This is a genomic window from Stenotrophomonas sp. G4, from assembly GCF_003428825.1.
Lineage (GTDB): Bacteria > Pseudomonadota > Gammaproteobacteria > Xanthomonadales > Xanthomonadaceae > Stenotrophomonas > Stenotrophomonas indicatrix.
On sequence record NZ_CP031741.1, the window covers coordinates 928,754 to 1,375,131 of the forward strand.

At 66.8% G+C, this 446,378-nt stretch carries 421 protein-coding genes, 14 tRNA genes, 1 other RNA gene and 5 pseudogenes (1 of these 441 cut by a window edge); 229 read left to right on the forward strand and 212 right to left on the reverse strand.

What is annotated here, in order from left to right; genetic code table 11:
- Positions 1-48 precede the first annotated feature (48 nt).
- A complete protein-coding gene (locus D0Y85_RS04190; RefSeq protein WP_117309625.1) occupies positions 49-2,175 on the reverse strand; it encodes a TonB-dependent receptor in 2,127 nt (708 codons plus the stop codon).
- A gap of 222 nt (positions 2,176-2,397) precedes the next feature.
- Here D0Y85_RS04190 and D0Y85_RS04195 point away from each other — a divergent pair, with 222 nt between their 5' ends.
- Both D0Y85_RS04195 and D0Y85_RS04200 read left to right on the forward strand, forming a co-directional pair.
- A complete protein-coding gene (locus D0Y85_RS04195) occupies positions 2,398-3,789 on the forward strand; it encodes a 3-deoxy-7-phosphoheptulonate synthase class II (protein ID WP_025879324.1) in 1,392 nt (463 codons plus the stop codon).
- Positions 3,790-4,621: 832 nt separating this feature from the next.
- Complete coding sequence (locus tag D0Y85_RS04200) at positions 4,622-5,767, forward strand: mechanosensitive ion channel family protein (protein ID WP_205420732.1); 1,146 nt, start codon at positions 4,622-4,624, stop codon at positions 5,765-5,767.
- A gap of 75 nt (positions 5,768-5,842) precedes the next feature.
- On the opposite strand, the gene D0Y85_RS04205 is transcribed toward D0Y85_RS04200, so the two are convergent.
- From D0Y85_RS04205 to typA, 3 genes are read right to left on the reverse strand one after another with little or no spacing between them, the layout of a single operon-like run.
- Positions 5,843-7,465, reverse strand: a complete 1,623-nt coding sequence (locus tag D0Y85_RS04205) for an amidase (RefSeq protein WP_117309626.1) — start codon at positions 7,463-7,465, stop codon at positions 5,843-5,845.
- A 41-nt stretch (positions 7,466-7,506) separates the two neighbouring features.
- Complete coding sequence (locus tag D0Y85_RS04210; protein ID WP_117309627.1) at positions 7,507-7,974, reverse strand: DUF2127 domain-containing protein; 468 nt, start codon at positions 7,972-7,974, stop codon at positions 7,507-7,509.
- Positions 7,975-7,985: 11 nt separating this feature from the next.
- Positions 7,986-9,833 (reverse strand): translational GTPase TypA, encoded by a 1,848-nt coding sequence (gene typA / locus D0Y85_RS04215; RefSeq protein WP_059066099.1) that lies wholly within the window; start codon positions 9,831-9,833, stop codon positions 7,986-7,988.
- Positions 9,834-10,072: 239 nt separating this feature from the next.
- On the opposite strand from typA, the gene D0Y85_RS04220 reads away from it, so the two are divergent.
- From D0Y85_RS04220 to D0Y85_RS04245, 6 genes are all read left to right on the forward strand, one after another.
- Entirely contained in the window at positions 10,073-10,564 is a 492-nt protein-coding gene (locus D0Y85_RS04220) for a peptidylprolyl isomerase (protein WP_049467937.1), read from the forward strand.
- A 126-nt stretch (positions 10,565-10,690) separates the two neighbouring features.
- Positions 10,691-11,677 (forward strand): malate dehydrogenase, encoded by a 987-nt coding sequence (locus D0Y85_RS04225; RefSeq protein ID WP_117309628.1) that lies wholly within the window; start codon positions 10,691-10,693, stop codon positions 11,675-11,677.
- A 124-nt stretch (positions 11,678-11,801) separates the two neighbouring features.
- Positions 11,802-12,416, forward strand: a complete 615-nt coding sequence (locus D0Y85_RS04230) for an RluA family pseudouridine synthase (RefSeq protein ID WP_117309629.1) — start codon at positions 11,802-11,804, stop codon at positions 12,414-12,416.
- 641 nt (positions 12,417-13,057) lie between these two features.
- Positions 13,058-14,938, forward strand: coding sequence for a propionate--CoA ligase (prpE, locus tag D0Y85_RS04235; RefSeq protein ID WP_117309630.1), 1,881 nt, complete (start codon positions 13,058-13,060; stop codon positions 14,936-14,938).
- 227 nt (positions 14,939-15,165) lie between these two features.
- Positions 15,166-15,669: a hypothetical protein gene (locus D0Y85_RS04240; protein ID WP_117309631.1), complete on the forward strand. Its 504-nt coding sequence runs from the start codon at positions 15,166-15,168 to the stop codon at positions 15,667-15,669.
- A 46-nt stretch (positions 15,670-15,715) separates the two neighbouring features.
- Complete coding sequence (locus D0Y85_RS04245) at positions 15,716-16,759, forward strand: suppressor of fused domain protein (protein ID WP_117309632.1); 1,044 nt, start codon at positions 15,716-15,718, stop codon at positions 16,757-16,759.
- Between the two features lie 65 nt (positions 16,760-16,824).
- On the opposite strand, the gene D0Y85_RS04250 is transcribed toward D0Y85_RS04245, so the two are convergent.
- The 5 genes from D0Y85_RS04250 to D0Y85_RS04270 form a co-directional block, all read right to left on the reverse strand.
- Positions 16,825-17,436 (reverse strand): glutathione S-transferase N-terminal domain-containing protein, encoded by a 612-nt coding sequence (locus D0Y85_RS04250; RefSeq protein ID WP_117309633.1) that lies wholly within the window; start codon positions 17,434-17,436, stop codon positions 16,825-16,827.
- An 86-nt stretch (positions 17,437-17,522) separates the two neighbouring features.
- Positions 17,523-17,981, reverse strand: coding sequence for a cell wall hydrolase (locus tag D0Y85_RS04255; RefSeq protein ID WP_025878087.1), 459 nt, complete (start codon positions 17,979-17,981; stop codon positions 17,523-17,525).
- 299 nt (positions 17,982-18,280) lie between these two features.
- Positions 18,281-20,311 carry an NADPH-dependent 2,4-dienoyl-CoA reductase gene (locus tag D0Y85_RS04260; protein ID WP_117309634.1) on the reverse strand — a complete coding sequence of 677 codons (2,031 nt, stop codon included), beginning with the start codon at positions 20,309-20,311 and terminating at the stop codon, positions 18,281-18,283.
- Between the two features lie 105 nt (positions 20,312-20,416).
- Positions 20,417-21,046: a hypothetical protein gene (locus tag D0Y85_RS04265; protein ID WP_117309635.1), complete on the reverse strand. Its 630-nt coding sequence runs from the start codon at positions 21,044-21,046 to the stop codon at positions 20,417-20,419.
- Between the two features lie 105 nt (positions 21,047-21,151).
- Positions 21,152-22,171: a zinc-binding alcohol dehydrogenase family protein gene (locus D0Y85_RS04270; RefSeq protein WP_117309636.1), complete on the reverse strand. Its 1,020-nt coding sequence runs from the start codon at positions 22,169-22,171 to the stop codon at positions 21,152-21,154.
- A gap of 358 nt (positions 22,172-22,529) precedes the next feature.
- Here D0Y85_RS04270 and D0Y85_RS04275 point away from each other — a divergent pair, with 358 nt between their 5' ends.
- The 4 genes from D0Y85_RS04275 to D0Y85_RS04290 all read left to right on the forward strand — a co-directional run bounded on the left by D0Y85_RS04275 (position 22,530) and on the right by D0Y85_RS04290 (position 25,595).
- Entirely contained in the window at positions 22,530-23,618 is a 1,089-nt protein-coding gene (locus D0Y85_RS04275; protein WP_117309637.1) for an OmpA family protein, read from the forward strand.
- Positions 23,619-23,835: 217 nt separating this feature from the next.
- Complete coding sequence (locus tag D0Y85_RS04280; protein WP_049467667.1) at positions 23,836-24,342, forward strand: hypothetical protein; 507 nt, start codon at positions 23,836-23,838, stop codon at positions 24,340-24,342.
- A 20-nt stretch (positions 24,343-24,362) separates the two neighbouring features.
- Positions 24,363-25,172, forward strand: coding sequence for a pseudouridine synthase (locus D0Y85_RS04285; RefSeq protein ID WP_162887612.1), 810 nt, complete (start codon positions 24,363-24,365; stop codon positions 25,170-25,172).
- Positions 25,173-25,256: 84 nt separating this feature from the next.
- The gene (locus D0Y85_RS04290) at positions 25,257-25,595 is read left to right on the forward strand and encodes a hypothetical protein (RefSeq protein WP_117309638.1); all 339 of its coding nucleotides are present in this window, start codon (positions 25,257-25,259) and stop codon (positions 25,593-25,595) included.
- Between the two features lie 122 nt (positions 25,596-25,717).
- Here D0Y85_RS04290 and kbl read toward each other — a convergent pair whose 3' ends face one another.
- Positions 25,718-26,923: a glycine C-acetyltransferase gene (gene kbl / locus D0Y85_RS04295; RefSeq protein ID WP_093817454.1), complete on the reverse strand. Its 1,206-nt coding sequence runs from the start codon at positions 26,921-26,923 to the stop codon at positions 25,718-25,720.
- A gap of 211 nt (positions 26,924-27,134) precedes the next feature.
- On the opposite strand from kbl, the gene D0Y85_RS04300 reads away from it, so the two are divergent.
- Positions 27,135-27,827, forward strand: a complete 693-nt coding sequence (locus tag D0Y85_RS04300) for a TorF family putative porin (RefSeq protein ID WP_117309639.1) — start codon at positions 27,135-27,137, stop codon at positions 27,825-27,827.
- A gap of 183 nt (positions 27,828-28,010) precedes the next feature.
- Here the strand turns inward: D0Y85_RS04300 and tdh are convergent, their stop codons facing one another.
- A complete protein-coding gene (gene tdh / locus D0Y85_RS04305; RefSeq protein WP_117309640.1) occupies positions 28,011-29,033 on the reverse strand; it encodes an L-threonine 3-dehydrogenase in 1,023 nt (340 codons plus the stop codon).
- Positions 29,034-29,322: 289 nt separating this feature from the next.
- On the opposite strand from tdh, the gene D0Y85_RS04310 reads away from it, so the two are divergent.
- The 7 genes from D0Y85_RS04310 to D0Y85_RS04340 all read left to right on the forward strand — a co-directional run bounded on the left by D0Y85_RS04310 (position 29,323) and on the right by D0Y85_RS04340 (position 37,890).
- A complete protein-coding gene (locus D0Y85_RS04310; protein ID WP_117309641.1) occupies positions 29,323-31,485 on the forward strand; it encodes a S46 family peptidase in 2,163 nt (720 codons plus the stop codon).
- Between the two features lie 190 nt (positions 31,486-31,675).
- Entirely contained in the window at positions 31,676-32,320 is a 645-nt protein-coding gene (locus D0Y85_RS04315) for a histidine phosphatase family protein (RefSeq protein ID WP_025878100.1), read from the forward strand.
- A gap of 42 nt (positions 32,321-32,362) precedes the next feature.
- Complete coding sequence (gene folC / locus D0Y85_RS04320) at positions 32,363-33,634, forward strand: bifunctional tetrahydrofolate synthase/dihydrofolate synthase (RefSeq protein WP_117309642.1); 1,272 nt, start codon at positions 32,363-32,365, stop codon at positions 33,632-33,634.
- 81 nt (positions 33,635-33,715) lie between these two features.
- Positions 33,716-34,753 (forward strand): SPOR domain-containing protein, encoded by a 1,038-nt coding sequence (locus D0Y85_RS04325; RefSeq protein ID WP_117309643.1) that lies wholly within the window; start codon positions 33,716-33,718, stop codon positions 34,751-34,753.
- A gap of 43 nt (positions 34,754-34,796) precedes the next feature.
- A complete protein-coding gene (locus D0Y85_RS04330; RefSeq protein ID WP_117309644.1) occupies positions 34,797-35,558 on the forward strand; it encodes a CvpA family protein in 762 nt (253 codons plus the stop codon).
- Positions 35,559-35,588: 30 nt separating this feature from the next.
- Positions 35,589-37,055, forward strand: coding sequence for an amidophosphoribosyltransferase (purF, locus tag D0Y85_RS04335; RefSeq protein WP_025878104.1), 1,467 nt, complete (start codon positions 35,589-35,591; stop codon positions 37,053-37,055).
- Positions 37,056-37,065: 10 nt separating this feature from the next.
- On the forward strand, positions 37,066-37,890 hold the full coding sequence (locus tag D0Y85_RS04340; protein WP_117309645.1) for a ferritin-like domain-containing protein: 825 nt from the start codon (positions 37,066-37,068) through the stop codon (positions 37,888-37,890).
- 75 nt (positions 37,891-37,965) lie between these two features.
- Here the strand turns inward: D0Y85_RS04340 and D0Y85_RS04345 are convergent, their stop codons facing one another.
- On the reverse strand, positions 37,966-39,432 hold the full coding sequence (locus tag D0Y85_RS04345) for a DUF2235 domain-containing protein (protein WP_117311845.1): 1,467 nt from the start codon (positions 39,430-39,432) through the stop codon (positions 37,966-37,968).
- A gap of 226 nt (positions 39,433-39,658) precedes the next feature.
- Between D0Y85_RS04345 and D0Y85_RS04350 the strand changes: the two genes are divergently transcribed.
- Complete coding sequence (locus D0Y85_RS04350; RefSeq protein ID WP_117309646.1) at positions 39,659-40,912, forward strand: zinc-dependent metalloprotease; 1,254 nt, start codon at positions 39,659-39,661, stop codon at positions 40,910-40,912.
- An 87-nt stretch (positions 40,913-40,999) separates the two neighbouring features.
- On the opposite strand, the gene lpxH is transcribed toward D0Y85_RS04350, so the two are convergent.
- The 9 genes from lpxH to D0Y85_RS04395 all read right to left on the reverse strand — a co-directional run bounded on the left by lpxH (position 41,000) and on the right by D0Y85_RS04395 (position 54,916).
- On the reverse strand, positions 41,000-41,746 hold the full coding sequence (gene lpxH, locus D0Y85_RS04355) for a UDP-2,3-diacylglucosamine diphosphatase (protein ID WP_025878109.1): 747 nt from the start codon (positions 41,744-41,746) through the stop codon (positions 41,000-41,002).
- Between the two features lie 17 nt (positions 41,747-41,763).
- Complete coding sequence (locus tag D0Y85_RS04360; RefSeq protein ID WP_025878111.1) at positions 41,764-42,303, reverse strand: phosphatase PAP2 family protein; 540 nt, start codon at positions 42,301-42,303, stop codon at positions 41,764-41,766.
- A complete protein-coding gene (locus tag D0Y85_RS04365; protein ID WP_117309647.1) occupies positions 42,284-43,429 on the reverse strand; it encodes a glycosyltransferase family 1 protein in 1,146 nt (381 codons plus the stop codon). Before D0Y85_RS04365 ends, D0Y85_RS04360 begins: the two co-directional genes overlap by 20 nt.
- A gap of 166 nt (positions 43,430-43,595) precedes the next feature.
- Positions 43,596-46,532, reverse strand: coding sequence for a TonB-dependent receptor (locus D0Y85_RS04370; protein ID WP_117309648.1), 2,937 nt, complete (start codon positions 46,530-46,532; stop codon positions 43,596-43,598).
- Between the two features lie 316 nt (positions 46,533-46,848).
- On the reverse strand, positions 46,849-48,375 hold the full coding sequence (gene ppx, locus D0Y85_RS04375) for an exopolyphosphatase (protein ID WP_025878116.1): 1,527 nt from the start codon (positions 48,373-48,375) through the stop codon (positions 46,849-46,851).
- A 505-nt stretch (positions 48,376-48,880) separates the two neighbouring features.
- On the reverse strand, positions 48,881-50,968 hold the full coding sequence (ppk1, locus tag D0Y85_RS04380; RefSeq protein ID WP_025878118.1) for a polyphosphate kinase 1: 2,088 nt from the start codon (positions 50,966-50,968) through the stop codon (positions 48,881-48,883).
- 4 nt (positions 50,969-50,972) lie between these two features.
- Positions 50,973-52,304 carry a phosphate regulon sensor histidine kinase PhoR gene (gene phoR, locus D0Y85_RS04385; protein ID WP_117309649.1) on the reverse strand — a complete coding sequence of 444 codons (1,332 nt, stop codon included), beginning with the start codon at positions 52,302-52,304 and terminating at the stop codon, positions 50,973-50,975.
- A gap of 105 nt (positions 52,305-52,409) precedes the next feature.
- Positions 52,410-53,099, reverse strand: a complete 690-nt coding sequence (gene phoB / locus D0Y85_RS04390) for a phosphate regulon transcriptional regulator PhoB (protein ID WP_025878121.1) — start codon at positions 53,097-53,099, stop codon at positions 52,410-52,412.
- A 116-nt stretch (positions 53,100-53,215) separates the two neighbouring features.
- A complete protein-coding gene (locus D0Y85_RS04395; protein ID WP_205420733.1) occupies positions 53,216-54,916 on the reverse strand; it encodes a M48 family metalloprotease in 1,701 nt (566 codons plus the stop codon).
- Between the two features lie 92 nt (positions 54,917-55,008).
- Between D0Y85_RS04395 and grxC the strand changes: the two genes are divergently transcribed.
- The 7 genes from grxC (at position 55,009) to D0Y85_RS04430 (ending at position 60,214) form a co-directional block, all read left to right on the forward strand.
- Entirely contained in the window at positions 55,009-55,299 is a 291-nt protein-coding gene (grxC, locus tag D0Y85_RS04400; RefSeq protein WP_117311846.1) for a glutaredoxin 3, read from the forward strand.
- Positions 55,296-55,688, forward strand: coding sequence for a carboxymuconolactone decarboxylase family protein (locus D0Y85_RS04405; protein ID WP_005408260.1), 393 nt, complete (start codon positions 55,296-55,298; stop codon positions 55,686-55,688). The genes grxC and D0Y85_RS04405 overlap by 4 nt, the downstream gene beginning before the upstream one ends.
- A gap of 356 nt (positions 55,689-56,044) precedes the next feature.
- Positions 56,045-57,049, forward strand: a complete 1,005-nt coding sequence (locus tag D0Y85_RS04410) for an isocitrate dehydrogenase (RefSeq protein WP_059066106.1) — start codon at positions 56,045-56,047, stop codon at positions 57,047-57,049.
- 129 nt (positions 57,050-57,178) lie between these two features.
- The gene (locus tag D0Y85_RS04415) at positions 57,179-57,589 is read left to right on the forward strand and encodes a hypothetical protein (RefSeq protein WP_162887613.1); all 411 of its coding nucleotides are present in this window, start codon (positions 57,179-57,181) and stop codon (positions 57,587-57,589) included.
- Between the two features lie 131 nt (positions 57,590-57,720).
- On the forward strand, positions 57,721-58,464 hold the full coding sequence (locus tag D0Y85_RS04420) for a cysteine hydrolase (RefSeq protein WP_117309652.1): 744 nt from the start codon (positions 57,721-57,723) through the stop codon (positions 58,462-58,464).
- A 53-nt stretch (positions 58,465-58,517) separates the two neighbouring features.
- Complete coding sequence (locus D0Y85_RS04425; RefSeq protein WP_117309653.1) at positions 58,518-59,426, forward strand: LysR family transcriptional regulator; 909 nt, start codon at positions 58,518-58,520, stop codon at positions 59,424-59,426.
- Between the two features lie 26 nt (positions 59,427-59,452).
- Entirely contained in the window at positions 59,453-60,214 is a 762-nt protein-coding gene (locus D0Y85_RS04430) for a sulfite exporter TauE/SafE family protein (protein WP_117309654.1), read from the forward strand.
- Positions 60,215-60,218: 4 nt separating this feature from the next.
- Here the strand turns inward: D0Y85_RS04430 and D0Y85_RS04435 are convergent, their stop codons facing one another.
- Positions 60,219-60,851, reverse strand: coding sequence for a flavin reductase family protein (locus tag D0Y85_RS04435; protein WP_117309655.1), 633 nt, complete (start codon positions 60,849-60,851; stop codon positions 60,219-60,221).
- A gap of 96 nt (positions 60,852-60,947) precedes the next feature.
- Positions 60,948-61,706, reverse strand: a complete 759-nt coding sequence (locus D0Y85_RS04440) for a Bax inhibitor-1/YccA family protein (protein WP_117309656.1) — start codon at positions 61,704-61,706, stop codon at positions 60,948-60,950.
- A gap of 181 nt (positions 61,707-61,887) precedes the next feature.
- On the opposite strand from D0Y85_RS04440, the gene D0Y85_RS04445 reads away from it, so the two are divergent.
- The 17 genes from D0Y85_RS04445 (at position 61,888) to D0Y85_RS04525 (ending at position 73,086) form a co-directional block, all read left to right on the forward strand.
- A tRNA-Pro gene (locus D0Y85_RS04445) sits at positions 61,888-61,964 on the forward strand.
- A gap of 39 nt (positions 61,965-62,003) precedes the next feature.
- Positions 62,004-62,080: transfer RNA gene (locus tag D0Y85_RS04450), tRNA-Arg, on the forward strand.
- A gap of 173 nt (positions 62,081-62,253) precedes the next feature.
- A tRNA-His gene (locus D0Y85_RS04455) sits at positions 62,254-62,330 on the forward strand.
- Between the two features lie 79 nt (positions 62,331-62,409).
- Positions 62,410-62,485, forward strand: a tRNA-Lys gene (locus D0Y85_RS04460).
- A 151-nt stretch (positions 62,486-62,636) separates the two neighbouring features.
- Positions 62,637-62,712: transfer RNA gene (locus D0Y85_RS04465), tRNA-Lys, on the forward strand.
- A 469-nt stretch (positions 62,713-63,181) separates the two neighbouring features.
- Entirely contained in the window at positions 63,182-63,508 is a 327-nt protein-coding gene (locus D0Y85_RS04470) for a hypothetical protein (protein WP_117309657.1), read from the forward strand.
- Between the two features lie 123 nt (positions 63,509-63,631).
- Positions 63,632-63,716, forward strand: a tRNA-Leu gene (locus tag D0Y85_RS04475).
- 191 nt (positions 63,717-63,907) lie between these two features.
- Positions 63,908-65,203, forward strand: coding sequence for a trigger factor (gene tig, locus D0Y85_RS04480; RefSeq protein ID WP_117309658.1), 1,296 nt, complete (start codon positions 63,908-63,910; stop codon positions 65,201-65,203).
- Positions 65,204-65,279: 76 nt separating this feature from the next.
- Positions 65,280-65,906: an ATP-dependent Clp endopeptidase proteolytic subunit ClpP gene (gene clpP / locus D0Y85_RS04485; protein ID WP_025878142.1), complete on the forward strand. Its 627-nt coding sequence runs from the start codon at positions 65,280-65,282 to the stop codon at positions 65,904-65,906.
- Positions 65,907-66,032: 126 nt separating this feature from the next.
- A complete protein-coding gene (clpX, locus tag D0Y85_RS04490; RefSeq protein ID WP_117309659.1) occupies positions 66,033-67,322 on the forward strand; it encodes an ATP-dependent Clp protease ATP-binding subunit ClpX in 1,290 nt (429 codons plus the stop codon).
- Between the two features lie 142 nt (positions 67,323-67,464).
- On the forward strand, positions 67,465-69,918 hold the full coding sequence (lon, locus tag D0Y85_RS04495; protein ID WP_117309660.1) for an endopeptidase La: 2,454 nt from the start codon (positions 67,465-67,467) through the stop codon (positions 69,916-69,918).
- A gap of 218 nt (positions 69,919-70,136) precedes the next feature.
- Complete coding sequence (locus tag D0Y85_RS04500; RefSeq protein WP_004146343.1) at positions 70,137-70,409, forward strand: HU family DNA-binding protein; 273 nt, start codon at positions 70,137-70,139, stop codon at positions 70,407-70,409.
- 11 nt (positions 70,410-70,420) lie between these two features.
- A tRNA-Val gene (locus tag D0Y85_RS04505) sits at positions 70,421-70,495 on the forward strand.
- A gap of 25 nt (positions 70,496-70,520) precedes the next feature.
- Positions 70,521-70,597 (forward strand) — tRNA-Asp (locus D0Y85_RS04510).
- 89 nt (positions 70,598-70,686) lie between these two features.
- Positions 70,687-70,763, forward strand: a tRNA-Asp gene (locus D0Y85_RS04515).
- 106 nt (positions 70,764-70,869) lie between these two features.
- Positions 70,870-70,946: transfer RNA gene (locus tag D0Y85_RS04520), tRNA-Asp, on the forward strand.
- Between the two features lie 184 nt (positions 70,947-71,130).
- Positions 71,131-73,086: a peptidyl-prolyl cis-trans isomerase gene (locus D0Y85_RS04525; RefSeq protein ID WP_117309661.1), complete on the forward strand. Its 1,956-nt coding sequence runs from the start codon at positions 71,131-71,133 to the stop codon at positions 73,084-73,086.
- A gap of 366 nt (positions 73,087-73,452) precedes the next feature.
- Here the strand turns inward: D0Y85_RS04525 and D0Y85_RS04530 are convergent, their stop codons facing one another.
- Positions 73,453-74,655: a lytic transglycosylase domain-containing protein gene (locus D0Y85_RS04530; protein WP_117309662.1), complete on the reverse strand. Its 1,203-nt coding sequence runs from the start codon at positions 74,653-74,655 to the stop codon at positions 73,453-73,455.
- Complete coding sequence (gene gloB / locus D0Y85_RS04535; RefSeq protein ID WP_033830463.1) at positions 74,652-75,416, reverse strand: hydroxyacylglutathione hydrolase; 765 nt, start codon at positions 75,414-75,416, stop codon at positions 74,652-74,654. Before gloB ends, D0Y85_RS04530 begins: the two co-directional genes overlap by 4 nt.
- Positions 75,417-75,427: 11 nt before the next feature.
- Between gloB and D0Y85_RS04540 the strand changes: the two genes are divergently transcribed.
- From D0Y85_RS04540 to dnaQ, 3 genes are read left to right on the forward strand one after another with little or no spacing between them, the layout of a single operon-like run.
- Complete coding sequence (locus D0Y85_RS04540) at positions 75,428-76,072, forward strand: methyltransferase domain-containing protein (protein ID WP_117309663.1); 645 nt, start codon at positions 75,428-75,430, stop codon at positions 76,070-76,072.
- A 12-nt stretch (positions 76,073-76,084) separates the two neighbouring features.
- Positions 76,085-76,537: a ribonuclease HI gene (gene rnhA / locus D0Y85_RS04545; RefSeq protein WP_025878155.1), complete on the forward strand. Its 453-nt coding sequence runs from the start codon at positions 76,085-76,087 to the stop codon at positions 76,535-76,537.
- A 4-nt stretch (positions 76,538-76,541) separates the two neighbouring features.
- Positions 76,542-77,270: a DNA polymerase III subunit epsilon gene (dnaQ, locus tag D0Y85_RS04550; protein WP_025878156.1), complete on the forward strand. Its 729-nt coding sequence runs from the start codon at positions 76,542-76,544 to the stop codon at positions 77,268-77,270.
- A 283-nt stretch (positions 77,271-77,553) separates the two neighbouring features.
- On the opposite strand, the gene D0Y85_RS04555 is transcribed toward dnaQ, so the two are convergent.
- Positions 77,554-78,258 carry a protein phosphatase 2C domain-containing protein gene (locus D0Y85_RS04555; protein WP_025878157.1) on the reverse strand — a complete coding sequence of 235 codons (705 nt, stop codon included), beginning with the start codon at positions 78,256-78,258 and terminating at the stop codon, positions 77,554-77,556.
- 167 nt (positions 78,259-78,425) lie between these two features.
- Here D0Y85_RS04555 and D0Y85_RS04560 point away from each other — a divergent pair.
- Together D0Y85_RS04560 and D0Y85_RS04565 are read left to right on the forward strand one after the other, a co-directional pair.
- Positions 78,426-78,514: transfer RNA gene (locus tag D0Y85_RS04560), tRNA-Ser, on the forward strand.
- 217 nt (positions 78,515-78,731) lie between these two features.
- Positions 78,732-79,136: a DUF6165 family protein gene (locus tag D0Y85_RS04565; RefSeq protein WP_049468383.1), complete on the forward strand. Its 405-nt coding sequence runs from the start codon at positions 78,732-78,734 to the stop codon at positions 79,134-79,136.
- Between the two features lie 112 nt (positions 79,137-79,248).
- Here D0Y85_RS04565 and D0Y85_RS04570 read toward each other — a convergent pair whose 3' ends face one another.
- Entirely contained in the window at positions 79,249-80,295 is a 1,047-nt protein-coding gene (locus D0Y85_RS04570) for a glycosyltransferase family 9 protein (RefSeq protein WP_089239124.1), read from the reverse strand.
- A 20-nt stretch (positions 80,296-80,315) separates the two neighbouring features.
- On the opposite strand from D0Y85_RS04570, the gene D0Y85_RS04575 reads away from it, so the two are divergent.
- From D0Y85_RS04575 to D0Y85_RS04585, 3 genes are read left to right on the forward strand one after another with little or no spacing between them, the layout of a single operon-like run.
- On the forward strand, positions 80,316-81,065 hold the full coding sequence (locus D0Y85_RS04575) for a 3-deoxy-D-manno-octulosonic acid kinase (RefSeq protein ID WP_033830466.1): 750 nt from the start codon (positions 80,316-80,318) through the stop codon (positions 81,063-81,065).
- Positions 81,065-81,832 carry an MBL fold metallo-hydrolase gene (locus D0Y85_RS04580; RefSeq protein ID WP_117309664.1) on the forward strand — a complete coding sequence of 256 codons (768 nt, stop codon included), beginning with the start codon at positions 81,065-81,067 and terminating at the stop codon, positions 81,830-81,832. Before D0Y85_RS04575 ends, D0Y85_RS04580 begins: the two co-directional genes overlap by 1 nt.
- Complete coding sequence (locus D0Y85_RS04585) at positions 81,829-82,218, forward strand: DUF4440 domain-containing protein (RefSeq protein ID WP_080149930.1); 390 nt, start codon at positions 81,829-81,831, stop codon at positions 82,216-82,218. The genes D0Y85_RS04580 and D0Y85_RS04585 overlap by 4 nt, the downstream gene beginning before the upstream one ends.
- A gap of 76 nt (positions 82,219-82,294) precedes the next feature.
- Here the strand turns inward: D0Y85_RS04585 and ffs are convergent.
- An RNA gene (gene ffs, locus D0Y85_RS04590) (signal recognition particle sRNA small type) lies at positions 82,295-82,391 on the reverse strand.
- A gap of 299 nt (positions 82,392-82,690) precedes the next feature.
- On the opposite strand from ffs, the gene sugE reads away from it, so the two are divergent.
- The gene (gene sugE / locus D0Y85_RS04595) at positions 82,691-83,008 is read left to right on the forward strand and encodes a quaternary ammonium compound efflux SMR transporter SugE (protein WP_049468377.1); all 318 of its coding nucleotides are present in this window, start codon (positions 82,691-82,693) and stop codon (positions 83,006-83,008) included.
- Between the two features lie 259 nt (positions 83,009-83,267).
- Here the strand turns inward: sugE and D0Y85_RS04600 are convergent.
- A tRNA-Ser gene (locus D0Y85_RS04600) sits at positions 83,268-83,360 on the reverse strand.
- Positions 83,361-83,482: 122 nt separating this feature from the next.
- On the opposite strand from D0Y85_RS04600, the gene dnaX reads away from it, so the two are divergent.
- The 4 genes from dnaX (at position 83,483) to D0Y85_RS04620 (ending at position 87,046) form a co-directional block, all read left to right on the forward strand.
- Complete coding sequence (gene dnaX / locus D0Y85_RS04605) at positions 83,483-85,582, forward strand: DNA polymerase III subunit gamma/tau (protein WP_117309665.1); 2,100 nt, start codon at positions 83,483-83,485, stop codon at positions 85,580-85,582.
- Between the two features lie 6 nt (positions 85,583-85,588).
- Positions 85,589-85,909 (forward strand): YbaB/EbfC family nucleoid-associated protein, encoded by a 321-nt coding sequence (locus D0Y85_RS04610; RefSeq protein ID WP_117309666.1) that lies wholly within the window; start codon positions 85,589-85,591, stop codon positions 85,907-85,909.
- Positions 85,910-86,020: 111 nt separating this feature from the next.
- Complete coding sequence (recR, locus tag D0Y85_RS04615) at positions 86,021-86,620, forward strand: recombination mediator RecR (protein WP_025879377.1); 600 nt, start codon at positions 86,021-86,023, stop codon at positions 86,618-86,620.
- 66 nt (positions 86,621-86,686) lie between these two features.
- A complete protein-coding gene (locus D0Y85_RS04620) occupies positions 86,687-87,046 on the forward strand; it encodes a histidine triad nucleotide-binding protein (protein WP_032977365.1) in 360 nt (119 codons plus the stop codon).
- A 121-nt stretch (positions 87,047-87,167) separates the two neighbouring features.
- Here the strand turns inward: D0Y85_RS04620 and D0Y85_RS04625 are convergent, their stop codons facing one another.
- The 4 genes from D0Y85_RS04625 to D0Y85_RS04640 are packed head-to-tail and all read right to left on the reverse strand — an operon-like array spanning position 87,168 to position 91,534.
- Positions 87,168-87,695: a Slp family lipoprotein gene (locus tag D0Y85_RS04625; RefSeq protein WP_025879379.1), complete on the reverse strand. Its 528-nt coding sequence runs from the start codon at positions 87,693-87,695 to the stop codon at positions 87,168-87,170.
- Complete coding sequence (locus D0Y85_RS04630; RefSeq protein WP_117309667.1) at positions 87,692-89,641, reverse strand: DUF3488 and transglutaminase-like domain-containing protein; 1,950 nt, start codon at positions 89,639-89,641, stop codon at positions 87,692-87,694. The genes D0Y85_RS04625 and D0Y85_RS04630 overlap by 4 nt, the downstream gene beginning before the upstream one ends.
- Complete coding sequence (locus D0Y85_RS04635; protein WP_117309668.1) at positions 89,634-90,578, reverse strand: DUF58 domain-containing protein; 945 nt, start codon at positions 90,576-90,578, stop codon at positions 89,634-89,636. The genes D0Y85_RS04630 and D0Y85_RS04635 overlap by 8 nt, the downstream gene beginning before the upstream one ends.
- A gap of 2 nt (positions 90,579-90,580) precedes the next feature.
- Positions 90,581-91,534: a MoxR family ATPase gene (locus D0Y85_RS04640; RefSeq protein WP_117309669.1), complete on the reverse strand. Its 954-nt coding sequence runs from the start codon at positions 91,532-91,534 to the stop codon at positions 90,581-90,583.
- Positions 91,535-91,578: 44 nt separating this feature from the next.
- On the opposite strand from D0Y85_RS04640, the gene D0Y85_RS04645 reads away from it, so the two are divergent.
- Complete coding sequence (locus D0Y85_RS04645) at positions 91,579-93,420, forward strand: glycosyltransferase family 39 protein (protein WP_117309670.1); 1,842 nt, start codon at positions 91,579-91,581, stop codon at positions 93,418-93,420.
- 22 nt (positions 93,421-93,442) lie between these two features.
- Here the strand turns inward: D0Y85_RS04645 and D0Y85_RS04650 are convergent, their stop codons facing one another.
- A complete protein-coding gene (locus D0Y85_RS04650) occupies positions 93,443-94,015 on the reverse strand; it encodes a Maf family nucleotide pyrophosphatase (RefSeq protein ID WP_117309671.1) in 573 nt (190 codons plus the stop codon).
- A gap of 114 nt (positions 94,016-94,129) precedes the next feature.
- Between D0Y85_RS04650 and D0Y85_RS04655 the strand changes: the two genes are divergently transcribed.
- The 14 genes from D0Y85_RS04655 to D0Y85_RS04720 all read left to right on the forward strand — a co-directional run bounded on the left by D0Y85_RS04655 (position 94,130) and on the right by D0Y85_RS04720 (position 105,416).
- Positions 94,130-94,639, forward strand: coding sequence for a YceD family protein (locus tag D0Y85_RS04655; RefSeq protein WP_049465184.1), 510 nt, complete (start codon positions 94,130-94,132; stop codon positions 94,637-94,639).
- Between the two features lie 107 nt (positions 94,640-94,746).
- Positions 94,747-94,941: a 50S ribosomal protein L32 gene (gene rpmF, locus D0Y85_RS04660; protein WP_025879386.1), complete on the forward strand. Its 195-nt coding sequence runs from the start codon at positions 94,747-94,749 to the stop codon at positions 94,939-94,941.
- A 91-nt stretch (positions 94,942-95,032) separates the two neighbouring features.
- Positions 95,033-96,010, forward strand: a complete 978-nt coding sequence (locus D0Y85_RS04665; protein WP_049465181.1) for a beta-ketoacyl-ACP synthase III — start codon at positions 95,033-95,035, stop codon at positions 96,008-96,010.
- Between the two features lie 73 nt (positions 96,011-96,083).
- Complete coding sequence (locus tag D0Y85_RS04670; protein ID WP_117309672.1) at positions 96,084-96,866, forward strand: serine/threonine protein phosphatase; 783 nt, start codon at positions 96,084-96,086, stop codon at positions 96,864-96,866.
- A 136-nt stretch (positions 96,867-97,002) separates the two neighbouring features.
- Positions 97,003-97,947: an ACP S-malonyltransferase gene (gene fabD / locus D0Y85_RS04675; RefSeq protein ID WP_117309673.1), complete on the forward strand. Its 945-nt coding sequence runs from the start codon at positions 97,003-97,005 to the stop codon at positions 97,945-97,947.
- An 82-nt stretch (positions 97,948-98,029) separates the two neighbouring features.
- Complete coding sequence (gene fabG, locus D0Y85_RS04680) at positions 98,030-98,773, forward strand: 3-oxoacyl-ACP reductase FabG (protein WP_117309674.1); 744 nt, start codon at positions 98,030-98,032, stop codon at positions 98,771-98,773.
- Between the two features lie 152 nt (positions 98,774-98,925).
- On the forward strand, positions 98,926-99,165 hold the full coding sequence (gene acpP / locus D0Y85_RS04685; RefSeq protein ID WP_025874077.1) for an acyl carrier protein: 240 nt from the start codon (positions 98,926-98,928) through the stop codon (positions 99,163-99,165).
- Positions 99,166-99,310: 145 nt separating this feature from the next.
- Positions 99,311-100,573, forward strand: coding sequence for a beta-ketoacyl-ACP synthase II (gene fabF, locus D0Y85_RS04690; protein ID WP_025874076.1), 1,263 nt, complete (start codon positions 99,311-99,313; stop codon positions 100,571-100,573).
- Between the two features lie 92 nt (positions 100,574-100,665).
- Entirely contained in the window at positions 100,666-102,030 is a 1,365-nt protein-coding gene (locus D0Y85_RS04695; protein WP_117309675.1) for an aminodeoxychorismate synthase component I, read from the forward strand.
- 170 nt (positions 102,031-102,200) lie between these two features.
- Positions 102,201-103,262, forward strand: coding sequence for an endolytic transglycosylase MltG (gene mltG / locus D0Y85_RS04700; RefSeq protein WP_117309676.1), 1,062 nt, complete (start codon positions 102,201-102,203; stop codon positions 103,260-103,262).
- Positions 103,259-103,924 carry a dTMP kinase gene (tmk, locus tag D0Y85_RS04705; RefSeq protein ID WP_049467276.1) on the forward strand — a complete coding sequence of 222 codons (666 nt, stop codon included), beginning with the start codon at positions 103,259-103,261 and terminating at the stop codon, positions 103,922-103,924. Before mltG ends, tmk begins: the two co-directional genes overlap by 4 nt.
- Complete coding sequence (locus tag D0Y85_RS04710) at positions 103,921-104,877, forward strand: DNA polymerase III subunit delta' (RefSeq protein WP_117309677.1); 957 nt, start codon at positions 103,921-103,923, stop codon at positions 104,875-104,877. The genes tmk and D0Y85_RS04710 overlap by 4 nt, the downstream gene beginning before the upstream one ends.
- Entirely contained in the window at positions 104,874-105,227 is a 354-nt protein-coding gene (locus tag D0Y85_RS04715) for a PilZ domain-containing protein (RefSeq protein WP_025874071.1), read from the forward strand. Before D0Y85_RS04710 ends, D0Y85_RS04715 begins: the two co-directional genes overlap by 4 nt.
- Positions 105,228-105,341: 114 nt before the next feature.
- Positions 105,342-105,416, forward strand: a tRNA-Val gene (locus D0Y85_RS04720).
- A gap of 310 nt (positions 105,417-105,726) precedes the next feature.
- Here the strand turns inward: D0Y85_RS04720 and D0Y85_RS04725 are convergent.
- Entirely contained in the window at positions 105,727-106,362 is a 636-nt protein-coding gene (locus D0Y85_RS04725; protein WP_205420734.1) for an SMI1/KNR4 family protein, read from the reverse strand.
- Positions 106,359-107,429, reverse strand: coding sequence for a NucA/NucB deoxyribonuclease domain-containing protein (locus D0Y85_RS04730; protein WP_117309679.1), 1,071 nt, complete (start codon positions 107,427-107,429; stop codon positions 106,359-106,361). Before D0Y85_RS04730 ends, D0Y85_RS04725 begins: the two co-directional genes overlap by 4 nt.
- Before the next feature lie 396 nt (positions 107,430-107,825).
- On the opposite strand from D0Y85_RS04730, the gene smqnr reads away from it, so the two are divergent.
- Positions 107,826-108,473: a SmQnr family pentapeptide repeat protein gene (smqnr, locus tag D0Y85_RS04735; protein WP_117309680.1), complete on the forward strand. Its 648-nt coding sequence runs from the start codon at positions 107,826-107,828 to the stop codon at positions 108,471-108,473.
- Between the two features lie 15 nt (positions 108,474-108,488).
- Here smqnr and D0Y85_RS04740 read toward each other — a convergent pair whose 3' ends face one another.
- Together D0Y85_RS04740 and D0Y85_RS04745 are read right to left on the reverse strand one after the other, a co-directional pair.
- Positions 108,489-109,175 (reverse strand): methyltransferase, encoded by a 687-nt coding sequence (locus tag D0Y85_RS04740; protein ID WP_117309681.1) that lies wholly within the window; start codon positions 109,173-109,175, stop codon positions 108,489-108,491.
- An 87-nt stretch (positions 109,176-109,262) separates the two neighbouring features.
- On the reverse strand, positions 109,263-109,961 hold the full coding sequence (locus tag D0Y85_RS04745; RefSeq protein ID WP_117309682.1) for a glutathione S-transferase family protein: 699 nt from the start codon (positions 109,959-109,961) through the stop codon (positions 109,263-109,265).
- A gap of 115 nt (positions 109,962-110,076) precedes the next feature.
- Here D0Y85_RS04745 and D0Y85_RS04750 point away from each other — a divergent pair, with 115 nt between their 5' ends.
- The gene (locus D0Y85_RS04750; protein ID WP_117309683.1) at positions 110,077-111,021 is read left to right on the forward strand and encodes a LysR substrate-binding domain-containing protein; all 945 of its coding nucleotides are present in this window, start codon (positions 110,077-110,079) and stop codon (positions 111,019-111,021) included.
- Here the strand turns inward: D0Y85_RS04750 and D0Y85_RS04755 are convergent.
- Complete coding sequence (locus tag D0Y85_RS04755) at positions 110,960-112,339, reverse strand: PLP-dependent aminotransferase family protein (RefSeq protein ID WP_117309684.1); 1,380 nt, start codon at positions 112,337-112,339, stop codon at positions 110,960-110,962. The genes D0Y85_RS04750 and D0Y85_RS04755 overlap by 62 nt on opposite strands.
- A gap of 133 nt (positions 112,340-112,472) precedes the next feature.
- On the opposite strand from D0Y85_RS04755, the gene D0Y85_RS04760 reads away from it, so the two are divergent.
- From D0Y85_RS04760 to D0Y85_RS04770, 3 genes are all read left to right on the forward strand, one after another.
- Entirely contained in the window at positions 112,473-113,336 is an 864-nt protein-coding gene (locus D0Y85_RS04760) for a DMT family transporter (RefSeq protein WP_025874055.1), read from the forward strand.
- Positions 113,337-113,415: 79 nt separating this feature from the next.
- Entirely contained in the window at positions 113,416-114,297 is an 882-nt protein-coding gene (locus tag D0Y85_RS04765; RefSeq protein ID WP_117309685.1) for an SDR family oxidoreductase, read from the forward strand.
- A gap of 39 nt (positions 114,298-114,336) precedes the next feature.
- Complete coding sequence (locus tag D0Y85_RS04770; protein ID WP_117309686.1) at positions 114,337-115,224, forward strand: LysR family transcriptional regulator; 888 nt, start codon at positions 114,337-114,339, stop codon at positions 115,222-115,224.
- A gap of 464 nt (positions 115,225-115,688) precedes the next feature.
- On the opposite strand, the gene D0Y85_RS04775 is transcribed toward D0Y85_RS04770, so the two are convergent.
- Positions 115,689-116,468, reverse strand: coding sequence for a LysR substrate-binding domain-containing protein (locus D0Y85_RS04775; RefSeq protein WP_117309687.1), 780 nt, complete (start codon positions 116,466-116,468; stop codon positions 115,689-115,691).
- A gap of 276 nt (positions 116,469-116,744) precedes the next feature.
- A pseudogene (locus tag D0Y85_RS04780) lies at positions 116,745-117,151 on the reverse strand (GFA family protein).
- 164 nt (positions 117,152-117,315) lie between these two features.
- Between D0Y85_RS04780 and D0Y85_RS04785 the strand changes: the two are divergent.
- Entirely contained in the window at positions 117,316-118,293 is a 978-nt protein-coding gene (locus tag D0Y85_RS04785; RefSeq protein WP_117309688.1) for a DUF4105 domain-containing protein, read from the forward strand.
- Positions 118,290-120,332, forward strand: a complete 2,043-nt coding sequence (locus D0Y85_RS04790; protein WP_117309689.1) for an alpha/beta fold hydrolase — start codon at positions 118,290-118,292, stop codon at positions 120,330-120,332. The genes D0Y85_RS04785 and D0Y85_RS04790 overlap by 4 nt, the downstream gene beginning before the upstream one ends.
- Before the next feature lie 20 nt (positions 120,333-120,352).
- Here D0Y85_RS04790 and D0Y85_RS04795 read toward each other — a convergent pair whose 3' ends face one another.
- Positions 120,353-121,714, reverse strand: coding sequence for an MFS transporter (locus tag D0Y85_RS04795; RefSeq protein WP_099783070.1), 1,362 nt, complete (start codon positions 121,712-121,714; stop codon positions 120,353-120,355).
- An 88-nt stretch (positions 121,715-121,802) separates the two neighbouring features.
- On the opposite strand from D0Y85_RS04795, the gene soxR reads away from it, so the two are divergent.
- Entirely contained in the window at positions 121,803-122,237 is a 435-nt protein-coding gene (soxR, locus tag D0Y85_RS04800; RefSeq protein WP_032951587.1) for a redox-sensitive transcriptional activator SoxR, read from the forward strand.
- Between the two features lie 37 nt (positions 122,238-122,274).
- On the opposite strand, the gene D0Y85_RS04805 is transcribed toward soxR, so the two are convergent.
- Positions 122,275-122,877: a short chain dehydrogenase gene (locus D0Y85_RS04805; protein ID WP_025874043.1), complete on the reverse strand. Its 603-nt coding sequence runs from the start codon at positions 122,875-122,877 to the stop codon at positions 122,275-122,277.
- A 98-nt stretch (positions 122,878-122,975) separates the two neighbouring features.
- On the opposite strand from D0Y85_RS04805, the gene D0Y85_RS04810 reads away from it, so the two are divergent.
- Positions 122,976-123,851 (forward strand): LysR family transcriptional regulator, encoded by an 876-nt coding sequence (locus D0Y85_RS04810; RefSeq protein WP_117309690.1) that lies wholly within the window; start codon positions 122,976-122,978, stop codon positions 123,849-123,851.
- Between the two features lie 54 nt (positions 123,852-123,905).
- On the opposite strand, the gene proC is transcribed toward D0Y85_RS04810, so the two are convergent.
- Both proC and D0Y85_RS04820 read right to left on the reverse strand, forming a co-directional pair.
- Entirely contained in the window at positions 123,906-124,727 is an 822-nt protein-coding gene (gene proC, locus D0Y85_RS04815; RefSeq protein ID WP_117309691.1) for a pyrroline-5-carboxylate reductase, read from the reverse strand.
- A gap of 16 nt (positions 124,728-124,743) precedes the next feature.
- Positions 124,744-125,421: a YggS family pyridoxal phosphate-dependent enzyme gene (locus D0Y85_RS04820; RefSeq protein WP_093817534.1), complete on the reverse strand. Its 678-nt coding sequence runs from the start codon at positions 125,419-125,421 to the stop codon at positions 124,744-124,746.
- Positions 125,422-125,508: 87 nt separating this feature from the next.
- Between D0Y85_RS04820 and D0Y85_RS04825 the strand changes: the two genes are divergently transcribed.
- The 5 genes from D0Y85_RS04825 (at position 125,509) to D0Y85_RS04845 (ending at position 130,274) form a co-directional block, all read left to right on the forward strand.
- Positions 125,509-126,546 carry a type IV pilus twitching motility protein PilT gene (locus D0Y85_RS04825; RefSeq protein ID WP_004147099.1) on the forward strand — a complete coding sequence of 346 codons (1,038 nt, stop codon included), beginning with the start codon at positions 125,509-125,511 and terminating at the stop codon, positions 126,544-126,546.
- Positions 126,547-126,625: 79 nt separating this feature from the next.
- Positions 126,626-127,789 (forward strand): PilT/PilU family type 4a pilus ATPase, encoded by a 1,164-nt coding sequence (locus tag D0Y85_RS04830; protein ID WP_049467229.1) that lies wholly within the window; start codon positions 126,626-126,628, stop codon positions 127,787-127,789.
- Between the two features lie 70 nt (positions 127,790-127,859).
- Positions 127,860-128,513 carry a PIN domain-containing protein gene (locus D0Y85_RS04835; protein ID WP_162887614.1) on the forward strand — a complete coding sequence of 218 codons (654 nt, stop codon included), beginning with the start codon at positions 127,860-127,862 and terminating at the stop codon, positions 128,511-128,513.
- 113 nt (positions 128,514-128,626) lie between these two features.
- Positions 128,627-129,202, forward strand: a complete 576-nt coding sequence (locus D0Y85_RS04840) for a hypothetical protein (RefSeq protein WP_140224771.1) — start codon at positions 128,627-128,629, stop codon at positions 129,200-129,202.
- Positions 129,203-129,290: 88 nt separating this feature from the next.
- Positions 129,291-130,274 carry an aldo/keto reductase gene (locus D0Y85_RS04845; RefSeq protein ID WP_117309694.1) on the forward strand — a complete coding sequence of 328 codons (984 nt, stop codon included), beginning with the start codon at positions 129,291-129,293 and terminating at the stop codon, positions 130,272-130,274.
- Between the two features lie 129 nt (positions 130,275-130,403).
- Here the strand turns inward: D0Y85_RS04845 and D0Y85_RS04855 are convergent, their stop codons facing one another.
- Positions 130,404-131,303, reverse strand: a complete 900-nt coding sequence (locus D0Y85_RS04855; RefSeq protein WP_033830519.1) for a LysR family transcriptional regulator — start codon at positions 131,301-131,303, stop codon at positions 130,404-130,406.
- A gap of 210 nt (positions 131,304-131,513) precedes the next feature.
- On the opposite strand from D0Y85_RS04855, the gene D0Y85_RS04860 reads away from it, so the two are divergent.
- Positions 131,514-131,726 (forward strand): DUF4287 domain-containing protein, encoded by a 213-nt coding sequence (locus D0Y85_RS04860; protein ID WP_117309695.1) that lies wholly within the window; start codon positions 131,514-131,516, stop codon positions 131,724-131,726.
- Positions 131,727-131,998: 272 nt separating this feature from the next.
- Complete coding sequence (locus D0Y85_RS04865; protein WP_117309696.1) at positions 131,999-132,706, forward strand: YitT family protein; 708 nt, start codon at positions 131,999-132,001, stop codon at positions 132,704-132,706.
- A gap of 74 nt (positions 132,707-132,780) precedes the next feature.
- On the opposite strand, the gene D0Y85_RS04870 is transcribed toward D0Y85_RS04865, so the two are convergent.
- On the reverse strand, positions 132,781-133,326 hold the full coding sequence (locus D0Y85_RS04870; RefSeq protein WP_117309697.1) for a DNA-3-methyladenine glycosylase I: 546 nt from the start codon (positions 133,324-133,326) through the stop codon (positions 132,781-132,783).
- A 183-nt stretch (positions 133,327-133,509) separates the two neighbouring features.
- On the opposite strand from D0Y85_RS04870, the gene D0Y85_RS04875 reads away from it, so the two are divergent.
- From D0Y85_RS04875 to D0Y85_RS04885, 3 genes are read left to right on the forward strand one after another with little or no spacing between them, the layout of a single operon-like run.
- The gene (locus D0Y85_RS04875; protein ID WP_025874032.1) at positions 133,510-134,076 is read left to right on the forward strand and encodes a YqgE/AlgH family protein; all 567 of its coding nucleotides are present in this window, start codon (positions 133,510-133,512) and stop codon (positions 134,074-134,076) included.
- A complete protein-coding gene (ruvX, locus tag D0Y85_RS04880) occupies positions 134,069-134,536 on the forward strand; it encodes a Holliday junction resolvase RuvX (protein ID WP_025874031.1) in 468 nt (155 codons plus the stop codon). Before D0Y85_RS04875 ends, ruvX begins: the two co-directional genes overlap by 8 nt.
- A 16-nt stretch (positions 134,537-134,552) precedes the next feature.
- A complete protein-coding gene (locus D0Y85_RS04885) occupies positions 134,553-135,503 on the forward strand; it encodes an aspartate carbamoyltransferase catalytic subunit (protein WP_089239291.1) in 951 nt (316 codons plus the stop codon).
- Between the two features lie 155 nt (positions 135,504-135,658).
- On the opposite strand, the gene D0Y85_RS04890 is transcribed toward D0Y85_RS04885, so the two are convergent.
- The 17 genes from D0Y85_RS04890 to D0Y85_RS04970 form a co-directional block, all read right to left on the reverse strand.
- Positions 135,659-136,150: a transposase gene (locus D0Y85_RS04890; RefSeq protein ID WP_117311847.1), complete on the reverse strand. Its 492-nt coding sequence runs from the start codon at positions 136,148-136,150 to the stop codon at positions 135,659-135,661.
- A gap of 161 nt (positions 136,151-136,311) precedes the next feature.
- The gene (locus D0Y85_RS04895; protein ID WP_117309698.1) at positions 136,312-137,109 is read right to left on the reverse strand and encodes a prolyl oligopeptidase family serine peptidase; all 798 of its coding nucleotides are present in this window, start codon (positions 137,107-137,109) and stop codon (positions 136,312-136,314) included.
- A gap of 70 nt (positions 137,110-137,179) precedes the next feature.
- Positions 137,180-137,446, reverse strand: a complete 267-nt coding sequence (locus D0Y85_RS04900) for a hypothetical protein (protein WP_025874027.1) — start codon at positions 137,444-137,446, stop codon at positions 137,180-137,182.
- A gap of 11 nt (positions 137,447-137,457) precedes the next feature.
- The gene (gene mgtE / locus D0Y85_RS04905) at positions 137,458-138,819 is read right to left on the reverse strand and encodes a magnesium transporter (RefSeq protein WP_025874026.1); all 1,362 of its coding nucleotides are present in this window, start codon (positions 138,817-138,819) and stop codon (positions 137,458-137,460) included.
- 331 nt (positions 138,820-139,150) lie between these two features.
- Entirely contained in the window at positions 139,151-140,920 is a 1,770-nt protein-coding gene (gene ptsP / locus D0Y85_RS04910) for a phosphoenolpyruvate--protein phosphotransferase (protein ID WP_117309699.1), read from the reverse strand.
- A gap of 2 nt (positions 140,921-140,922) precedes the next feature.
- Positions 140,923-141,192: an HPr family phosphocarrier protein gene (locus D0Y85_RS04915; protein ID WP_093817544.1), complete on the reverse strand. Its 270-nt coding sequence runs from the start codon at positions 141,190-141,192 to the stop codon at positions 140,923-140,925.
- The gene (locus D0Y85_RS04920; RefSeq protein ID WP_025874023.1) at positions 141,185-141,577 is read right to left on the reverse strand and encodes a PTS fructose IIA component family protein; all 393 of its coding nucleotides are present in this window, start codon (positions 141,575-141,577) and stop codon (positions 141,185-141,187) included. Before D0Y85_RS04920 ends, D0Y85_RS04915 begins: the two co-directional genes overlap by 8 nt.
- 285 nt (positions 141,578-141,862) lie before the next feature.
- Positions 141,863-142,747 (reverse strand): RNase adapter RapZ, encoded by an 885-nt coding sequence (gene rapZ / locus D0Y85_RS04925; RefSeq protein ID WP_049470083.1) that lies wholly within the window; start codon positions 142,745-142,747, stop codon positions 141,863-141,865.
- Positions 142,748-142,774: 27 nt separating this feature from the next.
- Positions 142,775-143,725 (reverse strand): HPr(Ser) kinase/phosphatase, encoded by a 951-nt coding sequence (gene hprK, locus D0Y85_RS04930; RefSeq protein ID WP_004147299.1) that lies wholly within the window; start codon positions 143,723-143,725, stop codon positions 142,775-142,777.
- Positions 143,722-144,174 carry a PTS sugar transporter subunit IIA gene (locus D0Y85_RS04935; protein ID WP_032977285.1) on the reverse strand — a complete coding sequence of 151 codons (453 nt, stop codon included), beginning with the start codon at positions 144,172-144,174 and terminating at the stop codon, positions 143,722-143,724. The genes hprK and D0Y85_RS04935 overlap by 4 nt, the downstream gene beginning before the upstream one ends.
- A 21-nt stretch (positions 144,175-144,195) precedes the next feature.
- Positions 144,196-144,513, reverse strand: a complete 318-nt coding sequence (gene raiA, locus D0Y85_RS04940) for a ribosome-associated translation inhibitor RaiA (RefSeq protein WP_004147311.1) — start codon at positions 144,511-144,513, stop codon at positions 144,196-144,198.
- Positions 144,514-144,571: 58 nt separating this feature from the next.
- A complete protein-coding gene (locus D0Y85_RS04945; RefSeq protein ID WP_117309700.1) occupies positions 144,572-146,011 on the reverse strand; it encodes an RNA polymerase factor sigma-54 in 1,440 nt (479 codons plus the stop codon).
- 40 nt (positions 146,012-146,051) lie between these two features.
- A complete protein-coding gene (gene lptB, locus D0Y85_RS04950; RefSeq protein ID WP_025874019.1) occupies positions 146,052-146,771 on the reverse strand; it encodes an LPS export ABC transporter ATP-binding protein in 720 nt (239 codons plus the stop codon).
- Positions 146,771-147,295, reverse strand: a complete 525-nt coding sequence (gene lptA, locus D0Y85_RS04955; RefSeq protein ID WP_025874018.1) for a lipopolysaccharide transport periplasmic protein LptA — start codon at positions 147,293-147,295, stop codon at positions 146,771-146,773. Before lptA ends, lptB begins: the two co-directional genes overlap by 1 nt.
- 104 nt (positions 147,296-147,399) lie before the next feature.
- Positions 147,400-147,975: an LPS export ABC transporter periplasmic protein LptC gene (gene lptC, locus D0Y85_RS04960; RefSeq protein ID WP_080149498.1), complete on the reverse strand. Its 576-nt coding sequence runs from the start codon at positions 147,973-147,975 to the stop codon at positions 147,400-147,402.
- Positions 147,972-148,520, reverse strand: coding sequence for an HAD hydrolase family protein (locus D0Y85_RS04965; protein ID WP_117309701.1), 549 nt, complete (start codon positions 148,518-148,520; stop codon positions 147,972-147,974). The genes lptC and D0Y85_RS04965 overlap by 4 nt, the downstream gene beginning before the upstream one ends.
- 66 nt (positions 148,521-148,586) lie before the next feature.
- Positions 148,587-149,588, reverse strand: coding sequence for a KpsF/GutQ family sugar-phosphate isomerase (locus D0Y85_RS04970; protein ID WP_117309702.1), 1,002 nt, complete (start codon positions 149,586-149,588; stop codon positions 148,587-148,589).
- Positions 149,589-149,642: 54 nt separating this feature from the next.
- Between D0Y85_RS04970 and D0Y85_RS04975 the strand changes: the two genes are divergently transcribed.
- The 3 genes from D0Y85_RS04975 to D0Y85_RS04985 are packed head-to-tail and all read left to right on the forward strand — an operon-like array spanning position 149,643 to position 151,480.
- A complete protein-coding gene (locus D0Y85_RS04975) occupies positions 149,643-149,873 on the forward strand; it encodes a BolA/IbaG family iron-sulfur metabolism protein (protein WP_117309703.1) in 231 nt (76 codons plus the stop codon).
- Between the two features lie 21 nt (positions 149,874-149,894).
- Positions 149,895-151,169: a UDP-N-acetylglucosamine 1-carboxyvinyltransferase gene (gene murA, locus D0Y85_RS04980; RefSeq protein WP_117309704.1), complete on the forward strand. Its 1,275-nt coding sequence runs from the start codon at positions 149,895-149,897 to the stop codon at positions 151,167-151,169.
- On the forward strand, positions 151,166-151,480 hold the full coding sequence (locus D0Y85_RS04985) for a hypothetical protein (RefSeq protein WP_025874012.1): 315 nt from the start codon (positions 151,166-151,168) through the stop codon (positions 151,478-151,480). The genes murA and D0Y85_RS04985 overlap by 4 nt, the downstream gene beginning before the upstream one ends.
- A 115-nt stretch (positions 151,481-151,595) precedes the next feature.
- Here D0Y85_RS04985 and D0Y85_RS04990 read toward each other — a convergent pair whose 3' ends face one another.
- The 7 genes from D0Y85_RS04990 to purM form a co-directional block, all read right to left on the reverse strand.
- Complete coding sequence (locus D0Y85_RS04990) at positions 151,596-152,279, reverse strand: DUF3108 domain-containing protein (protein ID WP_117309705.1); 684 nt, start codon at positions 152,277-152,279, stop codon at positions 151,596-151,598.
- A gap of 2 nt (positions 152,280-152,281) precedes the next feature.
- Positions 152,282-153,079 carry a DUF3108 domain-containing protein gene (locus tag D0Y85_RS04995; protein ID WP_117309706.1) on the reverse strand — a complete coding sequence of 266 codons (798 nt, stop codon included), beginning with the start codon at positions 153,077-153,079 and terminating at the stop codon, positions 152,282-152,284.
- Between the two features lie 68 nt (positions 153,080-153,147).
- Entirely contained in the window at positions 153,148-153,804 is a 657-nt protein-coding gene (gene purN / locus D0Y85_RS05000; protein WP_117311849.1) for a phosphoribosylglycinamide formyltransferase, read from the reverse strand.
- Entirely contained in the window at positions 153,801-154,412 is a 612-nt protein-coding gene (locus D0Y85_RS05005) for a DUF2238 domain-containing protein (RefSeq protein WP_205420755.1), read from the reverse strand. Before D0Y85_RS05005 ends, purN begins: the two co-directional genes overlap by 4 nt.
- A gap of 94 nt (positions 154,413-154,506) precedes the next feature.
- Positions 154,507-154,929 carry a hypothetical protein gene (locus D0Y85_RS05010; RefSeq protein ID WP_117309708.1) on the reverse strand — a complete coding sequence of 141 codons (423 nt, stop codon included), beginning with the start codon at positions 154,927-154,929 and terminating at the stop codon, positions 154,507-154,509.
- Complete coding sequence (locus tag D0Y85_RS05015; RefSeq protein ID WP_117309709.1) at positions 154,926-155,423, reverse strand: hypothetical protein; 498 nt, start codon at positions 155,421-155,423, stop codon at positions 154,926-154,928. The genes D0Y85_RS05010 and D0Y85_RS05015 overlap by 4 nt, the downstream gene beginning before the upstream one ends.
- A 22-nt stretch (positions 155,424-155,445) precedes the next feature.
- A complete protein-coding gene (gene purM, locus D0Y85_RS05020) occupies positions 155,446-156,504 on the reverse strand; it encodes a phosphoribosylformylglycinamidine cyclo-ligase (RefSeq protein ID WP_117309710.1) in 1,059 nt (352 codons plus the stop codon).
- 112 nt (positions 156,505-156,616) lie between these two features.
- On the opposite strand from purM, the gene D0Y85_RS05025 reads away from it, so the two are divergent.
- The 3 genes from D0Y85_RS05025 to hda are packed head-to-tail and all read left to right on the forward strand — an operon-like array spanning position 156,617 to position 159,620.
- On the forward strand, positions 156,617-157,744 hold the full coding sequence (locus D0Y85_RS05025) for a DUF2066 domain-containing protein (RefSeq protein ID WP_240329341.1): 1,128 nt from the start codon (positions 156,617-156,619) through the stop codon (positions 157,742-157,744).
- Complete coding sequence (locus D0Y85_RS05030) at positions 157,741-158,913, forward strand: AI-2E family transporter (RefSeq protein WP_117309712.1); 1,173 nt, start codon at positions 157,741-157,743, stop codon at positions 158,911-158,913. The genes D0Y85_RS05025 and D0Y85_RS05030 overlap by 4 nt, the downstream gene beginning before the upstream one ends.
- Complete coding sequence (gene hda, locus D0Y85_RS05035) at positions 158,913-159,620, forward strand: DnaA regulatory inactivator Hda (RefSeq protein ID WP_117311850.1); 708 nt, start codon at positions 158,913-158,915, stop codon at positions 159,618-159,620. Before D0Y85_RS05030 ends, hda begins: the two co-directional genes overlap by 1 nt.
- Positions 159,621-160,146: 526 nt before the next feature.
- On the opposite strand, the gene murU is transcribed toward hda, so the two are convergent.
- From murU to D0Y85_RS05055, 4 genes are all read right to left on the reverse strand, one after another.
- Positions 160,147-160,857: an N-acetylmuramate alpha-1-phosphate uridylyltransferase MurU gene (murU, locus tag D0Y85_RS05040; protein WP_117309713.1), complete on the reverse strand. Its 711-nt coding sequence runs from the start codon at positions 160,855-160,857 to the stop codon at positions 160,147-160,149.
- Positions 160,858-160,868: 11 nt separating this feature from the next.
- Positions 160,869-161,894: a phosphotransferase gene (locus D0Y85_RS05045; RefSeq protein ID WP_093817558.1), complete on the reverse strand. Its 1,026-nt coding sequence runs from the start codon at positions 161,892-161,894 to the stop codon at positions 160,869-160,871.
- 64 nt (positions 161,895-161,958) lie between these two features.
- Positions 161,959-162,228: a GlsB/YeaQ/YmgE family stress response membrane protein gene (locus tag D0Y85_RS05050; protein WP_025874000.1), complete on the reverse strand. Its 270-nt coding sequence runs from the start codon at positions 162,226-162,228 to the stop codon at positions 161,959-161,961.
- Between the two features lie 69 nt (positions 162,229-162,297).
- Entirely contained in the window at positions 162,298-163,791 is a 1,494-nt protein-coding gene (locus D0Y85_RS05055; protein ID WP_033830531.1) for a M20 family metallopeptidase, read from the reverse strand.
- A gap of 237 nt (positions 163,792-164,028) precedes the next feature.
- On the opposite strand from D0Y85_RS05055, the gene D0Y85_RS05060 reads away from it, so the two are divergent.
- The 4 genes from D0Y85_RS05060 to D0Y85_RS05075 all read left to right on the forward strand — a co-directional run bounded on the left by D0Y85_RS05060 (position 164,029) and on the right by D0Y85_RS05075 (position 167,107).
- Complete coding sequence (locus D0Y85_RS05060) at positions 164,029-164,316, forward strand: helix-hairpin-helix domain-containing protein (RefSeq protein WP_051562335.1); 288 nt, start codon at positions 164,029-164,031, stop codon at positions 164,314-164,316.
- 337 nt (positions 164,317-164,653) lie between these two features.
- On the forward strand, positions 164,654-165,721 hold the full coding sequence (locus D0Y85_RS05065; RefSeq protein ID WP_117309714.1) for a L,D-transpeptidase: 1,068 nt from the start codon (positions 164,654-164,656) through the stop codon (positions 165,719-165,721).
- A 17-nt stretch (positions 165,722-165,738) separates the two neighbouring features.
- Complete coding sequence (locus D0Y85_RS05070; RefSeq protein WP_117309715.1) at positions 165,739-166,464, forward strand: murein L,D-transpeptidase catalytic domain family protein; 726 nt, start codon at positions 165,739-165,741, stop codon at positions 166,462-166,464.
- 34 nt (positions 166,465-166,498) lie between these two features.
- Entirely contained in the window at positions 166,499-167,107 is a 609-nt protein-coding gene (locus D0Y85_RS05075) for a HutD family protein (RefSeq protein WP_117309716.1), read from the forward strand.
- Positions 167,108-167,227: 120 nt separating this feature from the next.
- Here the strand turns inward: D0Y85_RS05075 and D0Y85_RS05080 are convergent, their stop codons facing one another.
- The 13 genes from D0Y85_RS05080 to D0Y85_RS05140 form a co-directional block, all read right to left on the reverse strand.
- On the reverse strand, positions 167,228-168,832 hold the full coding sequence (locus D0Y85_RS05080) for a sulfite reductase subunit alpha (RefSeq protein ID WP_117309717.1): 1,605 nt from the start codon (positions 168,830-168,832) through the stop codon (positions 167,228-167,230).
- On the reverse strand, positions 168,829-169,800 hold the full coding sequence (locus D0Y85_RS05085; protein ID WP_117309718.1) for an FAD:protein FMN transferase: 972 nt from the start codon (positions 169,798-169,800) through the stop codon (positions 168,829-168,831). The genes D0Y85_RS05080 and D0Y85_RS05085 overlap by 4 nt, the downstream gene beginning before the upstream one ends.
- A 55-nt stretch (positions 169,801-169,855) precedes the next feature.
- Entirely contained in the window at positions 169,856-170,659 is an 804-nt protein-coding gene (locus D0Y85_RS05090) for a DUF4198 domain-containing protein (RefSeq protein ID WP_025873992.1), read from the reverse strand.
- A gap of 125 nt (positions 170,660-170,784) precedes the next feature.
- Complete coding sequence (locus D0Y85_RS05095; protein ID WP_080149488.1) at positions 170,785-171,303, reverse strand: DUF2271 domain-containing protein; 519 nt, start codon at positions 171,301-171,303, stop codon at positions 170,785-170,787.
- A 40-nt stretch (positions 171,304-171,343) separates the two neighbouring features.
- Positions 171,344-171,982: a PepSY-associated TM helix domain-containing protein gene (locus D0Y85_RS05100; RefSeq protein WP_117309719.1), complete on the reverse strand. Its 639-nt coding sequence runs from the start codon at positions 171,980-171,982 to the stop codon at positions 171,344-171,346.
- A gap of 235 nt (positions 171,983-172,217) precedes the next feature.
- The gene (locus tag D0Y85_RS05105) at positions 172,218-174,638 is read right to left on the reverse strand and encodes a TonB-dependent receptor (RefSeq protein WP_117309720.1); all 2,421 of its coding nucleotides are present in this window, start codon (positions 174,636-174,638) and stop codon (positions 172,218-172,220) included.
- A 148-nt stretch (positions 174,639-174,786) separates the two neighbouring features.
- Entirely contained in the window at positions 174,787-175,182 is a 396-nt protein-coding gene (locus D0Y85_RS05110) for a hypothetical protein (RefSeq protein WP_117309721.1), read from the reverse strand.
- A gap of 172 nt (positions 175,183-175,354) precedes the next feature.
- Positions 175,355-176,032, reverse strand: a complete 678-nt coding sequence (locus D0Y85_RS05115; protein ID WP_117309722.1) for a Fe2+-dependent dioxygenase — start codon at positions 176,030-176,032, stop codon at positions 175,355-175,357.
- Positions 176,033-176,042: 10 nt separating this feature from the next.
- Complete coding sequence (locus tag D0Y85_RS05120) at positions 176,043-176,762, reverse strand: tetratricopeptide repeat protein (protein WP_117309723.1); 720 nt, start codon at positions 176,760-176,762, stop codon at positions 176,043-176,045.
- A 70-nt stretch (positions 176,763-176,832) separates the two neighbouring features.
- Positions 176,833-179,127: a TonB-dependent siderophore receptor gene (locus tag D0Y85_RS05125; protein WP_117309724.1), complete on the reverse strand. Its 2,295-nt coding sequence runs from the start codon at positions 179,125-179,127 to the stop codon at positions 176,833-176,835.
- A 153-nt stretch (positions 179,128-179,280) separates the two neighbouring features.
- Complete coding sequence (locus D0Y85_RS05130) at positions 179,281-179,685, reverse strand: hypothetical protein (protein WP_117309725.1); 405 nt, start codon at positions 179,683-179,685, stop codon at positions 179,281-179,283.
- 161 nt (positions 179,686-179,846) lie between these two features.
- Positions 179,847-180,179 (reverse strand): non-heme iron oxygenase ferredoxin subunit, encoded by a 333-nt coding sequence (locus D0Y85_RS05135; RefSeq protein ID WP_033830543.1) that lies wholly within the window; start codon positions 180,177-180,179, stop codon positions 179,847-179,849.
- Entirely contained in the window at positions 180,176-180,715 is a 540-nt protein-coding gene (locus D0Y85_RS05140) for a GNAT family N-acetyltransferase (protein ID WP_100435921.1), read from the reverse strand. Before D0Y85_RS05140 ends, D0Y85_RS05135 begins: the two co-directional genes overlap by 4 nt.
- A 167-nt stretch (positions 180,716-180,882) precedes the next feature.
- Between D0Y85_RS05140 and D0Y85_RS05145 the strand changes: the two genes are divergently transcribed.
- Both D0Y85_RS05145 and D0Y85_RS05150 read left to right on the forward strand, forming a co-directional pair.
- Positions 180,883-181,194, forward strand: coding sequence for a hypothetical protein (locus D0Y85_RS05145; protein ID WP_152543295.1), 312 nt, complete (start codon positions 180,883-180,885; stop codon positions 181,192-181,194).
- A gap of 166 nt (positions 181,195-181,360) precedes the next feature.
- Positions 181,361-181,741 (forward strand): hypothetical protein, encoded by a 381-nt coding sequence (locus D0Y85_RS05150; RefSeq protein WP_117309726.1) that lies wholly within the window; start codon positions 181,361-181,363, stop codon positions 181,739-181,741.
- 79 nt (positions 181,742-181,820) lie between these two features.
- On the opposite strand, the gene D0Y85_RS05155 is transcribed toward D0Y85_RS05150, so the two are convergent.
- The 5 genes from D0Y85_RS05155 to D0Y85_RS05175 all read right to left on the reverse strand — a co-directional run bounded on the left by D0Y85_RS05155 (position 181,821) and on the right by D0Y85_RS05175 (position 187,121).
- Positions 181,821-183,077, reverse strand: a complete 1,257-nt coding sequence (locus D0Y85_RS05155) for a cysteine desulfurase (RefSeq protein WP_025873982.1) — start codon at positions 183,075-183,077, stop codon at positions 181,821-181,823.
- Positions 183,074-184,336, reverse strand: a complete 1,263-nt coding sequence (gene sufD, locus D0Y85_RS05160; protein ID WP_117309727.1) for a Fe-S cluster assembly protein SufD — start codon at positions 184,334-184,336, stop codon at positions 183,074-183,076. Before sufD ends, D0Y85_RS05155 begins: the two co-directional genes overlap by 4 nt.
- Positions 184,336-185,100 (reverse strand): Fe-S cluster assembly ATPase SufC, encoded by a 765-nt coding sequence (gene sufC, locus D0Y85_RS05165; RefSeq protein ID WP_025873980.1) that lies wholly within the window; start codon positions 185,098-185,100, stop codon positions 184,336-184,338. The genes sufD and sufC overlap by 1 nt, the downstream gene beginning before the upstream one ends.
- Before the next feature lie 73 nt (positions 185,101-185,173).
- Positions 185,174-186,649, reverse strand: a complete 1,476-nt coding sequence (gene sufB, locus D0Y85_RS05170; protein ID WP_117309728.1) for a Fe-S cluster assembly protein SufB — start codon at positions 186,647-186,649, stop codon at positions 185,174-185,176.
- A 16-nt stretch (positions 186,650-186,665) separates the two neighbouring features.
- Positions 186,666-187,121 carry an SUF system Fe-S cluster assembly regulator gene (locus D0Y85_RS05175; RefSeq protein ID WP_025873978.1) on the reverse strand — a complete coding sequence of 152 codons (456 nt, stop codon included), beginning with the start codon at positions 187,119-187,121 and terminating at the stop codon, positions 186,666-186,668.
- Between the two features lie 210 nt (positions 187,122-187,331).
- Between D0Y85_RS05175 and D0Y85_RS05180 the strand changes: the two genes are divergently transcribed.
- Both D0Y85_RS05180 and D0Y85_RS05185 read left to right on the forward strand, forming a co-directional pair.
- Positions 187,332-187,799, forward strand: a complete 468-nt coding sequence (locus D0Y85_RS05180; RefSeq protein WP_117309729.1) for an SET domain-containing protein-lysine N-methyltransferase — start codon at positions 187,332-187,334, stop codon at positions 187,797-187,799.
- A 172-nt stretch (positions 187,800-187,971) separates the two neighbouring features.
- Positions 187,972-188,514 (forward strand): type 1 glutamine amidotransferase domain-containing protein, encoded by a 543-nt coding sequence (locus D0Y85_RS05185; protein WP_117309730.1) that lies wholly within the window; start codon positions 187,972-187,974, stop codon positions 188,512-188,514.
- A gap of 72 nt (positions 188,515-188,586) precedes the next feature.
- Here the strand turns inward: D0Y85_RS05185 and D0Y85_RS05190 are convergent, their stop codons facing one another.
- From D0Y85_RS05190 to D0Y85_RS05205, 4 genes are all read right to left on the reverse strand, one after another.
- Positions 188,587-189,183: a DUF1439 domain-containing protein gene (locus tag D0Y85_RS05190; protein ID WP_025873976.1), complete on the reverse strand. Its 597-nt coding sequence runs from the start codon at positions 189,181-189,183 to the stop codon at positions 188,587-188,589.
- 81 nt (positions 189,184-189,264) lie between these two features.
- Complete coding sequence (locus D0Y85_RS05195; RefSeq protein ID WP_341776957.1) at positions 189,265-189,693, reverse strand: hypothetical protein; 429 nt, start codon at positions 189,691-189,693, stop codon at positions 189,265-189,267.
- A 184-nt stretch (positions 189,694-189,877) separates the two neighbouring features.
- A complete protein-coding gene (locus D0Y85_RS05200) occupies positions 189,878-190,186 on the reverse strand; it encodes a DUF3861 family protein (protein ID WP_025873974.1) in 309 nt (102 codons plus the stop codon).
- A 307-nt stretch (positions 190,187-190,493) separates the two neighbouring features.
- Complete coding sequence (locus D0Y85_RS05205) at positions 190,494-190,892, reverse strand: HU family DNA-binding protein (protein ID WP_053516661.1); 399 nt, start codon at positions 190,890-190,892, stop codon at positions 190,494-190,496.
- 370 nt (positions 190,893-191,262) lie between these two features.
- On the opposite strand from D0Y85_RS05205, the gene D0Y85_RS05210 reads away from it, so the two are divergent.
- Positions 191,263-191,694 (forward strand): OsmC family protein, encoded by a 432-nt coding sequence (locus D0Y85_RS05210; RefSeq protein ID WP_019659396.1) that lies wholly within the window; start codon positions 191,263-191,265, stop codon positions 191,692-191,694.
- A gap of 87 nt (positions 191,695-191,781) precedes the next feature.
- Here D0Y85_RS05210 and D0Y85_RS05215 read toward each other — a convergent pair.
- Positions 191,782-192,659, reverse strand: a pseudogene (locus D0Y85_RS05215) (PhzF family phenazine biosynthesis protein).
- Between the two features lie 94 nt (positions 192,660-192,753).
- Positions 192,754-193,626, reverse strand: coding sequence for a PhzF family phenazine biosynthesis protein (locus D0Y85_RS05220; protein ID WP_117309732.1), 873 nt, complete (start codon positions 193,624-193,626; stop codon positions 192,754-192,756).
- 75 nt (positions 193,627-193,701) lie between these two features.
- Between D0Y85_RS05220 and D0Y85_RS05225 the strand changes: the two genes are divergently transcribed.
- From D0Y85_RS05225 to D0Y85_RS05240, 4 genes are all read left to right on the forward strand, one after another.
- Positions 193,702-196,296, forward strand: coding sequence for a bifunctional aspartate kinase/diaminopimelate decarboxylase (locus tag D0Y85_RS05225; protein WP_025873969.1), 2,595 nt, complete (start codon positions 193,702-193,704; stop codon positions 196,294-196,296).
- 90 nt (positions 196,297-196,386) lie between these two features.
- Positions 196,387-197,739 carry a UDP-N-acetyl-alpha-D-muramoyl-L-alanyl-L-glutamate epimerase gene (gene murL / locus D0Y85_RS05230; protein WP_117309733.1) on the forward strand — a complete coding sequence of 451 codons (1,353 nt, stop codon included), beginning with the start codon at positions 196,387-196,389 and terminating at the stop codon, positions 197,737-197,739.
- Positions 197,720-199,129 carry a UDP-N-acetylmuramoyl-L-alanine--D-glutamate ligase gene (gene murD, locus D0Y85_RS05235; RefSeq protein WP_117309734.1) on the forward strand — a complete coding sequence of 470 codons (1,410 nt, stop codon included), beginning with the start codon at positions 197,720-197,722 and terminating at the stop codon, positions 199,127-199,129. Before murL ends, murD begins: the two co-directional genes overlap by 20 nt.
- 67 nt (positions 199,130-199,196) lie before the next feature.
- Positions 199,197-199,760, forward strand: coding sequence for a hypothetical protein (locus tag D0Y85_RS05240; RefSeq protein ID WP_240329342.1), 564 nt, complete (start codon positions 199,197-199,199; stop codon positions 199,758-199,760).
- A gap of 66 nt (positions 199,761-199,826) precedes the next feature.
- Here D0Y85_RS05240 and D0Y85_RS05245 read toward each other — a convergent pair whose 3' ends face one another.
- Positions 199,827-200,408 carry an SMI1/KNR4 family protein gene (locus D0Y85_RS05245; protein WP_117309736.1) on the reverse strand — a complete coding sequence of 194 codons (582 nt, stop codon included), beginning with the start codon at positions 200,406-200,408 and terminating at the stop codon, positions 199,827-199,829.
- Positions 200,409-200,536: 128 nt separating this feature from the next.
- Between D0Y85_RS05245 and D0Y85_RS05250 the strand changes: the two genes are divergently transcribed.
- Positions 200,537-201,328, forward strand: a complete 792-nt coding sequence (locus tag D0Y85_RS05250; protein WP_117309737.1) for a dienelactone hydrolase family protein — start codon at positions 200,537-200,539, stop codon at positions 201,326-201,328.
- A gap of 76 nt (positions 201,329-201,404) precedes the next feature.
- Here the strand turns inward: D0Y85_RS05250 and D0Y85_RS05255 are convergent, their stop codons facing one another.
- Complete coding sequence (locus D0Y85_RS05255) at positions 201,405-202,403, reverse strand: polyprenyl synthetase family protein (protein ID WP_117309738.1); 999 nt, start codon at positions 202,401-202,403, stop codon at positions 201,405-201,407.
- Between the two features lie 202 nt (positions 202,404-202,605).
- Here D0Y85_RS05255 and D0Y85_RS05260 point away from each other — a divergent pair, with 202 nt between their 5' ends.
- A complete protein-coding gene (locus D0Y85_RS05260; protein WP_117309739.1) occupies positions 202,606-204,219 on the forward strand; it encodes an alpha-glucosidase family protein in 1,614 nt (537 codons plus the stop codon).
- A gap of 304 nt (positions 204,220-204,523) precedes the next feature.
- On the opposite strand, the gene D0Y85_RS05265 is transcribed toward D0Y85_RS05260, so the two are convergent.
- Complete coding sequence (locus D0Y85_RS05265; protein ID WP_117311851.1) at positions 204,524-207,283, reverse strand: TonB-dependent receptor; 2,760 nt, start codon at positions 207,281-207,283, stop codon at positions 204,524-204,526.
- Positions 207,284-207,537: 254 nt separating this feature from the next.
- Entirely contained in the window at positions 207,538-209,592 is a 2,055-nt protein-coding gene (locus D0Y85_RS05270) for a glycoside hydrolase family 97 protein (protein WP_117309740.1), read from the reverse strand.
- A gap of 236 nt (positions 209,593-209,828) precedes the next feature.
- On the opposite strand from D0Y85_RS05270, the gene D0Y85_RS05275 reads away from it, so the two are divergent.
- The 8 genes from D0Y85_RS05275 (at position 209,829) to D0Y85_RS05310 (ending at position 220,434) form a co-directional block, all read left to right on the forward strand.
- Complete coding sequence (locus D0Y85_RS05275; protein WP_117309741.1) at positions 209,829-212,021, forward strand: Six-hairpin glycosidase-like protein; 2,193 nt, start codon at positions 209,829-209,831, stop codon at positions 212,019-212,021.
- Complete coding sequence (locus D0Y85_RS05280; protein ID WP_117309742.1) at positions 212,018-213,505, forward strand: MFS transporter; 1,488 nt, start codon at positions 212,018-212,020, stop codon at positions 213,503-213,505. The genes D0Y85_RS05275 and D0Y85_RS05280 overlap by 4 nt, the downstream gene beginning before the upstream one ends.
- Entirely contained in the window at positions 213,505-215,223 is a 1,719-nt protein-coding gene (locus D0Y85_RS05285) for an alpha-amylase family glycosyl hydrolase (protein WP_117309743.1), read from the forward strand. Before D0Y85_RS05280 ends, D0Y85_RS05285 begins: the two co-directional genes overlap by 1 nt.
- Positions 215,224-215,350: 127 nt before the next feature.
- The gene (locus tag D0Y85_RS05290) at positions 215,351-215,737 is read left to right on the forward strand and encodes an SseB family protein (protein WP_117309744.1); all 387 of its coding nucleotides are present in this window, start codon (positions 215,351-215,353) and stop codon (positions 215,735-215,737) included.
- A 120-nt stretch (positions 215,738-215,857) separates the two neighbouring features.
- On the forward strand, positions 215,858-216,322 hold the full coding sequence (locus tag D0Y85_RS05295; RefSeq protein ID WP_117309745.1) for a GNAT family N-acetyltransferase: 465 nt from the start codon (positions 215,858-215,860) through the stop codon (positions 216,320-216,322).
- On the forward strand, positions 216,319-216,630 hold the full coding sequence (locus tag D0Y85_RS05300) for a hypothetical protein (protein ID WP_117309746.1): 312 nt from the start codon (positions 216,319-216,321) through the stop codon (positions 216,628-216,630). Before D0Y85_RS05295 ends, D0Y85_RS05300 begins: the two co-directional genes overlap by 4 nt.
- 263 nt (positions 216,631-216,893) lie before the next feature.
- Complete coding sequence (locus D0Y85_RS05305; protein ID WP_093817589.1) at positions 216,894-218,390, forward strand: ATPase domain-containing protein; 1,497 nt, start codon at positions 216,894-216,896, stop codon at positions 218,388-218,390.
- Positions 218,380-220,434 carry a PAS domain-containing sensor histidine kinase gene (locus tag D0Y85_RS05310; RefSeq protein WP_117309747.1) on the forward strand — a complete coding sequence of 685 codons (2,055 nt, stop codon included), beginning with the start codon at positions 218,380-218,382 and terminating at the stop codon, positions 220,432-220,434. Before D0Y85_RS05305 ends, D0Y85_RS05310 begins: the two co-directional genes overlap by 11 nt.
- A 94-nt stretch (positions 220,435-220,528) precedes the next feature.
- On the opposite strand, the gene D0Y85_RS05315 is transcribed toward D0Y85_RS05310, so the two are convergent.
- A complete protein-coding gene (locus D0Y85_RS05315; protein WP_117309748.1) occupies positions 220,529-221,560 on the reverse strand; it encodes a LacI family DNA-binding transcriptional regulator in 1,032 nt (343 codons plus the stop codon).
- A 281-nt stretch (positions 221,561-221,841) separates the two neighbouring features.
- Between D0Y85_RS05315 and D0Y85_RS05320 the strand changes: the two genes are divergently transcribed.
- The 6 genes from D0Y85_RS05320 (at position 221,842) to D0Y85_RS05345 (ending at position 227,506) form a co-directional block, all read left to right on the forward strand.
- Positions 221,842-222,414 carry a single-stranded DNA-binding protein gene (locus D0Y85_RS05320; RefSeq protein WP_093817592.1) on the forward strand — a complete coding sequence of 191 codons (573 nt, stop codon included), beginning with the start codon at positions 221,842-221,844 and terminating at the stop codon, positions 222,412-222,414.
- A gap of 77 nt (positions 222,415-222,491) precedes the next feature.
- Positions 222,492-223,364 (forward strand): hypothetical protein, encoded by an 873-nt coding sequence (locus D0Y85_RS05325; protein WP_162887615.1) that lies wholly within the window; start codon positions 222,492-222,494, stop codon positions 223,362-223,364.
- Positions 223,365-223,569: 205 nt separating this feature from the next.
- Positions 223,570-224,460, forward strand: a complete 891-nt coding sequence (locus D0Y85_RS05330) for a TIM barrel protein (RefSeq protein WP_205420735.1) — start codon at positions 223,570-223,572, stop codon at positions 224,458-224,460.
- Positions 224,461-224,487: 27 nt separating this feature from the next.
- Complete coding sequence (locus tag D0Y85_RS05335) at positions 224,488-226,173, forward strand: GMC family oxidoreductase (protein ID WP_117309750.1); 1,686 nt, start codon at positions 224,488-224,490, stop codon at positions 226,171-226,173.
- Entirely contained in the window at positions 226,173-226,748 is a 576-nt protein-coding gene (locus D0Y85_RS05340; protein ID WP_117309751.1) for a gluconate 2-dehydrogenase subunit 3 family protein, read from the forward strand. The genes D0Y85_RS05335 and D0Y85_RS05340 overlap by 1 nt, the downstream gene beginning before the upstream one ends.
- Positions 226,733-227,506 (forward strand): DUF1080 domain-containing protein, encoded by a 774-nt coding sequence (locus D0Y85_RS05345; RefSeq protein WP_093817595.1) that lies wholly within the window; start codon positions 226,733-226,735, stop codon positions 227,504-227,506. Before D0Y85_RS05340 ends, D0Y85_RS05345 begins: the two co-directional genes overlap by 16 nt.
- A 10-nt stretch (positions 227,507-227,516) precedes the next feature.
- Here D0Y85_RS05345 and D0Y85_RS05350 read toward each other — a convergent pair whose 3' ends face one another.
- From D0Y85_RS05350 to D0Y85_RS05370, 5 genes are read right to left on the reverse strand one after another with little or no spacing between them, the layout of a single operon-like run.
- Complete coding sequence (locus D0Y85_RS05350) at positions 227,517-227,813, reverse strand: cytochrome c (protein ID WP_205420736.1); 297 nt, start codon at positions 227,811-227,813, stop codon at positions 227,517-227,519.
- Between the two features lie 18 nt (positions 227,814-227,831).
- Positions 227,832-228,698, reverse strand: a complete 867-nt coding sequence (locus D0Y85_RS05355) for a sugar phosphate isomerase/epimerase (protein ID WP_117311853.1) — start codon at positions 228,696-228,698, stop codon at positions 227,832-227,834.
- A gap of 19 nt (positions 228,699-228,717) precedes the next feature.
- On the reverse strand, positions 228,718-229,842 hold the full coding sequence (locus tag D0Y85_RS05360; protein WP_117309753.1) for a Gfo/Idh/MocA family oxidoreductase: 1,125 nt from the start codon (positions 229,840-229,842) through the stop codon (positions 228,718-228,720).
- A gap of 12 nt (positions 229,843-229,854) precedes the next feature.
- The gene (locus D0Y85_RS05365) at positions 229,855-231,072 is read right to left on the reverse strand and encodes a nucleoside permease (RefSeq protein ID WP_117309754.1); all 1,218 of its coding nucleotides are present in this window, start codon (positions 231,070-231,072) and stop codon (positions 229,855-229,857) included.
- Between the two features lie 26 nt (positions 231,073-231,098).
- Complete coding sequence (locus tag D0Y85_RS05370; RefSeq protein WP_117309755.1) at positions 231,099-232,151, reverse strand: sugar phosphate isomerase/epimerase family protein; 1,053 nt, start codon at positions 232,149-232,151, stop codon at positions 231,099-231,101.
- Between the two features lie 95 nt (positions 232,152-232,246).
- Between D0Y85_RS05370 and D0Y85_RS05375 the strand changes: the two genes are divergently transcribed.
- Positions 232,247-233,254, forward strand: coding sequence for a LacI family DNA-binding transcriptional regulator (locus D0Y85_RS05375; protein ID WP_117309756.1), 1,008 nt, complete (start codon positions 232,247-232,249; stop codon positions 233,252-233,254).
- A gap of 39 nt (positions 233,255-233,293) precedes the next feature.
- On the opposite strand, the gene D0Y85_RS05380 is transcribed toward D0Y85_RS05375, so the two are convergent.
- From D0Y85_RS05380 to D0Y85_RS05395, 4 genes are all read right to left on the reverse strand, one after another.
- Positions 233,294-233,686 carry a DoxX family protein gene (locus D0Y85_RS05380; protein WP_025873933.1) on the reverse strand — a complete coding sequence of 131 codons (393 nt, stop codon included), beginning with the start codon at positions 233,684-233,686 and terminating at the stop codon, positions 233,294-233,296.
- Positions 233,687-233,873: 187 nt separating this feature from the next.
- A complete protein-coding gene (arsB, locus tag D0Y85_RS05385; RefSeq protein WP_117309757.1) occupies positions 233,874-234,896 on the reverse strand; it encodes an ACR3 family arsenite efflux transporter in 1,023 nt (340 codons plus the stop codon).
- 14 nt (positions 234,897-234,910) lie between these two features.
- Positions 234,911-235,417: an arsenate reductase ArsC gene (locus D0Y85_RS05390; RefSeq protein ID WP_117309758.1), complete on the reverse strand. Its 507-nt coding sequence runs from the start codon at positions 235,415-235,417 to the stop codon at positions 234,911-234,913.
- 15 nt (positions 235,418-235,432) lie between these two features.
- On the reverse strand, positions 235,433-235,762 hold the full coding sequence (locus tag D0Y85_RS05395; protein ID WP_117309759.1) for a metalloregulator ArsR/SmtB family transcription factor: 330 nt from the start codon (positions 235,760-235,762) through the stop codon (positions 235,433-235,435).
- Positions 235,763-235,779: 17 nt separating this feature from the next.
- Here D0Y85_RS05395 and arsH point away from each other — a divergent pair, with 17 nt between their 5' ends.
- The 5 genes from arsH (at position 235,780) to D0Y85_RS05420 (ending at position 239,080) form a co-directional block, all read left to right on the forward strand.
- On the forward strand, positions 235,780-236,511 hold the full coding sequence (arsH, locus tag D0Y85_RS05400; RefSeq protein ID WP_117309760.1) for an arsenical resistance protein ArsH: 732 nt from the start codon (positions 235,780-235,782) through the stop codon (positions 236,509-236,511).
- A gap of 86 nt (positions 236,512-236,597) precedes the next feature.
- Positions 236,598-237,623 carry an AI-2E family transporter gene (locus D0Y85_RS05405; RefSeq protein ID WP_117309761.1) on the forward strand — a complete coding sequence of 342 codons (1,026 nt, stop codon included), beginning with the start codon at positions 236,598-236,600 and terminating at the stop codon, positions 237,621-237,623.
- A 283-nt stretch (positions 237,624-237,906) separates the two neighbouring features.
- Positions 237,907-238,350, forward strand: coding sequence for a hypothetical protein (locus tag D0Y85_RS05410; protein ID WP_117309762.1), 444 nt, complete (start codon positions 237,907-237,909; stop codon positions 238,348-238,350).
- An 11-nt stretch (positions 238,351-238,361) separates the two neighbouring features.
- Positions 238,362-238,511, forward strand: a complete 150-nt coding sequence (locus tag D0Y85_RS05415; RefSeq protein ID WP_240329343.1) for a hypothetical protein — start codon at positions 238,362-238,364, stop codon at positions 238,509-238,511.
- Between the two features lie 137 nt (positions 238,512-238,648).
- Positions 238,649-239,080 (forward strand): pyridoxamine 5'-phosphate oxidase family protein, encoded by a 432-nt coding sequence (locus D0Y85_RS05420; protein ID WP_033832071.1) that lies wholly within the window; start codon positions 238,649-238,651, stop codon positions 239,078-239,080.
- A 42-nt stretch (positions 239,081-239,122) separates the two neighbouring features.
- Here D0Y85_RS05420 and D0Y85_RS05425 read toward each other — a convergent pair whose 3' ends face one another.
- Together D0Y85_RS05425 and D0Y85_RS05430 are read right to left on the reverse strand one after the other, a co-directional pair.
- On the reverse strand, positions 239,123-240,511 hold the full coding sequence (locus D0Y85_RS05425; RefSeq protein WP_117309763.1) for a DUF2867 domain-containing protein: 1,389 nt from the start codon (positions 240,509-240,511) through the stop codon (positions 239,123-239,125).
- A gap of 11 nt (positions 240,512-240,522) precedes the next feature.
- Positions 240,523-240,834, reverse strand: coding sequence for a metalloregulator ArsR/SmtB family transcription factor (locus D0Y85_RS05430; protein ID WP_117309764.1), 312 nt, complete (start codon positions 240,832-240,834; stop codon positions 240,523-240,525).
- A 235-nt stretch (positions 240,835-241,069) separates the two neighbouring features.
- On the opposite strand from D0Y85_RS05430, the gene D0Y85_RS05435 reads away from it, so the two are divergent.
- The 4 genes from D0Y85_RS05435 to D0Y85_RS05450 all read left to right on the forward strand — a co-directional run bounded on the left by D0Y85_RS05435 (position 241,070) and on the right by D0Y85_RS05450 (position 244,595).
- Entirely contained in the window at positions 241,070-241,537 is a 468-nt protein-coding gene (locus D0Y85_RS05435) for a DUF2975 domain-containing protein (RefSeq protein ID WP_059063423.1), read from the forward strand.
- A gap of 13 nt (positions 241,538-241,550) precedes the next feature.
- Positions 241,551-241,775: a helix-turn-helix transcriptional regulator gene (locus tag D0Y85_RS05440; protein ID WP_025873919.1), complete on the forward strand. Its 225-nt coding sequence runs from the start codon at positions 241,551-241,553 to the stop codon at positions 241,773-241,775.
- Between the two features lie 62 nt (positions 241,776-241,837).
- Entirely contained in the window at positions 241,838-243,376 is a 1,539-nt protein-coding gene (locus tag D0Y85_RS05445; protein WP_117309765.1) for a TerC family protein, read from the forward strand.
- Between the two features lie 82 nt (positions 243,377-243,458).
- Positions 243,459-244,595 carry a metallophosphoesterase gene (locus D0Y85_RS05450; RefSeq protein ID WP_117311854.1) on the forward strand — a complete coding sequence of 379 codons (1,137 nt, stop codon included), beginning with the start codon at positions 243,459-243,461 and terminating at the stop codon, positions 244,593-244,595.
- A gap of 36 nt (positions 244,596-244,631) precedes the next feature.
- Here D0Y85_RS05450 and D0Y85_RS05455 read toward each other — a convergent pair whose 3' ends face one another.
- The 6 genes from D0Y85_RS05455 to D0Y85_RS05480 form a co-directional block, all read right to left on the reverse strand.
- The gene (locus D0Y85_RS05455; protein WP_025873916.1) at positions 244,632-245,366 is read right to left on the reverse strand and encodes an SDR family oxidoreductase; all 735 of its coding nucleotides are present in this window, start codon (positions 245,364-245,366) and stop codon (positions 244,632-244,634) included.
- Between the two features lie 23 nt (positions 245,367-245,389).
- Positions 245,390-246,028, reverse strand: coding sequence for a ferric reductase-like transmembrane domain-containing protein (locus D0Y85_RS05460; RefSeq protein WP_025873915.1), 639 nt, complete (start codon positions 246,026-246,028; stop codon positions 245,390-245,392).
- Positions 246,029-246,078: 50 nt separating this feature from the next.
- The gene (locus D0Y85_RS05465) at positions 246,079-246,813 is read right to left on the reverse strand and encodes a putative DNA-binding domain-containing protein (protein ID WP_117309766.1); all 735 of its coding nucleotides are present in this window, start codon (positions 246,811-246,813) and stop codon (positions 246,079-246,081) included.
- The gene (locus D0Y85_RS05470; protein WP_117309767.1) at positions 246,806-247,651 is read right to left on the reverse strand and encodes a DUF692 domain-containing protein; all 846 of its coding nucleotides are present in this window, start codon (positions 247,649-247,651) and stop codon (positions 246,806-246,808) included. The genes D0Y85_RS05465 and D0Y85_RS05470 overlap by 8 nt, the downstream gene beginning before the upstream one ends.
- A gap of 54 nt (positions 247,652-247,705) precedes the next feature.
- The gene (locus D0Y85_RS05475) at positions 247,706-248,182 is read right to left on the reverse strand and encodes an EF-hand domain-containing protein (protein WP_025873912.1); all 477 of its coding nucleotides are present in this window, start codon (positions 248,180-248,182) and stop codon (positions 247,706-247,708) included.
- 102 nt (positions 248,183-248,284) lie between these two features.
- Positions 248,285-248,929 carry a DoxX family protein gene (locus tag D0Y85_RS05480; protein ID WP_025873911.1) on the reverse strand — a complete coding sequence of 215 codons (645 nt, stop codon included), beginning with the start codon at positions 248,927-248,929 and terminating at the stop codon, positions 248,285-248,287.
- A gap of 343 nt (positions 248,930-249,272) precedes the next feature.
- On the opposite strand from D0Y85_RS05480, the gene D0Y85_RS05485 reads away from it, so the two are divergent.
- The 5 genes from D0Y85_RS05485 (at position 249,273) to D0Y85_RS05505 (ending at position 254,090) form a co-directional block, all read left to right on the forward strand.
- The gene (locus tag D0Y85_RS05485) at positions 249,273-250,067 is read left to right on the forward strand and encodes an alpha/beta hydrolase (RefSeq protein WP_117309768.1); all 795 of its coding nucleotides are present in this window, start codon (positions 249,273-249,275) and stop codon (positions 250,065-250,067) included.
- Between the two features lie 3 nt (positions 250,068-250,070).
- Positions 250,071-250,616 (forward strand): redoxin family protein, encoded by a 546-nt coding sequence (locus D0Y85_RS05490; protein WP_117309769.1) that lies wholly within the window; start codon positions 250,071-250,073, stop codon positions 250,614-250,616.
- Positions 250,617-250,672: 56 nt separating this feature from the next.
- Positions 250,673-251,413: a response regulator gene (locus tag D0Y85_RS05495; protein ID WP_025873908.1), complete on the forward strand. Its 741-nt coding sequence runs from the start codon at positions 250,673-250,675 to the stop codon at positions 251,411-251,413.
- Positions 251,410-252,723, forward strand: a complete 1,314-nt coding sequence (locus D0Y85_RS05500) for a HAMP domain-containing sensor histidine kinase (protein WP_117309770.1) — start codon at positions 251,410-251,412, stop codon at positions 252,721-252,723. The genes D0Y85_RS05495 and D0Y85_RS05500 overlap by 4 nt, the downstream gene beginning before the upstream one ends.
- A 92-nt stretch (positions 252,724-252,815) precedes the next feature.
- A complete protein-coding gene (locus tag D0Y85_RS05505; protein WP_117311855.1) occupies positions 252,816-254,090 on the forward strand; it encodes an MFS transporter in 1,275 nt (424 codons plus the stop codon).
- A 4-nt stretch (positions 254,091-254,094) separates the two neighbouring features.
- Here the strand turns inward: D0Y85_RS05505 and D0Y85_RS05510 are convergent, their stop codons facing one another.
- The gene (locus D0Y85_RS05510; RefSeq protein ID WP_117309771.1) at positions 254,095-255,042 is read right to left on the reverse strand and encodes a nucleoside hydrolase; all 948 of its coding nucleotides are present in this window, start codon (positions 255,040-255,042) and stop codon (positions 254,095-254,097) included.
- 154 nt (positions 255,043-255,196) lie between these two features.
- Here D0Y85_RS05510 and D0Y85_RS05515 point away from each other — a divergent pair, with 154 nt between their 5' ends.
- Positions 255,197-255,535: a hypothetical protein gene (locus D0Y85_RS05515; protein ID WP_117309772.1), complete on the forward strand. Its 339-nt coding sequence runs from the start codon at positions 255,197-255,199 to the stop codon at positions 255,533-255,535.
- Positions 255,536-255,586: 51 nt separating this feature from the next.
- Here the strand turns inward: D0Y85_RS05515 and D0Y85_RS05520 are convergent, their stop codons facing one another.
- From D0Y85_RS05520 to mqo, 11 genes are all read right to left on the reverse strand, one after another.
- Complete coding sequence (locus D0Y85_RS05520; RefSeq protein WP_117309773.1) at positions 255,587-256,306, reverse strand: GntR family transcriptional regulator; 720 nt, start codon at positions 256,304-256,306, stop codon at positions 255,587-255,589.
- Positions 256,307-256,410: 104 nt separating this feature from the next.
- Positions 256,411-257,778 (reverse strand): SLC13 family permease, encoded by a 1,368-nt coding sequence (locus D0Y85_RS05525; RefSeq protein WP_117309774.1) that lies wholly within the window; start codon positions 257,776-257,778, stop codon positions 256,411-256,413.
- 101 nt (positions 257,779-257,879) lie between these two features.
- Positions 257,880-258,800, reverse strand: coding sequence for a malonate decarboxylase subunit epsilon (gene mdcH / locus D0Y85_RS05530; protein ID WP_117309775.1), 921 nt, complete (start codon positions 258,798-258,800; stop codon positions 257,880-257,882).
- Positions 258,797-259,654 carry a triphosphoribosyl-dephospho-CoA synthase MdcB gene (gene mdcB, locus D0Y85_RS05535; protein WP_117309776.1) on the reverse strand — a complete coding sequence of 286 codons (858 nt, stop codon included), beginning with the start codon at positions 259,652-259,654 and terminating at the stop codon, positions 258,797-258,799. The genes mdcH and mdcB overlap by 4 nt, the downstream gene beginning before the upstream one ends.
- Positions 259,651-260,301 (reverse strand): malonate decarboxylase holo-[acyl-carrier-protein] synthase, encoded by a 651-nt coding sequence (gene mdcG / locus D0Y85_RS05540; protein ID WP_117309777.1) that lies wholly within the window; start codon positions 260,299-260,301, stop codon positions 259,651-259,653. Before mdcG ends, mdcB begins: the two co-directional genes overlap by 4 nt.
- The gene (gene mdcE, locus D0Y85_RS05545) at positions 260,294-260,998 is read right to left on the reverse strand and encodes a biotin-independent malonate decarboxylase subunit gamma (protein WP_117311856.1); all 705 of its coding nucleotides are present in this window, start codon (positions 260,996-260,998) and stop codon (positions 260,294-260,296) included. The genes mdcG and mdcE overlap by 8 nt, the downstream gene beginning before the upstream one ends.
- A gap of 2 nt (positions 260,999-261,000) precedes the next feature.
- Positions 261,001-261,909, reverse strand: coding sequence for a biotin-independent malonate decarboxylase subunit beta (locus D0Y85_RS05550; RefSeq protein WP_117309778.1), 909 nt, complete (start codon positions 261,907-261,909; stop codon positions 261,001-261,003).
- Positions 261,906-262,226: a malonate decarboxylase acyl carrier protein gene (gene mdcC / locus D0Y85_RS05555; RefSeq protein WP_032975933.1), complete on the reverse strand. Its 321-nt coding sequence runs from the start codon at positions 262,224-262,226 to the stop codon at positions 261,906-261,908. The genes D0Y85_RS05550 and mdcC overlap by 4 nt, the downstream gene beginning before the upstream one ends.
- A gap of 10 nt (positions 262,227-262,236) precedes the next feature.
- A complete protein-coding gene (gene mdcA / locus D0Y85_RS05560) occupies positions 262,237-263,880 on the reverse strand; it encodes a malonate decarboxylase subunit alpha (RefSeq protein ID WP_117309779.1) in 1,644 nt (547 codons plus the stop codon).
- Positions 263,881-264,101: 221 nt separating this feature from the next.
- A complete protein-coding gene (locus D0Y85_RS05565) occupies positions 264,102-266,294 on the reverse strand; it encodes a TonB-dependent siderophore receptor (protein ID WP_117309780.1) in 2,193 nt (730 codons plus the stop codon).
- 357 nt (positions 266,295-266,651) lie between these two features.
- Positions 266,652-268,343, reverse strand: coding sequence for a malate dehydrogenase (quinone) (gene mqo / locus D0Y85_RS05570; protein WP_117309781.1), 1,692 nt, complete (start codon positions 268,341-268,343; stop codon positions 266,652-266,654).
- A 209-nt stretch (positions 268,344-268,552) separates the two neighbouring features.
- On the opposite strand from mqo, the gene D0Y85_RS05575 reads away from it, so the two are divergent.
- The 5 genes from D0Y85_RS05575 to D0Y85_RS05590 all read left to right on the forward strand — a co-directional run bounded on the left by D0Y85_RS05575 (position 268,553) and on the right by D0Y85_RS05590 (position 271,079).
- Positions 268,553-269,659, forward strand: a complete 1,107-nt coding sequence (locus D0Y85_RS05575; RefSeq protein WP_229291046.1) for a PAAR domain-containing protein — start codon at positions 268,553-268,555, stop codon at positions 269,657-269,659.
- A gap of 62 nt (positions 269,660-269,721) precedes the next feature.
- On the forward strand, positions 269,722-270,144 hold the full coding sequence (locus D0Y85_RS05580; protein WP_162887616.1) for a hypothetical protein: 423 nt from the start codon (positions 269,722-269,724) through the stop codon (positions 270,142-270,144).
- 170 nt (positions 270,145-270,314) lie between these two features.
- Positions 270,315-270,680, forward strand: coding sequence for a hypothetical protein (locus tag D0Y85_RS05585; RefSeq protein ID WP_117309783.1), 366 nt, complete (start codon positions 270,315-270,317; stop codon positions 270,678-270,680).
- Between the two features lie 37 nt (positions 270,681-270,717).
- A complete protein-coding gene (locus D0Y85_RS20520) occupies positions 270,718-270,873 on the forward strand; it encodes a hypothetical protein (protein WP_162887617.1) in 156 nt (51 codons plus the stop codon).
- Positions 270,867-271,079, forward strand: coding sequence for a hypothetical protein (locus D0Y85_RS05590; RefSeq protein WP_117309784.1), 213 nt, complete (start codon positions 270,867-270,869; stop codon positions 271,077-271,079). The genes D0Y85_RS20520 and D0Y85_RS05590 overlap by 7 nt, the downstream gene beginning before the upstream one ends.
- A 121-nt stretch (positions 271,080-271,200) precedes the next feature.
- Here the strand turns inward: D0Y85_RS05590 and D0Y85_RS05595 are convergent, their stop codons facing one another.
- The 3 genes from D0Y85_RS05595 to D0Y85_RS05605 form a co-directional block, all read right to left on the reverse strand.
- Entirely contained in the window at positions 271,201-271,647 is a 447-nt protein-coding gene (locus D0Y85_RS05595; protein ID WP_117309785.1) for a GNAT family N-acetyltransferase, read from the reverse strand.
- Between the two features lie 74 nt (positions 271,648-271,721).
- Complete coding sequence (locus tag D0Y85_RS05600) at positions 271,722-272,306, reverse strand: hypothetical protein (protein WP_117309786.1); 585 nt, start codon at positions 272,304-272,306, stop codon at positions 271,722-271,724.
- Positions 272,307-272,408: 102 nt separating this feature from the next.
- On the reverse strand, positions 272,409-273,314 hold the full coding sequence (locus tag D0Y85_RS05605; protein ID WP_093817620.1) for a LysR family transcriptional regulator ArgP: 906 nt from the start codon (positions 273,312-273,314) through the stop codon (positions 272,409-272,411).
- A 140-nt stretch (positions 273,315-273,454) separates the two neighbouring features.
- On the opposite strand from D0Y85_RS05605, the gene D0Y85_RS05610 reads away from it, so the two are divergent.
- From D0Y85_RS05610 to D0Y85_RS05620, 3 genes are all read left to right on the forward strand, one after another.
- The gene (locus D0Y85_RS05610) at positions 273,455-274,090 is read left to right on the forward strand and encodes a LysE family transporter (protein ID WP_025873889.1); all 636 of its coding nucleotides are present in this window, start codon (positions 273,455-273,457) and stop codon (positions 274,088-274,090) included.
- 163 nt (positions 274,091-274,253) lie between these two features.
- Positions 274,254-276,242 carry a S9 family peptidase gene (locus D0Y85_RS05615; protein ID WP_117309787.1) on the forward strand — a complete coding sequence of 663 codons (1,989 nt, stop codon included), beginning with the start codon at positions 274,254-274,256 and terminating at the stop codon, positions 276,240-276,242.
- 95 nt (positions 276,243-276,337) lie between these two features.
- On the forward strand, positions 276,338-278,323 hold the full coding sequence (locus tag D0Y85_RS05620; RefSeq protein ID WP_117309788.1) for a S9 family peptidase: 1,986 nt from the start codon (positions 276,338-276,340) through the stop codon (positions 278,321-278,323).
- A 55-nt stretch (positions 278,324-278,378) separates the two neighbouring features.
- Here the strand turns inward: D0Y85_RS05620 and D0Y85_RS05625 are convergent, their stop codons facing one another.
- From D0Y85_RS05625 to D0Y85_RS05635, 3 genes are all read right to left on the reverse strand, one after another.
- Entirely contained in the window at positions 278,379-280,133 is a 1,755-nt protein-coding gene (locus D0Y85_RS05625; RefSeq protein WP_033830614.1) for an oligopeptide:H+ symporter, read from the reverse strand.
- 97 nt (positions 280,134-280,230) lie between these two features.
- A complete protein-coding gene (locus D0Y85_RS05630) occupies positions 280,231-281,376 on the reverse strand; it encodes a heparan-alpha-glucosaminide N-acetyltransferase domain-containing protein (protein WP_117309789.1) in 1,146 nt (381 codons plus the stop codon).
- A gap of 92 nt (positions 281,377-281,468) precedes the next feature.
- Positions 281,469-282,011: a hypothetical protein gene (locus D0Y85_RS05635; protein ID WP_240329345.1), complete on the reverse strand. Its 543-nt coding sequence runs from the start codon at positions 282,009-282,011 to the stop codon at positions 281,469-281,471.
- 277 nt (positions 282,012-282,288) lie between these two features.
- Here D0Y85_RS05635 and D0Y85_RS05640 point away from each other — a divergent pair, with 277 nt between their 5' ends.
- From D0Y85_RS05640 to D0Y85_RS05650, 3 genes are all read left to right on the forward strand, one after another.
- Positions 282,289-284,253: an oligopeptide transporter, OPT family gene (locus D0Y85_RS05640; RefSeq protein WP_025873881.1), complete on the forward strand. Its 1,965-nt coding sequence runs from the start codon at positions 282,289-282,291 to the stop codon at positions 284,251-284,253.
- Between the two features lie 218 nt (positions 284,254-284,471).
- Complete coding sequence (locus tag D0Y85_RS05645; RefSeq protein WP_117309790.1) at positions 284,472-286,550, forward strand: S9 family peptidase; 2,079 nt, start codon at positions 284,472-284,474, stop codon at positions 286,548-286,550.
- Positions 286,551-286,679: 129 nt separating this feature from the next.
- Positions 286,680-287,918: a DUF819 family protein gene (locus D0Y85_RS05650; RefSeq protein ID WP_117311859.1), complete on the forward strand. Its 1,239-nt coding sequence runs from the start codon at positions 286,680-286,682 to the stop codon at positions 287,916-287,918.
- Between the two features lie 85 nt (positions 287,919-288,003).
- Here D0Y85_RS05650 and D0Y85_RS05660 read toward each other — a convergent pair whose 3' ends face one another.
- The 5 genes from D0Y85_RS05660 to D0Y85_RS05680 are packed head-to-tail and all read right to left on the reverse strand — an operon-like array spanning position 288,004 to position 291,042.
- Positions 288,004-288,483, reverse strand: a complete 480-nt coding sequence (locus D0Y85_RS05660) for a hypothetical protein (RefSeq protein ID WP_117309792.1) — start codon at positions 288,481-288,483, stop codon at positions 288,004-288,006.
- A 47-nt stretch (positions 288,484-288,530) separates the two neighbouring features.
- The gene (gene minE, locus D0Y85_RS05665) at positions 288,531-288,791 is read right to left on the reverse strand and encodes a cell division topological specificity factor MinE (RefSeq protein WP_005408532.1); all 261 of its coding nucleotides are present in this window, start codon (positions 288,789-288,791) and stop codon (positions 288,531-288,533) included.
- Between the two features lie 2 nt (positions 288,792-288,793).
- The gene (gene minD, locus D0Y85_RS05670; RefSeq protein ID WP_117309793.1) at positions 288,794-289,603 is read right to left on the reverse strand and encodes a septum site-determining protein MinD; all 810 of its coding nucleotides are present in this window, start codon (positions 289,601-289,603) and stop codon (positions 288,794-288,796) included.
- Between the two features lie 36 nt (positions 289,604-289,639).
- Positions 289,640-290,500 (reverse strand): septum site-determining protein MinC, encoded by an 861-nt coding sequence (minC, locus tag D0Y85_RS05675; protein ID WP_117309794.1) that lies wholly within the window; start codon positions 290,498-290,500, stop codon positions 289,640-289,642.
- Entirely contained in the window at positions 290,446-291,042 is a 597-nt protein-coding gene (locus tag D0Y85_RS05680; protein WP_025873875.1) for a GNAT family N-acetyltransferase, read from the reverse strand. Before D0Y85_RS05680 ends, minC begins: the two co-directional genes overlap by 55 nt.
- A gap of 150 nt (positions 291,043-291,192) precedes the next feature.
- Between D0Y85_RS05680 and D0Y85_RS05685 the strand changes: the two genes are divergently transcribed.
- The 4 genes from D0Y85_RS05685 to D0Y85_RS05700 all read left to right on the forward strand — a co-directional run bounded on the left by D0Y85_RS05685 (position 291,193) and on the right by D0Y85_RS05700 (position 294,834).
- Positions 291,193-292,398 carry a sensor histidine kinase gene (locus D0Y85_RS05685; RefSeq protein WP_025873874.1) on the forward strand — a complete coding sequence of 402 codons (1,206 nt, stop codon included), beginning with the start codon at positions 291,193-291,195 and terminating at the stop codon, positions 292,396-292,398.
- Positions 292,398-293,039: a response regulator transcription factor gene (locus D0Y85_RS05690; RefSeq protein ID WP_117309795.1), complete on the forward strand. Its 642-nt coding sequence runs from the start codon at positions 292,398-292,400 to the stop codon at positions 293,037-293,039. The genes D0Y85_RS05685 and D0Y85_RS05690 overlap by 1 nt, the downstream gene beginning before the upstream one ends.
- Positions 293,040-293,284: 245 nt before the next feature.
- Positions 293,285-294,358, forward strand: a complete 1,074-nt coding sequence (locus tag D0Y85_RS05695; protein ID WP_049467700.1) for an SRPBCC family protein — start codon at positions 293,285-293,287, stop codon at positions 294,356-294,358.
- 104 nt (positions 294,359-294,462) lie between these two features.
- Positions 294,463-294,834 (forward strand): DUF423 domain-containing protein, encoded by a 372-nt coding sequence (locus tag D0Y85_RS05700; RefSeq protein ID WP_117309796.1) that lies wholly within the window; start codon positions 294,463-294,465, stop codon positions 294,832-294,834.
- A gap of 262 nt (positions 294,835-295,096) precedes the next feature.
- On the opposite strand, the gene D0Y85_RS05705 is transcribed toward D0Y85_RS05700, so the two are convergent.
- Genes D0Y85_RS05705 through D0Y85_RS05725 form a run of 6 tightly spaced genes read right to left on the reverse strand, consistent with a single transcriptional unit; the run spans position 295,097 to position 299,080 of the window.
- On the reverse strand, positions 295,097-295,906 hold the full coding sequence (locus D0Y85_RS05705; protein WP_205420738.1) for a M15 family metallopeptidase: 810 nt from the start codon (positions 295,904-295,906) through the stop codon (positions 295,097-295,099).
- 9 nt (positions 295,907-295,915) lie between these two features.
- Positions 295,916-296,509, reverse strand: a complete 594-nt coding sequence (locus D0Y85_RS20740) for a PH domain-containing protein (RefSeq protein ID WP_205420739.1) — start codon at positions 296,507-296,509, stop codon at positions 295,916-295,918.
- Positions 296,506-297,795 carry an alpha/beta fold hydrolase gene (locus D0Y85_RS05710; protein ID WP_117309797.1) on the reverse strand — a complete coding sequence of 430 codons (1,290 nt, stop codon included), beginning with the start codon at positions 297,793-297,795 and terminating at the stop codon, positions 296,506-296,508. The genes D0Y85_RS20740 and D0Y85_RS05710 overlap by 4 nt, the downstream gene beginning before the upstream one ends.
- Before the next feature lie 2 nt (positions 297,796-297,797).
- A complete protein-coding gene (locus tag D0Y85_RS05715; RefSeq protein ID WP_025873867.1) occupies positions 297,798-297,977 on the reverse strand; it encodes a DUF4177 domain-containing protein in 180 nt (59 codons plus the stop codon).
- On the reverse strand, positions 297,974-298,153 hold the full coding sequence (locus D0Y85_RS05720; RefSeq protein ID WP_005412615.1) for a hypothetical protein: 180 nt from the start codon (positions 298,151-298,153) through the stop codon (positions 297,974-297,976). The genes D0Y85_RS05715 and D0Y85_RS05720 overlap by 4 nt, the downstream gene beginning before the upstream one ends.
- A 45-nt stretch (positions 298,154-298,198) precedes the next feature.
- Positions 298,199-299,080, reverse strand: coding sequence for an SPFH domain-containing protein (locus D0Y85_RS05725; RefSeq protein WP_025873866.1), 882 nt, complete (start codon positions 299,078-299,080; stop codon positions 298,199-298,201).
- Positions 299,081-299,226: 146 nt separating this feature from the next.
- Here D0Y85_RS05725 and purT point away from each other — a divergent pair, with 146 nt between their 5' ends.
- On the forward strand, positions 299,227-300,414 hold the full coding sequence (gene purT / locus D0Y85_RS05730; RefSeq protein WP_117309798.1) for a formate-dependent phosphoribosylglycinamide formyltransferase: 1,188 nt from the start codon (positions 299,227-299,229) through the stop codon (positions 300,412-300,414).
- Positions 300,415-300,503: 89 nt separating this feature from the next.
- Here the strand turns inward: purT and D0Y85_RS05735 are convergent, their stop codons facing one another.
- Together D0Y85_RS05735 and D0Y85_RS05740 are read right to left on the reverse strand one after the other, a co-directional pair.
- The gene (locus D0Y85_RS05735; RefSeq protein ID WP_117309799.1) at positions 300,504-301,709 is read right to left on the reverse strand and encodes an endonuclease/exonuclease/phosphatase family protein; all 1,206 of its coding nucleotides are present in this window, start codon (positions 301,707-301,709) and stop codon (positions 300,504-300,506) included.
- 38 nt (positions 301,710-301,747) lie between these two features.
- On the reverse strand, positions 301,748-302,503 hold the full coding sequence (locus D0Y85_RS05740; protein WP_032975961.1) for an arginyltransferase: 756 nt from the start codon (positions 302,501-302,503) through the stop codon (positions 301,748-301,750).
- 156 nt (positions 302,504-302,659) lie between these two features.
- Here D0Y85_RS05740 and D0Y85_RS05745 point away from each other — a divergent pair, with 156 nt between their 5' ends.
- Positions 302,660-303,223 (forward strand): EF-hand domain-containing protein, encoded by a 564-nt coding sequence (locus D0Y85_RS05745; protein WP_117309800.1) that lies wholly within the window; start codon positions 302,660-302,662, stop codon positions 303,221-303,223.
- A gap of 51 nt (positions 303,224-303,274) precedes the next feature.
- Here D0Y85_RS05745 and D0Y85_RS05750 read toward each other — a convergent pair whose 3' ends face one another.
- From D0Y85_RS05750 to D0Y85_RS05765, 4 genes are all read right to left on the reverse strand, one after another.
- Complete coding sequence (locus D0Y85_RS05750; protein WP_205420756.1) at positions 303,275-304,486, reverse strand: RNA polymerase sigma factor; 1,212 nt, start codon at positions 304,484-304,486, stop codon at positions 303,275-303,277.
- Between the two features lie 153 nt (positions 304,487-304,639).
- Positions 304,640-305,149 carry a pathogenicity-like protein gene (locus D0Y85_RS05755; RefSeq protein WP_117309802.1) on the reverse strand — a complete coding sequence of 170 codons (510 nt, stop codon included), beginning with the start codon at positions 305,147-305,149 and terminating at the stop codon, positions 304,640-304,642.
- 3 nt (positions 305,150-305,152) lie between these two features.
- On the reverse strand, positions 305,153-306,052 hold the full coding sequence (gene tesB / locus D0Y85_RS05760; protein ID WP_032951563.1) for an acyl-CoA thioesterase II: 900 nt from the start codon (positions 306,050-306,052) through the stop codon (positions 305,153-305,155).
- 152 nt (positions 306,053-306,204) lie between these two features.
- The gene (locus D0Y85_RS05765) at positions 306,205-306,981 is read right to left on the reverse strand and encodes an enoyl-CoA hydratase/isomerase family protein (RefSeq protein ID WP_059063463.1); all 777 of its coding nucleotides are present in this window, start codon (positions 306,979-306,981) and stop codon (positions 306,205-306,207) included.
- A gap of 35 nt (positions 306,982-307,016) precedes the next feature.
- Here D0Y85_RS05765 and D0Y85_RS05770 point away from each other — a divergent pair, with 35 nt between their 5' ends.
- The gene (locus D0Y85_RS05770; protein WP_117309803.1) at positions 307,017-307,466 is read left to right on the forward strand and encodes a copper chaperone PCu(A)C; all 450 of its coding nucleotides are present in this window, start codon (positions 307,017-307,019) and stop codon (positions 307,464-307,466) included.
- A 107-nt stretch (positions 307,467-307,573) separates the two neighbouring features.
- Here the strand turns inward: D0Y85_RS05770 and D0Y85_RS05775 are convergent, their stop codons facing one another.
- The 3 genes from D0Y85_RS05775 to uvrA form a co-directional block, all read right to left on the reverse strand.
- Positions 307,574-308,299: an enolase gene (locus D0Y85_RS05775; RefSeq protein ID WP_117309804.1), complete on the reverse strand. Its 726-nt coding sequence runs from the start codon at positions 308,297-308,299 to the stop codon at positions 307,574-307,576.
- A gap of 82 nt (positions 308,300-308,381) precedes the next feature.
- On the reverse strand, positions 308,382-308,789 hold the full coding sequence (locus tag D0Y85_RS05780) for a thioesterase family protein (RefSeq protein WP_117309805.1): 408 nt from the start codon (positions 308,787-308,789) through the stop codon (positions 308,382-308,384).
- Positions 308,789-311,785: an excinuclease ABC subunit UvrA gene (gene uvrA, locus D0Y85_RS05785; RefSeq protein WP_117309806.1), complete on the reverse strand. Its 2,997-nt coding sequence runs from the start codon at positions 311,783-311,785 to the stop codon at positions 308,789-308,791. Before uvrA ends, D0Y85_RS05780 begins: the two co-directional genes overlap by 1 nt.
- Before the next feature lie 319 nt (positions 311,786-312,104).
- Here uvrA and rplU point away from each other — a divergent pair, with 319 nt between their 5' ends.
- From rplU to obgE, 4 genes are read left to right on the forward strand one after another with little or no spacing between them, the layout of a single operon-like run.
- Entirely contained in the window at positions 312,105-312,422 is a 318-nt protein-coding gene (gene rplU, locus D0Y85_RS05790; protein ID WP_093817644.1) for a 50S ribosomal protein L21, read from the forward strand.
- A gap of 11 nt (positions 312,423-312,433) precedes the next feature.
- Positions 312,434-312,697, forward strand: a complete 264-nt coding sequence (gene rpmA / locus D0Y85_RS05795; RefSeq protein ID WP_049467623.1) for a 50S ribosomal protein L27 — start codon at positions 312,434-312,436, stop codon at positions 312,695-312,697.
- 59 nt (positions 312,698-312,756) lie between these two features.
- Positions 312,757-312,894, forward strand: coding sequence for a hypothetical protein (locus D0Y85_RS20525; RefSeq protein WP_157804331.1), 138 nt, complete (start codon positions 312,757-312,759; stop codon positions 312,892-312,894).
- Positions 312,891-313,946 (forward strand): GTPase ObgE, encoded by a 1,056-nt coding sequence (gene obgE / locus D0Y85_RS05800; RefSeq protein WP_032975970.1) that lies wholly within the window; start codon positions 312,891-312,893, stop codon positions 313,944-313,946. The genes D0Y85_RS20525 and obgE overlap by 4 nt, the downstream gene beginning before the upstream one ends.
- Positions 313,947-314,109: 163 nt before the next feature.
- Here the strand turns inward: obgE and rpsT are convergent, their stop codons facing one another.
- Positions 314,110-314,379, reverse strand: a complete 270-nt coding sequence (gene rpsT, locus D0Y85_RS05805) for a 30S ribosomal protein S20 (protein ID WP_025873851.1) — start codon at positions 314,377-314,379, stop codon at positions 314,110-314,112.
- Positions 314,380-314,495: 116 nt separating this feature from the next.
- Between rpsT and murJ the strand changes: the two genes are divergently transcribed.
- The 7 genes from murJ to D0Y85_RS05840 all read left to right on the forward strand — a co-directional run bounded on the left by murJ (position 314,496) and on the right by D0Y85_RS05840 (position 324,249).
- Positions 314,496-316,100: a murein biosynthesis integral membrane protein MurJ gene (murJ, locus tag D0Y85_RS05810; protein WP_117309807.1), complete on the forward strand. Its 1,605-nt coding sequence runs from the start codon at positions 314,496-314,498 to the stop codon at positions 316,098-316,100.
- A 75-nt stretch (positions 316,101-316,175) separates the two neighbouring features.
- The gene (locus D0Y85_RS05815) at positions 316,176-317,123 is read left to right on the forward strand and encodes a bifunctional riboflavin kinase/FAD synthetase (protein WP_025873849.1); all 948 of its coding nucleotides are present in this window, start codon (positions 316,176-316,178) and stop codon (positions 317,121-317,123) included.
- A complete protein-coding gene (ileS, locus tag D0Y85_RS05820) occupies positions 317,120-319,951 on the forward strand; it encodes an isoleucine--tRNA ligase (RefSeq protein ID WP_117309808.1) in 2,832 nt (943 codons plus the stop codon). The genes D0Y85_RS05815 and ileS overlap by 4 nt, the downstream gene beginning before the upstream one ends.
- Positions 319,951-320,475, forward strand: coding sequence for a signal peptidase II (gene lspA / locus D0Y85_RS05825; protein WP_032975973.1), 525 nt, complete (start codon positions 319,951-319,953; stop codon positions 320,473-320,475). Before ileS ends, lspA begins: the two co-directional genes overlap by 1 nt.
- Positions 320,476-320,502: 27 nt before the next feature.
- On the forward strand, positions 320,503-321,453 hold the full coding sequence (ispH, locus tag D0Y85_RS05830) for a 4-hydroxy-3-methylbut-2-enyl diphosphate reductase (protein ID WP_117309809.1): 951 nt from the start codon (positions 320,503-320,505) through the stop codon (positions 321,451-321,453).
- Positions 321,454-321,703: 250 nt separating this feature from the next.
- Entirely contained in the window at positions 321,704-323,587 is a 1,884-nt protein-coding gene (locus tag D0Y85_RS05835) for a M61 family metallopeptidase (protein WP_117309810.1), read from the forward strand.
- Positions 323,584-324,249, forward strand: coding sequence for a lysoplasmalogenase (locus D0Y85_RS05840; protein ID WP_117309811.1), 666 nt, complete (start codon positions 323,584-323,586; stop codon positions 324,247-324,249). The genes D0Y85_RS05835 and D0Y85_RS05840 overlap by 4 nt, the downstream gene beginning before the upstream one ends.
- A gap of 58 nt (positions 324,250-324,307) precedes the next feature.
- Here D0Y85_RS05840 and treA read toward each other — a convergent pair whose 3' ends face one another.
- From treA to D0Y85_RS05860, 4 genes are all read right to left on the reverse strand, one after another.
- On the reverse strand, positions 324,308-325,945 hold the full coding sequence (treA, locus tag D0Y85_RS05845; protein ID WP_117309812.1) for an alpha,alpha-trehalase TreA: 1,638 nt from the start codon (positions 325,943-325,945) through the stop codon (positions 324,308-324,310).
- A gap of 64 nt (positions 325,946-326,009) precedes the next feature.
- Positions 326,010-328,808, reverse strand: coding sequence for a TonB-dependent receptor (locus tag D0Y85_RS05850; RefSeq protein WP_117309813.1), 2,799 nt, complete (start codon positions 328,806-328,808; stop codon positions 326,010-326,012).
- Between the two features lie 11 nt (positions 328,809-328,819).
- Positions 328,820-329,788, reverse strand: a complete 969-nt coding sequence (locus tag D0Y85_RS05855) for a FecR domain-containing protein (RefSeq protein ID WP_117309814.1) — start codon at positions 329,786-329,788, stop codon at positions 328,820-328,822.
- A complete protein-coding gene (locus D0Y85_RS05860) occupies positions 329,785-330,285 on the reverse strand; it encodes a sigma-70 family RNA polymerase sigma factor (RefSeq protein WP_117311860.1) in 501 nt (166 codons plus the stop codon). The genes D0Y85_RS05855 and D0Y85_RS05860 overlap by 4 nt, the downstream gene beginning before the upstream one ends.
- A 267-nt stretch (positions 330,286-330,552) precedes the next feature.
- Between D0Y85_RS05860 and D0Y85_RS05865 the strand changes: the two genes are divergently transcribed.
- From D0Y85_RS05865 to D0Y85_RS05880, 4 genes and pseudogenes are all read left to right on the forward strand, one after another.
- Complete coding sequence (locus D0Y85_RS05865; RefSeq protein ID WP_117309815.1) at positions 330,553-333,438, forward strand: autotransporter outer membrane beta-barrel domain-containing protein; 2,886 nt, start codon at positions 330,553-330,555, stop codon at positions 333,436-333,438.
- Between the two features lie 96 nt (positions 333,439-333,534).
- A pseudogene (locus tag D0Y85_RS05870) lies at positions 333,535-334,538 on the forward strand (2-hydroxyacid dehydrogenase).
- An 84-nt stretch (positions 334,539-334,622) separates the two neighbouring features.
- Positions 334,623-334,698: transfer RNA gene (locus tag D0Y85_RS05875), tRNA-Thr, on the forward strand.
- A 257-nt stretch (positions 334,699-334,955) separates the two neighbouring features.
- On the forward strand, positions 334,956-335,213 hold the full coding sequence (locus tag D0Y85_RS05880; RefSeq protein WP_117309816.1) for a hypothetical protein: 258 nt from the start codon (positions 334,956-334,958) through the stop codon (positions 335,211-335,213).
- Between the two features lie 232 nt (positions 335,214-335,445).
- Here the strand turns inward: D0Y85_RS05880 and D0Y85_RS05885 are convergent, their stop codons facing one another.
- Positions 335,446-335,715 carry a hypothetical protein gene (locus D0Y85_RS05885; protein WP_205420740.1) on the reverse strand — a complete coding sequence of 90 codons (270 nt, stop codon included), beginning with the start codon at positions 335,713-335,715 and terminating at the stop codon, positions 335,446-335,448.
- A 47-nt stretch (positions 335,716-335,762) separates the two neighbouring features.
- On the reverse strand, positions 335,763-336,131 hold the full coding sequence (locus D0Y85_RS05890; protein ID WP_117309818.1) for a hypothetical protein: 369 nt from the start codon (positions 336,129-336,131) through the stop codon (positions 335,763-335,765).
- 808 nt (positions 336,132-336,939) lie between these two features.
- On the opposite strand from D0Y85_RS05890, the gene cyoA reads away from it, so the two are divergent.
- Genes cyoA through cyoD form a run of 4 tightly spaced genes read left to right on the forward strand, consistent with a single transcriptional unit; the run spans position 336,940 to position 340,959 of the window.
- The gene (gene cyoA / locus D0Y85_RS05895) at positions 336,940-337,983 is read left to right on the forward strand and encodes a ubiquinol oxidase subunit II (RefSeq protein WP_080149400.1); all 1,044 of its coding nucleotides are present in this window, start codon (positions 336,940-336,942) and stop codon (positions 337,981-337,983) included.
- Between the two features lie 2 nt (positions 337,984-337,985).
- Positions 337,986-339,983, forward strand: coding sequence for a cytochrome o ubiquinol oxidase subunit I (gene cyoB / locus D0Y85_RS05900; RefSeq protein ID WP_093817877.1), 1,998 nt, complete (start codon positions 337,986-337,988; stop codon positions 339,981-339,983).
- Positions 339,980-340,618, forward strand: coding sequence for a cytochrome o ubiquinol oxidase subunit III (gene cyoC / locus D0Y85_RS05905; protein WP_025873832.1), 639 nt, complete (start codon positions 339,980-339,982; stop codon positions 340,616-340,618). The genes cyoB and cyoC overlap by 4 nt, the downstream gene beginning before the upstream one ends.
- Complete coding sequence (gene cyoD, locus D0Y85_RS05910) at positions 340,618-340,959, forward strand: cytochrome o ubiquinol oxidase subunit IV (protein WP_025873831.1); 342 nt, start codon at positions 340,618-340,620, stop codon at positions 340,957-340,959. Before cyoC ends, cyoD begins: the two co-directional genes overlap by 1 nt.
- 157 nt (positions 340,960-341,116) lie before the next feature.
- Here cyoD and D0Y85_RS05915 read toward each other — a convergent pair whose 3' ends face one another.
- Positions 341,117-343,174: a bifunctional diguanylate cyclase/phosphodiesterase gene (locus D0Y85_RS05915; protein ID WP_117309819.1), complete on the reverse strand. Its 2,058-nt coding sequence runs from the start codon at positions 343,172-343,174 to the stop codon at positions 341,117-341,119.
- Between the two features lie 148 nt (positions 343,175-343,322).
- Here D0Y85_RS05915 and radA point away from each other — a divergent pair, with 148 nt between their 5' ends.
- The 4 genes from radA (at position 343,323) to D0Y85_RS05935 (ending at position 349,599) form a co-directional block, all read left to right on the forward strand.
- On the forward strand, positions 343,323-344,699 hold the full coding sequence (gene radA / locus D0Y85_RS05920) for a DNA repair protein RadA (protein WP_117309820.1): 1,377 nt from the start codon (positions 343,323-343,325) through the stop codon (positions 344,697-344,699).
- Positions 344,700-344,832: 133 nt separating this feature from the next.
- Positions 344,833-346,689: an ATP-binding protein gene (locus D0Y85_RS05925; RefSeq protein WP_093817664.1), complete on the forward strand. Its 1,857-nt coding sequence runs from the start codon at positions 344,833-344,835 to the stop codon at positions 346,687-346,689.
- A 51-nt stretch (positions 346,690-346,740) separates the two neighbouring features.
- Positions 346,741-349,047 carry a tetratricopeptide repeat protein gene (locus D0Y85_RS05930; RefSeq protein WP_117309821.1) on the forward strand — a complete coding sequence of 769 codons (2,307 nt, stop codon included), beginning with the start codon at positions 346,741-346,743 and terminating at the stop codon, positions 349,045-349,047.
- 87 nt (positions 349,048-349,134) lie between these two features.
- The gene (locus tag D0Y85_RS05935) at positions 349,135-349,599 is read left to right on the forward strand and encodes a hypothetical protein (protein ID WP_117309822.1); all 465 of its coding nucleotides are present in this window, start codon (positions 349,135-349,137) and stop codon (positions 349,597-349,599) included.
- Positions 349,600-349,689: 90 nt separating this feature from the next.
- Here D0Y85_RS05935 and ccsA read toward each other — a convergent pair whose 3' ends face one another.
- Complete coding sequence (ccsA, locus tag D0Y85_RS05940) at positions 349,690-350,484, reverse strand: cytochrome c biogenesis protein CcsA (protein WP_025873825.1); 795 nt, start codon at positions 350,482-350,484, stop codon at positions 349,690-349,692.
- A gap of 122 nt (positions 350,485-350,606) precedes the next feature.
- Between ccsA and ffh the strand changes: the two genes are divergently transcribed.
- The 12 genes from ffh to D0Y85_RS06000 all read left to right on the forward strand — a co-directional run bounded on the left by ffh (position 350,607) and on the right by D0Y85_RS06000 (position 358,890).
- A complete protein-coding gene (gene ffh, locus D0Y85_RS05945) occupies positions 350,607-351,983 on the forward strand; it encodes a signal recognition particle protein (protein WP_025873824.1) in 1,377 nt (458 codons plus the stop codon).
- Between the two features lie 55 nt (positions 351,984-352,038).
- On the forward strand, positions 352,039-352,473 hold the full coding sequence (locus D0Y85_RS05950) for a hypothetical protein (RefSeq protein WP_117309823.1): 435 nt from the start codon (positions 352,039-352,041) through the stop codon (positions 352,471-352,473).
- A gap of 88 nt (positions 352,474-352,561) precedes the next feature.
- Complete coding sequence (locus tag D0Y85_RS05955) at positions 352,562-353,638, forward strand: nitronate monooxygenase (protein WP_117309824.1); 1,077 nt, start codon at positions 352,562-352,564, stop codon at positions 353,636-353,638.
- Positions 353,635-354,417, forward strand: coding sequence for an aminotransferase class IV family protein (locus tag D0Y85_RS05960; protein ID WP_117309825.1), 783 nt, complete (start codon positions 353,635-353,637; stop codon positions 354,415-354,417). Before D0Y85_RS05955 ends, D0Y85_RS05960 begins: the two co-directional genes overlap by 4 nt.
- 30 nt (positions 354,418-354,447) lie before the next feature.
- A complete protein-coding gene (locus tag D0Y85_RS05965; protein ID WP_240329347.1) occupies positions 354,448-355,152 on the forward strand; it encodes a suppressor of fused domain protein in 705 nt (234 codons plus the stop codon).
- A gap of 190 nt (positions 355,153-355,342) precedes the next feature.
- Complete coding sequence (rpsP, locus tag D0Y85_RS05970) at positions 355,343-355,603, forward strand: 30S ribosomal protein S16 (RefSeq protein ID WP_025873821.1); 261 nt, start codon at positions 355,343-355,345, stop codon at positions 355,601-355,603.
- 45 nt (positions 355,604-355,648) lie between these two features.
- Positions 355,649-356,161 (forward strand): ribosome maturation factor RimM, encoded by a 513-nt coding sequence (gene rimM / locus D0Y85_RS05975; RefSeq protein WP_049470186.1) that lies wholly within the window; start codon positions 355,649-355,651, stop codon positions 356,159-356,161.
- A gap of 8 nt (positions 356,162-356,169) precedes the next feature.
- On the forward strand, positions 356,170-356,928 hold the full coding sequence (gene trmD, locus D0Y85_RS05980; RefSeq protein ID WP_025873819.1) for a tRNA (guanosine(37)-N1)-methyltransferase TrmD: 759 nt from the start codon (positions 356,170-356,172) through the stop codon (positions 356,926-356,928).
- A 151-nt stretch (positions 356,929-357,079) separates the two neighbouring features.
- Positions 357,080-357,481 carry a 50S ribosomal protein L19 gene (gene rplS / locus D0Y85_RS05985; RefSeq protein WP_117309826.1) on the forward strand — a complete coding sequence of 134 codons (402 nt, stop codon included), beginning with the start codon at positions 357,080-357,082 and terminating at the stop codon, positions 357,479-357,481.
- Between the two features lie 81 nt (positions 357,482-357,562).
- Positions 357,563-357,937 carry a DUF6404 family protein gene (locus tag D0Y85_RS05990; RefSeq protein WP_117309827.1) on the forward strand — a complete coding sequence of 125 codons (375 nt, stop codon included), beginning with the start codon at positions 357,563-357,565 and terminating at the stop codon, positions 357,935-357,937.
- 76 nt (positions 357,938-358,013) lie between these two features.
- Complete coding sequence (locus D0Y85_RS05995) at positions 358,014-358,448, forward strand: DUF1801 domain-containing protein (protein WP_117309828.1); 435 nt, start codon at positions 358,014-358,016, stop codon at positions 358,446-358,448.
- Between the two features lie 34 nt (positions 358,449-358,482).
- Complete coding sequence (locus tag D0Y85_RS06000) at positions 358,483-358,890, forward strand: DUF1801 domain-containing protein (protein WP_117309829.1); 408 nt, start codon at positions 358,483-358,485, stop codon at positions 358,888-358,890.
- Positions 358,891-358,972: 82 nt separating this feature from the next.
- On the opposite strand, the gene D0Y85_RS06005 is transcribed toward D0Y85_RS06000, so the two are convergent.
- Complete coding sequence (locus D0Y85_RS06005) at positions 358,973-360,445, reverse strand: MATE family efflux transporter (RefSeq protein ID WP_117309830.1); 1,473 nt, start codon at positions 360,443-360,445, stop codon at positions 358,973-358,975.
- Positions 360,446-360,507: 62 nt separating this feature from the next.
- Here D0Y85_RS06005 and D0Y85_RS06010 point away from each other — a divergent pair, with 62 nt between their 5' ends.
- Together D0Y85_RS06010 and D0Y85_RS06015 are read left to right on the forward strand one after the other, a co-directional pair.
- On the forward strand, positions 360,508-360,747 hold the full coding sequence (locus tag D0Y85_RS06010) for a hypothetical protein (RefSeq protein ID WP_025873813.1): 240 nt from the start codon (positions 360,508-360,510) through the stop codon (positions 360,745-360,747).
- Between the two features lie 9 nt (positions 360,748-360,756).
- Positions 360,757-361,164: an RNA-binding S4 domain-containing protein gene (locus tag D0Y85_RS06015; RefSeq protein WP_117309831.1), complete on the forward strand. Its 408-nt coding sequence runs from the start codon at positions 360,757-360,759 to the stop codon at positions 361,162-361,164.
- An 84-nt stretch (positions 361,165-361,248) separates the two neighbouring features.
- On the opposite strand, the gene katG is transcribed toward D0Y85_RS06015, so the two are convergent.
- The 3 genes from katG to mutS form a co-directional block, all read right to left on the reverse strand.
- Positions 361,249-363,489 carry a catalase/peroxidase HPI gene (gene katG, locus D0Y85_RS06020; protein WP_117309832.1) on the reverse strand — a complete coding sequence of 747 codons (2,241 nt, stop codon included), beginning with the start codon at positions 363,487-363,489 and terminating at the stop codon, positions 361,249-361,251.
- A gap of 144 nt (positions 363,490-363,633) precedes the next feature.
- On the reverse strand, positions 363,634-364,257 hold the full coding sequence (locus D0Y85_RS06025; RefSeq protein WP_117309833.1) for a DUF937 domain-containing protein: 624 nt from the start codon (positions 364,255-364,257) through the stop codon (positions 363,634-363,636).
- Between the two features lie 119 nt (positions 364,258-364,376).
- Complete coding sequence (gene mutS, locus D0Y85_RS06030) at positions 364,377-366,968, reverse strand: DNA mismatch repair protein MutS (protein ID WP_117309834.1); 2,592 nt, start codon at positions 366,966-366,968, stop codon at positions 364,377-364,379.
- A gap of 323 nt (positions 366,969-367,291) precedes the next feature.
- On the opposite strand from mutS, the gene D0Y85_RS06035 reads away from it, so the two are divergent.
- Entirely contained in the window at positions 367,292-367,897 is a 606-nt protein-coding gene (locus tag D0Y85_RS06035) for a hypothetical protein (protein ID WP_117309835.1), read from the forward strand.
- A gap of 27 nt (positions 367,898-367,924) precedes the next feature.
- On the opposite strand, the gene D0Y85_RS06040 is transcribed toward D0Y85_RS06035, so the two are convergent.
- Complete coding sequence (locus D0Y85_RS06040; RefSeq protein ID WP_117309836.1) at positions 367,925-368,317, reverse strand: barstar family protein; 393 nt, start codon at positions 368,315-368,317, stop codon at positions 367,925-367,927.
- Between the two features lie 238 nt (positions 368,318-368,555).
- On the opposite strand from D0Y85_RS06040, the gene D0Y85_RS06045 reads away from it, so the two are divergent.
- From D0Y85_RS06045 to D0Y85_RS06055, 3 genes are all read left to right on the forward strand, one after another.
- Positions 368,556-370,778 carry a methyl-accepting chemotaxis protein gene (locus D0Y85_RS06045; RefSeq protein WP_117309837.1) on the forward strand — a complete coding sequence of 741 codons (2,223 nt, stop codon included), beginning with the start codon at positions 368,556-368,558 and terminating at the stop codon, positions 370,776-370,778.
- A 154-nt stretch (positions 370,779-370,932) separates the two neighbouring features.
- A complete protein-coding gene (locus tag D0Y85_RS06050; protein ID WP_025873797.1) occupies positions 370,933-371,301 on the forward strand; it encodes a glycine zipper 2TM domain-containing protein in 369 nt (122 codons plus the stop codon).
- 190 nt (positions 371,302-371,491) lie between these two features.
- Positions 371,492-372,808, forward strand: a complete 1,317-nt coding sequence (locus D0Y85_RS06055; protein WP_205420741.1) for a hypothetical protein — start codon at positions 371,492-371,494, stop codon at positions 372,806-372,808.
- Between the two features lie 45 nt (positions 372,809-372,853).
- On the opposite strand, the gene D0Y85_RS06060 is transcribed toward D0Y85_RS06055, so the two are convergent.
- The 5 genes from D0Y85_RS06060 to D0Y85_RS06080 all read right to left on the reverse strand — a co-directional run bounded on the left by D0Y85_RS06060 (position 372,854) and on the right by D0Y85_RS06080 (position 378,537).
- A complete protein-coding gene (locus D0Y85_RS06060) occupies positions 372,854-373,981 on the reverse strand; it encodes an ABC transporter permease (protein ID WP_117309838.1) in 1,128 nt (375 codons plus the stop codon).
- The gene (locus D0Y85_RS06065) at positions 373,978-375,165 is read right to left on the reverse strand and encodes an ABC transporter permease (RefSeq protein ID WP_117309839.1); all 1,188 of its coding nucleotides are present in this window, start codon (positions 375,163-375,165) and stop codon (positions 373,978-373,980) included. Before D0Y85_RS06065 ends, D0Y85_RS06060 begins: the two co-directional genes overlap by 4 nt.
- Entirely contained in the window at positions 375,150-376,163 is a 1,014-nt protein-coding gene (locus D0Y85_RS06070; RefSeq protein WP_025873793.1) for an efflux RND transporter periplasmic adaptor subunit, read from the reverse strand. The genes D0Y85_RS06065 and D0Y85_RS06070 overlap by 16 nt, the downstream gene beginning before the upstream one ends.
- Entirely contained in the window at positions 376,156-377,532 is a 1,377-nt protein-coding gene (locus D0Y85_RS06075) for a TolC family protein (protein ID WP_181950189.1), read from the reverse strand. Before D0Y85_RS06075 ends, D0Y85_RS06070 begins: the two co-directional genes overlap by 8 nt.
- A 111-nt stretch (positions 377,533-377,643) precedes the next feature.
- A complete protein-coding gene (locus tag D0Y85_RS06080) occupies positions 377,644-378,537 on the reverse strand; it encodes a LysR family transcriptional regulator ArgP (RefSeq protein ID WP_117309840.1) in 894 nt (297 codons plus the stop codon).
- A gap of 104 nt (positions 378,538-378,641) precedes the next feature.
- Here D0Y85_RS06080 and D0Y85_RS06085 point away from each other — a divergent pair, with 104 nt between their 5' ends.
- Positions 378,642-379,256 (forward strand): LysE/ArgO family amino acid transporter, encoded by a 615-nt coding sequence (locus tag D0Y85_RS06085; protein WP_025873790.1) that lies wholly within the window; start codon positions 378,642-378,644, stop codon positions 379,254-379,256.
- Here D0Y85_RS06085 and map read toward each other — a convergent pair.
- The 15 genes from map to D0Y85_RS06160 all read right to left on the reverse strand — a co-directional run bounded on the left by map (position 379,253) and on the right by D0Y85_RS06160 (position 391,774).
- Positions 379,253-380,035 carry a type I methionyl aminopeptidase gene (gene map, locus D0Y85_RS06090; protein ID WP_193600383.1) on the reverse strand — a complete coding sequence of 261 codons (783 nt, stop codon included), beginning with the start codon at positions 380,033-380,035 and terminating at the stop codon, positions 379,253-379,255. The genes D0Y85_RS06085 and map overlap by 4 nt on opposite strands.
- Positions 380,036-380,045: 10 nt before the next feature.
- The gene (locus D0Y85_RS06095) at positions 380,046-380,258 is read right to left on the reverse strand and encodes a ParD-like family protein (RefSeq protein ID WP_117309842.1); all 213 of its coding nucleotides are present in this window, start codon (positions 380,256-380,258) and stop codon (positions 380,046-380,048) included.
- Between the two features lie 67 nt (positions 380,259-380,325).
- A complete protein-coding gene (locus tag D0Y85_RS06100) occupies positions 380,326-380,685 on the reverse strand; it encodes a VOC family protein (protein WP_117309843.1) in 360 nt (119 codons plus the stop codon).
- A 108-nt stretch (positions 380,686-380,793) separates the two neighbouring features.
- Positions 380,794-381,678, reverse strand: a complete 885-nt coding sequence (locus D0Y85_RS06105) for an arginase family protein (RefSeq protein ID WP_117309844.1) — start codon at positions 381,676-381,678, stop codon at positions 380,794-380,796.
- Between the two features lie 3 nt (positions 381,679-381,681).
- A complete protein-coding gene (locus D0Y85_RS06110; protein ID WP_117309845.1) occupies positions 381,682-382,746 on the reverse strand; it encodes a GNAT family N-acetyltransferase in 1,065 nt (354 codons plus the stop codon).
- A 31-nt stretch (positions 382,747-382,777) separates the two neighbouring features.
- Positions 382,778-384,178: an aminotransferase class III-fold pyridoxal phosphate-dependent enzyme gene (locus D0Y85_RS06115; protein ID WP_117309846.1), complete on the reverse strand. Its 1,401-nt coding sequence runs from the start codon at positions 384,176-384,178 to the stop codon at positions 382,778-382,780.
- 48 nt (positions 384,179-384,226) lie between these two features.
- Positions 384,227-384,913 (reverse strand): MtnX-like HAD-IB family phosphatase, encoded by a 687-nt coding sequence (locus tag D0Y85_RS06120; RefSeq protein ID WP_117309847.1) that lies wholly within the window; start codon positions 384,911-384,913, stop codon positions 384,227-384,229.
- Positions 384,914-385,075: 162 nt separating this feature from the next.
- Positions 385,076-386,278: a DegT/DnrJ/EryC1/StrS family aminotransferase gene (locus D0Y85_RS06125; protein WP_117309848.1), complete on the reverse strand. Its 1,203-nt coding sequence runs from the start codon at positions 386,276-386,278 to the stop codon at positions 385,076-385,078.
- On the reverse strand, positions 386,275-386,673 hold the full coding sequence (locus D0Y85_RS06130; protein WP_117309849.1) for a DMT family transporter: 399 nt from the start codon (positions 386,671-386,673) through the stop codon (positions 386,275-386,277). Before D0Y85_RS06130 ends, D0Y85_RS06125 begins: the two co-directional genes overlap by 4 nt.
- On the reverse strand, positions 386,670-387,029 hold the full coding sequence (locus D0Y85_RS06135; RefSeq protein ID WP_117309850.1) for an EamA family transporter: 360 nt from the start codon (positions 387,027-387,029) through the stop codon (positions 386,670-386,672). Before D0Y85_RS06135 ends, D0Y85_RS06130 begins: the two co-directional genes overlap by 4 nt.
- Position 387,030: 1 nt before the next feature.
- Entirely contained in the window at positions 387,031-387,867 is an 837-nt protein-coding gene (locus D0Y85_RS06140) for an alpha/beta fold hydrolase (RefSeq protein WP_117309851.1), read from the reverse strand.
- A gap of 79 nt (positions 387,868-387,946) precedes the next feature.
- The gene (locus tag D0Y85_RS06145; protein WP_117309852.1) at positions 387,947-389,326 is read right to left on the reverse strand and encodes an ATP-binding protein; all 1,380 of its coding nucleotides are present in this window, start codon (positions 389,324-389,326) and stop codon (positions 387,947-387,949) included.
- Positions 389,323-389,994, reverse strand: coding sequence for a response regulator (locus tag D0Y85_RS06150; RefSeq protein ID WP_025873777.1), 672 nt, complete (start codon positions 389,992-389,994; stop codon positions 389,323-389,325). The genes D0Y85_RS06145 and D0Y85_RS06150 overlap by 4 nt, the downstream gene beginning before the upstream one ends.
- 131 nt (positions 389,995-390,125) lie before the next feature.
- Positions 390,126-391,250: a metallophosphoesterase gene (locus D0Y85_RS06155; protein WP_117309853.1), complete on the reverse strand. Its 1,125-nt coding sequence runs from the start codon at positions 391,248-391,250 to the stop codon at positions 390,126-390,128.
- Positions 391,251-391,324: 74 nt separating this feature from the next.
- Positions 391,325-391,774, reverse strand: a complete 450-nt coding sequence (locus tag D0Y85_RS06160) for a helix-turn-helix domain-containing protein (RefSeq protein WP_032976028.1) — start codon at positions 391,772-391,774, stop codon at positions 391,325-391,327.
- 79 nt (positions 391,775-391,853) lie between these two features.
- Here D0Y85_RS06160 and D0Y85_RS06165 point away from each other — a divergent pair, with 79 nt between their 5' ends.
- Positions 391,854-393,035, forward strand: a complete 1,182-nt coding sequence (locus D0Y85_RS06165; protein WP_117309854.1) for an MFS transporter — start codon at positions 391,854-391,856, stop codon at positions 393,033-393,035.
- Positions 393,036-393,075: 40 nt separating this feature from the next.
- Here the strand turns inward: D0Y85_RS06165 and D0Y85_RS06170 are convergent, their stop codons facing one another.
- Positions 393,076-394,491, reverse strand: coding sequence for a GGDEF domain-containing protein (locus tag D0Y85_RS06170; RefSeq protein ID WP_117309855.1), 1,416 nt, complete (start codon positions 394,489-394,491; stop codon positions 393,076-393,078).
- A gap of 287 nt (positions 394,492-394,778) precedes the next feature.
- On the opposite strand from D0Y85_RS06170, the gene D0Y85_RS06175 reads away from it, so the two are divergent.
- Positions 394,779-397,025: a TonB-dependent siderophore receptor gene (locus D0Y85_RS06175; RefSeq protein ID WP_117311862.1), complete on the forward strand. Its 2,247-nt coding sequence runs from the start codon at positions 394,779-394,781 to the stop codon at positions 397,023-397,025.
- Between the two features lie 170 nt (positions 397,026-397,195).
- Positions 397,196-398,170, forward strand: a complete 975-nt coding sequence (locus D0Y85_RS06180; protein ID WP_025873771.1) for a cation diffusion facilitator family transporter — start codon at positions 397,196-397,198, stop codon at positions 398,168-398,170.
- Positions 398,171-398,197: 27 nt separating this feature from the next.
- Here D0Y85_RS06180 and nfi read toward each other — a convergent pair whose 3' ends face one another.
- A complete protein-coding gene (gene nfi / locus D0Y85_RS06185) occupies positions 398,198-398,878 on the reverse strand; it encodes a deoxyribonuclease V (RefSeq protein WP_025873770.1) in 681 nt (226 codons plus the stop codon).
- 94 nt (positions 398,879-398,972) lie between these two features.
- Here nfi and gpmA point away from each other — a divergent pair, with 94 nt between their 5' ends.
- Together gpmA and D0Y85_RS06195 are read left to right on the forward strand one after the other, a co-directional pair.
- Positions 398,973-399,722, forward strand: coding sequence for a 2,3-diphosphoglycerate-dependent phosphoglycerate mutase (gpmA, locus tag D0Y85_RS06190; protein WP_025873769.1), 750 nt, complete (start codon positions 398,973-398,975; stop codon positions 399,720-399,722).
- Positions 399,723-399,878: 156 nt separating this feature from the next.
- Positions 399,879-401,969 carry a M13 family metallopeptidase gene (locus D0Y85_RS06195; RefSeq protein WP_117309856.1) on the forward strand — a complete coding sequence of 697 codons (2,091 nt, stop codon included), beginning with the start codon at positions 399,879-399,881 and terminating at the stop codon, positions 401,967-401,969.
- Here D0Y85_RS06195 and D0Y85_RS06200 read toward each other — a convergent pair.
- From D0Y85_RS06200 to rlmJ, 6 genes are all read right to left on the reverse strand, one after another.
- Positions 401,894-402,469, reverse strand: a complete 576-nt coding sequence (locus tag D0Y85_RS06200) for an Imm30 family immunity protein (RefSeq protein ID WP_162887620.1) — start codon at positions 402,467-402,469, stop codon at positions 401,894-401,896. The genes D0Y85_RS06195 and D0Y85_RS06200 overlap by 76 nt on opposite strands.
- Positions 402,470-402,566: 97 nt before the next feature.
- Positions 402,567-403,172 (reverse strand): HD domain-containing phosphohydrolase, encoded by a 606-nt coding sequence (locus D0Y85_RS06205; RefSeq protein WP_117309858.1) that lies wholly within the window; start codon positions 403,170-403,172, stop codon positions 402,567-402,569.
- Between the two features lie 183 nt (positions 403,173-403,355).
- Positions 403,356-403,871, reverse strand: coding sequence for a hypothetical protein (locus D0Y85_RS06210; RefSeq protein WP_117309859.1), 516 nt, complete (start codon positions 403,869-403,871; stop codon positions 403,356-403,358).
- Between the two features lie 82 nt (positions 403,872-403,953).
- Positions 403,954-407,418, reverse strand: coding sequence for a transcription-repair coupling factor (gene mfd / locus D0Y85_RS06215; protein WP_033830682.1), 3,465 nt, complete (start codon positions 407,416-407,418; stop codon positions 403,954-403,956).
- Positions 407,419-407,544: 126 nt separating this feature from the next.
- A complete protein-coding gene (locus D0Y85_RS06220; RefSeq protein ID WP_117309860.1) occupies positions 407,545-408,090 on the reverse strand; it encodes a GNAT family N-acetyltransferase in 546 nt (181 codons plus the stop codon).
- Positions 408,091-408,185: 95 nt separating this feature from the next.
- Entirely contained in the window at positions 408,186-409,043 is an 858-nt protein-coding gene (gene rlmJ, locus D0Y85_RS06225) for a 23S rRNA (adenine(2030)-N(6))-methyltransferase RlmJ (RefSeq protein ID WP_117309861.1), read from the reverse strand.
- 35 nt (positions 409,044-409,078) lie between these two features.
- Here rlmJ and creB point away from each other — a divergent pair, with 35 nt between their 5' ends.
- The 7 genes and pseudogenes from creB (at position 409,079) to D0Y85_RS06260 (ending at position 416,978) form a co-directional block, all read left to right on the forward strand.
- Positions 409,079-409,804 carry a two-component system response regulator CreB gene (gene creB, locus D0Y85_RS06230; RefSeq protein WP_117309862.1) on the forward strand — a complete coding sequence of 242 codons (726 nt, stop codon included), beginning with the start codon at positions 409,079-409,081 and terminating at the stop codon, positions 409,802-409,804.
- A 3-nt stretch (positions 409,805-409,807) separates the two neighbouring features.
- The gene (gene creC / locus D0Y85_RS06235) at positions 409,808-411,268 is read left to right on the forward strand and encodes a two-component system sensor histidine kinase CreC (protein ID WP_117309863.1); all 1,461 of its coding nucleotides are present in this window, start codon (positions 409,808-409,810) and stop codon (positions 411,266-411,268) included.
- Between the two features lie 81 nt (positions 411,269-411,349).
- Complete coding sequence (gene creD / locus D0Y85_RS06240) at positions 411,350-412,663, forward strand: cell envelope integrity protein CreD (RefSeq protein ID WP_117309864.1); 1,314 nt, start codon at positions 411,350-411,352, stop codon at positions 412,661-412,663.
- Between the two features lie 10 nt (positions 412,664-412,673).
- Positions 412,674-413,084 (forward strand): hypothetical protein, encoded by a 411-nt coding sequence (locus tag D0Y85_RS06245; protein ID WP_117309865.1) that lies wholly within the window; start codon positions 412,674-412,676, stop codon positions 413,082-413,084.
- Positions 413,085-413,341: 257 nt separating this feature from the next.
- Positions 413,342-414,899 (forward strand): annotated as a pseudogene (locus D0Y85_RS06250) (M20/M25/M40 family metallo-hydrolase).
- 155 nt (positions 414,900-415,054) lie between these two features.
- On the forward strand, positions 415,055-416,458 hold the full coding sequence (gene gltX / locus D0Y85_RS06255) for a glutamate--tRNA ligase (RefSeq protein WP_117309866.1): 1,404 nt from the start codon (positions 415,055-415,057) through the stop codon (positions 416,456-416,458).
- A 34-nt stretch (positions 416,459-416,492) separates the two neighbouring features.
- Entirely contained in the window at positions 416,493-416,978 is a 486-nt protein-coding gene (locus D0Y85_RS06260) for a Fur family transcriptional regulator (protein ID WP_025879333.1), read from the forward strand.
- 139 nt (positions 416,979-417,117) lie between these two features.
- On the opposite strand, the gene D0Y85_RS06265 is transcribed toward D0Y85_RS06260, so the two are convergent.
- The 4 genes from D0Y85_RS06265 to D0Y85_RS06280 all read right to left on the reverse strand — a co-directional run bounded on the left by D0Y85_RS06265 (position 417,118) and on the right by D0Y85_RS06280 (position 422,904).
- Positions 417,118-418,281: an HlyD family secretion protein gene (locus D0Y85_RS06265; RefSeq protein ID WP_117309867.1), complete on the reverse strand. Its 1,164-nt coding sequence runs from the start codon at positions 418,279-418,281 to the stop codon at positions 417,118-417,120.
- A 10-nt stretch (positions 418,282-418,291) separates the two neighbouring features.
- Positions 418,292-419,965 carry an MFS transporter gene (locus tag D0Y85_RS06270; RefSeq protein ID WP_025879335.1) on the reverse strand — a complete coding sequence of 558 codons (1,674 nt, stop codon included), beginning with the start codon at positions 419,963-419,965 and terminating at the stop codon, positions 418,292-418,294.
- Entirely contained in the window at positions 419,965-420,531 is a 567-nt protein-coding gene (locus D0Y85_RS06275; protein ID WP_025879336.1) for a TetR/AcrR family transcriptional regulator, read from the reverse strand. The genes D0Y85_RS06270 and D0Y85_RS06275 overlap by 1 nt, the downstream gene beginning before the upstream one ends.
- A 174-nt stretch (positions 420,532-420,705) precedes the next feature.
- The gene (locus D0Y85_RS06280) at positions 420,706-422,904 is read right to left on the reverse strand and encodes a TonB-dependent receptor (protein WP_117309868.1); all 2,199 of its coding nucleotides are present in this window, start codon (positions 422,902-422,904) and stop codon (positions 420,706-420,708) included.
- A 131-nt stretch (positions 422,905-423,035) separates the two neighbouring features.
- Between D0Y85_RS06280 and D0Y85_RS06285 the strand changes: the two genes are divergently transcribed.
- Positions 423,036-423,449, forward strand: coding sequence for a MerC domain-containing protein (locus tag D0Y85_RS06285; RefSeq protein ID WP_117309869.1), 414 nt, complete (start codon positions 423,036-423,038; stop codon positions 423,447-423,449).
- Positions 423,450-423,559: 110 nt separating this feature from the next.
- Positions 423,560-423,742 (forward strand): 30S ribosomal protein THX, encoded by a 183-nt coding sequence (locus tag D0Y85_RS06290; protein WP_025879339.1) that lies wholly within the window; start codon positions 423,560-423,562, stop codon positions 423,740-423,742.
- A gap of 84 nt (positions 423,743-423,826) precedes the next feature.
- Here the strand turns inward: D0Y85_RS06290 and D0Y85_RS06295 are convergent, their stop codons facing one another.
- The 3 genes from D0Y85_RS06295 to D0Y85_RS06305 form a co-directional block, all read right to left on the reverse strand.
- Positions 423,827-425,092, reverse strand: coding sequence for an ectonucleotide pyrophosphatase/phosphodiesterase (locus D0Y85_RS06295; protein ID WP_117309870.1), 1,266 nt, complete (start codon positions 425,090-425,092; stop codon positions 423,827-423,829).
- Between the two features lie 300 nt (positions 425,093-425,392).
- Complete coding sequence (locus tag D0Y85_RS06300; RefSeq protein ID WP_117309871.1) at positions 425,393-425,884, reverse strand: methylated-DNA--[protein]-cysteine S-methyltransferase; 492 nt, start codon at positions 425,882-425,884, stop codon at positions 425,393-425,395.
- Positions 425,881-427,359, reverse strand: coding sequence for a DNA-3-methyladenine glycosylase 2 (locus D0Y85_RS06305; protein ID WP_117309872.1), 1,479 nt, complete (start codon positions 427,357-427,359; stop codon positions 425,881-425,883). The genes D0Y85_RS06300 and D0Y85_RS06305 overlap by 4 nt, the downstream gene beginning before the upstream one ends.
- 572 nt (positions 427,360-427,931) lie before the next feature.
- Here D0Y85_RS06305 and D0Y85_RS06310 point away from each other — a divergent pair.
- From D0Y85_RS06310 to ubiM, 4 genes are all read left to right on the forward strand, one after another.
- Positions 427,932-429,095: a hypothetical protein gene (locus D0Y85_RS06310; RefSeq protein ID WP_117309873.1), complete on the forward strand. Its 1,164-nt coding sequence runs from the start codon at positions 427,932-427,934 to the stop codon at positions 429,093-429,095.
- A gap of 58 nt (positions 429,096-429,153) precedes the next feature.
- Positions 429,154-429,699 (forward strand): DUF4019 domain-containing protein, encoded by a 546-nt coding sequence (locus D0Y85_RS06315; RefSeq protein ID WP_117309874.1) that lies wholly within the window; start codon positions 429,154-429,156, stop codon positions 429,697-429,699.
- Positions 429,700-429,711: 12 nt separating this feature from the next.
- Complete coding sequence (locus D0Y85_RS06320) at positions 429,712-430,101, forward strand: MAPEG family protein (protein ID WP_025877726.1); 390 nt, start codon at positions 429,712-429,714, stop codon at positions 430,099-430,101.
- An 80-nt stretch (positions 430,102-430,181) separates the two neighbouring features.
- Positions 430,182-431,360: a 5-demethoxyubiquinol-8 5-hydroxylase UbiM gene (ubiM, locus tag D0Y85_RS06325; protein WP_117309875.1), complete on the forward strand. Its 1,179-nt coding sequence runs from the start codon at positions 430,182-430,184 to the stop codon at positions 431,358-431,360.
- Positions 431,361-431,375: 15 nt separating this feature from the next.
- On the opposite strand, the gene D0Y85_RS06330 is transcribed toward ubiM, so the two are convergent.
- Positions 431,376-431,597, reverse strand: coding sequence for an RNA-binding S4 domain-containing protein (locus D0Y85_RS06330; protein WP_025877723.1), 222 nt, complete (start codon positions 431,595-431,597; stop codon positions 431,376-431,378).
- A gap of 270 nt (positions 431,598-431,867) precedes the next feature.
- On the opposite strand from D0Y85_RS06330, the gene D0Y85_RS06335 reads away from it, so the two are divergent.
- The 6 genes and pseudogenes from D0Y85_RS06335 to D0Y85_RS06360 all read left to right on the forward strand — a co-directional run.
- Complete coding sequence (locus D0Y85_RS06335) at positions 431,868-433,796, forward strand: DEAD/DEAH box helicase (protein WP_117309876.1); 1,929 nt, start codon at positions 431,868-431,870, stop codon at positions 433,794-433,796.
- A 188-nt stretch (positions 433,797-433,984) separates the two neighbouring features.
- Complete coding sequence (locus D0Y85_RS06340) at positions 433,985-436,408, forward strand: EAL domain-containing protein (protein WP_117309877.1); 2,424 nt, start codon at positions 433,985-433,987, stop codon at positions 436,406-436,408.
- 743 nt (positions 436,409-437,151) lie between these two features.
- Positions 437,152-438,816: a GGDEF domain-containing protein gene (locus D0Y85_RS06345; RefSeq protein WP_117309878.1), complete on the forward strand. Its 1,665-nt coding sequence runs from the start codon at positions 437,152-437,154 to the stop codon at positions 438,814-438,816.
- Positions 438,817-438,850: 34 nt separating this feature from the next.
- The gene (locus D0Y85_RS06350; RefSeq protein WP_117309879.1) at positions 438,851-439,573 is read left to right on the forward strand and encodes a pseudouridine synthase; all 723 of its coding nucleotides are present in this window, start codon (positions 438,851-438,853) and stop codon (positions 439,571-439,573) included.
- Positions 439,574-439,726: 153 nt separating this feature from the next.
- On the forward strand, positions 439,727-440,797 hold the full coding sequence (locus D0Y85_RS06355) for a sensor domain-containing diguanylate cyclase (RefSeq protein ID WP_117309880.1): 1,071 nt from the start codon (positions 439,727-439,729) through the stop codon (positions 440,795-440,797).
- Between the two features lie 120 nt (positions 440,798-440,917).
- Positions 440,918-441,049: pseudogene (locus D0Y85_RS06360) on the forward strand (AAA family ATPase); the annotation flags it as partial.
- A 72-nt stretch (positions 441,050-441,121) separates the two neighbouring features.
- Here the strand turns inward: D0Y85_RS06360 and D0Y85_RS06365 are convergent.
- The 3 genes from D0Y85_RS06365 to D0Y85_RS06375 are packed head-to-tail and all read right to left on the reverse strand — an operon-like array spanning position 441,122 to position 443,372.
- Positions 441,122-442,069, reverse strand: coding sequence for a DMT family transporter (locus D0Y85_RS06365; protein ID WP_117311863.1), 948 nt, complete (start codon positions 442,067-442,069; stop codon positions 441,122-441,124).
- 47 nt (positions 442,070-442,116) lie between these two features.
- A complete protein-coding gene (locus D0Y85_RS06370) occupies positions 442,117-442,932 on the reverse strand; it encodes a DUF72 domain-containing protein (protein ID WP_117309881.1) in 816 nt (271 codons plus the stop codon).
- On the reverse strand, positions 442,929-443,372 hold the full coding sequence (locus tag D0Y85_RS06375) for a VOC family protein (RefSeq protein ID WP_117309882.1): 444 nt from the start codon (positions 443,370-443,372) through the stop codon (positions 442,929-442,931). Before D0Y85_RS06375 ends, D0Y85_RS06370 begins: the two co-directional genes overlap by 4 nt.
- A 110-nt stretch (positions 443,373-443,482) precedes the next feature.
- Here D0Y85_RS06375 and D0Y85_RS06380 point away from each other — a divergent pair, with 110 nt between their 5' ends.
- Positions 443,483-445,042, forward strand: coding sequence for a serine hydrolase (locus D0Y85_RS06380; protein WP_117309883.1), 1,560 nt, complete (start codon positions 443,483-443,485; stop codon positions 445,040-445,042).
- 192 nt (positions 445,043-445,234) lie between these two features.
- On the forward strand, positions 445,235-446,378 hold the 5' portion of the coding sequence (gene smrA, locus D0Y85_RS06385; RefSeq protein WP_117309884.1) for a multidrug efflux ABC transporter SmrA. It continues 689 nt past the right edge of the window; the window shows 1,144 of its 1,833 coding nt (coding positions 1-1,144); the start codon lies at positions 445,235-445,237; its stop codon lies beyond the right edge, outside the window.

Sequence of the window (446,378 nt, forward strand, 5' to 3'; positions counted from 1 at the left end):
AGGGGCAGTGCAGTCCCGTGCGAATGCTGGCCGGCAGTCGGTGGTACCTCAGAAGTCCTGCTGCAGGCTCAGGTAAGCGCCGCGACGTGGGCCCCACTGCGGCGCGAACACGCCGATGCCACCGCCATCGCGCAGCTGGTAGCTGCGATCCAGCGCGTTGATCACCGCCAGCTGCACGTGCAGCGGATGGCCGCTGTCGGCGTTGAAGTCATGCGCGGCGCTGAGATTGACCTGCAGGTACGACGGCAGCTCGCCGCCGTTGGGCACGCCCTCGATGTCCGAGCGCAGGCCGCTGCCGTACACGTAGTTCGCGCCCACCCGGTTATGGCCAGCGAAGGCGTAGCTGACACCGCCGGAAGACGTCAGCTTCTGGTCGTGGTCAAGATGGATCCAGTTCTGCTGTACGTAGGCCAGTGCATCCGGATCGAGGTTGTACTGGCTGGTGATGACCTGGGTGCCCATGGCCTTGTTGTAGGCCGCGTTGAAGTACGCGCTGATCGGCCCGTTGCTGTAGTCGGCGCTGAACTCCAGACCGTGGATGTGGCCGCGGCGATAGTTGAAGGTGGAATAGATGTAGGCGGCGCCGAACTGGCCTTCGTCCTGCAGGCGGTGCACGCGTCGGTCGTAGGCATCCAGGCCGAGGGTGAGGTGGTTGCCGACCTGCTGTGACACGCCGATATCGTAGTAGTCACTGCGCTCGGACAACGGCGTGTTGCTGCCATCGGCGGGTTGCTGGTTGCTGGTGCCATCGAACAGGGCAAGATCGCTGGCGGCAACCAGCTCGCTGGCGGGCGGGGTGAAGTAGCGCGAATAGCCGGCGTGCACGGTGGTGCTGTCGCCGGCGTTCCAGACCACGCCGAGGCGTGGGCTGAGCTGGCCCTCGGTGTGATCGAAGGCCTTGAAGCGGTCGCCGCGCAGGCCGTAATTGACGGTCCAGTCATCGCCGATCCGCCACTCGTCCTGCACGTACAAGGCTGCGGTGCTGGCGTGGAAGGCATTGCGGTCCGGGATCAGCCGTGGCGTGGTGCTCGTCTGCCGCCCATCGGCGTCGACCGGGAAGACCCAGCTGCTGTTGTTGGCGGCGGCGTGTTCGTAGTTGCCATACAGGCCATAACGCAGGGTGTGGTTGTCGCCCAGCGGTGTGGAGAAATCGGCCTGCAGGGTGTTGGCGCGGTTGCTGCGCTGGACCTGGGAGGCGACGCCGCTGAACACCAGGTCGCCCACGACGTCCGGATTGAAGGCCACATCGCTGTAGCGCTGGCCGGCCGAGAGCTGGTACGCGGTCTGGCCCAGCGTGCCCTGCAGCACCAGCATGCCGAAGCGGGTGGCCTCGCGCTGGGTTTCGTCCAGCTGGCTGGAATCGAAGGTGGTGGTGTCCAGGTAGCCGAACTGCGGGGTCTGTCCCGGGTTGACCGGGATCTGGAAGCGGTTGTTGGCAACGCCGGCGAACACGCTCAGGCGGGTGCTGTCGTTGACCAGGTAGGTCAGGTCGGCAAAGGCCTTCCCCTGGTGGGTGTCGTCATGCAGCGGCCTGCGTGCGCTGGTGGGATTCTCCAGCCCGACCTCGTTCCGATCGTAGTTGCCGGTCAGGAACCAGCTCCAGCGGCCCTGGTTGCCCCACCAGGAGGCGTTCGGGTTGACCTTGCCGAACGAACCGGCGGTGATGCCAGCGCTGCCGCCGTTGCCCAGCTCGGCGCCACTGCGGGTGGTGATATCGACCACCGCGGCGGTGCGTTCACCGAACTGCGCCGGCAGGGCGCCGTCCATCAGGCGGATGCTCTTGATGGTGCGGGCATCCAGGGTCTGGCCGAAGCCGGAGATCGATTCGGGCAGCAGTACGCCGTTGATGCGGTACTGCAGGTTGGCGTGGTCGCCGCGCACGTGCACGCCACCGTAAGAGTCCTGGATCACACCAGGGGCCTGCAGCAGCACCTGGCTGAGCGGGGCGGAGGCGCCCAGCGGCTGCTTCTCGATGTCCTCGGCGGTGATCTGGTACTGGCTGCTGCCGATGTCCGGTGACAGGGCGTTGCGGGCCTGGTCGAGCTGGGCGCTGACGGTGACCACGTCAAGGTCCTTGACCGCGGCCGCGCTGGCATCAGTGTCGGCGGCAAGCACGGGTTGGCTGGTGAGGATCAGGGCGAAGGTGATGGCGGTGGTGAGCAGGGAGGGCTTCATGGGAAATGGGCAGGGAAGGGGGAGGGGGCCGGTCCATGAGGGAGTGTTACTCCGTAACAACTGCGTGCCGATCATGCGCCTGTCCGGCGATGGCGACCATGCCGTTTCTGGCCGATCACACGGCCCCTTTCCACACGGTTCAGGCAGTCATGACCGGGCCCGGCCCTTTGCGCCAGCGGCTGGCTCTGCGACCATGACCGCCCCCCTCCCCGGATGTCCGTGATGAGCCTGTCCGCCGTTCCGCCCGCCCCCGATCCTGCCGCCATCGCTGCTGGCGCCGCCTGGTCACCGGAGAGCTGGCGGGGCAAGACCGCGCTGCAGATGCCGACCTATCCCGATCCGGTGGCACTGGATGCCGCGCTGCACGAGCTGAAGCGGCTGCCGCCGCTGGTGACCTCGTGGGAGATCCTGGCGTTGAAGCAGCAGTTGGCCGACGCCCAGGAGGGCAAGCGTTTCCTTTTGCAGGGCGGCGACTGCGCGGAGAATTTCAGCGACTGCGAATCGGGCACGATCTCCAACCGGTTGAAGGTGCTGCTGCAGATGAGCCTGGTGCTGGTGCACGGCCTGCGGCAGCCGGTGATCCGCGTCGGCCGTTTCGCCGGCCAGTACGCCAAGCCGCGTTCGGCCGACACCGAAACCCGCGACGGCGTGACCCTGCCCAGCTACCGCGGCGATGTGATCAATGCGCCGGCCTTCACCGAGGCGGCGCGTCTGCCCGACCCGAAGCGGATGCTGCAGGCCCACGCGCATTCGGCGATGACGATGAACTTCGTGCGGGCGCTGATCGATGGTGGCTTCGCCGACCTGCACCATCCTGAATACTGGAACCTGGAATGGGTGAGCCATTCGCCGTTGGCCGCCGAGTACCAGAAGATGGTGGCCTCGATCGGTGATGCCGTGCACTTCATGGAGACCCTGGCCGGGGCCCGCGTGCACAACCTCAATCGCATCGATTTCTACACCTCGCATGAAGCGCTGCTGCTGCCCTACGAGCAGGCGCTGACCCGGCAGGTGCCGCGCCAGCAGGGCTGGTTGAACCTGAGCACGCACTATCCGTGGATCGGCATGCGTACCGCCGCGCTGGATGGCGCGCACGTGGAGTACCTGCGTGGCGTGCGCAACCCGATCGCGATCAAGGTGGGCCCGTCGGTGACGCCGGACCAGTTGCTGCGCCTGATCGATGTGCTCAACCCGGATGACGAGCCGGGCCGCCTGAGCTTCATCCATCGTATGGGCGCGGCGCAGATCGCGCAGAAGCTGCCGCCGTTGCTGGATGCGGTCAAGCGCGATGGTCGTCGCGTGTTGTGGGTGTGCGATGCGATGCACGGCAATACCGAAAGCACCGCCAACGGCTTCAAGACGCGGCGCTTCGACAACGTGCGCGGCGAGGTCGAGATGTCCTTCGACCTGCACGCGGCCGCAGGCACCCGCCTGGGCGGCGTGCATCTGGAGCTGACCGGTGAGGATGTGACCGAATGCACCGGCGGTGCGCGCGAACTGACCGAACGTGACCTGGAACGCGCCTATCGTTCGACCGTCGACCCGCGATTGAACTACGAGCAGTCGCTGGAGATTGCGATGGCGATCGTGCGCAAGCAGGAGCAAGTGCGGTAAGTGTGTTTCGGCAGGGCTGCGCCCTGCACCTGCCGAATCAACGTCAACATCAACATCAACATCAACGTCAACGTCAACGTCAACGTCAAAAGCGGGCTATCCGTGGTTGGCGGGGCGGTGTCGGAGTGCGGGGACGCCGCAAGTACGTCCCTGTAGCGGGCTATCCGTGGTTGGCGGGGCGGTGTCGGAGTGCGGGGACGCCGCAAGTACGTCCCTGTAGGCTTGGCAGCCGCATCCATGCGGCTGACACCCCGCACTCCGACACCGCCCCGCCTTCGACAGTTGTCCGGTGTCTGATGGATTCACGCCATGCGTGGATGAATCTCCATCGGAATCGAATATTTCGAATTGAATTTGAAGAGCATCCACGCATGGCGTGGATCTACGTGTCGACCAAGGTCGACACCCACCAGCAGCGGGGATCGACACCCGCCAACAGCCGCGGGAAATTGTCGAAGGCGGGGAGGGGGCAGATGGCGGGGGCGTGAGCGCCATGGGCCCGAGGCATGCCTCGGGCGGGTTGGGCAGGACGCCCAACCCTGGTCTTGCCGTGTGCGCAGGACAGCGCACACGAGCAAGGCGCGACCGAGCTTACATGGACGTACTTGCAGCGTCCCCCGCCATCTGTCCCCTCCCCGCCATCCCAAGGAATGCAGGCTTTTGCTGTTGCTGTTGTTGTTGCTGTTGAGGTTGCCGGCCAACGGCCGGCATTACCGTGGGTGCAGGGCGCAGCCCTGCCGAACACCCCCGCCTACATTCTGCTTACGAACGACTGACATTGTGCTCATGGTGCATGGGCCACGCTGGAGCTTGGTGCTTACAGCGAGGATGCATGGTGGTCTGGCAACAGCTGCAGCAGTACCTGTGGCCGATCGGCAGCGCCCTGGTGGTTGGCGGTCTGGGGGCCTGGGCCGTACTGGCCATGTACCGTCGCCTGCGCGGGCGTGACCGGCGCCGTGCGCGCATCGGCCGGGTGATCGGACCGCCGCTGGCCCTTGCACTACCCGTGCTGCTGCTGGTGCCGGCGCTGCAGGCTACGCCACTGCCGGAACATACACTCGATCAACTGCTGCGCGTGCTGCACATCGCCCTGACCGCCTGCTTCATCTGGTTGCTGGTGCGAGGCGTTGCGGCGGGTGAGCGGGCGATCCTGCGCAGCCATCCGATCGATGTCTCGGACAACCTCGAGGCGCGCCGCATCCAGACCCAGACGCGAGTGCTCAGCCGCGTGCTGATGGGCGGCATCATCGTGCTCGGTGCTTCGCTGGTGCTGCTGACCTTCCCGATGGTGCAGAAGATCGGCGCCGCACTGTTGGCGTCGGCGGGCCTGATCGGCCTGGTGGCGGGTATCGCCGCCAAGCCGGTGTTCGGCAATCTGATCGCCGGCCTGCAGATCGCGGTGACGCAGCCGATCCGGCTCGATGATGTGGTGATCGTCGAGGGCGAATGGGGGCGCATCGAAGAGATCGGCAGCAGCTACGTGGTGGTGCGCATCTGGGATGAGCGGCGGATGGTGGTGCCGCTGACCTGGTTCATCGAGCACCCGTTCCAGAACTGGACACGACGCAGTGCCGACCTGCTGGGTACGGCCTTCCTGTGGCTGGACTACCGTGCGCCGATCGCGGCGATACGTGCCGAGCTGGAACGCATCTGCCAGGGCCAGCCGCTGTGGGATGGACGGGTGTGCGTGACGCAGGTGACCGAGACCAGCGAGCGCGCGATCCAGGTGCGGCTGCTGGTCAGCGCACGCAGTTCCGGTGATGCGTTCGACCTGCGCTGCCTGGTGCGCGAACGCATGCTGGATTTCCTCGCACGCGAACATCCGCAAGCGCTGCCGCAGGTGCGCGCGCGCCTGCAGCGGGACGATGAGCTGGATATGCCGCGGATGCGGCGTGCAGGCAGCGCCGATGTGCGTTCACCCGGTGCGGAGGATGGTGAGGCGGCCATCGCGCCGGCGGAGCCGCGCCCGGAATGGTAGCGCCGGGCCATGCCCGGCGGATTGCAGAGTGCCGCTGCGCTCGCCGGGCACGGCCCGGCGCTACCATCCATTGGGTCAGGGGTCGCCGGATTCGATCAAGGTATCGGTATCGAAGTGCGGTGGGCGCCGGGCGCGCGTGCGCTGCTCATACGCGTAGGCCATCTCGATCAGCTTCGGCTCGCTCCAGGCCGTGCCCATGAACAACAGTCCTGCAGGCAGGCCATCGATCTGGCCCATCGGCACGCTCAGGCTGGGGTAGCCGGCGACGGCGGCAACACTGTAGCTCTCGCCGGGGAAGTCATCGCCGGTGCTGCGCAGGGGCCAGGCCACACCGGTCGTCGGTGCGACCAGTGCATCCAGTTTCTGCGATGCCAGCACGGCGTCGATGCCTTCCGGGCCCGCCAGTCGCCGCGCATCGCTGCGCGCGCGGATGTAGACGGGATCGCCCAGGCCTGGAGTCGCCTGGGCTTCCTGCAGCAGCTCCTGGCCGAACAGGCCCAGTTCCTGGCCTTTGTGCGCCTCGTTGAAGGCGATCAGCCCGGCCAGGCTGCGCAGTGGCGCCTGGTAGGTGTTGAGGTAGCGCTCCAGCCCCGCCTTGAATTCGTACAGCAGCACGATGCGCTCGGCTTCGGCCCAGGCATCCGGGTGGGGCAGTTCCACCGGCACCACCACCGCGCCGGCGCGGCGCAGTTCAGCGACCGCCTGCTCAACCAGTGGCGGCATCCCGCGGTACTTCAGCAGCGGGGTCTGCAGCAGGCCGATGCGCTTGCCGCGCAGGCCCTGCGGATCCAGCCGTGCGGTGTAGTCGTAGACTGCGCGGCCGGGCATGGTCGCAGTGGCGGGATCGGCGTCATCGCGGCCAGCGATGGCGGTCAGCACGGCGGCGGCGTCGGCGACGCTGCGGGTCATCGGGCCCGCAGTGTCCTGGCTGAAGGAGATCGGGATGATGCCTTCGCGGCTGACCAGGCCGACGGTCGGTTTCAGGCCGACCACGCCGTTGATCGCGGCGGGGCAGACGATGCTGCCATCGGTTTCAGTGCCGATGGCCACGCTGGCCAGGTTGGCGGCCACGGCCACTGCGCTGCCGCTGCTGGAGCCACAGGGCGAATGGCTGAGGCGGTAGGGGTTGCGGGTCTGGCCGCCGCGCGCACTCCAGCCGGAGATCGAGTCGTTGCCGCGGAAGTTGGCCCACTCGCTGAGGTTGGTCTTGCCCAGCACCACGGCGCCCGCTTCGCGCAGGCGGCGGACCAGGTAGGCATCGCCGGGGCGGAAGCCCTGCAGGGCCAGCGAGCCGGCACTGGTGGCCATCGGCGCGGCGTTGATGTTGTCCTTCAGCAGGATCGGGATGCCATGCAGGGGTCCGCGCAGGCGGCCGGCACGGCGCTCCTGGTCGCGCTGTGCGGCTTCCTTCAGGGCATCGGGGTTGAGTTCGATCACCGCGCGCAGGCGTGGCCCGGTGCGGTCCAGGGCGGCGATGCGCTTGAGGTAGGCGCCGGTCAGGGTGACGCTGTCGAGCTCACCGGCGACCATCCGCGCCTGCAGGTCGGAGACTTCGGTCTCGGCGTAGGGGAAAGGCATAGAGCTGTTGCCGGGTTCACCGGCATGCGCGGTGGACGCGGCCGGGCTGCAGCCAGCAGCCAGCCCCGCAGGCAACGCGACGATAAGGAAGGACAGGAGGGGCGGCAAGGACAGGCGCATGGGGCAGCTTCGACGGCTCCGATCCCCAGTGTAGCGGCTGCTCAGTGGCGGCGCTTGCGCAGGTCGCGCGCCAGCACGTAGACGACGACCAGGTTGATCGCCAGCACCATCCACGAGGCCCAGCCGGGATGACGGACGATCGCGTAGATATCGAAAGGCAGGTAGATGGAGGCGGTCAGGCAGCCCAGCCAGGAGGCCCATGCCCTGGCTTTCCACAACCCCCAGGCTTCGACCAGGTGCAGCAGGCCGTAGCCGATCATCGCCGCCGCGGCCAGGTGCACCGCGTCGGGGCTGATCATGTTCAACAGCGAGGGCAGGGTGCCGTGATCCGGGTCCAGGCTGAAACGCCGGATCAGGGCATTGACGCCGTCGCGAAGCGGCTGCGGGCCGAGGATTTCCAGCCCGGTGGCCGCCAACAACGCCAGCATCGCCTTGCTCGCTTCGAGCAAGGCGATGACATGGAGGCCCGGATGCCGGTGTGGATCCGGGTTGTAGCCGTTCTGGCTCACGGTTCGCTGGATCAGCCGCCGCGCGAGTTCTTCTTGCGGTCGCTTTCGGTCAGGAACTTCTTGCGCAGACGGATCTCCTTGGGGGTGATCTCGACCAGCTCGTCGTCTTCGATGAAGTCCAGGGCCTGTTCCAGCGAGTACTTGATCGCCGGGGTCAGCTGGATCGCATCGTCCTTGCCCGAAGCGCGCATGTTGGTCAGCGGCTTGGTCTTGATCGCGTTGACGGTCAGGTCGTTGTCCTTGGAGTGGATGCCGACCAGCTGACCTTCATACACGTTGTCGCCTTCAGCAGCGAACAGCTTGCCGCGTTCCTGCAGCGGGCCCAGCGAGTACGCGGGGGTGGTGCCCGGCGCATTGGCGATCATCACGCCGTTGATGCGCTTGGCGATGGCGCCCTGTTCCTTCGGGCCGTAATGGTCGAACACGTGGAACAGCAGGCCCGAACCCTGGGTGAGGGTCTTGAACTCGTTCTGGAAGCCGATCAGGCCACGGGCCGGGATCTGGTATTCCAGGCGCACACGGCCCTTGCCGTCCGATTCCATGTTCTTCAGCTGGCCCTTGCGGGTGCCCAGCTTTTCCATCACGCCGCCCTGGTGGACTTCTTCGATGTCCACCACCAGCTGCTCGATCGGCTCCATGGCCTGGCCGTCGATCTGCTTGATGATCACTTCCGGGCGCGACACGGCCAGCTCGTAGCCTTCACGACGCATGTTCTCGATCAGCACCGACAGGTGCAGTTCGCCACGGCCGGAGACCAGGAACTTGTCGGCGTCTTCCAGCTGTTCAACCTTCAGGGCCACGTTGTGGACCTGCTCGCGGTCCAGGCGGTCCTTGATCTGGCGGCTGGTCAGGAACTTGCCACCGGACAGGTCCTTGTTGCCGGCGAACGGCGAGTTGTTGACCTGGAAGGTCATCGAGATGGTCGGCTCGTCGACGGTCAGTGCCGGCAGCGCTTCCGGGGTGTCCGGGTGGCACAGGGTGTCGGAGATGGTCAGCTCCGGAATACCGGAGATGGCGACGATGTCACCGGCTTCGGCGGTGTCCTGCTCGATCCGCTCCAGGCCCAGGAAGCCCAGCACCTGGGCGACCTTGCCGTTGCGCTTCTTGCCTTCACGGTCGATCACCGCGACCTGCATGTTCTTCTTCAGGGTGCCGCGCTGGATGCGGCCGATGCCGATCACGCCCACGAAGTTGTTGTAGTCCAGCTGGCTGATGCGCATCTGGAACGGACCTTCCGGGTCCACTTCCGGCTTCGGTGCGTGCTGCATGATCGCTTCGTACAGCGGGGTCATGTCGCCGTCGCGCACGGTGTCTTCCAGGCCGGCGTAGCCGTTCAGGGCCGAGGCGTAGACGATCGGGAAGTCCAGCTGCTCATTGGTGGCGCCGAGCTTGTCGAACAGGTCGAAGACCTGGTCGATCACCCACTCCGGACGCGAGCCCGGACGGTCGACCTTGTTGACCACGACGATCGGCTTGAAGCCCATCGCGAAGGCCTTCTGGGTGACGAAGCGGGTCTGCGGCATCGGGCCGTCCATCGCGTCGACCAGGATCAGCACGGTGTCGACCATCGACAGCACGCGCTCGACCTCGCCGCCGAAGTCGGCGTGTCCGGGGGTGTCGACGATGTTGATCCGGTTCTTGATGCCGGTCTTCTTGTCTTCCCAGGTGATGGCGGTGTTCTTGGCCAGGATGGTGATGCCGCGTTCCTTTTCCTGGTCGTTGCTGTCCATCACGCGCTCGGCGAGGACGGTACGCTCGGACAGGGTGCCGGACTGCTTCAGCAGCTGGTCGACCAGGGTGGTCTTGCCATGGTCGACGTGAGCGACGATGGCGATGTTGCGAAGATTTTCGATGGACATACGAAAGGGGGCCAGTCGGCGCCGGATTTGGAAAAAGAAGTCCAACATTATACGTCGAACTTGACGATTGGCGAAAACCTGGATTTCAGGACTGCTGAGGCCCCCATTCAGCCTGCCCCCCGGCGCTGCCCGTCCACAGGCTGAAGACCCTGCCTGCGCACATGGTCGAAGCCGCCCATGCCACGGGGGAGGTGTATCCTTATGGGGCTGATTACACACCCCGCATCCCAAGGATCTGCATGTCCCTCATCGCCACTTTCGACACCACCCAGGGCCCGATCAAGGTCGAGCTGTTCGCCGACAAGGCGCCGCTGACGGTCGCCAACTTCGTGAACCTGGTCAAGCGCGGCTTCTATGACGGCCTGATCTTCCACCGCGTGATCCCCGATTTCATGATCCAGGGCGGCTGCCCGCAGGGTCGCGGCACCGGCGGCCCGGGCTACAAGTTCGAAGACGAGAAGAATGGTGTGAAGCACCAGGTCGGCTCGCTGTCGATGGCCAACGCCGGCCCGAACACCAATGGCAGCCAGTTCTTCATCACCCACATCAAGACCGATTGGCTGGACGGCAAGCACACCGTGTTCGGCCAGGTCCTGGAAGGCCAGGCGATCGTTGATTCGGTCAAGCAGGGCGACGTGATCCATTCGATCACCCTGGAAGGCGACACCGACGCCGTGCTCGCCGCCCAGGCAGAGCGCGTGGGTGAGTGGAACAAGATCCTCGCCGCCTGATCCAATACCCGGACGGCCCCCTGCAGAGGGGGCCGTTTCCATGTTGCGGCCGCCCCGCCAGGCCTGTCCCCGCCCGCGCGGCCATCTCCCACAACGCTACTTAGCTTCTTAGCAGAGGAAATCCCCATGAAAGCACCTGTTCGTGTTGCCGTGACCGGCGCCGCCGGCCAGATCGGCTACGCCCTGCTGTTCCGTATCGCCTCCGGTGAAATGCTGGGCAAGGACCAGCCGGTCATCCTGCAGCTGCTGGAGCTGCCGGTCGACAAGGCCCAGGCCGCCCTGAAGGGCGTGATGATGGAGCTGGAAGACTGCGCGTTCCCGCTGCTGGCCGGCATGGTCGGTACCGACGACGCTGAAGTCGCCTTCAAGGACGCCGACATCGCCCTGCTGGTCGGCGCACGTCCGCGCGGCCCGGGCATGGAGCGCAAGGATCTGCTGCTGGAAAACGCCAAGATCTTCACCGCCCAGGGCGCCGCACTGAACAAGGTCGCCAAGCGTGACGTGAAGGTGCTGGTGGTCGGCAACCCGGCCAACACCAACGCCTACATCGCCATGAAGTCGGCGCCGGACCTGAACCCGCGCAACTTCACCGCCATGCTGCGCCTGGACCACAACCGTGCGCTGAGCCAGCTGTCGACCAAGCTCGGCAAGCCGGTCGCCGGCATGGAGAAGCTGGTGGTGTGGGGCAACCACAGCCCGACCATGTACCCGGACTACCGTTTCGCCACCGCCGATGGTGCGTCGATCGCCGATGCGATCAACGACCAGGAGTGGAATGCGAACACCTTCATCCCGACCGTCGGCAAGCGCGGCGCGGCGATCATCGAAGCCCGCGGCTCGTCCTCGGCAGCTTCGGCGGCCAACGCAGCGATCGACCACGTGCGTGACTGGGTGCTGGGCAGCAACGGCAAGTGGGTCACCATGGGCGTGCCGTCCGACGGTTCCTACGGCATTCCGGAAGGCGTGATCTTCGGCTTCGCGGTCACCACCCAGAACGGCGAGTACACCCTGGTCAAGGATCTGCCGGTCGACGACTTCAGCCAGAAGTACATCGACAAGACCCTGGCCGAGCTGGAAGAAGAGCGCGCCGGCGTCGCCCACCTGCTGGGTTGATGCGGTCGGTGCCGGCACCCTGCCGGCACCTTTTCCATCAGGGCAGGTACCGGCCGTTGGCCGGTACGCAGGAAACGGGGAGGCTTCGGCTTCCCCGTTTTCGTATGGAGTACCTGGCAACGACATGATCCTTCTGCATTACATCGACGACGCGCTGCTGGTGGCCGATAAGCCGGCCGGCCTGCTGTCCGTGCCCGGCCGCTTGGCGGAGAACCAGGACTGCGTGGTCGCACGGCTGCAGGCGGTGTATGCCGATGCGTTGACCGTGCATCGCCTGGACCAGGTCACCTCTGGCCTGCTGTTGCACGCGCGCGGCAAGGACATGCAGGTAGCGCTGTCGATGCAGTTCGAGAAGCGCCAGGTGGGCAAGCGTTATGAAGCCATCGTGCAGGGGCTGCTGGAAGAGGATACCGGTGAAGTGGACCTGCCACTGATCGTCGACTGGCCGAACCGGCCCAGGCAGATGGTCGACCACGAACGCGGCAAGCCAGCACTGACCCGATGGCGGGTACTGTCGCGTGACACCGAGGCGCAACGAACGCGCGTTGAACTGGAGCCGGTCACCGGCCGCAGCCATCAGCTGCGCCTGCACATGGCCAGCCTGGGTCATCCGATCATCGGCGACGTGCTGTATGGCGCAGAGGCCGCGCAGCGCGTGTGCCTGCATGCGCGCAAACTGCAGTTCACTCATCCGGTGACGGGCGAGGCGCTCGCGTTCGAATCTGCGACTCCGTTCTAGAAGGGTAGGGTATTCGGCAGGGCTGCGCCCTGCACCTGCTACGAACCGAAGCAACGTCTAAAGCCAAGGCAGATCTGGTTTTCTGCGTGTTGGGCGGGGCGGTGTGGGTTGGCAGGACACGCCGTAAACCCATCCATGGGGGCTCGATGGCGCCATCCATGGCGCCAACGGTCCTGCCAACCCACACCGCCCCGCCTTCGACAGATCTCCGGTGACGGAGGTCTGTGCGCGCTTTGCGTGGATCAAATCCATCGGAATCGAATATTTCGACAAGTGAACGAAAAGCATCCACGCATGGCGTGGATCTACGTGTCGACCAAGGTCGACAGCTACCAACAGCAGCCCAACAGCGGCGCGAAGTTGTCGAAGGCGGGGTGGGTCCGGTTGCGGGGGCGTGAGCGCCATGGATGGCGCGACCGAGCCTACATGGACGTATTCACGGCGTCCCCCGCAACCGGCCCCACCCCGCCATCCCAAGGAATGCACGCTCTTGCTGTTGCCGTTGCCGTTGCCGTTGCCGTTGCTTCGGCGGGTGCAGGGCGCAGCCCTGCCGGCAACACACCCCCTACCAAGGTAGGGCGGCCCACGCGCCAGCGCCGGACTATGCTCGAAGCCATGACTTTGTCTGGGAGGGCTGCGTCATGAACTACGAGGAAACCTACCGCCGCTCGATCGACGAGCCGGAGGCATTCTGGGGCGAGGAAGCCAAGCGCATCCATTGGCACAAGCCGCCGCAACAGGTGCTCGACTACAGCAACCCGCCGTTCCGGCGCTGGTTCGTGGGCGGTGAAACCAACCTCTGCTACAACGCCGTCGACCGGCATCTGGCCGACCGCCCGGACCAGCTCGCACTGGTCGCCATCTCCACCGAAACCAACAGCACCCGCGAAATCACCTATCGCCAGCTGTATCGAGAAGTGAACGACTTCGCCGCCGTGCTGAAGCACCTTGGCGTCGGCCACGGCGACCGCGTGGTGATCTACATGCCGAACATGGCCGAGGCCGTGTTCGCCATGCTTGCCTGTGCACGTATCGGTGCGGTGCACTCGGTGGTGTTCGGTGGCTTCGCTGCGCACAACCTCGCGCTGCGCATCGACGATGCCAAGCCGAAGCTGCTGATCGCTGCCGATGCCGGCATGCGTGGCGGCAAGCTCATTCCGTACAAGGCGATGGTCGATGCCGCCTGCGCCGAAGCCAGCAGTCCGCCGCCGCACGTGCTGATCGTTTCGCGCGGGCTGGACCCGGCCGAGCCCCGCATCGAAGGGCGCGACGTCGAGTACGCCACCCTGCGTGCGCAGATCGGGCAGATCGATGTGCCGGTGCAATGGCTGGAATCGAGCGAGCCCAGCTACCTGCTGTATACCTCCGGCACCACCGGCAAGCCGAAGGGCGTGCAGCGCGATGTCGGTGGCTATGCGGTGGCGATGGCGCAGTCGATGCAGACCGTGTTCGACTGCAGGCCGGGACAGGTGATGTTCTCCACCTCCGATGTCGGCTGGGCCGTGGGCCATTCCTACAACGTGTATGGCCCGTTGATCGGCGGCTGCACCTCGCTGCTGTACGAAGGGCTGCCGACCAACCCCGATCCGGGCATCTGGTGGGCGTTGTGCGAGCAGTACAACGTGCGCACGATGTTCTCTTCGCCGACGGCGATCCGCGTGCTGAAGAAGCACGATGCCGATTTCATCCACCGCCACGACCTGGATGCGCTGAAGTATCTGTTCCTGGCCGGCGAGCCGCTGGACGAGCCGACCGCGCACTGGATCAGCGACGCGCTGGGCAAGCCGATCATCGACAACTACTGGCAGACCGAAACCGGTTGGCCGGCATTGACCCTGCTGCCTGGGCTGGACATGAAGCCGGTGCGGTTCGGCTCGCCCGGGTTCCCCAATCTCGGCTACCGGATGAAGGTGATCGACGAGAACACCGGTGAAGAGGTGGCTGCCGGGCAGAAGGGTGTGCTGGTGATGACGCCGCCGTTGCCGCCGGGCTGCATGAGCACGGTCTGGAATGACGACAGCCGCTTCCTGCAGAGCTACTTCAGCCACTTCAAGGAACTGCTGTACAGCTCGCTGGACTGGGCCATCCGCGATGACGATGGCTATACCTTCATCCTCGGCCGCACCGACGATGTGATCAACGTGGCCGGGCACCGTCTGGGCACGCGTGAGATCGAAGAGGCCATCTCCAGTCACCCGCGCGTGGCCGAGGCAGCGGTGATCGGGGTGAAGGACGAATTGAAGGGGCAGGTGCCGCTGGTGTTCGTCACCCTCAAGCAGGGGCTCGATGGCGAAGACCCGGCCGCAGTGGTGGCCGAGATGATGGCCACGGTGACCGCCTCGCTGGGTGCGGTGGCGCGGCCGGCGCACATCCATGTGGTCAACGCGCTGCCCAAGACCCGTTCGGGCAAGCTGCTGCGTCGCTCGTTGCAGGCATTGGCCGAGCAGCGCGACCCCGGCGACCTGTCGACGCTGGACGACCCGGGGGCGCTGGAAGAGATCCGCCGCGCGCTGGGACGCTGATCGGGGTGGTAGCGCCGGGCCATGCCCGGCGAGCGCAAAGCGCGGCAAAGCCGCCAGGCACGGCCTGGCGCTACCCAAGCCTGCCAGGACATGCGCTAAGCTCCGCCTGTCATCGACCTGCAACACGCGGCACGCGCCGGGGAACGCGCGTGCCACCCGGGGATGACGAACAGGGGGGCGTGCCCGCAAGGGCGCGCATGCGTATCGCATCGAAGGGAGGGGGAGCTATGGCACTGCTGCATGCCAAGACGGCCGCTGGCCGACAGGAAATCGAAGATCGTGCCCGGCGCCTGCCGGCGGCGCTGCGTTCGATCCTGTTGATGGTTGACGGCCAGCGCGATGAAAGCGAACTGCGCGGTTTGTTCGAAGGACTGCGCGCGCCGCCGGATGCGCTGCAGCAGCTGGCTGCACTGGGCCTGATCGAAGTGGTCGGCGGCAGGGCCGAACCTGCTCCGCAGCGCGGGCTGTGCAGCGGCCGCGAGCAGGATCCGGCGCTGTACCAGCAGTTGTACGACGCGATGAGCGATGCCGTGCGCCGGCATCTGGGCCTGAAAGGCTACTTCATGCAGTTGAAGATCGAGCGCTGTACCGACGCGGTCGCCCTGGAAAAACTGTGCCCGGAAATGATCGCCGCGATCGGCAAGGCACGCAGCCCGGCGCTGGCCCAGCGCTGGTGGCAGGAGATGCAGATCTCGATGGCACCGGTCACGGCAGAGGTCGTGCCCGGCTGACACCCGGGGTAAAGTGGTCCGTTCTTTTTCCGCCCAGGAGCCCCGCATGCAGGACGACACCGATACCCCCGGTTGGGATGCGATCAATGCCGCGCTGGCACCGCTGTACGCCGGCCAGGAGCCGCGTCACTTCGGTACCGCGTTGCCGTACACGCTGGGTGGCCAGGATCCGCTCGACGGCATCAGCGTGTACTGGGCGGAATCACCGGTTCCGCATTGGCACTACATCACCTACGGCCTGTCAGAACTGTATGCAAAAGAGAGCAGTGATGCGGCCACCAGTGGCTATGGTTTCGAGCTGACGTTCCGCCTGGCTGCGGACAAGGGTGAGGATGCAGGCAGCACGCCGCCTGCGTGGCCGATGAACCTGCTGCAGAATCTGGCGCGCTACGTGTTCAGCAGCGGCAATGTGTTCGAGGATGGCCACCACCTCAACGCCAATGGCCCGATCGCGCTGGAGACCGACACCCGTCTCTGCCATCTGGCGTTCGTTGCCGATCCGCAGTTGCCGGCGCGCGACACTGCCAACGGGCAGCTGCAGTTCCTGCAGGTGGTGGGGTTGACCGACGAGGAAATGGACGCGATCAAGCGCTGGTCCACGCGCGGTGTCCTGCAGGTGCTTGAGGACGCGATGCCGCTGTGGATCACCGATCTGCATCGCGGCAATCTGCTGGACGATCCGGCGCTGGCTGCGCGGGTGCAGGCCGGCAGCGAGCGTGAGGGGTCCAGTACCGGCATGTTGTTCATCGAGACGCTGGACTGGCGGCAGACGGCGGGTATCACCACGCTGGTGCTGGGGGCCGGGCAGGTCGGCAGTGTGGGTGAGCTGCTGCCACTGCGCCTGCGCCACGGCAAGGCACTGACGCTGGTCAGCCGCGAACGGCAATGGGAGTTCATGCCGGCCGCCGATGGCGCGCTCGCGGTCGAGGACGACAACGTGCGCTGGATACTGGATGAGGCGGCGCTGCAGGCCTGGCATGGCGTGCGGCCGCAACGCGGGACCTACCCGGTGTCGAATACGTTGCAGGTTGAAGTGGTGCCGACGTTCCTGCGCGATGCGAAGGGCGAAGTGATCCGCGAAATCGGCTGACCGCGCCGATGGCACCAATGGGGTCGGAGCCGCCTGCTGCGCAGACGGATCCGACCCCGGTTCCATCAGGCCAGGCCTTCGGCCTTCAGCACCGCCTGCACGCCCGGATCGGCGTCCATGCGCGCCTTGTAGGCGGCCAGGTTGTCCAGGCCCGACAGGTCGACCTTGGTGCCGGCCGCCCAGCGCAGGGTGATGTAGAAGTAGGGATCGGCGAAGCTGCGGAAGCCGGCCAGCCACGGCTTGTCGGCCAGCTGCCTGTCGGCGGTCTCGAACAGGCCGCGCAGGCGCTTGTGCGCGGCGGCGCGGATCGCGTCGTGCTGGCCTTCATCGGCGATGAACTTGCCCGGCGCGAACAGCGGCGAGAACGCCGGGTGCACGTCGGAGTTGACGAAGGCCAGCCAGCGGGTGGCTTCAGCGCGCTGGCGCGGGCTGCCATCGCCGCCGAGACCGGCCTGCGGGTAGCTGTCGGCGATGTAGCCCATGATCGCCGCGTTCTGCACCAGCACGAAGTCGCCATCGACGATCGCCGGTACCGCGCCGGCCGGATTGATCTTGAGGAATTCCGGACCCTTCAGGGTGTCCTTGTTCAGCAGTTCGACTTCGAACGGCTGGCCGGTCCACTGCAGGGCGATGTGGTCGGCGGTGGAACAGGCACCGGGCTTGCTGTACAGCTTCATGGGAACTCCAGGCGGGGTGTGGCGGGAAACCACCACTATCCCAGAGCCCAGCGGCACGCGGCAACGCTGCCACCGGCAACGGATCGTTACGACTGCCGGGGCTTGAGGTTCTGCACTTTGTAGAAGGTGTGATCGCCGATGGTGGCCACCTGGTAGGCGTTTCGCCAGTTCGGGCTGGCAATGGCCAGCGCAGCGAAGTGGCTGGCGCCAGGCACGATCTCGCGGCGCTCGCCGGCCGGCAGCGCCCAGTTGCGCTCGGCGTCGAAGGCCACGTCCATCGCCTCACTCCACGCCGCATCGTTGCCCAGCTGGGTGCCGGGGGAGACGATGGTGGGGGCGAACTGCTTGCGCGCGGTCACCACCTGGCACATCGAGTCGCCCCACAGGCCACTGTCGAGGCGACGCAGGGCGACCTCGGCCACGGCCTGCTGGCCACGCAGGGTCTGGTCGCGGGCTTCCAGGTAAACGGTGGTGCTCAAACATAATGAATCAGCGGCCGGCTGCGGCAGCAACTGCGACAGCCAGAGAATCCAGGCCAGTTTCATATAACTCCTTGCTCCGTGTGGGACGCACCTGGCGGTTCCGGCAGCGCAGGCTGCTGGAGGCGGGGTACGACTTGGCGTCATGGGGAGGCGGCCATCGGGGCTGCCCCGTGGGCGGCCCCAAGAACACGATCGTGGATCGATCGGCGGGGTCCGCACCGGCTCACCGGAAACTGGCTGGTGAGCAGAAAGTCGGCGCAAGGTAGGGGGGCATTGCCGAACGCATCCTGAATCGTCCGGCTTGACATTCAGCTTGGGGGCCGGTGACGGAAATCATATTCCGGCCCCCATTCAGGTGCTCATCAGAGCGCGGCGGCGAGTCGGCTGCCCTGATCGATCGCACGTTTTGCATCGAGTTCGGCGGCCACATCTGCACCACCGATCAAGTGCGCGGTGATGCCCGCGGCCTGCAGTTCGGCCTGCAGCGCGCGCTGCGGTTCCTGGCCGGCACAGATCACCACGTGGTCGACCGGCAGCAGCTGTTCGCTGCCGTCCACGCGGATGCGCAGGCCCGCATCGTCCACGCCCAGATACTCGACACCACCCAGCATGCGCACGCCCTTGGCCTTCAGCGTGGCGCGGTGGATCCAGCCGGTGGTCTTGCCCAGGCGTGCACCGGGCTTGCCGGCACTGCGCTGCAGCAGCCACAGCCTGCGCGGCGACGCCTCCACCGCCGGGCGGGCCAGTGCACCGCGGGCCTCGAAGGTGGCATCCACGCCCCATTCGGCCATCCAGCGCTGCGGGTCCAGCGACGGCGAGGGGCCGTCATGGGCAAGGAACTCGCCGACATCGAAGCCGATGCCGCCGGCACCGATGATGGCCGCACTGCCACCCACCTCGACCCGGCCCAGCAGTACGTCCAGGTAGTTCACCACCTTGGCGTGGTCGGCACCGGGGAAGTCGACCTTGCGCGGCACGATGCCGGTGGCCAGCACCACTTCATCGAAACCGGCCAGGCTGGCCACGTCGGCACGGGTGCCCAAGCGCAGCTGCACGCCGGTCTCGCCCAGCTTGTGGCGGAAATAGCGCAGCGTCTCGTGGAACTCTTCCTTGCCGGGAATGCGCTTGGCCACGTTGAACTGGCCACCGATCTCCTCGCTGGCGTCGAACAGGGTGACCTGGTGGCCGCGTTCGGCAGCGACCGTAGCGCAGGCCAGGCCGGCCGGGCCGGCGCCGACCACGGCCACCCGCTTCGGTGCGGTGGTCGGGGTATAGACCAGCTCGGTCTCGTGGGCGGCGCGCGGGTTGACCAGGCAACTGGCCAGCTTGTTCTCGAACACGTGGTCCAGGCAGGCCTGGTTGCAGGCGATGCAGGTGTTGATGGCTTCGGCGCGGCCGGCGCGGGCCTTGTTCGGCCACTGCGGGTCGGCCAGCAGCGGACGGGCCAGCGACACCATGTCGGCACCGCCATCGGCGAGGATGCGTTCGGCGACCTCGGGCATGTTGATGCGGTTGGTCGCCACCAGCGGCAATGACACATGCGGCTTGAGCTTGGCGGTGACCGCGGCGAATGCGCCACGCGGTACCGACGTGGCAATGGTCGGAATGCGCGCTTCATGCCAGCCGATGCCGGAATTGAGGATCGTCGCACCGGCGGCCTCGATGGCCTGGGCCTGCTGCACGATCTCTTCCCAGTTGCTGCCGTCTTCGACCAGGTCGACCAGCGACAGGCGGTAGATGATGATGAAATCCGGGCCGCAGGCTTCGCGGATGCGGCGCACGATCTCAACCGCGAAGCGCATGCGTTGTGCGGCATTACCACCCCAGCGGTCGCTGCGCTTGTTGGTGCGCGGGGCGATGAACTCGTTGATGAGGTAGCCCTCCGAGCCCATCACTTCCACGCCGTCGTAGCCGGCTTCGCGGGCCAGCTTCGCGCTGCGTGCATAGTCGGCGATGTGCCGCTCGACACCGCTGGCCGACAAGGCGCGCGGGGTGAACGGATTGATCGGTGCCTTCAGCTTCGACGGCGCCACCGACAGCGGGTGATAGGCATAGCGCCCGGCGTGCAGCAGCTGCAGGCAGATCTTCGCGCCGTGCTGGTGCGCGGCGGCGGTCAGCTGCCGGTGCGGGCGCACTTCCCATGGCCAGGACAATTTGCCGCCGAAGGGCTTGAGCCAGCCCACCACGTTCGGCGCGAAGCCGCCGGTGACGATCAGGCCAACGCCGCCTTCGGCGCGTTCTGCGAAGTAGGCGGCCAGGCGCGGGAAGTCGCGCGCGCGGTCCTCCAGGCCGGTGTGCATCGAGCCCATCAGCACCCGGTTGCGCAGCTGGGTGAAGCCCAGGTCCAGCGGGGCGAACAGGTGGGGGAAGGCGCTTTCGTTGGCTGGCGACATGTCGATACGCTTGCGTACGGAAGCGCGAAGGGTGCCGCGAAACGGCGCCCGGAGCAAGGGCTGCTCGCTCGGTGGCGCCGGGCCATGCCCGGCCTACCGGTCAGCTCAGGGCGATTGCGGTTGCCGGCCAGCGGCCGGCACTACCGGTGCGCGGCCGATCCCGAACCAGCCAAGGGTGACCCCGCACAATGGTCCGATCAGCAACGCGAAGGCGAGCGTGCCGACGCCGACATTGCCGCCCAGCCACCAACCCAGCAGCAGCACGCTGCCTTCAATCAGGCTGCGCACCTTCCAGATCGGCCAGCCGGTGCGCGCGTGCAGTCCCGTCATCAGGCCATCGCGCGGGCCGGGGCCCAGCCTGGCGCCGATGTACAGGCCGGTGGCCAGCGCCACCAGCAGCATGCCGGCGCAGAACATCGCCACCTGCCAGCCCAGGCCGACCGCCGGTGGCAGCAGCCACAGTCCGAACTGGGCCGAAGGGCCGATCAGCATCACGTTGAGCACGGTACCGACACCGGGCTTCTGCCGCAGCGGCCACCACAGCAGCAGCACCAGCGCGCCGATCACGTTGGTGGCCAGGCCGAACGACAACGGCGTCTGCGCAGCGATGCCCTGCGACAGCACGTCCCACGGCGCGACACCGATCGCGGCGCGGATCATCAGCGAGGCGCCGAAGCCGTAGAGGAACAGGCCGATGATCAGTTGCAGCAGGCGCAGGGGCAGGGCGGAGGGCATGGCAGGCTCGAGGGATGGGAATCTGTTTCCACCCTATCCCCGAAACGGGCCGTTCAATAGATACAGATGTCGGCCAATCCACTGCGACAGGCGGAGCGCGCTGAATCAGTCGTCCCAGCCGGCCAGCGCCAGCTTGCCGATGGTGCGGCCGCCGGCCAGACGCTGATGGGCGGCGTCCAGGTTGGCCGCATTGATCGGGCCCAGCACTTCGCTCAGCGTGCCGCGCAGCTGGCCCGCGTCGATCATGCTGGCGGCCCGATTGAGGATGCGGTGCTGCTCAATGCGGTCGGCGGTGGCAAAGCGCGCGCGGGCGAACATGAATTCCCAATGGATGCCGATGCACTTGGCCTTGTAGGGATCGCCGATGCGCAGCGGACCGCGGGGTTCCACGATCAGGCCTACATGACCCTGTGGTGCCAGCAGCTGGCCCAGTTCGTCCCAGTAGTGATCGGTGTCGGCCAGGTTGAGTGCCACCTGCACTTCGTCGATGCCGAGCGCCTGCAGCTGCGGCAACAGGGGCTGGCGATGGTCGATGACATGCTGGGCGCCCATCCGCCGGCACCAGTCGATCGAGGCTTCACGCGAGGCGGTGGCAATGACCTCAAACCCCGCGTGGTGGGCCAGCTGGATCGCCATCGAGCCGACGCCGCCGGCACCGCCGATCACCAGCAGGCGCTGGCCAGCGTGGCGGCGATCATCAAGCTGCAGGGGCATGCGCTGGAACAGCAGTTCCCACGCAGTGAGGGTGGTCAGCGGCAGCGCGGCCGCTTCGGCGAAATCGAGGGTGGTCGGTTTGCGTGCCACCAGCCGCTCATCCACCAGCTGATACTGTGCATTGCAGCCAGGGCGGGTGACATCTCCTGCGTAGTAGACCTCGTCACCGGAGGCGAACAGGCTGGCCTCCTCGCCCATCGCTTCGACCACCCCTGCCGCGTCCCAGCCGAGAATGCGCGGGGCATCCAGCGACATGGCCGGCGTGGCTGCACGCAGCTTCCCGTCGACGGGATTGACGGAAAGTGCTTCGACACGGATCAGCAGGTCACGGCCACGCGGCGGTTGCGGCGGTGGCACCACCAGATCACGCAGGGCAGGGGCGGAGTCACGGCACAGGGCGACGGCTTTCATTGCAGCTCCAGCTCGGTTCCTGTCTGCATCATAAGGTTCCTCACCTCGATGGGCGCGCGCTGAACCGCTTTGGGATAACGAGCGACAAATCTGATGCATCTGGCCCTTAAACCCTTCCAAACCCTTGTGGTGCGCGGGTCTTGCGGATTTTCATCATCCTGTATAGGGTTTCAACGTCGGACCGGTGGCCGGTCGTGCGCGGCGCTTCACATGTTACGGGACTGTTAACATGACCTTCACCCGCCTGAGCATAATGTTCGCGGCGGTGGCGTGCTGAATCGGCTGTCTGAACATCGACGCAGTAGTGCTGGCCCATGCCTCTACCGGTTTCATACCCCCGAAATAGGAGCTGTACTCAATGAACAAGAAGATCCTTACTGCCGCGCTGCTGGGCGGTCTGGCATTCGCCCAGGCTGCGTCGGCGCAGGAGTTCGATGACCGCTGGTACCTGACCGGTTCGGCCGGCTTCAACTTCCAGGACAGCGACCGCCTGACCAACGACGCTCCGTTCGTGACCCTGGGTCTGGGCAAGTTCATCAGCCCGAACTGGTCGCTGGATGGTGAGCTGAACTACCAGAACCCGAACTTCGACGCCAACCAGGATCAGAACTGGTCGCAGTACGGCGTGTCGTTCGATCTGCGTCGCCACTTCATCAAGGAAGGCCGCGGCTGGAACCCCTACATCGTGGGCGGCCTGGGCTACCAGAAGTCTGAAGAAGAGTACGCAGCTGGCCCGAACGGCCCGGCCGACCGCAAGGACGGCAACGTTGCCGCCAAGCTCGGCGTCGGTCTGCAGACCACCTTCGACAAGCGCGTTGCTGTGCGCGCCGAAGTGGCCTACCGCGCTGACTTCGACGACCAGAGCATCGCCGCGCGCGACGAAAGCTGGTTCGGCGACGTGCTGGCTTCGGTCGGCGTCGTGATCCCGCTGGGCCCGGCCCCGGTGGCTGCTGCTCCGGCTCCGGCTCCGGTTGCCCCGAGCTGCGCCGACCTGGATGACGACGGTGACGGCGTCAACAACTGCGACGACAAGTGCCCGAACTCGCAGCCGGGTCAGACCATCGGTCCGGACGGTTGCCCGGTGCCGGTCTCGATCGACCTGAAGGGCGTGAACTTCGACTTCGACAAGTCGAACCTGCGTCCGGACGCTGTGGCCATCCTGAGCGAAGCCACCGAGATCCTGAAGCGTTACCCGGATCTGCGCGTTGAAGTTGCCGGTCACACCGACTCGAAGGGTACCGACGCTTACAACCAGAAGCTGTCGGAGCGCCGCGCCACCGCGGTGTACAACTACCTGACCAAGAACGGCGTCGACGCTGGCCGTCTGGCCGGTCCGATCGGCTACGGCGAGAGCCGCCCGATTGCGCCGAACACCAACCCGGATGGTTCGGACAATCCGGAAGGTCGCGCCAAGAACCGTCGTACCGAGCTGAACGTCCAGAACTGAGTTCTGACGCTCTGCCAGTAAGACACAGCAGGACCCGGCTTCGGCCGGGTCTTGTTGTTTGTGCGGCCTGTAATGATGAATCAGCGCTGGAAAGGTGACCGTTCGTCGGTGATTTGCCCATGAAACCAATGAGTTGCCGTATTCATTGAAAGTGGCGCTTGAAAGATGACGCGGCATTGCTAAACTCGCCGCGTCACTTCCTTTCGTGGATGCCCTCATGCTGCGCTCTGCATCGGCTGCCGTTCTGGCGCTGGCTCTGGTTCCCGCTGCTCACGCTGCGGTCGATTGCTCGGTCAACACCAGCGCCTCGCCGCTGCCGTTGCCGGCCACGGCCGTCGCCCCGGTGGCCGATGAGCTGTACATCCGCAGCAGCCAGCTGGGCATGGCCAGTGGCGTGCTGGGCAGCAGCTACGATCCGTCGCAGTCGCTGGACCAGGTGCTGCAGCGGTTGCGCATCGATGGCTGCCAGAACATCGCCAAGGCGATTCCGAGCGCGCCGGCGGTAAAGCCCAATGATCCGGCTGCGTACAAGCCGCAGACCGAATTCGACAACACGCCGTGGCGCTTCGACATGAGCCAGAACGGCAAGCGCATGACCGCCGAAGAGTTCGACGCCTGGATGAAGGCGCGCGGCGTACGCGTGGTCAAGGCACGTCCGGTTCCGGCTGCCACCCCGGCCGCTGCCGAAGTACCGGCTGAGACCAAGCCGGTCGACAAGAAGTAAGCGCGGCGGGGAGCAGAGGCTTGCGTACGCGCCGCCCACCTGCTGCCCCCGCTGCCCGCTCCCACGCTGCGCGTGGGCGTGCGACCCCCCCTGCGGTTTCCGCTGGCGTGCGCCATGGCCTGGCGCGCGTGCTGTCCAAGGCCGGCGTGTGCTCGCGCAGCGAGGCCGCGCGCTGGATCGCCGATGGCCGTGTTCGTGTCGCCGGGCGCATTGTCCGTGATCCGGAATTCCCGATTGCCAGCCCGGCGCCGCCGATCGAGGTCGACGGCCAGCCGATGGGCGCACCGCAACGTCTGTACCTGATGCTCAACAAGCCGCGCGGGGTGGTCACCACCGTGCAGGACGAGCGTGGCCGCGACACCGTGTACCGCTGCTTCGATGGTGCCGGCCTGCCGTGGATCGCGCCGGTAGGTCGCCTGGACAAGGCCAGTGAAGGCCTGCTGCTGTTCAGCAACGATCCGCAGTGGGCTGCGCGCCTGACTGATCCGCAGACCGGCCCGCACAAGACCTACCACGTGCAGGTTGATCGCCTGCCCGACGAGGACACCCTGGCCGCGCTGCGCGCCGGTGTCGAAGACGAGGGCGAGTTCCTGCTTGCTCTGGCCGTGCGCGTGCTGCGCAGCGGCGACAAGACCGCCTGGCTGGAGGTGGTCCTCGACGAGGGCCGCAACCGCCATATCCGTCGCCTGCTGGCGGCCTTCGACCTGCAGGTGCTGCGCCTGGTCCGGGTTGCGATCGGCGAGCTCACACTCGGCGATCTCGGCAAGGGCCAGTGGCGGGCGCTGGAGGTCAGTGACCAGCAGCGGCTGGGGGCCGCTGCACCGGGCTGAGTGATGCCCACGGCCGGCGCTCGCCGGCCACCGTTCCAGGCGTAGGGGGCGCCTGGTTGTCGAATGTCCAGAACGGAGCCTGCCATGTATCACCCGAGCCTCAAGCAAACCCTGCGCTGCGCCAGCCTGTTGTTGCCGATCGTGCTGTTGACGGCCTGCGGCGGCCACAAGAAGACGGCCAAGGCCGAACTCCCTGCCGAAACCCCGGTGGTTGAAGTGAAGACCCCGGAACTGGATGGCCGCGGCAGTTACCGCTTCATGATGAGCAACGGCGACCAGAAGATGACCGCCGACCAGTTCGATGCCTGGATGAAAGCCAATGGCATCCGCGTTGCCAAGGGCAACGGGCAGGACGCTGCCGCCAAGCCGGTGGTGGTTGCCAGCAAGGACGAACCCAAGGACAAGAAGAAAAAGAAGAAATAAGGTCTGGCAGGTGCCGACCTTGGTCGGCACGTCCTGAAGGGGAGCTCCGGGCCGTGCCCGGCGGGCGCATGGCGCGGCTATCGGGAAACCGCCGGGCATGGCCCGGCGTTATCCGTGGGTGATCAGCCCTTGATCACGCCCAGCTCGACGCCGATGCGGGTGAACGCATCGATCGCCCGGTCCAGGTGTTCGCGAGTGTGCGCGGCGCTGATCTGGGTGCGGATGCGCGCCTGGCCCTTGGGCACCACCGGGAAGAAGAAACCGATCGCATAGATGCCTTCTTCCAGCAGCCGCTCGGCGAACTTCTGCGCCAGCGGTGCGTCGTACAGCATCACCGGGCTGATCGGGTGCACGCCGGGCTTCACGTCGAAGCCGGCAGCGGTCATCTTCTCGCGGAAGTAGGTGGTGTTGGCGGCCAGGGTGCTGCGCAGGTCATCGGCCGCGGCCAGCATCTCGAACGCCTTGATGCCGGCGGCGACCACGTGCGGCGGCAGCGAATTGGAGAACAGGTACGGGCGCGAGCGCTGGCGCAGCAGCTCGATCACTTCGGCGCTGGCGCAGGTAAAGCCACCCAGCGCGCCACCCATGGCCTTGCCCAGGGTGCCGGTGATGATGTCGATCTTCTCCAGCACGCCCTTGACCTCGGCCGAGCCGCGGCCCGTCGCGCCGAGGAAGCCGGTGGCATGGCATTCGTCGATGTGCACCAGCGCGTTGTACTTCTTCGCCAGCGCGGTGATCTCGTCCAGCGGCGCGATGAAGCCATCCATCGAGAACACGCCGTCGGTGGTGATCAGCTTGGTCTTGCAGCCGGCCGCATCGGCGGCCTGCAGCTGCGCTTCCAGGTCGGCCATGTCGCAGTTGGCGTAGCGGAAGCGCTTGGCCTTGCACAGGCGCACGCCGTCGATGATCGAGGCATGGTTCAGGGCATCGGAAATGATCGCGTCGTTCTCGCCCAGCAGCGGTTCGAACAGGCCGCCGTTGGCGTCGAAGCAGGCCGCGTACAGGATGGTGTCCTGCTTGCCGAAGAAGTCGGCGATCTGCTTCTCCAGCTGCTTGTGCAGGTCCTGGGTGCCGCAGATGAAGCGCACCGATGCCATGCCGAAACCGTGGCTGTCCAGCGCGTCCTTCGCGGCCTGGATCAGGTCAGGATGGTCGGCCAGGCCGAGGTAGTTGTTGGCACAGAAGTTCAGCACCTTGCGGCCGTCTTCCAGGGTGATCTCGGCGGACTGCGGGCTGGTGATGATCCGCTCGGACTTGAACAGGCCCTGGGCGCGGATGGCGTCCAGTTCCTCAGCATAGTGGCGGGTCAGGGCGGAGGAGTCGGTCATGGCGTGGGCACGGCTCAGCACGGGAAACCACTGATTCTACCGGGCATCGACCGCAGCGGACCGGGCCGGATGGGGCACCGCCATGGCCGGCACATGTTGCATCGCAATAGCAAACGGGTTAAAAATTCGTGAACCGGGGCTGTCTGGCTCCGGTTGCTGCGCCCGCTGCAGATCCCCGCCTTCCACGCCACCGACCCCACCGGAGACGCTCATGAAGCACGCCCGTGCCTGCCTCGCCATTGCCGCCGCCCTGACCCTCGCGCCGTTCGCCGCCAGCGCCCAGGACAACGAATCTCCGTACAGCTGGAACGTCACCGCCGTCTCGGACTACCTGTTCCGTGGTGTGTCGCAGACCGATGAGGATCCGACCCTGCAGGCCGGCTTCACCTACACCAGCCCGGTTGGCCTGTATGCCGGTGTCTGGGGCTCGGGCGTGGACTTCGGTCCGGGCGATCCGAAGACCGAGGTCGACTACCTGATCGGCTACGGCGTGGACGTGACCGAGCGCGTCAACTTCGACGTGCTGTTGAACCGTTACACCTACCTCAAGGCCAGCCACCAGAACTACAACGAGCTGATCACCACCACCACGCTGGACGACACCTACAAGCTGACGGTGGCCTACAGCAACGATGTGTGGAACAGCAGCACCGACGGCTGGTACTTCGGCCTGGGTGGCAGCTGGGGCCTGCCGAAGGACGTCACGCTCAACGCCAACGTCGGTCGCAGCACCTTCGAGGACGGTATCGCCAAGGACTACACCGACTGGAACGTCGGCGTCGCCCGGCAGTTCGGCCTGTTCAATGTCGGCCTGGGTTACTACGGCACCGATGGCAATGGCCGCGACAACTCCGGCAAGCTGGCCCACAGCCGGGTGATGCTGAGCGTGGCCGTAGGCAAGTAACGCCGCAGGCGTTACGGTAGGTGCCTGGCTTGCCTGGCACGCTTCACGAAAAAGGCGCCCAATGGGCGCCTTTTTCGATTCCGCAGCGTTCTTGATCCCAACTGGGGAGAGCCCCTTGTTGTTCAAGGGGGCGCGCCGACGGCGCGGGGATAAGGAAACCTGCGGGGGAATTGACCCGAAGGGTCAATTCCAGCTGAGGACCACCTTGCCGGCCTTGCCTTCTTCCATCAGGTCGAAGCCCTTCTGGAAGTCGTCGATCGGCAACTGGTGGGTCATCACCTTGCCGAGCGGGAAGCCGGACAGCACCAGCTGGGTCATCTTGTACCAGGTCTCGTACATCTTGCGGCCGTAGATGCCCTGCACGGTCAGGCCCTTGAAGATGATCTTGTCCCAGTCGCAGCCGGCGCCCTTGGGCATGATGCCGAGCATGGCGATCTTGCCGCCGTGGTACATGCAGTCGAGCATGTCGTTGAACGCGCGCGGGTTGCCGCTCATTTCCAGGCCCACGTCGAAGCCCTCCATGTGCAGTTCCTTCATCACGTCCTTCAGCGACGTGTTGGCGACGTTGACCACGCGGGTGGCGCCCATGTCGGCGGCCAGCTTCAGGCGGAAGTCGTTGACGTCGGTCACCACCACGTTGCGTGCACCGATGTGCTTGCAGATGCCCGCCGCGATGATGCCGATCGGGCCGGCGCCGGTGATCAGCACGTCTTCGCCGATGACGTTGAATTCCAGCGCGCAGTGCGCGGCATTGCCGTACGGGTCGAAGAAGGCGGCCAGCTCGGAGGGGATCTGGTCGGGAATCGGCCACAGGTTGCTGGCCGGCATCACCATGTATTCGGCGAACGCACCGTTGACGTTGACGCCGATGCCGACGGTGTTCGGGCACAGGTGCGGACGACCGCCGCGGCAGTTGCGGCAGTGGCCGCAGACGATGTGGCCTTCGGCCGACACGCGCTGGCCGATCTCGTAGCCGGTCACGCCCGGGCCGATCTGCGCGATGCGGCCGACGAACTCATGACCGATGGTCAGGCCCGGCTTGATCGTGCGCTGGCTCCATTCGTCCCACAGGTAGATATGCAGGTCGGTGCCGCAGATCGCGGTCTTTTCCAGCTTGATCAGGACCTGGTTGGGGCCCGGGGTCGGCACCGGGACCTCTTCCATCCAGATGCCCTTGGCCGCTTCGCGCTTGACCAGGGCCTTCATCGTTTGCTGCGCCATCGGGGTGGAACTCATCAGGGGGAAAGCGCGGATTATAGGGCGCCACGCGGATTTCCCATGTTGCGCTGCGGGTGCAGTGGTGGAACGAAAGCTGTGCGCAGGCGGGCGTTTCGAACAGCGCCGCTGCGCTCGCCGGGCATGGCCCGGCGCTACCGGCAAATCGCGCGGGTAGCGCCGGGCCATGCCCGGCGGGCCGGGGTCCATGACTTCCGGGGTTCGGGCCGGGGCAGGGTGGCGGGCTACAATCGAGGGTTCCACTACCAGGGGCCGCTCCATGCGCTCGAACCTGCTTGCATTCTCCGTCGTCGCCAGCCTCGGGCTGGTCCAGGTCGCCCATGCCGCTGAAGGCATGTGGGTGCCGCAGCAGCTGCCGGAAATCGCCGGCCCGCTGCAGAAGGCCGGCCTCAAGCTGTCCCCGGAACAGCTGGCCAACCTGACCGGTGACCCGATGGGCGCGGTGGTCGCGCTGGGCGGCTGCACCGCCAGCTTCGTCTCCCCGCAGGGCCTGGTGGTCACCAACCATCACTGTGCCTACGGTGCGATCCAGCTGAACTCGACCGCACAGAAGAACCTGATCAAGGACGGCTTCAACGCGCCCAAGCTCAGCGATGAACTGAGTGCCGGCCCGAATGCCCGCGTGTTCGTGCTCGACCAGATCACCGACGTCACTGCCCAGGCCAAGGCGGCCATCGCCGGCGCCGGCAAGGACCCGCTGGCCCGCAGCCGTGCGCTGGATGCTTTCGACAAGGCCCAGGTCGCCGCGTGTGAAGCCGATGCCGGCTTCCGCTGCCGCCTGTACTCGTTCTCCGGCGGCAACACCTACCGCCTGTTCCGCAACCTGGAAATCAAGGACGTGCGCCTGGTCTATGCACCTCCGGGCAGCGTCGGCAAGTTCGGCGGTGACGTCGACAACTGGATGTGGCCGCGCCACACCGGTGACTTCTCGTTCTACCGTGCCTACGTCGGCAAGGACGGCAAGCCGGCGGCGTTCTCGGCCGACAACGTGCCCTACCAGCCCAAGCACTTCCTGAAGTTCGCCGATACGCCGCTGGGCGCCGACGACTTCGTGATGGTGGCCGGCTACCCGGGCCGCACCAACCGCTACGCGCTGGCCAGCGAGTTCAACGAGACTGCCAGCTTCACCTACCCGACCATCGCGCGCCACTACAACGCAGTGCTGAAGATGATCGCCGACGCCGGCAAGGCCGACGCCGACGTCAAGGTGAAGTACGCCGCCACCGCCGCCAGCATGAACAACGTGGCCAAGAACTACCTGGGCCAGCTGGAAGGCTTCAAGCGCATCGATGCCGCCGGCCAGAAGCAGGCCGAAGAAGCGGCGGTGCTGGCCTGGCTGAAGAAGCAGGGCGCTGCCGGCAAGCCGGCACTGGCTGCACACGCGCAGCTGCTGCAGCACCTGGATACCAGCAAGTCGACGCGCGAGCGCGACCTGTTCGTCGGCCAGTTCAACAACACCTCCGCGGTGGGCGCGGCCATCACCCTGTACCGCCTGTCGATCGAGCGCAGCAAGCCCAACGCCGAGCGCGAAGCGGGTTACCAGGACCGCGACCTGACCACCATCGAGGGCAGCCTGAAGCAGATGGATCGCCGCTACGTGGCGAAGATGGACCAGCAGCTGCAGACCTACTGGCTGGACCAGTACGTGGCCCTGCCGGCCGCGCAGCGCGACAACGAAGTGCTGAACACGTGGTTGGCCGGCAGCGATGCCACTGCGGTGAAGTCGCTGGTGACCAAGCTGGGCGGCACCGGACTGGGCAGCCTGGACAACCGCCTGAAGTGGTTCAAGGCCGATCGCGCTGCGTTTGAAGCCAGCAATGATCCGGCCATCCAGTACGCGGTGGCCGTCATGCCGGCGCTGCTGAAGCAGGAAGAGCAGAAGAAGATCCGCGAGGGCGAATCGCTGACCGCTCGTCCGCTCTACCTGCAGGCCGTGGCCGACTACAAGAAGAGCCAGGGCGAGTTCGTCTATCCCGATGCCAACCTGTCGCTGCGCATCACCTTCGGCAACGTGATGGGCTATGGCAAGGACGGCGTGAAGTACACTCCGTTCACCACCCTGGAAGGTGTGGCGGCGAAGGAAACCGGTGAGGATCCGTTCGACTCGCCGAAGGCCCTGCTCGATGCGGTCAAGGCCAAGCGTTACGGCGGTCTGGAAGACAAGCGGATCGGTTCGGTACCGGTGAACTTCCTGTCCAACCTGGACATCACCGGCGGCAACTCCGGTTCGCCGGTGCTCGATGCCAACGGCAAGCTGGTCGGCCTGGCCTTCGACGGCAACTGGGAATCGGTCAGTTCCAACTGGGTGTTCGACCCGGTGATGACCCGCATGATTGCCGTCGACAGCCGCTACATGCAGTGGATCATGCAGGAAGTGGCGCCGGCGCCGCAGCTGCTGAAGGAACTGAATCTGGCCAAATAAGGTAGTGCCGGCCGCTGGCCGGCAACCTCGACCAGATAGCCGGAGTTCCTGAAACCCCGCGACGTCTGTCGCGGGGTTTTTTCATGCCCCGACCGGCCGGGTCCGCCGAACAGGTATGATCCCTGTTCCGCGCACTTCACAGGATGTGAACAATGCGCCGGAACTCCTCCCCCAAGGACCCCTTGTTCGCATGCGCATCCTGCTTGCCCGTCACGGCGAAACGCCGTGGAACGCCGAAGGCCGCTACCAAGGCCAGATCGACATCCCGCTTTCGCCCATCGGTGAGGCCCAGGCCCAGGCGCTTGGCGCCCGCCTGGCTTCGGTGGACATCACCCGCGCCGTGGCCTCGCCGCTGTCGCGTGCCCAACGCACCGCGCAACTGGCCCTGGGTGCTGCACGCGCCGACATGCTGCTGACCGAGCCGGAGCTGCAGGAAATCGCCCACGGTGAGTGGGAAGGCCTGCTGGCCAGCGAAATCAACGAAAAAGACCCGTCGCGCCTGCAGGCGTGGCGCAATGAACCGGACACCGTGCTGATGCCGGGCGGCGAATCGCTGCGCCTGGTGCTGGAGCGCAGCTGGCGCGGCCTGGCCCGTGCCGCCGAAGGCCTTGGCGAACACGACACCCTGCTGGTGGTCGCCCACGACGCAGTCAACCGGGTGATCCTGTGCAAGGTGCTGGGCCTGCCGTTGTCGCGGCTGTGGACCTTCCGCCAGGCACCGACCACGCTCAACCTGCTTGAAGGCGCCGACCTGGACAGCCTGGAAGTGGTGCGCCTGAACGACTGCGCCCACCACACGCCGTTCTTCGGTGAAGCCAAGCACCGCGCACTCTGAATCTTCTGCCCTGAACCACCTGCACCTGTTGGAAGTCTTGCCGTGAAGAACACCCCGACCACTCTGGCCGAATGGCTGGACTACATTGAACGCCAGCATCCGGCCAGCATCGACATGGGGCTGGAGCGCGTGCGCACCGTGGCCACCGCGATGGGCCTGGGCACGCCGGCCAGGCACACCATCGTGGTCGGTGGTACCAACGGCAAGGGTTCCACCGTCGCCTTCATCGAGGCCATCGCGCGCGCTGCGGGCTGGAAGGTCGGTGCGTACACCTCGCCACACCTGCTGCGCTACAACGAGCGCGTACGCATCGATGGCCAGGATGCTGATGACGCCGCACTGGTGGCCGCGTTCAATACAGTCGAAGCCGCGCGCGGTGACGTGACGCTGACCTACTTCGAGTACGGAACGCTGGCCGCGCTGCAGTTGTTCGCCAATGCCGATCTTGATCTGGCCGTGCTGGAAGTGGGCCTTGGCGGCCGCCTGGATGCGGTCAACATCGTCGACGCCGACGTGGCGGTGATCACCACCGTGGACATCGATCACGCCGAATGGCTGGGCGAGGACCGCGAGGCCATCGGTGCCGAGAAGGCCGGCATCATCCGCGGCTGGAAGCCGGTGATCCTGGGCGAGACCGATCCGCCGTCGAGCGTGCTGGCGCGCGCCTATCTGGTGGGTGCCAATGCGATCCGCGGCGGCAGCGACTATTTCTACGAACCGATCGACGCGCAGCGTTGGCGCTGGCGCGATGTCGGCACCCGCCTGGAGCTGCCGACGCCGACGCTGGCCGGGCCGATCCAGCTGGCCAACGCCGGTGCGGCGATCGCGGCGCTGCGCGCGCTGGACCGGCCGGTGCCGCGCGCGGCATGGGCCGCAGGCGTGGCAGCGGCGCGCATCGCCGGGCGCCTGCAGGCGTTCGAGCGCGATGGTGTGCAGGTCCGCGTCGATGTCGGCCACAACCCGCAGGCGGCCGGCCAGCTGGCGCGTGCGCTGAAGGCCGAGGCATCCCCCGGGCGCACCCTGGCGGTGTACGCCGCGCTGCAGGACAAGGACGCCGTGGGCGTGGTGCAGGCCCTGCAGGAGGTAGTGGGCGACTGGACCCTGGCCGGGTTGGATGGCGCGCGTGGGCAGAGTGCGGCGGAACTGCAGGCACGGCTGGCAGATACCGCGGCAGCCACCGCGGCGCTGGCCGGCACGGTCGAACAGGCGATGGCGCAGGTGCTGGCCCGCGCCGAGCGCGGCGACCGCGTGCTGGTATTCGGTTCCTTCCATACCGCCGCCGCTGCGCTGCAATGGCTGCAGGCCCACGCCTGACCGCCGTTCAGCCATTACCGACGCCGTGCGGTCGCGCACCCGTATAATCGACCGCAACGTCCAGCCTGCCGCCTGCCCTACGTGGATACGCCCCTGAAACAGCGTCTGATTGGTGCCATCGTCCTGGTGGCCTTGGCCGTCATTTTCCTGCCGATGCTGGTCAAGGGCCCGGCCCCGGACAGCGGTGTGGCTTCTGTGCCGATCGCCGCGCCCGATGCGCCGGCCGGTGGCCAGTTTGAAACCCGTGAACTGCCGCTGGTCGCACCGGCCGGCGGCGCCACCGGGTTGCAGAGTGGCCAGGCCCGTCCCGTCGAGGAGGCCGCCGCCCCGGCGACACCGCCGACCGTGGACACCTCGCCAGCCGTCGCCGCCGGTAACTACGCGGTGACCTTCGGCGCCTACGGCAGCCAGGCCGACGCCGATGCGGTGATCGCCTACCTCAAGCGTTCGCAGCTTCCGGGCTTCATCGAGACCGCATCGATCAACGGTCGCCCGGCCTGGCGCGTTCGCGTTGGGCCGTATGCCGACCGTGCCCAGGCCGAAGCGGCCCGGCTGCAGGCGGTGAAGGTGCGTGCCGACGTGAAGGCAGAAGTCATCACGCTCGATGCGAAGCCCTCGACCAGCGCACCGGTGGCAAGCACACCGACGCCCGCGCCGAGCGCCAGTACTCCCGTCGCGGCGGCCACGCCGTCGGCGACCGGCAACCCGGTGCGCAGTGAAAGCCTGCCGCCGAGTACGCCGACCGCAGCAGCACCGCCGGCCGCCAAGCCGGAGCCGGCCAAGCCGGTGGCCAAGCCGGAACCGAAGCCCGAGGCCAAGCCGGAAGCGACCGCCAGCAAGCCGGCCACCCCGCCGAGCACGCCGGCCGCACCGGCCGCCAGCGGAGTGGGTTTTGCCGTACAGCTCGGCGCATTCGGCCAGGCCGCCGATGCCAACGCTCTGCGCGACAAGGTGCGCGCGGCAGGTTTCAGCGCTTTCGTCGAGCAGGTGCGTACCGACAAGGGCAGCCTGCACCGGGTCCGTGTCGGGCCAGTCGCCAACCGCGCCGATGCCGAACAGTTGAAGGCGCAGGTCGCCGCCAAGGTCGGCGTCGCCGGCATGGTGCGACCGCACCCGTGATCCGGCCCGTTGTCCGCCACTGTCGCTGGCAGGAGCGGGCCGCGTGATCGATATCGTGCTGGGCGTGCTGATCGGCGCGTCCGCCCTGTTCGGTTTCATCCGTGGTTTTGTCGGTACCGTGGTCGCGCTGGTGTCATGGTTGCTGGCTGGATGGATGGCCTTCACCTTCGGCAACCAGGCCTCGCATTGGTGGGCGGCACCGGCGCCGCCCGGTACCGGCCACTACCTGGCCGGATACCTGGGTGTCTTCATTCTGACCGTGGTGGTGGTCGGGCTGCTGGGCCTGCTGCTGAAGGCCGCGATCAAGCTGACCCTGCTCGGTGGCGTCGATCGCGTGCTGGGCGGTGCATTGGGCGCGGTGCGCGGCCTGTTCTTCGCCTGCATCCTCCTGCTGCTGGCCGGTTTCACTGCATTGCCGGGTGAGCCGGCGTGGCAGCAGTCGCAGCTGCGGCCGCTGCTCCAGCCTGCCGTGGCCTGGATGCAGGCGCAGCTGCCGCAGCTGGACAGGGTGCTGCCGGAGGCGTTGCCTCTGCAGGCCCTGCTTCCCGATCGGCTGCCCTTGCCCTTGGACGAGAACGCCCCATCTTCACAGCAGGTGTTGGGCAAGCCGGCGGCGACAGGCGATAATGGCGTTCTCAACCAGGTAGTGGCGGGCGGCGGATGGCCGCAGCCCGTGGAGATGGAGCAGGAGCCCGGTGCGGCCTCCACACTGCCCAGCAGCATCGAGCCGGCGCCCGCGCGCCCGGCCCGCCCCGCGCCAGCCGCGGGCGGTACCCACGGCCAGGCACGGCCACCTTCCTTGTAACTGGGCACAGCCCAGCGGAGACCTCGCATCATGTGTGGCATCGTCGGAATCGTCGGCAACCAGAACGTCGCCGGGCAGTTGTATGACGGCTTGACCGTCCTCCAGCATCGCGGCCAGGACGCGGCGGGCATCGCCACCGTCAACGGCAGCCGCCTGCGGGTGCAGAAGGCCACCGGCCTGGTCCGCGATGTCTTCGATGCCCGCACCATGTCCACCCTGGAAGGCAGCGTCGGCATCGCCCATGTGCGCTATCCGACCGCCGGTTCGGAAGGCATGGACGAGGCACAGCCGTTCTACGTCAATTCGCCGTACGGCATCGCGCTGGCCCACAACGGCAACCTGATCAACACCGAAGACCTGCGCCAGCAGGTGTTCGAGCAGGACCGCCGCAACGTCAATACCGATTCGGACAGCGAAGTGCTGTTGAACGTGTTCGCCTACGAACTGGAACAGCAGCGCCAGCTCAGCCCGGAAGCCGCCATCCGCGCGGTTGCCGGCGTGCACCGCCGCTGCAAGGGCGGCTATGCGGTGGTCAGCGTGGTGCTGGGCCTGGGCCTGGTCGCTTTCCGCGATCCACATGGCATCCGCCCGCTGGTGCTGGGCAAGCGCAGCCATGCCGAGGGTGACGAGTACATCGTCGCCTCCGAGTCGGCCGCGCTGGACGTGCTGGGCTTCCAGCGCGTGCGCGACGTGCAGCCGGGCGAAGCGCTGGTGATCACCGCGCGCGGCGAGCTGTTCTCGGAAATCTGCGCCGAACCGGCCGAACACACCCCGTGCATCTTCGAGTACGTGTATTTCGCACGCCCCGATTCGATGATCGACAACGTGTCGGTGCACAAGGCGCGCATGCGCATGGGCATCAAGCTGGGCGAGAAGATCCTGCGCCTGCGCCCGGACCACGACATCGACACCATCATCCCGATCCCGGACACCTCGCGCGATGCCGCGCTGGAGATCTCCAACGTGCTTGGGGTGAAGTACCGCGAAGGCTTCATCAAGAACCGTTACATCGGCCGCACGTTCATCATGCCGGGCCAGGGCGAACGGGTGAAGTCGGTGCGCCGCAAGCTCAACCCGATCCACCTGGAATTCCGCAACCGCGTGGTGCTGCTGGTGGACGACTCGATCGTGCGCGGCACCACCAGCCAGCAGATCGTGCAGATGGCGCGTGACGCCGGCGCACGCAAGGTCTACCTGGCCAGCGCCGCGCCGCCGGTGCGTTACCCGAACATCTACGGCATCGACATGCCGGCCGCTGAAGAACTGGTCGCGCACAATCGCAGCATCGAGGAAATCGAAGCGCACCTGGGCTGCGACTGGCTGATCTACCAGGACATCGAAGACATGGAAGCGGCGGTGAGCGAAGGCAATCCGGCGCTGCGCAACTTCGATTCCTCGTGCTTCAACGGCCATTACCCGACGGGCATCGAGCCGGGCTACTTCGAGCGCATCCAGCAGCTGCGTTCGGACGACGCCAAGCACAAGCGCCGCGCCTGAGGCGCCGGCAGTGGTCGACGTACCTGACGTCGGCGGCAATCTGCTGCGCGCCGCGCAGCAGTGCCTGGCCGAAGCCGATCCGCTGCGCAAGGTCGCACTGACCCAGGCCTACGCTGCCGCGTTCCGCGCCGGCCGCTTGAACGTACCGGCCGATGCACCGCCGGCCGATCCGATCCGCATGCCGGGCCGGCCGCCGCAGCTGGTGATGGTGCATCCGCGTGAAGTGCCGCGGCGCGGCCTGGGCGGGGTGGAAGGGCGTGCGGCGTTCATCCATGCCATCGCCCATATCGAGCTCAATGCGATCGACCTGGCCTGGGACGCGGTGTACCGCTTCCGCGGTCTGCCGGCTGCGTTCCATGCCGACTGGGTGAGCTGCGCCGACGACGAATCGCGCCACTTCATGCTGCTGCGTGAACGCCTGCTGGCACACGGCCATGAGTACGCCGATTTCCCTGCGCACAACGGCCTGTGGGAAATGTGCGGGAAGACCGCGCACGACGGCCTGGCGCGGATGGCGCTGGTGCCGCGCGTGCTGGAAGCGCGCGGGCTGGACGTGACCCCGGGCATGATCGACAAGCTGCGCAACGTCGGCGATGGCGAAACCGCCGACGTGCTGGACGTGATCCTGCGCGAGGAGGTTGCACATGTTGCCGCCGGCTCGCGATGGTTCCGCTGGTACTGCGAGCGCGCCGGCGTCGAGCCACGAGCGCGTTTCAAGGAACTGCTGGTCGAGTATGCCGGTGGCTACCTGCACGGGCCGTTCAACATCGAGGCACGCCTGCTGGCCGGGTTCGATGCGGATGAGCTGGCCAACCTGGTCGAACAGGCGGGTTGAAGGAAAAGGGGGACGGAGGGAATCAAGTCGTTTGTGCCACACACGACTTGATTCCCTCCGTCCCCTTCTTGGGTCTCATGCGTTCGGCAACACCACGCGCCTGCCATCCACCGTCGGCCGGTTGATGTAGAACAACCCCGGGCCGGGCCGATACGGCAGCTCGCTGACACCGGCGTCGGCGGTGTAGGTCAGGGCGGTATCGCCCAGCGCATCGAAATTCCAGTGTGCGGACTGCATCAGGTAACGGCGACGCAGCAACGCTTCCTGCGTCGGAGTCAACGGCTGGCCGGCAATCAGGCGGCGCGCGATCGGCTGCAGCGCGCTGGGCAGTTCCCAACCCGCCACCTCGGCGGCGTCGGCAGTCCAGGCCACGCCGGCCGCGATGGCGTACTGCTGCATCACCTGCAGCGCAACCAGCTGGTAGCGCCAATCGATGCGCCGGTGCAGCACCACCGCAGCGGTGACGTACAGCACCGGCGACATCAGCACGCTGCGGCTGCCCGCGCGTCGCTGCTGCTGCCACTGGTGCCAGACATCGACCCACACTTCCTTCGGGTTCAGCCCCAGCTGCTGCCGCCAGCGTTCGGCGTCGGCCTGTGCTTCAGCGTACGCGGTAGTCGCCTGCAGTAGTGCCAGGGGCGGTGTCTGGAAGTCCTCCACGCCAGGCCGGCGCAGCTGCTGCCGCCGCGGCCGGCTGAGCAGCTTGGGTCCTTCTTCCACCTGGTCGTAGCCACCACCGATGTTGGCGTGCACGCCGGGCAGCGCGATTTCGGGATGGGCCGGTGCCACCGTGGTCAGCGCATAGTGCTGGCGATGCTCGTCGCGCGCACTGAGCTGCAGCACGGCCTCGGCGATGCCTGCGGGCAGGGCGATGCGGGGATGTTCGTCGGCGCGGCCGCCGTTGACGGCGACCACCGTGTCGAACAGGCCGATGAAGCGCAATACCGGCCGCGGCAGGGTGAAATCTGCGCTGCATGAAAGGCCCGCCTGCTGCAGCAGCTGCCGCCAGCGCGCGCCGTCCCATCCGCGCAGATGGTTGGCCACATCGCGCGCGGAGGCCGCGCCGCGCGAGTAGCCGAACAGATCCAGCTGCACGCTGTGCAGGGGCGCGCGCCACTGCGACGCAAGTGCCGACAGTGCCGCCGGCAGCAGCACCTGCAACGCACGCTGCACCTTCGCCTGCACGCCACTGGCGCCGATACCGAAGGCCAGGCCGATCAGGTCGTCTTCGGCATCATCGCGGGTGCCGACGCCTTCCACGTAGATCGCCAGCGAAGGTGTACTGCCGGGCGTGCGCCGGCTGTCCGGGTACAGCTGATGCAGGCGCGCGATGTTGGTGGCGCCGTTGTCGTAGCTGCTGGTCAAGCGGCTCTGGTAGGTCGAATCATCATCGGCGCGGAGCAGGGCGGGGCGCGGTCGCGGCGCCTGCCGGTGGCCCTGCGCCAGGTTGTGGGCGTTGTTGCGGGTGCCATCGAAGAACAGGCCGATCCGCAGCAGGCCCGGATCAGCCGTCGTGTCACCGCTGTACTGCGCTGGCGCCATGTGCATCCCCTGTCGTGGCCACGTCACGGTAGCGCGAAAGCCGTGTGTTGGCGAAGTGTACTGACGCTTTTGACCTGACTGAACGCAGATGCGGTCGATCACAGATCGCGATTTCCATTCCTTTCGTCTATTGAATTCACACGCCCTGCGCAGGCCTGATGGCCGGACCCGGCACCCCGGGTCGTGCTGCATCAACGCTGTCCACTTCACTTCAAGGAGCGACAAGATGATGTCCAGATCGATAGGTAAAGCGACAGGTGGTCTGTTGTTGGGATTGTCGGTAGCGGCGGCCGCCCATGCGGCGCCGCTGTTCGAGCCGGTCACCGTGCTCAGCCGTGCATCGGCCACCAGCGAGCCGGCACTGGGGCGATTGCTGGCCACCCCGTCCACCGCCGCCGTACAGGAAGTGCGTGTCGATGCTGCCGCCACCGCGCAGCCGCAGCTGGAATTCGAGCTGCTCGGGCAGAAGGTGCAGGCCGTTCGCAGCAAGGTCGAGGCGCTGCCCGATGGCGGCAGCATCTGGTACGGCCAGCTGCGCGCACCATCCGATCGCCTGCAGGCGGCCACGTCCAATGGCCAGGATGATCCGGGCAATTCGCTGATCCTGGTGCGCTCGGGCAACACCCTCACCGGCTCGATCCGCAAGGACGGCAAACTGTATCGTCTGCGTCCGCTGGGCAATCGCCACGTGCTGGTCGAGGTGGACGAATCGCGGATGCCGGCTGATCATCCAGCCGACTACAACCAGTTGCCGAAGATCGCCATGCCGGCCAATGATCGCCTCGGCACTGCGCAGGCCTCGTCAGGCAGCCCGGCGACCATCCGCGTGCTGGTGGTGGCAACCAATGCTGCAGTGACCGCCTACGGTGGCAACATGCAGTCGCTGGTGCAGTTGGCGGTTGCCGAATCCAACCAGGGTTACACCAACAGCAACGTAGGCCTCACCCTGCAGCTGGCCGGTTATGAAACCACCAGCTACTCCGAGTCCGGCAATTTCACCACCGACCTGTCCCGCTTCCGTGGCACCAGCGACGGCTACATGGACAGCATCCACACCAGCCGCAACAACACCGCCGCTGACGTCGGCGTACTGCTGATCAACAACACCAGTTACTGCGGACTGGCGTCGGGCATCGGTTCCACCGCATCGACCGCGTTTGCTGCGGTGTACTGGGATTGCGCCACCGGCTACTACTCGTTCGCCCATGAAATCGGCCACCTGCAGAGCGCACGTCACGACATCGCCAGTGATCCGAGCACGTCGCCGTATGCCTATGGCCATGGCTATCGTTATGAGCCGGCCAGCGGATCGCGCTGGCGCACGATCATGGCCTATGACTGCTCGGCCGGCTGCCCGCGGCTGAACTACTGGTCCAATCCGAACATCAGCTACAACGGCGTGCCGATGGGCATCGCCAGCAGTGCCGACAACCAGCGCGTGCTGGTCAATACAAAGGCCACCATCGCGGCCTTCCGCTGAGTCCAGGCGCCGACCAGGGTCGGCGTCTATCAGGGCGCGTGCACCTGTTCTGGTAGATGCCAACCTTGGTTGGCATCCTGCGATCCGTCATGCGCGGCTGAGCGTATCCAGGGTCCAGCCGTTGGCATCCACGCGCAGCACCGAACCCTGTTCGTACCAGTCGCCCAGCACGATGCGGGTGCAGCTGCGTCCGCCGGCCTGCAGGGTGTGGATCGCCGGGCGATGGGTGTGGCCATGGATCATCGTGTCCACGCCGTGGCGCACGTAAGTGGCTTCCACTTCCGCCGGGGCCACGTCGGTGACGGTTTCGAACTGCGCACGGTCGCCCTGCTTCATTTCCGACTGGCGCGCCTGGCTGGCATCACGCGCCTTCTGCGCGAAGGCGATACGCGCTTCCAGCGGCTGCGACAGGAACTGCGCCTGGAAGACCGGGTCGCGGGTCTGGGCACGGAACTGCTGGTAGGGGATGTCATCAGTGCACAGCAGGTCACCGTGCTGCAGCAGCACCGGGCGGCCGTACAGCTCGATCATGCACGGGTCCGGCAGGATGCGCAGGCCTGCGCGGCGGGCATAGTCTTCGCCCAGCAGGAAGTCGCGGTTGCCGCGGATGAAGAAGACCGGCACGCCGCTGTCGGATAGTACCTTCAGCGCATCGGCCACCGCGTCGGCTGCGGCCGAGGGGGTGTCATCGCCGATCCAGGCTTCGAACAGATCGCCGAGGATGTACAGCGCATCGGCGCCAGGCGCTTCCTCGCGCAGGAAGCGCAGGAACAGGTCGGTGATGGCCGGACGGCTGGGGTCCAGATGCAGATCGGAAATGAACAGCGTGGTCATGCGGACATTCTAGGGCATCACACCGGCAACGGCAGCCAGGCCAGGCTGGCCGAAGCCAGCAGTGCAGCGATGCCGGTGGCAGCCAGAACGTCGCTTGGGTAGTGCAGGCCCAGCACCACGCGCGACAGGCCCACGCCGAAGGTGAACGGCACCAGCAGCGGCGCCAGCCAGGGGTAGTAGGCCAGCGCGACGATGGTGAACGAGACCGCGTGCAGGGTATGGCCGGACGGGAAACTGAACTCATCCAGCGGCGCCACCCAGGCACGGATACGCAGGTCGGCCGCGTACGGCCGTGGCCGCCGGGTCCAGCGTTTCAGGCCCTTGTACAGCAGCAGCGCGGCCAGGCCCGTGGCGGCCATGTGCACTGACGCGCGCAGGCCGTCGAAGCCATCGATGAGCACCAGCGCGCCCATCAGCACGTACCAGAACACGCCATCGCCGAGCCGGCTGATGATCGAAAAGACGCGCCGCACGCGACGACGTCGGCAGTAGTGGTTGGCGCGGCGGCACAACCGGGCTTCGCGACCGGCCAGCAGCTCAAGCGGCGTGGTGCGCATGTCCGCTCCTCCGCACGCTGGCCAGTTCCGCCAGCAGGCTTTCGAACTCCGCCACCACCTGCTGCGGGTGCAGCCGCTTCATCGCCCGTGCCGCGTTGCCACCCAGCTCGCGGCGCTGGGCATCATCGGCAGCCAGTTGCACCGCGGCCTGCACGAACTGCTCGTCGTCATCCACTGCGGCACCGTTCTCGCCGTTGCGCAGGTACTCGCGGGCCGCGCCGTAGTCGAAAGCAACCGTGGCCAGGCCGCTTGCCATGCTTTCCAGGGTCACGTTGCCGAAGGTCTCGCTGCGGCTGGGGAACAGGAACAGATCGCCACTGGCGAAGTGTCGGGCCAGGGCATCGCCGCGCTGGATACCGCAGAAGATGAAGTCGGGATTCTCATGCGCCAGCTTCTCGCGCGCAGGGCCATCGCCGACCCAGACGAAACGCGCTTTCGGGCGCACCTGCTGCAGCTTGCGGAAGGCCTTCACCGCCAGGCCGAGGTTTTTTTCGGCGGCGATGCGGCCAACGTAGATCGCCGCCATGCCCGTGCCATCGATACCCCATTCCTCGCGCAGCGCCGGATCGCGGCGTGACGGGTCGAACTGCTGGCTGTCGACCGCACGGGCGAGCAGGCGGACGCGCTCGAAGCCCTGGCCGGACAGGAATTCCTGCAGTTCGCGGGTGGGCACCAGGGTCGCGTCGGCCTGGTTGTGGAAGCGGCGCATCCAGCGCATTGCCGCCGACTGCAGCCACGCCACGCCATAGTCGGGCAGGTACTCGTCGAAGCGGGTGTGGAATCCGGTGGCGACCGGAATGCCGAGGCGGCGCGCGGTGCGCAGTGCCGACCAGCCCAGCGGACCTTCGGTCGCCACGTACACCGCATCAGGGCGCTGCTGCCGCCAGTGCCGCCCTAGGCGGATCGGTGCCGGCAGGCCGAAGCGCAGGCCGGGATAGCGTGGCAGCGCCGCACCCGGTACCAGCAGGGTGTCCGGCGCCGCCTCCAGCGCTTCGCTGGCCTGTCGCGGACGGATCAGGTCGACCTCGTGGCCGGCCGCGCGCAATCCCTGCTCCAGGCCCTGCACGGTCAGTGCGACGCCGTTGATCTCCGGCGGGTAGGTTTCGGTGACGATGGCATAGCGCATGGCGGGCCTCCGGTTTTACGCATGCTCGGGCCTGGCGATGTAGCCGACATGACCGCTTTGCGACAGCGCGATGACAGCCGGGCAGGGCGGTGCCTGCGCAGTTCAGCGGCACAAAAAAACCACGGCCCCGAAGGGCCGTGGTCGTGGTGGTGCGACAGCGCGTGGATCAGAAGCTCTGCTTGTACTGCATGTACACGAAGCGGCCGATGTCGAAGCTGCCCGAGTAGGAGTACACCGAGTTCGGCTTGGTGTACATCACCGGGCCGAGACGGTTGAACACGTTGTTGGCACCCACCGAGACGGTGGCGTTCCACGGCAGCTTGTAGCGCACCTGCACGTCGTTGAAGGTCACCGAACCACGTTCGTTGTAGTTGCGGGCGCCCTTGTACCACGGCGCGTACACGCCCGGATCGGAGCACTCGTCCGGATGGTTCGGCAGGCTCAGGCACTGCTCCTTGACACCGGAGTAGTAGCGGGCGGTCCAGCTCACACCGAAGTTCTCGAAGTCCCAACCGATGGTGGCGTTGGAACGCACGCGGAAGCCGATGCCGGTATTGACCGCGATGCCGTTGGTGGTGGTCGGCACGGTGGCAACGTCATTGGACGAACGGTAGATGTTCGAGCTGACGTAGGTGGTCGACCACGAGGTGCTCAGCTTGCCGTAGTCGGTATCCAGACGGTAGCTGACGTCCATGTCGTAGCCTTCGGTCTCGGCGAAGCCCGCATTGCGGTTGCCGAACTTCAGGCCGGTGACGATGCCGGTGACCGGATCACGCGAGAAGCGCGCGCAACGCGACTCGATGTTCTGCTCGTAGCAGTCGATCAGGATCTGGTTCGAACTGTCGGACACGATGGTGTTGTCGATGCGGATCTTCCACCAGTCCAGCGACACATTGAAGTTGCTGATGAAGGTGGGGCTCCACACCACGCCCAGCGTGCGGCTGGTCGAGGTTTCCGGCAGCAGGTCCGGGTTGGAGCCGGAGGTGAACGCCACCGGGCTGGCCGCGCTCGAACCGCTGGTCGGCCTGTTGGTGCTGTCCAGCTGGCGGTACGTATCGATGTTGGCGATGTCCTGGGCGCAGCGTGCACGCACGGCGCTGTTGGAACGGGCCGAGCCGTACACGCTGTCGCAGGGATCGCTGAAGGTCGGGAAGGTCTGCGAGCCGCCGCCGTACAGATCGTTGATGGTCGGCGAGCGGAAGCCCTCCGCCCAGGTGCCACGCACCAGCAGCTGGTCGATCGGCTTCCACTTGAAGCCGAACTTGCTGTTGAGGGTGTCGCCGAAGGTGTTGTAGTCGGAGTAGCGCGTAGCTGCGTTGAAGCTCAGTTCACGCGCGCCGGGCAGGTCGGCCAGCACCGGTACGTTCAACTCCAGATAGGCTTCCTTCACCTTGTACGAGCCGCCGGTCGGGCCAGCGGCCAGGTTGGTGGTCGCGCCGGTCTGGGCCAGGGCATCAGGGATGAACTTGCCGTTCTCTTCGCGGTTTTCCAGGCCGAATGCGAAGCCCAGATCGCCTGCCGGCAGGGTGAGCAGGCTGCCACTCAGGTTGGCGAACCAGTTCTTGGTCGTGGTTTCACCCGTGGCGTTCTCGGCGGGGAACAGCCAGTCCTGCAGCGCCTGGTTGCCGTCCAGGCCATACGGGCTCTGCACGCCGTAGGGAACCAGCGGGTTCCACACCATGCAGTTGGCCTTCGGAGCCGCAGCGCTGCCGCACTCGACCTTGCCGGTGGCGTTGTTGAAGTAGGACGGCCCCACTGCATCGATGACACGCTGCTTGTGCAGGTTGCCGGTGGTGTGCTGGGTCAGCTCGTTCTTGCTGTACTGATAGCCCACTTCCCAGTCGAAGTAGCGCTCGCCCAGGTCGAAGGTGCCTTCGAAAGCGGCGACGGCGCGGTAGGTCTTCAGCTCGCTGGTGCTTTCGCGCGGCATTTCCCAGGTGCGGCGGTTCCACGCCACTGACGTTGGCGTCGCATAGCCGTTCTTGTTGCCGAACGGGTTGAAGTAGCTGTCGATGGACATGTTGCCTGCGGCACCCGTCGCGCCCAGCGTGTTGGAAGCCAGCGGGTAGCCAGCGGTGACGCGGGTCGAGGAGCGCTTGTTGTAGCCCAGCTCGGTCTTGAAGCGGACGTTGTCGGTGATGTTGGCCTGGCCGGAGAAGAACACCGAGTCACGCTTGATCGGATAGCTCAGGTGCATCTGATCGTTGGTGTTGCTGGTGTCGCCGGTGAAGGCGGCCGGGTCGGTGAGGTGGTAGTTGCCCGGCTTGGTCGGATCGGCGCCACGGTTGAGCGAGTAGCCGCAACCGGCCGCGACCGTACAGCCGGGACCACGCAGGCCGGTGAACTGGCCCCACTGGCTGGTCGTGGTCCAACCTTCGGTCGGGTGACGGTCGGTGTTGCTGTAACGGCTGAAGCCGCGGTCACGTGCCCAGACTGCCTTTTCCTCGGAGTGCTCCAGTGCCAGGGTGGCCGAGAAGCGGTCATTGGACCAGCCGGCAACCACGTCGACGCGGTCGCGGGCACCGTCACCCTCGCTGAACTGGCCGTGGTAGACATTGGCGGTCACGCCGCTGACATTGCTGCGGGTGATGATGTTGACCACGCCGGCCATGGCGTCGGAACCATAGATGGCCGAGGCGCCGTCCTTCAGGATCTCCACGCGCTCGATCGCCGACACCGGCAGGACCGACAGGTCCTGGTAGCCGGAGGTGCTGATGCCCAGGCGCTTGCCGTTGATCAGTACCAGCGTGCGCTGGGTGCCCAGGCCGCGCATGTCCACGTAGGTGCCACCGGCATTCTCACCGGCGGTCAGCACGTTGGCGCGGCTGATGGTCGGGGTGCCCATCGCGGTGACGTTCTGCAGGATGTCCGAGACCGAGCTGAAGCCCTGGCGCTCGATGTCCATCCGGCTCAGCGCCAGCACCGGCTGGGCGGTTTCCACGTCGACCTGGCGGATACGCGAACCGGTGATCTCGATGCGGTCCAGGTTGGTCGGCGAGGCAGTGCTGCCGCTCTGTGCGAAAGCCGGCAGGGCGGCCAGGGTGGCGGTGGTTGCCAGGGCGTAGCGGATGGCCTGCCCCAGTGCGATCGTGCGTGAAGTCATGACGAGCTCTCTCTCTCGGGTCGTGCAAAGGACGCCAAAGTGGGCGTCGAAGGAATCGACTGGTCCAGGACCGAGCCGATGACCCGATAGTAGTCTCGTTGGTTAATGCCATGTAAAGAGCGTATGTCGGTTTGTGTCGTTACACATCACCTGTTTTCACAGAATGTGAACAAAAGCAGGGGTTTACGTGAAGATGCGGCAGGCACGACCATCGCCAGCTGCTGCGTTGCAGCAGGAATTGGCGGTCGATTGCGCGAACTGTAACGAAATGTAATCGGGCACCGGCTGGCGATAAGACGGCGTCCCGTCGCCTTGCTCAGACCACGAACGGACGGAACTGGATGCCGAGTCCAGCGATGCCCTCGGTCTCGCCGATCAGGTCGGCGCGCAGCAGCGGGCGCGCATCGATGAAGTCCTGCGGCACGATCAGCGACAGGCGGCTGTCGTCGGCAGTCAGTTCCAGCACCGGCAGCGGTGCGTCCTCATGCGCGCGGTTGAGCAGGACCGCCAGGCGCAGCAGGGCAGCCAGGCGCCGTGCGGTCAGCAGCAGGCGTTCGGGAATGGCATCGAAGGCGGTCTTGCTGATGCCGCGGCGATGATTGCGCACGAGCGTCGCCAGCATCTGCTGTTCCTGTCGCGAGAAGCCGGCGATGTCCGAGTTTTCCAGCACGTAGCTGCCATGCACGTGGTAACCGCTGTGGGCGATCATCAACCCCAGCTCATGCAGGCGTGCGGCCCAGCCGAGCATGCGTGCGTCATCGGCATCCAGCTTCCACCGCTCCTGCACCTGCTCCAGCAACGACAGCGCGGTGTCCTGCACGCGGCCGGCCTGCACCGTATCGATGCCATAGCGATGGGTGAGGGCGGCCACCGATTCATCGCGCGGGTCGTTGTCGCCGGCACGGCCGAGGATGTCATAGAGGATGCCCTCGCGCATCGCGGCCTTGCTGACCAGCAGCTTCTGCAGGCCCAGCGCCTGGAAGGCGGCCTCCAGCACCAGGATGCCGCCGGCGATGATCGGGCGGCGATCGCTGGACAGGCCAGGCAGCACGATGTCGTCGATCTTCTTGGCCTTCAGCAGCTCATCGCGGAGCTGCGGCAACGCCTCGGCGGTGATCGCACCCTTGCTCAGCTTCATCGTCGCGCAGATTTCGCTGATGGCCTTGTGGGTACCAGACGACCCCAGTGCCTCCTGCCAGCCCAGCGCGCGGTATTTGCTGGCGAAAGGCTGGAACTCCCGGCCGATTTCGGCCAGTGCGTCCTTCCAGCGCTTCTTGCTGAGTTTGCCGCCGGGGAAGAAGCGTCGGGTGCTTGCGATGCAGCCGGCCTGCAGGCTCTCGCGTTCCAGGGTCTGCATGCCCTTGCCGATGATGAACTCGGTCGAGCCGCCGCCGATGTCGATCACCAGGCGATGCTGGTCGGGCTTGGGCGGTTGTGCATGGGCTACGCCCAGGTAGATCAGGCGCGCCTCTTCGCGGCCACTGACTACTTCGATGGCATGCCCGAGCGCGGTTTCGGCTGGCATCAGGAAGGCCTGCGGCGAACGCAGCTGGCGCACAGTGTTGGTGGCCAGTGCACGCACGCGATGCGGCGGGACGTTGCGGATGCGCTGGCCGAACCGGGCCAGGCACTCCAGCGCGCGCTGTCGCGCTGCGGCGGAGAGTCCACCCTTGCCGTCCAGGCCGTCGGCCATGCGCACGGTTTCGCGCAGGCGGTCGATCACCCGCAGCTGGCCAAGCGTGTAACGCGCGATGACCATGTGGAAACTATTGGAGCCAAGGTCGATGGCGGCCAGCAGGTCGCCATCCTGCAATGCGGGCGGAGTCGTGGTGGTATGCGGCATGGGCGAATGTTAGCCGAAGGGGCGGTGAACTCGTCACCGCGCGGCCTTCACATTTTGGAGGGGGAGTGCGGCAGGGCTGCGCCCTGCACCTGCCGAAGCGGTAGTGCCGGCCGCTGGCCGGCAACCTCAACGGCAACAGCAACAGCAACGACAACAGCAACGACAACAGCAACGGCTGGCTTCCTGTGGGATGGCGGAGTGAGTCCGGTTGCGGGGACGCCGTAAACCCCGCTCCGCGGTCCGGCCCAGCCGCTGGCGGCTGGGCGTTCGGGCGCTTGCGAAGCAGTGCTTCGCAAGCAAAGCGCCCTCACCCTTGGGGCTTGGCCGCGGCATCCATGCCGCGGACACCCCCGCAACCGGACCCACCCCGCCTTCGACAGATTTTCGCGATCTGTCGGAATGGCTTGGCCTGCGCTTGGTAGGTGTCTACCTTGGTCGACACAGCAGATCCACGCCATGCGTGGATGAATCCAAACGTGCCAACCAAGGTTGGCCACCTACCGGGTCAGAGGCCCTGCATCAACGCCATCTGCGCCGAATGCGGGGCTTCGTCGTGGGCCGGTGCGCGCTTGTGGTAGATGCCTTCGGCATCCAGCTCCCAGGCGTTGAGGTTGTCGTCCAGGTAGTTCTGCAGCACCTCGCGGTACACCCGCTTGGCCAGCGCCGGGTCGAGGATCGGGAAGCAGGTTTCCACCCGGCGCAGCAGGTTGCGTTCCAGCCAGTCGGCGCTGGCGCAGTACAGCTCCGGTGCGCCGTCGTTGCCGAACCAGTAGACCCGGCTGTGTTCCAGGAAACGGCCGACGATCGAGCGCACGCGGATGTTGTCCGACACCCCCGGTACGCCCGGGCGCAGGGTGCAGGCGCCACGGATGATCAGGTCGATCTGCACACCCGCCTGCGAGGCGGCGTACAGCGCACGGATCACCTGCGCTTCGTTGAGGGCGTTCATCTTGGCGATGATCCGCGCCGGTCGCCCGGCGGCGGCGATGCGCGTCTCGCGCTCGATCCTCGCCAGGATCCCGGTGTGCAGGGTGAAGGGCGACTGCAGCAGGCGCTTGAGCTTCATCTTCGACGCCAGCCCGGACAGCTGCTGGAACAGCAGGTGCACGTCGTTGCCGATGTCCGCATCGGCGGTGATCAGGCTCAGGTCGGTGTACGCGCGCGCGGTACCGCTGTGGTAGTTGCCGGTGCCCAGGTGCACGTAGCGGCGCAGCTTGCGGCCTTCGCGGCGCACGATCAGCAGCATCTTGGCGTGGGTCTTGTAGCCGACCACGCCGTACACCACCTGCACGCCGGCTTCCTGCAGCCGATCGGCCAGGCCCAGGTTGGCCTCTTCATCAAAGCGCGCGCGCAGCTCGACCACCACGGTCACGTCCTTGCCGGCGCGTGCGGCCTGGATCAGTGCATCGACGATCAATGAGTCCTTGCCGGTGCGGTACAGGGTCTGCTTGATCGCCAGCACGTTCGGATCGAGCGCGGCCTGGCGGATCAGGTCCAGCACCGCTGCGAACGCGTCGAAGGGGTGGTGCAGCAGCAGGTCCTGGCGGGCCACGGTCTCGAAGATGCCGTCGCTGTCGCGCAGGGTGCGCGGGGTCATCGGCGGATACTTCAGGTCCGGCTGGGCGATCAGGTCGTACAGCTGGATGATGCGGTTGAGGTTGACCGGTCCGTCGATGCGGTACACCGCGTTCTCGGTCAGGCCGAAGTTCTGCAGCAGGGTGCGTACGATGTCGCGCGGCATGTCGTGGGCGATCTCCAGCCGCACTGCAGGCCGGTAGCCGCGGTCCACCAGCTCATCGCGCAGGGCCAGCGCCAGGTTTTCCACTTCCTCTTCATCCACCACCAGCTCGGAGTTGCGGGTGACACGGAACTGATAGGCGCCCAGCACTTCCAGCCCCGGGAACAACTCGTCCACGAAGGTGGACAGCACCGAGGACAGGAACACGAAATTCTGCGGGCCGCCGAGTTTTTCCGGCAGCTGGATGATCCGCGGCAGCGAACGCGGTGCGCGCACGATGGCCAGGTGGCCGCTGCGGCCGAACGCATCGGTGCCCTTCAGCACCACCACGATGTTCAGCGACTTGTTGAGGATCTTCGGGAACGGATGCACCGGATCCAGGCCCAGCGGCGACAGCACCGGCATGATCTCGTTGCGGAAATAGGCACGCAGCCAGCGCTTCTGGCGGTGGGTCCAGGAGTTGCGGCCGAGCACGCCGATGCCGGCCTCCATCAGCGCCGGGCGCAGCGTCTGGTTCCAGCAGCGGTACTGCTGGTCCACCAGCTCGGCGGCGCGCTCGTGAATGGCATTGAGAATGGCCTGCGGGCTCATGCCGTCCGGCGCCGGCGGCAGGCCGAACTCCTGTGCATGACGGACCGCGGCGGCACGGATCTCGAAGAATTCATCCAGGTTGGTGCAGGAGATGCACATGAAGCGCAGGCGCTCCAGCAGCGGCACCTGCGGGTCCATCGCCTGCGCCAGCACGCGGAAGTTGAAATCCAGCTGCGACAGTTCGCGGTTGATGTACAGCGCCGGGTCGCGCAACGGATCGCTGTCCGTGCTCACGGGGAGGGGGAGGGATCCGAGGCTGCTCATGGCGTCATTCTTCGAAGGAGGTCAGGGGGGCGGACTCACGCGGTCGCACGTGGTCGGCATCGAAATGGCAGGCGAACACCGAGCCCTTGCCGACCTCGCTGTCGATTTCCAGGCGTGCGTGGTGCAGACCGAGGATGTGCTTGACGATCGACAGGCCCAGGCCGGTGCCGCCGCTTTCGCGCGAGCGGCTGCTGGAGACGCGGTAGAAGCGTTCGGTCAGGCGCGGCAGGTGGGTGGCCGGAATGCCGTAGCCGGTATCGCGTACCGCCAGCACCACGCCGTCGCCCTCGCGGCGGAACTCCACCGCGATGCGGCCACCGGCCGGGGTGTAGCGCACCGCGTTGGTGACCAGATTGGAGAACGCGCTGTGCAGTTCCTTGGTCGAGCCCTGCAGGTCCACGCCGGCCAGGTCGTCGATGCTGATCTGGTGCCGGCCTTGGCTGTGCGCTTCGGCTTCGCGGCGCAGGGTGGCCAGCATGGGCTGCATCGCCACCGTCTCGGCCTCGCTATGTTCCTGCGATTCCAGCCGCGACAGGGTCAGCAGGTCCTCCACCAGCTGGGCCATGCGCTGACTCTGCTTGCGCATTTCCTCCAGCATCGGTCCGGTTCCCGGGAAGTCCTCCGGGTCCATCATGTCCAGGTAGCCGTGGACCACGGTGAGCGGGGTGCGCAGCTCATGTGAAACGTTGGCCACGAAGTCGCGGCGTACCTGTTCCAGGCGCAGCAGCTTGCTGACGTCACGGGCGATCAACAGCCAGTAGTCGGACGAATAGGGAATCAGGCGCAGGTTCAGGCGGATCGCAGGATCGACCGGCGAGGGCACGTCCAGGATCGGTTCGGCGTTGCGGCCACCGGCCAGCCAGTGGGCCAGCGGCATCGGCTGCAGGCGTTCGACCAGGGCTTCCCCCAGATCGCCCGGATGATGCAGGCCGAGCAGCGCCGTGGCTGCTTCGTTGAACCACTGCACGCGCTGGCTGTTGCGGTCCAGCACCACCACGGCATCGGGCAGCGCGGCGGCGGCGGCGCGATAGCTGCGCAGCATGTCCAGCAGGCGCCGCTTGCGCACGCGCATTTCAACCTGGTTGCGGTACAGCAGGCGGTCCAGTTCGTTCCAGACGCCGGTGCCTTCGGCGGCGGTGTCCCAGCGCTGGCGCGCGGTCAGCCGGCGCAGTACCCGGCGCAGCCGCCAGTAGTGCCAGACCAGCGTCGCCAGTGCCGCCAGCGCGATGCACAGCCACAGGTGGCCAGTGAACCAACCGACCAGACCGGCCGACAGCAACACGGTGGCCACGGTGGCCAGTGTCTTCAACCAGGCAGAGCGGATGTGGCGGGGCATTGCGGTCTCGTCGTGGGTTGCGGCGGTTCACCCAAGTGAACCGGAAGTTATAGCAGAGTTGCCGGCGCCGGCACCGTGGGGTGCACGGCGCAGGCACGACGAGGCTCAGGTTGCGGTGGAGAAGCGGTAACCGGCGCCGCGCACGGTCTGCACCATGTTCTCGGCGTTGAACGGTTCCAGCGTCTTGCGCAGGCGGCGGATATGCACGTCGATGGTGCGTTCTTCCACATACACGCTGCCGCCCCACACGTGGTCCAGCAGCTGCGCGCGGGTATACACGCGCTCGGGGTGGGTCATGAAGAAGTGCAGCAGGCGATACTCGGTCGGGCCGATCGGCACCGGCTGGTCGTTGGCGAACACGCGATGGGCGGCGCCGTCGATGCGGATCGCGCCCACCGCCACGCTGCCGTCCTCGTCATCGTCGCGGGCGCGGCGCATGACCGCGCGGATACGCGCCAGCAGTTCGCGCGCCGAGAACGGCTTGACCACGTAGTCGTCGACACCGGCTTCGAGGCCACCGACGCGGTCGTTCTCTTCGCCGCGCGCGGTCAGCATGATGATCGGCACTTCGCGGGTGAGGGTTTCCTTGCGCCAGCGCCGGGCCAGGTCCAGGCCGCTGGTGCCGGGCAGCATCCAGTCCAGCAGGATCAGGTCGGGGACGCGGTCGGCGATGGCGGTCTGGGCCTCGCGGGCGTCACCGGCGTGGACAGGTTCGTAATCGCCCTTGCGAAGGGCGAAGGCGACCATTTCGCGGATCGCGGGCTCGTCATCGACGATCAGGATGCGTTTCTGCACGAGGGCACCGTAGGGCTCGGTTACTGGAGTGGTGCCAGTAGACTACGGTTTGATGACATGTTTGTGACTGGCTGGCCGGCATCTGGCGTTGCTGCCATCTTCCGGTCATGCCGCACTCAGCGGCGGTCCAGATCCGGGTCCTGCACGCCCTGCCGGCGCAGCTCGAGTACGGTGGGCGTGATTGCTTCGATCCGCGCATCCACCCGGGCCCGGCCGACATAGTCCAGCGCGGGGTTGCGCTTGAGTGCCTGCAGCTGCATCAGGGCCTGTTCCGGGCGCCCGCCCAGGAACGCCGCCTCGGCATAGGCCTCGCTGGCGCGGACGCTGTCGCCGGCCAGTTCACTGGCGCGGGCGTAGCGCTGCTGGAAGACCGGATCGTTACCGCTTTGCGACAGCAGCGGACGCAGCATCGCCTGCGCGCGCTGGCCCGCGGCCTGGCCTCCCTGTTCGTTCAGGATCTCGGCGTAGGTCAGGGCCACCGGCCGGCTGTTGGGGTGTTCGTGCAGCAGCTGCTCGAAGCGCGCATTGGCCTGGGTGGATTGGCCGGTGCGCGATTCCGCTTCGGCCAGTGCCAGGGCCACCCACAGGCTGTCCGGGTGGGTCTTCAGCAGGTCGGTGAGGGTCTGCCGGGCCTGGCTGGCGCCGCTGCGGCCACCGCGCATTGTGGCCAGCGCCTGGCCATAGCGCTGGGCGTCATCCAGGCCGTCCTTCTGCCTGCGTGCAAGGTCGGTGTACTCGCGTTGCAGGTCGGCGGGGCTGTCGGCGCTGAGCACGCGCAGGCGCTCACGGGCCCAGTTGAAATCGCCACTGGCGCCTCGGCTGAGCTGGCCGACCGGAACCCGCAGCACGCTGCCGGGCAGCAGCGGGTTGATGCCGCGCAGCAGCGGATCGCCCAGGGTCGGATCGGCCGGATCCACCCGTTCCCTGCGCTCGCCGCTGGGCGTGCGCGTGGTCAGCAGCACCGTGTCCTTCTTCATCTGTTCGGCGCGGGCTTTGGCCTCGCTGATGCGGGTGGTGTTGACCGGGTGGGTGCGCAGGAAGTCGGGAACGCTGTAGCCGCCATCGTTGCCGCGCATCGCCGAGGACATGCGCTCGAAGAAGCCGGCCATCGCATCCACGTCGTAGCCGCTGCGCGACAGCGTGCGGATGCCCAGCCGGTCGGCCTCCGATTCGTTGGAGCGGGTGTAGTCGATCTGCCGTTGCTGCATCAGGCCCATGCCCGAGCTGATCGCGGCCATGGTGGCGTTGCCCGAGGACGAACTGTTGCTGGCCTGGGCGGCAACCACCGCCGCCAGCATGCCCAGCAGGATCGGGATCTGGTCGCGCTGGGCGCGCTCGACCCCGCGCAGCACGTGCTGCTGGGTGACGTGGGCGATTTCATGGGACAGCACCGCCGCCACCTCGTCCTCGCGCTCGGCGGTCAATACCAGACCGGCATTGACGCCGATGTAACCGCCGAGGGTGGCGAAGGCATTGATCTGGCGGTCCTTCATCACGAAGAACGTGTAGGGCTGGCGTGGCTGGTCGCTGTTGGAGCCCAGGCGCGTGCCCATGGTCTGCAGCCAGTCGTTGACCAGGGGATCGTCCAGCAGGTAGCCATAGTTGCGCAGTTCGCGCAGCATCATCGCGCCATACTCGGCCTGCCGGGCCGGGGTCAGCAGTTCGCCCGCCGAGGAGCCGATGTCCGGCAGCTTCTCCTGGGCCTGCGCCAGCGGGGCGGCCAGGGCCAGGGTCAGGGCAGCGGTGAGCAGCAGGGGTCGCAAGCGGTCGGTCCTCGGGCAGGGTCGGCCCAGCGTGGCAGGGCAGGGGGCAACCATTCGTTAATCAATCCACAGTGTTGCGGGCGTGGCGTGGAAATTCCAGCGCACCGGTACCATATATGGACCGTCGATCCATCGTGGAGTTTCCCGTGACAGCCCAGTCCGCCGGCGCTACCCCCGCCATCACCATCTATTCCACCGCCGTCTGCCCGTACTGCGTGGCCGCCAAGAACTTCCTCAAGAGCAAGGGCCAGCAATGGACCGAGGTCCGCATCGACCTGGATCCGGTCGAGCGCGAGAAGATGATGGCCAGGACCCGCCGCACCAGCGTCCCGCAGATCTTCGTGGGCGACGTCCACGTGGGCGGCTACGACGACATGATGGCCCTGCATCGTGAAGGCAAGCTCGAGCCGCTGCTGGCCGGGCAGGGCCAGGCATGAGCGCGGCCGACGACGGCAGCAAGGACCGGATCGCCGAATTCACCGACTTCCGCAAGCGCATGAACGAACGCATCCTGGGCGAGCCGAACCAGGTGGTGCGCCGCTTCTTCGCGCTGGACACGCAGACCTACCAGGCCGGCGCGCTGGACGTGAAGACCAAGGAGCTGCTGGGTCTGGTCGCCTCGATGGTGCTGCGCTGCGACGACTGCATCAGCTACCACGTGGCCCAGTGCAAGGACGCCGGCGTCACCCGTGAAGAGTTCTTCGAGACCTTCTCGGTAGGCTTGGTGGTCGGCGGCTCGATCGTGATCCCGCACCTGCGCCGCGCAGTGGACTTCCTCGACCAGCTGGAAGGTGGCGCCGCCGCCCCGGCAGCGCACGAGCACTGAGCCCGGCCGCTACCGCGAACCGGACTCTCTGGTAGTGCCGGCCGCTGGCCGGCATCCGGTGGACCTGAAACGGCCGAGGTTGCCGGCCAGCGGCCGGCACTACCCGGCAAATGGCTGCACCGGGGCCTTCCCCGCGATCCCGCAGCCCAGGAGCCCCCTTGTTGTTCAAGGGGGCGCGCCGAAGGCGCGGGATAAGGAGGAATGCGCGGGCAATTATGCCTTTGCCGGGGTCGGGACCATGGTCTACTTGGGCAGCCGGGCCCGGCTAAGGCATAATTGCGGGTGAAACTTCCTTTGCGCCGGCGTTTCCGGGCACGTCCGGACGGCGTTTTTCCCCCTGTTCGGAACATCGATCAATGACGCAGAAAATTACGGTCATCCGCGGCGACGGCATTGGCCCGGAAATCATGGACGCCACCCTGTACGTGCTCGACCAGCTCAACACTGGCCTGGAGTACGAAGATGCCGACGCCGGCCTGGTGGCCCTGGAGAAGCACGGCGACCTGATGCCGGCGGTGACCCTGGAATCGATCGCGCGCAACAAGGTCGCGCTGAAGAGCCCGCTGACCACCCCGGTCGGTGGCGGCTTCACCTCGATCAACGTCAGCCTGCGCCGTCACTTCGACCTGTACGCCAACGTGCGTCCGGCCCACACCTTCCCGAACACCAAGTCGCGCTTCGAGAACGTCGACCTGATCACCGTTCGTGAGAACACCGAAGGTGCGTACCTGGCCGAAGGCCAGGAAGTGTCGGCCGACGGCGAGACCGCTTTCTCCGGCACCCGCATCACCCGCAAGGGCTCCGAGCGCATCGTGCGTTACGCCTTCGAGCTGGCCAAGAGCACCGGCCGCAAGAAGGTCACCGCCGTGCACAAGGCCAACATCATCAAGTCGACCTCGGGCCTGTTCCTGGCCGTGGCGCGCGAAGTCGCCGCGCAGTACCCGGACATCGAGTTCCAGGAAATGATCGTCGACAACTGCTGCATGCAGCTGGTGATGCGTCCGGAACAGTTCGATGTGATCGTCACCACCAACCTGTTCGGTGACATCATTTCCGACCTGTGCGCCGGTCTGGTCGGTGGCCTGGGCCTGGCCCCGGGCGCCAACATCGGCAAGGACGCGGCGATCTTCGAAGCCGTGCACGGCACCGCGCCGGACATCGCCGGCCAGGGCAAGGCCAATCCGTGCGCCCTGCTGCTGGCAGCGGCACAGATGCTGGACCACGTCGGCCAGCCGGAAAACGCCGAGCGCCTGCGCAAGGCCATCGTCGCCACGATGGAAGCCAAGGATTCGCTGACCGGCGACCTCGGCGGCACCGGCAACACGATGGGCTTCGCCAAGGCGATCGCCAGCCGCCTGTAACCGACGGCTGTCCTGCTGGGGATCGTCGCACGCAGATCCAGCAGGGCTTCGGGTAGTTGCAGACGGGCCGTCCTTGTACGGCCCGTCTGCGTTTTGCGCTGCGCGTTCTTCACCGACAGGGTTTTATGGATGCCTGAGACGGCTGTGTGGATCCTGGGGGCTGCTGCCGTTTACCTTCTGGGTCTAGCCATCTACTTCGTCTTCTACTGGCCATGGTCCCGTTCGCAGCGCGCGCTGCGCCGCCTGCGCAGGGAAGGGACACCCGTTCGCAGCATGCGGCGGTCCGAGGAGCGCGTACTGCAGTTGATCGAGTTTTCGGCAGGGGCGCCGGTTCTCCTGCTGGAAGGGGCCTGCGCGGAATTCGTCATCAGGAGCGCCAATGCGCCTCCCCGCCATGTCCACACTCTGGCTGGCGTGCCGGTGAAGTATCCGGCCGGCCTGCAGCATGCCCTGCGCGCCGGTAGCAATACCGCCGAAGTCGTGCTCGGGCGCGAGTACGCGATGATCGTACGGCTCAATGGGGCAAAGCTGACCTCGTAGCATCGCGCAAGCTCAAGGCCATGAGAATGATCTGTGCAAATCGTGCACAGATCGTGTGCTGGCCGATGGCTGGTTCGTGCGCTTGCCGCTCCTCATCCTGTGCCCACTTTCCACCGCACAGGAGCTTGACCATGAACCTCACTGCTTTCGGCCTGGCCGGCCTGATCGGCATGGCTGCCACTGCCCCGGTTGTCGCCGCCGAGCCGGTCCACCCCACCATCCGGCATATGGCCGGCGCTGCGGCCGTCACCTCGCTCGACGCAGCGAAGACAGCCGTGCTGGTGATCGACTTCCAGAACGAGTACTTCGACGCCAGTGCCGCGCCCGGTTTCGCCGGTGGTCGCATGGTCATTCCCGATGGCGTGGCGGCCCTGCGGCAGACGCGTCGCGTGGTCGACTTCGCTGATGCCAACGGCATCCGCGTGATCCATGTGCAGCACGTACTGCCGGCAGGCGCGCCGCTGTTTGCAGAGGGCAGCGTCAACGCGGCATTCCACCGTGACATGCAACCGCGCAAGGGCGAGACCGTGGTACAGAAGGACAACGTCAGCGTGTTCGCCGGTGCCTCGGCAGCAGCACTGGACAAGGTGCTGAAGGATGCCGGTATCGACACCCTCATCGTCACTGGCCTGCAGACCCATGCCTGCGTTGCCGGCGCTGCACGCGATGCGGCGGCGGCGCCGCGTGGCTACCGGGTGATCGTGGCCTCCGATGCCGCTGCCAGCCGTGATCTGGATCTGGCCAATGGCGGGACCATCGGCCATCGCGCATTGCATGAAGCGTCGCTGGCGCAGATCGAGGATGCCTTCGGCGAGGTCATGACCACCTCGGCGATTCTGGCCCTGCCGATGCGCAAGGCCGGCAACGGCACTTGATAAGCTGGCGGGGTCCGCAGCCTGCGGGCCCCGCCGACTGGAGCGCGCTGCCGATGGACCATTTCGCCGCCCTGCGAGCCCTGCGCGCGATCGTCGACGCCGGCAGCTTCACCGCTGCCGCCGAGCGGCTGGGTACCACCCATTCGGCGATGTCGCGGCAGCTGCGTCAACTTGAAGAGCACCTGCAGGTGCGGCTGCTGGATCGCAACAGCCGGCGGCTGTCGCTGACCGAGGCCGGGCGCGACTACTACCGCGAGGCGGTGGCGCTGCTTGACCGGCTGGAGGCCGCCGATGACCGTGCGCGGGCCGGCCAGGCCCAGCCCAGCGGGCGCGTGCGGGTCAGCGTGCCACAGGTGGTTGCCAGCCAGGAGTTGCCGCATTGGCTGCCTGGCTTCCTGGCGCGCTATCGCCAGGTGGCGCTGGAGCTGTCGGCCGACGATCAGCTGGTCGATGTGGTCGGCGGGGGCTTCGATCTCGCCCTGCGCATCGCGCCGTCCTTGCCCGACAGTCAGCTGGTCGCCCGTGAACTGGCGCGATGCCCGCGCATCCTGGTTGCGGCACCGGCGTACCTCGCCCTGCAGGGACTGCCTCGACAGGTGGCCGACCTGCAGAACCACACCTTGCTGGGGTTCAATCCTGTTGCGGCGATGACGCCGTGGCAGCTGCACGGGCCGCGCGGTGTCATCGCCAGCGTGGAGGCCGGCCAACGACTGCGTGTGGATGCCACGCCGGCGCTGTATGCGGCGGTGCTGGCCGGCATGGGCATCAGTCTGTTCACCGCGCTTACGGTGCAGGAAGATCTTCGCGCCGGCCGTTTGATCCGTGTGCTGCCCAGCTGGCACGGTGGCATCCGCTGCTATTTCGCGCTGTATCCGCATGCGCGTGCGCTGGCGCCGAAGGTGCGCGCGTTGGTCGATCATCTTGCCGCGCATTACGCTGCAGCGTCGGGTGCGGCAGGGTAGTCGCACGGCAGCGGTGAGGAATAGGGATGGAGCCGGTGTATCTGCTGGTCGCGCTGGGCGCGATCGTCGCAGGGTTCGTGCAGGGCCTGTCGGGATTCGCGTTCGGCATGGTCGCGATGTCGTTCTGGGCGTGGGGGCTGGATCCCCGGCTTGCGGCGACGCTGTCGGTGTTCGGCGCGCTGGTTGGCCAGTTGCTGGCGGTGTTCACGGTGCGCCGTGGCTTCAACCTGCGCCTGCTGCTGCCGTTCGTGCTCGGTGGGCTGGCGGGCATTCCGCTTGGCGTGCTGGTGCTGCCGCAGCTGGACATGGCCTGGTTCAAGGCGCTGCTGGGAGGTTTCCTGGCGCTGTGGTGCCCGGTGATGCTGATGGCGCGTTCGTTGCCACCGGTCACCGTTGGCGGCCGGTTCGGCGACGCGCTGGCCGGCATGGCCGGTGGTGTGCTCAGTGGCATCGGTGGCTTCGCCGGGCCGATACCGACCCTGTGGAGCACGCTGCGGGGCTTCGGCAAGCACGAGCAGCGCGCGGTCATCCAGAACTTCAATCTGGCGATGCTGGCGGTGACCATGGCCACCTATGTCGGTACCGGCATGGTCACCCGGCAGATGCTGCCGTACTTCGCCATTGTCGCGCCGGCGATGCTGGTACCCACGCTGCTGGGGGCGAAGCTGTATATCGGTATCAGTGAGGCGCGTTTCCGGCAGATCGTCCTCGGCCTGCTGACCGCTTCCGGCGTGGCCATGCTGGCCTCGTCGCTGCCGATCCTGCTGTCCCGTGGGGCGGCGGGCTGAGGGGTCAGGCGGGCCGCAGCATGCGGAAGCGTTGGTCGGCGGTGATCCGGAAGTAGTCGGCCGGTCCGCCGCCGCGCAGGATGGTGTCGCTCGCTGCGGTGTCGTAGATGCCGTCGACGAGCAACCGCGTATCGATATGCACGGCGACCACTTCTCCCAGTACCAGCCAGCCATTGGTGTCATTGCCGGCCGCATCACGCAGACGCACGATCTGCGTGCAGCGGCACTCCATGCTCACCGGGCTCTGCGCCACGCGCGGCGGTGCAACCTGCTCCGAGGCCAGTGGTGTCAGCCCGGCCAGGACGAACTCGTCCACGTCCGGCGCGACTGCGCGGCAGCTCTCGTTCATTGCCTGGGCCAGATCGAATGTGGCGAGGTTCCAGACGAACTCGCCGGTGGCTTCGATGTTGCGCAGCGAGTCCTTGCGGCCCTGGCTGCTGAAACCAATGATCGGCGGCGTGTAGTTGAACGCGTTGAAGAAGCTGTAGGGCGCCAGGTTCACATTGCTGTCGGCATCACGACTGGAGATCCAGCCGATGGGGCGCGGGCCGATGATGGCGTTGAACGGATCATGTGGCAGGCGATGGCCGTCGGCCGGTCGATAGCTGTGGAAGCGGCGAGGGGTGGTGTCTGCCATGGGGCACGTTTCCGCGGGTGTCGAGTGTGCTCGACGCTACAAAAAAGGCCGCGATCCCGGCGGACCGCGGCCTTGTCGTTTATGGCATTGCCAGAATCAGCGCTGCTGGATCTTCGACAGCAGGCGAAGGAACTCCACATACAGCCAGACCAAGGTCACCATCAGGCCGAATGCGCCATACCATTCCATGTACTTTGGCGCGCGCTGGGCCACGCCGGTTTCGATGAAGTCGAAATCCAGCACCAGGTTCAGCGCGGCCACGACCACCACGAACAGGCTGAAGGCGATGCCCCAGCCGCTTGAGGAATGGATCAGCGGCACTTGGATGTTGAAGAACGACAACACGAACGAGGCCAGGTACAGCAGGGCGATGCCGCCTGTGGCGGCGACCACGCCGAGCTTGAAGTTCTCGGTGGCCTTGATCAGGCCGCTGCGGTAGGCGAACAGCAGTGCGAACAGGGTGCCGAAGGTCAGCAGCACGGCCTGGAACACGATGCCCGGGAACTTCATGTTGAACACGGCCGAGATGGCACCCAGGAACAGGCCTTCCACCAGCGCATAGAGCGGTGCGGTGACCGGCGACCATTCCTTCTTGAACACGGTGATCAGGGCCAGCACCAGGCCACCGATCGCCCCGCCCATGGCGTACAGCTTGGCGCTGGCCATCACCTGGCCGTAGTCGTCCACGGTCTGGTTCCAGGCGAAGGCCGCGGTCAGCACGGTCAGCAGCAGCAGGAAGCCGGTCTTGTTGACGGTGCCATTGAGGGTCATGGCCTGGTCGGGGCTGGTCACCACCGAGCCACTGGCCAGATCGAGGAAGGTCGACTCGGAAAGAGCCGGGTTGCCGCTGCGCATGCGAGGTCTCCGTGCGAAAAGGGGGCGATTGGGCCATCCGGCCGCTGGCTGCGAGCATAGCCGATGACTGCGTAAGCCGTGGTCATGGCGGGGCAGGGCTGGGATTGCGCGTTGACAGTTCGCAGGGCGCTTGGCCACAATGGCCAGCTCCCCGGGTCCATGCCCGAGGGGATTGCAACACCGGGGTATAGCGCAGTCTGGTAGCGCGCCTGCTTTGGGAGCAGGATGTCGGGGGTTCGAATCCCTCTACCCCGACCAATCCCACGTCACGTCGGATTGGACGCCGTTCCGGTTCGGGCGCCCGTAGCTCAACTGGATAGAGCACCGGCCTTCTAAGCCGGCGGTTACAGGTTCGATTCCTGTCGGGCGCGCCATTGGTGCGACACCGGAACGTAGCTGGCGGATGTGAAGAAGTGCTTGCAAAAGCATGCAGACTCCACCAGAATGTCGGACTCGCTTCGGCGGACCTGAACTTCGGTGACAGTCCTCGGGCAACGTATCAAGCGTCAGCGTCGGCAGCATTGGCGGTGAAGCGAAAGTTTCAGTGGTGGCTGTAGCTCAGTTGGTTAGAGTACCGGATTGTGATTCCGGTGGTCGGGGGTTCGAATCCCCTCAGCCACCCCACTGATTCAACCGCATCGGCGTCGCCGAAACGGTATTGCAATAAACAGGTCGCCGGCTATAATGTGCGCCTGAGTTTCAAGGGCTGTTAGCTCAGTTGGTAGAGCAGTTGACTCTTAATCAATAGGTCCAAGGTTCGAATCCTTGACAGCCCACCAAGACAGAAGCCACCGGGTTCGCCCGGTGGCTTTTTTCTTCAAGATGTAACCCTTCGCGATGGATCGCTGGTTGCAGTGCTTGTTTCAACGACGTTGAAGAAAGTGCTTGCAACGCCCTCGCGGATCGGGTCATAATTCGCCCCCCGATTTCGGGCTGTTAGCTCAGTTGGTAGAGCAGTTGACTCTTAATCAATAGGTCCAAGGTTCGAATCCTTGACAGCCCACCAGACGAAAGCCACTTGGTCCGCCAAGTGGCTTTTTTCTTTATGTCTCCGCTGGCGTGCAGCCGGCTGGGGGTAGCCCCCTTGAGTCAAGGGGGCGCGGCGAAGCCGGGGGGATGTGGGCGTTGGTGAGAGGGGCCTGCGGTGCGCAGCAGCGCGTGGGGCGGCAGCGCGAATGCGCAGCCGCGTCCCCAAGGTTCGAATCCTTGACAGCCCACCAGACGAAAGCCACTTGGTCCGCCAAGTGGCTTTTTTCTTGCCTGCGGCAGCGTCGGTAGATCCCCGTCATGGGTGGATATCGCAGGCATTGATGGGTTCATCCACGCATGGCGTGGATCTACTGAAGCACGGCTGAAATCAGCGTCACATGCGTCATCAGCATCTTCAATGCTGTGAGCTGCTTCTCACCGGTTGCTGCCGGCATCGCTCCCAATAGGTGTTCCGCGCCGAAGGCGCATGCATGAGGAGTGCTTCGATGACGTTCAACAAGAGCACGGGCGTGATGCTGTCCGGCCTGGTGGTGATCGCGCTGTCAGGCTGCAGGGCGGACGAGGCGGCAACCGCCGCTGCACCGGACTACGCGCGGACGGTCGAGCGATCTGCGGATGTCGACCACATCGCGGCACAGCCGGTGGAGGGTCGCGACGCCACGCAGTCGACCGGGTCGACAGGGGAGGCGCTGCCTGCTGGCGCGGTTGAAATGACGCGCTCCGTCGATGGCGCGACGCTGGAAACGCCCAGCGACGATGCGGCTGGCGGCGCTGTGGGCAAAGCACCGAAGCCCGCGCCGGTCGCCCACTGACCCGGATCGGCCTGGGCCGGGATGCGCCCAGGCCGGCTCCAAGGGGTGATTTCCCTGTTCAGTTTTGTGGAAGCCTTCCGCTTTCCGCCCCCGCCTGCAACAATGAACACCTGAGCCGGCCACGCGAAAGTGGCGGAATTGGTAGACGCCCTGGATTTAGGTTCCAGTGCCGCAAGGCGTGGGGGTTCGAGTCCCCCCTTTCGCACCAGGCCGGCCCGTCCCCCGCCCAGTCGGGCATTCCGCGTCAACCCCTGCGCCTGGCCGTGCTGGCGGCGCCGCCCGAATTGGGCGAAACTAAAGGGCTGCGGCAAGCAGGCGCGTCATCGACGTCGTGTCCTTACAACCGTTTCATCCATCATCGAGCCGGGGGCCAGGGCGCCACCGGTGGCAGGAGTCAACATGCAAGCTTCGATCGAAACCATCGGCAACCTGGAACGCCGCCTGAGCTTCTCGCTGCCGGAAGACCGTCTGCAGAGCCACATCAACGGCCGCCTGGGCGAAATCGCCCGCACCACCCGCATCAAGGGTTTCCGTCCGGGCAAAGTGCCGGCCAAGGTGATCGAGCAGCGCTTCGGCGCGCAGGTCCGTGGCGAGGCGCTGGACGGCCTGCTGCGCGAAACCTTCGACGCCGCCGTGCGTGAGCACGACCTGCGCATTGTCGGCAGCCCGCGCATCGACAAGGGTGACGAGGGTGAGTTCTCCTTCGTGGCCACCGTCGAAGTGGTGCCGGACTTCGGTGACATCGACGTCAGCAAGCTGACCGTGGTGCGCCACACCGCCGAAATCACCGATGCCGACATCGACCAGATGATCGAGAACCTGCAGGCGCAGCGTCGCAGCTGGTCGCCGGTCACCCGCGCCGCACAGGACGGCGACCTGGTCGCACTGGAAACCTGGTCGCAGGCCGGGGATGAGCGCCTGCCGGCCGAAGGCACCGAGAAGGGCAGCATCGTGCTCGGCCAGGGCATGATGTTCGAGACCATCGAGCAGGGCCTGGTCGGCATGGCCAAGGACGAAGAGAAGACCCTGGACGTCGAGTTCCCGGCTGACTGGCGCGTGCCGGCGCTGGCGGGCAAGACCGTGCAGGTCACCGTCAAGGTCAGCAACGTGTCCGAGCCTGTCGTGCCGGCCGTCGATGAAGCCTTCATCAAGAGCTTCGGCGTGAAGGGTGGCGACGTCGAGCAGTTCCGCAGCGACATCCGCGCCAACCTCGAGCGTGAGCTGAAGGGCGCACTGATGAACCGCCTGCGTCGTGAAGTCGGCGAGCAGCTGATCGCGGCCTATTCGTCGGTGGAAATGCCGCCGCGCCTGGTCGAGAACGAAGCCCGCGCCATGCTGGCCCAGCAGGTCGAGCAGATCCGCCGCAGTGGCCGCAACCCGGGCGAGATCCCGGCTGACGCCCACGAAGGCTTCAAGGACGCTGCCGCCAAGCGCGTGCTGGTCGGCCTGGTGGTGGGCGAAGTGGCCCGCAGCAACGACCTGCGCCTGGAGCCGAAGCGTCTGAATGAAACGATGCGTCTGATCGCCTCGACCTACGAAGAGCCGGAACAGGTCATTGAGATGTACCGCAACGACCCCCAGCTGATGTCTGGCCTGCAGAACCGCGTGATGGAAGAGCAGGTGATCGACTGGATCGCCGAGCGCGCCCAGCACACTGAAGAAAAGCTGTCGTTCCAGGACGCGATCCGCCAGTAATCCCTGGCGGATTGCCGGATACCCCGCGCCAGCCCTGGCGCGGGGGTGTTTCCCCCCAAGATAGGTACCTCACGAAATGGACAACCGAACCAAAGCCCTGAACATGGTTCCCATGGTGGTCGAGCAGACCAGCCGCGGCGAGCGTGCCTACGACATCTATTCGCGCCTGTTGAAGGAGCGCCTGATCTTCCTGGTTGGCCCGATCGACGATCACATGGCCAACGTGGTGGTGGCGCAGCTGCTGTTCCTGGAAGCGGAAAACCCGGAAAAGGACATCAGCATCTACATCAACTCGCCGGGTGGCGTGGTCACCGCCGGCATGGCGATCTACGACACCATGCAGTACATCAAGCCGGACGTGAGCACCATCTGCGTTGGCCAGGCCGCCTCGATGGGCGCGCTGCTGCTGGCGTCCGGTGCGGCGGGCAAGCGCTATGCGCTGCCGAACTCGCGGGTGATGATCCACCAGCCGCTGGGTGGCTTCCAGGGCCAGGCCACCGACATCGACATCCACGCACGCGAGATCCTGACCCTGCGTGCGCGCCTGAACGAAGTGCTGGCCAAGCACACCGGCCAGTCGCTGGAGACCATCGCGCGCGATACCGAGCGCGACAACTTCAAGAGCGCGGTCGATGCGGTCGCCTATGGCCTGGTCGACCAGGTCCTGGAGCGTCGTCCGGAAGAGTCGATCCAGGCCGGCTGACCGGCACTCACGGGGCCATGGCAGGCCCCGTTCCTGCAGGGTCGGGGAGACTGATGTCCCTCCGGCCCTGTGTTATTCTCGAATCGAACCCCCGTTCAGCGGGTGGGGTAACTGGGTAAGCGAAGCATGAGCGAAGACCGCCAAGGTCGTTCCACGGACACCGGCAAGATCCTCTACTGCTCTTTCTGCGGCAAGAGCCAGCATGAAGTGCGCAAGCTGATTGCCGGTCCGAGCGTGTTCATCTGCGATGAGTGCGTGGAGCTGTGCAACGACATCATCCGAGAGGAGCTTGAGGAAAAGGCGCAGTCGGCGCGCAGTTCGCTGCCCAAGCCGCGCGAGATCCTCGAGGTGCTCGACCAGTACGTGATCGGACAGAACCGCGCCAAGCGGACCCTGGCCGTGGCCGTGTACAACCACTACAAGCGCATCGAGAGCCGCCAGAAGAACGACGAAGTCGAGCTGGCGAAGTCGAACATCCTGCTGGTCGGTCCGACCGGTTCGGGCAAGACCCTGCTGGCCGAGACCCTGGCCCGCCTGCTCAACGTGCCGTTCACCATGGCCGACGCCACCACGCTGACCGAAGCCGGTTACGTGGGCGAGGACGTGGAGAACATCATCCAGAAGCTGCTGCAGAAGTGCGACTACGACGTCGAGAAGGCGCAGCAGGGCATCGTCTACATCGATGAAATCGACAAGATCTCGCGCAAGAGCGAGAACCCGTCGATCACCCGCGATGTGTCCGGCGAAGGCGTGCAGCAGGCCCTGTTGAAGCTGATCGAAGGCACCGTGGCCAGCGTTCCGCCGCAGGGTGGGCGCAAGCATCCGCAGCAGGAATTCCTGCAGGTGGACACCAAGAACATCCTGTTCATCTGCGGCGGCGCGTTTGCCGGCCTGGACAAGGTGATCCAGCAGCGTTCCAACGACGCCGGCGGCATCGGTTTCGGTGCCAAGGTGAAGAGCAGCGAGCGCAAGCAGGAAGTGGGCAAGGTGCTGGCTGAAGTCGAGCCGGAAGACCTGATCAAGTTCGGCCTGATTCCCGAGTTCGTGGGCCGCCTGCCGGTGGTCGCGACCCTGGAGGAGCTGGACGAGTCGGCCCTGATCCGCATCCTGACCGAGCCGAAGAACGCCATCACCAAGCAGTTCAAGAAGCTGTTCGAGATGGAGAACGTCGAGCTGGAGTTCCGTCCGGACGCCTTGTCGGCCATCGCCAAGAAGGCGCTCAAGCGCAAGACCGGTGCCCGTGGCCTGCGCACCATCGTCGAATCGGTCCTGCTGGACACCATGTACGACCTGCCGTCGCAGGAAAACGTCAGCAAGGTTGTCGTGGATGAATCGGTGATCGAGCACAAGTCCGAGCCGTACCTGATCTACCAGACCCCGCCGGTCCCTGAACAGAAGGCCGCCGGCGCTGAATGATTCTTTCAACTCGTTGAATAGAAAGAATTTTCTCGGAACGTCTTGCATCTGAAAGCCGATGGCCCCATAACGGGGCCATCGGCTTTTTTTGTCTCCGGAAGATGCCCTCCCGGAGACGGTTTTCCCCTTCCCTGGAGCCCCCATGGCCCGTTCCCCAAGTGAGACCCTCGACCTGCCGGTCCTGCCGCTGCGCGACGTAGTGGTATTCCCGCACATGGTCATCCCGCTGTTCGTCGGCCGCGACAAGTCCATGCACGCGCTGGAACAGGCGATGGAAGCAGACAAGCGCATCCTGCTGCTGGCGCAGAAGTCGGCCGAGACCGATGACCCGCAGGCCGCCGACCTCTACCAGGTCGGCACCCTGGCGCAGGTCCTGCAGCTGCTGAAGCTGCCCGACGGCACCATCAAGGTGCTGGTCGAAGGCTTGTCGCGCGTGCAGGTGACCAGCGTCAGCGAACGCGATGGATCGCTGCACGGCCAGGCCGTGGAAATCGAGGCCGCCGATGCACGCGAGCCGCGCGAGATCGAGGCCATCGCCCGCTCGCTGATGTCGCTGTTCGAGCAGTACGTCAAGACCAACCGCAAGCTGCCGCCGGAACTGCTGCAGACCCTGGCCGGCATCGATGAGCCGACACGCCTGGCCGACACCATCGCCGCCCATATCAGCGTGCGGTTGTCGGACAAGCAGCGCCTGCTGGAAACGTTGGCCGTGGGCGAACGCCTGGAGATGCTGGTCGGCCTGGTCGACGGCGAGATCGACGTGCAGCAGATGGAAAAGCGCATCCGCGGCCGCGTGAAGTCGCAGATGGAAAAGAGCCAGCGCGAGTACTACCTCAACGAACAGATGAAGGCCATCCAGAAGGAACTGGGTGACCTGGACGATGCGCCGGGCGAACTGGAAGAGCTGGCGCGCAAGATCGCCGAAGCGGGCATGCCCAAGCCGGTGGAAGCCAAGGCGCGCAACGAGCTCAACAAGCTCAAGCAGATGTCGCCGATGTCTGCCGAAGCAGCGGTCGTGCGCAACTACCTGGAGTGGCTGCTGGGCGTGCCGTGGAAGAAGCGCAGCAAGGTGCGCAAGGACCTGAAGGCCGCGCAGGACACCCTTGATGCCGATCACTACGGCCTGGAGAAGGTCAAGGAACGCATCCTTGAATACCTGGCGGTGCAGTCGCGGGTGAAGCAGATGAAGGGTCCGATCCTGTGCCTGGTCGGGCCGCCGGGCGTGGGCAAGACCTCGCTGGGCCAGTCCATCGCCAAGGCCACCAACCGCAAGTTCGTGCGCATGTCGCTCGGCGGCGTGCGCGATGAAGCCGAGATCCGTGGCCACCGTCGTACCTATGTCGGTTCGATGCCGGGCCGCATCGTGCAGAACCTCAACAAGGTGGGCAGCAAGAACCCGCTGTTCGTGCTGGACGAGATCGACAAGATGTCGATGGACTTCCGCGGCGATCCGTCCTCGGCGCTGCTGGAAGTGCTAGACCCCGAGCAGAACAACGCGTTCAACGACCACTACCTGGAAGTGGACCTGGACCTGTCCGAAGTGATGTTCGTGGCGACCTCCAACTCGCTCAACATCCCCGGCCCGCTGCTGGACCGCATGGAAGTGATCCGCATCCCCGGTTACACCGAGGATGAGAAGCTCAACATCGCCACCCGTTACCTGGCGCCCAAGCAGATCAAGGCCAACGGCCTGAAGCCGGAAGAACTGGAGATCGGCAGCGATGCGATCCAGGACATCGTGCGCTACTACACGCGCGAATCCGGCGTGCGCAACCTGGAACGCGAGATCGCCAAGATCTGCCGCAAGGTGGTGAAGGAAATCGCGTTGGCCGGGCCGCAGCCGGTGGCGAAGGCGAAGAAGGGCGCGCGCAGATCCAAGGCGCTGGTGAGCGTGTCGAGCAAGAACCTGGACAAGTACCTGGGCGTGCGTCGCTTCGACTTCGGCCGTGCCGAAGAAGAGAACGAGATCGGCCTGGTCACGGGCCTGGCCTGGACCGAAGTCGGTGGCGATCTGCTGCAGATCGAATCGACGCTGGTACCGGGCAAGGGCCAGCTGATCCTGACCGGCCAGCTCGGCAACGTGATGAAGGAATCAGCGTCGGCGGCGTTGTCGGTGGTGCGTTCGCGCGCCGAGCGCTTCGGCATCGATGCGGACTTCCTGCAGAAGCACGACGTGCATCTGCATGTACCCGATGGTGCGACGCCGAAGGATGGCCCCAGTGCCGGTGCGGCGATGGTGACCTCGCTGGTGTCGATGCTGACCAAGGTTGCCGTGCGCGCCGATGTGGCGATGACCGGCGAAATCACCCTGCGCGGTCGCGTCACCGCGATCGGTGGCCTGAAGGAGAAGCTGCTGGCTGCCCTGCGCGGCGGAATCCGCACGGTGATCATCCCCGATGAGAACCGCAAGGATCTTGCCGACATTCCGGCCAACGTCACCCGCGACCTGGAGATCGTGCCGGTGAAGTACATCGAGGAAGTGCTCGATCTGGCCCTGGAACGTCCGCTGGCGCCGAAGAAGACGCGCAAGAGTGCGCAGCGCGTCACGGTGCGCAGCAAGGCCAAACCGAGTGGAAACGCGCGCGTCAAGCATTGATGCGTCCTGTCGAAATGCTTGAAACCCGCGTCGTTGCTGGCTTTCCAGCTTGCGTGGGGGTAGGGCCGCTGGTATAAAAGCAGCACTCGCGAACGAGTGATCGCAGTCAGCGCTCACTGAATTCGGCGAACCGTTTCCACATGGCAACCGCATGCAGACGTCGTGCGGTTGCTTCCCTGTCGAATACGCGGAACCCACCGCCAAAGGAGTTGTACAGAATGAACAAGACCGAATTGATCGATGCCGTTGCTGAAGCCGCCGACCTGACCAAGGCCGAGTCCAGCCGCGCTGTCGATGCCGTCGTTGCTGCCGTCACCAAGGCGCTGAAGGACGGCGATGCGGTCACCCTGGTTGGCTTCGGTACCTTCCAGGTCCGCGATCGTGCTGCCCGCACCGGCCGCAACCCGAAGACCGGCGACACCATCAAGATCGCTGCTTCGAAGAATCCGTCGTTCAAGGCTGGTAAGGCCCTGAAGGATGCTGTAAACTAAGCGGCTCGCTGGGGTGCTTAGCTCAGCGGTAGAGCGTCTCCTTTACACGGAGAGGGTCGGGGGTTCGAAACCCTCAGCACCCACCACAGCACCGCGGTAAGTTTGAAATGTGGAGCGGTAGTTCAGCTGGTTAGAATGCTGGCCTGTCACGCCGGAGGTCGCGGGTTCGAGTCCCGTCCGCTCCGCCATTTTCAACGAGGCCCCCGGCCGAAAAGCTGGGGGCCTTGTTTTCTCTCCAACCAACCGGTTGCAGAGAAAACAAAGAGGTCTGCAATACGGAGCGGTAGTTCAGCTGGTTAGAATGCTGGCCTGTCACGCCGGAGGTCGCGGGTTCGAGTCCCGTCCGCTCCGCCATTGCAAAACTCTTAAATCCTCGTGAAAAAACTTTGAAAAAAGTGTTCAGCGGGTAGGTTTTCAGGAAGTCTTCGGATATACTGAGCGCCTGCAAAGTTTCAAGCGCGGAGCGGTAGTTCAGCTGGTTAGAATGCTGGCCTGTCACGCCGGAGGTCGCGGGTTCGAGTCCCGTCCGCTCCGCCAACTCTAAGAGCCCTCGACGCAAGTCGGGGGCTTTTTCTTTGCGCCGTTTCCATCATTCGATGCGGGCGAACGTGCAGATCGCCTGGGCCGGAGGCCGGCAGGCCCCGCTGGCACTGCTTTTGGTCCGCGCCACGAAGCGGGTTACACTGCCGGGCTCGCCAATCAAGCCTTGTGATTCCTCACCATGCTGCAGAAACTCCGCGACAAGACCTCAGGCTGGATCGTTACCGTGATCCTGGGGCTGCTGATGATTCCGTTCCTGTTCGTGATCGACAACAGCTACCTCGGTGGCGTCGGCGCACAGAACGTCGCCAAGGTTTCGGCACCGCCGACCTGGTGGCGCTCTGCACCGTCCTGGTGGCCGGTGCGCATGATGTGGCAGCACCATGAGATCAGTGCACAGGACTTCCGCACCCGTTTCGAGCAGGAACGCATGCGTGAACGCCAGCAGCAGGGCGAGAACTTCGATCCACGCGCGTTCGAAAGCACCGAGAACAAGCTGGCCGTGCTCGACCAGTTGATCGACGAGCAGGTCGTGCGCCTGGTCGGTGAGCAGGCCGGTGTCGTGATTGGCGACGGCGCTGTGCGCGAATACATCACCACCATTCCGGGCTTCCTGGGCGCCGATGGCAAGTTCAGCGAAAGCAATTACCGCCTGGCCCTGGCCGGTGGCAATCCGCCGCGCACGCCCACCCAGTTCCAGGAACTGGTCCGTGAGAGCCTGCAGCAGTCGGTGATCCCGTCGGGCCTGCAGAATTCCGGCTTTGTCACCCAGGCCGAGACCGAGCGTCTGTTGAAGCTGTTGGGCGAGACCCGCGATGTGGAACTGGCCGCGCTGCCGGAAGTTCCGGTGGATACCGCGCCGGTCACCGATGCGCAGATCAAGCAGTGGTACGACAGCCATGGCAAGGATTTCCGCCAGGCCGAATCGGTGTCGCTGGAATATGTCGAGCTCAACGGTGCCAACCTGCCGGCACCGACCGCAGCTGACGAAGCGACGCTGCGCAAGCGCTATGAAGACGAGAAGGCCAAGTTCACGACGCCGGAACAGCGCCAGGCGGCGCACATCCTGATCACCGGCGACGGTGCTGAAGCCAAGGCCGCCAAGCTGGCTGTCGAAGCCAAGGCGGCAGGTGCCGACTTTGCCGCGCTGGCCAAGGCGAACTCGGAAGATCCTGGTTCCAAGGCACAGGGCGGTGACCTGGGCTGGGTGGAGCGGGGCGCGATGGTCAAGCCGTTCGAAGATGCGCTGTTTGGTGCCAAGGCGGGTGAGGTGATCGGCCCGGTCAAGACCGACTTCGGTTACCACATCATCAAGGTCGCAGCGGTTCGTGGCGGCCAGGGCAAGTCCTTCGAAGAAGTACGCGACACCTTGGCTGCCGAGCAGCTGAAGGCCGACGGCGAGCGTGGCTTCAACGATCTGGCGGGCCGCCTGGTCGATGCCATCAACAAGAGCCCGAGTGATCTGGCCGCGGCCGCCAAGGCGGTCGGCCTTTCGATGCAGACGCTGGGCCCGATCACGCGCACGACCGCCACCGGCATTGCCGCTGATCCGGCCGTGCTGCGTGCCGCCTTCTCCGACGTCCTGGTGCAGGACGGTACCGCCAGCGATCCGATCGCGCTGGGCGGCAGCAGCAACCACAGCGTAGTGATCCGCGTTGCCGCGCATACCCCGGAGCAGGCACTGCCGCTGGACAAGGCGCGTGAGCAGGTGATCGCCGCGATCCGTGCCGACCGTCAGCGCCAGGCCGGTGACAAGGCCGCCGATGCCCTGCTGGCCAAGCTGAAGGCCGGCGCGACCCTGCAGTCGCTGGCTGCCAGCGAGAAGCTGCAGCTGAGCCCGATGCCGGGCCTGCCGCGCAGCCAGCCGGTGCCGACTCCGGAGATCAACCGTGCAATCTTCAGTGCGCCGCTGCCTGCCGAAGGCAAGCCGAGCTACGGCAAGGTCGACGTCAACGGCCATGCGCTGGTCTTCGCGGTGAACAAGGTCAACCCGGGCGACATCAAGGAAGTGACCGCCGAGCAGCAGAAGCAGTTGAAGGACCAGCTGAGCCAGATCGACGGCATGGCTGCGGCCAAGGCCTACATCGACGCGATGCGCAAGCGCTTCCTGGTGCAGACCACCGAAGCGAACCTGTAAGCCTCTGGCGAGCAGGAATTGAAAAGGCCCGGCATTGCCGGGCCTTTTTTGTTGTCGCAACCCTGATCGATCCGTGACCTGCGCGATGAGTGCCGACCAGGGTCGGCCGCTACCAGAAGCGAAGCGACCGGCTCCTGCTCTTCATCTTCCAACCCGTGGGTGGTGCCACCGGAAACCATCAGGGGACGGGCGGGGTGGGCGCGCGGGGGTGTCCGCGGCATGGATGCCGCGGCCAAGCCCCCAAGGATGGGTTCACGGCGTCCCCCGTGGGTCCACCTCGCTCGTCCCAACTCATGAATGCTGCTGCCGCCACCCGCGAGGGGCTTCGCCGTTGGCCGGAAACCACGCGGCAGCGCCGCACCGACCTCAGTCTTCGACGCGCAGTACCGCGCCCGGCTTCAGCACGCTGCTGCCGCTCAAGCCGTTCAGCGACAACAGCGCCTTCACCGGCATGCCGTAGCGGCGGGCGATGGTCCAGGCCGATTCACCGTTGCGCACGGTGTGGCGACGGTTGCGCGGGCGATCGGCAGCCGACGCGACCACCTTGGCCACCTGCGGGCTCGGCGCGGCGCTGGCGGTGCTGGCCAGTGTGGTGGCAACGGCCGTGCTGGCGATGTTGGCAACGTCCGCGTTGGACGCCGAAACCGGAGCCAGTACGCGGGCCGCGCCCGACGGGCGGTTGCCAGCGGCCAGTGCCGGATTCAGACGGGCGATCTTCGCCGGGTCCAGCGCGCGCTGCGCGGCCCATTGCTGGACGCTGGTGCCCGCCGGCAGGGTGTGGTCCTTCAGCACCGGCACGGTGCGGTCCAGCGAGGCCATCACGCCCGGCTGGTCTTCCACGTCTTCCAGCACGCAGGCCAGGGCATGCAGCTTCTCGACGTAGGCATGGGTGACCGGCGACAGCCCGGGCAGGCTGGCCGGCTTGGCGTTCTGCGCATTCATGCCGGCCTTGCGCATGGACTGCAGCACGCGGTACTCGCCCGCGTTGTAGGCCATGGTGGCCAGGCGCCAGTCACCGCCGAACATGCCATGCAGGGTCTTCAGGTAGCGCACGGCGGCCTGGGTGGACTCCACTGCCGACAGCCGGCCGTCGTAGTTGTTGCTCATCGGTACGCGATGGTTGCGTGCCGTGGTGGCGATGAACTGCCACAGGCCGGTCGGGCCGCTGCCGTTGCGGGCATTGGGCCGGTAGCCACTTTCGACGAAGGGAATCAGGGCGAATTCGGTGGGCAGGTTGGCTTTGCGCAGCTCTTCGACCACGTAGCCGAACAGCACCAGCGCGTCGTCATCCTGGTTGGCCAACCGCGAAGGCGCATGGGCGAACTGCTTCTGCCAGCGCGGGCTGGTGGCCTCGGCGTCGCAGCTCGGCTCGGCCAGGCCGTCGCGGAAGCTGGAAAAGATCTCCTGGCCATTGCGTACCGATGCGGCCGGCAGCGTTGACGGATCCAGCGGCAGGGTCGAGGCGGCGGTCAGGTTCTGGCTGATGCCGGCGCCCAGCGATTGTGCGCCGGCAGTTCCGGCCAACCCCAGGATCAGACCCAGGGCCAGCGGCAGACTTCGGCGACTCATGCGCGGAAGCCGTCTTTCCAGTGCCGGAGACCGGCCATGACGTCGACGTCGTCCACGACTTCGCGCCCCAGGTGCGCCGACACGGCAGCGCGGATGGGCGCCGTGTGGGTACGCAGGAACGGATTGCAGGCAATTTCATCGGCCAGGGATACTGGCAGGGTGGAACGGTCATCGCGGCGCATGGCCAAAGCCTCCTCTTGGCGCTGCAACAAGGCAGCGTTGGCGGGGTCGACATGCCGCGCGAAGACGGCATTTGACACGGTGTACTCGTGAGCGCAACACAGCAGCAGTTGCGCGGGCAGGGCACCCAGCTTGCGCATCGATGCCAGCAGCTGGGACGGCGTACCTTCGAACAGGCGTCCACAGCCCAGGCTGAACAACGAATCTCCGCTGAAAAGCTGTTCAGCGGTGTGAAACGCGATGTGGCTGCGGGTGTGCCCGGGGACGGATAGTACGTGGAACATCCGTCCCAATGCCTGAACACGTTCACCTTCACCGACCCGCTCGGTGGCCATCGGGATGCGCTCGTCGACCGGTGCGACCACGCGCACGCCGGGGAAACGCGCCTGCAGCGCCGGTACCCCGCCGATGTGATCGTCGTGGTGATGTGTGAGCAGGATGGTGTCCACGCGCACGCCTTGGGCAGCCAGCGCCAGTACCGGCGCAGCGTCGCCGGGATCGACGACCACGGCAGCACCGTCGTCGGCGATCAGCATCCAGATGTAATTGTCCGCAAATGCGGGCAGGGCAGTCAGTCGCATAGAATTGGACCATGCCCGCGCTGCAGAGCACCCGTCAAGCGAGCCAGGCCCCGTGGTTCGACAGCGAACCGGCGGAGGCCCTGCGCGTGCTCGAACGGCAGCTGCTGCTGCCGCAGCTGTCGCTGCTGCCGACCCGGCCCTGGTTGTGGATCGCCCCCAGCGCCGCTTGGCTGGCCGATGCGCAGCTGGGCGGTCGGGGCCTGCGCCTGCATCGCCAGAGCAGTGGTTACGCCGGCGACGCGCGCTGCGCACTGCCCTTGCCGCTGCCCAACGAGAGCGTCAACGCCATCGTGCTGCAGCATGTGACCGCCGGTGATGCCGACCATCTGCTGGACGAATGCGAGCGCGTACTGATGCCTGGCGGTCATCTGTGGCTGACCAGCCTCAATCCGTTCAGCCCGTTCCGCACGCGCTGGCGCCAGCACGGGCTGGTGGTGCGCACGCCGCAGCGGATCCGCCAGCTGCTTGAGCGCCATGGGCTGGAATGCGAGGACATGCGTTACCTGGGACCGATGTGGCAGGGTGCCGGCAGCCGCCGTCGCGGCGGCTGGGCCCCCCTGCGCGCGGCCTGCCTGTTCCACGCCGAAAAACGCACGCTGGCCCTGCCCGGGCCGACCCCGTTGCCCGTGCGCTGGCACGGCACCGTTGCTACCTGATCTGGAGTTGTATTGAAAACCATCGAAATCCACACCGACGGTTCCTGCCTCGGCAATCCCGGCCCCGGTGGCTGGGCGGCGCTGCTGCGCTACAAGGGGCATGAGCGCGAACTGAGCGGTGGTGAAGCCCATACCACCAACAATCGGATGGAGCTGATGGCGGCCATTTCCGGCCTGGAGTCGTTGACCGAGCCCTGTGAGATCGTCCTCTATACCGATTCGCAGTACGTACGGCAGGGCCTGACCCAGTGGCTGCCGGGCTGGATCCGCAAGAACTGGAAGACCGCCGGCGGTGACCCGGTGAAGAACCGTGAACTGTGGGAGCGCCTGCAGGCCGCCACGCTGCGGCACCAGATCGACTGGCGCTGGGTGAAAGGCCACTCTGGCGACCCGGACAATGAACGCGTGGATACCCTGGCCCGCAACGCCGCGATCCAGATCCGCGACGGCAGCCCGGTAAACTGAGCCCATGCGTCAGATCATTCTTGATACCGAAACCACCGGCCTGGAGTGGAAGAAGGGCAACCGCGTCGTCGAAATCGGCTGCGTCGAGCTGTTCAAGCGCCGCCCGACCGGCAATACCTATCACCAGTACCTGAAGCCGGACTGCGAATTCGAACAGGGTGCGCAGGAAGTGACCGGCCTGACCCTGGAATTCCTCGCCGACAAGCCGGAGTTCGCGCAGGTCGTGGAGGAGTTCCTGGCCTTCATCGATGGCGCCGAGCTGATCATCCACAACGCCGCGTTCGACCTGGGCTTTCTCGACAATGAGCTTTCCCTGTTGGGAGAGCAGTACGGGAAGATCACCGACCGCTGCACGGTGATCGATACCCTGGCGCTGGCGCGCGAGCGCTTCCCGGGCCAGCGCAACTCGCTCGACGCCCTGTGCAAGCGGCTGGGCGTGGACAACTCGCACCGGGCCCTGCATGGCGGTCTGCTGGATGCGCAGATCCTGGGTGATGTGTACATCGCGTTGACCTCGGGCCAGGAGGAGATCGGCTTCGGGCTGGGCGATGACGATGCCGGTGGCGCTGCGGCGTTGCAGGCGTTCGATGCGTCCAAGCTGCTGCCGCGGCCGCGCGTGGTGGCCACGCCGTCGGAGCAGGAAGCGCATGCGGCGCGTCTGGAACGGCTGCGCAAGAAGGCCGGCCACGCATTGTGGGACGGCCCGAAGGTGGAAGAGGCCGCGAGCGCGTAGGCGCAGCGGTGGGGTGCGAAATGCAGCCACGCATGGCGTGGTGATGCGTGTGAAATGCAGCCACGCATGGCGTCGCTCTGCTGTAGATCCACGCCATGCGTGGATGGCGTGGATCAGTGGCAGCGCACCAGTATCACGGTGATGTTGTCCGATGACGCGCCAGCGCAATCGCGCTGGCGCCCCGCAATCCGCGCTGCAAATCGTGGGCCCCGTCTCACCAGCACCCAGATCCCCGCCGCTTCGCGGCCGCCCCCTGACTCAGGGGGCTTGCCTCCAGCCGGCATCAGTGGCAGCGCACCAGGATCACGGTGATGTTGTCCGAGCCGCCGCCGTCGAGGGCGGAGGCGACCAGGCTGTCCACGCATTCCTGTGCGCTGGCGTCGTCGAAGGCGAGGGTGCGGGCGATGCCGCGGTCATCCACTTCCTCGGTCAGGCCATCACTGCACAGCAGCAACTGCATGCCCGGGCGCAGCTCGCCGCTGGTGGTCGCCACGTTAAGGTGTGCCGGGTCGGTGACGCCCAGTGCCTGGGTGACCACGTTGCGGTGGGGATGGGCGCGCGCCTGCTCGGCGGTCAGGTTGCCCTGCGCGACCAGTTCCTGCACCACGCTGTGGTCCTGGCTGAGCTGGGCGAGCTGGCCATCGCGCCACAGATAGGCGCGGCTGTCGCCGACCCAGGCCACTTCGTAACGGTTGCCCTGGACCCGTGCCGCGACCACGGTGGTGCCCATCGGCAGGCTGTCGTTGCGCCGGCGCGAGGCGCGGATGATCTCTTCGTCGGCGGTGCGGATCGCCTGCGCCAACGGCGCGCCACGGCGGATCTCACGGACGATGGTCTCGCGCGCCAGTGCGCTGGCCACCTCGCCGCAGGCGTGCCCGCCCATGCCGTCGGCTACCAGCCACAGGGCCAGCTCGCCGTCACCGTAATAGGTGTCCTCATTGAGCTCGCGGCGCAGGCCGGGGTGGGTGAGATGTCCGAATTCGATCATGGTGGCTGCTGGGACGGGGTAATGCCGGGGAGAACGGCATCATCACGGCCAAGCGGACATCCGGCAAGCCGTGCAGTCAGGAAAATTTCACTTCATTGGGCGCAATGACTTGTCGTCAGCCGCGCTTCCTCGTATGATGCGCGTCCCCGGTTCGCCGGGGAACATCTGGAGAGGTGGCAGAGCGGTTGAATGTACCTGACTCGAAATCAGGCAGGCGTTTATAGCGCCTCGGGGTTCGAATCCCCCCTCTCCGCCAGATTAAAAAAGAAGGGCTGCCGAAAGGCAGCCCTTCTTTTTTAATCTGGCGCGGGGATGCGACGACGCTTCGCGCGTCGCCCCAAACGTTGCGATGCAACGTTCGGGCCCCCATTGCCAACCTTCCTGCGGATGCTTCAGTAGATCCACGCCATGCGTGGATGCCGTTCGCGTGCGGCGGGTTACCATGTACGTCATCACCTGCTGGAGCCGCCACGATGACCGCTGAAATCCTCGTCCCCGTTTCATTCGGCGAGCTGCTGGACAAGATCTCGATCCTGCAGATCAAGTCCGAGCGCATCAGTGACGAAGGCAAGCTGGCCAACGTACGCAAGGAGCTGTCCGCGCTGGAAACCACGTGGATGGCGCACCCTGCGGCAGTGAAGGACATCGCCAAGCTGCGCGCCGAGCTGAAGACGGTCAACGAGCAGCTGTGGGAGATCGAGGACGACATCCGCCTGAAGGACAAAGCGCAGGCCTTCGATCAGGGGTTCATCGACCTTGCGCGCAGCGTGTACCTGCGCAACGACGAACGCGCACGCATCAAGAAGGCGATCAACCTGGCGCTGGGTTCGGCGTACGTGGAAGAGAAGTCCTACCAGGATTACACGCAGCGCGCGTAATCCCGGGCGGCCCGACGCAGTAGATCCACGCCATGCGTGGATGGATCTCCCGGGCTGCGGGACGGTGCGGACCAGGTACACCGCACCCACCAGGTACCGCCTGGTCCGCCACTCAGCCCAGGTGGTCGGCCACGTAGCGCTCGAACGCGGCAATGCCGTCCTCGACGGTGATCAGCTCCATCACGTCGTCGAATTCGATCTTGGTGCCCCACTTCAGGTCGGCGGCCTGCTTGCCCAGGTACTTGCGCGCCGCGTCGTCGTAGCGGTCCGCGCAGTAGCGGCGGTCCGAGTACGGGCCGCTGCGGTTCGGGTTGCTGGCCGCATGCAGGCCCAGCACCTTGGTACCCATCGCATTGGCGATGTGCATCGGGCCAGAGTCCGGCGTCATCACCAGGTTGGCGCGGGCCAGCAATGCCGGCAACTGCTTGAGCGTGTCCTTGCCGACCAGATCCAGCGCCGGAACATCCAGCTGGGCCAGGATGGCGTCGGCCATGCTGCGCTCCAGTTCGCTGCGGCCGCCGCACAGCACGATCCGCCAACCGCGAGCGACGGCATGGTTGGCGACCTCGGCATAGCGGTCGGCGTACCAGTTGCGGCGCACGTGGCTGGAGCAGGGCGAGATCATCAGCACCGGCCGGCCATCGTCCTGCCATTGCGCAGCGGCCCAGTCATAGGCTGCCTGCGGCACGGCCAGGTCCCAGCTGACGTCGGTCTGGCGCAGGCCCAGCGGCTCGCAGAAGCTGCCGATGGCATCGAGCACATGGATGCCCGGGCGATCAGCGATACGTTCGTTGATGAAGAGGCCGTGCAGGTCCTTGGAGCGGCTGCGGTCGTAACCGATGCGGCGCTCGGCGGGAATGAAGGCGGACAGCACGTTCGCGCGGAACGCCACCTGCATCTGCAACAGTGCCTCGAAACGCCCGGGCGGCAGCTGCTTGCGCAGTTCCTTCACCCCGGCCATGCCGGTCTTCTTGTCGTAGGCATGGAAGGTGACGCCCGGCAGGCCATCAAGCAGCTTCTGCCCGACCTTGTCGATGATCCAGTGGATCGGCGTGTCCGGGCGCGCGGCCTGCAGGGTGCGCACCAGCGGCACTACGTGGGTCACATCGCCAAGAGCGGACAGGCGCAGGAGACACAAGGAGGAGGACGCTGATGCCATGTGTTGTTAGACTCAAAGGAATGGTCGCATTCGACGCCAATGAAGCGCTGACGCCATGCCGCGAGGGTCGCGGCATCGGGGCCATTCTGTTCGACCGCGAGCGGCTGCGGCAAGCCGACATCGGTCTGTTCTCGCCACAGCACTGGGCCGGCAAGGCCCGGCCGGTGGGTGAGGGCGGCCGTGGCAGCGCCTGGTTCGTGGATGCGCCGTTCGGCGCCAGCGTACTGCGGCACTACCTGCGCGGGGGGCTGGCGGCCCGGATCAGCCACGACCAGTACATCTGGCGGGGGGCGGACCGGACCCGCAGCTTTGCCGAATTCCGGCTGATGCGCGCGCTGCGCGAGAAGAAGCTGCCGGTGCCCAGGCCGATCGCCGCCTTCTACATGCGTGAAGGCCTGCGCTACCGCGCCGCGATCCTGATGGAACGGATCGAAGGGGTGCGCTCGCTGGCCGACCGCGCACTGGTGGCCGGGCGCGGGGCGCCGTGGGAGGAAACCGGGCGGATGATCGCGCGCTTCCACCGTGCCGGGCTGGACCATGCCGATCTCAATGCGCACAACATCCTGTTCGATGGCAACGGGCATGGCTGGCTGATCGACTTCGATCGCGGGGTGATCCGCATCCCGGCCACGGCCTGGCGCGAGCGCAATCTCAAGCGCCTGCTGCGCTCGCTGGTCAAGCTGCGCGGTGAGCGCAGCGTGGAAGACGTGGAAAAAGACTACGCGCGCCTGCGTCGCGCCTATGACATGGCCTGGAACCGGGGCACCTGATGGACTGGTCGTTGCGTTTCCTCGGCGTCGGCAATGCGTCGGCGGTCGAGCTGGGTTCGCCGATGTCGGTGATCGAGCGTGATGGCCGGCCGTGGCTGACCATCGACTGCGGCGGCGAAGGCCTGACTGCCTTCAAGGCCCATTACGGGCATATGCCGCAGGCGCTGTTCGTCACCCATGTACACCTGGACCACGTGGCCGGTTTCGAACGGCTGTTCGTGGATACCTTCTTCAGCGCGCAGCGGCGCGGCAAGGTGCGCCTGTACGTGCCGGCCACGGTGGTGCCGCTGCTGCACAAGCGCATCGGCGATTACCCGAACGTGCTGGCCGAGGGCGGCGCCAACTTCTGGGATGCCTTCCAGCTGATCGTGGTGGGCGATGCGTTCTGGCACGAGGGTGTGCGGCTGGAGGTGTTCCCGGTGCGGCACCACTGGCCGGAGACGGCCTATGGCCTGCGCCTGCAGGGCGCGCTGACCTGGAGCGGTGACACCCGGCCGATTCCGGAAATGCTGGCGCGCTATGCCGGTGACAACGAACTGATCGCCCACGACTGCGGGTTGCACGGCAATCCTTCGCATACCGGGGTGGATGACCTGGAGCGCGAGTACAGCGCCGAGCTGCAGGCACGGATGATGCTGTACCACTATGCCAGTGTGGCCGATGGCCAGGCCCTGGCCGCGCGTGGGCACCGGGTGGCACAGCCGGGGCAGTGCGTGGCGCTGGCGACCCCGACGGCGCCGCACGTGCTGGCGCAGGATCCGCCGTGAGCAGCGCTGGCGCCGCCGCTTCACCGGCGCTGGCCGCAGAACTGGAGGGGTTGGAACGCGCACTGCATTGCCCGCAGGTGCGCGCAGACCATGAGCGTCTGGCGGCATTGCTGGATGAGGATTTCAGCGAGATCGGCAGCTCCGGCCAGTGCTACGGCCGTGAAGCCGCGCTGGAAGAGATCCCGCTGGAGCGTGCGCAGGTGGTGATCGAGTCGGACCGGTACGCCGTGTGGATGCTGGCAGAGGGCCTGGCCCAGGTGCGTTACCGCAGTCGCTATCACGTCGATGACCAACCGCAGCGGTGGGTGCTGCGCAGCTCGCTGTGGCGTCAGCATTCAACGGGCTGGCGGATGGTGTTCCATCAGGGTACGCCTGAGGCGCGGTAGCGCCGGGACATGCCCGGCGAAGGGCGCCAACCAAGGTTGGCATCTACCGGAGCGGGGCTTCGCCGAAAAGGCGGTGGCCCCGCCGGCTGACCTCGGCGCCCGCGTCGATCGATACCGTTGCTGCCTTCCGGCCCTGGCGGAGTTTTCGACCTAGCGTCGCGAGGGGCCGACGGGGCCACCATAGAGACGTTGGCCGCCCGGAGGCGGCCGATTCACGGATCAGGGGAAGCAGCGCGTTGTGCGCCGGAGACCACAGCCGGACTGCACATCGGCTTACCGATGGCAGACGCGCATTCTAGCGCAGGCAGGTGCGTTGATGCCAGCTTCATGCACTGAATCCGATGTAACCCTGTGCCCCCAGCATCGGTCGGTGGCTGCCGCCGTTGCTAGAATCCGGTCCCAGGAGGAACGACCTCCCCCACATCGGGATTCAATGACCAGGACGGCCTGGCCCTACCAAAGGAGGGCTGTCATGGCCTGGATCTATCTGTTGTTTGCCGGCCTGCTGGAAATCGTCTGGGCCGTGTCGATGAAGCAGTCTGAAGGCTTCACCAGACTCACCCCCACCGTCATCACCATCGTCGGCATGATCGCCAGCTTCTGGCTGCTGGCCGTGGCCATGCGCAGCCTGCCGCTGGGCACCGCCTACACGATCTGGACCGGCATCGGCGCGGTCGGTGCCTTCGTGGTCGGCATCGTGTTCCTGGGCGAGCAGGTCAGCCCGATGCGGATTGGCGCAGCGGTGCTTATCGTCGCCGGCCTGGTGCTGATGAAACTCTCCAGCAGTTGAGGCCGGGCATGGGTGCGGCGGGAGGCTACAGCACCCGCTCCATCTCCACGGCGTCGATCCCGGCGCCGTGGCCCCACCTGTCCTTCAACGAGGCATCCACGCATGGCGTGGATCTACTGCGTACAAGCCCCTCTATTGAGGAAGGGAGGGGCCCGAACGTTGCGCAGCAACGTTTGGGGCGAAGCGCGCGCAGCGCACTTCGCGTCCCCAGCCAGATAACTGAAAAAGGCCGCCCAAAGGGCAGCCTTTTTCAGTTATCTGGCGGAGAGAGGGGGATTCGAACCCCCGAAGCGCGGTTTAGACGCTTACACACTTTCCAGGCGTGCTCCTTCAACCACTCGGACACCTCTCCGGATCCCTGCCATCGGCAAACGCCTCAGCAGGGGCGCAGATTCTAGCGGGCGCAGCGGCAGGACACAAGCACTGGTTTGCAGGGCGAGAGGGCTGGACAGGCGTGGCACAATGGAACATCCGATGGAAGACGGTGGCCTGATGTCCTATCTCGTCCTTGCCCGCAAGTGGCGTCCGAAGCGTTTTGCCGAGCTGGTGGGCCAGGAACACGTGGTCCGTGCGCTCAGCAATGCGCTCGACAGCGGCCGGGTCCACCATGCGTTCCTGTTCACCGGTACCCGCGGCGTGGGCAAGACCACGATCGCGCGCATCTTCGCCAAGTCGCTGAACTGCGAACAGGGCACCAGTGCCGATCCCTGCGGCCAATGTGCGGCCTGCCTGGACATCGACGCCGGTCGCTACATCGACCTGCTGGAAATCGATGCCGCGTCCAACACCGGCGTGGACGATGTGCGCGAGGTGATCGAGAACGCCCAGTACATGCCCTCGCGTGGCAAGTACAAGGTGTACCTGATCGACGAAGTGCACATGCTGTCCAAGGCGGCGTTCAATGCGCTGCTGAAGACCCTGGAAGAGCCACCGGAGCACGTGAAGTTCCTGCTGGCCACCACCGATCCGCAGAAGCTGCCGGTCACCGTGCTCAGCCGCTGCCTGCAGTTCAACCTCAAGCGCCTGGATGAAGATCAGATCCAGGGGCAGATGACCCGCATCCTCACCGCTGAAGAGATCGAGTCGGACCCGACCGCCATCGTGCAGCTGGCCAAGGCCGCCGACGGCAGCCTGCGTGATGGCCTGTCGCTGCTCGACCAGGCCATTGCCTATGCCGGCGGTGCGCTGCGTGAGGACGTGGTGCGCACCATGCTGGGCACGGTCGACCGCACCCAGGTGGCGGCCATGCTCGATGCCCTGGCCGAGGGCGATGGCCCGCGCCTGCTGCAGGTGGTGGCGGCGCTGGCCGAGTTCTCGCCGGACTGGAGCGGGGTGCTCGATGCGCTGGCCGAGGGCCTGCACCGCATCCAGGTGCAGCAACTGGTGCCGGGCGCATCCGCCGCTGCCGAGGGACTGGATGCCAGCGTGTTTGCCGAACGCCTGCGCCCGGAGGTGGTCCAGCTCTGGTATCAGATGGCCCTGAATGGTCGTCGCGATCTGCCATTGGCGCCCAGCCCGCGCGCCGGCTTTGAAATGGCCGTGCTGCGCATGCTGGCGTTCCGCCCTGCGGCTGCCGTGCCGTCGGTGCCGCGTACTCCGGAATCCTCCGGTGGCAGCGCACCGACCGGCACGGGTCAGGCCGGGGGCGGCCTTGCTGGTGGTAGCCACGAAGGAACTGCACCGGCCGCTGCTGCGGCGCCAGAAGCCGCGGTAGTCACCCAGTCAATTGCGGCCCCCGTGCTGGCGGAGGCAACCGCACAGACGCCGACCCCGGCACCACAGCGCGAACCCGAGCCGCAGCCCGAGCCGACCCCGGAACCGGATCCGACCCCTGAACCTGAACCGGCTCCGATCGAGGAACCCGGGTCACCGCTGCCGATGAAGGCACAGTTGGCTCCCGAGGCGGCCACGCCCAAGGCACCTGCTGAGGCTGACGACCTGCCGCCGTGGGCAACCGACGCGGCTGGCGCGCGCGATGAAGCGCTGGCGGCCGAGATGGCAACGCCCGACGCGGCCATGGTCGCGCCGTGGCACGAGCCGCCGGTTGCGGCTTCACCGCCGGTTGCAGAGGCGGTTGTCGCGCCGGAGCGTCCGTTCCGTGCCGAGGGTATCGACATCGCCCCGGCACCGGTTGCGGCAAAGGAAAAGGCCTCGCCGGCAGGCAGCGTCAGCGAGCTGGCCTGTGCCGAGGACTGGCTGGACCTGGTCGCCAACAGTGGCCTGAGCGGTCCGTCGCGACAGCTTGCGGCCAATGCGGCCTTCATCAGTTGCCAGCATGGGGTCTTGAAACTGGGCCTTTCGCCCGGATTTGAATACCTGCGCTCCGAGCGCGCGCTGGCAGCGTTGGGCGAGGTGCTGGAAAAGTCCCTTGGCCACGCGCTGAAGATCGTGGTCGAAACCGTGGAAACCGAGCAGGTCCCGGCCGAGACCCTGCACCAGCGCGCCGACCGCCAGCGTGGCGAGCGGCAGCAGGCTGCCGAGGCCATTTTCATGGACGATCCGGAAGTCCAGCTGCTGATCCAGCAGCACGGCGCCCGGGTTGTTTCCGATTCCATCCGTTCTTTTGACGAGTAAGACGACATGCGCGGCAATATCGCCCAACTGATGCAGCAGGCCCAGAAGATGCAGGAAAACCTGCAGAAGGCCCAGGAAGAAATCGCCAGGATCGAAGTGACCGGCAGCGCCGGTGGCGGCATGGTCAATGTCACCCTGACCGGTGCCAAGGAGTGCCGCAAGGTACGCATCGATCCGTCGCTGGCCAGTGACCCGGAAATGCTGGAAGACCTGATCGCCGCCGCCTTCAACGATGCGTCCAACAAGATCGATGCCGAGTCGAAGTCGAAGATGGGTTCGGCCACCGCCGGCATGCAGCTGCCGCCGGGCATGAAGATGCCGTTCTGATGCCCTGCGTGGCACCCGCACTGCCGGGTGCCATGCACTGTGTAGCGTCGAGCGTGCTCGATTGCCCGCAATTTCCAGTCGAGCACGCTCGGCTCTACAGAACACGCCGCCGTGTCCGCACCCCTGCTTGAACAACTGATCGATGCACTGCGGGTGTTGCCTGGCGTAGGCCAGAAGACGGCCCAGCGCATGGCTTACCACCTGCTCGAACGCGAGCGCGAAGGTGGCAAACGCCTTGCCGAGACGCTGGCGCAGGCGGTTGAACGCATCGGTCACTGTGCGCAGTGCCGCGACTTCAGCGAAACCGAGCTGTGCCCGACCTGCGCCAATGGCAGCCGCGAGCGCAGCCAGCTGTGCGTGGTGGAATCGCCGGCTGACCGCCTGGCGATCGAGAACGCCACCGGCTATCGCGGCGTTTACTTCGTGCTGCAGGGGCGCCTGTCGCCGCTGGATGGCATCGGCCCGCGCGAGCTGGGTCTGGAGCAGCTGGAACAGCGCCTGGCCGAGGCGGAAGTGCAGGAACTGATCATTGCCACCAGCGCCACCGTCGAAGGCGAAGCTACCGCGCACTATCTCGCGCAGCTGGCGCGTGCCCGCCAGGTGCGGCCGAGTCGACTGGCCCAGGGCCTGCCCCTCGGTGGTGAGCTGGAGTATGTCGATCGCGGCACGCTGTCGCACGCGTTCGGCACCCGCAGCGAAGTGCGCGATTGAGTCGATGCCGGGCATGCCCCGGCGTTACCGGCCTACAATGCGGAAAATACTCCGCCGAGGCCGACCATGAGCAGCGAAACCCTCTTCAGCAAGATCATCCGTCGCGAGATCCCGGCCACAATCGTCTATGAAGACGACGACGTGCTGGCGTTCAAGGACATCGCACCGCAGGCGCCGGTGCACGTGCTGTTCATTCCGAAGAACGAGATCATTCCAACCCTGGATGACCTGCAGCCGTCGCAGGCGCACCTGATCGGCAAGTTGGCGCTGGCCGCCGCCGAGTACGCGCGTCGGGAAGGTTTCGCGCAGGACGGCTACCGCATCGTGATGAACTGCCGCGAAGATGCCGGGCAGACCGTGTTCCATATCCACATGCATCTGCTGGCTGGCGCGCCGCTGGGTCACTTCGGTACGCCAGGGCGTTGAGGCGGCCATCCACGCATGGCGTGGATCTACTGTTGTTGGTGCGCTGTCGATCCACGCCATGCGTGGATGAAAAAAGGCCGCCCGATGGGCGGCCTTGTGCATCATGCGCAACGGGCCTGGACTACCACCAGCCCCAGCCGCGGTAGCCGCCCCAGTAAGGGCCATACGGGCCCGGGCCCCAAGGTCCGTAGGGGTAGGGCACTACATCGACCTGGCGCTGCTCCGGCCACAGATAGATCACGTCGGCAGACAGCTTCGGCAGCCGGTAGTCGTAATCGCCGATACGGGTGTTGGCGTAGCCATCGATCTTGCCGATGAAGGTCACGTCGCGGCCGGCTTCGAACACGGCCGGATCGTAGAAGCCGGCGCGGCAGGCGATGAAGCGGCCGTCGCTGGCATCGGAAGAGGTGGTGTTCGGGCGGCCACTGCCGTTGAGCGGACGCGAGATGATCTGGAAACAGGTCTCGCCTTGGCCGGGCTTGGTTTCGATGATCCGACCACCCCAGCGCACCGGCGTGCCGACCTGCTGGGTGGCTACCGAATCGCGCGGGGAAACCAGGCTGAACTGTCCCTGCAGCGGCTTGGGGGCCGTGGCGCAGGCCGACAAGGCCAAGGCGGCCACGGCGGTGAGGAGGAACTTGGTATTCATGGGGAGGCTCCGGAAGTCGGGCGATGCCTGCGCAGGTCCCGCAATAATGGGGCGAGCTCGGTACAAGTGCCAGCGTAGCGTGCATCGGCGAAACGCTGGCTGAGTGTGATGAGGGCCGGGTCGGGGCGCTGTGCGTGGACCCGCCGGGCCCAGTGCAGGGCCGGTTCGTGCGGTTCGCGGCCCAGCCCCAGCCGCGCATAGCGTTGCCCCAGGCGGTGCCAGGCGCGCAGCAGCGGGTCGCGCTCGCGTTCGCCACGTGCCAGCAGCCACGCCATCCACGCCAGCGCCAGCAACGCGGCCATCACGAAGCCGGCCAGCAGCTGTCCGGGGCCGAGGTCGTCCAGCCCGAATGGTTGCAGCAACTGCTGCTGCCGGCGAGCGTCGAAGGACAGCACCAGTTCGTTCCAGCCCCTGCGCATCCAGTCGCCGACCTGGCCCAGCTGCAGCCAGCGTTGCTGCAGGCCGGTAGTGGCACCAGCCTGCAGGCGATCATCGAGTGTGTCCAGGATGCGCTCGGGTGCTACTGCCGCTGTCGGATCGATGCGCACCCAGCCGCGTTGCGGCAGCCATACCTCAGCCCAGGCGTGGGCGTCCATCCGCCGCAGCACCCAGTAGTCGCCGATCCGGTTGCGCGTGCCGCCGGCGAACCCTGTGACCACCCGCGCGGGAATGCCGGCATTACGCATCAGCACCACGAAGGCAGAGCTGAAATGCTGGCAATAGCCGGCCTTGTAGTCGAACAGGAATGCATCTACCGGATCGCGCCCGGGGGCCGGTGTTGCCAGCGTGTACGAGAAGTCCGCGGTGATCCACGCCAGGGCGCGACGGACCACGGCGTCGTCGTCGTTCCCCGCTTCCTGCCGCCACTGTCGGGCCAGGCTTGCCGTGCGTGGGTTGAAGCTTTCCGGCAACTGCAGCGCAGCGCGACGCTGGTACGACGACAGCGTGGCATCGAAGCGCTGCGGCGGAGCCGAGTGCAGGCGCCACCGGCTCAGTGCGGACAATGCACGGTCGCTGCTCAGGCTCAGGGCTGCATCCAGCCGGCTGCCCTCTGGTGCGGCAGTGGGGAGATCCAGCGCGACCAGCTGGCGACGGTCGGTAGGTTCGTAATCGATCTGATAGTCCCAGCCCTCCGTGCCGTGTTCCACGATGGCTGGCGGCAGAGCTTCGGTACGGCGGTCGCGTCGCCACACATGCCCATCGAACCGGGTCAGTACCGGCCCGCGCCAGTAGCGCTGTGCCGGCGCTGGAGCCGCGCCGAAGAACTGGACACGCAGGGCCGGGGTGTCGTCGGCCATCAGATCCAGCCACTTGTCCGGCTCCATCGTGTCCGACAGTCCGGGTGTGCCGACCGCGCGTTCGGGAATGCCCCACAGCGGCGTGGCCAACCGCGGGAACAGCCAGAAGCAGGCCAGCGCCAGCGGCAGGCCGATCAGCAGCAGGCGACCGACACCACGCAGCTGCGTGGTCAGTGGCGGCGGCGCACTGCGGCCTTCACCCTGCGCCAGGCGCTGCAGCGCAATCAGGGCGCTGACGCCGGCCAGCACGGCGAGCACGGTGGTCAGCGGCCCCTGGTCGAGCAGGAAGGCAGCAAACGGTGAAAACAGGGCAAAGCCGAGCAGGCTGCGTGCATCGCGCAGGGTACGCAGCTCGCTGGACTTGATCGCCAGCATCGCCGCCAGCAGCGCGCAACCGGTATCCCGGCCGGGGCGCACCGCCCCCATCTGCCAGAGGATGGCAGCAAGCATGCCCAGCACCAGCAGTACCCGCACCGGCATCGGCAGCACGCCGCGCTGTGACAGCGCCGCGGTGGCGAGCGCCGCCACAGCGATCAACGCGGCCAATGTGGTGGGCAGCTGCAGCAGCAGCGGCAACAAGGCCAGTGCGGCGCTGGCCAGCGTCCACGTGCGGGTGTTGCGGTCCAGCAGCAGGGCAGGCTCAGTCATGGGGAAGCAGCGCCAGCGCGCGCAGGCACAGATGGTGGTGGCCGGCGCCCTGGCCGGGCCCGAGTGGCGGCTGCATCGGCAGCAGCAGCGTGTAGCGTCGGCCTTCGCGCTCGGCGCTGTCCACCCAGCGTGCCAGCCGCGCAATGCGTGCTTCCCGGTCCAAGGGGGCCAGTGCGCGCCAGTCCAGCACGACCTCGATGCCTACCGGTTTTTCATACTCGCGTACCAGCAGCGTGTCGCGGCGCGCCGAGTGCTTCCAGGCAATGCTGCGCGGTGGATCCCCGGCGCGATAGGGGCGCAGCTGGTGCAGTTCCTCGCCATTGGCGTGGGCGCGGGTGTGCAGTGGATCGCTGCCCTGCTGCGGCAACGGCGGCGCCTTCGCTTCGGCCAGCGGGTAGACCAGCAGGGGTTCTTCGGGCCACACCCATGACCACGCCCTGACCAGGCCAAGCGGTTGGGTGCTGGACAGGCGGATGCGTTGCAGTTCCAGCCAGCCACGGCGTTCGCTGGGCACTTCCAGCGCGGCTTCGCCGCGGCCGTGCGCGGGCAGGTCGAGCCACGCTTCGCTGTGCCCCAGTTGCAGGTGCAGGCCGTGGCGCGCCCGTGGGTCGCGCAGCGACAGGTCCACGCGCAGGCGCAGCGGCTGCCCGGCCGGCACCGGCTCGGCGGAGATCGCGTCGATCTGCACGCCCGACAGCTGCAGGTGCGCAGCGATGGCGCTGGCGATTGCGGCTGCGGCCAGCAGCAGCGCCAGCAAAAGGGCCGGGTTGTTGTTGTAGTTCAGCGCGCCCAGCAGCATTGCGACCAGCAGGCAGGCCACAAACAGGCCGAAGCGGGTGGGCAGCACATAGATGCGCCGGCGGTCCAGCCGCTGCGGCAACGCCTCCGGCGTACGCGGGCGGGCCAGCTGCAGCAGTCGCCGGGCGCGCGATGCCACGTTCAATCGACCGCGACGGTCTGCAGGATCGCTCGTGCCAGCGCCGGTCCCGTGCTGGACTCGGCTTCGCCCACCAGGCGATGGCCCGCCACTGCCACGAACAGGGTCTGCACGTCTTCGGGTACGACGTGGCCACGGCCGAGCAGCAGCGCATGTGCCTTGGCCGCGCGAAGCAGGGCCAGCCCGGCACGCGGCGACAATCCGACGCGTACGCCAGCGTGCTGGCGGCTGCGGGTCAGTAGCGCCTGCACGTAATCCACCAGCGCATCGCTGGCATGTACCTGGCCAACCGCTTCGCGCAGCGCGCGGACCTGGCTGTTGTCCAGCTGCGGCAGCGCGTGAGCGATCAGGTCGCGGCGATCGCTGCCGCGCAGCAGTTCACGCTCGGCCTGCGCGCTGGGATAGCCCATCGCCAGGCGCAGCAGGAACCGATCCAATTGCGAGTCGGGCAACGGGAAGGTGCCCGACAGATCCACCGGGTTCTGCGTGGCGATCACGAAGAACGGATCGGGCAGGGCATGTGTCTGACCGTCGAGGGTGACCTGCTGCTCGGCCATCGCTTCCAGCAGGGCGCTCTGCGTGCGCGGGGGCGCACGGTTGATCTCGTCGGCCAGCAGCACGTGGGTGAACACCGGCCCGGGATGGAACTGGAACTGGCGGCTGCCGGCGTCGTACACCGATACGCCGAGCACGTCGGCCGGCAGCAGGTCGGAGGTGAACTGCACGCGCTGGAAGCTCAACCCCAGGCTGCTGGCCAAGGCATGGGCCAATGTGGTCTTGCCGAGACCAGGCAGGTCTTCGATCAGCAGATGGCCGCCAGAAAGCAGGGCGACGAAGGCCAGCCGCACCTCATGCACCTTGCCCAGCACCAGCGTGTTGACCTGGTCCTGCGCATTGCGCAGGGACTGACGCAGTTGATCGGTTAGCATGCTGGGCATGGGGGACGAAGCTGTCATGATCGTCTCAAGTTCGGTAACCGGTCGATTCTATCCATACATCAATGCAGGGCGAACAGCGCGCACGTACGATTTTTCTCTGGTTATGGACGCTCGTCACAGCGGCCAAGCTGGTCGTGGCCGCACGCCTGCCGTTGTTCGTCGATGAGGCGTTCTACTGGCAGGAAGGCCAGCATCTGGCTGCGGCCTATTCGGATCTGCCAGGGCTGACGGCCTGGTTGACCCGGTTGGGTGTGGAGCTTGGCGGCCAGCATGTGCTTGCGCTGCGGCTGCCGTTCCTGGCCATCGGCGCACTGCTGCCGCTGCTGGTATCGCGCATTGCGGCGCGCTGGTTCGGCAATGTTGCCGGTTGGCAGGCCGGCAGCTTGACGTTGCTGATGCCGTTGTCGGCCACGCTGGGCCTGCTGGCCGTACCCGATGTGCCGATGGCGCTGGCGGCGGTGCTGTGCCTGGACGCCGGCGCACGCCTGCTGCGCAACGTCGACGCCTCCTCGGCGGTGAAGCTGGCGCTGGGCCTGCTGATCGGCGCGCTCAGCCACTATCGTTTCATCGGTGTGATCGGGGTCGGCTTCATTGCCCTGCTGGCGCTGCCGCAGGGCCGGCGCATGCTGGCCGACCCGCGCGTCTGGGTGGCCCTGGCCGTTGGCGTACTGGCATGGCTGCCGCTGTTGGCCTGGAACGCCGACAATCACGATGCTGGACTGAAGTTCCAGGTAGTCGAGCGCCACCCGTGGGCATTCGAGTGGCGCGGCCTGTGGTTCCTGGTGATCCAGCCGATGCTGGTGACGCCCGTCCTGTGCATTGCGATGTGGAAAGTTGCGCTGGCCGGCACCCGCAACGGCGGCGGCGCGCGCGCGCAGTGGCGCTATTTCGGCCTGGTCGGTGGCGTATCGACGCTGGGCATCTTCGCCCTGGGCTTCTTCACCGATGTCGAACGCATCAGCTTCCATTGGCCGCTGCCGGGTTACCTGGCCCTGCTGGTGGCGGTGCCGGTGATCCTCAACGGCTGGCCACGCTGGTTGCGGCGTACCGGCTGGTGGCTGGCCGGGCTGGGCATGGTGCTGGCCTTCGGCTATTACCTGATGGCGTCCTCGTCATCGCTGCGCGAGCAGTTGGCCGGCGACAAGTACTACCCGCGCAACTTCGCCGGCTGGCAGCCGCTGGCGGCTGCGGTCCGCGAAGAACTGCAGCAGATGCCCGAAGGCAGCCGCGTGCTGGCCGGCAACTTCAAGGTGGGTGCCGAACTGGGATTCCAGCTGGGCCGTGGTGACATCGACGTGCTGCCCCATCCGCTCAACGACAAGCACGGCCGTACCGCGCAGTTGGCGCAATGGGGACAGGTGCATGAAGGCGAGCGCGACGTGCCGATGCTGCTGGTGCTGTCGCCCAGCGATCAGCGTTTCCGCGATCTGCTCACCCGTTATCACGCCATCTGCGAACAGGTCGGGCCGTTGCCACCACCGCGCGTGGTCAGCAGCGATCACGGGTTCCAGCGCTTCCTGCTGTTCCGCCTGCCCGTGGAGCGCGCGCAGGGGCCATGCGTAGCCCCCGCTCTGGCCTGGCTGGACACCCCTTCCAATGGAGAGGTGGTGAGCGGCGCGCTGGCGATCAGAGGCTGGGCGTTCAAGGAAGGCGTTGGGCTGTCGCGGGTTGAAGTGCTGGTGGATGGTCGTTCGATCGGCGATGCCAGCTATGGGCGGGTGTTCGATATCCGCCACGCCTGGCCGGACAGCACTGACCCGCAACACCCGGCTGTCGGCTTCGATGCAACGCTCGATACCACGACGCTGGCACCGGGAAAGCACTGGCTGGGCCTGCGCCTGCACGGTCGCGATGGCAGCGTGGAGCAGTGGCAGGAGCAGCCATTCGTGGTGGGCAAGCGCTGAGGCAGCGTGCCTCGTGCCGGGGTTAGGGCACCGCGAATCCGGCCCGGCGCAACAAGCTGCACAGCGCGATCAGCGGCAGCCCGATCAGCGCCGTGGGGTCTCGGTTGTCGATGGCCTCGAACAGGCTGATGCCCAGGCCTTCGCACTTGAAGCTGCCGGCGCAGTCCAGCGGCTGTTCGATGGCCACGTAGCGGGCGATCTCCGATGCCTGCAGCGCGCGGAAGCGCACCTGGGTCATATCCATTGCCGAAAAGGATTCTCCGTCACGGGTGAGACTGATGGCCGTATGGAAGCGCACCGTCTGCCCGGACATCGCCGCCAGCTGCGCGCAGGCGGCCTGCACCGTGCCCGGTTTGCCCAGCGGCTGGCCATTCAGGTCGGCCACCTGGTCCGAGCCGATCACCCAGCTGCCGGGATGGCGGGCGGCCACGTCGGCCGCCTTGGCGCCGGCCAGGCGTGCTGCCAGCGCCAGCGGCGCCTCGTCGGCCTGCGGGGTCTCATCCACCTGCGGGCGTGCGCAGTCGAAGGGCAGGCCCAGCCGTTCCAGCAGATCGCGGCGGTAGCGGGAAGTGGAGGCCAGAACCAGGGCAGGCATGCGGGAATTCCGGGGGCGGGGCGCGAAAGTCTGGCCCGGTACCGCCAGCCACAGCAAGCCTTTCGTGGCAGTCATTTGACACACGACCGGCCGATCCTTAATATTCGGCGGCTTATGTCCGCGAACGTGCCCGAAACGCTGGATGCCTGGCGGATGGTCGTAGCGCGAAGGCGCTTCGACGGTCAGGTAGCCCTGGCTGAATTGACTCGCCTGCAGGGGCTTGTCGCCGATACCGAGGGTGAGTGTAATTACTCGCTCGAATTCGGTCGCGACGAGATCTTGCGGGTATCCTATGTGGAACTGACCATCGATACCGCGTTGCCGCTGACCTGTCAGCGCAGCATGCAGCGTTTCCTGTTGCCGGTGAAGATGACCCAGAGGCTTGGCCTGATCCGCGACGAGGACGAGGAATCATCCTTGCCGGAGGAATACGAGGCGTTGCTGGTGCCGGAAGATGGCCAGCTGCGTCCGTTGGACCTGGTCGAAGACGAGCTGGTGCTGGCGGTGCCTGTGGTACCGCTGTCGCCGGACGGCGAGGCAGTCGACAAGGACTGGGCGCCGACCGAAGAAGAAACTGAAAAGGCCAATCCGTTCGCGGCGTTGGCGGCATTGAAGAAACAATAGCAGCCGGTTGTCGTCGGCGGCTGCGGCGAAAGCGAAAAGTGTGCTGGGCGCTGGCGTCCTGTGCGACGAAACGACGAAGCAAAACGAACCGAGTTTGGAGCAATCCCATGGCTGTCCAGAAATCCCGTGTTACCCCGTCCCGTCGTGGCCAGCGTCGTTCGCATGACGCCCTGAGCGCCAAGCAGCTGTCGACCGACCCGACCACCGGCGAAGTGCATCTGCGTCACCACATCACTGCTGACGGTTTCTACCGCGGCAAGAAGGTCATCCAGACCAAGTCTTCGGCTGTCCAGGAAGACTGATGTGCCGGAAGGTCGCTGCCCGCTGGGCAGCGGCCTTCGCCTTCTTTCCCGGGCACGCCGGTGAACGGCGGCTCGTGCAACAGGAAACATGATGAGCAAGCGGATCTACTCGAGGATCGCGGGCACCGGTAGTTATTTGCCGGAAAAAGTCCTGACCAATGCCGACCTGGAAAAAATGGTCGAGACCTCGGACGAGTGGATCCAGACGCGCACCGGTATCCGTGAACGGCACATCGCGGCCGAAGGCGAAACCACCAGTGATCTCGGCTACCAGGCCGCGCTGCGTGCGATCGAAGCGGCCGGTATCGACGCTTCGCAGCTCGACATGATCGTGGTCGGTACGACCACTCCCGATCTGATCTTTCCCTCCACCGCGTGCCTGATCCAGGCCAAGCTCGGTGTGAGCGGCTGCCCCGCTTTCGACGTCAACGCGGCCTGTTCGGGCTTCGTGTTCGCGCTCAGCGTGGCTGACAAATTCATCCGCTCCGGTGATGCCCGCCATGTGCTGGTGATCGGCGCGGAAACCCTGACCCGCATCGTCGACTGGGAAGACCGCACCACCTGCGTGCTGTTCGGTGATGGCGCGGGCGCTGTCGTGCTCAAGGCCGACGAAGAAACCGGCATCCTCAGCACCCACCTGCATTCGGATGGCAGCAAGAAAGAGCTGCTGTGGAATCCGGTCGGCGTTTCGGTCGGTTTCGGTGAAGGCAACAACGGTGGCGGCACCATCAACATGAAGGGCAACGACGTGTTCAAGTACGCCGTCAAGGCGCTGGACTCGGTCGTGGACGAAACCCTGGATGCCAACGGCCTGACCAAGTCCGACCTGGACTGGCTGATTCCGCACCAGGCCAACCTGCGCATCATCGAAGCCACCGCCAAGCGGCTGGAGATGTCGATGGACCAGGTCGTGGTCACTGTCGACAAGCACGGCAATACCTCGTCCGGCTCGGTGCCGCTGGCACTGGATGCTGCCGTTCGTTCCGGCAGGGTCGAGCGCGGCCAGCTGCTGCTGCTGGAAGCCTTCGGTGGTGGCTTCACGTGGGGTTCGGCCCTGCTGCGCTATTGATAGTGCAAGTTACGACAACGTGAAACCGTCGTTACGGCCCCTCTGGGGCCGTAATGCGTTGAAGGAGACCGTCATGGTTGAGCCCATCGTCATCGAAGGGCAGCGCGCCTGGCTGAAGCAGTACGGCGAAGGAAGCCGGGCCGTGGCCCTGAGCCTGCTCAATTTTGTTGCCCGCCGGTTCCATCTCGATGCGCTGCGCCCGCCGCCGCACCGCGGTGGCGACGCCGCGCGCGAAACCGAGGCCCGCCGGCTGGCGGAACTGCAGGCGCAGGGCGTGAACGTGCCCGCGGTGATCGGCAGCGGCCATGCCGCGCTGGTGATCGGCGACAACGGCAGCTCGTTCAATACCTGCCTGCGCGAGGCCGACGATGCCGGTCGCGATCGCCTTGTGGCCGCGGCAATGCAGGCCATCGCCGAAGCACACGCACGTGGCGCCTATTTCGGCCAGCCGTTGCCGCGCAACCTCACCTGGGATGGCCAGAACGTCGGTTTCATCGACTTCGAAGAAGATCCGCTGGAAGTCATGGACCTGGCCGAAGCGCAGGCGCGTGACTGGCTGATGTTCGGCTACGGCGTGGCCAAGTACTACGCTGATCGCCCCGAAAGCCTGCAGGCGATGATGGCCGAGGCGATGAACGGGGTGCAGGCACCGGTACGCGCGCATGTGCACGCCGTCAGCGGCCGTCTGCAGCGGCTGGCGCGGGTGTGCATGAAGCTGGGGCGCTCGGCGCGTGCGCTGGCCCACTCCATCTTCATCACCCATGGTGCCACCACGCTGGGCCTGCTGATGGTGGTCGGTCTGTGCATGGACTGGTTCGCCGACGGCGAGCTGGACATCCTGCAGCTGCTCTGCTGATCGCGGTCCGCCGGGCCATGCCCGGCGGACCCCGTATCGGGGCACTGTCCATACGCCGTGCATACGCGCACGTACAGACGACACGGCATGTTCCCCTTATCATGGCCCGCTTCGATTGCAACAAGCGGATGACCGCGTGACCGTATCCACCCTCGCTTTTGTCTTCCCCGGTCAGGGCTCGCAGTCTGTGGGCATGCTGGCCGAGCTGGCCGAACTGCACCCGCAGGTGCGTGAGGCCTTCACCGAGGCATCCGATGGTGCCGGCGTTGACCTGTGGGCGTTGTCCCAGGGCGGCCCGGAGGAAATGCTCAACCGTACCGAATACACCCAGCCTGCCCTGCTGGCCGCCAGCATCGGCGCGTGGCGCGCCTGGAACGCCGTGGGCGGTCCGCGTCCGTCGGTTCTGGCGGGCCACAGCCTGGGTGAATACACCGCCCTGGTCGCCGCTGGCGCCCTCAGCCTGCACGACGGTGCGCACCTGGTGCGCCTGCGCGGCCAGCTGATGCAGGACGCGGCTCCCGCAGGTGTTGGCGCGATGGCCGCCGTGCTCGGTGCCGAAGATCAGCTGGTGCTGGACGTCTGCGCGGAAGCTGCCGGCAGCCAGGTGGTCGTTCCGGCCAACTTCAACTCGCCGGGCCAGATCGTGATCGGCGGCGACGCTGCCGCGGTCGACCGCGCGCTGGCGCTGCTGGCCGAGAAGGGCGTGCGCAAGGCGGTCAAGCTGGCCGTCAGCGTGCCCTCGCACACCCCGCTGATGCGCGAAGCCGCCAACCGTCTGGCCGAAGTGATGGCCGGCCTGTCCTGGCAGCTGCCGCAGCTGCCGGTGGTGCAGAACGTCGACGCCAAGGTGCACGACGGTGTGGACGCGATCCGCGCCGCGCTGGTGCAGCAGCTGTACCAGCCCGTGCAGTGGACCGGCTGCGTGCAGGCGCTGGCCGCCCGTGGCGTCACCCGGATCGCCGAATGCGGCGCGGGCAAGGTGCTGACCGGTCTGGTCAAGCGCATCGACAAGGCCATCGACGGCCGTTCCCTGGCCACCCCGGGCGACTTCGAAACCGCCCGCGAGACGTGGTCGGCCTGATTGCCCCTGTTCCTGCCGACCGTGCCGGTGGCCGCTGCAAGCGGCGCGGGTGCGGCGGCCGCCCCAGCCTGAGGAAAACATCATGAGCAAGCCCCTGCAGGGTGAAATCGCACTGGTTACCGGTGCCAGCCGTGGCATTGGTGCCGCCATCGCCGATCTGCTGGCCGCCCAGGGCGCCACCGTCATCGGCACCGCCACCACCGAGTCCGGCGCCGCCGCGATCGGCGAGCGCCTGGCTGCCCACGGCGGTCACGGCCGCGCGCTGAACGTCACCGACGCCGCTGCGCTCGATGCCGTGCTTGACGGTATCGCCAAGGAATTCGGCCCGATCTCGATCCTGGTCAACAACGCCGGCATCACCCGCGACAACCTGCTGATGCGCATGAAGGAAGACGATTGGGCGTCGATCATCGACACCAACCTGACCAGCGTGTTCCGCACCAGCAAGGCCGTCATGCGCGGCATGATGAAGGCGCGCAAGGGCCGCATCATCAACATCGCCTCGGTGGTGGGCGTGACCGGCAACGCCGGCCAGGCCAACTATGCCGCCGCCAAGGCCGGCATCATCGGTTTCTCCAAGTCGCTGGCCAAGGAAATCGGCTCGCGCGGGGTCACCGTCAACGTGGTCGCGCCGGGCTTCATCGACACCGACATGACCAAGGCGCTGCCGGAAGAAGCGCGTGCCGCGCTGATCGGCGACATCGCCCTCGAACGCCTGGGTTCGCCGGAGGACATCGCCCATGCGGTGGCCTTCCTGGCCAGCCCGGCTGCCGGCTACATCACCGGCGAAACTCTCCATGTGAACGGCGGCATGTACATGCCGTAAGCAAGGGGCGCAGGGATCGCGCCGCAAGTGGTTGATCTGCGAGGATTTTTGCTGCAATGCAAGGTCACGCCGGTTTCCACTACACTATCCCACGGCCATCGCCTTTGATGGCGACCACTTTTGAACCACTACTCCATCTGGAGCGATATCCCATGAGCACCATCGAAGAACGCGTCAAGAAAATCGTCATCGAACAGCTTGGCGTCAAGGAAGAAGAAGTCACCAACAGCGCATCGTTCGTCGATGACCTGGGCGCTGACTCGCTGGACACCGTCGAGCTGGTGATGGCGCTGGAAGAAGAATTCGAGTGCGAGATCCCGGACGAAGAAGCCGAGAAGATCAGCACCGTGCAGGCGGCGATCACCTACATCACGGCCCACGTCAAGGCCTGATGCAGGACGTCAGTGCGCGTGCGGGCGTTGCGTCCGGCGCGCACGACACCCCATGGGGCCGCTGTTTGCGGCCCCGTGTGTTTGCGCACCACACCGAAGTAAACCGCGTTACCCGCAAAGAACGTTCGGGTCAGGAGAATCAGCAATGAAGCGTCGCGTCGTCGTAACCGGCCTGGGTATGGTCTCGCCGTTGGGCAATGATCTGGCCAGCAGCTGGGAAGGCATCACCCACGGTCGTTCGGGCATCGGTCCGCTGACCAACGTTTCTGATGCCTACCTGGAACGGTTCACCACCAAGATTGCAGGTGAGGTCAAAGGCTTTGACATCACCGCCGACAACGAACTGTTCGGCAAGTACCGGGTCAGCGGCAAGGATGCCAAGAAGATGGACCCGTTCATCCATTACGGCCTCGGTGCCGCCTTCATGGCCCTGCATGATTCGGGCCTGGAGATCACCGACGCCAATGCCGACCGCATCGGCGCCATCGTTGGCGCCGGCATCGGCGGCCTGCTCGGCATCGAAGAGCAGACCATCGAGTTCCACGAGGGGAAGAAGATCTCTCCCTTCTACGTGCCCAAGACCATCATCAACATGCTGCCGGGCCAGCTGAGCATCATCAGCGGCCTGAAGGGCCCGTCGTTCTCGGCGGTCTCGGCGTGCGCCACCTCCAACCATTCCATCGGCACCGCCATGCGCATGATCCAGTACGGCGATGCGGACGTGATGGTGGCCGGCGGTGCAGAGCGCGGCTCCTCGCCGACGGCGCTGGGCGGCTTCTGCGCGATGAAGGCAATGAGCACCCGCAACGATGCTCCGGAACAGGCCTCGCGCCCGTGGGACAAGGACCGTGACGGCTTCGTGCTGGGCGACGGCGCCGGCATCCTGATCCTGGAAGAGTACGAGCACGCCAAGGCGCGTGGCGCGAAGATCTATTGCGAGCTGGCCGGTTTCGGCGCCAGCTCCGACGCGTACCACATGACCGCGCCGAGCGAGAACGGCGAAGGCGCTGCGCGCTGCATGACCATGGCCATGAAGGACGCCGGTGTCACCCCGGAACAGGTCGGCTACCTCAACGCACATGGCACCTCGACCCCGCTGGGCGACCTCGGTGAGACCATGGCGATGAAGACCGCCTTCGGCGACCACGCCTACAAGATGATGGTCAGCTCCACCAAGTCGATGACCGGCCACCTGCTCGGCGCTGCCGGCGGCGTGGAAGCGATCTTCTCGGTGCTGGCAATGCGTGACAACGTGATTCCGCCGACCATCAACCTGCAGCAGCCGGGCGAAGGCTGCGACCTGGACTACGTGCCCAACGAAGCACGCCAGGCCAAGGTCGACGTGGTGATGTCGAATGGTTTTGGTTTCGGCGGCACCAACGGCACGCTGATCTTCAAGCGCGTCTGATCGCACCAGTAGGGTCGAGCCATGCTCGGCTCCGCCAACCACGAGGCCGCCGCAAGGCGGCTTCCGTGTATCCGTCTCCCGAACTGGCTGCCATGACCCACTCCCCGCTGATCCACCCGCTGCCGCACCCGATCGACCTGCTGGCCCTGCAGCAGCGCGACCCGGTGCGTTTCCCGCTGCTGATGGAGTCCACCGCCGCAGGCACCGCCCAGGGCCGCTGGAGCCTGCTGCTGGCCGCGCAGGGCGACACCCTGCAGCTGGACGCCGATGGCCAGGTGCGCGACCAGCACGGCGCGGTGCAGCCCGGCAGCTTCCTACAGGCGCTGGACCGCGCATGGCAGGCACAGCGGTTGCCGCACGACGGCGGCCACGCGCTGCCGTTCCGCGGTGGCTGGGCGTTGATGCTCGATTACGAAGTGGCCAGCCAGGTCGAACCGGTGCTGCCGGCGCGCGCGCGCGATGACGGCCGGCCGACCGCACTTGCCCTGCGCTGCCCGGCCGCCGTGCTGCATGACCACCAGGCCGACACCAGCTTCCTCGTTGCCGAAGCGGGCGAGCAAGCGCTGCTGGACTCGCTGGTCGCGCTGGTAGCGGGTGAACTGCCGCCGGCCGGGCAGGGCTGGCAGCCGCCGCAGTCGGTCAGCGAAGACGAACCACAGCGCTTCACCGAGGGTGTGCGCCGGGTGATCGACTACCTGCGCGCCGGCGACGTGTTCCAGGTGAACCTGTCGCGGCGCTGGAGCGCGCACTTCGCAGCACCGGTCAGCCCGCAGGCGCTGTACGCGCAGCTGCGGCGGGCCAATCCGGCGCCGTTTGCCGGCCTGTTCAGTGCGTACGGCCGGCATGTGGTCAGCTCGTCGCCGGAACGGCTGGTGTCGGTGCATGGCGGCCACGCACAGACCCGCCCGATCGCCGGCACCCGTCCGCGCTTCGAGGGCGACGACGATGCCGCGCGCATCCAGGAACTGGTCGGCCATCCCAAGGAGCGCGCCGAGCACGTGATGCTGATCGACCTGGAGCGCAACGATCTGGGCCGCATCTGCCTGCCCGGCACGGTCGTGGTGGACGAGCTGATGACCGTGGAAAGCTACGCCCACGTGCACCACATCGTCAGCAACGTCAGCGGCCAGCTGCGCGCGGACGTCACCCCGGGCGAGGTGATCGCCGCGACCTTCCCCGGCGGCACCATCACCGGCTGCCCGAAGGTGCGCTGCATGCAGATCATCAGTGAGCTGGAGCAGGTGCCACGCGGCGCGTACACCGGCGCGTTCGGCTGGCTGAACCGTGATGGCGACCTGGACCTGAACATCCTGATCCGCACCGCCGAAGTGGACGGCAGCGAGGTCAGCTTCCGTACCGGTGCCGGCATCGTGGTCGACTCGGACCCGGACAAGGAACTGGACGAAACCCGGGCCAAGGCCCGCGGCCTGCTGCGGGCGCTGGGGCAGCAGGGTTGACCGATTGCCGCCGCCGGGCATGGCCCGGCGCTACCAGGAGGGAGACGCCACGGTAGCGCCGGGCCATGCCCGGCGGTAGATCCACGCCATGCGTGGATGAGTGCCCCGGTCATGACCCCACACCACCGGCACGGTATCCTGCACGACGGAATCGAGTTCAGAGGTAGTCCATGGCGGGAGCCAAGCGCGGGTGTCTGTTGGTGGTAATGCTGCTGCTGGTGCTGGCCGCCATCGTGGCCGGCGCGGGCGCGTGGTTCTTCTACAAGCAGAGCCAGTTTGCCGACGTGCCGTTGACCCCCAGCGCGGACAGCGTGGTCATCGCCAGCGGCGATGGCATGAACAGCGTGCTGCGCAAGCTGCGCGAGGCCGGCGTGGACGAGGGCCAGGACACCCAGTGGCAACTGCTGGCGCGCCAGCTCGACGCGGCCGGCAAGCTGAAGGTGGGCGAGTACGCGCTGAGCAAGGGCCTGACCCCGCGCGAGCTGCTGCTGCGCATGCGCGCGGGCAAGGTGCTGCAGCACCGCGTCACCATCATCGAAGGCTGGAACATCCGCCAGCTGCGCGCCGCGCTCAAGCGTGCCGATCCGCTGCTGCACACCACCGACACCCTCGATGACGCAGCACTGATGGATCGCCTCGGTTTCGCCGGCCAGCATCCGGAAGGCCGGTTCCTGCCGGAAACCTACGTCTACCAGCGCGGCGACAGCGACCTGGACGTGCTCAAGCGTGCCCACGGCGCGATGGAGAAGGCGCTGGACGAGGCCTGGGAAAGCCGCGCCCCGGATCTGCCGATCAACACGCCCTACGAGCTGCTGACGCTGGCGTCGATCATCGAAAAGGAAACCGCGCTGGCCAGCGAGCGACCGCAGATTGCCGGCGTGTTCATGCGCCGCCTGAAGATCGGCATGCGCCTGCAGACCGATCCGACCGTGATCTACGGCATCGGCGCGGCGTACGACGGCAACATCCGCCGCCGCGATCTGACCACCGATACGCCCTACAACACCTACACCCGTTCTGGCCTGACCCCGACCCCGATCGCCATGCCCAGCCGCGACGCGCTGATGGCCGCCGCACAGCCGGCACCGGGCGATGCGCTGTACTTCGTCGCAGTGGGCGATGGCAGTGGTGCGCACGTGTTCTCGCCGAGCCTGGACAAACACAACGCCGCCGTAGCCCGCTACCTGCAGCAGCTGCGCCAGCAACGCACCCAGGAGACCCCGGCGCAATGAGTTCCGCGCTGCTTCGCCATCCCCGTTTCGTCAGCCTGGAAGGCGGCGAGGGCGCGGGCAAGACCACCGCCATCAACGCCATCCGCGAGTGCCTGCGCCGTCACGGCCATGAGGTCGTGTTGACCCGCGAGCCCGGTGGCACGCCGCTGGCCGAGCGCATCCGCGGCCTGGTGCTGAAGCCCGATGCCGAGATCGCCGCCGAGCCGCTCAGTGCCGAGGCTGAGCTGCTGCTGGTGTTCGCCGCACGCGCGCAGCATGTGCGCCAGGTGATCCAGCCAGCACTGCAGCGCGGTGCCTATGTGCTCAGCGATCGCTTCACCGATTCCAGCTATGCCTACCAGGGCGGCGGCCGCGGCCTGGACCCGCAGTGGATCGCTGACCTGGAGCGCCGCGCCGTTGGCCTGCTGCCCGGTTTGACCCTGTTGTTGGACGTGGACGTGGCCGTCGGCCGCGCGCGTGCCAACGGCCGCGACCTGTGGCCGGACCGCATCGAAAGCGAGCAGGACGATTTCTTCCAGCGCGTGCGTGAAGTGTTCCGCAGCCGTGCGCAGCAGGACCCGCAGCGCTTCGCGCTGGTCGACGCCGGGCAGGTGCAGGAGCGCGTGGCCGCCGATGTGGTTGCGCGTGTCGAGCGCTGGCTGCAGCAAGGGGAGGGCGCATGAGTACGTTCTCGCCCTGGCAGCAGCGCGCGTTCGAGCAGACCGTGGCTGCGTTGGATGCGGATCGACTGGGCCATGGCCTGTTGATCTGTGGCCCGGCCGGGCTGGGCAAGCGGGAGGTGGCCCTGGCGCTTGCCGACCACGTGCTGGCACGCGGGGATGGCGCGCATGCCACCCGCACCCGGCAGCTGATTGCCGCCGGCACGCATCCCGACCTGCAGCTGATCAGCTTCATTCCGAACAAGAGCGGCGACAAGCTGCGCACCGAGATCGTGATCGAGCAGGTGCGCGAGATCACCAACAAGCTGGCGCTGACCCCGCAGTACGGCGTGGCGCAGGTGGTGATCGTCGACCCGGCCGATGCCATCAACCGTTCGGCCGCCAATGCGCTGCTGAAGACCCTGGAAGAGCCGCAACCCGGGCGTTACCTGTGGTTGATCAGCAGTGACCCGGCGCGCCTGCCGCAGACCGTGCGCAGCCGCTGCCAGCGCCTGGAATTCAAGCTGCCGCCGCGCGAGGAAGCGCTGGCCTGGCTGCAGCAGCAGGGCCACAGCGAAGCGGCCGCGCGTGAGGCACTGGATGCGGCACGCGGCCATCCCGGGCAGGCCGACAACTGGCTGCGCGAAGATGGCCTGAGCCTGCGTCGCGACGTCAGCCGTGAGCTGGAACAGCTGGCCGCCGGCAAGACCGGCGCGGTGGAGCTGGCGCAGAAGTGGTGTGCCGATGACAACGCGGCGCTGCGCCTGCGCTTCGCTGCCGACCTGGCGCTGGCCCAGGCCAGCACCGATGCCTTGACCACGCCGGAGCGATTGCACAAGCTTGCAGCCTGGTTCGATGCGGCCAACCGCACCCGCGACCTGCTGCGCACCACCGTGCGCGCAGACCTTGCGGTGGTCGAGTTGCTGCTGGCCTGGAACAAGGTGAACGAGCGGCCTGCCGCAAGGGGAAATCGATGAGTGCCAGCAACGCCCGCCAGGGCATCCTGTCCCTGGCAGTGAAGGACAAGGCCGCGCTGTACAGCGCGTACATGCCGTTCGTGAAGAATGGCGGCATCTTCGTGCCCACGCCCAAGCGCTACTTCCTGGGCGACGAGGTGTTCCTGCTGCTGACGTTGCCCGATTCCAGCGAGCGCCTGCCGGTGGCCGGCAAGGTGATCTGGGTGACTCCGGCCGGTGCGCAGGGCAACCGCACCGCCGGCATCGGCGTGCAGCTGGCCGACGGCCAGGAAGGCGAGACCGTGCGCCACAAGATCGAAACGATCCTGGCCGGCCTGACCGGTTCGGACAAGCCGACGCATACGATGTGATTCCGGTAGCGCCGGGCCATGCCCGGCGGCCTCTGGAAACGCGCGTGAACACGAATGTGAAAACTGTTGACGGTCTCTGAAAAGCCCCTATAATGAGCGGCTCAGCAACACACCGGGCGGTTAGCTCAGCGGTAGAGCATTGCCTTCACACGGCAAGGGTCACAGGTTCGATCCCTGTACCGCCCACCAAATAGATCCCTGATTTTTCAGGTGACATGAAGAAGCCGGCCTTGAGCCGGCTTTTTCGTGTGTGCAGAGTAAGTGCATCGAGGGCGTGCGGGCTCCAGGAAGCCGATGACTCGCCGTCAGGCGAAAATCGCACTCTTCAACCCGCCTTGGCCCGCTCGGACTTCTTCGCTAGCGGGAAGGCTTGCGAATCCATGACCAGGCACGTGATGGGGTTTGATCATCCGCTCAACTTCCACCTCTATGCATCCTCGGTGATTGCGTAGCGGAGTCAGTTGAGAAGTGCACCCTCCCGAAGGAGGGTGCTTCAGCGCTACAGAGTGGAGTTGCTTTCCTCCAGCATCAGATGCCCAAATGAGGCGTACCAATCGATATCGACACGGCTGTAGACATGCGCATCGCATTCATTCAGCGCTGTGGAGTGATAGGTATCCAGCAGGAAGAAGTCATCGCCCATCTGCGGCGTGCCACTTACCTGTATGGCGCGGTCCAGGTGGTACTGGAACGCATCCACCACCGGATCTACAACCAGTTCCCGACGGATCTGCACGATCTCCTCGTTGTCCTGCCCGAATGGGCGGATCAGTTCGACGGGCAGCAGGATGTCCACGAAGCGTCCCGGCAGCGCGAAGCCATTGCTGACCTTCAGGAAGTCGCGATAGCTTTTTGGCAATCTGACCCCCAGGCGTTTCTCCGCATCAACAATGGCCTGCTCGCTGGCGCCGGGTACACCACACCAATCGATGGTTCCGGTGAGTGCGCGCCGAGCGACGTCTGCCAGCGGACTGTCCGGGTACTGCTCGGCGAAGGGTTGCATGCCCATGTCGAAATGAGGTGCAGCAAGCCGTTCCTCCAGTGTGGAAAGGATTCCTTGATTGAGCTGCGTGAGTAGGTCGAGCCACTCATCTACGTCAGCTGGTGCCTTCAGGTGCTTCGTCTGCCCGTTCATGGGGTGATCCTCAGCCAGAATTCCTCGCCGTCGATGATGCGGTCGGTTCCACAGTAGAACTCGCCCAGTTTTCCGCCAACGCGGCGGTTGTCCGAGGAGTCAAGATATCGGACGGACATCTGATCTTCCTGTACGAGACTCGCACCCTGATAGGTCGATGCGAAGGGGTACTCATCGCAGTCCTTGCCAGCACCTGGCTGACCTGGAAACCTCTGCTCGCAAAGCGTTTTGCTTGTGTTCCTGTTCGCCCTTCTTATTTCATTGCTTCGCACACGAGTCATTGCCTTCCCCCGCAGTGAAGCATCAGGATCCCAGCGTCCGATGTTGTTGGGCAGTGCGGCCTGCGCCGCAAGAATATGAGCAGCGGATTCATCAACATCCGGGTCCGAAAGGCTGAGCTCCAGAACGCCCGGATAATCCGCGTGCCGGCAGCCGGAGTGACTGTTTGCCAGCCTCTCGCATCGCACTTCCGGCGCCGACATCTCGATCAGCGTCTGCTCCACGTTGAACCGGGTCAGGATCAGCTGCGTGTTCTGGCTGGTCCGCCCGTCGTCGGTGTCCATGCTCAACGTTGCGGTGAAGTCATAGGTACCCTGACCTCCGAGGCCGATCATCTGGAACTGCTGCTTGTCGGTGCAGCTGCCACAGAACAGGAAGGGCGCCATCGTCAGTCCCCTGGATGCCTCGCCCAGAACATCCTGGATCACCACGCGCACACGGTGCGTCCACGTGGTGCCTGTGCGTGGAAGGTAGGCGTAGTCATACATCGTGACGTCCGAATACTCCTCTGCGCCGATGTCGGTGTTGTAGGACACGTAGCGCGCCGTGCGCTTGATGCAGTAGTGGCGCCGTGACCCCGCAGCGTCCTCTTCGTCCTTGTCGGTGGCGTCCTTGCACAGCTCCTCGAACGGCGGTTCGTCATTGCGCATGTCCGCTTCATAGCGGTCAAGCTCTGCGTAGGACAGGGTGGCGATCATCTGTGCATCGCTCGGGCAGTCATCGTCCTGCCTGGCATGCGCTGTAAACACGCACAGCGCTGCGGCCAGGGCCAGTGGCGTTGGTTTCATCGGGGCTCCTCGTGTGGGACAGGTCGCCGGCGGGGAACATGCCGGTGCCCCTTGATGCGCCTGCCGGCACGTGAAGGAGGGTAGGGATACTTCGCTCCTCAAACCGGGCGTGATGAATGGCACGGCCCGGATGTGGCGCTGATCACTGACCTTGGCGAGGGCGGTGGTGTTGATCGGTGCGAGCCGGGGTCAACGCGACAGCTGCATGACCTGGGTTGACGCCCGCAGAGGATCCACGCGAGGCATGGCGATGAATCCGTCAGAGAGGTTCAGCGGCCCACGCGCTTCGCTTGTACACATCCCGGCTGCAGCTGTCGTGAACCGGGGTGTCTGCGGGTTCTACCGCATGTCCGTCGGACGCGGCATCATGTCGCGGCACCCGTCACGGAACCCTGCATGTCCGCCACTGTTCACCACAAGCTGCGCATCGGCGTGGATCAGTTCACCGGCCAGAAGGTGGTCGACCAGCAGTTCCATGACTGTGATTTCTCCGGCGCGGACCTCACTGCCACCGAGTTCGTCAACTGCGGTTTCTACGACGCCGACACGCGTACCGGGTGTCGTTTCAGTGGCGCCACGTTGAAGGAAGCCAGCTTCCGCCAGTGCGACATCAGCCTGTGCAACTTCAACTTCATCAAGGCGCTGGGACTGGAAATCAGCGAGTGCCGCGCGCAGGGCGCCGATTTCAGCAACGCCGGTTTCATGAACCAGGTCACCACGCGCAGCTGGTTCTGCAGTGCCTTCATCAAGAAATCCAACCTGCGCTATGCCAACTTCTCGCGGGTGACGTTGGAGAAGTGCGAGCTGTGGGAAAACCGCTGGGACGGAGCCAACGTGAGCGGCGCCAGTTTCGCAGGGTCGGACCTGTCCGGCGGCCAGTTCGAGGGCATCGACTGGAATGCGGCCAATTTCACCGATTGCAACCTGACCGGTTCGGAGCTGGGTGAACTGGACCTGCGCAGCACCAACCTGCGTGGCGCCACCCTGGACGTGCAGCAGGTGGCGCTGCTGATGCAGCGCATCGGTATTACCGTGGTGCCCTGAGTCCGCCTCGCAACGCTACGCCGGTGTGGCCGGCACCTGGGCCACCCATCCCTTGAAACTGAAACCGGCGTAGAACAGTTCCACGTTCTCGAAGCCGGCCTCCTGCAGCAACGCCACTTCCTGCTCGGGCGAGAGCAGTGGCAGGCGCTCGGCGATGGCAGCGACCGCGCGCTGCGCATCGGCACGGGGAACGCCGGAGGCTTCGGCGAACGCGGCGTAGCGCTGCAGCCAGCGATGCTTGCCGTCTGCGTCCTGCGGCACGCTGTGGTGGGCCACCACCAGCGGCGCGCCCGGGCGTAGTCGTTGCCGCAGCTCGCGCAGCGTGTGCAGGCGCTGCGCGGCATCGAGGAAGTGCAGGGTCAGCAGGCAGCTGGCTCCATCGAAGCGCAGGTCCGGGGCATCGTCGATGTAGCCTTCCAGCAGTTCGACGCGTGCGTTCAACGGACCCAGTGTCTGCTCGGCCAGGGCCAGCATCGGCGCGGCGGGGTCCACGCCCAGCAACTGCCAGCCCGGCTGCGCTTCGGCGAAGGCTTTCAGCTCCAGCCCGCCCCCGGCACCGAGCACCAGCACGCGGCCGTGTGCAGGCACGCGTTCGGCCAGCAGCAGGCGGCTCATCTGCTGCAACGCGAGGAAGCCAGGCACCTGGCGCAGTGGCGCTTCGGCATAGCGGGCCACTGCCTGCGGATCGGAGAACGAGGACATGCGCGGATTCCTGCGGCAGGGGACAGGCCACTGTAGCAAGGCGCGCAAGAGGCATTGCGCGTCGCTGCCGCACAGTCAGGACCGGGCTCAGGCCGTGGCGGCCTCAAGCACGTCGTGCAGTTGCACCTCGCCGAGGAAGCCGCCGCTGCTGGCTGCCGGTCGCTGCGCTTCGATGGCGTGGGCGAACTGCACGCCGGCGTCGTCCTGCAGGCGCTCGAACAGCTGCTGCACCCTGGGGAACTCGCGGCGGTCGACCACCTGGTGATAGTCGTTCCAGCGGGCGATGCCGGCGAAGTAGGCGTCGGCGAAGCTGCGTTGCTCGCCCAGCAGCCACGGGCTGCTGCCAATCATCTGCTCCAGCGCCTGGTGGGCGTGGCGCACCTTGGCCGTGCCATAGGCACGCAGCGCCTCGCCCTCGGTACCCTCGGCGTGTTCGAGCGCATGCCAGAGCGGCGCGTAGGCACCGAAGAAGCTGGTGTTGAGATAGGCCAGCCGGTGGTTGAGGCGGTCGAAGCCGGACGTGCCCTGTGCGAAGCCCAGCCCCTGCATGATGCCCTTCGCGGCCAGGTGGTTGAGGATGGCCAGGCTCTCGCTGAACAGTTCGCCCTGCGCGGTGCGCAGGGTCGGGGTTTCGCCCAGTGGATTGAGGCGGCGGTAGTCTTCGCCCTGCACTTGGCCTGGCATATCGATGCGGCACAAGTGGTAAGGCTGGCGCAGCCATTCCAGGGCGACGATGGAGCCGAACGAGCAGCCCGAGGGTACGCCGTAGAAGAGGATCGGGGTCATGGCAGGTTTCCGGTTCAAGCCGCGATGCGGCGGGTGAGGAAAGCGTGCCTGCGTGGACATTGCCCCGGAAGCCGTCCGAATGGCATCCTGAAGTCCACACGTGTGGACATTGCGCATGCTCAACCTCAACGATCTGGCATTGTTCGTCACGGCGGTGGAGCAGGGCGGTTTCGCTGCCGGTGGTCGCCATCTGGGCCTGCCGCGCTCGACCCTGAGCAAGCGCGTGGCGTTGCTGGAAGAACGACTTGACGTGCGCCTGCTGCAGCGCAGTTCGCGCCGCTTCGCGTTGACCGAAGTTGGCCAGGAATTCTTCGAGCGTGCGCGCGCGGCCCTGTCTGAGGTGGAGGCGGCCGAAGCCATTGTCCGCAACCGCCAGGCCGAACCCAGCGGCACCGTGCGCATCAGCGCCTCCATTCCGGTGGTGCAGGGCCAGCTCGCTGTCTGTCTGCCTGCGCTTGCGCGCCGCTTCCCGCGTCTTCGCATCGAAGTGGAAGTCAGTGATCGCTTCATCGATCTGGCGCAGGAGGGCATCGACATCGCCCTGCGCAGCCACTTCGGTCCGCTGCCGGATTCCGGGCTGGTGCAGCGATCACTCGGCAGCGAGCGCATCGTGCTGGTGGCCTCGCCGGGCTATCTGGCCAACGCGCCCGCCTTGGACTTCCCGGAACAGCTATGCACGCATGCCGGCCTTCTGACCGCGCGCCACGCAACGCGCTGGACGCTGCAGGGTGCCGGCGCTCGCAGTGTGCAGGTGGAGCCACGCGTGGCTCTGGTCGGGAATGAGTCGCAGCTGCTGATCGCCGCGGCCGAGGCGGGTCTTGGCATCACCGTGCTGCCCCACAGCCTGTGTGCAGCGGCCATCGCCGCCGGCCGGCTGCAACAGGTGTTGCCGGCCTGGCATGCCGGCGAGGTGACCACCAGTGTGCTGCTACCGCATCGTCGCGGACAGTTGCCGGGCGTACGCGTGGTGGTGGATGCGCTTGTGGCGCATTACCAGCTCATCGCAACGCCTTCCCAAGCACCTGCCAGATCTTCGGGTCCTGGCACTGCGACACATTGAAGCGCACGTAGTCGGCAGCCCGCTGCGACTGGCTGAAGGCATTGCCCGGCGCCACCACGACGCCTTCGCGCAGGCACCGCCTGGCCACCGCCGATGCATCGCGGCCATCGGGCAGCTGGCACCACAGGAACAGCCCTGCATCGGGTTGCAGCCATGGCGTGATGCCCAGCTTCTGCACCTGCCGCAGCGTGTGCTTGCGCGCATCGGCCAGGCGCGTGCGCACCGCCTGCATGTGGCGGCGGTAGCCACTGTCGGTCAGTGCGATCTGCATCAGGTTCGCCGCCAGGTGCCCACCGCCGAAGCTGGTGGCCAGCTTCAGATCGGTCAGTGCCTCGATCCAGTCCGGGCGCGCGGCGATGTAGCCGCAGCGCGATGCCGCGGAAATGGTCTTGGAGAAACTGCCGACATGGATCACCCGCGACAATCCATCCAGGGCCGCCAGCCGAGGCGCCGGGCGCAGTTCGAAGTCGGCGAAGATGTCATCTTCGATGATGATCAGTTCGCTGTGTTCGGCCAGGCCCAGCAGGCGGTGTGCGGTGGTCGCCGACAGCACCGCGCCGGTCGGGTTGTGCAGCCCGGCGTTGGTGATGTACAGGCGTGGCGCGTGTTCCTGCAGCGCGCTGGCAAACACCTGCAGGTCCGGCCCGGTGTGCGTGTACGGTATGCCGATGGCCTGCACCTGATGGGCCTTCAACATCGCGTGGTAATTGAAATAGCTCGGGTCGTCGACCAGCACGCAGTCACCGGGCTTCAGCAGGAAGCGGCAGATCAGGTCGACCGCGTGCGTCCCCGATTCGGCCAGCAGCAACTGCTCCATCGACGCGTCGATGCCCAGCGTGGCCGCGCGTCGCTGCAGTGTCTGTCGCAATGCCGGCAGGCCCAGCGGTCCTGCATAGTCCACCAGCTGCGCGGAGTCGGCGCGGGCCATGCGGCGCAGGCCGCGGCGCAGGCCATCGTGGTACAGCCAGTCGCTGGGCATCCAGCCGCAGCCAGGCTTGAGGTGTCCCGGCGGGGTTTCCAGCGATTGCCGTGATACCCACAGCGGGTCCACCGCGCGATCCAGCCGCGGTTCCATTTCCGCCAGCGCCAGTGGTGCCGCCGGGCCAGCCACGTAGAAGCCGGAGCCGGCGCGCGCGGCGATCACGCCTTCGGCGGCCAAGCGTTCGTAGGCCTCGACCACGGTGGACACGGAAACGCCCATCGCCGTGGCCTGCGCGCGCACCGAGGGCAGGCGGCTGCCCGGGCCATCCAGGCGCGAACTGATGCGGGAGCGGACGGCGTGGATGACGCTGTCGATGCGGCTGGGCGGTCGGGACATGCGCGTGACTGTAAGGGGATTGTGGGCAGTACAGTTACTTGTGACTGTACTGGATTGTAGCTGTGTATCGCCCGTGCCCGGTGGCCCAATGACGGGCACGGCCGGCCATTGCCCGGCATTTCTGGAGCAGGGTGTGGAACGGTCGGCAAGCGGGTGGATCAATGGCTTCATCGGTGTGGTGATCTTCGCCGGCTCGTTGCCGGCCACCCGCCTGGCAGTGATGGAGCTGGACGCCAGCTTCGTCACCGCCGCGCGCGCCAGCATCGCCGCGTTGCTGGGGCTGGTCCTGCTGCTGGCATTGCGCCAGCCGCGCCCGGTCAGAAGCGATCTGCCCGGTCTGGTGCTGGTCAGCCTGGGCGTGGTGGTGGGCTTCCCGTTGCTGACCGCGCTTGCCCTGCGCCACGCCTCCTCGGCACATACCATCGTGTTCCTTGGGTTGTTGCCGCTGAGCACGGCGGTATTCGGCGTCCTGCGCGGCGGTGACCGGCCACGCCCGGCGTTCTGGGTGTTCTCGCTGCTGGGCAGCGCCTGTGTGGTCGGCTACGCCGCGCGCAACGGCATCGAAGCCTCACTGCAGGCCGACCTGTTGATGCTGGCAGCGATCGTGGTGTGCGGACTCGGCTATGCCGAGGGCGGCCGCCTGGCCCGGCATCTGGGTGGCTGGCAGGTGATCAGCTGGGCGCTGCTGCTGGCATTGCCGGTGATGCTGCCGCTGATGGTGGCAATGCGCCCGTCCTCGTTCACGGCGGTCGCCGCGTCGGCCTGGTGGGCGCTGGGGTACGTGGCGGTGTTCAGCATGCTGGTCGGTTTCCTGTTCTGGTATCGCGGCCTGGCCCAGGGCGGTATCGCTGCGGTCGGCCAGCTGCAGCTGCTGCAGCCGTTCTTCGGCCTGGCGCTGGCGGCGCTGCTGCTGCACGAGACCGTCAGCGCCGGCATGTTGCTGGTGACCGTGGCAGCGGTGATCTGCGTGGCCGGCGCCCGCCGCTTCAGCCGATGACGCGCGATAGCGTCGGCGTATCGTGGCGTGCCGCCAACAGTATTGGCCGGGGCCGGCGCGCTTGGTTGAAGCTGTGCCGATGAAACCCAGTTCCAGTATCTCGTTCGAAGGCCAGGTGGGCCTGGTAACCGGTGCCGCCGGTGGCCTCGGCCTGGCCTACAGCCGCCTGCTGGCCCAGCGTGGCGCGCACGTGGTGATGCATGACGTGGGCGCCGCGACGGACGGCACGGGTACCGATCCGCAGCGCATCGCCCAGGCGGTGGCGGCACTGCATGCCCAGTGCCTGCCGGTCGAAGCCGCCAGCGGCCCCATCAACCAGCGCAGCGGTTGCCACGGGCTCGTGCAGGACATCCTGCAGCGGCATGGTCGCCTGGACTTCATCATCCACAACGCCGGCTGGGTGGCCTACGCCGGTATTGAAATGGTGGAAGACGATGCGCTGGAGCAGATGCTGTGCCTGGCGGCGAAGACACCACTGTGGCTGGCACAGGCGGCATGGCCTGCGATGCGTGCTGCCGGCGGCGGCCGCATCGTGCTGACCACCTCCGATCGCGCGCTGTACCCGCAGTATGCGCAGCGCGGCCTGTGCGGCTACGCGATGGCCAAGCTGGCTGCGCAGGGGCTGGTCAATGTGCTGGCCATGGAAGGCGCCGAGCATGGCATCGTGGTCAACGCGGTGTCGCCGGTGGCCAAGACCCGCATGTGGGGCATCGACGGGGAACCGGATGAACTGCATCCAGAGGCGGTGGCACCCGGGGTCGCCTTCCTTGCCTCTACGCGGTGCCGGCAGGGGGGCTGGACCCTGCGGGCCAGCAACGGCCAGTTCCATGCATTGCGATTGCAGGAAGCCGAACACGTGGCCTATCCGCGCGACCTGCGTGCGGTGGCAGCGGACAGCATCGAATCGGTGGCCCTGCAGTGGCCGGTCATTGCACGGCCGAGTGTCGACGCGCGCGGTTGAACGCGTACCCTAGGCAGGTCTCCACCTGCCTGCGATGAAATGATCGATCTGCGCCTGCTCCGCCAGTTCGTGGCGGTGGCCGAAGAACTGCACTTCCATCGCGCTGCTGCACGCCTGCACATGTCGCAGCCGCCATTGACGGCGGCGATGCGGCGCCTGGAAGACGAGGTGGGTACCGGGCTGATCGTACGCGGCAACCGCACGCTGGGCCTGACCGCAGCGGGGCAGACGCTGCTGGTGGAGGCGCGTGCAACCCTGCAGCACGCCGAACAGGCGCTGCAGCGCACGCGGGAAGCGGCGGCAGGGCAGACCGGCAGCCTGCGCGTCGGCTATGTCGGCAGCGCACTCTACGGGCGCCTGCCGGCACTGATCCGCCAGTTCCGCCATGCGTTTGCGCAGGTGCAGCTGCATCTGCACGAAGCCACCTCGCGGCAGCAGCAACAGTGGCTGCGCGAGGGGCGCATCGACCTGGGCATCCTGATTCCGCCGATCATTTCCGCAGAGCTGCATCTGCAGGCGTTCGACTATGATCGACTGGCCATTGCCCTGCCGCGCGCGCATCGGCTGGCCGCACGGCTACGGCTGGATGTCGCCGCGCTGGTGGACGAGCCGTTCGTTTCATGGCCGTCGGCCGAAGGCATCGGCTTCCACGCGCAGGTGCTGGGCCTGTGTACTGCTGCCGGCTTCACGCCACGGGTCGTGCAGGAAGCGCAGGGCATGCACGCAGTGCTGTCGCTGGTGGCCGTGGAAGCGGGCGTAGCAATCGTGCCGGCCAGCATGGCCGGGTTCCGTCCCGAAGAAATCGTCTATCGGCCGCTGGATGGCGGCAACGCTGCGTTCGAACTGCAGTTCTGCATGCGACCGGAATCGCCTGCGCCGGTGCTGCAGAATTTCCTGGCGATGGCAGCGCAACCGGTAGTGTCGTGATTGCCAGCTGAGCATCTGTGCTGCGTGCAGTGGTGCGACGCTGATCGGCGTCGTGCATGCCTGCGGAGTGTGACTCGTCCTGCAGTTCTGCCCTTGAAAATCGCACCTGCGGCAAGCCTGAGGCGCGGGCGCGGATAACCCCTACACACCGCCTCGGCGACAGCACTCAGCATGTCCCCGTCGGCCATCATCGGCCGGCTGGGATTGGCGTCCCATAATCAACTCTGGCACGTGATCGGCAGGCGCACGGATGGCGCCTGCGGATCTCGTGACCTGCTGTCCGTGGTGGGCGATGTGTGGGGATCACAATGATCCGCCGGTCAGTCCCAGAGTTGTCCGGTACGCCAACCCGCATCGCCCGCCGCCCGTTCGTGGTCAGCCACGAGTGCGCTGATGGCGCTTGCCTCGGGGGTGGCAATGCGCGTCGTGCATGGAGAGCGGCGGCGGGCGGTGCATCTTTCTGCTCAACGGGGACGGGTGAACAGATGTTCGGCCATGTAATCGATGAACACCCGCAGGCGCGCGCTGGGGTGGCGATTGCCCGGCCACAGCAGTGAGAATTGTCCGTGCTGCCTTTCCAGCATCGGCAGCACCTGCTGCAGCCGGCCATCGGCCAGTGCTTCGGCCGCCAGGAAATCAGGCATCCAGGCCACGCCCATGGCACCGATCGCAGCGGCCAGCAGCGCTTCCATGTTGTTGCAGGTCATTGCCGTAGCCAGAGCAGCGCCGGCATCGCCATTCACGCCGGGCAGGCTCCAGGGCTGCAGTGTGCCGGTGGTCGGGAAGCGGAAACGCAGCGCCTGCAGTGAATGCAGTTCCGGCAGCGACTGAGGCCCGCCATGCGTTCGCAGGTACACCGGCGCTGCGCACAGCACGAAGTGGAAGCTGCCGAGCCGACGCGACATCAGGCTGGAATCGGCCAGTTCACCGCTGCGTATCACCGCATCCAGCCCTTCGCTGACTACATCCACGAGGCGGTCATTGAAATCAAGTTCCAACTGCACCTGCGGGTAGCGCTGCTGGAAGGCGGGCAGCACCGGCAGCAGAAAACGGTAGCCGATGGTGGGCAGGCCAATCCGCAGCAGGCCGCGGGGAGCGAGTTGGCGTTGCGCAAGATCCGCCTGGGCCTCGGATAGTTCATCCAATGCCCGGCGGCAGCGCTGCAGCAGCAGGTCGCCTTCGTCGGTGAGGTGCATACGGCGCGTGGTGCGGTGGAACAGTCGCGTGCCCAGGTCCTGCTTCATGGGGAATGTGCCTGGCTGTCACCTGCCTGCCGCAGCGCCATCACCCGGTCTTGGCCCGGGCATCGGTAGGGTTGATCGTCCCCGTCCCCCACGGAGACCAGCCATGTGGTTGCTTGACCGACTCTGGCCCTCGCGCCCTGCGCTGCCCGCCGCGACGCTGCCGCCTGCAGCGGACCTGCCCGCGCGTCGAACGCCGTTGAAGCGTCCGTTGCGCGTCGGCCGGGCCAGCATGGCCCCCTGGCAGAAGATCGCGCCGCCACCCCGGCGCAGCCGCCACTAACCGGTGCGATCAGAGGGGTGGTTGACCCCGTCGCTGACCGGAACGGTTCCCAGCGCGAACGGATCGATGCCTTCCAGGCAGGCCACGTTGTAGCCGTACTGGTCCGGGTTGGAGCGCCGGCGGTGGTGCGTGTAGATGCCACAGACGTCGCAGAAGTAGTGCTCGGCTACGTGGGTGTTGAACTCTGGTACAGGCGCAGATGGGCCTGGCCACGCACGATATGCAGCCCGTCTTCGGCCACGCTGGCGGCGATGGCGCCGCGGCGCCGGCACATCGAACAGTCGCAGCGGCGCGGGTCGACGATGCCCTCGGGCAGGTCCAGCAGCAGCTCGACGGTGCCGCAATGACAGCTGGCCCGATGCTGCGCCTGCACGGCGACGCCGGCCACGGTGGTGATGCCCATCCTCGCTCCCTGTGTACCCTTGGTTGACGCCAGTATGCGCCCGCAGGCGCCAGCCTGAACCGTCATGGATGTCGCCGTGAGGCGGCTTGTGGCTAACTATGCCGCCCCGGGACCCCGACAGGATGCCAGTGAAAGCTGCAGGACGATGGATAACAGGATGTGTGATGGTGCTGCTGGCGCTGTGGGTGGCCGGTCTGCTGACCTACCAGATGTCCGGGCCGGGCTGGCTGGGCGTGACCGCGGCGATGCTGTGGCTGCTGGCCGCCGCTTGGGCGGCGTGGCAGGTGGCGCGCGGCCGTGGCACGCGCCGGCTGTGGGCGGCCTTTGCCGGCGCTCTGGCGCTGGCGGGGCTGTGGTGGCTGCTGCTGACCCCGCGCCAGGACCGCGACTGGGCCGATGACGTGGCGCAGCGCCTGCACGTGGAATCCTTCGATGGCCGCCACGTGGTGCTGGACAACGTGCGCGATTTCACCTGGCGCACCGAGACCGACTACGACGCGCGCTGGGTGCGCCGCAGCTACGACCTCGACCAGTTGCGTTCGGCCGATCTGGTGCTGTCGTACTGGATGGGCCCGGCGATCGCCCACACCCTGGTCTCGTTCGGATTCGAGGACGGGCGCCATCTGGTGTTCTCGCTGGAAATCCGCAAGGAGCGTGGTGAATCGTTCTCCGCACTGGGCGGCTTCTTCCGCAAGTTCGAGATGACGCTGGTCGCGTCCGAAGAAACCGACATCATCCGCACCCGCACCAACGCACGCGGCGAGGATGTCTACCTGTACCGCCTGCATGGCATGGATCGCAACCAGCTCAAGACCCTGTTTGCTGCCTACATCGATCAGGCACGCCAGCTTGACGCCAAACCTGGCTTCTACAACACGCTGACCAGCAACTGCACCACGATCGTCTTCGACCTGGCGCGGCATATCGCCCCGCGCCTGCCGCTGGACTACCGGTTGCTGGCCTCGGGCTACCTGGCCGAGTACGCGCAGGAGGTGGGCGCGCTCACGCCTGGCGTGCCGTACGCCGAACTGCATGCCAAGGGCCGCATCACCGAGCGCGCGCTGAAGATGGCACCCGACGATGATTTCTCCACCGTGATCCGCCAGGGCATCCCTGGCACCGAGCAGGACCCGCAGCAATGACCCCGATGATCCTGTTCCGCTGGCAGCGCGCGCTGCCGGCGCTGTTGGCTGCTTTCCTGCTGCTGGGCGGCAGCGGCTGCGCGATGGTCACCGTCAAACAGGTGGCGTCCAGCGATTACCTGGTCAACAAGCGCGCCGATGTGCTCAACACCGGCAAGCTCAGCCCCGCCTCGCGCGAGACATTGAGTGCGGCCGGGCTGGACGAATCGCAGTGCGAGAAGGACTTCCTGGTCTGCCGCAGCACGCTGTTGATGACCGATGACCTCAACGTCGAGCAGCGGTTGTCGACGCTGTCCGAGCTGTGGGTGAAGGCCGCTCTGGCATTGACGCCGAAGAAGCAGGCGGCCAACGAACCGCCGATGAGCGATGCAGCGCTGGATGCTTGGCTGGAGGCGGCGCGCTATGGCTATGCCTATCTGTTCTACAGCGGGCGCTCGCCCTCCGATCGCGCGTTCGAGGATCGGCAGACGCAGGTACGCGATTACTACAACTATGCTGCCGAGAAGGCTGCCGTGGTGTTGTTCGCGCGTGCCCGTGCCGCAGCATTGGCCGGCGAGGACTACACCAAGCCGGTGTCGGCGGGCAGCTGGACGCTGGCTTCCGATTTCCAGCGCCTTTCATTGAAAAGCATCCCCAAGCAGCTGGTGCCGGCCGGTACCGTCAGCTTCGTCGGCATGCGCAGCACCTATCGCCGCGATGGTTTCGGCGCCGAGCTGGTGATGGTGATGGACCCGCCGAAACTGGTGGTGCCTGCCGTCGCCGCGGAAGGGGCCAAGGCCGAAACGGCACAGGCGCAGGCCACCAAGGACGAGCAGGAGGAGGGCGTCCGCCGCGGACGCCGCCACCAGCACGATGATTCGGTGCCCGAGTACAGCGAGATGTCCTCGATCAACGTCACGGCATTGCTGCGTTTTGAAGGCAACACGCTGGAAGACGTGATGCGCACCCGCCAGGTGCTGCTGGATGGCTATTCGCCCGAGGCCACCGAGCGCATCACCCTGCATGGCGAAGAGGTGCCGCTGGCGGGCAACTTCACCGCCGCCTACGGTCTGTGGTTGGCGCAGAGCGGGTTCGCCACGCAGTCGCTGCGTACCCTGTTCGGCATGAGCGAGGGCATCGGCGAGCCGCACATCTACCTGATGCAGCCATGGGATCCGAACCGCCGCATCATCTTCATGCTGCATGGCCTGGGCAGCAGCCCGGAAGCGTGGGTGAACCTGGCCAACGAGATCATGGGTGACCCCGAACTGCGCCAGCAGTTCCAGGTGTGGCAGGTGTACTACCCGACCAATGCGCCGATCGCGCTGAACCGCTACGAGATCGCCAACGCATTCAACGACACGTTGCAGCACTTCGACCCCAACGGCAGCACGCGCGCCTCGAAGGACATGGTCTACATCGGCCACAGCATGGGGGGCGTGCTGGCGCGCCTGCTGGTCAGCGACTCGGGCGACGTGCTGTGGAACGATCTGCTGGCCAACTACAACCTGAAGGGCGAACGCCTGAAGCGGGTGCAGTCCAAGCTGGGTCCGTTGCTGCACTTCAAGGCCGAACCGAACGTGGAGCGTGCGATCTTCATCGCCGCCCCGCACCAGGGCACGGACATCGCCGGCAACAAGGTCGGCCGCCTGATCGGCCGCCTGGTGCGCCTGCCGCTGACCATCCTCGGCAAGTTCGAGGATGTGTTCCTGGCACTGGCACAGGCCGAGCAGCAGGTCGATGGCACGGCCAAGCCGAAGATTCCCAACAGCATCGACAACCTCAAGGCCAGCGACCCGTTCGTGAAAGCCGCTGCGCAGCTGCCGATCACGCCGGGCCTGAAGTACCACTCCATCATCGCCCAGCGCAAACCGGAACTGGCGGTGGAGAAATCCGACGATGGGTTGGTGCCGTACTGGAGCTCGCACCTGCCGGGCGCGTTGTCGGAGAAGGTGATCATCTCCGGCCACAGCGTGCAGGAGACGCCGCAGGCGGTGCTGGAAGTGCGCCGCATCCTGCACCAGGACATCGATGAAGTGGGTACGGTGGCGAGGCCGTAACGGGACGCTCTCCGGGGCGTCTACACGCGCCTTGCGATCACCGTGGCGAACACCGCCAGGCCCAGGGTGATGGCCAGGCACAGGATGTAACCGGTATGCGGGGCGCTTTCCACGAACAGTGCGAACAGCGCGCCGGATACCGCCAGTGCGGTGGTCACCGACAATGCTTCGCTCAACTGCAGGGCCGAGGTGTTTGCACCCTGTTCGTGTGGTGGTGACAGTGACAGCGTCAGCACCGACAGGCTGGCGTAGATCATGCCCATGCCGAAGCCGGTCAGTGTCCAGCCGACCAGGGCGACCGGCAGTGGCACCGCAGTGAACAGCACCGCCAGCGTCGCGGCGATGCCCACGGTCATCAGCGGTGTGCCCACGCGCAGCAGTTGCTGGCGCGACCAGCCACGCTGCTGGTGACCCTGCAGCCACGAGCCGGTGAACCAGCCCAGCGCGCCCAGGCTCAGCACGGCACCGGCCCAGCTGGGTGACAGCCCACGCTCGCGCTGCAGCAGCAGGGGCAGGTAGGCCTCGCAGGCGAAGAACGCGGCAGCGGCCACACCACGCAATGCGATCACGCTGGGCAGTCCGCGGCGCAGGCGCAGGGTGCCGGCAGGCAACAGGCGATGCACGCAGAACAGCAGCGCCAGCATCGCCACGCCGATGCACAGCAGCGCCGGTACGCCCTGCTGTTGCCCGCCCAGATACAGCAGCAGGGCAGCCAGGGAGGCGCCACTGGCCCAGCGCACGATGTTGCCGCGGCCATCATCGGCAACATCCGTGGCTGCAGCCTGCATGCGCGCCAGCGCCGGTCGCAGCAGCAGGCCGGCCGGTATCGCCAGCAGCGGCACCGCCAGGAACACCCAGCGCCAGCCAAGATGCTGCACGATCACACCGCTCAGCGCGGGGCCGATCATCGACGGCACCACCCAACCGGCAGAGAACGCGGCGAAGACCTTCGGCCGCAGATGCTCGGGATAGGTCCGGCCGACCATCACATACAGCGACACCGAAATGGCGCCTGCGCCCAGGCCCTGCAGCAGGCGTCCGGCCACCAGCATGCCCATGCGCAGGGCGAAGCCCGCCAGCAGCAGGCCCAGCACGAAGCAGGCCAGGCCCCACCATAGCGGGCGTGCGGGGCCGTGGCGGTCGGCCCAGCGGCCGGCCAGGGTCATGCCGATCACGCTGGTGGCCAAGGTGCCGCCGAAGGCCAACGCATACAGGCGCAGGCCGTCCAGGGCCTCGGCCACGGTCGGCATTGCTGCGGCCACCGCCAGTGCCTCGAAGGCATGCAGGGAGACCAGGGCGACCATGCCCAGGGTGGTGGCGCGGTAGCGCGCGGACAGGATGGAGGAATCGACCGGATCGGCCGTGGCAGCGGGGGAGGGCATCGGGTTCCTGCGGGGGCGGACGGGCCGCGCTTGTCATCTGGCGGCGATGGTAGCAGCATGCCACCTCAACCAAAGTTGAGGTCAATCGATGCTGGCACAGGACATGAGCGTCGGCGATGTCGCCCGTCGCAGCGGCGTGGCCGTCTCTGCGCTGCATTTCTACGAGCGCAAGGGGTTGATCAGCAGCCTGCGCACGTCGGGTAACCAGCGCCGCTACGCCCGCGACGTACTGCGCCGGTTGGCGGTGATCCGTGTGGCGCAACGCGTGGGCATGCCGCTGGAAGCAGTGGCACGTGCGTTCGAGAGCCTGCCGCAGGGGAGGGCGCCGACCAAGGCCGACTGGGCCAAGCTGTCGGCACGCTGGCAGGTGGAGCTGGAGGAACGCATCCACATGCTGCAGCTGCTGCGCGACGAGCTGACCGGCTGCATCGGCTGCGGTTGCCTGTCACTGAAGCGTTGCCGCCTGGCCAACCCGGATGACGTGCTCGGCGAGCGCGGCGACGGCCCGATGCGCTGGGGCTGACCGTGCGGGTGGGTGCCGACCCTGGTCGGCACGCGCGTTACCAGACGGTGATGGTTTCGCCGCTCTGGATGCCTTCCACCGCGCGCTGGAAGGCCAGCGCCGCGCGCTGTGCGGTCACCGCTTCGAAGCCGGGGAAGTAGGGGCCGTAGGCTTCCATCGATTCCACCAGCACGTTCGGGCTGACCACGTTGATGCGCAGCCCGCGCGGCAGCAGTTCCAGCGCCGCCGCCCGCACGAAACCTTCCAGCGCATGATTGACGGCAGTGGCGTTGGCGCCATCGCGGATCGGCTGCGCGCTGACGATGCCGCTGGTCAGGGTGATCGAGCCGCCAGCATTGAGATGGTGCTGCGCGGCCAGTGCAAGACGCACCTGGCCGAGCAGCTTGTCCTGCAGGCCGACGTTGAACTGTTCGGGTGTCATCTGCTGCAGCGGGCCGAAATGCAGCTTGCCGGTGGTCGAGATCACCGCATCGACCGGGCCGGTCTGCGCGAACAGCTCGCGCACGCTGGCGTCGTCGGTGAGGTCCACGCGCAGGCTGCCGCTGTGGCGGCCGGCAGCGAGGATGTCGTGCTGCTGGCCCAGGTGGCGGGCGACCGCCTGGCCGAGGGTGCCGCTGGCACCGACGAGAAGAATCTTCATGAAAGCTCCTTGCGAGAGGGGATGGATGCAGTCTGCGCTGTCACCGGTTGGTTTGGTAAGCGGCGTATGATTCGCATATTCCTAACCATGGGTTTGCAATGGATACCTTGCGCTGCATGCAGGCCTTCGCCGCCGTGGCCGAGCACGGTAGTTTTTCCGCTGCCGCCAGCCACCTGCAGGTCTCGGCGGTGATGGTCGGCAAGTACATCCAGCAGCTGGAAGCGCACCTGGGCACCGCGCTGCTGCAGCGGAACACCCGTCGCCAACGCCTGACCGAAGCCGGCACTGCCTATCTGGCCGGTTGCCGGCAGGTGCTGGAACAGGTGCAGCAGGCCGAGGCGGACGTGGCCGGGCTGCAGGTGCAGCCACGCGGGCTGTTGCGGGTCAGTGCGCCGACCACCTGGGGCAGCTGCGTGCTGGCTCCCGTGTTGAGCGAGCTGCTGCGGGCACAACCGCTGCTGAACATCGAGCTGGACCTGAGCAATCGCCGCATCGACCTGATCGAGGATGGCTTCGATGCAGCCATCCGCGTCGGTCCGCTGCCGTCGCAGGAACTGGTGGCGCGGCCGCTGCCGCCGTATGCGATGAGTCTGTGTGCATCACCGTCGTACCTGCGCCGCCGTGGTACGCCGCGTACGCCCGCCGATCTTGAAGGACATGATTGCCTGAGCCACCTGGCCTGGCGCGGCGGTCACGGTTGGCAGCTGGCCAATGGCGAGCAGGTCGATTGGGAAGCGCGGTTGACCAGCAATGACGGCTACGCGCTCCGCGAAGCAGCCGTGGCAGGCGCGGGCCTGGTGCTGCAGCCGACCGCGCTGCTTGCCGGCGAAATCGCAGCGGGACGATTGAAGCCACTGCTGCGCGACTATCTGCCCGAGCCACGGCCGATGCACCTGATCTACCTGCCCGACCGTCGCCCACGACCACGGCTGCAGTGTTTCGTTGATTTCGTCATGGCCAGGCTGGGCACGTAGATCCACGCATGCGTGGATGGCGGTGGGTGCCGACCGTTGGTCAGCACACTTGTTTCAATCATTGGCCGCAGAGAGTTCCTGCCCACGCACCTGCGCCGCACGCAGTGCCTTGTCCACCAACGCTTCAAACCCGTCGGCCTGGAAACTCTCGATCGCCGCCTGGGTGGTGCCGTTGGGTGAGGTCACCCGGCGCCGCAGTTCGGCTGGGCTTTCACCGGCTTCGTCCAGCATGCGCGAAGCGCCCAGCAGCGTCTGCACCACCAGCGTGCGCGCCGCTTCTGCAGGCAGGCCTTGCGCGATGCCGGCCGCTTCCATTGCTTCGGCCAGCAGGAACACATAGGCCGGGCCACTGCCGGATACGGCGGTGACCGAATCCATCTGCGCTTCGTCGTCGATCCACACTGTGCGTCCCGCGCTGGCCAGCACGCGTTCGGCCTGCGCATGCTGCTGCGCATCCACCGCTGGCGTGGCATACAGGCCGGTGACCCCGGCACCGAGCAGGGCCGGGGTGTTGGGCATCGCGCGCACCACCGGCAGCGTGCCACCCAACCAGCGCTGCAGCTGCGGGCTGGTGATGCCGGCGGCGATCGAGATCACCAACGGCTCCTGTGCCTGCGCCAACACCTGCAGTGACTGGCAGACCTCGCGCAGCACCTGCGGTTTCACCGCCAGCAGCCACGTGTTGCCCTGCGCCGCCGCAGCGGCCGCGTTGTCGTGGGTCTGCACGCCAAAATCGGCAGCCAGTTTTTCGCGCAGTTCGGCCACCGGTTCGGCCACGTGGATGTGCGCGGCCGGCACGCCCTGCCGGATCAGGCCGGCAATCAGGCTGCGGGCCATGTTGCCGCCGCCGATGAAGGTGATGGAATCAGCTGCCATGGGAATCTCCTTGGAATCAGGCCGGGCGCGGACGCGCGCCGAACAGGGCGGTACCGATGCGCACCAGGGTGGCACCTTCGGCGATCGCTTCAGCGTAGTCGCTGCTCATGCCCATCGACAGGGTGTCCACCTGGGGATGACCGGCAGCCAGCGCCTCGAAAAGTGTGCGCATGCGCACGAACGCGTCGCGCCGGCGCTCGGCGTCGGGCCACGGCGCAGGAATCGCCATCAGGCCGCGCAGGCGCAGGTTCGGCTCGGCGGCGATGGTTGCCGCCAGCGCGTCCACGTCGTCCGGCGCGCAGCCGTGCTTGCTCGACTCGTCATCGATGTTGACCTGGATGAGTACGTTCAGCGGGCCGCGTTCAGCGGGGCGGTAGCGGGCCAGCGCGGCGACCAGCTTGGGCCGGTCCACGCTCTGCACCCAGTCGAAGTGCGTGGCCACCGGTTCGGCCTTGTTCGACTGCAGGTGGCCGATCAGGTGCCATTCCAGGCCCAACGCCTGCAGTTCCTGCATCTTGGCCAGCGCTTCCTGCACGTAGTTTTCGCCGAACGCGGTCTGGCCCTGCGCGGCAAGCGCAGCCACGGCCTCGGCCGGCTGGGTCTTGGACACCGCCAGCAAGCGCGGCGGTGGCCGCCCGGCGGCAGCGGCGGCGTTGTGCAGGTTGCTCAGGATCTGGGGCAGGGGAGTGGCCACGTAACGCGTTCCGTTCAATCAGGAGGCTATACTGCCGCCCGGGGAAAGATCCTTCCAGTCGAAGCCGTTATTGGGGAGTAGCCGCTCATGGATATCGCCGAGCTGTTGGCGTTTTCCGTAAAGAACAAAGCGTCCGACCTGCATCTGTCCGCAGGCCTGCCGCCGATGATCCGCGTGGACGGTGATGTTCGCCGGATCAACATTCCAGCCCTGGACCACAAGCAGGTCCATGCGCTGGTGTACGACATCATGTCCGACAAACAGCGCCGCGATTACGAGGAATTCCTCGAAGTCGATTTCTCCTTCGAGATCCCGTCGCTGGCGCGCTTCCGTGTCAATGCGTTCAACCAGAACCGTGGCGCCGGTGCGGTGTTCCGTACCATTCCGTCCGAAGTGCTGACCCTGGAAGACCTGGCCTGCCCGCCGCTGTTCCGCGAGGTGATCCAGCAGCCGCAGGGCCTGATCCTGGTGACCGGCCCGACCGGTTCGGGCAAGTCGACCACGCTGGCGGCGATGATCGACTACATCAACAAGAACGAATACGGCCATATCCTCACCGTCGAGGATCCGATCGAATTCGTGCACACCTCGCAGAAGTGCCTGATCAACCAGCGCGAAGTGCACCGCGATACGCACGGCTTCAATGAAGCGCTGCGTTCGGCACTGCGTGAGGACCCGGACATCATCCTGGTCGGCGAACTGCGTGACCTGGAAACCATCCGCCTGGCGCTGACCGCCGCGGAAACCGGCCACCTGGTGTTCGGCACCCTGCACACCAGTTCGGCGGCCAAGACCATCGACCGCATCATCGACGTGTTCCCGGCCGGCGAGAAGCCGATGGTGCGCTCGATGCTGTCCGAATCGCTGCGCGCGGTCATTTCGCAGGCGCTGCTGAAGAAGGTCGGTGGCGGTCGTACCGCCGCCTGGGAAATCATGGTCGGCACCCCGGCCATCCGCAACCTGATCCGCGAGGACAAGGTGGCGCAGATGTATTCGGCCATCCAGACCGGCCAGCAGTACGGCATGATGACCCTGGACCAGCACCTGCAGGACCTGGTCAAGCGCAGCCTGATCACCCGCAACCAGGCCCGCGAATACGCCAAGGACAAGCGTCTGTTCGAGTAAGGCGAGGCAATGGCGGGGCAGGGCGCGCGAAGACGTCGCCGGCCCCGCGCTGTTTTCTCCACCGACCGATTCCTGGTACATGCCCCATTGGGAGCCCGCCGTGAACACCACCGCGACCACCATCGATTTCACCTCGTTCCTCAAGCTGATGGCGCACCAGCGCGCCTCGGACCTGTTCATCACTGCCGGCATGCCGCCGGCGATCAAGGTCAACGGCAAGATCTCGCCGATCACCCAGACGCCACTGACGCCGCAGCAAAGCCGCGACCTGGTGCTGAACGTGATGACGCCGGCGCAGCGCGAGGAATTCGAAAAGACCCACGAATGCAACTTCGCCATCGGCCTGTCCGGCGTCGGCCGCTTCCGCGTGAGCTGCTTCTACCAGCGCAACCAGGTCGGCATGGTGCTGCGTCGCATCGAGACGCGCATCCCCACCGTGGAAGAGCTGAGCCTGCCGCCGATCATCAAGACGCTGGCGATGACCAAGCGCGGCATCATCCTGTTCGTCGGCGCGACCGGTACCGGTAAATCAACCTCGCTGGCAGCGATGATCGGTTACCGCAACCAGAATTCGACCGGGCACATCATCACCATCGAAGATCCGATCGAATTCGTGCACAAGCACGAGGGCTGCATCATCACCCAGCGCGAAGTCGGCATCGATACCGACAGCTGGGAAGCCGCGCTGAAGAACACCCTGCGCCAGGCGCCGGATGTGATCATGATCGGCGAAGTGCGTACCCGCGAGGGCATGGACCATGCCATCGCCTTCGCTGAAACCGGTCACCTGGTGCTGTGCACGCTGCACGCCAACAACGCCAACCAGGCGATGGACCGCATCGTCAACTTCTTCCCGGAAGATCGCCGCAACCAGCTGTTGATGGATCTGTCGCTGAACCTCAAGGGCGTGGTCGCGCAGCAGTTGATTCCTTCGCCGGATGGCCGTTCGCGCAAGGTGGCGATGGAGATCCTGCTGGGCACGCCGCTGGTGCAGGACTACATCCGCGACGGCGAGATCCACAAGCTGAAGGAGCTGATGAAGGAATCGGTCCAGCTGGGCATGAAGACCTTCGACCAGAGCCTGTTCGAGCTGTACCAGGCCGGTGAGATCAGCTACGAAGACGCACTGCGCTACGCCGATTCGCAGAACGAAGTGCGCCTGCGCATCAAGCTCAGCCAGGGCGGCGATGCCCGCACCCTGTCGCAGGGGTTGGATGGCGTGGAGATTTCAGAGGTCCGGTGATCACCGGGTACATGGCCGGTCCCCGGCATGCGGGGGCCTGGTCCATGGCGAACGCTACAGGGGAGTGCATATGGATATGCCGTTGGCCCGCAACGTGATATTGATTGATTTCGAGAACGTCCAGCCGCCGTCCCTGAAGGAGCTGGCCGCACCGGGGTTCACCGTTCTGGTATTCGTCGGTGCATCGCAGGCACGCATCAGCATGGATGTGGCCGAGGCCATGCAGGCATTGGGCAGCCAGGGTCGTTACATACGCTGCCATGGCAGTGGCCCCAACGCGCTGGATTTCCATATCGCGTTCTACATCGGCGAAATGGCGGCCGCTGATCCCAAGGCGTTCTTTCACATCATTTCCAAGGACACCGGTTTCGATCCGTTGGTGGCACACCTGAAGTCGCGTGGCCTGCAGGCAGGTCGCTGTACCTCTGTGGCCGATCTGCCGATGTTCCGCTCCGCGCGGCAGAAGGCTGCTGCAGCCGCATCGCCCGCAGCGAAAACCGTGCCGCCGGATGCTCGGTTGGTGCATCTGCGCGACTGGCTGGTGCGGCAGGACAAGGCAAGACCCGGTTCAAAGGCGGCACTGCACAACTCCGTCAACAACCTGTTCCAGAAGGCTCTGCCTGCGGCTGAAGTCAACGCGCTGGTGCAGCAGCTGCAGCAGAAGAAGTGGATCGTGCTGGAGGGCAACAAGGTCTGTTACCAGGTGGCGGCCATGCGCGCCTGAGCGGCACTGGCGTCGCCCCTGCAGGCTCTGCGATAGTCGCGCGGTCACCGCGCTCGCGGGACAGGGGGAGCCGGTACCCTGCCGGCGTGACAACATGAGGTTCGCATATGGAAATGCACGATCCGTATCGTGCGCCGGCGGCAACGCCTGCGCGTCCGCCGGTGCTGCCGACTACGCAGGGCAGCTTCGCCACATCCAACCAAGCGGTGTATTACTCGCCGCCGACGATGAAGATCGCCGCGCTGTCGCTGGCCACGCTGGGCCTGTATCCGCTGTACTGGTTCTGGCAGAACTGGCGGGCCATCAAGCGCGAAACCGACGGCAGCCAGTGGCCGTGGGCACGTGCGCTGTTCTCACCGATCTGGGCGTTTTCATGCTTCAGCGATCTGCGTGATATCGCGCAGTCGCGCCGCCGGCAGCTGGCCTTCGCGCCGGGTCTGCTGGGGGCGCTGTTCTTCCTGCTCAATTTCGCCGGCCGGTTGCCCCATGGCGGCGCGCTGCTTTCGTTGTGCACCTTTGTGCCGCTGCTGCCGGTCAACAGCTTGCTGCGGCGCTACCACCTGGACGCGAAGGTGGACATGCGGCGCATGGACCGCTTCGGCGTCTGGCACGTCCTCATGCTGCTGCCTGGTGGCGCGCTGCTGTTGCTGGCGATCGTGGCGATTGTGGCGGGTGAACTGGATTCATGAAATCCAGTCATGACCGACTGCCATCCAGGTCGTTCAATCCGCGGCCCCTGCAGGCGTATCGTCATCGCTCCCCTACTGGAGCACGACGATGCAGACACGTGAACTCGGCCGCAGCGGCCTGAAAGTCTCCGCCTTGGGCCTGGGCTGCATGGGCCTGAGCCATGGCTACGGTCCGCCGGTCGAGCAGGGGCAGGGCATCGCCCTGCTGCATGCGGCGGTCGAGCGCGGCGTGACCTTCTTCGACACCGCCGAAGTCTATGGTCCATATACCAACGAAGACCTGCTCGGCAGGGCACTGGCAGCGCACCGCGACAAGCTGGTGATCGCCACCAAGTTCGGCTTCAAGGACGCACAGGTCGACACCGGCCTGGACAGTCGTCCGCAGAACATCCGTGCGGTGGCAGAAGCCAGCCTCAAGCGCCTGCGCACCGACTACATCGACCTGTTCTACCAGCACCGCGTGGATCCGAACGTGCCGATCGAGGATGTGGCCGGCACCGTGCGTGACCTGATCGCCGAGGGCAAGGTGCGCCACTTCGGCTTGTCCGAAGCCAGCGCCGCCACGGTGCGTCGCGCCCATGCCGTGCAACCGGTGGCCGCAGTGCAGAGCGAGTACTCGCTGTGGTGGCGCGAACCGGAACGCGAACTGCTGCCGGCGCTGCAGGAACTCGGCATCGGCTTCGTGCCGTTCAGCCCGCTCGGGCGCGGCTTCCTGACTGGCGCGATCAACGCCGACACCACCTTCGCCGACAACGATTTCCGCAACACCGTGCCGCGCTTCGAAGTGGAAGCGCGTCGCGCCAATCAAGCGCTGGTTGACCGCATCACCACGATCGCGGCGGCGCGGGGCGCCACCCCGGCACAGGTCGCGCTGGCCTGGCTGCTGGCGCAGGCACCGTGGATCGTGCCGATTCCGGGTACGACCAGGATCCATCGCCTGGAAGAGAACCTTGCCGCCGCCGACCTGCAGCTGTCTCCCGCCGAGCTGGAGCGCATCGCGCAGACGCTGCAGGAGATCGCCATCGTCGGCGAGCGCTACAACGCGCAGCGCGCAGCGCAGGCCAAGGGCTGATCGCAGTGGGTGCGGACTTTCGTCCTGTGCTGGGTGCGGTCTTCCGATCTGTGGTGGGTACGGACTCTCGTCCTGTGGTGGGTGCGGACTCTCGTCCTGTGGTGGGTGCGGACCGTTGGTCCGCACGCCTCACCCCACCATCGGCCCGCGCAGCGCATCAAGCACCGTACGCATCGCCACGGTGACGTGCCGGCGTGACGGGTAATACGCGTAGTAGCCATCGAAGTGCGGGCACCAGTCATCCAGTGTTGATTGCAGGCGGCCTTCCAGCAGGGCCGCCTGCACCTGGTCTTCGGGCAGCCAGGCCAGTCCGCTGCCGGCCAGCGCCGCAGCCCGCGTCATGCCCATGGTGTTGAAGGTCCATTGGCCGGAGACGCGGATGCTCAGCTCGTTGCCATCCTGACCGAAATCCCACGGCATCAGGCCGCCATGGGTGGGCAGGCGCAGGGTGATGCAGTTGTGCGCGGCCAGATCGTGCGGATGCACCGGCGCCACGTGCTGGCGGAAGTACGACGGTGCCCCCACCACGCGCATGCGCAGCGGCGGACTGATCGGCAGCGCCACCATGTCGCGTGCCAGGCGCTCACCGAGACGGATGCCGATGTCGTAGCGCTCGGCGACGATGTCGGCCAGGCCGTAATCGGTGGTCAGCTCGACCTTCAGGTCCGGGTACTGCTGCAGCAGCGGTGCCAGCCTGGGCCAGGCCAGGTATTCGGCGGCGTGGCCGGTGGCGTTGATGCGGATGGTGCCTGCGGGGCGCTCGCGGTACTCGGCCAGCGCGGCCAGTTCGTCTTCGATCTCGGCCAGGCGCGGGGCCAGGGTTTCCAGCAGGCGGGCACCGGCCTCGGTGGTGGCGACGCTGCGGGTGGTGCGGGTCAGCAGGCGCACGCCCAGTCGTTCTTCCAGCCCGCGCATGGCGTGGCTGAGGGCGGATTGGGAGACGCCCAGCTGGGCAGCGGCCTTGGTGAAGCTGCCTTCGCGGGCAACGTGGACGAAGGCTTGCAGGTCGTTGAGGTTTTCACGCGGCATGAGGGGATGATACGGCCGGGCTGCGCCCGGCGCCCGCTGTCGACAGGTTCCCGCGGCGGTTGGTAGGTGTCGACCTTGGTCGACACGTAGATCCACGCCATGCGTGGATGCGTGCCCGGTGCTGCCGGTGCTGGTCGGTTAAAGCGCTATGTCGATTTGTGGTTCCGTGCTTCGTCGATCGGGTACTTTCCAAAGTAAAGGGAGCAGCACATGAGCACCGACAGCAAACCCAAGGGCCCGGCGTCCTATTTTCCTTCCATCGAAAAGACCTACGGGCAGCCGGTGGCGCATTGGCTGGGGCTGCTGGCCAAACGGCCGGGGCTGAAGCACATGGAGCTGGTCAGCTTCCTGAAATCCGAGCACGGGCTGGGCCATGGCCATGCAAACGCCCTGGTCGCCCACCACCTGGCCAGCCAGCGCTGAATCCGCCGCCCCACCGAGCGCAGCGACCCGCTTCTGCTCTTCTTTTCTCTTTACGTGGCTGGACGCGCACGGAACCTGTCCGGGGCCGGACGTACTTGCAGCGCCCCCTGCACAGCCCACCCGCCCGGCCCACTGCCAGATTCGGAGGCAGCATGCCGCCCAGCCACGAGGGGCTGCGCCGTTCGCCGGCATCCCCAACTGAACGATTTCATCTGCAACTGTCATGCAGATCGTGTCTAATACCGCTCCCCACCCGCAGTGCCCCCACCTGTATGTCCCTCCAATCCCATGGCCCGGCGCCGTGCGACGACGCTGACGGCCACCTGGTCACCGCTGGCCCGCTGACCCCGCCGCCCGATGTTGCCGGCACCCCCGCCGATGAGAAGGCGCTGCGCCACTCGGTCGCCGAGGACGTGCAGGGCATGGTGCTGGCCATGCTCGTGGCTTCACTGGGCCTGGCGATCTTCGCCAAGGGCGGGCTGATGATCGGCGGCATGGCCGGCATGGCCTTCCTGCTGCACTATTCGCTGGGCTGGAACTTCGGCCTGGTGTTCGTGCTGGTCAACCTGCCGTTCTACTGGGTGGCCGTGCGCCGCATGGGCTGGGAATTCACCCTGAAGACGTTCGCAGCGGTCACTGCCTGCGGCCTGCTCACCGACATCCTGCCGCGCTGGGCGGACTTTTCGCATATTGCGCCGCTGTACTCGGCGCTGGTCGGTGGCGCGCTGTCCGGCCTGGGCATCCTGTTCTTCATCCGCCACCGCGCCAGCCTCGGCGGCATCGGCATCCTGGCGGTGTACCTGCAGCGCACCCGCGGCTGGAGCGCTGGCAAGGTGCAGATGTCCTTCGATGCGTGCCTGATGGTGGCCGCGTTCTTCGTGCTGTCGCCGTCGAAGGTGATGTACTCGGCCATCGGTGCGGTGGTGCTCAGCCTGGTCCTGATGTTCAACCACCGCCCGGGCCGCTACATGGGCGTCTGATTCCGCATTCGGCGGATCGCCCGCCCAGGTGCCACGCGCGCCGGTAGCGCCGGGCGATGCCCGGCGGATGCGCATCAGCCGCGCGCTGCCTGCACCCACGGCGGTGCCAGCTTCAGCAGCGTTGCATGCACCGGGCAGTCCTCGGCATGCGCGCCCGGCAGGTAGCCCAGGCTCATCAGGAACTCGCCGGTGATCTCGCCACCGGTGAAGCGGAAGGTTTTCTTGAACAGTTTCACCCAGTCGGCCTTGCTGCGCGGATGGTGTGCGTCCAGCCAGCCGGCGAAGCTGCCGTGGCTCTGTCGCAGCTGCTGGATCACCTGCGCGTTGTGGATCGCCGCCAGCACCTTCAAGCGGTTGCGGATGATGCCCGGGTCCGACAGCAGGCGCTCGATGTCCTGCTCGGCGTAGGCCGCCACCCGATCGACGTCGAAACCGTCATACGCCGCGCGGAACCCCTCGCGCTTCTTCAGGATGGTTTCCCAGCTCAGGCCGGCCTGGTTGATCTCCAGCAGCAGGCGCTCGAACAGTTCACGCTCATCGCGCTGCGGGAAGCCATATTCGTTGGCATGGTAGTGCTCGTGCACCGGATGGCCCGGGGCAATGCGGCAGTATCCGCTCATTTTCTCTCTTTCATCCTGCCGTTGGTGCGGGAGTGGGGGAAGTCGGCCGGCGTGTCACCCAGCGCTGCGGGTGGACAAGGGCATCGGCACGTCCTCCTGCTTCGCTTCATCGTCCATCCAAGCAGCCCATCCTAGCCCATCCCTTCGCGCCCGCATCCGGTCGCAGCGGTTAGAATGGCGCCCATGCCAGTAACGCCGACTTCCCTCGCCAATCACCTGCTCGTGGCGCTGCCGTCGCTGATCGACGCCACCTTCGCCCGCACCGTCGCGCTGATCTGCCAGCACGACGAGAACGGGGCAATGGGGGTGCTGGTCAACCAGCCGTCCGAGTACACCCTGGGCGAAGTGCTTGCGCAGATGGATATCGCGACCGGCGACGGCGTCCTGCAGGCGCGTCCGGTGCTCAATGGCGGGCCGGTGCATCCCGAGCGTGGCTTCGTCATCCATGACGACGCGCGCGCGTGGGATTCCAGCCTCGTCGTCGGTGACGGCCTGTACCTGACCACCTCGCGTGACATCCTCGAGGCGATGGCGCGTGGCGAAGGCCCGGCCAATGCCGTGGTCACCCTGGGCTGCGCGGGGTGGAGTGCCGGCCAGCTGGAAAGCGAACTGTCCGAAAACAGCTGGCTGACCGTGCCGGCCGATGCCGAACTGGTGTTCCAGCTGCCGCTGGAACAGCGCTGGCAGGGCGCCGCGTCGCGCATTGGCGTCGATCTGTTCCGGCTGACCGATTACAGCGGCCATGTCTGAGCCGGCCCTCATCCGCCGCGATGGCACCGTACTCGGTTTCGATGTCGGCTCGCGCCGGATCGGCGTGGCGATCGGCAGTGCCTTCGCCGCGCATGCACGCGCGGTGGCCGTGGTCGATGTGCACGGCAATGGCCCCGACTGGGCGGCGATCGAACGCCTGCTCAAGGAATGGAAGCCCGATGGCCTGGTGGTCGGCGATCCGCTGACCCTGGACGGCCAGGACCAGCCCAACCGCAAGCGCGCGCAGGGCTTTGCCCGCCAGCTGCGGGAACGTTTCAAGCTGCCGGTGGTGATGATCGACGAGCGTTCCAGCTCGGTCGAGGCCGCCCGCCGCTTCGCCGTCGAGCGCGCCGAAGGGCGCAAGCGTCGCCGCGACGCGGCTGCGCTCGATGCCGTGGCTGCGGCGGTGATCATCGACCGCTGGTTGTCGTCGCCGGACGACGCCATTCCCATTCCCTGACGATACGAACCCCGCCATGACCGCCCAGCAACTCGATGACTCCGGCCGCCTGCGCCACCTGTTGACGCTTGAAGGTCTTCCCCGCGACACCCTGGTGCAACTGCTCGACCGCGCGGGCCAGATCCGCGACGCCGCGGTCGGCCGTGTCGGCAACAAGCGCCACGTGCTGGGCGGATCGGCGGTGTGCACGTTGTTCTTCGAACCCTCCACCCGTACCCGTAGCTCGTTCCATCTGGCGGCGCAGCGGTTGGGCGCGGACGTGCTGAACTTCGACGCTTCAACATCGTCCACGCGCAAGGGCGAAACCGCCTGCGACACGCTGAAGAACCTGGAAGCGATGGGCGTGCGTGGTTTCGTGGTGCGCCACCCCGATGACGGCGCCGTGGCGGCACTGGCTGCCGTGGCGGGCGAGGGCACCGCGCTGGTCAATGCCGGCGACGGCCGCAGCTCGCACCCGACCCAGGGCCTGCTGGACATGCTGACCCTGCGCCAGGCCAAGGGCCCGGACTTCTCGAAGATGAAGGTGGTGATCGTCGGTGACGTCAAGCACTCGCGCGTGGCCCGCACCGACCTGCATGCCCTGCGCACGCTGGGCGTGGGCGAGATCCGCGTATGCGGTCCGCAGTCGCTGCTGCCCGACGACGACACCCTCAAGGGCTGCGTGGTCGGTGATGATTTCGACGCGATGCTGGAAGGTGTCGACGCGCTGATGATGCTGCGCCTGCAGCGCGAGCGCATGGAAGAAGGCCTGGTGCCCTCGCTGGAGCAGTACCACGCACAGTACGGCCTGAACACCGCACGCCTGGCCCGCGCCGGCAAGGATGCCGCCGTGCTGCACCCGGGCCCGATCAACCGCGGCGTGGAAGTGACCGATGACGTGGCCGACGGCCCGCAGTCGTGGGTGCTGCGCCAGGTCGCCAACGGCGTCGCCGTACGCATGGCCGTGCTGGAAACCCTGCTGGGTTGATTGCCTCCGATTGCTGCGTTGGTAGATGCCAACCTTGGTTGGCACGAGCGCTGCGTTGGTAGATGCCAACCTGGGTTGGCACGAGCGCTGCTTTGGTAGATGCCAACCTGGGTTGGTACGTGCACTGCTTTGGTAGATGCCAACCTGGGTTGGCACTATCCGTCCGTGCTGAATGCCTCTGGTCGATCACCCAAAGCCTCGAGCTCCCACTCGCACCATGCGTGCCGATACTGCCCCAACTGCGTCGTCAGACCCGCCCTGATCGGATTGCCCATCAGGTACATCGCATGCCGGTACAACGATTCGTCCGAGCGGATCGCATGGTCGTGGTAGTAGGCCTGCCAGAAACGCCCGACCCTTCCCAACAACCGGTTTGCCTGCTGCGCCGTGCGCGATTTGAAGCGCTTCATGACGGTTTCCAATGTTCCCGCACGCAGTTCGAGCAGCCAATGGATGTGATCGGGCATGACCACGTAGGCGATCGAGCGGGTGAAGCCTTCCTGATCCAGCCTCTGGAATTCCTGGATTGCCAGGGCTGCGGCAGCGTCGTTGGCGAACAGGGGCGCGCGGCGATCCACGTCGGTAGTCAGGATGTAGCTGAGGCCGATGCTGGAGCGACGGCCGAGCAGGAGGCGGACGTTTTGCATGGCGCAAGCTTGGGCGGACCTGCTTGCGACGGACATCGGGGAATGGCTTGATCTTGGGTAGGCGAGTGCCAACCAAGGTTGGCCTCTACCAGAATGGGCCAACCAAGGTTGGCCTCTACTGGAATGGGCCAACCAAGGTTGGCCTCTACCGGAGCAAGCGTTCAGCGCTTCTGGGCGAACAGCCACGCCCACATCGCTGCGTCGGCGTAGGTGGCATCCCAGGCGTTGTGGTTGCCCTCGGGGTATTCGGTATAGCGCACGTCACGCGCACCTGCGGTCTGGAAGGCGGCCTGCAGCCGGCGATCATCATCCGGTGGCACCACATCATCCAGCGCGCCGTGGAAGATCCAGACCGGGGTGCGCTGCAACCGTTGCGCGATCACCGCATAGGGATCCGCTTCGTTGGCCACCTGTTCCACGAACAGGGTAGGGCGTACCGCACGTGGCGCCAGCACCGCACCGCAGACCGGCACGATCGCGGCAAAGCGCTTCGGATCGTCCAGCGCGATGTTCCAGCTGCCATAGCCGCCCATCGACATTCCGGTCAGGTACTGCCTTGCCGGGTCAGCGTCGAATTCGGCAATCGTGGCATCCAGTGCCGCGATCGCCACCCGGTTGTTGCGGCCGCTCCATTCCCCGTCGCCGGGAACCTGCGGAAACACCGCCAGCGCGGGGAAGTCGGCCGCGTGCCGACGCAGGTACGGGCCCAGGCCTGCGTGGGTCTGCTTCACGCCATCGCCGCCGCGCTCGCCGGAGCCGTGCAGGAACAGCACCACCGGCAGCGGACCAGCCGCGCGCGCGGCAGCGGCCGGGATGAACACCTGGTAGTAGGCGGTGTCGCCGTCCACCTTCACCGCGCGTGCCTCGAAGTGGCCGCGCGCACCGGGCGGCGTACTGGCACACCCGGTCAACATCAGCAGGGCCAGCAGCGGCAGCCAGCGCAGAAGCAATCGAAGCATGGCGGTTCCCATGAGGGCGATGTCGCCCCGATGGTAGTGCGCCGCGACCGGCCCGGCATCGTGCGCCGCATCACTGCGGGCGCGGGAAGCTGGCGATGATCTCCAGCTGCTCCTGTGCTTCGGCATTGCCGCCTGCGGCCGCGGCCTGCACCTGCGCCATGTCCGGGTGCAGCACCACCAGCAATGGGTTCTCGCACACCGGGCACACATACTCGGTGGCGTCCTCGTCCAGTTCCATCACCATTGCCCGCGAACTGCCTTTCCACTCGCAGGCGGCACAGGTGTGCAGCTGGTCGCGCCAACCCGGCGCAAAGTAGTTTTCGATCGTCGTTGCCATGGCAGTTCCAGTCAGTGCAGCAGGACCATGGTGGCCAGGCCGAGGAAGGTGAAGAAGCCCATCGAGTCGGTCACCGCTGTCAGGAAGATGCCGCTGGCCAGCGCCGGATCGAAGCCGAAGCGCTTCAGGCCCAGGGGCACCAGTACGCCGGCAAGCGCCGCGAACAACAGGTTGCAGGTCAACGCGATGGCGATCACGGCCGAGAGCCCGGGCGAATGGAACCAGGCGAGCACGATCAGGCCCAGCACCGAACCGAGCACCACGCCATTGAGCAGGGCCACCCGCACTTCCTTCCACAGCAGCGTGCGTGCGTTGGAACTGCCGACCTGGCCCAGTGCCAGGCCGCGCACCATCAGCGCCAGCACCTGGGTGCCGGCGTTGCCGCCGAGGCCGGCGACGATCGGCATCAACACCGCCAGGGCGACCAGCTTGTCGATGGTGCCCTCGAAGTGGCCGACCACGCTGGAGGCCAGGAACGCCGTGCACAGATTCACCGACAGCCACATCAAGCGGCGGCGCATCGCGCGCCAGACCGGGCTGAACAGATCTTCATCCTCGTCCAGGCCGGCGGCGCCCAGCGCCTGGTGCTCGGCCTGGCCACGGATGATGTCGACCACGTCATCGATGGTGATGCGGCCGATCAGGATGTTGTTGTCATCCACCACCGGCGCGGAGATCCAGTCATGGTCGGAGAACTGCCGCGCCACTTCCTGGTCGCTTTCGCCGACATCGATGGCAGGTTGCTCATCGTCGATCAGGCGGTTGATCGGGGTGGTGTCTTCGTGGGTCACCAGCGAGGCCAGCGACACCCGGCCCAGGTACTGGTGGCGGCGGCTGACCACGAACAGGTGATCGGTGTGGTCGGGCAGTTCGCCGCGCAGGCGCAGGTAGCGCAGCACCACATCGACGTTGACGTCGGCGCGTACCGTCACCACGTCCGGGTTCATCAGGCGGCCGGCGCTGTCCTCGGGGTAGGACAGCACCTGCTCCAGGCGCTCGCGGTTCTCGCGGTCCATCGACTTGAGGACTTCGTCGATGACCGTGTCCGGCAGGTCTTCAACCAGGTCGGCCAGATCGTCGATGTCGAGGTCTTCGACCGCGGCGATGATTTCGTCCGGGTCCATGTCCGCGAGCAGGCTTTCGCGCACGTCGTCGCCGACGTGGACCAGTACCTCGCCGTCATCTTCCGGATCGACCAGGCCCCAGACGATCTCGCGTTTGCCCGGTGGCAGCGATTCGAGCAGGTTGCCGATCTCGGCCGGCGCCAGGGTATTGACCAGACGGCGTACCGGGCCCAGCCGACCGCTGTCCAGTGCATCGGACAGCATCCGCAGTTGGCGCGCAGTCTTGTCGTGGCGTACGGCCTCAGCCATCGCAGCTCCCGCGGGATAAGAAAAGCCGCGATCCTGGCAAGGATGCGGCAACAGGGGTGTTCAGCGCGTCATTATCGCAAGGGGATGTTTCAGCGCATACCCCGCCGGCCACAGGCCACTGGGGTCCACGCATGCCACCGTATCCCCGCCTGCCGGCGCGCTCCTTGAACAACAAGGGGCTGCTGCTCCAGATCGAATCCGCCGGGCATGGCCCGGCGCTACCAAAGGTGACACGCGGCGGTATCGAATCCGCCGGGCATGGCCCGGCGCTACCAAAGGTGACACGCGGCGGTAGCGCCGGGCCGTGCCCGGCGAGCGCGTAGCGCGGGGGTCAGGACGCGTCCGCCACAAGCGCCAGCCAGCGCTCGATGCCGCGGCGGTCACGCATGCCCAGCAGCTTCGGTGCGCGGGCACGCAGGGCCCCCAGATCGGCGTCACGGACGGCCCGGCGTACTTCCAGCAGGGTGCCCGGGTGCAGGCTGAACTCGGTCAGGCCCAGTGCCAGCAGCAGCGGGGTCATCCGTGCGTCGCCCGCGATTTCGCCACATACCGCCACCGGGATGCGATGGCGTGCGCCGGTCTCGATCACCATCTGCAGCAGGCGCAGCACGGCCGGATGCAGCGGCGAATACAGTTCGCCCAGTGCTTCGTTGTTGCGGTCGGCGGCCAGCAGGTACTGCACCAGATCGTTGGTGCCGATCGACAGGAAGTCGACCAGGTCGATGAAGCTCTCCAGCGCCAGCGCGGCGGCGGGTACTTCGATCATCGCGCCCAGTGGCACGTGCTCGGCCACCATGTGGCCCTCGGCGCGCAGTTGCTCGCCCAGTTTCAGCATGCGCCGGCGTACCGCCAGCAGTTCGTCACGGGTGCTGACCATGGGCACCAGCACGCGCAGCTTGCCGTAGGCCGAGGCGCGCAGGATCGCGCGCATCTGGGTATCGGCCACCTTGGGCCGGGCCAGCGACAGGCGCACGCCGCGCAGGCCCAGCGCCGGGTTTTCCTCGTTGCTCAGGGTCAGGCCGGTGCGGTCTGCCTTGTCGGCGCCCAGGTCGAGGGTGCGGATGGTCACCGGGCGGCCACTCATGCCCAGCGCCGCATCGCGGTAGGTCTGGAACTGTTCTTCTTCGTCCGGCAGCTCGTTGCGCTGCAGGAACAGGAATTCGGTGCGGTACAGGCCCAGGCCGTGGGCGCCCAGCGCATGGGCCTGGGTCACATCTTCCAGCGATTCGGCGTTGGCCAGCAGGGCGATGTCGACCTGGTCGCGGGTACGGCTGGGCTTGCTGCGCAGGCGGCCAAGCTCGCGCTGCTCGCGTGCGTGCTCCTTCAGGCGCGCGCGGTAATCACGCAGGTTGTCAGCCTGCGGATTGACGGTGATGCTGCCGTCGGCGCCATCGATGATCAGCACGTCGCCGTCGATCACCTTGTTCAGCAGCTGCGGCACGCTGACGATCAACGGCAGGTGCAGGCTGCGGGCGAGGATCGCACTGTGCGAAAGCGCGCTGCCAGCGCTGGTGACGATGCCGACCACACCGTGCGACTGCAGCTGGGCCAGCTCGGAAGGGGCGATGTTGTCGCAGACCAGGATTTCGCCGGCCAGGCCCTTCATCGCTGCGGGCCGCTCGGGCTGCAGGAAGGCATGGATGCGCCCGATCACATGGTCGAGGTCGTCCATGCGGCTCTTCAGGTAGGCATCGTCCATGCCGTCGAAGACTTTGGCCAGGCGGTCGCGCTGCAGGCGCAGCGCGTAGCCGGCGCTGTAGGGGCCACTGCGGATCAGTTCGTCCAGGCCGAACAGCAGTTCGGGATCATCCAGCAGCAGCGCATGCAGGTCGAGGAACTCGCCGACCTCCTGGTTCAGCGCGCCATGCAGGCGCTGGCGCAGGTCGTGCATTTCCGTGCGCGCCGCGTCGACTGCGTGGTGCAGGCGCGCCAGCTCGGATTCAACATGGGAGGGGGCGACGCGCTGTTCGGCTACTTCCAGTGCATGCGGCAGGCGCACGCGGGCGCGGCCCATTGCCGTGCCGCGGGCGGCGCCGTGACCGGCCAGCAGCTGTACCGGCCGTTGGCCGGTGGGGGCCTGGCCGGCGCGCGCGCGCGGCACGCTCAGTTGTCCTCGTCGAAGCGGCGCTCGAACAGGTCGACCACCGCGTCCATCGCGGCGGCTTCGTCCTCGCCGTTGATGCGGATGGTGACCGGCGTGCCTTGCCCGGCCGCCAGCAGCATCACGCCCATGATGCTCTTGGCGTTGATCTCACGGCCCTTGGCGGCCATGGTCACGTTGCAGCGGAACGGCGCCAGGGTCTGCACCAGCTTGGCGGTGGCCCGGGCATGCAGGCCCAGGCGGTTGCTCACAGTGAGTTCTCGTTCAAGCATCGTCGACTATCGCTCCATTACGGGTGCCCGCCGCCGCAGTGGCGGGCAGTTGATCCAGTCCCTGTTCCGGATAATTCATCACCCGCAGCAACATCGGCAGACTCAGCGCCGACACCCGGCGAACCGGGGTCCCCAACCGGGCCAGCTGCCCGGCAAGGTTGGCAGGGCTGGCGCCGTACAGGTCGGTCAGGATCAGCACGCCATCGCCCCCATCGACCCGCCGCAGAGCGGCCGAGGCGAGCGGGAGCAGAGCATCCAGGTCTGCGTCGAACGGTACTTCGAAAGCTTCGGTCTTCAGCGGCAACTGCCGCAGAAGCCGGGTCGCCACGTCGAGCAGGGCGATCCCGACCCCAGGATGTGTTACGAGGAGAATGCCACAGGTCATTACTGCACGTTAACAGGTCAAGGTGAATTGGCGATAGCAGCAGGAGAGGGGCACTGTGTCCCGTATTCAGCGTTGCTCGGGTCAGGGCCCTTTTTTGTTGAAAAAGGATCCGACCCGACCCCTGTTTGTCTATTCATCCACGCATGGCGTGGATCTACCGTGTCGACCAAGGTCGACACCCACCAACAGCCAAACGACGATGCGTCGCCGTCCCACGTAATCCGGCTCTTGCCGTTGACGTTGCCGTGGTTTCTGCAGGTGCCGGGCGCAGCCCGGCCGACCCTGTCAATCCTGTTCGCGGTGGTACGTCGCCACGTCTTCCCAGCCCATCTCACGCGCATGGCGGGCCAGGCGTTCGGCCAGGAACACCGAGCGGTGCTTGCCGCCGGTGCAACCGAAGGCCACCGTCACATAGCTGCGGGTGCCATCGCCCAGCTTGGGCAGCCAGGTATCCAGGAAATCCATCAGCTGCGCCAGGTAGCGCTGCACATCCGGCTGCGCTTCCAGGTAGTCGCGCACGCCGGGTTCGCGGCCGCTCAACGCACGCAGTTCCGGATCCCAATGCGGGTTGGGCAGCACGCGCGCGTCGAACACGAAGTCGGCCTCGGCCGGCACGCCACGCTTGTAGGCGAACGATTCGAACAGCAGCGACAGGCGGCTGGCATGGCCCATCGCAAATTCAGTGATGATCCGGCGCCGCAGCTGGTGCACGTTCAACGCACTGGTATCAATCACCGCATCGGCTTCGCGGCGCAGCGGCGCGATCAGCTCGCGCTCACGCGCAATCGCTTCCGGCAGCGACAGGCCCAGCTGGCTCAGCGGGTGCCGGCGGCGGGTGTCGGCGTAGCGCTTGAGCACCGTTTCATCGCTGGCCTCGAAAAACAGCACCTTGGCGTCGACGCCGGCATCGGTGGCCAGCTGCCGCCAGCTGGACAACTGGGTCAGGTCGCTCTGCCCACGCACGTCGATGCCCACCGCCAGCCGGCGCGCTGATGCACCGTCGTGATGACTCAGCACATTGCGCACGAAATCCGGCAGCAGCTGGATCGGCAGGTTGTCCGAACAGTAGTAGTCCTGGTCCTCGAAGGTCTTCAGGGCGACGGATTTACCCGAGCCGGACAGGCCACTGACGATGATCAGGGTCGGGGCGGTGGGAATGACGGTGCTCATGGACGGGCTCTTCGAAGGACAGGGGGGTCAGGGCGTTCGCCGTTCCAGCAGGTTGCTGTGGCGGGCGATGAACATCGCCGCCGGGTCGATACCCTTGGTACGCAGAATGTGCAGGCGGGTGGCCGCCTCGGTCAGGACGGCCAGGTTGCGGCCGGGCATCACCGGCAGGGTGATCAGCGGCACGTCCAGGTCCAGCACGTGGCGCGTGCCCGAGTCGCCGGTCAGGCGCTCGTAACCGTGGGGGGTGGGCTCGGTCATCGGCTTGGTCAGGTGGACGATCAGCCGAAGGTACTTGTTCTTTTTTACAGCGGTGTCGCCAAACATCTCGCGCACGTTCAGCACGCCCAGGCCGCGCACTTCCAGCAGGTCCTGCAGCAGTTCCGGGCAGGTGCCATCGAGCACGTCGGGGGCGATCTGGGTGAACTCGGGGGCGTCGTCGGCCACCAGGCGGTGACCGCGGCTGAGCAGTTCCAGGGCCAGCTCGCTCTTGCCTGATCCCGCTTCGCCGGTGATCAGCACGCCGATGGAGTAGATCTCCATGAACACGCCATGCAGGATCACCCGCGGCGCCAGCGTCCGGGCAAGGTGATAGGACAGATGGTTGAGCAGTTCGTGGCCGCGCTTGGGTGACAGCCACAGCGGCGTGCCGGATTCATCGGCGGCCGCGCGCAGGTCTTCCGGGCACGGCTGGTTGCGGGTCAGCACCAGCGCCAGCGGATGCGACTGCATGATCTTTTCGATGGTTTCCCAGCGCTGGCGTGGTTCCAGCGCGTCCAGCCAGGACAGTTCCTCGGTACCGAGGATCTGCACCTTGTTGGGATAGATCGCATTGAGATAGCCGGCCAGCGAAGGGCGTCGCGAGACCGTATTGCCGGCCTCCAGCTCGCGCTTCTCGCCGGATTTGCCCGCTGCCCAACGCAGGCCGAGCCGCTCTCGCTGCTGTTCGAACAGTTCGCGGGCAGTGATGCTGGTATTCATGCGGCGCTCGCCGGTGGGGTCAGGTCCAGGGCCTGGCGCAGCTCCCGTGCATCACCGGCCTCGCGCAGCGCCTGGCGGATGCAGGGCGCGGAAAACAGCTCGGCCAGCTCGGACAGCAGCATCAGGTGTTGATGGGTGTAGTGGGCGGGAACGGCCATGGCGAACACCAGGTCCACCGGCTCGTCACCACCGAAATCGACCGGGGTCTGCAGGCGCAGCAGCGCGCCACGGGGGCGATCCAGGGTCGGCGCACGACCATGCGGGATGGCGATGCCGTAGCCGATCGCGGTACTGCCCAGCGCTTCGCGCTGGCACAGGTTGAGATAGATCTGTTCGGCGTTGGCCTGGCGGCAGGCCAGCAATCCGGCCGCGGCCTGCAGGACGCTGTCGCGGTCGGTGGCCGTGCAGAGCTGGGTCTGCACGGCCGCCAGGAGGTCAGTCAGGGGCATGTCTGCGGGGAGCGGTGGCGATCAGCCACCATTGTCGCCCACCGGCAGCGGTGCGTGCTGCTGTTTTTTCTCCTTGTGCTTGATCACCAGGCGGTCAAGCTTGTCCGCCAGCAGGTCGATCGCCGCATACATGGTCTGCGCATTGGCTTCAGCGTGCAGGGTCTGACCCGGAATATTGAGGCTGGCATCGACGTGGTGTTCAGTCTTCTGCAGCTTGAGCGTCACCCGCGCTTCGCAGTGCTGGTCGAAGTGTTTGCCGATCCGGGCCAGCTTCTCCTCTACATAGGACTGCAGGGCCGGGGTGACTTCGACATCTTTGCCAAACGTTTCGATGCGCATCGGGTTTCTCCTTTGATCGGATGTGCCAATGAACCTCTCCGCCGGGCGCGGCGGCGCGTCAAACGATTCTGACTCTTTCGTGCGAGGCGGAGATGTTCATGGCCTCACGATACTTCGCCACGGTGCGCCGCGCTACCGGAATTCCCGACGATTTGAGCAGGTCAGCCAGCTTGGCGTCAGAAAGCGGCTTGCGTGGGTTCTCGTCATCGATCAGGCGCCGGATCATGGCCTGGATGGCGGTGCTGGACGCTTCGCCGCCGCCGTCGGTGTCGATGCCCGAAGCGAAGAAGGCGCGCAGCGGCAGGGTGCCACGTGGCGTACGCACATGCTTGCGGGCGATCGCGCGCGATACGGTGGATTCATGCAGGCCCAGTTCGCCGGCGATCTCGCGCAGGGTCAACGGGCGCAATGCCTGTTCGCCGAATTCAAGGAAGCCCGCCTGCTGCTGGATCAGGCTGCGCACTACCCGCAGCAGCGTCTCGCCTCGCGCCTGCAGGCCCTTCAGCAGCCAGCGCGCCTCCTGCAGCTGGCCGCGCAGGTAACCGGCATCGGCGTCACCGCAGCGGCGGATCATCTGCTCGTAACCGCGGTGGATCACCAGCCTGGGGCCGGCATGGGCGGCCAGCGCGGCGCGCCAGATGCCGTTCTGCCGCCATACGACCACGTCGGGCACCACGTAGGTGTCCTGGGCGAGCGGGGCGATCTGGGTGCCGGGGCGAGGGTCCAGCGAGCGCAGCAGGGCCACGGCGGTCTCGACCTCGGCCAGCGGCTGCTTCAACTGCTGGGCCAGGCCGGTCACGCCCGAGCGCGGCAGTTGTTCCAGTGGGCCGGCGGCAACCTGTCGGGCCAGGGCCAGGCACGGGGTATCAGCAGGAAGCACGTCCAGCTGCAGTTGCAGGCACTCGCCAAGGCTGCGTGCGGCCACGCCTACCGGGTCGAAGCGCTGGATCTGGTGCAGCACGGTCAGGATTTCGTCTTCACCGGCGTGGATCGCCGGCAACAGCGCTTCGGCGATGGCCGAGAGCGGCTCGCGCAGATAGCCGTCGTCTTCCAGCGAATCGATGAGCGCGGCGCCGATGCTGCGGTCGCGCTTGGACAGGTGGGTCAGGTGCAGCTGCCACAGCAGGTGGTCGGCCAGGGTTTCGGTTTCGGCAACGCGTTCGGCGGCACTGCCATTGTCGTCGTCGTCATCGAAACTACCGCCGCTGCCGCCACTGCTCCAGTCCAGCTCGGCAGGCGCCCAGTCGTCGCCGCTGCTTTCAGCGTTGTCGGGCGGGGCGTCATTGTCGCCGCCCGCGTCCTCGCCGCTGCCGTCCTTGTCGACACCGGCACCTTCGTCGCTGCTGTCCGACCAGTCCAGCAGCGGATTGCTCTCCACCGCCTGGGCGATTTCCAGCTCCAGCTCGGTCGTGGACATCTGCAGCAGCTTGATCGCCTGCTGCAGCTGGGGCGTAAGCACCAGCTGCTGTCCCAACGATGTCTGCAGCCGAGTCTTCATGCCTGTGCCGAACGGAAGGGAGAGGGCCCGGCGGCCGCGGTCACAGCTTGAAGGAATCCCCAAGGTAGACGCGGCGCACGTCGGCGTTGTCCAGGATCGCCTCCGGCGAGCCCTGGGCCAGTACGGTGCCCTCTGCGAGGATATACGCGCGGTCGCAGATTCCCAAGGTCTCGCGCACGTTGTGGTCGGTGATCAGCACACCGATGCCGCGTTGCTTGAGATGGGTGACGATGCGCTGGATTTCGCCGACCGAGATCGGGTCGACACCGGCGAAGGGTTCGTCGAGCAGGATCAGCCGCGGCTTGGCGGCCAGGGCACGGGCGATCTCGCAGCGACGGCGCTCACCACCGGACAGGCTGGCACCGAGCTGTTCGGAAACATGCCCAAGCTGCAGTTCGTCGAGCAGGCTGTTCAGTTCGCGCTCGCGGCCTGCCGAATCCAGGTCCTCGCGCAGTTCCAGCACCAGGCGCAGGTTGTCGGCCACGGTCAGCTTGCGGAACACCGACGGTTCCTGCGGCAGGTAGCCCACGCCCTGCTTGGCGCGGGTGTACATCGGGTCGCCGGTGATGTCCTTGCCGTCCAGCACGATGCTGCCGGCATCGGCACCGACCAGGCCGACGATCATGTAGAAGCAGGTGGTCTTGCCGGCACCGTTGGGACCGAGCAGGCCGACCACTTCACCGGCGTCCAGGGTCAGCCCGAAGTCCTTGACGACTTCGCGCTGCTTGTAGCGTTTGCGCAGGCCAGTTGCGACGAGCATTACTTCTTGCCTCCAGCCGGAGCCGGAGCGGCAGCAGGCGTCTTGTTCTTCGGCGGAATCACGGTGCGCACGCGGCTGCCATCGCCGCCGGAGTTCATTTCACCGCTGCGGGTGTTGTAGACCATGCGCTGGCCCGCATTGGTGCCGCGCGCGCTGGTGACCTTGTAGTTGCCGGTCAGGGTGATGATCTCGGTGGTGATGTCGTAGTCGATCCGGTCGGCCACCGCATCCATCCAGGTGCCATCGTCGAGCTGCTGCTTCATCTTGGCCTGCTTGCCGGTGAACACCGCACGCACGGCTTCGCCGCCCTTGAGATAGATCTCTGCTTCGGACGAGCGCAGGTCCAGGGTGCCCTGGGTGATGATCACGCCACCGGACAGCACGGTCTTGCCATCACCGGTGAGGGTGCCGGACTGCGCACCGGAATCAATGTTCATCGCTTCGTTGCGGTCCGTCGACTTGGCAAAGGCGACAGCGGGGACAAGAAGACTGAGTGCGAGCACGGCTGCAAAGGGAATCTTCATCGGGGTCCGTTCTACCGGTGGTGGCCCTCCGGCGGGACCGGGGGCGGCGGGTGGGGGCTGCCGGCTTCGCGCCTGTCGGAAGACGTCGCGGGCGGGCGGCGGAATCAGCGCTTGGGCGTGTATCGACCCTTGGACTGGCTGAGGAAATGATACGTGTTGTTCTTCGAATCCACCTCGAACCCGACGCCGGACTGCTCCATGCCGGGCCGGGTCATGGTCACCAGGGCATCGGTGCGGGCGCGGTTGTCCTTCGGGAATACATCCAGGTGGTCGGTGCGGAAGGTGGTCGGGACCACGCCCGGGCCGGCCGGGCTGTCGCCGGCGACGTTGCCCCGCAGCTTCATCTCGTCGCCCTTGGCACTGAGCCAGCCGGTCTGGGCGCGCAGCGTCCAGTGCTTGCCGTCCTTGTCGGGCATTTCGAACAGCGGCGTGGTGATGTTGAGCGTCTGGTCACCACGCTGGCGTTCCAGCAGGGGCGCGCGCAGGGTGGTCGATTCCTTGCCATGTTCGTCCAGGGCGACGATCTGGAAATCGTGCAGGATGTAGTCCACGCCGGCGTCCTGGCCTTCGGCGGCAGGTGCCTTTTCGCGGTTGCGCAGCGCCGCCCAGCTGCTCAGCAGGGCGGCCAGCAGCAGGCCGACGCCGAGGATCATCCGCCAGTTCAGGGTGGGGGCATTCATGCGCCGAACCTCGCCAGCACGGCGTCCACGCGGCCCTGCGCGGCCAGCAGCACGTCGCACAGCTCGCGCGCGGCACCACGGCCACCGTCAGCACGGGTGACCCAGTGCACGCGCTCGGCGATCCACGGGTGGGCATTGGCCGGAGCCACCGCCAGGCCGACCGCGCCCAGCGGCGCAAGGTCCGGCAGGTCGTCACCCATGAAGGCCACCTGCTCCAGGCCGATGCCGTGCTGGGCGCACAGCGCCTGCACGCTGGCCAGCTTGTCGCCGACGGCAATCTGGGTGTCGATGCCCAGGTCGGCGCCGCGCTTGAGCGCGGACTGGCTGTTGCGCGCGGTGATCAGCACGGGGTGGATGCCGTGCTGCTGCAGCAGTTTCAGGCCCAGACCATCCTGCACGAAGTACGCCTTGCTCTCGTTGCCATCCTTGTCGTAGTACAGCCGACCGTCGGTGAGGGTGCCGTCCACGTCGAAGCAGGCCAGGCGGATACCGGCCGCAACGGCATGCAGGTGGGCGGGGAAGGCGGGCAGGGGGGACCAGGGCATCAGGGCATCGGACTCAGTGGTTGCGGGCTCGTTGGTACAGACTGAATGGGGTCTACGGACTGTCGGTTAAACCACCCGGGCCCGCAACAGGTCATGAATGTTCAGCGCGCCGACCGCGCGGCCCTGGTCGTCGACCACGATCAGGCCGGTGATCTTGTGCGTTTCCATCAGCCGCGCAGCTTCTACCGCCAGCTTGTCGGCGCTGATGGTGCGCGGTTGCCGGGTCATCACATCGGCGATCCTGGCGGTGCGCACGTCCAGGTCGGTGTCCAGGGCGCGGCGCAGGTCGCCGTCGGTGAACAGCCCGATCAGCACGCCCTGGCCGTCGACCACGGCGGTCATGCCCAGGCGCTTGCGGCTCATCTCCATCAGCGCTTCGCTGAGGCTGGCGCCGACATCGACCTTGGGCAGGTCCGCACCGGTGTGCATGACGTCGGTGATGTGCAGCAGCAAGCGGCGGCCGAGGCTGCCGGCCGGGTGCGAGCGGGCGAAATCGTCGGCGGTGAAGCCGCGAGCGTCCAGCAGGGCCACCGCCAGCGCGTCACCCATCGCCAGCGAGGCGGTGGTGCTGGAGGTCGGTGCCAGCGCCAGCGGGCAGGCTTCGGCCGGCACGCTCACATCCAGGTGGAAGTCGGCGGCGCTGGCCAGGCTCGACTGCGGGCGGCCGGTCATGGCGATCAGCACGTTGCCCTGGCGCTTGAGCACCGGCAGCAGCATCAGCAGCTCATCCGATTCGCCCGAATAGGACAGGGCCAGCACCACGTCGTCTTCGGTGATCATGCCCAGGTCGCCGTGGCCGGCCTCGCCCGGATGCACGTAGAACGCCGGGGTGCCGGTGGAGGCCAGGGTGGCGGCGATCTTGCGTGCCACATGGCCGGACTTGCCCATGCCGGTGGCGACCACCCGGCCGCGGCTGCCCAGGATCGCCCGGCAGGCCTGCTGGAACGCGTCGCCGAGGCGGTCGGCCACCGCGTCCAGCGCCTGCCGTTCGATCTCGAACACACGCCGGCCACTGGCGACCAGGGCGGCAGGGTCGGGGGAACGGGGGGGCAACAGGGATTCGGCCATGCGGACGCCACGCAGCGGAAGTAGAATGGACCCACATTTTATTAGGAAAGCCCGTTGGACGCCGACACCATCCGCAATCTGATCGAAACCGGCCTGCCCGGCGCCCGCGCCGACGTGCACGGTGATGATGGCGTGCATTTCGAAGCGACCGTGGTCAGCGAGGCCTTTGCCGGCAAGCTGCCGCTGGCCCGCCACCGGATGGTGTATGCCACTCTGGGTGACCTGATGGGCGGCGCGATCCACGCGCTCGCACTGAAAACCGTGACCCCGGCCGAAGCCGGCTGAACCGCAGAAGATCCCCAATACATGGCCAAGATCGTTGTGACCGGCGGCGCTGCGCTGCACGGTGAAGTAAGCATCTCCGGCGCCAAGAACGCCGTCCTCCCCATTCTCTGCGCGACCCTGCTGGCCGACGCGCCGGTGGAGATCACCAACGTGCCGCATCTGCACGATGTGGTCACCACGGTGAAGCTGCTGGGCGAACTGGGCGCGAACGTGACCATCGACCAGGGCACGCTGTCGCGTGGCAGTGCGATCGTGGTCGACCCGCGTCCGGTCAACCAGCATGTGGCGCCGTATGAGCTGGTCAGGACCATGCGCGCCTCGATCCTGGTGCTGGGCCCGCTGCTGGCCCGCTTCGGCGCCGCCGAAGTATCGCTGCCCGGCGGCTGCGCGATCGGTTCGCGCCCGGTCGACCAGCACATCAAGGGCCTGCAGGCACTGGGTGCCGAAATCGTGGTCGAGAACGGCTTCATCAAGGCCACCGCCAAGCGCCTGAAGGGTGGCCACTTCACCTTCGACATGGTCAGCGTGACCGGTACCGAGAACGTGCTGATGGCCGCAGTGCTGGCCGAAGGCACCACCATCCTCGACAACGCGGCGATGGAACCGGAAGTCACCGACCTGGCGCATTGCCTGATCGCGCTGGGCGCGAAGATCGAAGGCCTGGGCACCGCCCGCCTGGTCATCGAAGGCGTCGAACGCCTGTCCGGTGGCCGCCATGAAGTGCTGCCCGACCGCATCGAAACCGGCACCTTCCTGGTGGCCGCAGCGATGACCGGCGGCAAGGTGACCGTCAACCGTGCGCGCCCGAACACCATGGATGCGGTGCTGGCCAAGCTGGTGGAAGCCGGCGCGACCATCGAGACCAGCGAAGACAGCATCACCCTGGACATGCACGGCAAGCGGCCGAAGGCAGTCAACCTGACCACTGCGCCGTATCCGGCGTTCCCGACCGACATGCAGGCGCAGTTCATGGCGCTCAACTGCGTGGCCGACGGCGTGGGCGTGATCAATGAAACGATCTTCGAGAACCGTTTCATGCATGTCAACGAGCTGCTGCGCCTTGGCGCGGACGTGCAGGTGGAAGGCCACACGGCCATCGTGCGTGGTCACGAGCGCCTGAGCGGTGCACCGGTGATGGCAACCGACCTGCGCGCGTCAGCGTCGCTGATCCTGGCCGGCTTGATGGCCGATGGCGATACCACCATCGATCGCATCTACCACCTTGATCGCGGCTACGAAAACATCGAAGAGAAGCTGTCTTCGCTCGGCGCCACCATCCGGCGCGTGGCCGCATGATCCTGCGCGGCAGGTTCAGCCGTCGCCGCAAGGCGCTTCTGGTGCTGGTGCTGATCGTGCTGGCGTGGCTGGGCTATGCCTGGTACGCCAACATCGCCATCACCAAGGGCATCGAGCAGAAGGACATGGACTGGAATGGCGACGGCACGGTAACCCGTGACGAGATCATCCAATCGTTCTACGCGGTTGCGGTGAACGACAGCCAGGACGGCAACCGCCATTGCCGCACGTTCGTGCGCCGATCCACGGGCGAGCAGATCCGGGTCGACTGCCGCACCGAGTTCAAGCCGGCGGAAGAAACGAAGAAATGAAAAAACGCCCGCGAAAGCGGGCGTTTTTGTGTGCGGGGCGTGAATCCACGCTTGGCGTGGATCGACGTTGGGCGGTAGCGCCGGGCCATGCCCGGCGAGCGCGCAGCGCGATCGATCAGTTCATCGACTTGATGGTCAGGTCCAGCGCATCGCGGCCGCTTTCACGCTGCAGCATGCGCGCCGGCACGGGGAACTCCGGCACGATCCAGGCAATCAGCTCCTTGTTGCCGTCGACGCGCGAGACCTTGGTCGCCTCGTAGCTCTTGCCGCCAACGGTGACCGCTTCCTTGCCCACCACGCGGTAGGTCATGTTCTTGATGCGGCCCTCGTCGACCATGCGATAGGTCAGCGGCTTGCCGGCAGCCAGGTCGCGGGCGATGGCCAGGTTGATCAGCAGCGCGTCCATGTCGCCGGACTTGAGGGCGATCGGGCCGGCGCGATCCGGCTTGATGTCGCCGGTCCAGGTGGCCTGGTTGCTGGTCCAGTTGTAGTTGGCCTGCACATTGCGCTTCTTCACCAGCAACGCGGAGCGGTCTTGGCTGCTGAGCGGGCGCAGCTGCCCACGCACCTCCTCGAACACCGTGCTCTGGCTCAGGTCCGCCAGCTGGTTCTTGACCTGCAGGCTGTAGCGCCACTTGTTGGCACCTTCGCTGGCCAGGGTCATGCTGCCATTGGCCTGCATGCCCATGTAGCTGGCCAGGTAGTCGGCCTTGAACGGCTGCAGGGCCATGGCCGGCAGGCTGGCCACCGACAATGCGGCAGCGGCGATCCAGGTCAGGGGGCGGGTCAGGGTGTTCATGCTCAGACTCCTTGGTATTCGATCAGGCGCAGATCGACGCGATCTTCGCCATCTTCGCGTTGCAGGATGCGCACCGGGGTGGGGACACCGTTGGCGATCCAGAGAATGGTTTCATTGTTGCCGCCGTTGGTGCGATACACCCGCAGCGCGTTGTAGGACAGGTCGCCGACCTCGACGTTCTCGGTCTGCGGCGCGGCCTGGTAATCGTGCTGGCGCACCTTGCCCATGTCGACGTAGCGATAGTGCATGGCCGCGCCGGGACGCGCGTCGCGCATGATCGCCAGGTTGATCAGCAACGCGCTCTGGTCCCCGGCCTGCAGTGGAATCGGCTGGGCGCGCTTCTTTTCCACGTCGCCGCTCCATTGCGCGGTACCGGCCTGCCAGTTGTAGGTGCCGACCGCCTTCTTGCCCAGGAACAGGCCCTTGCGCACCGTGCTCTGGCTGAGCGGCGCATACACACCGCTGCGCTCCTCGAACACCGTGCTCTGCTCGATGTTCAGGCCCAGCACGCTGGCAAAGCCGCGGCGGCCGACCACCTGCATGTCCACCCGCCACTGGCTGCCGCCGGTGTGGGTGACCTGCATGGTCGCATCGCCCGCTTCCTTGCCCTTGTAGAACGCCTGGTAGGTCGCGCTGAACGGCTGCAGCGGCGGCGGCTCCCAAGCCAGGGCGGGCAACACCGGCGGTGCCACCTCGGCAGGTGCCGGCGCAGCAGGCGCTGTTGCCTGGCCCCAGCCCGCACAGGCGAGGACGGCAAGCGGCAGCAGCAGAGTTGTACGCAGCAGGGACGTGGTCTTCATGGCCGACAGGAACCGCAGGAGGGGAGCAGGATGCCAGCCCCGCAGTCAGCGGGGCGTGTGCACGGGCGTTACCGGTTCAGGTTTCCGGCGGAATCTAGAGCCAAGGGGCTAAACAGGGGGTGACCGTCGAGCGTCGGCTGGCCTTCCCGTTCAGCCAGGCGCCCCGCACAGAGCAGTTCCAGGGTGGCGATCAGCAGGGGATGCTCCACCGCAAGCACGCGTTCGGCCAGGGTCTGCGCATCGTCGCCGGCAAGCACCGGAACCCGGGCCTGCGCCAGCACCGCGCCGGCATCCAGTTCCGGCACCACCAGATGCACGCTGGCGCCGTGCTCGACGTCTCCGGCCTCAAGCGCCCGTGCATGGGTGTGCAGGCCCTTGTGCAGCGGCAGCAGCGAGGGGTGGATGTTGACCAGGCGACCATTGAACCGCTGCACGAAATCGGGGCCGAGGATGCGCATGTAGCCAGCGCAGACGATCCAGTCCGGTCTGGATGCTGCCAGCGCATCACCCAGTGCCAGCTCGTAGGCGGCGCGGTCGCTGAATTCCTTCGGCGCATGCCCCCAGCGCCGATCCGTTGCCACCCGCTCCAGTGCGGCGGCAGCGGGACGATCGGAGAACACGCCGACAATCTCGGCCTGCAGTCGCCCTGCCGCGATGGCGTCGACAATGGCCTGCAGGTTGCTGCCGCGCCCGGATGCCAGCACGGCGATTCGGCGGATGCTCATCGCACCGCGCTCCGGCGCACCAGCGGCCACAGCAACAGGCTGCCCAGGGTCGCCAGCAGCATGTCCGCATGCGCGTCCCACATGTCGCCCTGCTGGCCGTTGTAGGCTTCGGCCGCTTCCGGCGACAGGGCAAGGGCGATGCCCCATTCCAGCCACTCATACACCAGGCTGGAACACATCACTGCCATCAGTGCCAGGGTGAATGCCTGGCCGATGCGCAGCGCAGGCCAGGCATGTCGCGCCAGCTGCAGCAACGCCGGGGTGAAGCAGACGCCATAGAGGAAGTGGATCAGGCGATCGAAGTGGTTGCGCTGCCAGCCAAACGCTGCGTCCGGCGACCATCCCAGCAGCGCCTGCAACCACGCGTCATACGGCACGTTGGAATACAGCCAGCGCGCGGCCACGCAGTGGATGGCGATGAAGCCGCAGATGGCGATGAACGCACCGTTGCCCAGCTGCCAGCGCCGGTTCACCCACCACAGCGCCAGCAGGCCGATCACGGTCAACGAGCTGTGCAGGGTCTGCTCGAGCGGCCACAGCGGATGGATCCAGGTGGCGGCGAAGATGCCCAGCACCGCGACCAGTGCGGCCTTCTTCGGTGCCGACAGTGAGTGGGTGGCGCGGTTGCGGGCGAGCGTGGGGGCAGCGGGCGTGGACATGTCGGGGCGATCAGCAGAGGAGACGGAACATGCGCTTGCCAGCTCAGACGCTGACGTGGTCGCCGCGGTCGAACAGTGCGGCGATCTCCGGCTTGCGCAGGAAATACACCGCGTAGGCGGTGAGCGCCATGCCCAGCGGGCCGGCCATCACCGCTGCCCAGGCCGCGCCGCGGCACCAGGCCAGGTGGCTGCGCTGGCCAAGCAGCCGCGCGGTGCGCAGTTGCAGGAAGCCCAGCCCGATGGCCAGCAGCGATACGGCGCCGTACACCGTCGCCAGCACGGCGCCGTCGTCCATGCCGCGTTCGAAGGCGACGATGCCGACAAAGCCGAGGAACACCAGCGCTGCCAGCCAATGGAAGCCGGCCAGTGCGTAGAACAGGATCTTCAGGGTGTGCAGGTGGCTTGCGGTCTGCAGGTCCGCCAGGGTCTGCCGTGGCAGCGGTGGCGGGTTCATTCCATCGCTCATGCCACACCCGCCTGGCCAGCGAAGGCGGCCTTCACCTGTGGGCGCAGCAGCACGACCAGGGTGAACACGCCGAGGATGGTGCCGATGGGAGTGAACAGGCACGACAGCCCGGCCACGATCATGCACAGCAGGTAGCGGCGCTGCTGCGACAGGCAGCGGCCGGCATAGGCCACGAAACCTGCCAGGGTCAGCCCGCCGAGCACGATGCAGACGCCCATCACGGTGAACAGCCAGCCGACGACCTGCTGCTCCTCCGGCGATGACGGTTCACCGCCGGACTTCATCGGCAGCGAGCCGGACAGCATGGCGATGCCCAGCACGATGTGCAGGACGAAGACCAGCGAGAACACCGCCATCAGGCCAGCGACCACATAGTGGCCGATCGCCAGCTGGCGCAGCTGGGTGGCGTCCTGCGGGCCGAACACCGGCATGGCCGGGTTCGGCGGCAGCACCGGCAGCACCGGCGGCGTCGACAAGGGAGGAGGTGCGTCCATGCGGGTTCCTTTGTCCTGTGGATCAGGCGATGTGGACGCGTTCGCCGCCCTGGGCGGTGACCACCTGGCCGATCGTCCAGTGCTCCAGGCCTTCCGCCTTGACCGCAGCGGATACGGTCTCGAGCTGGTCCGCAGCGACGATCAGCACGAAGCCGATGCCGCAGTTGAAGGTGCGCCACATCTCGCTGTCGGCCACCGCGCCTTCCTTCTGCAGCCACTGGAACACCGGCGGCAGGGTCCACGACGAGGCCTGGATGTCCAGGCCGAGGCCTTCGGGCACCACGCGGATGATGTTCTCGGTCAGGCCGCCACCGGTGATGTGGGCCATGCCGTGGATGGCATCGCCGTGCGACTTCAGCAGCGACAGGATCGGCTTGACGTAGAGGCGGGTGGGGGCCATCAGCGCATCGACCAGCTTGACCCCGCCTTCCAGTTCCAGCTCGGCCGGGCGGCCGGCGCGGTCGTAGATGCGACGGACCAGCGAATAGCCGTTGGAGTGCGGGCCCGACGAGGCGATGCCGATCAGCACGTCGCCGGCGGCGACATTGGCGCCGTCCTTCAGTTCGCTCTTTTCGACGGCCGCGACGGTGAAGCCGGCCAGGTCGTACTCGCCCGGCGCGTACATGTCGGGCATCTCGGCGGTTTCGCCGCCGATCAGGGCGCAACCGGCCTCGGTGCAGCCGTTGGCGATGCCGCCCACGACCGCGGCGGCGGTGTCGATGTCCAGCTTGCCGGTGGCGAAGTAGTCCAGGAAGAACAACGGCTCGGCGCCCTGCACCAGCACGTCGTTCACGCACATGGCGACCAGGTCGATGCCGATCGTATCGTGGCGGTTCAGCTGGTGGGCCAGCTTCAGCTTGGTGCCGACGCCGTCGGTGCCCGACACCAGCACCGGCTCGCGGTACTTGTTGGACAGGTCGAACAGGGCGCCGAAGCCACCCAGGCCGCCCATCACCTCCGGACGGAAGCTGCGCTTGACCAGGGGCTTGATCCGCTCGACCAGTTCGTTGCCGGCGTCGATGTCGACACCCGCGTCACGGTAGGTGAGGGGAGAAGGGGCGGAAGACGGGCTGTTGGTCACGGGCGTCGGCGCTGGCAGGGGTTGAATCGCCGATTTTAACAGGCCGCATTGGCGCAAAGGCCGTATTCGGGCAACAATTCCCCCCGGATACGTCGAGCCAATGGATGTCCTGATGCGCCGCAGCCTGTTTTTGACCCTGCTCCTTGCGCTGTGCCTGCCGGTGGCCACGATGGCCCAGAGCGGCATGCGAACCGAGGGGGATGTTGCCACTGCCAGTGGTGCGTACGAGGCCGAAGTGCCCGTCAACAGCCAAGCCGAGGCTGACCGCAACGGTGCACTTGCCCGCGCGTTGAGCGTGGTACTGGGCAAATTGTCCGGTGATCGCAGCGTCATGTCGCGCCCTGGCGTGGTCCAGGCGCTGCGCAATGCCAAGGACTATGTGGCCAGCTACGACTACAGGCAGGACCAGAGCGTGGGCGCCAGCGGTGCGCCGAGCTTCCGTACCCTGCTGGTCGCGCGCTTCCGCGAGGATGACGTGGACGGGCTGGTGTCGGCCCTGGGCCTGCCGCTGTGGCCGCAGCCCCGGCCGAAGCCGGTGCTGTGGCTGGCCGTCGACGACGGCAGTGGTCCGCGCCTGGTCAGCGTGCAGCAGGCCAATGCCGCGCGGCCGTTGCTGAGCCGGGCCATCGAGCGCGGTTACAAGCTCGGCCTGCCTAGTGGTGGCGCCGCAGAACAGGCCCTGGCCGGTGCCATCTGGCGCCAGGACAGCGCTGCTGTGGCCCGGGCCTCGTCGCGCTATTCGCCGCCGATGCAGCTGATCGGCAAGCTGTACCGCGCCAATGGCGGCTGGCAGGCGGACTGGGTGTTCGTCGACAACGGCCGGGAACTGAACAAGTGGACCAGCAAGGACGCCAACGCCATGCGCGCGATGGCCGCCGGTGCCGATGGCGCTGCCGACGCGCTGGTCAAGCGTTATGCCAAGGCTGGTGCGGCCACCGGCCAGGCGGGCACCTACCGCGTGGTGGTGACCGGCATCAACAGCGCCGACGAGTACCTGCGCCTGGCCGCCGGCCTGCGTGAAGTGGCGGTGGTGCGCAACGTCACCCCGCTGCGCGCGACGGCCGACCATCTGGAGCTGAATCTGGAAATGACCACCGGCCTGGCCGGCTTCAACCGCATGCTTGGCGACAACGGCGTGCTGGTGCCGTCGGCGACACTGCCGGCCCTGCCGACGCCGATCGACGACACGACCGGTGCACCGGCACCGGCGCCGGTCAGCAACGAGTACCGCCTGCGATGATCCTGTCCCCGGAAGCGGAAATCGCACAGTTCCTGCGGCGGTTGAAGTTCATCCTGCTGGCCGGCCTGATCGGCTGGGTCGTGTGGCTGCTGGCGCCGATCCTGACGCCGTTCGTGCTGGCGCTGGCGCTGGCCTGGCTGGGCGATCCGCTGGTGGACCGCATCGAAGACACCGGCCGCTCGCGCATGACCGGCGTGGTGCTGGTGTTCGTGGCGATGGTGCTGGTGATCGTCGCGCTGCTGCTGGTGCTGGTGCCGATGATCGAGCGCCAGATCAGCACCCTGATCGCCGCGGCCCCGCAGGCGCAGGCCTGGCTGATGGAGAAGGGCATTCCCTGGTTCGAGCAGAAGACCGGGCTGGAAGTGATGCAGTGGATGGATCCGGACCGTGTGATTGAATGGGTGCGCAGCCATTGGCAGCAGGCCGGCGGATTCGCCACGACCTTCATGGGCTACGTATCGCGCTCGGGCTTCACGGTGGTGACCTGGGTGGTCAACCTGCTGCTGCTGCCGATCCTGGCGTTCTACTTCCTGCGTGACTGGGACACGCTGGTCGAACGCGTGGCATCGGTGATCCCGCGCAACCAGATCGGCACGATCACCACGCTGGCACGTGAATCCAACGAGGTGCTTGGCGCCTTCATCCGCGGGCAGTTCCTGGTGATGCTGGCGCTGGGCGTGATCTACGCCGGTGGCCTGTCGCTGGTCGGGCTCAAGCTGGGCCTGCTGATCGGCCTGATCGCCGGCCTGATCAGCTTCATTCCCTACCTGGGCGCGACCACCGGCATCCTGATGGCGATCGTGGCCGCACTGGTACAGGCGCAGGGGTTCGACCTGAAGCTGCTGATCCTGGTGGGCGTGGTGTTCACCGTTGGCCAGCTGCTGGAGAGCTACGTGCTGACCCCGCGCATCGTTGGCGACAAGATCGGCCTGCACCCGGTGGCGGTGATCTTCGCGGTGATGGCAGGCGGCCAGCTGTTCGGCTTCCTGGGCATGCTGCTGGCGCTGCCGGTGGCGGCGGTCAGCAATGTGCTGTTGCGCTATGCGCACCAGCGTTACCGCCAGAGCGAGCTGTACGCCGGCGAGAAGCCCACGATCGTGCTTGATGGGGTGATCGACCAGCCCCATCTCATCGTGCCTGGCAATGACAAGGGTCCGGAACTGAAGTGATTGGTGTGCCGCAACTTCCGCTGGCCCTGCATTACCCGCGGGACCAGCGGCTGGAAAGCTTCATCGGCGCGCCGGACGGCGCGCTGGCGCAGCTGCATGCCATCGCGGTAGGGGCCAGCCACGACTGGGTGTACCTGGAAGGCGCGGCCGGCACCGGCAAGACCCACCAGGCGCTGGCGATGTGTTCCAGCGCCGAGCAGGCCGGGCGCCTGCCGACCTATGTACCGCTGACCAGCGTGGTCGGCCGGGTGCGGGTAGCGCTGGAAGGGCTCGAGCAGCGCGAGCTGGTGGCGCTGGATGGCCTGGATGCGGTGGCAGGCAATCGTGAGGACGAAATCGCGCTGTTCGATTTCCACAACCGCGCGCGCGCTGCCGACGTGACGGTGCTGTACACCGCACAGAAGTCACCGGGCGAACTGGGCCTGGTGTTGCCGGACCTGCGTTCGCGCCTGGGCCAATGCGTGCGCGTGCTGCTGCAGCCGCTGGATGAGGAAGGCCGCGCGGCGGTGTTGCGCGAGCGCGCGCTGCGCAGGGGGCTGGCGATCGACGAGGCCGCCATCGAGTGGCTGCTGTCGCACACCGGGCGCGAGCTGGGTGGGCTGATCACGTTGCTGGACTGGCTGGATCGCGAATCGCTGGCGGCGAAGCGGCGGATCACCGTGCCGTTCCTGCGCCAGGTGCTGGAAGAAGGCCGTCCTCGTTACTGAGAGGTGTTGGGTGTTAGGCAGGGCTGCACCCTGCACCCGCAGAAGCCGAGCAACGTCAACGTCAAAAGCTGGCTTCCTTAGGGGAGGCGGGGTGGCTCAGGTTGCGGGGGACGGCGCAAGTACGTCCATGTAGCCTCGGTCGCGCCATCCATGGCGCTCACGCCCCCGCAACCTGAGCCACCCCGCCTTCGACAGGTTCCCGCGATCTGTCGGGTCGGCGTTCTGCACTGCTGTTGGTGGGTGTCGACCTTGGTCGACACGTGTCTTGCTTCTAGTGGGTGACGACCGTTGGTCGTCACCAGAGCAAGCGCAGCGAAGCGACCCGCTTTTGCTTTTCTTTTTCTTTTTCCGTGGTTGGACGCACACGGAAACTGTCAGAGGCCGGGCGGGGTGGGTTGCGCAGGGGCGTGAGCCGCATGGATGCGGCGACCGAGCTTACATGGACGTACTTGCAGCGTCCCCTGCGCAGCCCATCCCGCCCGGCCAAGCAAGGCTTCTGCTTCAGATGCGACCAACCACGAGGGGCTCAGCCGTTCGCAGCCAACTCAACATCCAGCGCGCGCAGGCGATCCACCGTCCCGACATCGGTCCAGCGCCCGCGATGGTGCTGCCCCGTCATCAACCCCTGTGCCATGAAATGCTTCTGCAACGGCACCACCGAGAACTTCGGCGGCACACGCTCGCTGCCCGGTGCCTCACCGATCACCGCGCGCCAGTCGGCCACGATGGACGGGCGATAGACGCCGATGCCCGCATAGGTCAGGCACGGGCCTTCGCGGTCATGGTGCAGTACACCGTGCGCGTCCAGCCGGTAGTCGCCATTGGGGTGCTGCGCCGGGTTGTCGACCAGCACCAGATGCGCTTGGCCGGCCGGCTCACGCGGCAGCGTGGCGAAATCAAAATCGGTCCAGATATCGCCGTTCACTACCAGGAACGGATCGTCCCCCAGCGCCGGCAGTGCATTGAGGATGCCGCCACCGGTTTCCAGCGGGGTATCGCCTTCGTGCATGAAATGCAGGCGCAGGCCCCACTGGCTGCCATCGCCCAATGTGGCCGGGAACTGCTCGGCGAGCCACGCGGTGTTGATCACCACGTCGTGGATGCCGAGCGCGGCCAACCGCTGCAGATGCCACACGATCAGAGGTTTGCCGGCCACCGCCAGCAGTGGCTTGGGCGTGTGCAGGGTGAGGGGGCGCATGCGCTCGCCCAGGCCGGCGGCGAAAATCAGTGCCTTCATCGACGCGGCCTTCAGCGCTGCACGCGCATCGGCGCGGCCAACTCGGCCAGTGCCGGTTTGATCCGCGTTTCCAGCAACTGCTGCAGGGGCGCCAGTTCGCGGTAGCGCGGCAGCACTTCATCAAGGTAGGCGATGAAGCGCGGCGCATCGTCCAGGTAGTGGCCCTTGTTGTCGCGGTAGCGCAGGCGGCAGAACAGGCCGAGGATCTTCACGTGGCGCTGGATGCCCATCCAGTCGGCATCGCGCAGGAAGGTGGCACGGTCGGGTACCGGCAGGCCGGCATCGCGTGCGCGCTGGTGATACTGCGCCAGCCATTCGTCCACGCGCTGCAGCGGCCAGCTCAGGAAGGCATCCTTGAACAGACTTACCGCGTCGTACGCGATCGGGCCACGCACCAGGTCCTGGAAATCCAGCACCGCCGGGCCGCCATCCACCGGCATCAGGTTGCGCGGCATGTAGTCGCGGTGGGTCATCAGCTGGGCCTGGCCCAGCGCGTTGTCCATCAGCCGACGGTGCACCAGCTGCAGCCCTTCGATCTCGCCGCAGTCCAGTTCAAGGCCAAGATGGCGTTGCAGGAACCACTCGTCGAACAGGCCGGCATCACGCTGCAGCAGCGCTTCGCCGAACTGGCCGAAATCGGCCGGCACCGGAATGGCCTGCAGGCGCAGCAGCTGATCGATGGATCGGCTGAACCAAGCGTCGGCATTGCGTTCGTCGAGGATCTTGGCCAGCGTCGGGCCGCCCAGGTCTTCCAGCAGCAGGAAGCCGGCGTCGAGGTCCTGGGCAAGCAGGGCGGGCACGCGGAGGCCGTGATCGTGCAGCAGGCCGCGCATGCGCAGCCACGGCGTGGGGTCTTCCAGCCCCGGCGGGGCGTCCATCACGATGTGGCTGCCGCGCTGGCTGGTGGTGCGCCAGTAGCTGCGCATGCCGGCGTCGACCGAGGCGCGTTCGACCACGGCGTTGCCATCGTCAAGCTGGGTACGGGCCCACTGCAGGCGCTGTGCGCTGCGCTGGGGATCAGAGGCGGGTTCGGTCATGCAGGCATATCCGGGCGCGCCGGGCGCGCCAACGTCGGGGCAGGATGGAAAAGGAGATGGCGGCTCAGCGGCGGCCGCTGAACAGGCGCAGGATCGCCAGCACGACCACCGCACCCAGCACCGCGCCGAGGAAGCCGGCCGGTTCACCGGGCGCGTACCAGCCCATGTACTGGCCGAACCAGCCGGCCAGCAGCGCGCCGATGATGCCCAGCACGATGGTCAGCAGGCAGCCCATGCGGTTGTTGCCGGGCATGAAGAAGCGTCCCAGCAGGCCGACGAAGAAGCCGACCAGGATGATGTAGAGCCAGCTGGTGCTGCCAAACAGACCGTTCATGCGATCAGTGCTCTGGAAGGTTGGACGCAGCCTAGCAAGGCCGGGCTGCGTCCGTCACTGCGTGCTGGATCAGCAGCAGCCGTGGTCGCCGTGGCGGGTGCCGCTGTCGGCGGCCACCGGCGAACCGCTGGTCTCGCCACGCAGGCTGGCCGCGTAGTGCTCGCTGATCACCTTGGACACGCACGCGGTGACCTTCTTGCCCATCGGGATGTGCAGGAACTCGTTCGGGCCGTGGGCATTGGAGTGCGGGCCGAGCACGCCGGTGATCATGAACTGGGCGCCCGGGAACTTCTCGCCCAGCATGCCCATGAACGGGATCGAGCCGCCTTCGCCCATGTACATCGCCGGCTTGCCGAAGAAGGTCTGGCTGGCATCGTCGATGGCCTTGGTCAGCCACGGTGCCATCGCCGGCGCGTTCCAGCCGGTGGAGGCCTTTTCCAGGTCCAGGGTGACCTGCGCGCCGTTCGGCGGATCGCGCAGCAGCGCTTCCTTCAGCAGTTCGCCGCAGGTCTTGCCGTCGGCAGTCGGCGGCAGGCGCAGCGACAGCTTCACTGCGGTATGCGGGCGCAGCACATTGCCGGCCGATTCCAGCGGCGGCATGCCGCCGATGCCGGTCACCGAGAGGGCAGGGCGCCAGGTGCGGTTGAGCACCAGCTCGGTCAGGTCGTCGTTCATCGGCTTGAGGCCATCGACCAGCGGGAATTTCTCGAAGATCGCGGTGTCGACCACGTCGGCGGCACGCTTGGCCTGTTCCAGGCGCTCGGCCGGGATCTCCACGTTCATGCCGTCGATCAGGATGCGGCCGGTGTCCTGGTCCTCGATGCGCGACAGCAGCTGGCGCAGCAGGCGGAAGCTGGACGGCACCACGCCGGAGGCATCACCGGAGTGCACGCCTTCGTTGAGCACCTTCACCGAGAAGTTGCCGCCGGTCAGGCCGCGCAGCGAGGTGGTGCACCACAGCTGGTCGTAGTTGGCACAGCCCGAATCCAGGCAGACCACCAGCGACGGCTTGCCGATGCGGTCAGCCAGATGGTCCACGTAGGCCGGCAGGTCGTAGCTGCCCGACTCTTCACAGGCTTCGATCAGTACAACGCAGCGGGCATGCGGCAGGCCCTGGGCCTGCAGTGCCAGCACGGCGGCCAGCGAGCCGAAGATGGCGTAACCGTCATCGGCACCGCCACGGCCATACAGCTTGTCGCCGCGCAGGACCGGGGTCCACGGGCCCAGGTCGTCGTCCCAGCCGGTCATCTCCGGCTGCTTGTCCAGGTGCCCGTAGAGCAGGATGGTGTCGTCGCCGGTTTCGGCGCCGGTAGCCGGAATTTCCAGCAGAATCAGCGGGGTACGGCCTTCCAGGCGCACCACTTCGACCTTCAGGCCGGGCAGGTCCTGGGCCTTGGCCCAGGTTTCCATCAGGGTGACCGCCTGCTCCATGTAGCCGTTCTGCACCCAGTTGGCGTCGAACATCGGCGACTTGTTGGGAATGCGGATGTAGTCGACCAACTGCGGGACGATTTCGCTGTCCCACTTGTCATTGACGAATTGGCCGAGCTTGGCGCTGTCCATCTGAAACTCCGGTTGCATGGCTGATCCGCCCATTCTACGCCTCGGCCAAGGGTAGGGTTTTCCCTACATCACGTCGGGTATTTGGCTGGCTTTTAGAAATCCGTGAACCCTATACGCTGTGTGCATGTGGTGACGGACACTGTTTCGACCGACGGGATTGCCGGTCGGGACGGTCAGAACCACAAGGAGATACACGTCGTGCCTTGGTTTGTCGTGTTAAGGGCGCTGGTGCTGGGAATGTGGATCGCGGGAGCGCAAGCTGCCGAGCCGATCGACATCAACCGGGCCGATGCCCAGGCGCTGCAGCAGGGATTGACGATGGTCGGGGCCACCAAGGCTGCGGCGATCGTCGAGCACCGGCGCAGACACGGCCCGTTTCACCGCGTCGAGGACCTGACGCAGGTGAAGGGGATAGGGACATCGATCGTCGAACGGAATCGACGACGGATCACCGTTGGCAACACGATGTTGCCTGCGGATCCGGTACCCGGATCGGTACCGGTGCGAACCGTACCCAGGCGCTGACAACAGGAATCGTCGGAATCTGCAGGATGCAGGTTCAATGGCTGCGGACAGGATGGCTGCAGCCGCCGACCGTCGCAGGGATGCGGCACCAATCACCAGGATGGTGGCATCACAGACCTGTGGAAGGGGCTGAGATACAAACAGGACAGACGCGGCCGCGTGCAGGATGCAACGCCGCCCCCGCTTCGCAGGATGCGAGGGGGTGGCAGCAGGCCGACAGGGACGTGACGATTGCCCGGTACGACACATGGCTGTGTCGCCGGGCAATTTCTTTTGGCGCGGCTGCGACGTGCCCATGGTGTACGGTGGGGCCTTCGCATGGAATGGAACCTGCTGGATGCACCTGCACCGTTTGACCTTGATGCTCGCCGTGGCCTTGGCACTGCCGTGCGCCGCACAGGCGGCCGCACCCTCCAAGCCTGTCGTGGCCACGACTTCCGAAGTACGCGGGCCGACCGACCTCAAGCCGGGCGAGTACCTGTGGCATCCGGAAGTCTCGCCGGCCGGTCCGATCGTGCTGGTGGTGAGCCTGGATGAGCAACGGGCTTACGTGTACCGCAATGGCATTGCCATTGGCCTGACCACGATCAGCTCGGGCAAGACCGGCCATGAGACGCCGACCGGTGTGTTCACCATCCTGCAGAAGGACAAGGACCACCGCTCCAACCTCTACAACAGCGCACCCATGCCGTACATGCAGCGGCTGACCTGGGACGGCATCGCCCTTCACGGCGGCAGCCTGCCCGGGCACCCGGCCTCGCATGGCTGCGTGCGCCTGCCGCAGGCCTTCGCCCAGAAGCTGTTCAGCGAAACCAAGCGCGGCGATACGGTGGTCGTGGCCGATGCCAAGAGCGCGCCGATGACGCTGGCCTATCCGGCGGTGCTGGCGCCGGTGAATGCACGCGGCCAGGCCCTGCCGGAAGGCGAGGGCGGTTCGCCTGACAAGGCCTGGTGGGATGATGCGGCCGCACCCAGTGGCCAGGTCGGCATCCTGGTCAGCCTGCACGACCAGCGCCTGTACGTGCTGCGCGATGGCGTGATGATCGGTGAGTCGCCGCTGAAGGCCGACGCGCTGCCAGCGTTCCAGGGCACCACCCTGTTCGTGATGGGCCAGGGTTACAGCGATACGCCCAGCCCGCTTGACGCGCAGCAGCGCATGCACCAGTGGACGGCCTATCCGCTGCTCGGCCAGGACCGCGCCCAGGCCACGCCGGACCTGCTGGCCACGCCGTCGTTGCCGATGGCCCTGCCGGCTGATTTCGCCCGCCAGCTGTACCAGGTGCTGGTGCCGGGCACGACCCTGCTGGTGACGTCGCTGCCGGCGGTGCGCCCAAGCGCGGCTGAATCGGGAATGCAGCCGGTCTTGGAATCGGAGCCGCCAGCGTCCACCCTCAAGGGATCCTGAGACCTCCCTACGTGCCCATGTCTGCTTCCCGCCTGTGCCGGCTGGCCGCCCTTGGCCTGCTGGCAACCACTGCCAGTGCCCCGGCCTGGGCACAGACGCCCATTGCCGCCATCAGCGCCGACGACCTCGCCGCGCAGCTGGCACGCACCGCGCCCAAGGCCGACCGTCGGGTTCTGCAGTTGGCTGCCCACGCCATGCGCTGTGCACTGCAGCGGCCGGAGCTGGGAGTCAGCAGTGAACGCCTGAGCGTGATCGATTACTCGCGGCCGTCTACCGAGCCGCGGATGTGGGTCTTCGATCTCGCCCGCCAGCGGCTGTTGTTCGAGGAGTGGGTGGCGCACGGTCGCAACAGCGGCGAGAACCGCACCGAACATTTCTCCAACCGCGATGGCAGCTTCATGTCCAGCATCGGTGCGTTCACCGCGCAGGAAACCTACATGGGCGGCAACGGCTATTCGCTGCGCCTGGCAGGGTTGGAGCCGGGGTTCAACGATCGTGCGCGCGAGCGCGCCATCGTCATCCACGGTGCGCCGTATGTGAATCCGTCCACTGCGCAGTTGCAGGGGCGGTTGGGGCGCAGCCTGGGCTGCCCGGCGGTGCGGTTGTCGGTGGCCAAGCCACTGATCGACGCGCTGCGAGGCGGCACGATGGTGTTTGCCTATTACCCCGACAAGGACTGGCTCAAGCACTCGCAGCTGCTGGGTGGCGATTGCGGTACGGCTGCGGGTCTTGCAACGCGTTGATGCGTTGCGGCGCGCGGCATGATGCAATGCGCGCATGAACATCGACTCCCTGCTGCAGACCCCGAGCCAGGTGATTTCCAGCCTGGATTACCGCCGCGAACGCTGGCGCAACGGCCTCGGCTGGACCCGCGAGATCCTGCGGTTGCCGGCGCAGGGCGATGACTGGGCGTTGCGCCTGTCGGTGGCCGAGATCGAGCAGGACGCCGCGTTTTCCGCATTTCCGGGCGCCGAGCGCGAACTGGTGCTGCTGCAGGGCAATGGCGTGCGCCTGCGTTTCGAGGACGGCCGTGTAGCCGAGGTGCTGCCACCGCATGGGCGCGTGCGTTTTTCCGGCGAAGCTGCGCTGCATGGCGAGCTGGTGGACGGCATCACCCACGATTTCAACCTGATGTGGAAGCGCGGACTGCTGCAGGCCGAGCTGCTGCACCGGCCGCTGGTCGGGCCGATGTTCTTCTTCTGCGAGCCGGGCGTGGCCTGGGCCCTGCACCTGTTGGGCGGGCAGGCCACGTTCGGCGCGGACAGTGGATTGCCCGCGATGCAGGCCGGCGATACCGCGTGGTTGGCTGCCGGTGAGCGTCAGCGGCATGCCTTGCAGGGCGGCGGCGAGTTGTTGGCGATACGGGTGAGCGCGGTGGGCGGCTGAGCCAGCGTCGGCGCCCGGAGGCAATCATCCACGCCATGCGTGGATGCGGCAGCCGATGCCGCAGCAGGGTGCGAACCAAGGTTCGCACCCACCAGGAGGCAATTCGCCCCAAACGTTCGCTCAATACACGTCGCGCCGGTAACGACCGGCCAGCAGCAGCGCTTCCTTGCCGTCGGCACCGAGCACCTGCTCGATCACCGCATCCACTGCCGGGGCCATGCCCTGCAGGCTGCCGCAGACCAGGATCGTCGCGCCGTCATCGACCCACTGCCGCAGCGTGGTTGCTTCGGCCAGCAGGCGATCCTGCACGTAGCGATGTGCGCCGCCATCACGGCTGAACACCGTATCCAGGCGGGTCAGCGTGCCGTTGCCGAGCATCGCCTGCAGTTCATCGCCGAAGTGGAAATCATGCGCGGCCGAGCGTTCGCCGAGCAACAGCCAGGTGCGGGCACCACCAATGCGTGCGCGTTCGTGCAGGTGCGCGCGCAGGCCGGCGATACCGGTGCCGTTGCCGATCAGCAGCAGTGGAACATCGGCGGCGACGCCATGGAAATTCTCGTTGCGGCGCAGGCGCATCTGTACCGGCCCGCCGATGGCGGCGTGGTCGCACAGCCAGCCACTGCCGATGCCCGGCGTGCCATCGGCACGCAGCTGCCGGCGCAGCAGCAGTTCCACCGCGCCGTCGTCCATCACCGAGGCGATGGAGTATTCGCGATGTGGCAGGGGCTGCAATGCCGCCAACAGCCCAGGCAGATCGCCTGCTGCAACCAATGACGGCAGGTGCGAGCGCGCAACGCGGGCGAGCAGCGTAGTGCCGTCGTCCAACACGGTGTCCGCATCGAAGCCCTGCGTCTGCAGCCAGTCGCGCGTGCTCTGTTCGGCATGCTGCGGACCGACCTCGGCGATGTCACCGGCCTGCCACTGCGCGCCGCTGCCGGTCGGGGGCTGCAGGCGCAGCCAATAGACCGGACCACCGGCACTGCCGGGGTTGAGGTGGGTACGCTGCAGCAGCGTCCACGGCTGGTACTCGGCCGGTGTCCAATCGGGAAGTTCGCTCGCGCCGCCGCCGAGCTGGCCAAGCAGTTGCTGCCAGTGGCGCAGGGCAGCTGGATCGGCGTTGTCGACTTCAATGGCATCGAACAGCGGATGTGCTCCGTGCTGGCGCAGCCAGTCATGCAGTTGGTGGCCGAACGCGCAGAAATGCCCGTAGCTGCGATCGCCCAGTGCGAGCACCCCGTACTGCACGTGCTGCAGCGGCGGAGGCGTGCTCATCACCTTGCGCAGGAAGGGCAGGGCGTGGTCGGGCGCATCGCCTTCGCCGGTGGTGCTGACGATGAACAGTACACGCGCGCTGCCCGCCAGCAGGGTGGCATCGACTTCATGCAGTCCGCGCAGGCGCACCGGCATGCCAGCCGAGCGCAGAGCCTGCGCACTCCGTTCGGCCAGTTCGCGGGCGAAGCCGGTCTGGCTGGACCAGACCAGCAGCAGCGGTGGGTTGCCGTCTTCGGGCGTGTCGTGGCGCGGACGGCTGCGCCACCACAGCACGCCACACGCCAGCAGATACAGCGCGGTGGCGGCCAGCGCGATGCCCCATTGCCGGGCCGGCGGTGCACCCTGCCACCACGCTTCGCCCAGGTGCAGACGCAGCAGTGCCCCGCCGATCACGGCCAGCAGGGCCAGCACCATGACGTTGCCAACGGTCGCGCGCGGGAAACGCATGCTCATGCAGCCTGCCCATCCAGCAGCTGCTGGAAGGCGCTGCTGAGGGTTTCGCGTGGGCCGGTGGTGGTGCGTTCCAGATAGCGCGCGGCCAGCCCCTTGCGCTCTGCGAGCGCGATGCCCGCGTCGCGGCCGAGCACGGTCAGCGCGGTAGCCCACGCGTCAGCGTGCATCGCGTCGCTGGCGACCACGGTGACGGCGGCTGCGACCTGCCGTACCGGCGTGCCGCTGCGCGGGTCAAGGCTGTGGCTGTAGGCCACGTCATCGTCGTGATAGTGGTGCCAGCGATCGCCGGAGGTGGCCACCGCCTTTCCGTCCAGCGCCAGTACACGCGGTGGCGTATCGGTGTGGGCATCTTCTTCCGGCGCCGACTCCACCAGCACGCGCCACGGCTGGCCGTCCGGCTTGCGGCCGTAACCGGCCAGTTCCCCACCGACTTCAATCAGTGCGGCATCGACACCCTGGCCGCGCAGCCAGGCCGCGACGTGGTCGACGCCGAAGCCCTTGGCGATCGCCGAAAGATCCAGCTCCAGGCCACCGGGCTGCAGCAGCGCATCCTCCTGCCAATGCAGGCGCTGCCAGCCGCAGCGTGCACGGGTTGCCTGCAACGTGGCGGCATCGGGTGCGCGCCGTGCGCCGGCATGGGCGCCGAAGCCCCACAGCGCCACCAGCGGGCCGACGGTGGGGTCGAACGCCCCGCCGCTGGCTGCAGCGATGGCCTGCGCGCAGGCCAACACATGGCGTGTCTCGATGGGAAGCACGCAGTACTGACCTGCGTCGGCACGGTTGTAGCGGCTCAGGTCGGAACCCGCTTCCCAGGTGCTCATCTGTGCCACCACGTCATCCAGACGTGCCTGGATGCCAGCATGCAGTGGATGCAGGTCGCGCTGGCGCGGTGCGACCAGTGACACGCTCCAAGTGGTGCCCATGGTGGTGCCGCCCAGCCGGGCGATGTCGAGTGCGGTAGATGTCATGGGCATGCGTGGCAGGCTGCGATACCAGGGCGCGCCGGGTATCGCAGCGCTGTCTTTACTGCGGCAGCACTTCCAGCGTGGCGACGTAGCTGAGGCGGCGCTTGGCGGCCTGCTTGACCGAGGTCTTCTTGTCCTCGGTGCCGGTTTCCAGCCAGTACATGCCGGCTTCCGGCCAGGTCACCTTGATCTCGCCCTTGGCGTCGCTGGTCAGCTTCTGCTCGTCCTGCGCGTTGCGGTAGCGGGTGCCGCCGCGCACGATCTCGAACTCCAGGCCTGCGGTCGGTTTGCCGTCGACCAGTACGCGGAAGGTGGCTTCCTCGCCGGCGAACAGGTCGTTCGGGTGACCGACGGCCACCAGTTCGATGCCGCGGTTGGTCGGCTTCAGAGCGGTGTCGTTCGGCGCCCCGTTGGTGACGAAGGTCTCCACGCGGCCGACCGACTGGCTCACTTCCAGCTTCTTCGCATCCTTGGGCAGTTCGCCGAAGGTGGCGGCGGTACCGCGCCAGCGCTTGCGCTCGCCGTTCAGTTCATAGGTGGCCGACAGGCCGTCGTTGACCGAGGCGATGCGGTAGGTGCCCTGCTGCTTCAGCTCGACGTCGAACACGCTGCGGTACTTGCCGGTGGCCGCGTTCTGCGCCTGCACGGTGCTGCCGTCCGGGGCGGTGATCACCACCGATTCCAGGCGCAGCGGCACGTGATTGAAGTAGAACAGGTCGTTGGAGACCGCACCATCGACGGTGATCCACGGCGCGTTGCCGGCGATCACGGTCTGCGAGGGCAGCAGCCAGGCCTTGTGGGCCAGGGCAGAGAAGGGAAGGGCAGCGGCCAGAGCGGCGGCGAGGACGAGCGTGCGCTTCATGCGGAAGACTCCAGGGTGATTGATGGGGTCAGAGCCCTTCCTGTGGAAGTGATCCGACCCCTGGGGTGCTGCGATGGGGCCGGATCCCTTTCCAGCGGAAACGGCTCTGACCCCGGCTCAGGCAATTACGGTTTGACGGCGAGGGTGACCTGGCCCAGTTCGGTGGCGCCCTGCGCGCGGCCGTTCTGTGCGGCGGTGGCCGGCCAGGTGAAGGGAATCTTCAGCAGTTCACGGCCGCCGACTTCGCGCACCGCTTCCACCACCAGGGTGTAGTTGCCCGCGGCCAGTTGCTTCAGTGCGGGCTGCTTGTCGTTGAACGACAGCGCGTGCTTGCCGGCCGGGCGGGTCGGGCCGGTCACGCCGTCCACCGGCACCTGCAGGGTGCGGCCGCTCTTGCGCCACCACTGGCGCAGGTCGGGCAGCCATTTGGTGCCATGGCCTTCGCTGTTGCTGGTCTGCTGGTACCAGACCGACAGGTTGGCGGCGACCTTCTGGTCGGCGCCTTCCAGCCACACCGCCACATACGGGCGGTGGTACTCGGCCACGTTGAGCTTGGGCACTTCGACGTTGATGTCGAGGGTGGTGGCGTAAGCCGGCGAGGTGGCCAGCAGGCCGCTGAGGGCGATGGTCAGGGTGACGCGCATGGGGCGGCTCCGGAAGAACGGATGGAAGTCACGGTGGAAGTCAGTGGATCAGCAGCAGGGCGATCAGCAGCGGGATCATCAGGCCCAGGCCGACCAGTGGCCAGGTCATGCGTCGCTGCCGCGCATGCAGGTGCAGCAGGAACAGGCCGGTGATGCAGAACACCAGGCAGGCCACGGCGAACACGTCCAGGAACCAGCCCCATGCGGGGCCGGCATTGCGGCCCTTGTGCAGGTCGTTGAGATAGGACACCGCGCCGCGCGAGGTGGATTCGTACTCCACCGCGCCGGTTTCGCGGTCGATGCTCAACCAGGCGTCGCCGCCGGGGCGTGGCAGTGACAGATAGATTTCCTCGGCCGACCATTCGGCGGGTCGACCGCCAATGGAGATGCCCAGCTGATCGTCGAGCCATTGCCGGGCCGGGCGTGGCAGTGGTGCATTGCCGTCCTCGCGGGAGCCCATACCGCCGAGTAGTTCGGCCGGCAGTTCCAGGTGCTGGTTCTGCACCTGTGGCTTGGCCTCGATCTTTGCTGCATGGTTCAGCGTCAGACCGGTCACCGCGAACAGCAGCATGCCGATCAGGCAGACCGCAGAGCTGATCCAGTGCCACTGGTGCAGGGTACGCAGCCAGAAGCCGCGGCTCTGCTGCTGCTGCACGGTGGAAGATGCGGGACGGCTCACGGCACGGTTCGGGACGGATGAATACTGGTCATTACATCATTGATGAGAATTGCTCGCAATTAGATGTCGTTGTGTATCCCTGAAGGGGTAGTGCCGGCCGCTGGCCGGCAATCCCATGCCACCTGAGAACATCGCGCGGTTGCCGGCCAGCGGCCGGCACTATCACGGTTCGGTGGATCCACGCCATGCGTGGATGGAGAGGTGCCGACCAAGGTCGGCATCCACCAGAGCAAGGTCAGAACTTCGCGTTGAGCGAGATCCAGTAGCTGCGGCGCTGGTCCTTGGTGGCGTAGTCGTCCACGCAGTTGTATTCGCTGGGGCTGGTCAGCAGGCACGACTGCGAGACGAAGTTCTTGTCGAACAGGTTGTTGACCCGCGCGTTGACCGTCAGCCACTGCGTGGCCTTCCAGCTGCCACCGAGGTGGAAGAGGGTGTAGTCCTCGTAGTAACGGGTGTGACTGGCACCGGCGGCATCAAGGATCGTGTCGCGGTAGCGGTCGTAGCGGCCTTCGCCGATCAACGACAGGCTGATGGCATCGTTGAGCTGCCAGTTGAGGCTGGCGTTGGCCATGTGCTTGGCCGGCATGGTGCCGGTGATCGGCAGGCCCTTGCCGGAACCGGCGGTCTGCTCGCTCTTGGTCCAGGTGTAGTTGCCGCGCAGCTGCAGGGTGTCCAGCAGGTCGACGTGGCCGGCCAGTTCTGCGCCACGTGTCTCGGCCTTGTCGATGTTCACGCTCTGGGTGAAGGTGCTGTAGCCCAGCGACGCCCAGCCCGGCCCGATGTCCACGCAGTAGCCACTGCCGACCGGCGCGACTTCACAGTTGGGGAATGTGCCGCCGCTGGCGATCTTGTCTTCGAACCTGTTGATGAAACCGGTGACGTTGAAGCCCCAGCGCTGGCCTTCGTAATAGGCGGCCAGCTCGTAGTTGGTGCTGGTTTCCGGCTTCAGGTTCGGCGAGCCCACCAGCGGCAGCACGCCCTGGCCACCAAAGCCGGTGATGCCGGGGAACAGCTGGTCCGGACGCGGGGTCTTGTAGCCGGTGCTGACGCCACCCTTGAAGGTCCAGGCATCGGTGGCATTCCAGACCAGGTAGCCGCGCGGGCTGAGGTGGCTGCCGAAGATGTTGTGGTCGTCGTAGCGCAGGCCGAAGGTGGCGGTCAGGGTGTCGGTCAGCGACCAGTTGTCCTCGGCGAACAGCGCCCACATGCGGTGCTTCTGTTTGGTGTTGCTGCGGTAGCCGGCACCGTCCATGCCGAACACGCCGTCCACCATGTCGGTGTCGTTGTACTGGCCGCCCACGGTCAGCTTGTGCGCACCGAAGTCGAGGTCGAGCATCGTGTCCAGCACGTAGCCTTCCAGTTCCATGGTGCGCAGCGGCCGCGGCAGGAACGCCTGCAGGCGTGCCTGTTCGCTGGCGTTGAGTGCGGCCAGGCCGTTGTTGCGGCCGGCGGCACAGTTGTTGGCGGCACCGGTGCGGCGGCAGACGTCGTTCCACAGGGTCTGCAGGCCGGCGCGCTCGTCCAGCGTCAGCGGCAGCGAGCGGCCGAGGTTGTTGCTCTTGCTGTGGGTCAGCGAGGTCTGCCAGGTGCCGAAGCTGTAGCGGCCTTGATGGGTCAGCGAGAGCTGGTCGCGCTCATAGCGCTGGTAGGCGGTGTAGCCCACGCGCGGCTGCACCACGCGGCGGGTGACGGTGCCGCTGCCATTCGGGTTCGGAACCACCGCGTTGCCCACGCGCCACAGGCTGGCCAGGCTGTCGAGGGTGCCGGTCTGGCCTTCGCTGTTGTCGTACTTCTGGCGTGAGACGTCGTAGTCCAGCCACAGTTCGTGGTCGTCGTTGACGTGGAAGTTCAGGCGCACGCCGGTGTTCCAGTTGGTGTTGGCTACCGACTTGCCGCCGCCACCGAAACCGATGCTGCGTTCCCACAGCGTGCCGTCGGGCAGGGTCAGTGCATTCCATTCGGGATTGGATGCCTTGGCGTCGTAGTAGCTGCCGCGCACGGCCAGGCCCAGGCGATCCTTGACCAGCGGGCCGCTCAGGTACAGATCGGTGCTGCGCGCGTCGCCGAACTGGTCGTCCTGCTGCACGGTGAAGCCCTGGGTGACCGCACCGTGCCAGCTGTCCTGGTTGCGGCGGGTGATGATGTTGATGACGCCGCCCATTGCATCCGAGCCGTACAGCGTGGACATCGGGCCACGCACCACTTCGATGCGCTCGATCGCATCCAGCGGCGGCAGGTAGGCGAACTGGCCACCACCGAAGTTGTTCGGATACAGCTGGCCGGCGTTGCTCTGGCGGCGACCGTCGATCAGCACCAGGGTGTACTCCGACGGCAGGCCGCGCATGGAGATGGTGGCGCGGCCGTTCTTGTCGGTGGCTTCCAGGCCGACGTCGATGCCTTCGACGTCGCGCAGGGCGTCGACCAGGCTGGTGTAAGGGCGCTTGCTCAGCTCTTCGCGGCTGACCACGCTGATGCTGGCCGGTGCATCGACTACCTTCTGCTCGAAACCGGAGGCGGTCACCACCACCTTGTCCAGCGTCTGCGGCGCGCCGCTGGCGGCACCATTGGCGTAGGCGGGCGCCGCGACCGCAGCCAGCACAGCGCTGGTCAACAGATGTCGGGACAGGGACGAACGGACACGATGGCGCTGGGCCATGGCAGATACCTCGAAGGATGTAGGGCAGCGCGATGCAGGGCGCGGAACGCGCACGGCAGGGCAGGGATGGCCCGGTCACGGGCGGCAGGGGCGAAACAGGCAGCGGCGAGCCGTCGCAACCGCGCAGGCGGTCACGGCGTGCCGTGGATCAGGCGAGCGGCGGCGCCTGGCCGCGTTGCTGGCGGCGCCCGGGCGCATCGGCCCAGGGCATGTCCGGTACGGCCAGCGGCCAGTGCGGACGCGCGCCGGAGGGAACCGACGCAGAGGGAACCAGATCAAGTTCGGTGCGCAGCCAGTGGCTGGCCAGCAACAGCGGCGGGATCGGATTGTCCGTGGACTTGGCCGGTGCCGAGGCGCAGCGCCGCAGTTTGGCCGGCGCTTCTTCCTGCAAAGGGCTTTCGCCGCCGCGCTCTTCCAGCGGCTGCTGCAGCGCCTGCGGCGCGGCAGCGTGGGCGACCGGCAGCAGCGGCAGGGTGCCCAGCAACAGGGTCAGCATCGCCACCCACGCCAGCAGGCTGGCCAGCGCAGGCCGACGGCCGCGCATGGCGGTGCCGAGCTGTACAAGCCGAAGCGGGCGGGGGCGGAACGGACGACGCAAGCGGAGATCCCTGGCTGGCCGGAACATCCGGCGTCAACGGGGTGTGATTGTAATGAGACCCGTTAGCCGTTGTAAATGAGAATGATTGCTAAATTGCCGCAAGGGTGGCCTGATCGGTTCAGACCTCGCTCCAGCGCCGCAGCAGGTTGTGGTACACGCCGGTCAGCTGCAGCACCGCGTCGGCATCGCCATCGGTCTGCCGCAGGCGCTCGATGGAGGTATCCATCTCCCACAGCAGACGACGCTGCACATCGTCGCGGATCATGCTCTGCACCCAGAAGAACGATGCCACGCGCGCACCGCGGGTGACCGGATTGACCTTGTGCAGGCTGCTGGAGGGATACACGATCAGATCACCGGCCGGCAGTTTCACTTCGTGCTCGCCGTAGGTATCACTGATGATCAGCTCGCCGCCGTCGTACTCGTCCGGGTCGGACAGGAACAGCGTGCAGGAGATGTCCGAGCGCAGCTGCTCGCCGTTGGCCAGGTTCATCACCGCGCCATCGACGTGGAAGCCGTAGGTGCCGCCGCCGCTGTAGCGGTTGAAGCGCGGTGGCAGGTACTTCAAGGGCAGCGCGGCGCTGAAGAACAGCGGATGCCGTGCCAGAGCCACCAGAATGGTTTCGCCCAGTTCGCGGCGCAGCGGCGAAGCTTCAGGCAGCTGCTGGTTGTGCTTGGCCTGCGCGCCGAGGTGGCCGACGGTCTCGCGGCCATCGGTCCAGTCGGCTGCGTCGAGCCTGCGGCGGATGTCAGCCACCTGTCCGGTGCTGAGGATGTCGGGGATGTGCAGCAGCATGCGGAAGTCCTCAGCAAGCAGACGGTGCGACCAGCGCGCGCACCTGCGGGTGGGGTGAGGCGGCCAGCTCGGGCACGATATGTGCCATGAACGCGGGACTGCCGTGCTGCAGCGCCAACTGCAGCCAGTGCACGGCCTGTTCGATCTCACCGGCCTGCAGAAGGATGGAGGCGTAGTTGGCCTGGCCGCGGAAATCGCCGGCCTCGGCCGCGCGCCGATACCAGCCCAGTGCAGCCTGCGGATCGCGACCGGTGTCCAATCCATCTTCCAGATGCCGGGCCAGCAGGTTCATCGATTTGGCGTGGCCCAGATGGGCCGCGCGGGTGTACAGCGCCAGTGCCTGTGCACGGTCCTGTGGTACGCCGCGGCCGGTGGCCAGCAGGTTGGCCAGGTTGTACAGGCCCCAGTCCAGACCGGTGTCGGCGGCGCGCCGGTACCAGACCGCTGCGAGCGAAGGATTGGCGGTGGTGCCCTGGCCCAGCTCATGGCAGCGGCCAAGCATGTTCATCGCCATCGGCGCGCCGTTGTTGGCTGCAGTCTCGTACCAGAGCAGGGCCGCAGCAGCGTCCTGGGGCGTGCCTTTGCCTTCCATGTGCATCTGCGCCAGCAGCAGTTGCGCCTCCACCTGCCCGGCCTGCGCCGCATCGCGCACGCGCGCGAAGGCAGCCTGCGGGTCGTGCAGCAGCAGGTCGGTCAGGGCGTCGGAATCAAAGGGGATGTTGGAAGCCATGCGCGGAGTATCGCCGGAAACAAAAACGGCGGCAGGAGATCCTGCCGCCGCGTGGGTGCTGCGGGTTACATCAGAACTTCACGTTCAGTGCCAGGGTGGCCGAACGACCCGGGGCGATGCTCGCGTAGTGCGACGCGTAGGCCTTGGTGAAGTAGGTCTTGTCGGTCAGGTTCTGCACGTTCAACTGCAGGCTGATGTTGTCCTGGATCGCGTAGCTGGCCATCGCATCGAAGCGGGTGTAGCTGGGGATCCACTTGGTGTTGGCCACATCACCGTACTGCTTGTCGGAGTAGTTGGCGCCGGCGCCGACGGTCAGGCCGAACGGGAAGCGGTAGGTGGTCCACAGGGTGGCGCTGTGCTTGGCGGTGTTCGGGAACACGTTGCCGTTGTACGGCGAGGGCACGTAGATGTTGGACGGGCAGGTACGGCCGGACACGGCGCAGACGAAGCCGTTGTCCTTCAGTTCCGAATCCAGGTAGGTGTAGCCGCCGTACAGGCTCCAGGCGTCGGTCAGCTGGCCGGTGAAGCCCAGTTCCACGCCGTTGATTTCCTTCTTGCCGGCGTTCTGGCTGGTGCCGTTGTCGACGGTCACGCGCGCGTTGTCCATCACGGTGTGGAAGATCGCCGCGGTCAGGTTCAGGCGGTTGTCGAACAGGTCCCACTTGGTACCCAGTTCGAGGTTCTTGGTGTCCTGCGGCTTGAGGTCGGCCACGGCCGCGCTGAGGCCATCGGAACCATCGCCACCGTCCATGCCCGGCGGGGTGGAGGAGGTGCCGTAGGACAGGTAGATGCTGCCGTTGGCGGTCGGCTTGAAGACAATGCCGGCCTGGTAGTTCAGGAAGTCATTGTCATTGCGCACGCGGGTCGGCGCCTTGCCGGCCACCGGGGTGGTCAGGGTGGTGGAGAAGTCGTCGTAACGCAGGCCGACGTTGATCATCCACTGCGCGTTCAGTTCGATGGTGTCGAACAGGTAAGCGGACTTGGTCTTGGTGCGCTGCTCGACGTCCAGCGCCTTGTCGCTGCGGTACACCGCATGGGTGGCCGCCCACGGATCGTTCGGGTTCGGGTTGTCGAAGCTGGTGCAGTTGTAGCCGGTGGCCGCGCCGGTGGTCGGGCACTTGCTGCTGTTGGTCAGCGGATTGTTGGTGCCCGGGGTCATCAGGTAGCTGCCACGGGTCATCTTCTCGTCGCTGTATTCCGCGCCGGCGCTGTAGCTGTGCTTCAGTGCACCGGTCTGGAAGCTGCCGGTCAGGCTCAGCTGGTCGGCGAAGCTCTTGACGTCGACGGCGCGGCTGTTGGTACGGCGCCACAAGGTGCCGTAGTTGTTCGGGTTGCCCTGGCTGTCGTCCGGCTGGGTCCACAGGTAATCGTTGCTGGTGTTGCCCAGGCGCGCGATGTTGCGCAGCTTGTGGCTGCCGAAGTCGTAGCTGCCGTCCAGCGTGCTGATGTCGGCGCGGGTGTGCTGGAAATCGCGGTCCACCAGGCCGTAGTAGTTGTTGCGGTCGGGCACCATCGGGCGGCCGTCGACCCACTTCGACACCGGCGCGCCGTTCGGGTTGCCATACGGGAAGCCGCCAGCGTCGGGCAGGTCATCGCTCTGCATGTGGTAGTGGCTGGCGATCAGCTGCGCCGGGCCGTTCAGGCCGAACGCGATCGACGGCGCGATGCCCCAGCGGCTGACGTTGGCCGCGTCACGACCGGCAATGTCCGACTCGTGCTTCATCAGGTTCAGGCGTGCGGCGATGCCATCGCCCAGCACGTAGTTGGCATCAACGGTGCCGCGTGCGTAGCTGTCGGTGCCGATGCCCATGCTGGCAGTGGTCTCGTTCTTCAGCTTCGGGGTCTTGCTGACCAGGTTGAGGCTGCCACCACCGGAGTCACGACCGCCGTAGGCCGAGCTCGGGCCCTTGACCACTTCCACCTGCTCCAGGTCGAACACTTCGCGGGTCTGCGAACCGACGTCGCGCAGGCCATCGACAAACATGTTGCTCTGCGAGTCGAAGCCGCGGATGAAGGGGCGGTCACCGGTCGGGTTGCCGCCTTCGCCGGCGCCGAAGGTGATGCCCGGGACCATGCGCAGCGCATCCTGCAGGTTGGTCGCACCGGTTTCGGCGATCAGCTTCTCCGAGACGATCGAGACCGACTTCGGAGTGTCCAGCAGCGCGGCGGTGAACTTCGGCGAGGACGGGTTGAACCAGCTGCCGCGCACCTGGACCTTATCCAGCTCGGTGGCCTTGCTGGCGCCGGCGCCGGCGCCGGCGTCGTCGGCGGCCTGCGCGGCCAGCGGCGCGAAGCCGGCGGCGAGGGTGGCGGTGGCCAGTACGGAAACGCGAGGTGCGTACTTGCGGGTCTTGATGTGGGTCATGGGTAGGTTGGCGATGGCTTGGATGGGGAATAAGCGAGAGCTGGCCAGCACGACTCAATGGCGCGATGGCGGCGGCGAGGTTCGGGCAGTGCCAGGCCATGCCTGGCGGCAGTTCAGACGAGACGAGGCGCACGGCAATGGCCGCAGGGCGCCTCAGATGGCGTGCGGTGCCGGAGGTGCGTGGCCGGGATTCAGGCGCAGCGAGGGGTCGTGCCGCTGCCAGCGCAGGGCATCGGAGTGCCACAGTGGGACATGCGCCACCAGCGCAGCACGCGGCGGCGCAGCGCCGGTACAGTGCGTGCTGCCCTCACCGTCCAGCGGAGGCTCCGGGGCCGGCGCAGCGTGGTGGGGGCATTCGTCGCTGGAAGGTGCCGGCATCGGAGCGGCCTGGTCCATATTGTCCAGAAGCGCCTGCCAGCCGGCGTTGGTGGCGTGGCCGCCACGCCCTTCGTGCAACGCCGACCAGCCCAGCAGCAGCGTCAGCAGCGCGGCCACAAGCAGCGGCCACCCCTGACGGGCGAGCTGGCACAGCGTGGCAGTGGGCGCGGACGAAGCCATGGCGCAGGCGGAGGCGTTACGAGGATGTTACGTAGGATAACATCAACGATAATGATTCGCATGTACGGGCATGGCAGGCCACCTGGAACGGACCCGAAAGGCCCTGACAGGGCCCTCAGGCTGTTGCAGTAGATCCACCCCATGGGTGGATGCCTTGAGCTTCAATCGCGGTCGTCGCGGGTCCAGATGGCGTCGTGTTCGCGCTTCACCGGGAACTTCGGCACCGCGGTATAGGCCGGCGCGCACAGGGCGCGGCCATCACGCACGTCGAAGCGCGCGCCATGCAGCACGCATTCAACGCTGCCCTCGGTGGTGTTGAACTCACCCGAGGACAGCTCGAACTCCTCGTGCGTGCACTGGTCTTCCAGCGCGTACAGTTCGCCGTCGAGGTTGAACACCACGATCGGCGTACCGGTGACTTCGTCGAACACGCTCTTCATTTCGCCCGGCAGCAGTTCGGCGCCGGCGCAGACAAAGGTCCAGGCCTCGCTCACGCGGTGGCCCCGGCCAGCGGCTTTTCCAGGATCTCGAAGCGCAGGTCGTCGCGCTTGGGGATGCCGAAACGTTCATCGCCATACGGGAACGGCTTCTTGATGCCGGTGCGCTGGTAACCGCGGCGCTCATAGAAGGCGATCAGTTCGTCGCGGATGTCGATCACGGTCATCTGCATCACCGGCACGTTCCATTCGCGTGCGGCGAGGGCTTCGGCCGCGTCCATCAACTGCTTGCCGACGCCGCCGCCCTGCTGGGCCGGGTCGACCGAGAACATGCCGAAGTAGCCCTTGCCGTCGACGTCGGCGACATGGGCGCAGGCCACGAGCTGGCCGTCGCGTTCGGCCAGCAGGATGGTCGAGCGCGGGCGGTCCAGGTCGCCCTGGATGCCTTCGGCATCGACGCGGGCGCCGTCCAGCAGGTCGGCTTCGGTGGTCCAGCCGACGCGGCTGGCGTCGCCGCGGTAGGCCGAGGTGACCAGGGTGATCAGGGCGGGGATGTCGGCCGACGTGGCGGCGCGGAAGGTCAGGGTGCTCATGGGGGCATTCTAGGTGGGGCGGGGGCGGGCGCAAAATGGGTCGAGGCAATGGGCCAGGGTCAGATCCCTTTCGCGCCGCGAAAGGGCTCTGACCCCATCCCTGAATCCCACCCCTGCGAAAACGGCGGCACTATGGGAACAAGGATCCAGGGAGGATCCAGAGGGCCGTGACCATGCGATTCGACGCTGTTGTCTCCGTTCGCTTTCTGCAGAGCGCCGAAGGTGGGAGGCGCACTGACATCGTGGGACAGGTATACGCCTGCCCGTTGTTCGTGGCGGGCCGAGTATTTGACTGCCGCGTGCTGTTGCAGGAAGGACGGGCCGTCCTTGGGGAGAGCTACGAACTTCCCGTTGCGTTCCTGTTCCCGGAGGACGCGCTCGCCGTGGCCAACGTGGGAGAGGACGTCTCGCTGTGGGAGGGAAGGACGATTGCGCGCGGCCGGATTCTGCGTGTCGCCGGGAGGCGATTGCAGGAGTGAGCCGGTGATGGGGCCACATGCCTTCTGCAATCTTCCGCGCGCGAGGCAGCGTGGGGAAACGAGCGAGGCTACGGCTGAATCGCGAACGCCGTAGAGGTTGAGGTTGCGCATGGACTATGCTCCCGCGGTGCACAGATCCGCACGGAAGCGATGAGGCGTTACCCGCATGATGCGTACCAGGGATGGCAAAGCGACCACCTACCCGATGCTGCGTCTGCGCGTGCTTGCGCTAGCCGTTCTTGCGGTGTCGGCGTGCTCAGGGTTGACCGACACTGTCGTGGTCGTCAGGAACGTGGGCTCCCAGCGCATCGACGCGGTGCAGATCGACGCTGGCGGTCGAGTGACTGAGCTCGGGGCGATCGATGCAAATGCACAGGTTTCGATGACGCCGGCGGTCCAGCAGGACTCGTCCGTATCCGTGCGCTATCGGGAAGCAGGCCTCGACGTCGCGTGCCTGGGTGATGTGTACCTGACGCAGAATCTGCGGGCACGCATCGAGGTGCAGGTGGGCAATGGCACGTGCAAGGTCGTGGATGCCACCCGCTAGCTGGGTGGCCGGGGTCAGAGCCCTTTTCGCGGTGCGAATGGGATCTGACCCCGGATTGCCGCTCTGCCGGTGTGCGGGCTCACCCCAACAGCTTCCGCACCTTCGTCAACGCAGTCATGAACCGCTCGATCTCTTCATGCGTGTTGTAGAACGCCAGCGACGCACGGCAGGTCGCCGCCACGCCGTAGTACTGCAGCAGCGGATGCGCGCAGTGCTGGCCCGAGCGCACGGCCACACCTTCCAGATCCAGAAGCGTAGCCAGGTCGTGCGCGTGCGCCCCGTCAATCAGGAACGACACCACCGCGGCCTTTTCCGGTGCCTCGCCGATGATGCGCAGGCCATCGACCCGGCGCAGCTCTTCGGTGAAGTGCGCCAGCAGCTCGGCTTCGCGCGCTTCCACGTGGTCCAGGCCGACGTTCTGCAGATAGTCCGCCGCCACGCCGAGGCCGATGAAACCGGCGATGTTGGGGGTGCCGGCTTCGAACTTGTGCGGGGCGTCGTTGAACACGGTGCCGTCGAAGCTGACTTCCTTGATCATCTCGCCGCCGCCCAGGAACGGCGGCATCGCGTCCAGATGCTCGCGACGCGCCCACAGCGCACCGGTGCCGGTCGGGCCGCACATCTTGTGGCCGGTGATGGCGTAGAAGTCGCAGCCGATCGCGGTGACGTCGACCTTGCGGTGCGGGGCGGCCTGCGAGCCGTCGACCACGGTGACGATGCCGCGCTTGCGCGCTTCGCGGCAGATCTCGCGCACCGGGTTGATGGTGCCGAGCACGTTGGAGACATGGGCCACGGCCAGCAGCTTGACCTCGGCGGTCATCGCCGCGCGCAGTGCGTCCAGGTCCAGCGCGCCGTCGGGGGTGATCTCGGCCACGCGGATGGTCGCGCCGGTGCGCTGGGCGACCAGCTGCCAAGGCACGATGTTGGCGTGGTGTTCCATGCGCGACACCAGGATCACGTCGCCGGCCTTCAGCCGGGGCAGGGCCCAGGAGTAGGCAACCAGATTGATCGCGAAGGTGGTGCCGCTGCACAGCACCAGGTCGTTGCTGCGCACGTTGAGGAAACGGGCCAGCTTGTTGCGTGCGCCTTCGTAGGCGTCGGTGGCCTCGGTACCCAGCGCATGCACGGCACGGCTGACGTTGGCGTTGTAGCGGCGGTAGAACTCGTCCACCGCGCCGATCACCTGCACCGGCTTCTGGCCGGTGTTGGCGTTGTCGAAATAGACCAGCGGCTTGCCGTGCACTTCGCGCATCAGCAGCGGGAAGTCCAGGCGCACGCGCGCCCAGTCGGGGGCGTCGGCGGGTGCTTCGATCGGTCGCGGGGTGGACAGATTCATGCCACGCCCGCCTCGGCCAGGGCCTTGTCCAGCCGGCGTGCCAGCTGTTCGCGCAGCGCTTCGGGCAGCACCTTCAGCGGCTCGTGGCAGAACGCGGCGCTCAGCAGCGCCTGCGCCTGGGCCTGCGGCAGGCCGCGCGAGCGCAGGTAGAACAGCGCGTTGGCGTCGAGCTGGCCGACGGTGGCACCGTGTGCGGCCTTCACTTCGTCGGCGTCGATCACCAGCGTCGGCTGGGTATCGATCTCGGCGTCGGCCGACAGCAGCAGGTTCTTGTTGGACAGGTTGGCGTCGGTGCCATCGGCACCGGCACGGATCTGGATGCCGCCATGGAACACCACGCGGCTGCGGTTGGCGGCCACGCCACGCCACTGCAGCTCGGCGCTGGTGTCGCGGGCGATGTGGTCGATGCCCAGGCGGGTATCGACGTGGCGGCGGCCGTTGCCGAGCAGCACGCCATTGGCGGTCAGCTGGGCGTTGTCGCCTTCCAGACGCACGTTCAGCTCATGGCGGCTGAGCGCGGCACCCAGCTCCAGGTCCACGCGGTGGTACTGCGCGTCCTTGGCCAGCACCGCGTCGGTACGCAGGAAGCTGGTCTGGCGCGCGCTGCCGGCCTGCACGCGGGCGTGCTTGAGCACCGCATCGCGGGCGACGTGGGCGTGCAGCACCGTGTTGTCCAGATGCGCCGAATCACCGACGCTGAAGCGGTGCTCGACCACGCCCAGGCTGGCGCCGGCACGCAGTTCGATCAGGTGCCGGTGGTGCCAGGCCAGGTCGGTGTCGCCGGCGACGCTGGCGAATACCAGCTGCAGCGGCACCTCGACCTGCACGCCATCGTCCACGCGCAGCACCACGCCTTCATCGGCGAGGGCGGCGTTGAGGCGGGCGAATACTTCGTCGCTGCGCTCGTAGCGGCGGCCGAGGAAGCGCACGGCGTCCTCGCCAGCGGCCAGTGCGGAAGACAGCGTTTCCAGCTGCACGCCGGCCGGCAGGCCCTGCACGTCGCTCAGCGCGTCGTTGAGGCGGCCATTGACGAACACCAGGCGCGGTGCCGGGATGTCCTCCAGCGCGGTGGCATCCAGCAGCGCCGGGGCCAGCGGAGCAGCCGCAAAGCTGCGACGCTCCAGCTGGCGCAGCGAGGTGTACTTCCAGGTTTCGCTGCGTGCGCCGGGCAGGCCGTCGCGCAGCACGCTGTCGAGCACTTCGCGGCGCGCATCGCTGCCGCAGAAGGCCTGGGCCATGGAGTCGAGCAGGGCGCTCATCAGACCGCCGCCTCGGGCACGACCCGGTCCTTCAGGAAGTCATAGCCGTGCGCTTCCAGTTCCAACGCCAGCTCCGGGCCACCGCTCTTGACGATGCGGCCATCGGCCAGCACGTGCACCACGTCCGGCTTGATGTAGTCCAGCAGGCGCTGGTAGTGGGTGATGACCAGGAACGAGCGGTCGGCGCTGCGCAGCGCGTTGACGCCGTCGGCCACGCTCTTCAGTGCATCGATGTCCAGGCCCGAATCGGTTTCGTCCAGGATCGCCAGCTTCGGCTCGAGCACGGCCAGCTGGAAGATCTCGTTGCGCTTCTTCTCGCCACCGGAGAAGCCTTCGTTGACGCCACGGTGCAGCAGTTCGTCCTTCAGGTGCAGGACGGCCAGCTTCTGCCGCACCAGCTTGAGGAACTGCATGGAATCGAGCTCTTCCTCGCCGCGCGCCTTGCGCTGTGCATTCAGCGCGGCGCGCAGGAAGTAGGTGTTGTTCACGCCGGGGATTTCCACCGGGTACTGGAACGCCAGGAACAGGCCGGCAGCGGCGCGCGCTTCCGGGTCCTGGTCGAGCAGGTCGACGCCTTCGAACTGCACGCTGCCTTCGCTGACCTCATAGCCGTCGCGGCCAGCCAGGACATTGCCCAGCGTGGACTTGCCGGCGCCGTTGGGGCCCATGATGGCGTGCACCTGGCCCGGCTTCACTTCCAGGGACAGGCCCTTGAGGATTTCCTTGTCGCCGATGCGGGCGTGGAGGTTTTCGATCTTCAGCATGGTGGGGGTTTCCGTGGTGCGGGCCGGGGCCCGCCGGTAAAGAGAATGCGTTGTGCGAGGGCAGGGCGGGCGATCAGCCCACCGAACCTTCCAGCGAGACTTCCAGCAGCTTCTTGGCTTCCACCGCGAATTCCATCGGCAGTTCGCGGAACACCTGCTTGCAGAAGCCGTCGACGATCATCGACACCGCGTCTTCCTGGCTGATGCCACGGGCGCGGCAGTAGAACAGCTGGTCGTCGGAGATCTTCGAGGTGGTGGCCTCGTGCTCGACGGTGGCGCCCGGGTTCTTCACCTCGATGTAGGGGAAGGTGTGGGCGCCGCACTGCTTGCCGATCAGCAGCGAATCGCACTGGGTGTAGTTGCGCGCGCCGTCTGCGTTGCGGTCCACCTTGACCAGGCCACGATAGGTGTTCTGGCCTCGGCCGGCGCTGATGCCCTTGCTGATGATCTTGCTCTTGGTGCGCTTGCCGACGTGGATCATCTTGGTGCCGGTGTCGGCCTGCTGGCGATGGTGGGTCAGTGCCACCGAGTGGAACTCACCGACCGAGTCGTCGCCCAGCAGCACGCAGGACGGGTACTTCCAGGTGATCGCCGAGCCGGTCTCGACCTGGGTCCAGGTGACCTTGCTGCGCGCGCCACGGCATTCGGCACGCTTGGTGACGAAGTTGTAGATGCCGCCGACGCCGTTCTCATCGCCCGGGTACCAGTTCTGCACGGTGGAGTACTTGATCTCGGCATCTTCCAGCGCCACCAGTTCGACCACTGCGGCATGCAGCTGGTTCTCATCGCGCATCGGCGCGGTGCAGCCTTCCAGGTAGGACACGTACGCCTTGTCCTCGCAGATGATCAGCGTGCGTTCGAACTGGCCGGTGTGGCCGGCGTTGATGCGGAAGTAGGTGCTCAGTTCCATCGGGCAGCGCACGCCCTTGGGAATGAACACGAAGCTGCCATCGGAGAACACCGCCGAATTGAGCGCGGCGAAATAGTTGTCGCCCACCGGCACCACGGTGCCCAGGTACTGTCTGACCAGTTCCGGGTGCTCCTTGATGGCTTCGGACATCGAGCAGAACACGATGCCCTTTTCGGCCAGTTCCTTGCGGAAGGTGGTACCGACGGACACCGAGTCGAACACTGCGTCCACCGCTACGCCGGCCAGCTTGGCGCGCTCGTGCAGCGGCACGCCCAGCTTGTCGTAGGTGTCCAGCAATTCCTTGGGCACGTCATCCAGCGAGGCGTACTTCGGGCCCTTCGGCGCGGAGTAGTAGCTGAGCGCCTGCAGGTCGATCGGGGCGATCTGCAGCTTGGCCCAGTTCGGCATCGGCATGGTCAGGAAGTGGCGGTAGGCGTCCAGGCGCCACTGCGTCATCCATTCCGGTTCTTCCTTCTTGGCCGACAGGGCGCGGATGGTGTCCTCGTCCAGGCCGGCGGGAAGGGAGTCCGACTCGATGTCCGTGATGAAGCCAGCCGAATACTTGCGGCCGAGCTGCTCATGGATCTCGCGGTTGGGGGTGTCGTCGCTGGCGACGGTTTCGATGGTTTCGGTGGCCATGGGGGCTGCCTACGGATCAGGAGACGACGTCGACAGCGATGGTGCGGCGCTGTTCTTCGTCGACAAGGGGAAGAGGGGGCAGGATCTGCGCCAGGCTGACATCGCGCAGGGCCTCGGAGACCACGTCGTTGATCAGCCGCCAGCTGCTGCGCGCGCCGCACTTGGGCGCCATGCCGCACTGGTGGTGGTCGTGGCTGCACTCGGTCAGGGCCAACGGCCCTTCCATGGCTTCAACCACTTCAAACAGCGAGATCTCGATCGATGGGCGGGTCAGCCGGTAACCGCCGCGGACCCCGCGCAGGCCTTCGACCAGGCCGGCCTGGGCCAGTGGCTTAAGCACCTTGCTGACGGTGGGTGGCTCCAGACCGGTGAATTCGGCCAGCTCGGTGGCACTGAGCACCTCGCCCGGACGGGCGGCGAGCACGGTCAGTACGACGGTGGCGTAATCGGTGAGCTTGGTGACGCGCAACATGGGATGCGAGTGGTTCTTAAAGCGGACTGAAATTGTACGCTTTTATTCGCCGGCATCCAACCCGGCCATTCAGCGGGCGCTTGGGCCCGGCCGGAGGGCAGTCGCCAAGGGCCGCCATCGGGGCGACATGCTGGGGCATGGGGGTGATTTTCGCAATCACCCGGAATGGGCGAGAATCAACGTTCCTTCCGCTGCAAACGTCTCTTGCCGATGCCCAAGAAGATCCAAGCCCGCAAGTCCGCCATCCACGGCAACGGTGTGTTTTCCGTGGCCCCGATCAAGCAGGGCGAGCGCGTGATCCAGTACAAGGGCCTGCTGCGCAGCCACGGCGATGTCGATGCCGATGACAGTGGCGACGTGGAAAGCGGCCATACCTTCCTGTTCACCCTCAACGACGACTGGGTGATCGATGCCAACTACAAGGGCAACGACGCGCGCTGGATCAACCACAGCTGCGACCCGAACTGCGAGGCGGTGATCGAGGAAGACGAAGACGGTGACAGCCGCGGCGACAAGGTGTTCATCGAGGCGCTGCGCGATATCAAGGTCGGCGAAGAACTGACCTACAACTACGGCATCACCCTGGCCGAGCGGCATACCGCCAAGCTGAAGAAGATCTGGGAGTGCCGCTGTGGCTCGCCCAAGTGCACCGGCACGATGCTGCAGCCCAAGCGCTGATCCGGTAGCGCCGGGCCATGCCCGGCGAGCGCAAAACGCGGGCGGAACCAGAAACCGCCGGGCACGGCCCGGCGCTATCCGGGCGATTCTCCACCTGCCGTGCACGTGAGGGTCACCGCCGTTCAAGGGCCACTCGGCCACCCTGTGCGCTCCCCCTTATCTGGAGCACGACATGGCACAGCGTCTACGCGGCAAACAGATCGCCATCCTCGCCACGCATGGTTTCGAGCAGTCCGAACTCATCGAGCCCAAGCACCTGCTGGAAGCGGAGGGCGCGCGCGTGAGCGTGGTGTCGCCGGCCAAGGAGGCGAGCATCAAGGGCTGGAAGGACAAGGACTGGGGTGATTCGGTCGCCGTTGATCACCCACTGGATGGCGCCGACGCCGGCCATTTCGATGCGCTGGTGCTGCCCGGTGGCGTGATCAATCCAGACACCCTGCGCACCAACGAAGCAGTACTGGATTTCATCCGCAGCATGGCCGGTGCCGGCAAGCCGGTGGCGGCGATCTGCCACGGCCCCTGGCTGCTGATCAACAGCGGGCTGGCGGAGGGACGCGAGGTCACCTCGTGGCCGTCGCTGCAGCAGGACCTGGCCAATGCAGGCGCGCGCTGGCGCGACGCGGAAGTGGTGGTGGACGGCAACCTGATCACCAGCCGCAAGCCCGATGACATTCCGGCCTTCAGCGAGGCGGTGGTGAAAGCGCTGGCGGCGTGATGCTGTGCTGGTTGTGCCGGCCGCTGGCCGGCACGTGTGTGAAAGGATTGCCGGCCAGCGGCCGGCACTACCTTATTTGCCGAGGATGCCCGCCGGCACCAGGTCGCCCAGGTTCTGGTTGAAGGTCACCACCAGCTTGCCGTTCTTCACCTGCGCCGACTGCACCTGCAGGGCACCGAGCAGCCCGGCCACGGCCGGGTCCAGCTTGTAGATCGGTTCGCGCTGGGCGTAGTCGCTCAGCCATGCGTTCAGCAGGCCACGGGTCCGTGAATCGAGACGGCCACCCTGGCTGGCCGGAGTGAAGTCATCCACGCTCGGCTGCTGCAGGTGGAAGCCCTGGGTCTGCGCGTCATAGCGCAGGCCACTGCTGAGCTTCACCGTACCCAGCTTGGCCGGGTTGCCACCGGCGGTGGCCAGCGCCACGTCCATGCCCAGGTTCAAGCGCTCGCCTGCCGGCAGGCTCAGCTGCGGGTGGCTCATGGTCAGCGCGATCAGGCCGCCCAGTGCGTCCTGGGTGCGCGGGAAGCTGCCGTCCAGATACTGCTGCACGTCGCTGGCGCCAACCGCCAGTTCACGACCGGAGATCGAAGGGGCGGCCTGCGCACCGATCGCGGCAGCAATCAGCACGGTCGAGGCGGCTAGGCGGGTCATCAGGGAACGCAGGCGCATGGCAGTGACCGGAAGAAGGATCGAAGAGGCCTACAGAGTAGCTTTGCCCGCTGAATCGCGGATACACACGACGGCAACGGTTCAGTCCAGCGTTGGTTGCAGGCTGGCCGACTGGATCTGCCACCCGTGGCCGTCGGCGCTGGGTTGCACCCGATACCAGCCGTGGTAACGGAAGGTGCCGTTGGCGGTCATGGCGCGGATCCTCACTGGCACTTCCAGCAGGCGCGGTGGCTGCCCATCGTCACGGGGCAGCGGCACATCACTGTCCAGGCGCAGGTTGCGCACGTCGGGCAGCAGGCGCAGCGCGGCGTCGTCAGCATGACGCGGGTCGGCGGGGGCATAGGCCCAGGCGGCATCGCTGCGGGCCTTGTCCTGGTTGAGCAGATCGAGCACGTAGCGGTTGAGCATTGCTGAGGGCGGCTCGCTGCCGAGGGCAACGGCGCCATACAGCGGATCGATGGCGATCGCATCGACGGTAGCGGCCTGCGGTGCCGCTTCCGTCGTTGGCACCGATGGGTCCGTTGTGGAGGCGCTCGCGTCGCGCCTTGTGTCATCGGCCGGGGGCGCCGGGTTGGAACACCCCGCCACAAGCAACGGGATCAACGAGCAAATAAAGCCGCGCATGTCTGCCTCCTCCCCGAGGCAACCTGGAAGGCGGCAGTGTAGCGGCCGGGGGCGGCCCAGCGCGAAGTGGTCAGCGCGAAGAGGGAAGCTGCTCCAGCGCGTCCAGCGCCGGCAGGACCTGCGCGGCGACCGCTGCCAGTGCATGGCCGTCGGTGTCGGCATGGCGCTGCACGATGTCACGCAGCAGCTGGGTGGCCACCACCAGCGTGGCACGTTCGTCGCCGCTCAGGCCTGCCGTGCGCGGGGCCGATTCCAGCAGGCGCATCAGGTCGCGGCTGGCGCGGTGTTCCAGTTCGATGGTGCAGCGCCCGGTGCACTGGTGCCCGTCCTTTTCGATCGGGGTCACCGAGATCCGGTAGCGGGTGGAGGGGCTGGCCATGGGGGTGCTCGCGCTGGTGGGGAGGAATGGGACCACCATAGGCAAGGCGTTGGCCGGCGGCGATGGCCGGCGCTGCACGCAGTGTTCCACCCGGTTCGTTCCTGCGCTGGAAAAACAGCGGCGCGGCCATGGGCGGCGGGCCTGTGCGGGAAATTGCGTGGGCGCGGGAAACGCTGTGTTGCGGGGGCGCAGTGGGCGGCATCCACGCATTGGCGTGGATCTACTGCAGAGCGAGCGCGGAGGCGGGGCAAAAAAAACGGGACGGCCAAGGCCGTCCCGTCAGAGGTATCCGCTGCAGGGCGCGCGCTTAGAGCGCAGCGTCCTTGAGCTTCTTCAGCGGGCGCACCTTGAGCTTGGTGGTGGCCGGCTTGGCAGCGAACCACTGCTCTTCCTTGGTGAACGGGTTGATGCCCTTGCGCTTCGGCTTGGCCGGCACATTGACGGTGGTGATCTTCAGCAGGCCCGGCAGGGTGAACGAGCCGGCGCCCTTCTTGTGCACCGAGGAAGCGACAGCGCCTTCCAGCGAGGCCAGCACAGCGCGGACGTCCTTGGCGACAACGCCGGACGCTTCAGCGATGTGTGCAACCAGGCCCGACTTGGTCAGCACTTCCTTGATCGGCTTCGGAGCGGCCGGCTTGGCGGCTGCCTTCGTCGCGACTTTCTTCACTGCCTTCTTCGGGGCAGCCTTCTTAGCGGTCTTTGCCATGGTTTCCTGTTCCGTGAACGGTTGGTTGTTTGGTCGGCGCCGAACCCCGTCGGCAAGCGCAATGTAGGGCAACTCTTGGGCGCCGCCAATAGCCTGGAGTGCTGAAAGTGCATGTTTTTTCATATCCAGGCCGATTCAGTACATGGCCGGCGGTAGGGGGAGCGGGTGCGGTGGTGCGCTGCACCGCAGTGTCGGTGATTTCGACTGGATGGGCGAAATGACTGAAAACAAGGGGAAAATCGCCAGGCTGCTGGCGAAGAAGTGTCCAGTCGTTGGCCCGGGACAGGCGCGCCGCATGCGGCGGGGCGACACAGGGCTAACGGGGCGCGTGCCAGGGTATCGGTTCATCACAGCCGCAACGGAGCAGGACATGGGAATCTCGCGACACGCTACCGCGCATTGGGAAGGCGACCTGAAGTCGGGCAAGGGCCAGTTGAGCACGCCGCAGAGTGGTCTTCTGGACAAAACCCGCTACGGCTTCAACAGCCGTTTCGGTGATGAAAAAGGCACCAACCCCGAAGAGCTGATCGCTGCCGCGCACGCTGGTTGTTTCACCATGGCGCTGTCGGCCAAGCTCGGCGAAGCAGGCTTTACCCCGACCTCGCTGGATACCGAAGCCAAGGTCGATCTGTCGATGGAAGGTGGTCCGCAGCTGTCGCAGATCCGGCTGAAAGTGAAGGCGGTGGTGCCGGGAATCGATGCGACCCAGTTCCGCGCGATCGCTGATGACGCCAAGCAGAACTGCCCGGTATCCAAGGCGCTGAGTGCGGTGCCGATCAGCCTGGAAGCCGAACTGGGCTGAGAAGGTAGCGCCGGCCGCTGGCCGGCAACCACATGAAACCGGGCATAAGGTGGCAGCCGGCCAGCGGCCGGCTCTACCGCCTTGCGTTCACCAGTCGATGGTGCCGGAAATTACGGTCTGCACCTGGCCGCCGGACCAGACCTCGCCCTCTTCATCGACCAGCAGCGTCAGCCGCGCATCGTGGCCGACTTCGCGGCCCTGGCTGACTTCGAAGGGCTGGCGTCTGTGCGGAAGGGCATCGCGCAGGTCCAACCAGGCGGCCAGCACGGCGTTGGCCGCGCCTGACGCAGCATCCTCGAAGCGGCGCCCATTGCCGACGAAAGCGCGTACGGCCAGGTCGTAACCGTCGCTGCCATCGGCAAAGGCATAAGCGAACACGCCCATGCTGTCGGTTGATTCAGCCAGTGTGGCGATCGCATCCCAGTCAGGGTGCAGGGCGCGCAACGCTGTCTCATCCTCGACCTCTACGACCCACCAGCTGCGGCCACCCTGCATGCGGGCCGGCGGCAGCGAACCCAGCGGCCAGGTGCGCAGTGCGGCCTGCAGGCGTGGATCATCGGTGGCGGCGATCTCGGCCAGCTGCGCGCGGGGCGTGCGGATGGCGATGCGCTGCTGTGCGCCTTCGCCGGTCACGCGCAGCGGCAGTGCACCGGCGATGCCGTCCTGAACCAGTACCCCGTCGACCGGCATGGCCAGGCCGCCTGCAGCACCGCGTGGGCGGTGCCGACGCTGGGGTGGCCGGCGAACGGCACTTCCTTCTGCGGGCTGAACATGCGCAGCCGATAGCTGGTGCCGGCCGTCTGTGCCGGGAACACAAACGTCGTTTCGGGCAGGCGGGTCCAGCGGGCGATGGCCTGCATCGCCGCATCGTCCAGGCCTTCGGCATCGAGCACGACGGCCAGCGGATTGCCGGCGCCCGGGCGCGGGGAAAACACATCCAGCTGCAGGAAACGGCGGGTGGTCATCGGGCAGGAACTCCAGGAAACAGGCGGCATAGGGTAGCGCGGGGCCATGCCCCGCGAGCGCGCAGCGCGGCAGGCCGCCGGGCATGGCCCGGCGCTACCAGCGGATGTGGCCGTCGATCACCAGCTGCACCTGGCCGCCGATCCACACCGTGTCCTGCGCATCCACAGTGACCTGGACGCGGCCGTCGCGGCCGACCTCGCGGCCCTGGCTGGCCACGTAGCTCCCGTCCTTGCCGGGCAGGGCATTGCGCTGCCGCAGCCAGGCGCCGATCAGCGCGTTGGCGCTGCCGGTCACCGGGTCTTCCGGCACGTTGGGCGCATCGGCGGGACAGAACGCGCGCACCACCAGGTCATGGTCGGTTCCAGGTTCGAGTGCGAACACGGCCACGCCGAGCGCTTCGGTGGCAATGCTCCAGTCGCGCAGGGCCGCCATGTCCGGTGCCAGCGTGCGTACGGCGTCGGCGTCGCGCAGCGGCAGCAGCCACCAGCGCGGGCCGTTGTCCCACAGCTCGGCGTGCTGGCCCTCGGCGGCAGTGGCGCGCAGGGCGTCAGGAAGGTCGCCTGGCGCTACCGGCAGCGGCCGCGCCGCTGGGCTGGCCAGGCGGATGGTGGGCGCGTCGGACGGCCCGGTGACCTGCACCGGCAGCAGGCCGGCCGCGCACTGCTGCACCAAGGCCCCGTCGCGTGGCTGCACCAGGCCGCAGGTGACCGCAGCCCAGGCGGCGCCCACGCTGGGGTGCCCGGCGAAGGGCAGCTCGCTGGCAGGGGTGAAGATGCGCACGTGGTAGTCGGCGCCGGCAGCGGTGGGGCGAAGGAAGAACACGGTCTCGGACAGGTTCAGCCAGGCGGCCAGGGCCTGCATGCGGTCGGTGGACAGTCCATCCGCGTCGAACACGACGCCGAGCGGGTTGCCGGTACCGGGCTGGTGGGCAAAGACATCGAGCTGCAGGTAGCGGTAGGCGGTCATTGACGGGTGTATTGGGCTTAGAATCGAAGGTTCCGCCCCCTCGGGCGGCTTCCCCACATTACACATAGCCTATCCATGTCAGCTTCCCCCCTTGTCGATCGTTGGATCGTACTGAAGTTCGGCGGCACCTCGGTGTCGCGTCGCCACCGCTGGGACACGATCGGGAAGCTGGCGAAAAAACGGGCCGAGGAGACCGGTTCGCGCGTTCTGGTGGTGGTTTCGGCGCTGTCCGGGGTCACCAATGAACTGACCGCGATTGCCGATGGCGCGCCGGACAGCCGTGATCGCGTGGCGGCGCTGGTCGAACGCCACCAGGCCTTCCTGGACGAGCTGGGGCTGGGCGCGGAGGTGCTGGCCGAGCGGCTGGCCGCGCTGCAGGGCCTGCTGGACGACCCGCGTGCGCCCAGCCGTCCTCTGGACTGGCAGGCCGAAGTGCTCGGCCAGGGTGAACTGCTGTCTTCCAGCCTGGGCGCGGCCTACCTGCGTGCCAGCGGCCTGGATTTCGGCTGGATGGATGCGCGCCAGTGGCTGGACGCGCTGCCGCCGCAGCCGAACCAGAGCGACTGGTCGCAGCGCCTGTCGGTGAACTGCCAGTGGCGTGCCGATGCCGAATGGGCGCAGCGCTTCCGCGCGCAGCCCACGCGCCTGCTGATCACCCAGGGGTTCATCTCGCGTCACGCCGACGGTGGCACTGCCATCCTCGGCCGCGGCGGCTCGGATACCTCGGCGGCATACTTCGGTGCGCTGCTCGGCGCCAGCCGCGTGGAGATCTGGACCGATGTGCCCGGCATGTTCAGCGCCAACCCCAAGGACGTGCCGGACGCGCGTCTGCTGACCCGCCTGGACTATTACGAAGCGCAGGAAATCGCCACCACCGGCGCCAAGGTGCTGCACCCGCGCTCGATCAAGCCGTGCCGCGATGCGGGCGTGCCGATGGCGATCCTCGATACCGAGCGTCCGGAGCTGCCAGGCACCAGCATCGACGGCAATGCCGCGCCGGTGCCGGGAGTGAAGGCGATCAGCCGCCGCAACGGCATCGTGCTGGTGTCGATGGAAGGCATCGGCATGTGGCAGCAGGTCGGCTTCCTCGCCGATGTATTCGGCCTGTTCAAGAAGCACGGCCTGTCGGTGGATCTGATCGGTTCGGCCGAGACCAACGTCACCGTGTCGCTGGATCCGTCCGAGAACCTGGTCAACACCGATGTGCTGGCCGCGCTGTCGGCCGACCTGTCGCAGATCTGCAAGGTCAAGGTGATCGTGCCGTGCGCGGCGATCACCCTGGTCGGCCTGGGCATGCGCTCGCTGCTGCACAAGCTGTCGGACGTGTGGGCAACCTTCGGTCGTGAGCGCGTGCACATGATCTCGCAGTCGTCCAACGACCTGAACCTGACCTTCGTCATCGACGAAGCCGATGCCGATGGCCTGCTGCCGATCCTGCACGCCGAACTGATCGACAGTGGCGCGATGCCGGTGGAAGAGACCGAAGTGTTCGGCCCGCGCTGGCGCGAAATCGCCGGCACCGTGCGTCCGCGTGGTACGCCGTGGTGGCGCGGCCAGCGTGCGCACCTGCTGCAGCTGGCCGATGCCGGCACCCCGCGCTACGTCTACCACCTGCCGACGGTGCGGGCGCGTGCCCGCGCGCTGGCGGCGATCAAGCCGATCGACCAGCGTTACTACGCGATCAAGGCCAACAGCCATCCGGCCATCCTGCAGTTGTTGGAAGCTGAAGGTTTCGGCCTGGAGTGCGTGTCGCACGGTGAGCTGAAGCACGTGTTCCAGGCCATTCCGGAACTGTCGCCCAAGCGCGTGCTGTTCACCCCCAGCTTCTGCCCGCGCAGCGAGTACGAAGCGGCGTTCGCGCTGGGCGTGACCGTCACTGTCGACAACGTCGAAGCCCTGCAACGCTGGCCGGACCTGTTCCGCAACCGCGAGCTGTGGCTGCGCGTGGACCTGGGCCGTGGCGAAGGCCACCACGCCAAGGTCCGCACCGGTGGCAAGGAATCCAAGTTCGGCCTGCCGATCGCGCGCGTGGACGAGTTCGTGCGCGCGGCGACCGAGCTGGGCACCCGCGTGGTAGGCCTGCACGCGCACCTTGGCAGCGGCGTGGAAACCGCCCAGCACTGGCGCCTGATGTGCGATGAGCTGGCAGGCTTTGCGCGCCGCATCGGCAGCGTGCACACCATCGATATCGGTGGTGGCCTGCCGATTCCGTACAGCGAGGAAGACGAGCCGTTCGACCTGGATGCCTGGGCCGAGGGCCTGGCCGAGGTCAAGGCACTGCACCCGGCGTTCCGCCTGGCGATCGAGCCGGGCCGCTTCCTGGTGGCCGAATCGGGCGTGCTGCTGACCCACGCCACCCAGGTGGTGGAGAAGGATGGCGTGCGCCGCGTCGGCCTGGATGCCGGCATGAACACGCTGATGCGCCCGGCCCTGTACGACGCCTGGCACGACATCGAGAACCTCAGCCGCCAGGGCGGTTACGCCGAAGCCGCGTTCGATGTGGTCGGCCCGATCTGCGAATCCAGCGATGTGTTCGGCAAGCGCCGCAAGCTGCCGGTGTCGACCGCGCCGGATGATGTGATGCTGATCGCCGACGCCGGTGCCTACGGCTATGTGATGTCCAACACCTACAACCAGCGGGCGATGCCGCGCGAAGACGTGATCGAATGATCGCCGCCTTCCGCGCCCTGCACCCGCCCACCGACACCTCCCGCGCCTGCGCGCGGGCACGTGCCTGACCGTGCTTGAACTGGATTCACCATGACTGCTTTCGATAAACACCAGGTTTCCCGCTTCCGTTTCGTCCGCTGCGAATTCGCTGCGGACACCGGCGTGGCCAAGCTGGTCTACGCCTTCGATGACGGCCCGGAAATGGTGGAAACCGTTACCGTGCCGGGCGCCCCGTTCGTGCTGGAACCGGCCCGTGCCGATGCCGTGCAGCGCGCGCTGCGGCTGCTGCACCTGATTGCCGGCGTGAGCTACTACAAGGCCGGGGTGCCCGATACGGTCAGCATCGACAGCTACAGCATCGATGCCGATACCGCAGCGCTGGTGGAGACCATCTACCTCAACGGCCTGGGCGAATTCGCCTACCGCAACGGCCTGAACCTGCGTGGGCGCTTCCGCCTGCCGGTGCAGGGCGAGGCGGTGCAGGCGCCGGTGCTGGGCCTGCAATCGCACGCCCTGGTCGCCATCGGCGGCGGCAAGGATTCGCTGGTCAGCATCGAAGCGCTGCGCCGCGCCGGCGTGGACGAGACGGTGACCTGGATCGGGGGTTCGCAGTTGATCCGTGCCTGTGCCGAGCGCACCGGGCTGCCGACGTTGAACCTGGGCCGCGCGCTGGCGCCGGAACTGTTCGAACTCAACCGCCAGGGCGCATGGAACGGGCACATCCCGGTCACCGTGGTGAACTCGGCGATCATGGTGCTGGCTGCGCTGCTGCACGGTGTGGACCAGGTGGTGTTCTCCAACGAGCGCTCGGCCAGCTATGGCAGCCAGATTCCGGGCACCGGTGAAGTGAACCACCAGTGGTCCAAGGGCTGGGCCTGCGAGCAGGCCTTCGGCAACCACGTGCGCAGGTACGTGGCCGCCGACCTGCAGTACTACTCGCTGCTGCGGCCGATGTCGGAACTGGCGGTGGCCCGGCAGTTCGCCAAGAGTGATTTCTACGACGCGCATTTCTCCAGCTGCAACCGCAACTTCCACATCCTCGGCGAGCGCCCGGTGAACCGTTGGTGCGGCGTCTGCCCGAAGTGCCACTTCGTGTTCCTGGCGCTGGCCCCGTTCATGCCCAAGACCCGCCTGGTAAGCATCTTCGGGCGCAACCTGCTGGATGACATCGAGCAGGCGGGTGGCTTCGATGCACTGCTGGAATTCCAGGACCACAAACCGTTCGAATGCGTGGGCGAAGGCCGCGAATCGCGTGCGGCGATGGCGACCCTGGCGCAGCGCCCGGAGTGGAAGGAAGACGTGTTGGTGAAGCGCTTCTGCAATGAAATCCAGCCGCAGCTGGATGCGGCCGAACTGGAGCTGGCACCGCTGATGCAGCTGCAGGGCGACCATCGTATTCCGGCGGCGCTGTGGGAACGGGTGCGTGAAGATTTCGCAGCTTGAAGGCAAGCGCGTAGCGCTGTGGGGCTGGGGACGTGAGGGGCGTGCTGCGTATGCGGTGCTGCGTGCGCGCCTGCCATCGCTTGGCCTGAGCCTGTTCTGCCCGGCCAGCGAGGTCGCGGCCGCGCGTGCGGAAACGCAGGGCGTGCTGGACGTGCGTGGTGAACCATCGGCCGAGGCCTTGGCGGCATTCGAGGTGGTGATCAAGTCGCCGGGGATCAGCCCGTACCTGCCGATCGCGTTGGCGGCGGCGGAGCGGGGCACCCGCTTCATCGGCGGCACGGCGTTGTGGTTTGCCGAACATGCCGATGCCGATGGCACCGTGCGCGACACGATCTGCGTGACCGGCACCAAGGGCAAAAGCACCACCACCGCGCTGGTCGCCCATCTGCTGCGCGCCGCCGGGCATCGCACCGGCCTGGTCGGCAACATCGGCCTGCCGCTGCTGGAAGTGCTGGACCCGCAGCCGGCGCCTGCTTACTGGGCGGTGGAGCTGTCCAGCTACCAGACCGGCGAGGTCGCGCGCAGTGGTGCGCACCCGCAGGTGGCGGTGGTGCTGAACCTGTTCCCGGAACACCTGGACTGGCACGGCAGCGAACAGCGCTACATCGAAGACAAGCTGCAGCTGGTGACTGGCGCCGCGCCGCGCGTTGCCGTGCTCAATGCGGCAGACCCTCATCTTGCGGCGCTGCCGCTGCCCGGCAGCGAGGTGGTCTGGTTCAACCAGCCGCAGGGCTGGCACATGCGCGGTGACATCGTGCATCGCGGCGGGCAGGCGGTATTCGATACCCGCAATACGCCACTGCCGGGCCGCCACAACCGCGGCAACCTGTGCGCGGTGCTGGCCGCGCTGGAGGCACTGGGCCTGGATGCCGTGGCGCTGGCGCCGGCGGTGCAGGATTTCCGGCCGCTGCCGAACCGCCTGCAACGCATCGGCCAGGCCGATGGCCTGACCTACGTCAACGATTCGATCAGCACCACGCCGCATGCCAGCCTGGCGGCACTGGAGTGCTTTGCCGGCCAGCGCATCGCGTTGCTGGTGGGCGGGCATGATCGTGGCCTGGACTGGACGGATTTCATGCAGCACATGGCGCACGACGTGCCGCCGGTGGAGATCGTGACCATGGGCAGCAACGGCCCGCGCATCCACGCGATGCTGCAGCCGCTGGCCGATGCCGGCCGTTTCGGCCTGCATGCCGCGGCCGATCTGCCTGATGCGATGTCGCTGGCGCGTCGCGCACTGGGCGAGCAGGGTGGGGTGGTGCTGCTGTCACCGGGCGCGCCGAGCTATGGCGCCTACCGCGATTACGTTGCGCGCGGGCGGCATTTCGCCGAGCTGGCCGGATTCGACCCGGATACCATCAGCGCGATTCCGGGTATCGGGATCGCCTGACGGTCGTGCCGGCCACTGGCCGGCAACCCGGGGGATTTCATCCACGCATGGCGTGGATCTACCCTGTGTGGAAACCCGGACGGATTCGGCGAGCCTTATGTGCACCTTTATCACCCTGTTCCTGCCCACTTCGTTTCCGGACGCCGAAAGCTCCGCAATCATGGAGCGCAGCGGCCGGCGGCTGTTCGCGCAGGATTCGCCCAGCCTGCGTGCCGCCGTGGGGCCGGGCTGGCAGCCCTGGTTGAGCGCAGGCCACTGCGACTGTGGCACCGCACTCGCATCGGCATGGAAGATGCGGGAAAGGAAGAACGATGCCGAACGCTGGCGCAGGAAGGGCTGGAGCGAGGCGAAGATCGCCCGTGCGCTGGCCGAGCAGTGGGCGCGGCGCGAGCAGGATCAGCAGGTGCATCGCGATGGAGCCCTGGGTGACGCCGGCCAGTGGCTGCAGCGCATTGATGCCCTGCTGGATGCCGGAGCGGCGCGCATCGGCCTGCTGGTGCGCGACTACGCTGGGGCTGTGGGGGGCCGGCAGCCGAAGCCGCCGGAACGGTGTTGGGCGCGCGCGCGGCTGGCGGTGGACGATCTGCTTGCGTTCGAATCGGGGGTGTTGCATTGGATCGAGCGCGGGTGAAGCCCTGATCCACGCATGGCATGAGGTCATCGGCCGGCGAGGATTTCATCCACGCATGGCGTGGATCTACTCGTCGAGGAAGCTGTAGTCGCGATCGATCAGTTCCTGCAGGTACGCATCGAAGCTGGGCGCGATGACCGCGTAGCTGTCCGGGTCGTGCAGGTAGCGCACCACCTGGCCAACGCTGCCGCCGGGTGCGGGATCGAAATCCAGGTACAGCATCGAGGTGCCGCCGTTGTTCATGCAGTGCGAGAAGCACAGGCGGCGGCTCATCGGCAGGTCGGCATCGATGCCGGCACCGAGGATCTCCGGATCTTCTTCCAGCCATTCCTCGTAGATGGAACGGATACTGTCGTCCCATTGCTGCTGGTCTTCGAAGATCTGCGCGATGGAGCGCAGGTAGTACGGGTAGTCGCCCACGTCCGAGCCCAGCATCAGCACGCAGACCTCGCCCTTCGGATAGTCGCGGAAGTGCGTGCCATCCACGCGCGAAAGCAGCTCGACCAGGCTGCCGGGCACCTGCGGCCACTGCGCGCGCAGGCGTTGCAGGTCGGCCTCGCTGGCGCCTTCAGTCCACGCCCATTGCGGGGCATCGTCCTCGGGCAGGCGCGGGATCAATCCAGACAGAAAGCGATCAACAAGGTTCATGCAGAAGAGGGACGGAGGGGATCAAGTCGTATCCAACCACACCTGCGTCACGCCGCCAATGCAGAATGCGACGCGGGAGGGGCGAATGCGGCTTGATCCCCTCCGTCCCCTTTTTCTGGAGCAGGCGCATGAACCGTTGGCGTTGCGGCGTGGCGATGGTACTGGGGCTGGCAGCGATGCCAGCGTGGGCGGCGATGAAGACCCAGCCGGTGGAGTGGAAGCACCAGGGCACGACCTTCAGTGGCGTGCTGGTCTATGACGATGGAGATGCTGACAAGCGTCCCGGTCTGGTGATGGTGCCGAACTGGAAGGGCGTGAACGAATCGGCCATCGAGAAGGCCAAGCAGCTGGCGGGCGATGACTACGTGGTGCTGGTGGCCGATGTGTACGGCAAGGGCGTGCGGCCGAAGACCGATGCCGAGGCCGGACCGGTGGCGACCAGGCTGCGCAATGACCGGCCACTGCTGCGAGCGCGTGCACTGGAGGCGGTCAACATACTGAAGGCGCAGGCGGGGAAGGCGCCGCTGGACGCCAGCCGGATCGGCGCAGTGGGCTTCTGCTTTGGCGGCACCACGGTGCTGGAACTGGCCCGTGCCGGCGCGCCGCTGGCGGGCGTGGTCAGCCTGCATGGCGGGCTCGGCTCCCCCTTGCCGGCGCAGGCCGGCGGCAGCCACCCGTCGGTGCTGGTACTGAACGGCGCCGACGACAAGAGCGTGACGGCCGAGGATATCGGCAGTTTCCAGAAGGAAATGGATGCGGCCAAGGTGGACTGGGAGTTCACCAACTACAGCGGTGCGGTGCACTGCTTTGCCGAGCGCGATGCCAACAGCCCGCCGGGCTGCCAGTACAACGAACGCGCCGCCAAGCGCGCCTGGAAGGCGCTGGATGAGTTCTTCGAGGAGCGGTTCGAGAGGCGTTGAGGCGCCGTGTCCGCCGGGCATGGCCCGGCGCTACCAGATCTCATGCGGTAGCGCCGGGCCGTGCCCGGCGAATCCATCAATGCGAACGCTGTACCGCGTAGCGGGCGAGGCCGCGCAGGGCGGCGACGGCATCATTGTCGGCCAGGCCGTCAAGCGCCCGTTCGGCGGCCTCTGCATATTCCTCGGCACGACGGCGGCTGTATTCCAGGCCTCCGGTGGCGTGGATCGCCGCCAGCACGTCCGGCATCGCCGAGGCGTCACCGTTCTGCACGATCGCGCGCAGGCGCTGGCGGGTGGCCTCATCGGAATGGGCCATGGCATGGATCAGCGGCAGCGTCGCCTTGCCTTCGGCCAGGTCGTCACCCAGGTTCTTGCCTAGCTCCTCGGCGTTGGCCGAATAATCCAGCACGTCATCGGCGATCTGGAAGGCGTAGCCCAGGTGCATGCCGTAGTCGTACAGGGCCTGCTGGGTGGCTTCATCGACGCCGCTGGCCAGTGCACCCAGGCGGGTGCCGGCGGCGAACAGCACTGCGGTCTTGCGCTCGATCACGCGCAGGTAGGCGGCTTCGTCGGTGTCCGGATTGTGCACGTGCAGCAGCTGCAGCACTTCGCCTTCGGCAATGCGGTTGGTGGTGTCGGCCAGGATCTGCATCACCGACATCCGGTCCAGCTCGACCATCAGCTGGAAGCTGCGCGAGTACAGGAAGTCGCCCACCAGCACGCTGGGCGCGTTGCCCCACAGTGCATTGGCGGTGCTGCGGCCGCGGCGCAGGCTGGATTCGTCCACCACGTCGTCGTGCAGCAGGGTGGAGGTGTGGATGAACTCGATGATCGCTGCCAGCTGGTGGTGTTCGGGGCCGGCGCCGCCGACCGCATGGCCGGCCAGCATCACCAGCATCGGCCGCAGGCGTTTGCCGCCAGCGGAAATGATGTGGTCGGCGATCTGGTTGATCAGCACCACATCCGAAGACAGCCGGCGGCGGATCAGGGCATCGACGGCAGCCATGTCGGCTGCGGCAAGCGACTGGATCTGGGACAGGCCCAGGGCGGGACGGGTGTCTTCGGTGATGGTCATGCGATCAGGCTTTCAGGCTCATCCCTGATTATAGGCGTTGCCTGTGAATTCGGGCGGATGGCGTCACCGGCGCGTGAGCCGGACCGGCCGGGCGTGAATACGTATGCAGGCAGCGCCATCGCCGGGGAGCCGCCGCTAAGCTTGCGGGAGCAGGATTTCGGCCCGCTTCCGGCGGGCCCCGCATGCCCGGAGGGGGCTGTCGATGTCGCACTATCCATGGTGGCGCGGAGCCGTCATCTACCAGATCTACCCGCGCAGTTTCCTCGACGCCAACGGCGACGGGGTAGGCGACCTGCCCGGCATCATCCAGCGCCTGGACCATATCGCCGGGCTGGGCGTGGATGCGATCTGGATCTCGCCGTTCTTCCGATCGCCGATGGCCGATTTCGGCTATGACATCGCCGACTACCGCGATGTCGATCCGCTGTTCGGCAGCCTGGACGACTTCGACCGGCTGCTGGCCAAGGCCCACGGCCTGGGCCTGAAGGTGATGATCGACCAGGTGCTCAGCCACACCTCGATCGAGCATGCCTGGTTCCGCGAGAGCCGCCAGGACCGCAGCAACCCGAAGGCGGACTGGTACGTGTGGGTGGATCCGCGCGAGGACGGTACGCCCCCCAACAACTGGCTGTCGCTGTTCGGCGGCGGTGCCTGGCAGTGGGAGCCGCGCCGCGAGCAGTACTACCTGCACAATTTCCTGGTGGACCAGCCGGACCTGAATTTCCACAACCCGCAGGTGCAGCAGGCGACCCTGGACAACGTGCGCTTCTGGCTGGACCGGGGTGTGGATGGCTTCCGCCTGGATGCGATCAACTTCTGCTTCCATGACGCGCAGCTGCGCGACAACCCGCCCAAGCCGGCCGACAAGCGCGTCGGCCGCGGCTTCAGCGCGGACAACCCGTACGCCTACCAGTACCACTATTACAACAACACCCAGCCGGAGAATCTGGCGTTCCTGGAGCAGCTGCGCGCCCTGCTGGACGAATACCCGGGGGCGGTGAGCCTGGGCGAGATCTCCTCGGAGGATTCGCTGGCGACCACCGCCGAATACACCCGCGATGGCCGCCTGCACATGGGCTACAGCTTCGAGCTGCTGGTCAACGATTACAGCGCGGCCTACATCCGCGACACCGTTTCGCGCCTGGAAGCGGCGATGACCGAAGGCTGGCCGTGCTGGGCAGTGTCCAACCACGATGTGGAGCGGGCAGTCAGCCGCTGGGGTGGTCATCCGGCCGACCCTCGCCTGGCGCGGATGCTGGTGGCACTGCTGTGTTCACTGCGTGGTTCGGTCTGCCTGTACCAGGGCGAGGAACTGGGCCTGGCCGAGGCCGACGTGCCGTTCGAGGCGCTGCAGGACCCGTACGGGATCACCTTCTGGCCCAACTTCAAGGGGCGTGACGGCTGCCGCACGCCGCTGCCGTGGATCGACGCGCCGCTGGCCGGCTTCACCACCGGCAAACCGTGGCTGCCGATCCCGGCCGAGCACCAGGCGGCGGCCGTGGCGGTGCAGGCGCAGGATCCGCATTCGGTGCTGTCGGCCTTCCGCGGCTTCCTGGCCTGGCGCCGTACCCAGCCGGCCCTGCTGCACGGTGACATCCGGTTCCTGGACAGTGCCGAGCCAGTGCTGCTGTTCGAGCGTATGCTTGCAGATGAAACTCTCCTGCTGGCCTTCAACCTGTCGGCCGAAGCGGTGAGCCATCCGCTGCCGGCGGGCAACTGGCAGCAGGTGGCTGTGCCGGGCCCGGATGCGGGGACGGTGCAGGGCAATGAACTGCAGCTGCCGCCGCGTGCGGTGTATTGCGCACGACGCAGCTGACCGATTTCTCCGGTGGCGGTACTTGCGGGGACGGGGCCGAAGCGCCCCGTCCCTTTTTTGTGTGCGCGGTTCCGGTGCAGAGCATCCACGCATGGCGTGGATCTACCGGAGATATGCCGAATGGATCCCCGCCACGCATCGATTGCGATGCGACCGGGTAGATCCACGCCATGCGTGGATAGGCCGTACCGATCACGCTTCACTGGCCAGGGCGTTGTGCGCACAAAAGAAAACCCGCTGCCTGCGCAGCGGGTTCCCGGTCCTGTTCCCTGTGTCCTGTCGCCGGGCATGGCCCGGCGCTACCTCAGAACTTGTAGTTCACGCCCAGCATGTAGGTGCGGCCCCACTCGATGTACTCCAGCGGGCGATCCTTGGTGCCGGCGTAGGTGCGGTACGGCTCGTTGGTCAGGTTGCTTCCCTGCAGCAGCAGGGTCAGCCCATGCAGGCTGCTGCTGTCGCTGAAGGTGTAGCTGATCTGCGCATCGGTCACGTTCTCGCCCACGACATAGCGCAGGGTGCGGTTGCCGTTGAAGTTGCCGATCTCGCCGATGAAGTCCGAACGGCGGCGCTGGCTCACGCGTGCTTCAAAGCCACTGCGCTCGTAGTAGGCAGTGAAGTTGTACACGCGCTTGGACAGGCCGGGCAGGCTGATCGGGTCGGTGCCCACGCTGGATGCGCTTTCCGGATCCAGGATCTGGATGTCGCTCTTGTTGAAGGTCGCGCTGGCCTGCACGCCGAAGCCACGCAGGCTGTCGGTCAGCATCTCCAGCGGGAACGACGCGGTCAGCTCCAGGCCCTTCAGGGTGCCGCCCTTGCCGTTCTGTGGGGTCGAGAACGTGCCGGTCGGCAGCACCGGCACCACCATGCCCGGCGGCGGTACATAGTCGCCCAGCAGGCCGGTGAAGTCGTAGTTGTCCACCGACTGGGTGTAGACGTAGCTTTTCAGGTCCTTGTAGAAGATCGCTGCGGCAACGTAGGCCTTCTCACCGAAGTACTTCTCGTAGGACAGGTCCAGCGCGGTGGCGCGCCACGGGTCCAGCAGCGGGTTGCCGCCACTGCCGCCGGGGCGACCGGTACCGGTATCCACGCCGAACTCCAGGCCCGCGCGCATCTGGTCCACGCGCGGGCGCGCGACCTGCTTGGCTGCGGCAAAACGCAGGGTCTGCTCATGCGGGAACATGAAGGCCAGGTTCAAGCTGGGCAGCCAGTCGTTGTACGTGCGGCCGTCCGAGTAGGGCTGGATGTTGTTGCCGGCCGCCTGCGAGCTGTCCCAGTAGCGCGAGTCCGAGCTCTGGTCGGTGTGCTGCATCTGCACGCCGATATTGCCGCGCACGCCCACCACACCGATGTCGGTGTTGATGTTCAGGCGCGCCCAGGCGGTGGTGATCTTTTCCTGCACCGTCCACGACTTGGGAATCAGGTAGTCCAGGTTGTCGACCGGGTTGAAGGTCATGTAGCGGCCGACCGCGCCCGGCACGTTCCAGGCCGGGATCGTGCCCAGGCCGGCGAAGCCGAGGTTGACCGGGCGGTACTGCAGATCCGATGCGATGTTGGCATCGCCCTGCGCGCCCAGCAGGATGTTGCCTTCGGACTGGGTCTTCACCTTGCGGCGGTCGGCATAGTTCACGCCGATATCCAGATCCGGTGCCCACGACGCCATTGCTTCGGGCAGGGCGATGGTCGCGGCCAGCTTGCCGCCCTTCAGGCGGTCTTCCACCTTCGGCACCTTGCCGTAACCAGAACCGTAGATGGTGTTGGTCAGGAACAGCGCGTCCGGGTTGGAGTAGTTCAGGCCCGGGCTGATCTGCGAGAAGCCATCCTGGCGGAACTGCACACCGACCGTATCCAGCTGCGGCATCGGGGTCAGCTGCAGGTTGTTTTCCAGGTTCAGTTCGTCACGGGTGGCCTTGGAATAGTTCAGGTCGGCGACCAGCTTGACGCTGCCGAAGGTGAACTCGTTGTTCCAGCCGAACGCATCGATCTTGTCCTTGCGCTTGTTGTACATGCCGCGCACCAGCGGGTACACGCCACTGGCGGTGCCACCGGTGAAGGTGCCATCGGCATTGACCTGCGGGTTGCTGATCAGCAGGCCCGGGGTGTAGCCACCGTTGTAGTTGCTGAGGTTGAGCTCGAACTGGTTGGCGGTGTCGATCTGCTCCGCTTCGGTATGGAACGCGTCGAAGGTGCTGGTCCAGCTGTTGTTCGGCCGGAACTGGATCGTGGCCATCACACCGTCGCGCTTGTTGTTGCCGGTGCGGCGCAGCGCCTTGATGCCGTCGGTGAAGTAGGTGCCAGCGGCAACGCCCGGGCGGTTGCCTGCGTCGGTGTGCTCAGTGGTCCATGGCTCGTACAGGCCGACCTGGTTTTCCTGGATCGGCATGTCGCTGTGCGCGTAGCCGATGGCGATGCCGAGGGTCTTGTCCAGGAACTGGTCGATGTAGCTGGCGCTGAAGCGGTTGCCGTACGGGTCGGTGTCGGCGGCGCGGCCCAGCGAGCTCTTCTGGTAGCGGCCGCTGACGGCGATGACGCGGTCGGGGAAGCTGAGCGGACGTGCGGTCTGCATGTCGATGGTGCCCGACAGGCCCTGGCCGACCAGCGCTGCATCGGGGGTCTTGTACACGGTCACGCCGTTGACCAGCTCGGACGGATACTGGTCGAACTCGACGCCGCGGTTGTCGCCGGTGCTGACCACTTCACGCCCGTTGAGCAGGGTGGTGGCGAAATCCGGCGACAGGCCGCGCACGCTGATCACCTGCGCACGACCGGCCACACGCTGTGCGGCAAGGCCAGGCAGGCGCGAGATCGATTCGGCGATGCTGACGTCGGGGAGCTTGCCGATGTCCTCGGCGGAGATGGCTTCGACCACCGAGGTGGCGTCCTGCTTGGTGGCGATGGCGCTCTCGATGCCGCGACGGATGCCGGTGACCTGCACGGTGTCCAGGTTGGTGGCGGCGGTGCCGGTTGGCGGGGTTGCCGTGCTCTGCGTGGACTGCGCTGCTGCCAGCGATGGCGTCAGTACGACGGCCAACGCGATGCTCAGCGCACTGCGCTTGTGGTTCAACATTTTCCCCTCCCAGGCAATGTTGTAGTGCGATTCGTGGTCGTCCCGATGGTGTCGAGGACGTGCGACGCGGTGGCCGCTGTCGTCGCCGCTATGGTAGGCAGCGCGTTCTTCGTGGGAATCACCCTGCATACGTATTCAATGGCGTTTGCAGGGTTGTAATCGATTCCAGATCATCATTCCGGTAGTGCCGGCCACTGGCCGGCATCGTTGCGACGTGGATGGTTGCCAGCCAGCGGTTGGCATTACCGGCGCATTCACAGCGGTGTGAAGCGGATGGCCTGTCCGCCGCCCGGCGCCAGCACCAGGGTGAGTGAATCGGTGCTGCTGACCACGCGGGTTTCGCGCTTGAAGGCAAAGGGATTGCTGCGGAAATCCGCGCCATCGCCATCGCGGTAGACCTCGGCGCGGTAGCGCACGCCCGGCTCCAGGAAACCCAGCGACACCGGCAGCACGCGGCCGTTCTCGTCGGTGATGCTGCCCAGGAACCAGTCGCGGCTGTTGCGGTCGCGGCGCACGATCGTCACGTAGTCGCCGACCTCGCCATCGAGCACGCGGCTCTGCTCCCAGTCCACCGCCACGTCCTCGATGAAGCGGAACGCTTGGCGGTGCTGCAGGTAGCGCTCGGGCAGGTCGGCAGCCATCTGGATAGGGCTGTACAGCACCACATACAGGGCCAGCTGGCGGGCCAGCGTGCTGGGAATGGCCTGGCCGTGGCGGCCCTTCAGGCTGAGGATGCCGGGCGTGTAATCCATCGGCCCGGCCAGCATGCGGGTGAACACCAGGTTGACCTCATGCTCGGGCGGGTTCGGTGGCTGGCCCCAGGCGTTGTATTCCATGCCACGTGCGCCCTCGCGGGAAATCCAGTTCGGGTAGGTGCGGCGCAGGCCGGTGTCCTTGATCGGCTCGTGCGGGTTCACCGACAGGTGCCGGCGGGCGGCTTCCTGCACCACCTTCAGGTGATGGCGGGCCATGAACTGCCCGTCGTGCCACTCGCGCCACAGCGGGCCGCCGGCCGGATTGCGGCGATCAACCTGGCCGTCGTCGCAGACGTAGCCGGTCTTGAACTGGTCCACGCCCAGCCGCGCATACAGATCCAGCGCAGCACCCAGCTGGTCTTCGTAGTGTTCGATCGCGCAGCCGGTTTCATGGTGGCCGATCAGGTGCACGCCCTTCTTCAGCCCGTACGCCGACAATGATTCGATGTCGAAATCCGGCGTGGCGCGGGTGAAGTCGAAGTCGTAACCGTTGCCGACCCAGTTGCCGTCCCAGCCTGGATTCCAGCCCTCCACCAGCACGCCACGGAAGCCGTGCGCGGCGGCGAAATCGATCACCTTCCGGGTCTTCGCGGTGGTGGCCGCATGCTTCGGGCCGGTCGCCCAGCTCTCTTCATCCAGGTGCATCGACCACCACACGCCCAGGTACTTGGCCGGTTTCACCCAGCTCACATCGCCCAGCGCATTGGGCTCGTTGAGGTTGAGGATCAGGTCGGACTCGACCAGGCCGCCGGCACGGTCGGCGATCTGCAGGGTACGCCATGGCGTGGCGAAGGGCAGGGCGCGGCGCACCTTCCAGCCTTCGGCCGAAGGCGAAAGCTGGGCGCGCAGGCGCTGGCCCTCGGTGCGGCGCAGCCACATGCCCGCGTAGTCGACCAGTGCCGCCTCATGGATGGCCACGTGCAGGCCGTCGTGGCTGCGCAGGGTCATCGGCGTGTGCGCCAGCGGCATTTCGCGCAGCGGGGTGCGCTGGTACAGGTATTCGTAATGGATCGGCTCGCCCGCGGGTATCCACCATGCAGTGGACTCCGGCGCGATGGCGAACTCGGTCAGCTCGTCATCGATGATCGCTTCGCGCAGGTTCGGTTGCTCGGGGAACACGTAGCGGAAGCCCAGGCCGTCGTCGTAGACGCGGAACACCAGGTCCAGCCGGCGCTTGCTGCCGGTGGTTTCGGCCAGGTGCACGGTCAGTTCGTTGAAGTGGTTGCGGGTGAGCCGGCGCTCGCCCCAGGGCTGTTCCCAGCTGTCGTCGACACTGCGCCGTTCCTGCGCCAGCAGGCTGAAGTCGCGGTCGAGGCGACCATCGCGCAGTTCAAAACCCAGCTTCGAATCGGCCACCACGGTCTGGCCGAGGCGCTCGACGCGGTAGCGCGCGGTACCGCCGTCCAGCACCAGGCTGACCTTCAGCACCTTGTCCGGTGATTCGACGCTGGCGATCTGCGGTGCCGCCGCCTGTGCCAGCGCGGCCCATCCCAGCAGGGCCAGGCCGAAAGCGTGCGCGAACACTACGCGTACCGTTGTGGGTGACATCGGCATTTCCCCTCCCAAGGCGCCGTTGACAGACCCGGACCATAAGCCAGGCCGACAGGCCTGCCGGTACTGCACGCCATGAATACGTATGCAGCTGGACGCAGCCGACAGCCCCGCGTCTACCATGGGGCCAGGGCACCTTGAGGGAGGTGCCGCGCCCGCACGCCGGCAACGGCAGTGCGGACCCACAACGGTGCAGAGAGGGAGGGAGGTCGACGGGCGCAAGCCGGTCTGCCGCTTCGATGCTGAAGATCATTTGCCTGACCGCTGCCCTGGGGGCAGCGCTGGGGACGACCGCGCACGCGGCCGACCTGACATTCGACGGCCGCCAGGCGCGCGCCGAATCCGCTGCCAAGGGCAGCTTCGTGCTGCATGCGCCGAAGGGTGAGGTGCGCATCGCCGCCGCGCCCATGCGCAGCCGGACCGGCAGCGTGATGTTCGATGCGCTGTTCGCGCTGGCCCAGCAGGAAATGGACCAGGACCGGGTGGATGCCATCCGCGATCCGGCCTTCGACGAAGGCCGTCCGGTACCGTGCGAGTGCTTCCAGACCGGCGCGCGCTGGCCATATGTGTGGACGCGTGACGTCAGCTTTGCAGCCGATCTGGCGCTGGCCAAGCTGGACCCGAAGCGCACCCGTCAGTCGCTGCAGTTCAAGTTGTCGGCGGCGCGCGACGGGCATACGCCCGGCCTGTTCGTGGCCCAGGACACCGGGTCCGGTGGCAGCTGGCCGATCAGCAGCGACCGCGTGGTGTGGTTCCTCGCTGCCCGACACCTGCTGGATGATCCTGCGTTTGCCGAGCAGGTCTGGCAGGCCCTGCAGGGCACATTGGCGCAGGACCGGGCGATGGTCTTCGACGCGCAGATGGGCCTGTATCGCGGCGAGACCTCGTTCCTTGACTGGCGCGAGCAGACCTATCCGGACTGGACGCGCGAGGACGTGCGCTTCATCGGTGATTCCTATGCGCTGTCCACCAACGTGCTGCATTACCAGGCGCTGCGCCTGGCGCAGCAGATGGCCGCGCAGCTGGGCGACGAGCGCAGCGAGCAGTACAGGGCCTGGGCCGATGCACTGGCGGTGCAGATCGACGCGCGCTTCTGGCGCGAAGACATGGGCCAGTACATGAGCTACATCGGCGAAGCGGCGCACCCGGTGCCGTACGCCAAGATCGATCTGCTCGGCCTGTCGCTGGGCATCCTCGCTGACGTGCTGCCTGCTGAGCGTGCGCGTCGGGCGCTGGCGGGCTATCCGATGGGGGCTGCCGGCAGCCCGGTGGTGTGGCCGCAGGAAGCGCAGCAGCCGATCTACCACAACCGTGCGATCTGGCCGTTCGTGAGCGCGTACTCGCTGCGCGCGGCGCGCAAGGTGGACGATGCGCCGCGCATTGCTGCCGAGATCCGCTCGCTGATGCAAGGGGCGGCGCTGGCCGGTTCCAACATGGAGAACTACGAACTGGTCAGCCAGGCCGTGCACGTGGACGAAGGTGCGTTGAGCGGGCCGGTGGTCAACTCCGAGCGCCAGCTGTGGTCGGTGGCCGGCTATCTGTCGATGGTCACCGAAGGCGTGTTCGGCGTGCAGGACGACGGTCGCGTGCAGCCCAAGCTGCCGGCCGAGCTGGTGCCGGAGCTGTTCGGAAAGCAGAAGCGGATCAGCCTGGAGGCGGGCGGCAAGCGCTATGTGCTGGAGCGCCCGAAGCAGGTGGATGGTGGCTTGCTGGTCGCAGGCAAAACCCGCACGCGCGGCGCCACGACCACCGTGCAGCTGGTCGCTGCACCGGCAGCCGTGAGACGTGATGTGCCGCGTGCCGATGCCAATGCACGAGCACCGGCCACGCCGCTGGCACCCCGGGCAAAGCGCAGTGGCAAGGGCTGGTCGGTCGCGGTGGCTGCCGGCCAGGTCCTCTGGCAGGACGGTGTCGCGGCCACGGCCAGCAAGGGCCAGGTGCGCGTCGGCGATGATGGCCTGCAGCACTGCCTGAGCCTGACCCGGCGCGAAGGTGCGCTGGAATCCCTGCACAGCCCGATGGTCTGCGTCGGCCCGCAGCAGGTGCTGCGGGGCAGCCGGCAATGGCAGTTCAATGCAGCCAGGGCGGGCCACGTGCGCCTGCGCCTGCAGTACAGCAACCCGAACGGCCCGATCAACACCGGTGTGACCGCGGCGGTGAAGCAGCTGGCCGTGCAGTGCAAGGGCCAGCCTCCGCAGCGGCACACGGTAACGCTGCCGCACAGCGTGGCGGCGCAGGACTCGACCGCGGCAACCTTCGCGGTACCCAAGGGCCGCTGCACGGTGACGCTGGAAGAGGGCTTCAACATGAGCGCGCTGCAGCACTTCGCGCACTACACCGGCGGCAAGGGCGGTCGTGATGGCGTGCTGAACCAGGCCCAGGTGCAGGCGCTGAAGATTGCGCCGGTGGCGGCAGCAGAGGATGCACGATGAGCCGTCCTGCAAAGCCGCAGTTGTCGTTCTGGCAGATCTGGAACATGTGCTTTGGCTTCCTTGGCATCCAGTTCGGCTTTGCCCTGCAGAACGCCAACGCCAGCCGCATCTTCGAAACGCTGGGTGCGGACATGGACGCGGTGCCCGGACTGTGGATCGCCGCGCCGCTGACCGGCCTGCTGGTGCAGCCGGTGATCGGCTACCTGTCCGACCGCACGTGGACACGCTGGGGACGGCGCCGCCCGTTCTTCATGATCGGCGCGGTGCTGACCACGCTGGCCCTGCTGGTGATGCCGAACTCGCCGACGCTGTGGATCGCGGCCGGCACGCTGTGGGTGCTGGACGCCTCGATCAATGTGTCGATGGAGCCGTTCCGCGCCTTTGTTGGTGACCAGCTGGCACCACGGCAGCGCCCGGCGGGGTATGCGATGCAGAGCTTCTTCATCGGCGTCGGCGCGATCGTTGCCAGCTTCCTGCCCTTCATCCTGGCCCACTTCGGTGTTGCCAACACGGCGGCGGCGGGCGAGGTGCCCGATACCGTGCGCTATGCGTTCTACTTCGGCGCGGTGGTGCTGCTGGCGGCGATCACCTGGACGGTGGTCAGCACCCGTGAGTATTCGCCCGACGAGCTGGCCAGCTTCGACGACGCCGAACCGCCGGCGCATCACGCCGGGGCCGCGGTGACCGGCCCTGCGCCGTGGGCGCAGGTTGCGTTGTGGCTTGGTCTCGGCGTGCTGCTGGCGGCACTGATCGCGTGGCGCCACGGCGACAGGATGCTGTACGTGCTGGCCGGCCTGTGCGCGGGTTACGGCGCACTGCTGGCGGCGGCGCGGGTACTGCCGGGCACGCACATGCTGGCCGCCATCGTCGGCGACCTGCGCGCGATGCCGATCACCATGCGCCGGCTGGCCTGGGTGCAGTTCTTTTCGTGGTTCGCCCTGTTCGCGATGTGGATCTTCACCACGCGCGCAGTGGCCGGCATGCATTTCGGCTCCACCGATGTCGAATCGGCGGCCTACAACGAAGGTGCCAACTGGGTGGGCGTGCTGTTCGGTGCCTACAACGGTTTCGCCGCACTGGCCGCGCTGCTGATCCCGCCGATGGTGCGGGCGATCGGCCTGCGCTGGAGCCACCTGGTCAACCTCTGGCTGGGTGGGGCAGGGCTGATCTCGATGATGTTCATCGAGGATCCGCAGTGGCTGCTGCTGCCGATGGTCGGCGTCGGCTTTGCCTGGGCCTCGATCCTGTCGCTGCCCTATGCGCTGCTGTCGGACAGCGTTCCGGCGGCGAAGATGGGTGTGTACATGGGCATCTTCAATTTCTTCATCGTGATCCCGCAGCTGGTCGCGGCCAGCGCGCTTGGTTTCGCCCTGCGCGCATGGCTGGGTGGCCAGCCGATGCATGTCCTGGTGCTGGGTGGCTGCAGTCTGTTGATTGCCGGTCTGTGCGTGTTGCGGGTTCCGTCCCGTCCGGAGGTGGTGTGATGCGTGGTGCCCTGTCTGTTGCTGTATCCCTTGTGCTGTTCGCTGGCCATGCCGTGGCTGCGCCACGTCCGTCCTACGTTGGTACCACCGAGCCGTTCGCCAGTGACGCGGTGTACTTCGTGGTCACCGACCGCTTCGTCAACGGCGATCGGTCCAACGACCATCGCGACCAGGGCGGCACGCATCGTACCTTCGATATTCCGGTGCCATGCCCGGACAAGGTGGACGGCAACATCGGCTATCTCGGTGGCGATTTCCGTGGTGTGCTCGACAACGCCGACTACATCCGCAACCTCGGTTTCGGCGCGGTGTGGATCACCCCCATCGTCGACAACCCGGATGAAGCCTTCACCGGCAGCAAGCCGATCAGCTGTACCAGCACCCTGACCGACCGTGGCAAGACCGGCTACCACGGCTACTGGGGCATCAACTTCTACGCGCTGGACGAGCACCTGCCGAGCAGGGACCTGGATTTTGCCGGGTTGACCAAGGGCCTGCACGGCGCCGGCCTGAAGGTGGTGCTGGACATCGTCGGCAACCATGGTTCGCCGGCCTGGACCATGCCCAAGCGGCAGCCGCAGTTCGGCCAGATCTTCGACAAGGACGGCAGGCTGATTGCCGACCACCAGAACCTGCCGCCACAGAAGCTGGACCCGAAGCACAATCCGCTGCACGCGTTCTACAACAACATCGGCCCGGTCGACAGCAAGGACGGCTCGATCTTCGATGGCAACCTGGCCGAGCTGAGCGACTTCAACCAGGACAACCCGGCAGTGATGGACTACCTGGTGGGGGCGTACCTGCAGTGGACCGCGCAGGGTGTGGATGCGCTGCGCATCGACACCATCGGCTGGCTGCCGCATCCGTGGTGGCACGAGTTCGTCAACCGCATCCGCGCGCAGCACCCGGGCATGTTCATGTTCGGCGAAGCGTTCGACTACAACGCCGCCAGCATCGCCGAACACACCTGGCCGGCCAACGCCAATGTCAGCGTGCTCGACTTCCCGCTGCGCGGCGCGCTGGAGCAGGCCTTCGGCAGCGCCGGCAAGGGCTTTGAAACGCTGGCCGAGCCGCTGCACCTGACCGCTGGCCCGTACGCCAACCCGTATGAGCTGATGAGCTTCTACGACAACCACGACATGCCACGCCTGCAGGCCAGCGACAGCGGCTTCATCGACGCGCACAACTGGCTGTTCACCGCACGCGGCATTCCGGTGGTCTATTACGGATCGGAAACCGGCTTCATGCGCGGCCGTGCGGAGCACGCCGGCAACCGTGCCTACTTCGGCCAGCCGCGGGTGGATGCAGCCCCGCAGAGCCCGATCTTCGCCCCGCTGCAGCGCATCGCCAAGCTGCGCGGGAGCACGCCGGCGTTGCAGCGCGGCCTGCAGGTGAACGAACGTCTGCAGGGCGATGAAGCGGTGTTCTTCCGTGTGCTGCAGCATGGCGACGTGGCGCAGACCGCGCTGGTGCTGCTGAACAAGGGCGATGCCGCAAAGACCTTCAGCGTCGACCGCTACCTGCAGCCCGGCCTCTGGCGCGACGCGCTGGACGGTGGCCAGGTGGCGGTGAAGAGCAGTCTGAAGGCGGAGGTGCCGGCGCACGGGGTGAAGGTGTTTGTGCTGGATGCGGACGTGCAGCAGCCGGCCCTGCAGGCCGAACTGGACAAGGCCATGGCCGATCAGCAGGCGCGCGACCAGCGACTTCGGAAACGGTAGTGCCGGCCGCTGGCCGGCAGCCTCTTCGTCGTTGGACCCAATGCAGTTTGCCGGCCAGCGGCCGGCACTACCCGGTGTGGCGGCATCCGGCACAATAGGCACCCCCTGACGCCGCGCCTGTACCGCCATGACCGACCTTGCCCCGCAGACCCCGATCGAAACCCTGCTCAAGGCCGCGATGGACGGAACGGTGCCGATCCGGGCGTTCATGGAGGCCTTCGTCGCTTCCCAGGTGGTGCTGCTGACCGGCAGCCTGGTCACACCCGATGGGAGTGGCTTCGACCCGCTGCTGTTCGACAAGCAGGGCACCCTGCACGTGGCCGTATTCACCGATCCGGCACGGGTGGGCATCTACAGCCAGCAGGCCGAGCATCAGGTCCGCTGGCTGATGCTGGACGTGCTGCGTCGCGTGCCGGGCGGCTACGGCGTGGTGATCAATCCGGGCACTACGCTGGGCTTCGAGATCTCGCCCAACGGCGTCGGCGAGATCCTGAAGGACTTCGCGCAGGGCTGATTGCAATGCCCGCCCGCTGTAGCCCGAGCCCATGCGCGGTGTCGGCGGGTCAACAATTTGCAGTGGCTGCAGACGTGAAGCATGCTTGCCTGAAGGACGAACAGGACAGCGAGGTTGCCCATGGAGTTCAGGATGCTGGCGCCAGCGGCGCCGGAGTGCGAGCAGCTGGCGCAGTGGTATCACGCGCAGTGGGGAAAGGATGCAGGCTTCACTCTGGAAGATGAGCGTCTGCGTCTGTGCAGGCCCAAGGACGCGCAGGGATTCCCGCATGTACTGGCGGCAATCGACGATGGGCAGGTGGTCGGCGCCGTGCAGCTCAAGCGCGGTGAGATGCCCGGTTTTCCCGAGTATGAGCATTGGCTGGGAAGTGTGTATGTGGCCGACAGCCAACGCGGGCGAGGGTTGGCCAGCACGCTTGTCGAGCGCGCAGTGAAGCACGCCCGGTCGATGGGCATATCGCAGCTCTACCTGCAGACCGAGTCGCTGGACGGTGGTCTGTATGCGCGATTGGGGTGGAAGCCCGTTGTCGAGTCCGACACGCGTGGCTTCCCGGTGCTGGTGATGGTCCGCGGGTTGAGCGCATGAGCACCGCCTCGGCCCGGCATTCCCGTCTTGCCCTGGTCCTGTTGATCGGTGCCATTGTGGCTGCGCTCATTGCCACGCCGCTGCTGCGCGCAGCCGGTTTCGTGCAGTGGCCGGTATTTGTCATCGCCTGGCTGATCAACCTGGGGGCGGCCTGGCACCTGGGCGCTTGGGCAAGGCTGCAGGGGCGGTCGCCGTGGCCGTTCGGTCTGCCGGCTGCGTTGGGTACGGTCGCCTCGATCGTGGTCTATGTGCTGTTGGCGCTGCTGGGGCCGAAGACAGGCGCGATAGTCCCCCGATCGCAAGAGTGAGCTGGCAGCGCTGCGGCCGGTGACGTCCACTTGGCGCAGCTGGCGATCCCATCCACGCATGGCGCGGATCTGCTTTCCGATCACTCCACCCCACGCGTGGGCGCTGCAGGAAGACGGAGCCCTTGGTAGCCGGCCCACTTCATCGTCATCTCCCGCCGGTTGTGCTCGTGAAAGCTTCCTGAATGCGTTAACAGCGGTGCGCTGGATCACACAACCCGTCGACAGGGGCGCCGATAGGCTTTCCCCCTCAAACGTCGACGTCGATGCAGGCACGCATGCGGATCACAACCGGAATTGAAGGACTGGACAGCATCATTGGTGGCGGGCTGCCGCAGGCGCGGCTGTACCTGCTTGAGGGGCCGCCGGGCTCCGGCAAGACCACGCTGTCCCTGCAGTTCCTGCTGGAAGGCCTGCGGCGCGGCGAGCGCTGCCTCTACATCACCCTGTCCGAGACCGCCGAGGAGCTGCGCGAAGTCGCGTTGGCGCACGGCTGGTCGCTGGACGGTCTGCACCTGTTCGAGCTGGGTTCGGCCGAAGGGGCAATGGGCAATGGCCGCCTGCAGTCGGTGCTGCATTCGTGGGAAATGGAGCTGGACGAGACGGTCAACCTGATCATGTCCAAGGTGGACAGCATCGGGCCGACCCGGGTGGTGTTCGATTCATTGTCGGAACTGCGCCTGCTGGCGCAGGATTCGCTGCGCTATCGTCGGCAGATCCTCGCACTGAAGCAGTTCTTCGCGCCCAAGAGTGCGACGGTTTTCCTGGTGGACGACCTGACGTCCAGCGGCGATGAGCGCGACGGCCAGCTGCACAGCCTGTGCCACGGCGTGGTCTCGCTGGAGCGCCTGACCCTGGACTTCGGCCCTGCGCGGCGCCGCATGCAGGTGCAGAAGCTGCGGGGCGTCGATTTCGTTGCCGGCTACCACGACATGGTGATCCGTCGCGGTGGCGTGCAGATCTTCCCCCGCCTGATCGCCTCGGAGCATCACGGACGGTTCGTCGGAACGCCCATCAGCAGCGGCGTGGCCGAGATCGACCGGCTGCTGGGCGGCGGTCCGCTGCGCGGTACCTCCACCCTGTTGACCGGCCCGGCCGGCAGCGGCAAGACCAACGTGGCGCTGCAGTACGTGTGGGCCGCCTGCGAGCGAGGCGAGCGCAGCTGCATCTTCGAGTTCGACGAGCGCGTGGGCACGCTGCTGGCACGCGCTTCGGCGCTGGATATCGACCTGGAAAAGCACCTGCGCTCCGGCCTGCTGGAGATCCTGCAGATCGACCCGGCTGAAGTGTCGCCCGGGGAGTTCTCCTGGAACCTGCGCAAGTCCGTGGAAGAGCGCGACTGCCGCGTGCTGGTGATCGACAGCCTCAACGGCTACGTGACCGCCATGCCGCAGGAAAAGCAGCTGATGCTGCAGCTGCACGAGATGCTGTCCTACCTCAACCAGAAGGGTGTGGCGACCTTCATGATCAACCCGCAGCATGGGCTGGTCGGCACCATGTCCACCGGCAGCCTCAACGTGTCCTACATCGCCGATGCGGTGGTGCTGTTCCGCTTCTTCGAAGCCAAGGGGCGCATCCGCAAGGCGATCTCGGTGATCAAGAACCGCGGCGGTGCGCATGAAGACACCATCCGCGAACTGAAGATCGACGGGCGCGGCATCACGGTCAGTGCCGCATTGGCCGATTTCCAGGGCATCCTCACCGGCACGCCGGAGTTCGTCGGCGACAGCGCAGCGCTGCTGGGCCAGTCCGATGTCCGATAGCGATGAGGGCGGCACCGTTGTCCGTATCGTCGCTCCCTTCGGCCGTGATGCCGACAGCATCGCGGCGGTGCTGGCCGGCGCAGGGTTGAGGACAGGCATCGCGCCAAGCCTGGAAGTGCTGGCTGAGCAACTCGATGACTGCACCGGGCTGGTTGTGGTCACCCAGGAAGCGGTGGCACGCGGCAGCGAGGTACTGCTGCAGGCGCTGCAGCAGCAGCCCACCTGGTCGGACATTCCGTTCATCCTGCTGCGCTCGGCGCGTTCCTACCGGCGTTCCACCCGTGAACCGTTGTTGCCCGGCTCGATCAACGTGGTGGAAATGGACCGGCCATTGGGCAGCATGTCGTTGCTCAGCGCGGTGCAGGGCGCGCTGCGCGCGCGCGGCAAGCAGTTCGTGGTGCGCGACCAGGTCACCGCCTTGGCCGATGGCCGTGCGGCGCTGGCGCGCAGCGAGTCCGAGCTGCGATTGATCGCCGATGCGATGCCGGTGCTGATCGCATTCGTGGACCGCGCGCTGTGCTTCCGCTTCGCCAACAAGGCCTACGAAAGCTGGTTCGAACTGGCCACCGGCGAGGTCATCGGCAGGCACGTGCGCGAGGTCATCGGCGAGACCGTGTGGCAGCAGCGTCGCCCGGCGATGGAAGCCGCGTTGGCCGGTCGCGAGGCGATGTTCGAGATCGTCTGGCCACATCGCGTGTATGGGCGCCGGGACTGCGAAGTGCGTTACTCGCCGCGCCGCAATGGCGAGGGGCGCATCGACGGCTTCCACGTGTTCGTCACCGATATCACCGCAGCCAAGCTGGCCCTTGCCAGCAGCCAACAGCACGCGCACGCGCTGGAGGCGATGGTGGCCGAGCGCACCCGTGAACTGGAAGCGCAGATGGCGGCGCGCGAGGCCAGCGACGCTGCATTGCGGCAGTCGCAGAAGATGGAGGCGATCGGCCAGCTGACCGGCGGCATCGCCCACGATTTCAACAACATGCTGACCGGCATCCTGTCCGCGTTGGACATCGTCCGGCTGCGCCTGGACATGGGCCGGGTCGACGACCTCGAACGTTTTCTCGACACCGCTACCGCCTCGGCCCAGCGTGCGGCGGCACTGACCCAGCGCCTGCTGGCGTTCTCACGACGGCAGTCGCTGGATGCGCGGCCGGTCGAGCTCAATACGCTGCTGGTGTCGGTGCAGCACCTGCTGCACAGCACCCTGGGCGAAGCGGTGCGCATCCGCGCCGAGCCCTCGCCGCTGCCCTTGCACGCCACGCTGGATGCCAACCAGTTCGAGAGCGCGCTGCTGAACCTGGCCATCAACGCGCGGGATGCGATGCCGGACGGCGGCGATCTGACTCTGCGTGCCTCGTCGGTAAGCGTAAGGGAAGGCCAGTACACGGCCGTGCCTGCCGGCGACTACGCACTGGTGGAGGTGGCCGACACCGGTGCCGGCATGGCGCCGGAAGTGGTCGAGCGTGCGTTCGAGCCCTTCTTCACCACCAAGCCCATCGGCAAGGGAACGGGGCTGGGCATGTCGATGGTGTATGGCTTCATGCAGCAATCCGGTGGCCACATCGCCATCCAGTCCAATGTCGGCGAAGGGACGACGGTGCTGCTGTTCATTCCCCTGTCGGAGGCCGTTGTGGAGGACGTGCCCGCGCCTTCGCAGCCGATCCGGCGCGGCGCCGGCCAGTCCATCCTGGTGGTGGAGGATGACGAGCAGGTACGGATGCTGGTGACGGTGGTGCTGGAAGACCTGGGGTATCACGCGCAGGTGGTGGGTGATGCCGATGCGGCGATTCCCATCCTCACTTCGGCGCAGAGCATCGATCTGCTGGTCACCGATGTCGGGCTGCCCGGACTCAACGGGCGCCAGCTGGCGGAGATCGCGCGGCAATCGCGGCCGAAGCTGCCCATCCTGTTCATGACCGGCTATGCGGAAAAGGCGCAGGAGCGCGCGGCCTTCCTCGACGAAGGCATGGCGATGATCGCCAAGCCCTTCCTGCTGGATGAATTCAGCATGGCGGTACGCACGGCCATGCCGGGCGGCGCGTAGCGATGCAGGTCCTGTAGAGCCGGGCCATGCCCGGCTGTCGTCGGCCTTGCGTCCCACGCATGCATGCTGAGCATGGCTTGGCGCTACCGAAGGGCTACGTGCGCAGCGACGACTCGCGCACCACCAGCTTCACCGGAATGCTCTGGCCTTCCACCGGCTGCCGGCCGATCAGCGCCAGCAGCTTCTCTACCAGCAGCTGGCCGGCCTGCTTGGTGTCCTGCTGCACGGTGGTCAGCGGCGGCGACACCGAGGCCGCCAGCGGGATGTCATCGAAGCCTGTCACCGCCACGTCCTGCGGCACCCGCAGGCCCTGCTCGCGCAGTGCGCGCACCGCACCGATGGCGATCAGGTCGCTGGCCGCGCAGATTGCATCAATGGAGCGGTCCTGGGCCAGCAGTGACAGGCACGCCTCATGCCCGGACGCCTCGGTGGTGATCGCATCGTGCTGCAGCGCCGGGTCGGCGGTCAGGCCATGCGCACGCAGCGCCTCGACGTGGCCGCGATAGCGCTCCTGGAATTCCGGGTAATGGCTGGAGGCATGGCCGAGGAAGGCGATACGGCGGCAGCCCTGTTCCAGCAGGTGGGCGGTGATGTCATGCCCGCCCTGGAAGTTGTCGCTGCCGATCGACACCCCCGGCTGGCCGGGCAGGGCCGCGCCCCAGCGCACGAAGTGGGTGCCTTGTTCCACCAGCCGCTGCAGGCGGTCGCGCGACTGGTGGTAGTCGCCATAGCCAAGCAGGATGATGCCATCGGCCTTGTTGCTGTCTTCGTAATCGGCCTGCCAGTCGGTGGACAGCTGCTGGAAGGACACCAGCAGGTCCTGCCCATGCAGCGCGCAGGCGCGGGTGATCGACCCCAGCATCGAGTGGAAGAACGGGTTGATCAGCGAGTCGTCGTTGGTCGGGTCCTCGAAGAACAGCAGGGCCAGCGTGCCGGCATTGCGCAGGCGCAGGCTGGAGGCGTTCTTGTCGACCTTGTAGTTCAGCTCGCGGGCGATGCGCAGGATGCGCTCGCGGGTCTCGGCGTTGACCATCGGGCTGCCGCGCAGGGCCCGCGACACCGTGGGCTGGGAGACCCCGGCCAGGTGGGCGATGTCCAGGGAGGTGGCTTTGCCTTTGATGGTCATGGGGGCCGACAGGGAAATGATCGGGGAATGATGCCATGGGGCGCCGACGGGCTGGCGCCGCGCGCCGGGGCAGGGCGCGCGCAGTGCCGTGCCCGGGGGCCGCAAGCCGGATTCCGGCCACGGCCGGGGCTTTCCTGACCCAGGTGTCGGCCGAGGGGATGATAAGATGACCCGTTCTCGCATTCCCCCAAATTTCCCGGGGGCGACCCCAGCGCTCTGCACCCCGCCCGGGGACGTGCTATCACTGGCGGCCTGCCCCTGGACAACGGACGAAGGTACCTATGGCGCGCGGCATCAACAAAGTCATCCTGGTCGGCAACCTCGGCAACGACCCGGACGTGAAGTACACCCAGAGCGGCATGGCGATCACCCGCATCAGCCTGGCTACCACCAGCGTCCGCAAGGACAAGGATGGCAACCAGCAGGAACGTACCGAATGGCACCGCGTCGTGTTCTTCGGCAAGCTCGGCGAGATCGCCGGCGAGTACCTGCGCAAGGGCAGCTCGGTGTACGTCGAAGGCAGCCTGCGTTACGACAAGTACACCGGCCAGGACGGCGTGGAGAAGTACTCCACCGACATCGTCGCCGATGAAATGCAGATGCTCGGCGGCCGCGGTGAAGGCGGCGGCGGTGGCGGCGGCAACTTCGCTGGCGGCGAGCGCCCGCAGCGCCAGCAGGCCCCGCGCCAGGAATACGGCGGCGGCGGTGGTGGCAACCCGCGTGGCGGCCAGGGCGGTGGTTACAACCAGGGCGGCAACCAGGGCGGCGGCTACGGCCAGCAGCGTCCGCAGCAGCAGCCTCAGCAGTCGGCCCCGCCGATGGATGACTTCGCTGACGACGATATTCCGTTCTGATTCCCGCCAGGCTCCGGCCTGCAGAACCCCGGCAAGGCCCAGCGCCTGCCGGGGTTTTTGTTGTAGCGTGGGTGCACATGACGCGCTTCCGCATAGCCACCGTCGCCCTGCTGCTGATTCTCGGCGGCTGCGGCGACGCCGGTAACCGCGATTCCCGGCGCCAATCAGCTACGACCGCGCCACCTGGCCTGCCTGCGATGGCGTCGCGTACACCGCACTTCCTCATCCACAGTGCCGCAAACCCGCAACAGACCGCTGCGGTCGGCATGGCCGTGGAAGCGCTGCATCGGTCGTATGCGATGACCGTGGGGCAGCGGGGCACCGCCGGGCCTTTCCAGTTGGTGCTGTACCGCGACCAGGCCGACTTCAAGGCACACAACCGCAGCAGCCCATGGGCCGAGGCGTACTACCGCCGACCTTACGCCTTTGCCTACCCCGGCGAGGGCGGCGCTCCCCATCAGTGGATGCTGCATGAAGTGACCCATCAGCTGCTGGCCGAGGCCAGTGGCCTGTCCCCGCGACGCTGGATGAACGAAGGCATGGCCTGCTACTTCGGCGCCAGCAGGCTTTCAGGCGGAAAGCTGCACGTGGGCACGCCGGATCCGGCCGGCTACCCGGTCTGGTGGCTGAGCGAACTACGCTTCGATAGCACCGGGCTCCCCACCCTCGAGGATGTGCCGCTGCCCACCCTGCGGCAACTGGTGGAAGACAGCGGGCCGCCCGTCGCAGCGCACGTGAACGGCTACTACCTGGCATGGTGGAGCCTGGTCCACTTCCTGATGGAAGGCGACGGCCAAGCCCATCGTCGGCAAGCTCTGCTGCTTCTGCACCGAGGCGGAAATCCAGCGGCCTTCCAGCAGCTGTTCGGCAGCTACGCGGAATTCGAACCGCGCTGGCATCAACACCTGCGCGCCTTGGCCCGGTCCCAGGGCGAGCGGGAAATGCACTGAGCTTCACGCGCCTTCGCTTCCCCGCAGCGCTGCACACCTTGGCCGCTCAGCTGCGATGCCGGAATCGGGCTTGCCGTGGTGCCCTGCAGCATCGGCTTTCGTGCACTGCGACTTGCAAACAGACAATTTCCTCCCCTATGGTGCAATCGATTGCATTGCAGTGAAATCGTCAGTGTTTGATACCGGTTGGGAGGCCGGCAGGTGGATGTCCATCCATTCGATCAGACCGGCCCCGGGCCTCACGCGGCGCGATGCGCTGCGCATGGCGGCTGCTGCGAGCCTTGGCTTGGGGGCGGCGGGCGTTCTGCCTGCGTTTGCCGCCACGGCGCCGCTCAAGGGCAACCTGAAGCACTCCGTGGCCCGTTGGACCTTCCCGCAGCTGTCGGTCGCCCAGCTTTGCGTGACGGTGAAGGACATCGGTTTTGCCGCGATCGACCTGGTGGGCCCGGAGGATTGGCCCACGCTGAAGGCCCACGGCGTATACAGCTCGATGTGCAACGGCGCGGAGCTGGGCCTTACCAAAGGCTTTGCCGGCCGCGAGTTCCACGATCAGCTGGTGGAGCGCTACACGCGGCATATCGATCTGGTTGCCGATGCCGGCTATCGTAACCTCATCTGCTTCTCCGGCAACCGTAACGGCATGGATCCGCAGGCCGGCCTGGCAAACGCCGAAGCCGGCCTCAAGCGCATCCTCGGCCACGCCGAGAAGCGCAACGTCGTGCTGGTGATGGAGCTGCTGAACTCCAAGGTCGATCATCGCGACTACCTGTGCGACCACTCTGCGTGGGGCGTAGAGCTGTGCCAGCGGCTGGGCTCGGACAATTTCGGCCTGCTGTACGACATCTATCACATGCAGATCATGGAGGGCGACATCATCGCCACCATCGGCAAGCATCACGCCTGCTTCAAGCATTACCACACCGCAGGTGTGCCGGGCCGGAACGAGATCGGAGACCAGCAGGAGCTCCACTATCCGGCCGTCTGTCGCGCGATCCGCGACACCGGTTTCAAGGGGTATCTGGCGCAGGAGTTCACGCCTGCAGCGCCAGATCCCGTTGCCTCATTGCGCGAGGCGATCCGCCTCTGCGACGTCTGAAACGATATCCACCCAGGTGAGAAACCCATGGCAGATAATCACTACGACGCCATTGTTGTTGGCTCGGGAATCAGTGGCGGTTGGGCAGCGAAGGAGCTGACCGAGAAGGGCCTGAAGGTCTTGATGCTGGAGCGGGGCCGCAACATCGAGCACGTCAAGGACTACGTCAACGCGATGAAGGAGCCGTGGGATTTCCCGCATCGCAACCGGCCCACACAGGCGATGAAGGCCGCCTTCCCGGTACTGATGCGCGACTACGCGCTGGCCGAGAACCTGCAGGGCATGTGGGCCGACGAACAGGAATCGCCGTACATCGAGACCAAACGGTTCGATTGGTTCCGTGGCTACCACGTGGGCGGCCGCTCGCTGATGTGGGGCCGGCAGAGCTATCGTTTTTCCGATCTGGATTTCGAAGCAAACCTCAAGGACGGCATCGCCACCGACTGGCCCATCCGCTACGCCGACATCGCGCCGTGGTACGACCATGTGGAGAAATTCGCCGGCATCGCCGGTACGCGCGAAGGGCTGGACGTGTTGCCGGACGGCGAGTTCCTTCCGCCGATCCCGTTGAACATCGTCGAGAAGGACGTGGCCGCCCGGATCCGGAAGGCCTTCGGCGGCACCCGCCACATGATCCACTCGCGCACGGCGAACATCACCAAGCCGATGCCCGAGCAGGGCCGTGTCAACTGCCAGTACCGCAACAAGTGCATCCTGGGCTGCCCCTTCGGCGCCTACTTCTCGACCCAGGCAGCGACGCTGCCGGCGGCGATGAAAACCGGCAACCTGACCCTGCGGCCCTTCTCGATCGTCAAGGAAGTGCTCTACGACAAGGACCGCAAGCGGGCGCGCGGCGTGGAGATCATCGACGCAGAGACCGGCCAGACCTACCAGTACACGGCCAAGGTCATCTTCCTCAACGCCTCCTCCTTCAACTCGACCTGGCTGCTGATGAACTCGGCCACCGATGTGTGGGAGGGTGGGCTGGGCTCATCGTCGGGTGAGCTGGGACACAACGTGATGGACCATCACTTCGGTGCGGGCGCCTCGGGCCGGGTCGAGGGCTACGAAGACAAGTACTACTTCGGTCGCCGTCCCTGTGGCTTCTACATTCCCCGCTTCCGCAACGTGGCCGCTGACAAGCGCGGCTACCTGCGTGGTTTCGGCTACCAGGGCGGTGCCAGCCGCACGGGGTGGTCGCGCGAGATCGCCGAACTGAACATCGGCGCCGACCTGAAGGAGGCGCTGACCGTGCCCGGTGACTGGCGCATCGGCATGACCGGCTTCGGCGAAATGCTGCCGCACCACGACAACACGATCCGCCTGGACCGGGACCGCAAGGACAAGTGGGGTCTGCCGGTGCTGGCGATGGATGTATCCATGCGCGCCAACGAACTGGCCATGCGCAAGGACATGGCCGCCGATGCCGCCGAGATGCTGGAGGCCGCCGGCGTCAAGGACGTGGAGATGCACGACAACGACTACGCCCCGGGCAAGGGCATCCATGAGATGGGGACCGCGCGCATGGGCCGTGACCGCAGGACGTCCGTGCTGAACCAGCACAACCAGGTCTGGGATGCGCCCAACGTCTATGTCACCGACGGTGCCTGCATGACCTCCAGCGCGTGCGTGAATCCGTCGCTGACCTACATGGCACTGACCGCGCGGGCTGCCGACCATGCCGTGCGCGAACTGAAAGCGGGGAACCTCTGATGGATCGCCGCGAACTGCTGAAGATGATCGTCGCCGCCACCGGCGCGGCGATGATCGGCCTGCCGGCGCTCGGTCAGGCACAGGTTCCCGCCGCAGGGGCGAAGACGCGCTTCTCCGACACGGATGTGGGCACGCTGGACGAGATCGCCGAGACCATCCTGCCGCGGACTAAAACGCCGGGGGCGAAAGACGCAGGCGCCGGTGCGTTCATGGCGACGTTCGTCAGCGACTGCTACACCACCCGGCAGCTGGCGGCTTTCCGCGCCGGCCTGGTCGATATCGAAAAACGCGCCGGCGGCCGCTTTGTGTCACTTGCGCCGCAGGCCCGCACCGAACTGCTGCGCGCGCTGGATGCAGAGGCCAGGAAGCACGCGGTCGAGGTGACCGAAACCGGCACCGCCGAAGCAGGAGAGCCGATGCCGCACTACTTCACGATGTTCAAGCAGCTCACCATCTTCGGCTTCTTCACCTCCAAGGTCGGCGCGACCGAGGTTCTGCGTTACGTCGCCGTGCCGGGCCGCTACGATGGCGACCTGGCCTATGTTCCCGGCACGCCCGCATGGGGGACCAGCTGATGGATCACGCTATGAAGATCGCGCCGCTATTGATCGCCGCCGGCGTGCTGGCCGCAGCACCGGCGTTCGCGCAGGCCAGCACAGATCCCGCGCGCGACCCGGCAAAGACCGAGGTGTGGACGCCCGTGCCTGCAATCGTGGCCACGCCGCCGGGCAAGGCTCCTTCAGACGCCATCGTGCTGTTTGATGGCAAGGATGCTTCCGCGTGGGAGTCGGAGCAGGGCGGGCGTGTGCCCTGGACCGTCGCCGACGGCGCCATGACCATCGTGCCGGGCAGCAAGGGCATCCGCACCAAGCAGCGCTTCTGCGATATCCAGCTGCATGTCGAGTGGCGCACACCTGTCGAGACCAAGGGTTTCGACGGCCAGAACCGGGGCAACAGCGGCATCTTCCTGCAGGAACTCTATGAGCTGCAGGTGCTGGACAGCTACAACAACCCGACCTATGCCAACGGCCAGGCCGGCTCCATCTACAAGCAGGCCATGCCGCTGGTGAACGCCTCGCGCGCACCGGGGCAGTGGCAGGCCTACGACATCCTCTGGAAGGCGCCGCGCTTCTCGCCGGGCGGCGGGCTCATCTCGCCCGCGCGCATCACCGTGCTGCACAACGGTGTGCTGGTGCAGGACGACACCGTGCTGGCGGGCAGGACCGAGTACATCGGCCCGCCCTCGTATTCACCGCATGCGTGCGCGCCGATCCATCTGCAGGAGCACGACGCCAAAGTCAGCTACCGCAACATCTGGGTGCGCGAGCTGTAACGCTGGCGGCTTACTTCGCCAGATAGCTGGTGATGTCGTCGATCTCCTGTTGCGACAGCTGGGAGAACGGCGGCATCAGTCCGCCGCCCTTCCTGATCTTGTCCTTGATCTGCGCGGCATCCAGGCGCTTGCCGATGTCGGTGAGCGCGGGGAACGCGCCCGGCATGCCGGCGCGATCGGCACCATGGCAGGCCGTGCAGTTCGCTGTGTAGAGCTTTGCGCCGGCTGCAGCATCGTCCTTGGACCATGCCGTGGTTGCCAGCATCGCCGCACAGAGAATCACAGCCACTTTCAGCATCGTTTTCAATCAGGACTCCTTCGCGCACTAGCGCTGCGCGCTGGCTGGCAGGCGGGGGGACAGGTGTTCACGCAGGTAGTCCGCGCCGGTCTGGATGACCTTGGCCGGATCGCGTGGCTGGTCGTGCTCGAGGATGTACCAGTGCACGCCGGCCGCTGCGGCGGCTGGCAGGATTGCGCGCCAGTCCAGCACGCCCTGGCCGACGGCCGCGAAGCCGCCCTCGTCTTCGGCCTGGCCCTTGGCTGCATTGTCTTTGGCGTGTACCGCGAACAGGTGGCCGCGGAACTTGCCGAGCATCACCGCCGGGTCCAGGCCCGCACGCGCGACCCAGGCCAGGTCCAGCTCGGTCTGCAGGTCCGGCCCGGCCGCTGCGAACAGCAGTTCCAGGCCGGTCCGGCCATTGAAGTCGACCAGTTCGAAGTCATGGTTGTGGTAGGCCAGGCGCATGCCCTTGGCCCGTACCTGCTTGGCGATCGCGCCCAGTTCCTTGCCCAGCGCGGTCCAGCCTGCGGCATCGGTCGGCCGATCCTTCGCGTCCAGGTAAGGCACCACCAGGGTGGTGTTGCCGATCGACCGGTTGAAGGCCACCACGCCGTCCAGATCCTTGCGCAGCTCGGCCAGTTGCACGTGCGAGGAAATCGCCCTGATCGAATACCGGTCCAGCAACTGCTTGAGTTCGGCCGCGCTGACGCCCTGCGTGCCCACCGTTTCCACCGCATCCACGCCGGCGTCGTGGACGATCTTCAACTGCTGGTCGAGCGGGCCGGCGTTGCGCAGTGTGTACATCTGCACGGCGATGGGCTTGTGCGGGATGACGGCTTCGTTGGCGAGGGCGGGCAGGGCAGCGAACAGCAGCAGGGCGAGGGTGGCAGTTCTGCGGGCAGTCGTGTTCATCATGAGATGCTCCCGGGGTTCAACCGATGGCGGTCCAGGCACGGGTCCTGGCCGAGGTGATGACGCGGTCGACGATCAGCGCCGAGCGCACGCCGTCTGCGAAGGTGGGCAGGCCATCCGGTCGCTCGCCTTCGATGGCGCGGTAGGTGTCGGCGACGAATGCCTCGAAGCAGTGGCCGTAGCCCTGCGCGTGCCCGGCCGGCAACAGCGACAGCCGGCGCTGTTCGGCACTGCCGGCGCCCGGCCCGCGCACGAAGACTTCCTCGCGCTGGTCGGGCTTGCCGATCCACAGCCGCTCGGCATCTTCCTGGTCGAACGCCACGCTGGCCCTGGCACCATCAATCTCGAACCAGAGGCGGTTGTGGCGTCCGGCCGATACCTGGCTGACCGTCAACGATGCCAGCGTACCGGCGCCGGTGCGGAACATCGCCGCCGCCACGTCCTCGCTGGTGACCGCCTGCATCGCGCCACCGGCCACCGCTGTGGTGAAGCTCTGCCCGGTGTCGGTGCTGCGTTCGGCGATCACCGTGTCGAACGCCGCGCAGACCTCGGCCAAGCGCTCGCCGCTGACCCATTCCACCAGGTCGCACCAGTGCGAGCCGATGTCGGCGAACACGCGCGAGGCGCCGCCCAGTGCCGGGTCCACGCGCCAGTTGTTGCTGGCCGGGTCCAGCAGCCAGTCCTGCAGGTAGCTGCCGTGGATGAGGTGCAACGGCCCCAGTTCGCCGTGGGCGATGCGTGCGCGCGCCTCGCGGACCACCGGGTGGTAGCGGTAGACGAAGGGCACCGTGGCGACCAGCGCGTTGGCGGCGGCCAACGCCGCCAGCGCCCGGGCGTCCTCCAGCGTAGTGGCCAGCGGCTTCTCGCAGACCACGTGCTTGCCGGCTTCCAGTGCGGCCTGTGCCATGGGGCGGTGCAGGTGGTTGGGCGTGCAAACGTGCACGACCTGCACCTGTGGATCGGCGACCACCTCCTCGATGTCCCGATAGGCACGCGGGACACCCCACGCCTGCGCCACGTCGCGTGCGCGCTGCGGAGAAGAGGCGGCCACGCCACGGATGTCGGCACCCGCCAGCAGCGCCGCGCGACGGTGCACGGCACCGATCATTCCCGTGCCGACGATGGCGATTCCAGGCTTTGGCATCAGGTAGGGTCCTCAGGGCGTGGAAGGTGCGGCCGCAACCACTGGCCGGTCGCGGAACAGCAGCAGGAAGGCGATCAGCACGAGCAGCGCGACCCCTGCAGGGAACAGCCAGATCTGCTGCCAGTCCGGACCGGCTGCAGTGGTGAAGTGCTCCACCACCGCGCCGGACAGGAACGTGCCGATCAGCATGCCCACGCCATATGTGGCCAGGGTGATGAATCCCTGCGCGCTGCTGCGCGCGGCCGGGCCGGCATGCGCATCGGTGTAGATCTGACCGGTGACGAAGAAGAAGTCGTAGCAGATGCCGTGCAGCACGATGCCGATCACCAGCAGCGGGAAGCCGCCGCCCGCATCGCCAAAGGCGAACATGACGTAACGCACGACCCATGCGGCCATGCCCACCGCCAGCATCGTCTTCACCCCCAGCCGCACGAACAGGAACGGCATGGCCAGCATCAGCAGGACTTCGGAGACCTGTCCCAGCGACTGCAGGCCCGCCGCGCCGCGCACGCCCAGGTCGTTGAGATACGGGTTGGTGAAGTTGTAGTAGAACGCCAGCGGGATGCAGATCGCGATGGATGCAAGGAAGAACACCAGGTACGAGCGCGACTTCAGCAGGCGCAGCGAATCCAGCCCCAGGATCTGCCCCAGGCCGGCATCGCGCTGCTGCGCCAGCGGCGGCGTGTGCGGCAGGGTGAACGCATACAGGCCCAGCGCCAGCGACGCCATCGCCGCCATCCGGAAGGTCAGCTCGAGCCGGTGCGCCTGTTCCCAGCCCAGCCAGCCGATCAGCACGCCTGCCACGATCCAGCCGACGCTGCCTGCCACCCGCACCAGCGGGAATTGCTTCTCGGGCGATTGCATGTGCCGCATCGCCACGCTGTTGGCCAATGCCAGCGTCGGCATGAACAGCAGCATGTAGCCTATGACGCAGGCGGAGAACATGCTGAAGCTGGTTGCGGTGGACGCCAGCCACATCAGCACTGCGCCAGCCAGGTGCAGGACCGCAAGGATGCGCTGCGCCGCGAAGTAGCGGTCAGCGATCAAACCAACCAGGAAAGGCGCGACGATGGCACCGATGGACTGGCTGAGGAAGGCCGTCGCCACCTGGCTTGCGCTGGCCTGCAGCGGGCCCTGCACCAGATAGGTTCCCAAGGTGACGAACCATGCCCCCCAGATGAAGAACTGCAGAAACATCATCGCGCCCAAGCGCGACATGGTGTGCGTCATGGCTTGCCCTCCCAGGCAGTGATGTCTCAGATCCCGAGCATGCGGCGCAGTGATCCGGGATCGGTGCCGCTGTCGGCAAAGTCGTCGAAGGCGCGTCCGGTCACGCGGATGATGTGGTCGCGGATGAAGGTGGCTCCTTCCCGTGCACCGTCTTCCGGGTGCTTCAGGCAGCACTCCCATTCCAGCACTGCCCAGCCGGGAAAGTCGTACTGCGCGAACTTCGAGAAGATCGCCTTGAAGTCGATCTGCCCATCGCCGAGTGATCGGAATCGGCCCGGACGATCGATCCAGTCCTGGTAGCCGCCATACACGCCACTGCGGGCACTGGGGTGATATTCCGCGTCCTTGACGTGGAAGATGCCGATGCGGTCGTGGTAACGGTCGATGAAGCCGAGGTAGTCCATCTGCTGCAGCAGCAGGTGGCTGGGGTCGTACAGGATTTTCGCGCGGGGATGGTGGTCCACCTCGTCGAGGAAGCGCTCGAAGGTCGCGCCGTCATGCAGGTCCTCGCCGGGATGGATCTCGAAGCACAGGTCCACGCCGCAGGCGTCAAAGGCATCCAGGATCGGGCGCCAGCGTCGGCCCAGTTCGGCGAAGGCTTCGTCCACCAGCCCGGGGGGCCGCTGCGGCCAGGGATAGAAGTAAGGCCAGGCCAGTGCACCGGAGAACGTGGCATGCGCGGTCAGCCCCAGGCGCTGGCTGGCCTTGGCGGCCAGCAGCAGCTGCTGCACCGCCCAGGCCTGGCGGGCGGCCGGATCGCCACGCTTGTCCGGCGGCGCGAAACCGTCGAACAGGCTGTCATAGGCCGGATGGACGGCAACCAGCTGCCCCTGCAGGTGGGTGGACAGCTCGGTGATCTGCAGGCCATGTCCGCCCAGCATGCCGCTGACATCGTCGCAGTACGCCTGGCTGCGCGCCGCCTCGGCCAGATCGAACAGGTGGGGCGCGCTGGTCGGCACTTGTACGCCAGAATAGCCCAGCCCCGCAGCCCATCCGGCCAGCGTGTCCAGCCGATCAAAGGGAGGTGTGTCACCGATGAACTGCGCCAGGAACAGCGCTGGACCCTTGAGCGTCTTCACGTTGATTCGCCCTCGATGCAATCGATTGCATTATCCTAGCAGGGGAATTCGCGAGACCCGTTGTGCACTGCACAGCGGAAGAAGGAAGTAACGCCATGGCCACCATCTACGACATCGCAAGGCACGTCGGCGTCTCCGCAGGCACGGTGTCGCGAGCGCTTTCCCGGCCGGACAAAGTGCTGCCGGCTACACGCGCGCGCATCGAGCAGGCCGCTGCTGCGCTGGGCTACGTGCCCAATACGGTGGCCAGGACACTCAAGACCCAGCGCAGCGGCAAGATCCTGGTCACCGTGCCGGACATCGCCAACCCGTTCTTCGCGCAGATCCTGCAGGGCGCGGAAGATGCGGCGCAGGCCGTTGGCTACGCCGTCCTGCTGGGCGACACCCAGAACCTGCCCGAGCGCGAGGAGCGCTACGCGCAGATGCTCCGGCGCAACGAGGCCGATGGTCTGATCGTGCTGGGGCATCGCCTGCCGCCGACGGCGCGCGAGATTGTCCAGCAACGAGGTACCGCTGCACCGGTCGTCAATGGCTGCGAGTTCGATCCCGCGCTGGGCATCCCCAGCGTCCACATCGACAACGCGGCCGCCGCGCGCGCTGTGATGGAGCACCTGTACGGACTGGGGCACGAGCGGATCGCCGTGGTCGGCGGACCGCCCGACAACCCGTTGCACCAGCAACGGCTGGAAGGCGTCCGCGCCGCCGCCAGGGCGCGTGGCCGCCTGCGCCACCTCAGCGTCGTGCCGGGTGACTTTTCCGTGGAGTCCGGCCATGCGGCCGCGATGGCGCTGCTGCCGCCCGCAACCGCACCCACCGCGATCTTCTGCTTCAGCGACCAGATGGCGCTGGGTGCGTTGGCAGCCTGCCGGGATCTGGGCATCCGCGTGCCGGATCACGTCTCCATCGTCGGCTTCGACGACCTGGCGTCATCGCGTTACCTCACGCCTCCGTTGACGACCATCAGGCAACCGATGCGCGAGATCGGTGAGCGCGCGGTCAACCTGCTGCTCGCCATCATCGAACAGGTCGATGTACCGCTTCAGCAGACGCTGGATTTCAGCGTGATGCTGCGGGGTTCGACGGCCCCGCCCAAGGGCCGCTGAGGCAAGGGCAGGGCGGCGGGATGCCGCGCTTTGCCCGGCTCAGGGCTTGCCGCGCCTGGCGTCCACGCTGAAGCGGCCAGGCCCGCTGCAGGCCAGCAGCAGGAAACCGCCGGCGATGGCCAGATTTTTCAGGAACATGATCTGCTGCACCGGGTCGGCGAGCTGGTGGTGGAAGATGAAGGCCGTGACCAGGCTGAAGGCGGCCAGCACCGCGGCCACTGCCCGGGTCTGGAAACCGAGCAGGATGCACAGCGCCGTGCCGATCTCGAACAGGATGGTCGGCCACAACAGGATGCCGGGAAGACCCATCGCCGCCATGTAGCCCTGTGTTGCCGCCGGGTCGGACAGCTTGCCCAGGCCCGATACCAGGAACAGCAGCATCAGCAACACGCGGGCGGCCAGCTTCGCAAGGGAGTGAAGTGATGTGTCCACGGCAACGTCCTCAGGGTGGGCAGGGCGGGGGATGCTCAACAACCATGCAGGGTGGTATGCCCTTGCCCAACCGACCGGGCGCTGCAGCAGGAGCTCCTGTCCGGCCATCGAATCCCATCACGGGTGAAGTGGATGTTGAGAGCGATGGCGCCGGCAGCCTGGGCGACCTGCGCGGTGCGTGCTTGCCTCAGCGCCGCTCGTACCAGCCGCGCGATGCATTGACCATGCGCACCACCGACAGCATCACCGGCACTTCGATCAGCACGCCGACCACGGTCGCCAGCGCCGCGCCGGAATGCACGCCGAACAGGCCCACGGCGGTGGCCACGGCCAGTTCGAAGAAGTTGCTGGCGCCGATCAGCGCCGAGGGACCGGCCACGCAGTGGGCAACCCCCAGGCGCCGGTTGAGCAGGTAGGCCAGCCCGGAGTTGAAGTAGACCTGGATCAGGATCGGCACCGCCAGGATGGCGATGACCAGCGGCTGCTGCACGATCTGCTCGCCCTGGAAACCGAACAGCAGCACCAGCGTCAGCAGCAGGGCCAGCAGCGAGACCGGTCCCAGTGTCCGCAGCGCGGACTGCAGGCCAGCCTGGCCGCGACGGGCCAGCATCCAGCGCCGCAGCAGTGCGGCCACCAGCACCGGCGCGATGATGTACAGCGACACCGACAGCAGCAGCGTGTCCCACGGCACGCTGATCGCCGACAGGCCCAACAGCAGCGCCACCACCGGTGCATAGGCCACCACCATGATCGCATCGTTCAACGCCACCTGGCTGAGGGTGAAATTGGCATCGCCGCGGCACAGGTTGCTCCACACGAAGACCATCGCGGTGCAGGGCGCTGCTGCCAGCAGGATCAGCCCGGCGATGTAGCTGTCGATCTGCGCGGCGGGCAGCGCGTCGGCGAACACGTGGCGCAGGAAGAACCAACCCAGCAGGGCCATCGAGAAAGGCTTGACTGCCCAGTTGACGAACAGCGTCACGCCGATGCCCTTCCAGTGCTGGCCGAGCTGGCGCATCGCACTGAAATCGACCCGCAGCAGCATCGGGATGATCATCAGCCAGATCAGCACCGCGATGGGCAGGTTGACCTTGGCCACCTCCGCCGACGCCAGTGCAGCGAATGGCTGCGGCAGCGCGTGGCCAAGCAGGGTGCCGGCCACGATGCACAGCGCCACCCACAGGGTCAGGTAACGCTCGAACAATCCCATCGGTGCTGGTGCGCTCACGCCGGGCCGTCCCCGGGCTGCACGAAGCCAATGCGATCCAGCGCATCCTTCAACCGCACACGATCGGACCATGTGTCTGCGGGCAGTGCCAACAGCGCCAGCAGGCGCGCCTTGACGATGGCATGGGCCTGCGCGAATGCAGCCGCCTTGTCCTCCGCGCTGCCATCGACGGCGGCCGGATCAGGAAGGCCCCAGTGCGCGCGCACGAAATCGCCGAACACGACCGGGCATGCCTCGGCGGCCGCGGCATCGCACACCGTGATCACCAGGTCCATCGGCGCGCCGTCGGCGAACTCGTCCCACGATTTGCTGCGCAGGCCTGCCGTTGCAATGCCCTCGGCCTGCAATTGCGCAAGTGCGAACGGATTGACCTCGCCGGTGGGCTGGCTGCCGGCGCTGAAGACCTCGAAGCGATGACCGGCCCACGCCCGCAGCGTGGCTTCGGCGAGGACGCTGCGGGCGGAATTGCCCGTGCACAGGAACAGGACGCGTTGGGTGGTCACGAAGCAGATCTCCGGTCAGCAGGCGCAATCAGGGGAGGTGGGGCTGCAGGCGGGATCGGACGAGCCTGCGCAGCAGTTGTGGGTGAGGTAGTCGATCAGGCCGGTCATCGCGCTGAAGTTGGCGCGGTAGCAGACATTGCGGCCCTGACTCTCGCTCTCGACCAGCCCGGCCTGCAGCAGCTCCTTCAGGTGGAAGCTGAGCGTGGCCGGCGGCACCTGCAGGGCGGCGCCGATGTCACCGGCCATGCGTCCGGCCGGGCCGGCTTCGACCAGCAGCCGGAACGCGGCCAGGCGGGTGGCATGGCCAAGGGCGGTAAGGGCGGCGATTGCATTCTTTGTTTCCATATTTCTAGAATAGTCGAATGAATAAACCCATCACAAGTGCCACCCTTCCCAATCTGGTCGAAGCCTCGCTTCCCCAGCCCGACCCGACCCTGCTGGGCGCCGGCCGCGCACACCCGCCGCGGATCCTGCTGCTGTATGGCTCGCTGCGCCCGCAGTCGTTCAGCCGCAAGCTGGCGCTGGAGGCCGAGCGCCTGCTGCGCCACCTCGGCTGCGATACCCGGGTGTTCGATCCGCATGCGTTGCCCATGCTCGACAGCGTCGGCGCCGATCACCCTGAAGTGCAGCGCCTGCGCGCGTGGTCGCACTGGTCCGAAGGCCAGGTCTGGATCAGCCCGGAGCGCCACGGCACGATCACCGGCGTGTTCAAGAACCAGATCGACTGGCTGCCGCTGGAAGACGGCAGCGTGCGCCCGACGCAGGGCAGGGCGCTGGCGGTGATGCAGGTCAGTGGCGGTTCGCAGTCGTTCAACACGGTCAACACGCTGCGCGTGCTGGGGCGGTGGATGCGCATGCTGACCATCCCCAACCAGTCTTCGGTGGCCAAGGCCTGGCAGGAGTTCGACGAGAACGGGCGGATGAAACCCTCGGCGTACTACGACCGGGTGGTGGATGTGATGGAGGAACTGGTCAAGTTCACCCTGCTCACGCGGGATCGTGCGGACTACCTGGTCGATCGCTACAGCGAGCGCAAGGGTGATCAGGAGGCCACCGTACCGGCGCGTGCGGCAGGGGCGGTGGCCGCACGCTGACGGCACGCGGCGGCCGCAGGGACGCGCATGCGCGGGCGCATCAGCTCAATCCACTACCATGGGCCACCCCATCAGGATGTGCCCCGATGTCGCTCGTCATCCCGACCCTGCCCAAGCCTCCCGCCGCACGCATCGCTGCCTGGCTGATGATGCTGCTGGGCATGTGGCTGGCGCTGAAGCTTGGCCTGGTGGTGACCCTGCTGTCGGGCCTGCTGGTGTTCCAGCTGACCCATGTGCTGGCCTCCACCGTGGAAGGCAGGCTGCGCCCCGGCCGGGCACGGGCGATCGCGGTGATCCTGCTGTCGGCGGTGATCATCAGCGTGCTGGTGCTGGCCGGTATCGGCGTGGCCTCGTTCTTCCGCAACGAGACCGGTGGCCCGGACGTGCTGCTGGCGCGGTTGATGGACATCCTCAACACCTCGCGCCACCAGGTGCCTGCCCTGCTGCAGCCCTACATTCCCGAAGATCTGACGGCGCTGCGCGCGGCCGTGAACGAATGGGCCGCCGAGCACCAGCGCCAGCTGGGCGTGGCCGGCACATCGGTGGTGCAGGTGGGCGTGCGGGTGCTGATCGGCATGGTGCTGGGCGCGATGATCGCGCTGTACGACGAACTGCCGCTGCCGAAGATGGGCCCGCTGGCGCAGGAACTGATCGGCCGCACCAGCCGCCTGGCCACCGCGTTCCGCCAGGTGGTGTTCGCGCAGGTCAAGATCTCGCTGCTCAACACCGTGTTCACCGCCATCTTCCTGCTGGGCGTGCTGCCGCTGTTCGGCGTGCACCTGCCGTTGTCGAAGACGCTGGTGCTGATCACCTTCCTGGCGGGCCTGCTGCCGGTGGTGGGCAACATCATCTCCAACACCATCATCGCCATCGTCGCACTGTCGGTGTCGTTCTACGTGGCCGTGGCTGCGCTGCTGTACCTGGTGGTGATCCACAAACTGGAGTACTTCCTCAACGCGCGCATCGTCGGCGGCGAGATCCAGGCGCGCGCCTGGGAACTGCTGCTGGCCATGCTGGTGATGGAGGCGGCCTTCGGCCTGCCCGGGCTGGTGGCCGCGCCGGTGTTCTACGCCTATGTGAAGCGCGAACTGGTGGACCAGCGCTGGATCTGACCCGAAGAGCGCTGTACCGATCAGCTGAGCGGCCTTTTGAACCGGCGCCCGCTGGAGGAACGGTACGACAGCGGCGTGCCGATGGAAACACGCAGGCGGTCGTGATTCTGCTGGACCTCGAGCATTTCAAGGCGATCACGATGGGCAGGGGCATGCGGCCGGTGATGATGTGCTGGTGCAGGTGGCCGCAGGCGGGCACGCGGCCCGCTGAAGGTGGCATTGTTCATCGCCGGCGCACGCGCTGCTGCCTAGACTGGCCATTCGCCCGTCCCAGGAGTACGCCATGACCCTGCGTTCTGTTGTGACTTCCACGCTGCTGGCGGGCCTGCTCGCTGGTTGCGCCAGCAGTACACCGCAGACCGATCCGGGCGCCGATGCGCCGCGTCACCCGTCTATCGCTGCTGATGCCAGCCCGGTGCCTGCCTTCACCGGCGGCGGCGCCGGCTGGTCCATCGAGATCGCCTCCACCGGCAAGGGCAACCACGATGCCACGCTCACCGTTGCTGGCCGCAGCAGCGCTGGAACGCTGCGCTACCTCGGCCAGCTGGCCGGTGCGCCCCGTTCGTTGACGGTGCTCAACGGTGAGCTGGGCAAGCAGCCCACCATCGTCGAGATCAAGCGCGAGCCCTGCCGCAACGCCGAAGGCGTGGATACGTCGGCCAGCGTGCAGGTGACTGTCGAGGGCCAACCACAACGCCGCGGCTGCGGCTTCCTGGCCGTGTACTGACTGGCACACGCATGATCCACATCCCAGAGCTGGAGACACCGCGCCTGCGCCTGCGTGCGCAATGCCTGGATGACTTCCCGGTGTATGCCGCGTTCCTGGCCTCGCCCCGTGCGCGCGGCATGGGCGGGCCGTTCGCTGAGGCTATCCGCGCTGATGAGTGACGGCCACCGCGGCGCGGGCGCGCTGCACGCGGGAATGCCAACTACGGCCACTGCGTGAAGAAGGCGCCAGCAGGCATCCACGCATCGGTCACCGCGTCGGGCAGACGCTGGACACCCATCTGTTGAAGGAACTGCCCATGACCACGCTCACCCTTCCCGAACTGGCCAAGAAGATGGCCGGCATCGATTTCACCATGCTGCAGACCCATGCGGGCGGCCAGATCGCTGGCCGCCCGATGAGCAACAACGGCGATGTGGACTACGACGGCGACAGCTGGTTCTTCACCATGGAAAACACCGACATGGTGCGCGAGATCAGCGCCGATCCGAACGTGGCGTTGGGCCTGACCGGCAGCAAGTCGCTGCTGGGCAAACCACCGCTGTTCGTGCACGTGCAGGGCAGGGCGGCGCTGGTCCGCGATCGCGCCACGATGGCCCAGCACTGGGTGAAGGACCTGGAGCGGTGGTTCGAGCAGGGCGTGGATACGCCGGGTCTGGTGCTGATCCACGTACACGCCAGCCGCATCCATTACTGGGATGGCGAGGACGAAGGCGAGATCGTGGTCTGATCGCGGGGGCTGCACAGGGCCCCTGCACATTGCTGCCGCAGCTCAGGAATGTGCAGGCGTGCCGGACCACGCGGCCAGCTCCGGTGCCAGCGCATGTTCAACGGCGCGGCGCAGCAGTGCCGGGGCCACGTAATGACGATGGGCGCTGTCGATCATGGCCATGTAGAAGCGGCCAAACGCATTGAGCGTCTGCACGCGCGAGCCCAGGCTGATGTGGACCTGGCCGTCCTCGCAGAACTGCACGCGCACGCTGCTGCGGAAGCGGAGATGGCGGTCGTCTGCGCCGAGCAGCACTTCGGCACACCGGTCTTCCGCATCTCCCTGGGCATCCAGCACCGGGAAACGTCCGCCGAACACGCGGCTGCGATCGGTGGACAGCAGCGACGACACTGGGCAGCCCAGCGGCGAGGTGCGCAGACGCAGTGGTGCAACCAGACGATTGCGCAGGGCCATCAAGCGGCCGACGCCTGCCGGCGGGTTGCGCAGGAACCCATCCAGTACATCGGTCAGCAGGGCGGAGGCCGATCGATGGCGGGCCTGCCCGCCGTGCAGGGTCAGCGTGGTCGTGTCGTTGTAGTGACTGTGCGGCAGGGCGCTGGCGAGCATTCCCGCTGGAGGCGACGACGCGCTGCTGCAGACCGGGTACGCCGGCGTCGCCCGCTCCACGAATCCGCGCAGTGGCTCCAGGCTGAAGCGACGCAGCGGCCCGAGCAACGTGCGCGTCTGCACGCACAGGCGTGCGCGCAGGCTGGGCGCTGCCGCCTGCAGTGACAGTTGCAGCAACGGCGTGGCGGCGAGTGTGGTTGCGCTGGGCCAGTGCGCTGCTGGCAGCACGTCGGTCAGGCTGGGAATGTCCGCGGCGTTTGCTTGTGCCTGGGCGCGTGCCTGCTCGCTCATTGCTCCCGCCAGCTCATTGCTGTGGCACGAAAGCGCGAACAGGGCAGGGTGGGCCGGACTGTTCGAGGCGAACTGGTGCCAGGTGCCGCCGCCAAAGCGCACGGTGAACAGGCAATCGGGCGGGATGCGGACACGACGCAGCGACCGCAGGAAGTGCGAGGGATCGTCCGCCAGTTGCTGATCGGATGCGCTGGCAAACCGCAGCTCGGCACCGGCACTGCCGGCGATGGCGGTGAACATGCGCGGCCCGGCATGGCGGTGGAAGGGATGGCCGCCGGCACCCACCACGAAACTGTACAGCGATGACGGATCGCCGTGCTGCAGGTGCATGCCACCCAACCGTGCCGAGGGCTCGTCCAGCGCATCGATGAAGGCCGGGTGGTGGCGCTGGCGCTGGCTGGCATCGCTCACCAGCGCATCGCCGGCACCGATGCCGAGCTGCGCGATCAGGGTGACTTCCACCGGGCCACCGCCGTCGTGTGCCGGAAGCTGGATACTCGGGAACGAACGGCTGGTGCGGGTCGAACCGGGCATCGCAGTGCTCCTCAGCGGGCGGGTGTCTTGCGGCGTGCGCGCGCTTGCCGCTTCAGCGGGCCGCCGACCGGACAGACTTCGGCAGCCCAGGAAAACAGCGTGTTGGCCAGGCGGTCGGGCACCTGCCGGAAGTACACGAACTGGCCGCGCTTCTCGCGTTCGATCAGGCCGGCGTCTTCCAGGATGCGCAGGTGGCTGGAGAGTGCCGGCTTGCTGAAATCGAAGCGCTCGGCCAGCTCGCCGGCGCTGAGTTCGCCGGCGCTGAGGTAGGCCAGGATCTGCCGGCGTGCGGTGGAGGCCAGGGCTTCGAAGATGCGGTCCATCGTTGTAGTTAACTAATTCGTTAACTGATGTTCCGTCTGCCGCTGGGCGGTGTCAAGCGCGGGCGCGATTCAGCCAGCCGCCCTGGGGATGTGATATATCGTTTATCGATAAATCCACCTCGGGGCGGCAGGGCCGCTCCACATCGGAGGCTGCTTGACCGCTCGTCCCGCCCGCGCCCTTCCTGCGCGCGGCTTGTTCACCCTCGCCCAGACCGCCGTGCAGGCGGTGCGCGCGATGTGCTGGCTGGGCATCCTGGCCGCGCTGCTGGCGGTGCCGCTGGTGGCCTACGACCGCAGCTGGCTGCTGGACAGCGTGCACGACGCGCAGGCCGCGGCCATGCACGGTTCGCATCTTTTCCTGCATTTCTGCGTGGGCCTGGCCGCCATCGTCGCGCTGCTGGTGCTGTGCCTGGTGTTCCTGCGCCACCTGGCGCGGCTGCTGCGTTCTGCGGCCAACGAACGCCCCTTCACCCATGCCAATGCCGTACGCCTGCAACGCATGGCCTGGCTGATGCTGGCGATGGAGGTGCTGTCCATCGTGATCGGTCTGTATGCCAGCTGGATGGGGCCGGACTTTGCGTGGATGGAAGTTGGCGGTGGCATGTCGATCACCGGCCTGGTGGCCGTACTGATGCTGTTCGTGCTGGCGCGGGTGTTCACCGTTGGCGCAGCGATGCGCGACGATCTGGACGGTGTGATTTGATGGGCATGATCTGATGGCGATCGTCATCACCCTCGACCGCATGCTGCAGCAACGCGGCATGACCTTGTCCGAGCTGGCCGGGCGCATCGACATCACCCTGGCCAACCTGTCGATCCTGAAGACCGGCAAGGCACGCGCAATCCGCTTTTCCACCCTCGATGCGATCTGCCGCGAACTGCAATGCAGCCCCGGCGACCTGCTCGGGCATGACCCTGCGCAGGCGCAGGATGCGGATTGAGCCTGGCCGCGCCGCACGCCTGCACCGCACCACTTTTCCCTTACTGACGAAACGGACCTGAAATGGAATGGTTGGCTGACCCCTCGATATGGATGGGCCTTGCAACCCTGGTCGTGCTGGAGATCGTTCTCGGCATCGACAACCTGGTGTTCATCGCGATCCTGGCCGACAAGCTGCCGCCGCACCAGCGCGACCGCGCGCGGGTGATCGGCCTGGCATTGGCGCTGCTGATGCGGCTGGTGCTGCTGGCTGCGTTGGCCTGGATCATGAAACTGACCGAGCCACTGGTCACGCTGCTGGAGCACAGCTTCTCCGGCCGCGATCTGATCCTGCTCGGCGGCGGCCTGTTCCTGCTGTTCAAGGGCACCATGGAGCTGCACGAGCGGCTTGAAGGCCGCGAGCATCACGAGGACGGCAAGAAGGTCTATGCCAGCTTTGCGATGGTGGTGGCGCAGATCGTGGTGCTTGATGCGGTGTTCTCGCTGGATTCGGTGATCACCGCGGTCGGCATGGTCGACAACCTCGGCGTGATGTATGCGGCGGTGACCATCGCGATGGCGCTGATGCTGCTGGCCAGCAAGCCGCTGACCCGCTTCGTCAACAAGCACCCGACCGTGGTGGTGCTGTGCCTGGGCTTCCTGCTGATGATCGGTTTCAGCCTGGTGGCCGAGGGCCTGGGCTACAAGATCCCGAAGGGGTACCTGTACGCGGCCATCGCGTTCTCGATCCTGGTGGAAGCGTTCAACCAGTGGATACGTTTCAACCGCGAGCGCAACGAACAGCGCCAGCCGTTCCGCCAGCGTACTGCCGATGCCGTGCTGCGGCTGTTGGGTGCGCGCCAGGCCAATGGCCACGATGAAGATGAAGCCGATGAGCGCGGCAGCTCCGAAGAACGCCTGCAGCCCGCCGAGCACGAGATGATCCGCAGTGTGCTGGGCCTGGCCGACCGCCCGGTATCGAGCGTGATGACGGTGCGTGCCGACGTGCAGTGGATCGACATGGCGCGTGGTCACGACGATGTGGTCGCACGCCTGGTGGCGTCGCCGCATACGCGGATGCTGGTGGGCGAGGGCGACCTGGACAGCCTGCGTGGCGTGGTGCAGAGCCGTGACCTGCTGGCCGACCTGCTGCAGGGCAAGCCACTGCAACTGGAAGGCAACCTGCGCGAGCCGCAGTACGTGCTGTCCAGCGCCAGTGCGTTGCAGGCCCTGGAGCTGATCCGCCAGCACCCGGTGCCGTTGGCAGTGGCGGTGGACGAGTACGGCAGCGTGGAAGGCCTGGTGACGGCCAACGACCTGCTGGCGGCCATCGCCGGTGATCTGGCCGATACCCAGGACGAGCGCTATGGCGTGGTTGCACAGGGCGAGGACTGCTGGGACGCCGACGGCGCGCTGACCCTGGACGACCTGCAGCGGCTGGCCGGCGTGTCGCTGCCGCGCAGCGCGGACTACATGACCATTTCCGGGCTGGTGCTGGAGCAACTGGGGCGCCTGCCCGACATCGGCGACACGCTGGAGGTGGCCGGTATCCGCATCACCGTGCTGGCGATGGAGAAGCGGCGCATCACCCGGTTGCGGGTGGAACGCTTGCCGGAAGCGTGACGATGTCGGGGCTGGGCCCATGCCCGGCTCTATCCATTGCCATCTTCTGCCGTCACCATGGCGGGCCTGTTCGCCGTTCTGGATTGTCGTAGTGCTGAGTACGATTGGTTTTCTGATGGGCCTGTATGTGGCCTGGCGCCTTTTCTGGCCGCTGCGCCTGCCTGTCTGGTCGAAGGTGGTGCTGTCGGTGCTGCTGGTGGGCATTGCCGTGCAGCTGCGCATCGTCGCCAGCTTCTGGGGCACGATGGCCTCCCCGGAAATTCCGAAGATGGCCATTGCCACGCTGGCCACCGGTTCCACCGCCGTGCTGCTGCTGGCCCTGGCGTTGCTGGTGCTGGACGCCGGCCTGTTGGCCGCGCGCCTGCTGCGCGCCCCGCGCGCCCTTTCCGTACTGCGCAGCAAGGCGCTGCGCCCGTCTGCCGCGGTGCTGGCGCTGCTGCTCAGTGCCTTCGGTGTCAGCCAGGGCATGGCCGTACCCAAGCCACGGCAGATCGAGGTGGCCATCAGCGGACTGCCGCAGGCCTTCGATGGCTACCGTGTGCTGCAGCTCACCGACATTCACGCCAGCCGCCTGCTGACCGGCGACTGGGTGCGCCAGGTCGTGGCTGCAAGCAATGCACTGCAGCCGGATCTGGTGGTGATCACCGGCGACCTGATCGACGGCAGCGTGCAGGCGCGCCGCAACGATTACACGCCACTGGCGGACCTGCGTGCGCCAGACGGGGTGATCGCCATTACCGGCAACCACGAGTACTACGCGCAGTACAGCGAATGGATGCAGGCGTTCCGCGCGCTGCACATGCAGGTGCTGGAAAACAGCCACACCCAGGTGCGCCGCGGCGGGGCGGCACTGACCATCGCCGGCGTCACCGACCCGGTCGCCGCACGCTATGGCCTGCCGCTGCCCGACCTGGAGGCCGCCCTGGCCGGTGCCGACCCCAGCGCACCGGTGATCCTGCTCGACCATCGGCCCCGCAATGCACGCGAGGCCGCTGCACGCGGGGTGAAGCTGCAGCTGTCCGGGCACACCCATGGCGGACAGATCATCGGCATGGACCAGCTGGTGAAGCGCGCCAACGGCGGCTTCGTCTCCGGTCGCTACGCGGTGGATGGCATGACGCTGTACGTGAGCAACGGTGCCGGCCTGTGGGCCGGGTTCCCGGCCCGCATCGGCGTACCGTCGGAGATTACGATGATCACCCTGCGCCGGGCGCCGTGATGCGGTGGGGTGTGGGATGGGGGATCGTGCAACGGCTCAGAGGATGAAGCCTCCATCGATGGTCAGGCTGCTGCCTGTCATGTAGCCCGCTTCCGGCCCCGCTACCCAACTGGCCAATGACGCGATCTCGGCAGGCTGGGCAATGCGGCCCAGGGGTACCCGCGCAGCAAGCTTTTCATCCAGCCCGGCGGTGATGTCGGTCGCAGTCGGGCCGGGTTGCAGGTTGTTGATGGTGATGCCGCTGGGGGCCAGCTCCAGCGCCAGCTCGCGCACCAGAGCGGCCACCGCCGCCTTGCTCATCGCATACAGGCTGCTGCCGGGCGAACCACTGCGCACGGCAGTGTTGCTGCCGATGGTGATGATGCGGCCACCGCCGGACAGATGCGGCAGGGCCGCCTGGATGGCCAGCACCACGCCACGTATGTTCACCGCCAGCAGCTGGTCCAGCGTAGGCAGATCCACGCTGTCGATCGGTGTATGCCGGTACAGGCCGGCATTGACCACCAGCACATCCAACCCACCGAAGGCCTGCGCAGCGGCGGCCACGGCCCGGCGCAACGCATCGGCATCGCTGCTGTCAGCCTGGAAGGCGAGCGCGCGGCCACCGTGCGCGCGGATGGCATCAAGCGATGCCTGCGCCCCATCGGGGCGCGAGACGTGGGTGATGGCGACGTCATGGCCATCAACGGCCAAGCGTTGCGCAATGGCCGCACCGATACCGCGTGAGCCGCCGATGACCAGTGCACGGCGGCGAGAGGAAGAGACTGTCATGTTCAAACTCCGGTTGGGGATGATCAGGCCGCTGGCAGGGAAGGACGGGCGTGGGCGCTGCGGCGCAGCGACTGAGCACGTTTGGCGATCCAGCGGACCACGAAGGCGGTGAACAGCAGTGCCGAAGGCACCGCATACCAGAAGTTCGTGGGTACACGTTTGAAGTACGAATAGGTGAACACCGCCGCGATGACCCACATGCCGGTGACGTGCAGTCGCCGCCAGGCGGTTGGACCCATGCGCCGGGCGATGCTCCGGTGCGAGGTGATGGCCAGCGCCAGGATGGCCACGTAACCCATCGTTCCGGGAAGATTGGCAAGGGCGGAGCGCGCTGGCCAGAACGCCGGATTGAGGATGCCGAACGCGGTGATGGCGAAGGCATGCAGCAGATGCGAGAACGCAAACGACAGGCCGATGATGCGGCGCTCGCGCATCAGGAAGCGGGTGGTCGGCCCGGGCAGCAGGGTGGCAAATGACGATGCCGTAAACGCGGCCAGGAACAGCAGGAACGACGTGCGGGCAGTGACCCGGATCGCTGCGCGGCTGCCCTCGGCCAGATCCGGTTGCAGAGCGAAGGCTGCCAGCGCAAAGGCGATCAGGACTGCGGCGATGGCCATGAACAGGCGCCAGCCATGCAGCAAGGAAGTGTTGGAAACAGCCATGGTCAGACCTCGAATCAGATAGGGGTAGTGCCGGCCGCTGGCCGGCAATCTCAGAACCCGGTCAGCGCGACCAGCACGCCGGCCGCGCACAGTTCGCCCAGCAAGGGCGCGGCCACCACGCGCAGTGCATCGGTGGCCACGCCATGCGCCTCAGCCAGCGCCTGCCGGGCGTCGTCCACGCGCGCACCGTCGTTGCCAAAGGCCGACAACAGCGCATATGCAAGCGGTGCCAGTTCCTCGACCTGCAGGCGGTCGTCCGCCAGGCGACGCAGCAGCAGAAGTGTCGGCTCGCTGGCGGGCGCATCGTCCAGTCCGGCGTCCTCATGCACCGGCCACTGGTAGCCCAGTACCCGCACCAGCGGCGACAGCGCCAGCACGTCGCTGCCCGCAGGCATGGAGTGCAACGAATGCCCGGCATCACGCGCTTCGATGTGCAGTGCCTGCTGCGTGCTCTCGTAGTGCGCCAGTTCCGCTGCCCAGCCGGGCAGCGCGAACGTGTCCTGCGCCGCCAGCCAGGCAGCGAACTCGCTGGCGATCTGCGGGAACAGCGGGGTGTGGCAGTCGTGGTACGCGTAGTAGTGCTCGACCAGGCCACGCCAGCGCGCTTCGCCCAGTTGTTGATGCAGGCGCGGCAGGCTGCCGGCCAGCAGGTTGTCCAGACTGTCGATGCACAGGCGGCAGTAGATCGCCAGCCGCCATGCCGCGATGCCATCGGGTGCGGGCATCGAGGGATCGCGCACATGGTCGGCCCAGCGCCGCTGCAACGTGGCCAGGGACTCAGCCATGGGCCACCTCCGGCAACTCGGCGTCAGCCTGGGCCCTGCGGATCTGTTGCACTTCAGCAAGCAGTTCGGCCAGCGGCGGGAAATTGAAGTCGCACTCCAGCAGGGTGGGGCGCACGCCGACGTGCGCATAGGCCTGGTGTAGCAGGGCCCAGACCACACCCTTCACCGGCGCGCCGTGGGTGTCGATCTTGAAGCCGTCGTCCTCGTCGAAGTGGCCAGCCACATGCAGGGAGGCCACGCGGTGGGCCGGCACGCGGCGCAGGAAATCGAAGGCGTCGTAGCCATTGTTACAGGCGTTGACGAAGACATTGTTGACGTCCAGCAGCAGGTCGCAGTCGGCTTCGGCAAGCACGGCAGTGATGAACTCGATCTCGCTCATGTCGGCAGCGGGCACTGCGTAGTAGGAGATGTTCTCCACCGCGATACGACGCCCCAGGCTGTCCTGCACCTGGGCGATGCGACCGGCAACGTGGCGTACGGCCTCGGCGGTGAACGGCAGCGGCAGCAGGTCATAGAGATGGCCCCCGGCGGCGCAGTAACTCAGGTGTTCGCTGTACAGCTGTACCTGGTGCAGGTCGAGAAAAGCGCGGGTCTGTTGCAGCAGCGTGCGGTCCAGTGGGTCCGGTCCACCCAGCGACAGCGAAAGACCGTGGCAGGTCAGGCGGTGGCGCTCGCTCAGCTGGCGCAGCGCGGCACCGTGTGCACCGCCGACGCCGATCCAGTTGTCCGGCGAGCATTCGAGGAAGTCGATGGCATCGGCCGGCATCGCCAGAAGCTCATCGATCAGGCCTCGGCGCAGGCCGAGGCCCGCACTGGCGGTAGGCAAAGGCAGGGACATGGTGGGTACTCCGGGATGAGGTGCCGCCACGAGGGCGGCGCCGGGTGCGGGCAATCAGTCGGCAACGCGCGAGAACAGGCCCTTCGGCATCGGCTTGCCATTGGCGGTGTAGACGCTGCGCAGGTAGTCGTGCGCTTCCTGCTCGCTGATGTAACCGTCGTGGTCGGTGTCGATGCGGTCGAATTCGGCGGCACGTTTGGCGGCCACGGCATTGAACTCGGCACGCGACACCTTTCCGTCGTGGTCACGGTCGGTCCGGGCAAACGAGGCGTCGCCGCACTTGCCTTCGCCGCACTGGCCCTCGGCTACCTTGGCCTTGCCGGCGGGCTTGCTGGTGGTGGCCTTGTTGGCGCCGCACTTGCCTTCACCGCACTTGCCTTCGGCGGCGGCGCTCATGGCCACGGCACTGATCGCCAGCGGCTGGATCGCGGCAGCCTGGCCGGCCAGCAGCAGGCCGCCGGCCAGGGCGATGCCGATGGCGCCGATGCGCGGCAGACGGGAAGCAGAGGTGTTATTGGTCGAGACGGACATGGTGATGACTCCTTGGGATGTGCACGCAGGGCGTGCGGGATGGACGCCGCTGGAAGGCGACGGAATGCGATGCGAGGAAGGGTGGGAGAGGGCGGAAGCGGATCAGGCGCTGCGGCGACGGCGTAGTACATGGGCCAGCAACAACGCGGCGCCGAGCAGGGCACCGCCGAAGCCGACGCCGGGCAGTAGTGCGGCGACCGGCAGCAGCAGCGCGATCAGGCTGCTGCCCCAGCCGAGGCCGTCATCGTCTGCGGCGGCGTGTTGCGGGCTGGCAAGCAGACGGTCCAGGCTGAGTGATCCAGCACCGTTGAGGATCAGCGGCAGCAGCATGGCCAGGAACAGCAGCGGCAGCTTGAAGTTGCCGTAGCCCTGGTCGGTGATCGCATAGCCCCGCCAGAGTTCATCCAGGCCGTTCCACTGGTCGGGCCAGTGCACGGCGGCGATGGCCACGATGGTGAGCACCCAGAAGATGTACGCCACCGAGCGCGTGGCCAGGCCCAGCAGCAGCATCACCGCGCCCACCAGTTCCAGCCAGGTGGCCAGCTGCCAGTTGAGCGAGGCGGGCAGGGTGGAGAAGGGGAACGGGAACCGGCCTTCCAGATCGGCGAACCAGTTCTGGCCGCCCAGCTTCTCGCGACCGGATTCAAAGAATTCCCAGGCGAGCAGGGCGCGCAGGGCCAGCGGCGAAAGCCAGCGGCCGACGGCATCCAGGCGTGGGGTGTAGAGGGAGGAGGCGGTGCTGATCATGGGTGTGTCCTGCGGGCCGGTTGTCGATGGAGGCCATTTCGGGCCACGCAGGTATCGGCAACGTGTGTCGATGCGCGGGGTTTTGTCAGCGACTGTGGCTGCGGCAGGGGTTTCGTACAGTTGGATACAAAGACGCCGCATCGGGGGCGCATCGGCGCATTGCGCGCCCGCGTGCGGGGAGCGATATCCACCCGATGGCGCCGGGGCATGCCCAGCGGCCGAATGTATCCCACTGTAGGAACCCGCCGCCGCCCTACAGTCCGGTACAACTCGGCATCACAGCGAAACAGCAGGGATACACCGGCACGCGGAAATGGCCACTCCCAACACCGGAGTGCCGCCCATGATCCGCACCACCCTGCTTGCCGCTGCCCTGGCCCTGGCCGGCACCGCCACCCCCGCCTTCGCCGTGCAGGCCGATGCCGGCGCGCCGCCCACCATCATCCTGGTGCATGGCGCCTTCGCCGATGGCTCCAGCTGGAACAAGGTCATCGGCACCCTGCATGCCTGGAAGCTGCCGGCGGTGGCGGTACAGAATCCGCTCACCTCGCTGGCCGATGACGTTGCCGCTACCCGTCGCGCGATCGCTGCCGCACCTGGCAAGGTGGTGCTGGTCGGCCACAGCTGGGGCGGCACGGTCATCACCGAAGCGGGCGACGATCCCAAGGTGCAGGCGCTGGTCTACGTGGCCGCGTTCGCACCGGATGTCGGCCAGTCCTCCGCGCAGCAGGGCGAAGGCTTCCCGGTCGGCCCCGGGCTGACCCGCCTGCAGGAGAAAGACGGTTACCTGACCCTGCCGGCCGATGCCATCGCCCAGGATTTCGCACCCGACGTGATGAAGAAGGCCGCCGCCCTGCTGTACAGCACGCAGGTGCCGTTGAAGGCCAGTGGGCTGGGTGAGGCCGTGACCACGGCGGCATGGCGCAGCAAGCCGAGCTGGTACGTGGTCAGCCGCGATGACCGCATGCTCTCGCCGCAGCTGCAGGTCGCCACCGCGCAGCGCATTGGCGCGCAGCTGCAGTCGATCGGCAGCAGCCATGTCTCGCTGCTCTCGCACCCCGCGCAGGTGGCCGACAGCATCCTGGAAGCTGCCGGTGTGAAGCCGGCCGAGCTGCCGCTGGCCGAGCAGGGGGGCTGAGCAATGGCCACGCTTCGTGCCTATACCGTGCCGCTGCTGCTGTCCCTGCTCGGCGCCGTTGCGCTGCTGCTTGCGTGGCCAAGCCCCGAAGCCGGTGCACAGACTGCCGAGGCCGCACCCGCTGCGGGATTCAGCGGCGGTGGGCCATGGCACAACACCCCGCCGCTGACCCTGCAGCAGCTGCGCGGACAGGTGGTGCTGGTCGAATTCTGGACCTACACCTGCAGCAATTGCCTCAACGTGGCGCCGTACGTTCACCAGTGGCATCGCCGATACGCGGAACAGGGCCTGCACGTGATCGGCGTGCACACCCCCGAATTCGCGTATGAAGGGCTGCCGGGGAACCTGCGCCGTGCGATCCACCGGCTGGATATCACCTGGCCGGTGGTGCAGGACAACCAGTACCGGATCTGGAACGCGTGGGGTAACCGTTTCTGGCCCGCGCTGTACCTGATCGACCGGCAGGGGCGGGTGGTCTACCGGCACTACGGTGAAGGCGACTATGCGCGTACCGAAAGCGAGATCCAGCGCCTGCTGGCCAGCCCCTGAGCCGCGCTACCATGGCCGCGTCGCGCGGCTTCGCCCCTGCCTCGATCGAGAATACGATGAACCACGTACCGCACATCCTTGTCGTCGACGATGACAGCGACATCCGCCAGATGCTGGCCGACTACCTGCAGCGCAACGGCCTGCGCGTCAGCCAGGCCGATGGTGGCCGCGCGATGCGCGCGCTGATGGACACCCATGCGGTGGACTTGGTGGTGCTGGATGTGATGATGCCCGGCGAGGATGGCTTGAGCCTGTGCCGCAACCTGCGGGCCGGCAAGCACCGCGCCGTGCCGGTGGTGCTGCTGACCGCCCGCGATGATGAGACCGACCGCATCATCGGCCTGGAAATGGGCGCCGATGATTACGTGACCAAACCGTTCTCCTCGCGCGAACTGCTGGCACGCATCAACGCGGTGATCCGCCGCACGCAGATGCTGCCGCCGAACCTGCAGGTGAGCGAAGCCGGCCGCCAGCTGGCCTTCGGCGAATGGCGCCTGGATACCACCGCCCGCCACCTGCTGGACGCGCAGGACACCGCCTATCCGCTCAGCGGCGCCGAGTTCCGGCTGCTGCGCGTGTTCCTTGACCACGCCAACCGTGTGCTCAGCCGCGACCAGCTGCTCAGCCTCACCCAGGGCCGCGATGCGGAACTGTTCGACCGCTCGATCGACCTGCTGGTCAGCCGCGTGCGCCAGCGCCTGGGCGACGATGCGCGTGAGCCGACCTACATCAAGACCGTGCGCAGCGAAGGCTATGTGTTCAGCGTGCCGGTGCAGTTGCTGGGGCCGGAGGAATGAACGCCGCGGCGCGCCGCCTGCCGTGGCCGCGCACGCTGTCGGCGCGGCTGCTGCTGTTGCTGCTGGGTGGGCTGACTCTGGCCCATGCGCTGTCGTTCGGCCTGCTGTTCTACGAGCGCTACCAGTCCACCCGCAGCATGATGCTGCGCAACCTCGACGAGGACGTGGCCGTGAGCGTGGCCTTGCTGGAGCGCTTGCCCGCCAGCGAGCGCGAAGCGTGGGTGCCGCGTCTGGAACGGCGAACCTACCGCTATCTGTTGCGCCCGGCCGCGGCCGGCCCTGCGCCGGAGACTGATCGTGCGCGACAGGTCACCAGCATCATCGATGACAGTCTGCGGCATCGATATCCGCTGCAGGCGCGGCAGGCCTCGCGTATGCCCGAGCGCTTCGAAGTGGAGCTGCGCCTGCACGACGGCACGCCGCTGACCATCGAGGTCACACCGTCCGGCCTGCCACTGGCACGCTGGTTACCGCTGGTGCTGATGGCGCAGCTGGCGCTGCTGCTGCTGTGCGCATGGTTGGCGGTACGGCTGGCGATGCGGCCGTTGGCACAGCTGTCGCACGCGATGGAGCACCTGCAGCCCGGCCAGGACGGGCCGGCGCTGCCTGAAGACGGTCCAGCGGAGGTAGGCACCGCAGCAACGGCACTCAACGCACTGCAGGCCCGCATCCGTGGTCATGTCAGTGAACGCCTGCAGATCCTGGCGGCGATCTCGCACGATCTGCAGACGCCGATCACGCGGATGAAGCTGCGGGTGGAAACGCTGCCTGAAGACGCCACCCAGCAACGGCTGCTGGCCGACCTGGACCATCTGGGACAGCTGGTACGCGAAGGCGTGGCGTACGCGCGCAGCAGCCATGTGGCCAGTGGTGAGCCGGTGGCAATGGATCTGGCGGCATTCCTGTCCAGCGTGGTCGGCGATTACCAGGACGTGGGCAAGCCAGTCAGTGGTGGCGCCCCGAGCGGCCTGATCGTGCAGACGTGGCCGCAACCACTGCGGCGGGTGGTCGGCAATCTGGTCGACAACGCTTTGCGCTATGCCGGGAGCGCGGAGATTGATGCCGGTCGTGACGAGGCGGGCAGGGTGTGGATTCGGATTTCCGATCGTGGCCCCGGTATTCCCGAGGACCAGCTGCAGGCGGTATTGGCGCCCTTCCATCGGCTGGAAAGCTCACGCAACCGGGATACCGGCGGTACCGGGCTCGGTCTGGCCATCGCCGTGCAGCTGGCGCAATCGCTCGGTGGTTCTCTACGGCTGCACAATCGCGAGGGCGGCGGTTTGCAGGCGCTGTTGCAGTTGCCGGCCTGAAGTCTGGCGGGGCAAGCCATCCACGCATGGCGTGGATCTACTGCATCGTCACCGCCTTCATGACACGCTGCGGCCATGAAGGAAAGCACGCAATGACCGCAGGACGGCAGCGCTCGATGTGGGTGGCCGGCCTGTCCACGGTGGTGGAGTGGTACGACTTCACCCTGTACCTGTACTTCGCCACGGTGCTGTCGCGGGTGTTCTTCGGCGGTGGCCAAGAGGCGATGCTGGTCACCCTGGCCGGCTTCGCGGTGTCCTACCTGATGCGTCCGCTCGGTGCGCTGTGCTTCGGCCACCTGGGTGACCGGCTCGGCCGGCGCTGGATGCTGCTGGCCTCGATGGCGTTGATGGCCGCGGCCATGCTGGCCACCGCGTTGCTGCCGACCGCGGCCACCGCGGGTGTGACTGCTGGCGTGCTGCTGCTGATCCTGCGCTGCGTGATGGCGTTTTCCGTGGGCGGCGAATACACAGGCGTGGTCGCCTATCTTCTGGAAAGCGCGCCGGCGCGACGACGTGGCTTGGTCACCTCGCTGGCCTCGGCGGCCAGCGAAGTGGGCGCGTTGCTGGCGGTGGCGATCTCCGCGCTCACCGTGGCCCTGCTGCCTGCGCCGCAGCTGGACAGCTGGGGCTGGCGGATCCCGTTCTTGTTCGGCGCGGCGCTGGCACTGGTGATCCTGATCGCGCGTTCGGGCATGCACGAATCGCCGGAGTTCGAACGGCAGCGGCGCGAAGGCAGCATTCCGGCTACGCCGCTGCGGCACGTGCTGCGCAACCATCCTGGTGCCGTGGCGCGCACGTTCGCGATTTCCGCACTGGGTTCGATCACCTACTACGTGGGCATCACCTATGTGCCAGCATTCCTGCACGCACAAGGGCACGACGAAGGTGATGCGCTGTGGCTGTCGACGATTGCGGCGGTGGCGGTGATCGCGATCACCCCGCTGTGCGGGGCGCTGTCCGATCGCTTCGGGCGGCGTCCGCTGCTGCTGGGGCTGACGGTGCTGGCGGCGCTGCTGCCGTTGTCGATGTTCGGCTGGATGGCCTCTGCTGCGCCGTTGGGCATCGTGCTGGCAGCGGTGAGCCTGGCCTGTGTGGCCGGCGGTATCAGTGCGGTGGCGGCACCGGCTACGGCCGAGCAGTTCCCCGGCGAGGGCCGGGTCAGTGGTCTGGCGCTGGGGGTGACCATGGCCACCGCAGTGTTCGGCGGGGCGACGCCGTGGTTGGCGCAATGGTGGGTGGAACGCAGCGGCTGGGCGGCGGCGCCGGGGGCGATGATCGCGCTGGTGGCGGTGCTGGTGCTGCCGGTGCTGTGGACGCTGCCGGAGACCGTGCCGAAGACCCGCCCCGTGTCCCGGGGCGGGCAGTGAGCGCTTAGACCTTCAGGATCTGCTCGATGTCGGCCAGCACCGCGGCCGCATCCACGCCGATGGCGATGGACTGCAGGACATGGCCGTCCCACACGCTGGGGCCGAAGCCCATGCCTTCCGGCTTGGGAATGGTCATGCCACGGGCGACACCGTCGGTGGCCACGCGCACGCTGGCGCGCTCGAACTGGAACAGCTCCGGGCGGGTCAGGGCGATGCAGGCGCAGCAGTCGTGCACGACCATGCCCTTGTGGCCGGCCTGCAGATAGAAGTCGACGTAGTCCTGCGACAGGGCGCGGACCAGTTCGGCATCGGCGCCGCCGATCGCGGCCAGCTTGTCCAGGCCGTCGCGGTTCATCTCGACGCGGGTGGTCACGTCCAGGCCGATCGCGGTGACCGGCCACTGGGCGGTGAACACGATGTCGGCCGCTTCCGCGTCACCCCAGATGTTGGCCTCGGCCGCCGGGGTGATGTTGCCGTTGACGTGGAACGCACCGCCCATCAGCACCACGCCACGCACCAGGCCGGCGATGTCCGGGGCCTGCTGCAGGGCCAGCGCCAGGTTGGTCATGCGGCCGACCGCCACCAGGGTCACTTCGCCCGGATGGGCGCGCACCAGGTCGATGATCAGCTGGTGCGCAGGACGGCCGTCGGCGGTTGCGTCCAGCGTTTCCGGCACCGGGTGGTTGCCCAGCCCGTTGTGGCCGTGGATGTGCACCGGCCAGGCTTCCGGGGTGGCTTCGGGCTGCAGCGGGCCTTCGGCGCCGCGCGCGACCGGCGCGGACAGGCCCCAGGCCTGCTTCAGGTACAGCGCGTTGTGGGTGGTCGACTCCACCGAGGCATTGCCGAAGGTGGTGGTGACGCCGATCAGGTCGATCTGGGGGTGCTTGTGCAGGTACAGCAGAGCCAGCGCGTCGTCGACGCCCGGGTCGGTATCGAAAATGACTTTCAGCATGTTGTTGTTCTTCTTCTTCCGTGTGGTGCAGGGGGGCCGGCGGCCCCGAGGGCAGGCCGGCGCGCTCCACATTGTCCCATCTTCATGACAGGCAGGGCGAACCGGCGGCGGTGGTATCGTCTGCGGGCCCGAACCCTTCGCAAGGAGCTGCGCCATGCTGGCTGTGACCCTCGTCCTGATTGCCCTGGTGCTGGGGCTGAACCTGGTGGCCAGTTTCGTGGTGCTGGGCCGCGACGACCTTCCCGCCAGCAGCCGCGCCGGGCAGCTGCTGGTGGTGTGGCTGCTGCCCCTGGTCGGCGCGATCGTGTGCATGGCGATGGCCACCGCCGATGGTTCGCCCGCGCGCGCCGATGGCAGCGGCGGTGGACCGGTGGATTTCACCGGGGGCTATTCCGGGGACAGCAACAGCCACCACAGCTACAGCAGTTCCGACTGCAGCAGTGGCGACAGCGGTGGGGGCGGAGACGGCGGCAGCTGCGGCGGCAGCGATTGAGGCGAGGTCATGCCCCGGTAGTGCCGGCCGCTGGCCGGCAACCCCATGAACTCAGCTTCCGCCTTCGGTCGGCAACGGCGCAGGCACGTTCAACAACCCGCCGCTGGCCACATACGCAGCCAAGGCCTGGCCCTGGCTGAGCAGGTGGCGTTCCATCGTGCGTTCGGCGGCTGCAGCATCGCGCTGGCGGAAGCAGTCCATCAGTTCGCGGTGTTCGGCCAGCGACTGCGCGGTGCGGCCCGGCGCCAGCAGCTGGCGGCCGCGATGCATCTTCAGGATGCGGTGAAGGTCGTGGGTGATGCGGATCAGCCACGGGTTGCCGGCGTAATGCTGCACTGTCTCGTGGATGAGGTAGTTGTTGCGGTAGTACTCGGCGATGTTGCCCTCGGCGGCGGCCGCTTCCATCGCCGCGTGCAGGTCTTCCAGCTGCTGCACGCCGGCGTCGTCGATGTGCTTGACCGCTTCATGCGCACATCGGCCTTCCAGCATCGCCATCACCGGGAACAGCTGGTTGAGGTCTTCCAGGGTCAACCGGGTTACCCGTGCGCCGCGGCCGGCATCGATCTGCACCAGGCCTTCGGCAGCGAGCAGCTTCAACGCTTCGCGCAGGGGCGTACGGCTGATGGCCAGTTCCTCGCACAGCGCCGGTTCGTCGATCCACTCGCCCGGCGGCAGGCGGTAGTCGTAGATCCGCTCGCGCACGTGTTCGGCCACCTCCTCATACAGAGGGGCGCGCTTCTTCGGAGAACGCGGAGCGGGAGCGATGGTCATGCGGAAAGTGTAACGCCAGGCAGTGCCGGCCGCTGGCCGGCAACCCGTGATCGTTCGACGGATGCACGAGGTTGCCGGCCAGCGACCGGCACTGCCGCAGGCATTCACATCCAGCCCGGCACCACGAACACCAGCCACGCCAGCAGCGGGCCAAACACCACCACCAGGCCGCTGTAGACCAGGAAGCGGCGGAACAGCGTTTCGCGTTCTTCCTTCGCGGCCGAGGCCACCACCAGTGCGCCGTTGGTCGAGAACGGACTGACATCGACGATGGTGGAGGACACCGCCAGCGCGCAGATCACGCCAGCTGCACTGAGATGACCCTGCATCAGGAACGGCACGGCCAGCGGAATGGTGGCGCCCAGCACCGCCGCCGACGAGGCGAATGCGGAGACGATGCCGCCCACGTAGCAGACCAGCAACGCGCCCAGCAGCGGGATGCCGATGCTGGAGACGCCGTGGCCGATGAAGTCCACGGCACCGGCATGTTCCAGCACGCCGATGTAGGTGACCACGCCGCAGATCAGCAGCACGGTGGACCAGCTGATGCCGTCCACCGCACCCTTCTGGCTCTGCGGCGACAGCAGGGCCAGCACCACCGCAACGGTGATCGAGACCAGGCCGACGTTGAGGTTGTAGATCAGCGCGGCCACACCCAGGCCGAGAAGGCCGATCAGGGTGAACAAGCGCTCGCGGGTCAGGCCCACCGCATCCAGTGCCACTGGATCGTTGGACAGGGTGCCACCACCGGCTGCGACCAGCGCACCGTGGCCTTCGATGGCGAACTGCCGCGATGAAGCCTGCGGGCCACCGGCCATCGCCAGCTCCGCGGTGCCTACCTTGCCCGCCGCAGTGATCGAACCGCGACGCAGCAGCGCGATGCCGCCGAAGGCGAAGAAGCAGATCGTGGCCATCATGAAGTTGAAGCCGAGGCTGGTCAGGAACACCGCCATTTCGGTGACTTCCAGGCCTGCCTTCTGCACCACGCCATTGGTGATGCTGCCGTACACGCTGATCGGCGAGAAGCCACCGGCCTGCGCGCCATGGATCACCAGCAGGCCCATCATCAACGGATTGATGTTGTACTGCTTGGCAAAGCGCAGCGCGACCGGGCCGATGATCGCAACCGCGGCCGGGCCCAGCGCACCGAAGGCGGTCAGCACGGCAGTGATCACGAACATCACCCACGGGATGGCCACGATATGGCCGCGTACCGCTTTCACCGCCCAGTGCACCAGCAGGTCGATGGTGCCGTTCTTCTGCGCGATGGCGAACAGGTAGGTGATGCCGACCAGGGTCAGGAACAGGTCTCCCGGGAAGCCGGCGAGAACCTCCTTGCCCCCCATGTCGACCCAGAGCCCGCCGACGATGAAGGCCAGTGCGAAGGCGACGGCGCCCATGTTGATCGGCATCGCGGTGGCGACGATGAACATGATCACCAGACCGATGATCGTTGCAATTTGTGGAGTCATGCGCCCTCCCAGACACCTGATTCGCGTGTTGCACGGATGGAAGCCCGCCATCCCGGGGTATGGCCTGTTACGTACTGCGCGTTACGTACTGCTCAAACCCGTTACTGCAGCCGCTGCAGCGCGCTGCGGACCCACGCCGCCGCGCCGTCCAGGCTCTGGAATTCCTCGATCGCGCGTACCTCGCAGCACGGATAGGCCGGCGCGATCATGCGTGCCAGTGCGTTGCCGGGGCCCAGCTGCAGGAACACCCGTGCGCCGCGCTCGAAGGCCTGGCGCATCACCTGTGCCCACTCGATGGTCTGTGCCAGCTGCGCGGACAGCGTGTGCACCACCGCTGCGATGTCTCGCACCGGCCGTGCGTCGATGCCGGCCAGCAGCGGCAGGCGCGGCGCCTGCAACGTGGTGGCCTGCAGTGCGGCGGCAAACGGTGCGACCGCCGCCGACAGCAGTGGCGTATGCGCCGGCACATGTACCGGCAGCACGCGCACCTCGGCACCTTGTGCGTGCGCGGCAGCGGCCAGCGCACGCAGTGCCGGCAGCGTGCCGCCAACGATGAAATGATCTGTGCCGTTGGCGATCGCCACGTGCGTGCCGTGGATTTCGCACAATGTCTGCACCGTCTGTCGATCCAGCCCCAGCATCGCCTGCATTCCGCCATCGACCGGACTGACGGCGTCCATGAATCGTGCACGCTGCGCCGACAGGGACAGGCAGGTGGTCACGTCGAAACTGTCGGCGATGGCATGTGCCGCCAGTTCGCCGATGCTGTACCCGGCCACCACGATCGGGTCCGGCACGGCGCCGCGCAGGGCATGCCAGTGCGCGATGCTGGCGGAGCACAGCAGCGGCTGCGCCTGTGCGTTGTCGAAGCGGTCGTCGCCGGCCGCGGCCGCGAACACATCGCGCCCCAGCGCGTCGCTCGCCGCATCCAGTACCGCGCGTGCAGCGGCCATGCCGCGCACATGGTCGAACATCGCCGGATGCTGCGCACCCTGTCCGGGGCAGAGCAGGGCCAGGCTCATGCGCCCTCCTGCTGCAGCAGGAACCAGGCGCAGGCCAGCAGATCGGCACTGCCACCCGGGCTGAGCCGACGCCTCACGAACGCATCGCCGATGGACTGCAGGCGCACGCGCCAGTCCGGCGCGAAGGCGCCACCGGCGGAAAGGAATGTGGCCGCTTGTTGTTGCGCCCAGCGCAGGCCCTCGGTACCGCCGCGATGCAGCAGGTTCAGATCGTCCACCTGTGCCACCAGCTGCATCAGCGTCTGGCACAACGCGGCGTCGCGCGGCAGGCCGCTGTCCAGCGCATGGCGCAGGGCAGGCAGGGCCAGCTCACGCAGCACCGGGTAGCCGGCGGCAGCCTGTTCGCGTACGCCGCAGACCCCATGACGCGCACGTGCGCGCTGTCCCGGGCTGTGCGGGTCCAGCGGCGCAGCGATGAGCGCGTCTTTCCACTGCTGCACCGCCAGGCACACCTGCGCGCCCGACACGGCATGGCCATGCACGCGCCTGCGCTCAGCAGCGGCGGCCACCAGCAGGCCAAGGCTGAAGATCGCACCGCGATGGGTGTTGATGCCGGCGGTGGCGGCCAGCATGGCCGCTTCAGCGGCAATACCGTGATCGCGCAGCACCGTGAAGAGGGCGCCGGCGGCACCGGCCCTGGCCACCGCCGTGAAGTAGTGGCGCAGGGCGAAAAGACTGCGCAGGAAAGTGCCGGCATCCATGTCGTCATGGCTGCCGCTGTCGAACGGGGTGACCAAGCCCGGCTTCGGGGCGCACGCCAGCTCGGCGTGCAGGCTGGCAATGGCCAGCCGTCCCAGGCGTGCGCTGTCGACCACCGCGTCGCGTGCCGGCAACGGCTTCGGGGCGGCGATCATGCGATCGCCTCGCGCGTGGCGAACAGTGCATCACGCGCTTCCAATGCGGCTCCATCAAGGCGTTTCACCAGCACCTGGCGACTGCGGCCGGCAAGTTCGCGCCAGTTCACCGCGCCACCATCGGGCAGGCACAGCTCGCCATCAAGGCGATGCGGATGGCGGGTCTCCCATGCCAGCAACTGCGCGATCAGCGCCTCGGCCTGCGCGGCATCGGTCACCTGCCACAGCAGGTCGATGTCCGAACGCTCATGTACATAGGGCAGGGCGGTCAGCCATTGCCAGGCGAAGGCGCCGAACACACGGGCCGGCGCCAGTGCCTGCAGGTCGTGGAGTGATTCCTGCCACGGCTGTGGAATACCGGCGTCGCCTGCTGCCAACAGCTCGCTCAATGCCGGCGGAGCCCGCATGTGCACGACGTCGCACAGCGGTACGCGCAACGACAGGCGCTGCTTGCCTTCGGCCGGTGGCAACGGAACGCCCAATCGCAGGCGCGGATCGGCATCATCCGCGGCACGACGCGCCACCACTGCAGGGAAGCCCTGCGCGAACCAAGCGGCAAGACGCGGCTCGTGCGCGGGCAGGTCGGCCCGCCAATCGGCATCGGCCGACAGCCAGACCAGCGTGTGCCGGGCCGGCCGCTCAGGCATTGCCCTGGCTCACTGCGGTGGTCACCTGCGCAGCCAGCGTACGGCCACCCCGTTCGGCGCCCAGTGCAGCGCGATGGTCACCGTCGACGGCTGCACGCAGTGCGTCCAGCAGGTGATGCGCCAGATCGCCATCCCACAGCGATTGCACTGCGCCCATCGCCACGTAGTTCGCCACGCCCGGCGCGAACACCGGCGAGGTCAGGCTGAGCGCCTGCAGTTTTTCCAACGGCTGCTTGGTCACCCGTGCCATCGCGCGCAGATCCATCACCCGCACCTGCGCATCGGGCAGGGCATGGATGAGGTCGGCCATCAGCCCGAACGACAGGAAGCCGCCGCTGACCGATTCGCCGTAGACCAGCGTGACCAGGCGAGCGCCACGGCGGCGGGCCAGGTCCAGGGTCTGTGCGAGGTGGGCAAAGTAGCCGTTGATGCCCAGCAGTTCATCGCGGCGCGCCAGCCGCTGCCCGGCGGTATCGACCAGCATCACGATGGGGCGCTGCGGATGTGCAGCGGTGCTGGCCAGCACGGTGTCGGCCAGCACCAGCGCGTGGTCCACACCGACTTCGATCCTGTCGGTGGTGCCGATCACCGTCACCTCACCGTCGTCGGTGGTCGCTGTGCCGGTCAGTACCGAATCGTTCACCGCGATCGCATGGCCACGCGGGAACAGTGCGTCCAGCAGCGAATTCAATGGCAGGCTCATGGCAGGCTCCGCTGCGCAGTGGCGGCAAGGAAGGCATCGGTTTCCAGCAGCGCCAGACGTTCCGGGTCGGCAATGCCCTGGCGTGCCCAGATCTGCAGGCCATCGTTGCAGTCGCCCCACGCCTGTACGCGCGCCTTCAACGCGGCGTGGCGTGCCTGCAGCGCGGCCAGTGCCGCGTCGGGGTCGGCACTGGCGGTGTCTGGCTGCAGCGCATCATAGGCGGCCTCGGCGAACGCGCTGATCGCATCGGGCACCAGCACTTGCGCCTGGTCGATCAGGTAGCGGTGCTTGCCACCGGTCACCCGCCACACCAATGCGCGGTCGCGCGAATCGAATTCCTCCACGCCGCGCACGGTCTCGATCACTTCGGGGCCGGACAGCGACAGCCGTCCTTCCTCGGACATGATCACCGTACTGCAGCAGCGGGCGACGATGCCCATGCCGCCGAAGGCGCCGTTGCCGCTGCCGATCAGCGCCACCACTGGCACCCCGGCGGCCCGTGCGCCGAGCGTGGCGCGCATGATTTCGGAAATGGCGATCAATCCCGCATTGGCTTCATGCAGGCGCACACCGCCGGTATCGAGCAGCAGCAGCACGCCATCGGGATGGGTATCCGCCGCGCGGCGCAGCAGGCCGGTCAACTTGGCGCCATGCACCTCACCCACGCCGCCGCCCATGAATTCACCCTGCTGCGCGGCCACCAGCACGCGTTTGCCTTGCAGGCGTCCCTCGCCGACGACGATGCCATCGTCGAAGGCGGCCGGCTGGTCCAGCTGCGCCAGATGCGGGCTGATGGCGCGCTGGGCTGGGCCGAGAAATTCGCGGAACGATCCTGCATCAAGCAGCCGGGCGATGCGCGCGCGGGCATCGGCTTCGTAATAGCTGGTGCGCTGTGCGAGCGTCATGGCTGGCCTCCGGCAAGCAGGGTCTCGACGGCCTGGTCCAGGCGCAGGCTGACCACCGCCGGTGTAGCGCCGGCATCGTTGATCGACACGCGTACATCGCGCAGGGGGTGACGTTGGGCGAAGTCGGCGATCACCGCCTGCCATACCGTGCCGAAGCCACGTGCAGCGGTGATGATGCGCACGGTCATCGCACCGTCCAGGTCGGCCGGTTCCAGCAGGATTTCCAGGTTGCCCGAGGCCAGTACGCCGACCAGCACCGCATCGGTGGGGAAGCGCACGGGCGTCGTGCCGGCGAATCGATAGTCGAGGGTTTCCATGGCGTGGCCCTTACCAGTTGCGGAAGCGCTTGGGCGGGTCGTACAGACCGCCGGACCAGCGCACCAGGTCTTTCACCGAACGCGCGGCAAGAAGATCGCGGTTGGCATCGCGCACGTTGATGCCGAGATCGTCCGGGCGGCGGATCACTCCGCGGTCGCGCAGGTTTTCCACCATGGCGCGGTCGCGTCCCCTGCCCACGGCGGTATAGCCGGCCACGCCGCGGATCGCCTGCTCGCGTTCCTCCGGGCTGCGGCACAGCAGCAGGTTGGCGATGCCTTCCTCGGTCAGCACATGGCTGACGTCGTCGCCGTAGATCATCACCGGCGGCAGCGGCATGCTCGCGCGCTCGGCCAGTTCCCAGGCATCGAGGCGGTCGACGAAGGCCGGCGCCATGTGCTCGCGGAAGGTTTCCACCATCTGCACCACCAGTTTGCGCCCGCGTGGCATCTCGCCGGGCCGCGCGGCCTGCTGGCCGGCCTTGATCCAAGCGTCGCTGGCGTGGCGGCGGCCGCGTGCATCCGAACCCATGTTGGGCGCACCACCAAAGCCGGCGATGCGGTCGCGCGTTGCGGTGGAGCTGTTGCCCTGCAGGTCGATCTGCAGGGTGGAGCCGATGAACATGTCGCAGGCATACAGCCCTGCGGTCTGCGAAAACGCGCGGTTGGAGCGCATCGAACCATCGGCGCCGGTGAAGAACACATCCCCGCGCGCGGCGATGTACTTCTCCATGCCCAGTTCCGACCCGAACGAGTGCACGGATTTGACGAAACCCGATTCGATGGCTGGAATCAGTGCCGGGTGCGGATTGAGTGCCCAGTGCTGGCAGATCTTTCCCTTCAGCCCCAGCGACTCGGCGTAGGTCGGCAGCAGCAGTTCGATTGCTGCGGTATCGAAACCGATGCCGTGGTTGAGCCGGTTCACTCCGTACTCGGCGTAGATGCCCTTGATCGCCATCATCGCCATCAGCACCTGGATCTCGGAGATCTGTGCCGGATCGCGGGTGAACAGCGGTTCGATATGGTTCGGGCGCGGCGCCTGCACCACGAAGTTGACCCAGTCGGCAGGAATATCGACGCGGGGGAGGGTGTCGACGATCTCGTTGACCTGGGCGATGACGATGCCGCCACCGAATGCGGTGGCCTCCACGATCACCGGTGTGTCTTCGGTGTTGGGGCCGGTGTAGAGATTGCCGTGGCGGTCGGCAGCCTGCGCCGCGACCAGTGCCACACGCGGAGTGAGGTCGATGAAGTAGCGGCCGAACAGTTCCAGGTAGGTGTGGATGGCACCGATCTGGATGCGTCCTTCGGCCACCAGGTTGGCCAGCCGCACCGACTGCGGCCCCGAGAAGGAGAAGTCCAGCCTGGAGGCGATGCCGCGTTCGAACACATCCAGGTGCGAGGGCAGCGACAGCACCGACTGCACCATGTGCAGGTCATGCACCCGTGCCGGGTCGAGGTCGGCCAGCGTCTGGGCGAGGAAGTCGGCCTGCTTCTGGTTGTTGCCTTCCAGGCAGACCTTGTCGCCCGGCTCCAGCAGCGCGTGCAGCAGCTCGGCGACATCGCCAGCCGCCACCTCGTGGCCCCTGGCCCATGGCGCGGCGCGTTCCAGCCGCGCCTGGCGGCCCCGCTCCAGCGTGTCCCAACTCGGGTTCATCGGCGGACTTCCGAATGGCGTTGGAATAATTACGCCATAATTACGACAAGGGCTGCAACCCGCAGTGCAGCAAAGAAAAGGCCCGCGCGAAGGCAGGCCCATTCAGGTGGGCCACGACCGTGGGTCGTGGCGGAGCGTAAGAAGCGTGCCGACCAACGGTCGGCACCTACCCAAACAGTGGGCACCCACCCAATGGTCGGCACCCACCGTTCCCGGGGTGCTCAGAACTTCCAGCGCAGGCTGGCCGCCACGAAGCGCGGCTCGCCGTAGTTGTTGTAGTCCAGGTTGGCCCAGTAGGTCTTGTCCAGCGCGTTGCGCACGCTCAGCGTCGCCGTCCAGTTGTCGCTGATGCGGTAGTTGGCGTTGAACTGCACCAGCGCATACGCCGGCTGGTTCACCGTCACCGTGCCGCCCAGCGGGTAGGGGATGTTGTAGCCCTGCACCTTGCTCTGCCATTGCACGCCACCGCCGATGCTCAGGCGTTCCAGCGCGCCGCGCAGCTGCAGCTGGGTGTTGAGCTGCAGCAGGTCTTCGGCCGGATTGGCGTACAGCAGGTCGGTGGCCGCGCGGGTCACCTTGACGTGGGTATAGCCGGCATTGACCGTCCAGCCCGGCAGGATCTCGCCGTTGACGTCCACTTCCCAGCCGCGCGCCTTGGTGCCGTTGACGCCGATGTAGGCCGAGCTGCCGTCGCTGAGTGAGCCTTCCGGCACGCTCATGTCACGCACCGCGTAGTTGTCCTGCTTGGCTTCGAACACCGCCGCGTTGGCGGTCAGGCGACCGTCGAACCACTGCGTCTTCAGGCCCGCTTCCAGGTTGGAGCCCTGCACCGGCGCCAGCAGGTTCTCGTTGCGGTCCTTGTAGTTCTGCGGGTTGAAGATCTCGGTGTAGCTGGCATAGGCCGCCACGTTCGGGGTGATGTCGTACACCAGGCCCACGTACGGGGTGACTTCATCGCTCACCTTGTACGCGCCGCTGGTGGCGGTGTAGGCGCCGGCCGCGTTGTAGGCGCGGGTCTGGGTCTGCCAGCGGCTCAGGCGTGCGCCGGCGATCAGCGCCAGCGGATCGGCCAGGCGCAGGCGGGTGGCCAGGTAGAAGCCGCTCTGCGTGGTCTTGGCCACGCGGCGCGCGCCGGTCAGGGTGTAGGTCACTTCGGAGATGTCGCCATCCCAGGTGTGCACGTTGGGAATGTAGTAGCAGCGCTCGCTGCCGCAACGAGCCCAGTCACGCGGGTAGTTCAGCGCCAGGGTGTTGGTGGTGCCTTCCAGGTCGGCCCACTGCGCGCCCACGGTCACGTCGTGCTGCTGGCCCCACAGGTTGAAGGTGCCGGTCAGGTAGGCGTCGACGTTGCGGCGGGTGTCTTCCGAATCGCCGGCGGCGGTGCGCAGGTAGATGCCCGCGCCGGTCACCGGGTCGGGATTGCCGGTGCCGTACAGGCGCATGTTCTGCACATTGCCGCGGGTATGGGCGGTGTTGATCTTCAGCAGCCAGTTGTCACCGAAGCGCTGTTCCAGGTTGGCGAACACCGTGCTGGTCTCGCGCTGCCAGTAGCTCCACTTCGGTGCCAGGTTGGTCGAGCGCGGCAGATGGGCGAAGTTGCCCTTGCTGTCGAAGAACGGCACGGTGCCCCAGGTCGAGCCCACCGGGTTGTTGTCCTGGGTCTGGTAGCCGACGGTCACCGTGGTGCTCTCGGTCACATCGCCTTCCAGCACGGCCATACCGGCCATCTTGTTCTCTTTGTAGCGGTCGTAATAGAAATCACGATCGGTGTAGGCGGCGACCACGCGGCTGCGGAAGCGGCCGTCGGCGGTCAGTGGTGCGGTCACGTCCGCTTCCATGCGGCGGTAGTCCCAGCTGCCGGCACTGACCGAGAACGAAGCGTCGAACTCCTTGCCCGGGCGCTTGCGCAGCAGGTTCACCGTGGCCGACGGCACACCGGCGCCGCTGAGCAGGCCGTTGGCGCCGCGGATCACTTCCACCCGGTCATAGAAGGCGGTGTCGTATTCCTGGTTGGTCGAGCCGCTGTAGGTGGGAATGCCATCCACCTGGAAATCGGTGATGGCAAAACCACGCGCGTAGTACAGCGGGCGCTGGGTGTCATAGAAGGACACGCTGACGCCGGTGACATTGCGCATCACGTCGTTGAGGCTGAACAACGATTCGTCCTGCAGGCGCTGCAGACCGATCACCGTGGACGACTGTGGCGTTTCCTGCAGGGTGATCGGCAGGCGGGTGGTGCTCGATGGTGGCGCGGACTGCTCGGCGCGCACGCTCACCCGGTCCAGGGTCTTGGCATCGGAGGCGTCGGCAGCGACCTCGGCCAATGCCGACGGCGCAGCCAGGGTGAGGCAGGACAGCAGGGCAGCGGGCAGCAGCGCACGGCGGGGCAGGCGGGAATGGAAAATCTGGGTCATGGCGGGCTCGAAGCGTGAAGGCGGGGAAGGGGCGGCAACAGTCGTCCAGCACCCGGGGCGGCGGCTTCGGGCACGTCAGGTCCATCTGGGAGCGGCGCGGTCACTGCGCAGGGCGCAAATGTAAATAATTCTTAACAACATTACAATTCGCGTCATTGCGCAGGGGCTTTCAGGCGCGCAGCAAGCGTCAGGGCGGGGTCGGATCCCATTGCCGCAGGCACTGGGCTCTGACCCTGCGAGGGGCCTCCCGGAACGGGTCAGAGCCCTCCCGTGCGGGAGGGATCCGCCCCGTCGCCGCCCGCAAACGCAGACGGCCACCCGAAGGTGGCCGTCTGCAGGCATCCGCCAAGCGCAGGCTTACAGCGCCTGCAGCTCTTCGTTGGCGTTGCGCTTTTCCTTGGCCGGGGCCGGCGCGGTCGTTGGTGCCAGTGCCGGCGTCGTACCTGCTTCCACCGGAACCTCCAGGTAGGGCAGGTGCAGGGTCTGGCTGGTCAACGTGCGGATCTCGTTGGTCAGCGCGGCACTCTCGTTGAGCTTGCGGCCGTACGAGGGAACGATCTCGCGCAGGCGGGCTTCCCAACCGGCCTTCATCTGTTCCGGGAAGGCCTTGGCCATCAGGTCCAGCATGATCGGCGGCGAGGTCGAAGCGCCCGGCGAGGCACCCAGCAGCGCAGCGAGGGTGTGGTCCTTGTCGGTCACGATCTCGGTACCGAACTGCAGCACCGCGCCCTTCAGCGGATCACGCTTGATGATCTGCACGCGCTGGCCGGCGGTGACCAGCTTCCAGTCGCCCGGCTTGGCATTGGGGAAGTACTTGACCAGCTCGGCCTGGCGATCGGCATCGTTCAGGCGCGCCTGGCCCATCAGGTACTGCACCAGGTCCAGGTTGTCCTTGCCCACTTCCAGCATCGGGCCGACGTTGTTGTGGTTGACCGACGAATACAGGTCCCACCACGAGCCGTGCTTGAGGAACTTGGTGCTGTACAGCGCGAACGGCCCGAACAGGACCACCGGCTTTCCATCCAGCTTGCGCGCATCCAGGTGCGGCACCGACATCGGCGGCGAACCGGTCTCGGCCATGCCATAGGCCTTCACGCCATGGCGCGAGGTCACGTCCTGGCCCTGGAAGGCAAGGAACTGGCCGCCCACCGGGAAGCCGGCGTAGTCCTTCGATTCCGGGATGCCCGACATCTGCAGCAGCTTCAGCGCAGCGCCACCGGCTCCGATGAACACGAAGCGGGCGTGGGTGGTCGATTCGGTGCCGGCCTTGAGGTCCTTCACCGTCACGTTCCAGCTCTTGTCCGCGTTCTGCCGCAGTGCGCTGACCTCGTGGTTGAGGTGCAGGCCGAAGTTCGGGCTGCGCTGCAGGCCGGTGGTCAGCTGGCGGGTGATGACGCCGAAGTTGACGTCGGTGCCGAGCGGCATCCACGTTGCGGCAACCTTCTGCTTCGGGTCGCGGCCTTCCATCAGCAGCGGTGCCCACTGCTTGATCTGCGCCGGGTCCTCGGAGTACTGCATGCCGTAGAACAGCGGGTTCTTCACCAGCGCCTGCTGGCGCTTGTGCAGGTAGGCGATGTTGTCATCGCCCCAGACGAAGCTCATGTGCGGGGTCGGATTGATGAAGTCGCTGGGCTGGCTCAGCCGCCCTTCCTTCACCTGGTGCGACCAGAACTGGCGCGAGACTTCGAACGATTCGGCGATGCCGACCGCGCGCTTGGTCTCGATGCTGCCATCGGGCAGTTCCGGGGTGTAGTTCAGTTCGGCGAATGCCGAGTGGCCGGTGCCGGCGTTGTTCCAGCCGTCCGAGCTTTCACCGGCGACGCCGTCGAGACGCTCGTAGACCTGGATGTTCCAGTCCGGCTGCAGTTCCTGCAGGTAGGTGGCCAGGGTGATGCTCATGATGCCGGCGCCGACCAGCACGACATCGACGGGCTTGTCGTTGTTCGCGGCGGGCACCGAGCGCTGGGTCAGCGGCCAGTACAGGAACAGCGCGGCCACCAGCAACAGCAGCACGAGCAGGGCGAGCAGGGCCTTGCCAAATTTCTTCATGGGAGCGGGATCGTTGGCGGAGGGGAAGAGTTCAGGATGCGCGTGGGGCAGGGAAAGGGCGTGAAGAAACAACGCCTTGCGTCATCCTGGAGGACGATTCTACCCGGAACCGGTCCTGTTTTTGTGCAATGCATCATCCTGTTTGCCGGACCGGCCGGTTAGACTTGGCGGCTCTTCGCGCGCAAACCACACGGCCATGGAGGGGCCGAATGACGATGTCACGGATGCTGATCGTGGTAGGTGATGCCCTGCAGACGGGCGGTTCGGTGCTTACGGGCTCACCGCATACCGACATCGAAGGCCGTGCCGTTGCGCGCGTTGGCGACCGGGTCATCTGCGCCCGCCACGGGCCGGGCTCCATCGTGTCCGGTGACAGTACCCTGGTCATCGACGGCCAGCCGGTTGCCCGCGACGGCGACAAGGCCAGCTGTGGTTGTGCGCTGATGGCGGGCAAGCAACAGCGGGCGCACGTGGCGGCCGGCGGTGGAGGCAGTTCGGGTGGCGCGGCGATGGCCGCAGCGGCCTCGGCGGCCAAGGCGCTGCTGAAGCAACCGCAGCTGCAGACGCCAGGCTTCGCGCCGCCGGGCACCGAGGCGCCGCAGTGCTGGGTGCGAGATCATTCCACCCACGTATCGCAGTCGCCGGACGGACGCTATTTCGAGGCCTATGCGCCCGATGGCACGCAGTATGAGTACGATCTGCACGCCAGCTTCCGCATCGACGTGCCGCTCAAGAGCGGGGGCGACATCGTGGTGACCAGCCGCTTCCGGGTGACCACCCATGGACGCGTCAGTGCCGCTCAGGTGGCTGAGGCAAAGCAGCGCCTGCGCGACGGAATCAATCGCCACTGGAACAACCAGTTCACCATCACAGTAGCCGATCCCCAGTGCGGCACGCGAGCCTTCCGCGTGCGTTATGACATCGATTTCGTCGACAGCGGGCAGGACTACTCGGTGTTGCTGCACGATGTCTACGAGCGTGAGATGGTCAGCGACAGCGTCCTCTATGCGTCGGTGGACACTACGCTGTGGACCTATGCGCACGAGTACGGACACTGCCTGGGCCTGCCTGACGAGTACGATGATGCCGCCGTGGAAAGCGATGCCATCGTGAAGTTCTTCCTGCCCAGCGGTACGCTGGACACCGAAGAGGTGCATGCGCCGGAATTCCGCGAGGACAGTGATCCGCTGGCGACCATCATGTCCAGCGTGGACTGCAGCGTGACCCGGCCGCGCCACTGTTACAACATCGGACGCGAGGTACAGGAACTGCTGACCCGCGAGATCGCCCGGGAGATCACATGCACCGTCTCATGATGTCATTCGCCCTCATGATTGCCGCCATGCCTTTCACCGCATCCAGCCAGGAAACGCCCGCCATGATCGAACTCCACGTGCGTTGCATCGACAATGCCCCCTGCCACTTCCTCGGTGAGGACATCCGCGTGGAACTGGAACTGCGCAATGCCGGCAGCGAGGACGTGCAGGTGCCGGCTGAGTTCTACCGCCGTCGCGGGCCCAGCGTGAAGCTGGTGGACCGCCACTCGGGCAAGGAAAGGTCGCTGGCCATCAATCCGCCCGACGCGCGCCTGCTCAAGTCACCGCAGACGCTGCGGCCGGGGCAGTCCTTCCGGTTCCCTTGGCGCATCCTGCCAACGGAAATCAGCCATTTCGCCCTGCGCCCGATCGACGTGTCGGCGGTGTTCAGCGTCAACCTGACGCCGGGCGTACGCGGTGGGCAGGCCCGCATCGTCAGCAGCGAGCTGCGCATCACCGACCCGGCCGGCAGCGCGCCGCGCTGAGCCGATCACGTAAACGAGGTCGTGTGCGTCGCTGTTTTGCACTTGCTCTCTTTCTGGCTTCGTTCAAGGCAGTTTCCGGATACGCAACTGCCGCTGAGCCACCTGCGGGTGTCGTCCTCACTGCCACGTGCATCGACAACCCGACCTGCCGTTACAGCGGAGAGGAGATCGTGGTCGAACTCGAACTTCGCAATGAAGGCCGGCAAAGCGTGCAGCTGCCGATCCGATACCTGCATCGCATGGGGCCGCGCGTCCAGGTGATGGACAACCACTCTGGCAAATCGACCTGGCTGCGCACGCCTCATCCGGACCGATCTCTGGTCAATGAACTGGAAGCGCTCGCGCCGGGTCAGTCCATCCGGATGACCCGATCAGTCATGCCGGAGCTGCTGCAGTCGTTCGCACTTCACCCGATCGATGTTGGCGTCGAGTTCTCCCTCAACGTGGTGCCGCAGAAGCCGCGCGAAGAAATGGAACTGGTGAAGAGCCGGGTTCGGATCGCGCAGCAGCCGGAGGGTTGCCAGTCCGGCAAGTAAACGCCAGGAGATCACATGCCCCGCCTCATGATGGGGCTTGCCCTTGGAACTGGAACTGCGCAATGCCGGCAGCGAGGACGTGCGGGTGCCGGCCGAGTTCTACCGCCGGCGCGGGCCCAGCGTGAAGCGGGTGGACCGCCATTCCGGCAAGGAAACGTCGCTGGCCATCAATCCGTCCGATGCGCGTTGCTGAAGTCACTGCAGACGCTGCGACCTGGGCAGTCCTTCCGGTTCCCTTGGCGCATCCGGCCCACGGAGATCAGCCATTTCGCCCTGCGCCCGATCGACATGTCGGCGGTGTTCAGCGTCAACCTGACGCCGGGCGTACGCGGTGGGCAGGCCCGCATCGTCAGCAGCGAGCTGCGCATCACCGACCCGGCCGGCAGCGCGTCGCGCTGAGCCGGCATCTGCCGACGTTCGATGCGGCGGCAGACCAGGATCGCAGAACAACCGGGCAGCGTAGGTATGGCACGCGTCTGAGCCTGCCGGAACGGCATCCGGCCAGCTCCGTGGCCGGGCGTCAGGGGAGTTCGAGGATTTCATCCCCGGCGTCATCGATCTGCCCGGTCGGGCGCCAGCCCAGCCGACGGTAGAAGCCATGCGAGCGCGAACGCGGGTCTGCCGAGCAGGCCAGGAACAGCCGCTGGTGGCCGGCATCGCGGGTCAGGCTGACCACCTCCTGCAGCAGCTGGCGGCCGATGCCGCGGCCTTCGTAGTCCGGCAGCAGGGCCAGCACCAGCACCTCGCCGCTGTCGCGGTCGGCAAAGCAGTAGCCGGCCATGCGGTCGCCCTCGCAGGCAATCCGGCCGATCGAGTCGCCATCGGCGATGCCCGCGGCCCAACTCCCGGTGGTGATGCCCAGTTCGGCCAGTTGCGCGGCACTGAAAGCGTTCTCGCGGGTGCGCCCGCGGAGATCAATGCAGGTGGCAGCGTCATTGGGAAGCGCGTTGCGGTAGTGGATCGTCATCTGGAAACCTGGTGTCGGACGGAGTGGCGCGCGTGTGGCTGAGCCGCATCGAGATTGAATGGAGACGGGAGGCGTCATTCACTGCCGATGGTGAAGTATTCCGCCGCGAAGTAGACCAGCTGGTAGGCCAGCGTTGCTGCGGCCAGCAGCAACTGCGAACGCGCGCGGTGCAGGCGCCAGCCGAGCGCAGCGACGACGAGCATCAGGGCGGTGTGCAGTGGGTATGCCGTACCCAGCAGCCGCCATCGACTTTCACCCTTGATCGCGGTATCCACAAGATCCAGAAGCGTCAATATCGCAATCACCCCGAAGATCCAGCGTCGACGCTGCATCAGGTAGTTGCCGTAACTGCCGTACTCGCGCAGGTCCTCGGGAAACAACAACGCGCACAGCAGGAACCAGGTCGCGCAGTAGGTGATCACGAACAGATAGGTTTCAAACGTCCAGCGGTGCACTTCAACCAGGCGGAATTCCCACCACCAGAAGGTCACCAGCGATACCAGCGTCCAGACCACCCAGCAAAGGTGCAGCGCCGAACAGCCACGCCGCTGCGGGTGTTCGATGATCTGCGCCAGCCCCTTCAGCAGGGTGGTGATGGACAGGCCGAGGATGATCCCCATCACCACGCGGATATGCAGGAATACCGGTTCGGTTTCCATCGGTCGGCCCCATCGTCGGTTGCACCGATACTTGCATGAAAAGGGGACGGAGGGGATCAGGGCGTTTACGCCACAAGCGACTTGATTCCCTCCGTCCCTTCTTCAGCGCCTGCGCTGCACCAGCGCGGAGGCGGCGTCCAGCACCGCCCGGGTCAGCAGGGCCATCGTCTGCACGTCGCCCTTCCAGTGCTGCCAGTACAGCGGCACGTCTTCCCACGCGCGCTGCCGCACGTAGACCAGGCGCCCGGCATCCAGATGGCGCTTGACCAGCGGCAGCGGGTTCATCGTCCAGCCCAGCCCGCCCAGATTGGCCTGCACGAAGGCGCGGGTGGAGGGAATCCACCACGTCGGTGCGGTGCTGGGCAGGTCGGCGCCGGCCATGCGCCGGGCAAAGCGCGACTGCATGTCGTCCTTGCGGTTGAACACCAGCACCGGTGCCTGTGCCAGCGCCTGTGCGGTCACGCCCTTGGCGAAGTGCTGCTCGCGGAACTCCGGCGTACAGGTGGCGGCGTAGCGGATGCTGCCCAGTGCGTGGATCTGGCAACCCTGCACCGGCTCGTCCAGGGTGGTCACGGCCCCCAGCACGGTGCCCTGGCGCAGCAGTTCGACGGTGTGGTCCTGGTCCTCCACCCGCAGGTCCAGGGTGGTGCCGGTGCCCTGCGCGAACTGCTGGGCGGCCTGCGGGAACCAGGTCTCCAAGCTGTCGTGGTTCACCGCCACCGGGATGCTGGCCTGCGGCAGGTCCTCGTCGGCCAGGCCCATCCGGTGCAGCGCGTCGTGCTCCAGCAGGGCGGTCTGCTCGGCCAGCTGCACCAGCAACTGGCCTTCAGCGGTGGCGGTGGCAGGCGTGCCGCGCTTGACCAGCAGGCGGCCGATGCGGTCTTCCAGGGCCTTGACCCGCTGCGAGATGGCCGAGGGGGTGACGCTGAGCGACTGCGCGGCACGGTCGAAGCTGCCTTCGCGGATCACCGCGGCCAGGGCCCGCAGCTGGGCATGGTCGATGCGCATGGAGATTAAGCTCCGCTAATGTTGGTTTAGTAAGTTTAGCTCGTCTTTTCTATGTTGCGGCGCGACAATGGCGCCCGTTCCGGTGCTGTCCGCCTTCGCGAGGCACCGCTCCCCCCAGGCAAGACAAGGTAGTGAATCCCATGTTCTCGGTCATCTCCGCCAGCACCGGCCTCGGTGCCTGGTTCTCTGGTGCAGCCACCGGCATCGGCCTGTTCGCCGTGGTCGGCGCCCAGAGCGCCTTCATCCTGCGCCAGGGCATCCTGCGCAAGCACATCGTGCCGGTGGTCGCCACCTGTGCGGCCATCGATGCGATCTTCATCTTCGCCAGCGTGGCCGGCCTGCGCACGCTCACCACCGCGCTGCCGTGGCTGACCACCGCCGTCCTCTGGACCGGCGTGGCCTTCCTGGCCTGGTATGCGATGAAGTCGGCACGCCGTGCGATCGCCGGTGGCGGTGGCATGGGCGAAGCCGACAGCGATGACGGCAGCCGTCGTGCGGTGCTGATGGCGGCAGTCGGCTTCTCGCTGATCAACCCGCACTTCTGGCTGGACATGATGGTGATCGGCTCCATCGCCGAGAACTTCGGCAATGCACGCATGGCCTTCGCTGCCGGCGTGGTCACCGCCAGCTGCCTGTGGCTGACCGCGCAGGGCCTGGGCGCGCGCCTGCTGGCGCCGCTGTTCACCAAGCCCAGCACCTGGCGCGTGCTGGACGGCACCATCGCGGTGATCCTCAGCATCCTGGCCCTCACTCTGGCGGTGCGCGGGGTCCATTGACCCGGCGCACGCCCCCCGAACCCACGTCCTTACTCTCTCTCCAAGGTAGTGGCAACGACGGCACCGGCAACGGTGCCGTCGTTTTTTCTGCCCACTGGCGGCGCGCCTGCTTGCCTGCCTAGAATCGAGACTGCGGGCAGGGAGTCCGTTCTCAGGGGGAAGGATGCGCAGGATTGTGCTTGCCGCGCTGCTGTGCGCGGTGGTGGGCGGGACGTCGGCGGGTACCGGCGGGGTGGACCTGGACCGCTACCTGCGGCAGGAAGCATTCGCCGACATCAAGATTTCGCCGGGTGGCGAGTACGTGGCTGCCACGGTTCCGATCGAGGCGGGTACGGCGCTGGCGATCTACCGGATCGCCGACATGAAGATGGTCGGCACCTTCCGCCCACCCCGCAACAACCACGCCCATACCTTCGACTGGGTAAGCAATGAACGCCTGCTGGTGGGGATGGCGCAGAAGCTGGGTGTGCTGGATCGACCGGCGCCCACCGGCGAGCTGTTCGGCATCAACGCCAACGGCAAGGGGGGAGAACTGCTGGTCGGCTACCGCACCGCTGAAACCGGACTGGGCACCAACATCAAGGTCAAGCCTGCGGGAATGGTGGCGGCTTTCCTCACCGACGAGTTGAAGGACGACGATCGCAACGTGCTGGTGGCGGTCACTCCGTTCACCGACAACGCGGCCACCCAGATCGAACGCATGGACGTGAGCACCGGTCGCCGCAACGCGGTCGCGCGCGCGCCGATCGCGCAGGCCGCCTTCACCATCGACGCCCGGGGCGAAGTGCGCTTCGCTTACGGCGTCGGACCTGACCAGAAAAAGAAGCTGTATTACCGCGCGGGTGCCAGCAGCGAATGGATACTGCTGCACGACGAGACCTTGAACCCGCGCAACGAGGCGGCCATCGGCTTCTCGGCCGACGGCCGCCTGGCCTATCTGCAGGTGGAGCAGGCCGAAGGCCCCGACGTGATCGTCAGCTGGGACCCGCAGAGCAACGAGCGGCGAACGGTTCTGCGTGATGAGATCGCCGACCCTGCACGCATCATCCACCGCCCCGGTACGCAGGTGCCGGTGGGCGCGCTGTTCATGGGCACTACCCCACGCACGCGCTTCTTCGATGAGACCTCGGAGGATGCCCGGCTTTATCGCAGCCTGGAAACCGCGCTTGGTGCTCCGGTATACATCACCTCCAGCACCCGCGACGGCAGCACTGTCCTGGTGGAATCCTGGTCGGGCCGCAATCCGGGAGATTTCTACCTGTATGACACGCTGGGCAAGCGCGCCCGGCACCTGATCAGCCGCAGCGACTGGATCGACCCGGCGCAGAGTGCCGACGTACGCGCCATCACCTTGCAGGCCCGCGACGGCCGCCCCCTGCATGGGTTCCTCACCGTGCCACCGGGGGTGCCGATGCGCGCGCTACCGATGGTGGTGGTGCCGCATGGCGGTCCGATCGGGGTCCTGGACGATGGCACGTACTCCACCGAGACGCAGATGCTGGCGGCCGCCGGCTATGCCGTGCTGCAGGTGAATTTCCGTGGCTCGGCCGGTTACGGGCGCGCACATGCGCAGGCTGCGCGCAAACAATGGGGTGCGGCGATGCAGGACGATGTGACCGATGCCACGCGCTGGGCCATCGAGCAGGGAATTGCCGACCGTGAACGCATCTGCATCTATGGGGCCAGCTACGGCGCCTATGCGGCGCTGATGGGGACGGTGCGCGAGCCGGGTCTTTACCGTTGTGCGGCAGGTTACGTTGGCATCTACGACCTGCCCTTGATGTATGCGCGCGGGGATATCCAGAGTGACGAATCCGGGTTGATCTACCTGCGCGAGTGGCTGGGACGGCCCAAGGATCTTGTCGAACGCTCGCCGGTCAACCTGGCCGCGCAGGTTGGTGTGCCGGTGCTGCTGGCCGCCGGCCGCGAAGACCAGCGCGCACCGGTGGTGCATACCGAGCGGATGGAGGCGGCATTGAAGCAGGCCGGAACGCCTGTGCAGGCTCTGTACTACAAGAACGAAGGGCATGGGCTGTACAACCTGGCCAACCAGCGCGACTACTACGGCCACCTGCTGGCGTTCCTGTCGCGCAGCCTGGGCGGAGCAACGGCACAGGTGACGGCCGCTGGCAATGCAGAGAAGGCGCCCTGAGTCCGGCGATGGCGCCCTCGCCACTGGCGGAGCCATCGCGGGCCTGCCTAGAATCGGCGAATCTGGACAGGGTGTCCGGGCAGGGAGGGGGAAGGATGCGCAGGACTGTACTTGCCGCGCTGTTGTGCGCGGTGGTGGGCGGGACGTCGGCGGGTACCGGCGGGGTGGACCTGGAGAAGTACCTGAAACCGGAGTCGTTTTCGAACGTCAAGCTCTCGCCCGGCGGCGAATACGTTGCCGGCACCGTACCGCTGGACGATTCCACCGCGCTGGTCATCCTGCGCACGTCCGACCGCAAGCCTGCCGGCGTGTTCCGCCCGCAGGACAAGAACCACGCCAACACCTTTGAATGGGTGAGCAACGAGCGCCTGCTGGTCGGCCTGGCCGAGAAGCTCGGTGTACTCGATACGCCACAGCCCACCGGTGAACTGTACGGGGTCAACGTCGATGGCAAGGGTGGGGAGCTGCTGGTCGGCTACCGCGTGCAGGGGCGCGGGTTGGGCACGCGCATCCAGCCGAAGAAGGTGGAGGACGTCGCGGCCTTCCTCACCGACGAACTGGCGGGCGACGACCGCAATGTGCTGATCGCGGTATGGCCCTTCGCCGAAGACCCCTACACCCGGGTCGAGCGGCTTGACGTGGTCAGTGGGCGTCGCGTGCGCGTGTCCGGTTCCCCCGTGCAGCGTGCCGATTTCACTACCGATCATCAGGGGGAAGTACGCTTCGCCCACGGCGCAGCGTCGGACAACGTCAACAAGCTCTACTACCGCGCCGGGACCAATGCGCAGTGGTCGCTGGTCAATGACGAGTCGCTGAGCCACCGGATAGAAACCGCAATCGGCTTCTCCGAAGATGGCGCGCTAGCCTATCTGCAGGTCGAGCAGCCCACCGGGCCCGATGCCATCGTCAGCTGGAACCCGCAGACCGGCGAACGGCGCGAGGTGCTGCGTGATGGCGTGGTCGATCCCTACGCGATCATCTTCCGCCCGGGCACCCGCGTGCCGGTGGGCGCGCTGTTTGCCGGCGATGCACCGCGCACGCGCTTCTTCGATGAGAAGGGGGCCGATGCCCGTCAGTACCGCAGCCTTGAAGCGGCGTTCGGCGGCCCGGTGTTCATCACCTCCAGTACCCGCGATGGCGGCAAGGTGGTGGTGCAGACGTGGTCGGGCAGCAACCCCGGGGATTTCTACCTGTTCGACACCCGCGCGAAGGCGGCCGAGCATCTGCTCAGCCGCAGCGAATGGATCGACCCCAAACTGGCCGCCACCGTGCGCCCGTTCTCGCTGAAGGCGCGCGACGGGTTGCCCCTGCACGGCTTCCTGACCCTGCCGCCGGGCAGCGAAGGGCGCAATCTGCCGTTGGTGGTGCTGCCGCATGGTGGCCCCATCGGCGTATTCGATGAGGGCAGCTACAGCAGCGAGCCGCAGATGCTGGCGGCAGCAGGGTATGCCGTGTTGCAGGTCAACTTCCGTGGTTCGGCCAACTATGGCCGCGCGTTCACCCAGGCGGGTGCGAAGCAGTGGGGCGCGGCCATGCAGGACGATGTGACCGACGCCACCCGCTGGGCCATCGCAGAGGGCATCGCCGACCGCAACCGCATCTGCATCTATGGGGCCAGCTACGGCGCGTATGCCGCGATGATGGGGCCGATCCGCGAACCCGGGCTGTACCAGTGCGCGGCCGGCTACGTCGGTGTGTACGACCTGCCGCTGATGTTCAGTGGTGAGGCACAGCTGAGCGATTCAGCCATGGCCTGGCAGCGCGAATGGGTGGGTGATCCGAAGACCCTGGGAGCCCGTTCGCCGGTGAACCTGGCCGCGCAGCTGAAAGTGCCGGTGTTCCTGGCCGCTGGCGGCGAAGACACGCGTGCGCCGGTCAAGCACACCGAGCGTATGGAGGCAGCGCTGAAGGCGGCCGGCTCACCGGTGGAGAGCCTGTACTACCGCACCGAAGGGCACGGTTTCCACCGGCCTGAGCACCAGCGCGAGTACTACAGCAGGCTGCTGGCCTTCCTGTCACGCAGCCTGGGCGGCGGTACCGCAGCGGCCGCAACGTCTTCCGACAAGGGCAGGGCGCCCTGAAACAGACGCGGCGGCCACCGACCTGGTGGCCGCCGCGGTGTCCTGCCGTCGTGCGTTATTTCACCCCGTGCATCATCCGCTTCAACAACGGCGCAGCGATGAAGGCCAGCAACGCGCAGCCCAGGCCGATCCACATCAGCAGCCAGAACAGGTGCGCATAGGCACCGGCCGCGGCGGCCATGTCCAGCGTTTCGCCTTCAGGTACGTCGATCGCCGCCAGCTTGCCGAACAGCGCGGCCAGCGTTTCGGAGAAGGCCGTCGCCAGGAACCAGGTGCCCATCATCAGGCTCATCACCCGGGGCACCGCCAGCTGGGTGACCGCCGACAGGCCGACCGGCGACAGGCACATCTCGCCGCTGGCCAGCAGGAAGTAGGCCAGCACCAGCCACCACACGCTGGCCATCTCGCCGGTGGCACCAACGTGCTGCGCGGCCAGCGCCAGCGGTACGAACGAGAGCGCACCGATCACCAGCCCCCAGGCCGACTTCACCGGCTTGCCCGGTTCCCAGCCGCGGCGGTCCATCCAGGTCCACAACGCGGCGAACGCCGGCGCCAGCAGCACCAGGAACAGGCCGCCGAGGTAGGTCAGCGAACCGGCGGTCTGCGGGATCACCAGGCAGTCGCGCACCAGCAGCACCAGCATCAACGCAACGATGGCGATGAAGAACGTGCGCGGCGCGGACGAGCCGGGGCGACGCTCGGACAGGCGCGCGCTGACCACGAAGCCCAGCGGTGCCAGCAGCAGCGAGAGGATCGACCACGGCAGCGGTGAGCCTTCGCGGATCACCAGCGCAGGCACGATGTCCTTGGTCAGCAGGCGGTCGGTGAAGGTCACCCACGAACCATACGATTGCTCGTACATTGTAAAGAACACCAGCGCCATGAAGATCAGCACCATCAGCGCGACCATCTGCTGGCGCTGCACCGGCGTGCACTGGGTGCCGGTGAACCAGGCGAACCAGACCAGCACGCCGCCCAGCACCACCAGCATCAGCATCAGTGCCAGGCTGATTTCACCGCCAAGCGCGAAGGCACCGTTGCCGGCCGCCCACATCAGCCAGGCCACCGGCAGCACGCCGATCACCGCGCACAGGTAGATCAGCCATTCGCGCGGCAGGCCCAGCACCTTCTGCTTCAAGGTCGCCGGTTGCGGCGGCTCGGCGTGGCCCTGCAGGTATTTCTGGCCCCACAGGAACATCGCCAGGCCGGCCAGCATTCCGATGCCGGCCGCACCGAAGCCGTACTTCCAGCCGTAGACCTCGCCCAGGAAACCGCACACCAGCGAAGAGAACAGGGCGCCCAGGTTGATGCCGGCATAGAACAGCGAGAAGCCCGAATCGCGGCGCGGATCGTCCTGCGGATAGAGCTTGCCGACGATGGTGGAGATGTTCGGCTTGAGGAAGCCGACGCCCATGATGATCAGCGCCAGCGACAGGTAGGTCACGGCCAGTGCCGAGGTGTCGCGCACTACTTCGCCGTTGACCCGGTATGCGGCGTGGCCCTCGAAGGCCATGCCGAGGTGGCCGAGCACCAGCAGGATGCCGCCGAACAGCACTGCCCGGCGCATGCCCAGCCAGCGGTCGGCCAACATGCCGCCGAACACCGGGATGCAGTACACCAGCCCGCCGTAGGCGCCGAGCAGGTCAAGCCCGGCCTTGTCGCCGAACAGGTGGTACTTGGTGAGGTACAGCAGCAGCAGCGCCTTCATGCCGTAGAAGGAGAAGCGCTCCCACATTTCGGTGAAGAAGCAGACGTAGACGCCCTTGGGATGGCCGAGGAAGTCGTCGGAAGCGATAGCCGTGGAATTCATCGCGGAATTATAGGCGTGCGCTGCAGGCGCGCGCCGGGTAGCGCCGGGCCATGCCCGGCGATCCTGTGCAACGCCGGGCATGGCCCGGCGCTACCGTTCACAGGTATCGCAGCCAGGCCAGGTCACGTCGCCGCGCCTTGAACCGCGCGAACGCCAGCGTCGGTGGGTACAGCACCACCGCCAGCGCGCAGGCCACCAGCAGCAGCCCGGCCACCGAGTCCAGCGCATACAGGCAACCGTGGGTCGGGCCCCAGGTCTTCAGGGCCGCCAGGTACAGCAGCTTCAGCACATACAGGTGCAGCAGATAGAAGAACATCGGCGCTGCACCGATATCGGCTAGCGGCCGCAGCGCACGCGCCAGCGGTGGCCACTCATACAGCCGCAACAGCAGCAGGCCCATGCCCAGGGTCAGCAGCAGGAACTGCAGCGAGGGCGGGTACTTGGTGATGTTGAACACGCTCATCCACGTGCGCAGCGTGGTCTGCTGGTACTGCCACGGCGTGTCGCCATAGCCGTTGGCGAAGCGCAGCAGAGCGAAGGCGGCCAGTGCGCCCAGCCCGGACCACAGCAGCCGCTGCCGGCGCTGCTGCGGGTCGCTGCCGGCAGCGAACCACGGCGCCATCAGGTAGCCCAGCGCGATCACCCCGATCCACGGCAGCACGGGGTAGGAGGTACGCAGGCTCAACGGCCCAGCCTCGATCCAGTCGCGCTGGTGCAGCACCTTCCACAGCACTGCCAGAGCGCCGTCGCCCTGCACCCGTACGCCGTCCAGCAGGTTGTGACCGACCACCAGCGTCACCGCCAGAACGGCCAGCACCGGCCGCGGCAGCCACAGCAGGCCGGCCAGCGCGATCATGCTCAGGCCGATCGCCCAGATCACCTGCAGGTATACCGTTTCCGGCGGCCACTGGAAGGTCCAAGCGAGGTTGACCAGGGTCAGTTCCAGCACCACCAGGAACAGGCCGCGCTTGAGCAGGAAAGCCGCAATGGCACGGCGCGGATCGGCATGGCGCTGGCCGTACAGCCAGGCCGACAGGCCGGTCAGCAGCACGAACACCGGCGCGCACAGGTGGGCCAGCAGGCGGCAGGCGAACAGGGCAGGGGATACGGTTGCCGCGTCCATCGGATCGCCGACCTGATACTGCAGGAAGAACGTCTCGCGCACGTGGTCGAGCAGCATCAGCAGCATCACGGTGCCGCGCAACTGGTCGATGGAGGCCAGCCGGGAGGAGGGAGGGGCCACGGGCGCTCAGGTCAATGGCGTGACAGGATATAACATAACAACAAACTGTTTCCAGCACGTGCTGATCGGTGTCGGCGAGCGCGCGCGTCGGCTCAGGGCAGGCAGACCGCAGGACTCCAGCCTAGAGCGTCGTCGTAGCGGACCTGGATTGCGCGCAGGCTGCCGTCGGCGTTCGCCTTCAGGCAGAATCGGGCGCTGTAGAACTGGGTGGCGCCGGTCCTGGTGGCCGACATCGAGACGTCGTACAGGCGTCCAGGCTGCAGCGGCACGGACGTTTGCCTTGCAACGGCGTTGGCTGGTACTTCTCCGTAGAGCACGCACGCTCCGGGTGGAAGCGGGAGTGACGCGGGATAGGCAAACTCGAAAGACCATTGCTGCCGCAGCGGTGGAGTAATCGCGTCATACACCTCCACACCAAACACCTGCGGAGTCTTACCGATACGCTTGCGCTCTTTCTTGGGAAGCCCGAAACAGGGTTTGCCAGCGTGGTCGGTGACCTCGATCGCGCCAACGCGACTCCAGGCAGATGCGTGATCGCAAAGCGGCATCAGGCTGAACAGGGTCGCGATGGCCATGACTGGCGATGTGATCGGGCGGATCCGAAGTGCATTGTTCATAGGGCGGCTCAGCGTCATGCGTCCAGATCGTGAACACGATGCATGGGCAGTTGAGACACTTCAAACTGTGTCGCCTGGAGCGCTGCGGTGGCGGCTGGCCTGGCCCATGCAGGGCAAGGAAACCGCGAGACCCGCTAGCTCCCTGGAATGTGCCTGATGCGCTTGATGCGTTGGCCGAGTTTGGCCAAAAGCGACTATCTCACTGGCCGCCCAGCCGCAACCCTCCCGAACCGCACTGGACTTGCTGCCCCCTGAACGCTAGCGTGACAGGGATTTTTTGCCAGCAGGGGCTTTCATGAACCATGACGCTGCGCCCAAGCAGCTCACTTTCCGCGCGGTGGTCCTGGCCATCGTGCTGGCGGTGGTGCTGTCGGCCGCAAACGCCTACCTCGGTCTGTTCGCAGGCCTGACCATCGCCACCGCGATTCCCGCCGCGGTCATTTCCATGGGCGTGCTGCGCCTGCTGGGGGGCGGTTCGATCCTTGAGAACAACATCGTGCAGACCGGCGCTTCGGCCGGTTCGTCGATCGCCGCCGGTGTGATCTTCACCATCCCCGCGCTGGTGATCATGGGCTACTGGCCGGACTTCAAGTACTGGTGGGTGCTGGGCATCGCCGGTCTCGGTGGCCTGCTGGGCGTACTGTTCTCGGTGCCGCTGCGCCGTTCGATGATCGTCGAAGATCCGCTTCCGTTCCCGGAAGGCAAGGCTGCGGCCGAAGTGCTCAAGGCCGGTGAGAACCCGGGCCCGGGCCTGAAGATCCTCGGCCTGTCGGCGGTGATCGGTGCGTTCGTGAAGCTGGCCGCGGAAAGCGGCATGCGCCTGATCCCGGACGCCTGGGCCACCTCGGCCTATGTCGGCAGCTCCAAGGTCACCGCCTTCATCGGCACCAACCTGTCGCCCGCACTGCTGGGCGTGGGCTACATCGTCGGCCTCAACGTCGGCATCGTGGTGGTGTCCGGCTCGATCCTGACCTGGCACATCGCCATCCCGATCTACCAGGCGTTCTTCATGAACACCGATCCGGCGCTGGCCGCCTCGATCGCCACCGCCTCGTCCACCGAAGCGGCGTTCGCGATCTGGGGCGCGAAGATGCGCTACCTCGGTGTCGGCGCGATGCTGATCGGCGGAATCTGGACCCTGATCTCGCTGCGCAAGTCGCTGCTCAACGGCGTCAAGAGTGGCTTTGCGGCCGCGCGCAAGAGCGGTGGCCCGGTGCTGGCGCACACCGAGCGCGACCTGCCGATGAAGTGGATGCTGGTGGCGCTGGTGGTGTTCACCCTGCCGCTGCTGGCGCTGTACCAGGCCATCGTCGGCCAGTGGCACGTGTCGATCCCGATGACCCTCATCATGATCGTCGCCGGCTTCCTGTTCGTTTCGGTGTCGGCCTACCTGGCCGGCCTGATCGGTTCGTCCAACAACCCGGTCTCGGGCATCACCATCTCCACCATCCTGTTCGCTTCGGCGGTGCTGGTGCTGCTGCTGGGCAAGGATGGCCTGCAGCCGGTCGGTGCCTTCGGTGCGCCGCTGGGTGCGGTGGCCGCGATCATGATCGGTGCGGTGGTGTGCTGTGCCGCCGCCGTCGGTGGCGACAACCTGCAGGACCTCAAGGCCGGCTACATCGTCGGTGCCACCCCGTGGAAGCAGCAGCTGATGCTGGGCATCGGCGCGTTCTCGTGCGCGCTGATCATGGCCCCGGTGCTGAACCTGCTGGCCACCGCCTACGGCATCGGCGTCAAGTCCGAGCTGCACCCGAATGCGCTGGCCGCACCGCAGGCCAACCTGATGGCGTCGGTGGCCAAGGGCCTGTTCGGTGGCGAGCTGCCGTGGACCTTCATCGGCATCGGTGCCGTGGTCGGTGCCGCCATCATCGCGTTCGACAGCTGGCTGAAGTCGCGCAACTCGCGTTTCCGCGTGCCGGTGCTGGCCGCCGCGATCGGCATCTACCTGCCGCTGGAACTGATGGTGCCGATCTTCCTCGGTGGCCTGATCTCCTACCTGGTCGAGCGCTTCCACAAGGTGCGCGCCGATGACGAAGAGGGCCGCGACCGCGTGCACAAGCCGGGTGTGCTGTTCGCTGCCGGCCTGATCACCGGTGAGGCGCTGATGGGTATCGCCATCGCCGTGCCGATCGTGGTCAGCAGCCGTGCCGACGTGCTGGCCGTGCCGTTCCACCTGCCGGCCGCGCAGTGGATCGGCCTGGCCGTGCTGTTCCTGGTCGGCTGGCTGATCTACCGCACCGGCAAGCGCGCCGTGGCGTAAGGAATGGGGGAGTGCCGGCCGCTGGCCGGCAACCCTGGAACCCGTGACGCCCCATGGTTGCCGGCCAGCGGCCGGCACTACCGGTGTCCCCAGCAAACCGCGCTACGGCGCGGTTTGCTTTTTCTGGCGGCAGCTCAGCCACGGCCATGACCGATGGCCTTGGCAGGCCCGGCCGCGCAGGCCTACCATCGGTTTTTTGCCGTCCTGCGGAGACCCCGATGAAACTGCGTCATGCCCTGTTGCCACTGAGCCTGCTGGCTGCCCTGCCCAGCGTCGCCGCTGCCCGTGGCCTGGAAGTCCGCGACATGGTGGCCATGGACCGCGTCTCCGCGCCGGTATTGACCGCCGACGGCGGCACCGTGGTGTTCGCCAAGCGCAGCACCGACGCCAACCTCAAGGCCAGCACCGCACTGTTCGCGCGCAACCTGCGCACCCGCGACGCGGCACCGCCGAAGCAGATCACGCCGGCTGGCTGGAACGTCAACTCCGCGTCGCTGTCGGCCGATGGCCAGACCGTGTACTTCCTCAGCGCCAAGAACGGCAGCCAGCAGCTGTACGCACAGCCGATCAGTGGCGGCGCCCCGCGCCAGCTGACCGACTTCCCGGTGGACGTGGACAGCTACCACGTGTCGCCGCAGGACGACCGCGTGCTGTTCAGCGCCGGCGTGTTCCAGGCCTGTGCGTCGGACCTGGCCTGCACCGAAAAGAAGCTGAAGGACGTGGAAGGCGCCAAGGCCAGCGGCAAGGTCTTTGATTCGCTGTTCGTGCGCCACTGGGATACCTGGAACGACGGCCGCCGCAACACCCTGTTCGTCGCCCCGTTGCCGGCAGCCAAGGCCGGTGCGGTCAAGGGCGCTTCGGCGCTGAGCGCGACCATCGACGGCGATGCTCCGTCCAAGCCGTTCGGTGGCAATGACGATTTCGCCTGGTCGCCGGATGGCAGCAGCGTGGTCGCCAGCATCCGCGTGGCCGGCAAGCAGGAGCCGTGGTCGACCAACTTCGACCTGTACCGCTTCGATGCTGCGGGCAAGCAGGCGCCGGTCAACCTGACCGCGTCCAACCCGGCCTGGGATGCCGGCCCGGTGTTCAGCGGCGACGGCAAGACCCTGTTCTACCGCGCGATGAAGCGCCCAGGCTTCGAGGCGGACCGCTTCGGCCTGATGGCGATGGACCTGGCCAGCGGCAAGACGCGCGAGATCGCGCCGCAGTGGGACCGTTCGGCCGGCGGCATCACCCTGTCCGCCGACGGCGCCAGCATCTACACCACCGCCGACGACCTCGGCGAACACCCGCTGTTCCAGATCGACGTGGCCAGCGGCAAGGCCACCAAGCTGATCGGCGATGGCAGCGTCACCGCTGTCGACGTGGCCGGCAACAGCGTGGCCATCACCCGCAACAGCCTGAAGAGCAACGACCAGGTGCTGGTCGGTCTGCTGCCGGCCGCTGGCGAGCCGATCGGCGCGCTGCGCGCGCTGACCCCGGCCGCTGGCGAAGTGCTGAAGGATGTGAGCTTCGGCGACTACGAGCAGTTCGAGTTCAAGGGCTGGAACAACGACACCGTGCATGGCTATGTGGTCAAGCCGCACAACTACCAGGAAGGCAAGTCCTACCCGGTTGCGTTCCTGATCCATGGCGGCCCGCAGGGCAGCTTCGGCAATGGCTGGAGCTACCGCTGGAACCCGCAGACTTACGCAGGCCAGGGCTACGCTGTGGTGATGATCGACTTCCACGGCTCCACCGGTTACGGCCAGGCCTTCACCGATGCGATCAGCCAGCACTGGGGTGACCGTCCGCTGGAAGACCTGCAGAAGGGCTGGAGCGCGGCGCTGAAGAAGTACGACTTCCTCAACGGTGACAAGGCCTGCGCACTGGGCGCCAGCTACGGCGGCTTCATGGTCAACTGGATCGCCGGCAACTGGAACAGCCCGTTCAAGTGCCTGGTCAACCATGACGGTGTGTTCGACCAGCGCATGATGGGCTATGCCACCGAAGAACTGTGGTTCACCGAGTGGGAGCAGGGCGGTACCCCGTACCAGAAGGCGGCGAACTACGAGAAGTTCAACCCGGTCAACCACGTGGCTGACTGGAAGAAGCCGATCCTGGTGATCCATGGCCAGCAGGACTTCCGCATTCCGGTCGAGCAGGGCCTGGCTGCCTTCACCGCGGCCCAGCGCCAGGGCATCGAGTCGAAGTTCCTGTACTTCCCGGACGAGAACCACTGGGTGCTGAAGCCGAACAACAGCATCCTGTGGCATGACACCGTCAACGCCTGGCTGAAGCAGCACATCGGCGAGTAAGCGATACCGGCGCCGCCCTTGTGGCGGCGCCCGGCTTTCCGGTAGTGCCGGCCGCTGGCCGGCAACTGCACGTTGCGACCTACCTACATGGGGTTGCCGGCCAGCGGCCGGTACTACCAGGATGCCTGCATGCCCTCGACTGCCCTGATCCAGAACGACATCGTCGTCTTCGGCCTGATCGCCGCCACCCTTGGCGCCGTGTTCTGGACCGCTTCGCGCGAGCAGGGCCTGTGGAAGCGCTTCTATACCTTCGTGCCTGCGCTGCTGCTGTGCTATCTGCTGCCGGGCATCTACAACACGTTCGGCCTGATCGACGGGCAGAACACCAAGCTGTACAACCCGGTCGCGCGTGACATCCTGCTGCCGGCGGCGCTGATCCTGCTGACCCTGGCGGTCGACATCAAGGGCATCCTGCGGCTGGGGCCGAAGCTGGTGCTGATGTACCTGGGCGCCTCGGCCAGCATCATGCTGGGTGCGGTGGTCGCGTTCCTGGTCATGCGTGCGATCCATCCGGATACCGTCGCCGGCGATACCTGGGCCGGCATGGCGGCACTGGCCGGCAGCTGGATCGGCGGCGGTGCCAACATGCTGGCCATGCGCGAAGTGTTCGACGTCAACGCAACCACGTTCGGCCAGTTCGCGGTGGTCGATGTGGGGGTTGGCTACGTGTGGATGGCGGCGTTGATCTTCCTGGCTGGGCGCGCGGCGAAGATCGATGCACGCAGCGGTGCCGATACCTCCGCCATCGACGAGCTGAAGGAGCGCATCGCACGCTTCCAGGCCGAGCATGAGCGCATTCCCAGCCTGACCGATCTGATGCTGATCGTGGCGGTGGCCTTCGGTGGCGTCGGTCTGGCCCACGCCATCGGCGCGCCGCTGGCGGCCTGGTTCAAGGTCCACGTCAGCTGGGCATCGCAGTTCAGCCTGGATGCGCCGTTCGTGTGGGTGGTGGTGCTGTCGACCACGCTCGGCCTGGGCCTGAGCTTCACCCGTGCACGTACGCTGGAAGGCGCGGGCGCCTCGCGCCTGGGCTCGCTGCTGCTGTACTTCCTGATCGCCTGCATCGGCATGCAGATGGATCTGCTGGCGCTGCTGGACCGCCCGTGGCTGTTCCTGCTCGGCATCATCTGGATCAGCGTGCACATCGTGCTGCTGTGGTGCCTGGGCAAGCTGTTGAAGGTGCCGTTCTTCTACTTCGCCATCGGTTCGCAGTCGAACATCGGCGGCCCGGCCTCGGCACCGGTGGTGGCCGCTGCGTTCCATCCAGCGTTGGCGCCGGTAGGCGTGCTGCTGGGCACGATGGGCTATGCCACCGGCACCTATCTGGCGTATGTGGTCGGCATCACCCTGCGCGCGCTGGCCACGTGACCCACGGTAGCGCCGGGCCATGCCCGGCGAACCGCATCGCGGCGGATGTGCATGCCGCCGGGCATGGCCCGGCGCTACCGATGCGTCATGCCACCGGCAACCCGCGTTCGATCAGCCAGGCCTTTGCGTCTTCGGCGTCCTGCTCGAACCACGCCTTCGTCGACCCCAGCCGATAGGTATACCCCCACGCATCCATGTCGGCCATCAGCCGCTCACTGCCGACACCGGGCAGGTGCCCGGCCAGCACGATCTGCAGGTAGCAGGTGGCGTCTTCTTCGGGCACCGAATCGGTGGCGTCGGTATGCACCTGCGCGCGCCGCTCCGGTGGCAGCACGATCAGGTGGCAGGCCTCGTGCAGCATTGAATGCACCGGCGTGTCATCGCGCACGTAGACGTCGCTGGCGATGATGCCCGCCTCGGGCTCGCCCCAGTAACTGCCCGGGATCGGCTCGCCGGCCGCCACCCGATGCAGGCGCAGCGCGTGCGCGGCGAGCAGGCGCTGGGCATCGGCGAAGGCGATGTCGCCGACGCGGGTAACGTTCGGTTCGGGCGTGGTATCCGTCATGTGGGTCAGGCAGCCCCGCCCATGCAGGCACGGGCGGGGCAGGGGGTTCAGGGTTTGTCCGGGCCTTCAGGCAGCGCCACGGAGATGTCCAGCACGTCGTGCTGGCCATCCTTGACCAGGTCCACCTTCACTGCATCGACGTCGATGTTGACGTACTTCTTGATCACTTCCAGCAGTTCGCGCTGCAGCAGCGGCAGGTAGTCAGGACCGCCACGGTGGCTGCGCTCCTGCGCGATGATGATCTGCAGGCGGTTCTTGGCGGTTTCGGCGGTGGTCTTCTTCGCTTTGAGGAAATCAAACAGGCCCATGCTTACCCTCCGAACAGCTTGCTGAAGAAGCCCTTCTTCTCGACGTTGGTGAAGCGCATCGGGCGTTCTTCGCCGAGGATGCGTGCGACGGCGTCGTCATAGGCCTGGCCGGCAGCGGATTCGCCATCCAGGATGACCGGCTCGCCCTTGTTGGAGGCATTGAGCACGTCACCCGATTCGGGGATCACGCCGATCGCCTTCAGGCCAAGGACCTCCTCGACGTCGGCGATGCTGAGCATCTCGCCGCTTTCCACGCGCACCGGGGTGTAGCGGGTCAGCAGCAGGAAGGCCGGCACGTCCTGACCGGATTCGGCCTTGTGGGTCTTCGAATCGAGCAGGCCGATGATGCGGTCCGAGTCGCGTACCGAGGACACTTCCGGGTTCACCACCACCACCGCACGGTCGGCGAAGTACATCGCCAGGAAGGCGCCCTTCTCGATGCCGGCCGGGGAGTCGCAGATGATGTATTCAAAGCCGTCGGCGGCCAGGTCCTTCAGGACCTTGCCGACGCCTTCCTGGGTCAGTGCATCCTTGTCGCGGGTCTGCGAGGCAGCCAGCACGAACAGGTTGTCAAAGCGCTTGTCCTTGATCAGGGCCTGCTTGAGGGTGGCTTCGCCATGCACGACATTCACGAAGTCGTACACCACGCGGCGTTCGCAGCCCATGATCAGGTCGAGGTTGCGCAGGCCGACGTCGAAGTCGATCACCGCCACCTTCTTGCCACGCCTTGCCAGGCCGCAGGCCAGGCTTGCGCTGGAAGTGGTCTTGCCGACGCCGCCCTTGCCGGAGGTGACTACGATGATTTCAGCCAAAGGACTTCTCCTGATGATTCTGTTTGAGGTGCTGCATCAGTCCAGCGCAGCGATCTTGATCTGGTCCTGTTCCAGCCACACCTGCACGGCCTTGCCGCGCAGGGTTTCCGGTACATCGTCCAGTACCTTGTAGTGGCCTGCAATGGCGACCAGTTCCGCATGGAAATCACGGCAGAAAATACGTGCCGCGGTGTTGCCCTGGGCCCCCGCCAGCGCACGGCCGCGCAGGGTTCCGTAGATATGGATGCTGCCATCGGCGATGACCTCGGCGCCGGCGCCGACGGTGGCCATCACGGTCAGGTCGCAGTTTTCCGCGTACAGCTGCTGGCCCGAGCGAACATTGCCCAGCTGCATGCGGCCAGGCTGTGGCGCGGCCGTATCGGCAGCCTTGCCCATCGGCGTGGCCGGCGCCGGCGCCGGCGCGGCCTTCGCTTCGGCGCGCGTGGCACGGCGCGGTTCCGGTGCGGGTGCCGGCGGCGGGGCAGGTTCTGCCTCGGCGCGCTCATACTGGGCGCGGAACTTGGCCAGCAGCGGCAGGCCGAGCTGCTGCGAGAGCAGGTCGACCGCACTGGTGCCATAGGCCAATGCCACCGGCAGTACGCCGGCAACGCGCAGGCCATCGACCAGCGCCTGCGCCGTTGCCACGTCGGGCACCTGGCTGAGGCCGCCGAAGTCCAGGATCACCGCCGCACGGCCGAACAGCTTCGGCGCACGGCTCACCCGCTCCTGCATTTCCTGCACGAGGCGTTCAACATCGAGGGTGCGGATGCGCAGGTTGGCGATGCCCACCTGGCCGATCTTCAGTTCACCGGCCTGTTCGTAATCGAAATTCACTGCCACGCTCAGGTCCCCGTCGACCGCTGTGCCTGCGCCGGCAGCTGCCGGTCGCGCGCCCATGCAACATCAGGCAGCTTGCCGCCATAGGTTTCATTCACCCACGGGAAGCTGCACAGTTCCTTGGCCAGCATGCTGGCGCGCACGTCCACCTGCGGCATGGTGTTCTGGCCCAGCTCGCGGAAGCCGAAGCTGCCGTGGAACAGCAGGGCGGCATCGGCGCCGTGGTCCAGGAACACCTCGCAGGTCATCTGCGGGTAGCGCAGCTCGGCGAAGCTCTGGGCGTCGGCGTAGAACGCACGGCCGACGCCACCACCGCGACGGCGGCTGGCGACCACGATGCGGTCGATATAGAAGAAGGGGGTGTCCAGGTGTTGCTTGAACCAGGCGAAATTGCTGCTGTCGTGCTGGCTGTCGCTGCCGAAGCCGATCAGGAAGCCGGCCAGGTTGCCGTCGCGCTCGGCGACGCGGAAATATTCAGCGGTTGCATAGAACAGGCGCAGGCGCTCTGCATCCAGCGGAAGGATGGCCAGGCCAGCATTGTTGTTCAAAGCCAGGACGGAATCGAGCTCGTGCTCGCGCACGTCGCGGATGACAATCGACATTGTGACTCCGTGGGGTAACGCGGTTGGTCCCATGTACGGACCCTGCGCATGATTATTGCATGCCCGGGGTGGGCTGCGGCATGAACAGGGGACCGCACCGAACATGACTTTATGCCCTTGGGCCCTGACGCGCACAGGCTACGATGGGCCATGCTGGCCCGACTCAACCACAATGCGATGCTGCGCTACTCCGGGTTGTTCACCTGGGGCACCGTCGGCCTTTGGCTTGCGATCTACCTGATCGATCCGGTGTCGCTGACACTGGAAAGCCTGGACGGCGAGGCCGGCTTCCGGATCATTCCCTGGGCCTCGGCCTACCTGGCCTTCGGCTTCGTGTACTGGGTGCTGACGCGCTCGCTGGGCGAAAGCCGGCCCGGCTTCTTCGACCATGCCGCGCTGATCCTGCTGACGGCCTGCGCGATCGGCGTGAGCTATTTCTCCGGCACCGCGCTGGGCAGCATCCTGCTGATGGTGGTGGCCGGCCTGCTGCCATGGCTGCTGGGCCCGCGCATCGGGGTGGTGTGGCTGGTGGCCAGCAACCTGGCCGTGCTGCCGGTCTACATCCAGCCGCTGGGCTTCCCGCCGGTCATCGCCGTGCTGCAGGCCGTCGGCTACATGGGCTTTTCCAGCTTCGTGTTCGTGATCGCGCTGGTGGCGCGCCGCCAGGCCGAAGCGCGCGAGGAGCAGCGCCGGCTGAATGCAGAGCTGCGCGCCACCCGTGCGCTGCTGGCCGAAAGCGCGCGGGTGAACGAGCGCACCCGCATTTCGCGCGAACTGCATGATCTGCTGGGTCATCAGCTGACTGCGCTGACCCTGAACCTGGAAGTGGCCGGCCACCTCGCCGAGGGCCAGGCGCTGGAGCACGTGAAGCGCTCGCATGCGCTGGCCAAGCTGCTGCTGGGCAACGTGCGCGAGGTGGTCAGCCAGCTGCGCGAGACCGGCGCCATCGACCTGGCCGCCGCCCTGCGCCCGCTGACCGAGCACGTGCCGTCGCTGGACATCCAGCTGGAGATCGAGGAGCCGCTGAACGTGGAAGACCCGCAGCGGGCCCACGTGCTGCTGCGCTGCACCCAGGAGATCATCACCAACACGGTGCGCCATGCCGGCGCCCGCCACCTGTGGCTGCGGGTGTACCGTGAGGTCCCTGACCAGGTCGTGGTGGAGGCCCGCGACGACGGCGTCGGGGCGGAAACGGTCAATGTGGGCAATGGTTTGCGCGGCATGCGCGAACGCCTGCAACAATGTGGAGGCCAGCTGCAGGTGGAGACCCGCCCCGGCGAGGGCTTCCGGCTGCGGGCGACGGTACCGGCAACGGTGCTGGCGGCCCTTACCCAGGTTCCTGAAGGAGTGCGTTGATGATTCGCGTCTGCCTGGTCGACGACCAAACCCTGGTGCGGCAGGGGATCCGCTCGCTGCTGGCGCTCGACGACGGCATCGAAGTGGTGGCCGAGGCTGCCGATGGCCGCCAGGCGGTCGAACTGATCCCGCAGATCCGCCCGGACGTGGTCCTGATGGACATGCGCATGCCGGTGATGTCCGGGCTGGAGGCGCTGCAGGTGCTGTCACGGCAGGAACAGCTGCCGCCGACCATCATCCTGACCACCTTCGACGATGACCAGCTGGTGCTGGCTGGGCTCAAGGCCGGTGCCAAGGGCTACCTGCTCAAGGACGTGACCCTGGCGCAGCTGGTCGGGGCGATCCGCACGGTGGCCGAGGGCGGTTCGCTGGTGCAGCCGGCGGTGACCCAGCGTCTGCTGTCCGGGCTGGAGCACATGCGCAACGATTTCGTCAGCCTGGACCGGCCCGACCCGCTGACCGACCGTGAAACCGAGATCCTGCGGCTGATGGCCAGCGGTTTCTCCAACAAGGAGATCGCCAATTCGCTGGGGGTCGCCGAGGGCACGATCAAGAATCATGTGTCCAACATCCTCTCCAAACTGGGCGTGCGCGACCGTACCCGTGCGGTCCTGAAAGCGTTTGAACTCCAGCTGGTGTGAGGAAAATCCTTTAGCGACAAAGACTTGGCATGCAGCCTGGGCCCGGATTCACGATTGTCCCCCACTTGCCCCCTACATGCCGGGTACGCGGATGCGTTACCCTTCGAATTCTTTGTGCATACAAATGCGCAGCCGGCACGGAAACCGGTGCGCCAATCCCGATAACCAATGCCCGCGAAGCCTGCTAGGATTGGCGCTTCGCTTCAATCAACCCGGCCGTGGGATCGGCCCCGGAGACTCTCTGAATGACCCGTATTATCGAGTTCCTGATCGCCTTGGGGATCGTGGCTGGCCTGTTCGTCATCATTGGCGTCTGTCTGCCGGGCGAGCGTCACATCACCGAAAGCATCGAGACCAACCGCAAGATGACGATCGTGTACGACACGGTCAGCAGTCTGCGCCGCTTCAAGGACTGGAACCCGCTGGTACTGCGCGATCCCGCCGTTGAACTGAAGCTGTCCGGCCCGGCCTCCGGTGTCGGTGCCACTCTCGACTACACCTCCAAGGACCTGGGCACCGGTTCCTGGAAGGTGACCGAAGCCGAAGAGAACAAGCGTGTTGTGATCGCCGTCGACGATGCCTCCAAGGGTCACGACAAGGTCACCACCTTCACCCTGGAGCCGACCGGCAAGGGCGGTCGCAACGTCAAGATCACCCAGGACTACTCGGTGAAGTATGGCTTCGACCTGTTCGGCCGCTACGCAGGCCTGTATGTCAGCCGCCAGATCGGCGATGACATCAAGATGGGTCTGTCGCGCCTGGCGAACATGCTGGCCACCGTGCCGAATGTCGACTACCGCACCTCCGAAGCCCCGCTGACCGATCTGGGCATCGTCGATGTCCCGGCCGAAGACCTGCTGGTCGTCACCGCCGGTAATGTCGACCGTGGCCAGGATTCCATCACCAAGTCCATCAAGGACAACCAGGAGTGGATCAAGCGCGTGATCGAGGCCAATGGCCTGGAAGCCGCCGGTCCGCTGCGTATCATCACCACCGATTTCGGTGCTGAGAAGTACGCCTTCGACATCGCCCAGCCGGTGAAGAAGAAGGGTGCCGAAGGCGTGCCGGCCGAACAGCTGACCGTCAAGATCGACGGTGGCGCTCCGGTCAAGTACGTCCGCGTGGCTCCGCACCGTTCGGCGCATGCGGCCTACACCGGTCACATGGCAGGCCTGGACGTTGCCCGCAGCGCCCTGCGCGCCTGGGCCGTGACCTCGGGCAACGAAGTCATCGATCGTCCGTACGAAACCTGGAAGGACGGCGTGGACAAGTCGTTCACCCCGGAAGCGACGTACGACATCTACTGGGCCGTCAAGTAAGCCTCGGCCGACCCATGTAACGTTGGACACGAAAACGCGCCGCTTCCTGCGGCGCGTTTTTTTTCATCCCGAGCCCGGTGTCGGGCATTGCGCAAGGAGCTGTCATGTTCAATTCCGAACGACGCGCGCGTAAACCTTCGTTGCTGGCCTGCCTGGGCGCGCTGCTGGCAGCGGCCTCGGTCGGTCTATCCGCCTATGCCGCGCACGGCGTGTCCGATCCGCTGGCGCAGCAGCACCTGAACATGGCGGCGTTGTACGCCTTTGCCCACGGAGCGGTACTGGCTGCTCTCGGCCCGCGCGCGCAGGGCGCGATCGCGCATCTGGCGTTGTACGTGTTGCTGCTGGGCGTGCTGCTGTTCTCCGGCAGCCTGGTGGGCGGTGCGCTGTGGCAGTGGCCGACCCGGCTGGCGCCGGTAGGTGGCACCACGCTGATGGCCGGGTGGGTACTGCTGGCGATCAACGCGCTGCGGCGCTAGCCGCAACGCCCAAGCACTGGTAGCGCCGGGCCACGCCCGAGGTCGAGCGCAGCGACCCGCGTCTGCCTTTGCTTTTTTGTTTGTTCAATTCCGTGGCGGACGCACGCGGAAACTGTCCGTGGCCGGGAGGATGGGCGGCGCAGGGGCGTAAGCGCCATGGATGGCGCGCCCGAGCTTACATGGACGTACTTGCAGCGGCCCCTGCGCCGCCCATCCTCCCGGCCAGCCCGAGGACGGCAGTCGGGCAGCCGCCACGAGGGGCTCAGCCGTTGGCCGGTGTCCAGCACCAGTGCCACGGTTCGTAGACGATCCCATGCGGGTTGTCACGTGGATAGCTCAGATGGAACCCGTGCGCCGCGGCATTGGCCTGCAGCCACGCAAACGCAGCCGTCGCCTCGAAGGTCTCCTCTGCCGGCGCATCCCCCGGTGTGCCGATGTCCAGCGCGTGACCACTGTGGTGTTCGCTGAAACCAGGGGCGGCATTGACCTTCAGGATCTGCGGCACGCTCTGCCCGCGCGCCAGCTTGCGTTCGAAAATGCCGAGCTGATACGCATGGCTGCGGAAGCCGGAGATCGCGTCCAGTGCAACTCCATCCCGTGCGGCATGCAGGCGCATCCGTCGCCAGCCCTGCGCGGCACCGCGGCGCAGCCACAACGGGCGCGCGAAGCGATCACGTCCGGCCAAGTGCAGCACGCACGGCTCGGCTTCCAGTGCCAGCCCGCTGTCGTGCGCATAGCGCTGTGCATCCAGGCCCAGCTGCTGCAGGCGCTGCTGCAGGCCAACCAGCGGCAGCCACTGGTCTTCCAGTGCAGCGCCGAACGGTCGTGACCGTGGGCCATCCAGCAGGGCCAGCGCGTCCTCCACGCCCGGCTCGCGTGGCAGGCGCGGCACCAGCGAGTGCACACCGTGCGCCAGTACCGCCGCCAGGTAGCGGCCATCGCGCTTGCGCCGCAGTACCCATTGCGCGCGGGCCAGCAGGCGGGCGTCGAGATTGCTGCGCGCGCGCAGCAGCGGCGCAGGCCACAGTTCGACGGTCTCGGTATTGATCAACAGCGGAGTGCTACGGTGCATCGATCCAGCTTACTGCCGTGGCGCCGTGGCGGCCACCTTGCGCAGCGCCTCGAGCAGGGCCTGCGGGCGCTCCAGGCTGAGCAGCAGGGTGCTGCCGCCGCGCACCGGAATGACCAGCGTGCGTGCGCGGTCGGTGACCAGGGCAAAGCCCTTGCCGCCCCCCTGCAGGCGGAAGTGCCCGGAGTAGAAGCCGGGCATGCTGTAGCCGTTGGTCTTGAAACGGATGCCATAGCGGCGATCACGGCTCAGGTCGACCACCTCGGCCTGGTCCAGCAGCAGGTCGGCCACCGGCGTGCGGCGACGGTACAACGTCGAACGCACGTCCAGCACATTGCCTGCCAGCTCCACCCGGCGACGGAAGAACGCCCAGCCCAGGCCGATGCCCATCAGTAGGATCACCGCCAGGCTCCATGCCGCGCTGCCGCCCATCAGGAAGAACGGCGGCGACAGGGTGACCTCCACCCAGGGAGCATCGCTGCGATTGTCGTGCAGCTGTGCCCACATGCCCACGCCCAGTACCGCCAGCACTGGCAGCAGCACCCACAGCACCCGCAGCGAAGAACTCTCGGCAACCTCGAACGGGCGTGCATCACTGCCGCTCATCGCTGCGCCTCCACCCAACGCGCCACGTCATCGATCAGCTGCCCATCGACGTGGCCCGGCTGCGCGTATTCCTTCAATGAACTGGGGCCGCTGCCGGCGATGCCGATGTGGTTGAGGGCAGGGTAGGCCTTCCATTGCACGTCCCGGCGATCGGCCAGGGCTTTTTTCCACAGTGCCCAATCCGTTTCCGGTACCTGGAAGTCGCGGCCCCCGTGCAGCATCAGCAGTGGTTTTTTCAGTGCCACCGCGTCGCCGCGTGCGTTCACCGCTTCGATGCTTTTCCAGAACGTCTGCGGCACGCCCAATGGCAGTTCGCTGGCTGGCACAGGAGTTTCGCTGCGGGCCGCAGCGATCTGCGCGTCGAGCTTGTCCAGGAACGCTTGTTCCGGTGCGCTGATCGAGCCGTCCAGCGACAGCAGGTAGCGGTTCTGCTCCGGCAGCAGTTCAAGCAAAGTGCGCGCCGGTGCGGCCCACAGGATTGCGCCGCGCGCCTGTGGCCAGCGGCTGGCGATGCGCGGGGCGAGCATGCCGCCCTGGCTGTGGCCGAGCACGAAGATCCGCTTGCCGTCGATGCGTGGGTCCGCCGCCAACGCGCTCAACGCTGCGATGGCATCGTCGGTGGTCTCGTCATCAACGTTGAAGCGGCCGCTCTGGAAGTCCTGGGGGCGGGCATGGGTGCGCTTGTCGTAGCGCAGCACGGCGATGCCCTGGGCAGCCAGGCCGCGGGCGATGTCCAGGAACGGACGGTTGCCACCGATGGTTTCGTCGCGATCCTGTGGGCCGGAGCCGTGCACCAGCACTACCGCCGGGAACGGTCCTTTGCCCTTGGGCAGGGACAAGGTGCCGGGCAGCGCACCGCGTGCCTGTGGCACGCTGAAATCGGCCTCGCTGTAGCTCGCGTCGGATGGCGGTGGCGGCGCCTTGGCGGCCGGGGCCGGGCGCAGCAGCAGGCCAGCCACTTGGTCCTGCCCGTTCACCGCCACCTGCGCGATCACCGCACCGCTGGCGAACTGCAGCGGTACTTCCACCAGGTGCAGGCCCTGCTGCTCACTGCTGTGCGCCGGGCCGCGCTGCTTCAGTTCACCCAGCGACTGCCACAGGCCCTGCAGCTTGTCGGCAGGCACGGCTGCGGCCATCTGCGGGGTCAGCATGGCCTCGGCATCGGCGGTGCGCCCTGCCTGCAGGTGATCGAGCAGGCGTGCCGCGACCTGCTGCGGTTCGCCAGCGGATGTGCTGGCGGACAACAGGGCAAGGGAAACAGCAAGCAACGAGCGGCGTGCACTCATGGTCACAGCTCCTTCTTGAAGACCAGCAGGGCCGGGCGCATCGGCGCCGGGACGATGATGTTGACCAGTTCCCAGCCCAGCTGGCCCTGGCGGCTGAGTTCGGCCTGGATGTCATCAGCCTTCTGCAGGCCCATCATGGATGTCTTGACTTCGACGGTCAGGTAGCTCCAGCGCTTGCTCATTCCTTGTCCTCCGGCGATGGCTTGGGTTTCGGCAGGCGGCCTGCCTTGCGCAGTGCGTCGCGCAGTACGTATTCGATCTGCGCGTTGAGGCTGCGCAGTTCATCGTCCGCCCAGCGCTGTGCGGCCGCCAGGACCTCGGCGTTGATGCGCAGCGGATAGGCTTTTTTCTCGCTCATGCAGACTCCTGGCGGGGCGGTGGGGCGCCCCGTTGCGAGGGTGGCTCAGTACAGCGAGCCGGTGTTGACGACCGGCTGCGTGCCGCGGTCCGAGCACAGCACGGTCAACAGGTTGCTGACCATGTGCGCCTTGCGCTCCTCGTCCAGCTGCACCACGCCGTTTTTCTGCAGCTCGGCCAGCGCCATCTCGACCATGCCGACCGCACCGGCGACGATGCGCGTGCGTGCGGCGATGACCGCATTGGCCTGCTGCCGCTGCAGCATCGCCTGGGCGATTTCAGCGGCGTAGGCGAGGTGGCTGATGCGCGCATCGATCACCTGCACGCCGGCATCGGCCAGGCGCTCGGCCAGTTCGTTCTTCAGGTGCTGGGAGATCTCGCTGGCATGGCTGCGCAGCGCCAGCTGGCCGTCCTCGTGCTGGTCATAGGGGTAGCTGGTGGCCATCGCGCGCAGCGCCGATTCGGACTGGATGTGCACGAAGCTCTCGTAGTCGTCCACGTTGTAGACCGCTTCGGAGGCATCGACCACCTGCCAGACGATCACCGCAGCGATCTCGATCGGGCTGCCGTCCAGCTCGTTGACCTTCAGCTTGCCGCTCTCGAAATTGCGCACGCGCTGGCTCACGCGGCGCTTGCTGAAGAAGGGATTGTTCCAGCGCAGGCCGTTGTCCTTGACGGTGCCGACGTACTTGCCGAACAGGCTGACCACCGCCGCCTGGTTGGGCTGCACGGTGTACAGACCGGCCAGCGCGACCAGCGCCAGCGCAGCGATCAGCAGGCCGGCCAGGATCAGCAGCACGTTGGGCGAGCCGGTGCTGGCCTTCGCCGCGACCCCGGCCACGAACAGGGCGCCGCCGGCGAGGGCTACGACCAGGGACCCGGCGAGCGCGCCCAGGCCGTTGAGGGAGGACAGCGACTTCTCTTTCATGGCGGTACGTCCTTGAGGGTTCGAATTGAAGATATCAAAGTGATATCACATTCGGGCTGCCGTTCGTCGGCTCGTGCATGCCCAGGCGCTGCGGCTGGACCGGCTAGAATGCCCACCCGCCTTCACATCGCTGCTGGAACCCCGCCATGGCCAAGCTTGGAACCCCGTTGTCCCCCTCCGCCACCCGTGTGCTGCTGCTGGGCTCGGGCGAACTTGGCAAGGAAGTGGCCATCGAACTGCAGCGACTGGGCGTGGAAGTGATCGCTGCCGACCGTTACGCCGATGCCCCGGCCATGCAGGTGGCACATCGTTCGCATGTGATCGACATGCTGGACGCGATGGCCCTGCGCCAGTTGATCGCCCAGGAGCAGCCGCACCTGGTGGTGCCCGAGATCGAGGCGATCCATACCGAGACCCTGGTGCAGCTGGAACAGGAACAGGGCCTGCGGGTGATCCCGACCGCGCGTGCTGCGCGCCTGACCATGGACCGTGAGGGCATACGCCGCCTGGCCGCCGAGACGCTGGGCCTGCCGACCTCGCCGTACCGCTTTGTCGACACCGAGGCCGAGTACCGCGCCGCCGTGGCGGCAATCGGCCTGCCGTGCGTGGTCAAGCCGGTGATGTCGTCCTCGGGCAAGGGCCAGAGCACGCTGCGCAGCGAGGCGGACATCGCCCCGGCATGGGAATACGCGCAGACCGGTGGCCGTGCCGGCGCCGGCCGCTGCATCGTCGAGGGTTTCATCGACTTCGATTACGAGATCACCCTGCTGACCGTACGCCACGCCGGCGGCACGTCGTTCTGCACGCCGATCGGCCACCTGCAGAAGGAGGGCGACTATCGCGAAAGCTGGCAGCCGCAACCGATGTCGGACAAGGCGCTGGCGCGTGCCGAGGAGATCTCGCGCGCGATCACCGATGACCTCGGTGGCTGGGGGCTGTTCGGCGTCGAACTGTTCGTGAAGGGCGACGAGGTGTGGTTCAGCGAAGTATCGCCGCGCCCGCACGACACCGGCCTGGTGACGCTGGTGTCGCAGGAGCTGAGCGAGTTCGCGCTGCATGCACGGGCCATCCTCGGCCTGCCGATCCCGGTGATCCGCCAGAGTGGCCCTTCGGCATCGTGTGCGCTGCTGGCACACGGCGAGGGCGTGCCGTACTTCAACAACGTCGCCGCTGCATTGCAGGTGCCGGACACCGCCGTGCGCCTGTTCGGCAAACCCAGCGTGCATGGCCATCGTCGCGTGGGCGTGACCCTGGCGCGCGCGGAATCGATCGACGAAGCACGCGCCATCGCGCGTGACGCCGCCGAAGCGATCGGCGTCGAGCTGCGCTCGTAAAACGGTAGTGCCGGGCCATGCCCGGCGGCTTCCCATAGGGCGCGCGACGCGGCCGGAAAAGCCGCCGGGCATGGCCCGGCGCTACCGGTTTATTTCACATCCACCCATACCAGGTGGTGGTCGCTGCCATCGGCGATCTTCGCTTCGGCACTCTCATTGGCCGGCCAGAACACGCCGCTGCCGAGGTACTCGAAACCGACCGAGGGCAGCACGTAGTCCAGGCGCATGGTGCCGGACTTCGGGCCGAAATCGCCGGTGGCATGGAACGGTGCGCCCTTGCGGGTGATGCCCTTGGCCGCATAGGCCAGGCTGGTCTGCTCGGCGCCGATGCTGCGCGGGGTGGGGTAGCGCAGCACGCGGGCGTTCTCGATCAGTTCGACGATCGCCTCGTGGCGGCCATCGCCATCGACCGGATCATTGTTGAGGTCGCCAAGGATGACAAAACGCGCATCCTGGGCCAGGCCGCCGCACTGGCCCTTGTCGTCGCACAGCCACGGCTTGTCACCCTTGGACAGGTATTCCTGCCACAGGCGCAGTTCGTCATGGTTGCGCGCGGCGTTGCGCTTCTCCGGGCCGTCGAACACCGGCGGCGTCGGGTGCGAGACCAGCGCGTGGACCACGCCGGCCGGGGTCTTCACCGGTACATCCCAGTGCGACTTCGACGACAGCCGCAGCTGTGACCAGACGGTGTCGTTGTAGAAGCTCTTGCTGGTGCGCGGATCGACCGGGCGGATCGCGCCGGGCATCGCACTCCACTTCAGCAGCTGGAAGCTGCGCACCTTGGCTTCGTCGATCGGGTAGCGCGACAGCACCAGCATGCCGTACTGGCCCGGGTGCAGGCCGTAGCCCCAGGCGTCGTTGCCGCGACCGCGGCCTTCGCCGCCGACCACGCCGTTGTTGTCCAAGTCCAGGCCACTGGGCACGCCGGTGTTCACCGGCGCCAGGTAGCGGTAGGCGAAGTGCAGCGGCTTGCCGCCACCGGGCTGGGCCACTTCCAGGTAGCGCTTCTGGAACAGGTCGGCGGCACGATGGGCGTCATCGAAGTCGAACTCGTTCAGCAGCACCAGGTCAGGGCGCGCCTGCTGCAGTACCGCGGCGATCTTGCGCGCATGTTCGCTGTCGCCTTCCAGCTCGGCGATCAGGCCGCCGGCTTCGTCCGAATACAGCGAGGTGTTGTAGGTGGCCAGGCGCAGCGCTGCAGACGGTTTTTCGGTCATCGCGGGGGACGTGGCGAAGGCGGGAGCGGCGGCACCACAGAGCAGGGCCAGGCCGAGAATCAGGGGTTTGGCGTTCATGGGCCCTATTGTGCACCTGGCCCGGTGTCAGTGGTTTGTCAGCGTCCGTCCAGTTCGTCATCGAAATCATGCCAGCGGCGGCCATCGTAGGCCTCCAGCGGGCGGTAACGCCGCTTGTAGTCCATCTTCTGGTGCTCGCGTATCCAGTACCCGAGGTACAGGTGGGGCAGGCCCTCGCGGCGGGCCCACTCCAGCTGCTGCAGGATCGCGAACGTGCCCAGCCCGCGCGCGGCATGGGCGGGGTCGAAGAAGGTATAGACCGCCGACAGGCCGTGCTCGGTCACATCGGTCACCGCCACGCCCAGCAGCTGGCTGGGCTGCCCGTCGTGGCCGGGCAGGCGCATTTCCATGAAGCGCGTGTGCGACCAGCTGCCGATCAGGAACTGTTCGAATTCATGCGGGCCGTGGTCGTCCATGCCGCCCTTGGCATGACGATGCACCAGGTAGCGGTGGTACAGCTCGAACAGATCCTCGCGTGGCATGGCCGCGGTGATGCGCACTTCCAGATCGGCATTGCGGGCGGCGCAGCGGCGCTGGCTGCGATCCGGGGCGAAGCGGGCCACCGGAATGCGCACGGCGACGCAGGCGTGGCAGTTCGCACAATGCGGGCGATAGACCAGATCACCGCTGCGTCGGAAGCCCCAGCTCAGGGCCAGCGGGTACAGCCCGCCGAGGCGACGGTCCTGCGGGTCCAGCACCAGGTCGCGTGCAACCCGGTCCGGCCAGTACCCGCAGGGGTGCTCGCCGGTCTGGAACAGTCGCAGTTCGTCGTCTCTGTCGCCGTGTCTCGCCATGGGCACAGCATAGCTCCAGCCTGTCGCAATGGCGGCGACTGTCCGCCGGATGAATGGAATGGGCGGCTGCGTCAACCGAGGTCGTGGTCAGGCGTTGTTGTCCTCCGAGGGTGAGGTGTTCACCCCGATGCCAATCCCATTCCCAGGAGTGACCCCATGATCCGTACCCCCCTGCTGCTGGCCCTGCTGCTCGGCACCTCCGCGACCGGCATTGCCTTGGCTGCCGACACCCCGGCTGCACCGGCGCAGCGTTCGGCCAAGCTGGATGCCAATGGCGACGGCGTCATCGACCGCAGCGAAGCGGCGGCCAACCCGCGCCTGGCCGCAACGTTCGACGAGCTGGACAAGAACAAGGACGGCAAGCTCTCGCGTGATGAGCTGCCGCGCTGGAAGCATGGCCGCCACGGTGGTCGCGGCGGCGAGCGCTGGGCCAAGCTGGACACGAACAAGGATGGCCGCATCAGCCGTGACGAAGCCAAGGCCGATCCGCGCCTGGCCGAGCGTTTCGACCAGCTCGACCTCAACAAGGATGGCTACCTGGACAAGGCCGACCGCGAGCTGCGCATGAAGCAGCATCGTGACGCCTGGTTCGCCGCGGCCGACACCAACAAGGATGGCCAGCTGAGCAAGGCCGAGTTCGACACCGCCAAGGGCCCGATGCACGGTGGCCCGCGACACGGCGGCCCGCGTGACGGCGCCGCGCCGAAGCAGCAGCGCTGATTTTCAATGCAGTGATCGACGACAACGCCGGCGCACTGCCGGCGTTGTCCGTTACAGGCGGCCGCTCTGCGTCATCGTGTAGGCCAGGGCACCGATGACCATCAGGTTCACCGCCATCATGCCGGTCAGGCCGTACATGGATTCGTACTTCCAGTTGATCCCGTGACGCCCACGCCGGGCTGCATCACGTGCGAGCAGCGGCGCCATGATTCGCCGCAGCGTCACCAGGCACTGGTAGTTGACCACCACCAGGCCCAGTGCCAGCACCAGCAGCTGCGCCCACATCGGCGCCTGCAGCAGCACGGTGAACAGGATGGCCAGGCACCAGCCCAGGCTGGTGCCGGTGCTGAGGTTGACGAAGCGGCGGACCTGGACCTGCTCGGCACCGGTCTGTGCGTAGGACAGCAGGAAACGCCCACCGAGATAGCTGCCGAGCGCGCCACCGACGACGCCACCGATGATCGCGGCCCAGCTTGACGCAGGCAGCATCTGCAGCTGGCCCAGCGTGGCTGTCAACGAGCCGAGCGCGGTGCCGCCGGCAGCGCTGGCGCCACCGAGGCCGAGCTTGCTGCCACCCACGCCGACGCCGGTTCCCAGCAGGATCGCCGCGCTGGCGGTGCCGGGCGCGGCGATCATCACCATCGACACCACCGCCGTTGCGAACGCAGCACTGGGCGCGCTGCTGCGTGCGAATTCGCCGAAGCGCTGCAGCAGGCCCTCGCGCACCTGCGCACGGGCACGTGACAGGCGCTTGCGTACCGCCGCGTCGCTCAGCCCGAGCAGGTCGGCGACCTGCTGCGAATGCTGGCCCTCGCGGTAATACAGCAGCAGCACTTCGCGGCTGTCGGCGGGCAGGGCAGAGATGATGTCTTCGGCAGCGATTTCCTCTTCCAGCCGCTGCAGGCGATCGGCCACGCCCGGGGTCGGATCCGCAGCCATGGTCAGCGCCACTTCGGCAGCCTCGCCGCTCAGCGGTCGACCACGTTGTGCGCGCAGCCAGTCGCGGGCGAGGTTGCGGGTGATCTGCCGCAGCCAGGGCAGGAAGCTGCTCGCGCTGCGCAGCTGGTGCAGCTGCTGCCAGCCCTTCACGAACGCTTCCTGGGCGATGTCCTCGCTGGCCTGGCGGTCGCCGGTGATGGCCAGGGCGATGGCGGTGACCGTGTTCTGGCAGGCCAGCACGATGCGGCCATAGGCATGCTGGCAACCGCTGCTGGCGGCCGGCAGTTCGCGTTCCAGGGTTTCGTCGATGCTTGCGGCGAAGATCGTCATGGTGGCGGGCTCCTGCAGGGATTGTGTCCCATGACGGAGGCGCGCGCCGAATGTGACCGGTTCGCGTCCCGGTAGCGCCGGCCTTGCCCGGCGGCGTCTCTGTCAGGCCGCTGCGCTCGCCGGGCATGGCCCGGCGCTACCTGCGCGTTACGTGGACGGCTGGATGCGGACCCGCACTTCCTCTTCTTCCGGCGGTGCCGGTGCGGTCGGCTGTGCTTGCTGCGGCTGAGCCTGCGGGGCGGGCACCGGGGTCGCGGGGGCAGGGGCGCCGCGATGGCGCAGGCCGATCACCAGCGCCACCCCGGCGATCACCACCAGCAGGGCGATGCGGATGCGCCAGGCCCAGCCACGACCGCCGGTACTGCCCTGCACATCATCGCGAAAGGCGAACTCAGCGGTCGGGTGGTCACGGCGGGTGGTGTCGAGCAGGCGCGCCTCGCGCAGGATTTCGCGCGCACGTGGCTGGTCGTCGGCCCGCACGATCCACACTGCCGGGTAGGCACTGGCATTGCCCAGATCGGTATAGCTGAACTGGCCACGCCGACGGGTCTTGTACGAGCGCCCGTTGGTGACCTTCACCTGGATGTCGTGGCTGCGCAGGAGCTCGGCCACGCCTTCCACGGTTTCCACGCGCTGGCTGCTGAAAATCTGACGCATCGGTCAATCCTTGGCCGGCACGGCGGCCGCTGCTGCCTGGTCCGGAACCACGCGGATCAGGCCTTCCTGGGCGGTGCTGGCCACCAGCACGCCATCACGGGTGAAGAACTGGCCACGGGCCAGGCCGCGCGAATCCTGCGCACTGGGGCTGTCCAGCGAGTACAGCAGCCAATCGTCGGCGCGGAACGGGCGGTGGAACCAGATCGCGTGGTCCAGCGAAGCCATCTGCACGTGCGGATGGTAGTAGCTGATGCCGTGCGGGAACGTGGCCGTGCCCAGCAGGTGGAAGTCCGACGCGTAGGCCAGCAGTGCCTGGTGCAGCTCGGGAGCATCGCCCACGCGCTCGCTCAGGCGCAGCCAGACCTGGTGGTAGGGCGGGCGCTTGGGCGGGTTCAGTTCATCGCGGGGATACACATGGCGGAACTCGAACGGACCGCCGCGCGACAGCCAGCGCTGCACCTTGATCGGCAGGCGCTCAAGCACCTCCGCCGGCAACGGCCGGTTCGGTTCGATGTCTTCCGGTTGCGGCACTTCGGGCATCTTGTGCTGGTGCTCGGCACCGGATTCGGCCTGCTGGAACGAGGCCGCGCAGAAGAAGATCACCTTGCCGTGCTGGATGGCGGTCACCCGGCGCACCGAGAAGCTGCCACCGTCGCGGGTGCGGTCGACGTCGTAGACGATCGGATGGTCGATGTTGCCGGCGCGGAGGAAATAGGCATGCAGCGAGTGCACATGGCGACCATTGTCGACCGTGGCCTGGGCGGCCGCCAGGGCCTGGCCCAGCACCTGCCCGCCGAACACGTACTTGGTACCGATGTCGCGGCTCTGGCCGCGGAACAGGTTGTCCTCCAGCCGCTCCAGGGTGAGCAGATCGATCAGCTCGGAGACGACGGGTTCGGGCATGTCGTTCAAGGGGGCGGCCACAGCGATGAAAGAGGGGTCGATTATACCGGTGTAGGCCGGATGCCCCATCTTCGGTAGTGCCGGCCGCTGGCCGGCATCCGCAGGCGTCCCGGAAGGATCGCCAGGCTGCCGGCCAGCGGCCGGCACTACGTTTACTTGCCGAGACGCGCCGCCAGTGCCTGCAGTGCGTTCTGCGCATCCGGGGCGAACCAGGCCTCGACGAAGCGCTCGAGCTGGATCAGGTCCGGATGCAGGGCGTCGTGCAGCTCGGCGCGGGCGATGGCACGGGTCAGCAGCATCGGCTGCCGCGGCTGCTTCAGCAGGTCCTGCAGCCAGGCCACCGCACGGGCCGCCACCAGTTCGCCATCCACCAGTTCGTCGACCAGGCCGATCTGCAGCGCCTGTTCGGCCGGTACCAGCGCGCCGGTGGCCAGCAGCACGCTGGAGCGGTGCGCGCCCACGGCACGGCGCAACAGGCGCTGGATGCCTTCCGGTGCGATCAGGCCGACCTGCACTTCGTTCAGGCCGATGGCATACGGGCGCGCCGGATCGGCACTGCGTGCCATCACCCGGTAGTCGCAGCACAGGGCCAGCACGCAGCCGCCCGCCGGTGCATGGCCGGTGATCGCCGCAACCACCGGGATGCGGCTCTCGGCCAGCGTGCGTACCGCGCCGAAGAACGCGTTCCAGGTGTCCAGCAGCTTGTGCTTGTCATCGCCATGCGAGAGCAGGTGCGGCACGTCCATGCCGCCGGTGAAGATGCGCTCGCTGCCGGACAGCACGATGCCGTGCGCGTCCTCGGCCATCGCCAGTTCGATGGCATGGATCAACTGCCGGCACAGTTCGGTGTCCAGTGCATTGACCGGCGGACGCGCCAGCCGCAGCTCGCGTATGGGGCCATGGTTGATCACCTCGATGAGCGTCGTCATGCTGCGGGTCTCGTTGCGAAGAAGGAACCTGGGCGATGATAACCAAACCATTCGTTGGCGTACTGTTGATGATGTGTGCGGGCGCAGCACCGGCGGCGGCCGCTGTGCCGGAGTGCGTCACCGTCTCGCAGGGCTGGGTACGTCTGCCGCCCAGCCCGACGGCGACGCCCATGACTGCCGGCTATGGCGTGATCCGCAACGGCTGCTCCACCGCGGTAACCATCATCGGTGCGCGCAGTGCGGGTTTCGGTGATGTGTCGTTGCACGAGACCCGGATCGTCGACGGGGTCAGTCGCATGCGTGCTGTCGAGCGCCTGCCATTGGCGCCGGGCGAACGCGCCGTGCTCAAGCCCGGCGGCCTGCACCTGATGTTGATGGACGGCAGGCGCGTATTGGAGGAGGGGCAGCCCGTGTGGCTGCAGGTGCAACTGGAGGGGGGCACCGAAGTCAGCACGGCCCTGATGGTGCGCAAGGTCGCGCCGTAACGCGGCGCTCGTTCCGCCGGGCACGGCCCGGCGCTACCCAGGCATCACTGCCGAATCGACATCGGTAGCGCCGGGCCATGCCCGGCGAGCGCGCAGCGCGGTGGGGCTTACGACCAGTCGTACGAGAACAGCACCGTGCGGCTTTCCGGCTCGTACAGCATCACGATCGCATCGGCACCGGTCGCGCACCAGTTGTAGCCGGCCACTTCGGCCACGGCGAAGAACTTGTGGCCATCGCGGGTGATGATCGCGCGCTCGGCATCGTCCGGAGCATGCCGGTCGTCGGCAGCCTCGGTGAACGCCAGTGCGAAGGCGGCCGGAATCTCTGCGGTTTCGATCCAGTTGCCGGTCGAGATCTGCCCACCCAGCACATCGAGGTACGCCTGCTCGCCGGGCTCGCCGTCGCCATAGCGCGAATAGCTGGCCAGGCGTCCATGCTGCTGGAAGTACGCGCGTGCCTTGCTGTAGCTCCCGCGCATCTCAGCGATGTGCTCCAGCGCGTCCTTGTCCTGCACCTGGTCACCGATGAAGTAGCCCTCATCGCCGAGGAAACGCATGCGGTTGTCGCTGGTCAGTTCAAAGGCGATCCAGTTGGTGCCGGTGAACGCGTTGTGGTGTTCTTCGGTGGTTTCACCGATGCAGCCGTCGTAGGGTTCGATCGGGCACAGCATCGTGGCCACGCTGCCGGCCAGTTCCGGGCGCAGCACGCCGAGGTCGATCTTCAGCAGCGGCAACAGGTGCTGGCCAAGCCAGGCCTGGTCAGCCGGGAATACGTCGGCGGGGAAGGGGACCATGCCGGGCAGCAGGTCGCGCAGTTCGGTCTGGTGGATCATGTCAGTCCTTTGATGTGGAACGGTAGCGCCGGGCCATGCCCGGCGGGCCGGTGCCGACCAAGGTCGGCATCTACCAGATGTGTCAGCTCGACGCGCTGCGGATCGCGTCCGGCAGCGGCGCGCTCCTGCCGGTCTGCGTGTCCATCCAGACCACCACCACGTTGCCGTCCGAATACAGCGTCGACTCGTCCTGCTGGTCGACGATGCGATGGCCGATGGTCACGCTGCTGTTGCCCAGGCGTTCGACGAACAGCTCGACCAGGATGTCGTTGGGCCACACGATCGGCAGCCGGTAGTTGACGTTGGTGGCGGCCACCACCGGTGCGATGCGGTCGGTCATCGACACGCCTTCCACGCCCAGCATCCAGCGCACGCGCGCCTCTTCCAGGTAGGAGATGTACTTGGCGTTGTTGACGTGCCCCATGCTGTCCATGTCACGCCAGCGCACGCTGATCGGAATGCGGGCCAGGATCTTGTGTTCGCTGCTCATCAGGCGTCCTTCTTCTTCTTGGTGCCGGCCGTGGCGGTCTTGCTGGCCTTGCCGGTGCTCTTGGCGGCAGCCGCCTTCTTTGCCGGCTTTTCCGGCTTGACCTTGCGCGGCGGGCGCGCATCGGGCTTGTTGGCCACGGCGGCGGGCTGGTCCGGTCGCGCAGTAGTGGACGGCAGCATCCGGGCGAGGAACTGCCCGGTGTACGAAGCCGGGCATGCGGCCACGTCTTCCGGCGTACCGGTCACCAGGATGGTGCCGCCGCGATGACCGCCTTCCGGACCCAGGTCGACGATCCAGTCCGCGGTCTTGATGACGTCCAGGTTGTGCTCGATCACCACCACCGTGTTGCCCTCGTCGCGCAGCTTGTGCAGCACGCCGAGCAGCGCCTCGATATCGTGGAAGTGCAGGCCGGTGGTCGGCTCGTCGAGGATGTACAGGGTGCGGCCCGTATCGCGGCGCGACAGTTCCTTGGACAGCTTCACGCGCTGCGCTTCACCACCGGACAGCGTGGTCGCGCTCTGCCCCAGCTTGATGTAGCTCAAGCCGACATCGACCAGGGTCTCCAGCTTGCGGGCGATGGACGGTACCGGCTCGAACAGCTTCAACGCATCTTCGACGGTCATTTCCAGCACGTCGTTGATGTTGAAGCCCTTGTACAGGATCTCCAGCGTTTCGCGGTTGTAGCGCTTGCCATGGCAGACGTCGCACGGCACGTACACGTCCGGCAGGAAGTGCATCTCGACCTTGATCAGGCCGTCGCCCTGGCAGGCCTCGCAGCGGCCGCCACGCACGTTGAAGCTGAAACGGCCTGGCGAATAGCCGCGCGCGCGCGCTTCGGGCACCTGTGCGAACAGTTCGCGCAGGGGAGTGAACAGGCCGGTGTAGGTGGCCGGATTCGAACGCGGGGTGCGGCCGATCGGCGACTGGTCGATGTCCACCACCTTGTCGAACAGATCCAGGCCGTCGATCTCCTTGTACGGCGCGATCGGATGCGAGGCGCCGTTGATCTCGTTGGCGGCCAGCGAGAACAGGGTGTCGTTGATCAGGGTCGACTTGCCCGAGCCGGACACGCCGGTCACGCAGGTCAGCAGCCCGGTCGGAATGGCCAGGTCCACGCCCTTGAGGTTGTTGCCGGTGGCGCCACGCAGGTGCAGCGTCATCTTCGGGTTCGGCTTGTGCCGGCGCGCCGGGATCTCGATCGCACGCTTGCCCGACAGGTACTGGCCGGTCAAAGAGCGCGGCGCATCGAGGATGTCCTGCAGGCTGCCCTGGCCGACGATCTCACCGCCGTGTACGCCCGCACCCGGACCGATGTCCAGCACGTAGTCGGCCAGGCGGATCGCATCTTCGTCGTGCTCGACCACGATCACCGTGTTGCCAAGGTCGCGCAGGCGGGTGAGGGTGCCCAGCAGACGCTCGTTGTCGCGCTGGTGCAGGCCGATGGACGGCTCATCGAGCACGTACATCACGCCCACCAGGCCGGCACCGATCTGGCTGGCCAGGCGGATACGCTGCGCCTCGCCACCGGACAGGGTGTCGGCCTTGCGCTCCAGGGTCAGGTAATCCAGGCCTACGTCGACCAGGAAGCCGAGGCGTTCACCGATCTCCTTGACGATCTTCGCGGCGATCTCGCCGCGCCAGCCCGGCAGGCTCAGGGTACTGAAGAACTTCAGCGCTTCGTCGATCGGCAGCACCACCAGTTCCGGCAGCGGGCGGTCGGCCACGAACACGTTGCGCGCGGCCTTGTTCAGGCGTGCGCCATTGCACTCGGGGCAGGCATGCTCGCTGATGTACTTGCCCAGTTCTTCCTGCACCGCCGCCGATTCGGTTTCCTTGTAGCGGCGTTCCAGGTTGGGAATGATGCCTTCGAAGCGATGCTTGCGCTGGGTGCGGCCACCGGCCTCGGTGAAGTAGGTGAAGGTGATCGCGTCCTCGCCGCTGCCGTACAGAACGGCCTGCTGCACCTTGGCCGGCAGCGAGTTCCACGCCGCGTCGACGTCGAACCTGTAGTGCTTGGCCAGCGAGGCGATCAGCTGGAAGTAATAGGCGTTGCGGCGATCCCAGCCACGCACGGCACCGGCCGCCAGCGACAGCTCCGGATGCACGACCACGCGCGAGGGGTCGAAGAACTCGGCCATGCCCAGCCCATCGCAGCCGGGGCAGGCGCCCATCGGTGCGTTGAACGAGAACAGGCGCGGCTCCAGTTCCGGCAGCGAGTAGTCGCAGACCGGGCAGGAATACTTGGACGAGAACAGGGTAGGGGTCGCAGCGGCATCGTCCAGCGACTGCACCGACGCCATGCCATCACCCAGCTTCAGGGCGGTTTCGAAGCTCTCGGCCAGGCGCTGCTTGATGTCTTCGCGCGGGCGGAAGCGATCGATCACCGCTTCGATGGTGTGCTTCTGGCGCAGCGCCAGCGGCGGCACCGCGTCGATTTCGTACAGTTCGCCATCCACGCGTACACGCACGAAGCCCTGTGCGCGCAGCTGGTCGAACACCTGCGCGTGCTCGCCCTTGCGGTCGCGGATCACCGGCGCCAGCAGCATGTAGCGCTGTTCCGGGTCCAGCGTCAGCATATGGTCGACCATCTGGCTGACCGTCTGCGCCTCCAGCGGATAGCCGTGGTCGGGGCAACGCGGCGTGCCGACGCGTGCATACAGCAGGCGCAGGTAGTCGTAGATCTCGGTGATGGTGCCGACCGTCGAGCGCGGGTTGTGCGAGGTCGACTTCTGCTCGATCGAGATCGCCGGCGACAGGCCTTCGATATGGTCCAGGTCCGGCTTTTCCATCACGCTCAGGAACTGCCGCGCGTACGCCGACAGGGACTCGACGTAACGCCGCTGACCCTCGGCATAGATGGTGTCGAACGCCAGCGACGACTTGCCCGAGCCGGACAGGCCGGTGATCACGATCAGTTTGTCGCGGGGCAGGTCGAGGTCGATGTTCTTGAGGTTGTGCGTCCGCGCGCCGCGGATGCGGATGAAATCCATCGCCATGGGGAATCCGGTTGTGGGGGCGTGGCTGGGCCGCCGGGCCAGCGATAGGGCGGCAATCGGTCAGCCTACCGAGGTGACCAGATGGGGGCAATGGGCGACAATGCCAGCCCGGTGTCTCACCCGGTGAGACCGCCTGTCAGGCAGGGGTCAGATCCCTTTTCACCGTGTGAAAAGGGATCTGACCCCGTTCCGGCCCGGCCGCCAGAGCCGTTCAGGGGTTGACTTGACCCGTCCACGGTGGTCCACGTACAATTCCGCTCCTGTCCGCCCTCGACGGCGGCAGTCCATAGACCACAATAACTACAGAGGAAGTCTGGTCATGTACGCAGTACTGGTCACCGGCGGTAAGCAATACCGCGTGGCGCAGGGCGAAAAGCTCCGCATTGAAAAGCTCGAAGCCGACGTCGGCAGCGAGATCAAGTTCGACAACATCCTGCTGCTCGGCGACAGCGATGGCATCAAGATCGGCGACGCCCTGAGCGGCGCTGCGGTCACTGCCACCGTCCTGTCCCAGGGTCGTGCCGACAAGGTCCGGATCATCAAGTTCCGTCGCCGTAAGCACCACATGAAGCGCCAGGGTCACCGTCAGTACTACACCGAAATCGAGATCACCGGCATTGCCGGTGGCAGCAAGTAAGGAGATAGGTCATGGCACATAAAAAAGGCGTAGGCTCTTCGCGCAACGGTCGCGACTCCAACCCGAAGTACCTCGGCGTCAAGATCTTCGGCGGCCAGGCCATCGAAGCAGGCAACATCATCGTGCGTCAGCGCGGCACCCAGTTCCACCCGGGTACCGGCGTCGGCCTCGGCCGTGACCACACCCTGTTCGCCCTGACGGACGGCAAGGTGGAGTTCTCGGTGAAGGGCCCGAAGAAGCGTCGCACCGTCAGCGTCGTCTCGGTCGAAGCCTGATAAGGCTGCGTCCGGCGCCCATGCCTCGGCATGGCCGTGCTGGATGAAGAGCTCGCTGCATGAAGAGCCCCGCTTCGGCGGGGCTTTTCGTTGGAATCAATGGTAAAACGGGCATCGCCCGGTTGTCGGCCAGCGGCCGGCACTACATCAAGGTGGCGGCGTGCATGCCGCGCCCATCGCAGGCATCGAAACAATGAAACTGGTAGACGAAGCAGAAATCGAAGTGTTCGCCGGCAACGGCGGCAACGGCTGCATTGGCTTCCGTCGCGAGAAGTTCATTCCGCTCGGCGGCCCGGACGGCGGCGACGGCGGTGCGGGCGGCAGCGTGTGGATCCGCGCCGACGAAAATCTCAACACCCTGGTCGACTTCCGCCATGACCGCATCTTCAAGGCGCAGCGCGGCGAGAACGGCATGGGCCGCCAGGCCTATGGCAAGGGTGGCGAAGACCTGGTCATCACCGTGCCGGTCGGTACCGTCATCATCAACGTGGCCACCGATGAAATCATCGGCGACCTGACCCAGCATGGTGACCGCCTGCTGGTGGCCAAGGGCGGCCGCGGCGGCCTGGGCAACATGCATTTCAAGAGCTCCACCAACCGCTCGCCGCGCCAGGCGCTGCCGGGTGAGCCGGGTGAGGAGCGCACGCTTAAGCTGGAGTTGAAGCTGCTGGCCGATGTCGGCCTGCTGGGCTTCCCCAACGCCGGCAAGAGCACCCTGATCCGCGCCGTCTCTGCGGCAACGCCGAAGGTGGCCGATTACCCGTTCACCACGCTGTACCCGAACCTGGGTGTGGTGAAGGTGGAGAACTACCGCAGCTTCGTGATCGCCGATATCCCGGGCCTGATCGAAGGTGCCGCCGACGGTGCGGGCCTGGGGGCGCAGTTCCTGCGCCACCTGCAGCGCACCCGCCTGCTGCTGCACCTCGTCGACATCTCGCCGATGGAAGGTGGTGTGGAAGGTGTGTCGCCGGTTGAGCAGGTGCGTGCCATCGAGCGCGAACTGGAAAAGCACGATCCTGAGCTGCTGGCCAAGCCGCGCTGGCTGGTGCTGAACAAGGCCGACCTGATGTTCGAGGACGAGGCCAAGGCTGCTGCCGAGAAGATCGTCGCCGAGCTGGGCTGGAAGGAGCCGTGGTTCCTGGTGTCGGCACTGGGTCGCGAGGGCACCTTCCCGATCATGAGCCGGATCATGGCGTTCTTCGATCGCCAGAAGGAAGACGAGCTCGAGGCGGCGCGCAACGCGCAGTAATGCCGTTGTGGTTCCCGCGAAAAACCCGGCTTCGGCCGGGTTTTTTTGTACATGGCTAGTGCCGGCCGGCGGCGGGCACTGCCGGATTGCAGGCAACAAAAAAACCCGGCCGAGGCCGGGCTTTTGCGTGCTGCCGGAGCCGGGGCTCCAGCAACCAACCGGATCAGGCGGCCTGGAGGGCCTTGATGCGGTCGTTCAGGCGGCTCTTGTGGCGAGCAGCCTTGTTCTTGTGGATCAGGCCACGCGCGCTGAAACGATCCAGGATCGGCTGGGCAACGGCGAAGGCGGCTTGGGCGCCGGCGGCATCGTTGGCGTCCAGCGCCTTGATCACTTTCTTGACAGCGGTGCGCAGCATCGAGCGCTGAGCCACGTTGCGCGCGTTGCGCACGACGGTCTGCTTGGCGCGCTTCTTGGCGGACTTGATATTGGCCACGGTGGTGGTTTCCTGAAAAATCGGTGTTATGGGAACAGCAAGCTAGCTAGTATGATGGCGTAAGAAATGTACGTCAAGTCGATTGTCAAGAGGGACGTTGAGTGAGTTCACCCAAGATGTTGCGGGGCCTGCTGTCGTTCAGCAGCATGACCATGGTCTCGCGGGTTCTCGGCCTGGTCCGGGACCAGGTGGTGACCTCGACCTTCGGCACCAACGCCATCACCGATGCTTTCTGGGTCGCCTTCAGGATACCCAATTTCCTGCGCCGGCTGTTCGCCGAGGGTTCCTTTGCCACCGCATTCGTGCCGGTGTTCACCGAGGTGAAGGAAACCCGCAGCCACGCCGAGCTGCGTGAACTGATGGCCCGCACCGCCGGCACCCTGGGCGGGGTGCTGATGCTGGTCACCGCGCTGGCGCTGATCTTCGCCCCGCAGCTGGCCTCGGTCTTCTCCAGTGGCGTGGACACCGACCCGGCCAAGCAGGGCCTGCTGATAGACCTGTTCCGCCTGACCTTCCCGTTCCTGCTGTTCGTCTCGCTGACCGCCCTGGCCGGCGGTGCGCTGAACAGTTTCCAGCGCTTCGCGATGCCGGCGCTGACCCCGGTCATCCTCAACCTGTGCATGATCGCCGGCGCACTGTGGCTGGCGCCGCGGCTGGGTGGCACCCCGGAAAAGCAGATCCTCGCCCTGGGCTGGGCGGTGCTGGCCGCGGGCCTGCTGCAGCTGCTGTTCCAGCTGCCTTCGTTGAAGGGCATCGACCTGCTGACCCTGCCGCGCTGGGGCTGGAACCATCCGGGCGTGCGCAAGGTGATGACGCTGATGGTGCCGACCCTGTTCGGCTCGTCGGTGGCGCAGATCAACCTGCTGCTGGACACCGTCATCGCCGCCAAGCTGACCGACGGTTCGCAGTCCTGGCTGTCGCTGGCCGATCGCTTCCTGGAACTGCCGCTGGGCGTGTTCGGCGTGGCCCTGGGCACGGTGATCCTGCCGGCGCTGGCCCGGCACCACGTCAGCACCGACCGCGAAGGCTTCTCGCGCTCGCTGGACTGGGGCCTGCGCATGACCCTGCTGATCTCGGTGCCGGCCATGCTGGGCCTGCTGCTGCTGGCCGAACCGCTGATCTCCACGATCTTCCAGCACGGCCAGTTCACCGCCTTCGACACCCGCATGACGGCGCTGTCGGTGTACGGCCTGAGCTTCGGCCTGCCGGCGTTCGCGCTGCTGAAGGTGGTGCTGCCGGCGTTCTACGCGCGCCAGGACACCAGGACGCCGGTGCGCGCCGGCGTCGCTGCGTTGGTGGCCAACATGGTGTTCAACTTCGCCCTGCTGGCGGTGCTGTACCAGGTGATGGTGCCCGACGAGCTGAAGGCGCAGGGGGTGATGGCGGCGCTGGGCAAGCAGCCCGGCCTGCACCTGGCGCTGGGCATTGCCAGCGCGTTGTCCAGTTACCTGAACCTGGGGCTGCTCTGGTACTGGCTGGGCAAGACCGATGTCTACCAGCGGCGCCCGGGCTGGGGCGGCTACCTGCTGCGCCTGCTGCTGGCGTGCACGGCAATGGTCGGCATGCTGCTGGCCCTGCTGTACTGGCTGCCGGGCTTCTCGTCGATGGGCGTGTGGGAACGGATCGGCGCGCTCGGCCTGCTGGTCGGCGGTGGCGGGCTGACCTATCTGCTTGCGATGGTGGCGATGGGCTTCCGTCCGCGCGACCTGCGTGGGCATTGATCGTGGCTCCCGGCGGCTATACTTCAGGGTTACACCATTGAAGGGGCGGGCTTCGGCCGGCCGGAACGGGAGTTGATGAGCAGGCTGTTCAGAAGCGTCGAGGGCGGGGAGCTGTTCCCCAACGGAAGCGTGGTCTGCATCGGTGCATTCGACGGCCTCCACCTGGGCCATCGTGCGCTGGTGCGGCACGCGGTCGCGCGTGCGCGCGCCTTGGGTGTGGCTGCGGTGGCGGTGGCCTTCGAGCCCTTGCCGCGTGAGTTCTTCGCCCAAGGTACGCCGCCGCCGCGGTTGACCCTGGCACGCAGCAAGGTCGAGATCCTGCACGAACTGGGCGTTGATGCGATCGGCCTGCTGCGCTTCGACGCGGCGATGGCGGCGATGCCCGCCGAAACCTTCGTGCGCCAGCTGCTGGCCCAGCGCCTGAACGCCCGCGAGGTGTGGATCGGGCCGGAGTTCTGTTTCGGCAACCGTCGCCGTGGCGATCTGGCCCTGCTGCAGGCGCTGGGCGCCGAGCTGGGTTTCAGCGCCGGCGAGATCGAAGCGGTCGACCTGCATGGTGACCGCATCTCCAGCACCCGTATCCGCCAGCTGCTGCAGGAAGGCGACTTCGCCCGCGTCGGCGACCTGCTCGGTCGCCCCTACTCGATCAGCGGGCGGGTCGTGCGCGGGCGTCAGCTCGGTCGTACGCTGGGCTTCCCCACCGCCAACCTGCGCTTCCCGAAGACCCCGGCACTGTCGGGCATCTACGCGACCTGGGTGCACGGGGTGTTCGACCAGCCGTGGCCGTCGGTGTCCAGTTTCGGCACGCGGCCGACCGTGGACGGCGTGGAGCCGCTGCTGGAAGCGCACCTGTTCGATTTCCAGGGCGACCTGTACGGGCGCCACATCGAAGTCGAATTCGTTGCCAAACTGCGTGACGAAGAGAAATTCAACGATCTGGCGGCGCTGACCGACCAGATGCACCGCGACGCCGAACAGGCGCGTGCCATCCTTTCCGAACATAGATTGCGAGCCACTGCGTGAGCCAGGACTACAAGACCACCCTCAACCTGCCGGCCACCGAATTCCCGATGCGCGGCGACCTGCCCAAGCGCGAGCCGGGCATTCTGGCGCGCTGGGAAGAGCAGGGGCTCTACCAGCAGCTGCGCGACAACGCCGCCGGCCGCCCGCTGTTCGTGCTGCATGACGGCCCGCCGTACGCCAATGCGCGCATCCACCTGGGCCATGCGGTCAACAAGATCCTCAAGGACATCATCGTCAAGTCGCGCTACCTGGCCGGCTTCGATGCGCCCTATGTACCGGGCTGGGACTGCCATGGCCTGCCGATCGAAATCGCGGTGGAAAAGAAGTGGGGCAAGGTCGGGGTGAAGCTCGATGCGGTCGCGTTCCGGCAGAAGTGCCGCGAGTTCGCCGAGGAGCAGATCGACATCCAGCGCGCCGACTTCAAGCGCCTGGGCGTCACCGGCGACTGGGACAACCCGTACAAGACCCTGAGCTTCGATTTCGAGGCCAACGAGATCCGCGCGCTGTCCAAGGTCATCGCCAACGGCCACCTGCTGCGCGGCGCCAAGCCGGTGTACTGGTGCTTCGACTGCGGTTCGGCGCTGGCCGAGGCCGAGATCGAATACCAGGAAAAGACCTCGCCGGCGATCGACGTGGCCTACACCGCGCGCGATGCGCAGGCCGTGGCGCAGGCGTTCGGCGTAAGCGTGCCGGCCGACGTGGAAGTGGCCGTGCCGATCTGGACCACCACCCCGTGGACGCTGCCGGCCTCGCTGGCGGTATCGCTGGGCGCGGACATCCGCTACGTGCTGGCCGAAGGCCCGGCGCACAACGGCAAGCGCCGTTGGCTGGTGCTGGCCGCTGCACTGGCCGAGCGCTCACTGCAGCGCTACGGCGTGGACGCGGTGGTGCTGCACGGTGAGGCCGAAGGTTCGGCGCTGGAAAACCAGCTGCTGATCCATCCGTTCTACCCGGAGCGCGAGATCCTCGTGCTCAACGGCGAACACGTGTCCGACGAGGACGGTACCGGTGCGGTGCATACCGCCCCCGGCCACGGCCAGGAAGACTACGTGGTCAGCCAGAAGTACGGCCTGCTGGACAAGTACAACGCCGGCCAGATCACTCCGATCGACGGCCGTGGCGTCTACCTGGAATCGACGCCGCCGGCAGGCGAGGTGGTGCTGGCGGGCCAGCACCTGTGGAAGGCGCAGGAGGCGATCGTGCAGGTGCTGCGCGACAGCGGCGCGCTGCTGGCCTTCGTCGAGATCCGCCATAGCTACCCGCACTGCTGGCGGCACAAGACGCCGGTGGTGTTCCGCGCCACCCCGCAGTGGTTCATCTCGATGGACAAGGCCAACCTGCGCAGCGATGCGCTGGCCGCCATCGACACCGTCGGCTGGTTCCCGACGTGGGGCAAGGCGCGCATCCAGAGCATGGTCGACGGCCGCCCGGACTGGACCATCTCGCGCCAGCGCACGTGGGGCGTGCCGATCGCACTGTTCACCCATCGCCAGACCGGCGAGATCCACCCGCGTTCGGTGGAGCTGATGCAGCAGGTGGCCGACCGCGTCCAGGCCGAAGGCATCGACGTGTGGTACTCGCTGGACGCGGCCGAACTGCTGGGCGCTGAAGCGGCCGACTACGAGAAGGTCACCGACATCCTCGATGTCTGGTTCGACTCGGGCGTGACCCACGAAGCGGTGCTGGCTGCCCGTGGCTTCGGCAAGCCGGCCGACCTGTACCTGGAAGGTTCGGACCAGCATCGCGGCTGGTTCCAGTCCTCGCTGCTGACCGGCGTGGCCATCGACAAGCGCGCGCCGTACAAGCAGTGCCTCACCCACGGGTTCACCGTGGACGAGCATGGCCGCAAGATGTCCAAGTCGCTGGGCAACGGCATCGAGCCGCAGGAAATCATGAACAAGCTGGGCGCGGACATCCTGCGCCTGTGGATCGCCTCGGCCGACTACAGCAACGAGATGTCGCTGTCGCAGGAAATCCTCAAGCGCACCGCCGACGCCTACCGTCGCCTGCGCAACACCGCACGCTTCCTGCTGGGCAACCTAGACGGTTTCGATCCGGCCCAGCACCTGCGCCCGCTCGACGAGATGGTCGCGCTGGACCGCTGGATCGTGCATCGCGCCTGGGAACTGCAGGAGAAGATCAAGGCCGCGTATGACAACTACGACATGGCCGAGATCGTGCAGCTGCTGCTGAACTTCTGCAGCGTGGACCTGGGCTCGCTGTACCTGGACGTGACCAAGGACCGCCTGTACACGATGCCGACCGATTCGGATGGTCGTCGTTCGGCGCAGAGCGCGATGTACCACATCGCCGAAGCGTTCACCCGCTGGGTGGCGCCGATCCTGACCTTCACCGCCGATGAGCTGTGGGGGTATCTGCCGGGCGACCGTGCCGGCCACGTGCTGTTCACCACCTGGTACGAGGGCCTGGCTCCGCTGCCGGCCGACGCACAGCTCAACGCGGTCGACTTCGACCAGCTGCTGGCCCTGCGCGAGCAGGTGGCCAAGGTGCTGGAGCCGATGCGCGCCAATGGTGCGATCGGTGCCGCGCTGGAAGCAGAGATCACCATCGCCGCCAGCGAAGAGCAGGCGACCCGCTGGCAGCCGCTGGCCGATGAACTGCGTTTCCTGTTCATCAGCGGTGACGTGCAGGTGCGCCCGGCGACCACCGACGAGGTGTTCGTCAGCGCGCAGCCGACGCAGAAAGCCAAGTGCGTGCGCTGCTGGCACCACCGTGCCGACGTCGGCAGCAGTGCCGACCACCCGGAACTGTGCGGCCGCTGCGTGACCAACGTCGCCGGTGCCGGCGAAGTGCGGAGCTGGTTCTGATGGCCGCCGCGCGCCCGCATCCCAATGCGTTGATCTGGCTGCTGCTGTCGGCAGTCATCATCGGCCTGGACCAGTGGTCGAAGGCCTGGGTGCTGTCGAGCCTGCCGGAGTTCCAGCCGGTGGTGGTCATCGACGGCTTCTGGAACTGGTACCGCACCTACAACACCGGGGCAGCGTTCAGCTTCCTGAGCGATGCCGGTGGCTGGCAGAAGCATTTCTTCACCGTGCTGGCGATCGCCATCAGCGGCCTGATGGCCTGGTGGCTGCGCGCTACCGCGCGAGGCAACTGGAAGGCCGCCGTGCCGTACGCGCTGATCATCGGCGGTGCCATCGGCAACGTGATCGACCGCCAGGTGCATGGCCACGTGGTCGATTTCATCCAGTGGTACGTCGGCGAGCATGTCTGGCCGTCGTTCAACATCGCCGATTCGGCCATCGTGGTGGGTGCCGTCGGCATCGCCCTGTTCGGCCTGTTCGACGGCAAGTCCGCCAAAAAGGCGGATAATGCCAACCCGAAACCGTAAGCCGGCCGCTGCCGGGAGACTGAACTGATGGATGTGCTGCTCGCCAACCCGCGTGGATTCTGTGCCGGTGTCGATCGTGCGATCGAGATCGTCAAGCGCGCGATCGAAACGCTGGGCGCGCCCATCTATGTCCGCCATGAAGTGGTGCACAACCGCTTCGTGGTCGATGACCTGAAGCAGCGCGGCGCGATCTTCGTCGAAGAACTCGACGAAGTGCCGGACAACAACACCGTCATCTTCAGCGCCCATGGCGTGTCCCAGGCCGTGCGCCAGGAGGCGGAGCGCCGTGGCCTGAAAGTGTTCGATGCGACCTGTCCGCTGGTGACCAAGGTCCACTTCGAAGTCGCCCGCCACTGCCGTGCCGGCCGTGACGTCGTGCTGATCGGCCACGCCGGTCACCCGGAAGTGGAAGGCACCATGGGCCAGTGGAACCGCGAAGCGGGCACCGGCCAGATCTATCTGGTCGAGGACGTGGAGCAGGTAGCCACGCTCCACATCAACCAGCCGGAAAACTTCGCCTACACCACCCAGACCACGCTGTCGGTGGATGACACGCGCGGCATCATCGATGCGCTGCGCGAGCGCTTCCCGGCGATGCAGGGGCCGAAGAACGACGACATCTGCTACGCCACGCAGAACCGCCAGGACGCCGTGCGCGACCTGGCCAAGCGCTGCGACCTGGTGCTGGTGGTCGGTTCGCCGAACAGCTCCAATTCCAACCGCCTGAGCGAGCTGGCCCGTCGTGAAGGCGTGGAGAGCTACCTGATCGATGGTGCACACGAGATCGACCCGGCCTGGGTGGTGGGCAAGCAGCATATCGGCGTCACCGCTGGTGCCTCGGCACCGCAGGTGCTGGTCGATGGCGTGCTGGCGCGTCTGGCCGAGCTGGGCGCGTCCGGTATCGGTGAGCTGGACGGCGAGCCGGAATCGATGGTGTTCGCGCTGCCGAAGGAACTGCGCCTGCGCCTGGTCGACTGACCGGCAGCGCTGCGGGTGGGGGCGAACCTGGGTTCGCACTGTCGGCTGTACGTCATCCACGCGTGGCGTGGATCTACTGATCTGCTTTCCAGCAGATCCACGCCATGCGTGGATGCTGCCAGTCTTCGCCGCCGCTCCGATGAGGCTTTGCCGCATCTGGTCGATGCGCCACTGACCATGACCTTCGGCCATGGGGCTCGGCATCTCACAGGCCTAGCATCGGGGAATTCTCCGCTGCTGGAAGTTGCCGATGAAAACCCGTGCCCTGGTGATGTCCGTGCTGTTCGCGCTGGCGACCACGCCCGCGCTGGCGCAGACCCCACCACCGGGTGATGCCGCCGCCCCCGGCCTGCTGCGCATCGACGTCGATGCGCGCGACCTGGCCCGGCGCATCTTCAAGGTGACCGCCACCGTGCCGGCCAAGCCCGGCCCGCTGACCCTGCTGTACCCGCAGTGGATTCCCGGCAACCATTCGCCCACCGGCCCGATCGACAAGCTGGCCGGCCTGCGGGTGACCGCCAACGGCAGGCCGCTGGCCTGGCAGCGCGACCAGTACAACGTGTACGCGTTCAAGGTGGATGTGCCGGCGGGCGTGAGCGAGATCGTCGCCCACTTCGATTTCCTGTCTTCGCAGGGCGGCAGCCAGGGCCGGGTGGTGATGACCCCGGAAATGCTCAACCTGCAGTGGAACGCCAATTCGCTGTATCCGGCCGGCGTGGACGCGCGCAACCTGCAGACGCAGGCCAGCGTCACCCTGCCCAAGGGCTGGGCCTACGCGACTGCACTGGAGACCGCACGCCGCGATGGCGACACCGTGGTGTTCAAGCCGATTTCCTATGACCACCTGGTCGATTCGCCGCTGTTTGCCGGTGAGCATCACCAGCGCATCGACCTCGACCCGGGCGCGAAGGCGCCGGTGCACCTGAACGTGTTCGCCGACGATGCCAAATCGCTGAAGCCGACCGACGCGCAGCTGAAGGCGCACCGCGCGTTGGTGCAGCAGGCGGACAAGCTGTACGGCGCGCGCCACTACGACCACTACGAATTCCTGCTTGCCCTGACCGATCGCCTCGGCGGCATCGGTCTGGAACACCACCGTTCCAGCGAGAACAGCGCCGATCCGGGTTACTTCACCGAGTGGGACAGCAATGCCTGGATGCGCGACCTGCTGCCGCATGAGTACACCCACTCGTGGAACGGCAAGTACCGTCGCGGTGCCGACCTGGCCACGGCCAATTTCAATACACCGATGGGCGACAGCCTGTTGTGGGTGTACGAAGGGCAGACCCAGTTCTGGGGCCAGGTGCTGGCCGCGCGTTCGGGGCTGTGGTCCAGCGAGCAGGCGCGCGACATGCTGGCCAACGTGGCGGCCACCTATGATCGTGGTCGCCCGGGCCTGGCATGGCGCCCGCTGCAGGACACCACCAATGACCCGACCATCGCCCAGCGCCGCACCCTGCCGTACCGCAACTACCAGATGAGCGAGGACTACTACTCCGGCGGGCAGATGCTGTGGCTGGAGGTGGAGGGCAAGCTGCGTGGACTGACCGGCAACCGGCGCAGCCTGGATGACTTCGCGCGTGCCTTCTTCGGCGTCGGCAACGGCGACTGGGACGTCAACCCCTACACCTTCGATGACGTGGTCGCGACCTTGAACGGCATCGCGCCGTACGACTGGGCGACGTTCCTGCGCGGTCGCCTGGACGGCCATGGTCCGTTGACCGGTGGCCTGGAACTGGCGGGCTGGAAGCTGGCCTACCGCGATACTCCGAACGACGCCTACAAGGCGCAGGAAAAGCGCGCCAAGGCAGCGCTGCTGGCCTACTCGCTGGGAGCGACGGTGCTCGACAGTGGCGTGGTCGGTGATGTGGTCTGGGACAGCCCGGCGTTCAATGCCGGCCTGACACCGGGCATGAAGGTGATCGCCGTTGCTGGCCGCGAATACAGCAGCCAGCGCTTGAAGGATGCGGTGGCTGCGGCCGCCACTGACAGCGCGCCGATCACGCTGCTGGTCAAGCAGTTCGACCGCATCGATACGATGAAGATCGACTACCACGGCGGCCTGCAGTATCCGGTGCTGGAGCGTATCGCCGGCCGCCCGGATCGCCTTGCAGAGCTGTGGAAGGCACGATGAAGCTGCGCACGCGCGATGGGTTGATCCTGGTGGTGGCCGTGCTGGCCATCATCGGCGCCTACCTGGACGGCGACGGGCGCTGGCTGCACTGGCTGGCCAAGCCGGCGACCACGCTGCTGATCGCCGCCATCGCCTGGCAGGCGAGGCCGGCGGGCGATGCGTTCTACCGGCGCGCGGTGCTGGCCGGCATGCTGTTGTCCTGTGCAGGTGATATCGCGCTGATGCTGCCGATCGACGCGTTCGTGCCAGGCCTGGTTGCCTTCCTGCTGGCGCACCTGTGCTACATCGCCGCGTTCCGTACCGGCCTGCGCGCGGGCCGCGGATTGCTCGCTGCCTTCGTGCTGCTTGCCGCATTCGCTTCGATCAACGTCACCGGCCTGTGGCCGCATCTATCGCTGCCGATGCGCGTTCCGGTGCTGGCCTATGTCGTGGTGCTGGCGCTGATGGCAGTGCTGGCACTGGCCCGCTACTGGAAGCGTCCGCACCTCGACGCACTGGAAGCGGGCAGCGCGCGTTGGGCTGCCGCTGGCGCACTGCTGTTCGTGGCCAGTGATTCCCTGCTGGCGTGGGATCGCTTCGGCGGTGGCCTGCCCATGGCCAGCCTGCTGGTGCTGTCCACCTACTACGCTGCGCAGTACGCCATCGCCTGCTCGGTGAGATAGCAGAAAAGGGGGACGGAGGGGATCAAGTCGCTTCCGCCTTCGTTGTGGCAGTTGCGACTTAATCCCCTCCGTCCCCTTTTTCGAGGTCGGTGGCGCTGTCGCAGGTTCGCTGTGGCGCGCACAAGCGGTCCAGCAGAGCCAGGGTGACGCCGTTGCTCCAGCCGAAGCCATCCTGCAGCGGGTACTCGCCGCCGCCGCCACCGCCGGCGGAACCGTCGACCACATACTTTTCCACCAGCTTGCCTTCGCGGTCATAGACCGACTGCACGGTACGCAGGAAGCGCACGCCCAGTTGCCGCGCCAGCCGCTGCTGGCCGTAGTGCTGCAGGCCATCCACCGCCACCCACTGCAACGGTGCCCAGCCATTGGGCGCGTCCCATTGCTGGCCGGTGGTGAAGGTAGTGGTCAGCAACCCACCTTCGCGCAGCAACTGTGCTTCGACGGCGTTGGCAGTGCGTCGTGCCTGCGTGCGGTCGGCAATCTGCAGCCACAGCGGATACAGTGCCGCGGCGGTCAGCGCAGGACGGGTGATGCCGCGATCCAGGTCGCGATCCACATACCATCCCTGCGCGGAGTCCCAGAGATGATCGTTGATGGCAGCGCGGCGTGCGGCGGCCTGGCGTGCATAGCCGCGGGCATCGTTGCGCAGGCCCGCGGCCCTGCTGGCACGCTGCAGGGTCAGTTCAAGCTGGTGCAGCAGGCTGTTGAGATCCACCGGAATGATCGACGTGGTGCGGATGCTGGCCAGCGAGGCAGGATCATCGAGCCAGCGCGAGCTGAAGTCCCAGCCGGATTCAGCGCCTGCGCGCAGATCCCGATACACCTGCGCTGGCGCACGTCCCGAGGCTTGCGAGGCAGTTGCCAGATCATCGGTCCACGATTCGGTACGCGGCACGGCGCGCGCGTCCCAGTAGCGATTGAGCAGGCTGCCGTCGGCCATCCGCACCACACGCTCGCGTGCCGCGCCCGACGGCAGGCCATCGGCGCCCTGCATCCAGAAGGCATGCTCGATGCGCAGTTGTGGCAGGTAGCGTTGATAGGCATCGTCACCTTCGTGGCGGGCCAGCAGTTCCACCATCAGGCTGAAGAACGGCGGTTGCGAGCGGCTGAGGTAGTAGCTGCGGTTGCCATTGGGGATGTGTCCGTACTGGTCAAGCTGCCAGGCAAAGTTGTCGACCATGTCGCGCACCTGCTGCCAGCGACCGCTGGAGGCCAGGCCGAGCATGGTGAAGTAGCTGTCCCAGTAATAGACTTCACGGAAGCGGCCACCCGGCACCACGTAGGGGTGGGGCAGTGGCAGCAGCGAGCCATGCGGGTCCACCGTCGCCGTCTGCCGGGTCAGCACCGGCCACAATCCTTCGATGTGTGCCCGCAGGCTCTGGCCCGCAGGCGGCACATACGGCGGCGCCTCGCCCGGCACGTCGAAGGCGGAAAACACAAAGCTGCGCAGGGAATAGCCGGGCTGTTGCTGTGCGCGCTGCCAGTCGGCCAGCACAGCGGCCGGCTCGCGCTGCGGCACCGCATCGGCGAAGGCCTTCTGGTCGGCGAACACCTGTGCGCGCTGCACCTGCTGGAACAGCGGCTGCAGTTGCTGGTCCGGAGCAGCCGAAGCTGCGTCGGTATCGACGGCCCTGGCGGCGCCGATGCAGGAGAGCAGGGCCAGCGTGGTCCCGGCCAGAGGGATCGAAAGGTGCATGGGCGCGCTTCCTTGTAACGATGGAAACACTGTAGGCGGAGGGCCGTGAAAGCAGGCACAGTGCTCAGCGCACTTGCAGGGTCACCAGGAAGTAGCGCCCCAGCGGATCGTCCAACCCCGGCATCTGCCCGCCGCTGCCGACCAAGTGGTTCACCGGCTGCGTGTCCAGCAGGTTGTGCACATCCAGTGCAGCCACCAGGCGTGGACTCAGCCGGCGCGCCACGTGCAGGTTCCAGCGCAGCTGCGCCGGGTTCATGCAACGGCCCTGGTCATGCTGTTCCTGCGCGCAGGCTTCACCGGCCAGCCATGCGCGGGTGCGGCCGACGCGGTTGCCTCGCAGGGCGATGTCCCAGGACGGGTTCTGCCACTGCACGTTGAGGATGCCCGCGTTCGCCGGCGTAGCATGCCCGCGCAGGTCCACCGATTCGCCATGGCCCCGATCACGACGCAGCTCCTGCTGTTTCAACGCATCCAGCGAGAACAGCCACTGCCCGTTGCGGCCGGTATCCACCCGGTACTCGCCGCGCAGCACCCAGTTGTGCGAGGTGGTGCGGCCGATGTTGTCGAATGACAGGCGAAGATCACGCAGGCGACCCTGCTCATCCAGCTCCCAGGTGCCGGGATTCCACAGTGCATCGCTGGGTTGCAGGGCGAGGATCTCGTTGCGCAGTTCGACGATGTTGTGGGTCAGTGACAGCGAGAAGGCATCGTTGGGTGTCCAGCTGGCGGCCAGCGAGTGGCTGCGCGAGGTCTCGGCTTTCAGCCCATCGTTCTCCACCACCTGCACTTCCACCGCGCAGCCGCCATCGCGCAGCGGGCGCGCGCATGGCGGCAGGGACTCCGAGGCGGGCAGGCCATACAGGCCGAAGTAGCCCGGTGGCCGCCGCCGCTCGAAGATGCTGGGTGCCCGGTAGCCGCGGCCACTGGCCAGCAGGAACGACCAGTGCGGGCTCGGGCTCCAGCGCAGGCCGGCACGCGGCGAAAACGCAGTGTCACCGCCATCTCGGTCCAGTCGTGCGGCCACGTCCAGGCGCAGTGTCGGTGCCAACGGCAGGCCCACTTCGGCGTAAGCGGCGTTGCTCTGCCGCGACAGCCGGCGTTGTTCCATCGGCAGTCCCAGCGCCAGTTCGCCCTTGCCCAGCAGCGGATCGGGCAGCGAGGTCCAGCGCTCGCGGCGCAGATCGATACCGGTGGCCAGCTGCGCAGCACCACCGGGCAGCGTCATCAGCGTGCGTTGCATGCCCCACCAACCCTGCAGCTGCTCGGTGCGCCCGCGGTTGTGGATGGCCGGGAACAGCTCCTCTGCCAGCCCCGGTGGCAGGGTGGAAAAGCCCGGCAGGAAATCCAGCGTGCGTGCTGCTTCCAGCAGACGTTCGCTGCGCACGGTGCCCTCGGTGCGCAGGTCCACCTGGCTGCGCTGCGCGCTGAGGCCGGCATCCCAGCTGCGGCCGGCGCGCTCACGGCCCATGCCGAAACTGAGGTCGCCTTCGGTGGCATGCACGCGCGGGCGCACTTCGCCGCCTTCCTGCAGGACCACGTTGAGGATCGCGCCACGGCTGAAATTGAGGGCGACCGCGGTCGGTCCCAGTTCGAAACGCTGGCGGTTGTGGCTGGCGCGTGCCTCCACGTAGGCGTAGCGTCCTTCACCGCGTTCGTGGCGATAACGCAGGTAGCCGGACAGCGTTTCCGAGGCCGGTTGCAGCGAACGCGGGCGTGCGTTGTCGAACCAGCAACCGTCGTCTTCGCGCTGCAATGGCGGATGGCACTGGGTGGCCGGGTAGTAGTCGCCGTTGGGCATGATCAGCCCGATCGGGTAGAGCGAGGTTTCCGCATGCCAGTCGCGCTGGTCACCGGCCACGTGCTGCAGGCGATGCAGGTCGATGCCGGCGAACCAGCGGTCGCCGCCTTCGCGCACGCCCCCCGTTGCCGCCTGCAGCCGGTACTGATCGCCATCACCGCGGCTGCTGACACCCGATTGCAGCGTGGCTTCCGGTCCCTCGGCCTGGTCACGCAGGATGATGTTGACCACGCCGGACATCGCATCGGCGCCGTAGATGGCCGAAGCACCGCCACGCACCAGCTCGATGCGCTCGACGAAACTGAGCGGAATGCCTCCCAGATCGGTCAGCCCGCCTTCTTCCAGCGACACCATCGGATAACGCGGCAGGCGCCGGCCGTTGACCAGGAACAGGGTGGCGCGTGGGCCCATGCCGTCCAGGCTGGTGGTGGCGGCCGCGCCGACCGGCAGGTACAGCGAGTCGCCGCTGCGCGAGGTGCTCAATGGCGGATGGCCGTTCATGCCGGGCAGGTGGCGCAACAGGTCGAACAAGGTGCCGTAGCCGCTGCGCAGGATGTCCTCGCGATCGATCACCGTTACCGGCAGCGTGGTCTGCACGGAGGTGCGCGGCAAGCGGCTGCCGGTGACATGGATCGGCGCCAGTTCCACCTGCACCGGCTTTGTTGGTGCGGGCGGTGGTGGCCGTCGTACGGGCTGTGCGACCAGTGCAGGTGGGGCAGCGTGCCGGCGCACCACGAATCCGCCCCTGGGGGTCTGCAGGATGTTCACCGGCATGCCGGCGACGAGCTGCTTCAGTGCAGCGGCCGGCGCCAGCGAGCCGGCGACACCGCTGGTACGCAGGTCGGTCAGTTCACGTGCGTCGAACACCAGGGCAATGCCACTCTGGCGTGCCCATTGCTGCAAGGCCGGCGGCAGGGCGCCGGGAGCGATCCGGTACTCGACCTGGGTGACGGCTTCTGCCGCCGCCACCGTCGCCGCGACGCCGGGCACCAGCACAACGCACAGCAGGGCCTGCAGCAGACCCCAGCGCAGCACGTCCCAACCAAGCACACCCGGCGCCGGCATCGGCCGCCGCCTCAGTAGGTGCGGCGCAGTTCCAGCGCGCCATCCGAGCGCGGCTGGCCAGCAATGGACCACCCCAGTTCCAGGGCGGAAAGCAGTTCATGCGCATCGCCTGCGCGGAAGGTGCCGCTGACCGCGAGGTCGGCGATGTCCGGGTCGGCGACCACCAGTGGCGTGGTGCCATAGCGGTTCATGCGTTCGACCACGGTGGACAGGGGCGTGCCGTCGAACACCAGCCGGCCCTGTGGCCAGGCCTCGGCGGCGGCGGTCGAGGACAGCTGCGGGCCCGGTTGGATCTTGCCGGAGGCAAGGACCTGCAGCTGCTGGCCCGGTGAGAGCGTGTGCTGCGCGCTGCCACTGGTGACTTCCACCACGCCTTCCAGCAGCGCGACCTCGACCCGGCCGTCAGCCAGGCGTTCAACCTGGAAGGTGGTGCCGATGTCGCGGATCGAACTGCCGCCGGCCTGCACCCGCAGCGAGCGCGATGACGGTTCGACCTGCAGCTGGATGCGGCCGTGTTCCAGCGCCAGTTCGCGCTTGCGCCAGCCAAAGCGTGCGGTGAGCGTGGTGCCGGCGTCGAGCGTGGCGATGCTGCCATCGGCCAGGGTGCGCTGCTGCGGCAGCAGGCTGGCGTTGGCGTAGGTCAGCGGTGTGGGATTGCCATCGGTGTACAGCATCCAGCCCAGGCCAACGGCCAGGCACACGCCTGCAGCGGCGGCGACACCGGGCAGCCAACGCCGCTGCGGCCGGCGTGCCGCACGCGCGGCGGCGGTGCGCAGCCACGGGTCGCTGGCCAGGCCGGCGCTGCGCTGGTGCAGCTTCTCGGCCTGTACCCACGCGCTGACATGTGCCGGATCCTCGGCCAACCAGTCCTCGAAGGACTGCCGTTCCTCGGCGCTGCAGTCGGGGGCGTCCAGCCGGGCTACCCAGGCGCTTGCGTGTTCAAAAAGCAACGTGTCATCCCTGTTGTCGTTGCGGATCATCCGGCATCTCCATCATTGTGGAGAGGATCGGGGCCCAGCTCCTTGCGCAGGCCCTGCAATGCACGGCCAATGTGTTTTTCCACGGTCTTGGCGGTGATGCCGCAATGCCGGGCGATCTGTGTATAGCTCATCCCGGTGATGCGGTTGAGCAGATACACCTCGCGGGCACGTTCGGGCAGCTTGAACAGTGCCTGGCGCAGCAGGGCGAGCATCTGCCCGGATTCTGCCTGACGCAGCGGATCAGGAGAAGCACTGGCGGCTTCTTCGTTGCCGTCGCGTTCGGTGAGCGACAGGTGGTTGCGCGATTGTGGCGAGCGCCCGCGGTCTGCCAGGCGGTTGCGGGCGATGCGGTACAGCAGCAGCCGCAGCTCGCCGGTGCCGTGCGCGCGGTAGCGGATCAAGCGCTCCATGCAGTCCTGGGCGATGTCCTCGGCATCCTCGGGGCCGACACCGCGGGCGCGCAGGAAAGCGCACAGCGGCGCGCGTTCCTCGCGCACGAATGCGATGAAGGCATCCGGAACCCCGGGCAGTTCCGGCGCAGGACGGAGCAAAGGGGAGGGCGCGGACAGGGGAGGGCCTCGGACGACGATGACGGACGCGTCACCGAGTTTTACGCGACGGTGACCGGATGGGGAAGCCCACATTTCGCCTGCATTTCCATTGTGAATGCATTCATGTTTTTTCTCGCCGTCGACTGGGGGCATCGAGCCCGCTGCTGCGTTCTGCTGTCGACCCGCGTGGTGCGGGCGGAGAGAGAGAACGCAATGAAGCATTCGAAGTTGAGCATCGCCCTGGCAGGCCTGGTGGGTATCGCGACCCTGGGCCAGATGGATGACGTCATGGCAATGAATTATCACGTGCAGGGCGATCGCGTCGTGCTGAGTGGCGGTGTCACCGTCGCCGACGTCGTCGCGCTGCCGGCGCTGCTGGCCAAAGCGCAGGCAGAAGGCCGCCCGATCCGCGAAGTCGTGCTGCGCACCTCCAACGGTGGCGCGCTGATTGCCGGTGAGTGGCTGCAGGGCGTGATCCGCACCAACGGCCTGAACACCATCGTGTCCGGTCATTGCATTTCGTCGTGCTCGATCATGCAGTCCGGTGGCGTCGAGCGTTACCTGGCCGGTGACCTGCCGCTGGTCGACTCGGTGCAGATCCACGCCGCCAGCAGCGGTGGCAAGGTGATCTACACGCCGTCGCCGCGGATGACCGAGATCTACACCGGCAACTACGGCGGCGGCATGGATGCCGGCCTGCTGCACAAGGCCATGTACGAGGTGGTGCAGCCCAACGGCCTGCTGGTGTTCCGCGACCCGGCCCGGACCACCGGCGCTTCGGTCAGCTTCGATCCCGATGGCAGTGGCCGCAGCCTGGAAACCTTCCCCGGCCAGGACATCTACAGCAACAACATCATCACCGCCGCCGGTTACCGCGATCCGGGCGACACCCTGACGGTCACCGGCAATGTCAGCGGCGACATCAATCCGGGCTACCTGCGCACTGCGCGCCAGCTGCAGGCGTTCGTCGATGACGACTTCGCGCGCTGGAACGATACCGACTTCGCCACCACGTACATCAACCAGGCCGTCTCCATCTACAACGCGGCTGCACGCGGTCCCAACGGCATCGGCACCTTCTCGGTACAGGACTTCCTCAGCGATCCGGGCATCCAGGCCGACCTGCTGGCAAGCCTGCGCCTGTCGGAGCTGGACGCCTCCACGCTGGGCAATTCGGCTGGCGTGATCCGCGTCGCCAAGGGCGGCACCTGGCGCACCGCCGCAACCACCGGCGCCGATTTCATGCTGGTGGAGAACGGCACCATCGCCCTGGAAGGCGGTGCCCTGCGCACGCCGGAGCTGCGCGTGCTGGCGGCCGGCATGGTGGTCGGTCACGGCGACATCGCCTCGGTTGCCACCGACTCGGACGCACTGCTCGATGCCACCGGCCCGTCGTACCGCGAGGATGGCTTCAACCGCCTGCGCGTGTACGGCACCCTGATGCCGCGTGGTGGTGATCTGGTCACCCACGGCTACGTCAACATCATGCCGGGCGGCAAGGTGCTGTTCGACGTCACCGAGGCAGGCGGCGCCAACAGTGGCCGTCTGCGCGTGGGTGACTTCTACGACAGCGGCGCCAACGAGGGTGCGCTGGTCATCTCGCCGGGCGCCCACCTTGAACTGAACGTGGCGCAGGGCTTCTACGCCGGCAACTACCAGCGTGAGCTGGTCAGCGGCCCGATCTACCAGGGTGGTTTCACCGATGCGGTGCGCCTGGGTGACACCGGCTATACGGCCAGCATCACCGACGGCGAGGTGTTCCGGCCGCGCCACAATTCGCTGCTGAGCTTCAACATCAACCAGACCGCCGAGGGCCTGTCGCTGACCGCCAACCCCGGCTTCGACCAGCTCGCGCAGCTCACCGGCAACAATGGCAACGATGGGCTCGGTCGCGCGCTGGCCACTGCCGGCCAGCGCCAGGATGCCGGACTGAAGCCGCTGCTGGCGGCGCTGCAGTTCGCGGACCGCGATGTGATCGCCCAGCAGGCCGGTGCACTGCGTGGTGATGGCCACGCCAGCCTGCGCCTGGCCGACAACGCGCTGGTCGGCAGCATCGGCAGCGTGGTGCAGCAGCACCAGGCCGCACGGCGCAGCGGCAGCGGAGATGCCGGTGGCTTGGCGGCACAGGCCGCGCAGGCGGCGTCGGCACAGCCGGGCATGGCCAATGGCAGCCTGTTCAACCAGTTGGCGATGCATCTGGTGGAGCCGGCGGCAGGCGCTGGCGGCACGAGTTACGGCGGCGAAGCGCCGCGCAGCCATGGCCTCTGGGGCCGGGGCTTCGGCAGCCATGGCCGCATCGATGGCGAGGGCGGCGTGGCCGGCCTGAGCCATACCGTCGGCGGCATCGTGCTCGGTGCCGATACGCAGCTGGCCGATGACCGGGTGACGCTGGGCGTCAGCGTTGCCGCCGCGGACATGTCGACCAAGGGCCGCGATGGTTCCGGGTTCACCGGCGACGTGCGCGCGCTGGATGTGGGCGGCTACCTGGATGCCACTTACTCGCGGGGTTACCTGTCGGCCTCGGTGCGCTATACCGACCTGCGCCACGACACCCGCCGCAGCATCGACGGCATCGATGGCCTGCAGGGTCCGTTGCGTGCCAAGTACAACAACGATGCGATCTCGGCCCGGCTGGAGCACGGCTTCTCGTTCACCACCGCCAAGGGCGTGGTGATCCAACCGCTGCTGCCGGTGGTCGATTACGCTCGCACCTCGGCCACCCGTTTCAATGAAGGGCAGGGTGCCGGCGCGCTGGTGGGTCGTGGTGACAGCCTGGAAAGCATCCGCGTTGGTGCGGGCCTGCAGGTGTTCAAGACCTTCGAAGGCAACAACGGCGAGCGCATCACCCCGCGCGCGCGCGTTGTCTGGCAGAAGGAACTGGGCGACACCCAGGCCCGTTACAGCACCGGCTTCGCCGCTGCGCCGGACCTGGTGTTCGGTGCCAGCAGCCAGACCGTGGGCGAGCAGGTGCTGGCCTGGAACCTGGGCGTGACCAGCCGCGCCACCGATCGCCTGTCGGTGATGGTCGACTACGTGGGCGAGCGCCGCGACGGCCAGCTGCAGAACGGCGTGATGCTGGGCCTGGGCTATACGTTCTAAGGCAGTACCGGCACCGGCGGCCGTCGCGCCGCCGGTGCCATCCCCATCGGGGGCAGGTGCGCTATGGTCGTGGCGGATTTCCGCGCAGGCCTTGCCATGCAGATCGCCGTTTTCAGTGCCCGTCCCTACGACCGCCGCTTTCTCGAGGAAGCCAACCAGCACGAGGGGCAGGGCAGGATTTCCAGTTCGTGTATTTCGACGCGGCGCTGGACGTGCACACCGCCGCGCTGGCACAGGACTGCGCCGCCGTCTGCGTGTTCGTCAACGACAGGCTCGATGCACCGGTGCTGCAGGCCCTGCATGCACTGGGCGTACGCGCGGTGCTGCTGCGCTGTGCCGGCTTCAACAATGTGGACCTGGCCAGCGCGCACGCGCTCGGCCTGTTCGTCGCCCGCGTGCCCGCCTACTCGCCGGAAGCGGTGGCCGAGCACGCACTGGCGCTGGTGATGACCCTCAACCGGCACACCCATCGCGCCTACAACCGCGTGCGTGAGGGCAACTTCATGCTGGATGGCCTGCTCGGCCGCACCCTGCATGGCAAGACCGTGGGCATCGTCGGTACTGGCAAGATCGGGTTGGCCACCGCGCGCATCTTCCGCGGCATGGGCTGCACCGTGCTGGGACACGATCCGTATCCCTCGCCGGCGTTCGCCGGGATCGGCGCAATGGTTGAACTGGACGAGCTGCTCTCGCGCTCGGACATCGTCTCGCTGCATTGCCCGTTGACCCCGGATACCCAGCACCTGATCGACGACGTCTCGCTGGCGCGGATGAAGCCCGGCGCGATGCTGGTCAACACCTCGCGTGGCGGCCTGGTCGATACCCATGCGGTGATCCGCGCGCTGAAGTCGCGCCGGCTGGGCCACCTGGCCATCGACGTCTACGAGCAGGAAAGCGCGCTGTTCTTCCAGGACCTGTCCGGCGAGATCATCGACGATGAGGCCTTCCAGCGCCTGATGACCTTCCCCAACGTGCTGGTGACCGGCCACCAGGGCTTCTTCACCGTGGAGGCGCTGCAGGAGATCTCGGCGATCACGCTGGGCAACCTGGCCGATTTCGCGGCGGGGCGGGAGTGCGGCAACCGGGTGGCGGCGGGTTGAGAGCCCGGGCGGGTGGACGTTTGACGGCAATCGTCACGACCGGATTGACCGCAGGGGCAGGGCGACCGTAAAATTGCCTGCTTCGCCGGAATAGCTCAGTTGGTAGAGCGGCGCATTCGTAATGCGTAGGTCGTAGGTTCGATTCCTATTTCCGGCACCAGTTTCAGCAAAAGCCCCGGCCTTGGTCGGGGCTTTTTTTGTGCTCTGGTAGCGCCGGGCCATGCCCGGCGGAATGCGTGGTCCTCCAGTAGTGCCAGCCCATGGCTGGCAGCCCAGGATTTTCGAGCCGCGCGACCCACTCGCCTCAGCGGCTCTCAGGCGCTTAGGTCCTGGCGCCGTTCCTGACCTGGAAACCGCAGCCGGCCATTCCTGTGCTATGAATACCCAATGGGTTGATAGACCCTAAGGTGAAGTGAAATGACGCTGCCTTTCTCCTCCCGTCTGCATTCGCTGTTGGTCGAAATCGCAGCGAAGCGCAGCTTTCAGTTGCCTGAAGGCGGCGTCGAACACCTTGCCGAGCACGACCGCGAGTTGCTGATCGACATATTGCTGCAAGAGTTCTCGGAGACCGGCTTGGGAACCGACGATGAGCCTAATCAACGAGGCGTCGAGATCGAAGAGATCATCGATTTCGTCGGCTCTATCGCTGATCAAACTTGCGCATCCAGTGACTGAGGAGTCGTTGATCTGGAGTCATAAGCAGCTGCTCGTAGGTTCGACTCCCGTTTCCGTCACCCGTTGCATGAATGCCCCGGCCTTGGTCGGGGCTTTATTGTTTGGACGGCACGACCGCTGACCTGCCGTTTCAGTAGTGACACCCCATGGCGGGCAGCGCGGGAACACCGCAGACCTTGGAATGATCCGGCCCACGCAGCTTGACCGGAGGCGCTCCCAGAACCAAGCCGCGCTATTGCCCGAACGCGATCACCAACAAACGGCCTGCCGAGTTGTCCACCAGAATGACGGGCGTGCCATCCTGGTGGATCTCGAAGTGCGTCGCCGCGCTGACCATGTTGAATTCCGGCATCCCCGCCACGCTTTCCCGCTGCAACCGTACGCGCAGATCCTCCTGCAGCTGCAGAAACTCCAGATCGGAAAACTCCCGATAGGTCGTGACGGTGATGCGCGCTTCCGACCGATAGCTGTGCGCGACTAACGGGCCCAGTGCCAGGACCATCAACAAGGCCGCCCACGCCAGCGCCCGCCTGCCGAGCCGGCCGCGCACTAGCTGCGCACATGCAGGCAGGCGGTGACCTGTGCGGTAAGGGCCAGGCAGGCCATCATCATGCCTTCCATCGCGCGCTCGCCCACGTATTCGTGGGAAGGGCCGTTCTGCCGGGTGCGTTCGGCCGCCAACAGCATTTCCTGCACCACCGTCAGGCCGGCCAGCGCGCAGTCGGCGTCGGCCAGCTCCATGCGGCGCCCTGGCCGCAGGTAGGTTTCCGGCCACGGGCGCCCATCGGCGGCGGCGCCGGTCTGGATGCTGCGCAGCGTGGAGACGAAGGCGGTGGGGTCCACTCCAGGCTCGCCCAGGCTCTCGGCATTGGCCGGGTCATGGCGGGCATTCAGTTCAAGATATTCCGATGCGTGCATGGCAGTGCTCCGTGCAGGACAGACAGCAGCGCCACCGGGAGAGGTGGCGGACGATGCGTGGCGGCAAAAACCGGTTACTGCTGGAACCCGGCGGGCGCATGCAAGCACGCACCCCCACGCACCGCCCGCCATGGAACGCGAACGGATTGCCAGCCGGCGCCACGCAGAGGTGGCGCCGGCTGACAAGCGTAAACAACCAGCAGTAATCGGGTTTGCCGACCCGGCCACTCGTTTTCAGTGGCATGCCATGGTGTGCACATCCCCGCCGCTGCTGCCACTTGTGGAGCAGGTGCGGTCAGTGATGTCCTACGCTTCCCGCTTATTTTGGCATGCGCGCGATTGCCCCGAAATGCCCGCCCTTCAAGGCGTTTCCCGGGGCGCGCAGCGCGCCGGGCAGCTGGATGCGTCATGCAGCGCTTCTGCGGCGCAGCCCCCGCATTCGCCGCCAGCCCGCGTCGATCGCGACAACACCGCAGACCGCGCTCGACATCGGGGCAGGGCATAGCTGAACCTGTTCAGTCGACTGTGCCGAACGAGGGGCCTCGTCGGCCTCGCGGCCGATGCTGCGCTGCCGTCCTCGCGCGTTCTGCCGGCCGCAATGGCGCGGTGCGACAACGTGTCGCATCCAGATCCGGGCCTTTCCTGCGCCTGATCATTGTCAATGCCTTTCTTAAATGGTGGGTGACGGCCTAAAATTGAAAGGCTGACTCGACCCCACCTCACCTGCCTGTCTTCTGGACGGGTGGGCCCGGCTTTGGCCGGTGCGGGCAGGACGGGGAACGGCATTCCCTCGCAATTGGATCGACCGATGATTCCGTTGAAAACCCTTGGGCGCTGGTTGCGCCCGGGCCTGCTGCTCGCATTGCTGGTGATGCTCACCGGCTGCGATGCCGTGGCCATCCTCAGTCCGAAGGGCCAGATCGGCCAGGATGAAAAGACACTGCTGATCACGGCCACCGTGCTCATGCTGCTGGTCGTCATCCCGGTCATCATCATGACCCTGACCTTCGCGTGGAAGTATCGCGCCTCCAACACCAAGGCCCGCTATGAGCCGAAGTGGTCCCACTCGACGGCGATCGAGGTGGTGGTGTGGTCGATCCCCTGCATGATCGTGCTGGTCCTGGCGGTGCTGACCTGGCGGTCCTCGCACGCGCTGGATCCGTACAAGCCCCTGGAATCGGACGTCAAGCCGGTCACCATCCAGGCGATCTCGCTGGACTGGAAGTGGCTGTTCATCTATCCGGAAGAGAAGGTCGCGGTCGTCAACGAGATCAAGTTCCCGGTCAACACCCCGCTGAACTTCGAGATCACCTCCGATACGGTGATGAATGCGTTCTTCATCCCGCACCTGGGCAGCATGATCTATTCGATGGCGGCGATGGAGACCAAGCTCCACCTGATCGCCAACGAGCTGGGTGAATTCCCGGGCATGTCCTCGCACTACAGCGGTGCAGGCTTCGCCAAGATGCATTTCACTGCCTACTCGGTCACCGATGCGCAGTACCGCCAGTGGCTGGACCAGGTCCGTGCCGGCGAGCAGAGCCTGGACAAGGCCTCGTTCAAGGCGCTGGGTGAAGCGAAGAATTCCGAGTGGTACCCGGTCACCTACTTCGGCAAGGTTGAAGACAACCTGTTCGACTGGGTCATCGCCAAGCACATGGGCGACAACAAGCACTACGGCATGAAGCATTCCCATGCGGGTGCGGCTGCTGCCGATGCGTCCAGCCATGAAGCGCACGAGGGGCACGCCCCGAGCGACGCGCATGATGCCAAGGAATCCGGGAAGAACCTGGATGCCACCGAAGAACACGAACACGCTGGCCATGAAGGCCACATGGGTTCGGGAGAATGAACATGTTGGGAAAACTCTCTCTTGAGTCGATCCCCCACGATCCAATCGTGCTGACCACCCTGGTCGGTGCGGTGCTGGGTGGCCTGGGCGTGATGGCCCTGATCACCAAGTTCAAGCTGTGGGGCTATCTGTGGAAGGAGTGGTTCACCTCGGTGGATCACAAGAAGATCGGCGTGATGTACATCATCGTCGCCTTCGTCATGCTGCTGCGCGGTTTCTCCGACGCGATCATGATGCGTACCCAGCAGGCCATCGCCGTCGGCGGGTCCGAGGGTTACCTGCCGCCGCACCACTACGACCAGATCTTCACCGCCCACGGCGTGATCATGATCTTCTTCGTGGCGATGCCGCTGATCACCGGCCTGATGAACCTGGCCGTGCCGCTGCAGATCGGTGCGCGCGACGTCGCGTTCCCGTTCGTGAACTCGCTCAGCTTCTGGCTGTTCGTGTCCGGTGCGGTGCTGATCATGCTGTCGCTGTGGATCGGTGAATTCGCCGCTACCGGCTGGCTGGCGTTCCCGCCACTGTCGGGCATCGAGTACAGCAACAATGTAGGTATGGACTACTACATATGGGGACTACAGGTGGCGGGTCTGGGTACCACGTTGAGTGGTATCAACTTCTTCATCACCATCCTCAAGATGCGCACCCCGAGCATGAAGCTCATGCAGATGCCGGTCTTCACCTGGACCGCTCTGGTGACCAACGTGCTGATCGTCGCCGCCTTCCCGGTGCTGACCATCACCCTGGTGCTGCTGACCCTGGACCGTTACCTGGGCACGCACTTCTTCACCAATGACGGTGGCGGCAACGCCATGCTGTACATCAACCTGATCTGGATCTGGGGCCACCCGGAAGTCTATATCCTGGTGCTGCCGGCCTTCGGCGTGTTCTCCGAGGTCATCGCGACCTTCTCGCGCAAGGCCCTGTTCGGCTACAAGGGCATGGTCTACGCCACCGCCTGCATCGGCGTGCTGTCGTTCATCGTGTGGCTGCACCACTTCTTCACCATGGGCTCGGGTGCCAACGTCAATGCCTTCTTCGGCATCACGACGATGATCATCTCCATCCCCACCGGTGTGAAGATCTTCAACTGGCTGTTCACCATGTTCCGCGGTCGCGTGCAGTTCACCACGCCCGTGCTGTGGACCATCGGCTTCATGGTCACCTTCACCATCGGCGGCATGACCGGCGTGATGCTGGCGATCCCGGCCATCGACTTCGTGCTGCACAACAGCCTGTTCCTGATCGCCCACTTCCACAACGTCATCATCGGCGGCGTGGTGTTCGGCATGTTCGCCGGCATCACCTACTGGTGGCCGAAGATGTTCGGCTTCCGCCTCAACGAGTTCTGGGGCAAGTGCGCGTTCTGGTGCTGGTTCATCGGCTTCTATGTGACCTTCATGCCGATGTACGTGCTGGGCTTCATGGGCATGACCCGTCGTCTGCAGAGCACCGTCAACCCGGCCTACGAGCCGTTCCTGCTGGTGGCCGCTGTGGGCGCCTTCATCGTGGGTGCCGGCATCCTGTGCCAGATCATCCAGGTGGCCGTGTCGATCCGCGACCGCAAGAAGACTGCCGACCTGACCGGCGACCCGTGGGATGCCCGTACGCTGGAGTGGGAAACCTCTTCGCCGCCGGCCTTCTACAACTTCGGCACCCTGCCGGACGTCACCGAGCTGGACGATTTCTGGGAGCGCAAGCAGCGTGGTGAAGCCTGGCCGAAGCCGGCCAAGTACACCGACATCCACATGCCGCGCAACACCGGCACCGGCGTTGTCATCGGCGCCTTCAGCCTGGTGTTCGGCTTTGCGATGATCTGGCACATCTGGTGGCTGGCCATCATCGGCTTCGTCGGCATGATCGCCACGTTCATCTACCGCACCTTCGACCAGGACGTGGACTACTGGGTCCCGGCTGCCGAGGTGGAACGCATCGAGAACGAACACCGCAAGCACCTGGAAGCCCAGGGCCTGGTGAAGTCGGAGCTGAAGGCATGAGCACCAATACCTCGACCCTGAGCCACGGGCACGCCGCACACGCGGCGGCCCATGGCCATGACGACCACGAGCACCACGACACCGGCGGCAACACCGTCTTCGGTTTCTGGGTGTACCTGATGAGCGACTGCCTCATCTTCGCCTCGCTGTTTGCCACCTACGTGGTGCTGGCCGGTGGCACTGATGGCGGCCCCGGCGCGAAGGACCTGTTCGAGCTGCCGTTCGTGGCGTGGGAAACCGCGCTGCTGCTGACCTCGTCGCTGACTTTCGGCCTGGGCATGATCTCCATGCACCGCAAGCAGGTCGGCCAGATGTTCCTGTGGCTGGGCATCACCTGGCTGCTGGGCTTTGGCTTCATGTGCATGGAAGTCTATGAATTCCAGCACCTGATCCATCAGGGCTACGGTCCGGACCGCAGTGCCTTCCTGTCGGCGTTCTTCGCCCTGGTCGGTACCCACGGCCTGCACGTCAGCGCCGGCCTGCTGTGGCTGCTGGTGATGTTCGTGCAGCTGAAGAAGTACGGCCTGACCCCGACCAACAAGACCCGCATGGCGTGCCTGAGCCTGTTCTGGCACTTCCTGGACCTGATCTGGATCGGCGTGTTCTCCGTCGTCTACCTCAATGGAGCGCTGTAATGGCACATGACAACCATGCGCACGACCACGCCGCCGGCGGCGAAAGCCACGGCACCGTGAAGTCGTACCTGATCGGCTTCGTGCTGGCGGTGGTGCTGACCGTCATCCCGTTCTACATGGTGATGTCGGGTGATTTCTCGCGCACCGTCAACGGTGTGGTGATCGCCATCACCGCGGTGCTGCAGATGCTGGTCCACCTGGTGTTCTTCCTGCACCTGGACCGCTCTTCGGAGAGCCGCTGGAACGTCAACGCTGCGGCCTTCACCGTGGTGGTGATCGGCATCATCGTGGTCGGTACCCTGTGGGTCATGCACAACATGAACGTGCACATGATGCACTGACGTCTTCGCGACGTTGCCACGCAGAAAGGCCGCCCCCGGGCGGCCTTTCTGTTTGTTGCGCGATCGCGGGGAACGCATCCACGCATGGCGTGGATCTACCCGTCACCGCGAAGTCCCCGCACAGTAGATCCACGCCATGCGTGGATGCGGTTGCCGCTCACCCCACCTTGCGCAGGAATTCCTCGGCCTCCATCGGCCGCCCCAGGTGGTAACCCTGCAGCTGGTCGCAGCCCAGCTCGCTCAGGTAATCGCGCTGGGCCTGGGTCTCCACGCCCTCGGCTACCACCTGCAGCTGCAGGGTACGGCCCAGCGCGATGATCGAGGACACGATGGCGGAATCTTCGTCATTGCGTTCAAGGTCATGCACGAACGCCCGGTCGATCTTCAGCTCGGTGGCCGGCATGCGCTTGAGGTACAGCAGGCTGGAATAGCCGGTACCGAAATCATCGATGGCGATGTGCACGCCCATCGCGGTCAGATCGTTGAGGATCGCCAGGCTGGCCTCGACATCCTTCATCGCCGTGGTTTCGGTGATCTCCAGGGTCAGCCGCGCCGGGTCGATGCGATGCCGCTGCAGGACCGAACGCACGCTTTCAAGCAGGGCCGGCGAGGCGAACTGCAGCGGAGACAGGTTCACCGCCATCGTCCAATGGCTGTGTCCGCCGTCATGCCAGGCGCGCAGCTGCGCGCACGCCTGGTCCAGCACCCAGTCGCCGATCGGCAGGATCAGGCCGCTGCGCTCGGCGATGGGAATGAACACGTCCGGCGCCAGCAGGCCCAGTTCCGGGTGCTGCCAGCGCAGCAGCGCCTCGGCCCCAGTGGCCGGTGCATCGGCCGCCGGGAACTTCGGCTGGTAGTGCAGCAGCAGCTCGTTGCGCGCGATCGCCTTGCGCAGGTCCTGCAGCAGCCGCAGCTGGCGGTTGGCACTGAGCTGCATCGAGGGAATGAAGAAGGTGTAGCCGTTGCGGCCGGTTTCCTTGGTGTGGTACATCGCCGCATCGGCATGTGCCATCAACTCGCGTTCGTCGCTGGCATCGTCCGGATACAGGGCAATGCCCAGGCTGGCGGTGACCTGCAGCTCCGCCGCGTCCAGCACGAACGGTTCACCGGCCGCGGCGATCACCCGCTCGGCGACCACCGCCGCATCATCAGGTGCATCGATGGCCAGCACGATCACGAACTCGTCGCCGCCGAGGCGGGCGAGGGTGTCCTGCGGGCGCAGCTGCGCCCCCAGGCGCTGGGCCACCGCGACCAGCAGGCGGTCACCCAGCTGGTGGCCATAGGCATCGTTGACGGCCTTGAAGCCATCCAGGTCGCAGAACATCACCGCCACCGACTGCTGGCGGCGTTGCGCCTTCTCGATGGCCTGCTCGATGCGATCCTGCAGAAGCATGCGGTTCGGCAGCTGGGTCAGCGGATCGTGCAGGGCGGCCTGGATCAGCTTGTCGTTGGCGTGCGCCAGGGAATCGGCCAGCAGGCGGGTGCGTACGCGCATCTGACGGTCGAACAGCGAGGCCACCAGGGCGATGCCGAGCGTGGCCAGGGTGGTCACGATCACCAGCACTGCCAGCCAGCGCGGATCGATGCCGCCGCTGCCGATGGCGCCGCAGACGCTGCCAGGCGGGAAGCGCGCGGCGGCCATGCCGGTGTAGTGCATGCCGACGATGGCCAGGCCCATCACCAGCGACGCCAGCATCCGCAGGCGCACCGTGTTGCGCTGTTCCACGCGCAGCCGGAAGGCAATCCACAGCGCTGCACCGGCGGCAGCGATGGCCACTGCGATGGACGCGGCAAACCAGCCGGGGTGGTAATCGATACCGGGCTGCATGCGCATGGCGGCCATGCCCAGGTAGTGCATGGCCGCGATACCCAGCCCCATCAGCACCGCACCCGCGGCCAGCCGCTGCAACGGCAGGCTGGGGCGCGACACCAGCCACAGCGCATAGGCCGACGCGCCGATCGACACCGCCAGCGAATACAGGGTGATCGCCAGGTCGTAACCGACCGGAACCGGCAGCTTGAAGGCCAGCATCGCGATGAAGTGCATCGACCAGATGCCCAGGCCCATCGCGGCGGCACCGCCGGCCAGCCACCAGCGGGCGACCCGGCCCTGGGCCGTGGCCAGGCGGCCGGCCATATCCAGCGCGGTATACGATGCCAGCATGGCCACCAGCAACGATATGGCGACCAGGCTCTGACTGTAACTACCAGTCATGTTGAATCCAGAGGAGGAGGGAGGGGCGCCCGCAAGGCGCACGCGCGCCACCGCTATCGGCACCGACGGGTGGGACTTGAGTGGTCGCAGCAGCTGCGACCCGGCTCGGCTATCCTGCCACGCTCGTTGCCCCTGCAGGAAATCTCCGATGGCCAAAGCCCGCACCGCGTATGTCTGCAATGAATGCGGCGCCGAATACAGCAAGTGGCAAGGCCAGTGCACCGAATGCAATGCCTGGAACTCGCTGTCGGAAATCGTCCTTGAGAGCGCTGCGGCGGCCAAGGCGCCCGCCTCGCGCCGTGCCGGCTGGGCGGGCAAGATCGACCCGCCGAAGATCACCGCACTGAAGGACGTGGCGCAGACCGAACACAACCGGGTCAGCACCGGCATCGGCGAATTCGACCGCGTGCTCGGTGGCGGCCTGGTCGAGGGCGCGGTGGTGCTGGTCGGTGGTGACCCGGGCATCGGCAAATCCACCCTGCTGCTGCAGGCGGTGGCGAAGATGGCCGCGGTCCTGCCGGTGCTCTACGTCACCGGTGAAGAATCACTGGCCCAGGTCGCCGGTCGTGCACACCGGCTGGAGCTGCCGCTGGAGGGCGTCAACGCGCTGGCCGAGACCGGTGTCGAATCCATCCTGCAGCACGCCACCAGGAGTGGGCCGCGGCTGATCGTGGCCGATTCGGTACAGACGCTCTGGACCGAGACGCTGACCGCCGCGCCCGGTTCGGTCAGCCAGGTGCGCGAGAGTGCCGCACGGCTGGTGCGCTTCGCCAAGGAAACCGGAACCGCCGTGTTCCTGGTCGGCCATGTGACCAAGGAAGGTGGCATCGCCGGCCCGCGCGTGCTGGAGCACATGGTCGATGCCGTGCTGTATTTCGAAGGCGAGAGCGGCAGCCGCTTCCGCCTGCTGCGCGCGTTCAAGAACCGCTTTGGTGCGGTCAACGAACTGGGCGTGTTCGCGATGGGCGACAAGGGCCTGAAGGAGGTCTCCAATCCGTCGGCGATCTTCCTTTCCGGTGCCAGCACGCACCAGCCGGGCAGCTGCGTGATGGTTACCCGCGAGGGCACCCGGCCGCTGCTGGTGGAAGTGCAGGCGCTGGTCGACGCCTCGCCTCTTTCCAATCCGCGCCGCGTGGCGGTGGGGCTGGAGCAGAACCGCCTGGCCATGCTGCTGGCGGTGCTGCATCGGCATGGCGGCGTGCTGGTCGGCGACCAGGACGTGTTCGTCAACGTGGTCGGCGGCATCCGCGTGCAGGAGACCGCCGCCGACCTGCCGGTGCTACTGGCGGTGCTGTCCTCGCTGCAGGACCGTCCGTTGGCCGAGAAGACCATCGCGTTCGGCGAAGTCGGCCTGTCCGGTGAGATCCGGCCGGTGCCCAACGGCGAGGATCGCCTGCGCGAGGCGGCGACCCACGGTTTCAAGCGCGCCATCGTGCCCAAGGCCAATGCCCCCAAAGGGGGCTCGGTGAAGGGCATGGAAGTGATCGCGGTCGAACGGCTGTCCGAGGCCATCGACGCGGCGTGACCGGGGTCGGGTCCGGGCCCGGACCTGCAGATGCGGCCGACGGCACAGCAGCGGTCAGCCAGCCTGTGCTAGTTTTCCCGGCTCGACGAAGGCGCCCCCTGGCGCCTTTCCGTGGCAAGGAGTAATCGTTTACATGCAGGACCCGATGTTCAGCACCCCCGCCGCCGAAATCCGCCGCGCCGGGGTCGATCTCAATGGACTGATGACGGTGCTGGGCAAGCACCTGTATTCCACGCCGATGGTGGCGCTGCGCGAGCTTGTGCAGAACGCGCACGATTCGATCATCCGTCGCCGTATCGAGCAGCCCGGCATCCAGAGTGTGTCGCGCATCGACGTGCAGGTCGATGTCGCCGCCGGTGTGCTGCGCATCACCGATACCGGTGCCGGCCTGACCCGCCAGGAAATCCACGATTACCTGGCCACGGTCGGTGTCGGTTACACCCGGGGCCTGCGCCAGGACGGCCAGGACGATGAAGGCCTGATCGGCATGTTCGGCCTGGGTTTCCTGTCGGCCTTCGTATTGGCGCGCCGTGTCAGCGTGCGCACCACCTCGTACCAGGCGCCGCAGCTGGGCCACCTGTACGTGTCCAGCAACGCCGAGCAGTACACCGTCAGCGAAGTGCCGGCGCGCGCGATCGGCACCGAGGTCGAGCTGGAGCTGCATCCGGACTTCCTGCCGCTGGCCAACGAAGCGCGCCTGCACGAGGTGCTGGGCCGCTACTGCGCGTTGCTGTCCGAGCCGATCTTCATCGGTGCGGCGGCCGCCGCGATCAATCCTGAACCGCCGCCGTGGCGCGGGCAGGGTGACGTCGCCCTGCATCCGGTGCAGGCACGCCGCCAGGCGCAGCAGTTCGCGGCCCGTTTCGAACACGATTTCGAGCCCATCGTGACGATGCCGCTGCAGCCCGATGGCAGTAGCGACGCCGTCGGCATGCTCTGGGTGCAGGACGGTGCCACCTACGGCACCAGCGACAACCGCAACCTGTCGGTGTTCGTGCGCGGCATGCTGCTGGACGACGATGCACGCGACCTGCTGCCGCCGTGGGCCGGTTTCATCGGCGGGGTGATCGAATCGTCGAAGCTGACCCCGACCGCCAGCCGCGAGGACCTGCAGCGCGATGACCACTATCGCGCCGTGCAGCACGCCCTGCTGGAAGCGCTGATCGATGGCCTGGCCGACGTCGCCCGGCAGCAGCCCGAAGCCTGGCGCCGCGTGCTCAGCCGCCACAATGAAGCCCTGCTGGGCGCGGCGCTGTGCGATGAGCGCCTGTTCGACCTGCTGCTGGAACACGTGCGCGTGCCGACCTCGCAGGGTGACCTGCCGGCCAGCGCGTTGCCGGCGCGCGGCGCAGTGCATGTGATCCTCGACAACGGTGGTGGCTTCGAGGAAATGCTGTTCCGCGCGATGGGCGTGCCGGTCGCGCATGGTCATCGCTACGCGGTGGTGCCGTTCCTGCGGCGCTGGGCCCAGGCCAAGGGCCTGCGCCTGGTCGAGCTGGGTACCGAGCAGGGCAACCGCGCACTGTTCCGCACCGACGACAGCCTTGACGATACACAGTTGGCCTGGCTGCGCGAACACCTGGGCGACGGCGAACAGCTGCTGCCGGCGCGGTTCAGCCCCGAGGCGCTGCCGGTGGTGGTGGTGCCCGACCGCGAAGCCGAACTGAAACAGCGCCTGGAAGACGACGAGAACGACAAGCGCGTATCGATGGCGGCACTGCGGCTGGCGCGCCAGTTCACCGCGCGCATCGAGGCGCGTGCGCCGTCGCGGCTGTACCTCAACCTGGACAATCCAGCGGTGCAGGCGTTGCTGCAGGCCCAGCGCGAGGGCCACCCGCAGGCCGGGGCGGCCGCGCGCCTGCTGCGCTCGCTGAAGATCATCGTGTCCGCACAGGGCCGGCCGCTGCAGCAGAGCGCGGCGACGCCGGGACCCGATCTCAATGGTGCATTCACCGATATTGCCGGTGCCCTGCAGCAGATGCTGCGTTGAGCACCGCTCCCCCCTCTCATCCCGCCTTCGCTAGACAGGAGCATTACCCCCATGGATATCTGGAACTGGGTCGAAAAACTGCAGGAAGACCTGCGCCAGGCAGGCCAGGCGCAGAACGCCCACCTGCTGACCCGTCTTGCCGATGAAGTCAGTGAACTGCAGGTCGACCGCGTCGATGCACTGCTGCCCGAAGCGCGCGCGCTGGGCAAGGCGCTGGACAACCCCTGGGTCGACGTCTATGTCGGCCATTGGGCGCTGCGCAACCGCGTCGGCAACCGCGTGGAAGGCGAAAGCGCGCTGGGCGAGTCGGTGGCGCTGTTCGAGCGCGCACACCGTGCCGATACCCTGGACTGCCCGCAGTCGATCTGCGTCACCCAGGATCTTGCCGCCTGCTACGGCAACATCGATGGTCCGGGCTGGGTGCCCGAACGCATCGAGGTCTGCGACGAGACGCTGGGCCGCATCGACCCGAGCTGGGCCTGCTTCCAGTGCCTGAGCTGCGAGAAGGCCGACGCGCTGCTGGACGACGGCCGCGGCCAGGACGCGCTGGATTACCTGCAGGTGCAGGCGGCGGCGATCCAGGCGCGCGGCAAGGAAGTGTTCGACAGCTTCCCTGAAATGCAGATCAAGATCCTGCTGGCCAGCGGCCGTGCGCAGGAAGCGCTGGCGCTGATCGAGAAGCGCGAAGCCGAAGTGGCCGCTGCGGGCGAATACGAGCCTGCCAACTGCACGGTGCCGCGCCGGCTGTCCAAGGCCTGGGCACTGGCCCAGCTGGGGCGCGATGAAGAGGCGCTGCAGCAGCTGGTGCCATGGAGCGAGCTGACGCCGAATCACTGGCGGTTGTGGGCCAATACCGCTTCGACACTGTGCAGCCGTGATGCCGCCCGCAATACCTGGGATCTGGGAACGCGCTTCAACACGATCATCGAGCACTTCGCCGCTGTCGGCGCGCATCGCCTGGTGATCGAGATCGCCGCGTTGAGCCTGGAGCTGGCCCTGCAGCGCGGTGCACGCTGGGTGGCGCAGCGCCAGCTGGGTCTGGCCCGCACCCATCTGGCGCAGCTGCGCCAGGACCGCGGCGCCGCCGCGTTGGTGGCCGGTCTGGCGGCACGCATCGAAGCGCTGCCGCAGATGGCGCCGCTGCCGGTGCCTGCCGCTGAGCTGCTGGCGTGGCTGGAAGCGCAGGGCGAACAGAACCAGTCGCGCGATCCCGAGCGCGAAGCGCAGTGGCTGCTGCAGGCGCACGCCGAGCGGCCGGACGACGGCGCGCTGGCCGAGGTCGCCGCCTCGGCGCTGCACGCCTGTGGCGCGAAGACAGAAGCGCAGGCGCTGCTGTGGGACTTTGTGCGCGGCCACGCGCAGGAAGACGGCGCGGCGGCCTACACGCTGATGCGTTGGCTGGCCGAGCAGGGCGATGATGATGGCCTGCGCAGGCTGGCCGCGACCTACCGCGACAGCGTGCCGGTGTTCGCGCACTGGTGCGAGGTGCAGCGCGCACGGCGTGCGTCCGACTGGCCTGCACTGGAACAGGCCGCGCAGGCATTGCTGGCGTTGTCGCCAGGCTCGAACGGCGCACGCGGGACGCTTGCGCGCATGTACATGGAGACCGGCCGCTTCAGCGAGGCGCAGGCCTGCTATGCGCAACTGGTGGAACTGCTGGAAGAGCCCAGTGCCGCGCATTGGGACCATATGAGTGCGGCCAGTGCGGCGCGCGACTGGGATGCGGTGCGCCGCTCGGCGGCAGCAATCGGCATGGAACTGTCCAGCCAGCAGGGCGTGGTCGAAGAGCCCTGGGGCTGGGTGATCATCCGCAGCGAAGAAGGCGGCGAGCCGATGGAGTACTACGCCCGCCGCAGCGGCCCGGTGACCGCGCGCATCGTCGAGAACGCACCGGCCAACCGCGCGCAGCAGGTGGGGGACTGGGTGGTATTCGACGCCGGCTTGGTACACCCCGCGCCAGAGGACGAAGCGGAGCGCGAGCACTTCATTCCGACCTATGCGCAGGTGCATGTGCTGGAGCGGGGTGGTTTCGCGCGCAGCTGGCTGGTCGATGGCGCGCACCCGGGCGAGGAGGCATGGAATGACTTCGTCGAAGCGGCCGAGGCACAGGGCTGGAAGGTATGGGCGCACAGCCGTGCGGACTACACCGTGACCGATCCGGACGTGGAAGACGGGACGTTGCCGGGCCTTTTGTTCACCGTTGCCCAGCCGCAGGACCATGCGCCGTTGGCGCTGCACCGCTTCCTGCAGCAGGCCACGGCCGATTGGGCGCACCCGCACTGCTGGCTGCGCCTGGCCGAGGCCTGCGACCAGGATCGCCAGCCGCATCTGGACGCGATCGAACGGTACGGATTGTAATCCCTGCCGCGCTGCGCGTTCGCCGGGCAACACGCATGGGTAGCGCCGGGCCATGCCCGGCGTCCTTCCACCGTCAAGGAACTGAATATGCGGAAGACAAGGATGTGGGTGATCATCGGCCTGCTGCTGGCCCCCACCGTGCAGGCCGCGCCGGCCTGCCAGCAACCGGCTGACGTGGCGCGCGCCTTCTTCGAAGCGACCACCGGCAAGGGCGACCTGCTGGAGCCGCCGCAGGCACTGGTGAGTGCGGCGTTTGCCAAGGCGCTGCACGGCGAGCGTGCCTGCCAGGTGCGCGAAGAGGGCATCTGCACGCTCGATTCCGATCCGTGGCTGGACGCGCAGGACGGGGAGATCGACAGCCCGGTGCGCTACAGCTGGAAGCAGGCCTCGGCCACGGCCGGCCAGGTCGAAATGCGCTATCCGGTCTGGGGCAAGGCCTACGTGACCCGCCTGCCGATGGTGCGCAAAGGGGAGGGCTGCTGGCAGGTCGACGACATCCTCACCAACAGTGGTCGCTCGATGCGCAGGATCCTGGCCCAGCCGCTGCCTTGACCGTCTGCGGCATCCACGCGGGGTGCGGTCCTGTTGCCGGCCAGCGGCCGGCACTACCAGGGTGGGTGCCGACCGGCGGCCGGCACGCCTCTAGCGTGAATGCCCGAACACCAGCTCGATCACGAACTGGCTGCCGAAGAACGCCAGCAGCAGCAACAGCATCGCCGTCAGCGTCCAATGCACCGCCTTGGTGCCGCGCCAGCCATAGCGGCGGCGGCCGATCAGCAGCACGCCGAACACGATCCACGACAGCACGCTCAGCACCGTCTTGTGCACCAGCTTCTGCGCCAGCAGGTCGTCGACGAACAGCACGCCGGTAACCAGGGTCAGGGTCAACAGGGCGAAGCCGACGGTGATCACCCTGAACAGCAGCGATTCCAGATCGGCCATCGGCGGCAGCGCACGCAGCCACGGACGGAATTCACGGCGCCGCAGCGCACGCTCCTGCAGCCACAGCATGATCGCCAGCAGCGCGGCGATGCTCAGCGTGGCGTAGGCCAGCAGTGCCAGCCAGGCGTGGCTGGCCAGGCGCCAGCCCAGCACCTTGCTCGGTTCATGGCCGTAGCCGTGGTAGACCACCAGCAGCAGCGCGGCCAGCGGGAATACCACCACGCCCAGAGTGGACATGCGCCCGCGCGCGCCCACCAGCGAGGTCAGCCAGGCCATTCCCAGGCCGACCAGCGACAACGCGGCGAAGAAGTGCATGTCCGGGCCGCCGGTCGTGCGCATCGCCACCAGCACGTGATAACCGCCATGCAGCAGCATCGCCGGCAGCGCAGGCCACAGCCAGGCGGGCGAGGTCACCCCGTCGTTGCGACCAAGGGCGCGCACCAGCAGGGCGCTGGCGGCCAGGTAGAGCAGGACGGCGATGAGAACGATTGTCATCGTTGAAGTTTCGCATACCCCCGCGGTGCTGGCGACGGGCGTGGCGTCGCAGTCCGGGGAGCGCGGTGGACCCGTTATACTGTGGGCCTTATTGTCCCCCGCTTTCAGACAGGTTGCGTCGCATGTTCGAGTCCCTGACCCAGCGCCTTTCCGGCACCATCGAGCGCCTGCGCGGCCGTGGCCGCCTGACCGAAGAGAACATCCGCGAGGCGACCCGCGAGGTCCGCATCGCGCTGCTTGAAGCCGACGTCGCGCTGCCGGTGGTGCAGGCCCTGATCGAACGCATCAAGGTGCGTGCGGTCGGCCAGGAAGTGCTGAAGTCGCTGACCCCGGGCCAGGCCCTGATCAAGGTCGTGCGCGACGAGCTGACCGCGGTGATGGGCGCCGAAGCCAGCGACCTGAACCTCAACGTTCCCGCGCCGGCCATCATCCTGATGGCGGGCCTGCAGGGCGCCGGCAAGACCACCACGGTCGGCAAGCTGGCCAAGCACCTGAAGGAAAAGCGCAAGAAGAAGGTGATGGTGGTCTCGGCCGACGTCTACCGTCCGGCGGCGATAGAGCAGCTGAAGACGCTGGCCGACCAGGTGGGCGTGCTGTTCTTCCCGTCCAGCGCCGAGCAGAAGCCGGAGGCCATCGTCCGCGCCGCCATCGATGATGCGCGCAAGTCGTTCGTCGACGTGCTGCTGGTCGATACCGCCGGCCGCCTGGCCATCGACGAAGCGATGATGGCCGAGATCAAGGCCCTGCACGCCGCGGTCAACCCGGCTGAAACGCTGTTCGTGGTGGATGCCATGACCGGCCAGGACGCGGCCAATACCGCCAAGGCCTTCGGTGATGCGTTGCCGCTGACCGGCGTGGTCCTGACCAAGACCGACGGTGACGCCCGTGGCGGCGCCGCGCTGAGCGTGCGCTACATCACCGGCAAGCCGATCAAGTTCGTCGGTGTCAGCGAAAAGCCGGAAGGCCTGGACGTGTTCCACCCGGACCGTATCGCCAGCCGCATCCTCGACATGGGCGACGTGCTGTCGCTGGTCGAGCAGGTTGAGCAGCAGGTCGACAAGGACAAGGCGCAGAAGCTGGCCGAGAAGGTCGCCAAGGGCAAGAAGTTCGATCTGAACGACATGCGCGACCAGCTTGAGCAGATGCAGAACATGGGCGGCATCGGCGGCCTGATGGACAAGCTGCCGGGCCTGGGCCAGATTCCCGAGCACCTCAAGCAGCAGGTCAGCCAGGGCAAGGAAGTGCCGCGCATGATCGCCATCATCGGCTCGATGACCAAGAAGGAACGGCGCAACCCGAACCTGCTCAATGGCTCGCGTCGCGCCCGCATCGCCAAGGGCTCGGGCGTGACCCCGGCCGACGTCAACAAGCTCATGAAGCAGTACATGCAGATGGAAAAGATGATGAGCAAGATGGCCGGCGGCGGCATGAAGGGCATGATGCGCAGCATGAAGGGCATGATGGGCGCCATGGGCGGCCGTGGCATGCCGTTCCGCTGAGCGCGCGCTGTATCGAACGCTTGAACAACCCGCGGAATCAATCAAAGGAATGTGCATGAACAAGTCGATCGTGGTGATGGCGCTGGCCCTCGGGCTGGTTGCCTGCAAGGACGACACCTCCGTGTCGCAGAAGGCCGGTAGCGCCATCAGTGGAACCGCTGCCGATTTCGTCGCCGGGCTGGGCGAGGGCGTGGACAAGCGCATGAACGTGACGCTGCAGGCCGATCCGGGCCTGGCCGCGCGGGGCCTCACCGTCACCCTCGGCAAGAGCCGTGGCATGGGCTCCAAGGACGCGGCGGTGTACGTGGTGGCCGACAAGGCGTTCAAGGGCAAGCTGGTGGCGCGTGCGCTGGATGCCGAGGGCACCGAGATCGGTCGCGCCAGCGCCGAGGAAGAGTTCGCCGCTGATGACGCGCGCTACGTGACGTTCAAGTTCAACGAAGAAATGGACAGCCAGCTGGTCCGCACCTACGCGGTGTCTGCACGCTGAGCCAGGCGCGAGCGGATCGCCCGGGGCGACGCGCCCGTCCACAGTGTCTGGCGTATGCTGGCAGCGACTCCTCCCACAGGTGCGTCGCGTGAGCCTTTCGCCGATTCTCGAACGCGCCGACGATTTCTGTCGGCGTTTTTCATTGCAGCTGCCGATCCTGCTGGCACCGATGGCCGGTGCCTGTCCGGTTCCGCTTTCCGCCGCGCTGGCCAACGCCGGCAGCATGGGCGCGATGGGGGCCGTGTTGTCGCCGGCGGCGGATATCGGTCGCTGGATGCAGGACTTCCGTGCAGCGTCCACCGGGCCGGCGCAGGTGAACCTGTGGTTGCCCGATCCCGCGCCGGTGCGCGATGTGGCTGCCGAGGCCAGCACGCGTGCGTTTCTGGGCCAGTGGGGGCCGGAGGTTGCGGCCAGCGCAGCCGATGCCACGCCGGCCGATTTCGAGGAGCAGTTCAGTGCGCTGCTGGCGGCACGGCCGGCGGTCGCCTCGACCATCATGGGCGTGCTGTCGCCGCGTCATGTGCAGCAGTTGAAGGATGCGGGCATCGCCTGGATCGCCTGCGCTACGACGCTGGCCGAAGCGCGTGCTGCGCAGGACGCAGGTGCTGACGCGGTGGTCGCGCAGGGCGCCGAAGCCGGCGGCCACCGCGGCGCCTTCGATCCGATGCGTGCGGAGCAGCAGCTGGTCGGCCTGTTCGCACTGCTGCCGCGGCTGGCGGACAATCTGAGTATTCCGGTGATCGCTGCGGGCGGAATCGGCGACGGTCGCGGCATTGCTGCTGCCTTGATGCTCGGGGCCAGCGCGGTGCAGATCGGCACGGCCTTCCTGCGCACACCCGAAGCAGCGGTGGCGCCTGCATGGGCCGATGCGTTGGCCCGCAGCGAACCCGAAGACACCTGGCCGACGCGCGCGTTCAGTGGGCGCCTGGGCCGCGGCCTGGCGACTGCCTACGTGCGTGCAGCTGCTGCCGAGGGCGCACCCGCGCCGCGCCCGTACCCGGTGCAGCGTGGCCTGACTGGACCGATGCGCAAGCAGGCCACGCAGGAAAACCGGCTTGCTGCGATGCAGGCCTGGGCCGGGCAGTCGGCATGGATGGCACCGGCAGCGCCGGCCGCCGACGTGCTGCGTGGCATGTGGGAACAGGCGCAGGCACTGTTGCGATGACGGTGACCTGCAACGGCGCAACGGCGCGGGCCGAAGACCTGCTGCCGGCGCTGACCAACTACGGCCACTTCACCTCGTTGCAGGTGCGCGGCCGCTCGGTGCAGGGGCTTGATCTGCATCTGCAGCGGCTGGCCAAAGCAACGCAGGAACTGTTCGGCAGCGCGCTCGATATCGCGCAGGTGCAGGCGTGGATGGCGCAGGCGCTGCAACAGGCCGGCCAGGTCGACGCATCGATGCGGGTCACCGTGTTCTCGCGCCGTTTCGATTTCCGCGCGCCGCTGGCAAGCGTGCCGGTGGATGTACTGGTTGCCGTCTCCGCGCCGGTCGCGCTGACCGCGCCGAAACGCGTACGCAGCGCGACATGGCAGCGAGAGCTGCCGCAGATCAAGCATGTCGGTACGTTTGCCCTGTTCGCCCAGCGCCGTGCGGCGCTGGCAGCAGGTGTCGACGATGCGCTGTTCGTGACTGCCGACGGGCCGATCAGCGAGGGCACGACCTGGAACCTGGCCGTGCATGACGGCGAACACCTGATCTGGCCACAGGCGCCTGCGCTGCGGGGAACCGCTGAAGCGCTGCTGCAGGCGGGCTGGGTGGGCCCACAGCAGATCCGGCCGTTGCGGCTGGATGAGCTGGCCGGCATGCGGGCGGCTTTCGCCTGCAACGCCAGTGGGGTGTGGGCGCTGGACGCCATCGACGGTCAGGTGCTGCCGGGTTCGCAGGCCCTGGCCGAACAGGGCAGGGCGGTGTTGGCCCGGGTGCCCTGGCAGTCGCTCTCCTGAACGAGCTGCGTTGGTGGATGCTCGCCGGGCATGCCCCGGCCCTATCGTGGAGACCCATGGTGGGTAGCGCCGGGCCATGCCCGGCGGATGCTTTCGCAGCACAGGACAGCAGGAGTTCCAATCAGTATCGCCACAGTCACCGAGCAGCATCGCGCGGTGGCGATGCACGCGATGAAGATCATGGGCGGCGACGCACGGCCCAAGGTCCAGGCCTTTTACGATGACCGTCGCCAGCGTTCGGTCGACATCCTGACGACACTCAACGCTCCGGAAGCGGGCCTCAAGTCGATTTCGTCCATCGGACTATCTGATTGCGCTCTACGTCATTCGAATGGTCGTGAACTGGAAACGCGCGTCGAGCTTTGCGCATGTGTACCTGAGGAGAGACTGCACTGGGACAACGTCGTCGCCTCCACTGCATTTGCGATCATGCGTGATCGTGCGGCGGTGCTACCGGGCAGCGTGATTCCGGACATCCTGCTGGACTACTTCCCGTCGTCGAAGATGCCGCATATCTATCTGGTGCCTCCCTTCTTCTGGCGTGAGGGAAAGTTTGCGGGACTGCAGCTGCCATCTCTCGCGATAAACTGGCTCCAGTGCATCGCCATCCATGAATCTGAGCGGCGCCTGATCGAGCAGATTGGCGCGGACGCATTTGATGATCTGCTGCAACGTCACGAGGTCGACGTGTTCGACACGGATCGTATCGCGCTGCCTGCATTGGGCGCCGCGTGACGCCTTTGGCATTGGCCGGACGCGGGATCAGTCGCTGAATCCATCACTTTGCTGAATGAAAGCCGCCGGGCATGGCCCGGCGCTACCGGACAGGCCCGTTTTTTTGCGGGGTTGGCTCGGCCGGACTCTGCCGCTATAATCGCCCGCTTACCGCGCCATCCTGGCGACTGGGCAATAGGAAAAAACCACCATGGTCAAGATTCGACTGACCCGCGGCGGCGCCAAGAAGCGTCCGTTCTACCACATCATCGTCACCGACGTCCGCAGCGCCCGCGACGGCCGCAACATCGAGCGCGTCGGCTTCTACAACCCGGTTGCACAGGGTGGCGAGAAGCGCATCGAGCTGGACCTGGCCCGCGTTGACCATTGGGTCAAGAACGGCGCCCAGCCGACCGAGAAAGTTCGCAACCTGATCAAGGAAGCGAGCAAGTCCCAGGCCGCTGCGGCCTGATCCTGACGGGCCGCGCCCTGGTGCGGCCCATCTGATTGAACGCAGATGAAAGATAACGAGCGCCGCATCCTGCTTGGCAGGATTGTCGGCGCTTTTGGTGTGCGCGGCGAAATAAAGCTCGAGTCCTGGACCGAGCCGCGTTCCGCTATTTTCCGTTACCAACCGTGGATCCTGCGCAGCCCCAACGGGCAGGAATCGACGCTTGAAGGCGCCCGTGGCCGGGATACCGGCAAGCACCTTGTGGCCCGTTTCCCGGGCATCGAGGATCGCGACACGGTCGAGGCGATGCATGGCACCGAGGTCTTCGTGGCCCGCAGTGCGCTGCCGCCGCCCAATGCCGACGAGTATTACTGGGTCGATCTGGAAGGCCTGGATGTGAAGACCGTCGAAGGCGTTGCCCTCGGCCAGGTCTCGCACCTGTTCAGTACCGGCGCCAACGATGTGATGGTCGTGCGCGGTGACCGCGAACGGATGATTCCGTTCGTGCTGCCGGACTTCATCACCTCGGTCGACTTCGAGGCCAATCTGGTCGTGGTCGACTGGGACCCCGAGTTCTGAGCCTGAGCATGCGTTTCGACGTCATCACCCTGTTCCCCGATTTCCTCGCCCAGTCCGCTGGACTGGGCGTGGTCGGCCGCGCGCAGGAAAAGGGGTTGTTCAGCCTGCATGGCTGGAATCCCCGTGACTACGCCGAGGGCAACTACCGCCGGGTGGATGACCGTCCGTTCGGCGGTGGCCCGGGCATGGTGATGCTGATCGAGCCACTGCAGGCCTGCCTGCAGGCGATCCGCGAGGCCGATCCGACGCCTGCGCGGGTGATCCATCTCAGCCCGCAGGGCGCGCCGTTGACCCAGGCCAAGGTGCGGGAACTGGCGGCATTGCCGCGCATGGTCCTGCTCTGCGGCCGCTATGAAGGCATCGACGAGCGCTTCCTGGCCGCCAATGTCGATGAGGAGATTTCTCTCGGCGACTATGTGCTGTCCGGCGGCGAGCTGGGGGCGGCGGTCATCATCGACGCGGTGGCCCGGCTGCAGGAAGGCGCCTTGAATGACGCCGAATCGGCGGCGCAGGACAGTTTCGAGGGCGACCTCGGCCTGCTCGACTGCCCGCATTACAGCCAGCCGGCCCAGCATCCGCTGGGGGACGTGCCGGACGTGCTGCGCTCGGGCAACCATGCCGCCATCGCCGCCTGGCGCCGGCAGCAGTCGTTGATCCGTACCGCACAGCGGCGCCCGGACCTGCTGGATGAACAGGCGCTGGGCAAGGCCGACCGCAAGCTGCTGGCCCTGGCCCGCCAGGTCCCGGCGGAAAAGGGCAAGGTCTAGCGCCAGCCCTGCTTTATCGGCTATCATGGCCAATTACGCCGGCCCCGGCCGGTGCGCAGTACCCAAAACAAACGTGCAGCACAGTCCGGTGACTGCATGAGCCCACGCTGTCGAATGACACGCCCACCCGAACAATGAATCGGTGTAACCCATGAGCAAGCTGAACAAGTCCATCGTCGCGGAATTCGAATCCGCCCAGATCACCCGCGAACTGCCGCAGTTCAGCCAGGGCGACACCATTGTCGTCAACGTGAAGGTGAAGGAAGGTACCCGTGAGCGCGTGCAGGCCTACGAAGGCGTTGTCATCGCGACCAAGAACGGCGGCCTGAACTCTTCGTTCACCGTGCGCAAGATCTCGCACGGCTACGGCGTCGAGCGCGTGTTCCAGACCCACAGCGCCATCATCGACTCGGTCGAAGTGAAGCGCCGTGGCAAGGTCCGCGCCGGCAAGCTGTACTACCTGCGTGGCCTGGAAGGCAAGGCTGCCCGCATCAAGGAAGACCTGGCTGCTGCTGCTGCCGCCAAGGTTGCCCGCCTGGCAACCAAGGGCTGATAAACAACTCCGGTTGTTGTCGCGACGGCCGCCTTCGGGCGGCCGTTTGCGTTTGTGCTGCCGCCTCGGTAGTTTCATTGGATGGATGAGATCGACCATCGATACCCGGCGGACATCCAGGTGGCGTTGCGCTTCCTGGACCGTTCCGGGGTGCCACGGAGGGAAGCGGCCCCCTTGCTGCACCGCATGCTGTGGCGGCTGGGCGTCGCGCTGCCGCCGCCGATACTGGCCGGTTTCCTGACCAATACGCTGCTGCAGGGCCTGTTGTTCGGCGTCTTCTGGACGGTACTGATGTGGCTGCTGCTGTGGCAGGGCAGGGCCCCGGCACTGGAACTGCTGTTGCTTGCCGGGGTGGCGGCAGGCGTGATGTTCGGCCTGGTGATGGCCACCCTGATGTGGTTCCTGCGCGGGACCCGCAAGCTGCCCACCTGGCGTCAGTTCCGCAGCAGCCTCTGATGCCATGGCGCAGTGCGCCGTGACCGCTGCCGGGCGGCGGCGTACGCTCGGGCCTTCGACCGTCATGGCCCCTGCGATGCCCGCCAAGCAACCTGCCAACAGTGCCTCGCCGAAGCTGCTGTCCGGCGGTAACCCGCAGATCGCCAAGGGTGAGGGCGATGCGCCCGTGCAGGCTTATATCGCTGCCATGCCGGGCTGGAAGCGGGCCATCGGGGCGCGCCTGGACATGCTGATTGAACAGGCCGTACCCGGCGTGCACAAGGCAGTGAAATGGAACTCGCCGATGTACGGTGTTGCTGCCGGCGAGGGCTGGTTCCTCAGCTTCCATTGCTTCACCCGCTACATCAAGATCGCGTTCTTCCGCGGCGCGATGTTGCAGCCTGTTCCGCCGGAACCGTCCAAGAGCGCCGACACGCGCTACCTGCACGTTGCCGAGGACGAGCCGCTGGACGAGGCGCGGTTCCTCGACTGGGTGCGACAGGCCAGCCAGCTGCCTGGCGAACGCATGTAATCCCCCAGGTTCTTTCCCCGAACGAGACCGCGCGATGGCCACGCAGAAGTCCGATCCCGCAGATGCCACTCTCCCCGCTGCCGCCCTGATTGACGCGCGCATCGCCGAGCTCGCTGATTGGCGCGGCGACATCCTCGCCCGCGTGCGCGCGCTGATCCACGAGGCGCTGCCGGACGTGGAGGAAACCTGGAAATGGCGCGGCACACCGGTGTGGGAGCACAACGGCATCCTGTGCACCGGCGAAACCTACAAGCAGGCGGTGAAGCTGACCTTCGCCCACGGCGCCGCGTTGCCGGACCCGAAGCGCCTGTTCAATGCCAGCCTGGAAGGCGGCACACGCCGCGCGATCGACATCCACGAAGGCGGCATGCCCAACGCCGCGGCGCTGAAAGCACTGCTGCGCGCTGCCGCCAGGCACAACGCGGAAAAGAAGAAGCGGTAGTGCCGGCCGCTGGCCGGCAACTGCGCGATGTTTGCGACGTCCATGGGGTTGCCGGCCAGCGGCCGGCACTACCGGTGCATGTTCAACGCGGTGGAATGGTTTCCAGCGCCGCATCCGGGTCGGCCACCGGCGAGGGCGGACAGGCGGGAATCTCCGAGGGCGTGGCGAGTTCTTCGGCATGCACCGGTGTACTGATCATCTTCGCCTTGCGCCAGCCACCCCAGCGGTAATACGCCAGCGACAGCAGCATCGACACCAGCGAGCCGGCCGGGAAACTCCACCAGATCGCATCGGCACCCCAGTACGGCTGCAGGAATTCGGCGAACGGCACGCGCACGCCCCACAGCGACGCGGCCAGGATCAGCAGCGGCGGCAGCACCGCGCCGGTGGAGCGCACCACGCCGGAGATCACGAAGCTGACGCCGAAGAACAGGAACGAACCGATCACGATGTGGTTCAGGTGCCGCGCGATCTGCAGCGACTCGCTGCCCTGCGGCAGGAACAAGGCCAGCGAATACTGGTCCAGCAGCACCAGCGGCAGGATCAACGCGCCGGTCAGCAGGAAGTTGAACGCGATGCCCTGGCGCGCGGTGCCGCGCACGCGATCCCAGCGCTGCGCGCCGACATTCTGCGCGGCCATCGACGAGCATGCTGCACCGATCGCCATCGCCGGCATCTGCACGTAGTTCCACAGCTGCAGCGATGCACCGTAGGCCGCACCGGTGTCGGTGCCGTACTGGTTGACCATGGTCATCAGCATGATCACCGACAGCGAGATCAGCACCATCTGCAGGCCCATCGGCACGCCCTTGACCACCAGCGCGCGCAGGATGGTCATGTCCAGCTTGAACAGGTGCATGTCGGCGCGACCCAGCCACAGCGTGTGCCGCTTGTGCCGCATGTACAGCAGCAGGCCGGCCAGCGACAGCGTCTGCGACGCCAGCGTGGCCCAGGCCGAGCCGGCGATGCCCAGTTCCGGGAACGGCCCCATGCCGAAGATCAGCACCGGGTTCAGGGCGATGTCCAGCACCACCGAGACCAGCAGGAAGCGGAAGGGCGTGCGCGAATCGCCGGCACCGCGCAGCGCCGCACTGAGGAAGGCGAAGGCGTACAGCGTTGGCATCGCCAGGAAGATGATGCGCAGGTAGGCCTCGGCCAACGGCAGCGAGGCGGCGGGCGTGCCCATCGCCGCCAGCAGCGGGTGGGCCAGGAACCAGCCGGCGATGGCGATGATCACCGACAGGCCGATGAAGAACGTGGCGCTGGTGCCGACCACGCGTCGTGCCTGGGCGATGTCGCGCGCACCGATGGCCTGGCCGATCAGGATGGTCGAGGCCATGCCGAAGCCGAACACCGAACCGATCAGGAAGAACATGATGTTGTTGGCGTTCGCGGTGGCGGTCAGTGCCGCTTCGCCAAGGAAGCGCCCCACCCATACCGCATTCACCGAGCCGTTCAGCGACTGCGCGATGTTGCCTGCCAGGATCGGCAGCGCGAACAGCAGCAGGTTGCGGCCGATCGGGCCGGAGGTCAGGTCAAGCGGCGCTTTGGCCATGGAGTGGTGATCGATTGCCGGGAGGCGCACACTAGCATCAAGCCGGTTTGCAGGATGTGGCAATGCATCAACCACAACAGGCGATGCGGATGATCGTGGCGGCCTTGATCGCAGCGGCACTGGCCGCATGTTCGTCGGGTGACCGGCTGGGCGATACCCAGGTGCGGCCGACCGACCGCCCCGAGTGCCTGGTCGGCAGCCAGCGCCAGGACCTGGCGGCCGGCACGCCGGCATTGATCGGGGGCAGCGGCTGCCGCACCGACCCCGACAATCCGCGCCCCCTGAACAAGCGAACGGAGTAGTCCCCACCGATGTCCGAGCTTTCCCCGTTGGCGCCCAGCGTCCGTCTGGACATCTGGTTGTGGGCGGCCCGCTTCTTCAGGACCCGCAGCCTGGCCAAACAGGCGATCGAGACCGGCAAGGTATCCGTGGCCGGGCAGCGTCCGAAATCCTCGCGCGCAGTACGCGTGGGAGAGCAGCTGCTGGTCGATCGCGGTGAAGAACACTTCGAGATCCAGGTGCTGGGCCTGAGCGACCAGCGCGGTCCGGCCCCGGTGGCGCAGCAGCTGTACGCCGAGAGCGAGGCCTCCAAGGCGCGCCGCGCCGAACAGCGTGCGCTGCGCATTGCCGCGCGTGATGGCTACCAGGCACCGGAGCACAAGCCGGACAAGCGCGCACGCCGGTTGATCCGTGCATTGGGTGATATCGACGCCCTGTGACGGCGCCGCCCGGGCGCTGGTAGTCGCCCACCTTGGTGGGCGCTGTGCCAGGTGCCAACCAAGGTTGGCACCTGGCATATCCGGTCAACCGTGCAGGTCGTAGCGATCCAGTTCCATCACCCGGGTCCAGGCGGCGACGAAATCCTGCACGAACTTCTTCTCGCCATCGGCGCTGGCGTAGACCTCGGCCAGGGCGCGCAGCACGGCGTTGGAGCCGAACACCAGGTCGGCACGGGTGCCGGTCCAGCGCGCAGCGCCATCGTTGCGGCCACGGCCTTCATAGCTTTCGCGACCGGTCGCCTTCCAGGTCGTGCCCATGTCCAGCAGGTTGACGAAGAAGTCGTTGCTCAGCGTGCCGGGACGGTGGGTGAACACGCCGTGCCTGCTACCGTCAGCATTGGCGCCGAGCACGCGCAGGCCACCGACCAGGGCGGTCATTTCCGGTGCCGTGAGGGTCAGCAGCTGAGCCTTGTCGATCAGCAGCGCCTCACCCGGCACGCTGTAAGCGCCCTTGAGGTAGTTGCGGAAACCATCGGCAGCCGGTTCCAGCACCGCGAACGATTCGACGTCGGTCTGTTCCTGGCTGGCATCGGTGCGGCCCGGGGTGAACGGCACGCTCAGGTCATGGCCGCCGGCCTTTGCCGCCTGCTCGATGCCGACGCCACCGGCCAGCACGATCAGGTCGGCCAGCGACACCTGCTTGCCGCCCGCGCCGTTGAACTCGGCCTGGACCTTTTCCAGCGCGGCCAGCACTTTGGCCAGCTGGTGCGGCTGGTTCACCGCCCAGTCCTTCTGCGGTGCCAGGCGCACGCGCGCACCATTGGCGCCACCACGCTTGTCCGAACCGCGGAAGGTCGAGGCCGAGGCCCACGCGGTGGACACCAGCTCGGCCACGCTCAGGCCGGTCGCTGCGATCTTCTGCTTCAGCGCGGCGATGTCCTTGGCGTCGATCAACGGATGCCTGGCTTCCGGCACCGGGTCCTGCCAGATGAATTCCTCGGCCGGAATCTCCGGGCCGAGATAGCGCGCACGTGGGCCCATGTCGCGATGGGTCAGCTTGAACCAGGCGCGGGCGAAGGCATCGGCGAAGGCCTGCGGATCAGCAAGGAATTTCCGCGAGATCTTTTCGTAGGCCGGGTCCATGCGCAGCGACAGGTCGGTGGTCAGCATCGTCGGGCGGTGCTTCTTCGACGGATCGTGCGCATCGGGAATCACTGCGTCCGCATTCCTTGCGACCCACTGGTGGGCGCCGGCCGGGCTCTTGCTCAGCTCCCATTCGTTGCCGAACAGGATCTCGAAGAAGTCGTGGCTCCACTGCGCGGGGGTGCGGGTCCAGGTGACTTCCAGGCCGCTGGTGATGGTGTCGCCACCCTTGCCGCTGCCGAAGCTGTTGGCCCAGCCCAGGCCCTGGCTTTCCAGGCCCGCTGCTTCCGGTTCCTTGCCGACGTTGTCGGCCGGGCCGGCACCATGGGTCTTGCCGAAACTGTGGCCACCGGCGATCAGGGCGACGGTTTCCTCATCGTCCATCGCCATGCGGCCGAAGGTGTCGCGGATGTCATGCGCGGCCAGCACCGGATCGGGATTGCCATCCGGGCCTTCCGGGTTCACATAGATCAGGCCCATCTGTACCGCGGCCAGCGGGTTTTCCAGTTTGCGCGAGTGCACATCGCCATCAGCATCGTCATCGGATACCAGCACGCCGTGGTCCTCTTGCACGCCCTCCGAGCCGTGCTTGTAGCGCACATCGCCGCCGAGCCAAGTGGTTTCGCGGCCCCAGTACACGTCCTGGTCCGGCTCCCAGGTATCGGGACGGCCACCCGCAAAGCCGAGCGTCTTGAAGCCCATCGATTCCAGTGCGACGTTGCCGGTCAGGATCAGCAGGTCGGCCCAGGAAATGGCCTGGCCATATTTCTGCTTGATCGGCCACAGCAGGCGGCGTGCCTTGTCCAGGCTGACGTTGTCCGGCCAGCTGTTGAGCGGAGCGAAGCGTTGCTGGCCACGACCACCGCCACCACGGCCGTCACCGATGCGGTAGGTGCCGGCACTGTGCCAGGCCATGCGGATGAACAGGCCGCCGTAGTGGCCGAAGTCGGCTGGCCACCAGTCCTGCGAGTCGGTCATCAACGCCTTCAGGTCGGCCTTCAGGGCACTGTAGTCCAGTCCGTTGAAAGCCTTGGCATAGTCGAAGCCCGCATCAAGGGGATTGGAGCGCGTGGAGTGCTGGTTGAGCAGGTCCACGCGCAGCTGGTTCGGCCACCAGTCGCGGTTGGTCGTCGCATCACCGACGACGGCATGGTTGAACGGGCACTTCGCTTCGCTTTTCATGGGTCTCTACCTGTGGGCTGGCGAATGAGGGAATCAGATCGCTTACCCACCATAGGCATCGCCTAATGATGGGTAAATTCGATTGATTCAACCGATGCGATAGTGGCTGCCTATGATCGGCAGCGCTTGCATCGTTGTGCGCGATCAGCGCTTGAGCAGGCCCGCGCCGAGCTTGAACAGATCGCTGGCGCCGAACTGGCCATCGCCGTCCTGATCGAGCGCACCGCCGAGCAGGCTGCCGATGCCGCCGCCGGAGTGCTGTGCTTCCTGCCCCAGGGCCTGGCTGAGCTGGCCGGCGTTGCCGCTCTGGGCAAACCGCTGGGCCAGGAACGACATGACGATGGGGGCCAGGATCGCCAGCAGCTGGCTGGACCTGCCGCTGTCCAGGCCGGTCTTCTGGCCCAGTACTTCGGCCGCCTGCGAGGTCTGCCCACCGAACACGTGGCCGAGGATGCCGGTACCGTTGGTGGCGTTGCCGCCGCCACCGCCCATCACCGCGCCGAGGATGCTGCCGATGTCGAAACCGCCGCCAGCACCACCACCGCCGCCCGAACCGAGGTGGTCGCGCTGCAGGGCATTGAGGAGGGACTGCGCACCCTGCGGCTCGCTGGCGTTCTGGCCCATCGCGCCGAGCAGCAGCGGCAGCGCGCTGCCGACGGCCTGGGTAGCCTGGCTGCTGTCCAGGCCGAGCTGCTGCGAGACCTGCTGCAGGCCTTGGCCCTGCTGCAGCTGCTGGAAGAGGGATGCAGCAAGGGATTCGGTGTTCATGGCGGTCTCCGGTCTGTGAAGGACGAACCGCCCGAGCATAACGCCGTGTACACGACGGCAATGCGAAGGCTTCATGGCGGGCGTCCGCCGGGCAGGGCCGGCGGAACCTGCGCCCTCCCTTACAGCAGCGCCTTCAACCGGTACAGCGCTTCCAGTGCCTGCTTCGGGGTCAGCTCGTCCGGGTCGATCGCGGCCAGCGCCTCCTGCGCCTTGTTCGGCGGAGCGGCAAACAGCCCGAACTGCTGCGGGGCATCCAGCGCCTGCGGGGCAAGTTCGGCGGCATGGCTTTCGCCACCGCGCTGTTCCAGCTCGGCCAGGCGTCGGCGCGCCTGTGCCACGGTGGCACGCGGCAGGCCGGCCAGGGCGGCCACCTGCAGGCCGAAGCTGCGATTGGCCGGACCGTCCTTCACTGCATGCATGAACACCAGCGCTTCGCCGTGCTCGACGGCATCCAGATGCACGTTGGCGATGCCGCTGCGGCCGCCTTCGTGCTGTTCGTCGGCCAGCGCGGTCAGTTCGAAGTAATGGGTCGCAAACAGCGTGTAACAGCGGTTTTCGTAGGCGAGGTGGCGCGCTACCGCGTCGGCCAGGGCCAGGCCGTCGTAGGTGGACGTGCCGCGGCCGATCTCGTCCATCAGCACCAGCGAATGCGCGGTGGCGTGATGCAGGATGTAGCTGGTTTCGGCCATCTCGACCATGAAGGTCGACTGCCCGCGGGCAAGGTCGTCGCCTGCGCCGATGCGGGTCAGGATGCGGTCGATCGGGCCGATCAGCGCACGGCTGGCCGGCACGAAGCTGCCGATGTGGGCCAGCAGCACGATCAGCGCGTTCTGCCGCATGTAGGTCGATTTACCGCCCATGTTCGGGCCGGTGATGACCAGCATGCGACGGTCCGGGTGCAGGTCCAGGTCGTTGGGCTCGAACGGCTGGTCCCGCACCGCTTCCACCACCGGATGGCGGCCGCGCTCGATCTTCAGGCACGGCTCGGCCTGCAGCTCCGGGCGCGCCCAGTCCAGCGCCTGCGCACGTTCGGCGAAGGCGGCCAGCACGTCCAGTTCGCTGAGTGCGGCAGCACACTGCTTGAGCGGCTCCAGCTGGGTGCCCAGCGTGTCCAGCAGCTGCTCGTACAGGTACTTTTCGCGCGACAGCGAACGGTCGCGGGCGGACAGTACCTTGTCTTCGAACGCCTTCAGTTCTTCGGTGATGTAGCGCTCGGCGTTGGTCAGTGTCTGGCGGCGGGTGTAGTGCACCGGCGCACGGTCGGACTGGCCCTTGCTGATTTCGATGTAGTAGCCGTGCACACGGTTGTAGCCGACCTTCAGGGTGGCGATGCCGCTGCTCTCGCGCTCGCGCTGTTCCAGGTCGACCAGGAACTGGTCGGCGTGGGTCGACAGGCGGCGCAGCTCATCCAGCTCGGCGTCGAAGCCATCGGCCAGCACGCCACCGTCGCTGAGCTTGAGCGGCGGCATGTCGGCGATCGCGCTGGCCAGCAGGTGGGCGCATTCGTCGTGTTCGCCAAGCGCGGCGTGCAGGGTCTGCAGGCGCGGTGAATCCAGCGGTGCCAGTACCTCGCGTACGGCCGGCAGCAGGCCGAGGCCATCGCGCAGGGTCGAGAAGTCGCGCGGCCGTGCCGAGCGCAGGGCAACGCGGGTGAGGATGCGTTCCAGGTCGCCGAGGCGGCGGAACTGTTCGCGGATATCTGCGTCCGCGCCACGGTCGATCAGTGTTTCCACCGCGTGGTGGCGCTGCACCAGCACCTCGCGCAGGCGCAGCGGCCGATGCAGCCAGCGGCGCAGCAGGCGGCCGCCCATCGGCGTCACCGTGCTGTCGAGCACGCCGAGCAGGGTGTTGCGGGTATCGCCGTCGACGCGGGTGTCCAGCTCCAGATGACGCCGCGTTGCCGCGTTCATCGCGATCGCTTCGCCGGCGGTTTCCATCGAGATGGAGGTCAGGTGCGGCAGGCGCTGTTTCTGGGTTTCCTCGACATAGCCGAGCAGGGCGCCGGCAGCGGCCGTGGCGCGCGGCTTGTCGTCGATGCCGAAGCCGCTCAGGTCATGCAGCTTGAAGAAGTTCAGCAGCTGGCGGCGGCCACTGTCGGCGTCGAACAGCCAGGGTGCGCGGCGACGCACGCCGCTGCGCTGGCGCAGGAACTCCGGCCAGTTCTCCTCATCCGGCACCAGCAGTTCGGCCGGCTCCAGGCGCGCGAGTTCGGCTTCCAGCGCGTCATCGGTGTCCACTTCGTTGACCAGGAAGCGGCCGCCGGCCAGGTCGGCCCAGGCCAGGCCATAGCCGCTCTTGTTGCGCGACAGGGCCATCAGCAGGGTGTCGCGACGCTCGTCCAGCAGCGCTTCGTCGGTGACCGTGCCGGGGGTGACGATGCGCACCACCTTGCGTTCGACCAGCCCCTTGGCCAGTGCCGGGTCGCCGATCTGTTCGCAGATCGCCACCGATTCGCCCAGCGCGACCAGTCGTGCCAGGTAACCCTCGTAGGCGTGCACCGGTACACCGGCCATCGGAATCGGTGCGCCACCGGAGCTGCCGCGCTGGGTCAGGGTGATGTCGAGCAGGCGCGCGGCCTTGCGCGCATCGTCGTAGAACAGCTCGTAGAAGTCGCCCATGCGGAAGAACAGCAGCAGGTCCGGGTAGTCGGACTTGGCTGCGAAGAACTGCTTCATCAGCGGGGTGTGTTCGGCGGACTTGTCTTTGGACATGGGACTCGTGGATCAGGGGCGTCCGCTCGCGCCGGAGGGCAGCGGGGCGGAGCGGGTACAGGGTTGTCCATGGTAACTGGTCGGGGCAGGGGGACGCTTTTGCCGGGGGCGTGGGCGCGTGTCGCAGGCGAACAGCTGCGGTGGTGCGTGCGGCTTTCAATGGTTGTGCGGGAGGCTCGGGCGATGGGCAATTGCGAGTGAAACGGTCGTTGCCGGCGCCGGCCTGCTGGTTCTGGGTGAATCCGCGTTGCGGGTCACAGCTTTTGCCGGGACGTCCGGCGGAGGGTGGATCGCCGCAATCGGGCGGTCAATCGGAGTCATGCATGTTCCGTCGGGTGTTGCTTGCGATATTTCTGGCCTGCACTGCGGGTCGTTCCCTGTCGGCAGAGGCGGCGCCGTCGAATGACCTGCACCACCTTGCGTTGCGGGTGCTGCACGACGGGGTTCCCGCGTTCTCGCCCCGGCTGAGCGTGCGGCAAGGGCGAACGGCGACCGTCGCGCTGGAGGGCAGGCATGGGCAACGCTACAGCCTGGTGATCGACATTGCCGAAGCGGTGGCCGTCGCCGGCGAAGCAGGCGCAGACCTGCAATGGAGCCTGTGGCAGGACGGGACGCCGCTGCAGGAGGGCGCATTGACGATCTCTCCGGCGATGGTGCAGGCGGCGGCACTGGAGGGGCGGCCGCTGGGTGTCCGCAAGCGTGGGCTGGGCGGGGCACAGGTCGACGTCCAGGTGCTGGACTATTCGGTGGAAGCGTCGCCCTCGGAAGGAGATGGCAGGGCGACTGCCTGTGCCATCGCCTCGCCGATGGCAACCGCTCGCGATAAGGGATGTTGTGCCGCGAGGTGCCAGGATGGCAGCGGACAGTCGCTCAAGTGCTGTGGTGCAAGCTCCTGCTGTGCATGTGGTACCTGTTGCCACGTTCCTTGATGGGCGTCGGCAGCGGGCGTGGCAGCCTCAGGCCTGTACCAGGGTGATGTCCGGGTGGCTGGCGAAGATCTCCATCACGATGTCGAAGTAGGTCTGCCCCTCGCCACGTTGCAGGGCGTCCAGCTGGCGGCCGATGGTTTCGGCATTGAACGTACCCGGCTGCCGCAGCTTGTCTTCCAGCCACGCCCGCGTTGCATCCACTCCCAGTGCCTCGCGGCTGCGGTCGATGTCGCGCCAGACCAGCGTGGCGGTTTCGTGCCCGGCCAGCGCGCCATAACCGCCGTACAGCAGATCGTCCAGCCCATCGAGACTGGGCCCGAGCTGCCAATCTTCGCCGGCCATGAATACCCGATTGATCTCCGCATAGAGGCTGGGGATATCGACAATGGCGGTGCCATCGATCTGCAGGAATACGGTCATGCGCCGACTATAGCGTTGGGCTGCCAAAGAGCGCGCGACTTATTCATCGGGGTGATACGTTCCCAACCCGCCATTGCTGGACGATGCGGGGCTGCGGGGGGGGCAATCAGCAGGCAGCAAAGAAAGAAAATCCGCTTGAACGCATTTATGTTAATGAGGCGTTGTTTCAATAAATGTACTTAAAGTTTCCCCAGGGTCGTGCCGCCACCGATATAGGGCCACGATCAAGGGAATTGAGATGCTCGCCTTACGCAACCTCCGTGTGGGATCCCGGCTTTCTGCCGGCTTCGGTCTGCTGTTGCTGTTCATCCTGGCCATCGTTGGCCTGGTGTTGTACGGAAACCATCTGAAGTCCGCCCAGTTCGAGAAAGTGGTGGGCGTGAACATGGTCAAGATGCGGATGTTGAACGACATGCTCGATACCAACAACACGGTGCTGATGCATCGTCGCCTGATGGTGATCAAGCGCGGCGAGGAATTTGACAAGGATTACCAGCGGTTGCAGGAGCTGAGCCGTACCTACGACGGCATCTGGGACAAGTACGTCAAGATTCCCCGCGATGCCACCGGCGATACGCTGGTGGCGCAGATCGCCGCGGCACGCAAGGCCACCGACGCCTCCACTCAGCAACTGCACGAGCGGATGAAGGCAGGCGACTACGACGGTGCAGCTACCGAGTTGCTGGCCGAGCAGGGGCTGGCCACGGCCTGGAATGGAGCAATCTCCAGCCTGCTGCGGCACCAGGAAGCCCTGACCGAACGCGGCCGTGAGGAATACCGCGCCACGGAAGCATGGACGGAAACCCTGTCCATCGCCTTCGGTGTGCTCAGCCTGATTCTCGGCGCACTGGCCGCGTGGGCGATCACCCGCAGCCTGACCCGCCCCTTGGCGGGCGCGGTGAAGTTGGCTGATGGCATCGCCAACGGTCGCCTGGACAACGTCATCGATGCTTCGGGCAATGACGAGGTGACCCAGTTGCTGAAGTCCATGCAGCGCATGCAGGGGCAGCTGCAGGCGGTGATGGCCGCGCAGGGCGAGATGGCGCGGCAGCACGATGATGGCAGCCTGGGTTATCGGATGGACGAGAGCGCCTTCCCCGGCGACTACGGGCGCATGGTGCATGACACCAACGCGCTGGTGGGCTCGCACGTGCAGGTGCAGAACCGCTTGATCGAGGTGATGCAGCACTACGCGCGCGGCGACCTGTCGGTGGACATGGATCGCCTGCCCGGCGAGAAGGCGGCGATCACCCAGGCCATGGACGAGACCAAATCGAGCCTGTCGGCCATCAACGGCGAGATCCGCCGGCTGGCCACAGCCGCAGCCGCGGGCGACTTCAGCCTGCGCGGTGACGAAGCACGCTTCGAGCATGATTTCGGCGAGATGGTGGCCGGCCTGAACCGGTTGATGCAGACCACCGACGAGAACCTGGTGCAGGTGTCGAGCCTGTTGCAGGCGATCTCGCGCGGCGATCTGACCGTGCGCATGCAGGGTGACTTCCACGGCGTGTTTGCCCGCATGCGGGACGACTGCAATGCCACCGTTGAGCAGTTGACCCAGATCGTCGGCCGCATCCAGGCCAGTGCATCCAGCATCAATCTGGCGGCAGGGGAAATCGCCTCGGGCAATACCGATCTGTCGCGGCGTACCGAGCAGCAGGCGGCCAACCTGGAAGAAACGGCAGCGTCGATGGAGGAGCTGACCTCCACGGTGAAGCAGAACGCCGAACACGCGCGCCAGGCCAACCAGCTGGCGATCGGTGCACATGGGGTGGCCTCGCAGGGCGGCGAGGTGGTCGGCCAGGTGGTGACCACCATGAGCGCCATCGAAGCGTCGTCGAAGAAGATCGCCGAGATCATCAGCGTGATCGATGGCATCGCTTTCCAGACCAACATCCTGGCGCTCAATGCCGCCGTGGAAGCCGCGCGTGCGGGTGAGCAGGGCAGGGGCTTTGCGGTGGTGGCCAGCGAGGTGCGCACCTTGGCACAGCGCTCGGCGGGTGCGGCCAAGGAGATCAAGGGCCTGATCGAAGAGTCGGTGGGCAAGGTGTCCGACGGCTCGGCGCTAGTGCGTCAGGCCGGCACGACGATGGGCGAGATTGTCGCCTCGGTGCAGCGGGTGACCGACATCATGGCGGAGATCTCTGCAGCCTCGCAGGAGCAGAGCTCGGGCATCGAGCAGGTCAACCAGACGGTGATGCAGATGGACGAAACCACTCAGCAGAACGCCGCGCTGGTGGAAGAGGCCAGCGCGGCAGCACGTTCGATGGAGGAGCAGGCCAACCTGCTGGCCGAGGCGGTGTCGGTGTTCCGCACCGGCGCTTCGGTCGCGGCGGCAGCGGTCCGGCCGATGTTGGCAGCGGTCGCTGCAAGCGTGCCGCCGGTGCGTCGCGCGACCGGCGTGCCGCCGCGAAATGCCCCGTCGCTCGCTGCCAACACGGGTGGGTGGGAAGAGTTCTAGGCCGAGTGGGAGGCGGCGCCCATCGCGAGGCTGGTCGCGATGGGCGCACTTTTGTTTCCTGAACCGATGATGGCCGCTGAGCGCTTGGAGACGTGGATTTCACCTGCAGTTGCCACGTGCAGGCAGACACTTGCGCCATACCGGAGCACAGGAGATGGCCATGAAGACCTCGACCCGATTGATGGTGCTGGGCACCCTGCTGGCGGCCTCGTCCGTTGCTGGCGCACAGAATTACGGCCCGCGTGATGAAGGGCGCAAGTTCAACGATGGCAGCCGCGTGGTCTGCAAGAACGTGGAAGTGCAGCGTAATACCCGCGATCCCAACCGCATCACCGGTACCGCTACGGGCGCCGTGGTCGGCGGCCTGCTGGGCAACCAGGTAGGCGGCGGCAACGGCAAGAAGCTGGCGACCGTCGCCGGTGCCGTGGCAGGCGGTGCAGCTGGGCGCCAGATCCAGGGCAACCATCAGCAGAAGACCGGCGACCGCGTGGTCGAGCGCCGTTGTGAGCGCGTCTATCGCTGATACCTCCATGCGATAACCCCTTCCACACTGCTGTACCCCGAACGCCGACCCTGTGCCGGCGTTCTTCATTTTCGGACCCGTCCCGTGGGGCAGGGCGCATGCCTATACTGCGCCGACCTCCAAGGATGAATCGCCAGTGAACAAGTCGAGCGCTGTAGACCGTCGGGAACCGTCCGATGTTGCGGATGCAATGCCTCGCACGACAGCCAGCTACTCCCGCGTGCGTGACCGCACCGACGAGCTGGAGCTGTTCATTTCCGGCCTGCTCGCCTTCGCACTGCTCGCCGTGCCGGGCTACCTGTTCGATGCGTGGGCGCGCAGCAGCCTGCATACCGAAGGTGTCTATTTCCAGGCGCTGTGGTTCGCCTTCAGCATCGGCGTCGGCATGTGCTACGTGCTGGCGGTGGCCTTGATCATCCACTTGGCCGTGCGCGGCTACTGGATCGGCCTGATCGGCCTGAAATCGCACTTCCCCAACGGTATCGACTGGGATCGGTTGACGATGCTGGGGCCGTTCTCACGCGCGTTCCTGCAGCAGCGCGACGGCGGCCTCGACGGCACCATTGAACGCGCGGACCGGCTTGCCACCATGCTGTTCTCGACCACGCTGTTGTGCGTGCAGACCCTGGCCGGCACGCTGGTGGTAGCCATTGTCTCGCTTGGCGTGGCGATGGCCATCGGCGCCGCCTTCGGCGATGTCGATCGCATCACGCTGGGAATCGTTGCGGTGTTGATGCTCTGTCTGCTCGGTCTGGCGATGGTGCCGATGCTGCTGGAAAAGTCGATCGCGCGGCGTCGCGCGCGGGGCCTGGACACGGCACGGCAGGAGAAGGGACTGCAGTCGGTGCTGGCTGGCCTGCAGCGGGTACCCATGCTGCGCCTGCTGCAGACCATGCAGTGGACCCTGCAGAGCAACCTGCGCGGCCGCTCGTTCACGGTGATCTATATTTCGGCGGTGATGCTGGCGATGGTGCTCGCCGCCCTGCAGGTCTATGGCTCGATGACGTTCTCGCTGTTCAACCGCTACACCGTGCTGACCGAGGAGGCAGTGAACCACGGCATGCTGGGCGCGCACTACGAATCGCTGCGCTCGGCGCACGACCAGTTGCTGCCTTATCCGATGATTCCGGCCGATACCATCAGTGCATCACGGTTGCGCCTGTTCATTCCCCATCGCCCGCAGCGTGACAACCCGGTGGCGCGACAGCGCTGCGCCGGTGGTGCGCGCAATGAAGCGCAGGGCGCACTGGCCGCGACAGCAGCGGTGAACTGCATGGCCACGCTGTGGACGGTGCAGCTCGACGGCGGCAAGGTCGACCTGCACGATTTCGTGCCGATGGAGCGCCGCGACCTGGACATGCGCGGGCTGGTGGGCTATCTGCCGATGGCGGACCTGAAGCCGGGCCGGCATGACCTGCGACTGGTCTGGAACGTGGACGGCGGCGAACGCGGCCCCAGCCGTCGTCGCGAATACAGCATCCCGTTCTGGTACGCGCCAGACCCGTAAAAGGGGACGGAGGGGATCAAGTCGCTTTCCCCCTCTCCGTGCCAGCTACGACTTAATACCCTTCGTTCCCTTTGGGCTGTGCAGACGCCAGAGGGCGAGGGCGCCGTACAGCACCAGCAGCACGGCCAGGGTGATCAGTTCGCGGCTGACCTCGGCCAGGCTGGCGTCCATCTGGTTCAGGCGCACCATCAGGTTGATGCCGGAGGTGGTCGGCAGCAGCTGCGCCAGCCACACCAGCGGGCGCGGGGTCATCACCGCCGGCCACGACAGGCTGGCCAGGAAGAACAGCGGGATCGAGGTGGCGATGATGTACTGGAAGGCGCGTTCGCGCGTGCGGAAGAAACTGCCGACGAACAGGCCGAACGCCACCGTGGCAGCGATGAACAGGGTGCCGCCGAGCAGCTGGCCGAGCGGGTTGCCGCCACGCGGATAGTCCTGCACCCAGGCGGTGAAGCCGGCGTACCAGAACAGCCCGAACAGCCCGATCAGGCCGAAGCCAAGGGCCATGCCGGTCAGGGTGGGCAGGTCGAACTGCAGGCGCCGGCCCAGCACCAGCCGGCGACCGCCGAGCAGCACGCCGATGCCCATCAGCAGCGTCTGGTGCACGATCAGTTCGGCCACGCCGGGCACGATCGCGCTGCCATAGCCTTCCTGCGTGTTGAACAAGGGCCGCTGCACGAGGGTGACCGGTGGTGCCTGTGGCGCGCCCATGAACGCGGCCTGGGTGACCGCCGCCTCACGGCCGAACGCACCCAGTGCATCGGCCACGCTGCCCAGCACCCAGCTGGCGCGGCCGAGGTAGGCGCCGTTGCCGAGCAGCACCAGTTTGGCCGGACGCCCGCGCAGGATGTCGCGTTCCAGATTGGCCGGGATCAGTACGATGCCTTCGGCCTGGCCCGCTTCCAGCTGTGCGCGCGCTTCCTGCAGGTCGGCCGGTTGCCCGACCACATGGGCCACGCGCAGCGAATCGAGCTTGCGCAGCAGCTCGCGGCTGGTCGCGCTGTGGTCTTCATCGACCACCAGCACGGGCAGGTTGCCGGCCACCTGGTGGCGATAGGCGGCGGGGTAGAAGAACGAGTACAGAATCACCGCGCCGACCATCACCACGATCGCGTAGCGGTCGCAGAGCACGGCCAGCAGGGTCTGTCGCAGGCTGTGCCAGATCCGGCTCATGCGCCTGCCCCGGCGGGTTGGGCGGCCTGCGGCGTGCGCGCGAACGCCAGCAGGCGCCAGCCGCCGATGCCGCCAGCAACCGCGATCATCAGCAGCAGCGTGGCCAGCGGCCATAGCGACACCGCCAACGGCGAGCCGATGAACTGCTGCTGGGTCTGCAGCTTGATGTAGGCGCTGAGCGGCAGCAGCAGGTGCCAGACGCGGGTGAACAACGGTGCGTCGATCACCGGGAACGTGGCGCTGGAGAACGCCAGCGCGGTGCCGATGCTCAGGCCCACGGCGGACAGGGCCGTGCCCATGTCACGGGTGACGCCGACGAAGAACAGGGCATAGGCCGCGGTGGCCAGGTAGAACAGCGGCTGTGCGAGCAGCAGCAGAAGCACGCTGCCAGCGATGCCGTCGCCACGCAGCCAGGCCAGGTAGGCCGCGCCCAGCGCGCCGTACAACGAGAACAGCAGCACGTAGGGCAGCACCTTGCCGGCAATGGCCGACCATGGTGCCTGGCCCAGCCAGGCGGGCAGGGTACCGTCGCGGATCTCACGGCCGAGGCTGCCGGCCACGGCCAGCGCCAGTACCAGCGACAGTACCGCCGGGAAGATCAGTGGCAGCAGGAACAGCTCGTAGCTGCGCGCCGGATTGAACAGGATGTCCGACTGCACCGCGATGGGCGCGGCACGCAGCTTGCCCGGCCCGACCTGCAGGCCGATGCGCTCGCGCAGCAGCCGCGCGTTCCATGCCGATACGGCGTCGCCGATATCCCGCGCGGCGGACTGGCCGGTGGTCATGTACGTGGCGTTGTAATAGGAAAACACCGTGCCCTGCCGGCCGCGCAGCGCCTGGCGGGTCACATCGCGCGGCACCAGCACCACCGCGAACACCTCCAGCCGGCGCAGCTGCGCGCGCGCCTCCTCCATATCGGCCGGTTGGCGGGCGATGCGCACGCCGGGGCTGGCGTCGAGCATGCGCAGCAGCAGGCGGCTGTCGCTGCTGTGGTCAAGGTCGACCACTGCAATCGGCACATCGCGCATCACCGATGCGGAGAACATCCAGGCCATCACCACCAGCATCAACAGCGGCAGCACGGTGACCAGTGCAAGGTCTGCGCGATTGCTGCGCAACCGGCGCAGTTCGCGCTGCCATGAGCTGCCGAAGCTGCTGCGGCTGGTGTTCAGTGCTGCGGCCATGCGAACAGCACGCTCATGCCGGGGCGGAAGCCCTCGATGCGGCGTACCGGGCGCACCCGCACTTCGAAGCTGCGCACGTCGTAGCCCGATGACTGGCGGGTGGTGCGCCAGGTAGCGTAGTCGCCCGCAGGATTGATGAAGTAGACCTCGAACTCACCGTCCTTGCCGAGTGCCGGCACGCTGCCCTGCAGCTTGCTGCCGACCTTCAGGCCCTGCATCTGCGATTCGCGCAGGTTCATCGACACCCACATGCGGTCGATGTCGACCAGGGTGAACACCGGGTAGCCGGCCGGTACCAGTTCGCCCGGGTCAGCCATGCGCTTGTTGATCTCGCCGGCCACCGGCGCGCGGCCTTCCACTTCAACGCGCGCGGCGTTGACTTCCGCCACCGCACCCTGGGCCTGCTGCACCTGGCCCTGCGCGGCACGCTTGTCCTGTTCGCGCGCGCCGGTCAACGCCATGTCGTACTGGGCGCGGGCGGCGCGGGCCAGTTCGCGCGAGCTGGTGGCCTGGGCCGCCGCTTCATCGCGCTTCTGCCGGGTCATCACCCCTTCGTTGAACAGGTTCTGCACGCGCCGGTAAGTGGCATCGGCAAGGGTCGCACCGGCCTCGGCGCGCTTCCAGTTGGCTTCGGCCGCGCGGATGTCTTCGCTGCGTGCGCCTTCGGCGGCCTTGTCGGCCACCGCCTGCGCCGCAGCCAGTGCGCCGTGCGCCTGCTGTTCCTTGGCTGCTACTTCGGGGCTGTCTAGCAGGAACAGCACCTGCCCGGCCTGCACGCGATCGCCCTCGCGGACCTTCAGTTCGGCCACGCGCGCGGTGATCTTGGCGGACACGTTGAGGGTGTCGGCGTCGGCCATGCCCTGGATCTGGTCGGCGGGGCTGCGCCAGGCCAGCCACAGGCCCAGCACCACCGCCACCAGCAGCACCACCAGCAGAATCGGCCCCAGCCGGCGCTTGCCCGGGGGCGTCGTTGCTTCGTCGTGCAACACATCACTCATGATCAATTACCTCGTCTGCACGCCGCCGATGGTCTTCGAAGCGGTCCATCTGTCCACTCACCTCGAGCAGTTGTGCCAAGGCGATATCGTATTGGTAGGCGGCCTGCGCACGTTCGACGCGGGCACCGCCGAGACCGAGCCGTGCGTCGATCACGTCCAGCGAGGTGGCCTGGCCTTCGCGGAAGGCCAGCTCCTGCAGGCGCAGGTTCTCGTCGGCCTGGGCGATGCTGCTGTCCAACAGCACGAACTGCTGGCGTGCGGTTTCCAGCTCGTTCCAGGCCTTGCGCACACCCAGCGCGACCTGGTTCTCGGCCTCGCGCAGGCCGGCCTCGGCCTGTTCCTGCTGCGCGCGTGCCGCACTGATCTGTGCCGGCCGTGAGTTCGGCGACAGGAACGTGTACTTCAGGCCGATGCCAAACGCCCAGTCCGGATCGGTCAGCATTTCGTCGCGGCGGCGGAAGTCGTACTGGCCGAACAGGAATACCGTTGGCTTCAGCTTGGCCTGCTGCACGCGCACGCCCTGTTCGGCCTGCGCCACGATCGCCCGCAGGCGGGCGATCTGCGGCTGCCGTGCCTGCGCGGTACGCTCGAAGCTGGCGACCGGTTCCAGCGGCGCGCGCTGCACGAACAGCGGCGACAGCGGCTGCACATCGCCTCCACTGCGCAACAGCGTGGCCAGCGCAGCCTTCAGCGTGGCCAGATCATTGAGCGTCTTCTGGTACTCGCGCTCGGCCTTGTCGCGGGCGACGGTGGCCTGCAAACGCTGCGCACGCGTAGCGAAGCCTTCGCGTTCCAGCTTCTCTGCATCGGACAGGTGGCGGTTCAAGCCGTCGCGCACATCGCGGCGCACGACCACTGCCTGTTCGGCCAAGCGCTGACCGAAGTAGGCCTGGGCCAGTTGCACGGTCAGCGACTGCCGCTGCGCTTCGCGCTCGGCGCTGGCCTGTTCGCTGGCCGCGCCGGCAGCACGCTGCGCGGCCGGAATCAGGCCGCCGGTGTACAGCGGCAGCACCGCAGTGACCACCGGCCGTGTGCGCCAGTCGCGCTCGGTGAACGACAGCGGTGAGTCGATGCCAAAGGCTTCGGCCACCGGCGCCAGCGAGCCCAGCGGCAGGGTCAGTGTCTTCTGGAACTGCAGCCGCCGCACTTCGCCGGTGATCTCCGGCAGGCGCAGCAGGCGGGTGGCCTCGTGCAGGTCTTCCTTGTTGCGCACGCCGGCATCAGCAGCGGCCAGCGCGTCGGAGACCTGTTCCAGGCGCTGCCGCGCCTGTTCCCATTCCAGTGCGGGAGGCGCGCTGGTCTGTGCCGCTGCAGCCAGCGGCAGGCTGGCCAGCAAGGCCAGGCCGGCAGCGCCGAGCGCGCGATGCATCCTTGTCCGTGGGCAGCTCAGGCGCATGCCGTTCCTGTAGTGAAGAAGTGGGCAAACGGTAGTGGTCCGCGCGTGAAGCCGGGGTCTGCGGTGGTCTGGATCATGCTCTTTTCAACGTAGGGTATTGCCCGCGGCGGTACGCAGCGCCTGGGTGATGTGCTGCAACGTGCTCGAACGCACGGCGGCATGCTGCCAGAACAAGGGTACGTCGAGCCAGCGACGCGGTTCCAGCACCACTATCTGTCCGGCCTCTGCCGCTGGCGTGACCAGGGCCTCCGGTGCCAGGCACCAGCCCAGCCCACGCGCGGCAGCATCGACGAAGCCGGTGGAGGAGGGCAGGTAGTGTACGGGCGGCTGGATTCGCGCGCGGGTGAGCCTGCGCAGGAAACGCCATTGCAGTTCATCCTTGCGGTTGAACACGATCATCGGCGCCGAGGCCAATGCTTCGGCCTGCATGCCCGCGCTGAAGTGGCGGCGCGCAAATGCCGGTGAGGCGATGGCGCGGTAGCGCATCGCGCCCAGCGGATGCACGTTGCAGCCCTTCAGCGGCCTGCGCTCGGCGGTGACCGCGCCAAGCACGCTGCCGGTGCGCAGCAGTTCCAGGGTGTGGTCCTGGTCGTCCATGCGCAGGTCGAACAGGTAGCCGTGGCGCTGGTGCAGCTCGGCGATGGCGGCGACGAACCAGGTGTCCAGCGAATCGTCGTTGACCGCCAGCGGAATCGGCGTGCGGGTGGCATCGCTGCCGCGTTCCGGCAGCAGTTCGGCAAGCGCTTCGGCCTGCAGTGCCTGCATCGGCCGCACCCGCCGCAGCAGCACTTCGCCGGCAGCGGTAGGCCGGCACGGGGCCTGGCGCACCACCAGCACCTGGCCCAGCCGGTCCTCAAGCGCCTTGATCCGTTGCGACAACGCCGACGGGCTGATCGACAGGCGGCGTGCGGCGGCCTCGAAGCTGCCTTCTTCGAGCACGGCGGTGAAGGCGCTCAACTGCGGATGTACCAGGTCCACTCGGTGCCTCTTCAGTTTTTCTGCACAGGATAAAGAAAAACCAGCTGGCCTTAACGAGCCCGTTGGTCGCACCCTGCGCCTCTTTTCAAGGTGGAGAGCGTCGGATGTGGATTGCTGCGGCCCTGGCCGGCCTGTTTGCGGGTGCCGGTCTGATCATCGCCATCGGTGCGCAGAACGCCTTCGTGCTGCGCCAGGGGCTGCAGCGCCGCTACGTGGGCATGGTGGTACTGGCCTGCATGGGCGCGGACATCGCGCTGATCCTGGCCGGGGTGGGCGGCATGGGGGCGCTGGTGCTGCAGTGGCCGTTGCTGCTGCAGGTGCTGCGCTTCGGCGGGGCCGCCTTCCTGCTGTGCTATGGGCTGCAGGCCGGGCTGCGCGCGTGGCGCGGTGGCAGCGCGCTGGCCGCGGCCGATGCCAGTGGTGGCAGCCGGCGGCAGGTACTGCTGGCCTGCCTGGCGTTCACCCTGCTCAACCCGCACGTGTACCTGGATACGATGGTGCTGCTGGGCAGCCTGTCCACGCGCTACCCGGGTGACCTGCGTTGGGTGTTCGCAGCGGGCGCCTGCGTGGCCAGCGTGCTCTGGTTCTGCGGGCTGGGGTTCGGCGCACGGTTGCTGCAGCCGGTGTTCCGCAACGCGGCAGCATGGCGGTTGCTGGATGCAGGCGTGGCGGCCTTCATGCTGTGCCTTGCGCTGCTGTTGCTGCTGCGCCCGCTCTAGGCCGCATCCACCGCGCACAACGGGGTTTCACCAGGGCGCAGGGTCAGCACGCGCACGCCGCTGCCGGTCACGGCCACGGTGTGCTCGAACTGCGCCGACAGCTTGCCGTCGCGGGTATACACCGGCCATTCGTTCGGCTGCTGGCGGATGGCAGGCTTGCCCTGGTTGAGCATCGGCTCGATGGTGAACACCATGCCTTCCTGCAGCTCCATGCCGGTGCCGGCATGGCCGTAATGCAGGATCTGCGGTTCCTCGTGCATCTCCTGGCCGATACCGTGGCCGCAGTACTCCTTGACCACGCTGTAGCCGTGGCTGCGGGCGTGGCGGGCGATGGCGTGGCCGATATCGCCCAGGCGCGCGCCGGGCCGCACGGCGGCGATGCCTTTCCACATCGCCTGGTAGCTGGTCTGCACCAGCTTGCGTGCGGCGTAGTCGGCATCACCCACAACATACGTGGTGCTGGAATCGGCAATGTAGCCGTTCTTCTCCAGCGTGATGTCGAGGTTGACGATCTGGCCATTGCGCAGCACGTCATCGGCCGACGGCATGCCGTGGCAGATGACGTTGTCGATCGAGGCGTTGAGCACGTACGGGAACCCGTACTGCCCCTTGCTGGCGGGCCGTGCCTGCAGCTCGTCGACGATCATCCGCTCGACGATGTCGTTGATCTCCAGCGTGCTGCGGCCCTGCAGCGGCAGCGCGTCGAGCATGGCGAAGACCTGCGCCAGCAGTCGTCCGGACTCGGCCAGGCGGTCGATCTCGTCGGGGCGCTTGATCATGGCCATCGGCTCAGGTCCGCGCGGGGGCAAGCAGCTGCGGCTGCACACCGGCGGCGCGCAGTTCACTGGCGACGACGTCCTGGAAGCTCAGGGTCGGGTTCATCTCGCACAGCATGCCGACCCGGATCCAGAACGTGGCCTGGGCGTTGATCGAGCGGTTGGAGACGGTGCAGGCACGGCGCAGCTGGTCGTGCAGGGTGTCATCGATGTTGACGATGCCCATGGACGTTCTCGATTGGGAATATATGAAGCGTATACGAAACGTATATTCCCGCTCAAGCGCGTGGCATTCAGCCAGCGTCGGTGGCGAAGCGCAGGCGGTTGCCGTCCGGGTCGATGATCAGCATCTCGCGGCTTCCCCAGTCGGTATCGTGTGGCGGCTGCTCGATGGGTACTCCCGCAGCGCTGAACGCGCGGTGCAGGCCATCGACGTCGGTGACGATGAAATACACCGCACCGCCCACCTCGCAGTCGCCGGTGTGTTCGGTCAGGAAGATCGTCTGGCCTTCGCGGGTGAGCTGGGCGAACAGCGGGAAGCCGGGTTCGAAGCGGTGCTCCCAGTCGACGAGGAAGCCCAGGCCCTGCACGTAGAAGGGCAGGCTGGTATCGGCATGGCGCATGCGCAGCTGCGGGATGACGGTCTGGGGCATGGCGGCGGCTCCGGGGGCAGACGTCCAGTGTAGTGCCGGCCGCTGGCCGGGTCCGGTAGTTGCCAAACTTGGTTGGCATTGCCGGCCAGCGGCCGGCACTACCCCCGCTCAGCAGGCCATCGGAACGGCGGCCATCGCCGCCAACAGTTCGCGGTTCACCTGCTGGTGCTGCTGCTGCCATGCCGGAAGATCATCGGCGCTGACGTCGGGCTGCCCATCCAGCGATGACAACCAGCGCTTGAAACGGCTCTGGTAGTTGGCAAGTGACACCTCGCCGGTGATGTCGCTGCCCGCCAGTCCACCGGTGCGCAGGGCCTCGATCACCATCAGCGCGTGTTCAAGCTGGAAGCGGCCCTGGTCCCAGTTGCTGCGCGCGACATCTTCAGCGAACACGTCCTTGTCGATCGACAGGTAGGTTGGCTGAGGGGCCTGTGCCTGTTCGGCGGCGAACGCGGCGACCAGGGCCTCGGGATGGTCGAAGCGGCGGAAGGCATCTGCCATGCCCATGCGGCTGGCCCAGCCCACATCCACATCCATGCACCAGTAGGTCAGCCGCCGCCCCAGCAGCGGCCGGCAGTGGTTCTCCCACGCATGGCCCAGGCCGATATCGGCGGAGGTGATGCCCAGCACATGCACATGCGATACCTGCGGCAATGCGGCGGCAGCATTGACCCAGGAACCGCAGTGCATGCCGAAGGGAAAGCGCATGTTGTCCGGATGGTTATCCAGCACCACCAGCTGGAACGGGGCACGCGTGTGCAGGTGCTGCAGCAGCGGCAGGCTGAGATGGTGGAAGTCGCCGCTGCCGAGCATGACCGTGCCGAGCTGTGCCGGCAGCGGCCGAAGAACTTCAGTGGCGAAGCGTGACAGCGTGGCGTTGCGGCAGGCAAAGCGCAGCGGGTCATGCCAGTGCTGCAGCGCAAGCGTGCGTGCCTGCGGCAGTGGCAGGACGCCTCCGTCGAGGTCGAGGATCAGCGGCGGACGCAGGTGCATCGGTCAGCCTCCTCCATCCGGTTCAGCCTGCAGGTGCGGGGCCAGCCTGCGCAGGACGGCGCGCAGCAGCGGCGAACGCGCATGCACCGCGTGTGCGGTGGAGGTGAAGCGGGCACCCAGTTCGGCCTTGATGCGTGAATCGGTCCAGCCGGCAACGTAGTGGGTGAGGCCGTGCTGCAACGCGTATTCCAGGTTGTGCATCCAGCTGACCGAGTACAGGTTGTGGTCGCGCGACTGCGGGTAGGACAGGCCGATGTACTTGTCCACCAGCTTGCCGGCGTGCACGTAGCACAGGTTCCAGCCGATCAGCTCGCCGTTGTGGCGGTAAAGGAACAGACGTCCCTGACCCTGCGTGTCTGCCAGCAGGTGCTGGAAGAAGGGAAGGTCGAGCCGGTCGAAATGCACGGCGCTCTGTGCATACACCTGCAGGTACAGCGCAAACAGTTCGGCCTGCAGCCGCGGTTCGGCAAGGGCAGGGTCACCGGTGGCGATGCAGTCGATCTGCAGGTTGCTGCGTGAGCGCAGTTTGCGCCGGATGTTCTTGCGACGCGCTGCGGACAGGCGTGCCAGATAGGTGTCGATGCAATCGAAATCGATCGCCACCCATGCCAGCGGCATGCCTTCCAGCGGGACGAAACCGCGTGCTTCCAGCGCCTGCAGGAAGGCGTGGCTGTGTGCGTTGGCGGCATCGTCCAGCAAGGGCGAATCGATCGCCAGATCCTTGACCACCAGCAGCCGGCTGTCACCGACGCCATGGCGCAGCACGTCGTCGGCCAGTGCTGCCGCAGAAACATGCCCCGGCAGCGGCGTGTACTCGGTGCTGGTGGCACCGATGAACCGCGTCTGCCAGGTCAGCCACGGCCGCCACAGGCGCGACAGCGGCAGCCCCAGCAGGCGCGAGCGCAGCGCATCGTCCAGGGTTGTGGTCAGATCCAATGGCGCACGGAAACTGGGCAGGCCGCTGGGCAGGCGGCTGGCATCGAACCCCAGGGGCGGGTGGGCCAGGAAGCCCTCCAGCAGCGCGGCCGGTTCCAGCGCGGTGCTGGATACACGCGGGATCATGTCCATGCGGGGCACGGGAACCGGCAGCGCATTCCGCTCAGCCCTTGGCCTTGGTCAGCAGCTGGTCCAGCAGGGTAATCGCCAGGTCGATCTCTTCGTAGCTGATGTTCAACGAGGGCGCGAAGGTGATCACGTTCTTGTACCAGCCACCCACATCGAGCACGAGGCCCATGCGCTTGCCGTCGTGCAGCAGGTCGCCGGCCAGGCCGATGTCGACCATGCGGTCCAGCAGTTCACGGTTCGGGGTGAAGCCATCGGCGGCGCAGATTTCCGCACGCAGTGCCAGGCCGAGGCCATCGACATCGCCGATTTCCGGATGGCGCTTCTGCAGACCGCGCAGGCCGTCGAGGAAGTAGGCCCCCTTCTCCGGCACGGTGCGCTCGTAGTCCATCTCCTTGCCCAGCTTCAGCACCTCCAGGCCCAGGCGCGTGCCCAGCGGATTGGAGTTGAAGGTGGAGTGGGTGGAGCCCGGCGGGAACACGGTCGGGTTGATCAACTCTTCGCGCGCCCACAGGCCCGACAACGGGTTGAGGCCGTTGGTCAGCGCCTTGCCGAACACCAGCACGTCGGGGGTGACGCCGAAGTGCTCGATGGACCACAGCTTGCCGGTGCGCCAGAAGCCCATCTGGATCTCGTCGACGACCATCAGGATGCCGTACTTGTCCAGCACGCGCTTGAGGCCCTTGAAAAAATTGCGCGGCGGAATGACGTAGCCGCCGGTGCCCTGGATAGGCTCGACGTAGAACGCGGCGTACTCGGCCTGGCCGACCTTGGGATCCCACACGCCGTTGTACTCGCTTTCGAACAGGCGCTCGAACTGGTGCACGCAGTGGTCGGAGTACTCGTCCGGGGTCATGCCCTTCGGGCGACGGAACGGATACGGGAACGGGATGAACATTGCGCGTTCGCCGAAATGGCCATAGCGGCGGCGGTAGCGGTAGCTGGAGGTGATCGACGAGGCGCCGAGGGTGCGGCCGTGGTAGCCGCCTTCGAAGGCGAACATCAGGCTCTTGCCGTTGCGCGCGTTGCGGACGATCTTCAGCGAATCCTCCACCGCCTGCGCACCACCCACGTTGAAGTGCACGCGGCCGTCGAGGCCGAACTTCTCGTGCATGTCCACCGCGATGGTCCTGGCCAGCTGCACGCGGGTGGGGTGCAGGTACTGGCTGGCGACCTGCGGCAGGGTCTCGATCTGGTCCTTCAGCGCATTGTTCAGGCGCTGGTTGGCGTAACCGAAGTTGCAGGCCGAGTACCACATCTGCAGATCGAGGTACGGGGTGCCGGCGGCATCGAACATGTAGCTGCCTTCGCAGCGCTGGAAGATCTTCGGCGGATCAACGTAGTGCACGGTGTCGCCGAAGGAGCTGTAGCGGGCTTCATCTGCCAGCAGCTGCGCATCGGTGATGGCGGCATCGGCGTTCTTGTCAAAAATATTCATCGGTTCGGTTCCGGAGAGGGCATTCAAAGGAAGCAACGGGCGGAGCGATCAGACGGTGGCGAGCAGCCGCGGAAGCGAGGGCTGAAGCAGACTGCCGTCGAGCAGGCGCGGCAGCAGCGCAGTAGCGTCGTGGAAGGTGTCGATGGCGGCGTGGGGAATGCCGGCGTCGGTGCAATGGGCAATCAGGCGGCGCTTGGCGAATACGAAATCGGCGTGTTCGGACACGCAGAAATCCGAGGCGCCATCACCGATCATCAGCACGCGGGGAGCTTCGTCAGCACGCGCCTGCGCCGCGCAGGTGCACTTGCAGGTGCCGCTGCGGCAGCCTTCGGCCTGGTACGGAGATTCAAGCTGCCAATGGTCGTTACACCAGCGCAGGTGGTTGGCCACCACAGGCAGCGGCGGCAGGCCGTGGTTGGCGAGGATGCGATGGATTGCGTAGTCCAGGCCGTCGCTGACGATGCGCAGTGGCAGGCCCAACGCCTGCGCGCGTTTGACGAAAGCGGCGAAGCCCGGATCGATCCGTACCTGGTCCAGGTGTGCATCGAGGGTGGCCGGATCCAGCTTCAGCAGGCGGACCTGGCCCTGCATGCATTCACGCGAACCGATCTCGCCCAAGCGCCACTGGTCTTCCAGCTGCTGCCAACCGGGCTGGCCGAAGTTTTCCAGCAGCGAATCGATGACGTCCTCGAGGCTGATGGTGCCATCGAAGTCACACAGGATGCTCCATTGCATGGGCAGCTCCGTCGATGAAGAGAGGCCTTGGCACGATGCCGGCGACGGGGCCAATGTAGGCAGGCCGTCTTTCTCGTTCCTTTCCACCTGAAAGCCCGTACGGAGGCACTCGGGAAGCGTTCAGCCAGTGAGCGCGAGGCAGTCTTTGCCCGGCTTCAGCCTCTACTGGCCAGCCAGTACCTTCACGATCTCGCAGCTGTCTTCGTGGGTCAGCCAGGGGCTGTTGCCCACGGTCAGGGAGCGGGCGGCGAAGTCGCGGGCATTGGGTACGTCCGCGTCTGCGACGACGCCTCGCAGATAGGCATAGTCCGGCAGGGCGTGGATGAACATGCGGCTGACACCCAGGCCGCGCTGCCACAGCGCGGACAGCGCTTTGTCACGTGCGCGTTCGCTGGGCAGCAGCAGCATCAGCATCGGCCAGGTGCCCTGGGTGCCTGGCATTCCGTCCACCACCTCAACGGCGGGTAGCGACTCCAGCTGCACGCGCAGCTGCAGCGCACGCAGACGGACCGCCTGCAGGAAATCGGGCAGGCGCTGTGCTGCGCGTGCACCGACGCTCTGCCGCCAGCGGCTGACGCGATGCTGCGGAATGGCCAACGGAAACACATCACCCACCGCAGCTTCCAGGTCGCCGCGGCGCAGGGCACGCCGCAGCGGATTTCCATACACCAGCGACATCAGGGTAGGGCGGTAGCAGGCCGCCAGGCCCAGCAGCTGCAGGCTGCGGGTCAGCTCCCAGCGCGGGTTGAAGGGCGTGTGTCGTGCGGCCTGCTCGATCAATGCCGCACGCAGTTCTTCATCACGCGTCAGCAGCAGGCCGCCCTCATGCAGGCTCAGGCCCTTGCCGGCGGCCATGCTGAAGAAGCCGATATCTCCGCGCAGGCCGACGCTGTTGCCGGCCACGCGTGCACCCAGTGCCTGTGCAGCGTCCTCGATCACCCAGGCACCGACGCGGTGCGCAATGGCACATGCGCGATCGACGTCGGCGACGCGCCCGCCCAGGTGCGTGGGGATGATCGCCAGGGTGCGTGCATCGGCTGCGGCGTGCAGCGCCACCGGGTCGAAATCGAAATGATCGCGGCGGGCATCGCACAGGTGTATGCGCAGGCCGAGGCTGTGCACGGCAATCGCTACCAGCGGACAGGTATAGGCCGGCAGGATCACCGTATCGCGCTGCGGCGCGCGCCTGCGCAGGGTGCGCAGGGCAATCAGCAGGGCATGGGTGCCCGAGCAGGTCAGCTGCAGCGGCGGCGTGCCCAGCTGCTCGGCGAGAATCGTGCACAGGTCGCCGCCGCCGGGAAGGAAATCGCTGGCCTGCAGGGGCAGGCCAGCGGTGGGAGGCAACTCGCGCGACAGCAGGCTCACGGGACCGCTTCGATAACAGCTTGTGGATCATCCGCCTCGGCCCGGCCCAGGCAGATGATGCCGGCCACGATCAGCACCGCACCGATCAGGTGATGCAGCGTCAACGGTTCGTGCAGCAGCCACGCCGACAGCAACAGCACGCTGATCACTTCCAAATGCGAGGCCGCGAACGCAGGGCCGATCGGCGCGTGCCGCAGCAGGCTCATCCAGGTGAAGAACGCGCCGACGTAACCGAGCATCGCGCCGTATACCCAAGGCTGTGACAGCACGCGCAGCAGCCATGCGCTGTTGGCTTCGACCGGCAGCGCGGCGTCGCCGGCGTACTTGAAGCACAGCTGGGCCAGGGTGTCGAAGGCCATCAGCAGCGGGAAGCCGACCAGGTACAGCCGCCTCATGTTCCGGCTCCGACCACGGCAACGCCGGCGCTGACCAGCAGCATGCCGGTCACCCGCAACGGCGTCAGCCGCTCGCGGAACAGGATGCGGCCGGCCACCATCAGCGCGACGATGTTGATCGAGCCGAGCAGCACGCCCTGCGACAACGGCACCAGCGACAGGAAGGCAATCCAGGCGACGAATTCAAGCACATAGCAGGCGATGCCCAGCCACAGCCAGGGACGGCCGAACATGTGTTTCCAGCGCTGCAGGCCTTCGCCATCCTGCGGCTCGCTGGCGGCCGCCTTGAAGGCCAACTGGCCGCCGGTGTCGAGCACCACGTTGACCAGCCACAGCAGGGTGGCAAGCGATCCCATCTCAGGCGACCGCCTGCAGCACGCCCGCACGTTCACCGATGTCGCTGAAGAAGCGCGCGCTGCGGCGGATCACCTCGCGGCGTTCGCGATCGATGGTGATCATGTGGTAGCTGTCTTCCAGTACCATCAGTTCGGTCGGTCCGCTGACGCGCGAGATCACCAGTTCGGCATTGCCCATGCTGGCCACGTCGTCCTCGCGGGCATGCATCACCAGGCAGGGTGCCGTGACCTGGTGCAGGTGACGCCGTGTCCAGGCGCTCAGTGCACGCATTTCGGCCAATGCATGCCACGGGTTGCCTGGCAGGCCGGCAGCGGCACTGTCACCAGAGAGCATGGCGGCGCTGACCTGCGCACGCAGGCGCTCGTCGCGCAGGCCGTACGGCGGCTCTTCCATGAACATGCGGTCGCGGCCGATGCCCAGGCGCTTGAACCACGGCAACAGGAACGAGAAGCGTGCGACCGCCGGAATGTTCCAGCCGTCGTAGCGGAAGGTGGCGCCGTACACCCCCACGCCGGAGACCCAGTCCGGCCGCCGCGCGGCCAGCGCCAGCGCCAGCACCGCCCCCATCGACAGGCCGCCGACGAACAGCTGGTCGACCTTGCCACGCAGGTCCGCCGCCGCATCTTCCACGCCCTGGTACCACTGTTCCCAACGGGTCTGCAGCAGGTCTTCGACGCTGCCGCAGTGACCCGGCAACTGCACGCCATGCACGCTGAAGCCCGCGTTGTTCAGCCCTTTGCCCAGCATGCGCATTTCGGCGGGCGTGCCGGTCAGGCCATGGATCAGCAGGACACCCTGCGGGCCACCGGGAAGAAAGAACTCATGGGATGCAGGCACCAGTCGGCTCCAGCGCGGCAGTCGGGAAGGTCAGCATCGCAAGCGCGATTTTCGGCAACCTTTCAACGGTCCGTCTGGATCAAGGGCCCTTCAGCAACGGTATGGTGATGGACACCTTCAGGCCACCGCCGGGGCGGTTGAGGTAGCCCAGGCGTCCGCCCAGGTGTTCGACGGCCTCATGGGCGATGGCCAGGCCCAGGCCGGTACCGCTGGCGGCAGTGCCGGGCGCGCGGAAGAAGCGTTCCCCCAGCCGCGACATCACGTCCTCGGGCACGCCCGGGCCGTTGTCTTCGACGTACAGCTCGACATCGTTGTCGTCCAGGGCCTGCACACCGACGGTGACGGTCGCATCCGCGCCGGCGTAGCGCAGGGCGTTGTCGATCAGATTGTCCAGCGCCTCGTGCAGCAGTGCGCCGTTGCCCAGTATCCGTACCGGCTGCTGCGGACCCAGGTAGCCCAGGTCGATGCCATCGCGGATCGCTTCGGGCACGCGCATGCCCACCCATTGCGGCACCAGCTCGGATACATCCAGCGCCTCCACCGTCTCCGGCACGGTCTGTGCCCGGCTCAACGCCAGCAGCTGGGTGCTGACGCGTGCAGTGCGCTGGTTGAGCCGGCGGATGTTCTGCAGCGCTTCGCGCACGGTCTCTGGATCGCCGTGCGCCAGTGCCTGGTCCACGTGCAGTGCCATGCCCGCCAGCGGCGAGCGCAACTGGTGGGCGGCATCGGCAATGAAGCGGTTCTGCAGCGTGATCATTTCCGCCTGCCGCGCGAACAGGCCATCGATGGTGCTGATCAAGGGCTGGATTTCCTCGGGCACGTCGGCATCGGAAATCGGTGCCAGCTCGCCGCGGCGCTGGGCCAAGCGCGAGGTCAACGGGGTCAGGATACGCAGGCCGTGGGTGACGCCGAACCAGACCAGCGCGGCCATTCCCAGCGCCAGCATGGCCATCAGCGGAATGACGATCATCAGGATTTCGCGCGCACGCTGGCGACGGTCGGCCATGCTTTCGGCCACGGTCACCGCCAGCTGGTCCTGCGGATCGTTCATCGCCTGGGTGCAGACCGTCGACATGCGCACCTGCTGGCCGTTCAACTCGCCTTCGTACAGCGCCGGGTGCGTGCCGCTGCAGTCCTGCGAGGGCGCATAGGCACTGAAATCGGCGTTGCCGGCAATGGTGCCCAAGCGGCTGCTGTCGACGTTGAAGTAGCGGTGACCGTCAGGGTCGTACTCGATGAGAAAACGTGCCTGCGGGGACAGGTCGCTGCTGACCGGCATCGTGCTGAGCATCTGTGCGAACGACACAGTGTCATCGGTCAGGTTGCGGTCGTGGATGCGGTTGGAGTAGTGCAGCGCGATGTAGTAGGCCAGCAGCGTATTGAAGGTCAGCAGACCCAGCATCGGCAGCGCCAGGAAGGCGAGCAGGCGCCGGCGCAGGCTGGGCGGTCCGCTGATCACGCGCTGGCGTCTTCCAGCATGTAGCCCAGCCCGCGCACCGTGCGGATGCCCATGCCGCCCGGCTGCAGCTTGCGGCGCAGGCGGTGCAGGGCGATGTCCAGGCCATTGTCGGTCAGGTCCTGGCCCCAGTCGCACAGGGCCTCCACCAGCTGCGCGCGCGAGACGATGCGCTCGGCACGCACCGCCAGGGCGGACAGCAGGCCGAACTCGCGCGCGGTCAGTTCCAGCGTCTGCTCGTCTATCCACACACGGTGACCGGTCAGGTCCAGGCGCAGCCGGCCGATGCGCAGGTCGGGGTTGCCGTTGCTGGTGACCCGGCGCAGCTGCGCGCGCACGCGTGCTTCGAATTCGTCCAGGGCGAAGGGCTTGACCAGGTAGTCGTCGGCTCCCAGGTCGAGCACCCGCACGCGCTCGGCCAGGCCATCGCGTGCGGTGACCACCAGCACGGCCAGGCCATCGCCGCGCTGGCGCAACCGCTGCAGCACATCGCGGCCGTCCAGCTGCGGCAGGCCCAGGTCCAGCACCAGCAGCGCGTACTGGGTGGAGTTCAGGGCTGCATCGGCATGCGCGCCGTTGTCCACGTGGTCGACCACGTGCCCCTGCCGGCGCATCGAGGCGCACAGGCCAGAGGCGATGTCCGGGTCGTCTTCTGCGATGAGTACGCGCATGCGCGGGGCTCCTGGGGGCGGATGGGCCGCCCGCTGGACAGGGCGGGCCTCTCGGCTGCCGAGGGTAGCGGCAAACGGGGGGGAGGTGGCAGGCGTGGGCGGCCTGGGCGCACCCGGCGCTGGCCCTTCGTTCAGTCCTGCAGGCCGGGCTCGCCCTTGGCCAGCGGCACCCGCGTTCCGTCCAGCAGGCCACGGCTGAGCTTGCCGTCCTCGATGAACAGCAGTTCGCCGTTCTCGCCATTCTTGATGCTGCTGTCGATGGCAATCACGCGGCCGTCGTGGAAGCTGCTGACGTGCGGCATCGAGGTGTGGCCGACCACGATGCGCTTGAGCTGGAGACGGTCGAGCACCGCCTGCACGCCCTGGCTGTCCAGGCGCCCGTCGAAGTAGCCGCGGTACCAGATCGGGCTGGTCTTGCCGTCGTACAACGGTGCGGTGGCGGGGTCCGCCTTCACCTCGGCCTTGGGAATGCCCAGCGAGGCCTGGTAGGCGGCATTGGTGCGGGCCGGGTCCACTGCCATCTGCACCGCGTCGGGCGAGATGCCGCCATGCAGGAACAGGGTATCGCCGATCTGCAGCAGCACCGGCCGCGTGCGCAGCCACTGGCCGATCACCGAGTCGGCAGCATACAGCTGCGGGTAGCTGCGACCGAGCAGCTGCGCGCTGCGCAGGTACTTCGGGTTGACGTACCGCAGGTCGTCGTACAGCACCATGGTCTCGTGGTTGCCGAGCACGAAATGCACCGCGCCACCGGCGGCGGCGGCCTGCTGCTGCAGGCCATACAGCAGCCAGAACGCTTCGGTCACCTGCGGGCCGCGATCGAACACGTCGCCGGCGATCACCAGCGTATCCGTGCCCAGTGCCCAGCGGTCCTGCGTGTCGATCACCCGGTTGGCGCGCAGCAGGCGGACCAGTAGCGCGTACTGGCCGTGGATGTCGGACACGGCGACGATGCGCGGCACGGCCGGCAGTACCGATGCCGACGGCGCGTTCGGCGGCAGCACATGCACCGCATGCGGGTAGCCGCAGCGCGCGGCAACCTCCGTGCCATCGGTGCCGGCCTGCACGCTGTGGGTTTCCACCTGGTCCTGGCAGATCCACTGCGCTTTCAGCTGCGCGCCCTCACGGAACAGGTAAGGGCCGTCGCTGTCCACGTGCTCTGCAGGTGCTGCCACGTCGCGGGCAGAGACCGGTGGTGCGGCCAGCAGCAGGACCAGTGGCAGCAGGATCGACAGGGTTCGGGCGTGGTTCGGCATCGGCGGCATCCAGCGGCAGGAGACGAGCGATGCTAACCGCCCACGGACGCCACCGGTGTGCGCGAACGGGCGGATCAGGCCCGGCCGCCTTCCCCCTTGAGCTTGCGCACGCGGGTATCGGCGGCGCGCACGGGCTGGCCGTCACGGCCATGGGGTTGCATGTAGGGCAGTGGCCGGCGACTGCTGGATTCGATCAGTTGCGAGTGTGCTTCGCCAGCAGCGAAGCAATGCCGTTCTCCCCATTGGCGCAGGGCCACCAGCAGCGGGAACAGGTCCTGGCCGGCCGCGGTCAGCACATAGTCGTGGTAGGCGCTGCCATCGGCGGCGGGCTGCTGCACCAGCAGCCCCGCCTCGACCAGGCGCCGCAGGCGGTCGCTGAGGATGTTGCGCGCCGCGCCCAGGCTGCGCTGGAAATCGCCAAAGCGACTGACGCCATCGAAGGCATCGCGGATGACCAGCAACGCCCAGCGGTCGCCGAGCAGATCGGCGCTGCGGGCCACGGGGCAGGGGCTGTTGGCGTGCATAGCGGACTCCCTCGATTGTGGTTGCAGTTTAAAACCAGTGGCGCTACCGTGCACCTGGTTTCAAAATGCAACCAAACTGATGATGCCTTCGCTGTCCCGCCCCGTGTTGGGCCTGCTCGCCATTGCTGCCGGTGCCAGCGTGGCCAATGTCTATTTCGCGCAGCCGCTGCTGGAGCGCCTGGCCCACGATTTCGCCCTGGATGCCGCCGTGGCCGGTGCAGTGCTGGCTGCCACCCAGGCCGGCAGCGTGCTGGCCCTGCTCGGGCTGCTGCCGTTGGCCGACCGTGGCGACCGCCGTCGGCTGCTGCGGGTGCAACTGCTGGCGCTGGTGGTGGCGCTGCTATGGCTGGCCGCCGCCCGCAGCACCGCGTGGTTGCTGTCGGGCATGCTGCTGGCGGGTCTGCTGGGTACCGCGCTCACCCAGGGGCTGATCGCCTACGCCGCCAACCTCGCTGCACCGGAGCAACGCGGGCGGGTGGTCGGCATGGTCCAGGGCGGCGTGTTCATCGGCCTCCTGTCGGCACGCGTGGTCTCAGGTGCGGTAGCCGCCGTAGCGGGATGGCGCGCGGTGTACCTGCTGTCGGCATTGCTGATGGCGGCGCTGGCACTGCTGCTGTGGCGGCGTCTGCCGCACGTGCCGGTGCCCGCAATGCCGCCGTCGTGGCGCAACCTGCTGCGTTCGATGGCCGATATGCTGCGGCAGGATCGCGCGCTGCGCGAACGCGGGCCGCTGGCATTGTTCCTGTTTGCCGGTCTCAACGTGTTCTGGGCCGCGGTGCCACTGCCGTTGTCGGCGCCGCCGTTGAACTGGTCGACCGCCGCCATCGGCGCGCTGGGCCTGGCCGGCATCATCGGCGCACTGCTGGCAGCGCGGGTCGGGCATTGGATGGATCGTGGCCTTGCCCACCGGGTGAGCCTTGGGGCGCTGCTGCTGATGCTGGTCGCCTGGGTGCCGTTGCTTGGCCTGCCGTACTCGCTGGCCCTGTTGCTGCTGGGAGTAGTGGTGCTGGATCTGGGCGGGCAGGCGTTGCATGTGTCCAACCAGGCCCTGCTGCTGCGTGCACCGGCCGAACAGCATGGACGCCTGGTGGCGCTGTACATGCTGTTCTATGCCGTGGGCAGCGGTGTGGGGGCTGCAGCGGGCACCTGGACGCAGGCGCGCCATGGGTGGCCGGCGGTGTGCGCGCTGGGCGCGGGCATCGCGCTGCTGGCACTGACGTGGTGGGCGACGTGGCGCATACCGCGCAAGGACGCTGCGTAGCGTCGAGACCGCCCGGCGCCACGTCACGCGCGCTGCAGGCTCAACGTTGCAACGCGCGTCGTCCCGGAGCTTCCGGCAGTGCGTCGTCGGCCACCACCACCCGGTTGCGGCCCTGTCGCTTGGCGGCATACATCGCCGCGTCGGCGCGCGCCATCAGCCGCTCGTAATCGGGATGACCATCGTGTCCGGCCACGCCGATGCTCGCGGTCAGCGCCAGCGTCTGTCCATCGGGCAGGGTGATCGGCGACTGCGCGATCTGCCGGCGCAGGCTTTCGGCGATCACCTCCGCCTGCGACTCGCTTGCCGCCACCAGCACCACCACGAACTCCTCGCCGCCGTAGCGGAACAGGTAGTCGCTGCCACGGGTCTGCTGGCCGAGCAGGGCGGCAACGTGCTGCAGCGCACGGTCGCCGGCGTCATGACCGTGACCATCGTTGATCGCCTTGAAATGGTCCAGGTCCAGCAACAGCAGCGAGAACGGCGTGTGGTTGCGCGTGGACAACTCGATCTCACGGCGCAGCACGGTCGGCAGGAAGCGCCGGTTGAGCAGGTTGGTCAACGCATCGCTGCCCGCATCCAGTTCACCGATGCGTTCGAACAGCAGGGTCATCAGGTTGCGGATGGTGGCCAGGTCTTCGCGGATCATCGGCAGGGCGGTCAGCCGCCGTGCCGGATCTTCATCCGTGGCGCGCTGCAGGTGGCCGTCGATGCGTGCCATCAGCTGGCCCACCTGCTGCGTCTCGCTGCTTTCGCCGAAGCTGGGAATGCCCTTGTGGGTGAACCACAGGCCGAATTCCGAGCTCGCCAGACTGGCGTTGTCGGCACCGGTCGCATGGCCGGCGAGGGTGTACAGCAGGCTGTTTTCCCAATCCAGCAGCAGGGCGCGCTGGCGCTCGCGCTCGGTGCTGACGTTCTGCACCAGCGAGAACAGCCGGTACGCCGCATCGGTGCGCGAAGAGCGCTCACGGGCGTGCGTATAGGCCAGCGTCATGCCTTCCATGGCGATGTCCATGATCGCGCTGAGGCAATCGATGGCGGCGAAGGCGGTGTCGTTGTCAGCGGCATCGGCGCGCAGGCGGATGAACAGCTCGTGCTTGAGTACGCGCGCACCGCGGGCCACCAGGTCCACCGGAATGCCGACCCGCGCGTGCACATCGCCGATCACCCGTTGTGCGGCGACGGTCGCGGCAATGCCATCCGCATCGGTGGTCAGCAGCTGGGCCAGCCAACGCTGCATCGCCGGTTGCAGGCGCTGCTTGACCTGTTCGTGGGACAGGAAGCGGCGCGCACGCGTGTCCTGCAGCAGCACTTCGTAGAAGCGCTGCGCCAGCGTCGGCGGTGCATCGGCGGCCACGGCATGCAGCAGCGCGGCGGCGGCGGGGCCGGCCAGCAGCAGACACTGCTGCCAGGCCTGAGCCAGCGGTTGGCTGGCTTCGTCCAGTTGGGGTGTATCCACGTCGATCTCTAACGGCGCACAACAGACCACGGTATCGGCTGCGGCTGTCGACGGTTGATGGCAGGGAAGCCGGCCAGTTTAAGCGCCATGCAGGCCGAAAAACGCGGATGAAGCACATGCCGGCCGATGCCGCAATGCGTTGACGCATTTGAGAATCACTCGCATTTATGAAAAAATGACGGCAGGAACCGACCTGCGGGCATCCCGCAGTGATCGTTCCGCCTCCCCCGTCGCCGCCTCGTGCCCCATGCCAGAGGCTTCCGTTGCCCTGCCAGAAGGTCCAGAACATGCCTGCAAACACTCTTTCACCGCGCCCTCTGGCGCTCGCCGTCGCTGCATTGCTGGCCACCGCTGCCGTCACCGCCCATGCGGAAACCGATGCCACCGATATCGACACCGTGCATGTCACTGCCTCGCAGATCGCGCGACAGGCGCTGGGCACCTCCACCATCACCGCCGAGGACATCGCCAAGCGGCCGCCGGTCAACGACATCGCCGAACTGCTGCGGACGATGCCCGGCGTCAATCTGACCGGCAACAGTGCATCGGGCCAGTACGGCAACAACCGGCAGATCGATCTGCGCGGCATGGGGCCGGAAAACACCCTGATCCTGATCGACGGCAAGCGCGTGGGTGCACGCGACGCGGTGCGCATGGGCCGCAGTGGCGAGCGCAACACGCGCGGCGATACCAACTGGGTGCCGGCGGAAATGATCGAACGCATCGAAGTGCTGCGTGGCCCGGCGGCGGCACGCTATGGCTCGGGTGCCTCCGGTGGCGTGGTCAACATCATCACCAAGCGCCCGACCGGCGACCTGACCGGTGCGGTTGACCTGTACGGCTTGGCGCCCGAACACAGTGCCGAGGGCGGCAGCGAGCGCCTCGGCCTGCAGCTGAGCGGGCCGATGACCGACACGCTGTCGTTCCGGTTGTACGGCAACCTCAACAGGACCGATGCCGATTCGCTGGATCTCAACCGCGACTTCGCCACCGGTGCCAATGCGGTACCGCCGGCGGGCCGCGAAGGCGTCAAGAACCGCGACGTCAACGCGCTGCTGCGTTGGGACGTGACCGCCGACCAGGTGGTCGAGTTCGAGGCCGGTACCAGCCGTCAGGGCAACATCTATGCCGGCGATCGTGCGGTCAGTACCACTGGTACCTCCACCAGCGTCGACCTGGCCGCGTTGGCCGAGCAGCAGGCCGAGACCAACCGCATGTATCGCACCACCGGCGCGATCACCCATCGCGGACGCTGGGGCGATGTCAGCTCGCGGCTGACCGCAGCGGTGGAAGGGGTCAACAATTCGCGCATCAACGAAGGCCTGGCCGGTGGCCCGGAAGGCAGCTTCAATGGCGCCGACTGGTCGACCTCGCGCCTGCGCAACTACCAGCTGGACGGCGAGGTCAGCTTCCCGACCACCCTCGGCGGTGCCGAGAACGTGTGGACGCTGGGCTTCGAATACCTCGACAGCCGGCTGACCGATCCCTATTCGATGAGCCAGTCCAGCAGCAGCGGTGGTGGTATTCCGGGCCTTTCGGCCGATCGCGCACGCGGCAAGGCCGATGCACAGACCACCGCCGTCTACGTGGAAGACAACATCTACCTCGGCGAGCGCTGGATCGTGACCCCGGGCCTGCGTTTCGACCATCACAGCCAGTTCGGCAACAACACCAGTCCGAGCCTCAACGCGCAGTTCCGGCTCAACAGTGACTGGGTGGTCAAGGGCGGCATCGCACGCGCCTTCAAGGCGCCGAACCTGTACCAGTCCAACCCGGACTATCTGTATTACACCCGTGGCAACGGCTGCCCGAACGCGTTGCCGAGCCTGGGCGCCGGCTGCTACATGCAGGGCAATGCGGATCTCAAGGCAGAGACCAGCCTGAACAAGGAACTGGGCGTGGAGTGGGCACCGCAGAGCGGCTGGCAGGCCTCGTTGACCTATTTCCACAATGACTACAAGGACAAGATCCAGGCCGGTTACACCCAGATCGGCCTGACGGCCGACCGCAAGGGCCGCATCTTCCGCTGGGAGAATGCACCCAAGGCCATCGTGCAGGGGCTCGAGGGCAACCTGGTGATCCCGCTGCTGGGCGAGCAGGGCGACCGTCTGAAGTGGAGCAACAACTTCACCTATATGGTGGAGAACGAAAACAAGAGCACCGGCCAGCCGCTGTCGGTGATTCCCAAGTACACCGTCAACACCATGCTGGACTGGCAGGCCACCGAGCAGCTGTCGCTGCTGCTGACCGGCACCTTCTACGGCAAGCAGGAGTCGGCCACGACCAACATCAACAACGATCCGCGCTGCACCGCCAGCTGCGATGCGTCCACCGTGCTGCAGACCCGCGGCGCGTACAACGTCTGGGGCGTGAGCGCGCGCTACAAGGTGACCGACACGGTCAGCGTGGGCTTCGGCGTCAACAACCTGGCCGACAAGCGCCTGTTCCGCGAGGCCAACAGCAGTGACGCCGGTGCGGCGACCTACAACGAGCCCGGCCGCGCGTACTGGGCCAGCCTGCGCTTCGGCTTCTGACCGCGCGCGGCTGCTGTTCGGCTACGCCCGCCAGGCATGGCCTGGCGCTACCCGGTAGCGCCGGGCCATGCCTGGCGAAGGTATCGGTGTCCTGCAATGTTATAAACACCGTGATAGTTTCCCGACACCCGCCGGCGTAGCCTGACTCCCATCGCAAAGGAGCTGTTGCCATGGGTCACGACCACGATCATCTGCCATCCGAGATCCGCCACGAGAAACCCTTGTGGTGGGCGCTCGGCCTGACCTCCACCTTCCTTGTCGTGGAGGTGGTCGGTGCATTCTGGACCAACAGTCTGGCACTGCTGTCCGATGCCGCGCACATGGCTACCGACACCCTGGCGCTGATGATCGCGCTGGTGGCCGTGCGGCTGAGCCGGCGCCCGCCGGATGCCCGCCGCACCTACGGTTATGCACGTCTTGAAGCACTGGGCGCGATGATCAACGGCGCAATGCTGTTCGTGGTTGCCGGCTACATCCTGTGGGAAGCCATCGGTCGCTTCCGCCAACCGCAGGAGATCGCCTCCACCGGCATGCTGGTGATTGCCGCGGTCGGCCTGGTGATCAACATGATCTCCATGCGCCTGCTGCAGGCCGGCAGCGGCGAGAGCCTCAACGTGAAGGGCGCCTACCTGGAAGTGTGGGCCGACATGCTCGGCTCGGTGGCGGTGATCGCCGGCGCGCTGTTGATCCAATGGACCGGCTGGAAGCCGATCGACCCGATCCTGGCCGTTCTGATCGGTTTGTGGGTGCTGCCGCGCACGTATGTGCTGATGCGCGAGGCCATCAACGTGCTGCTGGAAGGCGTGCCCAAGGGCATGGACGTGGCCAGGGTCCGCGACCGCCTGTCCGACCACGACGCAGTGCTGGACGTGCATGACCTGCACGTATGGGCGCTGGCGTCCAGCACGCCGGCACTGACCGCGCACATCGTGATGCGCGAAGGCGACGACGCCGACCGCCTGCGGCGCGAACTCGGTGATCGCCTGCACGATGATTTCGGTATCGAACACGTGACCCTGCAGATCGAAGCCGACCACTGCGGCGAAGCCTGTGGCCAGCCGTCGGCGGGCAAGGACGACGATCACGCCGGGCACGATCATGCCGCTGCCGATGCGCAGGGCCATCGCGGTCACGTGCATCGCTGAAGCGGGTGTGGCGGCCGGTGCCCGGCGCTACCTCTGTTCGTCGCGCCGCGAGGCCAGCCGATCCGCCAGCCGGGTCGGCTCGGGCAGGCGATAGCCGCGCAGCGTGCGCTGCACCCAGGCCAGCGCGGTATCGGCACTGACCCGATGCCCGCCGGCGACGAACAGCGGCTTGCAGCGCAGCTTGCTGCGCAACACCCAGCCGAGCTGCTCGCCGCCGTCCAGCAACGGCGTGTGCGCGCCGGCCTCAGGGTCGGGCTCGATGAAGCGGCCCACCAGCTTCGATTTGGCCACGCCGATGCTCGGCAGGTCGGTCACCACGCCCAGGTGTGCGGCAATGCCCAGCCGGCGCGGATGGCTGATGCCATGGCCATCGACGAACACCAGGTCCGGCGCGCGCGGCAGCAATGCCAACGCAGCCAGCAGCGCCGGCAGTTCGCGGAAGCTGAGCAGGCCCGGGATATAGGGCATCACGGTGGGGATGCGGGCGATTTCCTGCGCCACTGGCTGCAGGGTGTCCGCGTCGAGCAACACGGCCGCAGCGCGGGTGATCGCGCCGTCTTCCTCGAAGCCGACATCCAGCCCGGCCAGCCAGCGCACGGTAGCGGGCAGCCGGTCCTGCCGCTGCACGCGGGTAGCCAGCTGCTTCTGCTGTTCGCGGGCGGCGCTGACGCTGCCTTCCCAGCGCCCGGGGTCGATCAGTGTATTCATCGGCCACAGGATGACATCCACACCGCCACGGCGCGGTGAGCGGGCGCCGGGGCTACAATGGCCGCCTGCCTTTCCTCGCGTTGGAGACCCTGCAGTGACCCGTAAACTCGTACTGTTGCGCCATGGCCAGAGCCAGTGGAACCTGGACAACCGCTTCACCGGCTGGGTCGATGTCGACCTGACCGAGCAGGGGCGCCGGGAAGCGGCTGCCGCCGGCCGCCTGATGCGCGAGGAAGGCCTGCAGTTCGACGTCGCCCACACCTCCGTGCTCAAGCGTGCCATCCATACCCTGCAGGGTGCGTTGGCCGAGCTGGAGCAGGACTGGCTGCCGGTGAACAAGTCCTGGCGCCTCAACGAGCGCCACTACGGTGGCCTGCAGGGCCTGGACAAGGCCGAGACCGCCGCCAAGCACGGCGAAGACCAGGTCAAGGTGTGGCGCCGTTCGTACGACATCCCGCCGCCGGCGATGGACCTGGAAGATCCGGGCCACCCGATCCACGACCGCCGCTATGCCGGGCTGGATCGCAACGCGCTGCCGGGCACCGAATCGCTGGCCACGACGCTCGACCGCGTGCTGCCGTACTGGCACGACGCCATCGCGCCGCAGTTGAAGGATGGCAAGACCGTGCTGGTCACCGCCCACGGCAACTCGCTGCGCGCGCTGTACAAGTACCTCAACAACGTCTCGCGCGAGGAAATCCTCGAGCTGAACATCCCGACCGGCATTCCGCTGCTGTTCGAGTTGAACGATGACCTCACAGTGAAGTCGTTCCGTTACCTGGGTGATCCGGAAGCGGCACGCAAGGCCGCCGAAGCCGTGGCCAACCAGGGCAAGGCGCGGTAGATACCCACCGTTGGTGGGTATTCCCCTGCTGGGTGTGTGCGGACCAACGGTCCGCACCTACCCGGTTGCGACCGCGGGCGTTCCCCTGTGACCTTTGGCCGGTCCCCACCATCGCCGCAGCGGCTACGCTGGACGATTCGCCGTTGGAGACACGCCATGAATGTCCGCAATCTGGTCCCGCTGGGCCTGACCATCGCCATCGCCGCTTCGCTCGCCGCCTGTGGCAAGAACGAGACCGCGCCCGTTGCCGACGCCGCCAAGCCGGCGTTCGACCAGTCGCAGATCAAGACCGCGCTGATCAGCCTCAACAGCGCCGATCTGGATCCGTCCATCGCCGCGTGCACCGACCTCAACGGCTTCGTCAACAGCAAGTGGCTGAAGGCCAACCCGGTGCCGGGCGACCAGACCACCTGGGGCAGCTTCGAGATCCTGCGCGAGCGCTCGCTGGAAGTGCAGCACGCGCTGGTGCAGCAGGCCGCCGCCAGCCAGGCCAAGGCCGGCTCGGTGGAAGCCAAGATCGGTGACATCTGGAAGACCGGCAACGACGAAGCGAAGATCGAGGCCGCCGGCCTGGCGCCGCTGCAGCCGACGCTGGACAAGATCGGCGCGCTGAACGACACCGCCGCCATCACCCAGTACCTGCGCGACAGCCAGGCGCAGGGCCAGGGCGTGCTGTTCTCGCTGTTCGCCAATGCCGATTACAAGGATTCGGCCAACGTCATTGCCTACGTCGGCCAGGGCGGCCTGGGCCTGCCGGAGAAGGGCTACTACTTCGACGACGCGCAGGCCAGGATCCGCGACGCCTACGTGGCCTACATCGCGCAGGTGCTGACGCTGTCCGGCGTGGACGCGGCGCAGGCTGCCGAACAGGCCAAGGCGGTGATGGCGTTCGAGACCCGCCTGGCCAAGGCCTCGATGTCGCGCATCGAAATGCGTGACCCGGCCAAGCGCTACAACCCGCTCAGCGCCGCCGATGCGGACAAGCTGACCCCGAACTTCAGCTGGACCGCGCTGTTTGACACCCTGAAGGTGCCGGCCGCGCAGAAGTTCTCGCTGGCCCAGCCGGGCTTCTTCAGCGAGATGGACAAGATGCTGGCCGACGTGCCGGCCGCCACCTGGCAGTCCTACCTGCGCTTCCACACCATCGACGACGCCTCGCCGTACCTGAGCAGCCAGTTCGAGAAGGCCAACTTCGAGTTCTACGGCAAGACCCTGCGCGGCCAGCAGGAAATGCAGCCGCGCTGGAAGCGTGTGCTGGAGTCGGTCAACGGCGGCATGGGCGAAGCCTTGGGCCAGCTGTACGTGGACGCGGTATTCCCGGCCGAATCGAAGGAGGCCATGCAGCACCTGGTGCAGAACCTGTCGGTGGCGCTGAAGGCGCGCCTGGAGCAGCTGCCGTGGATGGGCGAGGAAACCAGGAAGAAGGCACTGGAAAAGTGGGCCAGCTTCACCCCGAAGATCGGTTACCCGGACAAGTGGCGTGAGTGGACGGGCCTGCAGACCAACGGTGACAGCTATCTGGGCAACATGCAGGCAGCGCGTGCGTTCAACTACCGCTACATGCTGGACAAGATCGGCAAGCCGGTGGACAAGACCGAGTGGGGCATGACCCCGCAGACCGTCAATGCCTACTACAACGCCACCAAGAACGAGATCGTGTTCCCGGCGGCGATCCTGCAGGCACCGTTCTTCGATGCCAAGGCCGATCCGGCGCTGAACTACGGTGGCATCGGTGCGGTCATCGGCCACGAGATGATGCACGGCTACGACGACTCGGGCAGCCAGTTCGCCGCCAACGGCAACTTCGACAACTGGTGGACCGACAGCGACCGCAAGGCCTTCACCGAACGCACCGACCGGCTGGTCGCGCAGTTCGACGGCTATGAATCGGTGCCGGGCGTGTTCGTGAAGGGCAAGCTGACCCTGGGCGAGAACATCGGTGATCTGGGTGGCCTGACCGTGGCCTACGATGCCCTGCAGATGGCGCTGAAGGAGAACCCGAAGGCGAACGTCGAGGTGGACGGTCACAGCCAGGACCAGCGCTTCTTCATGAACTGGGCCACCGTGTGGCGTCGCAACTTCACCGACGGTGAGCTGCGCGTGCGCCTGAACACCGATCCGCATGCACCGGCGAGCTTCCGTGCCAACGGCGCGCCGTCGAACATGCCGTCCTATGCCGCCGCGTTCCAGTGCAAGGCCGGTGATGCGATGGTGCGTGCCGACGACAAGCGCGTGGTGATCTGGTAAGCGCACCGGAGTGAGTGGAACGAAAAACCCGGCGAAAGCCGGGTTTTTTCTGCCTTCCAATGGCTGCCGATCCTGAGCTGGCGGGGCTGGTTCGGAATCGATGCAATCATCATTGCTGCTTGCGGCCTCTTTTCAGGATTTCTTTCGAGAAACCCGCGCAGATAGGTCGCGATACGGTTCCTGTCGTGATGCTGGTTCAGCAACTCTCCATAAAGTTGAAGATACGGTCGAGAGTTCATGATGCGATACGTGATGACATCGAGCCAGTCCGGGGCACGGTTTGCGAGCGTGCTGGTTGCATCGAGAACAGCCGAAAGGTAGCACTGCGCATCGAACGATTCCGCCAGTCCAATCAGGTCCTTCATCAAATCGATGTGCTCGGAATCGTCATCGAGTGCAAGCAGGATGCGCGGAAGGAAGGTGGCGTCCTTCCTTGTCGCTGCGTCCTGCAACAGGAGGTACTCCTGATTGATGTCGCTCTGTTCGCTCTGTGATCGCATGGTAGAAGACCGCCCACGATTGGCCGCAGGTCGAGCATGGCGCGACCGTGCATACACATCAATCGAATTCCGCGTGGATTTCAGTTCGGTGTATTCATCAGGCCAGCGCGGGCTCGCGCTTGAGCATGCCGTGGAAGCGACCCAGCACATACGGATCGATAAGCCCACCGGCCTGCTCATCAAGGATGCGCAGCACCGTCTCATGCTCCATCGCCGCGCGGTAAGGGCGCACGCTGGTCATTGCATCGTAGGCATCGGCAATGGTGACGATGCGGGCGCCGAGCGGAATGGCCTCGCCGTGCAGGCCATCGGGATAGCCGCTGCCATCGAACGCTTCATGATGGGCACGGATCAGTCGCGCGACCGGCGCGGCATCACTGCGGCCGGTGGCCAGGAAAATGTGCTCGCCGCGCACCGGGTGCTCGCGCATGATCGCGCGCTCTTCGTCGCTGTGCCGGCGCGGGCTCAGCAGTACCTCGTCGGGGATGCCGATCTTGCCGATGTCGTGGAAGCGCGCGGCCAGGCCGACCTGCGCACAGGCGTCCTCATCCAGGTCGCAGTGCAGGGCAAGGTGCTGCGCAAGAAGGCCCACGCGGTCACAGTGGTGGCGGGTATAGGCATCACGCATCTGCAGCGACATCGACAGGGCGTCGATCAGGCAGGCCTGCGCGTGCAGGAGGTCGGGAGGTCTGGGCTGGGGCATCGGAACTGGCGGCGCGGCGAAGCTGCGCAGAAAACGGAAAGGCCCGCGAGAGCGGGCCGGGGCGGCGCATAGGGTACCCGCATCGGTGTCACGCGGGGGCCATCAATGGCCCCGCGTGGGGCTGTGCGTTCAGTCGCATGCAGTATTCTGGCCCCGGCCGCATCGCAACCGGGGCTGCGCGGATCAGCCGGTGGTCTGCAGGTGGATGCGATGGGCTTTGGCGAAGGCGTCCTGCGCGTCGCTCAGGGTCTGCATGTCTTCGTCCATTCTGGTCACGGCCTCATCCAGCGTCTGCAGCAGCGGGGTGACCTGTTCTTCGCTGTAGCCATCGGGCAGGGCGGCCAGCTGTTCCATCACGGCGAACATCTGTTCGGTGCTCTTCAGGGAATCGAGCAGGTTCTGGTGCAGTGCATCGGCGTCCTTGCCATGAGTGAACTGTTGGACGAAGACCCGCCGGTCGGCGATTTCCTTGCGCGCGTTCTTCAGGCCGAAGCGATGCTGCTGCATGCTCTTGCCGTCCTGCAGCGACGCATGGAAGGATTCGCCGTTCGGGCCGTTGGTCCATTGCTCGACCATGCTGACCGTGCCGTTCCAGCTGGCGACATTCTCATGCAGGTAATCGCGGTTGCTCATGCCGCTGTGGCAGGCCGCAAGCAGGCCCAGGCTGGTGGCGAGCAGAAGGGGGGCGAAACGATTCACGGCAACACTCCTTGTCGCGGGCGCAGGAAACGGAAAGGGGGCCGGTCTGCCGCCCGCGGCGGACCGGCACCCTGCAGATCGATCAGCGCAGGGCCAGGGTCAACAGCAGTGCCCGCGCGGCATTGAAGCGGTCTTCGGGCAGCGGCAGCGGATGCTTGACGCGCAGCTTGTCCGGACCGTCCATGGCATAGAGGTTCGGCTGTTTCTGGATCAGCTGGATCACCGCCATCGGATCGATGTTCGGCTTGGATTCGAACACGATGCGGCCACCGTTCTCACCCAGGTCCAGCTTGCGGATGCCCAGCGAGCTGGCCTGCAGCTTCAGCTCGGCAATGGCGAACAGGTTCTTGGCCGCATCCGGCAGCAGGCCGAAGCGGTCGATCATCTCCACCTGCAGTTCGCGCAGCGCATCGCTGTCGCGCGCGCTGGAAATGCGCTTGTACAGCGTCAGGCGGGTGTGCACGTCCGGCAGGTAGTCGTCCGGAATCAGCGCCGGCACGTGCAGCTCGACCTCGGCGCCCCGCGCTTCTTCGCCGGCATCGATGTCGGGCAGATGGCCCTGCTTGATGCTGCGCACTGCGCGTTCAAGCAGCTCGGTGTACAGGCTGAAGCCGACTTCGGCCATCTGCCCGCTCTGGTCCTCGCCCAGCAGTTCGCCGGCGCCGCGGATTTCCAGATCGTGGGTGGCCAGGGTGAAGCCGGCACCCAGTTCGTCCATCGAGGCGATCGCTTCCAGGCGCTTTTCCGCATCCGGCGTGATCGAACGACGGTCGGGTACGACCAGGTAGGCGTAGGCGCGGTGGTGCGAACGACCGACGCGGCCACGCAGCTGGTGCAGCTGGGCCAGGCCGAAGCGGTCGGCACGGTTGATGATGATGGTGTTGGCGTTGGGGATGTCGATGCCCGATTCGATGATCGTGGTCGACAGCAGCACGTTGAAGCGCTGCTTCTGGAAGTCCAGCATCACCTTTTCCAGCTCGCGCTCGGGCATCTGCCCATGGGCGATGCCGATGCGCGCTTCGGGCACCAGCTCGGACAGCTCGCGCTGCATGCGGCCGATGCTCTCCACGTCGTTGTGCAGGAAATACAGCTGGCCACCGCGTGCCAGCTCGCGCTGGAAGGCTTCGCGCAGCAGCGCGTTGTCCCACTGGGTGATGAAGGTCTGCACGGCCAGCCGGTTCGGCGGCGGGGTGGCGATGATCGACAGGTCGCGCAGGCCGGCCATGGCCATGTTCAGCGTACGCGGAATCGGCGTGGCGGTCAGGGTCAGCAGGTGCACGTTGGCGCGCAGTGCCTTCAGCGCCTCCTTCTGGCGCACGCCGAAGCGCTGCTCCTCGTCGACGACGACCATGCCCAGGTCCTTGAACTTCACGTCCGGCTGCAGCAGGCGATGGGTACCGACGATGACGTCGATGGTGCCGGCGGCGACCTTCTCCAGCTCGGCCTTGATCTCCTTGGTGCTCTTGAAGCGCGACAGTACTTCGACCTTCATCGGATAGTCGGCGAAGCGGTCGCGGAAATTGCGGTAATGCTGTTCGGCCAGCAGCGTGGTCGGCACCAGCACCGCCACCTGCTTGCCAGCGCTGGCGGCAGCGAACGCGGCGCGCACGGCAACTTCGGTCTTGCCGAAGCCCACGTCGCCGCAGACTACGCGGTCCATCGGCTGGCTGCTGGCCAGGTCACGCAGGGTGGCGTCGATGGCAGCCAGCTGGTCGGGGGTTTCCTCGAACGGGAAACCGGCGGCGAACGGCTCGTACATCGCGCGGTCCACCTGCAGTGCCAGTCCGGCACGCGCCTGGCGGCGGGCCTGGATCTCCAGCAGCTCGGCGGCTACATCGCGCACCTTCTCGGCGGCCTTGCGCTTGGCCTTGCTCCACTGCTCGCCGCCCAGCGAATGCAGTGGCGCGGTTTCGGCGGACGCACCGGAATAGCGGCTGATCAGGTGCAGCTGTGCGACCGGCACGTACAGGCGGTCGCCCTTGGCGTACTCGATTTCGAGGAACTCGCCGGGCATGCCGCCGACGTCCATCGCGATCAGTCCGCGGTAGCGGCCGACGCCATGGTCCTCGTGCACGATCGGCGCGCCTTCGGTCAGTTCGCCCAGATCGCGGATGATCGCTTCCGGCTCCCGTCCGGCGCGGCGCGTGCGACGGGTGCTGCCGGCGCGCTCGGGGAACAGCTGGCGTTCGGTCAGCACCGCGATGTGCGGCGCATCCAGGGCGAAGCCGTCTTCCAGCGGCGCCACGGCAATGGCGAAGCGTTCGTCGCTGGCCAGGAAGGACAGCAGGTCGGCCACCACCGGTGGCTTCAGCTCGGCGGCCTGCAGCACCTCCAGCAGGGCCTCGCGACGGCCCGGCGAATCGGCGGCGATCAGCACCCGGCCAGGGTAATGGCCAAGGAAGGATTTCAGCGCGTCACCGGCCGGTGCCTCGCGCGCGGCCACCGGCAGCGGCGGCAACGGCTGGTCGCCCAGCGCATGCGCCTCGGCGATGCGGGCGTGATCGGCGGCCCAAACCTCGATGCGCGGTGCGTCGTTCAAACGCTCGCGCAGCAGGTCCGGCGACAGGTACAGCGCCGACGGTGGCAGCAGCGGTCGTTCTACATCATGGCGGCGTTGCTCGTAGCGCTCGCCGGTCTGCGTCCAGAACGTCTCTGCCGCTTCAGCGGCGCCCACGCAGACGACCGGCAGGCTGCCGGCAGGCAGGTAGTCGAACAGGGTGGCGGTGCGCTCGAAGAACAGCGGCAGGTAGTACTCGATGCCGGCCGGGGCCAGGCCCGATTTCAGGTCCTGGTACAGCGAACTGCGTCGGGTATCGACGTCGAAGCGCTCGCGCAGGGTCGCCAGCACCCGGGCGATGCTGGCGTCGTCCATCGGTACTTCGCGGCCGGGGAGCATGTGCACCGCCTCGACCTTGTCCAGCGAGCGCTGGCTTTCCGGATCGAACGCACGGATCGAATCGATGTCCTCGTCCAGCAGTTCCACCCGCAGCGGCTCGTCGGCGCCCATCGGGTAGACGTCAAGCAGGCCGCCACGCACGGCGAAATCACCCGGGTCCATCACCTGCGGCACGTTGCGGTAGCCGGCGCTTTCCAGGCGACGCTTCTCCGCTTCCAGGTCCAGACGCTGGCCGACTTCAAGATTGAAGCTGCCGCCGATGACATAGCTGCGGGGAGCCAGCTGCTGCAGCAGGGTCTGCACCGGCACCACCACCAGGCCGCGCTTCAGCGTGGGCAGGCGGTGCAGGGCCGACAGGCGCTGCGAAATGATGTCCGGGTGCGGGCTGAAGCGATCGTAGGGCAGCGTCTCCCAGTCCGGGAACGCCACCACCGGCAGGCTCGGGTCGCCTCCCAGCAGGGTATGCAGATCCGCTTCGATCTGGTTGGCACCGTGGTTGTCACGGGCCACCACCAGCAGCGGCGCGTCATGCGTGCGCGCTGCCTGGGCCAGATACCAGGCCAGGGCAGTGGGCGAGGCGGGGGCGCGCCACCAGGCGCGAAGCTGGCCGGCACGTGGCAGCGGCGGGGCGGGATATTGAGTACGCGACATGAACCGCGGATTTTAGCAGAAGCCCCCGCCTGGCCCATGATCGTTGCGTGACCGGGGTAGCGCCGGGCCATGCCCGGCGAGCGCAGCGGTCGGATCAACATCGCCGGGCAGGGCCCGGCGCTGCCGTCAGTTGTCCAGTTCCAGCACCATCCGCACCAGCCCTTCGGCCCCGTTCGGATGGGGGACCGGCTTGAAGCCCAGCGAGGCGGCCAGCTGCTTCATCGGCTCGTTATCGGCGGCGACATCGCCATACAGGCGGTCCAGGTACTTGCCGCGGCCCCATTTCACCAGCTTGCGCATCAGCTGGCGGCCCAGGCCCTGGCCGATCAGGAAGCGGCTGATCAGGATCGCGTACTCGGCCTCCCGGGTACCGGGGATGATCGAGGCGCGGGCCACCGCGCCGACCACGGCCTCACCAGCAGGCAGCGACTCGGCGGCGACCAGGGTGATCTCGGTCTTCGGGTTGGGATGGGTCAGGCGCTGGGTGGTTTCCGGTGACAGCTCGGTCACCGATTGCAGGAAACGATCGCGGATTTCTTCCGGCCCGAACAGGCTGAAGGCGGCCTGCAGCGGCGCGCCATCTTCGGGGCGGATGGGGCGGATCAGCAGCTCGTGGCCGCTGGGAGCCTTGAAGATCTCATGCCAGGGCGGCATGCGGTTGCGAGTGGCCATACCGGGTGATTCCTTGGTGGTCCATCGATTGTGTCATCACCGGGGCTGCGTTCCGTGAACGAAAGGCTCACGGTCGTACAGCCTCGTGAAGGCCCTCATTCGGCCGTCTTCAGCCAGTCCAGGCGGGTGCTGGCGCCGGGCTCGCCCAGGTGCTGGCGCAAGGCCGGCAGGGCCGGGCCGACCACGCGGTCGAACTGCCAGGGGGCATTGAGCACCAGCATGCCGCTGCCGTTGAGGCGCAGCGGGGAGTCGTCCGGGCGGACCAGGAATTCGATGGTCAGTGCCGACTTCACCGGCAGCGCGGTGGCCTTGCGCAGGAAATGCAGGATGGTGCGGCGCTGCTTGATCGGGAACCAGACCGCACAGGTGGCCTGCGGCCAGCGCGCCAGGGTCTCGGCCAGCGCGGCAAGGATGGCCTGGTACTCGGCATCCTGGGCCTCGTACGGCGGGTCGATCAGGACCAGGCCGCGGCCGATCTTGGCACCGTTGGCCTTGGGCGGCAGCAGCGAGCGCAGCAGCGCGTAGCCGTCGCCGGGGTGCACGCCGACGCGGCTGTCATGGGCGAACAGGGTCTTCAGCGAAGCGGCCTCATCCTCCTGCAGCTCGCACACCGCCATGCGGTCCTGCGGGCGCATGGCCTGCGCGCTGAGCAGCGGCGAGCCGGGGTAGGCGATCATCGCGCCGACCGGATTGTCGGCCTGCACCGCCTTGAGGTAGCGCTCGACCACCTCCGGCAGCTTGGGCTGGGCCATCAGCCGCATGACCCCGGATTCGGCTTCCAGGGTCTTGCGGCTTTCTTCGCTGGCCAGCAGGTAGCGGCCGGCACCGCCGTGGGTGTCGAGCACGAAGAACGGGCTGTCCTTGCGCTTGAAGCTGTCGATCAGGGCCAGCTGCACGATGTGCTTGAGGACATCGGCGTGGTTGCCGGCGTGGAAGGCGTGGCGATAGTTCATGGGCGGCAGTGTACGGGGCACGGGCCGCAGCGGCTATGCTGCGCGCCATGACAGCCCCTGTTACCCATGTCCTGGTGGTCGAAGACGAAGCGGCCATCGCCGAAACCGTGCTCTATGCGCTGCGCAGCGAAGGCTACGCCGCCAGCCATTGCCTGCTGGGCGGGCAGGCGCTGCAGCAGCTGCAGGCCGGCGATATCGACCTGGTGGTGCTGGATGTCGGCCTGCCGGACCTCAGTGGTTTCGAGGTCTGCCGCCGGCTGCGGGCCCTGCCGGGGCCGGTGGCGCAGGTGCCGGTGATCTTCCTGACCGCCCGCAACGACGAACTCGACCGCGTGCTGGGCCTGGAGCTGGGGGCGGACGACTACATGGCCAAGCCGTTCTCGCCGCGCGAGCTTGTGGCACGGGTACGCGCCCGGCTGCGGCGTGCCACACCGGCTCCGGCGGCGCAGACCGCCGAGAGCGGCTGGCAGGAACACGGTGCCTTCGCCATCGATCGCGATGGCCGCCGCATCCGCTTCCAGGGCCATGCGCTGGACCTGACCCGCTACGAATACGCGCTGCTGGAGGCGCTGCTGCAGCGCCCCGGCGCGATCCTCAGCCGTGCCCAGCTGATGGACCGTGGCTGGGACAGTGCCGCCGAAAGCGCCGACCGAACCGTCGACACCCACGTCAAGACACTGCGCGCCAAGCTGCGGGCGGCCGGCGCCAGCGGTGAGCCGATCCGCACCCATCGCGGCCTCGGCTACGCCCTGGAGGTCTGACCCGTGCGTCTGGTCCTGAAACTGTTCCTGGGGTTCTTCCTGATCGTGGGCATCGCCGCGTTCTTCGTGATGCGTGTGTTCGTCAACGAAGTGAAGCCGGGCGTGCGCCAGGCGATGGAATCGACCCTGGTGGATGCGGCCAACGTGCTGGCGGAAATGGCCGCCGCCGACGTCAAGGCCGGCACCATTCGCAATGGTACCTTCACCCGCAACCTGGCCAAGGCCCGGCAGCGCGACCTGAAGGCGATGGTCTGGCGCTTCCCCAAGCGTGCGCTGGACTACCGGGTGACGATCACCGACGCCAAGGGCATCGTGATCTACGATTCGCTGGGCCGCGACGTGGGCCGCGACAATTCGCGCTGGAACGATGTCTACCGCACCCTGCGCGGCGAATACGGTGCGCGCTCCAGCCCGGAAACGCCGGGCGATGACAGCAACACGGTGATGCACGTGGCCGCGCCGGTGTATGACCCGGCCGATGGCAGCACACTGATCGGCGTGCTCAGCCTGGCCCAGCCCAACCGCAGCATCGATCCGTTCATCGCCGCCAGCCAGCGCGCCATCATCGAGCGCGGTGCTTGGCTGATCGGCCTGTCGGCGCTGGTGGGCGTGCTGGTGACGATGTGGCTGACCAACGGCCTGGGCCAGCTCAGCCGCTATGCGCGTGCGGTCAGTGCCGGTGAACCGGTGCCGCCGCCGAAGCGGCGCAACGACGAGATCGGCGATCTTGGCCAGGCGCTGGAGACCATGCGGCGCAAGCTGGAAGGCAAGGCGTACGTCGAGCAGTACGTGCAATCGCTGACCCACGAGATGAAAAGCCCGTTGGCGGCGATCCGGGGGGCCGCCGAGCTGCTGCAGGAGCCGATGGCCGACGCTGACCGTGCGCATTTCGCACGCAGCATCGTCGACCAGCAGGAACGGCTCACCGAAACCATCGACAAGCTGCTGGCGCTGGCCGAGGTCGAGCAGCACGGGTGGTTGCAGACCCGTGATCCGATCGCCTTGCCGGTGCTGCTGCAGGAAGCTGCGGCGGCGGCGCAGGTACGCGCGCAGGCCGCAGGTGTCCAGCTGCATATCGAGCAGGTACCCGACCTGCGCGTGCAGGGCGATGGCTATCTGCTGCGGCAAGCGCTGCACAACCTGATCGACAACGCCATTGCGTTCTCGCCACCCGGCGCACAGGTGCAACTGGATGCCCAGCTGGACGGGCAGGGCATGCGCCTGCAGGTTGCCGACCGTGGCGCGGGCATTCCCGATTACGCACGCGAGCGCGTGTTCGAACGCTTCTATTCGCTGGCCCGACCCGGCACCGGCCGCCGCAGTTCCGGCCTCGGCCTGCCCTTCGTGCAGGAAGTCGTGCGCCTGCATGACGGCCGCGCCAGCCTGCAGCCGCGCGAAGGCGGCGGCACCGTGGCCAGCCTGTGGCTGCCGCTGGCGATACCGGGCCAGCGTCTGCGGCGCTGACTTCACACCCGCTTCAAATTCGCCACAAACCCTGCTCACCGCAGCCGTCCATCCTGCAGTCCTCTCCAACGAGGACGGACGATGAAATCCCTGAAGATGCTGCTGCGGTTCGCCATTGTCGGCGGCCTGATCCTGTTGCTGCTGATTCCGCTGTACCTGATCCGCAGCGTCATCACCGAGCGCAGCGCCTATCGCGAAGAAGCCTATTCGCGGGTGGCCGAAAGCCGTGCCGGTACCCAGCGGGTGGTCGGGCCGGTGCGCGTGGTGCCATGGTCCAAGCGCGAGCTGGTGGAAGTGGTCGATGTGCAGGGCAACAAGAAGAGCGAGCTGCAGACTACCCAGGGCTACTGGCTGCAGCCGCCGGCCACCCTGCAGATCAGTGGCGAGCTGCTGCCCGGCCAGCGCTCGGTCGGCCTGTTCAAGGTGCCGGTGTACAGCTGGAACGGCCAGCTCAAGGCGACCTTCAGCGAGGACGCCTACCCGGAGCACGATGGCATGACCTATGGCGAGGCCTACATCGCGCTGGGCGTGTCTGATGCGCGTGGCCTGGTCGGTACGCCGAACCTGCGGGTTGATGGGCAGCAGGTCAAGCTGCTGCCGGGCGTGGCCGGCGCATCCGCACTGGGCCGTGGGCTGCATGCACCGATCACCGGCATCACCCGCACCGGAGGCACCCTGGCGGCCAGCAGCGTGGAACTGGAACTGCAGCTTGATGGCAGCCGCTCGCTGTCGGTGGTGCCGGTGGGCGATGACAACCAGATATCCCTGCGGTCCAGCTGGCCGCATCCATCGTTCGCCGGTGCGTTCCTGCCGAACGAGCGGCGTGTGGATGCGCAGGGCTTCGATGCACGCTGGGCCGTGTCCTCGCTGGCATCGGACGCACAGCAGCGACTGCGCGAGGGCGATGACCTGGATGCACAGGCGGTGCAGGTTTCGCTGGTCGACCCGATCGATACCTATACCCAGGCCGACCGCGCGTCCAAGTACGGCGTGCTGTTCGTGGTGCTGACGTTCGTTGGTTTCATTTTGTTCGAACTGATCAAGTCGCTGCGCATCCATCCGCTGCAGTACCTGATGGTCGGCCTGGCGCTGGCGATCTTCTTCCTGCTGCTGATCAGCCTGTCCGAGCACATCGCCTTCTGGCAGGCCTACCTGGTTTCCGCGCTGGCCTGCATCAGCCTGCAGGCGGTGTACCTGGCCAATGTGCTGGGTCACTGGAAGCGGGGCCTGGGCTTCGCCGCGATGCTGACGGTGCTGTATGGCGCGCTGTATGGGCTGCTGGTCTCGGAAAACAATGCGCTGCTGATGGGCTCGCTGCTGCTGTTCGTGATCCTCGCGCTGGCGATGTGGGTGACCCGTCGGGTTGACTGGTACGCCCTGGCCGAACAGAAGTAAGGAGTACGCCATGGGCTGGCGCCAAGGATTGCAGCAACGGGCACGACAGGGCATTCCCGCGCTGTTGGAGGTGGATGCACTGCTGCAGGCCCATGGGGTACTGGCGGCCTTGCCGGGGGCACGGATCGCGCCCGGCCTGGTCCGCTTCCAGCTGGCCGCCATCACCTGCGAAGGATTGCAGCGGCGCGGGCTGGACTGGTTGCGGGAGGCGCGGCACGGACGCGGCGCGCTCGCCGGCAAGGTGCCCCGTTACCGGCCATGGAAGGCCGGGGCGGCGGCGTTGTCGGAGATCGGCATCGATGGGCTGCCGGCAGGCTGGCCGGAACATGCGGCGGTGTTTGGTTGCAGCAGCATCGACCAGCGGCACTGGCTGCTGCTGTTGCCCGAACGCGCGCAGCTGTGGCTGGGGTGGAACGGGTGACAGCGGAAGGCCCATCCACGCGTGGCGTGGATCTACGGGGCCTCTGCTGGGTGCGGACCTTGGTCCGCACCGCTCTTCGGTGGGAAGGCGCCATCCACGCATGGCGTGGATCTACCAGATGCCCATGACCGATGGGACGGGGGCCGGGCGCCGCGGCTGGCTAGACTCGAGCGGATGATGATCGAGCCGAAGGGCAGGGGTGCGGCGTGTTGACGTGGAGCGGGCTGAAGTGGGGCGTGCTGGCAGTAGCGCTGGCGATGGGTGGCAATGCGGTGGCGCAGCAGCGCGAGCCGGTGGACCTGGACATGGTCGGCAAGATCCGCCAGCAGGCGTTCCACAAGTCGCAGGTGATGGATACCTTCAGCTACCTCACCGAACGCATCGGGCCGCGCCTGACCAATTCGCCGGCGATGGGGCGTGCCAACGCCTGGACCCGTGGCAAGTTCAGCGAATGGAAGCTGGACAATGTCCATGACGAAGCCTTCGACGAATTCGGCCGTGGCTGGGAATTCACCTCGGCCAGCGTGGAAATGCTGGGCGATCGCGTGCAGCCACTGCATGCGCTGCCCAAGGCGTTGGACGCCGGGCACCAACGGCCCGGTCGAGGGCGACCTGCTGCAGGTGGACATCAAGAAGCCCGAGGACATCGAGAAATATCGCGGCAAGCTGCGTGGAAAGATCCTGCTGCTGGGCGAGGCCCGCGAATACAAGCGCGGCACCGGCGCCGATTCGCACCGGCACGACGCCACCTCGCTGGAAGGCCTGCAGGAATTCACCCTGCCCAAGGACAAGGACGTGGCCGCCGATCGCGCCAAGCGGGTCAAGGAATACCAGGAGAAGCAGGCGCTGGCGGCGAAGGTCAACGCATTCTTCGTTGAAGAAGGCGCGCTGGCCTCGATCAGCATCAGCAGCTGGGACAACGGCATCATCCGCGTGGCCGGTGGCGGCTCGCGCAAGGCCGGCGAAGCGGTCGGCATTCCCGAACTGGCGATGATCGCCGAGCACTTCAATCCGCTGGTACGCGCGCTGGAAGCCAAGCAGAGCGTGCGCCTGCGCGTGGATGTGGCCGCACGCTTCACCGACGAGGCCGACCAGCCCGGCTACAACACCCTGGCCGAGATCCGTGGCAGCAGCAGGCCGGACGAGGTGGTGATGATCGGCGCGCACCTGGATTCCTGGCACAGCGGCACCGGCGCGGCCGACAACGCCGCCGGCGTGGCGGTGATGATGGAGGCCATGCGCATCCTCAAGGCCAGCGGCGCCAAGCCCAAGCGCACCATCCGGGTTGCGCTGTGGAGTGGCGAGGAACAGGGACTGATCGGTTCGCAGGCTTACGTGGCCAAGCACTTCGGTCGATTCCCCGAGCCCACCGACCCGGCGCAGAAGGCGCTGCCGGCCTCGCTGCGCGAACCGACCGGTGCCCTGCAGAAGACCCGCGACTACGGCAAGTTCCAGGTCTACTTCAACATGGACAACGGCTCGGGCCGCTTCCGTGGCATCTACGCACAGGAAAACCTGGCGGCGATGCCGATCTTCGAAGCCTGGCTCGCCCCGTTCCATGACGTGGGTGCAACCACCGTGGCCACCCGCAACACCGGCAGCACCGACCACATCAGCTTCGACCGCATCGGCCTGCCGGGCTTCCAGTTCATCCAGGACAAGCTGGACTATTTCAGCAACGTCCACCACAGCCACCTGGACACCTGGGACCACGCCGAACCGGAAGACCTGAAGCAGGCCGCCGCCATCGTTGCCTCCTTTGCCTACCACGCCGCCATGCGCGAGCAGCCGTTCCCGCGCAAGCCCGAGCCCTGAAAAAGGGACGGAGGGGGATCAAGTCGTGTTTCCCCTCCGCTGCATCGGCGTTCTCCCGGGAGCGCGGCAATAGTGACTTGATCCCCTCCGTCCCCTTTTTCCGCAGGGGGCGGAGGGCTGGTAAAATCGGGGGATACCCGTTCCTCGAGCCCTCCATGACCTGCCGCACCCGCTTCGCCCCCAGTCCCACCGGCTACCTGCATATCGGTGGCGCCCGCACCGCGCTGTACTGCTGGCTGGAGGCCCGCCATCGTGGCGGCGAGTTCGTGCTGCGCATCGAGGACACCGACCGTGAACGCAGCACCCAGGGCGCGATCGACGCGATCCTGGAAGCGATGGAGTGGCTGGGCCTGGACTACGACGAAGGCCCGGTCTACCAGACCGAGCGCGTGGCCCGGTACAAGGAAGTGGCCGAGCAGTTGATCGCCGACGGCAAGGCGTACTACGCCTACGAAACCCGCGAAGAACTGGACGCCATGCGCGAAGCCGCGATGGCCAGGCAGGAAAAGCCGCGCTACAACGGTGCTGCCCGCGATCAGGGCCTGCCGTACAGGGACGATCCGAACCGCGTCATCCGCTTCAAGAACCCGCTTGAAGGCACGGTGGTGTTCGATGACCTGATCAAGGGCCGCATCGAGATCGCCAACAGCGAGCTGGATGACATGGTGATCTTCCGTCCGGACGGCTACCCCACCTACAACTTCGCGGTAGTGGTGGACGACTGGGACATGAAGATCTCCGAAGTCATCCGTGGCGACGATCACATCAACAACACCCCGCGCCAGATCAACCTGTACGAAGGCATCGGCGCACCGGTGCCGAAGTTCGGCCACATGCCGATGATCCTGGACGAGCAGGGCGCCAAGCTGTCCAAGCGCACCGGCGCGGCCGACGTGATGCAGTACAAGGACGCCGGCTACCTGCCTGATGCACTGCTGAGCTACCTGGCCCGGCTGGGCTGGTCGCACGGTGACCAGGAACTGTTCAGCCGCCAGGAACTGATCGACCTGTTCGATGTGAAGGACTGCAATTCCAAGGCCTCGCGCCTGGACATGGCCAAGCTCGGCTGGGTCAACCAGCACTTCCTGAAGACCGAGGAGCCGGCCGCGATCGCACCGCACCTGGTCTACCAGCTGCAGAAGCTGGGCCTGGACGTGTCCGCTGGCCCGGCGCCGGTGGACGTGGTGATCGCCCTGCGCGAGCGCGTGCAGACCCTGAAGGAAATGGCCGAGAAGGCCGTGGTCTGGTACCAGCCGCTGAACGAATACGATGAAGCGGCCGTGGCCAAGCACTTCAAGGCCGGCGCGGAACTGCCGCTGGGCAAAGCCCGCGAGCTGCTGGCAGCCCTGCCGGAGTGGACCGCCGAGGCCGTTGGCGTGGCCCTGCACGATGCAGCGGCGGCGCTGGAAATGGGCATGGGCAAGGTCGCCCAGCCGCTGCGCGTGGCCATCACCGGCACCCAGGTCAGCCCTGACATTTCCCATACCGTGTACCTGGCCGGCCGCGAGCAGGCCTTGAAACGCATCGATGTGGCCATCACCAAGGTAGCAACGGCCTGAGCCCTGCGGCCCACGCCTGAACTGGAGAACGCGCATGTCCGCCAAAACCGCCTGTACGGCCCCGCACCACCATGTCCACGACGCGTCGGATTTCGTGGCGGTGGTCGAGCGTGTCTCGCGCGAGCGCGGGCTGCGCCTTACCCCCATCCGCGCCAACGTGCTCAAGCTGATCGCCGAGGCCGGCAAGCCGGTCAAGGCCTACGAGCTGCTGGAGTGGGTGCGCAACGGCAAGGGGGTGGGCGCTGACGCCCCGCCCACCGTGTATCGCGCGCTCGACTTCCTCATGGCCAATGGCTTCGTGCACAAGCTGGAATCGGTCAATGCCTTCGTGGCCTGCCACCACCCCAGCAGTGCGGCCCATTCGGTGCCGTTCCTGATCTGCAACAGCTGCCACAGCGCGGTGGAACTGGAAGACCGCGAGATCGTGACCCAGCTCGAAAAGCGGGCCAAGGAGCTCGGCTTCCAACCGCAGGCTCAGACATTGGAAGTACACGGACTCTGCGCCCGCTGCGCAGGCTGATGCGAGGGTAGTGCCGGCCGCTGGCCGGCTTCCTCGGGACTGGGGTCAGGTCCCTTTGCCACTGGCAAAGGGACCTGACCCCATTTCATGACAATGCAGCCGAGCATGGAGCATGGTTCGACTCCACCGGGCCGGCGCCCTAGTCCAACGGCTTGGTCGCGGTATCCACCCGCACGATCACCGACATGCCCGGCCGCAACCGCGCCGCCAGTTCCTGGTCCCCGTTGATCGAGATCCGCACCGGCAGCCGCTGCACCACCTTGGTGAAATTGCCGCTGGCATTGTCCGGGCGCAGCACGCTGAACTCCGATCCGGTGGCCGGCGCGATCTGCTCCACGCGTCCGCGCAGCACCTGGCCCTGGAACGCATCCACCGAGAACGAGGCGGGCTGCCCGATCTTCATCTGCCAGGTCTGGCCTTCCTTGTAGTTGGCTACCACCCACAATGCATCGGGCACCAGGAACAGCAGCTGCGAACCGGCGGCTACGTACTGTCCCACGCGCACGCTGGCTTCGCTGATCTGCCCGTCGCGCGGCGCATGGATCACCGTATTGGCCAGGTCGATGCGGGCCAGCTCAAGCTGTGCCTGCGCACTTTCCACCTGCGCTTCCAGGCTCTTGCGCGAGACCTGGGTCGAGACCAGGGTTTCTTCGGCGATGCGGATCTGCGCCTGCGACTGCTGCACGCTGGCCTGCGCCGAGGCCTGGCTGGTGCGGAACTTGTCGCGGTCGTTGATCGACACCAGCTGCTGCGCCGCCAGTTCCTCGTAGCGCTTGGCCTCGTTGCGCGAGCGCTGCAGCTCGGCCTGGCCGGCCGACAGCGTGGCCCGCGCCGCAGCAATCTGCGCGCGGTTCTGCGCCTGCGACTGGTCCGAATTGGCCAGGGCCGCGCGCGCGCTGTCCAGCGTGGCCTGCGCCTGCGCCACCCGCTGCGCGTAGATGCGGTCGTCGATGCGCAGCAGCGGCTCGCCCTGCTTCACGTGCTGGAAGTCCTTCACCAGCACGTCGGTCACATAGCCGTTCACCTGCGGCGCCATCACCGTGATCTGCCCGCGCACGTAGGCGTTGTCGGTCACCATCACGCTGCTGGTGAACGGCCACAGGTGCCAGGCGCGCAGGATCAGCGCGATGCCCAGCAGGGCCACCACCACCATCACCACCACGCTGCGCGAACTCGGCTTGAGGTACTTCGGCGCGGCGGCGGGCGCGGCAGGCGTCGCCGCCGGTGCCGCATCGGTGGGCGGCGGCGGGGTGACGTTCTCGGCAGCGTCGGTGTCGTCTGGACGGGGCGGGACGGGAGGCATGACGGTGGACTCAGCGCGGTGCCGCGGTCGCAGCCGCAGCGGGGGAGGAAGGATGGCGCTTGCGCCATTGTTTGCGTACGGCGGTACGCAGCGACAGCAACAGCAACCAGCACAGGAAACCGATTGCCAGCCAGCCGCTCAGGGTGAACACATCGTTGAAGCCTCGCACGTTGGCTTCGCGGCGGGTGGTCTGCGCCAGCTGCGCGCTGCCCTGGGCACTGCGCAGCACCGGGTCGGTGATCTGCGCTGCGTACAGCTGTTGCTGGATGCGCAGGCGCTGTGCCACCACCGGGTCGGCTGGATCGAGCTGGCTGGTCAGCGCGCTGGAATACAGCTGCTCGCGATGCAGCTGGAATGTTCCCAGCACGGCTGAGCCGGCCAGTCCGCCCAGCGTCTGCGTGATCGACAATGTCACCAGGAAGGTGATCATGTGGTCCACGCCCTGTTTCAACGCGGCGGAAATGCCAAGCATGATCAGCGGGCCCATGAACATGCCGGCGCCCACCGACGCCAGGAACTGGCTGATGTAGAAGTCGTGCGGGCGATCCAGGCTGGTGCGGTGCTGGTCGAAGAACGCGGCGGCACCCAGCAGCAGGATCGCCATCAGCAACTGCGCGATCAGGCGCTTCGGGCCGAAGGTCAGTGACGCACCGGCGATGCCGGTGACCACGCCGGCCAGGATCACCACGAACAGCGGCCGCATCTGGTCCGGTCCCATGCCCAGCGTGCGCATCAGGTTGACCACGCCGTAGGACTGTTCAGTGGTCAGGAAGCGGATCAGGAAGGCGCCGACGATGAAGTGCATCACCGGCAGGGTCGACAGCCAACGGATCTGCAGCAGCGGGTTGCGCCGGTAGTGTTCGATGATCAGTGCGGTGGTGGTCAGCACGATGGAGGCGATCAGCGCCCAGCCCAGCCACGGTGTGTTCAACCACCAGCGCGTGTAGCCCTGGGCCAGCACCACCACCAGCAGGGCGACGGCAGGCGCGAGCAGGGCGAAGGTGAGGAAATCCAGCGGTTCGAAGGCCTTGACCTGGATGCCCGGCGGCAGCTTCAGCACGACCACGGCGGCAAACGCGCACAGCGCCAGCCCCGCTTCGAACGAATACAGCTGGTGCCATTGGCCGGTATCGACCAGGCCGGGCGAGACGATCCAGGCAATCGGCACCGCCAGCTGCGACAGGCCGACGCCGATCACCAGCAGGTTGCCGGTGAATCGCCGTGGCAGCGCCTGCAGCATGTACAGCGTCCCCAGCGTCGAGCAGGCCGCGCCGGCGAAACCGCTGGCGGCGCGGGTCAGCATGGTGGTCTCGAAACTGCCGACGAACAGGTGCAGCACCGCCAGCGCCGCGTACAGCCCCAGGCCGATCTCGGCGAACAGGCGGATGCCGTACTGCTGGCGGAACTTGAAGGCCAGCAGATTGGCGGTCACGTTGACCATGGCGTAGGCAGCCACCAGCCAGCTGCCCTGGGTGGGAGTGAGTGCCAGTTGCCCCTGCAGGAAGGGCAGGTTGGCCGTTACCAGCGCATTGCCGAGGCCACCGGTGATGGCCACCAGCAGCGACACCAGTGCATAGGCTGCACGCCGATAAGGCGGGTGCCAGGGCATCGACGCCGAACCGGGCATGGTCGGCTTCTCGTGCTCCTCCCAATCCGGAACCGGCTTGAGGTACGGCTGCACCATCAGCGTTCCCCGCTGGCTGCTCCCTGGAGTCCCCCGCGCAGCAGCTGCAGGGCACGCCCGGCCAGCTGGGCGCGCTCATCGCGGGTCTTGCCGCGCAGGGCCGCCCCCAGCATGCCCGAGATCAGTGAAATATCCGTCTTCTCCAGGTCGGGCCGGCACAGGCCAGCGGCCTTGGCGCGGGCGATGGGGGCTTCCAGCAGGTCGCGCACGGTCTCGCGTGCGGTGCGCATGGCCGGCACGTCCGAATCGACCGCGCGCCAGTAATCGGCAAGAGCCGGCGAATCGACGATGCGCTGGGCCATGCCTTCGAACACCTCGAACAGGGCGTCGTCGCGGTCGCCAAGCTGCTCGACCTGGCGGCGGATGCGGTCGACCGTGCGCTGCAGCAGCGCCTGGATCAGCGCGGTGCGGTCAGGGAAGTTCCGATACAGGGTGGCGCGGCCGACTTCGGCACGCTCGACCACCAGGTCCAGCGGCGCGGTGACGCCGTGTTGGCCGAACACATGGTCGGCAGCATCGAGGATGAGGGCTCGGCGGGCAGCGGCATCGGCACGTTGGGTGGTCATGGCTTCATTTTCGGACACAAATGTCCGGATGGCGAGAGACAGATGGCGACGGGATTGTCCGCTTGTTGTCGTACGCACATCTTTGTGACGGATGCGTGATGGCGGGCGGGGCGCAAAAAAAAAACGGGAGGCCACGCGGCCCCCCGTAGATCCACGCCACGCGTGGATGCCTCATCAGAAGAACGCGCGGATCCCGAAAGCGACACCACGACCCGGCAGCGGCGAGTAATCCTTCAGCAGCGAGGTATGCGGACGCACTTCGCGGTTGGTCAGGTTGCTGCCATCCAGGAACAACTCGTAGCTGTTGCTGTCGCTGCGGTCCCAGCGGTAGGCCAGGTGCGCATCGACCAGGGTGTAGCCGTTGCTCGGCTCCTCGTTCTGCGCAACGTCCTTCTGCCGGCTGTAACGCACCGCGCCCACCGAGGCACGCCAGCCATCCTTCGCCCAGCGCAGGTCGGCGCCGACGCGGGCCGGGGCGATGCGCGGCAGGTAACCGGTGTTGGCCAGTTCCACGCTGTAGTTGTGGTTGTGGTCACCGTGCGGCACGGCGATGTCCAGGGTGCGGCTGCCGTTGCCGTCCAGCTTGGCCTGCACGTAGTCGCCGAACACGCGCAGGTCCCAATCACCGGCGCCGCCTTCGAACAGGTGCACCAGTGCTTCGGCCTCGGCGCCCTTGAACACCGCGTCCTGCTGGGTCCAGGTGCGCACCGGCAGGCTCTCGGTGATGCCGGTGTCGGCCAGGTAGATGAAGTCCTTGAACCTGGTCTGGTAGATCGCGGCGGAGAAGTCCAGGCGCTCGCTGTGGGTGTGGATGCCCAGTTCAATGCGTTGGCCGCGCTCGGTCTTCAGGTTGGCATCACCGATTTCCAGCGAACGGGTGGCGATGTGCGCACCGGCGGCATACAGCTCCTCATTGGTCGGTGCACGCTCGGAGCTGTCCACGCCGATGCGCAGGTCGACCGCATCGTTGAGCTTCCAGATGCCGGCAGCCGACAGGTTGGTGGCGTCGAACTTGCGGCGGCGGTAGTCGCCGGTCGGGTCCAGCTTGACCTGGTCGTGGCGACCGCCCAGTTCCAGCTTGAACGGGCCGAACTGCTTTTCCTGCAGAACGAACAGGCCGATGTTCCTGGTTCCGGTATCGGGCACGAACGCTTCTTCGCCCTTGGCGCCGAAATCGCTGTTGCCGAACTGCAGGCCGAAGGCGCCGTCCCAGCCGCCGATCTGCTGCTGCACCGCTTCCAGGCGGCCTTCGATGCCGCGGTTGGTGAAGCGGGTGGACGGCGTGCCGGCTTCCAGCTCCACGTGTTCGTAGTCGGTGTAGGCCACGCGCGCGTTGACGTTCTTCAGGAACGATACCGGGTTGTAGATGCCGGCCTTGGTCTCGAAACGGTTCTGCACCATGTCGATGCGCACGTCGTGCTCTTCACCTTCCTCCTCCTCGCCATGGTCGTGGTCGTGATCATGGTCGTGGCCATCGCCGTCGGCATGCACGTGGGCGCCGTTGGGGATGCCGTAGTTGGTGCGGTAGGTGCTGGCCGAGGCGCCGAAGTAGCCGCCTTCGCCCAGCCAGGTGGCGCCGACGCCACCGGCGCGGGTGCGGATGGAACTGTTGTCCAGGCGGCCGCGACGCGGCTCTTCGCCTTCCTCGCCCGCGTGGTCGTGGTCATCGTGGTGGTCTTCCAGGCCGTCGATCACCGCGTAGCCGGGAATGCGGAAATCATCGCCATTGCGCACCAGGCCATCCACGTGCAGCACGACATTGCCGCTCACGCCGTCCAGGCGGAACATGCCGCTGCGTTCGTCGTTGACCGAATTGCCACGCAGCTCGGCACGGCCGCTGAGCGGACGATCCGGCAGTTCGCGCGCAATGCGCCCATCGACCACGTTCACCGCACCGCCGATCGCGCCGCTGCCGAACAGCAGGGTAGCCGGGCCTTTCAGTACTTCGATCTGGTCGGCCAGGAACGGCTCGATGCTGGTGGCATGGTCGGCGCTGACGGTGGAGGCGTCCATGTTGCCCATGCCGTTGGACAGCACGGCCACGCGCGGACCTTCCTGGCCACGGATGATCGGGCGGCCGACGCCGGGGCCGAAGAAGGTGCTCTGCACGCCGGGCAGCTTGGCGACGGTGTCGCCGAGGGTGCCGGCCTTCTGCTCGTCCAGGCGCTCACCGGACAGCACTTCGACCGGGCGCGCCAGCGATTCGGCATCACCCTGCAGCGGCGATGCCGTGACCTGCACCGAGGACAGCTCGGTCAGGTGGCGGTCACGATGCGAATCATCGTCGGAGGCCGCAAAGGCGACGGAGGGCAGCAGCGCAGCAAGCGCCAGGGCCAGGGAATGCGGCTTGAAACGAGGGTGGTGGGAGGGCATGGCGGTCCTTTGTTACATTGTATCAATCGGGTGGCGCACGAATCCCGTCGGCGGGACAGGGGAGGGGAACCGTGCGGGTCGGGAAACGATGTTATATTATTCCATAACGATTCGCCGCCCTGCTGGAAGTCATGCCTTTGCCCTCACGCCTGCGCCACCTGCTCGATCGCTTCGGCGCCACCGGTTCGATGCTGTGCGCGGTGCACTGCGCGGTCATTCCGCTGTTGCTGGCCGCTGCCCCCTCGCTTGGCCTGTCCTTGTGGCTCAGCGATGGCGTGGAGAAGGCGCTGGTGGTGTTCGTGACCCTGCTGGGCTTGTTCAGCCTGGTCTGGGGTTACCGGCGGCACGGCGCGCTGCGTGCGCTGGCGTTCCTGATTCCCGGCCTGATCGCGTTGTGGGCCGGCGTGCTGTACGACCCGCTGCACCACAACGCGGTGCCGCATGCGGTGGTGATGACCTTGGGCGGCCTGCTGGTCGGCATCGCGCACCTGGTCAACCTGCGCCTGAACCACGGCCACGTGCATGACGCCAGCTGCGCGCACTAGGCGCTCCGTGGTAGGCTTTCCGATCGTGCGCGGGGGCGCCCAGCAAGGCGGCCCCGCCGAACCCGTGTCAGTACGGGGTAACCAGATTTCACATTTGAGGAGTTGAAGACATGGGTAAGGGTGACCGCAAGACCGCCAAGGGCAAGCGCTACAACGCCAGCTACGGCAACGCCCGTTCGCACACCGCGAGCAAGGTCGCCGTAGGCGCCGCCGCCCCGGTTGCCAAGAAGACCGTGGCCAAGGCTCCGGCGAAGAAGGCTGTGGCCAAGAAGGCAGTGGCCAAGGCCGGCTGATCCGCCGACCGACCGGTCCAAAGAAAAACGCGGCGCTCGGCGCCGCGTTTTTTTTTTGACCGTGGCCAGGGCATGGCGCCGCGATCAGCGCAGGGTTTTCTGCAGCGTCTGCGCGTTGCCATCGTTGGCCGCTTCCGGCACCTGCAGCAGGTGCACCAGCAGCGGGTAGACGTCGACATTGTCGAAACCGTCGATCACCAGGCCTTGCCGGAATGAAGGGCCACGGGCGACGAACACCGCGCGCATCGACGGCAACGCGTTGTCGTAGCCATGTGAGCCGCGATCGGCGTGCTCGCGTTTGGCGATCTTCTCGCGCGTCAGCGCGTCCCAGCCTTCATCCATCTGGCAGACGATGGCCGGCACGCGCGGATGGGTGCCGTAATGCCAGCGCGCCGGCAGGTTCTCCTTCTTCCAGCATTCGTAGTGTGCGTGGCGACCGAGCAGGGCACGCTCGGCCTCTGCTTCGCGTCCCACCTCCGGCGCGAAGCCGACCGACTGGCCTGCGCTGACGTTGCGCGCGATGGCAGGGTCAATCATCGATTCGAGGGCGATCACCTGGCCCTCCGGCACCGACGCCATGCCGTGATCGGAGACCACTATCACGTTGGTGCTGTCGGCCAGGCCGTGCTGCTGCAGGCCATCGAGCACCTGGCCGATGACCTGGTCGGCATGCACGATGGCCTCGGTGTACTGCCTGGATTCGGGGCCAAAGTTGTGGCCGGCCTTGTCCACGTGCTCCATGTACAGCGTGGTCAGGCGCGGCGCATCGGCATCGGTCTGCGACAGCCAGTCGAGCACTGTCTGCGCACGCTGCTCCAGCGGTTCCTTGGCATCGTAAATGCGCCACTGGCTGGGCCGTGTACCCTGGATCTCGGCTTCGCTGCCCGGCCATGAGGTGGTGGCGGTGCGCACACCGACCTTCTCGGCACCGACCCAGATCGGTTCGCCGCCCCACCATCCGCTGGTGGTCACCGCAGCGCGGTCGTGCAGCGCGAAGCGACCGAGCGCGGCATCGTCCATGCTGTTGTTGATGATGCCGTGGTGGTCCGGACGCAGGCCGGTGACCAGTGTGTAGTGGTTGGGGAAGGTGAGCGAGGGATAGGACGGCGTCATCCAGCGCGCACGCACACCACCGTCGATGATCCGTTGCAGGTTCGGGGTTAGGCCGCGATCCAACGCATCGGCGCGCAGGCCGTCGATGGAGATCAACAGCAGCTTCGGCGGGCTGGCGGGCGGCGTATTCGCCTCCGCGGCAGGTGCAGCGATGGTTGTCGAAGGCGAAGGCGTGGTGGTGCATGCGGCCAGGGGCAGCAGCAGCGCCAGCGTGCAGGTCAGGCGTACGGAAGTCATCCGGCCATGATAATCCGCAGCAATGACGTACCCAAGACACGCCATCGCGCCTGTGGCGCGCTGGCGTGTCCACGCATTTCACCGTATCCCCGCGCCTTTGGCGCGCCCCCTTGAACAACAAGGGGGCTCTTCTCCAGACAGATTACGGATGCTTCCATCCACGCATGGCGTGGATCTACCGGAACGAATCAATCCGACACCGCCCCGACCACCCACGGATAGCCCGCTTTGGACGTTGATGTTGACGTTGACGTTGCTCTGGCTTGTAGCGGGTGCAGGGCGCAGCCCTGCCTCCAACCCTCATGCAAACAGCGGTGCCTGTCGCTGCTCCAGCCGCAACAAGGCCGCTTTGGTTTCCAGGCCGCCACCGAAACCGGTCAACGTACCGTTGCTGCCGATCACGCGATGGCACGGCAGCACGATCGGCAACGGATTGCGGCCATTGGCCGCGCCGACCGCACGGGTCGCCGTCGGCTGACCCAGCTGCTGCGCCAGCTGCAGATAGCTCCAGGTCTGGCCGAAGGGAATCAACGCCAGCGCGTGCCAGACGCGCAGTTGGAACGGCGTGCCATGCGGTGCCAGCACCAGGTCGAAACCGCTGCGCTCACCGTGCAGGTACTGCAGCAACTGTTCGCGCGCCTCCGGCAATGCGCCGGGCGTGTAATGCCAGTGCTCGCGGCCGCGCGCAGGATGGCGGTTTTCCGGGAACAGAACGTGGGCCAGGCCATTCTCATCCCCGGCGATGGTCAGTTCACCGATCGGTGTATCGAAGCGATCGAACAACAGGTTCATGAGGGTTCTCCAACGAACGTGCCGGACAGGTGCCACAGGTGCAGCACGGCATAGGCGCGCCATGGGCGCCATGATTGCGAACGGGCCTCGGTGGCGCGTTCGCTGAGGCGCTGGCCCTGCGCGTGGCCCAGCACCTGCTGCAGCACCAGGTCACCGGCGGGGAAGGCATCAGGCTGGCCGAGCCCACGCAGGGCAATGTACTGCGCCGTCCACGGGCCGATGCCGGGCAGGGCCACGCAGCGGGCGACGAATTCCTCCAGCGCCTGGCCCGGCCCGAAGTCCAGCTGGCCGCTGGCGCAGGCTGCGGCGAGGGCGCGCACGGTGGCGGCGCGGCTGCGTGGCAGGCCGATCGATTCCAGGGCCGCGTCGGCCAGTACGTCCGGCGCTGGAAACTGACGGTCGAATTCGGACGGCATGCCGGGCAGGTGCGCACCGTAGGCATCGACCAGCCGGCGCGCGAACGTGGTGGCCGCGGCCACGCTGACCTGCTGGCCCAGTACCGCGCGCACGCCTACCTCGAAGCCGTCCCATCCGCCTGGCACACGCAGGCCGGGGCGCTCGGCGATGCCGCGCGCCAACAGCGGTTCATCGCCCAGCGCTGCGTGCACCTGCTGCAGGTCGGCGTCCAGGTCGAACACACGGCGTACGCGGCGCACGATGTCCGGAATCAGGCGTGGGTCGACCGCGCCCAGTTGCAGGCGCAGCTCGGGCCGCTTCGGGTCGGCGGTGACGCGCAGCAGGGCGGGGCGCTCGGCTGTGCCCAGCACGCGCTGGTAACTGTCTTCACCGATCAGTTCGATGCCGGGCAGGCTGCGCTTGCGCAGGAAGGCCAGCATGCGGGGGAAATCCAGCGGCGGTCGATAGCCCAGGCGCAGCACCAGCCCGCCATCGTCGGCGGCCAGGGGATGGTGTTGGCGGCGCAGTACGGTAGGCGCCATGCCGCAGCCCTGCAGGAATGCCGTATTGAAGCGGCGCAGGCTGTTGTAACCAGCGGCCAGTGCCACGTCGGTCACCGGCAGCGTGGTTTCGGTCAGCAGTTGCTTGGCCAGCAGCAGGCGATGGGTCGCGTGGATCTGCCCTGGCGTTGCGCCCAGCCGTTCGACGAACAGGCGTTGCAGCTGGCGCGCGCTGAGGCCGATCTTTCCTGCCAGTTCGGCCACCGGCTGGTCCTGCAGGAAGCCGGCATGGATCAGCGCCAAGGCACGCTGCACGGCCTGTCCGGCCAGCGCCTGTTGTGCCAGCGGGGCCAGCTCGGGGCGGCAGCGCAGGCAGGGGCGATAGCCGGCCGACGCAGCAGCCGCTGCCGTGGGGAAATAGGTGATGTTGCGTGGCTTCGGTGGCGGCGCCGGGCACACCGGCCGGCAGTAGATGCCGGTGCTGCGCACGGCGGTGAAGAATACGCCGTCGAAGCGCGCATCACGGGCCAGGCGGGCACGATCGCAGGCGGCAGTGTCGAGGGCGAGTGCGGTATCCATGACGCCAGTCTAGGCGCCTGCGGGCGGTAGTACTCGCCATATTCGGACATGGATGCTGGAGGGGCCTGGCCGGGCTGCGCCCGGCACCCTCAGAGGCCTTCAAGCCAGGGCAGCAGCAAGGGCAACAGCAACAGCAACGGCAACGGCAACCGCGGGCTAGCCGTGGGATGGCGGGGTGGGTCCGGTTGCAGGGGACGCTGCAAGTACCCCTCCGGGGCCCGGCCCAGCCGCTGGCGGCTGTGCGTTCGGGCGCTTGCGAAGCAGTGCTTCGCAAGCAAAGCGCCCTCACCCCTGTAAGCTCGGTCGCGCCATCCATGGCGCTCACGCCCCTGCAACCGGACCCACCCCGCCTTCGACAGACTTCCGCGAACTGTCGAGATGGCATGGCCTGCTCTTGGTGGGTGTCGACCTTGGTCGACATGTAGATCCACGCAATGTGGGAGGGGATGTCGGATGACGCTGGGACAGGAAATGACAGGGTCAGAGGGTCAGAACAGGTTCAGTGGCGGGCGCTGAATGCGCGTCGTGGACGGGTAGACTGTGGTTCTTGCCTGTCTGAATCCGGTTGCCCGATGTCCGCCAAACTCCGCTGGTTGCCCCTGTTGTGCCTGGCCCTGGCGGGCTGCAGCCAGTTGGAGAACCCCGGCAACGTCACCGCTGCCGACAAGGCCACGCGGGCCCCGGCCAGCGATGGCGAAAACATGGTGTCGATCAATGCCGCCGATGCGCCGCCACCGCCGGCACCGGCACGCAGCCGGGCTGATCGGCCCTGGCCGCAGGCGCAGCTGGAAAACGGCAAGGCCTGGGTCAGCTGCACCACCGATTACGCCGGCGACGGCGGCGATGGTGTTGAGCTGGAAGGCCTGCAGCGCGAACAGCTGAAGCAGGCGCTGGCGCCGTGCGCCGAGCGTGGCCTGCTGCGCGTGCGCTACAACGGCAAGATCAACCCCGGGTTTGCCGAGATGATGTGGCGGCTGGCCGTGGTCGCCGACGAGCTGCAGATCCACAAGCGCATCCTGGATCTGGATTCCAGCGGTGGCCAGGTGGAATCGGCCATCGTTGCCGGCGACAGCATCGGCGAATCCGGCTGGACCATCTGGGTGCGCGAGGGCTCGATCTGCCACAGCGCCTGCGTGTTCGTGCTGGCTGCCGGCGACAACCGGCTGTTGACCGGCAAGGTCGGCATCCACCGCATGATGCGCATCAGTTCCAAGGCCACTTCGCGCGCAGAGCTCAACCGCGAGCTGCACGAGGTCTATGACAACGTGAAGGATTATCTGCAGCGCAATGGTGTGGCGGTGGGTGTGGCCGACCTGATGATGACCGTGCCCAACCGCAGCCTGCGCCTGCTGACGGCCGAAGAGCTTCGCCAGTACGGCCTGGACGGGACCAACGCCGTACAGGACGACCTGGAGCGGATCAAGCAGATGCGTACCTGCGGCGACGACTTCGTGCAGCGCAAGGATGCGTTCCTGGTGGCGTTCGACCAGCAGTGCAAGCGCGACGGTGCCGACATGGAATCGATCAACAGCTGTGGCCAGTCGCTGAAGCAGCGCTTCGGCTTCCCCGACCCGGTGTGCCCGGAGGAAAGCCCGCTGTCGGAGATCGACGTGGCTACGCTGCCCCCGGCACCGCCGGAGCAGCCGCCGGTGGCCGAGCAGCTGCCCGCGGCATCGGCGGCACCGGCGGCGCAGGCCGAGGCGGGTGAGGTGGAAGGCAGCGTGCAGGCGCGCTGACGGCCCACTCACTGCGCTGGCGTAGACTGCGGTTCTTTCCATCGAACCGGCGGTGTCCATGAAGCGCGTGCTCCTGCTGCTGTCCCTGTTGCCCCTGGCTGCACTGGCGCAAACGTCGGCGCCGGCCACGCCCGCACCGGCCCCGGCTCGCCCCGCGCCGAGCGCACCGACGGCCGCGAAGCTGGCCACTGCTGCCGCGCCCGCGCTGAGCCCGGCCCAGCAGGCGCAGGTGCAGAAACAGGACGCGGAAATGGGCAGTGCCGCATTGAAGGCCGCGCAACTGGTCGACGCCAATCGGGCCGGTGAGTTGTGGGACGGCGCCTCGGCGGTTGCCCGCCGCGCAGTGCCCAAGGCGGCCTTCGTCAGCCAGCTTGCGGCAGACCGCACGCGTCTTGGCGCGCTGGCCGGGCGTGGCCAGCCGACCATCACCCGCGTGAAATACGCTGCAGGTGCTGCCGTGCCCGAGGGCCTGTACATCAACGTCAGCTTCCCGACCCGTTTCGCCAACAGCGCGCAGCCGGTACGCGAGCTGGTGTCGTTCCGCTTCGACGAAGACCAGACCTGGCGCCTGGCCGGCTATAGCCTGCGCGCCTCCAGCCCCTGACGGAGATCGACGATGGCCACCGAACTGACGATGCTGGCGTGGGCGATGCTGCTGGGCTTCGTCTACATCTTTGCCGCCTCCACCGTGGTCACCCGCGAGCGCGGGATGAAATGGAACGCCTCCGCACGTGACGACTCGTCCAAGCCGCTGAGTCCACTGGCTGGACGACTGCAGCGGGCGCAATCCAACTTCTTCGAGACCTTCCCGTTCTTCGCCGCCGCTGCGATTGCGGTGGTGCTGGCCGGGCGTGGCAGCGACACCACCGCGCTGGCGGCGCAGGTCTACTTCTGGGCACGCGTTGTCTACCTGCCGCTGTACGCAGCCGGCGTGCCCTATGTGCGCAGCCTGGTCTGGCTGGTGTCGATCGTGGCGATCCTGGCGATGGTGTTCGCGCTGCTGTGACGCGCAGCTGATCCAGATCAAGGCCGGTCAGGCACGCAGCGCTATGCTGGCCGCGACTGGATCAACGGCAGGAGGCGCGCATGCGCAGGATGGACGTGGTGGTGGTCGGTGCCGGACCGGCCGGGCTGTGCTTTGCGCGCGCGCTGGCCAGCACTGGCCTGCAGGTGGGGCTGGTCGAGGCACAGCCGCGCCAGGCTCTGGCCGAGGCGGCCTTCGACGGCCGCGAAATCGCCCTGACCCATGCCTCGCGGCAAAGCCTGGAACAGCTTGGCCTGTGGCAGCGCCTGCCCGAAGCCGAGGTTGCCGAACTGCGCGACGCGCGGGTGCTGAACGGAGCTTCGCCCTTCGCGCTGACCTTCGCCAGCAGCCAGGTCGATGGCCAGCCGTTGGGCTGGCTGGTGCCCAACCATCTGATCCGCCGCGCGGCCTGGCAGGCGGTGCAGGGCCAGGACGGGCTGGAACTGTTCGATGGCCGCAAGGTGCAGGCGGTACGCGCCGACAGCCAGGGCCACGTGGTGCGCCTGGACGATGGCAGCGAGCTGCATGCGCGGCTGCTGGTATGTGCCGACAGTCGCTTCTCCGGCACCCGCCGCATGCTCGGCATCGGTGCGCAGATGCGTGACTTCGGCAAATCGATGCTGGTCTGCAGGATGCAGGTCGAGCGCGATCACCACCACACGGCGTGGGAGTGGTTCGGCTATGGCCGCACGATGGCGCTGCTGCCGCTCAACGAAGGACAGGCATCAGCGGTGATCACCCTGCCGCCGCGGCAGATCGAAGCGCTGCTGGCGATGGATGAGATCGCGTTCGGGGAGGCCATCAGCGGCTTCTTCGAACACCGCCTGGGACGCATGCAGCCGGTGGCCACGCCACAGGCCTATCCCCTGGTCGGGGTATATGCGCACCGCTTTGTCGGCGAACGTTCGGCACTGATCGGTGACGCCGCAGTGGGCATGCACCCGGTCACCGCACATGGTTTCAACCTGGGCCTGGCCAGCGCGCAGCGGCTGGCGCAGGGCATCGCCGAGCAGCAGCGACGTGGAGCGGACATCGCCGCGGCCGGCATGCTGGGCCGTTACCAGCGCGGGCATCGGCTGGCGGCGCGGCCGCTGTATGAAGCGACCAATGCGATTGCCAGCCTGTATACCGACGACCGCCGTCCGGCGCGCCTGTTGCGGGCGGCCGGGTTGCGGGTGGCGCAGGGGGTGGCACCGTTCCGGCAGTTGATTGCCGCCCACCTGACCCAGCGCGTGGCCTGACGGCCAAGCGGTGACTTACGCGGCGGCCAGGACGCGGATCTGGCTGTCGTTGAACTCGACCACCTGGCCTGCGCGGATCTTGCAGGCCTTGCGCAGCTCGACCTCGCCATCGACCAGCACCAGCCCTTCGCTGATGACCATCTTGGCTTCGCCGCCGCTGGTGACCAGGTCGGCCAGCTTCAGCAACTGCTTGAGTTCGACGTAATCGCCGTCGAGGTCGAATTCGAGGATCTGCATGGAACTGGGTTTCCTGGGGCAGGCGCTGCAGGACAGGGCCCGCGGCGGTAAAATGGGCATCTATTGTGCGCCACGGCGGGCCGTAACGGCGTGCCGGCGGTTTCCTGTACACCTTGTTCAGGCACAGTGCGGTATCATTCCGCTCTGAGCGAGTAAAACCTCAGCTCCAACCGAGCAGCGCCAGGGCACGCGATAAGAAGGGCGCCCAAAGCGCGGAAGCCCCCTTTTTTTTCGCCTGCCATGCTCGTGGCAGTGCCTTCGGAGTTCCCCATGTCCCAAGAAACCCAAGCGCAGCTGCAGTTCGCGCAGCTCGGCCTGTCCGATTCTGTCATGCAGGCTGTCACTGCCATCGGCTACGAAACGCCGTCGCCGATCCAGGCTGCCACCATCCCGGCGATGCTGGAAGGCCGCGACGTGCTGGGCCAGGCCCAGACAGGTACCGGCAAGACCGCGGCCTTCGCGCTGCCGGTGCTGTCCAACATCGACCTGCAGCAGATCAAGCCGCAGGCCCTGGTGCTGGCCCCGACCCGCGAGCTGGCCATCCAGGTTGCCGAGGCGTTCCAGTCCTATTCCTCGAAGATCCCCGGCTTCCGCGTGCTGCCGGTGTACGGCGGCCAGCCGTACGGCCAGCAGCTGTCGGCCCTGCGCCGCGGCGTGCACATCGTGGTCGGTACCCCCGGCCGCGTCATCGACCATCTGAACCGCAGCACGCTGGACCTGTCCGAGCTGAAGACGCTGGTGCTGGACGAAGCCGATGAAATGCTGCGCATGGGCTTCATCGACGACGTCGAAGCGGTGCTGAAGAAGCTGCCGGAGAAGCGCCAGGTCGCGCTGTTCTCGGCCACCATGCCGCCGGCCATCCGCCGTATCGCGCAGACCTACCTGAAGGACCCGGTCGAAGTCACCATCGCCAACAAGACCACCACCTCGGCCAACATCCGCCAGCGTTACTGGTGGGTGAGCGGCATGCACAAGCTGGACGCGCTGACCCGCATCCTGGAAGTGGAGCCGTTCGATGCGATGATCGTGTTCGCGCGCACCAAGGCCGGCACCGAGGAACTGGCCAGCAAGCTGCAGGCCCGTGGCCTGGCCGCCGCCGCCATCAACGGTGACATGCAGCAGGCCCAGCGTGAGCGCACCATCGCCATGCTGAAGGAAGGCAAGCTGGACATCCTGGTCGCCACCGACGTGGCCGCTCGTGGCCTGGACGTGGAACGCATCAGCCACGTGCTGAACTACGACATCCCGTACGACACCGAAAGCTACGTTCACCGCATCGGCCGTACCGGCCGTGCTGGCCGCAGCGGTGAAGCGATCCTGTTCGCCACCCCGCGCGAGAAGGGCATGCTGCGCCAGATCGAGCGTGCGACCCGCCAGCCGATCGAAGAAATGCAGCTGCCGAGCGTGGAAGCGGTCAACGACACCCGCATCAACAAGTTCACCTCGCGCATCACCGAGACCCTCGGCCAGGGCGGCCTGGACTTCTACCGCCAGCTGCTGGAGCGTTTCGAGTCCGAACAGAACGTGCCGGCCATCGAAGTGGCCGCCGCACTGGCGAAGATGATGCAGGGCGATACCCCGTTCCTGCTGCAGCCGCCGGTACGTGCACCGCGCGAAGAGCGTGCGCCGCGCGAGCGTTTCGAGCGCACTGAGCGCCCGGAACGTGGCGACCGCAACGAGCGCGGCCCGCGCTTCGAGCGTGGCCCGCGTCGTGACGATGCCGAGGGTGGCTTCGAGCAGCGCCCGCGCCGTGACGTGCCGCCGCGCGGTGCACCGGAGCAGGGCATGGAGACCTACCGCATTTCGGTCGGCCACCAGCATGGCGTGAAGCCGGCCAACATCGTCGGCGCCATCGCCAACGAAGCCGGCCTGGAAAGCCGCTTCATCGGTCGTATCGACATCCACGACGACTTCTCGCTGCTGGATCTGCCGGCACAGATGCCGTCGGACGTGCTGACCCACCTGCAGAAGGTCTGGGTGTCCGGCCAGCAGCTGCAGATGCGCCCGTTGGCCGCCGGTGAAGAGGTCAATCCGGCGCCGCGTCCGTTCAAGCCGCGCTTCGACAAGCGTGGTCCGGGCGGTCCGGGCGGCCCGGGAGCTCCGCGTCGCAGCGGTCCGGGTGGCCCCGGCGGCGACCGCGACAGCCGTCCGCCGCGTCGCGAGGGCTTCAACAAGCCACGTGGCCCGCGCAGCTTCTAAGCCGCATCAATGCAAGTGAACAACGCCAGCCTCCGGGCTGGCGTTGTCTTTTGCGCAGTGTCAGGCATGCTCGACCCGACCTGCCGATCACCGGCCGGGTCCGGTTTCGCATGGCCCACACATCTGCGGTTCTAGGCTGGCGCGGTTCCGTAGGAGATTGTCACCGCAGCACATTCGGGGGATCCAGGATGGGTAGGAGTGGCATGGACCAGCAGCGCCGACGGGTGCCGATGACCCGCGGGCTGGGACTGCGATTTGCGCTGTTGACGGGCATGGCGATCGGCTTGGTCGCGCTGTCAGCGGTGATCCAGGAACTGCAGGCGGCATCGACGGCGTGGATCGCCGGCCAGGGCTACTGGTCGCGGGGGCAGCAGGACGCCACCGCAGCGCTCAGCCGTTACCTGGCGCGTGGCCATCTGCAGGATCTGCAGGATGCCCAACGGGCACTGCAGGTTCCGTTGGGTGACCTGCAGGCCCGCAAGGCGCTGGAGCAACCCGAACCGGACGAGGCGGCAGCCCGCGCCGGTTTTCTGCGTGGGGGCAATGCCCGCGCGGACATTCCGCGGCTGATCTTCTCGTTCCGCCATGCGCGCAACGTCGGAGCCTTCCGCGAAGCCACCTGGTTGTGGCGGCAGACCGACGCAAACCTGCTGGCCATGCAATCGCTGGCGGAGGAACTGCAGCGGCGCCATGGCTCCGGACCGCTGGACGGGGCAGCCGTGGATGACTACCTGCAGCGGCTGCGTGGCATCGACCACCAGCTGCGCGGGCAGGCGCAGGCGTTCTCGCAGGCCCTGCTGCGCATGGCCCGCGCCGTGCGCATCGCAACCCTGGCCGTAGGCGGCTTGTCGGTGCTGCTGATCAGCTTGATGGCGGTGGCCCTGGCACGCCGGGTCGGCAAGGATCTGACCGAGCATGAAAGCCGTTTCCGTGCGGCGTTCTACCAGGCCAACGTCGGCATGCTCAAGCTGGATGCCGCTGGCCGGGTGGTGGAGGCCAACCAGGCGATGGCCGACATCCTCGACCATCGCCGGGACGTGCTGCTGCAGATGTCGCTGGCCGAGCTGCTGATGGAGGGCGAGCTGGTGATCGATGCGGGCGGCCGCATCGACTGGGAGCGCCAGCTGCGCCCGGGCGAGCTGCGCTTCCGGCGTCGCGATGGCAGCCTGGTGTGGGGGCGCTGGAGTGGTACCGGCGTGCGCACCGCCGGTGGCCGCCTGTCGGTGTTCGCCATCGTCGAGGATGTCAGCCAGAACCATGCCCTGGCACGTGAGATTGAGCACCACGCCAGCCATGACCCACTGACCGGCCTGATCAATCGTCGCGAGATCGAGCGTCTGCTGGAAAAATCGCTGCTGCAGGTCCGCTCCGACGGTGGGACCCATGCTTTGGGCTACATCAACCTGGACCACTTCAAGCTGGTCAACGACAGCTTCGGCCACGCGGCCGGCGACCAGATGCTGCGCAGTTTCGCCGAGTACCTGGTCGGCGCGGTGCGCGATGGCGACTGGGTCGGCCGCCTGGGGGCGGACGAGTTCGCGGTGTTCCTTGCCCGCGCCAACCAGGATGAAGCCAAGCGGGTGCTGCAGCGACTGATCCGCAACCTGGGCCAGGCCACGTTCCCGGTCAGCGAGGGCAGCCCCCAGTTGAGCTGCAGTGTCGGCGTGGTCGAAGTGACAGCCGAGGCGCCGGACGTGAACTGGTTGATGAGCGCGGCCGACAGCGCGTGCTATGCGGCCAAGCAGGCCGGTCGCAACCGCGTGCATTGCTTCAACGAAAATCGGCTGGCGCTGGAGGAGCGACGGCTGGAGGCTGAACGCCTGCAGGGCGTCAGTCGCGCCATGGCCGAGAACCGGATGCTTTTGTATGCGCAGCGCATCGCCAAGGTCGGCGATCCGTCCTACCTGCACTACGAGGTGCTGGTGCGCATGCGTGACAGTGACGGCGTGCTGCACCTGCCGGGCCAGTTCATGCCCGCGGTGGAGCGCTACGGCATGGCGGTGGTGTTGGACCGGCACGTGCTCGGCCTGCTGTTCCGCCACCTGCAGGTGTGCCCGGCGCACGTGCGGCAGCTGGGCCTGTGCAATGTGAATGTATCGGCCCAGTCGATCGCCGAGCCGGGATTCCTGGCCTTCGTCTGCGACCTGCTGGAGCGCAACCGCGCGCTGGCGTCCAAGCTCTGTTTCGAGATCACCGAAACGGCGGCCATCGGTAACCTGAGCCAGGCGCGTGCCTTCATCGACGCGGTCAAGGCGCGCGGCTGTCGGGTGGCGCTGGACGACTTCGGCTCGGGCCTGTCCTCGTTCGGTTATCTGCGGCAGCTGTCGGCGGACATGCTGAAGATCGATGGTGCGTTCGTGCGCGACATGGACACCGATCCGGTCAGCCGGGCCAGCGTGCGTGCGATCAGCGAGCTGGGCCGCGAACTGCAGATGGAGGTGGTGGCCGAGTGGGTGGAGACCACCGAAATTGCCGAGGCGCTTGCCGGGATGGGCGTGCAGGGGCTGCAGGGGTATGCCATCGAACGGCCGCAGCCGCTGGAACGGCTGACCCTGGCTGACCTGCGACCGATGCGGTTGGCCGGTACGCAGGGGCCATCGGCTGTCGGCTGAAGGTGCTGCGGCCGGGCGGCGCCCGGCACCCGCAGTAGTGCCGGCCGCTGGCCGGCAACCTCAGCGGCAACAGCAACAGCAACAGCAACAGCTGCATTCCGTGGGATGGCGGGGTGGGTCCGGTTGCGGGGGACGCCGCAAGTACGTCCCTGTAGGCTCGGTCGCGCCATCCATGGCGCTCACGCCCCGCAACCGGACCCACCCCGCCTTCGACAGATTCCGGCTGCTGTTGGTGGGTGTCGACCTTGGTCGACACGTAGATCCACGCCATGCGTGGATGACATCCAATCCATTCATTGATTTCGAAACGGTATGAACATCCATCCACGCACGGCGTGGATCTACCAGATGGCGGGACACTGTCAGGGGTGGGGCGGTATGGGCAGGCAGGACCGTTGGCGCCATGGGCCCGAGGCATGCCCTCGGGCGGGTTGGGCAGGACGCCCAACCCCGGTCTTGCCGTGTGCGCAGGACGGCGCACACGAGCAAGGCGCCATCGAGCTCCATGGATGGGTTTACGGCGTGTCCTGCCTGCCCATACCTCCCCGCCCAGCTCGGTAGCCCGCTGCTGCTGTTGCTGTTGAGGTTGCCGGCCAGCGGCCGGCGCTACAGCGGGTGCCGGGCGGCAGCCCGGCCAATACCCCCGCCACTTTGGTCTACACATCGGTGGTGCATTCCGCTGCGATAATGCCGCCAGGGGCGACGCGCAGTGGGCGCGGACGTAAGCAGGAACAGGACGTGGCGTGGGCGGCAGGCAGGTGGGTTTGGAAACAGGGGCGGTGCTTGTCCTGCTGCTGGTGTGGTTGGCGTTGCCGTGGTTGGGCCATGCGCGCAGCGTCGACGCTGGCCGCGATTACCTTCTGGTCGGCACCGCGACAGCCGAGCCTACGCCCCATCGCGCGTGCACGCCGGAGATGCTGGCCGGGCCGCGCCAGCAGACACGGGTGGATGCACCGCCGGAAGGCTGGTCCGGGCAGCCGCAGGCGCTGGATGTCTTCAACATCTTTGCCGGCGAAGTGCGGCTGCAGCACGGTGATCGTGAGATCTGCGGCAACATGCAGGATGCGCGCACCCGCGATTCGCGCTTCCGTGCGGGCATCGGCATGGTGGCGGTTCCCGCTGCCGGCAGCCACGAACCCTTTCTGGTCTCCTGGCAGACGCCGCTGAAGGCGCGCTGGGTTCCGACATTGCAGCTGGGTGCGCCCAGCCCGGTGCAGCAGAACGACACCGCCAGGCTGCTGGTGCGCGCCGCATGCATTGCCGTGGCAATCGCGTTGGCGCTGTCGGCGCTGATGGCCTACCTGACCACCCGTGACCGCAGTTTCCTGATCTACATCGGCGCCACCCTGGTGCTGGTGCTGTGGCAGTCGATCCTTGGCGGTCTCAGCGGCTATCCCGAACCCTGGTTGCGCGTCGGCGGGCGCGGTGACGGGTGGCTGCTGGCGCTGACTGCGGCCACCCAGGCACTGGTGCTGCCGGCGCTGTGGCGCCTGAACGGCGGCGACCGCATGCTGCCACGTTCGCGCGTGGGCCAGCAGCTGGTGTTGTGGTCCCTGCTGGCGTTGGCGGCCCTGGTGCCGTGGTTGCAGCGCGATGGCCTGGGCGTGGTCGCACAGGTCCTGCAGGGGACGTTCGTCATCGGCTGTGCGCTGTCGTTGGCGATGGGCATCTGGGCCCGGTTGCGCGGCGATGTCTGGTCGCTGGCCGGATTGGCCGCACTGGTGCCGATGCTGGTGCTGATCGTGGCCGACGCCGCCAGTGCGCACTGGTTGATGGCGTACCGGGTGGAAGCCCTGCAGCTTGCAGTCACCTGGCTGCTGATGATGGCGGCCTACGCGCTCAACCTGCGCCTGGGCCGGCTGCGCCAGCAGCGCGACGAAATGCGCCAGCTCGCCGAGACCGACATGCTGACCGGCCTGCCCAACCGCCGCGCCGGCCTGCAGCAGCTGGCCCAGCATCTGCAGGGCGGCGACCGTGAGAGGGGGCCGCTGGTGATCGGCTTCCTCGATATCGATCTGTTCAAGGACATCAATGATCGCCATGGGCATGAGATCGGCGACCAGGTGCTGATGGCCGTGGCCCGCGCGCTTCGCGCCGCTGTCCGCAGCGAGGACCAGGTGGTGCGGATGGGCGGCGAGGAGTTCCTGCTGCTGTTGCCGGGCATGCCGCGTGAGGTTGCGGCCACCCGCCTGGAACGCCTGCGCCAGCGCATCACCGAGGCCTGCCGGGACCTGCAGGTGCCCGGTCTGGAGGTGACCGCGAGCATTGGAATGGCGCAGTGGCGGCCGGCGGATGATGATCTGGCCGCACTGCTGCGGCGCGCCGACCACGCCATGTACGTGGCCAAGCGCAGTGGCCGCAACCGGGTGTTCGATGGAGAAACCGAAGCGCCGTTGACCACGGCATGAGGCGGGAAGGGCGGTGATGCCGGATAATGGGGCGATGACCAGCCGACTCAACAAATACATCGCCGACACCGGCTTCTGCTCCCGACGCGAGGCCGATCGCCTGATCGCCGCCCGCCGGGTCACCGTCAATGGCCATGCCGCCGGCACCGGCGCGGTGGTCGGTGAGGACGACAAGGTGCTGGTCGACGGCCAGCCGTTGCGCGTGCGCACTGCCCGCAAGCCGGGCGCCCGCCGCCACGTGTACATCGCGCTGAACAAGCCGGTGGGCGTGACCTGCACCACAGAAAGCACGGTGAAGGGCAACATCGTCGACTTCGTCGGCCACGAACAGCGCATCTTCCCGATCGGCCGCCTGGACAAGGAATCCGAAGGCCTGATCCTGATGACCAGCAACGGCGACATCGTCAACCAGATCCTGCGTGCCGAGAACGGCCACCAGAAAGAATACCTGGTGGCGGTGAACAAGCCGGTCACCGACGAGTTCCTGCGCGCGATGGCCCGTGGCGTGCGCATCCATGACCAGATGACGCTGCCGTGCAGGACCTCGCGGATCGCCAAGTTCGGTTTCCGCATCATCCTGCAGCAGGGCCTGAACCGGCAGATCCGCCTGATGTCGGCCGAGTTCGGCTACCGCGTGACCCAGCTGCGCCGCGTGCGCATCGACAACATCAAGATCGGTGCACTGAAGCCGGGCCAGTGGCGCAACCTGACCGAGCAGGAGCTTCACGGCCTGTTGCCGCAGCAGCAGGACTGGTAAGCAACGGGTGGTAGTGCCGGCCGCCGGCCGGCAACTGCACGGTGCTGGCAATGAACATCAGGGAGCCGACCAACGGCCGGCACTACCGGTGTGTGCAGACTGCGCGGCTACATCCGCTAGACTTTGCGGCGACCTGCCGGAACGTGACGCTGCATGATCAAGCCCGACAAGCCCGCCAACGAAGCGCTGCGCCTGGAGGCGCTGTACCGCTACCGGATCCTCGATTCCGAGCGCGAACGCTCGTTCGATGACCTGGTGGCCATCGCCAAGGCGGTGTGTGGCACGACCATGGCGGCCGTGACCCTGATCGACGTCGAGCGCCAGTGGTTCAAGTCCATACAGGGCATCGATGCGGCCGAGAACCTGCGCAGCGAGTCGATGTGCGGCCATGCGATCCTGCGGCCGCAGGAAATCATGGTGGTGGAAGACGCGCTGCAGGATGTGCGCTTCCATGACAACCCGGTGGTGGTGGGGGATCCCCATGTACGCTTCTACGCTGGCGCGCCACTGGTCAGCAGCGATGGTCTGCCGCTGGGAACCCTCTGCGTGTTCGACGCGCGGCCACAGCAGCTGGCCACTGACAAGGCCGAAGCGCTGGCCGCGCTGTCGCGGCAGGTGATGGTGGTGATGGAGCTGCGCCGTTTCGCCCTGGATATCCAGCGGCACATGCTTGAGCGCGCCGATTACGAACGCCTGTTGTCGGAGTACCACGATGTGCTGCTGGCCCAGAATGCCGACCTGGCCGAACAGAGCCGTACCGACGCCTTGACCGGGCTGCCCAACCGGCGTGCGATGGCACTGGCGCTGGAGGAGGCGATGGTGACCGCCGACGGCAACCACCGGCCGACCTGCGTGGCCCTGCTGGACATCGACCATTTCAAGCACATCAATGATTTCCAGGGCCACGCGACCGGCGACCGGGTGCTGGCCGAACTGGGGGCACTGCTGCGCTCGCACTTCGCCGGCGGTGGCCTGGCCGCGCGCTATGGCGGCGAGGAATTCGTGGCACTGATGCCGGATGCGGACCTGCGCACTGCCGAACTGCAATGCGAGTTCCTGCGGGTGGCCGTGTCCAACCTGCCGCTGGGCTTCCCGGTCACCATCAGCATCGGTGTGGCGCAGCACCAGCCCGGTGAAACGTCTGACCAGACCCTTGCCCGTGCCGATGCCGCGCTGTACCGAGCCAAGGGCGCCGGCCGCAACCGGGTGGAAGTGGCGCCCTGACCGCCGGCGCGGCTTCAGTAGATCCACGCCATGCGTGGATGGCCCAGGCCCTGCCGTGCTGTCGCAGCCATTGCGATAGCCGTACTGCACCCTCAACGTCTCACCGCAAGGACGTCGACCATGCTGCAGACCCTGGCCATCGCCCATTACCGATCACTGCATGGGCTGGTGCTGCCGATGCAGCGGCTCAACGTGGTCACCGGCGACAACGGCAGTGGCAAATCCAGCCTGTACCGCGCGCTGCGCCTGCTGGATGCACCGGCCTGGCATTGGCCGCAGCGCTGAGACGGGTGCCGGGAAGATCCACGCAATGCGCGGACGCGCTCAATCGGCGATGTTGCGCGCTTCGGATGTTCCGAGGATTTCCGGATGCTGCACGCGCTTGCGGCGGTTGAGCAGCGGATGCAGGAACACGGCACCGACGATGATCGCCACGCCCAGATAGAACCACGGGGTGACTTCATGCTGCTCGCGCAGCAGCACCACGGCCAGCAACACGGCGTAGACCGGTTCCAGGTTGGTGACCAGTTGCACGGTGTAGGCGCTGAGATGGCGCAGCGCGACCAGGGCCAGGGCGAACGGCAGCAGCGTGCAGGCGCCGGCCAGTACCAGCAGCAGGATGCCGTCGTGCAGGTCGGGAACGATCCACAACGGGCTGGCCAGCGCCGGCAGCAGGTACGGCATCAACGGTGCCAGCAGGGTCAGGGTGAGCGTGCCCGCGCCAAGTTCCAGTGCGGTGACCGTCAGCGGATCGGCATGGCTGACCATGCGCTTGTTGAGCGAGCCGAACACCGCCACCAGCAGGGCCGAGAGCGCGCCGATCAGCACGCCCATGCGCATGCCGTCGGGCACGCCGCCCACCACCAGCGCCACACCGGGCAGCACCGCCAGGCCGAAGGCCAGTTCACGCAGCTGGAAGGGACGCTTGGCCACCCAGGGCTCGATGATCGAGGTGAACACCGGTGCCAGGGCGATGCAGGTGGCGGCAACCGAGGCATTGGCCAGCTTCACCGCGCCGTAGAAGGTCAGCCAATGCAGGGCCACCAGCGCGCCGATACCGGCATAGCCGGCGACCAGCCGCAGCGGCAACGTGCGCAACCCGCGCCAGACCCGCGGCAGCAACGCCAGCATCGCCACCACCAGCAGCATCCGCCACCACACCAGCGGCAGCGCCGGCAGGGTGATCAACTTGCCGAGGATGGCGGTGACGCCCCACAGCAGGACACAGAAGTGGATCTGCCAAAGCGCTTTGCGGGTGTCGGGTGTGCTCATCGGCGTATTGTGCGGCAAGGCCGCACGCAACGCCCACCTGCAGGCATTCAGTCGCCGTCGATGCGCCGCTGCAGTGCCATCGCCGCCGCCGGATTGCGCGCCTTGCCGGCACCGATGCACAACAGGTAGACCTCGCGCCGTGCGGCAGGAGCCGGTGCGGCCAGGCAGGGCAGGTCGTCCACCACCTCACCCCGGGCCCAGCGCCGCGCGCGATCGGCCCAGCGCTGCTGCATCGGCTGCGGAAGACCTTCGGCCAGTCGGGCCTGGCTGCGCTTGATCCGTGCATAGACGAAGCCGGCGGTGACATCGCCGTGCAGCGGTGCTTCGTCGCTGTCTTCGATCACCAAGGCCACGCCATGCCGGCGCGCCGCTTCCACCAGTTCCGGCCCATGGACGCTGGCGTTGCGCACCTCCAGCGCATGCTGCAACCCCGTTCCATCCAGCTGCCTGGGCAGCTCTGCCATGAAGGCATCCAGCGCTGCGGCATCGGCCGGGTGCTGCGGGTCGAACTGCCAGAGCAACGGGCCCAGCCGGTCGCCCAGCGCGACGGCCGCCTGCAGGAACGCGCTGGCCGCCTCGATCGTGGACGACAGGTTGCGACGCTGCACCAGATGACGCGGGGCCTTCATCGAGAACCGGAAGCCTTCCGGCGTCTGCGCTGCCCACTGCGCGCACTGGGCGGCTGTCGGGGTGCGGTAGAAGGTGCCGTTGATCTCGATGCAGCGCAACGCACGACTGGCATAGGCCAGTTCTTCGCGCTGGATCAGGCCGGGCGGATAGAAGGCGCCCCCACGCCATTGCGGGAACACCCAGCCGCCGATACCGCAGCGCACCGGCGCCGCAGACGCTTGCCGTGCCGTCATTGCGTGTGTTCCGCCCGCCACGGATCGTAACTGCCGAACCACCACAGGTAGCCTTCCGGGTCGGCGCAGGCATAGCCACGTCCACCGTAGGCCTGGTCGGCAATGTCGATGACGATGCGCGCACCGGCAGCCTTGGCCCGGGCATAGTGGGCGTCGACATCGGTGACGATCACGCAGGCACTCTGGGTCTGCCGGCCGCCGACTTCATCGGGCATCACCGCCAGCTTGGCCCATTCGCCGCTGTTGCTGGCAGATCCGAGCATGATCATGCCCTGGCCGAATACCAGCTGCGCGTGATGCACCGTATCGCCGTCGGCATGCACGGCCTGCGAGTGGAAACCGAACGCGCGCTGCAGCCAGTCGATGGCCGCCAGCGCATCGCGGTAACGCAGGCACGGAATGATGGTGGAGCCGTTGCTGCTCTGGCCGTTCGCACCCATGACACCCCTCCTATGGCACAGGGCAGGCTGCACCCGGGGCCGTTACCATCGCGCGAAACCCCGGTGACGGCCTGCACATGGCCGCTACCCCTGTTCGGAGATGGTGCTGGATGAAAACCTGGATCGGAGGAGCCGTGCTGCTTGCGTGCACGACCATGGCCAATGCGGCGACCCCGCAGCAGCTGCAGGACCTGGATGCGACCGTGGAGCGCGTGCGCGCGCAGTTCGACGTGCCCGGTATCGCCGTGGCCGTGGTCAAGGACGGGCAGGTGGTGCTGGAACGCGGCTGGGGCGTGCGTGAGCTGGGCAAGCCGGCGCCGGTCGAGGCCGATACCCTGTTCGCCATCGCCTCCAACACCAAGGCCTTCACCGCCACCTCGCTGAATCTGCTGGCCGAGGACGGCAAGCTGAAGATGGACGACAAGGTGATCGACCACCTGCCATCGTTCCGCATGTCCGATCCGTTCGTGACCGGGCAGATGACGATCCGCGACCTGCTTTCCCACCGCAGTGGCCTGAGCCTGGGCGCAGGCGACCTGCTGTTCTGGCCGACCACCTCCTACAGCAATGCCGAAGTCGTGCAGCGCCTCGGCCAGGTGCCGCTGAAGGGTGGTTTCCGCGAGCGCTATGCCTACGACAACATCCTGTATGCGGTCGCCCAGCAGGTGATCGAGCACGTTTCGGGAATGAGCTACCAGCAGTTCCTGCAGACACGCATCTTCGACAAGGTCGGCATGGCCGGCACGCGCTACAACGCCGATCACCTCAAGGCCGGCGACAAGGCTGCGGTCGGCCACGCCAAGTACGATTTCAAGGACCTGCGCACCGTTGCACCGTTGACCTGGTCGAACAATGCCGGTGCCGGTGGCATCTATTCCAGTGCCCACGACATGGCGCGCTGGATGCAGGTGCAGCTGGCCGAAGGCAAGCTGGCCGATGGCACTGCGCTGTTCACCGCCAAGAGCCAGCAGCAGATGTGGCAGATGATCACGCCGCAGACGATCCCGGCGCCGAGCGTGCCGGAGCTGGCGCCGGCGCGGGCCAACTTCGCCGGCTATGGCGAGGGCTGGAGCCTGAGCGACTATCGCGGGCAGAAGCTGGTCTGGCACACCGGCGGCTGGCCGGGCATGGTTTCGCGGCTGACCCTGGTGCCGGGCGAGAAGCTGGGCGTGGTGGTGCTGACCAACCAGGAAGTGGGTGCGGCCTTCAATGCGATCACGCTGAGCGTGCTCGATGCCTACCTTGGCGGTGAAAAGCACGACTGGGTGGATGCCTATGCCAAGGGCGTGGCCAAGGGCCAGGACAAGGCCGACCAAGCGTGGGCCAAGCACCAGGCCGAGCGTGACAAGGGCAGCAGGCCGTCGTTGCCGCTGGCCGGGTATGCGGCCACCTACCGCGACCGCTGGTATGGCGACATGGTGGTGACGGCGGAAGGCAAGGGCCTGCGCCTGCGCTTTGCAAAGACCGCGCAGCTGAGCGGCCGCCTGGAGCACTGGCAGCACGACACCTTCATCGTGCGCTGGGACGACCGCTCGCTCAATGCCGATGCGTTCGTCAATTTCAGCCTGGACCCGGATGGAAAAGTGCGCGAGGTACGCATGCAGCCGATCTCCGACCTGACCGATTTCAGCTTCGATTTCCAGGATCTGTTGTTCACGCCGGTGAAATGACGCTGCCGGGCGCGGCGCTACCGTTTGGCCGAGCGGACGGGTAGCGCCGGACCACGGCCGGCGAGCGCGTAGCGCGGTTGCAGGCGATCCGCCGGGCATGGCCCGGCGCGGCCCGGAACGGGTGGTGATCGTCGGCCGGCGTACACACGCGGCGTGGGATACTCCGTCGGCTATCGATGGCGAGGGAATGCGATGTTCCGTTGGTTTGAATCCCTGATTCCGGTGTTTCCGCCCATTGACGGGCGCATGCCGCCGCGCACCGTGGTGCCGTTCTACCTGCACTACCTGCGTCCGGTGTGGCCGGTGCTGCTGGCCACCCTGGTCGCCGGCCTGCTGCTGGCGCTGGTGGAAGTGGCGATGTTCGATTTCCTCGGTCGCATCGTCGACATGGTTGCCGAGCAGCCCGGCGCGGACTTCTTCCGGCGCCATGCCGATACGCTCGGCTGGATGCTGTTCATCACTGTCATCGCGCGCCCGATCCTGGTCGGCCTGCACAACCTGCTGGTCAACCAGGCCATCGTGCCGGGGCTGAGCAATCGATCGCGCTGGCTGATGCACAACTACGTGGTGCGGCAGAGCCTGAGCTTCTTCCAGAACGACTTCGCCGGCAGCATGGCCAACCGGGTGATGCAAACCGGCACCTCGCTGCGCGAGTCGGCGGTGCAGATGGTCGATTCGCTGTGGTACATCGTGGTCTATACCGGCACCGCGCTGTACCTGTTCGCGCAGGCCGACTGGCGGTTGATGGTGCCGCTGATCCTGTGGCTGCTGGCCTACATGGTGATCATGATCTACTTCGTGCCGCGCGCGAAGGAGCGGGCCTGGATCGCCTCGGAGGCGCGCTCCAAGGCGATGGGACGCATCGTCGATGGCTACACCAACATTCCCACGCTGAAGCTGTTCGCCCACGGCGGCCGCGAGCAGGCCTATGTCGCCGATTCGATCCAGGAGCTGGCGGTCAAGCACCGCGCGCAGACCCGGATCACCACCGGCATGGACCTGACCATCGCCATCGTCAATGGTTTCCTCATCGCCGGCACCTGTGGCCTGGCACTGTGGCTGTGGAACGGCGGGCACATCACCGTCGGCGCGATCACCCTGGCAACCGGCCTGGTGATCCGCATCCACAACATGTCCGGCTGGATCATGTGGACCATCAACGGCATCTTCGAAGACATCGGTACCGTGCAGGATGGCATCACCACCATCGCCCAGCCGCTGACTGTGCAGGACCGCGAGGATGCGGTGCCGCTGCAGGTGACTCGTGGCGGTGTGCACTTCCAGGATGTCCATTTCCATTACGGCAAGAAGGGCGGCGTGATCGCCGGCCTGGACC

What these genes read in the sequence shown, in the direction of transcription:
- D0Y85_RS04280 (WP_049467667.1), top strand. Translation starts at nt 23,836, where the DNA reads ATGCTGCGCTCTGCATCGGCTGCCGTTCTGGCGCTGGCTCTGGTTCCC.
- D0Y85_RS06320 (WP_025877726.1), top strand. Translation starts at nt 429,712, where the DNA reads ATGGCCACCGAACTGACGATGCTGGCGTGGGCGATGCTGCTGGGCTTC.
- D0Y85_RS04345 (WP_117311845.1), bottom strand. Translation starts at nt 39,432, where the DNA reads ATGGCGCCAGCGCAGTACAGCGGTGACACGACGGCTGATCCGGGCCTG.
- D0Y85_RS05305 (WP_093817589.1), top strand. Translation starts at nt 216,894, where the DNA reads ATGCAGGCACGCATGCGGATCACAACCGGAATTGAAGGACTGGACAGC.
- D0Y85_RS04270 (WP_117309636.1), bottom strand. Translation starts at nt 22,171, where the DNA reads ATGAAAGCCGTCGCCCTGTGCCGTGACTCCGCCCCTGCCCTGCGTGAT.
- mdcG (WP_117309777.1), bottom strand. Translation starts at nt 260,301, where the DNA reads ATGCCTGAGCGGCCGGCCCGGCACACGCTGGTCTGGCTGTCGGCCGAT.
- cyoD (WP_025873831.1), top strand. Translation starts at nt 340,618, where the DNA reads ATGGCACATGACAACCATGCGCACGACCACGCCGCCGGCGGCGAAAGC.
- D0Y85_RS05300 (WP_117309746.1), top strand. Translation starts at nt 216,319, where the DNA reads ATGAGCACCGCCTCGGCCCGGCATTCCCGTCTTGCCCTGGTCCTGTTG.
- D0Y85_RS05850 (WP_117309813.1), bottom strand. Translation starts at nt 328,808, where the DNA reads ATGCCGGCGCCGGGTGTGCTTGGTTGGGACGTGCTGCGCTGGGGTCTG.
- D0Y85_RS04640 (WP_117309669.1), bottom strand. Translation starts at nt 91,534, where the DNA reads ATGACAGCTTCGTCCCCCATGCCCAGCATGCTAACCGATCAACTGCGT.
- D0Y85_RS06200 (WP_162887620.1), bottom strand. Translation starts at nt 402,469, where the DNA reads ATGCGATCACAGAGCGAACAGAGCGACATCAATCAGGAGTACCTCCTG.
- D0Y85_RS04425 (WP_117309653.1), top strand. Translation starts at nt 58,518, where the DNA reads ATGGACCATTTCGCCGCCCTGCGAGCCCTGCGCGCGATCGTCGACGCC.
- D0Y85_RS05815 (WP_025873849.1), top strand. Translation starts at nt 316,176, where the DNA reads ATGAGCAGGCTGTTCAGAAGCGTCGAGGGCGGGGAGCTGTTCCCCAAC.
- D0Y85_RS06380 (WP_117309883.1), top strand. Translation starts at nt 443,483, where the DNA reads ATGAAAACCTGGATCGGAGGAGCCGTGCTGCTTGCGTGCACGACCATG.
- D0Y85_RS04765 (WP_117309685.1), top strand. Translation starts at nt 113,416, where the DNA reads ATGAAACCCAGTTCCAGTATCTCGTTCGAAGGCCAGGTGGGCCTGGTA.
- D0Y85_RS04855 (WP_033830519.1), bottom strand. Translation starts at nt 131,303, where the DNA reads ATGCCGCGTGAAAACCTCAACGACCTGCAAGCCTTCGTCCACGTTGCC.
- D0Y85_RS04205 (WP_117309626.1), bottom strand. Translation starts at nt 7,465, where the DNA reads ATGCGCCTGTCCTTGCCGCCCCTCCTGTCCTTCCTTATCGTCGCGTTG.
- D0Y85_RS06130 (WP_117309849.1), bottom strand. Translation starts at nt 386,673, where the DNA reads ATGAGGCGGCTGTACCTGGTCGGCTTCCCGCTGCTGATGGCCTTCGAC.
- D0Y85_RS05515 (WP_117309772.1), top strand. Translation starts at nt 255,197, where the DNA reads ATGCTGGCTGTGACCCTCGTCCTGATTGCCCTGGTGCTGGGGCTGAAC.
- D0Y85_RS06025 (WP_117309833.1), bottom strand. Translation starts at nt 364,257, where the DNA reads ATGAACACCGAATCCCTTGCTGCATCCCTCTTCCAGCAGCTGCAGCAG.
- D0Y85_RS05600 (WP_117309786.1), bottom strand. Translation starts at nt 272,306, where the DNA reads ATGGAAACCGAACCGGTATTCCTGCATATCCGCGTGGTGATGGGGATC.
- D0Y85_RS04350 (WP_117309646.1), top strand. Translation starts at nt 39,659, where the DNA reads ATGATGTCCAGATCGATAGGTAAAGCGACAGGTGGTCTGTTGTTGGGA.
- D0Y85_RS04755 (WP_117309684.1), bottom strand. Translation starts at nt 112,339, where the DNA reads ATGTCCCGACCGCCCAGCCGCATCGACAGCGTCATCCACGCCGTCCGC.
- D0Y85_RS05880 (WP_117309816.1), top strand. Translation starts at nt 334,956, where the DNA reads ATGACGCTGCCTTTCTCCTCCCGTCTGCATTCGCTGTTGGTCGAAATC.
- D0Y85_RS06335 (WP_117309876.1), top strand. Translation starts at nt 431,868, where the DNA reads ATGTCCCAAGAAACCCAAGCGCAGCTGCAGTTCGCGCAGCTCGGCCTG.
- D0Y85_RS05835 (WP_117309810.1), top strand. Translation starts at nt 321,704, where the DNA reads ATGAAAACCCGTGCCCTGGTGATGTCCGTGCTGTTCGCGCTGGCGACC.
- D0Y85_RS04245 (WP_117309632.1), top strand. Translation starts at nt 15,716, where the DNA reads ATGCAGGACGACACCGATACCCCCGGTTGGGATGCGATCAATGCCGCG.
- D0Y85_RS06075 (WP_181950189.1), bottom strand. Translation starts at nt 377,532, where the DNA reads ATGCATCGCGCGCTCGGCGCTGCCGGCCTGGCCTTGCTGGCCAGCCTG.
- cyoB (WP_093817877.1), top strand. Translation starts at nt 337,986, where the DNA reads ATGTTGGGAAAACTCTCTCTTGAGTCGATCCCCCACGATCCAATCGTG.
- D0Y85_RS05575 (WP_229291046.1), top strand. Translation starts at nt 268,553, where the DNA reads ATGACGATGTCACGGATGCTGATCGTGGTAGGTGATGCCCTGCAGACG.
- D0Y85_RS04395 (WP_205420733.1), bottom strand. Translation starts at nt 54,916, where the DNA reads ATGGTTGCCCCCTGCCCTGCCACGCTGGGCCGACCCTGCCCGAGGACC.
- D0Y85_RS06260 (WP_025879333.1), top strand. Translation starts at nt 416,493, where the DNA reads ATGTCCGCCAAAACCGCCTGTACGGCCCCGCACCACCATGTCCACGAC.
- mgtE (WP_025874026.1), bottom strand. Translation starts at nt 138,819, where the DNA reads ATGGCTGAGGCCGTACGCCACGACAAGACTGCGCGCCAACTGCGGATG.
- D0Y85_RS05410 (WP_117309762.1), top strand. Translation starts at nt 237,907, where the DNA reads ATGACCCTGCGTTCTGTTGTGACTTCCACGCTGCTGGCGGGCCTGCTC.
- lptB (WP_025874019.1), bottom strand. Translation starts at nt 146,771, where the DNA reads ATGCTCGTCGCAACTGGCCTGCGCAAACGCTACAAGCAGCGCGAAGTC.
- D0Y85_RS06365 (WP_117311863.1), bottom strand. Translation starts at nt 442,069, where the DNA reads ATGAGCACACCCGACACCCGCAAAGCGCTTTGGCAGATCCACTTCTGT.
- D0Y85_RS04645 (WP_117309670.1), top strand. Translation starts at nt 91,579, where the DNA reads ATGCAGGGCGAACAGCGCGCACGTACGATTTTTCTCTGGTTATGGACG.
- prpE (WP_117309630.1), top strand. Translation starts at nt 13,058, where the DNA reads ATGAACTACGAGGAAACCTACCGCCGCTCGATCGACGAGCCGGAGGCA.
- D0Y85_RS05010 (WP_117309708.1), bottom strand. Translation starts at nt 154,929, where the DNA reads ATGAGCGATGGAATGAACCCGCCACCGCTGCCACGGCAGACCCTGGCG.
- clpX (WP_117309659.1), top strand. Translation starts at nt 66,033, where the DNA reads ATGAGCGAAGACCGCCAAGGTCGTTCCACGGACACCGGCAAGATCCTC.
- rapZ (WP_049470083.1), bottom strand. Translation starts at nt 142,747, where the DNA reads ATGAGCACCGTCATTCCCACCGCCCCGACCCTGATCATCGTCAGTGGC.
- D0Y85_RS04785 (WP_117309688.1), top strand. Translation starts at nt 117,316, where the DNA reads ATGGTGCTGCTGGCGCTGTGGGTGGCCGGTCTGCTGACCTACCAGATG.
- sufB (WP_117309728.1), bottom strand. Translation starts at nt 186,649, where the DNA reads ATGGCCACCGAAACCATCGAAACCGTCGCCAGCGACGACACCCCCAAC.
- D0Y85_RS04360 (WP_025878111.1), bottom strand. Translation starts at nt 42,303, where the DNA reads ATGCGCACCACGCCGCTTGAGCTGCTGGCCGGTCGCGAAGCCCGGTTG.
- D0Y85_RS05475 (WP_025873912.1), bottom strand. Translation starts at nt 248,182, where the DNA reads ATGTCCGTCTCGACCAATAACACCTCTGCTTCCCGTCTGCCGCGCATC.
- D0Y85_RS05180 (WP_117309729.1), top strand. Translation starts at nt 187,332, where the DNA reads ATGCCCAAGAAGATCCAAGCCCGCAAGTCCGCCATCCACGGCAACGGT.
- D0Y85_RS04575 (WP_033830466.1), top strand. Translation starts at nt 80,316, where the DNA reads ATGGTCGCATTCGACGCCAATGAAGCGCTGACGCCATGCCGCGAGGGT.
- lptA (WP_025874018.1), bottom strand. Translation starts at nt 147,295, where the DNA reads ATGAAGATTCCCTTTGCAGCCGTGCTCGCACTCAGTCTTCTTGTCCCC.
- ubiM (WP_117309875.1), top strand. Translation starts at nt 430,182, where the DNA reads ATGCGCAGGATGGACGTGGTGGTGGTCGGTGCCGGACCGGCCGGGCTG.
- D0Y85_RS05885 (WP_205420740.1), bottom strand. Translation starts at nt 335,715, where the DNA reads ATGGTCCTGGCACTGGGCCCGTTAGTCGCGCACAGCTATCGGTCGGAA.
- D0Y85_RS05775 (WP_117309804.1), bottom strand. Translation starts at nt 308,299, where the DNA reads ATGATCCACCAGACCGAACTGCGCGACCTGCTGCCCGGCATGGTCCCC.
- sugE (WP_049468377.1), top strand. Translation starts at nt 82,691, where the DNA reads ATGGCCTGGATCTATCTGTTGTTTGCCGGCCTGCTGGAAATCGTCTGG.
- D0Y85_RS05320 (WP_093817592.1), top strand. Translation starts at nt 221,842, where the DNA reads ATGGCGCGCGGCATCAACAAAGTCATCCTGGTCGGCAACCTCGGCAAC.
- D0Y85_RS05090 (WP_025873992.1), bottom strand. Translation starts at nt 170,659, where the DNA reads ATGAAGCGCACGCTCGTCCTCGCCGCCGCTCTGGCCGCTGCCCTTCCC.
- D0Y85_RS05075 (WP_117309716.1), top strand. Translation starts at nt 166,499, where the DNA reads ATGAACATCGACTCCCTGCTGCAGACCCCGAGCCAGGTGATTTCCAGC.
- D0Y85_RS04300 (WP_117309639.1), top strand. Translation starts at nt 27,135, where the DNA reads ATGAAGCACGCCCGTGCCTGCCTCGCCATTGCCGCCGCCCTGACCCTC.
- D0Y85_RS05140 (WP_100435921.1), bottom strand. Translation starts at nt 180,715, where the DNA reads ATGAGCACCCTGACCTTCCGCGCCGCCACGTCGGCCGACATCCCCGCC.
- D0Y85_RS06015 (WP_117309831.1), top strand. Translation starts at nt 360,757, where the DNA reads ATGTCCGAGCTTTCCCCGTTGGCGCCCAGCGTCCGTCTGGACATCTGG.
- D0Y85_RS05925 (WP_093817664.1), top strand. Translation starts at nt 344,833, where the DNA reads ATGCAGGACCCGATGTTCAGCACCCCCGCCGCCGAAATCCGCCGCGCC.
- D0Y85_RS04440 (WP_117309656.1), bottom strand. Translation starts at nt 61,706, where the DNA reads ATGCGCAGCGGCAACCCGGCTCTTTCCGAGTCGACCTTCCTCGATCTG.
- D0Y85_RS04810 (WP_117309690.1), top strand. Translation starts at nt 122,976, where the DNA reads ATGGATACCTTGCGCTGCATGCAGGCCTTCGCCGCCGTGGCCGAGCAC.
- purT (WP_117309798.1), top strand. Translation starts at nt 299,227, where the DNA reads ATGGCCAAGCTTGGAACCCCGTTGTCCCCCTCCGCCACCCGTGTGCTG.
- D0Y85_RS04770 (WP_117309686.1), top strand. Translation starts at nt 114,337, where the DNA reads ATGATCGATCTGCGCCTGCTCCGCCAGTTCGTGGCGGTGGCCGAAGAA.
- D0Y85_RS05465 (WP_117309766.1), bottom strand. Translation starts at nt 246,813, where the DNA reads ATGGCTGAGTCCCTGGCCACGTTGCAGCGGCGCTGGGCCGACCATGTG.
- D0Y85_RS05340 (WP_117309751.1), top strand. Translation starts at nt 226,173, where the DNA reads ATGGATCGCCGCGAACTGCTGAAGATGATCGTCGCCGCCACCGGCGCG.
- D0Y85_RS06055 (WP_205420741.1), top strand. Translation starts at nt 371,492, where the DNA reads ATGCCTCGCACGACAGCCAGCTACTCCCGCGTGCGTGACCGCACCGAC.
- rplU (WP_093817644.1), top strand. Translation starts at nt 312,105, where the DNA reads ATGTACGCAGTACTGGTCACCGGCGGTAAGCAATACCGCGTGGCGCAG.
- D0Y85_RS04265 (WP_117309635.1), bottom strand. Translation starts at nt 21,046, where the DNA reads ATGCCCTCCGCCCTGCCCCTGCGCCTGCTGCAACTGATCATCGGCCTG.
- D0Y85_RS06150 (WP_025873777.1), bottom strand. Translation starts at nt 389,994, where the DNA reads ATGCGCGTACTCATCGCAGAAGACGACCCGGACATCGCCTCTGGCCTG.
- D0Y85_RS05250 (WP_117309737.1), top strand. Translation starts at nt 200,537, where the DNA reads ATGAACCGTTGGCGTTGCGGCGTGGCGATGGTACTGGGGCTGGCAGCG.
- D0Y85_RS05125 (WP_117309724.1), bottom strand. Translation starts at nt 179,127, where the DNA reads ATGACCCACATCAAGACCCGCAAGTACGCACCTCGCGTTTCCGTACTG.
- D0Y85_RS05580 (WP_162887616.1), top strand. Translation starts at nt 269,722, where the DNA reads ATGATCGAACTCCACGTGCGTTGCATCGACAATGCCCCCTGCCACTTC.
- D0Y85_RS04725 (WP_205420734.1), bottom strand. Translation starts at nt 106,362, where the DNA reads ATGAACGGGCAGACGAAGCACCTGAAGGCACCAGCTGACGTAGATGAG.
- ccsA (WP_025873825.1), bottom strand. Translation starts at nt 350,484, where the DNA reads ATGACAATCGTTCTCATCGCCGTCCTGCTCTACCTGGCCGCCAGCGCC.
- creB (WP_117309862.1), top strand. Translation starts at nt 409,079, where the DNA reads ATGCTGCGCGCCATGACAGCCCCTGTTACCCATGTCCTGGTGGTCGAA.
- D0Y85_RS06105 (WP_117309844.1), bottom strand. Translation starts at nt 381,678, where the DNA reads ATGCACCTGCGTCCGCCGCTGATCCTCGACCTCGACGGAGGCGTCCTG.
- D0Y85_RS04525 (WP_117309661.1), top strand. Translation starts at nt 71,131, where the DNA reads ATGCTGCAGAAACTCCGCGACAAGACCTCAGGCTGGATCGTTACCGTG.
- D0Y85_RS06290 (WP_025879339.1), top strand. Translation starts at nt 423,560, where the DNA reads ATGGGTAAGGGTGACCGCAAGACCGCCAAGGGCAAGCGCTACAACGCC.
- D0Y85_RS06295 (WP_117309870.1), bottom strand. Translation starts at nt 425,092, where the DNA reads ATGACTTCCGTACGCCTGACCTGCACGCTGGCGCTGCTGCTGCCCCTG.
- D0Y85_RS05080 (WP_117309717.1), bottom strand. Translation starts at nt 168,832, where the DNA reads ATGAGCATGCGTTTCCCGCGCGCGACCGTTGGCAACGTCATGGTGCTG.
- D0Y85_RS05650 (WP_117311859.1), top strand. Translation starts at nt 286,680, where the DNA reads ATGCCCTCGACTGCCCTGATCCAGAACGACATCGTCGTCTTCGGCCTG.
- murL (WP_117309733.1), top strand. Translation starts at nt 196,387, where the DNA reads ATGACTGCTTTCGATAAACACCAGGTTTCCCGCTTCCGTTTCGTCCGC.
- purF (WP_025878104.1), top strand. Translation starts at nt 35,589, where the DNA reads ATGTGTGGCATCGTCGGAATCGTCGGCAACCAGAACGTCGCCGGGCAG.
- D0Y85_RS05510 (WP_117309771.1), bottom strand. Translation starts at nt 255,042, where the DNA reads ATGCTGAAAGTCATTTTCGATACCGACCCGGGCGTCGACGACGCGCTG.
- D0Y85_RS04310 (WP_117309641.1), top strand. Translation starts at nt 29,323, where the DNA reads ATGCGCTCGAACCTGCTTGCATTCTCCGTCGTCGCCAGCCTCGGGCTG.
- D0Y85_RS05780 (WP_117309805.1), bottom strand. Translation starts at nt 308,789, where the DNA reads ATGAGCAGCGAACACAAGATCCTGGCCCGCATTCCGATCAGCGTGCGC.
- arsH (WP_117309760.1), top strand. Translation starts at nt 235,780, where the DNA reads ATGAATAAACCCATCACAAGTGCCACCCTTCCCAATCTGGTCGAAGCC.
- smqnr (WP_117309680.1), top strand. Translation starts at nt 107,826, where the DNA reads ATGTCCGCCACTGTTCACCACAAGCTGCGCATCGGCGTGGATCAGTTC.
- D0Y85_RS06065 (WP_117309839.1), bottom strand. Translation starts at nt 375,165, where the DNA reads ATGGCCGCAGCACTGAACACCAGCCGCAGCAGCTTCGGCAGCTCATGG.
- D0Y85_RS06270 (WP_025879335.1), bottom strand. Translation starts at nt 419,965, where the DNA reads ATGGTGCAGCCGTACCTCAAGCCGGTTCCGGATTGGGAGGAGCACGAG.
- D0Y85_RS05130 (WP_117309725.1), bottom strand. Translation starts at nt 179,685, where the DNA reads ATGGCTTCGTCCGCGCCCACTGCCACGCTGTGCCAGCTCGCCCGTCAG.
- mutS (WP_117309834.1), bottom strand. Translation starts at nt 366,968, where the DNA reads ATGTCCAAAGACAAGTCCGCCGAACACACCCCGCTGATGAAGCAGTTC.
- D0Y85_RS05855 (WP_117309814.1), bottom strand. Translation starts at nt 329,788, where the DNA reads ATGATCCGCAACGACAACAGGGATGACACGTTGCTTTTTGAACACGCA.
- D0Y85_RS05225 (WP_025873969.1), top strand. Translation starts at nt 193,702, where the DNA reads ATGTCAGCTTCCCCCCTTGTCGATCGTTGGATCGTACTGAAGTTCGGC.
- D0Y85_RS04985 (WP_025874012.1), top strand. Translation starts at nt 151,166, where the DNA reads ATGATCCTGCGCGGCAGGTTCAGCCGTCGCCGCAAGGCGCTTCTGGTG.
- lptC (WP_080149498.1), bottom strand. Translation starts at nt 147,975, where the DNA reads ATGAATGCCCCCACCCTGAACTGGCGGATGATCCTCGGCGTCGGCCTG.
- D0Y85_RS05620 (WP_117309788.1), top strand. Translation starts at nt 276,338, where the DNA reads ATGCGCAGGACTGTACTTGCCGCGCTGTTGTGCGCGGTGGTGGGCGGG.
- D0Y85_RS04240 (WP_117309631.1), top strand. Translation starts at nt 15,166, where the DNA reads ATGGCACTGCTGCATGCCAAGACGGCCGCTGGCCGACAGGAAATCGAA.
- phoR (WP_117309649.1), bottom strand. Translation starts at nt 52,304, where the DNA reads ATGCCCCGCCACATCCGCTCTGCCTGGTTGAAGACACTGGCCACCGTG.
- D0Y85_RS06060 (WP_117309838.1), bottom strand. Translation starts at nt 373,981, where the DNA reads ATGAGCCGGATCTGGCACAGCCTGCGACAGACCCTGCTGGCCGTGCTC.
- hprK (WP_004147299.1), bottom strand. Translation starts at nt 143,725, where the DNA reads ATGAATACCAGCATCACTGCCCGCGAACTGTTCGAACAGCAGCGAGAG.
- D0Y85_RS05995 (WP_117309828.1), top strand. Translation starts at nt 358,014, where the DNA reads ATGCCCGCCAAGCAACCTGCCAACAGTGCCTCGCCGAAGCTGCTGTCC.
- D0Y85_RS04890 (WP_117311847.1), bottom strand. Translation starts at nt 136,150, where the DNA reads ATGCAAAACGTCCGCCTCCTGCTCGGCCGTCGCTCCAGCATCGGCCTC.
- D0Y85_RS04830 (WP_049467229.1), top strand. Translation starts at nt 126,626, where the DNA reads ATGCCCCATTGGGAGCCCGCCGTGAACACCACCGCGACCACCATCGAT.
- D0Y85_RS05310 (WP_117309747.1), top strand. Translation starts at nt 218,380, where the DNA reads ATGTCCGATAGCGATGAGGGCGGCACCGTTGTCCGTATCGTCGCTCCC.
- D0Y85_RS04995 (WP_117309706.1), bottom strand. Translation starts at nt 153,079, where the DNA reads ATGAAGACCACGTCCCTGCTGCGTACAACTCTGCTGCTGCCGCTTGCC.
- tmk (WP_049467276.1), top strand. Translation starts at nt 103,259, where the DNA reads ATGAGTTCCGCGCTGCTTCGCCATCCCCGTTTCGTCAGCCTGGAAGGC.
- D0Y85_RS05645 (WP_117309790.1), top strand. Translation starts at nt 284,472, where the DNA reads ATGAAACTGCGTCATGCCCTGTTGCCACTGAGCCTGCTGGCTGCCCTG.
- dnaX (WP_117309665.1), top strand. Translation starts at nt 83,483, where the DNA reads ATGGAAGACGGTGGCCTGATGTCCTATCTCGTCCTTGCCCGCAAGTGG.
- mdcH (WP_117309775.1), bottom strand. Translation starts at nt 258,800, where the DNA reads ATGAGCCTGGCCCTGCTCTGCCCCGGACAGGGTGCGCAGCATCCGGCG.
- D0Y85_RS05435 (WP_059063423.1), top strand. Translation starts at nt 241,070, where the DNA reads ATGTGCTGGCTGGGCATCCTGGCCGCGCTGCTGGCGGTGCCGCTGGTG.
- D0Y85_RS06160 (WP_032976028.1), bottom strand. Translation starts at nt 391,774, where the DNA reads ATGCACGCCAACAGCCCCTGCCCCGTGGCCCGCAGCGCCGATCTGCTC.
- D0Y85_RS04405 (WP_005408260.1), top strand. Translation starts at nt 55,296, where the DNA reads ATGAGCGCGGCCGACGACGGCAGCAAGGACCGGATCGCCGAATTCACC.
- rimM (WP_049470186.1), top strand. Translation starts at nt 355,649, where the DNA reads ATGAAAGATAACGAGCGCCGCATCCTGCTTGGCAGGATTGTCGGCGCT.
- D0Y85_RS06110 (WP_117309845.1), bottom strand. Translation starts at nt 382,746, where the DNA reads ATGGACATGATCCCGCGTGTATCCAGCACCGCGCTGGAACCGGCCGCG.
- obgE (WP_032975970.1), top strand. Translation starts at nt 312,891, where the DNA reads ATGAAACTGGTAGACGAAGCAGAAATCGAAGTGTTCGCCGGCAACGGC.
- D0Y85_RS04775 (WP_117309687.1), bottom strand. Translation starts at nt 116,468, where the DNA reads ATGAAGCAGGACCTGGGCACGCGACTGTTCCACCGCACCACGCGCCGT.
- D0Y85_RS06035 (WP_117309835.1), top strand. Translation starts at nt 367,292, where the DNA reads ATGTTCCGTCGGGTGTTGCTTGCGATATTTCTGGCCTGCACTGCGGGT.
- gltX (WP_117309866.1), top strand. Translation starts at nt 415,055, where the DNA reads ATGACCTGCCGCACCCGCTTCGCCCCCAGTCCCACCGGCTACCTGCAT.
- D0Y85_RS04540 (WP_117309663.1), top strand. Translation starts at nt 75,428, where the DNA reads ATGCCCGCGCTGCAGAGCACCCGTCAAGCGAGCCAGGCCCCGTGGTTC.
- D0Y85_RS05525 (WP_117309774.1), bottom strand. Translation starts at nt 257,778, where the DNA reads ATGACTCCACAAATTGCAACGATCATCGGTCTGGTGATCATGTTCATC.
- nfi (WP_025873770.1), bottom strand. Translation starts at nt 398,878, where the DNA reads ATGAATACACTGATCGACCCCGGGCGCTGGGAAGGCAGCGTCAGCGCC.
- D0Y85_RS04900 (WP_025874027.1), bottom strand. Translation starts at nt 137,446, where the DNA reads ATGGCAACGACGATCGAAAACTACTTTGCGCCGGGTTGGCGCGACCAG.
- dnaQ (WP_025878156.1), top strand. Translation starts at nt 76,542, where the DNA reads ATGCGTCAGATCATTCTTGATACCGAAACCACCGGCCTGGAGTGGAAG.
- D0Y85_RS05185 (WP_117309730.1), top strand. Translation starts at nt 187,972, where the DNA reads ATGGCACAGCGTCTACGCGGCAAACAGATCGCCATCCTCGCCACGCAT.
- D0Y85_RS06115 (WP_117309846.1), bottom strand. Translation starts at nt 384,178, where the DNA reads ATGAATATTTTTGACAAGAACGCCGATGCCGCCATCACCGATGCGCAG.
- D0Y85_RS20525 (WP_157804331.1), top strand. Translation starts at nt 312,757, where the DNA reads ATGAAGAGCCCCGCTTCGGCGGGGCTTTTCGTTGGAATCAATGGTAAA.
- D0Y85_RS05735 (WP_117309799.1), bottom strand. Translation starts at nt 301,709, where the DNA reads ATGAACGCCAAACCCCTGATTCTCGGCCTGGCCCTGCTCTGTGGTGCC.
- D0Y85_RS05085 (WP_117309718.1), bottom strand. Translation starts at nt 169,800, where the DNA reads ATGACATCTACCGCACTCGACATCGCCCGGCTGGGCGGCACCACCATG.
- D0Y85_RS05245 (WP_117309736.1), bottom strand. Translation starts at nt 200,408, where the DNA reads ATGAACCTTGTTGATCGCTTTCTGTCTGGATTGATCCCGCGCCTGCCC.
- radA (WP_117309820.1), top strand. Translation starts at nt 343,323, where the DNA reads ATGGCCAAAGCCCGCACCGCGTATGTCTGCAATGAATGCGGCGCCGAA.
- D0Y85_RS04715 (WP_025874071.1), top strand. Translation starts at nt 104,874, where the DNA reads ATGAGTGCCAGCAACGCCCGCCAGGGCATCCTGTCCCTGGCAGTGAAG.
- D0Y85_RS04195 (WP_025879324.1), top strand. Translation starts at nt 2,398, where the DNA reads ATGAGCCTGTCCGCCGTTCCGCCCGCCCCCGATCCTGCCGCCATCGCT.
- D0Y85_RS05405 (WP_117309761.1), top strand. Translation starts at nt 236,598, where the DNA reads ATGTCGCTCGTCATCCCGACCCTGCCCAAGCCTCCCGCCGCACGCATC.
- D0Y85_RS05275 (WP_117309741.1), top strand. Translation starts at nt 209,829, where the DNA reads ATGCTGAAGATCATTTGCCTGACCGCTGCCCTGGGGGCAGCGCTGGGG.
- D0Y85_RS05500 (WP_117309770.1), top strand. Translation starts at nt 251,410, where the DNA reads ATGAACGCCGCGGCGCGCCGCCTGCCGTGGCCGCGCACGCTGTCGGCG.
- D0Y85_RS05660 (WP_117309792.1), bottom strand. Translation starts at nt 288,483, where the DNA reads ATGACGGATACCACGCCCGAACCGAACGTTACCCGCGTCGGCGACATC.
- D0Y85_RS04435 (WP_117309655.1), bottom strand. Translation starts at nt 60,851, where the DNA reads ATGGCAGACACCACCCCTCGCCGCTTCCACAGCTATCGACCGGCCGAC.
- minC (WP_117309794.1), bottom strand. Translation starts at nt 290,500, where the DNA reads ATGGGCGCGCGACCGGCAGCTGCCGGCGCAGGCACAGCGGTCGACGGG.
- mdcB (WP_117309776.1), bottom strand. Translation starts at nt 259,654, where the DNA reads ATGATCGCCGCCCCGAAGCCGTTGCCGGCACGCGACGCGGTGGTCGAC.
- D0Y85_RS05480 (WP_025873911.1), bottom strand. Translation starts at nt 248,929, where the DNA reads ATGATCAGCACCGCCTCCTCCCTCTACACCCCACGCCTGGATGCCGTC.
- D0Y85_RS04945 (WP_117309700.1), bottom strand. Translation starts at nt 146,011, where the DNA reads ATGAAGACTCGGCTGCAGACATCGTTGGGACAGCAGCTGGTGCTTACG.
- gloB (WP_033830463.1), bottom strand. Translation starts at nt 75,416, where the DNA reads ATGCGACTGACTGCCCTGCCCGCATTTGCGGACAATTACATCTGGATG.
- D0Y85_RS06305 (WP_117309872.1), bottom strand. Translation starts at nt 427,359, where the DNA reads ATGGATACCGCACTCGCCCTCGACACTGCCGCCTGCGATCGTGCCCGC.
- D0Y85_RS04255 (WP_025878087.1), bottom strand. Translation starts at nt 17,981, where the DNA reads ATGAAACTGGCCTGGATTCTCTGGCTGTCGCAGTTGCTGCCGCAGCCG.
- D0Y85_RS06050 (WP_025873797.1), top strand. Translation starts at nt 370,933, where the DNA reads ATGGCCATGAAGACCTCGACCCGATTGATGGTGCTGGGCACCCTGCTG.
- D0Y85_RS04530 (WP_117309662.1), bottom strand. Translation starts at nt 74,655, where the DNA reads ATGAGTCGCCGAAGTCTGCCGCTGGCCCTGGGTCTGATCCTGGGGTTG.
- D0Y85_RS05700 (WP_117309796.1), top strand. Translation starts at nt 294,463, where the DNA reads ATGTTCAATTCCGAACGACGCGCGCGTAAACCTTCGTTGCTGGCCTGC.
- D0Y85_RS05615 (WP_117309787.1), top strand. Translation starts at nt 274,254, where the DNA reads ATGCGCAGGATTGTGCTTGCCGCGCTGCTGTGCGCGGTGGTGGGCGGG.
- D0Y85_RS05345 (WP_093817595.1), top strand. Translation starts at nt 226,733, where the DNA reads ATGGGGGACCAGCTGATGGATCACGCTATGAAGATCGCGCCGCTATTG.
- mltG (WP_117309676.1), top strand. Translation starts at nt 102,201, where the DNA reads ATGGCGGGAGCCAAGCGCGGGTGTCTGTTGGTGGTAATGCTGCTGCTG.
- D0Y85_RS05840 (WP_117309811.1), top strand. Translation starts at nt 323,584, where the DNA reads ATGAAGCTGCGCACGCGCGATGGGTTGATCCTGGTGGTGGCCGTGCTG.
- D0Y85_RS05890 (WP_117309818.1), bottom strand. Translation starts at nt 336,131, where the DNA reads ATGCACGCATCGGAATATCTTGAACTGAATGCCCGCCATGACCCGGCC.
- murU (WP_117309713.1), bottom strand. Translation starts at nt 160,857, where the DNA reads ATGAAGGCACTGATTTTCGCCGCCGGCCTGGGCGAGCGCATGCGCCCC.
- D0Y85_RS04875 (WP_025874032.1), top strand. Translation starts at nt 133,510, where the DNA reads ATGCCAGTAACGCCGACTTCCCTCGCCAATCACCTGCTCGTGGCGCTG.
- D0Y85_RS04665 (WP_049465181.1), top strand. Translation starts at nt 95,033, where the DNA reads ATGAGCAAGCGGATCTACTCGAGGATCGCGGGCACCGGTAGTTATTTG.
- D0Y85_RS04915 (WP_093817544.1), bottom strand. Translation starts at nt 141,192, where the DNA reads ATGCTTGAACGAGAACTCACTGTGAGCAACCGCCTGGGCCTGCATGCC.
- D0Y85_RS05625 (WP_033830614.1), bottom strand. Translation starts at nt 280,133, where the DNA reads ATGAATTCCACGGCTATCGCTTCCGACGACTTCCTCGGCCATCCCAAG.
- D0Y85_RS05360 (WP_117309753.1), bottom strand. Translation starts at nt 229,842, where the DNA reads ATGCCAAAGCCTGGAATCGCCATCGTCGGCACGGGAATGATCGGTGCC.
- D0Y85_RS04370 (WP_117309648.1), bottom strand. Translation starts at nt 46,532, where the DNA reads ATGACTTCACGCACGATCGCACTGGGGCAGGCCATCCGCTACGCCCTG.
- D0Y85_RS05395 (WP_117309759.1), bottom strand. Translation starts at nt 235,762, where the DNA reads ATGGAAACAAAGAATGCAATCGCCGCCCTTACCGCCCTTGGCCATGCC.
- D0Y85_RS04655 (WP_049465184.1), top strand. Translation starts at nt 94,130, where the DNA reads ATGTCCGCGAACGTGCCCGAAACGCTGGATGCCTGGCGGATGGTCGTA.
- D0Y85_RS05680 (WP_025873875.1), bottom strand. Translation starts at nt 291,042, where the DNA reads ATGTCGATTGTCATCCGCGACGTGCGCGAGCACGAGCTCGATTCCGTC.
- D0Y85_RS04840 (WP_140224771.1), top strand. Translation starts at nt 128,627, where the DNA reads ATGCACGATCCGTATCGTGCGCCGGCGGCAACGCCTGCGCGTCCGCCG.
- D0Y85_RS05640 (WP_025873881.1), top strand. Translation starts at nt 282,289, where the DNA reads ATGAACCATGACGCTGCGCCCAAGCAGCTCACTTTCCGCGCGGTGGTC.
- D0Y85_RS04970 (WP_117309702.1), bottom strand. Translation starts at nt 149,588, where the DNA reads ATGGCCGAATCCCTGTTGCCCCCCCGTTCCCCCGACCCTGCCGCCCTG.
- D0Y85_RS06175 (WP_117311862.1), top strand. Translation starts at nt 394,779, where the DNA reads ATGCCTGCAAACACTCTTTCACCGCGCCCTCTGGCGCTCGCCGTCGCT.
- D0Y85_RS04430 (WP_117309654.1), top strand. Translation starts at nt 59,453, where the DNA reads ATGGAGCCGGTGTATCTGCTGGTCGCGCTGGGCGCGATCGTCGCAGGG.
- D0Y85_RS05770 (WP_117309803.1), top strand. Translation starts at nt 307,017, where the DNA reads ATGATAACCAAACCATTCGTTGGCGTACTGTTGATGATGTGTGCGGGC.
- creD (WP_117309864.1), top strand. Translation starts at nt 411,350, where the DNA reads ATGAAATCCCTGAAGATGCTGCTGCGGTTCGCCATTGTCGGCGGCCTG.
- D0Y85_RS05045 (WP_093817558.1), bottom strand. Translation starts at nt 161,894, where the DNA reads ATGACCGAACCCGCCTCTGATCCCCAGCGCAGCGCACAGCGCCTGCAG.
- D0Y85_RS04920 (WP_025874023.1), bottom strand. Translation starts at nt 141,577, where the DNA reads ATGACCTGTGGCATTCTCCTCGTAACACATCCTGGGGTCGGGATCGCC.
- D0Y85_RS05725 (WP_025873866.1), bottom strand. Translation starts at nt 299,080, where the DNA reads ATGAAAGAGAAGTCGCTGTCCTCCCTCAACGGCCTGGGCGCGCTCGCC.
- D0Y85_RS05445 (WP_117309765.1), top strand. Translation starts at nt 241,838, where the DNA reads ATGGAATGGTTGGCTGACCCCTCGATATGGATGGGCCTTGCAACCCTG.
- D0Y85_RS05120 (WP_117309723.1), bottom strand. Translation starts at nt 176,762, where the DNA reads ATGGCTTCCAACATCCCCTTTGATTCCGACGCCCTGACCGACCTGCTG.
- D0Y85_RS06005 (WP_117309830.1), bottom strand. Translation starts at nt 360,445, where the DNA reads ATGGCCAAAGCGCCGCTTGACCTGACCTCCGGCCCGATCGGCCGCAAC.
- D0Y85_RS04420 (WP_117309652.1), top strand. Translation starts at nt 57,721, where the DNA reads ATGAACCTCACTGCTTTCGGCCTGGCCGGCCTGATCGGCATGGCTGCC.
- D0Y85_RS05205 (WP_053516661.1), bottom strand. Translation starts at nt 190,892, where the DNA reads ATGGCAAAGACCGCTAAGAAGGCTGCCCCGAAGAAGGCAGTGAAGAAA.
- D0Y85_RS06340 (WP_117309877.1), top strand. Translation starts at nt 433,985, where the DNA reads ATGGGTAGGAGTGGCATGGACCAGCAGCGCCGACGGGTGCCGATGACC.
- D0Y85_RS06355 (WP_117309880.1), top strand. Translation starts at nt 439,727, where the DNA reads ATGATCAAGCCCGACAAGCCCGCCAACGAAGCGCTGCGCCTGGAGGCG.
- cyoA (WP_080149400.1), top strand. Translation starts at nt 336,940, where the DNA reads ATGATTCCGTTGAAAACCCTTGGGCGCTGGTTGCGCCCGGGCCTGCTG.
- D0Y85_RS04200 (WP_205420732.1), top strand. Translation starts at nt 4,622, where the DNA reads ATGGTGGTCTGGCAACAGCTGCAGCAGTACCTGTGGCCGATCGGCAGC.
- D0Y85_RS05990 (WP_117309827.1), top strand. Translation starts at nt 357,563, where the DNA reads ATGGATGAGATCGACCATCGATACCCGGCGGACATCCAGGTGGCGTTG.
- D0Y85_RS05095 (WP_080149488.1), bottom strand. Translation starts at nt 171,303, where the DNA reads ATGCGCGTCACCCTGACCATCGCCCTCAGCGGCCTGCTGGCCACCTCG.
- D0Y85_RS05375 (WP_117309756.1), top strand. Translation starts at nt 232,247, where the DNA reads ATGGCCACCATCTACGACATCGCAAGGCACGTCGGCGTCTCCGCAGGC.
- murA (WP_117309704.1), top strand. Translation starts at nt 149,895, where the DNA reads ATGGCCAAGATCGTTGTGACCGGCGGCGCTGCGCTGCACGGTGAAGTA.
- D0Y85_RS05710 (WP_117309797.1), bottom strand. Translation starts at nt 297,795, where the DNA reads ATGAGTGCACGCCGCTCGTTGCTTGCTGTTTCCCTTGCCCTGTTGTCC.
- D0Y85_RS04710 (WP_117309677.1), top strand. Translation starts at nt 103,921, where the DNA reads ATGAGTACGTTCTCGCCCTGGCAGCAGCGCGCGTTCGAGCAGACCGTG.
- D0Y85_RS04315 (WP_025878100.1), top strand. Translation starts at nt 31,676, where the DNA reads ATGCGCATCCTGCTTGCCCGTCACGGCGAAACGCCGTGGAACGCCGAA.
- D0Y85_RS05115 (WP_117309722.1), bottom strand. Translation starts at nt 176,032, where the DNA reads ATGCTGCTGCACATCCCCGACATCCTCAGCACCGGACAGGTGGCTGAC.
- soxR (WP_032951587.1), top strand. Translation starts at nt 121,803, where the DNA reads ATGCTGGCACAGGACATGAGCGTCGGCGATGTCGCCCGTCGCAGCGGC.
- D0Y85_RS06265 (WP_117309867.1), bottom strand. Translation starts at nt 418,281, where the DNA reads ATGCCTCCCGTCCCGCCCCGTCCAGACGACACCGACGCTGCCGAGAAC.
- D0Y85_RS05415 (WP_240329343.1), top strand. Translation starts at nt 238,362, where the DNA reads ATGATCCACATCCCAGAGCTGGAGACACCGCGCCTGCGCCTGCGTGCG.
- mqo (WP_117309781.1), bottom strand. Translation starts at nt 268,343, where the DNA reads ATGAAGAAATTTGGCAAGGCCCTGCTCGCCCTGCTCGTGCTGCTGTTG.
- D0Y85_RS04410 (WP_059066106.1), top strand. Translation starts at nt 56,045, where the DNA reads ATGACGCAGAAAATTACGGTCATCCGCGGCGACGGCATTGGCCCGGAA.
- rpmF (WP_025879386.1), top strand. Translation starts at nt 94,747, where the DNA reads ATGGCTGTCCAGAAATCCCGTGTTACCCCGTCCCGTCGTGGCCAGCGT.
- lon (WP_117309660.1), top strand. Translation starts at nt 67,465, where the DNA reads ATGGCCCGTTCCCCAAGTGAGACCCTCGACCTGCCGGTCCTGCCGCTG.
- D0Y85_RS06000 (WP_117309829.1), top strand. Translation starts at nt 358,483, where the DNA reads ATGGCCACGCAGAAGTCCGATCCCGCAGATGCCACTCTCCCCGCTGCC.
- D0Y85_RS04290 (WP_117309638.1), top strand. Translation starts at nt 25,257, where the DNA reads ATGTATCACCCGAGCCTCAAGCAAACCCTGCGCTGCGCCAGCCTGTTG.
- D0Y85_RS04415 (WP_162887613.1), top strand. Translation starts at nt 57,179, where the DNA reads ATGCCTGAGACGGCTGTGTGGATCCTGGGGGCTGCTGCCGTTTACCTT.
- D0Y85_RS20740 (WP_205420739.1), bottom strand. Translation starts at nt 296,509, where the DNA reads ATGAGCGGCAGTGATGCACGCCCGTTCGAGGTTGCCGAGAGTTCTTCG.
- D0Y85_RS05695 (WP_049467700.1), top strand. Translation starts at nt 293,285, where the DNA reads ATGACCCGTATTATCGAGTTCCTGATCGCCTTGGGGATCGTGGCTGGC.
- D0Y85_RS06330 (WP_025877723.1), bottom strand. Translation starts at nt 431,597, where the DNA reads ATGCAGATCCTCGAATTCGACCTCGACGGCGATTACGTCGAACTCAAG.
- sufC (WP_025873980.1), bottom strand. Translation starts at nt 185,100, where the DNA reads ATGCTGAAGATCGAAAACCTCCACGCCCGCATCGGCGACAAGGAAATC.
- D0Y85_RS05315 (WP_117309748.1), bottom strand. Translation starts at nt 221,560, where the DNA reads ATGACCATCAAAGGCAAAGCCACCTCCCTGGACATCGCCCACCTGGCC.
- D0Y85_RS05155 (WP_025873982.1), bottom strand. Translation starts at nt 183,077, where the DNA reads ATGAATCTGTCCACCCCGCGACCGATCGAAGCACCCGCCGACGCCCCC.
- D0Y85_RS05330 (WP_205420735.1), top strand. Translation starts at nt 223,570, where the DNA reads ATGTCCATCCATTCGATCAGACCGGCCCCGGGCCTCACGCGGCGCGAT.
- uvrA (WP_117309806.1), bottom strand. Translation starts at nt 311,785, where the DNA reads ATGGCGATGGATTTCATCCGCATCCGCGGCGCGCGGACGCACAACCTC.
- D0Y85_RS05565 (WP_117309780.1), bottom strand. Translation starts at nt 266,294, where the DNA reads ATGACCCAGATTTTCCATTCCCGCCTGCCCCGCCGTGCGCTGCTGCCC.
- D0Y85_RS05550 (WP_117309778.1), bottom strand. Translation starts at nt 261,909, where the DNA reads ATGACGCTCGCACAGCGCACCAGCTATTACGAAGCCGATGCCCGCGCG.
- D0Y85_RS05485 (WP_117309768.1), top strand. Translation starts at nt 249,273, where the DNA reads ATGATCCGCACCACCCTGCTTGCCGCTGCCCTGGCCCTGGCCGGCACC.
- D0Y85_RS06275 (WP_025879336.1), bottom strand. Translation starts at nt 420,531, where the DNA reads ATGACCACCCAACGTGCCGATGCCGCTGCCCGCCGAGCCCTCATCCTC.
- D0Y85_RS04500 (WP_004146343.1), top strand. Translation starts at nt 70,137, where the DNA reads ATGAACAAGACCGAATTGATCGATGCCGTTGCTGAAGCCGCCGACCTG.
- D0Y85_RS05490 (WP_117309769.1), top strand. Translation starts at nt 250,071, where the DNA reads ATGGCCACGCTTCGTGCCTATACCGTGCCGCTGCTGCTGTCCCTGCTC.
- D0Y85_RS05110 (WP_117309721.1), bottom strand. Translation starts at nt 175,182, where the DNA reads ATGCGCGGCCGTCGGCCTGCGCTGGCCAGCCTGCTGGCGTGGGTGGCG.
- ispH (WP_117309809.1), top strand. Translation starts at nt 320,503, where the DNA reads ATGGATGTGCTGCTCGCCAACCCGCGTGGATTCTGTGCCGGTGTCGAT.
- D0Y85_RS05440 (WP_025873919.1), top strand. Translation starts at nt 241,551, where the DNA reads ATGGCGATCGTCATCACCCTCGACCGCATGCTGCAGCAACGCGGCATG.
- D0Y85_RS05290 (WP_117309744.1), top strand. Translation starts at nt 215,351, where the DNA reads ATGACCGACCTTGCCCCGCAGACCCCGATCGAAACCCTGCTCAAGGCC.
- acpP (WP_025874077.1), top strand. Translation starts at nt 98,926, where the DNA reads ATGAGCACCATCGAAGAACGCGTCAAGAAAATCGTCATCGAACAGCTT.
- D0Y85_RS06220 (WP_117309860.1), bottom strand. Translation starts at nt 408,090, where the DNA reads ATGGCCACTCGCAACCGCATGCCGCCCTGGCATGAGATCTTCAAGGCT.
- D0Y85_RS05355 (WP_117311853.1), bottom strand. Translation starts at nt 228,698, where the DNA reads ATGAACACGACTGCCCGCAGAACTGCCACCCTCGCCCTGCTGCTGTTC.
- D0Y85_RS06205 (WP_117309858.1), bottom strand. Translation starts at nt 403,172, where the DNA reads ATGCCCCAGCCCAGACCTCCCGACCTCCTGCACGCGCAGGCCTGCCTG.
- D0Y85_RS04795 (WP_099783070.1), bottom strand. Translation starts at nt 121,714, where the DNA reads ATGCCCTCCCCCGCTGCCACGGCCGATCCGGTCGATTCCTCCATCCTG.
- D0Y85_RS05030 (WP_117309712.1), top strand. Translation starts at nt 157,741, where the DNA reads ATGATCCTGTCCCCGGAAGCGGAAATCGCACAGTTCCTGCGGCGGTTG.
- D0Y85_RS04620 (WP_032977365.1), top strand. Translation starts at nt 86,687, where the DNA reads ATGAGCAGCGAAACCCTCTTCAGCAAGATCATCCGTCGCGAGATCCCG.
- D0Y85_RS05755 (WP_117309802.1), bottom strand. Translation starts at nt 305,149, where the DNA reads ATGCGTCAGATTTTCAGCAGCCAGCGCGTGGAAACCGTGGAAGGCGTG.
- D0Y85_RS06045 (WP_117309837.1), top strand. Translation starts at nt 368,556, where the DNA reads ATGCTCGCCTTACGCAACCTCCGTGTGGGATCCCGGCTTTCTGCCGGC.
- D0Y85_RS05930 (WP_117309821.1), top strand. Translation starts at nt 346,741, where the DNA reads ATGGATATCTGGAACTGGGTCGAAAAACTGCAGGAAGACCTGCGCCAG.
- D0Y85_RS06300 (WP_117309871.1), bottom strand. Translation starts at nt 425,884, where the DNA reads ATGAACCTGTTGTTCGATCGCTTCGATACACCGATCGGTGAACTGACC.
- rpmA (WP_049467623.1), top strand. Translation starts at nt 312,434, where the DNA reads ATGGCACATAAAAAAGGCGTAGGCTCTTCGCGCAACGGTCGCGACTCC.
- D0Y85_RS04190 (WP_117309625.1), bottom strand. Translation starts at nt 2,175, where the DNA reads ATGAAGCCCTCCCTGCTCACCACCGCCATCACCTTCGCCCTGATCCTC.
- D0Y85_RS05720 (WP_005412615.1), bottom strand. Translation starts at nt 298,153, where the DNA reads ATGAGCGAGAAAAAAGCCTATCCGCTGCGCATCAACGCCGAGGTCCTG.
- D0Y85_RS05325 (WP_162887615.1), top strand. Translation starts at nt 222,492, where the DNA reads ATGACGCGCTTCCGCATAGCCACCGTCGCCCTGCTGCTGATTCTCGGC.
- D0Y85_RS04580 (WP_117309664.1), top strand. Translation starts at nt 81,065, where the DNA reads ATGGACTGGTCGTTGCGTTTCCTCGGCGTCGGCAATGCGTCGGCGGTC.
- murJ (WP_117309807.1), top strand. Translation starts at nt 314,496, where the DNA reads ATGTTGCGGGGCCTGCTGTCGTTCAGCAGCATGACCATGGTCTCGCGG.
- D0Y85_RS04835 (WP_162887614.1), top strand. Translation starts at nt 127,860, where the DNA reads ATGGATATGCCGTTGGCCCGCAACGTGATATTGATTGATTTCGAGAAC.
- ppx (WP_025878116.1), bottom strand. Translation starts at nt 48,375, where the DNA reads ATGCCGCATACCACCACGACTCCGCCCGCATTGCAGGATGGCGACCTG.
- D0Y85_RS05070 (WP_117309715.1), top strand. Translation starts at nt 165,739, where the DNA reads ATGTCTGCTTCCCGCCTGTGCCGGCTGGCCGCCCTTGGCCTGCTGGCA.
- ppk1 (WP_025878118.1), bottom strand. Translation starts at nt 50,968, where the DNA reads ATGAGCAGCCTCGGATCCCTCCCCCTCCCCGTGAGCACGGACAGCGAT.
- D0Y85_RS06310 (WP_117309873.1), top strand. Translation starts at nt 427,932, where the DNA reads ATGTCCGCCAAACTCCGCTGGTTGCCCCTGTTGTGCCTGGCCCTGGCG.
- D0Y85_RS05685 (WP_025873874.1), top strand. Translation starts at nt 291,193, where the DNA reads ATGCTGGCCCGACTCAACCACAATGCGATGCTGCGCTACTCCGGGTTG.
- D0Y85_RS06370 (WP_117309881.1), bottom strand. Translation starts at nt 442,932, where the DNA reads ATGACGGCACGGCAAGCGTCTGCGGCGCCGGTGCGCTGCGGTATCGGC.
- katG (WP_117309832.1), bottom strand. Translation starts at nt 363,489, where the DNA reads ATGAAAAGCGAAGCGAAGTGCCCGTTCAACCATGCCGTCGTCGGTGAT.
- D0Y85_RS05460 (WP_025873915.1), bottom strand. Translation starts at nt 246,028, where the DNA reads ATGGCTGTTTCCAACACTTCCTTGCTGCATGGCTGGCGCCTGTTCATG.
- D0Y85_RS04845 (WP_117309694.1), top strand. Translation starts at nt 129,291, where the DNA reads ATGCAGACACGTGAACTCGGCCGCAGCGGCCTGAAAGTCTCCGCCTTG.
- D0Y85_RS04825 (WP_004147099.1), top strand. Translation starts at nt 125,509, where the DNA reads ATGGATATCGCCGAGCTGTTGGCGTTTTCCGTAAAGAACAAAGCGTCC.
- D0Y85_RS06010 (WP_025873813.1), top strand. Translation starts at nt 360,508, where the DNA reads ATGCATCAACCACAACAGGCGATGCGGATGATCGTGGCGGCCTTGATC.
- D0Y85_RS04220 (WP_049467937.1), top strand. Translation starts at nt 10,073, where the DNA reads ATGTCCCTCATCGCCACTTTCGACACCACCCAGGGCCCGATCAAGGTC.
- D0Y85_RS05050 (WP_025874000.1), bottom strand. Translation starts at nt 162,228, where the DNA reads ATGAACGGTCTGTTTGGCAGCACCAGCTGGCTCTACATCATCCTGGTC.
- D0Y85_RS06120 (WP_117309847.1), bottom strand. Translation starts at nt 384,913, where the DNA reads ATGCAATGGAGCATCCTGTGTGACTTCGATGGCACCATCAGCCTCGAG.
- D0Y85_RS04670 (WP_117309672.1), top strand. Translation starts at nt 96,084, where the DNA reads ATGGTTGAGCCCATCGTCATCGAAGGGCAGCGCGCCTGGCTGAAGCAG.
- D0Y85_RS06070 (WP_025873793.1), bottom strand. Translation starts at nt 376,163, where the DNA reads ATGAGTGATGTGTTGCACGACGAAGCAACGACGCCCCCGGGCAAGCGC.
- proC (WP_117309691.1), bottom strand. Translation starts at nt 124,727, where the DNA reads ATGGCAGCTGATTCCATCACCTTCATCGGCGGCGGCAACATGGCCCGC.
- lpxH (WP_025878109.1), bottom strand. Translation starts at nt 41,746, where the DNA reads ATGACCACGCTGTTCATTTCCGATCTGCATCTGGACCCCAGCCGTCCG.
- ffh (WP_025873824.1), top strand. Translation starts at nt 350,607, where the DNA reads ATGTTCGAGTCCCTGACCCAGCGCCTTTCCGGCACCATCGAGCGCCTG.
- D0Y85_RS04895 (WP_117309698.1), bottom strand. Translation starts at nt 137,109, where the DNA reads ATGCTTCGATTGCTTCTGCGCTGGCTGCCGCTGCTGGCCCTGCTGATG.
- D0Y85_RS05295 (WP_117309745.1), top strand. Translation starts at nt 215,858, where the DNA reads ATGGAGTTCAGGATGCTGGCGCCAGCGGCGCCGGAGTGCGAGCAGCTG.
- D0Y85_RS05605 (WP_093817620.1), bottom strand. Translation starts at nt 273,314, where the DNA reads ATGCGCATCGACCATGCCCAGCTGCGGGCCCTGGCCGCGGTGATCCGC.
- D0Y85_RS06100 (WP_117309843.1), bottom strand. Translation starts at nt 380,685, where the DNA reads ATGCCCCAGACCGTCATCCCGCAGCTGCGCATGCGCCATGCCGATACC.
- tesB (WP_032951563.1), bottom strand. Translation starts at nt 306,052, where the DNA reads ATGCCCGAACCCGTCGTCTCCGAGCTGATCGATCTGCTCACCCTGGAG.
- trmD (WP_025873819.1), top strand. Translation starts at nt 356,170, where the DNA reads ATGCGTTTCGACGTCATCACCCTGTTCCCCGATTTCCTCGCCCAGTCC.
- D0Y85_RS05365 (WP_117309754.1), bottom strand. Translation starts at nt 231,072, where the DNA reads ATGACGCACACCATGTCGCGCTTGGGCGCGATGATGTTTCTGCAGTTC.
- D0Y85_RS04870 (WP_117309697.1), bottom strand. Translation starts at nt 133,326, where the DNA reads ATGAGCGGATACTGCCGCATTGCCCCGGGCCATCCGGTGCACGAGCAC.
- D0Y85_RS05150 (WP_117309726.1), top strand. Translation starts at nt 181,361, where the DNA reads ATGATGCGTACCAGGGATGGCAAAGCGACCACCTACCCGATGCTGCGT.
- rplS (WP_117309826.1), top strand. Translation starts at nt 357,080, where the DNA reads ATGAGCAAGCTGAACAAGTCCATCGTCGCGGAATTCGAATCCGCCCAG.
- D0Y85_RS05200 (WP_025873974.1), bottom strand. Translation starts at nt 190,186, where the DNA reads ATGGCCAGCCCCTCCACCCGCTACCGGATCTCGGTGACCCCGATCGAA.
- sufD (WP_117309727.1), bottom strand. Translation starts at nt 184,336, where the DNA reads ATGAGCGCCCTGCTCGACTCCATGGCCCAGGCCTTCTGCGGCAGCGAT.
- D0Y85_RS05280 (WP_117309742.1), top strand. Translation starts at nt 212,018, where the DNA reads ATGAGCCGTCCTGCAAAGCCGCAGTTGTCGTTCTGGCAGATCTGGAAC.
- D0Y85_RS05425 (WP_117309763.1), bottom strand. Translation starts at nt 240,511, where the DNA reads ATGCCCGGTTCGACCCGCACCAGCCGTTCGTTCCCGAGTATCCAGCTT.
- D0Y85_RS04885 (WP_089239291.1), top strand. Translation starts at nt 134,553, where the DNA reads ATGACCGCCCAGCAACTCGATGACTCCGGCCGCCTGCGCCACCTGTTG.
- D0Y85_RS05950 (WP_117309823.1), top strand. Translation starts at nt 352,039, where the DNA reads ATGAACAAGTCGATCGTGGTGATGGCGCTGGCCCTCGGGCTGGTTGCC.
- D0Y85_RS04965 (WP_117309701.1), bottom strand. Translation starts at nt 148,520, where the DNA reads ATGCCCTGGTCCCCCCTGCCCGCCTTCCCCGCCCACCTGCATGCCGTT.
- D0Y85_RS04630 (WP_117309667.1), bottom strand. Translation starts at nt 89,641, where the DNA reads ATGACTGAGCCTGCCCTGCTGCTGGACCGCAACACCCGCACGTGGACG.
- D0Y85_RS05915 (WP_117309819.1), bottom strand. Translation starts at nt 343,174, where the DNA reads ATGACTGGTAGTTACAGTCAGAGCCTGGTCGCCATATCGTTGCTGGTG.
- D0Y85_RS06195 (WP_117309856.1), top strand. Translation starts at nt 399,879, where the DNA reads ATGAATGTCCGCAATCTGGTCCCGCTGGGCCTGACCATCGCCATCGCC.
- D0Y85_RS06350 (WP_117309879.1), top strand. Translation starts at nt 438,851, where the DNA reads ATGACCAGCCGACTCAACAAATACATCGCCGACACCGGCTTCTGCTCC.
- D0Y85_RS06135 (WP_117309850.1), bottom strand. Translation starts at nt 387,029, where the DNA reads ATGGGATCGCTTGCCACCCTGCTGTGGCTGGTCAACGTGGTGCTCGAC.
- rlmJ (WP_117309861.1), bottom strand. Translation starts at nt 409,043, where the DNA reads ATGAACTATCGCCACGCCTTCCACGCCGGCAACCACGCCGATGTCCTC.
- D0Y85_RS05745 (WP_117309800.1), top strand. Translation starts at nt 302,660, where the DNA reads ATGATCCGTACCCCCCTGCTGCTGGCCCTGCTGCTCGGCACCTCCGCG.
- D0Y85_RS06375 (WP_117309882.1), bottom strand. Translation starts at nt 443,372, where the DNA reads ATGGGTGCGAACGGCCAGAGCAGCAACGGCTCCACCATCATTCCGTGC.
- treA (WP_117309812.1), bottom strand. Translation starts at nt 325,945, where the DNA reads ATGCACCTTTCGATCCCTCTGGCCGGGACCACGCTGGCCCTGCTCTCC.
- D0Y85_RS05105 (WP_117309720.1), bottom strand. Translation starts at nt 174,638, where the DNA reads ATGGCCCAGCGCCATCGTGTCCGTTCGTCCCTGTCCCGACATCTGTTG.
- D0Y85_RS05335 (WP_117309750.1), top strand. Translation starts at nt 224,488, where the DNA reads ATGGCAGATAATCACTACGACGCCATTGTTGTTGGCTCGGGAATCAGT.
- D0Y85_RS04790 (WP_117309689.1), top strand. Translation starts at nt 118,290, where the DNA reads ATGACCCCGATGATCCTGTTCCGCTGGCAGCGCGCGCTGCCGGCGCTG.
- clpP (WP_025878142.1), top strand. Translation starts at nt 65,280, where the DNA reads ATGGACAACCGAACCAAAGCCCTGAACATGGTTCCCATGGTGGTCGAG.
- D0Y85_RS05265 (WP_117311851.1), bottom strand. Translation starts at nt 207,283, where the DNA reads ATGTTGAACCACAAGCGCAGTGCGCTGAGCATCGCGTTGGCCGTCGTA.
- typA (WP_059066099.1), bottom strand. Translation starts at nt 9,833, where the DNA reads ATGTCCATCGAAAATCTTCGCAACATCGCCATCGTCGCTCACGTCGAC.
- D0Y85_RS06155 (WP_117309853.1), bottom strand. Translation starts at nt 391,250, where the DNA reads ATGCCGAACCACGCCCGAACCCTGTCGATCCTGCTGCCACTGGTCCTG.
- D0Y85_RS06315 (WP_117309874.1), top strand. Translation starts at nt 429,154, where the DNA reads ATGAAGCGCGTGCTCCTGCTGCTGTCCCTGTTGCCCCTGGCTGCACTG.
- D0Y85_RS05060 (WP_051562335.1), top strand. Translation starts at nt 164,029, where the DNA reads ATGTGGATCGCGGGAGCGCAAGCTGCCGAGCCGATCGACATCAACCGG.
- D0Y85_RS04745 (WP_117309682.1), bottom strand. Translation starts at nt 109,961, where the DNA reads ATGACCCCGATCCTCTTCTACGGCGTACCCTCGGGCTGCTCGTTCGGC.
- D0Y85_RS05260 (WP_117309739.1), top strand. Translation starts at nt 202,606, where the DNA reads ATGTCGCACTATCCATGGTGGCGCGGAGCCGTCATCTACCAGATCTAC.
- D0Y85_RS05610 (WP_025873889.1), top strand. Translation starts at nt 273,455, where the DNA reads ATGTTCTCGGTCATCTCCGCCAGCACCGGCCTCGGTGCCTGGTTCTCT.
- rpsP (WP_025873821.1), top strand. Translation starts at nt 355,343, where the DNA reads ATGGTCAAGATTCGACTGACCCGCGGCGGCGCCAAGAAGCGTCCGTTC.
- D0Y85_RS05495 (WP_025873908.1), top strand. Translation starts at nt 250,673, where the DNA reads ATGAACCACGTACCGCACATCCTTGTCGTCGACGATGACAGCGACATC.
- D0Y85_RS05055 (WP_033830531.1), bottom strand. Translation starts at nt 163,791, where the DNA reads ATGGACAGCGCCAAGCTCGGCCAATTCGTCAATGACAAGTGGGACAGC.
- D0Y85_RS04260 (WP_117309634.1), bottom strand. Translation starts at nt 20,311, where the DNA reads ATGTCGCCAGCCAACGAAAGCGCCTTCCCCCACCTGTTCGCCCCGCTG.
- D0Y85_RS05255 (WP_117309738.1), bottom strand. Translation starts at nt 202,403, where the DNA reads ATGACCATCACCGAAGACACCCGTCCCGCCCTGGGCCTGTCCCAGATC.
- lspA (WP_032975973.1), top strand. Translation starts at nt 319,951, where the DNA reads ATGGCCGCCGCGCGCCCGCATCCCAATGCGTTGATCTGGCTGCTGCTG.
- D0Y85_RS05965 (WP_240329347.1), top strand. Translation starts at nt 354,448, where the DNA reads ATGCCCCGGCCCTATCGTGGAGACCCATGGTGGGTAGCGCCGGGCCAT.
- D0Y85_RS04625 (WP_025879379.1), bottom strand. Translation starts at nt 87,695, where the DNA reads ATGAATACCAAGTTCCTCCTCACCGCCGTGGCCGCCTTGGCCTTGTCG.
- D0Y85_RS04860 (WP_117309695.1), top strand. Translation starts at nt 131,514, where the DNA reads ATGAGCACCGACAGCAAACCCAAGGGCCCGGCGTCCTATTTTCCTTCC.
- ruvX (WP_025874031.1), top strand. Translation starts at nt 134,069, where the DNA reads ATGTCTGAGCCGGCCCTCATCCGCCGCGATGGCACCGTACTCGGTTTC.
- D0Y85_RS04250 (WP_117309633.1), bottom strand. Translation starts at nt 17,436, where the DNA reads ATGAAGCTGTACAGCAAGCCCGGTGCCTGTTCCACCGCCGACCACATC.
- D0Y85_RS04230 (WP_117309629.1), top strand. Translation starts at nt 11,802, where the DNA reads ATGATCCTTCTGCATTACATCGACGACGCGCTGCTGGTGGCCGATAAG.
- D0Y85_RS05175 (WP_025873978.1), bottom strand. Translation starts at nt 187,121, where the DNA reads ATGTTGCGCGTCACCAAGCTCACCGATTACGCCACCGTCGTACTGACC.
- D0Y85_RS04805 (WP_025874043.1), bottom strand. Translation starts at nt 122,877, where the DNA reads ATGAAGATTCTTCTCGTCGGTGCCAGCGGCACCCTCGGCCAGGCGGTC.
- minE (WP_005408532.1), bottom strand. Translation starts at nt 288,791, where the DNA reads ATGGGCCTGTTTGATTTCCTCAAAGCGAAGAAGACCACCGCCGAAACC.
- D0Y85_RS04650 (WP_117309671.1), bottom strand. Translation starts at nt 94,015, where the DNA reads ATGCCTGCCCTGGTTCTGGCCTCCACTTCCCGCTACCGCCGCGATCTG.
- fabF (WP_025874076.1), top strand. Translation starts at nt 99,311, where the DNA reads ATGAAGCGTCGCGTCGTCGTAACCGGCCTGGGTATGGTCTCGCCGTTG.
- D0Y85_RS06095 (WP_117309842.1), bottom strand. Translation starts at nt 380,258, where the DNA reads ATGGGCATCGTCAACATCGATGACACCCTGCACGACCAGCTGCGCCGT.
- D0Y85_RS04935 (WP_032977285.1), bottom strand. Translation starts at nt 144,174, where the DNA reads ATGCCCCTGACTGACCTCCTGGCGGCCGTGCAGACCCAGCTCTGCACG.
- D0Y85_RS05715 (WP_025873867.1), bottom strand. Translation starts at nt 297,977, where the DNA reads ATGAGCAAGCGCTGGAGCTACCTGACCGTCGAAGTCAAGACATCCATG.
- D0Y85_RS04565 (WP_049468383.1), top strand. Translation starts at nt 78,732, where the DNA reads ATGACCGCTGAAATCCTCGTCCCCGTTTCATTCGGCGAGCTGCTGGAC.
- D0Y85_RS05765 (WP_059063463.1), bottom strand. Translation starts at nt 306,981, where the DNA reads ATGACGACGCTCATCGAGGTGATCAACCATGGCCCCATACGCGAGCTG.
- tig (WP_117309658.1), top strand. Translation starts at nt 63,908, where the DNA reads ATGCAAGCTTCGATCGAAACCATCGGCAACCTGGAACGCCGCCTGAGC.
- D0Y85_RS05520 (WP_117309773.1), bottom strand. Translation starts at nt 256,306, where the DNA reads ATGACCATCGCTCCCGCTCCGCGTTCTCCGAAGAAGCGCGCCCCTCTG.
- D0Y85_RS05595 (WP_117309785.1), bottom strand. Translation starts at nt 271,647, where the DNA reads ATGACGATCCACTACCGCAACGCGCTTCCCAATGACGCTGCCACCTGC.
- fabG (WP_117309674.1), top strand. Translation starts at nt 98,030, where the DNA reads ATGAGCAAGCCCCTGCAGGGTGAAATCGCACTGGTTACCGGTGCCAGC.
- D0Y85_RS05635 (WP_240329345.1), bottom strand. Translation starts at nt 282,011, where the DNA reads ATGACGCTGAGCCGCCCTATGAACAATGCACTTCGGATCCGCCCGATC.
- D0Y85_RS04750 (WP_117309683.1), top strand. Translation starts at nt 110,077, where the DNA reads ATGCTCAACCTCAACGATCTGGCATTGTTCGTCACGGCGGTGGAGCAG.
- D0Y85_RS04865 (WP_117309696.1), top strand. Translation starts at nt 131,999, where the DNA reads ATGTCCCTCCAATCCCATGGCCCGGCGCCGTGCGACGACGCTGACGGC.
- D0Y85_RS05865 (WP_117309815.1), top strand. Translation starts at nt 330,553, where the DNA reads ATGAAGCATTCGAAGTTGAGCATCGCCCTGGCAGGCCTGGTGGGTATC.
- arsB (WP_117309757.1), bottom strand. Translation starts at nt 234,896, where the DNA reads ATGGGATTGTTCGAGCGTTACCTGACCCTGTGGGTGGCGCTGTGCATC.
- D0Y85_RS05430 (WP_117309764.1), bottom strand. Translation starts at nt 240,834, where the DNA reads ATGGACCGCATCTTCGAAGCCCTGGCCTCCACCGCACGCCGGCAGATC.
- D0Y85_RS05505 (WP_117311855.1), top strand. Translation starts at nt 252,816, where the DNA reads ATGACCGCAGGACGGCAGCGCTCGATGTGGGTGGCCGGCCTGTCCACG.
- D0Y85_RS05740 (WP_032975961.1), bottom strand. Translation starts at nt 302,503, where the DNA reads ATGGCGAGACACGGCGACAGAGACGACGAACTGCGACTGTTCCAGACC.
- D0Y85_RS05270 (WP_117309740.1), bottom strand. Translation starts at nt 209,592, where the DNA reads ATGCCGATGTCACCCACAACGGTACGCGTAGTGTTCGCGCACGCTTTC.
- kbl (WP_093817454.1), bottom strand. Translation starts at nt 26,923, where the DNA reads ATGACCGACTCCTCCGCCCTGACCCGCCACTATGCTGAGGAACTGGAC.
- D0Y85_RS05065 (WP_117309714.1), top strand. Translation starts at nt 164,654, where the DNA reads ATGCACCTGCACCGTTTGACCTTGATGCTCGCCGTGGCCTTGGCACTG.
- D0Y85_RS05690 (WP_117309795.1), top strand. Translation starts at nt 292,398, where the DNA reads ATGATTCGCGTCTGCCTGGTCGACGACCAAACCCTGGTGCGGCAGGGG.
- D0Y85_RS04470 (WP_117309657.1), top strand. Translation starts at nt 63,182, where the DNA reads ATGACGTTCAACAAGAGCACGGGCGTGATGCTGTCCGGCCTGGTGGTG.
- D0Y85_RS05285 (WP_117309743.1), top strand. Translation starts at nt 213,505, where the DNA reads ATGCGTGGTGCCCTGTCTGTTGCTGTATCCCTTGTGCTGTTCGCTGGC.
- raiA (WP_004147311.1), bottom strand. Translation starts at nt 144,513, where the DNA reads ATGCGCATCGAAACGTTTGGCAAAGATGTCGAAGTCACCCCGGCCCTG.
- D0Y85_RS06280 (WP_117309868.1), bottom strand. Translation starts at nt 422,904, where the DNA reads ATGCCCTCCCACCACCCTCGTTTCAAGCCGCATTCCCTGGCCCTGGCG.
- D0Y85_RS04225 (WP_117309628.1), top strand. Translation starts at nt 10,691, where the DNA reads ATGAAAGCACCTGTTCGTGTTGCCGTGACCGGCGCCGCCGGCCAGATC.
- cyoC (WP_025873832.1), top strand. Translation starts at nt 339,980, where the DNA reads ATGAGCACCAATACCTCGACCCTGAGCCACGGGCACGCCGCACACGCG.
- tdh (WP_117309640.1), bottom strand. Translation starts at nt 29,033, where the DNA reads ATGAAGGCCCTGGTCAAGCGCGAAGCGGCCAAGGGCATCTGGATGGAA.
- D0Y85_RS05705 (WP_205420738.1), bottom strand. Translation starts at nt 295,906, where the DNA reads ATGCACCGTAGCACTCCGCTGTTGATCAATACCGAGACCGTCGAACTG.
- D0Y85_RS05960 (WP_117309825.1), top strand. Translation starts at nt 353,635, where the DNA reads ATGACGGTGACCTGCAACGGCGCAACGGCGCGGGCCGAAGACCTGCTG.
- mdcA (WP_117309779.1), bottom strand. Translation starts at nt 263,880, where the DNA reads ATGAACCCGAGTTGGGACACGCTGGAGCGGGGCCGCCAGGCGCGGCTG.
- D0Y85_RS05420 (WP_033832071.1), top strand. Translation starts at nt 238,649, where the DNA reads ATGACCACGCTCACCCTTCCCGAACTGGCCAAGAAGATGGCCGGCATC.
- D0Y85_RS04990 (WP_117309705.1), bottom strand. Translation starts at nt 152,279, where the DNA reads ATGAACACCCTGACCCGCCCCCTGACCTGGATCGCCGCTGCCGCATTG.
- D0Y85_RS05220 (WP_117309732.1), bottom strand. Translation starts at nt 193,626, where the DNA reads ATGACCGCCTACCGCTACCTGCAGCTCGATGTCTTTGCCCACCAGCCC.
- D0Y85_RS05470 (WP_117309767.1), bottom strand. Translation starts at nt 247,651, where the DNA reads ATGTCCCTGCCTTTGCCTACCGCCAGTGCGGGCCTCGGCCTGCGCCGA.
- mdcC (WP_032975933.1), bottom strand. Translation starts at nt 262,226, where the DNA reads ATGGAAACCCTCGACTATCGATTCGCCGGCACGACGCCCGTGCGCTTC.
- D0Y85_RS05455 (WP_025873916.1), bottom strand. Translation starts at nt 245,366, where the DNA reads ATGACAGTCTCTTCCTCTCGCCGCCGTGCACTGGTCATCGGCGGCTCA.
- D0Y85_RS04610 (WP_117309666.1), top strand. Translation starts at nt 85,589, where the DNA reads ATGCGCGGCAATATCGCCCAACTGATGCAGCAGGCCCAGAAGATGCAG.
- map (WP_193600383.1), bottom strand. Translation starts at nt 380,035, where the DNA reads ATGATCAAGCGCCCCGACGAGATCGACCGCCTGGCCGAGTCCGGACGA.
- D0Y85_RS04570 (WP_089239124.1), bottom strand. Translation starts at nt 80,295, where the DNA reads ATGGCATCAGCGTCCTCCTCCTTGTGTCTCCTGCGCCTGTCCGCTCTT.
- D0Y85_RS04695 (WP_117309675.1), top strand. Translation starts at nt 100,666, where the DNA reads ATGACCCACTCCCCGCTGATCCACCCGCTGCCGCACCCGATCGACCTG.
- D0Y85_RS04740 (WP_117309681.1), bottom strand. Translation starts at nt 109,175, where the DNA reads ATGTCCTCGTTCTCCGATCCGCAGGCAGTGGCCCGCTATGCCGAAGCG.
- D0Y85_RS04275 (WP_117309637.1), top strand. Translation starts at nt 22,530, where the DNA reads ATGAACAAGAAGATCCTTACTGCCGCGCTGCTGGGCGGTCTGGCATTC.
- mfd (WP_033830682.1), bottom strand. Translation starts at nt 407,418, where the DNA reads ATGTCGCGTACTCAATATCCCGCCCCGCCGCTGCCACGTGCCGGCCAG.
- D0Y85_RS05190 (WP_025873976.1), bottom strand. Translation starts at nt 189,183, where the DNA reads ATGCGCCTGCGTTCCCTGATGACCCGCCTAGCCGCCTCGACCGTGCTG.
- D0Y85_RS04730 (WP_117309679.1), bottom strand. Translation starts at nt 107,429, where the DNA reads ATGAAACCAACGCCACTGGCCCTGGCCGCAGCGCTGTGCGTGTTTACA.
- D0Y85_RS06165 (WP_117309854.1), top strand. Translation starts at nt 391,854, where the DNA reads ATGATGCCTTCGCTGTCCCGCCCCGTGTTGGGCCTGCTCGCCATTGCT.
- D0Y85_RS06245 (WP_117309865.1), top strand. Translation starts at nt 412,674, where the DNA reads ATGGGCTGGCGCCAAGGATTGCAGCAACGGGCACGACAGGGCATTCCC.
- D0Y85_RS05935 (WP_117309822.1), top strand. Translation starts at nt 349,135, where the DNA reads ATGCGGAAGACAAGGATGTGGGTGATCATCGGCCTGCTGCTGGCCCCC.
- D0Y85_RS05015 (WP_117309709.1), bottom strand. Translation starts at nt 155,423, where the DNA reads ATGGACGCACCTCCTCCCTTGTCGACGCCGCCGGTGCTGCCGGTGCTG.
- purN (WP_117311849.1), bottom strand. Translation starts at nt 153,804, where the DNA reads ATGAGCATCCGCCGAATCGCCGTGCTGGCATCCGGGCGCGGCAGCAAC.
- D0Y85_RS04365 (WP_117309647.1), bottom strand. Translation starts at nt 43,429, where the DNA reads ATGCGCTATGCCATCGTCACCGAAACCTACCCGCCGGAGATCAACGGC.
- D0Y85_RS06180 (WP_025873771.1), top strand. Translation starts at nt 397,196, where the DNA reads ATGGGTCACGACCACGATCATCTGCCATCCGAGATCCGCCACGAGAAA.
- D0Y85_RS06040 (WP_117309836.1), bottom strand. Translation starts at nt 368,317, where the DNA reads ATGACCGTATTCCTGCAGATCGATGGCACCGCCATTGTCGATATCCCC.
- D0Y85_RS05210 (WP_019659396.1), top strand. Translation starts at nt 191,263, where the DNA reads ATGGGAATCTCGCGACACGCTACCGCGCATTGGGAAGGCGACCTGAAG.
- D0Y85_RS06285 (WP_117309869.1), top strand. Translation starts at nt 423,036, where the DNA reads ATGCCTTTGCCCTCACGCCTGCGCCACCTGCTCGATCGCTTCGGCGCC.
- D0Y85_RS05025 (WP_240329341.1), top strand. Translation starts at nt 156,617, where the DNA reads ATGCGCCGCAGCCTGTTTTTGACCCTGCTCCTTGCGCTGTGCCTGCCG.
- D0Y85_RS04555 (WP_025878157.1), bottom strand. Translation starts at nt 78,258, where the DNA reads ATGATCGAATTCGGACATCTCACCCACCCCGGCCTGCGCCGCGAGCTC.
- D0Y85_RS06085 (WP_025873790.1), top strand. Translation starts at nt 378,642, where the DNA reads ATGTGGATTGCTGCGGCCCTGGCCGGCCTGTTTGCGGGTGCCGGTCTG.